Source organism: Stenotrophomonas sp. SI-NJAU-1 (assembly GCF_020883215.1).
In the GTDB taxonomy this organism is placed as follows: Bacteria; Pseudomonadota; Gammaproteobacteria; order Xanthomonadales; family Xanthomonadaceae; genus Stenotrophomonas; species Stenotrophomonas indicatrix.
The window spans coordinates 2,714,755-3,167,108 of the sequence record NZ_CP086598.1 but is presented as its reverse complement, the minus strand read 5'-3'; the positions used below and the strand labels follow the sequence as shown (position 1 = coordinate 3,167,108).

The following is a 452,354-nucleotide window of genomic DNA, read 5'->3' as shown; positions in this document are numbered from 1 at the left end:
GGAAAAGAGTGCCAACCGGGTGCGCTGGGAAATCGAGTATCCGCGACGCGGCAACAATGGCGGCGCCACCTTGACCCTCAACGTGCCGCGCTCGGTGGAGCTGCTGCTGAGCACGGTCAGTGCCGACCAGGACATCAGTGGCGTGGACGTGCGGCGGCTGCAGGCAGATACCGTCAGCGGTAACCTTGCCGCCGCCGGTCGTAGTGGCGACAGCGTGCTCAACACGGTCAGCGGCAATGTCACTGCGCGGTTGCAGACCCCGCGGCTGGACGTGAACACCGTCAGCGGCCGGATCGAGGCCGGCGGGGGCGTTTCCGGGGAGATCGGGGCGCAGACGGTGTCTGGCCGGGTAGGCGTCGATGCTGGTCGCATCCAGCGCCTGGTGGTGGAGACGGTATCCGGAGGCATCGACCTGTCGGCGACGGCCCTGGCGCCAGGCGGGCGCATCAACGTCGAGTCGGTCAGTGCCTCGGTCAGCCTGCGCCTGCCGCGCACGGTGTCGGCGCAGCTGTCAGTGAACAGCTTCAGCGGGTCGATCAACAGCGACGCCGGCAAGGTGGAGCGGCCGCGCTATGGGCCGGGCAGCAGCCTGGATGCGCGGCTGGGCAGCGGCGACGGCGATATCCGCGTGCAGTCGCACTCGGGTAGTGTGCAGGTGCGCCTGGACCGCTGAGCGCGGCCCGGCAGGCCGCGGCGGCAGCGCCGCCGCGGTCGGGGGAGGGTCAGCTGGCTTTCTTCAGCGCCCAGGTGGTACCGAGAACTTCAATCTTGCCACCGCTCTTGCGGAACGCGGCCAGGTCGGAAGCGATCGAGTCGCTGTTGACCACGGTGCTGGCGGATGCGCCCTTGCGTTCGCTGCGGATGCTGTTGCTGGCCTTCGCGGGGGTCTTTGCCTTGCGGGGCATGGTTGCTCCTGTCAGGTGGAAGGGGAGGAAAGCGCGCAGGATTCAGCCTGGCGCAGGTAGTCCTGCCGCTCGCGGCGGCAGTCGTCGCCGCCCATCGAAAACTGGCGGCAGATCGCCGGGCGCTGCGAATAGATCGTGCAGCGCAGGTGATACGGATCGATCGCCGCGCACCAGCCTTCCTCGTTGCGCGCCATCACGGCACGGCCGTGTGCATCGCGCGACAGGAACTGGCCGGGCACGTGGTCGCCGGGCTGCAGCAGGACCGGCAACCGGCAACAGACCGCGTCACAACGGCGGCAGTCGATGGGTGCTGGTTCAGCGTCAGGTTGTACGGCCACAGGGGCCTGGCGGGTGCCCAAAGCGGGTCTCGATGGCGGCTCGGGTAATACGCGGACCATGATCGAGCCAGAGGGCATGGTCGCCAGACCCGCTGGGCGGGTCAGGCTGCACCATGGGTACACACACCGGCGAGGCCAGCGGAAGGTGCAGCGGTTTTCCAGCCGGCCAAGGGTAGCTCAGACCGCGTAACGTTTTGTTAATCCCGGCTGGCTGCCGCCAGCGCGAGGCCCTGGACGACCCCCAGCGAGGGCTCGCCGTGCACCATCCGGGCGCCCGGGAACGCCTCGGCAGCGGCCTGCCGCAGGTAGCCGGCGCGGGACATGCCGCCGGTCAGGAACACCGCGTCAGGGTCGCCGCCGATGTCGCTGCGGACCTGCGCCAGCAGTTCGCGGATCTGGGTCAGGTAGCCATGGGCGGCGGCGGCCAGGCCGTCGGCGCTGTTGTCCACGTGCAGGTCGCGGGCGATGTAATCCAGCGTGCTGCGGTGTTCGCTGGCACCGCTGAGGGCGATCTTGGCGCGCTCGACATCGCGGTACAGGCGGGCTGTGTTGCCGGTGTCCTGCAGCGCCTGCAGGCGCGCGCCCCACGGCGCGTCGACGTTGTCGTAGTTGTGCTGGCGGAACTCGCGCTGGCGGGTCATGTCCTGCACGGTGGCCGCTTCCACGTAGTGGTGGGTGGGCACGCGGGTGATGCCGCGGCCGAACAGCGGCATGTAGCCGGACAGGCTCAGGGCCAGGTCGATATCGGTGCCGCCGCGGGCAATACCCCAGGCACGGTGGATGCGCGGGGCCTGGCTGCCGCCCACTTCGGCGTGCGCGATATCGGTGGTGCCGCCGCCGATATCGACGATCACCGCCTGATGGCGATCGCGGCTTTCAGCGTGGTAATGCATCGCTGCGGCGGCAGGCTCTTCAAGGAAATCGATGTGGTCGAAGCCGGCCTGGCTGGCCGCTTCGCGCAGGATGTCCAGGGCCTGGTCGTTGCCGGCCTCACCGATCGAGCTGCGGAACTGCACCGGGCGGCCGAGCAGGGCGCTGCGCAGCGGCTGGCCGAGCTGGGCGCTGGCGGTCAAGCGGATGTGTTCGAGGATGTGCGCGGCAATGCCGGTGATGGTCTGCCGCGCGCGTGGGTGCAGGTTGTAGCCGAGCATGGACTTCGGGCTCTGCACGAGGTTGCCTTCGTGCTCCTCGAAATACGCTTCCAGCGCGTCGTCGCCATAGACGGCGTTCTGCAGCAGATCGCTGGCGCTGCGTTCCTTTCCGGCGCGAGCCTCCATCCATTCCCGGCGCAGGGCGCGCAGTGCCTCGCGGCGCAGGGCCTGTGGCGTGCGCTCCTGGCCAGCGGCGCGGGCTGCACGGGCGGCGCTGTCGATCAGCTGCTGCAGTTCGTGTTCCTGCGCGGCGTCGAGCTGGAAATCGTCCGGGTCGGGCACCACGCCGGGGAAGTACACGCTGGTGCGGAACTGCTCGGCCTCGCCGAAGCGGATCGGCAGCAGCTTCCCATCACGCACGATGGCGGCGGCGGAGTTGCTGGTACCGAAGTCGATGCCGAGGCGCATGGGGAGGTCCGGGGACGATCAGGGGCCGCGCACTCTGCTGGAGTTTGCCGCGCGCTGCAAGTTCCGGTGCCTGCCTCGGGCGGGGTGGGGCGAGGTCCGGTCCGGACCGACGTCGGAAAATGAATGAAAAGGCCGGGCGGTTACAATGGCCGCTGTTGATTCATTTTGAGGTACTTGCAATGTCTTCTGTTCCCGCCTGCCCGCAGTGCACCCTGGAAAACACCTATGCCGATGGCGCGCTGTGGATCTGCGCCGACTGCGGCTTCGAGTGGACGGCCGAAGAAGGTACCGGTTCGACCCTGGTCGTGCGTGACAGCAACGGCAATACCCTGCAGACCGGCGACACCGTCACCGTGATCAAGGACCTGAAGGTCAAGGGCTCCTCAATCCCGCTCAAGCAGGGCACCGTGATCCGCAACATCCGCCTCGTCGAAGACGATGCCGAGCACATCGAGGGCAACTCGGACAAGATCAAGGGCCTGGTGCTGAAGACCTGCTTCCTCAAGAAGGCCTGATCGCGGCTCAGCGCTTGGCCTGCTGCGCCCGCCAGCGGGCCAGGCTGTCCAGCTTGGCCTGGTAGCGTGCCTGCTGCGTTGAACCGCCCAGTTCCTGCGCCCGCAGCAGTTCGCGGTCTGCACGCTGCAGCCGGCCCGTCAGGAAATACACCCGCGCCAGGCCGAAGTGGAACTGGTGCGCGGTGTCGTACAGGCGCACCGCCCGCCGGTAGTACGTGATCGCCTTGTCCAGGTCGCCAGCGCGTTCGGCCTGGGCACCCTGCATGTACTGCGCGAACGGGTCCTCGCGCTGCACCGACTGCAGCTTCTTCTGCATGGCTTCCGCCTGCGCCGTCATGCCCAGCTTGCGATAGAGCGCACTGGCGTTGTTCAGCGCTGCACTCTGGCGTCCGTCCAGGCGCAACGCCGTGTCCAGCGCCGTGCGGGCCGCCTGGTCATCGCCCAGGCGGTTGTCGAGCACGCCGATGTTGTTCCATGTCGAGGCGAACTCCGGGTCCTGCGCCAGCGCGGCATCGAAGAAGGCACGTGCTCCGCTCAGGTCGCCATCGGCCAGCTGCTCCGCGCCCCGGTTGTTGTAGTAGTGCGCCAGCGCCCGTTCGCGGCCAATCGGTTGCGGCCCGTGGCGGTCGTACAGCACGTTGCGGTCCAGGTCGACCGTACCGTAGCGGCCACCGACATCCACGCCGGCGTTGACGTGCCCGACGTTGTAGACAACGCCCTGGTCCTGGTCCTGGTACCACGACACCACCTGGCCGACTTCCTGCACCCGCGCCTGGATGCCGGCCTCACGGGCCAGGGTGACAAACAGCAGGGTGAAGGCGAGGCAGTTGGCGCGCTGGTGCTGCCAGATCTCGCTGACGGTGTAGGTCGCATCGGCGTCGTACTGCAGGTCCAGGCCGTGCTGGCTGAAGATCATCTCCACCAGCGCCTGCAGGCGCTGGTCGCGCGAGTAGCTGCGGCTGATCACCTGCTTCTGCAGCATCTCGCGCATCGCCGGCGGGATCGCGAGCACCTGTTCGGGTGTCGGCACGCTGGCTGCGGTGACCTTTACGGTGGAGATGGTCGGGATGGCGGGCGCAGCGGCTGGAGCATCCTGCGCGGACAGGGCTGGCGCGCCGAGCGCGAGCAGTGGCAGGAGAAAGCATCGGGCGGCAAGACGGCGCATGACGGTTTCCGGCAGCGGCGGGCGCTCCCGCCTGCGGCCAGTGTAGACCCGCGCGTGGCGGTCCGCATCCACCGGCGATCGGCGCTGCGCTTCGTCCACAGCCGGTGTGGACCAGCACGCGACAAACCTGTGGACAACTGTCCTGCGCCCTTGCCCGGCACGGGATGTGAGTGGCTGGTGAAAAAACAGCCAGCTTGCCCGGCGGTGCCAAGGGCGGGATCATCCCTGCATGGACTTCGCCCCGCTGACTCTCGCTCCCGCGCATTGGCAGGCACTGCAGGATGCCTATGCGACGCCACCGCGCGCCTACCACCACTTCGGCCATGTGCGCGCGGTGCTGCAGCATTGCCAGGAGGTGGCTGCAGGTCCGGGCTGGCAGCAGCCGGCCGAGGTCTATCTGGCAGTGCTGTACCACGATGCGATCTACCAGGCCGGCCGCAAGGACAACGAGGCCAGGTCGGCCGCGCTGGCCCTGCAGGCGATCGCGGACTGGCCCGAGCTCGCATCAGTCGATGCCGGCCGGGTCGAGCAGTTGATCCTGCTCACCGCCCACCATGGCGAGCTGGGCCCGGCCGATGTCGATGCCGAAGCGGCACTGTTCCTCGACTGCGACATGGCGATCCTGGCGGCACCCGAGGAGGTGTTTGCCGCGTATGACCGCGGCGTGGCCGAAGAGTACAAAGGCGTGGTGCCGGGCTTTCTGTACCGCGCCGGACGCCGCCGCTTCCTGCAGGGGCTGCTGCGCGCGCCGCGGATCTTCCTCAGCGACTTTTTCGACCAGCAGCTTGATGCCGCCGCGCGAGCCAACCTGCGCCGCCAACTGGGCGCCTGAGCGCGCCGCTACACTACCCACCTGCCATTGCGTGGTGTTGTTTGCAGCCGTGACCGTCTCTGATACTCCTGCCGATCCCCGTCCGCTGCCCCCGGAAGAACCCGGCCCCAACGAATGCTGCGGCAGTGGCTGCCCGTTGTGCGTGCTCGACCTGTACACCGAGGAGCTGCAGCGTTACCGCAAGGCGCTGGCTGAGTGGCAGGCCCGGCATCCGGACGCTGGCCCATGACGCGGGCCCGTCCGGCCGCGACGCTGGCGCTGGTGGCACTGCTGTTGTTCGTGGCGACCGCGTTGTGGACGCAGTTCGCGCGGGCCGATCTGGATTGGGTGAAGGCCACCTTGAGCCTGTACCTGCATGGGCCGTGGGGCCTGGCGCTACGCAGCGCCTACTGCCTGCTGGCACTGGCCATCGCCGTGCTCGGCATCGCGTTGTATCGGCACAGCGTGGGGCCGCGGCGCAGCGCAGCGGCACCGCTGTTGTTCTGCGTGGCGGCCGTTGGCCTGGCCACCGTCGCCATCGGTGACAGCTGGCTACCCGCGGCAACGCCGTTGCTGGCGCCGTTGATCCACGGCCTGGCCGCCAATACCGCCTTCCTGTGCGCCAGCGTCGGCATGCTGCTGCAGGCCTGGTACCTGCGCCGCGAGCCGGGCTGGCGGGGCAGTGCGGCGCTGTTGTGGGGCTGGGCATGGCTGGCCTTCGTGCTGCTGTGGGTACACGTGCTGTGGCGCGGTGGCCCACCGCGTGGGCTGGGGCAGAAACTGGTGATCGCGGTGATCGTCGGCTGGCTGCTGTGGTTGGCGCTGGCGCTGTATCGCCGCGGGCGTGCCGCCGGCACCCGCTGAATCAACCACCTGCCCGATTGCAGGGCGCCTGTACCGGTACGTGCCGTGCACGCAGCAGCGGCGTATCGTGTGCGCATTCCAACGGGATGCGAAACGATGCGTGCAGGGCTGGGCAGGGCGATGGGACTGGTGTTGGCGCTGGCGGCGATGCCAGCGGTGGCGTCAGTGCAGCAGGTCAGCCATGGACGTTTCGATCAGGTGCCGGTGCATGTTCCGGCCGGGGCACCGCAACGGGTAGTGATCTGGTTCCATGACGGCGCCGATGCCGATGACAGCCGCATGCCGATTGAAGCGCTGCGCGCCGATGGTGCATTGGTCGCATCGGTGGATGTGGCCCACCTGCGCGGCGTGCTCAAGCGCGAAGGCAACAGCAGCTGCGCGTTCGGCGCGGGCGATGTCGAGAATTTCTCGCGTTGGGTACAGGCGTTCCTGCATCTGCCGGGGTATCACCTGCCGTTGGTCGGCGGCAGCGGCGAAGGCGCCGAACTGGCCTATGCGCTGGCAGCGCAGGCCGACACCCAGGTCTTTGCCGGCCTGCTGACCTCGGGATTCTGCCCGGCACATGTGCACGAGCGCATGGTCTGCGGTGATGGCGTGAAGCACGACCGCCTGCAGCCCAGCGAACTGAATTTCCCGTGGTTGAACGCGGCCGGCGCGCCGGGGTGTTCGACCAACAGCGCTGGCCCGTTCGTGCAGCAGGTTGCCATGGCGCGTGAATTCAAGCGCACCGCCGCTGGCGATGCGACACCGGGGCTGGTGGCCGCCGCGCGGGTGATCGGCGCACAGGCCGGGGTCGCGCTGGCACCGCCGCCGGATGCCCTGAAGGGGCTGCCGGTAGTGGAAGTGCCGGCGCAGGGCAGCGGTGACACCTTGGCGGTGTTCGTTTCCGGCGATGGCGGCTGGGCCGGCCTGGACAAGGACGTGGCCGGCGCCCTGGCCGAACATGGCGTGGCGGTGGTTGGCATCGATTCGCTGCGTTATTTCTGGAGCGAACGCACGCCGCAGGGATTCGCTGTCGATCTGCAGAAGATCATCGGCCACTACCGCCAGCAATGGCAGCGCGACAAGGTGATGCTGATCGGTTTCTCGCAGGGCGCCGACGTGCTGCCGGCCACCATCAACCAGCTGGATGCAGGCACCCGCGCCGGCCTCGAGCGCATCGTGCTGCTGTCGGTGGGCAGGAACGCCGACTTTGAATTCCATGTCAGCAACTGGCTGGGCGGCGGTGGCGGCGGCCTGCCGATCGCGCCGGAAGTGGCGAAGCTGCCGGCGGCCAGGACCCTGTGCGTGTACGGCGACAAGGACGAGGATGCGCTGTGCCCCGATCTGCCGGGCAACGACGGCGTGCACAAGGTCAAGTTGCCGGGTGACCATCACTTCGGCGGTGACTACGATCGCCTGGCCGAGGTGATCCTCAAGGGCGGCGCGTAAGCGGCCTCATGGGACCACCGCCGGGCATGGCCCGGCGCTACCCGTGCAGACGATCCATCAGGTAGCGCCGGGCCATGCCCGGCGGATCGGGGCGTCAGTTGCGCCGCGGGTCCAGCGAGATCAGCCGCGTGGCATCCAGCAGTGCAGCCGGCAGGTGCATGCCGCCGGGCGCGGCCAGGTAGCGCGGTCGCCACTGCGGATCGAACTTCGACTTGAACCTGCGCAGGCCGCTGAAGCCATAGAAGCGCTCGCCGTGTCGTGCGAGCAGGCCGGCCAAGCGGTTCCAGCGACCGGCCAGGCGGTGCTGGGCCAGGCCGGACAGCGGTGCCATGCCCAGCGAGAACCGTGCATAGCCCTGCGCGCGGCCCCACAGGAACAACTCGATGAACAGGAAATCCATCGTGCCCTTCGGCGCGTCGCTGACGTGGCGCATCAGATCCACTGACAGTTCGGCGCCTGCCGGTGCCTGCCACAGGTTGGCAAAGGCCACGATCCGACCTTCAGCTTCGACCAGGGCGATCGGGAAACGCACGAGATAGTCCGGGTCGTAGCTGCCCAGCGAGAAGCCTTTCTCGTCGCCTGACTTGTCCTCCAGCCAGGCGCTGGAAATCGCATGCAGGCGTGGCAGCAGGGCAGGGATCTCTTCCGCCGGTGCTACGCGGAACGACAGCCCGCCGCGCTTGCCGCGGTTCCAGGCTTGCCGCAGGTCGGCACGCTCGCGGCCTTCCAGGCCGAAGTCGTGCAGCGGCACCATGGCCTCTTCGCCCAGCTTGACCAGGCCCAGGCCGAGATCGAGATAGGTCTGCCAATACGCCTCACCCACCTGGTAGAACACCGGGCGCAGTCCGAGCCGGTCGGCTTCTTCGCGGAAGCGCCAGATCAGTGCGCGCGCCACCTCCGGTGGCCCAACCGGATCGCCCATCGCGATCAGCGAGCCGCCGTAGCGCTGCATCATCACAAAGCCCTTGTGCTGCTCATCGCGCAGCACCGCCTTGTCGGCAGTCAGCACCAGGCAGGCCTGGGTGTCGGTGGCGCCGGCCAGCACCGGTGCCAGCGCCTGCAGGGTTGCGTCGTCGGCAGGCGGCAGCGGGCTGCGCGTGCTGTGCAGCAGCCGCGCCAGGCCGAACATCACCAGCGCCATCGCCACCAGCAGCAGTGCACGCAGCGCGCGCGGCGCATTGCCGGACACGGCGAACTGCCACCACAGCTCGTTCTGGTATTCGACGTGGCTGTAAGTGAAGAACAGCAGCCACGTCACCGCCACCAGCACCAGGCCGAGGTTGCGCAGCCATGGCCACGACCAGGCTTCGTCCAGCAGCGCGCCCTGGCGATAGAACTCGCGCCGCGCCGCCCACAGCGCCATCGCCACCAGCAGTGCCGACAAGGCGATCAGCGGTTGGCCACCGCGCAGCCAGATCGGCAGCGGCGCGATCACGCAGATCGCCATCGCCAGCATCCAGGCCGCGTGGCTGCGGCGGGCCAGGCCCTGGCCGATCAGCAACAGGGCGACGCCGGCCAGGCTGCCGATCAGGTGCGAGGTTTCCAGGATCGGCAGCGAGGCATTGATCAGGTGCCGTCGCGGTGTGGGCAGGGTGCCGTCGATGACCAGCGCGGCACCGACACTGAAGGCGGCCAGCGCGATGATCTGCGGCAACCACGGACGCAGCGCGTACCAGCCGGCGCGGGTGGCACCTGCGCTGGCCTGCAGCGGCTGCCGCAGCGCGGGCGCCAGGGCCAGCACGGTGGCCAGCAGCAGCGGCAGCACGTAGTAGCTGACGCGGTAGATCAATGCCGCCGCCAGTACTGCAGCCGGCGCCACCTGCGGCAGCAGCTTCAGCAGGCTCCACTCGAACACGCCCAGGCCGGCCGGCACCGTCGACACCAGGCCGGCCAGCACGGCCACCAGATACAGGCCGACGAAACCGGGCAGGCCGGTCGGCGTGGAATCGGGCAGCAGCACATAGAAGGCGGCACTGGCCAGGACCAGTTCGATCACGCTCAACACGGTGACCCCGAGCATGGTGCGCCGGTCGGGCAGCCACAGGCCATGGCCGAAGATGCGGAACTGGCGACCGTTGCGGCCGACCAGGACGAAGGTGGCCGCATAGGCGAGCAGCGCGACGATGCCGACCACGCGCACCGCGCCGGGGTCCAGCGGCAGCGCAAGCGCGGCCGCGGCCGGCTCCATGCACAGGGCAACGCCGATCAGCAGCCACGCGCCGAAGATGAAGCCGAGCGTGCTCATCAGCACCACCTGGCCGATCTGCGCCAGGTCCAGGCCGGCACTGCGGTAGCCGCGCAGGCGCACTGCGCCGCCGGTGAGGGCGGCAAAGCCCACGGTCTGGCCCAGGGTGTGGGCGAGGAAGGCGGTGATGCCGATCCGTGCCGGGTGCACGCGGATACCACTGCGGCGCAGGCCGATCGCATCGAAGCCGATCAGGCAGGCGTAGCTGGCCAGGCCGAGCAGCACGGTCAGCGCGATCTGCGCAGTGCTGAGCTCGCGGAAGGCCTGGCGGATGGCGCGGTAGCCATGCTCGTCGAATTCGCCGGCCAGCCCATGCAGGGCCAGCGCGAGGATCAGCAGCGGGACGACGATGGTGACGACCCGCTTCCAGGTCGGTGTGGAAGGGGAGGCAGTGGAATCGGTGGGTGCGGTCATCGGCGCAAGGGTGCGTCAGAAAGGGCGAGGGCGGTGTCAACGCAGGCGTGGCGCATCGTGCGCCTGTCCACGCCGTTTGACCAGCACTGCCGCTGTGCTGGTGGTGGCGGTATCCAGTGGCCGCACCGGGCACACACTTCCAACGCCGGCTGGGTGAGAATGCAGTCCAGACCACCCGCAGGAGCCACGCCCATGATGGAGCGTTACGACGTCGGACCGCGCATGTCCGAGATGACCGTGTACAACAAGGTCGCCTACCTTTCCGGCCAGATTCCGGAAGACACCAGCCAGGACATCACCGGCCAGACCCGGCAGGTGCTGGCCGAGATCGACAAGCTGCTGGCGCTGGTGGCCAGTGACCGCCAGCACGTGCTGCGTGCGGAGATCTTCCTGGCCGACATGGCCGATTTCGAGGGCATGAACAAGGCGTGGGACGAGTGGGTGGTGGAGGGCGCGACCCCGGCCCGTGCCACGGTTGAAGCCAAGCTTGCGCACGCCGAGTGGAAGGTCGAGATCATCGTTACGGCGGCAGTGCCGTAATGACCGGACAGGGGTCAGATCCTTTTTCCTCCGGAAAAGGGATCTGACCCCGTTTGCCGGGGGGCTGACGCTGCAACATCCGTTACAGCTGCGGCTGCAGTCGTGTGCTTGCCTGCGTGCACAAGGCCAGGCAGGCCAGCATCAGGCCTTCCATGACCCGGTCGCCGACGTACTCCTCCGGCGCGCCGTTCTGCCGGGTGCGTTCGGCGGCCAGCAGGACCTCCTGCACCACGCGCAGCCCGGCCAGCGCGCAATCGGCATCGGCCAGCGCCATGCACCGGCTGGGAAGTTGATGCCGCTCCGGCCACGGCTGACCGTCAGCGGCGGCGCCGGTACCGATGCGCCGCAGGGTCGCAACCAGCGTGGTGGGATCAAGCGCTGGCGACGGTTCCGTGTCCTCGTCGGCGTCTGCCGGGCCGAGGTAGGCGTGCAGATGGGGGAAATCTGATGCGTTCATGGCAAGGCTCCGTGCAGGACAGACGGTAGCCGCCACTCAAAGGTGGCGGACGGAGACGTGGCTCGAAAACCGGTGTCGAACGCTCCGGCTGGCCCGAAGGCCCCCACGCCCCGCCCGCCATGACCGGCAGACGGATTGCCAGCCGGCGCCACGCAAGGTGACGCCGGCTGGCAAGCGTAAACAACGTTCGACAAAGCGGGTTTTCGAAGCCCGGCCACCTTTTTTCGGTGGCTCATCATCTGTAAACCTGCTGCTGCGCAATGCCAATCAGACGAGTTGCATTGCTCGCACCATCAAGACGCTTTCAGCATTTTTGCATGCTGTTGAAGGGCCTCAAGCGCAGCTGGCGCAGGGGGGCGCGAATGATCGAGCAATCTGCGACAGACATCCTGATTCGGCAGTTGCCAGCGTGCACGGTAAAGGTCGATTGCGACGAGGGTTCATGACATCGGACAGATAGTGCGGACCAAGGTCCGCACCCACCAACACCCCAGCCATGGCATTGCAGTTGCTCGACCGTCCGCCACGGATATCTGTCGGGGGCTGGTGGGCGGGGGCAAGCGGGACCGTTGGCGCCATGGGCCAGGCGCATGCGCCTGGCGGGTTGGGCAGGACGCCCAACCCAGGTCTTGCCGTGTGCGCAGGATAGCGCACACGAGCAAGGCGCCATCGAGCCCCCATGGATGGGTTTACGGCGTGTCCCGCTTGCCCCCGCCCACCCGCCCAGATCCTGAAACCCAGGCAGCCGATGCTCCCAGCTGTTGCTGTTGCTGTTGCTCTCAGCGCAACGCGACGCCGCGGCGTCGCAAAAAAAAACCTACACCAACACCAGCTCGATGCAATCCACCGGGCACGGTGGAATACACAACTCGCACCCCGTGCACAGATCGGCAATCACCGTGTGCATGTACTTCGCCCCGCCGACGATCGCATCCACCGGGCACGCCTGTATGCACTTGGTGCAACCGATGCAGTCAGCCTCCACGATCAACGCCACCTGCGGCGGCTTGTGCTCGCCCCGGCTGCGATCGAACGGCAACGCCGGCACCCCCAGCACCTGCGCCAACGCCCGCGCACCGGCATCGCCGCCGGGCGGACAACGATCCACGCCCGCCTCGCCCCGCGCCATCGCCTGCGCATACGGGCGACAGCCGTCGTAACCGCATTGCCCGCATTGGGTCTGCGGCAGCAAGCGGTCCAGGCGTTCGGTCAGGGGCGGAATCAGGCTCATGCGTGGCGAAGGCTGCGCGTTGGGTTACTTCACGGGTTTGCCGCGGTACCAGCGCTCGTGCGCCAGGGCCAGCATCGGGCGATCCTCCGCGCTGTCACCGTAGGCATGGATGCGTGTGTAACGTGACAGGTCGAACTGGCGGCGGATGTGCTCGACCTTGCGCGGACCACAATCGCCACCGGCGTAGCGGCCGGTCAGGCGTCCGCTTTCGCTTTCCAGCCGATTGCAGATCAGCTGCAGGCCCAGTTGTTCGCACCACGGCCGCAGGTACAGGTCCAGTGAACCGGACACCACCACCACGGTGTGCTGCTGCTCCTTGTGCCAACGGATCTGCTCCAGCATTTCCGGGCGCACGACATCGGGCAGGAACTCGCGGGAAAAGCCCGCAGCCAGCGTCTCGATGTCATCGGCGTGGCGCTCGCTGAAGGTCAACCGGGTCACCCGTGCGCGGATGCGCTCGGCGGAGATCAGTTTCAGCTTGTAGGCCAGCAGCCACGGGCCGACTTTCCACCAGGCCTGTGCCAGCTGTTCGGCGGTGGCGACCCGGCGCAGGAAGCGGCCATAGGTGTCGCAGGTGGTGACAGTGTGGTCGAAGTCGAACAGCGCCAGTTCCAACGCAGCATCTCCCATCACGGTACCTCCCTTCGCGGTGCTCATGACCGGGCGCGGCCAGGGCCGCGCCCGTACTGCATCAACGAACCGGCATGCCCGGCTGCGCGCCGCTGTCGGCGTCCAGCAGCGCCAGCGCGCCGCCATCGAAACCGGCCGACAGGATCATGCCTTCGCTCAGGCCGAAGCGCATCTTGCGCGGTGCCAGGTTGGCGATGAACACCACGCTGCGGCCGACCAGCGCTTCCGGCTCGCCGTAGCTCGCGCGGATGCCGGAGAAGATCTGGCGCTTGCCGAGGTCGCCGGCATCCAGTTCGAAACGCAGCAGCTTGTCCGAGCCTTCCACGAACTCGCACACCAGCACCTTGCCGATGCGCAGGTCGAGCTTGGCGAAGTCGTCGATGCCGATGTAGGCCGGCGCGTCGGCGCTCTTTGCTTCTTCCTTGGCCACCACCGGTGCGGCGGGCTTGCTTGCTTCAACCTTGGCAGCGGGGGCGGCGGCGGTCAGGGTGTCCTTGGAGGCGTCGATCATGGCGTCAATCTTCTTCGGGTCGATACGGGTGAACAGCGGGGTGTAGTCGGTGATGCGGTGGCCCAGCAGCGGCTGCGCCAGCTCGGTCCAGTCATTCACCGGCGCGGCCAGGAAGGCCTCGGCCTGCGCCGCGGTGGCCGGCAGCACCGGCTTCAGGGCGGTGACCAGTACGCGGAACAGGTTCAGGCCCTGGCTGCAGACCGCCTGCAGCTGCGCGTCGGCGCCTTCCTGCTTGGCGATCACCCACGGCTTGACGTCGTCGATGTAGCGGTTGGCTTCATCGGCCAGGGTCATGGTCAGACGGATTGCCGCGGCCGGGTCGTTGCGCTCGTATGCCTCACGGATCGGCGCCAGGCCATCGACGAAGCGCTGGTACTGCGCCGCGTCGGGCAGCTGCGCGGCCAACTGGCCATCGAAGCGCTTGCTGATGAAACCGGCGCAGCGGCTGGCGAGGTTGACGAACTTGCCGACCAGATCGGCGTTGACGCGCGCGATGAAGTCGCCCAGGTTCAGGTCGAGGTCGTCGACGCCACCACCGGACTTGGCGGCGAAGTAGTAACGCAGTGCCTCCGGCTCCAGGCCGGCATCGAGGAACGTACGCGCCATCACGAAGGTGCCGCGCGACTTGCTCATCTTCGCGCCATCGACGGTCAGGTAGCCGTTGACGTGCAGGCGGGTCGGCGCGCGGTGGCCGGTGCCGTGCAGCACCGCCGGCCAGAACAGGCCATGGAAATTGACGATGTCCTTGCCGAGGAAATGATGCAGCTCGGTGCTGGTGCCGGCGCGCAGGTGCGCTTCGAAGTCCTCGCCGATCCTGCTGCACAGGGTCTGGAAACTGGACAGGTAGCCGATCGGCGCGTCCAGCCAGACGTAGAAATACTTGCCCGGCTGGCCGGGAATCTCGAAACCGAAGTACGGTGCATCGCGCGAGATGTCCCACGCACGCAGGCCGCCTTCGGCGTTGAGCCATTCACCCAGCTTGGCCTTCACGCCCGGCAGGGCGACATCGCCGGCCAGCCAGTCGCGCAGGAAGCCGTCGAAGTGGCCGACCTCGAAGAAGAAGTGCTCCGAATCGCGCATTTCCGGGGTTGCCCCGGAGATCACCGAGCGCGGCTCCTTCAGGTCGGTCGGCGCATAGGTGGCGCCGCAGACCTCGCAGTTGTCGCCGTACTGGTCGGCGCTGCCGCAGTTCGGGCAGATGCCCTTGACGTAGCGGTCGGGCAGGAACATGCCCTTGGCCGGGTCGTAGAACTGCGCCACCGAACGGCGGCTTATGTGGCCGGCCGCTTCCAGCTTCAGGTAGAACGCTTCGGTCAGCGCCTTGTTGGCGGCGGAGTTGGTCGAGTCGTAATGGTCGAAGGCGACGCCGAAAGCGGCGAAATCGCGCTCGTGGCTGGCCTGGATGTTGGCGATGAAGGTTTCCGGGGTGACCCCGGCCTTTTCCGCAGCCAGCATGATCGGCGTGCCGTGGGTGTCGTCGGCGCACACGAACCAGGCCTTGCCGCCACTCATTCGACGCGCCCGCACCCAGATGTCAGCCTGGATGTAGCCGACCAGGTGGCCCAGGTGCAGCGGGCCGTTGGCGTAGGGCAGGGCGGTGGTGACGAGCGCGGTACGGGTCATGGTCACGGGGTGCAGCCAGGGGGAACCGGGGATTATCGCATGCCCGCAACGCGGTGACCCGGCCGGAGCCGGGTCACCAGGGCATTGCCGGGGCCGTGACGCTTACTCGCGGACCCAGGTCTGCGCGCGGCAGATGAAGGCGATGCAGCCGGACACGTCCAGCTTGCCGCCGCCCGGCTGCAGCTCGATCTTCGAGCGGTAGGTCTTGCCGTTGGCCGGGTCGAGGATGGTGCCACCGGACCACTTGCTGGTGGTGCCCTTGTCCTGGCTCAGGTTCCAGAGAATGGTCATGCCCTTCACCGGCTTGTTCTTGTTGGCGCCCTCGCAACCATCGCAGACCGGGTTCGGGCCCTTGTCCGAGTGCAGGATCTCGACCACCTTGCCGGACAGCGTGCCGTTGGCGGCCTGGCTGATCTCGACGATCGACTTCACCTTGCCGGTCTTGTCGTCGATGGTCTTCCAGCGGCCGGCGGCACTGTCGGCGGCCTGCGCGGAGAGCGCGGCCAGGCACAGCGGCAGCGCCAGCAGCAGGGTCTTGAAGGTCTTGCGCATGGTCCCCTCCCAGGGTTCATTCCGGCACGATGCCGGTACGGGTCGACTGTATACCCATTCGGCGGGGTATGGGGAAGGGGGGCTTTGGCCGGGTTGCACCCGGCACCCGCTACGGCAACGGCAACGGCAACAGCTGCATTCCGTGGGATGGCGGGGTGGGTCCGGTTGCGGGGGGCGCCGTAAATACGTCCCTGTAGGCTCGGTCGCGCCATCCATGGCGCTTACGCCCCCGCAACCGGACCCACCCCGCCTTCGACAGGTTCCCGCTGCTGTTGGTAGGTGTCGACCTTGGTCGACACGCAGATCCACGCCATGCGTGGATAAACTTCCGCGATTGAAAATCGCTCAGCCGGTCTCGTACAGCTCCAGCGGCAGGTCGTCGGGGTCGGCGAAGAAGGTGAAGCGGCGGCCGGTGTATTCGTCCACGCGGATCGGTTCGCATTCCACGCCGTGGCGGGCCAGGCGTTCGACGAAGGGTTCCAGCGCGGCTACCCGGAACGCGAGATGGCGTAGGCCCTGGGCTTCGGGGCGGCTGGGCCGTGCGGGGGGCGAGGGGAAGGAGAACAGCTCCAGCTGGCCGCCATCGGGCAGGGCCAGGTCCAGTTTCCACGAGTCGCGTGCCGCGCGGTGGTTCTCGGCCAGTATGCGCAGGCCCAGCACGCGCACGTAGAAGTCTTTCGAGCGGGCGTAGTCGCTGCAGATCAGTGCGGCATGGTGGATGCCCAGCAGGCCGGTGGTCGTAGGGGTCATTGCAGGGTGTCCAGCCAGCGCTGGGCGATCTTCTGCGCCAGCGGATAGGGTTCGGGGGCGTTGCGGTTGCTCAGCACGATGACTGTCAGGTGCTTGTCCGGGTAGCGCAGGATCACGTTGCGGAAGCCGATGCTCTCGCCGCTGTGCCAGTGCATGCGGCCGTTCAGGCGCCAGCCGAAACCGTAATGCGGCACGTCCGCTTCGGTGGTGGTGGTGGCCGGGCTGAACATGGCCTTGCGTGATGCGGCCGACAGCAGGCGGTCGTCGTACAGGGCTGCGTCCCAGCGGGCGAGGTCGTCCAGCGAGGAGTAGATGCCACCATCGCCGAGCACGGCGCTGGTGGTGCTCTGGTCGGTGCGCTGCCAACGTCCGTCAACTTCGCTGTAGCCATAGGCACGCTGCGCGACTTGGTCGACCCCGTCCTGGTGGGCGACGGTGTGCGCCATGCCCAGCGGCTGGAAAATGCGCTGCTGCAGGAAGCTGGCAAAGTCGCTGCCGGCGGCGCGGCCGACGATCAGCGCCAGCAATGCGTAGCCGCTGTTGCTGTAGCGGTACTGGCTGCCGGGTGCGAAGGCGAGTCGATCTTCGCGGGCCAACAGCGCCAGCACATCGGTGTCGTGCACCTGCCGGGTGTCGGCAGGGTCCATCAGGTCTTCGTAGTCCAGCAGGCCGCTGGTGTGCGACAGCAACTGGCGCAGGGTGATGCCGGCAGCGGCGGGCGGCAGCTCCGGCAGCCAGCGCCGCGCGGGCTGGTCCAGCGCCAGGCGGCCGTCCTCGACCAGCAACAGCACCGCCGCAGCGGTGAACTGCTTGCTGACCGAGGCCAGGCGGAAGTTGCTGGCCGGCGTGACTGCGCTGCCATCTTCAACCACGGCCAGGCCGTAGCCGCGACGGAACACCGGCTGCCCGTCGTGCAGCACCAGCACCGCCGCGCCCGGCACCTGGCCATCGTAGGCCTGCATCAGCCCATCGATGCCTGCATCCGGCGGTGCCAGCGGTGCCGCTGCCAACGCTATCGACGGCAGCAGAGCGAGAACCGTGGCACACAGCAGGGCGGCAGGGCGCATGGCAGCTCCGTGGCGGTCAGGGCGCGGGCGCAGGCGTTGCAGCGGCCGGCTGCGCCAGCCAGCGTTCGATCTTGTGGTCCAGTACATCCAGCGGCATCGAACCGTCCTTCAGCACTTCGGCATGGAAGCGGCGCAGGTCGAACGCAGCGCCCTGGCGTGCCTTGGCCTTGTCGCGCAGGGCGATGATCGTGGTCAGGCCGGCGACGTTGGACAGCGCCTGGCCAGGCTGGGCCATGATCCGTTCCACTTCCGCGTTGGCATCGTCAGCGCTCATGTCCACGGTTTTCTGCAGATAGGCCACGGCCTGCTGCTTGCTCCAGCCCTGCGCATGCACGCCGGTATCGGCGACCACGCGCGCGGCGCGCAGCAGGCGCGAATACAGATAACCAATGCGGTCGTACGGATCGGTGTACACCCCGAGCTCGTCGCCCAGGGTTTCCGCGTACAGGCCCCAGCCTTCGACGAAGGCGAGATCACCGCCGAGACGGCGGAAGCGCGGCAGCTTGGTCAGCTCCTGCTGCAGGCCCAGCTGCACATGGTGGCCGGGAATGGCTTCGTGCAGGTACTGCACCGGCACGTTCCAGCGCTTGCGGCTGGGCAGGTCGCGGGTGTTGACGAACAGCACGCCGGATTGTCCCGGCGGAGACGGCTGGTAGGAGGCTGCGGCGGCGGTCATGGCACGCTCCGGTTCCACTGCACGGATCTGCAGCGGCGCCTTCGGCAGGGTGTCCAGTACCTGCGGCAGACGTGCATCGACCTGCTGCTGCACCTGCCGGTAACGGTTGAGCAGCGCGTTGGCATCGCTGTACTGGAACTGGCGATCGTTGCGCATGCCGCGCAGCAGCTTGGCCTGCGAACCGCGCAACTTGCCGTCGCGCATCACCGTGGTGATCTGCGCCTGCAGCTCCTGCACGCGCTGCTCGCCCAGCGCATGCAGTTGCGCGGCAGTCTGCTGGCTGGCGGTGGTCTGCACGATCAGGTTGGCGTACCAGGCCTGGCCGTCGGGAAGTGCGCCAAGGCCGCTGCTGCTGCGCGTGGCAGGCAGGTATTCGGTGGCGATGAAGCCGCGCAGGGCGCGGTAGGCCGGCATGATGCGCAGTTCGATCATGCGCTTGTACTCGGCGCTGATGCGCGCCTTGTCTTCGGCGGAGATGGACTCGGGCATGGTCCGGATCGGCGACCAGAAGATGCTCTCTTCGGCGGTCGGCTTGATCACCGCGTCCAGCTGCGGCAGTACCTTTTCCATCAGGTCGCGCGGCTGCACCACGCCGGCCTTCATGCCCTGGCGCATGTTGTCGATGGCCTGCTCGAACAGGTCGGGGATGCCCAGCGAGCGTCGCGACCAGGTGTCGTAGTCCTTGGCGGTGTTGAACGGCTGTGCGCCCGCACCGGCGCCGAGGATGGCCATGATGCTGCCGACGTTGTAGTACTGGCTGATCGGCATCATCCAGCTCGGATAACGCTCGGCGGCCAGCGAAGCGCGGGCATCACGCACGAAGATCTCGTAGCTGAGCAGGTCCTGCCCCTGCAGGCCGTCGCTGCCGATCTTCTCGACCTTGCCCAGCCATTCGGTGGTGAAGTCGTGCGATTGCTGGCGCCACGCGGCGGAAAGGATGTTGGGCAGCTGGTCGTTGTAGCGCGGCTCGCCCTGGAAGGTGGCCTGCAGCGGGTTCAATCGCATGGAGGCATCCCAGTATTCGTCGTACAGCCGCTCCAGCTGCACCTGCTTGGGCACCGCACGGGCAGGGGCGACCGGGCGCGGCGCGGCGCGGCGCGCCGAACTGCCGCGGGCGGGCGTAGTGGCACGTGTGCCGGCGCGGGCCTTCGGCTTGGCCGCCTGGCGGGTCTGCGCGGCGGCGGGGCGGCTGCCCTTCTTCTTCGCTGCTTCGGCCGGCGGAACGGCGCTGAACAGGAACAACGCGGCGATGGCGGCGGCCAGGACGCGGGGGGAATACGGCATCAAGAAGCTTCCGTGGAACACAGACCGTGGAGCTTGCACGATCCGCGCGCGTACGGCCAGCGTAGGGGCGCAGTCAGCTTGCGCGTCGCTGGGGCTTCAGTCAGCCGCGGCCGCAGCGCGCAGGTCGGCGGCGCGGTGTTCGCCCAGATAGCGGGTGATTGCACGCCGCATCAGGTACAGCAACGGAATCAGGGCAACCGCAAAGCCCATCTTGTAGACATAGTTGACGCTGCTCACTGCCAGGAACAGCGATGTCGGCCAGTGCTGCGGGCCGAGCACGAAGGCGATCCAGATCACCACGAAGCTGTCCACCAGCTGCGAGACCGCAGTGGAACCCGTGGCACGCAGCCATACATGGCGCTCGCCGGTTGCCTGGCGGATGCGGTGGAACACCGCCACGTCGATCAACTGGCCGAACAGGAACGCCACCAGCGAACCGGCGATGGTCCACATGCCCTGTCCGAACACCGCCGCGAAGGCGGCCTGGTAATCGGGCACGCCGTGGGCATCCATCGAGGTCACCCACCAGCTGGCCGGTGCCAGCGAAATCGCCGCGAAGGCGAACAGGAAACCGTAGACGATCAGCACCACCGCCAGCCACGAGATGAAACGCACCCCGCGCTTGCCGAAGAATTCGTTGATGGTGTCGGTCATGATGAACACCACCGGCCACAGCAGCGTGCCGGCGGTGAAGCTCAACGAGCCGGTCTGGCCGAACAGGTTCCAGTTCAGCGGGTCGATGCCGAGGGTGTCTTCCAGCGCGAAGATCTTCACCCCGATCAGTTCGGCCAGCACCGCGTTGCCGCAGAAGAACGCAGCCAGCACGATGAACAGCAGGACCGCGCGGTCCTGCAGCGGGCGCGCGTGCGACGCCTCGCTCATCCGGAACGATCGCCGGCGCGGGTGAACGGAACGCTGGCCGGTGCCACTGCACCGCCGGAAATGATGAAGCTCATCGCCTGGTCCACCGTCCAGTCGGTCGGGGTGAGCAGTTCGACAGGCACGATCTCCAGATAGCCCGAGGTCGGGTTCGGCGTGGTCGGCACATAGACGGCCGCCAGTTCGCGGTCGGTGCCCTGTTCCTTGATGACCCGGGTGACCAGGCCCACCGACTTCATGTCGCGGTGCGGGAAGTCGATCAGCACCACGCGCTGGGTACTGCCCGGCTCGGTCTGCAGCATGTCCAGCAGCTTCTTGGCGCTGTCATAGATGATGCTGGCCAGCGGAATGCGCTTGATGACCGCGCCGACCCAGCGCAGCAGGCGCTGGCCGACCACGCGGCGGCTGGCCACGCCCACCGCCAGGATCACCAGCAGGGTGGCCAGCAGGGCAATGGTGTTCTGGATCCATTCGGCGCGGACCCAGCCGAGGTAATGCGGGAAGCTGGTCGCGATCTGTTCGGACAGCGGCACCACCAGCGGGCTGGAGATGCCCGACAGCAGCACGAACACGAATTTGACCACCACCCAGGTCAGCCAGATCGGCAACAGGGTCAGCAGGCCGGTCAGGAACAGGCGCTGCAGGGAGGGGCGGGGAACCAGGGCGGGGGCATCGAGCGACATGCGCGCATTGTAGCGGTCACCGCTGCTCGTTTACGCTGCGGGTTGGAGGCGTTGGCCATGCAGGGAAAGGATGCTGTGTTGAGGATGCTGCGGTGGTTGGGCAGGGCAATGCTGGGGCTGCTGGTGATCGCCACCGCGGCATGGCTGCTGTCGAGGTTCTGGCCGTTGTCGGCCGACCAGCGGGAAGAGGTGCGCCTGCTCGAAGCCGCGCATCCCGGTGAAGGCAGGAACGGCTTCGCCCTGTTGTGGACGCTGCCTTTCGATGGCCTGGACCTGGCCCAGCGTGAGGCGGCATTGGCCGAAGATCTGCAGCGCTGGCAGACGGCGCCCACGCAGGCGTCGCATGCGTCGGTGCTGGCCGCCAGGCGAGCGCCGTTGAATCTGGACCGGTCAGGTCGTTGTGCAGTCGGACCGGTCGGCTGCCTGGCACAGGTACGCACTGATCCGCAGCGCTTCGCTGACGCCCACGCCGGGCATGCCGGCCTGCACGAGCGGCTGGCCCGGATGGCGGACTACGATCGCTTCGATTCCCCGTTCCGGCCCAGCGGAAACGAGCCGATGCCTCTGCCGGCCTATGTGCCGCTGCTGGATGGGGCAAGTGCACAGGCACTGGCCTATCTGCAGGGCGATGTGGCCGGTGCCATCGAGGGCAGCTGCAGTGCGGTGCAGTTTGGTCGGCGGATGATGCGGACCGGCAGCACACTGGTGGACGGCATGATGGGCGCCGCCGTGGTGCGGACCCATGCCGCGCTGCTTGGCGACATGCTGGCCGAGCAATCGCCGGATTACGCGCTGCCCGCCCCCTGCGAGGCGGCGCTGCAGCCACTGGACGTCGACGAACAGAGCCTGTGCCAGGCAATGCAGGGCGAATTCGCGATGAACAAGGCGGCGGTGGAAGCGTCCACGCAGACAGCGGGCAGCCGTCTACTGCTGGATCGCGACCACACCCTGGCCCGGATCGCCGGCAGTTTTGGCTGGGCATGCCGGCCCGCTGCAGCCAAGGCGCTGGCGGCCGACGTCCCGCTCCCTGTATCGCCACCCTCCCGCTGGGATGTGCGCTGCATGGCCAATCCGCTGGGATGCACGTTGAGTGCCATCGCCGGGCCGCACCATGCGCCGTACGCGGCGCGCAGCCAGGATACGGCGGCGATGATCCGCCTGCTCGGCGCGCAGCGCTGGCTGCGGCAGCAGCCCGGGCCCGCCGACGAGGCGCTGGCGCGGTTGCCGGCGCAATGGCGTTCGAACGCCCGCACGCCCGAGGTGTCTGCCGACGGCCGCTATGTGCAGGTGCTGCGGCGCGGGCCTGCGCGCGAAGGCGAAGGCCCGTATCTGTCGATGCCGTTGCGGGTTGATTGAGCCGCGCTCAGCCGCCGTCGCCGAGCGGATTGAACGCCCAGCCATCGCCGACGCTGTCCAGCGTCCAGCGCTTGCGGTCACGCAGGGGCTGCCAGCGCACCTGTTCCTCGTCGTCCTGCATGCTGCCTTCGGTCAGCTTCACCTTGCCGGTGGAGAAGTTCACGCTGAGGCCTTCGGTCTGCCCGGAATTGCGCATCATCGTATTGCGGTCGTAGCCGATCAGCGCGAAGTCGCCTTCCTGCCAGCGGAACGTGAACGTGGTGGTGCCCATCGACCAGCTGCCCGCGCTGGAGAACGAGTACAACCCCACCCGCAGTGCGCCGCGCTGGATCGACACGCCGGTGCCTTCGGCCAGCGCATCGCTGAGCACGGGCGAGTCCGGCCGCGGAATGAGCGTGTGGTTCTGCGCGGCCAGCACGTAACCGGACGGTCGCGCGAAGGCGATGGCGAGGATGCGCGGGTTGCTGTCATACGGCGAAGGACCAAACCCATCGTGTTCGATGATGTTGCGCGGGTCCTGCTGGCGCAGCACCAGCGCGAGGTCTGCGCGCCCGTCCTGGTCGAGGTCGCCTTCGATCCTGTATTCCAGCGTCCAGCCGGCAGGTACGAAACCCTCGGCCGTGGTGGCCTGGGCGGGCACGGCGGGATAGCGCACCGGCGGCACGTCCAGTGCAGTGGCGGCGAAGGGCAGGGCGGTCAGTGCCGCAACACGGAAGAAAAGGCGCATTGCAGCCTCCATGGCAGGGCTGCAGAGGATAGCCGGGCGTGCGCCGGCCCGCTTTACCGTGCGTGTGGCTTCAGGCGCACATAGACCTGCTTGCGTACCTGCGCGACCACCTCGCCAGCTTCGTCGACCACGTCGTTGCTGAACCAGCGCAGCACTTTTTCGCCACCGGCCGCCGCCGTGCGCAGTTCATCCAGCAGGGCGTCGTCGATGCGGAAAGACGTGCGCACCGTTCCACGACCGGGCTTGAGGAAATCGATCGCACCGGCGCGATCCCAGACGTAATAGTCGCGGCCCAGCGTGTGCATCAGGCCCAGCATCCAGAACGGATCGGTCATCGCAAACAGGCTGCCACCGAAGTGGGTGCCGACGTAGTTGCGGTTCCAGGGGCGCAGGCGCAGTTCCACGTCGATCTGCCGGTAGTCCGGGGTGATCCGGGTGACATGGATGCCGGTGAACAGGAACGGTGGCCACAGGTTGATGCCGAAGCGGAACGTGCTGGCTTTCATGCGGGAACCGGGCAGGGGCGGGGCTTCCAGTCTAACCATTCGCATGCGTATGTTGTAGCCTGCAGCGCCCCGGCAGGCCTGCCGGGCGCTACGGCGCGGGCGTGCCGCCGTCGATCACATAGCCGTCGCGGCCATTGTCCTTGGCCCGGTACAGCGCGTTGTCGGCGCCTTCGACGAAATGATGCGGTTGCAGGTCGCCGTCGGGCACACGGGTGTAGACGCCGATGGTCAGGGTGACGCCTGAATTGCTGCCATCGCCGGGCGGCGGCAGGGCGCGGATGCAGGAGATCAGATCTTCGATCACCTGCCGCGCGCCTTCAACCGGCGTGTCGGGCAGCACCAGTGCGAATTCGTCGCCGCCGTAGCGGGCAGCCATGTCGCGCGGGCGCCGGGCATGCGCCTGGATCAGGCGGGCCACTTCGCACAGCACGCGGTCGCCGACCTGGTGGCCATGGCGATCGTTGTGGTGCTTGAAGTGGTCGACATCGATCAGGGCCAGGGTCAGTGGCTTGCCACTGCGGCGCGCCGCATCGCATTCCTGTTGCAGCGACTGTTCGAAGCGCAGGCGGTTGCCCAGCCCGGTCAGCGCATCCCGGTTGGCCTGGCGGTGCCAGGAGGCGATGCGCCAGGTCGCCCACGCCGTCAGCACCAGCACGATGCCGAGCAGCGCGCCGGCCGGAGCCCACCAGAGGCTGCCGGTGCGCAGCAGCAGCCAGCTCAGCAGCGGCGCGGCCGGCAGCGAGCACAGGGCAACCACCCAGGGCAGGCGCAGCCCGAGCAGCAGCACGCACATGGCCACTAGCAGGCCGGCCAGGGCGTCCTGCCAGGCGCGGGGCAACACGTCGATCTGCTTGTCCTGCAGCAGCATCGAGGCGATGTTGGCCTGGTACTCGCTGCCGCTCATCCAGTATTCGCGGGTGGTGGGGGTCAACAGGCGGGTGGCGATGCCGCTGGCCGTCATGCCCACCACGATGCGCCTGCCACGCAGCATCGAGGCATCCACGCGCCCTTCCAGCACATCGGCGTAGGACACCTGCGGCAGGCGTTCCGGTGGCCCGGCATAACGCACGCGCACGTAATCATTGCGGCGCCATTGATAGGGCGAGTCCAGCGCCGGGTCAGGGTCGGGCAGGCCCTGTGCGCGTTGCGGTGGCAGTCCGGTCAAGGCCAGACCGAGTGCCGGCCAGTGTGCCTGGCCGATGCCGGCATGCAGGTAGACCCCGCGGGCGACACCATCGCCGTCGACTTCAACGTCGCTGTGGCCGATGGCGGCTGCGCTGGCGGCAATCAGCGGGATCGGCAGCATTTCCTCGGCCATGCGGTCACCGGCGGCCGGCGCGGCCAGCACCGGCAGCACCACACGGCCATTGCGACGGATCGCCGCTGCCAGCTCGGCATCCTGGCGCGCATCGCGACGGTCGGGCTCGGACAGCATGAGGTCCAGCGCGACGCGCTCGGCACCAGCGTCGGTCAGGCGGTCCAGCAGGCGCGCATGCACCGAGCGCGGCCACGGCCACTGACCCAGCCGCTGCAGGCTGCCCTCGTCGATGGCTACGATCAGCACGCTGGGGTCGGGGCGGTAATCCCAGCTGCCGACCATCATGTCGTACGCGCTTTCGTCCTGCCGCCACAGCCACTGGCCATGGCTGACCCCCGCTGTCGCTGCACCCGCCAGCAGGGCCAGCAGGATCCGTCGCGACCATGGCAGCGGCGAGCGCCTCACAGCAACAGCCACAGCAGCAGGGCACTGCTGCCGGCGCCGTAGCACAGGCGACACGGCAGCTTGACCTGCTGGGCAGGCGAGAACGGGCCAGCATGGCCGTCGTCATCGATGTACTGCACACGGATGTGCAGCGTGCCGCGCCACGGTCGCTTGAAGCTGACCTGCGGCTGGTCGACGGTGGTATCGAGCAGCGGCGCGCTGAAGTCGCCGCGACGATCGACCTGCACCCGGTAGCGCTGTCCATCGCTTCCCGCCTGCCAGCGCACCGTCAGCTCGCCATTGGCTGCTTCCGGCGGTTGCAGTGCCGGGTCCACGGGCTCATCGGTCAGTTGCAGCGTCATTGCCTGGCCATAGCGACCCTGGTGGCCTTGGTCATCACGCGAGGCGATCCGCCAGTAGTACTGGCCGGGAGGCAGCGGCTGGCCCAGGCGCAGGTCGGTGCCGCCGGTGCTCTGCTCGCGCAGCGGCTGCAGGAACTGTGGCTCGTCGGCCACCTGCAGCACGCTGCTGCTGGCGCCGGGCGCCTGGCTCCAGTGGAAGCGGGGACGGTCGCTGTTGACCGTTTGACCCTGCAGCGGGGAGATGGTCAGCGGCGGTGGCGGCTGGTCGTCGAGCACGAAATCTTCGCTGGCATCCAGGCCTTCCACGCCCTGTGCATCCACCGCGCGCAGCAGCAGGCGCAGCGTTCCTGGCGGCAGCTCGCCGATCACCAGCCGGGTGTCGGTGGTGGTGGTGGCAAACAGCAGGATTTCCGGGGTGGCGGCCTGCACGACTTCCACCCGGTAATGATCGGCACCGGTCACCGGCTCCCACGCCAGCTGTGCCGGCAGGGCTCCCAGGCGGGTCGAATCGGCATGCAGGCGCGGTGCCGGCAGCAGGCCGGAAACCGCTTCGGGCGCCGCTCCGCTGCCCGCGCTGCGGCTGGCCTGGCCGGGGTGCACCAGACGCTGGCCATGCGGGTTGCCGACCTGCACCTTACCCTCCAGTACCTCGGTGGCACCGGCATGGGCGTCATCGCCGGCACTGACCCGGAACACAGTGCCGCGCACGCTGCTGGTGGCCGTGGGGGCATCGATGATGTAGCGCGAGGCCGGCCCGCGCGCAGGGGTGACCCGGTTGCTGGCGCGCCCCTGCTGCAGGCGCAGGCGGGTATCGACCATGCCGGTGCGGCCATAGCGGCTGAGCTGGTCCAGCCGCAGTCGTGAGTACTCGCGCAGCTGCAACCGCGACGCATCGGCGAATTCCAGGGTGATGCTGGAATCGGCCTTGGTCTGGATCGCATCGCCGATGTGCAGAAGTTCGCCTGCGCGCACCGTGCGGCTGCTGCTGCCATCGGCCGCGCTCAATTCAACCTGCCCTCGCACGGCCAGTACCCGCGCCGGGGCGGGTTCAACGCGCAGCCAGCCGATCGGGAAGCGCAGCAGCTCACCCGGCGGCAGCCGGTATGGATTGTCGATGCGGTTGTGCTGCTGCAGCTGCTGCCAGCCGACGCTGGGCTTCAGATAGGCCGCGCCGAGATCCCACAGGGTATCGCCGGGGCGGACCCGGTAGTTCCAGTCCTGGGCGCCGGCGATTGCCGGCAACAGGCAGAGGGCACACAGCAGTGTGCGCAGGAAACGCATGATGAAAGACGACGAGCGGCCAACGGTCACGGATAGCTGTCCCGGCAAAGCGGGGGCGCAGCTGCAAGACCCCATGGCCCCGACCTCATCCCCCCGAACGGATCGTGGTGGCCCTGGGGCCACCATCGCGGGCATTATTGCCCGCGTTCAGTGCAGGGATTCTGAACGATGCCGGTCCCGTTCAGAACAGCAGGGAGGCCATCCGGCGCCGCGAACGGCCGACCAGGTCTTCATCGGCGATGACGTTGAACGCATCGATCAGGGTCTTGCGCGGTAGTCCTTCCTGGAAACCGCGGTCGATCCGCAGCATCTCCAGGAACTGTTCCAGCGCAGCTTCGTCCTCGCCGGCCAGCAGCAGCTGCACACCCCGCAGGTGGCGTGCCTGCAGATCCTTGCCGTCGGCGGCGATGCGGGCATCCAGATCCTCGGCGGGCGGGGCGTCCTTCAGCGCGGCGGCGAAGGTGAGCCGGGCGCGGCCACGCACGGCGCGGTCGTCGGTGGCCAGGTTGGCGGGCAGGGCATCGATCAGGGTGCCGGCCTCGTCCACGCCGCCGACCTGCAGCAGGGCCAGGGCCAGGTCGAGCTTCAGCTCATCCTTGTCCGGCTCGGCGGCAATCTGCGCGCGCAGCACGTCCACCTGTGCCTGCGGGTCCAGCGGCGCTTCGTCCTCGGCGATGGTGTCGCCGACGTCAGCCGGCACAACGCCGTGCTGGGCCAGGAATTCACGCAGCTGGCCTTCCGGCAGGGCGCCGGGGAAGCCGTCCACCAGTTGCCCACCCTTGACCAGGAACACGGTGGGCACCGAACGGATCTGGAAGGCCGCCGCGATCTGCTGTTCCTTGTCCACATCGACCTTGGCCAGCTCGAAGGCGCCGTTGTATTCGCCGGCCAGCTTCTCCAGCATCGGGCCGAGGGTCTTGCACGGTTCGCACCAGGTCGCCCAGAAATCCACCAGGACCGGCGTCTGCAGCGACTTCTGCAGCACTTCCGCCTCGAAGGTGGCAGTGGTGGCATCGAATACGTAGGTCGTCTCGGTCATGGGGCATCGTTCGGCATCTGGAGACCGATTCTATGGTGACGAACCTTGCCGGTCTCAACCCTGCGGTCCTGCCCACCGTGAAATCGCGTACGGCTTGGCGCAGGTGGCAGCTGCCGTGACAATGGCCTGATGTTCTCCTGAAGAGTGGCTGCAATGTCCGTGGTTCGGCTGGATCGTTGGGTAGGCGTGCTCGCCGCAGCCCTGTTGGTGCTGTCGGTGGCCGGCTTCGGTGCGGCGTTGCCGGACTATTCGCAGGCACTGCACCCGGTGACCTGGCTGGGCGCGCGCGGCATTCCCCATGCGCTGGGCTTCAACCTGCTGGGCCTGGTGCTGCCGGGCGCGCTGGCGGTCGTCGTGGCTGCGCGCCTGCGCCGCCAGCTGCCGGTGGATGCGGCGCTGTCGGCGCGCGTGGGCAACCAGTTGCTGCTGCTGGCCGGTCTTGCCTTCATCGCGATGGGCCTGCTGCCGCTGGATTTCGAGGACCAGATGGACATGCAGGGCCCGGCCAGCAGACTGCACGCTAGTGTGTGGATGGTCTGGGCACTGGCCTTTGTCGTCGGCAGCGTGATGCTGGGGGCGGCGCGGCTGCGGCATCCCGGCGGACGCAGGCTGGGCCTGCTGGCGCTGGCCTGCGGAATCGGTGCCGGTGTGCTGGCGTTCGGCCTGCCGGGGGTGCTGCCGGCGGCGCTGGCACAGCGGTTGGCTTTTGCCTGCTGGGCGCTGTGGCTGGCCTTGGCCCTGCCTCTGTCGCGCGGGCGCTGAGACGCTTCCCGCTGCCACGCCGCGCGCCGGTCCGGCAGGCAGGATTGGAGCCATTTGCCGCACTGCGGTACGCTGTACCGCTTTGCCGCCGCAACCGCGTGTTACATGACCAGCGTCGAACCCAACGTTTACGATCCGCAGCAGGTTGAATCCGCCGCCCAGCAGTACTGGGATGCTACCCGTGCCTTCGAGGTCGATGAAGCCTCGGACAAGCCGAAGTACTACTGCCTGTCGATGCTTCCGTATCCGTCCGGTGCGCTGCACATGGGCCACGTGCGCAACTACACGATCGGCGACGTGATCAGCCGCTACAAGCGCATGACCGGCCACAACGTCCTGCAGCCGATGGGCTGGGACGCGTTCGGCCTGCCGGCGGAAAACGCCGCGATCAAGAACAAGACCGCGCCGGCCGCCTGGACCTACAAGAACATCGACCACATGCGCAGCCAGCTGCAGTCGCTGGGCTATGCCATCGACTGGTCGCGCGAGTTCGCCACCTGCCGCCCGGACTACTACGTCCACGAGCAGCGCATGTTCACCCGCCTGATGCGCAAGGGCCTGGCCTACCGCCGCAACGCGGTGGTGAACTGGGACCCGGTCGACCAGACCGTGCTGGCCAACGAGCAGGTCATCGACGGCCGTGGCTGGCGCTCCGGCGCGCTGGTGGAAAAGCGCGAGATCCCGCAGTGGTTCCTGCGCATCACCGACTATGCCCAGGAACTGCTGGACGGCCTGGATGAGCTGGACGGCTGGCCGGAATCGGTCAAGACCATGCAGCGCAACTGGATCGGCCGCTCCGAAGGCCTGGAAATCCAGTTCGACGTGCGTGATGTCGATGGCACTGCACTGGATCCGCTGCGCGTGTTCACCACCCGTCCGGATACCGTGATGGGCGTGACCTTCGTGTCGATCGCGGCCGAACACCCGCTGGCCCTGCATGCGGCGAAGAACAATCCGGAACTGGCTGCGCTGCTGTCGGAGATGAAGCAGGGCGGCGTATCGGAGGCCGAGCTGGAGACCCAGGAAAAGCGCGGCATGGATACCGGCCTGCGCGCCATCCATCCGGTCACCGGCGAGAAGGTGCCGGTGTGGGTCGCCAACTTCGTGCTGATGGGCTACGGCACCGGTGCGGTGATGGCCGTTCCCGGCCATGACCAGCGCGACAACGAAGTGGCCAACAAGTACGGCCTGCCGATCGTGCAGGTCATTGCCCTGAAGGACCCGCGCAACGACGACGAGCGCAACTGGGATGGCACGCGCTGGCAGGACTGGTACAGCGACAAGAGCCGCCAGACCGAGCTGGTCAATTCGGCCGAGTTCGATGGCCTGGACTTCCAGGGCGCCTTCGAAGCGCTGGCCGAGCGTTTCGAGCGCAAGGCCCAGGGCCAGCGCCGCGTGAACTACCGTCTGCGCGACTGGGGCGTGAGCCGCCAGCGCTACTGGGGTTGCCCGATCCCGGTGATCTACTGCGACAAGTGTGGCGCGGTGCCGGTGCCGGAAGACCAGCTGCCGGTGGTGCTGCCCGAAGACGTGGCGTTCGCCGGTACCGGCTCGCCGATCAAGACCGATCCGGAATGGCGCAAGACCACCTGCCCGGACTGCGGCGGCGCGGCCGAGCGTGAGACCGACACCTTCGACACCTTCATGGAGTCGAGCTGGTACTACGCCCGCTACACCTCGCCGGGCGCCCGCGATGCGGTCGACAAGCGTGGCAACTACTGGCTGCCGGTGGACCAGTACATCGGTGGCATCGAGCACGCGATCCTGCACCTGATGTATTTCCGCTTCTACCACAAGCTGCTGCGCGACGCGCGGATGGTGGACAGCAACGAGCCGGCGCGGAACCTGCTGTGCCAGGGCATGGTGATCGCCGAGACCTACTACCGCCCGAACCCGGACGGCTCGAAGGACTGGATCAACCCGGCCGATGTGGAAGTGCAGCGCGATGAGCGCGGCCGCATCACCGGCGCCACCCTGATCGCCGACGGTCAGCCGGTGGTGGTCGGTGGTACCGAGAAGATGTCCAAGTCGAAGAACAACGGCGTGGACCCGCAGGCGATGGTCGGCAAGTACGGTGCCGACACCGTGCGCCTGTTCTCGATGTTCGCTGCACCGCCGGAACAGTCGCTGGAATGGAACGAAGCCGGCGTGGACGGCATGGCCCGCTTCCTGCGTCGCCTCTGGGCACAGGTGCACAAGCATGCTGCCGACGGCGCTGCACCGGCGCTGGACGCGGCCGCGCTGGATGCAGGCCAGAAGGCGCTGCGCCGCAAGACCCACGAGACCATCGGCAAGGTCGGTGACGACTACGGCCGCCGCCACAGCTTCAACACCGCCATTGCCGCCGTGATGGAGCTGATGAACGCACTGGCCAGGTTCGAGGACGGCAGCGAGCAGGGGCGTGCCGTGCGCCAGGAAGCGCTGCAGGCCATCGTGCTGCTGCTCAACCCGATCACCCCGCACGCCAGCCATGCCCTGTGGCAGGTGCTGGGCCATGGCGAAACGCTGCTGGAAGACATCGCCTTCCCCGTGGCGGACGAGAAGGCCCTCGTTCGCGATGCGCTGACCCTGGCCGTACAGGTCAATGGCAAGCTGCGTGGCACGATCGAGGTCGCCGCCGATGCCGCGCGTGAACAGGTTGAAGCGCTGGCGCTGGCCGAGCCGAACGCGGCCAGGTTCCTGGAAGGCCTGGTGGTGCGCAAGATCATCATCGTCCCCGGCAAGATCGTGAACATCGTCGCTGCCTGATGTACCTGGCACCGGCCGCCATCGTGGCGGTCGGTGCGTTGTCGCCACGCCGGGCACGCCCGGCCGATGGCCCTGCGTTCACGCGGCCTCGGGCACCCTGTCTGTTGCCGTGATCGCCCGGCTCCGCCAGACTGTCTCCATGACCCGAATCCTGCTTGCCCTCGTTCTCGTCCTCGGCCTCGCCGGCTGCGGTTTCCACCTGCGCAACAAGCTGATGCTGCCGACCGACACGGCGCCGGTGAAGGTGGTCTCCACCGCGCCCTACAGCGAACTGGTCAAGCTGTTGAACCGCAGCCTGCTGGCATCCGGTGCGCGCTTGGCCGATGAGGACAGCGAGGGCCCCAATGCCCAGCTGCAGGTGCTGTCCGAGCGCTGGGGCGACCTGCCCATCGCGATCGACTCGCAGGGCCGCGCGCAGGAATACAGCCTGCGCTATGCGGTGATCTTCATCTTCCGCCGCGAAGACGGCAGCGAGCTGGTGCCGCAGCAGGTGATCGAACTGTCGCGCGACTACGTGTCGCCGCCGACCGACGCTACCGGTACCACCACCGAACGCGAGATCCTGGCCGATGAACTGCGCCGGGAAATGTCTGCTTCGATCATCCGCCGCATCGACAGCGTGGTCCGCGCCGAACTGGAAAAGGGCGGCAGCCTGTCGGCGCCGAAGCCGGTCGAGCACGATCCGGTCGAGCCCGCACCCGCCGTCCAGCACTGAGCCGGGCGCCTGATGGAACTGCGACCGGAACAGTTGGCCGGGCAGGGCGCTGACACGGCGCTGGCGCCGGTCTACCTGATCGCCGGTCCGGAAACGCTGCGTGTGCTGGAGGCAGCTGATGCCGTGCGTGCCCGTGCACGTGCGGCCGGCATCGACGAGCGCGAAGTGTTCGATGCCGATGGCCGTGATTTCGACTGGAACCAGCTCGACGCCAGCTTCAATGCCCCCAGCCTGTTCAGTGCCCGCCGCCTGGTGGAAGTGCGCCTGCCCAGCGGCAAGCCGGGCAAGGACGGCGGTGAGGTGATCAGCCGGTTCTGCGCCAACCCGGCGCCGGACGTGATCCTGATGATCACCGCCAACGAATGGAGCAAGGCGCACCAAGGCAAATGGGCCGAGGCGGTGAACCGCGTCGGCGTGCTGTCGGTGGCCTGGGCCATCAAGCCGCATGAGCTGTCGGACTGGATCGAACGGCGCCTGCGCAGCAGGGGCCTGCGCGCCGAGGCGGCCGCTGTGCAGCGCCTGGCCGAGCGCGTGGAAGGCAACCTGCTGGCGGCTGCGCAGGAGATCGACAAGCTCGTATTGCTGGCCGACGGCCAGACCCTGGACGTGGAACGGATGGAGTCGCTGGTGGCCGATGCTGCCCGCTACGACGTGTTCCGGTTGGTGGAAGCCACCTTCTCCGGCCAGCCCCAGGCGGTATTGAGGATGCTGGCCGGGTTGCGCGGCGAAGGCGAGGCCGTCGCCGCGCTGATGCCGATCGTGATCCGCGAGCTGTTGGCCGGTGCCGGCCTGGCACGGGTACAGGCACGTGGCGGCAATCTGGCGACGGAGATGAAATCCCGGGGTATCTGGGAATCGCGGCAGGCGCCCTACAAGCGCGCGCTGCAGCGGCACCCGGAAGGCAAGCGCTGGGAGCGTTTCGTGGCCGAAGCAGGGCTGGTTGACCGCATCGCCAAGGGCCGCGCAGACGGCGATGCCTGGCTTGCACTTGAGCGCCTGCTGGTGGCGGTGGCCGAAGCGCGCGCGGTGCGTCTGCTCGCCCGGGCCTGATCCATGAGCCTGCGGATCTATTACGGGGGCACCTTCGACCCGGTGCATCTGGGCCATCTGGCAATCGCGCGCGCCGCGCGCGATGAACTGCAGGTGGCGGTGCGCATGCTGCCTGCCGCCGACCCGCCGCATCGCGCGGTACCGGGCGCGACCGCCGAGCAACGCTGCAGCATGCTCGGCCTGGCCATCGGCGATGAGCCGGGCCTGCTGCTGGACCGTCATGAGCTGGATCGGGCCGAGCGCTTCCCTGGCCGACCTTCCTATACCGTCGATACCCTGCGCGAACTGCGGGCCGAACTTGGCCCCAGCCGCCCGCTGGCGTGGCTGGTGGGGGCCGACAGCCTGCTGGGCCTGCCCAGCTGGCACGAGTGGCAGGCGCTGTTCGGTCTGGCCCATTTCATCGTTGCCGAGCGGCCCGGCAGCCCGCTGCGGGCCAGTGTCGACGGCGCGCTGGGCCAGGCCACCGAGGGGCGCTGGGCCGACAACGAGCAGGCCCTGTTCACCAGCCCGGCCGGCCGCATCCTGCGCCTGCACCATCCGTTGCGGGTGGAATCGGCCAGTGCCGTGCGCGCTCAGATCGCTGCGGGCGGCCCCTGGCGGGCCATGCTGGCACCGGCGGTGGCCGACTACGTTTCTGGCCACGGCCTGTACCGCTCCCGCACCTCGTGAATACGGTTGCCGCGCTGTGCCCGTATAATCGCCCCCACGTTTATCGAGTCGACCCGCTTTGAGCAACCAGACCCAGCCCCAGACCATCAAGGTCGATCTGCCCAGCCCGCCGCCCTCCGTGCCGGAACTGCTGGCCAGCGTCCGTCAAGCCACCGAAGACCTGAAGGCCAAGGACCCGGTCGAGATCGACGTACGCGGCAAGTCCAGCGTCGCCGACTACATGGTGGTCGTGTCGGGTACTTCGACCCGCCATGTGAAGTCCATCGCCGACGAAGTCGTGCGCTTTGCCAAGAACATCGACGTCATGCCGCTGGGTGTTGAAGGCGAGCGTGAAGCCGAATGGGTGCTGGTCGACCTGGGCGACGTCATCGTGCACGTGATGCTGCCGCGCGTGCGCGAGTTCTATGCGCTCGAGCGCCTGTGGACCGTTGGCGACCAGCCGCCGTCCCATGAAGACGACGAAGTGGCCTGAGCCATTCGTTGATGCGGTTTTCGACGGCGCCGATGGCGCCGTCGACGTTTTGGAGGAATGTGGATGAAAGCCCGCCTGATCGCCACCGGCGAACGCGCGCCCAGCTGGGTGGCGCAGGGGTTTGCCGAGTACCAGAAGCGGCTCTCGCACTGGCTGCCCTTCGAGCTGGTGGAGATCGAGCCCGGCCTGCGTGGCAAAGGTCGCGATGCACGCCGCGCCACCGAGGACGAGGGCAAGCGGGTGATCGCTGCGTTGCCGAAGAATGCCTATGTCGTTGCGCTGGACGTACCGGGCCGCCAGCTCAGTTCCGAACAGCTGGCGCAGCGCCTGGAACACTGGCGTGGACAGGGCAGGGACCTGGCGTTCCTGATCGGCGGCCCGGAAGGGCACTCGCCGGAAGTGTCTGCGCTGGCCGACGAAAAGTGGTCGATCGGCCCGCTGACGCTGCCGCACATGCTGGTGCGGCTGGTGGTGGCCGAGCAGTTGTATCGCGCTGCTGCGATGTTGGCCAATCACCCCTACCATCGCGCGTGAAGAGTCGTTATACTGGCGGTCTGCCCGAATAGCTCAGCCGGTTAGAGCACTTGACTGTTAATCAGGGGGTCGTTGGTTCGAGTCCAACTTCGGGCGCCACATTCAAGAGGCCTGCATCGCAAGATGCAGGCCTTTTTTGTTGGCGTCGTGCCGTGCAATCGCGTGCGGCGGTGGATCCACGCCATGCGTGGATGCATGGCGCGAGATCCTCCGACAACAGACACGGCACTACAGGGTCAGCGCGCCACGGGCGAACGCCACCAGCGTAGCAATCGCCACCACCAGGATCGCGCCGAACAACACCCCTTCCCAGCGGGTGAAAACCCGCTCGCCACGCTGGCGCCGGGTCAATGCGTACAGCACTAGGCCTGGCACATACAGCAGTACCGACAGCAGCAGGTTGTCCATGCCACCGGCATACACCAGCCACAACGCATAGGCGCTGGCCAGCAGCGCGACGATGAAGTCGCGCCAGCGGGCGCCGGCCGCGCTGGCGTAGGCCGCGCCCTGCCAGGCCAGCTTCACGCCGAATGCGCTGGACAGGAAGTACGGCACCAGGCTCATCGACGCCGCCAGCAGCACCAGGCTGGTGTAGCTGCCCGAATTGAACAGCACCAGCAGCAGGAACAACTGGATCAGGCCATTGCTCAACCACAGCGCATTGGCGGGCACGCCGCGCGCATTCTCGCGGCCGAGAAAGGCCGGCATCGTGCCATCGCCAGCGGCGGCAAACAGCACTTCGGCGCACAGCAGCACCCACGCCAGCAGCGCGCCCAGCACCGAGATGATCGAGCCGATGATGATCACCGTCGCGCCCCATTCGCCAACGATCGCGCGCAGCACATAGGCCATCGAGGGATTGGGCAGGCCGGCCAGTTCGGCCTGCGACAGCACGCCCATCGACAGCAGGCTGACCAGCACCAGCAGCAGCCACACGCCGATGAAGCCGATCACGGTGGCGCGGCCGACATCGGCGCGTCGTGCCGCGCGCCGCGAATAGATGCTGGCACCTTCAATGCCGATGAATACCCACACGGTGACCAGCATCATCCCGCGCAGCTGCTGGCCCATGTCGCCCAGCGCGGGAGCGCCGAAGAAGTCGGCGCGGAACACGTCCATGCGGAATGCGCCGGCCGCCAGGATCAGGAACAGCGCGATGGGCACCAGCTTGGCCACGGTGACCAGGCCATTGATGATTGCCGCGGTGCGCAGGCCGCGCAGCACCAGCAGGTGCACGGTCCACAGCAACAGCGACGATGCGGCGATGGCGGCCGGTGTATTGCCTTCGCCGAACACCGGTGCGAAGTGGCCGAGACCGCTGAAGATCAGTACGAAGAAACTGGCGTTGCCCAGTACCGAAGCGACCCAGTAGCCCCACGCGGCGGAGAATCCGATGTAGTTGCCGAAGCCTTCGCGCGCATACGCATAGATGCCGGTGTCCAGGTCGGGGCGACGATTGGCCAAGGCCTGGAACACGAAGGCAAGCATCAGCATGCCGGCACCGCTGACCGCCCAGCCGATCAGCGCGGCGGCTGGACCGGCACTGCGCGCCACGTTCTGCGGCAGCGAGAAGATGCCGGCGCCGACCATCGAACCGACCACCAGTGCGGTCAGTGCAGCCAGGCCAAGGCGTTGGTTGGAAGAGGGCATCAGGCGCGGCGCAGGTGTCGGGGTGCCCATGATGGACGCTGCCGCGTGTGGAAAAAAGCAAAGGCCCGGGCGTGAGCCCGGGCCTTTGCATTGAATCGCCTTCGAGGATCAGTTGAAGGTGTACTTGGCACCGACGGTGAAGTAACGGCCAATCGCACCGCTGAAGTGCAGCGGGTTGTAGTTGACCGCGCCGTAGGTGGTCGGGTCGAGCGGGGCGATGCGGTCGAACACGTTCTGCACCGAGGCGTTGAGCTCGAAGGCTTCGGTGATGTTCCAGCGGCCGGACAGGTCGAAGGTGGTGAACGAGGAGATCTTCTCCACCGGCGTGCCGTCTTCATAGAACGCCAGGTAGTCGCCACCGCGGCGATCCTTGTTGTCCATGCTGTCGATGTAGTTGACCACGCCGCTGATGCTCCACGGCCCTTGCTTCCAGGTGGTGCCGAAGTTGATCTTGTCCTGCGGGGTGCCGATGCAGTTGGTCACATCGCAGTTGCCGTGGGTACCGACGTAGTCGACGGTGGTGTCACCCTCGGTACGCTCGAACTTCAGGATGTGGCTCCACTGCAGGTCCATTTCCAGCTGGCCCGGACCGAGGTCGAAGGTCTGGCGCACGTCGGTGTCGATGCCGCGGACACGCGAGGAGTTGGCGTTCACATACTGGGTATTCACCGCCAGGATGGTGCCGCTGTTGGCCACACCGCCGATGTTGTTGCTGTCGCGCAGCACGTTGCCGGCAGCGATCGCATCGGCGGTGCTGCCCTGGGCGATTTCATTGGTGCGCTTGATCTCCCACGCATCCACGGTCAGCGAGGTACTGGACGTGGGCTGCAGGACGATACCTACCGAGTAGCTCTTGGACTCTTCCGGCTTCAGGCCCGAGTTGGGGCGGGTGATGATGGCCACCGAGCGTGCGGTGCACTCGTTGTCCGGATCGATGGCGCAGCGCACCGGATCGCGGGCGTTGGAGAAGGCGGCCAGGCCACCGTCGCCGTTTTCGGCCGGGTTGGGGGCGCGGAAGCCTTCGGCGTAGCTGGCACGCAGCGCGATCCAGTCGGCCGGAGTGAACTTCACGCCGAGCTTCGGCGTGGCCTTGCCTTCGCCGCTCTCGTACTTGTCATAGCGCAGCGCTGCCGAAAGTTCCAGCTGCTCCAGCACGGGGGCCGACAGTTCGACGTAGCCGGCGTACACGTTCTGGGTGCCGTCATAGGCGGAATAGCCCAGGCCGATGATGTCACCCTGGTCGGTATAGGTCTGCGGAGTCAGGCTGTTGCTGGTCTTGCGCCATTCGGTGCCGAACGCCAGGCCCAGCGGACCACCCTTCAGGTCCATCAGGCTGCGCGACATGGTGAAGTCGAACATGTCCAGGCTGGACTTGGCGCGGGCACTGATGGTCGGCGAGATGTAGTCGTACAGCGCCTGCGAGTTCTGGCTGGCGTTGTCACCGATGCGCCAGACGCCGCCGGCGCAGTTCGGGTTGCCCAGTGCACAGAGCACGGAACTGTAGCGCAGGAAGCCGGTGCGCTTGTTGGTCAGGTCGGTGCCCGAGTGCAGGTAGGCGGTGTCGTAGCTCCACTCGCCCCAGTTGCCTTTCACACCCACCAGGAAACGGTTGAACTCATTGGTGTTGTTGGTTACACGCGGACCGACATCCCAGGCCGAGTAACGCAGGCGCGATGCCTGGCCGGGAATCGGATTGTCCGGGTGGCTCGGGCTGAGCACCACCGCACCAGGGCCGCTGCTGGCATTGACCGGGCCGCCGGGGTAGCCCCAGCCACCGGATGTGCCGGAGGGCGTATTGTTGAAGATGGTTTCCTTCTTGGAGTAGCCGATCTCGGTATAGACCTCGCCGCCTTCACCGAAGGCAAAGCTGGCGCGGCCGAACACGTTCACATACTTCTCTTCCGGGCTCAGGTCGCGGTACTGCTGTGCCGGATCCCACAGGCAGCCCTGGGCCTGCGCGGTAGCGTCGGTCTGGCCGGGAATGGTGGTCAGGCCAGCACAGCCGGGCAGGGCCACCAGGAAGGCCGGATTGTCATCATCCACGTTGCGGTCGTCGAACACCGAACCGTTCGGGCCAGTGCCGCCGGCAGTGCCGCCGGACAGATAGGCGCCGCCAAGGAACTGCGCGTCAGCAGCGTCGTAGCCCCAGCGACGGATATCGCCGGTGCCGATCCACTTGCGGTTCTTGCGGTCACTGATCTTGATGGCATCGGACTTGCCGACGTCCAGGCTGAAGAATGCATTCCAGCCATCGGTGGCCAGATCGCCAGTACCGGCGGTCAGGGTGGCCTTCTTGGCATCGCCATCGCCGTCGCCGGAAATGCCGTAGGAGCCGCGCAGGATCGCGCCCTGGAAGTCGCTGCGCAGGATGATGTTGACCACGCCGGCGATGGCATCGGAACCATAGATCGCCGAGGCGCCGTCCTTCAGCACTTCCACGCGCTCGACAGCGTCGAGGGGAATGGTGCTGAGGTCGGTGAACACCTTCTGGCCGTCATCGGCCAGACCGTAGGTCGCCATGCGGCGGCCGTTCAACAGCACCAGCGTGGAGCCGGCACCCAGACCGCGCAGCGAAATGCCCGCGCCGCCACCGGCGAAGCCGTTGCCGAAGGTCTTGGGGATGGAGCCGGCGCCATCGGCAGTCAGAGTCTGCAGGTACTCGGCCACCGTAGTCTTGCCGGTGCGATCGATTTCCTGGCGGGTCACCACCTGCACCGGCGACGGTGTCTCGGTGTTGGTGCGCGGGATGTTCGAACCGGTGACGGTGATCCGGTCAAGGTTGGTGGCCTGTTCCTGCGCGAAAGCAGAAGAGGAAGCCAAGGCACCGGCGAGCAGCAGGGCGCCGCCGGTGAGGATATGGGTGATGGATGTTGCCAGGTGGTTGCGGCGGCGGCTGGCGGGCCGTTGGATCGGGTGTTTCACAGCTTCTCTCCTGACTGGAAAACTCGAGCATTGAGGGCCGTCTCCGGTGTGTCCCGGGACGCGTCAATCTAGGTTTCCGGCAGGTGACGGAGGTGTGAAGTTCTACTGAATTCGTAACGGTTTTCCAACGAAGTTCAAATAACCGGGCAGATTGGCCCTGTTCCGGCCCATTAACCGTTGTGACCGGCCCGGCGATTTGCCGGGCCGGTCCGTGGCTCAGTCGGGCAGGGAGAACTGCACGGGCACCATGCCGATGGCGGGAACGGCCATGCCATCACGCTCGGCCGGCACGAAACGCCAGTGCCGCAGCACCTGCTGGCGGGCGGCCTGGTCCAGGCTGCGCGAGCCGCTGCTGCGTTCGATGCTGACGTTCACCGGCTGACCGCTGGGGTCCACCTCCACCCGCAGCAGCACCGTGCCCTGTTCGTGATTGCGCAGGGCCTGGATCGGGTAGCTGGGCGGTGGGTTGCTGCGGTACTGCAGCTGGGCGCCGGCCAGCTGCGTGGACGGGGCAATGGTCGGCGCAGCCTGCACTGCGGTCGGCTCGGCCGCCGGCAGGATGATGCCCTGGGCCTCCTCGACGGTCGCGGTGGGCGTCGGCAGCGGTGCGGGCACCGGCGTGGCCTGCCGCTTGTGCATCACCTCCACCTTTTCAGGGTCGGTCGGCACCGGCAGCGGCTCGATCGGCTTGGGCTCTTCCCTGGGAATGAACCGTACCGTGGTCTGATCGCGCGGCAGCGCGGTGATGGCCTGGTAGGTCGCCGGGATCAGCAACAACAGGAACGCGAGCAGATGCAGGGCGATGGCCGCACTCCAGGCGGCAACGCGGGCGGGATCGAAGTGCAGGGGTACTACGGGATACGTACGAACCATGGTCCACCTCCATGCCAGTGTCGAAGTCCTCAACGCACCAGGGCCGCCATCGGGGTTGCCGCACGCGGCTGGCAGTCAATCATTAGCGTGCCGCCTCCACCACTGCCTAGAGGCAGGGGCGGCAGCGTTGAGCTGCCCTTCATGTAACGCTGCCGGCACGGCGGCGGTGGAAACGAAAACGGCGCCCCGCAGGGCGCCGTCGGTCGAACGGAAGGCGCCTCAGCGGCCCAGTTCGAACACCACGTCCAGGTTCACCGAGACGGTCGACTCGCCCGGGGCGACCGGGGTGGCCTTGTCCATTGCCATGCCGGCGGCCTGCGCACGCATCATCGGCATCGGGCGGAAACCGCCACCGGCGTTCTCGGAAATGCTGACAATGCGGCGCACCTGCAGGCCAAGCGACTTGGCATAGGTCTGCGCACGGGCCTGGGCCTTCTTCAGCGCCGCCAGGCGCGCTTCGTCATAGACCGGCTCGGGCTGGTCGATCTCGAACTGCGGGCCGTTGATCTGGTTGGCGCCCTGCGCGGCCAGCGCGTCCAGCACCTTGCCCAGCTTGGCGATGTCGCGGACCTTCAGGCTGACGGTGTTGCTGGCCTGGTAGCCGGTGATCTTCGGGGCTTCGTTGTCGGCATAGCGGTACTGCGGGTTGAGGCTGACGCCGCTGGTCTGCACGTCGCGCTCGGCGATGCCGGCGGCCTTGATCGCAGCCAGCACCTTGTCCATCTGCTGGGCGTTCTGGCGCATGGCGCTGTTGCCGTCGGCGGCCTGGGTGACCACACCGGCCGACAGCGAGGCCACATCCGGCACGCGGGTGGCTTCGGCGTTGGCCGAGATGTTCAGCAGGGTGCCTTCGGCCGCGGCGGCGATCGACGGCAACGACGGGGCGGCATGGGCGGTCATCGAAGCTCCAAGAGCGAGGGACAGGGCAAGCAGCAGCGGGGTGGCGGTGCGGCGCATGGGATCTCCTTGTTGTGGCGGTGAGGGTGGTGTCGTAGCGATGAACGCGTTGTGAGTCCGTTCGGGGTTGCAGGCGCCCAGGGAGGATTGTCCGACGATTCAGGTACCGGCGTCAGGTTATGCTGTGTCGATGCTCTATCTTGCTTCCCGCTCCCCCCGACGCAACCAGCTGCTGGCCCGACTCGGACACCCTTTCCAGGCATTGGACCTGGAGGTTGTCGAGCAGCGCGCGGCCTCTGAAAGTGCCCAGGACTATGTCTGCCGGGTCGCCGCCGACAAGGCGCGCGCCGGCCTGGCACGGGTGCTGGCCGATGACCCGCAGGCGCGGGTGCTGGGCTCGGATACCGAAGTGGTGCTCGATGGCGAAGTATTCGGCAAGCCGGTCGACGCGGCCGACGCGCGGGCGATGCTGGCACGGCTGGCCGGGCGCACCCATCAGGTGATGACCGCCGTGGTGGTGGTGGACGCGCGCGGGCTGGACAGCGAACTGGTCGTTTCCGAGGTCACCTTCGCCGCGATCGAGTCCGCCGACATCGCCGCCTACGTCGCCACCGGCGAGCCGCTGGACAAGGCGGGTGCGTATGCCATCCAGGGCGGTGCCGAGCGCTGGATCGAACACCTTTCCGGCAGCTACTCCGGTGTCATGGGGCTGCCGTTGCTGCATACCGATCGTCTGCTGGCCCGCTGCGGCGTGCTGGCCCCAACTGCTGATGCCGCCAGGGAGGCTGCCGATGTCTGAGGAAATCCTGGTCAATGTGACCCCGCGCGAAACCCGGGTCGCGGTGATCGAGAACGGCATGCTGCAGGAGCTGCACATCGAGCGCGGTTGGCGCCGGGGTGTGGTCGGCAACATCTACAAGGGCAAGGTGCAACGGGTCATGCCGGGCATGCAGGCGGCATTCGTCGAAGTGGGCCTGGAGCGCGCCGCGTTCCTGCACGCCAACGACGTGGTGCGGCCGGCGCCCGTGGCCAGCGCCGATACCGAGAACACGACCCTGCCGCCGCCATCCAGCGTGCCGATCGTGGAGCTGCTGCGCGACGGCCAGGACATCGTGGTGCAGGTGGTGAAGGATCCGATCGGGACCAAGGGCGCACGCCTGACCACCCAGATCAGCATTCCCTCGCGCTACATGGTGCTGCTGCCGCAGTCGAAGGTGGTGGGCGTGTCGGCGCGCATCGAGGACGAAGGCGAGCGCGCGCGGCTGAAGGCGCTGGTGACCGAACTGTCGGCCCAGCACGGCGGCTACGGCTACATCGTGCGCACCAATGCCGAGGGCCAGCCGGCCGAGGCCATCGCCGAAGACATCGCCTACCTGTCACGGGTATGGAACGTGGTCGAGCGCCGCGGCCGCGAGGCGGCGTCGTGCAGCAACATCTATGAAGACCTGAGCCTGCCGCTGCGTTCGGTGCGCGACCTGATCCGCAAGGACGTGGACAAGGTCAAGGTGGACTCGAAGGAGACCTTCGCCCAGCTGCAGGCGTTCGTGGCCAAGTACATGCCGGTGCTGGCGGAGAAGATCGAGCTGTACAGCGGCGATCGTCCGATCTTCGACATGTTCGGGGTCGAGGACGAGATCGGCCGTGCGCTGGACAAGCAGGTACCTCTGAAATCCGGTGGCTACCTGGTGATCGACCAGACCGAGGCGATGACCACCATCGACGTCAACACCGGCTCGTTCCTCGGCCAGCGCAACCTGGAAGAGACGGTGTTCCGCACCAACCTGGAAGCTGCGCAGGCGGTGGCCAGGCAGCTGCGCCTGCGCAACCTGGGCGGCATCATCATCATCGACTTCATCGACATGGATGACGCCGAACACCGCCGCCAGGTACTGCGTACCCTGGAAAAGGCGCTGGCCCGCGACCATGCCAAGACCACGGTGTACGACTTCTCGCCGCTGGGCCTGGTGGAGATGACGCGCAAGCGCACGGTGGAAAGCCTGGAGCGCCAGCTGTCGGAAACCTGCCCGCAGTGCAGTGGCCGCGGCACCATCAAGACCACCGAAACGGTGACCTACGAGATCTTCCGCGAGATCACCCGTGCGGTGCGCCAGTTCGATGCCGCGCGCCTGCTGGTGATCGCGTCCAGCAAGGTGGTGGCGCGGATCACCGATGAGGAATCCACGGCCGTGGCCGAGCTGGAAGAGTTCCTCGGCAAGAGCATCCGCTTCCAGGCGGACGAGCAGTACCTGCAGGAGCAGTTCGATGTTGTTCTGCTCTGATCCAGGCCGGCTGTCTGCCTTCGGTGGCCGATGAGCGCGCCGCCGCGCCTGCGACTGCGAAGGATCCGCCGTCATTTCATCGCCGCATGCGCGGTTGGCCTGGTCGGGCTTGCCCTGCTGGTCGGCACCCTCAGCCAGCTGTTGCCGCTGGCTGAGCGCCATCCGGACCGGATCGCGGCCTGGCTGAGCACGCGCGCCGGGCAACCGGTGCGCTTTGAACGCCTGGACACCGCCTGGACCCGACGTGGTCCACTGCTGCAGTTGAAGGGTCTGCGCATCGGCGCGGGCCAGGGCCTGGCCATCGGCGATGCCGAGGTGCTGGTATCGATGTACAGCGGCCTGCTGCCGGGCCGCTCGCTGACCGAACTGCGCCTGCGTGGCCTGGCGCTGGACCTGCAGCAGGCCGCCGATGGCCGCTGGTCGGTGCGCGGCCTGCCGCAGTCCCGCGCTGGCGGCGATCCGCTGGATGCGTTGCGCCGGCTGGGCGAACTGCAGGTGATTGGTGGCCGCCTCGGCGTGCATGCGCCAGCACTGGGTGTCGATGCCACCCTGCCACGTATCGACCTGCGCCTGCGCGTGGATGGCGACCGCCTGCGGGTGGGCGTGCGTGCCTGGGCACAGACCGACGCCTTGCCGCTGACGGCGGTGCTGGACCTGGATCGCCAGCGCGGCAACGGCGAGGCCTGGGTAGGCGCCGATCCAATCGATTTCCGTGCCTGGGCGCCGTTGCTGGCGGCCGGCGGCATGCGCCTGCGCGAGGGCAAGGGCGAGCTCAACCTGTGGCTGACCCTGCGTGATTTCGCCCCGGTGGCGCTGACCACCGATTCGGACCTGCGCGACCTGCGTGTCGAAGGCGCGCCGATGCCTGGCGTGGCGCGCCCGCAGATTCAACTGCAACGGCTGCAGGCGCGCCTGCGTTGGCAGCGGACGGCAGAAGGCTGGGCGCTGCAGGTGCCGCGCCTGCGCCTGCAGGCCGATGGCAGCCAGCAGCAGCTGGACGGGCTGCAACTGCGGGTGGGCAAGCAGATGCAGGTGCAGGCCGCAGCAGCGCAGGCGGGTACCGCGTTGCGCGCGCTGGCGCTCAGCGACCGGCTGGATGCGGGCCTGCGGCGTTGGCTGTACCTGGCCAAGCCGCAGCTGGACGTGGCGCAGCTGCAGTTGCGCGGCCAGCAGGATGGCCCGTTGTGGGTGCAGGGCGAACTGCGGTCGCTGGGTTTTGCCAGTGTTGGCAACTCGCCGGGCCTGCGCGGCCTGGGCGGCCGTTTCGAGGGCGATGCCAACGGCTTCAGCCTGCAGCTGCAACCCCAGCGCCAGCTGCAGTTCGATTGGCCCACCGGTTTCGGCGTGCGTCACGACCTGCACCTGGCCGGGCAGATCGTCGGTTGGCGTGACGAGGCCGGTGGCTGGCGCATCGGCACCCCGGCGATGCGTGTGGAAGGCACCGACTACGCCGCCGACGTGCGCGGTGGTCTCTGGTTCCAGGGCGATGGCACCCGGCCGTGGATGCAGCTGGCGGCCAAGCTGGACGACGTACCGATGACCGCGGCCAAGCGTTTCTGGATTCATTCCAGGATGAGCAAGGGCGCCACCGACTGGCTGGACATGGCCTTGGCCGGCGGCCAGGTGCGCAACGGCATCGGCCTGGTCAGTGGTGACCTGGACGACTGGCCGTTCGACAACAACGATGGCCGCTTCGAAGCCACTGGGCACATCAGCAACGGTGACATCCGCTTCCAGCACGATTGGCCGTTGATGGGCCAGGTGGACGCCGATGTCGCCTTCATTGGGCCCGGTTTCCACATGCAGGGCCGCGGCGATCTGGCCGGCGTGGCGGTACAGACGTTCGAAGCCGGCATCCAGGATTTCGGCCAGCAGCCACTGTACGTGCGCGCCGACAGCCAGGGCGATGCCGGCAAGTTGCTGGCGATGCTGCGGCAGAGCCCGCTGCACAAGGACTACGGCGACACCCTGGACAACCTCGCGGCAAGCGGGCCGGCCAACGTGCATTTCGACCTGTTGCAGCCCCTGCGTCATGACCAGGGCGGTGGCCACCTGCAGGGCACGGTGGACCTGGCCGGGCTGAAGCTGGTCGACAAGCGCTTCCAGCTGGAATTCGACAACATGCGTGGGCAGGCCCGCTACAGCAACGCCGGCTTCGCCGCCGAGGAACTGGCCGTGCGCCACCTCGGCCAGGACGGCCGGCTGAGCCTGCGCGCCGGTGGTTTCGTGCGTGACCCCAAGCTGGCCTTCGAATCGGAACTGGCCGCCACGCTCGATGCGGGCGTGCTGATCGACCGCGCACCGGAAATGGCCTGGCTGAAGCCCTACATCAACGGCACCTCGCCGTGGACCATCGCGGTGAACCTGCCGAAGGTCGCGCCGGGTACACCAGCGCCGCCCAGCGAGCTGCGCCTGCGCTCGGATCTGCTGGGCACCCGCCTGGACCTGCCGGCGCCGCTGCAGAAGCCGGCCAACGAACCGCTGCCGACCACCGTGGCCGCACAGCTGCCGATGGGCGCCGGCCGCATCGACGTGGCGTTCGGCCAGCGCCTGGCGCTGGCCGCGCGCAGCCACAACAACCAGACCGGCGTGCAGGTCACCCTGGGCAGCGACCACGTTGACCGCGAACCACCGCCCAGCGGGCTGACCATCAATGGCCGCAGCCCGACCCTGGATGCGCTGGAATGGATCGGCCTGGCCCGTGGCGCCGGTGGCGATGGCGACCCGATGCCGCTGCGCGCGGTGGACGTGCAGGTCGGCCAGCTGATGCTGATCGGCGGCGTGTTCGAGCAGACCCGCCTGCAGCTGCACCCCGGCCCGCAGGCGCTGGACGTGCGCCTGGATGGCCCCTCGCTGGCCGGCAGGTTGAATGTACCCAACGCCGATGGCGGCACCATCAGCGGCCAGCTCGAGCGCGTGTACTGGCAATCGCTGCCGACCCTTCCCGGAGCCACGGCGGCACCGGCGCGGGTGCAGGCCGGTGCCGACGACATGGACCCGGCCAAGCTGCCGCCGTTCGCACTGGACATCGCCGACCTGAAGTTCGGCAAGGTCGTGCTGGGCCAGGCCGTGCTGCGTACGCGGCCGATCGCCAATGGCCTGAGCGTGGAACAACTGCAGTTCCGCGCCCCCAGCCAGGAGATCGACATCCGTGGCCGTTGGCTCGGCAAGGGTGGCGGTTCGCGAACCGCGCTTGATGCGCAGGTGCGCAGTGAAGACCTGGGCGGGTTGTTGCAGAACCTCGACTACGGCGGCCAGCTGCGCGGCGGCTCCGGCCACGCCCAGCTGCAGGCCTCGTGGCCCGGCGGTCCGTCGGACTTCCAGCTTGGCAACCTGCAGGGCCAGCTCGATGTGAATGCCCGCAATGGCCAGCTTTTGGAGCTGGAGCCGGGGGCCGGCCGCGTGCTGGGCCTGCTCAGCGTCACCCAGCTGCCGCGGCGGCTGATGTTCGACTTCCGCGACTTCTTCTCCAAGGGCTTCGCGTTCAACCAGGTCGAGGGCAGCGTGCAGTTCGGCGAGGGCATGGCCCGTACCGACAAGGTGTTGATCGAAGGGCCGGCAGCAAACATCACCATCCATGGCCAGGCCGACCTGCGGAAACAGCAGTTCGACCAGACCATCGACGTCAACCCGCGCGCCGGCAACCTGCTGACCGTGGTCGGCGCGGTGGCCGGCGGCCCGGTGGGCGCAGCGCTGGGTGCAGCCACCAATGCGGTATTGTCCAAGCCATTGGGCGAGATCGGTGCCCGCACCTACAAGGTGACCGGCCCCTGGAAGGAGCCCAAGGTGGAGGTGATCGAGCGCAGCCGCGAACGTGCGCCAGTACCCGCACCGCCGCCGCGCCTGCCGCCGTTGCCGGCCGTGCCGCCGACCGTCACCGAACCACCGCCACCGCGCTGAGCGCGGCCCCCGTTTCCCCAGGGCGGCCTTGCCTGACCGCCTTCACACCCCCAGATCGAGACCATGACTGACAACGCCCTGACGCTTGCCCAAGATCGCCTGTTGCGCCCCGGTGGCCTGGATACCGCTGGCCTGGAGCGCACCTTCGGCCAACTGCTCGGCCCCGGTGTCGACTTCGGCGACCTGTACTTCCAGCACGCCCGGCGCGAAAGCTGGAGCGTGGAAGATGGCATCGTCAAGGACGGCGCCCATTCCATCGAGCAGGGCGTGGGCGTGCGCGCGATTGCCGGCGAGAAGACCGGCTTTGCCTATTCCGATGACATCCATGCCGGTGCATTGCTGACCGCAGCGCAGTCGGCACGTGCGATCTCGCGCGAAGGCGGCGCACAGACCGGACGCTCGCTGCTGCGCGGCGATGCGCGCGTGCTGTATCCGGCGCTGGATCCGATCGACGGCATCGGCAACGAAGCCAAGGTCGAGGTGCTCAAGCGCCTGGACGGCTACCTGCGCGCGGCCGATCCGCGCGTGAAGCAGGTGATGGTCAGCCTGTCCGGTGGCGTCGACACCGTGCTGGTTGCCCGCACCGATGGTGTGCTGGGCGCCGACGTGCGCCCGCTGGTGCGGTTGAACGTGCAGGTGATCGTCGAGCAGAACGGCCGCCGTGAGTCGGGTTATGCCGGCGGCGGCGGTCGCTATGGCTATGAAGCGTTGTTTGCCGACGGCCGCCCGGAAGCCTTCGCGCGCGAGGCGCTGCGGCAGGCCCTGGTGAACCTGGAAGCGGTGCCGGCGCCGGCCGGGGTGATGCCGGTGGTGCTGGGCCCGGGCTGGCCGGGCGTGCTGCTGCACGAGGCGGTCGGCCATGGCCTGGAAGGTGACTTCAACCGCAAGGGCACCAGCGTCTACGCCGGCAGGATCGGCGAGCGCGTGGCCGCCCCGGGCGTGACCATCGTCGACGACGGTACCCTGGACGGACGCCGTGGTTCACTCAACATCGATGACGAAGGCCACCCGACCCAGTGCACCACGCTGATCGAGGACGGCATCCTGGTCGGCTACATGCAGGACAGCCTCAACGCGCGGCTGATGGGCGTTGCGCCGACCGGCAACGGCCGTCGCGAATCGTTCGCGCACATGACCATGCCGCGCATGACCAACACCTACATGCGCGCCGGCCAGCATGACCCGCAGGAAATGATCCGTTCGGTGAAGAAGGGCCTGTACGCGGTCAATTTCGGCGGCGGCCAGGTCGACATCACCAGCGGCAAGTACGTGTTCTCGGCCACCGAGGCCTACCTGATCGAGGACGGCCGGATCACCGCGCCGGTGAAGGGCGCGACCCTGATCGGCAATGGCCCGGAAACCATGCAGAAGGTGCGCATGGTCGGCAACGACCTGGCCCTGGACGAGGGCGTGGGCATCTGTGGCAAGGACGGGCAGAGTGTGCCGGTCGGTGTCGGCCAGCCGTCGCTGCTGATCGAGGGCATCACCGTCGGCGGTACCCAGGCCTGAGCACGGCGATGGCCACAGCCACCGCCATGCCCGACGGGGACTCAGTCCTCTTCGGCGTCGTCGACCGGTTCGTCTGCCTCGGCGTCCTCACCGGATACCTTCAGGCCCAGCGCGGCCGGCAGCATCAGCGTGCGCAGCACCTGGAAGATCTCGCGGTAGGCGCGTGGCGGCTTGTTCTTGGCCTTTTCGGCCTGGGCGTTGCGCACCAGCGTGCGCAGCTGCTGGCGGTCGGCCTGCGGATGGTCATCCAGCAGCGCGGCCAGCGCCTTGTCGCCTTCATTCATGAGGCGTTCGCGCCAGTCTTCGACACGGTGCATCATCGCCACTTCGCGGCGCCCGGTTTCGCTGTTGGCATCCAGCGCATCGCGTATCGCGTCCAGCGTGGCATCGTCCTCGCGGCGCATGTGCTTGGCCAGGAACGCCAGCTGCCGCTTGTGCGCGATATGGGCGGTGATGCGCTTGCACTCGGCGATGTGCGGCAGCAGGTCCTCCGGGATCGGCAGGCGCGCCAGCTGGGCCGGGGTCAGCGACACCAGCTTCTCGCCGAGGGCCAGGACATCGAGCGCATCGCGCCGGTTCTGGCTGCGGCTCTTGTCGTGGAATTCACCGGTTTCTTCGTCGCGTCCGCGCATCGTCCATACCTGATTTCAAAAAAAGTCGCCCGGCGTGATGCCGGGCCCAACCCGCACAGGATAAAGCATTGAACGTGATCGCCCCTGAAGTCGCCGTCGGCGACGACAGCCCGGCCCGGCTGGAACGGCTGGCCGACATCTCCCAGCAGCTGCTGCAGCGTGCCCGCGCCCTGGGTGCCAGCCAGGCCGAGGTCAGCTGCAGCGAAGACCGTGGGCTTGAGGTCAATGTCCGTCTCGGCGAGGTCGAGACCGTGCAGTCCACCCGTGACCGCGGCATTGCCGTGACCGTCTACTTCGGCCAGCGCAAGGGCAGTGCCAGCACCGCCGACCTGCATGAGGCCAGCCTGCTGGCCACCGTCGAGCAGGCCTGCGCGATCGCCCGCCATACCGAGGACGATCCGGCCGCCGGCCTGGCCGAGGCCGACCTGATGGCCCGCGACTTCCCCGAACTGGATGGCTGGCACCCCTGGGAGCTGCAGGCCGACGACGCGGTGGACCTGGCGCTGGCCTGCGAGGCCGCGGGCCGCCAAGCCGATGCGCAGATCCGCAATTCCGATGGTGCCTCGGTGTCGAGCATGCAGAGCGTGTCGGTCTACGCCAATTCGCATGGGTTCATCGGCCGCGAGCGCGGAACCCATCATTCGATCGGCTGTGCGCTGATCGCCGGCACCGGCGATGGCATGCAGCGCGACGGCTGGTACACCGGCGCGCTGGCCCGCGAGGACCTGGAAGATCCGGCCAGCGTCGGTCGCCGCGCCGCAGAGCGCACGATCGCCCGCCTGCAGCCGCGTTCGCTGCCGACCGGCAGCATGCCGGTGCTGTACGCGCCGGAAGTGGCGCGCAGCCTGGTGGGCCACCTGCTGTCGGCGGTCTCCGGCGGCGCACTGTACCGCCAAGCGAGCTTCCTGCTGGACAGCGTCGACCAGCAGCTGTTCCCCGACTGGATGCAGATCGAGGAGCTGCCGCACCTGCGCCGTGGCCTGCGCTCGGCCGCCTTCGACGGCGACGGCGTGGCCACGCGTGCCTCGGCCCTGGTGCGTGACGGCGTGCTGCAGCGTTACGTGCTGGGCAGCTATTCGGCGCGCAAGCTGGGCCTGCAGACCACCGCCAATGCCGGCGGCGTGCACAACCTGCAGCTGGCGGCCAATGCCGGTTCGCTGCAGGACATCGCCGCGCAGATGGGCAGCGGCCTGCTGGTGACCGAACTGATGGGGCAGGGGGTGAACGGGGTGACCGGCGACTACTCGCGCGGCGCCGGCGGCTTCCGCGTGGAGAATGGCCAGATCCAGTATCCGGTGGACGGCATCACCATCGCCGGCAACCTGCGGGACATGTTCATGGCCATCGAGGCGGTCGGCAGCGACGTCGATACGCGTTCGCATATCCGCACCGGCTCGATCCTGGTGGGACGGATGACGATCGCCGGCAATGATTGATGCCATTGATGGCGTAAGCTAGGCCCGCCTGACGCGACCGGCTTGCCGCCGGTCGGTCAAGACCACCCAATAAAAAAGGAGTTTTGTCGTGAGCGAATTCGAGAACGTCCCGGCGGCGACCAGCGTACCGGCCGACCAGCGCACCATGGCCCTGGCAGCGCACCTGCTGGGCATCTTCACCGGTTTCATCGGCGCCCTGGTCATCTGGCTGATCAACAAGGATGACGCCAGCAAGGCCTTCGTCACCGACCAGTCGAAGGAGGCGCTGAACTTCCAGATCACCGTCGCCATCGCGATGTTCGCCTGCATCATCCTGACCTTCGTGGTCATCGGTGCGTTCCTGGCGCCGATCGTCGGCCTGCTCAGCCTGGTCTTCAGCATCATCGCTGCGGTGAAGGCGAACAACGGTGAAGCCTACCGTTACCCGTTCGCGCTGCGCCTGATCAAGTAAGCGGCAACGATCAACGACGCAGAAAGAAACGCCCGGCAATGCCGGGCGTTTCCGTGTATGGCGCACAGGGCAGCGCCGGGCCATGCACGGCGGACGCTCAGCGTGGCAGATCCATGCCTGCAGTCAGTGATCGCGTTCCACGGCCAGCGTGGCCAGCGCGCGCAGCGCATCGGCTTCTTCGTGATAGCCAGCCAGCGCCTGCTGCATGCGTGCGGACAGTTCGCGAAGCTGCGCCTTGGCGCCGTCCATGCCGAGCAGGGCAGGGAAGGTGCTCTTGTCCTGGGCCTGGTCCTTGCCGGCGGTCTTGCCGAGCTGCTCGGAACTGGCTTCGACATCGAGGATGTCATCGCGGACCTGGAAGGCCAGGCCGAGCGCATCGGCGAAACCGTCGAGCTGGGCCAGCACGGGTTCGGGCGCATCACCGCACAACGCGCCCATGCGCACCGCAGCGCGGATCAGCGCACCGGTCTTCAGCGCATGCATGCGTGTAAGGGCTACCAGCGACTGCTGCTGGCCGGTGGCATCGATGTCCAGCGCCTGGCCGCCGCACATGCCGGCCGCGCCGGAGGCATGGGCCAGGGTCTGCAGGCACGCCACGCGCAATGCCGACGGCAGCGGTGCATCGGCGAGCAGGCCGAACGCACGGGTCTGCAGGGCGTCGCCGGCGAGGATCGCGGTGGCTTCGTCGAAGGCGATGTGGGTGGTGGGCTTGCCACGGCGCAGGGCATCGTCGTCCATCGCCGGCAGGTCGTCGTGCACCAGCGAGTAGGCGTGGATCAGTTCCACCGCCATCGCCGCGGCATCAAGCCTGTCCAGGGGCGCGCCGAGCACCTGGCCGGCGGCATAGACCAGCAAGGGGCGCATGCGCTTGCCGCCACCGAGTACGGAATGGCGCATCGCCTGGTGCAGGCGTTGCGGGGCTTCGGCCGGTGAGGGCAGGGCGGCGTCGAGCTGGCTTTCGATACGGTCGCGCCAGCGCGCGAACAACGCCTCAGCCGTCATGGCTGGGCGGATCGAAGGGTTCGGCGGTTTCGGGCTGGGCCGGATCGCTGAGCAGGCGCACGCGCAGTTCGGCCTGCTCCAGCGCCTGCTGGCACTGGCGGTACAGACCAACACCACGTTCGTAAGCACTGAGCGAGGCTTCCAGGCTCAGCTCGCCGGTTTCCATCTGCTCCACCAGCTGTTCCAGCGATTCGAGCGACTGCTCGAACCGGGCGACCGGGGAGGCGTTTTCGGGGGACTTCTTGGCCATGCGGCAAGTGTGGACGGCGCGCGCGCAAGGGTCAATTCACCAGCCGCCCGGATGCCACTGCAACTGCGCATTGCGTGCCTGCAGCCAGGCCTGCAGCGATGCGGCAATGACTACATCGGCGGCCGCCAGCAGCTGCCCCTGGTCGAACAGCAGGGGCAGCTGTGCACGTCGCCAGGGCGCCAGGTGCTCGCGCTGCAGGCAATCCTTCAACGCGGATGAATGCGTACGGCCGGGGAGCACGATGCGCTCGCCGCCCTGGCGGGCACGCAGGTCCAGCGGGTGTTCGAAGCCGTCCGTGCCGAGCAGGCGCAGCTGGCCGCCGTCGGGCAGCTGCAGCGGCGCGCGGCCGTCCCATGCCGCCTGCCAGTCCTTCGGCAGGACCGGCAGCGCTGCCGGCAGCAGGTAGGCGTGCTGGCGCCACTGGCGGATGGCGTGCTGCTGCCAACGCACCTGCGACTGCCGATCAGCGCCTGCGGCCATCAATTCGTTCTGTACTTGCCGCAGCACATGCGCCGGCAACGGGGCTGCGCCATGGCGGCGCACCCACGCACGCAGCACGCGCGCAGCACGCTCTGGTGCAACCTGGCGCAGCAGCTCCAGCGACAGCATCCGGGGTGCCACTTCCAGGTGAGCGAGCAGTTCGGCGTCTTCTTCATCGAGCAATGCACGGGTCTGCGCGCAATGCGCGGCGCTGCCGGCCAATGCGGCGGCGGCATGCGGCCAGCGCTGGCGCAGCAGTGGCAGTACCCGCAGGCGCAGGAAATTGCGGTCGGCGTGGTCTTCGCCGTTGCTTGGGTCTTCGATCCACTGCAGGCCGTGTGTCGTCGCGTAAGCCTGTAGCGCGCTGCGCGGCACATCGAGCAGTGGCCGCCACAGCCGATGGCCATCGAGGCGGCTGTCAGCGGTCATCGCCGCCAGCCCATCGATGCCCGAACCGCGCAACGCACGCAGCACGAAGGTCTCGGCCTGGTCGTCCTGGTGCTGGGCCAGCGCCAGGGTTTCCCCGGCCTGCAGCTCGGCGCTGAATGCAGCGCGACGTGCCAGCCGGGCGGCCCCTTCGATGCCATGGCCGTCATCACGGCTGACCTGCACGTGGTGCACGGCCAGTTCGATGCCCAGCACCGCGCATTGCTGCTGGCAGTGCCGCACCCAGTCATCAGCCGCCGGTTGCAGGCCATGGTGTACGTGCGTCGCACGCAGCGGCGTGCCGGCCGCCTGTGCTGATCGCCACAGCCAGTGCAGCAGCACGGTCGAGTCCAGGCCGCCGCTGTAGCCGACCAGCAGCGGTGCATCAAGCGGAACGAGGGCGGGGAAGGCGGTCACGGCGGCAAGTATAGGGTGGGTGGGTGAGTCGGCAGGGCTGCGCCCTGCACCCGCCGATGCAAGGGCAACAGCCAAGGCAACAGCGGGCATTCCGTGGGATGGCGGTGCACTGTGGGTTTGCGGGGACGCCGTGAATCCGTCCATGGAGGCTTGGTCGCCGCATCCATGCGGCTCACACCCCGCAAACCCACAGTGCACCGCCTCCGACAGTTGGCCGGTGGCCAGTAGATCCACGCCATGCGTGGATGAAATCTGTCAGATATCGAATGAAATTCTGGGCCATTCCCGTGTCGACCAAGGTCGACACCCACCAAGGGAAGGTCACCCCGTTCCGACAGAGCGCAGGAAACTGTCGAAGGCCGGGCCCACCCCGCCATCCCACGGAATGCCTGCTGTTGCTTTGGCCGTTGCCGTTGCCTGGCGTCGGCGGGTGCAGGGCGCAGCCCTGCCGAAAAACCCTTACTTCACTCGACGACCGGAACGATCGATGCGGAACCACTCGCCGCCTTCCATCGGCGTATGCCCGTCGCCATCGGGCGTGCCGCGGCGGCAGCCGTTGCAGACCTCGGCCACGCCATCCTGGAACGGCCAGGCAAAATCGAAGGTGGCCGCAATCACCTGCTCGAAGGCAGCGTTGAAATAACCCACGCGATCGCCGACGCGGCCGCGGAACAGGCCTTCCTGCAGGGGGTCTGCGCCGTTGTCCCAGGCGATCACCGCCTGGCTGCGGCCGCGACGGTCGACGTAGTGGAAGCCATCGGCGGTCTGTACCAGCGCCAGGCCATCGCCGTCGTAGGGGAGATCCTGCAGGGTCTCCGCGCTGATCTGCGGCTTGTCATCGACGACCTCGCAGCCGGGCAGCATCCACAACCCGTGCTCTTCGGTCATGACCTTGCAGGCCGGGCCCTGCGCCGACGCCCAGGGGCTGGCCAGCACGCCCAGCAGGGCCAGCCAGCGCGCACGGCGGAGGCTCCCCAGAGCAGAGCGTGCCGGCCGCGCCATCACTTGGCCTCGGCCTTGCGTTCGAAGGTGGCCGGTGCCGGCAGTTCCACCGGTACGCCCTTGTCGTCGCAGGTGCCGGCCTGGCACAGGCGATCGCGCAGGGCCGGGGTGGCCTGCACGATCATGTGGTAGATCGCGTTCTGCTCCAGGGTGCCGCGGATCGCCTTGCTGCCCGGGCCGCGTGCCCAGATGCCGACGTCCTCGCCACCATGCGACTCGGACTTCATCGGTACCAGCGCTTCCTGCATGTAATCCGGATGCTCGGTATCGACGTCGTGCAGGTTCGGGCGGCCGTTGGCCGGCTCGAAGCTGCTGGGGTTGTGCGGGTAACGCTTCGGACCGGCGGGTTGCTGGTTGCTGGTGCCGGTATGGCCGGGGCCGTTGGCGTAGCTCAGGGTGGTGTACGGCTGGCCGTTGCCATCCAGCGCGTAGTCGAGCTTGCCGGCGCCGTCTTCGCCACCCTTGTCCTTCACCTTGCCCAGGATCGGATTGCCGCGGGCCGGGTAGCCGACGAAATTCAGGGTGTGCGAATGATCGGCAGTGACGATGATCAGGGTGTCATCGGCCGAGGTCAGCTCGTTGGCCACGCGCACGGCATCGGACAGGGCCACGGTTTCGGTCAGCGCACGGTAGGCGTTGCCGCTGTGGTTGGCGTGGTCGATGCGCGCGCCTTCGATCATCAGCACGTAGCCTTCCTGATGGCGCGACAGGTTCTTGATCGCCGCAGCGGTCAGCTCGGCCAGGCTCGGCTCACCGGCCGGGTCCTGCGGGCGTTCGTATTCGTAGCGCATGTGGTCGGGCTCGAACAGGCCGAGGATCGCCGGAGCGTTGGCGGCGGCCTGCAGCTGCTTGCTGTTCCAGACGTAGGCGCCCTGCGGGTGCGCCTGCTGCCATTCCTGCACCAGGCTGCGGCCGTCCAGGCGCTGGCCGACTTTGTCGTCGTACTCGGGGTCGCGCTCTTCCACGGTGGTGAACTCACCGCGACCACCGCCCAGGGCGACCAGCGGGCCGCGGCCGTAACGCGAGGTCGACAGCAGCTGCTGGGCGATGTCCTTGCAGCCGGCAGCCTTGGCCGCCTCGGTCAGGTCGGTGTCGTTCTCCCAGTTGCGCTCGGGCGAATGCGCATAGGTTGCGGCCGGCGTGGCGTGGGTCAGGCGCGCGGTGGAGACCACGCCAGTGGCCAGGCCGGCGCTGTCGGCCAGCTGCAGCCAGGTCAGCAGGCCCTTGGACAGGCTGTCGGCGCAGTCGGTGCGGCTGCCGGCACTGACGCCGATCGCACCCATGTGGGTCTTCACGCCGGTGGTGATGGCGGTCATGGTGCCGGCCGAATCCGGGGTCTGCGAATCGGTGTTGTAGGTCTTGCTGAACGCGGTGGCGGGGAAGCGCTCCCACGACAGCAGGTTTTCTTCACCCGAGCCACCCTTCTGCTGGCCTTCGTAGATGCGCGAGGCGGCCACGGTGGTCAGGCTCATGCCGTCACCCAGGAACAGGATGACGTTCTTGGCCTTGCCAGCCATCGCGCCGTTCGCCGCTGCCTGCGCAGCGCCGCTGCGGTACCACCACTGCGGGGTTTCACCGGCCGGGTGGGCGACGGGGGCAACGGTGACCTTCAGGCCGGCCGGGGCGGACGCGGGAGCGGTGCTGGCGCAGGCGCCGAGCAGCAGGGTCGTGGCGCAGGCGGCCAACAGGGAGACGGAACGACGCATGGACGCTGGGATCTCACAAAGTGTAACGGGACGTTCATTATGCCCGGCCTCGCAAGGCACGCCGATGACACACTGATTTGCCACGCGGGCGGTCGTTCTGCGGGCCGCCTTGGGCTATCGTGCCAGCATCCCTTCCTACCCCCTTGGATTGCCTATGAAGCTGGTCTCTGCCTGGCTGCGGATTCCATTCTGGCAGCGCGTGGTCGGTGGCTTCGTGCTCGGTGCGCTGGCCGGCTGGGCGCTTGGCCCAGCTGCTGAAACCTGGTTCGGCCCGCTCGGCGAACTGTACGTCACGCTGATCAAGATGATCGCGGTGCCACTGGTGTTCTTCGCGGTCATCAACGCGATCTCTTCGCTGCACGGCCAGAAATCGGTCGCCGCGCTCAGCGGGCGCACGTTCCTGTGGTTCGTGATCACTGCCGCGCTGGCGGTATGCGTGGGCCTGGGCGTGGGTACCGTGCTGCAGCCTGGCGCTGGTGGCCTGCAGCTGTCGATGGCCAGCAACTATGTGCCGCGCGAAGTGCCCAGCGTGGTGCAGGTGCTGCTGGATGTGGTGCCGTCCAACGTGTTCTATGCGCTGTCGGGTATCGGCACCAAGGTCAACGCCGCCGGCGAGACCGTGCTGGCCGCGGGGCGTGGTTCGATCCTGCCGGTGATCTTCTTCGCTGGCCTGGTCGGCTTTGCCATCGTCAAGCTGGGCGAGAAGGTGACCGAGGCGCGCAAGCTGGTCGGGCAGATGAGCGACATCATGATCCAGGTGACCCGCTTCGTGCTGGAAGTCACCCCGATCGGCACCTTCGGCCTGATTGCCGGCTTGGTCGGCAGCTACGGCTTCGAGAAGCTGCTGCCGCTGGGCCACTTCGTGCTGGCGCTGTACGTGGCCTGCGCGCTGCACATCGTGGTGGTGTACAGCGCGCTGCTGCTGGCGCATGGCCTGAACCCGCTGAAGTTCTTCCGTGGCGCGGCGCCGGGCATGCAGGTGGCCTTCGTCAGTTCCTCCAGCTTCGCGGCGATGCCGGTCGCGCTGCGCTCGATCACCCACAACCTGGGCGTGAACAAGGACTACGGTTCGTTCGCGGTGCCGCTGGGCGCGAGCATCAAGATGGACGGCTGCGGTGCGATCTATCCGGCGCTGTGCGCGGTGTTCATCGCCCAGTACAGCGGTGTGCCGCTGACGCCGGAGCAGTACGTGGTGGTGCTGATCGCTTCGGTGCTGGGCAGCTTCGGCACCGCCGGCGTGCCGGGCACGGCGGTGATCATGGCAACGGTGGTGCTGAGTGCGGCCAACCTGCCGCTGGAAACCATCGGTTACCTGTATGCGATCGACCGCATCCTGGACATGATGCGCACGATGACCAACGTGACCGGACAGATGCTGGTGCCGGTGCTGGTGGCCAAGGAAACCGGCCTGCTCGACCAGTCGGTGTACGACAACCCGTCCACCAATGTCGGCATCGATGATCCCGACCCGAGTCCGCCGCGCGCCTGAAGCGGCACTGCAACGGGCTGTATCAGCACCTGTAACACGGCTGATACAGCCCCGATGGCGGCTTGCGCAGTGGTGTTTCCTGCGCGTTAAGGCGAACGGAATCCGAACGAAGTTGTAACACCTTGGCGCCAGGCAGTCCTGGCGCGGCCCGCCATTTCCTGCTGCGACGGGCCTTTCGACGTTGGCACGAAAGCTGCTCTCTCCCTGCGCATAGGCAACGGGAGAGCGGCATGGACGGCAGCACCACCCTTTTCACTGTTTCTGGCCGGCGGCTTGCGCTGCTGCTGGTGCTGGCCGTTCCGCTGGCGGCTGCGGCCTCTGGTGCCCGTCAAGGGGTGAAGGCGCAGCCGGGTGAGATCGTCCTGCTGCGCGACGTGTCTACGCGCCCGGCCTACCGCATGGCGCCGCCCGGCGTGGCGTTGATCGCCGATCCGAAACCGCAGCATGAGATCGCCGCCGCACTCGGCAGCAGCGGCGCTGCCAGCGGCATGGATGAACTCAGCGATGACGACTACGCCGGCCTCGGCGCTGGCCAGACCGGCAGCGTGCACGCGCACGGCGTCACCACTGTCGAGCGGGTGACGCAGCAGGCCCTGGGCGGAACCCTTGGACGCTCGGGCGAGGGGATGATGAGCGGCAGCAGCCTCAGCGGTGCGATGAGCGGCCCGCTGGGGGCGGTCGGCAATACCACGCGCGGCATCGGCGATACCGTGCGTGGCGCACTGTCGCAGTTCCCGCTGGGCGCTCCGGTGCAGGCGGGTGGCAAGTGAAGCGCGCAATGCTGCTGGCGGTCTGGCTGGCATTGCCCGCCACAGCACTGGCCGACGACTACAGCGGGATGCTGGCCTACCTCGACGTGACCCGCATCGACGGTCGCGCGCTGGCCGGTGCCAGTGGTGCCATCGCCATCAACCAGGCGGCGGGCGATCTCAACATCCAGGCCAATCTGCATGGCATGGCCAGCGGCGACCGCGCCGACGTGGCCATCGCTGCGCGCCAGCAGCACAGCAACGACGTCGTGCTTTCGGCACCACTGGAAGCCAGCGCGCACATCGCCGGACAGGCATTGGCAGGCGCCAGCGGCATTGCATCGATCAACCAGGCCAGCGGCATCGCCAACACGACGCTCAACGTCGTCAGCGCGACGCTGGCCCGGCAAGGAATACGCGAGTCCGATGACACGGCGTTGGCCGCCTCGGACATCGCGTCAGCAGGGGGGCAGGGCGATACCGGTGACGGTGTTGCGGCGGGTATCCGCAGTGTCGGCGTTTCGTCGACGGCACTGCGGGGCTTCGACGGTGTCCTGCAACTCAATCAGATCGCGGGAGCGCGAAACGATACGGCCAATGTTCTGGGCCTGGTCGTGCAGGGCAACCCGTGAGTACCACCCACCCGAACCAATCACCTGATGAGAGAGAGGGCACCATGAAAGCGACTGTCAAAAAGACCGTACTCGCCATGGCAATTGCCACTGCCTCGACCGCTGCTGCGGCCAATGGCTGGGACAACCAGAATGCCAATGCGAACATCAACCACAACCATGTCGTGACCGAAACCCGCAACGACACGCACAACCATACCGACAACGAAGTCCGCAACTGGACGCGCACCAACACCACGGTACGCAACAACACCGACACCTCGAACGTGAGCCGCACCCGCACGGTGAACGTCAACGAGCAGGTGCAGAAGAACAGCAACATCCAGGCCGACGAGCGCAAGGAAAAGAACAATCACGGCGTCGACGTGAACCTGGAGAAGGATCTGCGGCTGAGCTCGGACATCAACTTCTCCGGCGATCCGACCATCACCGGTGACATCGACCTGAATTCGGCAGCCATCGCCGTGATCGACAACCGCCAGTCGATCAGCAACAACCTCACCGGCAACAGCCTGGTCACCAACAGTGCATCGATCGCCGATGATGTCGGTGCGGGTGCCTCCGGCAACCTCGGCTTCAACGTGGTGGCCGGCGACAACAACGCGCAGGACAATGCTGCGTCGCTGTCCGCTGCGGATGCTTCCTTCAGCTTCGGCATGGCCGACGCCGAGGTGTTCGTCAACCAGGCCGGCTTCGGCAACACCACCATGAACTCCGGCGTCACCAACGCCGCTGGCCTCGGTGGCAATGCCTTCGGCGGTGCCTCGGGCAACATCGGCGTGAACATCGCCTCGGGCAACAACAACGAGCAGAAGAACGCGCTCGCAGCCTCGGTGGCAACCAGTGCGATGGCACAGTCGAGCATCAGTTCCAACCAGGTGTCCACCGGCAACACCGTGTCCAACGCCGGCTTCGTGCAGTCCTACACCGACACGGTGCAGGTCGGCCTGAGCGGTCGCGTCGCAGGCGGTACCCTGGCCGTGGGTGCCGGTACCTATCGCGGCACCGGCAATGCCTACCAGATGGCCAACTACTACCTCGATTCGTGGAGTGGCGATCTGCCGCATCCGGGTGGCAATGCGACCGGGCACATCGATCTGGACAACGAGATCCAGAATGCAACGATGAACCCGAACCGGCCGGGAGTGGGTGGCCTGGGCTTCGATACGCGTGAAAGCGGCACCAGCCAGTTCGTCGAGCTGGGCGTGGCCGACCTGTATGCCAGCCTCAGCGGCACGGTCAGCACCACCCGCTGGGTGAACGTCAATGCGACCAACACCTCGGCACTGTCCGGCAGCGCCTTCTCCGGCGCGTCCGGCAACATCGGCGTGAACGTGGCCTCGGGTACCGGCAACCTGCAGGCCAACAGCCTGGCACTGGCCGTGGCGCAGCCGAGCACCGGCGGTGGGACCGGCGGCGGCGAGTGATCCACGGTGTGACCGCTTTCGCAGCGAACCTGCGTTGAGCGCAACAAGCCCGGCCATCCGCCAATGGCCGGGTTCCCCCGGGGGCCCCTGTCCCTCCTCCCCCTTGGGGCAGGGGCTCCTTCCTTCTCGTGGAGAACGGCATGGCCGGTCATCGCTGGTGGTTGCGTCTGCTGCCCTGCCTGCTGCTGCTGACCAGCGCATGTGGCTGGGCAGGCGAGGTGGTGTTCAGCGGGGTGCTGCCCAATGGCGCGCTGCTGCAGCAGAAGGTGGAAAGCATGCAGGAGCGGCGTTATCGCAACCTGGTGCGGCAGCACACCGACTACAGCTGCGGGGCGGCCGCTCTGGCCACCATCCTGCGTTATGCCTACCACCTGGACACCACCGAGGCGACGGTGATCGAGGGAATGATGGGAGTATCGGATCCACAGCTGGTCAAGGAACGTGGTTTTTCACTGCTGGACATCAAACGCTATGTCGAATCGCTGGGCATGCGTGGACGCGGTTATCGCATCGACGAATCGCGCCTGCGCACGTTGCGGGTTCCTGGACTGGTGCTGATGGATGTACGCGGCTTCCGGCATTTCGTCGTGCTCAAGCAGGTGCGCGACGGCGTGGTGGAAGTGGCCGATCCGATTCTGGGCAACCGCAGCCTGTCACTGGCCGAGTTCAGTGCCGCCTGGCCGTCACGCGCCGTTTTCGTCGTGATCGGCAGCGACTTCGATCGCAATACGGTGCTGCTGCAACCCAGCGAACGGCCCAGTGCCCGCGCGTTGTATGCGCGGCAGGGACCGATCACCGATGCCGAACTGGTCGACTTCGGCTTCAGCCACGCCGACCTGTTCTGAAGGAGGCACGATCATGCAATGCCAACGTGTAGTACTCGCTCTGCTGCTGATGTTGCCGGTGTCGCCGTTGATGGCGGCCGACGGTGCACCGGGGCGAGGCCTGAAGGAAATACCCGATCCCGAACTGAACCTGATGCGCGGCCGCTACACCGTCGGCGGCAACAACGTGGCCTGGTTCGGGGTGACGATGATTTCGCAGTGGCAGGGACCCAACGGTGCGGTGGTGCAGGGCGCGCTGACCCTGGGCATGGATTTCCGCAATGGCGGCACACCCAGGCTGAGCTTCCAGCCAAGCGTGCAGGTCACCGCCGCTGACGCACCGTTGCCGGCAACGGCAGGGCGCAGCATCGACAGTACCGGCCTGGCCAATGCCAGCGGACTGGTGCAGAGCGTGCAGGTGGCCGGCGATGGCAACACCGCACGCAACGTGACCACCCTGACCGTGCGTGACGGTGCGGTGCCGACCGCACTGGGCGACGACGGCAGCCGCATGGCGCAGGCACAGCAGGGCGGGGCGACTGCCACCGCCATGCTTGATGGCAACCAGGCGCGCCTGCTGCTGCAGGTTGATGGGCAGAGCCTGGTACAGCAGTGGATCCGCAATGGCAGCGTGGGGCAGGGCATTGCCCTGGCCGGCGATGGACAGACCGCCAGCAACCGGCTGCAGCTGGAGCTGGTACGCAATACCGCGGCCAACAACCTGCCCTTGAGCCAGAACGTGGCCCAGGCGATCGGGATGAACCGCGGCATGGGCCCAGGCCAGTAACACGGCCTGGTCGGGGGGAACCGACGTACAACGCAGGTCACCGACATGCACACTCTCTACCGGCTTACTCCGCTGGCGCTGGCGGCGCTGGCGGCCACTGCCTTCGCCCAGCAGCCTGCACCCAGTGATGGCGCAGACATGCAGGCATTGATCGCGCAACTGGAACAGCTCAAGGCCAATTACGCACAGGAGGTACGACGCCTGCGCGAACTGGACATGCAGGTGCAGGCGATGCAGGCGCGGCTGAGTGGTCGCGCAGGCCCCGGTGCGATGCCCGCTGCGCCGTTGGCGCCGGCTGCGGCATCCGCGGTACCGCCCAGCAGCGAAGGCTATGCCAGCAGCGCGGCCGAGGCACAGCAGGCCAAGCAGGAGGCCCGGCGCAGCGTGGATGACGTCAAGCAGCAGCAGGCGGCATTGTTCTCGCGCCGGTTCACCATCGAAAACGGCCTCACCTATGCACGCTACGACCGCAAGCAGCTCACGCTCAACGGGTTCCTCGCCCTGGATGCGATCTTCCTTGGCAACATCGCGATCGAGAACGTCGAATCCGATTCGTTGACCTACAACCTGGCCGCGCGCTGGGGCGTCAGCCCCAACCTCACCTTGAACATGGACGTGCCGTACCTGGCACGGCGCACGGTCTACCAGAAAGGCGGTGCCGGCGGTGCTGCGGCGGCGATCGCGCAGGAAGAAACCAACGGCAGCGGCATCGGCGATGTCAGCCTGAGTGCCAATTACCGGCTGTTCTCTGAACGCGGCTGGCGCCCGGAGACGGTGCTGACCGGTGGCGTTACCGCACCAACGGGCCGCGCACCCTATGGCCTGGACTGGAAAGTAATCGAGCGCGATGACGATGACTACATCCGCTTCGCAGTGCCGCAGGAACAGCCGACCGGCAACGGCGTGTGGCAGGCCAACCTGGGCGTATCGATGGTGAAGACCGCCGATCCGGCCATCCTGTTCGCCAACGCCGGCTACATCCATTCGTTCCCGCGCGGCTTCAGCGATATCGACAGCAACCCGGATACGGTCAACCCCGGCGATGTGAAACTGGGCGGTTCGGTGTACTTCGGTGCCGGCGTGGCATTCGCGTTCAACGAGCGCACCAGCCTGAGCATTTCCTTCAGCGACAAGATCAGCACGCGCGCCTCGACCCGGTTCAAGGGCGGTGAATGGGTGAAGGTGATCGGCAGCGATGCCAATGCGGCCTCGCTCAATCTCGGCGTGACCTACGCGTTGAACCAGCACACCACGCTGGTGACGCTGCTGGGCATCGGCCTGACCCCGGATGCGCCGGACTTCACCCTGGCATTCAAGGTGCCGTACATGTTGTAAGTGCGGCTGCCCGGCATGGCGCGGCGCTGCGCAGCCGCGCTTTGCCGGCGTCGGGCCATGCCCGGCAGTGCAGGTTCCTGCCTTGTCAGCGCTGCGCCGGCAGCTCCAGATGATGCTTGCGGCACAACCGGTATACCGTGACCCGCGAGATCTGCATGTGCCGCGCACACGCCGACACGTTGTAGCCATGCTGGCGCAGGGCCTGCAGCAGTACATCGCGCTCCACCTGGCCACGCGCATCCTGCAGCAGCGCGCGCCGCGCAGGGGCGTCCGGCTCTGCCAGGTCCAGGTCAGCAGCGCTGATCAGCTCGCCTTCGGCCACGATCGCTGCCCGCTGCACGCGGTTCAACAACTCACGTACGTTTCCGGGCCAGTCGAACCCGCGCATGGCCTGGCGTGCGCCGGGATCAAACCCGCGGGCACGGCCGGGATGGCGCTGGCGGAAACCGCGCAGGAAGTGCTCGGCCAACAGCAGGACATCGCTGCCGCGTTCGCGCAGCGCGGGCATCGGCAAGCGCAGGACATTGAGGCGGTAGTACAGGTCCCGGCGGAAGTGTCCCTGGGCCACCGCCTGTTCCAGTTCCACATGGGTGGCTGCCAGCACGCGCACGTCCACGCGCAGCGGCTGGTTGCTGCCGACCCGTTCCAGCGTCCCCTCCTGCAGCACCCGCAGCAGGCTGGTCTGTGCGTCGGCGGGCAGGTCGCCGACTTCATCGAGGAACACGGTGCCGCCGTGGGCACTTTCAAACAGTCCGATGCGGCGTTGGGCGGCACCGGTGAAGGCCCCACGCTCGTGGCCGAACAGTTCAGACTGAACCAGATTGGCAGGGATCGCGCCGCAGTTGATCGCCAGGAACGGTTTGCCGGCGCGCCCGGACAAGGCATGCAGCGCCTGTGCGGCCAGCTCCTTGCCGGTGCCGGTCTCGCCGGTGACCAGCACCGGCAGGTCGACCGGAGCGAATTTATGCAGGGAGGCGCGCACCGACAGCAGGGCGGTGCTGTCGCCGATCAGCGCCGGCAGGTTGCCGGACTCGCTGACCATGTGCGGCAGCGCGTCGTCGCCCTCGGATTGCCGCTGCATTGCCGACAGCAGATCGTGCAGTTCCAGCGGCAGCGCGAACTGGTCGCGGCAGGCGCGCAGCAGCGGCCCCCACGCAGGTGGAGCGCTGCCCAGTCCAGGGGGCAGCACGGCGAGCCAGGGCAGGTGATGGTGCCGCTCGATCCACGGCAGCAGCAACTGCACGGCGTCGGCATCAAGGTGACGCAGATCGACGATGGCCACCAGGTGGTCGCGGCCGCGCAGGCCGATGGCCATGGCAGGGGCAGGGCTGACGCAGCGCAGTTGCCAACCGGCCGCCGCCAGCGCCCCCCGCTCGGCGGCCTGCGGTTGGCCGAACCAGATTGCGCAACGTGATGGAATCTCCAGGCTTGCCGCCATTCCTTTCCCCCAGGCAACACGGGCGGTCCAGCCGGGCACCCGGCGCGCCGCCCCGCGCCGGTATGCTGTGGCCGAACGCGGTCGGCCTGTCGCGGTCACTGCAACCTCGACATCAAGGACCAACGCAGCCAGCGGCGGCCAGCGGCCAGCGGCCCCGGTTACGGCCAGCCGCCCAATGAAAAAGCCGCTGCAGGGCAGCGGCTTTTCAGGCAATGCGCAGATGACCCCGGATCAGAGGTCGACCCGGCGGGCCTGCATGAACTTGTTGCCCCAGTAGCCGGTGAGCAGGGTGTCGACGCGGACGTCCTTGCCGGTGCTCGGGGCGTGCAGGAAGCGGCCATCGCCCACGTAGATGCCGACGTGGTCGACCCGGCCCTTGCGGCCGAAGAACACCAGATCGCCTGCGGCCAGGGCGGCGCGGTCGTTGATCAGTTCGGCATTGGCGTCATGCGCCATTTCGCGCGAGACGCGCGGCAGCTCGATGCCCAGGGCCGAGCGGAACACGTAACCGACCAGGCCACTGCAGTCGAAGCCGCTGTCCGGATTGCTGCCACCCCAACGGTACGGGGTGCCGAGCAGGGTCATGGCCCGGCGCAGCAGCGACTGCACCTTGCCGTTGTCGGCAGCGTTGCCGACCACGACGCTGCCATTGGCGGCGCTGCTGGTGTCGTAATTGGCGAGGAGGCGGCTGAGGTCACCGGCCACCATGGCCGAGCGGTCCATCAGGGGAATGGTGTCATTGGCGGCCAGGTGCGGCAGCAGGGCGGCCAGGGTGGCGCTGGCGGCGGCATCGGCGCGGCTGCGCTGCGGAGCGGTGGCGTCGGCCTTGGCGGCTGCGCGGGGGGCGGTCTCGGCGGTAGCAGCCGGGGTCGCATCGGTACGGGTGGGAGCGGACTGCGACCAGGCGGGAAGGCTGGTCAGACACAATGCCAGGCCCAGCAGAAGCGGGCGGACACTACGCGAAGAAGCGGCGGTCTGGCCTTGGCACGTCGGGTCGTTTGTCGTCACGCGTCGGTCACAAGGAAAAAAACGATGGGGCATCATGCCCTGTAAAAGCAGTAATAAGTTAAAAATTCCGTTAATAAATCGTTAGTTGCGCCGTGATGCTTGTCACAGTTTTGAACATATCGCCTGTTCATTTTAGCGAAGGACGCGTTTCGCCCCTGTGTAGTGGTCCTTCCAATAGGGGCCACTGAGCGAATCCAGGCGCACCGTTCCGCCGGTGCTCGGGGCGTGCACGAATCGACCTTCGCCCACGTAGATACCGACGTGGCTGACACTGCCGCGGCTGCCAAAAAAGACCAGATCGCCGGTTGCCAGGCGCTTCGGGTCGATCTTCGGCCCCTGTACCGCCGCCAGGTCGCGTGAGGTCCGCGGCAGCTTCAGGTCCAGCATTTCACGGTAGACGTAAGCGACCAGGCCGCTGCAGTCGAAGCCGGATTCTGGCGTGTTGCCGCCGTAGCGGTAGGGCGTGCCGACCAGGCTGATGGCGCGCATCAGTACTGAATTGGCGGCCTCGGGGTTGTCCGGCGTGGTGCTGGGCCAGCTTGCCGCAGGCGGCGGCGGTGCGGAACGGACGGCCTTGCCACCGCCGCAGGCGGTCAGCAGCAGGGGCAGGGCCAGCAGCAGGGCGGGCGCGAGGCGCCGGCGCGTGCCGGACGAAACTGGCGTGATGTGCATGTTCTCCGGATAATGCCCGACCTTGGATTGGCCGTCATGATGGCGGCGTCCCCGCTGGGCGACAACCCGCCCCAACCCGTCTGCCTCCGGCAGATCCAGACAGAGTTGCGCATGAAGATCGAAAAAGACCGCGTTGTCCGCTTCCACTACACCGTCTCCGAGGCCGGCCAGGAGCCGATCGAATCGTCCAAGGACCGCGGCGAGCCGCTGGCGATCCTGATCGGCCACGGCAACATCATCCCGGGCCTGGAAAACGCCATGATGGACAAGGAAGCCGGCGCGACCTTCGAGGTCGACGTCAAGGCGGCCGACGCCTACGGCGAGCGCCGTGACGGCCTGTCCCAGCGCGTGCCGAAGAAGCACTTCGGTACCGCCAAGCTGGTCCCGGGCCAGCAGGTCGTGCTGCAGACCAACTTCGGTCCGCGTGCCGTGACCGTGCAGAAGGTCGGCATGAGCGTGGTCGATGTCGACCTGAACCACCCGATGGCCGGCAAGGACCTGCATTTCAACGTCGAGATCGTTGAAGTGCGCGAAGCCGGCAAGGAAGAGATCGAACACGGCCACGTCCACGGCGACGGTGGTCACCAGCACTGATCGCATCGCGATCGTGATGGCAGCAATGGCCCGCTTCGGCGGGCCGTTGCGTATCTGGAACAGGGCGGGGCCATCCATGGCCCGCAGGCCGGCGGCATAATGACGGACCTGCACGCCGGATACCCCGTGAACACCGCTTCCCCTTCCCTGCAACCGGTGGCTTCCGGCGAACGCATCGCCGTGCTGGACATACTGCGTGGCTTCGCCCTGCTGGGCATCCTGCTGATGAACATCGAGGCCCTCAGCGGGCCGCTGGACCTGGCCTTTACGGGCATCGACGTGCGTTGGCAGGGCATCGACTACTGGGCTGATGCGTTCGTCTATGTGTTCGTGCAGGGAAAATTCTTCACCCTGTTCTCGCTGCTGTTCGGAGCGGGCTTTGCGGTGATGGCCCAGCGCGCCGAGGCAGCGGGCCGCCCGTTCACTCCGTTCTACCTGCGCCGCAGCGCCGGGCTGCTGCTGATCGGCCTGTGTCATGCACTGCTGGTCTGGTCGGGTGACATCCTGGTGCTGTATGCGCTGGCCTCGCTGCCGTTGCTGGCCTGCCGCGAAGCACCGCGCAGCTGGCTGCCGTGGATGGGCCTGCTGGTGTATGCACTGGGTGTTGCGCTGATGGTGCTGGTCGGTGCGATGGTGTCGATGGCCCCCCCGCAGGACCTGCAGAAGATGCTGGTCGACGCACAGCAGGACATCGACCTGCAACGCCTGGTGTATGGCCAGGGCGACTGGATGCAGGCCAATGTGCAGCGCCTGCATGAGTTCGGCAGGTCGCTGGGGGCCATGTTCATTGCCGGACCGGAAGTGCTGGGCATGTTCCTGCTGGGCGCCTGGTTTGCTGGCAGCGGCGCACTGACCACGCCGGAGCGTTTTCCGCGGCTGTATGCCGGCCTGCGCTGGGTTGCACTGCCCCTGGGCCTGCTGGTCACCCTGGTGGGTGTGGCGTGGAAGCCCTACCTGGTGCCGGGTGTCTATGACCTGCCGACCACCACGGCAATGGCACTGGTGGCCGTGGGCGGTGTGCCGATGTGCCTGGGCTACCTCGCCTGGATCGTGCATTGGCGCGCGCGCATGGGCTGGCTGGCGCCGGTCGGCCGGATGGCGTTGACCCACTACCTTGCCCAATCGGTGGTCTGCACGCTGCTGTTCCATCACTACGGGCTGGGATGGTTCGACGTGCTGCCGCGGGCCTGGCAGCTGCTGTTGGCACTGCTGCTGTTTGCAGCGCAGGTGATCTTCAGCCATCTGTGGCTGCGCTGTTTCCGCTTTGGTCCGATGGAATGGCTGTGGCGTGCGATGACGTACCGGCAGTGGCCAGCACTGCGCCGTGGGGCCGGGCAGGCGTGATCGATGCCGGCCACGCGCGTTTCGACCTGCGCGGCTGCATGCATCAGCAAGCGTGTCGCGGCCTGCCCTCACGTCTGGCCTGCAGCGGGCCGTGGCATGCTCGCAGCAGCATGAGTGACGGCGCCAACCCGCTGCCTGCCGATCTTCGTTGCGGGCGCTCGCCCGCCATCTTCCCTGTCGACTCGAGCGATTGCGATGAATACTCCCTCTTATGATTACGATCTGATCGTCCTTGGCGGCGGTTCCGCTGGCCTGGCCGGTGCCATCCGCGCTGCGCAGCATGGCAAGCGGGTTGCCCTGCTGGAGCCGGGTGAACTGGGGGGGACCTGCGTGAATGTCGGGTGCGTGCCGAAGAAGGCGATGTGGCTGGCCGCCGATCTGGCCGAGCGCATCGGCCTGGCCAGCGCGATGGGCTTCGACGTGGCGCCGCGTCCGGCGCTGTCATGGAAGGAACTGGTGATCCATCGCCAGGCCTACATCAGCAACATCCACACCAGCTATCACAAGCGCCTGGATGAAACCGGCGTGGTGCGCATCCCGGCCCGCGGCCATCTGCTGGATGCGCACACCGTGGCGTGCAGTGATGGCGTGCGTTACAGCGCTGCGCAGATCCTCATCGCCACCGGCGCCCATCCGCAGCGGCCGGACATTCCCGGCGCCGAACTGGGCCTGGTATCCGACGATTTCTTCGACCTGCGTGCAGCACCGGCCGAGGTCGCCATCATCGGTGGTGGCTACATCGCGGTGGAACTTGCCGGGCTGCTGCAGGCGCTGGGCAGCAAGGTGAGCCTGCTGGTACGTGGCAGCCGCCTGCTGGAGCGCTTCGACTACGAGCTGACCGCGCAGCTGGCCGAGAACCTGCGCCAGCAGGGCGTGCGCATCCACTTCGATTACCGTCTGCGTGAGTTGAAGCGCGACGGCGAACGCGTGCGCGCGTTCGACCATGACGGCCCGATCGACAGCGTGTTCGACGCCGTGTTCTTCGCTACCGGCCGGCGCGGCAACAGCAAGGATCTCGGCCTGGAAGCACTGGGCATCGGCATCGGCGAACACCAGCAGGTGGAGGTGGACGAGTGGCAGACCACGGCGGTGCCAAGCGTGCATGCGGTCGGTGACATCGCAGGCAAGGTCGGCCTGACGCCGGTCGCCGTGGCTGCAGCGCGACGCCTGATGGATCGTCTGTTTGGTGGTCGCCCGGATGCGAAGATGGATTACGACAACGTGGCCAGCGTGGTGTTCTCGCACCCGCCGCTGGGCGCGGTAGGCATGAGCGAGGAAGATGCACGTGCGCGATTCGAGCAGGTGACCGTGTACCACAGCCGGTTCCGGCCGATGCTGCAGGCGCTGGCCAACGGCACCCAGCGCAGCCTGTTCAAGATGGTCTGCGCCGGCCCGGAGGAGCGCGTGGTGGGTGTGCACCTGCTCGGCGAAGCGGCCGACGAGATCCTGCAGGGTTTCGCGGTGGCGGTGAAGATGGGTGCGACCAAGGCCCAGTTCGACGACACGGTGGCGATTCACCCGACGTCTGCTGAAGAAGTGGTGTTGATGCGCTGAGCCGACACTCACGGTAGTGCCGGCCGCTGGCCGGCAACTTCAACCGCAGACACCCCCGCAACCGGACCCACCGCGCCTTCGACAGGTTCCTGCGATCTGCCGGAACTGCGTTATGTGTTGCTGCTGGTGGGTGTCGACCTTGGTCGACACGTAGATCCACGCCATGCGTGGATCAGGAGTGGCAGTGAGCATGAACGGACATCGGATCGTTCGTCCGGAAGTGCCATGAGACAATTGAAGGCAATCCGGCTGCTTCCAGCCGCCCATGCGGCCCGTTTTCTTCCTGATGTCCACTTCTTCCCCCCGTATCGCCACCGCGTCCCCGCGCATCGCTCTGGGCGGCATCGGCCTGGCTGCGATCGGCGCCATTGCCGCCTCGGGCAAGGCGGTCATCGTCAAGCTGGGGCTGCGCCATGGCGTGGACGCGACCACGCTGCTGGCGCTGCGCATGCTGATGGCGCTGCCGCTGTTCGCGCTGATGGCGGTGTGGGCCTCGCGCCGCGCGACGCCGCTGTCGTGGGCCGACCGCGCACGCGTGCTGTGGCTTGGCTTCACCGGCTACTACCTGTCCAGCCTGCTGGATTTCCAGGGCCTGCAGTACATCAGCGTGACGCTGGAACGGTTGATCCTGTACTTGAACCCGACCCTGGTGCTGCTGATCAACGTGCTGTTGGCGCGGCAGCGGCCGGGTCGATGGCAGGTCGGCGCGCTGGTGCTCAGCTATCTCGGCGTGCTGATCGCGTTCGGCCATGACCTGCAGCGCGAGGGTGGGCAGATCATCCTCGGCAGCCTGCTGGTGCTGGGCAGTGCGCTCAGCTATGCGCTCTATCTGTTCGGTAGCGGCCAGGTGGTCGCCCGTATCGGCGCGGTGCGCCTGACCGCCTACGCCAGCTGCGTGGCCAGCGTACTGGTGCTGCTGCATTTCACCATCACCCATCCACTGCCGTTGCTGTGGCAGGCCCCCGCTGCCGTGCAGTGGCTGTCGCTGATCAATGCGACGGTCTGCACCGTGCTGCCGGTGCTGGCGATCATGCTGGCGGTGCAGCGCGTCGGCTCGTCGCTGGCTGCGCAGGTGGGTATGCTGGGCCCGGTTTCCACCATCGTGATGAGCCTATGGCTGCTCGACGAACCGATGGGGCCGGCGCAGATCGCCGGCACCGTGCTGGTCCTGATCGGCGTGCTGCTGGTGACGCGGCTGCGCCGCTGACGCCGGAGCAGGCGCGTGCCCGCATCCTGGCGGTGATCCATGCGATCCCGCCAGGGCAGGTGATGGGCTACGGCCAGGTCGCGATGCGCGCCGGCCTGCCCGGACGCGCCCGGCTGACCGCACGCATCCTCGGCCAGAATGACGATCCCTCGCTGCCCTGGCACCGGGTGCTGCGCTCGGATGGGCGCATCGCCATGGCTGAAGGTTCGGCCGGCTGGCGCGAACAATCGCAGCGGCTGCGTGCCGAGGGTGTCATCGTCGAAAACGGCCGGGTGCGGATGCCCGCGACCGACCCGGCGGCGGCGCTGGATGCGGCCGTATGGGGGCCGGGCTGATCGCTGCCTGCGACTGAACGGGCGACCGTCCGCTCTGGTCAAAAAGGGCCGGTGCTGCGGCTATGATGGAGGCCGTTCCATGCCGGTGTCCCCATGTTCCCGCGACTGCCAACCGTCACCAAGGCCCTGTTGATCGCCAACGCGATCCTGTTCCTGCTGCAGCAGCCGTTCCTGCTCGGCATGCAGACCTTCGAGCCGTTCATGCTGCAGCCGCTGCAGCAGGGGTTCGATGCGTTCTCGCCAGGCGGCAATTTCCAGCCCTGGCAGCTGCTGACCTACGGCTTCCTGCATGGCAGTTTCTTCCATCTGTTCTTCAACATGCTGGCCGTCTTCATGTTCGGCGCGCCGCTGGAACAGACCTGGGGTGAGAAGCGCTTCCTGACCTACTACCTGGTGTGCGTGGTCGGCGCCGGCCTGTGCCAGTTGCTGGTCGGTACGATGCTCGACAATCCGGCCACGGTGCTGGGCGCGTCCGGTGGTGTGTTCGGCCTGCTGCTGGCCTACGGCATGCTGTTCCCCAACCAGCGGGTGATGCTGCTGTTCCCGCCGATTCCGATGAAGGCGCGTACGTTCGTGATCCTGTTCGGCGTGGGCGAGCTGGTGCTGGGCATGACCGGCTGGCAGCCGGGCGTGGCCCATTTCGCGCACCTGGGCGGCATGCTGTTCGGCTGGCTGCTGATCCGCTACTGGCGTGGCCAACCGCCGTTCAACAAGCGTCGTCCGCCCGGCCCGCCAAAGCGCCCGAACCATCTGCGCAGCGTGAAGTGAGGCGCAGGTGGGTGCCAACCTTGGTTGGCACGCCATGATGCCGGTAGATGCCAACCTTGGTTGGCACACCTTGACGCCGGTAGATGCCAACCTTGGTTGGCACACCTTGACGCCGGTAGATGCCAACCTTGGTTGGCACGCATTTCATGCATCGGCCAGCACCACCTGTGCCGCGTTGTGCCCGGGCGCGCCGGTCACGCCACCGCCGGGATGGGTACCCGCACCGCACAGGTACAGGCCGGGCAGGGCGCCGCGATAGCCGGCCTGGCCGACCATCGGCCGCGCCGAGAACAGCTGGTTGGCGCTGAGCGCACCGTGGAAGATGTCGCCACCGATCAGCCCGAACGTCCGCTCCAGATCCAAGGGTGACAGTGCCTGTCGACCAAGCACGCTGTCGGCGAAGCCGGGGGCGAAGTGATCGACGGTAGCGATCATCAGGTCGGCGACGGTATCGCGATGATCATCCCAGTGACGGCCATCGGGCAGCTCCGGCGCCACGTGCTGGCAGAACAGGCTGGCTACATGCTGCCCGGGTGGCGCCAGCGAATCATCCAGCGTGCTCGGAATCAGCATCTCCACGATCGGCTCGCGCGACCAGCCCTCGCGACGTGCGTCCAGCCAGGCACGGTCCATGTAATCCAGGCTGGGCGCCATGATGATGCCGGCACTGAGGTGATCGCCGGGGCCCGGCAGGGCACGGAAATCCGGCAGCCGCGACAGCGCCACGTTCATCCGGAATGTGCCCGAGCCGCAGCGCCAGTTCGCCATGCGCTCACGGGTGGTGACGGGAACCTGGGCGGGCTGCAGCAGTTGTTCGTACAGCAGCTTCGGGTTGACGTTGGCCACCACGGCACGTGCGCGCAGGCTCTCGCCGCCGGACAGCGCGACGCCGACCACGCGCCCGTCCTCAACCAGCAGGCGCTGCACGCCGGCATCGACGCGCAGCTCGGCGCCGGCCGCACGCGCGGACGCGGCGATGGCCTGGCTGATCGCGCCCATGCCACCGATGGCGTGGCCCCACGCGCCCTTGACCCCGTTGCACTGGCCGAACACGTGATGCAGCAGTACGTACGCGCTGCCTGGCGTGTACGGGCTGGCGTAGTTGCCGACAATGCCATCGAAACCAAACAGGGCCTTGATCGGCTCGCTTTCGAACCAGCGATCCAGGTACTCGGCGGCCGACAGCGTGAACAGGTCCAGCAGTTCCTGGCGCAGTGCAGGGTCGAGTGCGGCCAGCTCCCGTCCCAACCGGCCCATCTGCCACAACGCCGGCAACGCACGCCAGCCGGCCATCACCCCGAGGTCGGGCGGCGGACGCAGCGCCCAGTCGCGCAGCACATCGGCAAATACTTCCAGGCGCGCTTCATAGGCGGGCAGCGCCTGCGCATCACGTTCGGAGAACTTCGCCACCTCGGCCTGGGAGCGGCCAGGTGCGGACAGCAGGTAGCGGCCATCAGGCAATGGCAGGAAGTTGTTGGCTGGCCGCGCGACGATGCGCAGCCCGTGCGCATGCAGCTGCAGCTCCTCGATCACCTTCGGCTGCAGCAGCGACACCGTGTACGAGGCCACCGAGTTGCGGAAGCCCGGGTGGAACTCCTCGGTGACAGCTGCACCGCCAAGGATGCCGCGACGCTCCAGCACCAGCACCCGTTGCCCCGCGCGCGCCAGATACGCCGCGCACACCAGCCCGTTGTGGCCGCCGCCAACGATGATCGTGTCCAACGTCGTCATGCGTTGCGGATCGCCGCTTCGATGGTGGCGATGTCGATCTTTTTCATCGGCATCATCGCGTTGAAGGCGCGCTTGGCCAGGGCCTTGTCCTTGCTGGTCACCGCGTCGATCAGCATGCGCGGGCTGATCTGCCAGGACACGCTCCAGCGATCCTTGCACCAGCCGCATTGGCTTTCCTGGCCACCGTTGCCGACGATGGCATTCCACAGGCGATCGGTTTCGGCCTGGTCCTCGGTGGAAATCTGGAACGAGAACGCTTCGCTGTGCTTGAAGGTCGGGCCGCCATTGAGGCCGACGCAGGGAATGCCGCAGACCGTGAATTCGACGGTGAGGACATCCCCCTGTTTGCCGTCGGGGAAGTCGCCGGGCGCGTGATGCACGGCGGTTACTTCGCTGTCGGGAAAGGTCTTTGCGTAGAACGTGGCGGCCTCGAGCGCGCCGTTGTCATACCAGACGCAGATCGTGTTCTTGTGAGCCATGGCGGGGCTCCGCAGTGGACGAAGGCGCAGCGATAGCATGGGCGGTGTTAACGCCGGATCGTGCTGCACTGCGGGAGCTGCCGACACCGCGCTACCATGGCCAGACGACACGACAGGGATGATGCGTGAAGATCCTGATTCTGGGTGGATATGGGGTGTTCGGGGGACGTCTGGTCCGCTTGCTGACCGACCTGCCGATGCTGGAACTGCTGATCGGTGGCCGTAACCTGACGGCGGCACAGGCGTTCTGCGCAAGCTATGTGGGGCAATCGACGCTGCGTCCCCTGCAGGTCGACCGGCAACGCCTGGCCACGGCCCTGCAGGCCGAGCGACCGGACCTGGTGGTGGATGCCTCCGGTCCTTTCCAGGACTACGGCGAACACCGCTACGGCGCGATCGAAGCCTGCATCGCCGCCGGCATTGATTATCTTGACTTCGCCGACGCGGCAGACTTCGTATTCGGCGTTTCGCAGTACGACGCGCAGGCCAGGGCGGCTGGCATCTACGCACTGTCCGGCGTCAGCAGTTTCCCGGTATTGACCGCGGCAGTGCTGCGCGAGATGGCCACGCACATGGACATCGTCAGCGTGGAAGGCGGCATCGCGCCATCGCCCTATGCCGGCATCGGCCTGAACGTGATGCGTGCGGTGGTCGGCTATGCCGGTTCGCCGGTGAAGCTGCGCCGCAGCGGTCGCGATGGGCACGGCATCGGCCTGGCCGAGAGTCGCCGCTTCACCGTCGCGGTGCCGGGGCGGCTGCCGCTGCGCAACCTGCATTTCTCGCTGGTGGATGTGCCGGATCTGCAGGTGTTGCCACCCGAACATCCAACGATGACCGACATCTGGATGGGCGCTGGCCCGGTACCGGAGATCCTGCATCGCGTACTCAATCTGCTGGCCAAGGCGCGCCTGCACCTGAAACTGCCATCGCTGGAGCCATGCTCGCGGTTGTTCTATACCGCGTTGAACCTGATGAAGTTCGGCGAGCATCGCGGCGGCATGATCGTGCGCGCCGTGGGCACCCGCGATGGTGCGCGTGTGGAACAGAGCTGGCACCTGCTGGCCGAGGCCGATGACGGCCCGTACATTCCGTCGATGGCGATCGAAGCGGTGATCCGCAAGCAGCTGGCCGGTGATCGGCCGTCACCGGGTGCACGCCCGGCCACGCATGCGCTGGAACTGTCCGACTACGACCGGCTGTTCGACGGGCGCACGATCCATACCGGTTTCCGCCGCGACATGCCCGGTGCCAGCCTGTACCAGCGCCTGCTGGGCAGCGCGTACGCGCAGCTGCCGGCCAGCGTGCAGGCGTTGCATGCACCGTCTGCCGCCAAGCGCTGGAGCGGGACGGCATCGGTCGAACGCGGTGGTGGGTTGTTGTCGCGGTTGCTGGGGAACGTGTTCGGTTTTCCGGCAGCGGGCGAGGCAGTGCCGGTCAGCGTGGAGTTCACCGCAGAGGCGGGGGGGGAGCGCTGGACGCGGACCTTTGCCGGCCGTCGTTTCTCTTCGTTGCAGACGCAGGGGCAGGGGCGCAACGAAGCGCTGCTGGTCGAACGCTTCGGTGCGGTATCGGTAGCGTTGGCACTTCTGGTCGACAACGGGCGGCTGCAACTGGTGCCGCGACGCTGGTCGATCCTGGGCCTGCCGTTGCCGCGCGCGCTGATGCCGGGGGACAACAGCTTCGAGTATGAAGTCGACGGGCGATTCGTGTTCGACGTGGAGATCGGTGCGCCGGTGGTGGGGCGCATCGTGCATTACCGGGGGACGCTGGAGCCGGTCATGCACGATGCGAATTCGGGCCTCATTCCGATTCTGAGAGTGAAATAAGTGTTGTAGATGCTAAACCTAGGAAACGAGGGCATTCAGCTTCTTGACCATTCGCCCGGTAGTCAACTCATCGCTAGAGGCACGCTTCCGCACTGATATGTCGATTCGTAAGCAAGAGCGTGATTATCTGGAATCTGAGTTGTACAGAGGGTTTTCTTGGCTAAGACGCGAATGCTCGGCGGATTATCTGCTCTGGACAGGAGTCCATCCGTAAGTAAACAGGATGTCTGGCGCAGCTGAAATGCAAGGGAGCTCGTCGACAATCTGGCATGCCTCTGTCCTAGTGAACGCTGGGTTTCCGCCCAGTGTTACAGAGATTGAGTCGTCATACGAAAGACCGCAGGTATCACCGTCTATAGGGCAGTGCTCGCGAAAGCCACAGCCTGTTTCTATTAGAAGAACGATACGACCACCAGTTTCCCCGCCTTTCCAATGCACGCCATTGCAGTATGTGGCGGTCTGACCTATCGGTGTTCCATTTGCGTCAAAGTAGATGCGGTTATAGGCCTTGTAACGGGCGGCACTGGCATTAGTACTGACCACGACGAGTGCTAGACCAACCAAGCAGGCTCTTAGAGCTTTCATCGATACATCTCCATATGTAGGAAGTGCGCCATCCGTTGAGCAGGCAGCGAGGCGCATGTGTTCTTTAACATCCTGCGGATGTCTTCAGCCGGAGCCGGGTAGGCGCTCGGTCAAGAGATGTCTGGAAGACTAGTCATCTGGTTGCCTATAGGCCGTTTGCGGCGACTGTGCGATCGGCGGATGGCGTCAGTCTGCGCAAAGATCGGCTGTGCGCGAGAATGTTTTCGGCGTTTCACGTCTAGGTGAAGGCGCGTCTAAGCAGTCTGTGAAACCCGTGGTTTGACCTGCCATCGGATTTGCGGATAGCGCTATGGGAGGGAACGATGCCCCAGCTGACCCATCTTGCCGGGCATGCCGGCGAAGCTAGGAAAGTGCTTTACTTCGCTCTTGGATTCCATAGCGATCCTCTGCTTTTTGTAGGTCAGTTCTCCGCGCTCGACCAGTTCGACCACTGATAACTTGAAGGCCAACGAGAAATCCCGCTGGCTGCACCTGATTGTTGATTTCATTGAATTTTCCTTTTCCAGAGGGAAAAGGTGTCAAGCCGATTCAGGACGGGTCACCGCAGAAAGAAAGGGCGCCACGAAGGCGCCCTTTTCCCTACCGCTATCGAATCGCCCTCAGCGCCAGACCTTGATCTGCTCGCCGTCGGTGCGCTGCATCGGCTGGCCCGGCTTGCAGCTGAAGCTGGCGCCGAACGCCGGCAGGTTCGACAGCGGGCCGTTGGTGCGCCAGCGGCCCGGTGCGCGGATGTCGGCGGTCAGGCGGCGCGCGGCCTCGTTCGGCGACAGCTGCTGCGGCCACAGCGCAGCCCAGGCGCGGAAGAAGCCCTGCTGCTGTGCCGGCTTGGCCTTCGGCTCCTGCGCGGTATACGCAGCCCAGGCCAATTCCAGACCGGCGATGTCGGCCAGGTTCTCTTCCTGGGTCAGCGTGCCGTTGACCTTGGCTCCCTTCACGCCGGGGAACTCGTAGGCGCCGTACTGGGTGGCGACACGGGTGCCGAGCAGCGTCCAGGCGGTCTTGTCGGCCGGGGTCCACCAGCTGCGCAGTTCGCCCTTGGCATCGACCAGCGCACCCTTGGCGTCGATCGCGCGGGTCAGCTCGTGGCCGACCAGGCCGCCGAAGCTGCCGAACTTGTCCGCGGCGTCGGCCTTGGCGTTGAACACCGGGCCCTGCAGGATCGCCGCAGTGACGATCAGCCGGTTCTGCGCCAGGTCATAGGCCAGCGACGGCTGCTGCGGCAGCACGTCCCAGCGGCGGTCGGCGTTGCCCTTGCCGATGCGCTTCATTTCCTCGCGGTGGCGCCAGGTGGACGCGATCAGCATGTTGCCGCCGAACGAGCCACGGCCCATCGGCTGCACGCTGTAGTCCAGGTCGCGCAGCGGGGTGCCGATCTCGATCTTCAGCGCGGCCAGCTTGGCCTGTGCTTCGGTCTTGGCCTCGGCGCTCATCCAGCTGTTGTTCTTGACCGCTTCGATCTGCACTTCACGCACCTTGTCGACGATCCAGGCCGCCTGGCGGCGGTCTTCGGCGGACAGGTAACGGGCTGCGTATTCGCGGCCGACCATCGGGCCAGCGGCCACGTTGATCGCGTCCAGCACGCTTTCCCAGCGCGGCGACGGCAGGGTTTCACCACGCAGCACGCGGCCACGGAACTCGAACTCCGCGTCGCGGTACGCCTTGGACAGGTACGGCGCCATCGAGTCGCCCACGCGCCAGCGCAGGTAGGCCTTCCACTGGTCCGGCTTGAGCTTGGTGACCATGCCGTCGAGCTGCTTGAACAGCGCCGGGTCGGCCAGCGACACCAGGTCATCGTTGACGCCCTGCGCCTTCAGGAACGCGTCCAGCTGCAGGTTGCGGTAGCGGCTGTTGAGGTCCTTGGTGGAGATCGGCGCGTAGTTGTTGAACGGGTTGTTGATGCCCGCCAGCGACTGCGCGTTGCGCGCCAGTTCGGTTTCCAGCGCGATCACCGCCTGCGACTCGGCGTCCAGCTTGGCCGCCGGGGTGCCGGTCAGCGCGAGGATCTGCTTGACGTAGTTGCGGTAGCGGCCCATCAACGCGACGGTGTCGGCATCGGTGCGGGTATAGAAGGCCGGATCAGGCAGGCCCATGCCGCCCTGCATGAAGTAACCGATGTGGCGGTCCAGCGCCTTCAGGTCCACGTCCGGACCGAAGTTGAAGGCCACCGGGATGCCGACCTGGTGCAGCGCGGCGATCGAGGCCGGGACATCCTTGGCCTTCTTGATCGCGTTGATACGGGTCAGCAGCGGTGCGATCGGGTTGGAGCCGTCGGCTTCCACGGCCGCTTCGTCCAGGCCGCTGGCCCAGAAGTCGCCCAGCAGCTTCTGCACGTTGCCCTGCGGCGCCTTCATCGAGGCGTCCAGCAGTTCACGCTGTTGCTGCCGGCTGCGGTCGACCAGCTGGCCCAGTGCGGTGGCGGCGCCGGCCTGCGGCACCGGGTTGGCCTTCAGCCAGCCTGCGTTGGTGGCGTCGTAGAAATCGCTGCACTGCGCACTGACGGCCGGGGCGCGTGCGGCCTTCTTCTTGGCGGCGAACGCATCGTGGGTCGGAACCAGGGTCGCCAGGCTGATGCCCAGGGCGATGGCAAGCGGACGGAAGTTGGGCATGTAGAACGAATCCGTGATGGATTGAGGGCGGGCGAACTATAGCAAGCCGCGCATGGGCACGGGATGCACGCCTCATGGTGCATCCGCCGGGCATGGCCCGGCGCTACCGGGTGGGTGGCATGGGCACGGGATGCACGCCTCATGGCGGCTCCTTTTTGCCATGCGCCGACCAAGGTCGGCCTCTACCAGCGGCTTGGACATAGAGCCACGCCATGCGTGGCTGCGGCCAAGCGCTGAAAAACAAAGGCCCGGGAAATCCCGGGCCTCTGCAGGCAAGCCGTGGCCTCAGCCGTGGCTTACCAGATCACCACCTGCGAGTCGCCGGTGCGCGACATCGGCGTACCCGGCTTGCACTGGAAGGCCGCGGTGAAGGTCGGCAGGTTCGACGGCGCACCGATGGCGCGGAACTGCGCCGGCGCGTGCGGGTCGGTTGCCAGGCGGACCTTGGCGTTCTCCGGGGTGTACTTGGTGCGCCACACGGTGGCCCAGTTGAAGAAGAAGCGCTGATCGCGGGTGAAGCCATCGATCTTCGCGTCTTCCTTGCCGGCCGACGCCTTCTGCAATGCGTCGTAGGCGGTGGCCAGGCCACCCAGGTCGGCGATGTTCTCGCCCAGGGTCAGATGGCCGTTCACGGCCTGGCCGTCGACCTTGTACTGGTCGAACTGCTTGACCAGCTTGCCGGTCAGGCCAGCGAAATTCTTCGAATCGGCTTCGGTCCACCAGTTCTCGAAGTTGCCGGTCGGCCCGAAGCGGCTGCCCTGGTCGTCGTAACCGTGGGTCATTTCGTGGCCGATGACCGCACCGATACCGCCGTAGTTCAGCGCGTCGTCGGCCTTCGGGTCGAAGAACGGCGGCTGCAGGATGGCGGCCGGGAACACGATCTCGTTCTGCAGCGGGTTGTAGTAGGCGTTGACCGTCTGCGGGGTCATGCCCCACTCGGTCTTGTCCACCGGCTTGCCGATCTTGGCCAGGTTGTACTGGTAGTTGAACGCGGTGGCCGCGCGCACGTTGCCCAGGTAGCTGTCACGGTTGGTCTGCAGGCCCGACCAGTCACGCCACTTGTCCGGGTAACCGATCTTCGGAGTGAAGGTTTCCCACTTGGCGATGGCCTTGGCCTTGGTCTCTTCGCTCATCCAGGACAGGCCCTGGATGCGTTCCTTCAGCGAAGCGGCCAGGTTCTTCACCAGCTCTTCCATCTTCGCCTTGGCTTCCGGCGAGAAGGCGACCTTCACGTACAGCTGGCCGAAGGCTTCGCCGGCATCGCTCTCGATGGTGCCCAGCACGCGCTTCCAGCGCGGCTTCTGTTCCTTCTGGCCATTGAGGGTCTTGCCGTAGAACTCGTAGTTTTCCTGCACGAACGCATCAGCCAGGTACGGCGAGGCGCCGTCCACGGTGTGGAAGCGCAGGTAGGCGCGCCACACCGACGGATCGGTATCGCCCAGCGCCTTGCTCACTTCCTGGTGGAAGGCCGGGATGGCCAGCGAGAACTTCTCCGGCGCGGCCACGTTCTGCGACTTGAAGAACTCGGTCCAGCTGAAGTTCGGGGTCAGCGCATCGGCCTCGGCCAGGCTGACCGGGTGGTAGTACAGCGAGACATCACGCGACAGTTCGACGCTGGACTTGGACGCCTTGGCCAGGCGGGTCTCGAACTTGACGACTTCTTCAGCCTGCTTTGCGGCATCGGCAGCGGCCACGCCGGACAGCTCCAGCACCTTGGCGACGTGGGCCTGGTAGGCCTTCAGCTTGTCGGCCTTGGACGCATCGGTGTAGAAGGTCTTGTCCGGCAGGCCCAGGCCGCCCTGGCTGGCGTAGGCCATGTTCACGGCCGAGTTCTTGAAGTCGGCTTCGGCGCCGAAGCCGAACAGCACGTTCTCGCCCTTGGCGGCGCTGGTGCGCAGGTAGTTGGCGATGGCGGCCTTGTCCTGCAGGCCGTCGATCGCGGCCAGGTCGGCCTTCAGCGGCTCGATGCCCTGGGCGTTGACCTTGGCTTCGTCCATGCCGGTGGCCCACAGGTCGCCGACGATCTTCTCGATGCCGGCCGGGTTCTTCACCTGTGCGACCTGCTCGGCCAGCTGGTGCTGCACGGCCACCGAACGCTCGTCGAGGATGGTGAAGGCGCCCCAGCTGGTGCGGTCGCCCGGAATCTCGTTGGCAGCCAGCCACTTGCCGTTGACGTAGTCGCCGAAGGCGGTGCAGGCGTCGAGGTTGCTGTCCAGATCGCTGGCCTGGAACGCGTTGTAGGCCGGCAGCTTGCTCTCGTCGAGCTTATAGGTGGTGGCGGCGTCGGCCGCGGCCGGCGTGGAGGCGGTGGCATCCTTTGCCGGGGTTTCGTTCTTGCCGCAGCCGACCAGCGCGGCCGAAACGGCCAGGGTCAGCAGCACGATCTTGGGAGTACGGGTCACTTGAATGGCCTCCAGGCCGAGTGAGTCAGGGAAGGGCCGGGGGAACGGCCGTGGGCCGAACGATACGCCGCCGGCCCACACTGCAAGGGTGTCGAAGGTCATGCCGTGGCGCAAGGGGGCCTTGCCGGCACCGGAAAAGACAGACCCGGCAAAAGCCGGGTCTGTCGGGGTACTGCTGTTCTGATGGATCAGAACTTGTACGAGGCGCCCATATAGAAGTAGCGACCGATGTTGTCGTACATGGCCGAGCCGACATCGGAGCCGAAGTAGTTCACCGGGGGATCCTTGTCGAAGGCGTTGTCGATGCCCAGATAGACGTCGATCTTGTCGCCCGGGAAGCGGTAGCCGAACTGGAAGTTGTTGTAGACGTAGGAACCGTTGCGGATCGGACTCTGCGAACCTGGGTTGCTGTTGTAGCTGTCCGGGGTCACCCGCAGGTTTCCGTCAACGTAGGTCATATCCCACGAAGCGCGCCACTGGCCCAGCGAGTACTTGGTCTGCAACTGGGCACGCCAGCGCGGATCGGTCACGTAGGTGACGTACTCGGTGTATTCATCCGGGAAGTCCTGGAAGGCCCATTCGCGGGACTGCAGCAGACGGGTGCCGACGAAACGCACCACGGTATCGCCACCAGCCAGTTTGAAGCGGTAGTCCATTTCCAGGTCGACACCGATGCGGCGCGAGCGGGCCAGGTTCTCGTTCAGCGCGGTCCAGCGAGTGATCGAGTACTCGGGGAAGGCCCGGCCCTGGGCGTCGGTGAAGCCACCGACCGGCGCGCGGACGATCTGGCCACAGAACGCATTGCCCACGCCCCCCGGCGAATCAACGCAGCGGGTGGCATTGGTCTGCGCGTTCACCGCACCGATGGCGTCCTTCAGGTTGATGTTCCAGTAGTCGATCGACATGCCGAAACCTTCCAGGAACTCAGGCTGCCACACCAGGCCGTAGGTGAAGCTGCGAGCACGCTCGGGCTTCAGGTCCGGGTTGCCGCCGCTCACGCCGGGGCGGCTGGCGGTGTAGGTGTCAACCCAGCCCACTGGAATGCCCAGCGCCGAGCAGTTGGCCTGGCGCAGCGCCGGATCCTTGGCGGTGGACGGACGGTTGCTGTTGGTCACCAGGTAGTTGCAGGGATCGGCGACGGTGGCGAAGTTCTCGCTCTGCGGGTTGTACAGCTCACCGATGCTCGGTGCGCGCACTGCCTGCGACAGGGTGCCGCGGGCGCGCAGGGTCGGAATGATGGTCCAGTCCAGGCCCACCTTCCAGGTGGTGGTCTTGCCGATGCTGCTGTAGTCCGACCAGCGGCCGGCAGCATCCATGGTCAGGTTGTAAATGCCCGGGATGTCGGCCAGCAGCGGTACGGTGGTCTCCACGAACGCTTCGCGCACGTCGTACTTGCCGGCACGGTTTGGAATGGCGTTCAGGAAGGTCAGGCCCTGTGCGGCCAGCGGATCGGTGATTTCGCGGCTCTTCTCGCGGCGGTACTCCACGCCACCGGCCACGCCCACGTCACCGGCCGGCAGGCTGAACAGTGATCCGTTGGCGACCGAGGCGCTGAACACGCTCTGCTGGATGCGGGAGAAGTTGTACGACTCAACGTTCATCCAGTCGCGAGCGGCCTGGGTGACCTGGCCATTGCCCAGCACGCTGAACGGCACACATCCGTCGCGGCCGAAGGCCGAATAGACGCGGCCGGTGTGCGGATTGATGGCGTTGGGGTTCAGCGTGGTGCGGCAGGTGACCTGGCCGGTGGCGGGGTCGATCACTGCATCCAGGCCAGCCTGCCAGCGCTCGTTGATGCGGTTGTTGAGGTTCCAGCGCTTGACTTCGCTCTGGCCCCAGTTGCCGTATACGTCGTAGGTCCAGTTGTCGGTCAGGTTGCCTTCCAGGCCGAGCACGAAGCGCTGGGTGTTGCGCTCGACGTGTTCACCACGCTGGCCGGCATCGACGTTGAAGCGGTTCAGCGTGATCGTCGAGGCGCCGTTGGCAAGCATCAGCGCACGAAGTTCCGGCGTCACAAAAGCGTTGTCGCGCTGGATGCGAAGGGTGGTATCGAACGACGGCTGGGCCAGGAAGTCCGATTCGGTTTCGGTGTACTTGCCTTCGAAGTAGATGCGGTGGTTGTCGGTCAGGTCGAAGTTGATGATCGTGTTGACGCTCTTGCGATCAAACTCCGGCTGCAGATCGGCCACGGCATTGAGGTCGGCGAAGTCGCAGTTGGTGCAGCTGCTGTTGCTGACGACAATGCCGTCGTAGCGCTGCTTGCGGAAGGTGCCGTCCGGGTTGAACTGGTAGCGGTTGCCCCACGTGGCCGGGTTGGTCGCGCTGAAGGTGCCCAGGGTGAACGTGCCGCCATAGGAGATCGAGTGGTTGCCACCCGGGCCGCTCAGCACGGTCTGCGGGTTGCTTTCGCTCGGCGGCTTGGACGAGTCATAGTTCGGGTTCGGCACCGACACCAGGTACTGGCGACCGATGGAACGGTCGGTACGCACGAATCGGTCCTGCTTGCTGTACTCCAAGGCGACGGCAGCGTTGCCGCGGCCACCGGCGAAGTCGGTACCGGCCGACATGCTGACGAACGAACGGTTGAAGCCGCCTTCATCGGCCATGCCGGTCTGGCCGCGGATTTCCGCGCCATCGAAGGACTTCTTCATGATGAAGTTGACCACGCCGGCTACGGCGTCGGCACCGTACACGGCCGATGCGCCACCGGTGATCACTTCGACGCGCTCGATCCATTCCACCGGAATGGTGTTCACGTCGACCGAGGTCGAGCCGGAGGTCGCGCCGACGTGGCGGCGGCCGTTGACCAGCACCAGGGTACGCGAGGTGCCCATGCCGCGCAGGTCCATCAGTCCTACGCCGGCGGTGCCGATGAAGCGAGTCGAGTTGCCCAGGGTATAGGTCGGGGTCAGCGCCGGCAGGCGGGTCATCAGGTCGCCGATGTTGTTCGCGCCGGTGGCGCGGATTTCTTCGGCGGTGATGGCAGTGACCGGGGAGGGGGTCACGAAGCCGGTGCGCGCGATGCGCGAGCCGGTCACGCTGACGCGGTCCAGGTCGATCGGGTTGTTGCCGGAGCTGGCTTCCTGGGCCAGGGCCGGGGCTGCGGCAGCCATCATCAGGCCGGCGAGCAGGGCGTTGGTCAACGGGTGGCGACCGGGCGTGCGGTGGTGCGTCATGTGGTGAATCCCCCTAGTGGATGAAGATGGGCCGCATCCCTACGGCTGTTACGGTCATGTTCATGATTTGTCCTGACCTTGATCGAACCTAACACGCTCTTAACGGGAAATGCATGGTTTCGTCACGCTTTGTCACCAGGAATGTCAATCGCTCACATGAAATTGCAACAAATACAGATGCTTAGTCTCATTTGTGATGTGCGGAATCTGCCGGTGCCAGCCATATATGAATGGGTCGTTAAGTCGCACTTTGCGCAAAAAGGTGTCTCGCCAAGACTTCGCTTGCCTCCTGCGTGGCGACGGGTACTGGAGGATGGTGAGCGCATTCAGGAGCTGTTTGTGTGCCGCAGGGCGTGGTGTCAGCGCTGGCGGTGATCGGCGGTCGCGGTGTGCCGCCCGCTTGCCGCAGGCAAAAGAAAAGGGCGGCCGGAGCCGCCCTTTTCATGTGCTGCAATGCTGCGATCAGAACTTGTAGGACACGCGCGCGAAGAACGTGCGGCCGTACCAGTCGTACTGGGATGCGTACAACGGCGTGTTGCCATAACGGGTGCCGGCGGTGTTGGAGATCAGGTCCGGCTCCTTGTCGAACAGGTTGCGCACGCCGACCATGATGTTCCAGTCATCCATGTCGTAGCCGACAGAGACACTGTGGCGGAACTGCCAGCCGGCCTTGATGTCGCGGGTCGCGTTCTGGTAGCCGGAATAGGTGAAGTTCCGGTCCAGGTCCTTGTTCTGGGTGCTGCTGACGTACGTGCCCTGCCAGTTGAACGTCCAGTCACCCCGTTCCAGGCTGACGCTGGCCAGGCCGACGGTCTTCGGCCGGCCGATGTAGCCGACCTGGTCGGAGGTGGTGATACCACTGTCAGAAGCCGAGTCGAACAGCTGGTTGGTGTCTTCGATGGTGTACGTGACCTGTGCTTCGGCCGACAGCTTGCCGAAGGAGAAGTCATTGTCGTAGTTGATCTGCAGATCGTAGCCGCGGGTGCGCTCGCGGTTGATGTTGATGTACTGGTTGTAGATCGTGGTGATCTGGTTCGGCGAGGCCGCGTCAGTCGGGCTGTTGCGGACCAGATTGTCGCAGAACGCGTTCGGATAGACCGCCGAGCCATAGCAGCCGAACACGATGTCGTACTCGTCGAGCTGGGTGATTTCACCACGCACGTCGTAGTCGAAGTAATCCAGCGCGACATTCAGGTTGGCGAACGTCGGAGTCCACACCAGGCCCAGGGTCTTGGCCTTGGAGGTTTCCGGCTTCAGCTGACCGGCACCACCGCCTGAGTAAATCGTTGCGCTGCCGCCGCCGCCAGCGTAGTCGGACGGAATGCCGGCAGCACCGCAGTTGGCGCGCAGGAAGTCACTGTTGCTGTCGCCCCACAGGATGCACGGGTCGATCTGGTTCTGGGCCAGGAAACCAGTCTGGTTGCCCAGATAGAGCTCGTACAGGCCGGGTGCACGGTAGGACGTACCCATGGTGCCGCGGACGCGCAGAGAGGGAATGACCTGCCAGTTGACGCCGGTCTTCCAGACCTTGTCCGAGCCGGAGACCGAGTCGTATTTGAACACGCGGCCGGACAGGTTGACCGACAACGATTCAATGCCCGGGATGCCCTTCAGCAGCGGCACGTCGACTTCGGCGAACGCTTCCTTGACCTTGTCGGTGCCCTTGGTGATGTCGGCGGTGCTGGAGCCCCAGATGTTGCCCGAGCGCGAGAACTCGGAGGGGGTGTCGTCGATCTTGTACTTGCGGAACTCCACACCGACGGCCGAAGCCACGTCACCGGCCGGCAGGGTGAACAGGTTGCCGCTGAAGATGGCGTTGGCGCTGGTCTGCTGATACACGGTGTTGCCGGTGTGTCGCTGGCCGATCGCGCTGACCAATTCCGACATGCGGGTTCCGTTGAGGAAACCCGGGTCGAAGTAATTCACCGGCATGTCGTCGTCGGTGTAGCTCAGATCGCCTGCACGGCTGGTATCGATCGCCAGGTCGGTGTAGTCACCGCTGGAGCGGCTGTAGCTGGCGTTGACTTCCCAGGCCCAGCTGTCGGTCCACTTGAACCGGCCGTCCAGCTTGGTTGTGCCGTAGAAGTAGTCAACCGTGATTTTCTGGTCGCTGGGGAACGGCATGATGACCTGGTAGTAGTCATCGGCCGCTTCGCTGTATACCACCGGGAAGAACTGGCGCCAGGAGTGCGCCTTGGTCTCGCGACGGTTGTACAGGAACTGGGTCTTCCAGTTGACGCTGTCGAAGCTGAAGTCGGTGGCGGCGTACAGGGTTGCGCGTTCACGCTGGTTGATCACTTCCTGGTCGTGATAGAACGGGAAGTTGAGCACGTCCTGGTAATAGGCCGTGCCGCCGTTGGCATAGGAGGGGGTCGGACGCGGACGCGGACGGTAGCCCGGGAAGGGGCCTACCGTACTTCCGTCCGGCGACGGTACATAGCGGATCGCCGAGTTGTAGTAGTTGATGATGGTGTTGGCGTACAGGTTGCCGGTGCTGCAACCGCCCAGTTCGGTGCCGGCCAGGATCGAACGATCCTCACGGTCGATCCGCTGGCCATCGGTGCCCCATACGAGATCCTGGCCGCACTTGAAGAAGTCACGGTCGCCGACGGTCAGGGCGTTCAGACGGTCCCACTGTGCTGCAGCAACGATACTGCCCTTGTCGAAGTTCCAGCCGTTGGCGATGGAGGCAGAGAACTGCTCGCCGCCGCCGTGCTGCGGAACACTCATCGTGTAGGACATCTCCGGGCGGTCGATGCTCTTCTTGGTGATCAGGTTGACCACGCCGGCGAGCGCATCGGAACCGTAGATGGAAGACGAGCCGTCCTTGACGATTTCCAGACGCTGCAGGATGACCTGCGGAATGACGTTCAGGTCGAACGCGCCGACCTGGCCACGGGTGCCGGCCGGGCCCGGGCGCTGGCCGTCGAGCAGGACCAGGGTGCGGTTGGCGCCCAGGCCGCGCAGCGAGACCGTCTGCACGCCGGTGCCGCCTTCGACGACGAAACCGCCGAACTGGTTGTTCATCTGGGTCGAGCCAGCGGCGATTGCCGAGGTCTGCAGGAAATCAGCGGTATCGAATTGACCTGCGGCAATGCCCTTCTCGATCGAGATGACCTGCACCGGCGACGTGGTCTCGTACTCCGGACGCTTGATGAGCGATCCGGTGACGACCACCGTGTCAAGGTCGGTTGCGCGCTTGCCTGTGTTTGTAGGGCTTGACGAAGCGGCTTCCTGCTGGGTGGTTTCCTGGGCAAGAGCCGGAGCGACTTGCAGACATGCCAGGACCGCGAGTGTCAGCGGAATGCGGCTTGGCTTGGAGCGGCGGATAACGTTGCGCATTTCGGTTATATCCCTATTTGTTACGCTTCGGTTAACGGAGTGTATGGTTGCCGTAAAGTAAATGCAAGATGAATGAAGGCTCGCTGTAATGTGTTGATGTTCAAGCAAAATTCATCTTGCGGATACTGAGGCGCCCCCGCTGGCAAGGCCCAGGCGGGGGCGCTTTTTCGGGCCATCCGAATCGATCAGAGGCCGCCGGGGCCGCAGTCCTTCTTAAGGAAGCCTTCGATCAGGCCCAGTGTTTCCCGCTGCTGGCGCGGGTACCACGGCATGCTGTGCTGCTGGTCGGCGATGAGGTGGTACTGGGCAGGCACCTTGTCCTTCACCGCGTCGTAGAAACCCTGGGCGTGGAAGGAAGGTGTGCGCACATCGCGGTCACCCACGAACAGCATCACCGGAATGTTCGCGCTGGCGGTGTTGCGCATGGGGTCCATGCCCTTGACGGTCTGTCCTTGCAGGATGCGCTGCAGGCGGTTGTCACTCCAGGTCGTGCCCAACCGTCCCAGGTCGGTGACCGGAGCGCCGGCAATCGCGCACTGATACGGGCTGCTTGGGCGAACGGTGGCTGCGGCAGCAGCGAAGCCGCCATAGGAGTAGCCGAAGATCGCGATGCGGTCCTTCGCAGCGAAGCCCTGCGACACCAGCCACGCTGCACCGTCATCATTGTCGTCGGACATCCTCTGGCCCCATTCGCGGTCGCCGGCAATCCACAGGTCCCGGCCCAGACCAGAGGAGCCACGGTACTGCGGGCGAAGCACGGCATATCCGCGAGACGTCAGCAGCGCGACCCAGCCGGATGCATCCCATTGCACGTAGTCACGCGCCCAGGGGCCGCCGTGTGGATGGACAATGGCCGGCGCAGCGGCATCGCCTTCCTTCCAGCCCGCAGGGAGATCCAGGATGGCAGGAATGACCCGTCCGTCGCGTGCCTTGTAGTTCACCCAGCGTTGTTCGCCCACCGTGCCCTTGCTGATCCACGGACGCTCGCTGCCCAGGCTCACCACCTTTTTCCGATCCAGCAGCAGGAAATGGGATGGCGGTGCATCCGGACCGGTAGCGCGGAACAGGATCCTCGAGAAATCATCGTTGTAGCGGCTGATCTCGATCTGCCTTCCCGGTGCAGCTTGCTTCAGCGTGTCCTGGATCGATTTCAGCGTCGGGTCGACGTAGACCGTCTGTTGCGAAGGGCCATCGATGGTGAATCCGACCACTTGATTGAAGGTGCTCGGCTGGGTGCTGAAGACAAGGCTTGCGATGGAGAAGTTCGGATTGGCCAGCACCGGTTCGGGATCGAACTTCTGCGCCTTGGCGTCGTACAGATGTGCCTGCACCTTGTCCGAGAACAGGTCGGTCAGGACGTAGTACTTGCCTGTGGCATCGTCCACACCAGCCAACTCGACCGTATGCCGGTTGGACAGGCGTGTCAGCAGCGGCTTCTGCAGTACGAACTGCCCGGAGCTCGGATCAAGGATCTGAATCTGCTGGTCGTAATCGCCACTGACCGGTTCGATCTGGCTCTTGGCGAGCACCTTGCCGCTGCGCGGGTCGAACAACGCAGGCTGGGCGCGGGTGCCGCCGCGGAACAGCAGTTCGGTTTCCTTGGTCTTGAGGTTGTACAGGTAGTAATTGGCGGTCAGCGTTATCTCGCTGAGCTGGCGGATGATGACCCGGTCCGGATCCAGCGGCAGCATGTTGACCAGCGATGCGCTGCCGCCCAGCTCCAGGCAGCGCTGGGTCTGTTCGCTCACGCCCAGCTTGCGCGTGTTGTCGGCGAATGCTTCGTTGAAGGTCTTCTGGCTCTGGTCGGTCAGGTAGGTCTTGACCACGAATGTCTTGGTCGCACCCGATACGCTGCCTTCGCCGCACCCCCCAAGCTGCCCGGTCCACTCCTGGCGGCCGACCGCCAGGATCTGGTCGGACTTGAGAGCGCCCACGGCAATGAACTTCATCCGGTCGCCCGAGGGCGTAACCACCTTCGGGGCGCCTCCCATTGCGTCGGTATCCCAGCTGGCCAGCGCAGTTTCTTCCGGGTTGCCCGGAGAGGGGATCAACGCGACCAGATGCTTGCCGTCCGGACTCATCGAGACCGACTGCAACGCTGGCATGCGTGCCAGGTCTTCGATCGGGATGGGAGCGGCGTGTGCCATGGCGCTGGCCAGGGCCATGGAGAGGGCACCGCACAGGGTGCGAGCGGAAATCACGTGCATGTCTTGTCCTTTTGCTGCGCGTTGATCGGCTGAAGCTGACTGGATTGTGAACAAGGTCGAAAGGTAGCAGATCGATGAGCTTCCTTGGCAGTGCCACCGCCTCTCCCCCTCCCTTGCCGCACCGGTGCTACCCAAAGCAGAAGACCCCGCCAGGGCGGGGTCTTCTGTGGTATCGGACGCGCAGACGGATCAGTTGTTGCCGAACTCGTACTTGGCCTGCACGTAGATGGCACGGCCATAAGCGTTGTACAGGTAGTTGTTGTACGGCTGGCCGCTGGTGCCGGAGAAGCTGTAGCGCTGGTTGTCAGGCATCTTGTTGAACACGTTGTTGACCATCAGCGACAGGGTCAGGTTGTCCATCGCCCGATAGTTCACGCTCAGGTTGTAGGTGGTGTACGAACCCCACTTGCCGGCCTTGTAGCCGGAGCTGTGGACGTAGTCGTAGCCATTGCCCAGGTAGGCCATGTAGTTCGGCGTCTTGCCGATGTAGTTGGCATACAGGGTGGTGGTCCACTTGTCCTTGGCCCAGCCGATCGAGCCGTCGGCGCGCACCTTGGCGTACGAGTCGTACACCCACATCGCATACGGGTCGCGCAGCAGGTCCAGGTACTCATCGCCCGGCTGCGGTTGCAGCTCGCGCTTGAGCATGTCGGTGTAGTTGCCGGAGAACTGCAGCGAACCGAAGCGGCCGATGTCCTGTACGTACTTGAAGCTGGCCGTCAGCGCCTGCAGGTTCTGGCTGGCCACGTTCATCTTCGGCGTATAGATCTCATCGAGCACACCGGAGGCATCGCGGGTAATCCAGTCGCTCACGTTCTGGCAGCTGGCCGAGGTGTTGTTGGTCTGGCCGTTGCGGCAGTAGTACTCGGCCAGCAGCAACTGGTCGGAGCTGAGGGTGTTGACCTCGTTCTTGATCTTCCAGTTGTAGTAGTCCACCGACAGCGAGAGATTGTTGATGGGCGCCCATACGATGCCGGCGTTCCAGACATCGGCGGTGATCGGCTCCAGGTCCGGGTTGCCGGATTGGGTGCCGAATACCGAGACGCTGTCATACGGACAGCCGGTGGTGTCGGCCGGGTCGTAGCCCAGCTGGCCGCAGCGGTAGTAGTCGGTGGAGCCGTTGGCATAGTAGCCGCTGACACCCTGGAAGGCATCGGACAGGGTGGGCGCGCGGAATGCGGTACCGTACTTGCCACGGAACAGCAGGCTGTCGACCGGACGGAATTCCAGGCCGACGCTGTAGGTCGCCTTGTCGATGGTGTTGCCACCGATCTTGAAGGCGTCGTAGCGGCCGGAGCCGGTCACCGTCAGTGATTCCAGCAACGGCATGCGCAGTTCGCTGGTCACCGCGTAGCTGCTGCGATGGCCGGCGCCGGAAACCGCGGTGGTGCCCCATACGCTGCCATCCACCAGGCGGGTATCGGGCGTGTAATCCCAGCCTTCGCTGCCGCCTTCAACCACCACTGCGAAGCCGGCGTCGCCGCCGGGCAGCTTGAACAGCGAACCATTGGTGACCTGCGCACGCAGCAGGTTCTGCCAGGTGCGGCTCTGGCTGTAGGTGTAGCCGGTAAAGCTCTGGAAATCACCGCTCGGCAGTGGCGAGTAGAACGCCTCCCAGTCCGGGCTGTAGATGTTGTACCCGGTGCTGGTGGTGCCCAACACCGGCCCCAGCACACGTTGCTCGAAGTAATCGTTGATTGGATCGTTCCAGCGCACGAAGTTGCGCTCGGTCAACTTGTACTCGCCGCGGGTGAAGCTGGCACTGTAGTCCCAGCTGCCGGCCGTGCCGCGGCCGCCGAGCGTGACCTGGTAAGCCTTGTTGCGATCGGTGTTCAGGATGTCGCGATAGCCGCCGGCGCCGATGTCCTCCGGCGCGAACACGCGCTGCAGGTTCATGTACTGGCCGCTGTCCTGATCGTAGAAGCGGCCCCAGCCGGAGGAGGTGCCCCACCAGGTGTAGTTCGAGCCGGTGGCGTACTTCACTTCTTCCAGGCTGTAGAGCGCGTCGCCGAACAACTGGAAGTTGTCGTTCACATCGAAGGTCATCGAGCTGTAGATCTGCCCGCTTTCCTTGCCGTTCTTGATGGTCTTGTAGCCGGTGCCATAGACCGAGCCGCAGGCCTGGCCGGTCGGTCGGGTGCCGAGCACGGTGGTGCCATCGAACTGGCCCGCCACGTTGGCGCACAGGTTCGGGTCCATCATCGCGTAGCGGTTGCTGTTGGCCGGCAGCAGCACCAGGAAGTCGTTGGAGACGTACTGGGGGCTGTAGCCATCGGGATTGTTGACCTTGGTCAGGTCGCGCTGGTAGCCCCAGATCGGGCTGGTCTTTTCGTACTGAACGTTGACCAGCGCATGGAATCGATCATCGACACCATTGAAACCGCGCGCCGCACTGACGCGCAGGCTGTTGCCGCCGCCTTCGGAGTAGGCACCGCCACGGACGTTGAGTACGCCGCCATCCATGCGTTCCTTGAGGATGATGTTGACCACGCCGGCGATCGCGTCCGAGCCGTACAGCGAGGACTGGCCACCGGGCAGGATCTCGATGCGCTCGACGATGTCGATCGGAATGCCGCTGATGTTGTTGAAACTGTCGCTGCCGTTGTACAGCGCCGGATACGAGAGCATCGGGCGGCCGTTGATCAGGTACTTGGTGTAGCCGGGGCTGAGCCCGAACATGCCGGCGGCCTCGGCACCCTGGGTGAACGAAGCGGAGGTCTGCCCGCCCTGCAGGCCGCCGGTCGACAGCGAGGACTGCTGCAGGACGTCGGCGACGCTGGTGAAGCCGCGGGTCTGGATGTCCTCGGCGGTGACGGTCAGGACCGGCGTGTGGTTCTCGATCTGCGTCTGCGGGATCAGGGAACCGGTGACGGTGACCCGGTCAAGCTGGGTCGGGCCAGTGTCCTGCGCGTGGGCTGCGCCGGAGGCGAGCAGGGTGCCGATGAGGGCAAGGGTCAGGGGGTGACGCGAAGGCGTGGAGCGATGGCGAGACATGATGGATCCCCGTAATGAGCGATGTCGTCTGGCTGATGTCCTCCCTGACATCTTCATGAGGTGTTCAGTTGCAATCCATTCAGCCTGACCGTAACACGACGTTCACGTTGTCAAAACGGTGCCGTCACACGAATGTGTTGCTCATCGCAGGAAAAGTCCTTTGAAATCAGTGCATAAACACGATTGTCTGGGAATGTTTCAAAATGTTGCGTTGCAGAACAGAATTGATCGAAGCCAATGTTTCGTATGTAGATCAAAGGCTTGCTGGCTTTGCGGTTGCTTATTCTGATGGTTTAATTTATGAGACGATTTTTGATGTTTTGTCTCAATTGAGGGGAATGAAAAAGGCCCCGCCGAAGCGGGGCCTTTCCGGGCAGAGCGGGTGCGGCGCTTACTTCGCGCCGAACTCGTACTTGGCCTGCACGTACACGGCACGGCCGTAAGGGTTGTAGATGCTGCTGTTATACGGTGCGCCGATGTTGCCGGCGTAGCTGTGGGCCTGGCCGTCGGGCATCTTGTTGAACACGTTGTTGACCATCATCGACAGCGTCAGGTTGTCCATCGCTTGGTAATTCACGCTCAGGTTGTAGGTGGTGTACGAGCCCCACTTGCCGGCCTCGTAACCAGACGGATGCACGTAGTCGTAGCCCTTGCCCAGGTACGCCATGCGGTTGGGCGTCTTGCCGATGTAGTTGAAGTACACGGTGGTGGTCCACTTGTCCTTCGCCCAGCCCACCGCACCGTCGGCACGCACCTTGGCGTACTGGTCGTAGTTCCACATCGCGTACGGGTCGCGCAGCAGGTCCAGGTACTCGTCGCCCGGCTGCGGCTGCAGTTCGCGCTTGATCATGTTGGTGTAGTTGCTGGAGAACTGCAGCGCACCGAAGCGGCCGATGTCCTGCACGTACTTGAAGCTGGCCGTGACCGCCTGCAGGTTCTGGCTGGCGATGTTCATCTTCGGCGTGTAGATCTGGTCGAGCTTGCCGGCGCCATCACGGGTGATCCAGTCGCTCACGTTCTGGCAGCTGGCCGAGGTGTTGTTGGTCTGGCCGTTGCGGCAGTAATACTCGGCCAGCAGCAACTGGTCGGAACTGAGGGTGTTGACCTCGTTCTTGATCTTCCAGTTGTAGTAGTCCACCGACACCGACAGATTGTTGATGGGCGCCCACACGATACCGGCGTTCCAGACGTCGGCGGTGATCGCTTCCAGCTCGGGGTTGCCCGACTGCTCACCGAACACCGATTCGTTGGCATACGGGCAGCCGACCGTGTCGCTGGGGTTGAAGCCGAGCTGGCCACAGCGGTAGTAGTCCACCGAACCGTTGGCGTAGTAGCCGCTGCGGCCCTGGAACGCGTCGGACAGGCTGGGCGCGCGGAAGGCGGTGCCGTACTTGCCGCGGAACAGCAGGCTTTCAATGGGGCGGAATTCCACGCCGATGCTGTAGGTCGATTTGTCGACGGTCTTGTCGGCGATCTTGAACGCGTCGTAGCGGCCCGAGGCGGTCACGGTCAACGACTCCAGCAGCGGCATGCGCAGTTCGCTGGTCAGCGCGTAATTGCTGCGATGGCCGGCACCGGCTACCGAGGTGGTGCCCCACACGCTACCGTCCAGCAGGCGCTGGTCGGGGGTATAGGACCAGCCTTCGCTGCCGGCTTCTGCCACCACGGCCAGGCCGGCATCGCCACCGGGCAGCTTGAACAGCGAACCGTTGGTGATCTGCGCGCGGCCCAGGTTCTGCCAGGTGCGGCTCTTGTTGTAGGTGAAGCCGGTGAAGGTCTGGAAATCACCGGCCGGCAGCGGCGAATAGAATGCGCCCCAGTTCGGGTTGTAGATGTTGTAGCCGTCGTCGGTGACGCCCAGCACCGGGCCCAGCACGCGGTCTTCGAAGTAGCTGTCGATCTCGTTGGCCCAGCGCGCGAAGCTGCGCTCGGTCAGCTTGTATTCGCCACGGCTGAAGCTGGCGCTGTAATCCCAGTTGCCGACGTTGCCACGACCGCCCAGTGTGACCTGGTAGGCCTTGTTGCGATCGGTGCTCATGATGTCGCGGTAACCGGCGGGGCTGATGTCCTCCGGCGCGAACGCGCGCTGCAGGTTCATGTATTCGCCACTGGCCTGGTCGACGAATGCACCGAAACCGACATCGCTGCCCCAGAATGCGTAGCCCGAACCGGCGTTGTACTGCACTTCTTCCAGGCTGTAGAGCGCGTCTGCGAACAGCTGGAAGTTGTCGTTGACATCAAAGGACATCGACGAATAGATCTGGCTGCTCTCCTTGCCGTTCTTCAGCGTCTTGTAGCCGGCGCTGAAGGGCGAACCACAGGATTCACCGACCGCACGCGTGCCGAGCACGGTGGTGCCGCCAAACTGGCCGGCCACGTTGGCGCAACGGCTCGGATCCATCATCACGTAGGCGTTCTGCTGGTCCGGCAGGTAGACCAGGAAGTCGTTGGGGGGGACCTGCGGGGTATAGCCCTTGGTGTTGTTCTGCTTGGTCAGGTCGCGCTGGTAACCCCAGATCGGGCTGCTCTTCTCGTACTGCACGTTGACCAGTGCGTGGAAGCGGTCATCAAAGGCGTTGAAGCCATGCGCGCCGCTGACGCGGAAATCGTTGCCGCCACCCTCGGTGTAGGCGCCGCCGCGCACGTTCAGCACGCCGCCGTCCATGCGGTCCTTGAGGATGATGTTGACCACGCCGGCGATTGCATCCGAGCCGTACAGCGACGACTGGCCGCCGGGCAGGATCTCGATGCGCTCGACGATGTCGATCGGGATGCCGCTGAGGTTGTTGAAGGTATCGCTGCCGTTGTAGAGGGCGGGGTAGGACAGCATCGGCCGTCCGTTGATCAGGTACTTGGTGTAGCTCGGGCTGAGGCCGAACATGCCCGAGGCTTCGGCGCCCTGGGTGAACGAAGCGGAGGTCTGGCCGCCCTGCAGGCCGCCGGTGGTCAACGAGTTCTGCTGCAGCACCTCGGCAACGCTGGTGAAGCCACGGGTCTGGATGTCCTCGGCGGTGACGGTCAGGACCGGCGTGTGGTTCTCGATCTGCGTCTGCGGGATCAGCGAGCCGGTGACGGTCACGCGTCCAAGATCGGTGGGAGTGTTGTCCTGGGCGAGCGCGATCGCGCTGCTGCTGGCCAGGATCAGGCCGCTGAGGACGGCGCGGGTGAGCGGGTGACGCGGGAAGCCATTGCGAGACATGCGGTACTCCGTGTGGTCGTGAGAAACGCGTTTTCCCTTTCCTGGGAACTCATGGATGGTTCAGCAGCCCGTGGACACAGAAAGGCGGCGTTTTTCGAACGTAACACACGCTTAACTTGTTTTTCGCGGGCTTGTCGCGCTCTCGCAATGGTTCGTTGGTAGTTAATAAAAATTTCTTTAAAAACAATGCATTACAATATCGGTACGAATTTGCCGAGTTTGGCTTAATGAATATCTAGTAAATGTTCGGATATTTAACAATCGAGATGCTCCTGCGGTGATCGCCGCACATGCCTCGCCAAAAAAAAGTTCTTCTCCCCTCGGATGGGAGAAGAACCAAAAAAAAGGCCCCGCCGAAGCGGGGCCTGGTCCGGAATCAAACCCGGAAAACGACGGGATTACTTGCCGAAGTCGTACTTGATCTGAGCCGAGATCTGGCGGCCGTAGACGCTGTAGAAGCCGTCATTGAACGGCGCTGCCTCGTTGCCCGGGTAGTTGTAGCGCTGGCCTTCCGGCAGCTTGTTGAACACGTTGTTGACCATCAGCGACAGGGTCAGATCATCCTGCGCCTGGTAGTTCAGGCTCATGTTGTAGGTGGTGTACGAACCCCACTTGCCGGCCTTGGCGCCGGAGGAGTGGACGTAGTCATAGCTGCGGCCGGTGTAGGCCAAGTAGTTCGGGGTGCTGCCGACGTAGTTGGCATACACGGTGGTGGTGAACTTGCCGATGTTCCAGCCGACCGACAGGTCGCCACGGACCTTGGCGAAGTTGTCGTAGTACCACATGTTGTACGGATCGCTCAGCAGATCCAGCTTCTGTGCTCCCGGCAGCGGGGTCACTTCACGCTTCAGCATGTTGGTGTAGTTGCCCGAGAACTGCAGCGAACCGAAGCGGCCCATGTCCTGCAGGTACTTGGCGCTGACCGTCACCGCTTCCAGGTTCTGGCTGGCAACGTTGAGCTTGGGCGTGTACACGCGGGTCAGGTTGCCGCCGGCATCGCGGCTCACCCAGTCGGTTACGTTCTGGCAGCTGGCCGAGGTGTTGTTCGGCAGACCGTTGTGGCACTGGTACTCGGCCAGCAGCAACTGGTCGGTGCTGAGGGTCTTGACCTCGTTCTTGATCTTCCAGTTGTAGTAGTCGGCCGACAGCGAGAAATTGCTGACCGGAGCCCACACCACGCCTGCGCTCCACACGTCGGCGGTGATGGGCTTCAGTTCCGGGTTGCCGGACTTTTCGCTGTACACCGAGGTGGTCTTGTAGAACGAGCAGGCTTCGTCGCGCAGGGCATAGCCCAGCTGGCTGCAACGGTAGTAGTCGTTCTGGCCCGAAGCGTAGGAACCGCTCATGCCCTGGTAGGCATCTGACAGGGTCGGCGCGCGGAAGGCGGTGCCGTACTTGCCGCGGAACAGCAGGCTTTCGATCGGACGGAATTCCAGGCCGACGCTGTAGGTGGCCTTGTCGACGGTGCCGTCGCCGATCTTGAACGCGTCATAGCGGCCCGAGGCGCTGACGGTCAGGGTTTCCAGCACCGGCATGCGCAGTTCGCTGGTCACCGCGTAGTTGCTGCGATGGCCTGCGCCGGCCACGGCAGTGGTGCCCCACACGTTGCCATCGATGAACGCCTGGTCCGGCGAGTAGTCCCAACCTTCGCTGCCGCCTTCGATGACGACGGCCAGGCCGGCGTCGCCGCCCGGCAGCTGGAACAGCGAACCGTTGGTCACCTGTGCACGTGCCAGGTTCTGCCAGGTCTTGCTGCGGTGGGTGCCGTAGCCGGTGAAGCTGGCGAACTGGTCCGGGGTGATCGGCGAGTAGAATGCGGCGTAGTTGGGGTTGTAGATGCCGAAGCCATCGGCGGTGGTGCCCAGGCGCGGGCCCAGCACGGTCTGGCCGAAGAAGTTCTCGATCTTGTCCTTCCAGCGCACGAAGCGGTTCTGGTCAAGACGGTACTCACCGCGGGTGAAGCTGGCGCTGTAGTCCCAATCGCCGACCATGCCCTTGCCGCCCAGGGTGACCTGGTAGGAACGGCTCTCATCGGAGTTCAGGATGTTGTCGTAGTGGCCGGGGCCGATTTCTTCCGGTGCGAAAGCGCGCTGCAGGTTGACGACCTTGCCCAGGCCCTGGTCGTAGAAGCCGCCCATGACCGACTTGGTGCCCCACCACAGGGCGCTGGAGCCGGAGGTGAACTCGGTCTTTTCCTTGCTGTACAGCACGTCGGCGAACAGCTGGAAGTTGTCGTTCACGTCGAAGGTCATCGACGAGTAGAACTGGCCACTGTCCTTGCCGTTCTTCAGGGTCTTGTAGCCGGCGCTGTACACCGAACCGCAGGACTCGCCGGAGGCGCGCTTGCCGACGGTGGTGGTGCCGTCATACAGGCCAGCCACGTTGCCGCAGCGGGTCGGGTCCATCATGTACAGCTTGTTGTCCGAGTTGCCGATCACGGCAAAGTCGTTGGACGGCAGCTGCGCGGTGTAGCCGACCGGGTTGTTCTGCCTGGTGATGTCGCGCTGGAAGCCCCAGATCGGGCTGCTGTTTTCCAGCTGCACGTTGACCAGTGCATGGAAGCGGTCATCGAAGGCGTTGAAGCCCTTGGCGGCGCTGAAGCGGATGTTGTTGCCACCACCTTCGGTGTAGGTGCCGCCGCGGACGGTCACGGTACCGCCGTCCATGCGTTCCTTCAGGATGATGTTGACCACGCCGGCGATCGCGTCCGAGCCGTAAAGCGAGGACTGGCCACCCGGCAGCACTTCGATGCGCTCGACGATGTCGATCGGAATGCCGCTGATGTTGTTGAAGGTCTCGCTACCGTTGTACAGCGCCGGATACGACAGCATCGGGCGGCCGTTGATCAGGTACTTGGTGTAGCCAGGGTTCAAGCCGAACATGCCGGCTGCTTCGGCACCCTGGGTGAAGGCGCCCGAGGTCTGGCCGCCCTGCAGGCCGCCGGTGGTCAGCGAGGACTGCTGCAGCACTTCGGCAACGCTGCTGAAGCCGCGGGTCTGGATGTCTTCGGCGGAGATCGACATCACCGGGGTCTGGGTTTCAACCTGGGTCTGCGGGATCAGCGAGCCGGTGACGGTGATCTTGTCCAGGTTGGTGGCCTTGTCCTGGGCCATTGCCGGCGAGGCGGCAACCAGGGCGGAGATCAAGGCGACAGCGAGGGTGTTGCGACGTGCGGAATTGCGAAGGTCTTTCATGTAGTTCCGTTCAAAGAGCAAATACAAGTACGGCACTGCGCATGCGCCATCGAGCGTGCTGCAACAACCAGCCGCGGAGCCCAAAACCAGTGCTCAGCGAACGTAACATGAACTTAACAATCTGTGCACGAATCTGTAGCAATCCTGAATTTCAGTCAGCGTACGTCCAGCTAGTATGATGTTGGGTTCTTCTTGTCGATCCACCGGAGCCCGCAGTGAACAGTTCTTCCCGTCGTCCGCATGCCAGCCAGGTGCAGAAGGGACTGGCGCCGCATGCGCGCATCCGCAACGTGATCGCGGTGGGCTCGGGAAAGGGCGGGGTGGGCAAGTCGACCACGGCGGTCAACCTGGCCGTCGCACTGCAGCAGCTGGGCGCGCGCGTAGGCGTGCTTGATGCCGATATCTACGGCCCCAGCGTGCCGGCGATGCTCGGCCTGTCCGGTCGCCCGGAAAGCCCGGACAACAAGAGCATCGAGCCGATGCGGGCCTTCGGCGTGGACACCATGTCGATCGGTTATCTGGTCGAGGACGAAACGCCGCTGATCATGCGCGCACCGCGCGCGACGGCGGCGCTGACCCAGCTGTTCGAAGACACGCTGTGGGACGATCTGGACTATCTGCTGATCGATCTGCCGCCGGGCACCGGCGACATCCAGCTGACCCTGGTGCAGAAGATCCCGCTGGCCGGCGCGGTGATCGTCACCACGCCGCAGGACATCGCTACGCTGGATGCGAAGAAGGCGCTGAAGATGTTCGAGAAGGTCGAGGTGCCGGTGCTGGGCGTGGTCGAAAACATGGCCGTGCATACCTGCAGCAACTGCGGGCATGTGGAGCACCTGTTCGGCGAGGGTGGTGGCGAGCGCATGGCGGCGCAGTACGGCGTGCCGCTGCTGGGGTCGCTGCCGCTGCAGATCGGCATCCGCGAGCAGGGCGATGCCGGTACCCCGATCACCGCCGCGCAGCCGGAATCGGCGGCGGCCCAGGCCTACCACCGTGCCGCCCAGCGTCTGGTCGAGGAAGTGGGCAAGCGCCCGCGCGCTTCGATCCCGATCCTGTCCTCGCTGCTGTAAGGGCCCGCTGGGGGCTGCGGCGGCGACGCCCGGCCCCCTGCTAGAATCCTCGCGCCCCCTCGCACCCAGGACAGAGCATGAGCATCAAGAGTGACCGTTGGATCCGCCGGATGTCCGAACAGCACGGCATGATCGAGCCGTATGAGGCCGGGCAGGTCAAACAGGCCAACGGCGAGCGCATCGTCAGCTACGGCACTTCCAGCTACGGCTACGACGTGCGCTGCTCGCGCGAGTTCAAGGTGTTCACCAACATCAACTCGACGATCGTGGACCCCAAGCATTTCGATCCGGGCAGCTTCGTCGATATCGTCGGTGACGAGTGCATCATTCCGCCGAACAGCTTCGCGCTGGCGCGCACGGTCGAGTATTTCCGCATCCCGCGCGACACCCTGGTGGTGTGCCTGGGCAAGAGCACCTATGCGCGCTGCGGCATCATCGTCAACGTGACCCCGCTGGAGCCGGAGTGGGAAGGCCATGTGACCCTGGAATTCAGCAACACCACGCCGCTGCCGGCGCGCATCTACGCCAACGAAGGCGTGGCGCAGATGCTGTTCTTCCAGTCCGATGAAGTGTGCGAGACCTCGTACAAGGATCGTGGCGGCAAGTACCAGGGCCAGACCGGCGTGACCCTGCCGCGCACCTGACAGCTTGCGTCAGCGCGTATCGGTAGCGCCGGGCCATGCCCGGCGTTTCCGTTTGTGGGGCCGCGCGCTGCGTTCGCCGGGCATGGCCCGGCGCTACCTTATTTGCCGCGACCGAACAGGATCGCGATGCCTACGGCGACCAGGCCGAGTGGCCACCAGGTCAGCAGCAGGCGCGACAGGTTCAGGTTGGTCCAGCCCAGGTTGCTGGCCAGCATGAACAGGCCGATCAGGATCAGCAGGATGGCGGCAACGATATTGAATCGCATCGGGTCGGCACTGGCTCAGGAATGGGCTGGATATCCTAGCCGTTCCTTCCAGTAGGCGACATGCTGGTCCAGCGCGGCCGGCTCATAGCGGTGCGCCGGGCCACTGCCCCAGACCGGTCCCGGCCACGCCGGATCGCCGTCGTGGCGGCCGATCACGTGGAAATGCAGCTGGCGCACGATGTTGCCCAGCGCGCCGATGTTGATCTTCTCCACCCCGTCCGAACCGTGCAGGGCCTTGCAGGCGCGGTTGAGCTCGGTGCGCAGCTTGTCCTGCTGCTCGCCGTCCAGCTCGATCCACTCGGTCACACCGGCCAGACGCGGCACCAGGACCAGCCAGGGGAATCGTTCGTCGTTCATCAGTCGCACTTGCGACAACGGGCCTTCGGCCACCAGCACGCTATCGGTGGCCAGGCGTGAATCGAGTTCGAAATCGCTCATCCAAGATGCTCCGAGAAGAAGTCCAGGGTGCGTTGCAGCGCCAGGGCGGCGCTGTCTGGATCATACGCATGTCCGACCTCGCGGTTGAAGGCATGGTCGGCCGGATACACGTAGGTCGCCATCTGCGGCAGCTTCTCACGGTGCGCCTGGACCGCCTCCGGCGGGATGCTCTTGTCCTGCGCGCCGAAGTGGAACATCACCGGGGCCTTGGGCGCTTCATCCAGGAACTGCACGTTGCGCGCGCCGTAGTAGCTCACCGAGGGCAGGCCCAGGCGCAGCGCGGACAGCAGGGCGACACTGCCGCCCCAGCAGTAGCCGACCGTGCCGACCTTGCCATGCGGTGCCAGCCGGGTTGCCGCAGCGCGGACCACTTCCAGTGCCTTTTCCATGCCCAGCGCGGTGACCCGTTCCAGCCCATCCTTCACGCCCTCGGGGCTGTAGGGCAGGGCATCCGGGTCGGCCTCGGGGCCGTCGACCAGGTCGAAGAACGACGGCGCCAGCACTGCGTAGCCCTGGGCCGCGAAGCGTTCGGCGACGCTGCGGATGTGCGGGTTGGCGCCGAAGATCTCCTGCACCACCACCAGCGCGCCGCGGGGTTTGCCCTCGGGCAGCGCCTGCCAGGCACGGACCGGGCCGTAATGCGTATCCAGGGTGATCCATTCGGACATCGGGGTGTACCTCGTTGCAGGGGCCAGGCCTGCATTGTCGGTGCTGGGCGGGTTAGCGCGATGTCAGCGGCTGTGCGGGATCGGGCGGCTCGCGATTCAGAGGCCGCTGCCCAACCCCGGTATACTGGCGCCCTTTCAGGCCCCGGCCCCCAGGTCCCCCTGCCATGCCGGCAGGGGCCCAGGCCCCCAGAGTCCCGCGATTCCATGTCCCAGCTGAACCCCAAAGTCGGCTTCGTCAGCCTTGGCTGCCCGAAGGCCCTCGTCGATTCCGAGCGCATCCTCACCCAGCTGCGGTCGGAAGGCTACGACATCGTCCCGTCCTACGATTCGGCCGACGTGGTGGTGGTCAACACCTGTGGCTTCATCGATTCGGCGGTGACCGAATCGCTGGACGCCATCGGCGAGGCGATGAACCAGAACGGCAAGGTCATCGTCACCGGCTGCCTGGGCAAGCGCCCGGAGCAGATCCGCGAGGCATACCCGAACGTGCTGGCGGTGTCCGGGCCGCAGGATTACCAGAGCGTGATGGAAGCGGTGCATGCGGCGCTGCCGCCCAAGCACGACCCGTTCGTGGATCTGGTACCGGACTACGGCATCAAGCTGACCCCGCGCCACTACGCATACCTGAAGATTTCCGAAGGCTGCAACCACCACTGCAGCTTCTGCATCATTCCGTCGATGCGCGGCAAGCTGGTCTCGCGTCCCGTGGACGAGGTGCTGCGCGAAGCCGAGCGCCTGGTGCGCGGCGGTGTGCGCGAACTGCTGGTGGTTTCGCAGGACACCTCTGCCTACGGCGTGGATGTGAAGTACGCCGAGAAGATGTGGCGCGACAAGGCCTACCAGACCCGCCTGAAGGCACTGTGCGAAGGCCTGTCCGAACTGGATGCGTGGGTGCGCATGCACTACGTCTATCCGTATCCGCACGTCGATGACGTGGTGCCGCTGATGGCCGAGAACCGGATCCTGCCGTACCTGGACATCCCGTTCCAGCACGCCAGCCCGCGCATCCTGCGCCTGATGAAGCGCCCCGGCGCGGTCGAGAAGACCCTGGAGCGGGTGCAGAACTGGCGCCGCATCGCACCGGACATCACCGTGCGTTCGACCTTCATCGTCGGTTTCCCGGGCGAGACCGAGGCCGAGTTCGAAGAGCTGCTGTCCTTCCTGGACGAAGCGCAGCTGGACCGCGTCGGTGCGTTCGCCTACTCGCCGGTGGAGGGCGCTACGGCCAACAGCCTGCCGGACCCGGTGCCGGAAGAAGTGAAGCAGGAACGACTGGCGCGCTTCATGGAGAAGCAGGCGCAGATTTCGGCTTCGCGCCTGGAAGCCAAGATCGGCACGGTGCAGCAATGCCTGGTCGATGCCATCGAAGGCGATATCGCGGTGGCCCGTTCCAAGGCCGATGCGCCGGAGATCGACGGCCTGGTGCATATCCAGAACGCAGACCAGGTGGCGTTGCGCGTGGGTGAGTTCGTCGACGTGGAAATCACCGAGAGCGACGAGCACGATCTCTACGGCGACGCACTGCCGCCGACCACGCGCCCGGCATTCGACCTCAAGGTGCTGTGACCGGGGCGGAGGCTGCTGATGGCGGCCCCCGCCGCTTCGTGCCACCGCTGCGTGCGGCGGTGGGCAGGGCTGCGTTCGATCATCCGTTGTTTGCCGGTATCGCCGGGTTCGGTGATCTGCTGACGGCAGCGGACTGGCCACGCGTGGTCGACCTGGACGCGCGCCTGGCGTTGCCGGGGAAACGCTTTGTTGAACAGGATGCGGCGTTGCTGGCCGACGGCCTGCACTACGAAACGCGCATTGCCGAAGGGCGCATCGCAACCCGCGCGGGCAACTGGCACGACCTGTTCAACGCCCTGGTCTGGGCACGCTACCTGCCGATCAAGTGCGCACTCAACGCGCAGCAATGCCGGCACATCGAGGGCATGGCCGCAGGACAGCGCAACCGCGCGCAGGCCGCGCTGACCCAGTTCGATGAAACCGGCGTGGTGGTACGCGTGCGCGACCCGGCATTGCTTGCAGCCTGGGATGCTCACCAGTGGCGCGTGCTGTTCGAACCGATCCATTGGCAGTCAGGACGGATCGCCATCGCCGCGGTATTCGGTCATGCCTTGATGGAACAGGCGCTGCTGCCGGGCCGGCTGCTGGTCGGCAAATGCGTGGTGCTGCAGGGCGATGACGATGCGGGCTGCATCGACACGGTCGCGCGCGCCATCAGGGAGGGCAGGGTGCTGCTCGATCCCCTGGAACTGCGCCCGCTGCCATTGGCGGGTATTCCCGGCTGGCACACCGGCCAGGCGCCAGCCTTTTACGCGAACGACGATTATTTCCGTCCGCTGCGCGAAGGGCGCCGCTATCCGCCGCCGCTTCTCTAGAACCGGGCCCATGCCCGGCTGAGCGCCGCTGCCCGCCACAGGCTCAGCCGTTGGCAGCGGTCTCGTACTCCACACCGATCACCGCAAAGGTGTGGTTGCCACTGGGTAGTTCCACCGAAAACTCATCATCCAGGCGCTTCTTCAACAAGGCCCGCGCCAAGGGCGAATCGATGCTGATCCAGCCCAGCCCCGCATCGGTCTCATCCGGCCCGACGATGCGGTAGCGGCTGGTCTGCCCGCTGTCCACGTTCTCCAGCTCAACCCACGCACCGAAGAACACGGCTTGCGGATCAGTCGGCGTGGTGTCGACCACGCGCAGCGATTCCAGGCGCTTGGTCAGGTAGCGCACGCGACGATCGATCTCGCCCAGCTGCTTCTTGCGGTAGGTGTATTCGGCATTCTCCGAGCGATCGCCTTCGGCCGCGGCCGCCGCCAGTGCCTTGACCACCTCGGGTCGACGCACCCGCCACAACTCATCCAGCTCGGCCTTCAAACGTGCATGGCCGGCGGCGGTGATCAGCGCGGTGCTCTTTTCTGCGGGGGGGCGCCAACGCGACATGTAATGCGGCTTCTCGTGCGGAATGAAACAACTACGGCGCGCCGTCGTCGGCGCGCCGCAAAGGTACTGCCGGGGCTCTCAGCGCTTGCCGCCGAAGATGCCACCGAGGATGCCGCGCACGATCTGGTTGCCCAGCTTGGTGCCGACCGTACGCGTGGTCTGCTTGGCCATCGTCTCGATCATGCCCTGGCGGCGCTTGGTGCCGAAAATGGCGTCCTTGATCGACTGCCCGAAACCGCCTTCCTGCGCTTCGTCCTGCTCACGGCTGCGCGCGGCCGGCGCATCGGTTTTCTCGACGGCCTTCTGCGCGCGCTGCGCCAGCAGTTCGGCTGCCGATTCGCGGTTGACGGCAGTGTCGTAGCGCGTGCCGACCGGGCTGCCGGCACGCACCTGCGCACGTTCGGTGTCGGTGACCGGTCCCATGCGGCAGCGGGGTGGCGCGATCATCGTCTGCTGCACCGGCATCGGCACGCCCTTGTCCTGCAGCGTGGACACCAGCGCTTCGCCGGTACCGAGCTGGCTGAGCACCTTCACCACATCCAGCTTCGGGTTCGGCACGAAGGTCTCGGCGGCGGTCTTCACCGCCTTCTGGTCGCGCGGGGTGAATGCGCGCAGCGCGTGCTGTACCCGGTTGCCGAGCTGGCCAAGGATGTTGGCCGGCACGTCGTCCGGGAACTGCGAGCAGAAGTACACGCCCACGCCCTTGGAACGGATCAGCCGCACCACCTGTTCGATGCGCTGTACCAGAGCGGGAGGTGCATCGTCGAACAGCAGGTGCGCTTCGTCGAAAATGAAGACCAGCTTCGGCTTGTCGAGGTCGCCCACTTCGGGCAGCTGCTCGAACAGCTCCGACAACAGCCACAGCAGGAACGTGGAGTACAGCTTGGGCTTGAGCACCAGCTGGTCGGCGGCAAGGATGCCGATGACACCGCGGCCGTCATGGTTGACCCGCATGATGTCGGCCAGTTCCAGCGCCGGTTCGCCGAAGAAATGCTCGCCGCCATCCTGCGCCAGCCGCAGCAGGGCGCGCTGGATGGCGGCCACCGACTGCGCACTGACCAGGCCGTACTCGGTGGAGATGTCCTTGCGCTCCTCGGCCACCAGGCCGAGCAGGGCGCGCAGGTCGTCCATGTCCAGCAGCAGCAGGCCGCGGTCGTCGGCCAGCTTGAACACGATGTCGAGCACGCCGGCCTGGGTGTCGTTCAATTCCAGGATGCGGGCCAGCAGGGTCGGGCCCATCTCGCTCACGGTGGTGCGCACCGGGTGGCCGAGCTTGCCGTACAGGTCCCAGAACACGGTGGGGCTGGCGGCCGGGGCATAGTCGCTCACGCCGATCTCGGCCGCGCGCTTGAGCAGGTTCTCGGCGCCGGTGCCCGGCACGGCCAGGCCGGAGACATCGCCCTTCACATCGGCCAGGAACACCGGTACCCCGATCCGCGAGAAGCCCTCGGCCAGGGTCATCAGGGTCACGGTCTTGCCGGTGCCGGTGGCGCCGGCGACCAGCCCATGGCGGTTGCCGAGTTTCGGCAGCAGGGTGACAGCCACATCGTCGGTGATGCCTTTGCCGAGCAGAATCGGATCCATGGTCCAGCCCTTGTGATGAATGTGCCAATGTTAACCGCCGACGGTGACGGGCCGAAGGTCGGCTTGCCCCGACCTTGGCAGCGCCGCTACTCTGCCTGCCTGTTTCATACACAGTGCCACCAATGCCCGTTCCTGTCCTGATTTCCCGCACCTGGCCGCTGCTGGCCCTGGCTGGCCTGGTTTCCCTGGCACCGGAGGCCCACGCACAGCGGGTTTCGGCCCGGGACAAGGTGAAGGTGGATGCCCTGCAGCAGCGCATGACTGCAGCCGAGAAGCGCTACAGCGATGCCGTTCTGCTGGTGGCCAACGCCGATCCGAAGGGGCGCAACGAGGCCGATGCCGCGCTGGAGGACATGGAAGATGTCATCAGCGAATGCGTGAAGCAGAAGGGCTGCCAGATGAGCAACATGCTGGCGACTTACAAGCGCCTGCTCAAGCACGATGCCGATGCCGCCGCCGATGATGACGTGGCCGATGAGGCCGGCGACCGCCTCGAAGCCGACCCGGACCATGTCGGCCCGCTGGCTGCGGATGTGCCGGAGGCGGCACGCGCAGCGGCGCTGCTGAACGACAAGCGCCATGCCTTCGACAACATGGTCGAGTACAACCCCGCCGTGCAGGCCGGCATCCGCCGCTGGCTGACCGACATGCGCCCGGCGCTGATGACCACTTACGAGAATTACCAGAACCTGCGTGCGGTGATGTGGCCGGAATGGGAGAAGCGCGGCCTGCCCGAGGCGTTGCTGTTCGGCATCATGGCCAAGGAATCCAACGGCCGTGTACATGCGTCCTCGCGTGCGGGCGCCGCGGGCCTGATGCAGTTCATGCCGGCCACCGGCCGCCGCTTCGGCCTGGGCCCGGACGGTACCGGTTTCGATACCCGCTTCGATGCGCGCAGCGCCGCCGAAGCCAGCGCGACGTACCTCAATGAGCGGATGCGTGAGCTCAACAACAACGTCGAACTGTCGCTGGCCGGCTACAACGGCGGTGAGGGCCGCGCAGCGCGCGTCTACAAGCAGTACCCGGGCCAGAGCTTCTGGGTGGACAGCGTCTACAACCAGTTCCCGGGCGAAACCAAGGACTACGTGCCGATGGTGATCGCCGCGTCCTGGATCTTCCTGCACCCCCAGCAGTACGGCGTGGAGTTCCCGAAGATCAACGCGCAGCCGGCCACCATCCGCCTGGCCCGCTCGACCACGATCTACGAACTGACCATCTGCCTGGGCAGCCATGGCACCCGCGATGGCTACATGCGCGCATTGCGCAACCTCAACCCGCGCTATGAGGCCGATGGCTGGATTCCGGCAGGAACCCTCATCAACGCCACCAACCGCATTGCTGGCCTGTACGCGCGCAACTGCGTCAGCGGCCCGCGTGCCGATCTGGCCCGCACCCTGATCACCGCCGACCTCAATGCCGCGATCGTGCGCCCGAGTGCTGCCAGCTACACCGGCAGCGTGGCCGTGGGCGGGGTGGTGCCGGTGGTCGATCCCAATGCCGCCAGCAGCGTGCCGACCACGCCCGCCGCGCCGGTGGCTGCGCCGCGCCCGGCGCAGGCCCCGCGCGCCAAGCCGGCCCGCAGCTACAAGGTCGGCAAGGGAGAGACCCTGGGCCGGATCGCCGCGAAGTTCCAGTGCGATGTGCCGGTGCTGGCCCGCGCCAATGGCCTCAAGGCCCCCGGCTACAGCCTGCGCCACGGCCAGGTGCTGAAGCTGCAGGGCTGCGACAAATAATATTTCCGCACTCTGGATATCGCATGGACCTTGAAGACACCCGCAATCTGTTCACCAACCTCCGCGAGAACACCGATTGGGACCTGGATGCCCCGCTGCTGTGGGGGTACTTCTTCGTGCACTCCAGCGCCGAGCCGCTGCAGGAGCTGGCCACCCACCTGCAGGCGCAGGGGTATGTACTGGTGGAGCTGTTCGAGCAGGAGCCGGAAGACGGTGAGGCTGCATTCCACGTGCTGCATGTAGAGCGCGTGGAAGTGCACGACGAAACCTCGCTGGACAAGCGCAACCAGGAACTGAGCGCGCTGGCCACGCAGATGGGCGTGGAAGACTACGACGGCATGGACGTCGGCCCGGCGCCGACCCTGCAATAACGCCCGCATCCGGTAGTGCCGGCCGCTGGCCGGCAACGCTCGATGCGTTGGATCAACGGAGATGCCGGCCAGCGGCCGGCACTACCGCAGGATCAGCGCAGCTTGGCCAGTGCCTGGCCCAGCTGTACCGGATGCTCGGCATCCAGGTGCGGGGCGAATTCGGCCACGCCCGGCGGCAGCAGCACGATCACGGTCGAGCCGTAATTGAAGCGCGCCATCTCTTCGAAGCGCTGCAGGGTGATGCCGCGGCCCCGGTAATCCTTGCGGGTGATGCGGTCGCCGTAATGCGGAATCTCTTCGCCGCTCCATACCGTCTCCACGCCCGACACCAGCAGCGCACCGACCATCACGCTGACCATCGGGCCGAAGCTGGTGTCGAAGTGGCAGACCAGGCGCTCGTTGCGTGCGAACAGGCCAGGCACGTTGTTCACCGCGGCCGGGCCGACGCTGAACAGACGGCCGGGCACATGCACGGTTTCGCGCAGGGTGCCGGTCCACGGCATGTGCACGCGGTGGTAGTCGCGCGGCGACAGGTACACCGTGGCATACAGGCCCTCGTTGAACGGCTTGGCGTCCTCGGCGCTGCCCAACAGCTCGGCGGCGGTGAACGACTGCCCCTTGGCCTGGAAGATGCGCCCGGCGTCGATCTTTCCGAGCTGGCTGATGCGGCCGTCCGCCGGCATCACCAGGCTGCGCGGATCGGCATCGGCCACGCGCGCGCCGGGTTTCAGCGCGCGGGTGAAGAACTGGTTGAAGGTCGGGTAGCTGCGCGGGTCCGGATTGGCCGCTTCATCCAGGTTGACGTTGAACTTGCGGGTGACCGTGTCGATCAGCCAGCGCGATACGCGCGGGTTGTCCGAGTACGCCAGCGATCGCGCCATCGAGGACAGCAGGCGGTGGGGCAGGACGTACGTCAGGGCGGTGGTCAGACTCATGGGGCGGATTTCTCGGTCAGCTTCTGCAGGTCGCGGGCGATCGCCGGCGCATTGAACGGGGGCCGCACCAGGCCGGCGAGCCGGCCCTGCGGATCGAGCACGGCCAGGCTGGCGGAGTGCTCGAGGGTGTAATCCTCGGGATTCTCGTCGAAGTGCTTGCCCGGCACCTTCTGGAACACGAAGCCCAGCGAGGTGGCAAAGCGCTCCAGCGAGGGGATGTCGGCGGTCGCCGCCAGGGTGTCCTTGTGGAAGCCATGGGCGTACTCGCCCAGGCGCGTGGCGGTGTCGCGCTCCGGGTCGACCGAGACGAACAGCACGCGCGGGCGCAGGCCGTCGGGCAGCGCTTCCCACTGATTCTGCGCACCGGCCAGCTCGGCCAGGGTGGTCGGGCAGACGTCCGGGCAGAACGTGAAGCCGAGGAACACCAGGGTCCAGTGGCCCTTCAGTTCGCCGGGAATCAGGCGCGTGCCGTCGGACTGGGCCAGGTTGTAGTCGGGCAGGGCGCGCGGCTGCGGGTACAGGGTGATCGCTTCGGTGGCCGGCTGCCCGGCCGGCGGCTTCGGCGCGAACACCTGCTGGGCGGCGAGCAGGCCAAGGCCCGCCGCCAGGGCGATCAGCAGGATGATGCCGACGTTGCGATTGAACATGGGATTCCGCCGCAGGAAGTGGCCACCATCATACCGGCTGCGGCTGGATCGTTTCTGCCGCAACGGATGCCGGCGCAGGCGGCAACCCCTATAATCGGGGGCCACTTTGCCCGCAGTACCGCCATGACCGCTGAAACGGCCGCCGAACTCCATACGATCATCGATCTGATCCGCTACGGCACCAGCCGTTTCAATGCTGCGGGCCTGACCTTCGGGCACAGCTACGACAATGCCCTGGACGAGGCCACCCAGCTGGTGCTGCACGGCCTGCACCTGCCGCACGACCTCGGCCCGGCCTACGGCCAGGCGCGCCTGCTGCGCGAAGAGAAGCTGGCGGTGCTGGAGCTGTTCCAGCGCCGCATCGACGAGCGCATCCCAGCTGCCTACCTGACCGGTGAAGCCTGGTTCGCCGGCCTCAGCTTCAAGAGCGACGCGCGCGCCCTGGTGCCGCGTTCGCCGATCGCCGAACTGATCGAGTGCGGCTTCGAGCCGTGGCTGGCCGGCCGCGATGTCAACCGCGCGCTGGACCTGTGCACCGGTTCGGGCTGCATCGCCATCGCCATGGGCCACTACTACCCGAACTGGGAAGTGGACGGCGTGGACCTCAGCGATGATGCGCTGTCACTGGCCGAAGAGAACAAGGAACGCCTGCAGGCGCACAACGTGACCCTGCTGAAGTCGGACCTGTTCAACGGCTTGACCGGTCGCCACTACGACCTGATCGTCACCAACCCGCCGTACGTCACCAACGACGAGACCGATGCCCTGCCGCAGGAATATTCCTACGAGCCGGAGATGGGCCTGCGTGCCGGCGACGACGGCCTGGACCTGGTGCTGAAGATCCTGCGCGACGCGCCGCTGCACCTGAGCGAGGACGGCCTGCTGATCTGTGAAGTGGGCGAATCCGAACAGCACCTGATCAAGCTGCTGCCGGAAGTGGATTTCGCCTGGGTCGAGTTCAAGGTCGGCCAGATGGGCATCTTCGCGGTCGAGTGCCGCGAGCTGATCGCCCACAGCGCGCGCATCACCGAACTGGCGGCGCAGCGCCCGTGAGCTCCAATTCGTTCGGCAAGCTGTTCACCGTCACCACGTTCGGCGAATCGCACGGGCCGGCCATCGGCTGCGTGATCGATGGCTGCCCGCCGGGGCTGGCGCTGGACGCGGCCGAATTCAGCCATGACCTGCAGCGTCGCGCCACCGGCAAGAGCCGGCACACCTCGGCGCGGCGCGAGGCCGACGAGGTCGAGATCCTGTCCGGGGTGTACGAGGGCCTGACCACCGGCACCCCGATCGCGCTGCTGATCCGCAACACCGACCAGCGCAGCAAGGACTACAGCAACATCGGCCAGCAGTTCCGTCCGGGGCATGCCGACTACAGCTACTGGCACAAGTACGGCATCCGCGACCCGCGCGGCGGTGGCCGCTCCTCGGCGCGCGAGACCACCATGCGCGTGGCTGCTGGCGTGGTCGCCAAGAAATGGCTGGCCGAGCGTTTCGGCATCACCGTGCGCGGCTACCTGTCGCAGCTGGGCGGGATCACTCCGGCCGGTTTCGACTGGTCGGTAGTCGAGGAGAATCCGTTCTTCTGGCCGCACGCCGCACAGGTGCCCGAGCTGGAGGCGTACATGGATGCGCTGCGCAAGTCCGGCGATTCGGTCGGTGCCTGCGTGGACGTGGTCGCCGACAATGTACCGCCGGGCTGGGGCGAGCCGATCTACGGCAAGCTTGATGGCGAGCTCGCGGCCGCACTGATGAGCATCAACGCGGTGAAGGGCGTGGAGATCGGCGACGGTTTCGCCAGTGCCATGCAGAAGGGCACCGAACACCGTGACCTGCTGACCCCGCAGGGTTTTGCCAGCAACCATGCCGGCGGCATTCTCGGTGGCATCTCCACCGGCCAGCCGGTGGTCGCCTCGATGGTGCTCAAGCCGACGTCCAGCCTGCGCCTGCCCGGTGAGTCGCTGGATACGGCCGGCAATGTGGTGGAGGTAGTCACCACCGGCCGCCATGATCCCTGCGTCGGCATCCGCGCCACGCCCATCGCCGAGGCGATGATGGCCCTGGTGCTGATGGACCAGGCGCTGCGCCACCGCGCGCAGTGCGGCGATGTCGGCACCATCACCCCGCGCATTCCCGGCCAGCTTGATGGCTGATACGCGGCCGACGGTATGGGTGAGCCAGCCGCTGATCGACGCGGCCATCGCGCCGCTGCGCGATCGCGTGCAGCTGCGCACCACCGATACCGTCACCTCCTGGTCGCCACAGCGGATCGCCGCGCAGCTGGCCGACGTTGACGGGGCGATCATCACCCTCAACGAGCGCATCGGCCCGGCCCAGGTCGCCGAGGCCGCGCAGCTGCAGGTGATCGCCAATGTCGGCGTCGGCTACAACAATCTGGATGTCGACGCGCTCAGCGCCGCCGGCATTCTCGCCAGCAACACCCCGGACGTTCTCACCGAGACCACCGCCGATCTCGGCTTTGCGCTGTTGATGGCCACCGCGCGCCGGATCACCGAATCCGAGCGCTGGCTGCGCGAGGGCCAGTGGGGGCAGTGGTCGTTCCAGACCATGCTGGGTGCCGACATCCATGGCAGCACGCTGGGCATCCTCGGCATGGGCCGCATCGGCCAGGGCATCGCCCGTCGCGGCGCGCACGGCTTCGGCATGAAGGTGCTCTACCACAACCGTTCGCGGCTGCCGGCCGATACCGAAGCCGCGCTCGGCGCGACCTACGTGGATCTGGACACGCTGCTGGCGCAGTCCGACCATCTGTTGACCGTGTTGCCATACACCGCCGCCTCGCACCACATCATCGACGCCGCCGCGCTGGCCAGGATGAAGCCGTCTGCCACCCTGGTGAACATCGCCCGCGGCGGCATCGTCGACGAACTGGCGTTGGCCGATGCACTGGCCAACGGTCGCCTGGCGGCGGCCGGCCTGGATGTCTACGAAGGCGAACCGAACGTGCGGCCGGAACTGCTGGCCCTGCGCAATATCGTGCTGACCCCGCATATCGGCAGCGCATCGCTGGCCACGCGTACGGCCATGGTGCAGATGGCCGTGGACAATCTGCTGGCCGGGCTTGGCCTGGACGGCAGCCCGTCGCGCATGCCGAGCGCGATCAACGCCGACGCGGCCCTTGCCGCGCGCGCGACCTCGGACAAAAAAAGCGGGAAACGATAGGGAACCTCCGCGCATCCATCCGAGGAGGCTCCCCGAACCCAGCTGTCGTGCGTGAGTTTTCCCCCTTCCCGTTTTCGTGAGAGTTCCCCCATGAGCAATGCACAACGCAGCTTCCACGTCGCCATCGTCGGCGCCACCGGCGCGGTCGGCGAGACCATGCTGGCCATCCTGGCCGAGCGCGATTTCCCGGTCGGCACCCTGAGCCTGCTCGCTTCCGAGCGCTCGGCCGGCGGCGAAATCGAATTCAACGGCAACAAGGTCAGGATCCAGGACCTGGCCACTTTCGACCCGAGTGGCGTGGATATCGCCCTGTTCTCGGCCGGTGGCAGCGTGTCCAAGGAATACGCCCCGAAGTTCGCTGCCGCTGGCGCGGTGGTGATCGACAACTCCTCGGCCTTCCGTTACGACGATGACGTGCCGCTGGTGGTGTCGGAGGTCAATCCGGACCAGGTCGCCAACCGTCCGCGCGGCATCATCGCCAACCCGAACTGCTCGACCATGCAGATGCTGGTCGCGCTGGCACCGCTGCACCGCAAGTACGGCATCGAGCGCATCAACGTGTCCACCTACCAGTCGGTATCCGGCGGTGGCCGTTCGGCACTGGAAGAACTGGGCAAGCAGACCGGCCAGCTGCTGAGCTTCCAGGAAATCGATCCGCAGCGTTTCCCGGTGCAGATCGCCTTCAACCTGATCCCGCACATCGACGACTTCCTGGACAACGGCTTCACCAAGGAAGAGATGAAGCTGGTCTGGGAGACCCGCAAGATCCTGGGCGACGACAGCATCCTCGTGAACCCGACCGCGGTGCGCGTGCCGGTGTTCTATGGCCACTCCGAATCGGTGGCGATCGAAACCCGTGACAAGGTGACCGTGGCCGAAGCGCGCGCGTTGCTGGAACAATCGCCAGGCATCGAGGTGGTGGATCGTCACGAGGCCGGTGGCTACCCGACGCCGGTCACCCATGCCTCGGGCAACGACGCGGTGTACGTCGGCCGCATCCGCGAGGACCTGTCGCATCCGCGCGGCCTGAACCTGTGGATCGTGTCGGACAACGTGCGCAAGGGCGCAGCCCTCAACGCGGTGCAGCTGGCCGAGCTGGTCGCCGCCGAGAAGCGCTGATCCCCGCTGTTGCCTGACCGGTAGTGCCGGCCGCTGGCCGGCAGTGCCTTATCGGTGCATGCCCGTGCCTGCCGGCCAATGGCCGGCACTAGCGCAGTCCGCCTCCCCGGTGGGTGCGGACCGTGGTCCGCACGCTTTATAGTGTCGCCCATGAATAAACGAGCCAAGGGCGCATGGCGTCCGCTCACCTGTCTTTCCGCCGCGCTGCTGGCCCTGGTCAGCAGTTCGGCCATGGCCCTGGGCCTGGGCGACATCCGGGTCCTGTCCAAGCCGGGACAGCCGTTGCTGGCCGAGATCCCGGTGATCTCGGCCGATCCGTCCGAACTTGAGAACCTGCGCGTCGCGCTCGCCTCGCCGGTCACCTTCGAGCGCGTTGGCCTGCAGCGCCCGGCGGGTCTGGTCAGCGAACTGCAGTTCGAGCTGACCCGCAATGCGCAGGGCAGGGCGGTGGTGCGGGTGACCTCGCAGACGCCTGTGGAGACACCCTCGTTGAGCTTCCTGGTCGAGGCCGACTGGGGCCAGGGCCGGCTGGTGCGTGAGTACTCGGCGCTGGTCGATGCACCGGCCAGTGCACTGGCCGTGGCCGAACCGGAAATCGTCGCGCCGGCCGGCGTGCTGTCGGACACCATCGTCCGTGATGCGCCTGCCGCGGCTGCAACCGCACCCGCACCCGAGCCCGCACCGGTCACGGCGGCCGCCGCACCTGCTGCACCGCGTCCACGGGCTGCGTCACCTGCACCAGCACCAGCGCCTGCACCAGCGCTCGCCGCAGACGGCAGTGTGACCGTGCAGCGCGGACAGACGCTTTCGCAGATCGCCGGCTCGCTGGCCCGTGGCAATCAGATCAGTCGCGACCGGGCGATGATCGCGCTGTTGCGTGCCAACCCCGAAGCCTTCATCCGTGGCAACGTCAACCTGCTCAAGCAGGGCGCGGTACTGCGCATGCCGGGCGATACCGCACTGGCCGCGGTGGATGCGGCCGAGGCCGCCGCGCTGGTCCGCGAGCATGCCGCACAGTGGCGGCAGGCACGCACCGTGCCACAGCCGGCTGGCGCCGCGATGCCGGTGGCCAAGGCCGATGGCGCTGCTTCTTCCCCGGCTGCGGCCACCGGGGCACGACTTGAAATCGCTCCGGCGCTGGCATCCGACGCCGCGCACGCGGGCACAACCACCGGCACCAGTGCCGGCAGCGAGGGTGACATGCTGGGCAACGAACAACTGCGCCAGGCCAAGGAGGACATCGCCACCCGCGATGCCGAAATCGGCGATCTGAAGCAGCGCGTGGCGGAGCTGGAGAAGCTCAAGGAGCAGCAGCAGTCACTGATCGCGATGAAGGACAACGACCTGGCGGCCGCGCAGCAACGTTTGGCCCAGGCGCCCGGTGCGCCCGGCGCTGGCACGCCGTGGTACTGGCTGGGCCTGCCGCTGCTCGTGCTGGTTGCCCTGGGCGCCTGGCTGCTGCGTCGTCGCAAGCCCTCGCCGCTGCCGCCGCTGCGCGAGGAACACGATGCCGCCGGCCTGGCAGCAGCGCTGCCGGCAGGTGCCGCGCTGGATACCCTGACCGAACAGGACGCCGGGGTGAACTTCGCCGCCGATGGCGGACGCCAGGAACCGGCGATGCCGGCCTGGGCTGCCACTGCCGACCATGACGTGCCAGCTGCGGACATCCATGAGGATGCCTCGCCGGCCGAGTGGCGGGCGGGTGAGCTTGATGAAGACGAACGGGTTGAACTGCCTGCTGCGGTGAACGATCTGCCGCGTTGGGACGATCCTGCCGGCGCTGCTGCGGTGGCGCCCATCGAGCCAGCCGAGGTGGCCGTGCCCGAATACGCGCTGCAGGCCGAACAGGAGCCGCAGTTCCGCGGTGTGTTCGATCTGCCGGCCGAACCGCATGAGCATGAGACGGCTGCACCGGTCGACCTGCACGACGACCGTGCTGCCGCCGAGGACGCCGTCGGGTCTGCTGCAGACAATGGCCATGACTGGGCACCGCGTATCGGCCAGGAGCGGCTGGAACTGGCCATCGCCTATCTGGACCTGGGCGACGCGCAGACCGCGCGCACCCTGCTGCAGGAGGTTGCCGAAGGGGGTGACCTGCATTGCCAGGCGCAGGCCCGCGAACTGCTGGCCCGTCTGCCCTGACACCCTTTCGACAAGGACCTGCGATGACCCGCGAACGCCGTCTCGACTACGTTGAATTCGCCTCGAGCGACCCGGCTGCGAGCCGCGCGTTCTTCGAGGTCGTGTTCGGCTGGTCGTTTGTCGATTACGGCAGCGACTACACCGCTTTCGATGATGGCCGCCTGCAGGGAGGCTTCTTCCGTGGCCAACCACAACGTGCCAGCGAAGGCGCGCCACTGCTGGTGCTGTATGCCGACCAGCTGGCGCCGATGGAAGCGGCGGTGCGTGCGGCCGGTGGTCAGATCGTGCGGACCGTGTTCTCTTTCCCTGGCGGCAGCCGTTTCCAGTTCGTCGAGCCCGGTGGCAACGAACTGGCGGTCTGGTCCGAGCGCGACCCGGCCTGAGCGCCGCCCCACCCGCAATATCGAGGTAGCACATGCGTTACGCGCTCGGCGTCGAGTACGACGGCAGCGATTTCAGGGGCTGGCAGAACCTGGGCGAGGGCGGACCCAGCGTCCAGGCCAGCCTGGAACAGGCCCTGTCATCGGTGGCCGATACCCCGCTGCAGGTGGTCTGCGCCGGCCGCACCGATGCCGGCGTGCACGGCCAGTGCCAGGTCGTGCACTTCGACACCGACGTGGTGCGTGATCCGCGCGCGTGGATGCTCGGCACCACTACCCGCCTGCCGCGTTCGATCGCCGTGCGCTGGTGCGTGCCGGTGGCCGACGATTTCCATGCCCGTTTCTCCGCCCGCGCACGACGTTATCGCTACCGCCTGCTCAATCGCGAAGTGCGCCCGGCGCTGGGCCGGCAGACCCTGAGCTGGGAGCGGCGCCCGCTCGATGCCGAGCGCATGCACTTGGCCGGGCAGGCCCTGCTGGGCGAGAACGATTTCAGCGCCTTCCGCTCGGTCCAGTGCCAGGCCCTGCATGCCCGGCGAGAGCTGCAGTCGCTGCAGGTCAGCCGCCACGACGACGTCATCGAGGTGGCGGTGCGCGGCAATGCATTCCTTCATCACATGGTCCGCAATATCGTCGGTTCGTTGATACTGGTCGGCAGTGGCGAGCAGCCGGTGGAGTGGATCGCCGAACTGCTGGCCGGGCGCGACCGCACCGTGGCCGGTCCCACCGCTCCTCCGCAGGGACTGGTGTTCCTGGGGCCGCTGTACCCCGACAACTGGCATCTGCCCGCCGAGGTAACGCTATGAGCCGCTCCTACTACCGTACCCGCATCAAGTTCTGCGGCATGACCCGTGCCGGCGACGTGCGCCTGGCCGGCGAGCTGGGCGTGGATGCGGTGGGCTTCATCTTCGCCCGCGAGAGCAGCCGCCGGGTCGCGCCGGCCGAAGCGCGCGCGATGCGCCAGGCCATCGCACCGATGGTCGACGTGGTGGCGCTGTTCCGCAACAACAGCAGGGAAGAAGTGCGCGAGGTGCTGCGTACCGTGCGGCCGACCCTGCTGCAGTTCCATGGCGAGGAAGACGAGAGCTTCTGCCGCAGCTTCAACATGCCTTACCTGAAGGCGATCGCCATGGGCGGGCGCGAGGAGATCAATGCGCGCACCCTTCAGCTGCGCTACCCCAGCGCCGCCGGCTTCCTGTTCGACAGCCATGCGCCGGGCGGCGGCGGCGGTACCGGCGTGGCCTTCGACTGGTCGCGTATTCCCACCGGCCTGCACCGGCCGTTCCTGCTGGCCGGAGGCCTGACGCCGGAGAACGTGCATGACGCCGTGCTGGCGACCCTGCCGTGGGGCGTGGATGTCTCCAGTGGCATCGAACTGGAGCCGGGCATCAAGGACGGCTACAAGATGCGCACGTTCGTGGAAGAAGTCCGGCGCTCCGACTGCGCCGTGCTGGATTGAGGCATGGTCACTTCCGAGGTGTCCGGTCTTCACATTTGAGCCTGCACACCCTCTTCACATAGGATGATCCCAAGCGTGCTGGCCATGAGGGCCGGCACGGGGATCGACGGAGCCGCTGGTGGCGTGCTCCGAACGGGCGCTTGGCGCCCCCGCCCAGGAAGGCAAGCGATGCAGGAATTCCTAACCGTCGTACTCGGTTATCCGACCCTCCCGTACAGCGTAGCGCTGGCGGTGGCGGTTCTGTATTGGGGGATTGCCGCCTTTGGCCTGGTCGATGACGGTTTCGGCGAGGCCGGTGCCGATGGCGCCCTTGAAGGCGATGCCCATCTCAGTGGCCTGTCAGCGCTGCTGGCGCGCTGGGGCCTGGGCGGCGTGCCGCTCATGGTGGTGGTGACGCTGCTGAGCCTGTTCGCCTGGACCCTCACCTACTTCATCCATCTGTACCTGCTGCTGCCGTTGCCCGACCTGCTGCGCTGGTCATTGGGCACCGTCGTGGCGGTGCTTGCGCCCCTGCCGGCGGTGCCGGTCACCGCGCTGCTGCTGCGTCCCATCCGCCGCTTCCTGCTGCGCCTGCGCCCGGTGCCGCAGGCCTCGCTGCTGGGCCGGGTCGGCGTGGTCGCTTCGCCGAAGGTCGACGCACGCAGTGGCCATGCCACCGTCGATGACGGCGGTGCCGGCCTGGTCCTGCAGATCCGCAGCGACATCGAACTGCAGCGCGGCGAGCGCATCGTGCTGGTCGAGCACGTGGCTGCACAACACCATTACCGGGTGGTCCGCGCCGACGCGGTCGCCCTCGACTTCCAGGACAACCTGCTTCCGGGCAACAAGGAGAAACATCAATGACGTTGGCATCCGTGCTCCCCTTCCTGATCATCGTGGGCGGCGTCCTCGCCCTCCTGCTCGGCGTGGCGGGCCTGTTCAAGGCGTTCTACCGCAAGGTCGACCAGGGCGTGGCCCTGATCGTCAACGACATGAGTTCCACCCCGAAGGTGCATTTCACCGGTGCGCTGATCATTCCCGTGCTGTACCGCGCCGAGCTGATGCGGATCAGCCTGATCACCCTGCAGATCGACCGCCGCGGCAAGGAAGGCCTGATCTGCCGCGACAACATGCGCGCCGACATCGCCGTGGCGTTCTACCTGCGCGTCAACGAGACCCAGGCCGACGTACTGCGCGTGGCCAAGGCGATCGGCGCCGACCGCGCATCGGACAAGCATGCCGTCGATGAGCTGTTCAACGCCAAGTTCTCCGAAGCACTGAAGACGGTCGGCAAGAAGTTCGATTTCACCGAGCTGTTCGAGAAGCGCCAGGAATTCCGCGACGAGATCATCGCGGTGATCGGCAACGACCTCAATGGGTATGTGCTGGAAGACGTGGCCATCGACTACCTGGAGCAGACCCCGAAGTCGCTGCTGGACCAGTTCAACATCCTCGATGCGCAGGGCATCCGCAAGATCACCGAGCTGACCGCTGCGCAGAACGTGGTGACCAACGAGCTGGAGCAGAACGAGAAGCTGGCCATCACCAAGAAGAACGTCGAAGCCCGCGAAGCGTTGCTGGCGCTTGAACGGCAGCAGGCCGAAGCCGAGGCACGGCAGAAGCGCGAGATCGAGACCATCCGTGCGCGCGAGGAAGCCGAGACCGCCAAGGTGCAGGAAGAGCAGCGCCAGCTGTCCGAGAACGCCCGCATCGAAGCGCAGCAGGTGATCGACATCCGCGAGCAGAACCGCATGCGCGAAGTTGAAGTGGCCGAGCAGAACCGCCAGCGCGCCGTGGCCATCGAAGCCGAGCGCGTCGAGCGCGCACGCCAGCTGGAGCAGGTCACCACCGACCGCGAAGTGCAGCTGCAGGGCGTGGAGCGCGACAAGGTGGTCGAGCAGGGCAAGATGGACGTGGCCAACATCACCCGCGAACGCATCTCCATCGACAAGACCGTGGCGCAGGAAGAAGAGCGCATCAAGGAAGTGCGCGAAGTCTCCGAGGCCGACCGCCAGAAGCAGGTGTTGATCCTGGAAGCCGAGGCGAAGGCGCAGGAATCGCTGGTGCGCGAAGTGAAGGAAGCCCAGGCCCGCGAGACCGCCTCCAAGCATCGCGCGGTGGAGCTGACCACGCTGGCGCAGGCCGAGCACGAAGCCGCCGGCAAGCAGGCCGAGGCCAAGCGCCTGCTGGCCGACGCCTTCCGCGCCGAGCAGGCCGCACCCGGCCTGGCCGAAGCGCAGGTACGCGAAGCGTCGGCGCTGGCCATCGAGAAGGTCGGCATCGCCGAGGCGCGCGTGATCGAGGCCAAGGCCGAAGCCGCACTGAAGCAGGGCAGCAACGAGGCGCGCGTGCTGGCCGAGACGCTGCAGGCACAGGCGCAGGGCGAGGAGAAGATGGGCCTGGCCCGCGCCACCGCCACCGAATCTCTGGGCAACGCCGAAGCCGGCGTGGTGCAGAAGAAGCTGCTGGCCGAGGCCGAGGGCCTGGTCCGCAAGTTCGAGGCCATCGCCTCGCTGAGCGACCAGGCGCGCGGCCATGAAGAATTCCGCATGATGCTGGACAACAGCCTGAAGCAGGCGCTGGCCTCGATCGAAGCCGGCAAGGAAGTCTCGCGCGAGAACGCCGGCGTCATCGCCAGCGCGCTGCGCAACGCCGACATCGACCTGGTTGGCGGCGACGGCGGCATGTTCGAGAACCTGATCAAGGCGGTTTCGCTGGGCAAGTCGATCGAAGGCTTCGCCGGCAAGAGTCCGATCGTGCAGGACCTGATGCAGCGCTACCTGGGCGTCAACGTGGCCGACAATGCACCGCGGCAGATCGCCGAGGACGCGGAGACCGTGCCCGTCGCGGCGACCGTCGTGGTCGACAGCGCGCGCTGATCCACCCGGCGATGGCCATCGCCATCGCCCACCCGTGCCGGCCGCATCGACGGCCGGCCGTCCGTGAGCCGGAAACCTGCTGATGTCCGAAACCAAACCGTCCACCGAGTCCGCCGCACCAGAGGCTGCCGGCGATACCGTCGACCAGGCCGTAGCCCAGGGCGGCGCCTATGAAGTCCTGCGGCGCCGTCTCGGCGAACAGGGCCAGCGCCTGCAGGCCGTTGCCGAGCAGCTGAACCGACAGCGCCTGGCCGAGTTCGGCGACAGCCGCCTGGAGGTGGTCGGCCGCTTCCGCATCCGCAGCGAGAACAACTGTGTCGGCCGCGACATCGTCCAGGTCGGCCCGGATCGCCTGCTGTTCGGCTACAACGTGTTCATCGGGCTCAAGACCCAGACCCGCATCGAAGATGTGTTCGGTCTGTACCGGCTGGTGCAGGGCGCTGATGGCTACGATGTCGCTGCCCTTGAACTGAAGGGTAGTTTCCTCGACCAGCCCGGCTTCGTGCATGACTTCAAGGAGCTGTACGCCTACTACAAGCATGCGCGCCTGCTGCAGCTGATCGTGGTGGGCGACAAGCTGCTGGCATCGTTCCAGATCGGTGAGCGCAGCAGCGACGTGCGCGTGTTCCGCTGGGCGCTGTCACGCGAAGGTGAACTGACCTATCTCGATGCACGCGGCGAGCGTGACATCGCCTTGCCGCCACCCTTCGATTTCGAATGGACCCGTGCCACGCGCGACCTTGCCGTCAACGGCCGCCATTCGCATCTGAACATCCTCGATACCCTGTTCGTGGAAACCACCGGTGGCGATCTGACCATCAAGGTGGAGAACAACACCGAAACCGGGCAGGGCATCTACAGCGAACCGGTGGAGGACAGCACGCAGTCGCTGGACGATGCCCAGTTCGAGTTCGCCCGGGTCGGCTCGCTGGTGCTGCTGAAAGTGCTGCCCTACCGCGAAACCGAATGGCGCGGACTGATCTACAACACGCTTACCGGCGACATCGTGCGCAACGATGCCATCGTCCAGGCCTGCGTGCAGCTGCCCGAAGACCACGGCATCATCTTCCCCGGCGGCTATTACCTGCAGGGTGGCGAGCACAAGGCGTTCGACGCCTCGATGGATGGCATGCAGTTCAAGCGCAGCATCCGTTCGCCCAACGGCGAGGACGTGCTGTACATCTTCTACGAGCGCGAAGGCGGGCGTTCGGCGCTGTTCGTCTACAACACCATCCAGCGCGTGCTGCAGAACCCCGTGTTCGGCCACGGCTATGCCTTCATGCAGGACGGGCGCATGGTGCTGTTCCATGCCGAAGGCACCGAGCCGACCCGCATCCATCCGATGCAGGTCTGGCAGACGCCCTTCAGCAGCGATGAGTTCGCCGCCAGCCGTCCGCCCGGCAATACCTTCATGGGGCGCATCGGCAACGCCGAGCTGGTTCGCGGCATCTCCAACCTGTTCAACCTGGCGCGCGAGATCGACGGCCAGGATGTATCGGTGCAGCGCTACCAGCGCCTGGTAGCCGATACCCGGCGGCTTTTCGATGCGCATCATTGGCTGGGTGACGAGGCCTGCGATGGCGCCGAAGCCCTGCTGCGGCAGATCAGCGCCACCGGCGAATCGGTGCTGGACGAATACGAAAAGGTGCAGTCGATCCGCCAGCAGTCGGCCCAGGCAATGGCTGAAGCAGAGGCCACGCACAAGGCGCTGCTGGGCCGGCTGCAGCCGGAAAACTGGAGCGAGGTGCAGGCCTTCGTCGAAGCGCTCAACGCGATCACCGCACTGCGCGGTCGACTGCTGACCATCCGCGAACTGCGCTACATCGATACCGCGCGCATCGAGGCGATGGCCGCCGAGCTTGTGCAGGCGCACGACCGTGTCGGCGCCGCCACCGGTACCTTCCTTGCCGGCGATGCAGCACTGGCCCCCTTGACCACCCGCATGCAGGCGCTGGACGAAGCCGCGCAGCAGGCCGCCAGTGCACGCCAGCTGGATGAGCAGCTGGACGGCCTGCGCGGCATGGCCGGCGATCTGGACATGCTGTCCGAGCTGATGGCCGGACTGAAGGTCGACGATGCGACCGCGCGCACCCGCGTGGTCGAATCCATCTCGCTGCTGTACGGGCGCCTGAACCAGGCACGCGCACGCGCCGAACAGCGCCGCAAGTCGCTGGGTTCGGCCGAAGCCGTGGCCCAGTTCGCCGCCCAGTTCGCCCTGTTCTCGCAGTCGATCACCAGCGCGCTGGCGATGGCCAGCGACCCTGAGCGGGCCGACGAACAGTTGTCGCGCCTGCTGGTGCAGCTGGAAGAACTGGAAAGCCAGTTCGGCGAGCACGAGCAGTTCCTCGGCGACATCCTGAGCAAGCGCGAAGAGCTGGTCGAAGCCTTCGATACGCACAAGCAGGCCCTGCTGGATGATCGCCAGCGCAAGGCGCGCTCGGTGCTCGATGCCGCCAACCGCATCCTTGATGGCCTCGGAAAGCGTACCGAACGGTTCGGCACGGCCGACGAGCTCAACGCTTTCTTCGCCGGCGATCCGTTGATCCTCAAACTGCGTGAACTGGCCGAGCGCCTGCGTGCGCTGCGCGACAACGTCAAGGCAGACGATGTCGAGGCGCGCCTGAAGGGCGTGCGCGACCAGGCCGTGCGCCAGCTGCGCGACCGCAGCGACCTGTACGAGGCCGGCGGCAACGTGGTCCGCCTTGGTCCGCGCCATCGATTCAGCGTGAACACCCAGGCGCTGGACCTGACCCTGCTGCCACGGGGTGAAACCCTTGCCATCCACCTCACCGGCACCGATTTCCTGGAGACCCTGCACGATCCCGAGCTTGATGCGCTCAAGCCGTTCTGGCCGGTGACCCTGGATTCGGAATCGGCAGCGATCTACCGCGGCGAATACCTGGCCGGGTGCCTGTTGCTGGCTGCGGAGGAGGGCCGCGATGGCCTGGACCTGGCCCAGCTGCAGCACGATGCGGCCGAACCGGAAGCGCTGGGCCAGCGGGTCCGCGCCTTTGCCGCGCCCCGTTACCGCGAGGGCTACGAGCGCGGTATCCATGACCATGACGCCGCCCTGATCCTGCGCGCGCTGTTGCCGCTGCAGCAGGCCGCCGGACCGCTGCGGCATTCGCCCCATGTGCGTGCGTTGGCACTGCTGTTCTGGGCCGCGCGGCAACGCGATGAAGCCGTGGCGCAGTGGCCCGGCCGGCAGGCCGGTGCGGAGGCCATCGCGCGCCTGTTCGGTTCCGATGAGGGGCGCCAGGCCCTGCGTGCGGAAATGGCCAAGGCGCTGCATGACCATGCACTCGCGCATGCACTGCCGTTCGACGCCGCCGCCGCCGATGCAGCAGCGGCATACCTGGGCGAAGAACTGGTGGCCGGCGAGCCGGTGTTCAGCACCAGCCGGCACGCGCAGGCATTGCTGGACGCGCTGTCGCAGCAACTGGAGCAGGCGGGCCAGCGTGATGCGCTTGAACGTGCGCTGCAGCGCTCGCAGGATCCGCTGGCCATGCGTTGGGCATTGGCCGGGCAATGGCTGCGAGCGCTCGCCGGGCTGCCGGCACAGTCGGCGCATGCCGGCTATGTCGAAGAAGCGGCGGCATTGCTGCTGGTGCAGCGACAGCTGCGCACCCGTGCCAGCGACGCACCGCTGCAGGCGGAGGTCAGCGGCCTGCTGGGCGAACACGCCCGCATCCACAACGGCAGCCTGACCCTGTCGCTGGACGATTTCCTGGCACGCCTGCAGCACCACCTGCAGGCGTTCGTACCGGCCTTCCATGCCTATCAGGCGGTGCGCCAGGGCATCATCGGTCGCGAACGCGAAACCCTGCGGCTGTCGGAGTTCAAGGCCCGGCCGTTGTCGTCCTTCGTGCGCAACAAGCTGATCAACGACGTATATCTCGGCGTGATCGGTGACAACCTGGCCAAGCAGATGGGTACCGTTGGCCAGAACAAGCGCAGCGACCTGATGGGCCTGCTGATGATGATCTCGCCGCCCGGTTACGGCAAAACCACGTTGATGGAGTACGTGGCACATCGCCTCGGCCTGGTCTTCATGAAGATCAACGGCCCGGCGCTGGGCCACGAAGTGCGGTCGCTGGATCCGCAGCAGGCACCGGATGCGACCTCGCGGCAGGAGCTGGAAAAGCTCAACCTGGCGTTGGAGATGGGCAACAACACCATGCTGTATGTCGATGACATCCAGCACACGCACCCCGAGTTCCTGCAGAAGTTCATCTCGCTGTGCGATGGCACGCGCCGCATCGAAGGCGTATGGCGCGGCCGTACGCGCACCTACGACATGCGTGGCAAGAAGTTCTGCGTGGTCATGGCCGGCAACCCGTACACCGAATCGGGCGAAGTGTTCAAGATTCCGGACATGCTGGCCAACCGTGCCGACATCTACAACCTGGGCGATGTGCTCGGTGGCATGGAAGCAGCCTTCACGCTGAGCTACATCGAGAACAGCCTGACCTCCAACCCGGTATTGGCGCCGCTGGCCACGCGCGAGATGGCCGACCTGTACCTGCTGGTCGACCGCGCGATGGGCAAGGATGTGTCCACCAACGGCCTGAGCCACGCCTACAGCGGCGCCGAGATCAACGAGATCACCGCCACCCTGCAGCGCATGCTGCAGGTCCGGGATGTGGTCTACAAGGTCAACCAGCAGTACATCGCCAGCGCTGCCCAGGATGACCGCTATCGCACCGAGCCGCCCTTCCGCCTGCAGGGCAGCTACCGCAACATGAACAAGCTGGCGGAGAAGATTTCGCCGGTGATGAATGACGACGAGCTGCAGCAGCTGATCTCCGACCACTACCTGGGCGAAGCGCAGCTGCTGACCACCGGTGCCGAAGAGAATCTGCTGAAGCTGGCCGAGCTGCGTGGCGTGCTCGATGACGAACGCGCGCAACGCTGGGCGCAGATCAAGCGTGATTTCCTGCGCAACAAGGCAATGGGTGCCGGTGACAGTGATGTCGGTGGCCGCGTGGTCGCGCAGCTGGCCGACATCGCCAGTGCGTTGCAGCTGCCACCGCCGCCGCCGGCAGAGGTGGCCGTCGTACCGGAGCCTGCGCCATGGCCGGCCCTGCTGGCAGCGCTGCAGCGCCTGGCCGATGCACGTCCGGCCAGCGCGCCGGCTGCCGCCGTACCGCAGGCCGCAGCCACGCCATTGGCCGAAGACCTGCAGGCTGGTCTGGCACCGCTGCTGCAGCTGCTGGTCGCCTCGCAGGAACAGCAGGTGCAGTTGTCGCAGACGTTGGCGGCGTTTGCCGGGTGGGCCCGACAGCAGGTAACGGCCGATGTGGCCACGACCGACACCCGTCGCCGCCCGCGCGTGCGTCGTGCAGCGACTCCGGAAGAACGTGCGCTGGACGAAGCACTGATGCGCCACTTCTACGGCGAATCATTGCCACCGGAGACGGTGGCCGATGAAGGCCCACGGCCGCCGCCGCTGCCGTGACCTGCGTGCGCTCCCTGCCAGAACCCGTGCTTCCGGCGCGCGCCGATGTGGCCGCGCTGGCTGCGTACGGCAGCCCCCTGCTGCAGGTGCTGGCCGAGCCGGCATCGTTGCCGGCCGACGCGGGTGGCGAAGGTCTGGTGGCTGCGCTGGCGCGGATCGCATTGGCGTTGCAGGCCAGCGATCCGGCGCGCCTGCGCCGGCAGGAGAGCTGGTGGGGGTGCCTGCTCGGCCGTGACGTTGAACGCCAGGCACAGGCGCAGGGGCTGCAGGCGCAGCTGGGCGTGCTGGCGCTGCAGGCGCGCGAGCAGGCCCAGGGTCTCGCGCAGCGTGTGCAGCAGCGTGCCCGGGCCATCATCGACAACGATGCGGCTGCCGCCGCGTTGGAGGCCTGGGCCACGTTCGGCGCCGCGCAGCTGGCGACACTGCAGGGAGCTGCGCAGGTCGCGCTGGCCCCACGCGTGGACCATCTGCAGCGGCTGGCCACGCTGCGACGCATCGAAAGCGGGCAGTGGCAGCTGCTGCAGGAGCAGGACGAAGCCCTGCTGCAGCGCTTCGCCCGCATCCATGATGTCCTGCTGCCGGCCTGGCGCCAGGCCGCATTGGCGCGCCAGGCACAGGCGCAGGCTGCACAGGCCGAGCACGCAGCCACGCTGCAGGCGCAGATCGACGACGAAGTAGCCGCTGCTCAGGCTAGACTGCCCTGAGCCGGCCGCCGCTGCCGCTTATCCACCGCAAGGACACTGCCCGATGACCCAGGACAGCCAGAACTCCGGCACGCTCGTGCCCGCCACCACGCCCGCCCCTGAACTTGATGACAGCACGTTGAAGGCCCTCGGCCTGGTCCGCGACGACCTGCCGCGCATCGCCGAAATCGGCCGCGAGCTGGAAGACCTCCGTCCGGGCAACCTGCAGGTGTTCGGCCGTGAAGCCGCCGCACGCACAACGGCCTTCTCCAGCCAGCTGCTGGACCAGGTGCGCAACCGTGACCTCGACGCCAATGGCGAGAAGCTCGGCGAAGTGGTGCGCATCGCGCGCGAGCTCAAGCTGGATGGTTTTTCCCAGCGCTCGAAGGTGCCGTTGATCGGTGGCGTCATCGATCGCCTGCGTTCTTCCAAGGGCGAGCTGGTGCAGAAGTTCAGCGATACCAATTCGCAGATCGAACAGCTGCTCGGCGACGTGGGTGCGCAACAGGCGCTGATGGGCAAGCGGGTAAGCGATTTCGACCGCATGCATGACATCGTCCGCGAGGAGCGTCATGCGCTGGGCCTGTATGCCGCCGCCGGCAAGCAGCGCCTGGCCCAGCTGCAGTCCGAGCAGTTGCTGGGGCAGGGCAGCGATGACCCGCAGCAGCGCATCCGCCAGAGCGAGATCGACAATGCGATCCGCCTGATCGAGAAGCGCGTCTCCGACCTGCAGCTGATGCAGCACGCGGCTGACCAGTCGCTGCCGATGATCCGCCTGATCCAGGCCAATGCGCTGCAGCTGATCGAGAAGTTCAACACCGTCCGCGACATCACCATCCCCTCGTGGAAGCGTCAGTTCGCGATCCAGTTGTCGCTGGGCGAACAGAAGAACGCCGCCGAACTGGCCAATGCCATCGACGATGCGACCAATGAGCTGATGCGACGCAATGCCGACCTGATGCGCCAGGCGTCGGTGGACACCGCACGCAGCAACCAGCGCGGTGTGATCGACGTGGCCACGCTGCGCCACGTACACGATCAGCTGATCGCTACCGTCGAGGAAGTGCGCAGCATCCATCGCGAGGGCATGCAGCAGCGGCAGCAGGCCGAAGTCGAGCTGTCGCGCCTGCGCGAGGACCTGCAGCAGCGCCTGGCGGCGCCGACGGCGTCGTAATCATGCTTCGCAGCGTCGAGCTTGCTCGATCGCTGCCGGTTGGCCTTGTGTAGAGCCGAGCCCATGCTCGGCTTCCGTGCGAAGCAAGGCGTGTTCTGCAGCTCAACGCAGCCGGGCACGGGTCCGGATCTACAGAAGCCACATCTGCGGCCATTCCCCGCAGCGGCAGGCCGGCAGAACCCCGTTCAACGCAACTGCCCAACCGCCCAATCGGCCAGCGCGTCCACGCGCGCATCGACAGGCCCGTCCGGCCGCGCGAGCACCCAGAACCCGCCGGTCGCGGCGAACCCCCAAGGGGCCACCAGCCGCCCCGCTGCCAGATCCTCGGCCACCAGCGGCTCCGGCGCGATCGCCGGGCCCAACCCCGCTACCGCCGCTTCCAGCAGGTAGTACAGGTGTTCGAAGCCGGTGCCGAGCTGCAGCTGGGCCGGGTCCAGTCCGTGCGACTGCGCCCATGCAGGCCACGCCTGCGGACGCGAACTGGTGTGCAGCAGCGTTTCCCGCAGCAAGGCCGACGGCGGCACATGGCGCAGCCGCTGCGCGGCCGGGTGCGAGGGCGCCACCACCACACCCACCCGTTCCGGTGCCAACTCGCGCACCTGCCAGCCGCGCGGCCATGGTCCCTGTGCCAGCAGCAGCACCGCATCCAGCGTGGCCTGCGCCTCGGTGAAACTGCCATCCAGCGCCGACCACTGCAGGCGCACGCCGGGCAGGGCAGCCTGCAGTGCCGGCAGCCGCGGAATCATCCAGCGCGCCAGCACGCTGCCGCTGCAGCCCAGCACCAGGGCCGGCTCCGCGCTTGGCCGCCGCAGTTCGCGTACGCAGTCTTCAATGCCGCCGAACGCCTCGCTGCAGGCCTGTTGCAGGCGGGTGCCGGCGGCGGTCAGGCGCAGTCCGCGGCCGGCGCGCTGGAACAGGGCCAGGCCCAGATGGTCTTCCAGCAGCTTCAGTTGCCGGCTGATCGCGCCATGGGTCACATGCAGCGCTTGGGCCGCGCGGCCAACGCCGCCCAGACGTGCGGTGGCCTCGAACGCCCGCAGGGCATTCAAGGGCGGCAGCAGTGACGTGCTCATGTGAGATTTCCTGACGGGACAGGCCAGATAATATCCATTTTCCGGACACAATCCGTGCGCTAGAGTATCCACCTGTCTGAACGACCGGTCGTCTCCATGCCTGACTCCCCCATCGCCGATTTCCATGCCTTCCCTGACGCCCAGGGCCACTTCGGCCGTTACGGTGGCAGCTTCGTCGCCGAAACCCTGGTCGGCCCGTTGCAGGAACTGGCCCAGGCCTATGACCAGGCCCGCCAGGATCCGGCGTTCCAGCTGGCCTATGACCGCGACCTGGCCCATTACGTGGGTCGGCCGAGCCCGATCTACCATGCTGAACGATTGAGTGACCACGTCGGTGGCGCGCAGATCCTGCTCAAGCGCGAGGACCTGAACCACACCGGCGCGCACAAGATCAACAACACCATCGGCCAGGCGCTGCTGGCGGCGCGGATGGGCAAGAAGCGCATCATCGCCGAGACCGGCGCCGGCCAGCATGGCGTGGCCAGTGCCACCGTCGCGGCGCGGCTGGGCCTGGAGTGCGTGGTGTACATGGGTGCCACCGACATCGAGCGGCAGAAGATCAACGTCTACCGCATGAAACTGCTCGGGGCGACGGTGGTGCCGGTCACCTCCGGCTCGGCCACCCTGAAGGACGCCCTCAACGAAGCGATGCGCGACTGGGTCACCAACGTGCAGGACACCTTCTACATCATCGGCACGGTAGCGGGTCCAGACCCGTACCCGCGCATGGTGCGCGACTTCAACGCCATCGTCGGCCGCGAGGCACGCGAGCAGATGCTGGCCGAGTACGGTCGCCTGCCTGATGCGATCACCGCCTGCGTCGGCGGCGGCAGCAATGCGATCGGCCTGTTCCATGCCTTCCTCAACGACCGCCAGGTCGAGATCGTCGGCGCTGAAGCGGCCGGTGATGGCATCCACACCGGCCGCCACGCAGCTTCCATCGCCGCCGGCCGCCCGGGCGTGCTGCACGGCAACCGCACCTATGTGCTGTGCGACGACGATGGCCAGATCATCGAGACCCATTCGGTGTCGGCCGGCCTGGATTACCCGGGCGTCGGCCCCGAGCATGCGTTCCTGGCCGACAGCGGCCGTGCGCGCTACGTCGGCATCACCGACGAAGAGGCGCTGCAGGCCTTCCATCTGCTGGCCCACACCGAAGGCATCCTGCCGGCGCTGGAGTCCAGCCACGCGCTTGCGCAGGCGATGAAGCTCGCGCGCGGGCGTCCGCGCGACCAGATCGTGCTGTGCAACCTGTCAGGACGTGGCGACAAGGACGTGCATACCATCGCGGCGCGCGAAGGGCTGGTGCTGTGAGCGCACTGATGCGCAGTACGGGCGTGCTGCTGGTGCTGGGCCTGGCCGCGTGCCAACCGCCGGAACCGCCGGTGCTGGCGCCGGCGGCCAAGGCCGCTGCGCAACCGGCGCAGCCGATGGCGGCCAACGATGACGTCGACCCGATTGCGAGCACGCCCATCGATGATCCACCGGCCTCGGCCGCAGTCTCCAGCGATGACGCGCCCGCCGTGGCGTCGGTGGCGCTGGATCATGCCGGCGAGGTGCTGATCGGCCAGCACATGAGCGACCTGAAGGCCTTCGGGCCGTGGAAGGCAATGGGCGCGGTCGAAGCCATCGGCGGCAGTTGCGAGTACTACGACGGCAAGGGGCTGCCGCCCGGCGTGTCGATGATGACCGACGAAGACCGCGTGGTCCGTTTCGATCTTGGTCCGGGCGAGGACGCCAAGGCGCCGGTCGACCAGCCGGGTCCATTCGGACTGCGCATCGGCATGACGCGGGCGCAGGCGGTGGCGCAGTTCCCCGGCGCGCCGGTCTCCAGCCCGCACGCCTACGACGGCGATCAGGGCGAGTACCTGACCTGGCAGGACCCGGGCTCGGACCTGGGCATCCGCCTGGAAGTGTTTGAAGGGAAGGTCATCCTGATGTACTGGGGGACCAGCGAAGCGATTGAACTGATTGAAGGATGTGCCTGAGATGCCTGTTTCCCGACTCGATGACTGTTTCCAGCGCCTGCGCCAGCAGCAGCGCAAGGCCCTGATCCCCTTCATCACCGCCGGTGATCCTTCGCTGGACGCCACCGTGCCGGTCATGCACGCGCTGGTCCAGGCCGGTGCCGATGTGATCGAACTGGGCGTACCGTTCTCCGATCCGATGGCCGACGGCCCGACCATCCAGCGCAGCTCCGAGCGTGCGCTGGCACGCGGTGCCGGCAACCGTTACGTGCTGCAGGCGGTGGCGCAGTTCCGGCAACAGGACGCGCATACGCCAGTGGTGCTGATGGGCTATCTCAACCCGGTGGAGATCCACGGTTACGTGGCGTTCGCCGAAGCGGCGGTGGCGGCTGGCGTGGACGGTGTGCTGCTGGTCGACCTGCCGCCGGAAGAAGCCGGCGAAGCCCAGCAGGCCTTCGAGGCTGCAGGCCTTGCGCTGGTTCTGCTGGCATCGCCGACCACCAGCGAGGCACGCGCCGACAAGCTGCTGGCGCTGGCCCGCGGCTATCTGTACTACGTCAGCTTTGCCGGGGTTACCGGCGCCTCGGAACGACTGGACAGCGACGCGGCCAGCGCACGCCTGCAGGCGCTGCGGGCCAGGGCCAGCGTGCCGGTGGTGGCCGGTTTCGGCATCAAGGACGCCGCGAGTGCGGCGGCCATGGCCCGCCAGGCCGACGGCGTGGTGGTCGGCAGCGCACTGGTGGCGGTGCTGGCCGAAGCGACCTCCGCCGAGGATGCGGCGCAGCGCGCCGCAGCGTTCCTGGCTCCGCTGCGGCAGGCGTTGGACGCGTAACGGTAGTGCCGGCCGCTGGCCGGCATCCGCCCGACCCATCCGGGTGCAAGGGGTTGCCGGCCAGCGGCCGGCACTACCGCCAACGCTAAACGTACGTCCCAGCATGGTTTTTTCCAGCGCGCCGAAGGCCGGGCAGGGGGTGCACGGGCGGGGAAAGCGGAGCTAGACTGTCCGCCTTTGCGGCCCCCGGGCCGCCCTGAACGGAAGTGTCCTCCCGCATGAGTTGGCTCAGCAAGTTGATGCCGTCTGGCATCCGCACCGACAACACCCCCAGCAAGAAGCGCAGCGTCCCCGAGGGCCTGTGGGAAAAGTGCAGCAACTGCGGCAGTGCGTTGTACCGTCCGGAGCTGGAAGAGAATCTGGAGGTCTGCCCGAAGTGCGGCCACCATATGGCCATCCGCGCCCGCGCGCGTCTGGCTGCGCTGTTCGACGCCGACAGCAGCACCGAGATCGCTGCCCGCCTGGGGCCGACCGACCTGCTGAAGTTCAAGGACCAGAAGAAGTACAGCGAGCGCATCAAGATCGCGCAGAAGAACACCGGTGAGTACGACGCGCTGATCGCCATGCGCGGCCTGCTCAAGGGCCGCCCCCTGGTGGCCTCGTCCTTCGACTTCGCCTTCATGGGAGGCTCGATGGGCTCGGTGGTCGGCGAGCGCTTCGCCCTTGCCGCCGAGACCGCCGCCGAGATCGGCGCACCCTACGTGTGCTTCTCCGCCAGTGGCGGCGCGCGCATGCAGGAGGGCCTGTTCTCGCTGATGCAGATGGCCAAGACCTCGGCAGCGCTGGGCAGACTGCGTGAAGCCGGGCAGCCGTACATTTCGGTGCTGACCCACCCGACCACCGGCGGTGTGTCGGCATCGTTCGCGATGCTGGGTGACATCAACATCGCCGAACCGCATGCACTGATCGGCTTCGCCGGCCCGCGCGTCATCGAGCAGACCGTGCGCGAGAAGCTGCCGGAAGGGTTCCAGCGTTCGGAGTTCCTGCTCGAGCACGGGGCCATCGACCAGATCTGCGACCGTCGTGAGCTGCGCGACCGCCTGGCCGACCTGCTGGCGATGCTGCGCCGTGAGCCGGCACCGGAGGAGGCTTGATGGGGAGCCGCAAGTACTTCGGTACCGACGGCATCCGCGGCCGGGTCGGTCAAGGGCCGATCTCGGCTGATTTCGTGCTGCGCCTGGGCAACGCCCTGGGCCGTGTGCTGGTTGCCCAGCGTGGCCAGGAGGGGCGCCGTCCGATCGTGGTGATCGGCAAGGACACGCGGATCTCCGGCTACATGTTCGAAGCCGCGCTGGAAGCCGGGTTGGTCGCTGCGGGCGCTGACGTGCAGCTGCTCGGCCCGATGCCGACCCCGGCCGTTGCCTTCCTGACCCGTACCCTGGGCGTGGATGCGGGCATCGTCATCAGTGCTTCGCACAATCCGCATTACGACAACGGCATCAAGTTCTTCTCCGCCCAGGGCGAGAAGCTCGACGATGCAACCGAGCTGGCGCTGGAAGCCGCATTGGACGTGCCGTTCACCACGGCCGTTTCGGAGAAGCTCGGCAAGGCCTCGCGTGCACGCGAGGCCGTCGGCCGCTACATCGAGTTCTGCAAGTCCAGCGTGCCGCGCGCGTTCGATCTACGCGGTGTACGCCTGGTGCTCGACTGCGCGCATGGCGCCACCTACCAGATCGCGCCGCTGCTGTTCCGCGAACTGGGGGCAGAGGTCATCGGCATCGGTGCCGAACCCAATGGCGTCAACATCAACGACGGCGTCGGGTCCACCCACATCGACAACCTCGCTGCCAAGGTGCGCGAGACCCGCGCCGACCTGGGCATCGCCTTCGACGGTGATGGTGACCGGGTGTTGATGGCTGATGACCGCGGCAACCCGGTCGACGGCGATGACCTGGTGTACATCCTGGCGCGCGCATGGCAGGCCGAAGGGCGCCTGCGCGGCCCGGTGGTCGGTACCTTGATGAGCAACTTCGGTCTGGAAAAGGCCCTGGCCGAACTGCAGATTCCGTTCCAGCGCAGCAACGTCGGCGACCGCTACGTGCATCAGGCACTGGTGGAGGGAGGCGGCGTGCTCGGCGGCGAAGCGTCCGGCCACCTGCTGTGCCTGGACCGGGCCACCACCGGCGACGGCATCGTCAGTGCCCTGCAGGTGCTGGTGGCGCTGAAGCAGCAGGGAAAGAACCTGCGCGATGCGCTGCAGCCGTTGTCCAAGGTGCCGCAGAAGACGGTCAACGTGCGCCTTGGCGATGTCTCGGCCAAGGCCACCGTGCAGGCCGAGAGCGTGCAGGCTGCGCTGCTCGAAGCGCAGCATGCGGTATCCGGCCGCGGGCGTGCCTTCCTGCGTCCTTCCGGCACCGAGCCGGTGGTGCGGGTCACGGTCGAGGCCGATGACGCGACGCTGATGCAGGACACCCTGGACCGGCTTTCAGCGGCGGTCAGGACAGCGGCTGCGGCCTGAGCCCTGTCGCTGGATCGAACCGACAACATGGCCGCCTGTGCGGCCATGTTGCTGTCTGCCGCAAGCAAGGCATCAGGCGCTGCGCGTCATTTCCGTCTGCCATTTCCAGGTGTCGCGGCACATGTCCGCCAGGCCATGGCGCGCGGTCCAGCCCAGCTCGCGCAGGGCCAGCGACGGGTCGGCAAAACTCACCGCGATGTCGCCGCTACGGCGACCGGTGATCCGGAACGGGATCGGCCGGCCGACGGTCTGCTCGAAGGCCTTGATCAGTTCCAGCACGCTGTGGCCCTGGCCGGTGCCCAGGTTCAGGGTGATGCTGCGGCGCTTGTCGCGCAGGTACTGCAGTGCCAGCACATGGGCCCGCGCCACGTCCTGCACATGGATGTAGTCGCGTACGCCGGTACCGTCACAGGTCGGATAGTCATCACCAAAGACCTGCACTTCGGGCAGCAGGCCGGCGGCCACCTGGGCGATGTAGGGCATCAGGTTGCTGGGCGTTCCCTGCGGCAGCTCGCCGATCAGGGCGCTTGAATGCGCCCCCACCGGGTTGAAGTAGCGCAGCGTTGCCACATGCAGCGCCGTGTCGGCGCCGACCAGGTCGGAGAGCAGCTGCTCCACCACCAGCTTCGAACGGCCATAGGGCGTCATCGCGCAGGTAGAGGCCGTTTCGGCCACCGGGCAATGGTCCTGGTCGCCGTACACGGTTGCCGACGAGCTGAACACGAACGTGCCCACCCCGGCATCGCGCATGGCGCCGAGCAGGGCGAGGGTGCCGTTGATGTTGTTGTCGAAGTAGTGCAGCGGCATCTGCCGCGATTCGCCAACCGACTTCAGTGCGGCAAAATGCAGTACCGCATCGATCGAATGCTCGCGCAGCACCGTGGTGATCCGCGCACGGTCGCGTACGTCGGCCTGTACGAACAGCGGCGCGATGCCGGTGATGTCGCCGATCCGGCCGATCACCCCGACGTCGCTGTTGCACAGCGAATCGACGATGACCACCACATGGCCCTGCTGCTGCAGCTCCACACAGGTGTGGGAGCCGATGAATCCAGCGCCGCCGGTAACCAGAACGTTCATTTCCTGTAGTCCTTCCACTCTGTTGGAGCTTCCTTGCCGAAGCTGTGTCAGCCCAGGGCTGGTGGCGCCATCACGGCCCCGGCACCATCTTCTTCTGCCGCGCCTTGAAGCCGTTGAACAGCGGTGCGATCAGCGGGTTGTAGCTCCACGCGATGCGCTTGCGCAGCCAGCTTGCCGGCCGGTTGCGGATGGCGAAGCGGTAGATGCGCTCGGGATCGCCGCCGACCACGTTGCGTCCGAACGGATGGGTGGTATGCAGGTAGCGGAACCCCTGCTCACGCGCCACTTCGATGTAGTCCTGGTCGAAATCGCCGTACGGCCAGCACAGGGTGTCGGACACTTCGCCCAGCTTCTCCAGCAGTACTTCCTTTGCCATCGACAGGTCGCCACTGATGCCGGCGCGGCGCTGGGCCCGATCCAGATCCTGGCGGCGCAGCCAGCGCGTATGGGTGTGGGTATGGCAGTGGATCTCGAAGGTGCCCGCCTCGATGGCCGCACGTGCTTCGCTCCAACGCATCATCACCTCATCGCTGCGGCCCTGCCTGTAGATAAGGTCTTCGCAGGCGCGATGCTCGGGTGTTTCCGGCAGCGTGGCGCCGGCGATGCCGGCATGCGGGCGCACCGGTCCCTCGTGCATCCAGCCGGTCACCACGAACACCACCGCGTGCATGCCGTACTTCTGCAGGATCGGATGGGCGTAGACCCAGTTGTCCAGGTAACCATCATCGAAGGTGATCACGATCGACTTGCGCGGCACCGGCTTGCCGGCCAGGAAGCCGGCGTACTGGTCCAACGTCAACGAGGTCCAGCCGGTGCGCGCCAGCCAGGCGATCTGGCTTTCGAAATTCTCCGGCGATACCGTGATCATGCCGGGCGAGTTGCTGACGTGATGATGCATCAGCACCGGTACGGTTCTGGCATTAGCCATGACCCAGCTCCTTCATCCATTGGTGGTAGTAGTGTTCGGTGGCTTCAGCGTGTCCTTCGGGGCTGAAACGCGTGGCACTGCGGATCCAGTCCCAGCCGGAACGTCCCATCTGCCGGCGGCGTTCGGGATCGTCCACCAGCAGCCGCAGCGCGCCGGTGAGGGCGGCACTGTCGCCAAGCCGGGTGAGGATGGCATTGCTGCCTTCCACCAGCATTTCAGGCACGCCCCCGACCCGATGCGACACGATCGGCAGGCCCGCCTGTGCCGCTTCCAGGAAGACCGTGCCCGAGGCTTCCTTGTGGGTGGCCAGAGCGAAGATGTCGAAGCCGGGCATCAGCTGGCTGGCATCGCTGCGGAAGCCCAGCAGATGGACCTGGCGCTGCAGATCGTGCTCGGCGCAGGTGGCCTGCAGGCGCTGCATCACTGCCTGGCCATCGCCGACCACCACCAGATGCAGGTGCGGGTTGGTTCTGCACAGCGGCACCATGGCCTGCAGCAGTTCGGCGTGGCCCTTGGGCTCGCGCAGCACTGCCACGCAGCCTACGACGATGTCCTGTTCCTCGAATCCGAGCTCGGCGCGCACGCGTGCGCGCGTCTCCTGCAACGCCTGCCAGGACGTCTCCTGCGTGGCGTCGGTTGGAGCAACCGCCATCGGCGGCACGATGCCGATGTGATCGGCGGGAATGCCACGGTCGGCCAGCAGTTGCTTGACGAAGTTGCTCACCGTGATGACCCGGTGAGGCAGGCCGGTGTAGGTCAGCAATGAGTTCACCGGGCTCATCAGGTGTCGCGAGCGCACCACCAGCGGCGTGCCACCCAGGCGTGCACCCGCCGCGGCGATCAGCGCGTCGCGCCGACTGGTGGTATTGACCACATCGTAGCGCTCGCGGCGGACCAGCCGTGACACCGACCATATGCCGCGCAGCAGGCGGGCCATGCCACCCATGCGCAGCGTATGCACGGTGAAGCCATCTTCGCGTGCGCGCGTGGCCAGGCGCGCGTCCGGCTGGCACAGCAGGGCGACATGATGGCCGCGCGCGCGCATCACCTGCATGTGGCGGAAGATGTAGATCTCCTGCCCACCCATGCCTTTGGCGGCTTCGGTATGCAGGATGCGCAGCGGACGGTTCATGCGTGGATCGGTCCTTCGGATCAGCGGTTGCGGAAGCGGGTCAGCGCTTCCCATGCCGCGCGTATGCTGGCGGCGTCGGGGGCCTGTTGCGGCAACGGGCGATAGCGCGCATCGAGCGCGGTGGCGTTGCCGAATTTGTCGAACACGTAGATCGCCTCGCCATTGCGTACTGCGCGCTGCGACCAGCTTTCCACCACCAGCGCACGCTTGCCGGTCGGTGCAGCCAGCAGGTCGTGGCCGGTGCTGTAGTCGGTCAATGCGTTCTCGCAGCCCAGGCCGTGGCGCATCAGCGTCGGCACCCAGTCTTCGTGCGAACTGACCCGCGCGTCGTGGCCGCCACCCTGGCCGGGCCAATGCAGCACGAAGGGCACCTGCAGCTGGTGGTTGGAGAAGTTGCCGTTGTGGCCCCAGTAGTTCAGCTTGAGGTCGTTGAATTCCTCGGCGTGGTCACCGGTCACCAGCACGATCGTGTCCTGCTCCAGCCCCTGCGCGCGCAGGTCGTCCAGCAGCGATCCAATCAGGCTGTCGGCGTAATGCACCGCGGTGTGGTAGCGGTTCAACTCCGGTGTTGGGTCGTGCCCGGGGCCGAACTTGAGGAAATCGATGGCCTCGGCCATCGGCGTGGCGAGCGGCCGATAGCCGGCCGGCATGTGGTAGGGCGCGTGGGTGGAATCGAGGAACACAAAACCGAACCACGGGCGCTGGGCGGCCTGGCTGGCGCGGATGTCCTTCTGCAGCGCAGCGACGATGGCGGCATCGCGGCCGTCGGAAGTCAGTTCGGACGGCCCCTGGTGCAGCTGGTCGCGGACATCGGCGAACGCGGTGCGATCAAACTCCGGGCTGTACAGCGGTGCGCTGCCATACAGATGCAGGTCATAGCCCTGCTGTCCCAGCACCTTGAACAACTGCGAGCCGCGCTGCTCGTCGAGCATGCTCGGCCAATAGCCACCCGGCAGGCCGTACAGCAGCCCGAACAGACCATAGCGGGTGGCGTTGCCGGTGCTGAAATGATGTTCGTACACCCGCGAGGAACGGGCCAGTTGCGACACGTTGGGCATGAACTGCGCGGTGAGTACGTCATGGCGCAACGACTCCAGTACCACCATCAGCACGTTCGGCCGCTGGTGGCTCTGGCAGCGCAGGGGCTGCAACGGATAGTTCAGCTGGGCATGGCGCGGATCGGGCAGGCCGACCTGCTGCTGGCTGACCACGCCGAAGCGACGCATCGCGCTCTTGGCGGTGATCGGCTGCGCCCATGGCAGGTAGTTCCATTGGCTGATCACTGCGCGCTCGCCGAGCGCGTCGTAGTAGGCAGTGGCGACCTGGCCGCCGCCCATCAGCAGGGCAACCACCGCCCAGGCCTGCAGTACCCGCCGCCGCCGTGGCGCTGCGGGCAGCAGCTTCCAGCACGCCCAGGCCAGCAGGCCCTGCGCGGCGAAGATCGCCGACACCAGAGCCGCCACCTGCAGCCAGGTCTTCCAGGACAGGCTGACCTGATCCTGCAGGGCGCCGCCGAACACCATGTTGGCGACCATCGCGTTGAGGTGGAAGCGATACAGCGCGAAGACCTTGGCATCCACCAGCAGCAGGCAAAGCCACAGGCCCTGGCAGATCACCGCCGAGACGCTCAACGCGCGCGCGCTGCGCGGCCACAGGCCGATGGCCAACGGCAGCAGACCGGCCAGTGCGCCGAACGCGAGCAGGTGGCCGGGCAGGGCAATGGCCAGATAGGCCAGGCCGAGGGTCCCCCCGGGGTTGTCGCGCAATGGCACGTTGCCCAACGCGATGAGCGCGGCAAGTACCGCGTTGGCCGCGATGAGCAGGGACCACCAGGCCAGCCTGCGCCAGCGTCTGGCGGGCGCGGGTAGATCGGCGGCGGTGGGGGCGGGCAGGGCGGCGTGCATGGAGCGGCGGGTTCAAGTGGGCAGCGAGGGCGTTTCCCGGTGTGACGAAGTCGTTAAACCGCCCGGGTCGCGCATTGTATCGGTTTGTTTCAGTGTGTCGGTGGCATGCCTCGATCTATCTGTCACAATGTTCAGATCGGTCGCCATGACATGGCGGGCCCATACCGACTCAACGACAAGCCAGGAACCGCTGTGAGCCAGATCCCCACCCTCGACATCACCCGTTTCGACAGTGACCGCGACGCCTTCGTGGCCGAGCTGGGGGCGGCGTACCGCCAGTGGGGATTCGCGGGCATCCGCAACCACGGCATCCCGCAGGCCGACATCGACGCGGCCTACGACGTCTTCAAGGCCTTCTTCGCACTGCCTGATGAGACCAAGCGCAAGTACCACGTGGCAGGCAGCGGCGGCGCCCGCGGCTATACCCCGTTCGGTGTGGAGACCGCCAAGGGCTCCAAGCACTTCGACCTGAAGGAGTTCTGGCACATCGGTCGCGAGATCGCCGACGACTCCAAGTACCGGGACGTGATGGCGCCGAACCTGTGGCCGTCCGAGGTCGAGGGCTTCCGCGAGCGCGGTTACGGGCTGTACCAGGCGTTGGACAACCTCGGTTCGCGCGTGCTTTCGGCGCTGGCCCTGCACATCGGCCTGCCGGAGCACTTCTTCGCCGACAAGACCAATTTCGGCAATTCGATCCTGCGCCCGATCCATTACCCGCCGATCACCACCGACGACATCCCGAACGTGCGCGCCGGTGCCCATGGCGACATCAACTTCATCACGCTGCTGGTCGGTGCCAGCGCGGCGGGCCTGGAAGTGCAGTCGCATGACGGGGACTGGGTGCCGTTCACCTCGGACGCGGACACCATCGTGGTCAACATCGGCGACATGCTGCAGCGCCTGACCAATCATGTGTATCCGTCGACCATCCACCGGGTGGTCAATCCCCCGGGCGAGCTGGCCCGCCAGCCGCGCTATTCGGTGCCGTTCTTCCTGCACCCGAACCCGGACTTCCTGATCGACGTGCTGCCTTCGTGCATCACCGAGGAGAATCCCAGCCGGTACCCGGAACCGATCACCGCGCACGGTTTCCTCGAAGAGCGCCTGCGCGAGATCAAGCTGAAGTAACAAAAAGGCCGCCGAAAGGCGGCCTTTTTGTTACGGCTAGCGCCGGGCCATGCCTGGCGAGCGCAGCGGAGGGGTTTCGGCAGGGTTGCACCCTGCACCCGCAGAGGCCAGAGCCAAAGCCAGAGCCAGAGCCAGAGCCAGAGCCAGAGCCAAAGCGGCTCTGGGATTCTGTGGGTTGGGCGGGGTGGTGTGGGCTGGCAGGACACGCCTTAAACCCATCCCTGGGGCTCGATGGCGCCTTGCTCGTGTGCGCTGTCCTGCGCGCACGGCAAGACCGGGGGTGGGCGTCCTGCCCAACCCGCCCGAGGCATGCCTCGGGCCCATGGCGCCACCGGTCCTGCCAACCCACACCGCCCCGCCCCCGACAATTTCCCGCGGCTGTTGGTAGGTGTCGACCTTGGTCGACACGATCTATCTATTTATCCACGCCATGCGTGGATGAGATCTGTCAGGTCTCGAAGCAGGGAGGGGTTGAAGTGCTGCTTTCGCTTTCGCTTTCGCTTTTGCTCTTGATCTTCTTTTTTCTTTCCGTGGCGGGCGGAACCGCCGGAATGTGTCAGGGGGCCGGGTGGGTGGGGCTGCGCAGGGGCGTGAGCCGCATGGATGCGGCGACCGGGCTTACAGGGGTGAGGGCGCTTTGCTTGCGAAGCACTGCTTCGCAAGCGCCCGAACGCACAGCCGCCAGCGGCTGGGCCGGGCCCCGGAGGGGGACTTGCAGCGTCCCCTGCGCAGCCCACCCGCCCGGCCAACCCCGCAAATCCACCCGGGGCTCCCGCGACCAACCTAAACCCGCCACGAGGGGCTGCGCCGTTGGCTGAAAATCCATGTAACCGCTTACAAAGAAACGGTTTTTTGCCGCAGCAGGTATCATGGGCGGCTGAGTTCACACAGGAGCCACCCGCGCATGCGCCGCAAGATCGTCGCTGGAAACTGGAAGCTGCACGGCAGCCGTCAATTCGCCACCGAACTGCTGGGGCAGGTCGCTGCCGGGCTGCCCAGGAGCGGGGTGGAGGTGGTCATCCTGCCGCCGATGCCCTACCTGGGTGAGCTGGTCGAAGACTTCGGCAGCACCGGCCTGGCCTTTGGCGCACAGGACGTCAGCAGCAACGAGAAGGGTGCCTACACTGGTGAGGTCTGTGCGGCCATGCTGCACGAGGTCGGTGCCCGCTATGGCCTGGTCGGCCACTCCGAGCGCCGCCAGTACCACCATGAGAGCAGCGAGCTGGTCGCGCGCAAGTTCGCCGCCGCCCTGCATGCCGGCCTGGTGCCGGTGCTGTGCGTCGGTGAAACCCTCGAGCAGCGCGAGGCCGGGCAGACCGAGGCGGTCATCGCCAGCCAGCTTGCCCCGGTGCTCGAGCTTGTCGGGGCCGAAGGCTTCGCCAATGCCGTGGTCGCCTACGAGCCGGTCTGGGCGATCGGAACCGGCCGCACCGCAACCAAGGAGCAGGCGCAGCAGGTGCACGCGTTCATTCGTGGCGAAGTCGCGCGCATCGATGCTAGAATTGCTGATTCACTGCCCATTGTTTACGGCGGTAGCGTGAAGCCCGACAATGCCGGGGAACTGTTCGCGCAGCCGGATGTCGATGGTGGGCTGGTTGGTGGTGCCTCCCTAGTGGCCGCCGACTTCCTGGCCATCGCAGAGGCGGCGGCAAACAATTAGTTACGGTTGCCGGCCAGCCGCCGGCACTCTAGTCCGAGGGCGGATTTCCAATGCTGATGTTGATCCTCAATGTCGTCTACGTGCTGGTTGCCGTAGCCATGGTCGCGCTGATCCTGATGCAGCGTGGCTCGGGTGCGGCGGCAGGTTCGGGCTTTGGCGCTGGCGCCTCGGGGACGGTGTTCGGTGCTCGTGGTGCGTCCAACTTCCTGTCCAAGTCGACCAAGTGGCTGGCCGTGGTGTTCTTCGGCATCAGCCTCTTCATGGCCTGGTATGCCGGCCATGGCAACCGCCCGGCCGCCGATCAGGATCTGGGTCTGATGTCCGCCCCGGCGGCCAGCGCTCCGGCCGCTCCGGCGGGCGAATTGCCGGCCGTTCCGAAGGCCGATGCGGTCCCGGCCGCCCCGGTTCCGGCCGCAACTGTGCCGGCTCAGGCGGAATCTTCGGTTTCTGGTGAAGAAAAGCCTTCGGAAGGCTCCCAGAAAGACTGAAGCCGGTTACAATACGCGGCGCATCGGGAAGATAGTCTGATGTGATCGTTTGCCCAGGTGGCGGAATTGGTAGACGCACTACCTTGAGGTGGTAGCGACTTAGGTCGTAGGGGTTCGAGTCCCCTCTTGGGCACCATTTAGTAAGTAAAGCGGGTTGGTCTGGCGCGCAAGGCGCCAGGCAGCTTCCCGTCCACTCCCCCATGCCAAAGCGCCTGCAGGCGCAGCGGCAGAGGCAAGAGAGAATCGCTGTGCTGGCCGAATATTTGCCGTCTCTGCTGTTTCTGATCGTTGCCACCGGTATCGGCATTACGCTGATGCTGGTTGGTCGATTCCTCGGTCCCCGCCGCCCCGATCTGGAAAAGCTGTCGCCGTACGAGTGCGGCTTCGAAGCCTTCGAAGACGCGCGTATGAAGTTCGACGTGCGCTACTACCTGATCGCGATCCAGTTCATCGTCTTCGATCTGGAAATCATCTTCATCGTGCCGTGGACGCAGGTCTTCATGGAGCTTGGCGCGCGTTCGCTCGTCACCATGGGTCTGTTCGTCGGCATGCTGTTCCTCGGTTTCATCTATGTCTGGAAGAAGGGAGCGCTGGAATGGGAGTGATTCAGACTCTCGATGGCCTGATGACCAATCCTGTCCCGGAAGGGCGGGTTGACGACATCCTGCGGCCGGAAGGCGACAACCCGCTGCTGGAAAAGGGCTTTGTCACCACCAGCGTCGATGCGCTGCTGAACTGGGCACGCACCGGCTCGATGTGGCCCATGACCTTCGGCCTGGCCTGCTGTGCGGTCGAAATGATGCACGCAGGTGCAGCGCGCCTGGACCTTGACCGCTACGGCGTGGTGTTCCGCCCGTCGCCGCGCCAGTCCGACGTGATGATCGTCGCCGGCACCCTGGTCAACAAGATGGCCCCGGCGCTGCGCAAGGTCTATGACCAGATGCCCGACCCCAAGTGGGTGATCTCCATGGGCAGCTGCGCCAATGGCGGTGGTTACTACCACTACTCCTATTCTGTGGTGCGCGGCTGTGATCGCGTGGTGCCGGTGGACGTCTACGTCCCGGGCTGCCCGCCGACCGCCGAGGCGCTGGTGTACGGGATCCTGCAGCTGCAGAAGAAGATCTGGCGTACACAGACCATCGCCCGCTGACCCCTTCACCTGACAAGAGCGCGCCAAGCCCCCATGGCAGAGCAAGCATCCTTCATCGACCGACTCTCCGCACGTTTCGCTGGTGCGAAGGTCATCGTGGTCGAACCCCGCGGCGAAGTGACGCTGGAAGTGCCTGCCGCTGAGTGGCACGCCACCGCCCTCGCGCTGCGTGACGAGTTTGGTTTCGAGCAGGCCGTGGACCTCTGCGGCGTCGATTACCTCGGTTATGGCTCCGACGAGTGGGACACCGCCGACGTGTCCTCGCAGGGCTTCAGCCGCGGTGTCGAGGGCAAGGCCCAGGGCCGCTTCGCCTGGGGCGAATTCCCCAGCGAAGAGAGCGCCGACGGCGCCCGTCCGCAGCACATGCCGGCCCAGCGTTTTGCCGTGGTCGCACAGCTGCGTTCGTACCAGCACAACCTGATGATGCACCTGCGCTGCTTCGCGCCTGACGAAGCGCTGCCGGTGGTGTCCTCGCTGACCAGCATCTGGCCGGGGCTGAACTGGTTCGAGCGCGAAGCGTTCGATCTGTATGGCGTGATCTTCGAAGGTCACCCGGACCTGCGCCGGATCCTGACCGACTACGGTTTCGTCGGCCATCCGTTCCGCAAGGACTTCCCGCTGATCGGCAACGTCGAAGTCCGCTACGACGAAGAAAAGAAGCGTGTCATCTACGAACCGGTCACCTCGGTGGAGCCGCGCGTCGGCGTGCCGCGCGTGATCCGCGACGACGCCCGCCTGCAGACCGCTGCCGGCGAGCGCTCGCAGGAGGCAGTGAAGTGAGTCACGTACACCAGGCCGGCGAAGCATTCGCCAGCAACGCTGCCGAAAGCCGGCAGGAAATCCGCAACTACACCATGAACTTCGGCCCGCAGCATCCGGCCGCGCACGGTGTGCTGCGTCTGATCCTGGAGATGGACGGCGAGACCATCATGCGTGCCGACCCGCACGTGGGTCTGCTGCACCGGGGCACCGAGAAGCTGGCCGAATCCAAGCCCTTCAACCAGTCGATCGGCTACATGGATCGCCTGGATTACGTGTCGATGATGTGCAACGAGCACGCCTACGTGCGCTCGATCGAGACCCTGATGGGCATCGAGGCGCCGGAGCGTGCGCAGTACATCCGCACGATGTTCGACGAGATCACCCGCATCCTGAACCACCTGATGTGGCTGGGTTCCAACGCGCTCGACCTGGGTGCGATGGCGGTGATGCTGTACGCCTTCCGCGAGCGCGAAGAGCTGATGGACTGCTACGAAGCAGTCTCCGGCGCGCGCATGCACGCGGCGTACTACCGTCCGGGCGGTGTCTACCGCGACCTGCCGGACCACATGCCGAAGTACAAGGAATCGCGCTGGCACAAGGGCAAGGCCCTGAAGAACCTCAACGCCTCGCGCGAAGGTTCGCTGCTGGACTTCCTGGAGAACTTCACCAATGAGTTCCCGGGTCGTGTCGACGAATACGAGACCCTGCTGACCGACAACCGTATCTGGAAGCAGCGTACCGTCGGCATCGGCGTGGTCACCCCGGAGCTGGCCCACCAGTGGGGCATGACCGGCGTGATGCTGCGTGGCTCGGGCGTCGCCTGGGATCTGCGCAAGAAGCGCCCCTATGCGAAGTACGATGCCGTCGATTTCGACATCCCGCTGGGCAAGGAAGGCGATTGCTACGATCGCTACCTGTGCCGCGTTGCCGAAATGCGCGAGTCCAACCGCATCATCAAGCAGTGCGTGGCATGGCTGAAGGCCAACCCCGGCCCGGTCATGGTCAAGAACTTCAAGGTCGCTCCGCCCAAGCGCGAGGACATGAAGGACGACATGGAAGCGCTGATCCATCACTTCAAGCTGTTCAGTGAAGGCTATTGCGTGCCGGCCGGCGAGACCTACGCCGCGGTTGAAGCGCCCAAGGGCGAATTCGGCTGCTACCTGGTTTCCGACGGCGCCAACAAGCCGTTCCGCGTACACCTTCGTGCGCCGGGCTTTGCCCACCTGTCCTCGATCGATTCGATCGTGCGCGGCCACATGCTGGCCGACGTGGTGGCGATGATCGGTACCTACGATCTGGTGTTCGGCGAGGTTGACCGGTAATGCCGTCCGCCACGCCAACGCCCGCTGCAGGCAGCCGGCGCAAGCCGGCGCCGCAGTTTCTGCAATTTCACGTTATGCATTTCGCTGAGGTCGGCCGATGAAGGCGACAGGTAATTTCGAGGCGGCGCGCGACGTCGACCCGATGGTGGTGTTGAGCGACAAAACCCGCGCTCACATCGATCACTGGCTGTCCAAGTTCCCGCCGGACCGCAAGCGCTCTGCCGTGCTGCAGGGTCTGCATGCTGCCCAGGAGCAGAACCAGGGCTGGCTGACCGACGAGCTGATCGCCGGCGTGGCCAAGTACCTGGACCTGCCGCCGGTGTGGGCCTACGAGGTTGCCAGCTTCTACTCGATGTTCGAGACCGAGAAGGTGGGCCGCAACAACGTGGCCATCTGCACGAACATCAGCTGCTGGCTCAATGGCGCCGAAGACATCGTGCGCCATTGCGAGAAGAAGCTGGGCATCAAGAACGGTCAGTCGACCGCTGACGGCCGCGTCTACCTCAAGCGCGAGGAAGAGTGCCTGGCCGGCTGCGCGGGTGCACCGATGATGGTCATCAATGGTCACTACCATGAGCGTCTGACCCTGGAAAAGGTCGACGAGCTTCTGGACGGGCTGGAGTAAGGGCATGGCACATCACCACGAATCCAAGGGTCCGGTCGGCCCCGCGCCGCTGCCGCACCAGGTGGTCTACACCACCCTGCATTACGACACCCCGTGGTCGTACGAAAGCTATCTGAAGACCGGTGGCTACGCTGCCCTGCGCAAGATCCTCGAAGAGAAGATCCCGCCGGAGCAGGTCATCGAGATGGTCAAGGCCTCGGGCCTGCGCGGCCGTGGCGGCGCCGGTTTCCCGACCGGCCTGAAGTGGTCCTTCATGCCCAAGGGCAACGTGCAGAAGTACATCCTCTGTAACTCGGATGAATCCGAGCCGGGCACCTGCAAGGATCGCGACATCCTGCGCTACAACCCGCATTCGGTGGTCGAAGGCATGGCGATCGCCTGCTACGCCACCGGCTCGACCGTGGGCTACAACTACCTGCGCGGTGAATTCCACCACGAGCCGTTCGAGCACTTCGAGCAGGCCCTGGCCGATGCCTATGCAAACGGCTGGCTGGGCAAGAACGTGCTGGGCTCGGGCGTGGATATCGATATCTACGGCGCCCTGGGTGCCGGCGCCTACATCTGCGGCGAAGAAACCGCGCTGATGGAATCGCTGGAAGGCAAGAAGGGCCAGCCGCGCTACAAGCCGCCGTTCCCGGCCAATTTCGGCCTGTATGGCAAGCCGTCGACGATCAACAACACTGAAACCTATGGTTCGGTGCCGGCGATCATCCGCAATGGTCCGGAGTGGTTCAAGGGCCTGAGCCTGACCGCCAATGGCGGCCCGAAGTGCTTCTCGGTGTCCGGCTGCGTGCAGAAGGGCGGCAATTTCGAAGTGCCGCTGGGCACCACCTTCGACGATCTGCTGGAAATGGCCGGCGGCCTCAAGCCGGGTCGCAAGCTCAAGGGCGCGATCCCGGGCGGCGTGTCCATGCCGGTGCTGACCGCGGCCGAGCTGAAGGGTCTGCCGATGGACTACGACACCATCCGTGCACTGGGCTCCGGCCTGGGCTCCGGTGCGGTCGTGGTGCTGGATGACAGCGTCTGCTGCGTCAAGTTCGCCTGCCGCATCAGCCAGTTCTTCCACAAGGAATCCTGTGGCCAGTGCACCCCGTGCCGTGAAGGTACCGGCTGGATGCACCGCGTGCTGGAGCGCATCGTCGCCGGCAAGGCCACGATGGAAGACCTGCACCAGTTGAAGACCGTGGCCGGCCAGATCGAAGGCCATACCATCTGTGCGTTCGGCGAAGCGGCGGCATGGCCCATCCAGGGCTTCCTGCGCCAGTTCTGGGACGAATTCGAGTACTACATCGTCAACGGTCATTCGATGGTTGACGGCAAGAAGGTGGAGGCAGCCGCTGCATGAGCGCGCAACCCATAAATCCCAGCGTGCCACCGGACCACGTCACTATCGAGATCGATGGCAGGTCGCTGGTCGTGCCCAAGGGTTCGATGATCATCCAGGCCGCCGACAAGGCGGGCATTTCGATTCCGCGCTTCTGCTACCACGAGAAGCTGCCGATCGCTGCCAACTGCCGCATGTGCCTGGTGGATGTGGAAAAGTCGCCGAAGCCGGCACCGGCCTGCGCCACGCCGGTGATGGAAGGCATGAAGGTCGCCACCCGCAGTGAAAAGGCGCTGAAGTTCCAGCGCTCGGTGATGGAGTTCCTGCTGATCAACCACCCGCTGGATTGCCCGATCTGCGATCAGGGCGGCGAGTGCGAACTGCAGGACGTGTCGCTGGGCTACGGCCGTTCGGTCAGCCGCTTCAACGAGCGCAAGCGCGTGGTGGCCGACGAGGACATGGGCCCGCTGGTCGCCACCGAGATGACCCGCTGCATCCAGTGCACCCGCTGCGTCCGCTTCACCGCCGACGTTGCCGGTACCTATGAACTGGGTGGCATGTACCGCGGTGAAAACCTGCAGATCGGTACCTACGACGGCAAGCCGCTGACCACCGAGCTTTCGGGCAACGTCGTCGACGTGTGCCCGGTCGGCGCGCTGACCAACAAGGTGTTCCAGTTCCGCGCCCGTCCGTGGGAACTGACCGCGCGCGAATCGCTGGGCTACCACGACGCGATGGGTTCGAACCTGTTCCTGCACGTGCGTCGCGGCGAAGTGCTGCGCACCGTGCCGCGCGACAATGAAGCGGTGAACGAGTGCTGGCTGTCCGACCGTGACCGTTACTCGCACCAGGGCCTGTACAGCGAAGACCGTGCGGTCAAGCCGCTGCGCAAAGTCAATGGTGAGTGGAAGGAAGTGAGCTGGGCCGAAGGCCTGGCCGCGGCCGCCGAGATCCTCAAGGCCAACCAGGGCGACAACCTGGGCGTGCTGGTGCACCCGTCCACCTCGAACGAGGAAGGCGCGCTGCTGGCCCGCCTGGCCACCGGCCTGGGTTCGAGCAACATCGACCACCGCATCAACAACCGCGACTTCTCCGACGCCGCCACTGCCGAAGTGTTCGGCCTGCCGCTGGCCGAAATCGAAGGCGCCGACCGCATCGTCGTGCTGGGCAGCAACATCCGCCACGAACTGCCGCTGCTCCACGCCCGCCTGCGCAAGGCGCAGACCACCAAGGGCGCGAAGATCCACGTCGTCAATCCGGTGGACTTCGACTTCGCATTCAGCGTTGCCGGCAAGCAGATCGTGGCTCCGTCGAAGTTCGCCGATGCGCTGGCCAACGCCGAGCTGCGTTCGGCGGTGCAGGGCGGTACCAATACGGTGCTGATCGTCGGTGGCATCGCCGAGAATCATCCGCAGGCTGCCGCGATCCGCGCCGCTGCGCGTGATTTCGCCGCTGCCACCGGTGCCAAGCTGTGCCGCATCCCGCAGGGCGCCAATGCGATCGGCCTGACCCGCGCCGGCGTGCTGCCGGCCGGCAAGGACGTCGCTGCGATGCTGGCCGATCCGCGCAAGGCCTACGTGGTCTACGGCCTGGAACCGGGCCTGGACTTCGCCGATGCTCCGGCCGCGCGCAAGGCGCTGGTCGGCGCACAGGTGGTGGCCTTCAGCCAGTTCGCCTGCGCCTCGACCCGCGACGTTGCCGACGTGATCCTGCCGATCGGCGCGCTGCCGGAAATCGATGCCACCCTGACCAACCTCGACGGTCGCGAGCAGTCGGCGCGTGCCGGCGGTAAGCTGCCGGGCGAAGCCCGTGAAGGCTGGCGCGTGCTGCGTGCGCTCGGCGGTGAGCTGGCCGTGGCCGGTTTCGAGTTCACCGACCTGGCCGGCCTGCGCGCCAGCCTGGCACCGGTGGCGGTGCAGGTTTCCGCTTCCGCACAGCCGGTGCTGGCGGGCGAGGGCCTGGAAGTGGCCTCGACCGCTGCGATCTACCGCACCGATGCGGTGGTCCGTCGCGCCCCGGCGCTGCAGTCGCATCCGCTCAACAATGCCCCGCGCATCGTGCTCAACGCTGACGATGCCACCCGCCTGCAACTGCAGGAAGGGCAGATGGCCAAGGTCGGCACCGATGCCGGCAAGGCCACCCTGCCGGTGGTGGTCGACGCCCGCGTCGCTGCGGGTTCGGTCTGGATTGAATCGGGCCACGGCGCAACCGCGCCGCTGGGTGCCGCTCGTGTTTCGGTGGTGGCTGCATGAACGAATTGCTGATTAACGCGGTCGATCCGCTGCACCAGTGGCTGCTTGGCCTGGGTGACATCGGCGCGCTGATCTGGATCATCCTGAAGATCCTGGTGATCACCGTTCCGGTGATCGTCGCGGTGGCCTTCTACGTGGTCTGGGAACGCAAGCTGATCGGCTGGATGCACGTCCGCCACGGCCCGATGTACGTGGGCATGGGCATCTTCCAGGCCTTCGCCGACGTCTTCAAGCTGCTGTTCAAGGAAGTGGTCCAGCCGAGCAGCGCCAACAAGGCGATCTACCTGCTGGCACCGCTGATCACCCTGGCCCCGGCCTTCGCGGCCTGGGCGGTGGTGCCCTTCGATTCGCAGCTGGTGCTGTCCAACGCCAATGCCGGCCTGCTGTACCTGCTGGCGATGACCTCGCTGGGCATCTACGGCATCATCCTCGCCGGTTGGGCGTCCAACTCGAAGTATGCGTTCCTGGGTGCCATGCGCGCCTCGGCGCAGATGATCAGCTACGAAATCGCGATGGGTTTCGCCCTCGTCGGCGTGATGATCGCTTCGGGCAGCCTCAATCTCAGCAACATCGTGATGGCCCAGGCTGGCAACTCCGGTTTCTTCGACTGGTTCCTGCTGCCGCTGTTCCCGCTGTTCATCGTGTACTGGGTGTCCGGCGTTGCCGAGACCAACCGCGCGCCGTTCGACGTGGTGGAAGGCGAGTCGGAAATCGTCGCCGGCCACATGGTCGAGTATTCCGGCGGTGCGTTCGCCCTGTTCTTCCTGGCCGAATACGCGAACATGATCCTGATCAGCTTCCTGATCTCGATCTTCTTCCTCGGCGGCTGGCTGAGCCCGATCCAGGGCTGGGTCAACCCGGGCGAGATCTCGCCGTTCATCGACTGGATCTGGAAGGGCGGCTGGCCGTGGCTGTTCGTCAAGGTCTTCTTCTTCGCCAGTGCCTACATCTGGTTCCGTGCAAGCTTCCCGCGCTTCCGCTATGACCAGATCATGCGCCTGGGCTGGAAGGTCTTCATCCCGCTGACCATTCTCTGGATCGCGGTTACCGCCGTCATGGTGTTCTTCGGCGTGATTCAAAAGGGCGTGTAAGTGATGAACAGGATTACCCATTACTTCAAGAGCCTGCTGCTGCTCGAACTGCTGGCCGGTCTCTGGCTGACGCTGAAGTACAGCTTCAAGCCGAAGTACACGATGATGTACCCGATGGAAAAGTTCCCGCAGTCGCCGCGCTTCCGCGGCCTGCACGCCCTGCGCCGTTATCCCAACGGTGAAGAGCGCTGCATCGCCTGCAAGCTGTGCGAAGCGGTGTGCCCGGCATTGGCCATCACCATCGATTCGGCCAAGCGCGAGGACGGCACCCGCCGTACCACCCGCTACGACATCGATCTGTTCAAGTGCATCTTCTGCGGCTTCTGTGAGGAAAGCTGCCCGGTGGACTCGATCGTCGAGACCCACATCCTCGAGTACCACTTCGAGAATCGTGGCGAAAACATCGTTACCAAGCCGCAGCTGCTGGCCCTGGGCGACCGTCTCGAATCCGAGATCGCCGAGCGTCGTGCCGCCGATGCCGCTTACCGCTGAGGTCGAGAGATGGATTGGGTAAATATCGCTTTCTGGGTCTTCGCCATCGCGGCAACGGTTTCGGCCGGTGCGGTGATCAGCGTGCGCAACCCCGTGCACGCTGTCCTGTGCCTGGTGCTGACCTTCTTCTCCATCGCCTGCGTGTGGCTGCTGGTCGGCGCCGAGTTCCTCGGCGTGGCACTGGTGCTGGTCTACGTGGGTGCGGTGATGGTGTTGTTCCTGTTCGTGGTGATGATGCTCGACATCGATCCGGACAAGCTGCGTGAAGGCTGGGTGCGCTACCTGCCGGTCGGCCTGATCGTGGCCGTGGCGATGCTGGTGCAGATGCTGATCCTGATCGGCGTGAAGGGCAGGACGGTCAACCCGTTCCCGGCCGACAACGCCGCCGCGCTCGCCGCCGACAGTTCCAACGTCACCTGGCTGGCACGCAGCCTGTTCACCGAGTACCTGCTGCCGTTCGAGTTCGCCGCCGTCATCCTGACCGTGGCCGTGGTCGCCGCGGTGATGCTGACCCTGCGCCGTCGTGAAGGCCTGAAGACGCAGAACCCGTCGCAGCAGACCATGGTCAAGGCACACGACCGCCTGCGCATGGTCAAGATGGACGCCGAACAGCCGCAGATCCACAGCAACACCACGCCGGCCGCGGGCGACGAGGAGACCAAGGCATGATCTCGATCACTCTGGGCCACATCCTGGCGCTGGGCGCGGTGCTGTTCTGCATCAGCCTCGCCGGCATCTTCCTCAACCGCAAGAACATCATCGTCCTGCTGATGTCCATCGAGTTGATGCTGCTGTCGGTCAACATCAATTTCGTCGGGTTCTCGCGGGAACTGGGGGACACGGCCGGCCAGCTGTTCGTGTTCTTCATCCTGACCGTGGCTGCTGCCGAGGCCGCCATCGGCCTGGCGATCCTGGTGACCCTGTTCCGTACACGCCGCACTATCAATGTCGGCGAAGTCGATTCGTTGAAGGGCTGATCCACAGATGGAAATCACTCTCTCCAAGAGTCTGTTGATCGCAGTGGTGCTTGCACCGCTGTTCGGCAGCATCATCGCCGGCCTGTTCGGTCGCCAGGTCAAGCGCTTCGGCGCCCAGACCATCACCATCCTCGGTGTCGCCGTTGCCTGCGGCCTGTCGATGCACACGCTCTACCAGCTGCTGTGGGGCGGGGCGCAGCCGTTCAACGAGAACCTGTACACGTTCTTCGAAGTCGGCCAGTACTCGGCCCACGTCGGCTTCATGGTCGACAAGCTGACCGCGATGATGATGGTGGTGGTGACCTTCGTGTCGCTGCTGGTCCACATCTACACGATCGGCTACATGCAGGACGATCCGGGTTACCAGCGGTTCTTCAGCTACATCTCGCTGTTCACCTTCTCGATGCTCACCCTGGTGATGAGCAACAACTTCCTGCAGCTGTTCTTCGGCTGGGAAGCGGTGGGCCTGGTGTCGTACCTGCTGATCGGCTTCTGGTTCAAGCGCCCGACCGCGATCTTCGCCAACATGAAGGCGTTCCTGGTCAACCGCGTCGGCGACTTCGGCTTCCTGCTGGGCATCGCCGGCGTGCTGTGGGTGTTCGGTACCCTGGACTACTCGCAGGTGTTCTCGCAGGCCGGCATGCTCGCCGACCCGCGCGCACAGCTGCAGATCTGGGACGGCACCATGTTCGGCATGCAGCTGCTGAACGAGCCGGTGATCTGGTCGATCGCCACCGTCATCTGCATCGGCCTGTTCATCGGTGCCATGGGCAAGTCGGCCCAGGTTCCGCTGCACGTCTGGCTGCCTGATTCGATGGAAGGCCCGACCCCGATCTCCGCGCTGATCCACGCCGCGACGATGGTGACCGCCGGTATCTTCATGGTCACCCGCATGTCGCCGCTGTTCGAGCTGTCGCAGACCGCGTTGAACTTCATCCTGTTCATCGGTGCCACCACCGCGTTCTTCACCGGCCTGATCGGCATCGTGCAGAACGACATCAAGCGCGTCGTCGCATACTCCACGCTGTCCCAGCTGGGTTACATGACCGTTGCGCTGGGCGTGTCGGCGTACTCCGCTGCGGTGTTCCACCTGATGACCCATGCCTTCTTCAAGGCGCTGCTGTTCCTGGGTGCCGGCTCGGTCATCATCGCGATGCACCACGAGCAGGACATGCGCAAGATGGGCGGCCTGCGCAAGTACATGCCGATTACCTTCATCACCATGTGGATCGGTACCCTGGCGCTGGTCGGTACGCCGTTCTTCTCCGGCTTCTACTCGAAGGACACCATCATCGAGGCCGCCGAGATCCACGCCCACATGCAGAACAGCTGGGTGGCCACCTATGGCTACTGGGCGGTGCTGGGTGGCGTGCTGGTGACCAGTTTCTACAGCTTCCGCCTACTGTTCCTGACCTTCCACGGCAAGGAACGCTTCCGCGACGCGCATGACGATCACGGTCATGGCCATGACGATCACCACGCCGCAGACGCACACCATGCCGATGCGCATGACGATCACGGCCATGGCCACGGTCCGCATGAGCCACATGAAACGCCGTGGGTGGTGACGCTGCCGCTGATCCTGCTGGCCATCCCGTCGATCGCCATCGGTTTCTTCAGCATCGGCCCGATGCTGCACGGTACCGACTGGGCCGGTCACCACGCCCACGCGGCTATCAAGGGCCAGGTCAACACGTTCTTCACCGGCATCGTCGATTTCTACGATCCGGCCAAGAACACCGTGGCCTTCCTGGGCGAGGAGTTCCATGGTCCGGTGGCGTTCGCGCTGCACGGCATGATGCTGCCGCCGTTCTGGCTGACCCTGGCAGGTTTCCTGCTGGCCGCGTTGTTCTACCTGTGGAAGCCGGACCTGTCGGGCAAGGCACGCAAGACCTTCGCCCCGGTGGTGTCCGTGCTGGAAAACAAGTACGGCTTCGACAAGCTGTGGATCGATGGCTTTGCCGGTGGCAGCGTCAAGCTGGGCAAGGTCTCGCGCTGGATCGACAGCAACATCGTCGACGGCGTGGTCAATCTCTCGGCACGTGTTGTGGACGTCGCAGCCAGCGTGCTGCGCCGTACCCAATCCGGTTTCCTCTATCACTACGCCTTCGCGATGATCATCGGCCTGATTGCCCTCCTGGGCGTGCTGATGCATTACCTGCGTTGATGACCTGTACGGAATAAGAAGACGTGTCGAACTGGCCTCTACTCAGTGTCCTCATCTGGCTGCCGATCCTCGGCGGTGCCCTGATCCTTGCGATCCGTGATGCGCAGACCGCCCGCTGGGCGTCGCTGGGCGTGGCGGTGCTGACCTTCGTGGCGAGTCTGTCGCTGCTGGGCGGCTACAACCCGGGCATCGACGCGCTGCAGTTCGTCGAGACCCACGCCTGGATCCCGACCTACAACATCGGCTACAACCTGGGCGTGGACGGCATCGCCGTAGCGCTGATCCTGCTCACCACGCTGGTCAGCGTGCTCGCCCTGATCGGCGCCTGGAGCGCGATCGACAAGCGCGTGAACCAGTACGTGGCCGCTTTCCTGATCCTGGAAGGTGTCACCGTCGGCATCTTCGCCGCCACGGACGCGATGCTGTTCTACGTGTTCTTCGAGGCGATGCTGATCCCGATGTTCCTGATCATCGGTGTCTGGGGTGGCCCGCGTCGCATCTACGCCGCACTGAAGTTCTTCCTGTACACCTTCCTCGGCTCGGTGCTGATGCTGGTGGCGCTGATCTACCTGTACATGAAGGGCGGCAGCTTCCAGCTGGCCGACCTCTACGCACTGCAGCTGTCGGGCAAGGAACAGACCTGGATCTTCTTCGCCTTCCTGATCGCGTTCGCGGTCAAGGTGCCGATGTTCCCGGTGCACACCTGGCTGCCGGACGCGCACGTGGAAGCTCCGACCGCCGGTTCGGTGATCCTGGCCGCCATCGCACTGAAGATCGGTGGCTACGGCTTCCTGCGCTTCAACCTGCCGATCGTTCCCGATGCCTCGCAGGAATGGGCATGGCTGGTCATCGCGCTGTCGCTGATCGCAGTGATCTACGTCGGCCTGGTCGCCCTGGTGCAGGACGACATGAAGAAGCTGATCGCCTATTCGTCGATCGCGCACATGGGCTTTGTCACCCTGGGTACCTTCATCGCCCTGTGGCTGGTACGTGAAGCCGGCAACGTCGATGCGGCCCGCCTGGGCCTGCAGGGCGCCATGGTGCAGATGATCTCGCACGGCTTCGTGTCCGGCGCGATGTTCTCCTGCGTCGGCGTGCTGTACGACCGCATGCACAGCCGCCGCATCGCCGATTACGGCGGCGTGGTCAACGTGATGCCGTGGTTCGCCACGTTCGCCATGCTGTTCTTCATGGCCAACGCCGGCCTGCCGGGCACCAGCGGTTTCGTCGGTGAATTCATGGTCATCCTGTCGGCGTTCCAGCGGAACCCGTGGATCGCCCTGGGCGCAGCCACCACCCTGATCATCGGTGCGGCCTACACCCTGTGGCTGTACAAGCGCATCTTCTTCGGTGAGGTGGCCAACAGCCACGTCGCCGAACTGAAGGACATCAACGGCCGCGAATGGCTGGTGCTGGGCGTGTTCGCCATCGGCGTACTGGCCCTGGGCATCTACCCCAAGCCGCTGACCGACCTGATGGAGCCCTCGATCGCCAAGCTGGCCATGCAGATCGCCTCCAGCAAGCTGCTCTGACCGGGCCCAACAGCGAATTGATTCCAGGATTTGATAATGACCACCTCGCCGCTGCTGCCACTGACCGCTGCTGACCTGCCACCGCTCGCTCCCGAGCTGGTGCTGATCGGCAGTGCCTTCGCCCTGATGATCCTCGACCTGTTCGTCAGCGAACGGAACAAGATCGTCACCCACCTGTTCTCGGTCGCCGCGCTGGCCGTGGTGCTGTTCATGCTGGCCACCGGCGTGGGCGGGCAGGGGGAGGTCTTCCATGGCATGTTCGTGCGCGATACCGCCGCGGACGTGATGAAGACCGGGATCGTACTGCTCAGCGGCCTGACCCTGATCTACGGTTGGGGCTACCTGCGCGAGCGCAAGCTGTTCCAGGGCGAGATTCCGGTGCTGATCCTGTTCGGCACCGCCGGCATGATGATCCTGGTGTCCGCCGGCAGCCTGCTGATGGTGTACCTGGGCCTGGAACTGCTGGCCCTGTGCTCCTACGCACTGGTTGCCAGCAACCGTGACAACGGCCTGGCCTCGGAAGCGGCGATGAAGTACATCGTCCTCGGTTCGCTGGCCTCGGGCCTGCTGCTGTACGGCATGTCGCTGATCTATGGCGCTACCGGCAGCCTGCACCTGGACGCCATCCAGGCCGCCATCCCGCACTCGGAAGAGCGCGTGCTGCTGGTCACCGGCGCGGTGTTCATGATTGCCGGCGTTGCCTTCAAGCTGGGTGCCGCACCGTTCCACATGTGGCTGCCCGACGTGTACCAGGGTGCCCCGGCGCCGGTCGCGCTGTTCATCAGCTCGGCGCCGAAGCTGGCCGCTTTCGGCATGGCCTACCGCCTGCTGGAAATGGGCGTGGGCCCGCTGTCCACCGAACTGCAGCTGCTGATCGCCGGTCTGGCTGCGGTCTCGCTGGTGATCGGCAACCTGATGGCCATTGCGCAGAGCAACCTCAAGCGCATGCTTGCGTTCTCCACGGTCTCGCATATCGGCTTCCTGCTGATGGGCATCGCCGGCGGCGGTGCGCAGGGCTATGCGGCCGCACTGTTCTACGCCCTGGCTTACGCGATCATGTCGACCGCGGCTTTCGGCGCGATCATCGCGCTGTCGCGCGCCGGCTTCGAGGCCGAGAACATCGAGGACTTCAAGGGCCTGAACGCCCGCAACCCATGGATGGCCGGCCTGGTGCTGTGCATCATGGCGTCGCTGGCAGGCATTCCGCCGTTCCTGGGGTTCTGGACCAAGCTGGCCGTGCTCGGCGCTGCCATCAATGGCGGCCTGCTGTGGCTGGCGATCCTGGGCGTGCTGTGCGCCGTGGTCGGCTGCTTCTACTACCTGCGTGTCATCAAGGTCATGTACTTCGATGAGCCGGTGGGCGAGGCCATGCCGCGCAGCAAGGACCGCGTGCTGGGTGTCGTGCTGGGCGTGAACGCACTGGCGCTGCTTGCGCTGGGCTTGGCCTGGAACCCGATCATGGTCTGGTGCCAGCAGGCATTTGCGCATCTTGCATAAAAGTTGACACAAAGCTGCGCGATTCGTGTAATATGCGCAGCCTGAGTTGTCACTGCAGCGGTTCAGCCAGAACATCGTTGCAGAGAGCCCCCTCGCCAGAGCGGGGCAGCAGTTCAAACACTTCCGGTGCGGGGTGGAGCAGTCTGGCAGCTCGTCGGGCTCATAACCCGAAGGTCGCAGGTTCAAATCCTGCCCCCGCTACCAACACATCGAATCGGCGCCAACCAGTTCGATGAATGAGGAAAAGCTTGCAGGTTCTGAAGTTATCCCTCATAATTCCGCTTCTGATGCGGGGTGGAGCAGTCTGGCAGCTCGTCGGGCTCATAACCCGAAGGTCGCAGGTTCAAATCCTGCCCCCGCTACCAAGTAAGGAATGCGCCTTCGAAGTTCTGCTTCGAGGGCGTTTTTCTTTGCGGCTTTCGCCGATCCGCCGGGCATGGCCCGGCAGCCCGGCAGCCCGGCAGCCCGGCAGCCCGGCAGCCCGGCAGCCCGGTAGCGCCGGGCCATGCCCGGCGAGTGCAGCGGAGGGTTCCAGGACGGCCGCAGCCTTGCACCAGAGCGGTGCAGGGGCTATCATCAGCGGCCTAGAAGTACCCCTGACGGCGGCACTCCCCATCGGAGATCCACCCGGAAGGAGGGCCGCAGCACGCTTGTTCAGCGCGTTGCAACCGGAATCCAGTCACCGGAGTCTTTCCGGAAAAGGGGCCCAGCGGGCCCTTCGTCGTTTTCGGGGCGTCATGTTTCCATGCTGGCCACGGCCGGCACCCAACCAAGAGATCAAGGCAGGCTGTGAGCGACAAGGCAACCGACATCGCGAATCTGCTCGCCCCGACCGTTGTGTCGCTGGGCCTGGAGCTGCTGGGCGTTGAGTATCTGCCGGCCCCCGGCGGTGCGACCCTTCGCCTTTACATCGACGTGCCGCTGGCGGAACAGCCGGAGCGCATCATCAATGTGGACGACTGTGAGCGGGTAAGCCGCGAAGTGTCCGCACAGATGGACGTCGAAGACCCGATCAGCGGCAATTACACGCTGGAAGTGTCTTCGCCGGGCGTGGATCGCCCGCTGTTCAACCTGGAGCAGTTCGGTCGTCACCTCGGCGAATCGGCCAAGGTCACCCTGAAGCTGCCGCAGGAAAATCGCCGTCGCCTGCAGGGTCGCATCGAAGCGGTCGACCAGGCGCAGGGCAGCATCACCTTCATCGTCGACAACACCGCTCTGGTGGTGTCGGCCGACAACATCGACAAGGCGCGGATCATGCCTGACTGGGTGGCGCTGGGGCTGGCCCCGAGCAAGCCGACCGGTCCGGCACCGAAGCGTCCGAAGCCGAACAAGAATTCTTCTTCCAACGAGCCGGCGGCAAAGAAGCCGCGCGCGGAGTGAGCCAATGAGCAAGGAACTGTTGCTGGTAGTGGACGCGGTCGCCAACGAGAAGGGCGTGCCGCGTGAAGTGATCTTCGATGCCATCGAGGCCGCCCTGGCCTCGGCAGCGAAGAAGCGCTATCCCGACGAGGAAGTGCTGACCCGCGTGGTCATCGACCACAAGGATGGCAACTACGAAACCTTCCGCCGCTGGGAAGTGGTGGCCGACGACGTAGTGATGGAATCGCCGGATCGCCAGATCCGCCTGATGGACGCCATCGAAGAAGCCGAAGGCGTGGACGTCGGCGATTACATCGAAGAGCAGATCGAGAACCCCGACTTCGGTCGCATCGCCGCCCAGGCCGCCAAGCAGGTGATCGTGCAGCGCGTGCGCGAAGCCGAGCGCCAGCAGGTGGTCGATGCGTGGGCCGATCGCGTCGGTGAGCTGATCACCGGTGTGGTCAAGCGCGCCGAGCGCGGCAACATCTATGTCGACCTGGGCGGTAACGCCGAAGGCTTCATTCCGAAGGACAAGGGCATTCCGCGTGACGTGCTGCGTGCCGGCGACCGCGTCCGCGGCTACCTGGCCGAAGTGCGTTCGGAGCCGCGTGGCCCGCAGCTGTTCATCAGCCGCGCCGCACCGGAATTCATGATCGAGCTGTTCAAGCTGGAAGTGCCGGAAGTCGGCCAGGGCTTGGTGGAAATCAAGGCCTGCGCCCGCGATCCGGGCGACCGCGCCAAGATCGCCGTGCTCGCCCACGACCAGCGCACCGATCCGATCGGCGCCTGCATCGGCATGCGTGGTTCGCGCGTGCAGGCCGTGTCCAACGAGCTCAATGGCGAGCGCGTGGACATCGTCCTGTGGAACGAGAACCCGGCCAACTTCGTCATCAACGCGATGGCGCCGGCCGAAGTGCAGTCGATCATCGTCGATGAAGACAAGCATTCGATGGACCTGGCCGTTGCCGAAGACCGCTTGGCCCAGGCGATCGGCAAGGGTGGCCAGAACGTGCGTCTGGCCAGCCGCCTGACCGGCTGGCAGCTCAACGTCATGACCCAGGACCAGGTGACCGCCAAGTCCGAAGCCGAACAGGCGGCGGCCCGCCAGCTGTTCATGGACAAGCTGGAAGTGGACGAGGAAATCGCTGGCATCCTGGTCAGCGAAGGCTTCGGCACGGTCGAGGAAATCGCATATGTACCGGTCGGCGAACTGCTGGCCGTGGAAGGTTTCGACGAAGACATCGTCGAAGAGCTGCGCGCACGTGCCCGCGATGCGCTGCTCAATGAGGCCCTGGCAGTCGAGGAAGGCCTGGAGGACGGCCAGCCGGCGCAGGACCTGCTGTCCCTGAAGGGCATGGACGAAGCCACCGCATATGCGTTGGCCGGCCACGGCGTGCGTACCAGCGAGGACTTGTCCGACCTGGCCGCCGACGAGGTCATGGACTTCGGCATCGAAGGGCTGGACCAGGAGCGCGCCGCGGCGCTGATCCTGGCTGCGCGTGCCGAGGAAATCGCCCGACTGGAACGCGGCGAATGAGCCGGCAATGAACAGGGCCCTGAGCCGATCAGGGCGTAGAATCCGCGCCACCTCCAGATGCGGGGGGGCGCCCACAAGATCATAGGATCCGAATGTCGCAGCAAACCACCATCCGCAAGCTTGCTGAACTGGTCAATACACCGGTCGAAAAACTGCTGGAACAGCTGGCCGGTGCCGGCATGAAGTTCAGCGGTCCCGACCAGGTCGTGACCAGCTCCGAGAAAGTGAAGCTCCTGGGCTTCCTTCGTCGCTCGCACGGCAAGCCCGAGCAGGCCCCGGAAGAGACTGATCAGTCTGCCAAGAAGATCACCCTCAACCGTCGCAAGCAGCAGGAAGTGACGGTCAATTCCGGTCGCAGCAAGACAACCGTGAACGTGGAAGTGCGCCAGAAGCGTACCTACGTCAAGGCCGATGGTGGTCGCGCGATGACCCCGGACGAAGAGCGTGCCGACATCCTGCGCAAGCTGGAAGAGTCGCGCGCACGCAACCTGGCCGAGCAGCAGGCACTGGCCGAGAAGGATCGCCTGCGTGACGAGGCCATCGTCCGTGCACGCGAGGAAGAAATCGCCGCCAAGGAGCGTGCCGAGGCCGAGAAGAAGGCGGCCGAGGAAGCTGCGGTTGCCGCCAAGGCTGCCGAGGCGCTGGCTGCCAGCCAGCCCAAGGTGCGTGCACCGATCGACGAAACCGCGCCGCGCCCGCCGCGCGCTCCGGCTGCAGCCCCGGCTGCTCCGCGCAGTGCGCCGCCGCGCAGCGACGACCGCAACAACCGCAGCGCGCCGCGCAACGAGCGTGGCCCGGGTGATCGCTTCGCCGGCCAGATGCACCTGTCGGCCGCCGATCGCGCGCGTCGTGGCAACAGCAACAACAGCAACAACCGTGGTCGCCCGGGCAGCCGCCCGACGTCCGGCCGTCGCGACATGTCGCGCGGCGGTGGCAACGCCGGCCCGCATGCCTTCGAGCGGCCGACCGCACCGGTGGTGCGTGAAGTGGCGATCGGCGACACCATCACCGTGGCCGACCTGGCGCAGAAGCTCGCGCTGAAGGGTGGCGAGGTGGTGAAGGCGCTGTTCAAGATGGGCGTGATGGCCACCATCACCCAGTCCATCGACCACGACACCGCGGCCCTGGTCACCGAAGAGCTGGGTCACAAGGCGATCCGTGCCAGCGACAACGACGCCGAAGACGCGCTGCTGGCGTCGGCCGGCGAGAACCAGGGCGAGGCCGTGCAGCGTCCGCCGGTGGTCACCATCATGGGTCATGTCGATCACGGCAAGACCTCGCTGCTGGATTACATCCGTCGCACCAAGGTCGCCACCGGCGAAGCCGGCGGCATCACCCAGCACATCGGTGCGTACCACGTTGAAACGCCGAAGGGCGTCATCAGCTTCCTGGACACCCCGGGCCACGCCGCGTTCACCTCGATGCGTGCCCGCGGTGCCAAGCTGACCGATATCGTGGTGCTGGTCGTGGCTGCCGATGACGGCGTCATGCCGCAGACCAAGGAAGCGATCCAGCACGCCCGTTCGGCGGGTGTGCCGCTGATCGTGGCGATCAACAAGATCGACAAGTCCGGTGCCGACCCGATGCGGGTCAAGAACGAACTGCTCTCCGAGCAGGTCGTGGCCGAAGACTTCGGTGGCGACACCCAGATGGTGGAGATCTCGGCCAAGACCGGCCTGGGCATCGACGATCTGCTGGAAGCTGTTTCGGTCCAGGCTGAACTGCTGGAACTGAAGGCGGTCGACGACGGCCGTGCCAACGGCGTGGTCATCGAATCGTCGCTGGACAAGGGCCGTGGCCCGATCGCGACGGTGCTGGTGCAGCAGGGCCGCCTGAAGAAGGGCGATTACCTGGTGTGCGGCATCCAGTACGGCCGCGTGCGTGCGCTGTTCGACGAAACCGGCAAGCAGCCGGAGTTCGCCGGCCCGTCCATCCCGGTCCAGGTCCTGGGCCTGTCCGGTGTGCCGGAAGCCGGCGACGACTTCGTCGTCGTCGACGACGAACGCCTGGCCAAGGACGTTGCCCAGCAGCGTGAGACCAAGCGCCGCGAATCGCGCCTGGTCGCCACCGCTGGCAGCCGCATGGAAGACATCATGGCAACCCTGGGCAAGGGCGAGGGCCAGCAGGTCCTCAACCTGGTCATCAAGGCCGACGTGCAGGGTTCGGTGCAGGCGTTGAGCCAGGCCCTGGTGGCGCTGTCCAACGACGACATCCGCATCAACGTGATCCACTCCGGCGTGGGCGGCATCACCGAGTCGGACGCCAATTCGGCTGCCGCTTCGAAGGCCACCGTCATCGGCTTCAACGTGCGTGCGGATGCTTCGGCCCGTCGCATCATCGAATCCAACGGCGTGGACCTGCGTTACTTCTCGATCATCTATGACGTGATCGATCAGGTGAAGCAGGTGGCCTCCGGTCTGCTGGGCGTGGAGATCCGCGAAGAGATCATCGGTATCGCCGAGGTCCGCGACGTCTTCCGCAGCTCCAAGCTGGGTGCCGTCGCCGGCAGCATGGTCATCGAGGGTGTGGTCAAGCGCAACAAACCGATCCGCGTCCTGCGCGACAGCGTGGTGATCTTCGAAGGCGAGCTGGAATCGCTGCGCCGCTTCAAGGAAAACGTCGAGGAAGTCCGCAACGGTACCGAATGCGGTATCGCGGTGAAGGCCTACAACGACGTCAAGCCGGGTGACCAGATCGAGTGCTTCGAGCGTATCGAAGTGCCGCGCACCCTGTAATGCTGCAACGGACCGGCCCTCACGGGCCGGTCCTGTTTCAACCCGTAGACTGCACCAACGAAACCCAACAAGAGCCTGCCGCGTGCCCAAGACTTTCCATCGAACCGACCGTGTCTCCGCCCAGCTGCGCCGTGAACTCGGCACCCTGGTGCACAACGCCGTGCGCGAACACGGGTTGCCCTCGGTGAGCGTGTCCGACGTGGAAATCACCCGCGACATGGCCCATGCCAAGGTGTTCGTCACCGCGCTGATGCCGGAACGTTCGGTTGAGGCAGTGAAGGGCCTGAAGGAACTGGCGTGGGGCCTGCGCATGGAGCTGGCCCGCGCGATGAAGCTGCGGCATGTGCCGGAGCTGCATTTCCACTACGACGACTCGGTCGATCGTGGCGAGCGCATCGACAACCTGCTGCGCGACCTGCCAGATACCGTCGCCGCCGAAAAGCGTCGCGAAGGCGACGAAGAATAACCGCGCGACGCCGGGCATGCCCGGCGTTGTTGCATTCCGGCTGCGCGATGTCTGATGCAGACCGCGCTGCGCGCTCGCCGGGCATGGCCCGGCGCTACCCGTACCTGTCATGACCCGAATTCAGTTCCGCCGCCTGGATGGCATCCTGCTGCTCGACAAGCCGACCGGCATGAGCTCCAACGCAGCCCTGCAGGTCGCCCGTCGCCTGTTCCGTGCGGAGAAGGGCGGCCACACCGGCAGCCTCGACCCGCTGGCTACCGGCCTGTTGCCACTGTGCTTCGGCGAGGCGACCAAGATCGCCGGCCTGCTGCTGGGCTCGGCCAAGGCCTACGACGCCGAGATCGTGCTGGGCCAGACCACCGATACCGACGACGCCGAGGGCCAGGTGCTGCTTGAGCGGCCGGTGCCCGTGATCAGCCCCGAGGCCCTGCGGGCGGCGATCGCGCCGCTGCTTGGCGAGATCCTGCAGCGTGCGCCGATCTATTCCGCGCTCAAGCAGGGCGGGGAGCCGCTGTATGTGAAGGCCCGCCGCGGCGACGCCATCGAGGCGCCCGAGCGCCAGGTGATGGTTCACGCCATCGAGATTCTGCAGCAGCAGCCCGAGCGGCTGCGGCTGCGGGTCACCTGCGGCTCGGGCACCTATATCCGCAGTCTGGCCCGTGACCTGGGTGAAACGCTGGGCTGTGGCGCGCACATCAGCGCCCTGCGGCGCCTGTGGGTGGAGCCGTTCCGCGAACCGGCGATGGTCACCCTGGAGCAGCTGAGGGACCTGGTGGACGCGCAGGACGAAGCCGCCATGGACGCGCTGCTGCTGCCGCTGGCGGCGGGCCTGTCCGAGTACCCCCGGGTCGACCTGGACGCCGGGCAGACCCAGCGCTTCTGCGTGGGCCAGCGCCAGCGCGACCTCTCCTGGCCGCGCGGCCTGGTGGCGGTGTTTGGCCCTGGATCGGTGGTGCAGGGCCTGGGCCAGGTCGACGACAGCGGTCTGCTGGCCCCGCAGCGCCGCTTCAACCTCTGAACGGGGAGGCCCGGTTCAGCCCCGGACCTTGTTCCAGAAGCCCCTGGCCGTTACAATTCCGCGGCCGTTTTACGGCAGCCTGCCGCAGGCGGGTTTCATCCATTTGTTGGTTCACGGCGAGCCAGGCGGTGCGCGAAAGCGCGTTCCTGCCGGCCACGCATCACAGAGAAAAAAGACATGTCGATCGACACCCAGAAGGTCATTGAAGACAACAAGCGCAGCTCGGCTGACACCGGCTCTCCGGAAGTCCAGGTTGCACTGCTGACCGCCCGCATCGAACTGCTGACCGGCCACTTCAAGACCCACAAGAAGGATCACCACAGCCGCCGCGGCCTGCTGCAGATGGTCAACCGCCGCCGCAGCCTGCTCGACTACCTGAAGAAGAAGGACGTCGAGCGTTACAAGGCCCTGATCGAGAAGCTTGGCCTGCGTCGCTAAGCAACGAATCCCCCGCGGCGCAGCGATGCGCCGCGGTTTTGTTTTGTAGCACCGCAATACCTTTTTCAGACCGGAACGACCGGTCATCCGTTGGCGGCAAGGGTCGCCCACGGTCCATTCGCAGACAGCATCCCAAGGACACCATCCGTGGCAAAAATCACCAAAACCTTCCAGTACGGCAAGCACACCGTCACGCTTGAGACTGGCGAAATCGCCCGTCAGGCCGGTGGCGCCGTCATCGTCAAGTTCGACGACACCGTGCTGCTGGTCTCCGCCGTTGCCGCCAAGAGCGCGCGTGAGGGCCAGGACTTCTTCCCGCTGACCGTCGATTATCAGGAGAAGTTCTACGCCGGTGGCCGTATCCCGGGTGGCTTCTTCAAGCGCGAAGGCCGCGCGACCGAGAAGGAAACCCTGATCTCGCGTCTGATCGACCGTCCGATCCGTCCGCTGTTCCCGGAAGACTACAAGAACGAAGTCCAGATCATCGCCACGGTGATGTCGCTGAACCCGGACATCGACGGTGACATTCCGGCCCTGATCGGCGCTTCGGCCGCCCTGTCGCTGGCCGGCACCCCGTTCATGGGCCCGATCGGCGCGGCCAAGGTCGGTTACAAGGATGGCCAGTACATCCTCAACCCGACCGTGACCGAGCTGAAGGATTCGCAGCTGGAGCTGGTCGTCGCCGGTACCTCCAACGCCGTGCTGATGGTGGAATCGGAAGCCGCGCTGCTGTCCGAAGAAGTGATGCTGGGCGCTGTGACCTTCGGTCACCGCGAGATGCAGAAGGTCATCAACGCCATCAACGAGCTGACCGTCGAAGCCGGCACCAAGCCGTCGACCTGGGAAGCCCCGGCCAAGAACGAAGCGCTGATCAGCGCCCTGAAGGAAGCCATCGGCCCGCGTCTGGGTGAAGCCTTCCAGGTGCGTGACAAGCTGCAGCGTCGCGATGCCATCTCCGCGATCAAGAAGGACGTGCTGGAGACCCTGGCTGGCCGCGTCGCCGCCGAGGGCTGGAACCCGGCCGAGCTGTCGAAGGAGTTCGGCGAACTGGAATACAGCACCATGCGCAACTCGGTGCTGGACACCAAGGTCCGCATCGACGGCCGTGCGCTGGACACCGTCCGCCCGATCGCCGTCAAGACCAGCGTGCTGCCGCGTACCCACGGTTCCTCGCTGTTCACCCGTGGCGAGACCCAGGCCATCGTGACCATCACCTTGGGCACTGCCCGTGACGGCCAGGTCATCGATGCCGTGTCCGGTGAGTACAAGGAAAACTTCCTGTTCCATTACAACTTCCCCCCCTACTCGGTGGGTGAGTGCGGCCGCATGATGGGCCCGAAGCGTCGCGAGATCGGCCACGGCCGTCTGGCCAAGCGCGGCGTGCTGGCAGTGATGCCGTCGCTGGAATCCTTCCCGTACACCATCCGCGTCGTCTCGGAAATCACCGAGTCGAACGGTTCCTCGTCGATGGCGTCGGTCTGCGGCTCGTCGCTGGCCCTGATGGACGCCGGCGTGCCGGTGAAGGCTCCGGTGGCGGGCATCGCCATGGGCCTGGTCAAGGAAGGCGATCGCTTCGTCGTCCTGTCCGACATCCTGGGTGACGAAGATCACCTGGGCGACATGGACTTCAAGGTTGCCGGTACCGCTGAGGGCATCTCCGCCCTGCAGATGGACATCAAGATCGAAGGTATCACCGAAGAGATCATGAAGCAGGCTCTGCAGCAGGCCAAGGCCGGCCGTCTGCACATCCTGGGCGAAATGGCCCACGGCCTGACCGCCCCGCGTGAGGAGCTGTCGGACTACGCGCCGCGCCTGCTGACCATCAAGATCCATCCGGACAAGATCCGCGAAGTGATCGGCAAGGGTGGTTCGACCATCCAGGCCATCACCAAGGAAACCGGCACCCAGATCGACATCCAGGATGACGGCACCATCGTCATCGCTTCGGTCAATGCCATCGCGGCCCAGGCCGCCAAGGCCCGCATCGAGCAGATCACCTCGGACGTCGAGCCGGGCCGCATCTACGAAGGCAAGGTCGCCAAGATCATGGACTTCGGTGCCTTCGTCACCATCCTGCCGGGCAAGGACGGCCTGGTCCACGTGTCGCAGATCTCCAGCGACCGCGTCGAGAAGGTCGGCGACGTGCTGAAGGAAGGCGATGTGGTCAAGGTCAAGGTGCTGGAAGTCGACAAGCAGGGCCGTATCCGCCTGTCGATGAAGGCCGTCGAGGAAGGCGAAGGCGCCACCGCCGAGTAATCGACCGCAGGTCGATGACGGTAGGTGTCAACCTTGGTTGACACGCCAGAATGAAAAAGCGGGCTTCGGCCCGCTTTTTCTTTGCCTGTCGTCCGGCGCTGCCTACGTCGTACCGCAGCGCTATGCTTCCCCCATGGACACCCTGCACCTGCTTGATCTGCAGATCGACCGCCCCGCGCAGCGGGTCAGCCGCGCCGGCGACGTGTTGCCGATCCAGGGGCTGAGCTGGCGCCTGTTCGACGTGCTGCTGGCACACGGCAACGACGTTGTCGACTTCGACACGCTGGCTGCACAGGTGTGGGCGCCTGCAGTGGTTGGCGAGGATGCGATCAGCCAGCGGGTCAAGCTGTTGCGGCAGGCGCTGGGTGATGACAGCCGACGCCCACGCTACATCCGTTCGGTACGCGGGCGCGGCTATCAGTTGTGTGCAGTGCCGACCACCGCACCGCCGGCAGCGGCGGTGCCTGCTGCCGCGCACCGGAAGAAGTGGCCATGGCTTGCCGGCGCCGGTGTCGTCGTTCTCGCAGCTGCCGCCTCGTTCTGGCCGCGCACGCCGGCGGCCGGTGGCCCGCTGCCGTTGCTGCAGCGCGCCGATTATTACGCCAGCATCGGCCAGGCCAGCAACAATGAGCGCGCCATCGCCCTGTACCGGCAGGCATTGCAGGTGGACCCTGATTCCAGTCCGGCCCGCCGCGGCCTGTCACGAGCGTTGTCCGCGCAGGGCTGTCTGTTCAATGGATCGCCCGAGCAGGTCCGCGAAGGGCTGGCGCTGGCCAACATCGAACGTGAACTCGCGCCGCAGGAGGGTGCTGTGTACGCGCTTCGAGGCTATGCCTACGACTGCCTCGGGCAGATGCCGCAGGCCATTTCCGATTACGAACGGGCGATCGCGCTGGATCCGGGCGACGAGCGCACCCGTGCCTCGCTCGCCTACCTGCACCAGGAGCGCGGCCACCTTGCCCTGGCCCTGCGTGCCAATCTTGCATTGACGGCGCCCGAACGCCTGCGCTTCCGTGATGTGCAGGTGGCGCGCGAACTGGAGCTGCTCGGCTTCACTCATGCGGCGGCGCAGCGCCACGCACGTAATTTCCAGCTGTATCCGGACAACGTCTTCGCCAACATCGCCTGGCCGCGCAGTCTGTTCGCGGCAGGTGACCCGGGCCGGGCGAGGCAGGCGTTGACCGAGGCGCTGGCACGCGGCACGCCACACCCACAGTTGCTGCGGCTGCAGGGCGAACTGGCGCTGCTGGCGGGAGATCACGCCGGTGCCGCCGATGCCTTCGAGCGCGGGCGGCAGCTGCGTCCACAGCAATCGCTCGGTCAATCGCTGGCGGCCTTGTACGCGCAGCCCGCGGCGTCGCCGGAGTGGGTGGCGTCGCGTCTTGCAATGTTGCAGGCGCAGCGCGGCGACGGTTGGTCCGATGCCGCGCTTGAGCGGGCCCTGCTGTTGCAGGCGCAAGGCGACCCGGAGGCTGCCGTCACCGCGCTGCAGCAGGCGGTCGACGATGGCTTCCGCGATGCGGCGTGGTTGCGCTCCACGCCGCTGTTTGCGTCCCTGCACGCAGCGCCCGGCTGGGCGCCGCTGCTGGCGCGCATCGATGCCGATATCGGCCGCCAGCGTGCGCAGGTGCTGGCGGCCCACTGGCGTCCCGCCGGGCTGGCCGACCTCAGCGCAGCGCCGGCAGCAGGAATTCGGTGAGTATGCGGCGCGACTGCGGGTGAGCGATGCTGCGGTTGTAGGCCTGGCTGGTCACCACCGCCACAGCGCGCTGTTGCGGCAGCAGGAACACGTAGTTGCCGCCGTTGCCGGACATCGCCCATACGGTCTGTGGCTGGCCACCGACAGTCAGTTTCAGGCCCCACCATTGATAGCCGTAATCGCTGCCGTCGCCGGCCGTTGCCTGCGGTGACAGCATCGCGGCGACGTAGTCGCGTGGAACCAGCTGGCGCCCCTGCCAACGACCGCCATCAAGCACGAGCTGGCCGAGACGGGCCAGGTCCCGGCTGCGGTAGCGGGTGCCGCCTCCGCCCATGCCGATGCCCTCGGGGGAACGGTTCCACTGGCTGCGGGTGATGCCCAGCGGTCGTTCCAGTGCATGGGCTGCGTAATCGGCCAGCGGTTGTCCGGTCGCGCGTTCCAGTACCGCGCCGAGCACGAAGGAGTTGGCGGTGCAGTAGGCAAACGCGCGCCCGTGAGGACTGTCTTCCGGGCGCGCCATCCAGGGTGCGAAGCCCTTCACCGGCAGCGCCAGGGCGAAATCGAGCCAGCGCTCGCCGACGTACATGCGCTCCTCGTGGCCGGCCGAGAACGGGTTCTCGTCGTCGCACTCCCACAGCGTGCTCATCGCCAGCAGGTCCTCCACCGCGGTGCCGCGCAGGCGGGGGTCCACGTCGTGGTGGGCGACGAAGGCCGGGAAGTAGTCGTACACCTTCGCGTGAACGCCCGGCAGCCGGCCTTCGCCGATCGCTGCGCCGACCAGCAGGGCGGTCACGCTTTTGCTGGCCGAGCGCACGTCGTGCAGGGTCTGCGCATCGGCACCGTTGAAATAGCCTTCGTACACGACCTGTCCATCAACCTGCAGCAGCACGCTGCGGATCTGTTTCAGCTCATCGCTGGCGATGGCCTGCTCCAGCGCGCGCATGCGGCCGGGATCTGGGGGGGCAGGGCCCGCGATGGAGGGGAGGGCGTACAGGCATAGCAGCAGGGTGGACACAGGCAGGGGCGAACGCATGATCGGACTCCATCGAAAGGAGTGCCGATTCGGCCAGAGGGCTGGCTGAAGTGCTGGAAGGGCGCCTGAAGAATTCTGAAAGCCTTGTGCCGCAAGGGCTGCAGCGCCCTGCCGTCATGCGTCCGCTCGTTCGTGACCCAGCCACCACACCTGGCCCGGCTGCGGATCCTGCTGCGGGTGCTCACGGTGTTCGATCGCATCGAGCGTGCGCCCGGTGCCTGCCGCAGCCCAGGCTGACATCAGTTTTTCGACCGCAGCGCGGCCCTGTGCGGCAATACCGAGATTGCGCTCGCGCACCCAGCCGTCGTCATCCTCGTGGCTGTCGTCATCGTGCTGGTGCGGTGCCCCATAGCTGCAGCGCAGGCACAGGTGACGTACCGAATGGGTCCAGTCTTCGATCAGGCCGATGCCGGGCAACGTCATTGCGCGCAGCGCGGCGATGTCGTCCGGCGAACCGCATTGCACGAACACGGCGTAGGTCGCCATGTCCGACTGCCGCAGGCGCTGCATGGCATTGAACACCGGTACTTCGCGCTCGCCGTAGGTCCGGCGCCCGGTGGAGGCACCGTCGTGCAGCACGATGTCGCCGAAGCGGAACCCGCTTTCCGGAAGTGGCACGTTTTCCAGCCGCGCGCGCACCGGATCGAGCCGGCGCATGTACACGGTCTCGCCGCTGGACCACGGATTCAGGCGGACACAGGCAACGCCGAAATTGCCGTCGATCGGGCCTTCGCCTTCAGGAAGGGGGATGCCGCAGCGGGTCCATTGCCGGCGCGCCTCGGCCCAGTCGCCGGCGCCGGTGGCGGCAATCCCGGCATTCCACGCGGTCGCCTCGTCGACTTCATCGCGCAGCTGCTCGGAGCGGAGATTGTCCTGCAGCGACAACACCCACTCGCGCAGGTACTTGTGTGCCAGCCCGCGCATGTAGTGCAGGTGGGGGATGTCGGGTGTCCATTCGACGAGCTGGCCGAACAGGATTGCCGCGTCGGCCAGGTCGCCCGCATCAAAGGCCGCATAGGCGCGGGCCTCCAGCGCCTGCAGCTTTTCGAGGGTTTCGTCGTCCAGCAGTTCGCCGTCTGCGTCGTGGTCTGCGGTCATGTCCGTGTGCCAGTGAAGATCCAGCGCCACCTTAGCTCAGGCAGGTCGTGTGTTGTCCTGCAGCGAAGTGCTTTCGACGTTGTGCAGCCACGACCGTGTCAGCTTCCAGCGGCACGCCACTGTCCAGCGGACGACATGCACGGACATCCGCACCACGGGCCGATCTGTTTGCTAACGTGGCGGCGCCTTCGACCCGGGAGTTTCCATGTTCCATCAGACCTTGGCCGTACTTGCAGTGCTGATCGCCGGCACCCTGCCCATTGCCGCGCAGGCGCAACCGGCGCAACCGCCGATCTTCGGTGCGTACTATCCCGGCGGCTCCGCCGAGCGCTATCCGGTATCGAGCATCCCGGCCGAACGACTCACCCATCTGTTCTATGCGTTTTCCACCATCGAGGACGGACGTTGTGCGATCGGTGCCGAGGCGCCAGCCAACTTCGCCGCGTTGGCCGAGCTCAAGCGCAGGCATCCGCATCTGCGCACGTTGATTTCGATCGGGGGCTGGGGCGCGGGCGGATTCTCCGATGCGGCGCTGACCGAGACCAGCCGCAGGCGCCTGGTCGATTCGTGCATGGCGTTGTTCTTCGAGCGCCATGCCGGCAGCTTCGATGGCGTGGACATCGACTGGGAGTTCCCCGTCAGCGGTGGCCCGAAGGAACTGGCGCACCGCCCGCAGGACCGTGCCAACCTGACCAGGCTTGCGCAGGCCTTCCGGCTGGCGCTGGATGCCCGCGGCAGAAAGGCGGGGCAGCCGATGCTGCTGACCGCCGCGCTGGCCGCTGGCCGTCTGCAGACCGATGGGCCGTACGACCCTGCCGCCAGCTACGATCTGCCGGCGTTGGCCAAGGTGTTCGATTTCATCAACCTGATGAGCTACGACATGGGCACCGGCTTCTCGGCGGTGTCGACTTTCAATGCACCGCTGCATGAAGTGCCTGACGACCCGCTGGCGCCGGAACTGCGGCGCTGGAACAACGTGGCCGGTGCCGTGCAGTACTACCGCGAGCATGGCGTGCCGGCGACCAAGCTGGTGCTGGGCGTGCCGTTCTACGGCCGCGGCTTCACGGTCACCGGCGAGTCGGCGGACGGCCTGTACCAGGCCTACAGCGCGCCGGCCGATGCCGGTGACTGGCGGGTGATCAAGGCGCGCTATCTCGACCAGCCGGGTTGGACGAAGCATTGGCAGCCGCAAGCGCAGAGCCCGTGGCTGTACAACCCGGCGCAGAAGATCTTCATCAGTTACGAGGATCCGCGCTCCATCGGCCTGCGCGCGCAGTTCGCGCGCGAGCAGGGCCTGGCCGGTGTCTTCATGTGGGAGCTGACCGGTGACGACGAGCAGGCCAGCCTGCTCAACGCCATGCTTGCTCCGTGGCAGAAGGCCCGCGTTGGCGACTGACCGGTTCGACATCTCCGGACCGGGGCTGGTACGGCGGTGACGGGCAAACGCTGTGGCCTGAAACTGCACATCGGCCCCATGCACGCAGCGCTAAGCTGCGTGCATGATCATCATCGACCGCCTGGACCATCTGGTGCTTACCGTTGCCGACATCGAGCGCAGCTGCGACTTCTACCAGCGCGTGCTGGGCATGCAGGTCGTGCGCTTCGGCGCCGGCCGCGTCGCCCTGCAGTTCGGCCAGCAGAAGATCAACCTGCACCCGGCCAGCGCGCCGTTGCAGCCCCACGCGCTGCTGCCGACCCGTGGCAGCGCCGATCTGTGCCTGATCACCCCGCTGGGCGTACAGGCGGTGCTGGCCCACCTGCAGGCCCAGCAGGTAACGATTGAAGAAGGACCGGTGCCGCGTACCGGAGCGCTTGGGCCGATCGAGTCGGTGTACTTCCGTGATCCGGATGGGAACCTGATCGAAGTGGCCCGCTACGTGGAAGCCATGTAAACCCGCGTGCTGCGAGCGGGGCCCGGTCAGTTCGCCCACACGCTGTTGGGGTCGCCGCTGCGGGCTCGCCGCTGGCTGGCCACCGCCAGGCGGGCAAAGCCAACCGCCATCGCCAGCGCCATCGCATCGATCCAGAACAGGGGCCAGTGGCCGCGTGCGGCGGCCAGCCACAGCCAGTCACCGCTGAGTGCGCCATGCGCCAGCGGCACCAGCGCGGTACTTATCGCCGCGGCCCAAAGCAGCTCGCGTGCGGCCTGTGCCGGGCGGCGCAGGGTTGCCCACAGCGCACACGCTGCCCAGGTCACGAAGCAGGCCCAGCGGATGCCGTGGTCCACCATGGCCGGCGCGGCCTGCTCCAGTACCAGCGCGGCAACGAAGGCCACCGATATCGCCACGCACAGGCCGATGCAGACGCCGACCGTGGCCCGCGCCATGTTGACGGCAGCGCGTGACTGCTGTGGCTGACGGCGCTTGCGGCGTGATTCGATCCACAGCAGGTTTCCCGAATAGAACAGGAACGCGCCGCCGAGGCCGAGCAGGAAGTACAGCCAGACCACCACGCCGTTGCCGAACTCGCCGAAATGCAGGGCGTAGGCCGCACTGAGCGTGGCGTGGTTGGCATCGCGCTGGCCGGGCAGCTGGCTGGCCAGCAGGCGGCCGCTCTCGACATCCAGTGCAACAGCGCCGAGCGGGCCGAGGGTGCCGCTGGCCTCGCCGGTGATCTCGATGGTCGCGTTGGCATCACCGCCATTGGCCAGCTTCAGGTACGCCGGTTCGAAGTTGGCCACGCCCTGTGCGCGCGCCACTTCCAATGCCCGTGCATGCAGTTCACGCAGGCTGCCCGGTGCAGCAGGGATGCCACTGGCTTCGCGCAGCGGCGCCGTATCCATCGCCGTCGGTACCGCCTGCAGTGCCTTGCCGTCGTAGATCAGGGGATCGAGTACCGCCATCTGCATGAACACCAGGCAGAGCAGGGTGCCGGTCACCGCGAACATCAGGTGGAACGGCAGGCTGAGCACGCCGATCACGTTGTGTGCGTCCTGCCACTGCTGCTTGAGATTGCGGCCTGGGCGCAGCGCGAACAGATCGCCCAGCAGCTTGGGCAGGTGGATCACCAGGCCGCTGAGCAGGGCCATGCCGTACAGCAGGCTGACGATGCCCATCACGTAGACGCCGGCCACCGGCAGGCCCAGGCTGTAATGCAGTTCGTTGACCAGTTCGGCCAACCCGGTCTGCGGTGGCGTCGGGCTGCCGCTGATCTGTCCCGGCCATGCATAGCGCCAGCTGCCGTCTTCAGCCTGCCAGTAGGCCAGCGGCTGCGGGTGATCGGCGCCCGGGAAGGTCATGCCGACGTGGCGTCGCGCGTCGGCATGCGTGGCCAGCACATCGTCGAGCAGGTACTGGGCGTCATCCAGGCTGGCCGGCAATGCGGTAGCTGCGCCGGGTGTCTGCCACAGCGGCAGATCGTGGTGGAACAGGGTCAGCGCGCCGGCATAGAACGCCACGAACAGCCCGAAGCCGGCGACCAGGCCGACCCAGGTGTGCAGGGTGGTGAACGTGCGCAGGGTCTGTGAACTGAATTTCATGCAGTCGATCTCATTGCACTGCGCCGGCCAGGCGCAGCAGGCCGAGTACGGCAAAGCCAAGGGCCGCGCAGCCAGCCAGGGTCAGCCATGCGCGCAACGCGCTGCGGAAGCTGAAGGCCCACAGCGCGGCCAGCATCCACAACGGGACGAACGCGATGAGGCTCGGCACCAGGGCCTTCTGCCAGGGCCCCGGTGGCAGCCATGCGACCAGGCCGGTTGCCGCAGCGGCAAGGAAGAAGCCGGCGAAGATGCCGGCCAGTGCGCGCGGCCACATCAGCGCGGCTCCACATCGGGACGGTGCCACGCGGCCAGCGCCGGCAGCAGCATGGCGGCCAGCATCCAGGTGCACAGCATCGCCACCAGCCCGGCGGCAAAGCCCAGCTCGGCCATCCACAGCCACAGCGCGGCAACGGCAGCGACCAGGCCGATCTGCCGACCCAGGCGCCCGGCACGGCGCAGGCGTGGCCAGCGGCAGTGCGGGGAGGCGGCATAGAAGGCCAGCGCAGAGAACATCGCCGACAGCATGCCGAGGCTGCAGAAGCCCAAGGTCGACAGGCCAACGGTGATCATCGGGGGCTCCGGGCCCGGCATATGGCCGGTGAACGCGGGGCACGGGCGGGACCGGCAGGCGCCGGTCGGGGCGGGTGGCGCATTGCAGGATCCTGGGGGGAAGCGGGCAGGCCGGCACGGGGCGGGCTGCGCGGACATGGTAATCATTGCGTTTTCACGCCGCCAGCCAGCGCCATTCAGGCACCGCTTGGGCTTTGTCCGCCGCTGGTTTAAGATCACGGGCAATCACATCCTGGAACCAAGGTGGCCCGCGCACTGCGCCGGCCGAGCGTGCGACATGAGCACTACCACCGCCCACTGTTGACCTGCCCCGAAGGCCCTGCATTCCAGGCGCCCTCGCGGCGCTTTTTTATTGCCCGGACGACAGCCCGGGAGCGCTTTCCAGCCCGCCACGACGGGCCCCGCATGAAGCCATTGCAATGATCACGATTACCCTTCCCGACGGCAGCCGCCGCGAATTCGAAAACCCCGTCAGCGTCATGGACGTCGCCCAGTCGATCGGCGCCGGCCTGGCCAAGGCGACCATCGCCGGTTCGGTGGATGGCGTGCTGGTCGATGCCAGTGACGTCATCGACCACGATGCGTCCCTGCGCATCATCACCGCCAAGGACGAGGAGGGCGTGGAAATCATCCGCCACTCCAGTGCGCACCTGGTCGGCCACGCGGTCAAGCAGCTCTATCCGGACGTGAAGATGGTCATCGGCCCGGTGATCGCCGAGGGCTTCTACTACGACATCTACTCCGAGCGCCCGTTCACCCCGGACGACATGGCCGCCATTGAAAAGCGCATGGGCGAACTGATCGCGCAGGACTACGACGTCATCAAAAAGATGACGCCGCGTGCCGAAGTGATCGAGATCTTCAAGGCCCGCGGCGAAGACTACAAGCTGCGCCTGATCGAAGACATGTCGCCTGACATCCAGGCGATGGGCATGTACTACCACCAGGAATACGTGGACATGTGCCGTGGTCCGCACGTGCCGAACACGCGCTTCCTGAAGGCTTTCAAGCTGACCCGCATTTCCGGCGCCTACTGGCGTGGCGATGCCAAGAACGAGCAGTTGCAGCGCATCTATGGCACCGCATGGGCCGACAAGAAGCAGCTCGATGCGTACATCAAGCGCATCGAGGAAGCCGAAATGCGCGACCACCGTCGCATAGGCAAGCAGCAGGACCTGTTCCACCTGCAGGAAGAAGCACCGGGCCTGGTGTTCTGGCATCCCAAGGGCTGGGCGCTGTGGCAGGTGGTCGAGCAGTACATGCGCAAGGTCTACCGCAACAGCGGCTATGGCGAAGTGCGCTGCCCGCAGATCCTGGACGTGAGCCTGTGGAAGCAGTCCGGCCACTGGGACAACTACCAGGACAACATGTTCTTCACCGAGTCGGAAAAGCGTACCTACGCGGTCAAGCCGATGAACTGCCCGGGCCACATCCAGGTGTTCAACCAGGGCCTGCACAGCTATCGCGACCTGCCGATCCGCTACGGTGAATTCGGTTCCTGCCACCGCAACGAGCCCTCCGGCGCGCTGCACGGCATCCTGCGCGTGCGTGGCTTCACCCAGGACGACGGCCACGTGTTCTGCACCGAGGCGCAGATCGAATCGGAAGTGACCGCGTTCCACCAGCAGGCACTGGCGGTCTACCAGCACTTCGGCTTCGACGAGATCCAGATCAAGATTGCCCTGCGACCGGAATCGCGCCTGGGTGACGATGCCACTTGGGACAAGGCCGAGGGCGCGCTGCGTTCGGCGCTGACCGCCTGTGGCGTGGAATGGCAGGAACTGCCGGGCGAGGGCGCCTTCTACGGCCCGAAGATCGAGTACCACCTGAAGGACGCCATCGGCCGCACCTGGCAACTGGGCACCATGCAGGTCGATTTCATGATGCCCGGCCGTCTGGGCGCTGAATACGTGGACGAGAACAGCCAGAAGAAGCATCCGGTGATGCTGCACCGGGCCATCGTCGGCTCGATGGAGCGTTTCCTGGGCATCCTGATCGAGCACCATGCTGGCCAGTTCCCGGCCTGGCTGGCACCGACCCAGGTGGTGGTGGCCAATATCACCGATGCGCAGGCTGAATACGTCTCTGCGGTGACCAAAAGCCTTGCGGATCAAGGCTTCCGCGTCACCGCCGATTTGCGTAACGAGAAGATCGGCTATAAGATTCGCGAGCACACGCTGCAGCGCGTGCCGTACCTGCTGGTCATTGGTGACCGCGAGAAGGAAAACGGCGCTGTGGCGGTGCGTACGCGTTCTGGCGAAGATCTCGGCAGCATGAGCCTCCAGGCTTTCACCGAGCGGCTCCAGGCCGAGGGCGCGTAAACAAAGGTCCGGCCCGTGCGCATTGGCGCCCGGGCCGGGTTCGACACCCTTGGGAGATCGCAATATCAGTACCCCTGACAACAAACAGAACCGCAAGAATCAGGAAATCCGTGTGCCGCGCGTCCGCGTGATCGGCAGTGACGGAGAAATGATCGGCGTGTTGACGCGAGACGAAGCGTTGTCCATGGCCGAAGATGAAGGCCTGGACCTGGTCGAGATCCAGCCGCAGGCCGACCCGCCGGTGTGCAAGATCATGGACTTCGGCAAGTTCAAGTTCGAAGCCCAGAAGAAGGCCAGCGAGGCCAAGAAGAAGACCAAGCAGGTCGAGATCAAGGAAGTGAAGTTCCGTCCGGTCACGGACGAGGGCGACTACCAGATCAAGCTGCGCAAGATGCGCGGTTTCCTTGAAGAAGGCGACAAGATCAAGGTCAACATCCGTTTCCGTGGCCGTGAAATGAGCCACCAGGAACTGGGCCGCGAGATGGCGGGCCGGATCGAAGCCGATCTGGGCGAAGACATCGTCATCGAATCCCGTCCGCGCCTGGAAGGGCGTCAGATGGTGATGATGATCGCGCCGAAGAAGAAGACCTGACGCCTGACGGGCTGCCTCGCGGGGCGCCTGGCGGCTGAATGGATGAAGGTGAAGGGACGCCGCTGGCGTCCTTTTGCTTTTCCGGGGCGGGCAGGGCCGGTCTCGGTGTGAAAACGGTGTGGGGGCTGGTTACAGGGCGGATTTGCCTGTATCATGCCCGGCTCGACCCACCCAGGACGGGTCGTACGCCGATCATGGCAGGACGGAAAGAGCGGCCCAGGCCGCCGCCAGATCAGTCAGAAACCAGGGTCATATCCCATCAAGGACATTGCAATGCCCAAGATCAAGACCAACCGGGCAGCGGCCAAGCGTTTCCGCAAGACCGCCTCGGGCAAGTACAAGTGCGGCCACGCCAACCGTAGCCACATCCTCACGAAGAAAGCGACCAAGCGTAAGCGTAACCTGCGTCAGACGAATCACGTCCGCGCAGAAGACGCAGGCCGTCTGGACCGCATGCTTCCCTACCTCTGAGGACTGATACATGGCACGAGTAAAGCGTGGCGTACAGGCGCGTCGCCGCCACAAGAAAATCCTTGATCTGGCGAAGGGCTACTACAATGCCCGTCGCAAGGTCTTCCGCGTCGCCAAGCAGGCGGTCATCAAGGCACAGCAGTACGCCTACATCGGCCGTAAGCAGAAGAAGCGCAACTTCCGTTCGCTGTGGATCACCCGCATCAACGCGGCTGCCCGCATCAACGGCCTGAGCTACAGCCGTTTCATGAACGGCCTGCTGAAGGCTGGCATCACCCTGGACCGCAAGGTTCTGGCTGACATCGCCGTGCACGACGCAGCTGGCTTTGCTGCACTGGCCGAAAAGGCCAAGGGCGCACTGGCGGCATAAGTCCTTCCCGATGCCGTTGCCGTTCACGGAGAACGGTGTCAGGTAGAGGCAATGCATGGGGAAGGGCGCAAGTCCTTCCCCATTCTTTTTTGTGCCGGGCGCAGCCGTGCAGATGGCGGGCGACCGGCAAGCGGTTGCGACGGCGCGGCCCTTCGCGCATCGCGATGGCAGACCGACTGGAGTTCCGGCTACCCATGAGCGACATCCAATCCCTCACTTCCCAGGCGCTGGCCGATGTGGCCGCCGCGCAGAGCCCGGACGCGCTGGAGCAGCTGCGCGTGGCCCTGCTTGGCAAGAGCGGCAGCATCACCTCGCAGCTCAAGCAGCTCGGTGCGCTGCCGGCCGATGAGCGCAAGGCGGCCGGTGAGGCCATCAACCAGGCCCGCGACGCGCTGAGCAGCGCGCTGGGCGAGCGCAAGGCGGTGCTGGAAGATGCTGCGCTCGATGCGCGGCTGGCGGCCGAGGCGATCGACATCACCTTGCCGGGCCGCAGCGGCGAACGCGCCGGCCTGCACCCGATCACCCGCACCCTCGAGCGCATCACCGGCATCTTCGGCCGGCTGGGCTACGAGTTGTCCGAAGGGCCGGAGATCGAGGACGACTGGCACAACTTCGAGGCGCTGAACTTCCCGCCGCACCATCCGGCGCGCGCCATGCATGACACCTTCTACTTCGGTGACGGCCGGCTGCTGCGCACGCATACCTCCGGTGTGCAGGTGCGCTACATGGGCGAACACCAGCCGCCGCTGCGCATGATCGCCGCCGGCAAGGTCTACCGCAGCGACAGCGACCAGACCCATTCGCCGATGTTCCACCAGGTCGAAGGTCTGCTGGTCGACGAGCATTCGACCTTCGCCGACCTGAAGGGCACGTTGTCCGAGTTCGTGCGCGCGTTCTTCGAGCGTGATTTCGAGATGCGCTTCCGCCCCAGCTACTTCCCGTTCGTTGAACCCGGCGCGGAAGTGGACATCGCCTGGCAGCAGCCCGATGGCAGCACCCGCTGGCTGGAAGTGCTCGGCTGCGGCATGGTGCACCCGAACGTGCTGCGCAACGTCGGCATCGATCCGGAACGCTACACCGGCTTTGCCTTCGGCATGGGCGTGGAGCGTTTTGCGATGCTGCGCTATGGCGTCAACGACCTGCGCGCGTTCTTCGAAAATGACGTGCGCTTCCTCAAGCAGTTCGCGTAACGCATAAGGTAGCGCCGGGCCATGCCCGGCGGACTCAACAACGCAGGCCCAGGCGCATGCGCCGGGCCCACCAGGGTGACCCCATGAAATTCTCCGAAAACTGGCTGCGCAGCCACGTCCCGACCACTGCCTCGCGCGATGAGCTCAGCGCGGTGCTGACCGCCATCGGCCTGGAAGTGGAAGACGTGACCGCGCTTGGCGATGGCCTGCAGCACGTGGTGGTGGCGCGTATCGTCGAAGCCGAGCGCCATCCCGAAGCGGACCGCCTGCAGGTGTGCAGGGTTGATGCGGGGCAGGCTGAGCTGCTGCAGATCGTCTGTGGTGCGCCGAATGCACGACCGGGCCTGGTCGCGCCGCTGGCGATGGTCGGTGCGCAGATCGGTGAGTTGAAGATCAAGCCGGCCAAGCTGCGCGGCGTCGAATCCAACGGCATGCTGTGCTCGGCCAAGGAGCTGGGCCTGGACAACGATGCCTCGGGCCTGCTGGAACTGCCTGATGATGCCCCGGTCGGCCAGTCCCTGGTGGAGTACCTCGGCCTGCCGGATGCCAGCATCGAGATCAAGCTGACCCCCAACCGCGCCGACTGCTTCAGCATCCGCGGCATCGCCTATGACGTCGCCGCAGCGACGCGCAGCGAAGTACTGGATTTCATCGCAGCGCCGATCGCTGCCCAGAGCAGCCGCGAGCTGGCAATCCAGCTCGATGCAGGTGCCGAAGCGCCGCGCTATCTCGGTCGAGTCATCGAAGGCGTGAATGCCGCGGCGAAGACCCCGTTGTGGATGGCCGAGCGCCTGCGCCGCAGTGGCGTGCGCCCGGTATCGCTGCTGGTCGACATTACCCAGTACGTGATGCTCGAACTGGGCCAGCCGATGCATGCCTACGATCTCGGCACCCTGCAGGGCACGATCGGTGTGCGCCGTTCGCGCGCAGGCGAAAGCCTGAAGCTGCTGGATGGCCGCGATGCTGCGCTGGACGACAGCTTCCTGGTGGTCACCGACGCCGATCGTGCGGTCGGCCTGGCCGGCCTGATGGGCGGCTTCGATACGCGCGTCACCGATGCCACAACCGCTGTGTTCCTGGAAGCGGCGCACTTCGCGCCGGCCGCAATCATGGGCCGCGGCCGCAAGCTGGGCCTGCACACCGATGCCGGGCACCGCTTCGAGCGTGGCGTCGACCCGGCGCTGCCGCGTACTGCCATCGAATATGCCACCCGCCTGGTGCTGGACCTGGCCGGCGGTACCCCGGCGCCGGTTACCGAGGCCGTGCGTGAAGCCGATCTGCCGCAGCCGGCGACGATCCTGCTGCGCCGCGCGCGCATCACCCGCGTGCTGGGCATCACCATCGAAGACGCCGAAGTCGAGCGCATCCTGCGCGCGCTGGGCATGGACGTGGTCGCCGCTGGCGAGGGCTGGCAGGTTACTGCGCCGAGCCGCCGCTTCGACATCGCCATCGAAGAAGACCTGATCGAGGAACTGGCCCGTATCCACGGCTACGAGGAGATTCCGACCACGCTGCCGGGCGGTGCCTCGCGCGTGGCGATGCCCAGCGAAACCCAGCTGGACGCGCTGAGCGTGCGCCGCCAGCTGGTCGCACGCGATCTGCAGGAAACCGTCAATTTCGCCTTCGTTGACGATGGCCTGCTGGGCCAGTGGCAGCTGCGCGAGGATCTGGTACCGCTGGCCAACCCGCTGTCGGCCGAACTGGCGGTGATGCGCCCGTCGCTGCTGCCGGGCCTGGTCGCCACGCTGGGCCGCAACGCCGCCCGCCAGCTCGGCCGGGTGCGCCTGTTCGAACTCGGCCGTGTGTTCGCGCAGCAGGCCGGAGATGGCCAGCCGGCGCCGCTGGAAACCCCGCGCGTGGCCGCTGCGGTCTGCGGCGAAGCGCAGGCGGTGCAGTGGGGCCTGCCGACCCGCAAGGTCGATTTCCATGACCTGAAGGGCGATCTGGAATCGCTGGCCGCAGCCAGTGGCGCGGTCCTGGAGTTCCGCCCGTCCTCGCGTGCCTACGGCCATCCGGTGCGTTCGGCCGAGGTGTTCCGCGACGGCCTGGCGATCGGCTGGATCGGCCAGATCCACCCGCGCCTGGCCAAGGCGATGGACATCGACGTGGACGTGTACGCCTTCGAGCTGGATCTGGAAGCGCTGTCGGCCCGTGCGCTGCCGCGCGCCGGCGAGCTGTCGCGCTACCCGGCGGTGCGCCGCGACCTGGCCTTCCTGGTGCCTGAACAGGTGGCCTGGAGTGACCTGGCCGCGACCATCCGCCAAGCTGCCGGGCCGCTGCTGCGCGAGCTGAACCTGTTCGATCGCTATGTCGGCCAGGGCGTCGAGCCGGGATTCAAGAGTCTCGCTATGGGCTTGATTTTGCAGGACAAGTCGCGCACTCTGACGGACCGCGACGTGGAAGCGGTAGTGGCCGAGGCGGTTACTGCCATCGAGCGTGAACACCACGCCCGGATCCGCGGCTGAGCGGGCAGCACTCGGGGGTAGCAGGCAATGGCATTGACCAAGGCGGAGATGGCGGAAAAGCTGTTCGACGAAGTCGGTCTGAACAAGCGGGAAGCCAAGGAATTCGTCGACGCGTTCTTCGATGTGCTGCGTGAAGCATTGGAACAGGGACGTCAGGTGAAGCTGTCGGGCTTTGGCAATTTCGACCTGCGGCGCAAGAACCAGCGCCCGGGTCGCAACCCCAAGACCGGCGAGGAAATTCCGATTTCCGCCCGTACGGTGGTTACCTTCCGTCCGGGCCAGAAGCTCAAGGAGAGGGTGGAAGCTTATGCTGGATCCGGGCAGTAACCGCGAACTTCCGCCGATTCCGGCCAAGCGCTACTTCACCATTGGTGAAGTCAGCGAACTGTGCGACGTCAAGCCGCACGTGCTGCGCTACTGGGAAACCGAGTTTCCCAGTCTCGAGCCGGCCAAGCGCCGTGGCAACCGTCGTTACTACCAGCGCCACGACGTGCTGATGGTGCGGCAGATCCGCAGCCTGCTGTACGAACAGGGCTACACCATCGGTGGCGCGCGCCTGCGCCTGGATGGTCCGGATGCGCGCGAGGAATCGGCCTTGAGCAACCAGATCATCAAGCAGGTGCGGATGGAACTGGAAGAAGTGCTGCAACTGCTGCGTCGCTGACCCATTTCCGCCGTAATCCGCTATACTTCACGGCCCGCCGCACTGGCGGGTACATCGCAGCATCAGTCGGGGCGTAGCGCAGCCTGGTAGCGCATCTGCCTGGGGGGCAGAGGGTCGTCGGTTCGAATCCGGCCGTCCCGACCACTGCGATGTAACAGACAAGCCTGCGCAGCGATGCGTGGGCTTTTTTGTTGCGGCGTTGTATCCTGCGCGCACTCGTACTACCGCGGCTGCTGAACCCGGTACTCACGAGAACACGATCATGGAAACGCAAAGGAACCGCGCCTGGAGGCGCTCGCAGTCGCGCCACCACGCTGGCGACCACACGGCAGCACCGTCGATCTTCAAGCCGGAAAAGAACTGGAAGCTGATGTATACGCGCGGCGACAAGCTGCTGCGGGCGCGCCAGCTGGGTTTCACCTATCCAGTCCTCAGCCCGCGGCAACTGCTGGACCAGGAATGTTGAACCTGTTGTTTGTCTGCAGTCGCAACCAGCTGCGCAGCCCCACCGCTGAAGCGATGTGGCAGCGCCGGCCAGGTATCAGTGCGCGCTCGGCAGGCACCAGCCCGCATGCGCGCCGGCCCATCAGCCCAGCGGACATCCGCTGGGCTGATGTCATCTTCGTGATGGAGCCCAAGCACCAGCATCGGCTGCAGGCGAATTTTGCCCGCCTGCTTGAACACACGCCGCTGCACTGCCTGGATATCCCCGACGACTATCGCTGCATGGATCCGGCGCTGATGGCGCTGCTGGAAGCGAAGGTCGCGCCTTACCTCACATCGTCAGTAGCGAAGCGGTAGATCAACTCCGGATCGCCTTCGTCGAGGCCGTGCACGATGCCGCACTGCTGGAAACCAGCGGCTGCCAGCAGCCGCTGCATGTTGGCGTTGGATTGGTTGGTGGAGGTGAAAAGCCTGGCACCTGCGCTGCACGACGTGGCATGCAGAAGCAGCGCGCTGCCGACGCCGTGTCCGCGCAGTGGCGCGGCGACCATCAGCATCTCGATGAAGGCTTCACCGAAGAAGTGCCGGTGCTGGACCCGGTAGCCGGCCAGCGTGTCGTCGAGTTCGGCGACGTGCATGTGGCCGTCCGCCAGCCATTGGCCGATCTGCACGGCACGCCGTGGGTCATCGGCCGCAACGCTGTCCAGGGCGATCAGTGCCGGAAGATCCGTGCACACGGCCGCGCGTATCCGAACTGCTGGAGCCCGCACGTTCATCGCCGACGGCTGCGCAGCAGCAAACCGCTGCCGCTGACCAGGCAGGCCAGAAGCGTGAGCAGCGACAGGGGCAGGTGGAATTCATCGCGACCGGCCGCAGCGAAGCCTGCATGGATGAGGACTGTGCCGATACCCAGCGCGCCGCACAGCAGTGCGTAGCGGCGCGCAGAGCCCAGGCCGAGCACGACCTGACGGTAACCGTGCAGCAGTACGCCGATGGCAAGCAGATTGAAAAGCAGGAATCCCTGGATGCCGCCGGGTACTTGGAACATCCGCCACTCCTGCCAGAACGCGGCATCGATCTGATGCAGCAGCAAGGACATCATCGTTGCCAGGTACCAGCGTTCCATGCGGTGTTTCCTGCTGCGGGAGCTTCATTCTAGCGATGATGGGCCCGCAGCCATCGCACTCAGTAGACGCGGAATTCGGCGCGGCAGCCGTCGCTGACCCATACACCGCGTCGGTCCCAGCCCCAGTTGCGGTCTTCGGTGCAGGTGGTGACCGATTTCTGCTTGACCAGCCGCACGTCATGACGGACGCGGATGCGGCACTGTTTCTCCTTGTTTTCGTAGGATTCGCAGACCAGGCGCTCGCCATCGCGATCACGGTCACGCCCACGCCCGGGCCAGCGGCCACGCCCGCGTTCTTCGGCGACGAATTCGGCGCGGCAGCCGTCGGTAACCCACAGCATGCCGCGGCGCTGTCCCCAGTTGTCATCTTCAACGCATCGCGTCACCGACAGCTGCCGCGCCAGTCGCGCGCGTCCTTCGAACCGGCACTGCTGGGTCTTGTTGAAGTGCGATTCGCAGGTCGTGCGCGGTGATGAGTCGCTGTCGTAGTCCTGGGCCGAGACGGTGGTGGCGACCAGCAGCAGGGCAAGCGCAGAACCGCCAAAAGGCAGTAGCAGGCGAAGGCTCATTGAAACCTCGGGTTGGGGGATGGGACGCAAGAATGGCGCACGTGCGACGCTCTGCGACGACCGGGGCCTGCACTCGCTCAGGAGGGATTTACAAGTGTGCAACGGCGCATGCGGGGGGTTACATCCCGTATCATCCCGTGCACATCCGACTGCATCGGTTTACAGTTTTTTACACGTTCCAGCGCTTTCGGACGCGGCCTTCGGGCATCGCCCGTGGCCGCTGGCGCGGGTGCGGACAAGGATGTGCGGACCACGACGACCACAGGGGGTTGCGTTGATCAGCAGTATCGTCATTCATCGGTCTGCCGGCACAGGCGCGGCCGACGTGCAGGTCCTGGACACGACGTTCAAGGGCAAGCGTGTTTTTGTTGCCTGGGGCCTGCGTGGCCTGGAACTGACCCGCGAAGCCGAGCCGGAAGATACGGTCGCGGCACGCGATGCCTTGCGGCGGGTTTCCCGCCAGGCTGACGGGCCGCGCAGCAGCGAGATTTTCATTGCAAGCCAATCGGGCGTGGCCATCAGTGTCTACCGGATGCTGACCGAAGCCCGCAGCGGCGACGCCGTGTTCTTCCTGTGCGATTCGCCACCGGTGGTGGAATGGCTGCTCACTTCGCTGGCGATACAGCCCGAATCACCGGCGTGACCGAGCGCACCCGGCGTACATCAGGCCAACGCCGCGTCCACTGCCGCGCGCGCATGCAGGGTCGTGGTGTCGAACAGCGGCACCGGGCTGTCTTCGGCGCGTACCAGCAGCATGATCTCGGTACAGCCGAGGATGATCGCCTGGGCACCGCGGGCAACGAGGCGTTCAATCACTTCGACGTACACCTGCCGTGATCGCTCGTTGACCACCCCGGCGATCAACTCCTCGTAGATGATCGCGTGTACCTCGCGGCGGTCATCGGCCTCTGGAACCAGTACGTCCAGGCCGAAGCGCTCGCTCAGGCGGCCACGGTAGAAGTCTTCCTCCATGGTGAAGGCGGTGCCGAGCAGGCCGACGCGCTGCAGACCGGCCTGCACGATCGCCGTGGCGGTCGGGTCGGCGATATGCAGCAAGGGCAGCGGGCAGGCCGCCTCGATCCCAGCAACGAGCTTGTGCATGGTGTTGGTGCAGATCAGCAGCAGGTCGGCGCCACCGGCCTGCAGCCGCTGTGCGGCATCGACCATCTCGTTGCCCAGGGCATCCCAGTCGCCGTCGTGCTGCAGCTGCTTGATGCGGGCGAAATCCAGCGACCACATCAGCAACTGCGCCGAATGCGCGCCGCCCAACCGCGCGCGTACCTCTTCGTTGATGAGGCGGTAGTACTGCGCCGAACTCTCCCAGCTCATGCCACCGATCAGGCCAAGCGTCTTCATGCGTGTCTCCGTGTCGGGGAAGCGCCATTGCAGCACAACATGGGCCGGGGCGTGCAATTGTGGGTGGACCCGTCGCAGCAGCTGCCGACGGGCCTGATCGGCGTGATAATGGGGTACGACAGGCAGAGGGCAGGGCGATGGGCGAATGCTGTGGCTGCGGCAAGACGCTGGATGTGGCAGCCATGCAGGCGCGCCAGCGGCGCGTGCTGTGGATCGTCCTGCTGATCAACCTGGCGACCTTCCTGATGATGGTCGGCGCGTCCTGGTACAGCCATTCGTCCTCGTTGCTCTCCGGTGCGCTGGACAACCTGGGCGATGCGGCGACCTATCTGCTGAGCCTGCTGGTGGTGGGGGCCGGCGTGGCGGCCAAGGCGCGGGTTGCGTTGTTCAAGGGCGTGCTGATCCTGGCGGCGGCCGTGGCAGTGGCGGCACAGATCGGATGGCGGCTGGCGCATCCGCAGGTTCCCCTGTTTGAAAGCATGGGCCTGGCCGCGCTGCTGAACCTGGCTGCGAACGGTTTCTGCCTGTGGCTGCTGACGCCATATCGCAATGACGACGTGAACCTGGCATCGGCCTGGGAATGCGCACGCAACGACATCTTCGAGGGCGTTTCGGTGGTGCTGGCGGCCGGTCTGGTGGCGCTGTTCGGTGCCGGTTGGCCGGACCTGCTGGTCGCCATCGCGCTGCTGGTCGTGTTCCTGCGCTCGGCGCTGCGGGTGCTGCGCATCGCGATGACCGAGCTGCGCGCATCGCGCATTGCCACCGGCTGAGCCGCAGCAGCTGTAACCGTCGAATCGACCCCGGACTGTACATGGTGGTGACAGCCGCTGCGCACTATCCTTGCAGGGATTATTACGGTGAATGAAGTGATGGCCCTGCATACCTGGTGGTGGTTCCTGGCGACAGTCTTCGTGCTGTGTGGCACGCCGGGACCGAACATGCTGCACATCCTGGGGCGCAGCGTCGGCCTGGGCTTCCGTCGCAGCGTGCCGGCCATGGCCGGTTGCCTGCTGGCGATGCTGTTGGTGCTTGCGGCGTCCGCAGCCGGCCTGAGCGCGGTGCTGCGCTCGTCGCCGATGCTGTTCGATGTGCTGCGCTACCTGGGTGTGGCCTACCTGGCCTGGCTGGGCATCAAGGCCTGGCGGGACAGCTACCGGCAGGCGCCGGTGATAATCGATGCCGATGCGTCGCTGGCGCCGGTGCACGGCGCCTGGGCAGTGTTCCGTGGTGGCCTGCTGGTGGGGTTGAGCAATCCCAAGCTGCTGCTGTTCGCCGCCGCGTTCCTGCCGCAGTTCGTCGACCCCGCGGGTGGCCAGGCCGCGCAGTACACGGTGCTGGTGGCGACCTTCGCCACCTGCGAACTGTTCTGGTACGTGATGTATGCCGCAGGCGGACATGGGCTGCGCCGTTGGCTGGCAAAGCCATTTGCGCAACGCTGGTTCGAACGGCTGGTCGGCAGCGTGTTCCTCGCTTTCGCAGTGGCGCTGCTGCGCTTCCGGCCGCGCTGAGCGGGTTCGTTTCACGCCGCGCCTGCGGCCTGTTCACGCGTGTGGCATCGCGGCGTACCTAACCTGATCCCACCTTCAGTATTCCCGCCAGGGAGAGGATCGACATGATCAAGTGGGCCATCATTTTCGCCATCATCGGCCTGATCGCCGGTGCGCTGGGTTTCGGCGGCGTTGCCGGCGCTGCCGTGGGCATCGCCAAGTTCCTGTTCTGGGCCGGCATCATCATTGCCGTTGTGCTGTTCGTGCTTGGCATGACCGTTGCCAGGAAGGTCGCCTAGCCCAGGTGTTCGTGCAGCAGCGCGTTCAATGCGCGCTGCTGTGCGAGAACAGGTTGATGACCAGCACGCCGGCACAGATCAGGCCGATACCGATCAACGCCGGAGCGTCCAGGCGCTGCTTGAACACCAGCACTCCGATCAGAGAAATCAGCACGATGCCGACGCCGGACCAGATCGCATAGGCGATGCCGGGGGGGATCGACTTCATCGTCAGCGACAGCAGGTAGAAGCACACGCCGTAACCGGCAAGCGCGCCCAGCGTGGGACCGAGCCGGGTCATGCCTTCGGATGCCTTGAGCAGGGACGTGGCGATCACCTCCAGCACGATCGCACCGGCCAGGTAGACATATGGGTTCATCGAATCCTCCTGCTCATGCCGGTTCGCACAGCTTCAGTGCCTCCAGGGCCATGGCCTGGGCATTCTGGCGTTCGTCTTCGTCCAGCGGCCGCCCATAGGCGGTGGCCCAGTAACCATCGGCAACGCAACGCGCGGCGTACAGGCGCGGATCGCAGGCTTCATCCGGGAACTCGGCGAGCATGCCGCGCAGCCACGTGCGCCAGTAGACCAGAAGCGCCGGCTCCAGCATGTTGCCCATGGTGAGCCCGATGTCGTTGATCTGCTCCTGCTGCAGCAGATGCTCGAAATTCACCTGCACATAGGCACGGCTGAAGCCGCCATGGCGGGGCGGAGACTGCCGCAGCACCGCGCGCACCCTGTCCTCGAAGTCGGCGATGAGCGCGGTCAGCGTCGCCTCGACCAGGTCCTGCTTGCTGCTGAAATGGTGGAAGAGTGCGCCCTTGCTGACACCGGCGGCGTCGGCGACGTCCTGCACGGTGAGGGCCGCCAGCCCATTCTGGCCGAGGGTATGGGCGGTCGCGTGCAACAGTGCCTGGCGCACGCTGTCGGGCGCCTTGCGGCGCGAGCGGGGAGGGGATTCTGTCATGGGGGAACGAAACCGACTGGACGGTATGATTGTAGCGCGAGGGCGATGCGCCCGGCGCGCACGATCAGGTCTTGAGCTCACTGCAGATAGAACGCGATGCCGGTGCCGAGCTGCAGGTCGGGGCTGTTGCGATTGAGGCCCAGGTCGAACGAGGCGTCAAACTGCACGTTCGGCCGCAGCATCCAGGTCAGGCCTGCGCCGGCGATGGCCTGGTCGGGTTGCTGGTTGGCGTGGGTGAAACCGGCTTCGAGATAGGTGCCCAGCCGCTCGGTCACGCTCAACGAGAGGCTGGGCGACCAGGTGGTGCTGCGCTGGCCGGCGCCACGCTGATGACTGCCATACAGCGCGCCGCTCCAGCGGTCGTTGAAGCTGTGCTCGACGCTGGCGGCCAGCGCGTACTGGCGGCCGTCGCTGAAGGCTGCATCGCCACGCGCGATCACCCCGCTGGCCAGCAGCGCCCACGCCGTGCGCTCGGTACTGCCGGGACCTGCCCATTTCACTCCGACGGTGCTGTCGCCGGCGCCGCGCTGCTGCGTGCGCGGCATGTCGGGGCCACGTTCTCGCTGACGCTGCCATGGCGTGGACGCCAACTGCAGTTCCCAGCCCGGCGCCAGCCCGGTGCGCAGCAGCAGGTCGCTGGACAGCGTCGTCGTGCGCAGGCCGTCGCGATCACGCTCACGTTGATAGCTGGGCAGGCCCAGTTCGACGGCAAGGCCGCCACGCGGCACCGTGTCGGTGCCGAAGCCGATGCCGGGACGATCGAAGCTGGGAGGCTCCGCGCCCAGCACCGGGGTACTGGCCAGCGACAGGGCGATCAACAGGGTGTGGCGCATGCGGGTTCCGTCTCGCAGGGGGTCTTCAGCATGCCCGGCGATACCGTGCGCGCGGCGTGAGCCGCACCGCTCAGTCGCTGATGCGGGCGAAACGGGCCTGCGGGCCGTGCTCACCGGGCACCTGCTCGATGAACATCGAATAGGGGCGCACCCACAGGCCGCCCTCGCCATACAGAGCGCGATAGAGAACCATCGGCTGCAGCGTCTCACTGCTGCGGACGATGTCGATCACCTCGTACTCGCCACCTTTGAAGTGGCGGTAGCGGCCAGGTGCCAGCGCGGGTAGCGGGGTCAGGTCGGTCATGGGTGGGCCCGTTACCTGCGTGCCGGCGACGCCGGGGTGGCGCAGTAGGCATCGATGGCTTCGGCGGTGTTGGCCAGGCCTTGCGCCTGCGCCAGTTCCCACGGGCGCTCGCAGCGCCGGCTGCGTTCGCACCACTGATAGCCGGCCGAACCGATGCATCCGTGCGCGTCGCGATCGCCACCGACCACGGGTGTGGCGGCGTCATGGGTGACCGGTTTTTCCGGGCTGGCACACGCGGCAACGGCCAGCAGCGGGATCAGCATCAGGACTGTCATGGGCGCGGCTCCGTGCCGTAAACCGACAGTCTGTTCGGTCCCGGCAGCAGCGGCAAGCATCGCTGGCCGATGGTCAACTCAGCGATGCGCGGACCAGTTCCTCGATCAATACCACGTAGCTGGCGGCGAAATACAACTTCAGCAGCGTCGAACGCTGCAGTGGAAGCGAGGTGCGCATGTGGAAGGGGCCCCTGTTGATGACGATAGTGTGAAGCGCGGCTGACTTCGTGACAAGAGTCACGGAACGGGTTTCCTAAACGGCCTCAGGGACGTGATGGGGCGGCCCTTTCCGAGGCGCTGGTAGGGATTTTTCGGATAAATCTGATAGGTCTTCCCCGATGCGCTGGCTAGGCTGGTCGGGCATTGGGAATCGGCCTTGCGCCGGTCCCCCGATTTCCCGGAAACGCAGGAGCCCCTCATGGTCATCACCGTCCAATGCCACGCCCAGCGCTGGTCCGTCCTGGATCCGCAGACTCGCGCGACCGAAGTGTTCAGCACCGGTGCGGCCGCCTTCGATGCCGCTGCCTCGCGGGCCAGCGAACATCACCACCGTACCGGCCAGCACAGCACCGTGCGCGTGGAAGCGCTGGGTACTGCGGTCGACGCGCTGCACTTCGGCCGCTGAGCCGCCGCAGTCAGTTGCGGTTGGGTTGGTTGAATGGGGGAAAAACCGTCGTCGCGGCTCCCTCTGTGCGCCACGCCGGGAATCCCCGATGCTTGCCTCCACCGTATTCACCTGGAGACAAGGGATGGGCAAGGGACTCACCTGGCGCACCGTGGCGTGCACCCTGTTGCCGATGATGGCTGCCGCTGGCGGCGTGCAGGCGCAGAACTATGGCTACAACGATCGCTACGATGATCGTGGTGGCAATGGCATCGTGCGCTGCGAATCGGTCAAGAACCGCAGCAACGAGTGCCGTCTGGAAGGGCGTGCGCGCATGATCCGCCAGTTGTCCGGCTCCCCCTGCGTGGAAGGTGAGACCTGGGGCCAGTCCCGCTATGGTGTCTGGGTTACCCAGGGCTGCCGTGCCGAATTCGTCGGTGAATACCGGCGGCCCGGCGGTGGCGGCGGTGGCTGGGGCGGCGACGGTGGCAACGGCTGGGGCGGCAGCCAGTGGGGTGGTGGCGGCCAGGTGATTGCCTGCCATTCCAATGACCGGCGCCAGCAGTACTGCGATGCGCAGGTTCGTCGCGGCGTGCGTCTGGTACGACAGGAATCGCGCAGTGCCTGCATCGAAGGCCAGACCTGGGGCTGGGACCGCCGTGGCATCTGGGTCAGCAATGGCTGCAGGGCCCAGTTCCAGGTGAATTGAGCGGCTGTCGCAATCGGCTCAAGATCAGAAAAATCTGATAGCGATCACACTTCTTTCCTCGTATTGTCGACTCCCGGGACGCCTTGCGCGTCCCGGTTCGCACTGGCCATTCCTGTCGCGCTTGGTGCGGTCATTCTCTCGTCGTCGATACGCTGTTCAAGGAGTGAGCAACGCATGTTGATCCGACTGCAATGTGAGCAGCGCCAATGGCGCGTGCTGCACCCGGACAAGCCGGAGCCGATCGAGTTCCGCGATGGCGTCCGTGCCTTCGATTTCGCCGAAACCCTGGCCCGCCTGCATTTCACCGATACCGGCCAGCGCGCCTCGGTGCGGGTGGAGTCCAGCGGTGCGTTTGTCGAGGCGATCAGCTACGGCTGAGCACGCCCTTCGCCGGCAGGGTCCGCGCCATCCACGCATGGCGTGGATCTGCTTTTGCGCCACCAGCAGTCTGGTAGATCCACGCCATGCGTGGATGAGGAACCTGGGGAGCCACGCATGACGTGGCCCCCATCCCCCTGGCAATGCTCTCAGCCCGCCGCGCTCAACGGCGGGTTGCCGGCTGCCAGCTGCGGCCAGCGCTTGAGCAGGGCGGTACGGATGCCGGCCGCATCGATGCCGGCCTCGGCCAGCAGATCCTCGCGGCTGGCGTGGTGCTGGAAGGCATCGGGCAGGCCCAGGTGCAGGATCGGGCGCAGCACGTCCTCGGCATTGAGCAGTTCGGCCACGGCCGAACCTGCGCCGCCCGCCACCACGTTGTCCTCGATCGTCACCAGTGCGTCGTGCTGGCCGGCCATGGCCAGCACCAGCTCGCGGTCCAGTGGCTTGATGAAACGCATGTTGACCACGCTCAAACCCAGTTCGCGACCCACCTGTTCGGCGGCGGCGACGGTGCTGCCGAACGCGAGCAGGGCGACGCGGTTGCCCTGCAGGCGCAGCTCGCCCTTGCCGATCGGCAGGGTCGACAGATCGCTGCCGGCATCCACGCCGGTACCGCTGCCGCGCGGGTAGCGCACCGCTGCCGGGCCGGGGTGCTGCAGGCCGGTGCTGAGCATCTGCCGGCACTCGGCTTCGTTGGAGGGTGCCATCACCACCATGTTCGGCACGCAGCGCAGGAAGCTGAGGTCGAGGTTGCCGGCGTGGGTTGCACCGTCCGGGCCGACGACGCCGGCGCGATCGATCGCGAACAGCACATCCAGGTCCTGGATGGCCACGTCATGCACCAACTGGTCGTACGCGCGCTGCAGGAAGGTGGAATAGATCGCCACCACCGGCTTGCCGCCCTGGGTGGCCATGCCTGCGGCCAGGGTCACCGCGTGCTGCTCTGCGATGGCTACGTCGAAGTAGCGCTGCGGATATTCCCTGCTGAAGCGCACCAGGCCCGAGCCTTCGCGCATCGCCGGAGTGATGCCATACAGACGCGGCTCGGCCGCGGCGGCGTCACACAACCAGTCGCCAAACACATCGGTATAGGTTGGCTTCTTCGCGCCGGTCTTGGCCACCAGGCCCTTGTCCGGATCGAACGGGCCCACCGCGTGGTAGCCGATCTGGTCGCCTTCGGCCGGCTCGTAACCCTTGCCCTTGGTGGTCATCACATGCAGCAGCTTCGGGCCCTTGGAGGCACGCAGCGTCTTCAGCGCGGACAGCAGCGCCGGCAGGTCATGGCCATCGATCGGGCCGGTGTAATGGAAGCCCATTTCCTCGAACATCGTGGACGGCACGAACATGCCCTTCCAGTGTTCTTCCCAGCGCTTCACGAAACGCGCGGGGTTGTTCTTCTTGTCGCCGAGGATCTTCTTGCCGCCTTCGCGCAGCGCATTGAGCGTGCGGCTGCCGGTGGCGCGGCCGAGCATCTTGGTCAGCCCGCCTACTGCCTCGGAGATCGACATGTTGTTGTCGTTGAGGATCACCAGCAGGTTCGGTTCCGGTTCCATGCCGCCGGCATGCATCAGCGCTTCGAAGGCCATGCCGGCAGTCATCGCGCCATCGCCGATCACAGCCACGACCTTGCGATCATCGCCTTCGCTCTGGCGCGCGATGGCCATGCCCAGCGCGGCCGAGATCGAGGTCGAGGAGTGGCCGACACCGAAGGTGTCGTACTCGCTTTCCTCGCGCTTGGGGAACGGCGCGACGCCATCCTTCTGCTTGACGGTATGGATCTCGTCGCGGCGACCGGTGAGGATCTTGTGCGGATAGGTCTGGTGGCCGACGTCCCAGACCAGCTGGTCGACCGGGGTCTGGTACAGGTAGTGCAGGGCCACGGTGAGCTCGATCACGCCCAGGCCGGCGGCGAAATGGCCACCGCTTTTGCCGACCGATTCGATCAGGTAGGCACGCAGTTCATCGGCGACCGCCGTCAGTTCGGATTCGTCGAACGTGCGCAGGTCATCCGGTGTCTGGATGCGCGCGAGGCGGGGATAGCGGGCAGAGTCGATCATCATGTTCGCACTTGTTCTGAACGCCCATTTTCGCCCTCAAACGGGGGTGGGGCAAGCAAACGCCGCCGCCCGTGACAGGACGGTGAGGGTTGCATTCCCGGATGTTCAGGTGCAGAGCTTGGAACGCTTGGGCAGCTGGGCCCTCAGGAACGCCATCTGGTCGGCCAGGATGTTGCGGTTGGACAGGATCAGGTGCTCGATCCAGCTCGGCCGGTACGGCACTGCCAGCAGCGGCATGCCGGCCTGTTGCGGCGTGCGGTCGCTCTTGCGCGAATTGCAGTGGAAGCAGGCGGTGACTACGTTTTCCCAGGTATCCAGGCCGCCTTTGGACAAGGGCATGACATGGTCGCGGGTCAGGGTCGGGCGTCCAAACTGCTGGCCGCAGTAAAGGCAGAGATGGGCGTCGCGGGCGAACAGGGCCGGGTTGGTCAGGTTCGGCGTCGGGTCCAGTGCACGCGAGCGGGCATGGCCGCGCGCGGCGATGATCGGGTGCAGGTCCATTCCGCTCTGCATGCCACTGCGACGATTGGTCCCACCGTGGATGTGCAGGCAGGGATCGCCGAGGGTCCAGGCGACGGCATCGCGGGCGTAGAGGCAGGCGGCGTCCTGCCAGGTGATCCAGTCCAGGACCCGGCCATGACCATCCAGTGAGAGCAACCGGACCGTGCCGGGGCGATGCAGCGTCGTGGCGTTGGGCGATGCTTCGGCGCCCGGAGCAGAAAACGGAGCTCCGGCTTCGATCAGACCCAAGCGTGTAGTGTCTGTCTCCATCGGGAAAACAGCTTATACCTGAATCATTGCGATTTGGGTATCGCCCGGAGGGCGAAACCCAAATCGCAATGATTCAGGTCCGCGCATTCTTCCTATCCCCCGCGCCGTCGGCGCGCCCCCCTTAACAAAGGGGGGCTTTTCTCCAGAGGGATTTCGGTGGTTTCCATCCACGCATGGCGTGGATCTACCGGGAAATTGTCGAAGGCGGGGTGGGGCCGGTTGCGGGGGCGTGAGCCGCATGGATGCGGCGACCGAGCTTACATGGACGTACTTGCAGCGTCCCCCGCAATTGGACCCACCCCGCCATCCCGCAGGAAACCAGCTGTTGCTGTTGCTCCAGCTGTTGCGGTTGCCGGCCAGCGGCCGGCACTCCCGTGGGTGCCGACCGCGGCCCGGCTCAGGCGCCGAAGCGTTCGTCGTCCATTGCCATCAGCGGTGCGGCGCCTGCCTGGATGGCGGCGGCGTGGCTGAGGGTGCGCGGCAGCACGCAGGCGAAGTAGAAACGTGCGGTCTCGCGCTTGCCCTGCGCGAATGCTGCGCCGTGTGCGCTGGCATCGGCGGCGGCAACGCTGCGGGCCCACCAGTAGGCCAGCACCACATAACCCGAATAGAACAGGTAGTCGTAGCTGGCCGCGCCCAGTTCGTCCGGATTGGCGGCCGAACGCTGCAGCACGTCCATCGTCAGCTTGCCCCACTCGGCGGCCTTGGCGCGCAGCGGGCCGATGAACTCGGCCAGGCTTTCGCTGCCTTCATTCGCCTTGGCGAACGCCTCGATCTCGGCCAGCATCAGCTTCAGGCCAGCGCCCTGGCTGGACGCGGTCTTGCGGCCGATCAGGTCCAGCGCCTGGATGCCGGTGGTGCCTTCATACAAGGTGGTGATGCGGGCATCGCGGGCCAGCTGTTCCATGCCGTGTTCGCGGATGTAGCCGTGGCCGCCGAAGCACTGCAGGGCGTTGTAGGTGTTCTCGATGCCCCATTCGGTCTGGCAGGCCTTGGAGATCGGGGTCAGGAAGCTCACCAGGGTGTCAGCGCGCTCGCGTTCGCCGGCATCTTCCGCATGGTGGGCGACGTCGATCAGGGTGGCCGCGTGCAGCGCCAGCAGGCGGCTGCCTTCCACCAGCGACTTGATGGTCAGCAGCATGCGACGCACGTCCGGATGCACCAGGATCGGGTCGGCCGGCTTGTCCGGGAACTTGGCGCCGCTGAGCGAACGCGACTGCAGGCGCTCGCGGCTGTACTTCAGCGCGTTCTGATAGGCGCGCTCGGACAGGCCGATGCCCTGCAGGCCGACACCCAGGCGCGCTGTGTTCATCATGGTGAACATCGCCTGCAGGCCCTTGTGCGGCTGGCCGACCAGATAGCCCTGGGCGCCATCGAAATTCATCACGCAGGTGACCGAGCCCTTGATGCCCATCTTGTGCTCGATCGAGCCGCAGCGCAGCGCGTTGCGCTCACCGACGTTGCCGTCGCGGTCGACCTTGAACTTCGGGGTGACGAACAGCGAGATGCCCTTGGCGCCCGGGGGCGCATCGGGCAGCTTGGCCAGCACCAGGTGCACGATGTTGCCGGTCAGGTCGTGCTCGCCGGCGGTGATGAAGATCTTGGTGCCGGTGATCGAATAGCTGCCATCGGCGTTCGGCTCGGCCTTGGTCTTGAGCAGGCCCAGGTCGGTGCCGCAGTGCGGTTCGGTCAGGCACATGGTGCCGGTCCAGCGGCCCTCGATCAGCGGCTTCAGGAAGGCCTCGTGCTGCCAGGCTTCGCCGTGCTGCTTCAGCGCTTCGATGGCGCCGTGCGACAGCAGCGGGAAGTTGCCCCAGGCCAGGTTGGCGGCGTTGATCATTTCATTGAGCGGCACGCCCAGCGTGTGCGGCAGGCCCTGGCCGCCCAGTTCCGGCGACGCGGTCAGGCCGGTCCAGCCGCCGTCGACGAACTGGTCGTAGGCCTGCTTGAAGCCGGGTGGCGTGGTCACTTCGCCGCTGGCCTGGTCGAGCACGCAGCCGATCTCGTCGCCCACGCTGTTGAGCGGGGCCAGTACGCTGGCGCTGAAGCGGCCGGCTTCTTCCAGCACGGCATCGACGACATCGGCGGTGGCGTCGGTGAAGCCCAGGCGGGCGAACAGCGGTTCGACCTTCAGCACATCGTGCAGGCCGAAACGAAGGTCGGAAAGCGGGGCGGTGTAGCTGCTCATCGGTGCGTCTCGATTTGATCAGTAACAGGGGGAGCGGCGCGATGCGTCGCGGCGGAAAGCGGAGATCAGCGCAGCACGCCGGGCAGGCCCGGGGCCTGGTTGAGCGTGCTGCGGCTGTTGATGTCGAAGGTGCGCTGCTTCTTTTCCTGCGGCGTGGCCGACACCGTGCCCTTCAGGCTGTAGGCGAGGGTGCGGTTGCTGGCCAGTGCGTCGGCGATCACCAGGCGCGCGGCCGGGCTGGGCTTGAAGTTCACGTTGATGACATCGGCAGAGACGCCGCCGATGGAGATGCCCGGCTTGGCCGACAGCGGGCCGGCCTCGGTGTCGCCGATGGTCAGGGCCAGTGCGACGTCGTCGAAACTCATCGGCATCGAACTGTAGTTCTGCAGGCGCAGGGCGATCGTCCAGTCGCCGTTGGCCTGCACGGTCAGCTGCTGCAGGCTCGCGGCCGGTTCCGAAACGCGCTTGACGATGCCATCGCCGCAAGCGACCAGGGCCAGGGTGCACAGGACGATCAAGACGGTACGGAAGCGGTGGAACATGGGCGCAGGTCCTCTGAAGGCGGTGCGTGGGATAAGCATACTACGGCGTATGGTGGAAAGGGTCGCCTGCGGCGACCGGCCACAGAGGGTAGCGCGTGAAGATGCACGTCAGGCGTGCGCGATGCCGGAGTGCGGGCGTGGCGTGCGCGGCTGGGCCCAGCGGCTCAGTCGGCGGGTGCGTCGCGTACGGGCGCCATCACGCGCAGCGGCGCCAGGTCGTAACCCATCGCTTGCGCCTTTGCCTTGAGCTGGTCGAACAAGGTGCGGTCCATCTCCGGCAGGCGCGCGAGGATCCACAGATACTTGTGCCCGGGCTCACCGACCATCGCCCACTGGTAGTCCGGGTCGAGCGCGATCACCCAGTAGTCGGCCCAGACCAGGGGCACCCAGCTCAGCCAGTCGGGAACGAAGCGTACCTGCAGCTGGCCGGGTTGCCCGGCAACGGGCCGCGCCACACCCTCGGCGACAATCCGCTCGCCATCGGCCTTGCGGCAGGCGTTGGTGACGCTGATCCGGCCATCGCGGCGCAGCCCGTAGTTGGCAGTGATCTCGCCCACGCACTGCTTCTGGAATGACACCGGCAGATGTGCGATCTCGTGCCACTGCCCGGCATAGCGATCGATGTCCAGTTCGCTCACAGCGCGCACGGGCTCGGCAGCGAGTGCCGGTACGGCGAAAAGCAGCAGGCAGGCGAGCAGGGCAGGGTGCAAGCGCATTGGTCGGCTCCGGGCAGGAGTCTGGAGCGTAGGTTGCGCAGCACGCGGAGGTGTGAATGTTTCGTCAACCCACGTGCCGCATCCGCGCAGGATCGATGCGGCGCGATCCATGTCGTGCGTGGACGGAACGTCACGGACAAAAAAAACCTGCATTTCTGCAGGTCTTCGAACATGGTGGCCGAGGACGGAATCGAACCGCCGACACGGGGATTTTCAATCCCCTGCTCTACCAACTGAGCTACTCGGCCATGTAGAAAAAAAAGACCCGCATTTCTGCAGGTCTTCGAAAGTGGTGGCCGAGGACGGAATCGAACCGCCGACACGGGGATTTTCAATCCCCTGCTCTACCAACTGAGCTACTCGGCCACTTGTTTCGTTGCAGCGATGTCGCTGCCGAGGACGCGCATATTACGGACGTAGGACAGGTTCGGCAAGCGTTTTGGAAAAAAACCTTCACATGGGTGTCCGCGACCGGCGGAGGGCGTCGCAAGTGGTTGATCCTGCGTAGGGCCGGCCAGATGCGATTGCCGGACGCGGAAAACAGCGGCCTGCCGCTGACGCCAAAGCTGACGGGGCGGGCGATGCCGCGGCGGAGCGGGGAAGGCGCCGATGGAACGCTGTTTTCATGACATCCACGAGGGCAGGGCGCAGCGTACTGTCGCCGTTCCCCTCCCGACGCTGCCCGCAGCAGAGCCATTGGACATGTCCGATTCAACCACCCGCATCGTGCTTGCCTCGCGCCCCCAAGGTGCGCCGGTCGCCGCCAATTTCCGCCTCGAACAGATGCCGCTGCCGGCATTGGCCCCGGGCCAGGTGCTGCTGCGCAACCGCTACCTGTCGTTGGATCCGTACATGCGCGGACGCATGGACGATGGCCCGTCGTACGCACTGCCGGTGGCAGTGGATGCGGTGATGGAGGGCCAGACCGTGGCCGAGGTGCTGCAGTCGCAGGCGCCTGGTCTGGCGGTGGGCGAGCTGGTGCTGGCCCCCGGTGGCTGGCAGACGCATGCCGTGGTGGCGGGTGACGCGATCAGCCGGCACCTGGATCCGGCCGGGCTGCCGCTGAGCACAGCGTTGGGCGTGTACGGCATGCCGGGGTTCACCGCGTACTCCAGCCTGATCGAAATCGGCAAGCTGCAACCCGGCGAGACCCTGGTGGTGGCCGCTGCCAGTGGGCCGGTCGGCGCCACCGTGGCCCAGTTGGCAAAGCTGCAGGGCGCGCGCGTAGTTGCCATCGCCGGCGGTGAGGCCAAGCGTGCGTATCTGCAAACACTGGGCGTGGACGTGGCGCTGGACCATCGCGCCTCTGGTTTTGCCGAACAGCTGCGCGCTGCCGTGCCGGATGGCATCGACGTGTACTTCGAGAACGTGGGTGGGCATGTGCTCGATGCCGTGCTGCCGCTGCTCAATGATTTCGCGCGCATTCCGGTGTGCGGCACCATCGCCACCTACAACGCCCGCGGCGTCGCGCAGTCCGGACCGGATCGGCTGCCAGCGCTGTTCAGCCAGATCCTGCGCCAGCGCCTGACCGTGCGTGGCTTCATCGTGCATGACTTCAAGCATCTGTGGCCGGAATTCGAGCGCGACATGCCGCAGTGGCTGCGCGATGGGCGCATCAAGTACCGCGAAGACGTCGTGCAGGGTCTGGAGAATGCACCCGAAGCCTTCTTCGGCCTGCTGCAGGGGCGCAACTTCGGCAAGCTGGTGGTGAAGCTGGATTGAGCGACCGCGTCAGCGACGGGTCATCTTTTCCCGCCGCAGCAGTTCGCGCTTGCGTTCCACGCCCCAGGCATAGCCGGACAGATCCCCGTCGCGCCGCACCACGCGGTGGCAGGGCACCGCCACTGCGAGAGGATTGCTGGCACAGGCGCGGGCTACCGCACGACTGGCACGCGGCGCGCCGATCCGCGCTGCGATGTCGGCGTAGGACGCAGTCTGCCCGTGCGGAATGCGCTGCAGTGCCTGCCATACCCGCTGCTGGAAGGCGGTGCCACGGATATCCAGTGGCAGCGTGGTGCCGCGCGCAGGCTCTTCGATCAAGCCGATGACCTGGGCGATGAGGTGTTCGTAGCCCCGATCGGCACCCACCAGTTCAGCTTGCCGAAAGCGCTGCTGCAGGGAGTACAGCAACGCTTCTGGATCATCGCCCAGCAGGATCGCGACCACGCCGGTGCTGCTGCTTGCCACCAGTACGCTGCCCAGCGTGCTCTGTGCAATCGCGAATCGGATGACCTCGCCGCCGCCACCCGCGCGCCAGCGCTTGGGTGTCATCCCCAACAGGCGGGGCGCATTTTCGTAGAAGCGTCCGCTGGAACCGAATCCCGCCTCGTGGAAGGCATCGGTGATCCGGTCCTGGCGTTGCAGCCCTTCGCGCAGGCGGTCGGCGCGCAGGGCAGTGGCGTACTGCTTCGGGGTCACGCCGGTGGCCTGCTTGAACAGGCGGTGCAGGCGGGTCGGGCTGCAGCCGGCGATGTCGGCCAGTTCCTGCAGCGACGGTTCGTCAACGCTGGCCTGCAGATGACGGCAGACCCGTTCAATACGGGCATCCAGATCGATATCGGCGGTGCTGTCCATGTCGTGATTCTGGCATGCACCAGGGCAGTGGAAACTCCGTTTCCTGCACCCACCGGCCGGGTCTGGAAACGGAGTGTCGGCGTGGCCGTGCAGGCGCATGGTTGCGGGCATATCCCAACCCGGAGCACATCCATGCGGCTGCACGACAAGATCATCCTCATCACCGGCGCCAGCGCCGGCATTGGCCGCGCCAGCGCGCTGCGTTTCGCTGCTGAGGGCGCGCGACTGGTCCTCAATGCGCGGCGCCCACAGCCGCTTCATGAACTGGCTGCGCAGATCCGCGCAAGCGGCGGCGAAGTGGCCGTGCATGCGGGTGACGTGGCCGATGCTGCCACCGCGCAGGTGCTGGTCGATCTGGCCCAACAGTCATTTGGCGGATTGGATGCCGCCATCAACAACGCCGGCATGCTCGGCCCCAGCCTGCCCACCGCAGAGCTCCCTGCCGATGCCTGGCGGGAGGTGGTGGCCACCAACCTGGATGCCGCTTTCCATGCGGCGCGCGCGCAGTTGCCGGCATTGCTGGCACGCGGCGGTGGCTCGCTGGTGTTCGTCGGCACGTTCGTCGGCCACACCGTGGGATTCCCGGGCATGGCGGCCTATGCAGCGAGCAAGGCCGGGCTGATCGGCCTGAGCCAGGTGATCGCCGCCGAGTACGGTGCGCGCGGCGTACGCAGCAACGTGCTGCTGCCCGGTGGCACCGACACCGAAATGGGCCGGCAGGCCGCGCCCACGGGCGATGCGCGTGATTTCGTGCGCTCGCTGCACGCCCTCAAGCGCATGGCTGAGCCGGAAGAGATCGCCAACGCGGCGTTGTTCCTGGCCAGCGATGAAAGCAGTTTCGTCACTGGCAGCGCGATGCGTGTCGAGGGAGGAGTGTCGATTACCCGCACCTGAGCATGCTCACCGGCGTGGCCGGTAGCGGATGCCGCTGCTGGCCATGAACCCCTTCGGATCGAAACCGGCCCAGGCCTCGCCCCAGTCGAAGCGGGCGTGCCCACCTGCCAGCGTCCGCCCCAGTGCCGCGCCGAGCGTGCGCTTCATGAAGGCGACCTCGGCGTCGATGGCCGCCTGGGTCGGCCAGCCCTCCTGCAGCTCTGCACCAGGCAGTTCGACGCCCATCGTCACCATGTCCAGTTGCTGGCCGCGGAAGCACAGGCTGATGCCTGCGCGGGCGCCGCCCAGGCTCAGCCCCTGCAGGCTCAGCCACAGATAGCCTGTGCCGACGTCGCGTTCGCCTTGGATCCACGCGGCAAACGCGATGCGCGCCTGGTCCAGTGACAGCGCGGGGCCGATCCGGGTCGGCAGGTTGCCGATCTGGATGCGTCCATCGGCGGCGTCGATGGTCATTGGCGCTGCTGGCGAAGCGGACTGCGCACGAGAGGGCATGGCATATTCCGATAAACATGATGCTTTCTGATTCTGGGGGGGAGCCGATTGCGGTCGCAAGGCCGAGGCTGCACACGGTGTTGGCGCCGGACTGACCTGCGGCTCACGCCCCACGCTCTAGCGTGGCCGGGAGCATCGGTCCCCCACCGATGACGGAGCTTTCGATGAGCGAGCGCGACAAGGACCAGGCTGACCCCAAGCAGGGCGTGCAGGAAAGCCGGCAGGACAAGCAGCAGGATGAAGTGGCCAAGCAGCGTCCCGGCCAGCAGGACCAGAAGGTGCGTGATACACATTCGCGCGCACCCGTGCGCAAGGACGGCGGGCAGGACCCGGCCTGAGCGACTGGCCAGAACAGAAAGCCCCGGCAGTGCCGGGGCTTTCTGTTTTTCATATGGTGGAGCCAAGGAGGATCGAACTCCTGACCTCGTCATTGCGAACGACGCGCTCTCCCAGCTGAGCTATGGCCCCATGGGGGTGTTGCATCCCGTGGGCAGCGGAGCTGGCGCCACGTGACAGCCCTAGCATAGCGCTGGCCGGTGCCGGCTGCAAAGGGGCGGGCCGGACACAGCGGCGCAGGTGCTCTGCGCCGCTGCAGGCCGGGCTCAGGGCAGCAGTGCCGCCGCGCGCTGGATCGCGATGTCGGTCGCCGCCGACACACCATGCAGGTGGATGCAGGCGTGGATCATCCCCGTCAGGCGCTCCAGCGTGCAGTCCACACCCGCTTCCCGCAGGTTGGCGGCGTACTGTTCAGCTTCATCGCGCAGCGGATCGAACTCACAGCTCAGCACCGTGGCCGCCGGCAGGCCACGCAGATCGCGGGCGAGCAGGGGCGAAGCCAGCGCCTGTCGGCGGTCACCGTCGCCGAGGTAGGCCTGCCAGCAGCGCTGCATCAGGCCGGCGCTGAGGTAGTAGCCGTCGGCGAACTCGCGGTAGGTGTCGCTGGCCATGGTGGCATCCAGTGCCGGGTACAGCAGCAGTTGATGCGATGGCAACGGCAGTCCCTGATCGCGCAGCAGCAGGCAGCACGCGGCGGCGAGATTGCCGCCGGCGCTGTCGCCGCCGATGACCAGCCGTGCCGGATCAAGACCCAGCGCGGCGGCATGGGCCTGCAGCCACAGCCAGGCATCGGCGACGTCGTGCAGCGGCGCCGGGAACGGATGCTCCGGCGCCAGGCGATAGCCGACGGCAGCGACGACATGGCCGCTGGCATTGGCCAGGGCCCGGCAGGGGCCGTCATAGACCGCCAGCGAGCACTGGAACCAACCACCGCCGTGGGCGAACAACAGGGCAGGGCGCAGCTCGGTGCCGTTGGCTGCGGGCGTATACAGGCGCACGACGAGCGCATGGCCGTCGCGCGCGCTGATGACGTGCTCCACGACATGCGATACCGCCTCGGTGGCACCCTGCAGCGTGGGCAGCGTCTGCTCGCTCAGTGCGCGCAGTTCCAGCAGATCGCCTGGCAGTGGTTGCGCCGCCACCGCATCGACGAAAGACTGCAACGCAGGTTCAAGCGGCATGCTCAGCCTCCTGCAGGAACGGCAGCAGCTGGGCGAGGAAGGCGTGCGGTGCTTCTTCCATGATGAAGTGGCCACAGCCCGGCACGACGCTGCCGCGCAGGTCATCGGCGTGCGGCTGCAGGGTCAGCATGGGGGCGTTGCCGGTGGCGTGCTCGGCGCCGATGGCCAGCACCGGCATCGTCAACCGGCGTTGTGCGCGGAGCTGGTTCTGACGGATGGTTTCCGGAATCGCGCGGTACCAGGCAAACCCTGCACGCAACGCGCCGGGGCGGCTGTAAGCGGCGATGTAGGTTTCGCTGGCCACCGCATCGCGCCGGTACGACCAGCGGTCGAACATGAAGTCCAGGTAGGCACGTTCGCGACCGGTGATGAGGGCCTCGGGAAGATCGGCCACCTGGTTGAACATGAAGTGCCACAGGAAGATGTTGTCGGCCGGCGCGGCGAAGATGCCCGGTTCGGGTGCCAGCCCGGGAATCACCGCCTCGGTCACGGCCAGGCGCTGCACCGCCTGCGGCTGGTCGCTGGCCAATGCATAGGCGATCCACATGCCGATGTCATGGCCGACCACCTGATAGCGCTCGTGGCCCAGCGCCTGCATGGTCTGGTGCAGTACCGCCGCGGCACTGCCGGTGTCGTAACCGTGCGCGGGACGATCGGATTCGCCGATGCCGGGCGGGTCGACCGCGATCGCTTCGAAGCCGGCCTCGGCCAGCGCAGGCAGCACGTGGCGCCAGGCGTACCATGTCTGCGGCCAGCCGGGAATCAACAGCACCGGTTGACCGCTGCCGGCGGAGACGCAATGCACGCGCTGGCCGTCGATGCGCAGGTAGTGATGGCGCAGGGTGTCGTCGCCGGGGGTACCAGCGGTGGAGATGTTCGTCATGGGGATGTTCCTGTGGGGGCTCAGGCGATGCCGAGCATGTGCTGCATCTGGGCGCTGCTGATCGGCGCGCCGGCGAAGTCGTCGAAGATCTTGTCGGTGACCGGGATGATGTGGTCGCGGATGAAGGCGGCACCTTCGCGCGCACCGGCTTCCTGGTCCTTCAGGCAGCACTCCCATTCCAGCGTTGCCCAGCCGGCGTAGTCGTACTGCGCCAGCTTGGAGAAGATCGACCTGAAATCGACCTGGCCATCGCCCAGCGAGCGGAAGCGGCCCGCGCGTTCGGTCCAGTCGGCGTAGCCACCGTAGATGCCCTGGCGGCCATTGGGACGGAACTCCGCATCCTTGACGTGGAACATCCGGATCAGCGGATGGTAGATGTCCAGGAACTGCAGGTAATCCAGCTGCTGCAGCACGAAGTGGCTGGGATCGAACAGGATGCGGCAGCGCTCGTGCTGGCCCACACGCTCGAAGAAGCGTTCGAAGCTGGTGCCATCGTGCAGGTCTTCGCTGGGATGGATTTCGTAGCAGAGGTTGATGCCGTTGTCCTCGCAGGTATCGAGGATCGGCCGCCAGCGGCGCGCCAGCTCATCGAATGCGGCATCGATCAGGCCCGGCGGACGCTGCGGGAAGGGGAACAGGTAGGGCCAGGCGAACGAGCCGGAGAAGGTGCCCATGTCCTGCAGGCCGAGCCGGCGCGAGGCGCGGGCGGCAAGATGCAGCTGCTGCTGTGCCCATTCGCTGCGTGCCTGCGGATTGCCGCGCAGCGCTTCCGGTGCGAAGCCATCGCACAGTTCATCGTAGGCCGGGTGCACGGCCACCAGCTGGCCCAGGATGTGGGTGGTCAGCTCGCTGACCTGCAGACCGTGCTCGGCCAGGGTGCCACGCAGGTCATCGCAGTAGTCCTGGCTGTCGGCAGCGGTGGCCAGGTCGAACAGGCGCGCGTCCCATGCCGGAATCTGCAGGGCCTTGAAGCCATGGCCGGCGGCCCAGGCGGCGATGCCGGACAGGCTGTCGAACGGCGCCTGGTCGCCAGCGAACTGCGCCAGATGCAGGCTGGGGCCTTTGAGGGTTTGCATGTGTTGCTCCAATTGTTTGTCGGTCGACAAAGAATAGGCGCGTGCATCGGGATGGTCAACACCCGCGTTACACTGCGCGCCTCAGAACGGCAGGCAGGCAGATGGCAGGGCGACCGCGCGAATTCGACAGGGACCAGGCATTGCGCAAGGCGATGCTGCTGTTCTGGCAGCACGGCTATGAGGGCACCTCGATGTCGGCCCTGGTCGAAGCGCTTGGCATTGCCTCGGCGCGCATCTACGCCGCGTTCGGCAGCAAGGAGCAGCTGTTCCGCGAAGCGGTGGCGCTGTACGAGGAAGGCGAGGGCGGCTTCGCGCCGCGCGCGCTGGAGCAGGCGTCACTGCGCGATGCGATCGGCAGCATGCTGCGGGATGCCGTGTTGACCTACACCCGTCGCGGTCGTCCGCATGGCTGCCTGGTAGTGTCCTCGGCCAGCAGCGTGTCACCGGATGGCGAGGGCGTACGCGACTGGCTGGCCAGCCACCGCCGCCAGCGCACGGCGGCGATCATCGCGCGGCTGCAGCAGGCGCAGGCGGCTGGCGAGCTGGCGGCCGACCTGTCCGTGCAGGCGCTGGGCGATCATTTCGCCACGGTGCTGCATGGCATCTCGGTGCAAGCGCGAGACGGCATCAGCCGCGAACGCCTGCTGGCGATGGTCGAGGTCGCGCTGGCGCCGTTACCGCAGCACGGCTGAGGCGGGGACTGTGCCGAAAGCGGCCTGATCCCCCTGCTGCCTAGCGGTGCAACGAAATTGTAACAATTTGGAGGATAATGGCCGCTTGCGCAGTTTTCCTCCTATTTGCCGCCCGGTCAGCGCAGGCCGCACGGACGCCTCCTCAGAGCTTTCGATGCCTTCCCATTCCGATTCCCGCCGTTCGTCGGGCATGTCGTCCTCCTTCGTTTCCTTCCGTCGCCATCCGCTGGCCCTGGCCTGTGCAGGCCTGGCGCTGGCTGCCAGCTTCGGTGCTGCCGCGCAGGACAGTGCACCGACCCCGACCGGGCTGGACACCATCACCGTGACCGCCGAGCACCGCGAGCAGAACCTGCAGGAAGTGCCGGTGTCGGTAGGCGTGGTACAGGGCGAGCGCATGCGCGACTTCACCGCCGGCGGCGACGACACCCTGCTGGCGCTGTCCGGCCGCGTGCCGAGCCTGTATGCGGAAACCACCACCGGCCGCATCTTCCCGCGCTTCTACATCCGTGGCCTGGGCAACATCGATTTCTACCTCGGTGCCTCGCAGCCGGTGTCGATCATCCAGGACGACGTCGTGCTGGAGCACGTGGTGCTGAAGTCCAACCCGGTCTATGACGTGGACCAGGTGGAAGTGCTGCGCGGTCCGCAGGGCTCGCTGTTCGGCCGCAACACCACCGCCGGCATCGTCAAGTTCGACACCCTCAAGCCGACCCAGGACTACAGCGGTCGCGTCAGCGCCAGCTATGCCTCCTACAACAGCGTGTCGATCGACGGTGGCTTCGGCGGCCCGATCAACGACATCGCATCGTTCCGCGTGTCGGCGCTGTACCAGCACCGCGACGACTACGTCGACAACACCTACACCGGCCCCAGCGCCGACGGCACGGTCAGCCCGAAGAAGAACGCCATGGGCGGCTTCGACGACCGCAACGTGCGCGCGCAGCTGCTGCTGACCCCGAGCGACCAGTTCTCGATCCTTGCTTCGGCCCACGCCCGCGACTACGAAGGCACCTCGACCCTGTTCCTGCGCAACGCACTGACCAAGGGCTCGAACAAGACCGACGTGCCGCGTGACCAGGTCGCCTACGACGAGGCCGACAACAACCCGCAGGCGTACAAGACCTACGGCGGTTCGGTGAAGGCGCGTTATGACTTCGGCGCGATCGACTTCACCTCGATCACCGCTTACGAGACCACTTCCGGCTACAGCCGCGGTGACACCGACGGCGGCGCTGCGGTCAACTTCCCGGTCAATGGCGTGCCGAACGGCTACGGCCAGTCGATGGGCCAGATCCGTGACCTGGACCAGTGGACCCAGGAGTTCCGCCTGGCCAGCCATGACGACAGCGCCCTGCAGTGGCAGGCCGGTGCGTTCTACTTCAACGGCAGCGACACCACCGACTTCTACCAGCGCGCCTGGTTCCTGAAGGGCGCTGCGCGCAACCCGAACAACTGGGTGCGCCTGCGCAACAAGAACACCTCCTGGGCCGGTTTCGGCCAGCTCAGCTACGCCTTCACCGACAAGTTCACCGTCACCGCCGGCCTGCGCCAGACCCGCGATGAGAAGCACACCCGCCTGCTGAAGACGGCCGATACCGCTGCCGGCCTGGTCACCTACAAGGGCCGCACCGACGTCAAGATGACCGACACCACCCCGAGCTGGGATCTGAGCGCGATGTATCAGATCACCCCGGACGTGAGCGTCTATGCGAAGGTCGCCCGCGGCTTCCGTGGCCCGACCATCCAGGGCCGTTCGGCGGTGTTCAATGCCGACTTCACCACCGCCGATTCGGAAACGATCCTGTCGTGGGAAGCGGGCGTGAAGAGCAGCCTGTGGGACAACCGCCTGCGCCTGAACGCCACCGCGTTCACCTACACCGTCAACGACATCCAGCTCAACGGCAACGATTCGGACGGCAACGGCGTGCTGTTCAACGCCGACAAGGCCAAGGCCTACGGCTTCGAAGCGGACATGGAGCTGCGCCCGATCCAGAACCTGACCCTGAGCGCCGGCCTGAGCCTGCTGCACAGCGAGATCAAGGACAAGCGCGTCTACGCGCAGGTCTGCGGCCTGAACGGCCAGGTGGTGTGCACGGTGAACGATCCGACCATCAAGGTCGGTGCCAACACCTTCGCGCAGATCGATGGCAACCCGCTGCCGAACGCACCGAAGTACAACATCAACCTGGCAGCGCGTTACGACTTCCCGGTCAGCGACGCGGCCACGATGTTCGTGTCCACCGACTGGAACAAGCAGGGCTACACCAGCTTCGTGCTATACGACAGCAAGGAGTTCAACTCCAAGGGTGATTTCGAGGGTGGCCTGAAGATCGGCTACTCGGGCAACTACGGTGCCTACGAAGTGGCGCTGTTCGCGCGCAACATCACCAACGAGAAGAACCTCAAGGGTGTGATCGAGAACTACATGGCCGCGGTCTACAACGAACCGCGCACCGTGGGTGTTTCGCTGAACATGAACTGGTAAGCACTACCGGTTGGAGTAGCGAAAACGGCGCTCATCGAGCGCCGTTTTTCGTTGTCCTCCCGGTTCCTCAGACTGCCGGCAGCAATGCCTGCAACCGCGGCTCCAGTTCCTGCTGGCGCCAGCCGGCCAGTGCAGCCGGCCACTGCCGATGCTCCAGATAGCTTTCCAGATGCTTGCGTGAGGCCAGTACGCCGTCGGCCAGGCCGAGCTCGCGGCTGCGTTCGGCCACCGCATCCTGCAGCTTCTTCAGCAGCTGCTTGCTGGCATCGCTGGCCTGCATCGCCAACGGCGCATCGGCCTCATCAGCCAGCGGCGTGTCCAGCGCCTGCCATACCGCAGCGGCCAGCTTGCGCGGCGCCTTCGGGAACTGTTCGAACAGCTTGCTTACTGCAGCGGCATCGGCTGGCGGGGTGCGTGCCAGGGTGGCGGCCAGTTCGTTGTCCAGGATCCAGCTGCGCGGGCGGTCGCTGGCGCGCGCCTGCACGTCGCGCCAACGCAGCAGGCGCAGCAGGCGACGCTGCGCGGGGGCATCCAGGAACTGCGCCGAGCGCATGCCCAGGTGGGGCCAGCGGTCTTCGTCATTTGCCACGCTGGCCAGCAGCCGCTCGCCATCGTCGTGCAGCCACTGCTGGCGCCCCAGCGTTTCCAGCTTGGCGGAGATGGCGTCGTGCATCGCGAACAGATGCTCGACGTCGTCGGCGGCGTACTTCAGCTGGGAGTCCGACAACGGCCTGCGCATCCAGTCAGAGCGGGTTTCGCCCTTTTCCAAGGCCACGCCGGTGATCTCCTGCACCAGCTTCTGGTAGCCCATGCCAGCACCGATGCCAGCCAGCGCGGCGCCAATCTGGGTGTCGAACAACGGACGCGGCAGCACGCCACAGGTCCACTTGAACGCCACCAGGTCTTCGCTGGCACTGTGCATCACCTTGATGATGGATTCATCGGCCAGCCACGGCGCCAACGCCTCAGGCATGCCGGGAATCAACGGGTCGATCAGCAGGATGTCCTCGCCGACAGCCATCTGCACCAGCGCCAGCTGAGGCCAGAAGGTGCGTTCACGGATGAATTCGGTATCCAGGCCGATGCGGGTCGGCCGTTGCTGGCGGTATGTGTCCAGCTCGGCGGGGGTGGTGATCCAGGTTGCCACGTGTCAGGGCCTACTACTCGGGTTTGCTCAGGCAGGGGAGAATAGCCTAACGTCGGTCCGCATCCGTGCCGAAGGAGGCCCTGCTTGCGTTTTCTGCTGTCGCCCGCGCTGTTGACCGCCTTGGCCGTGGGCCTGGCCGGTTGCACGCCGTCGCCCCCTGCGCAGACCTCCGGTGGCCCCGCAGGCCAGCCGGCCGACCCTGCACCGCACGCCGGGCCTGCGCCAGGTACCGGGCAGGGCACGGTGACCATTGCCGGTGACGACGCGGCCGAGGACATCCAGCAGTGGACGCCGCCGCGGGTCGATCGCCAGGGACGTACGCTGGCACAGCTGCGCCGGGCTGCCGAGCAGGCGTTCGCGCAGGGGCGTCTGTACGAAGATGGCGATGCGGCCGTGCCCCTGTGGCTGGCGGTGCAGGAAGAGGATGCGGACGACCGCCAGGCGCGCCTGGGCCTGCAACGTGCCAAGCAGCGCCTGCTGCAGCAGGCCGATGCCTTGTTGCAGCAGCCATTGCAGCAGCGTGAGGCGCTGGCCGAAGCCGGGCGCCAAGCGCTGGTGCTGCTGACCCTGGCGCCGAAGGACGAGAAGGTGCGCGCGCTGCAGGGGCGGGTCGAGACCGCGCAGCGCGTGGTCGCCTACAACCGCGCGGGCGAAGACGATCTGCGTGCCGACCGGATAGGGGAAGCCGGCGATGGTGCGATTGGCAACTTCCGTGAGGCACTTGCGCTGGACCCGGCAAATCGTCGCGCGCGGCAGGGACTGGCAGCTGCGGAAAGTGGGCTGATCCGGCGTGCCGAGGATGCCGCGCGCATCCGCGATTTCGCCAGTGCCGGCGCGTGGTTGGCAGAAGCCAGCAAGGTGCGGGACTCGTCACCGACCATCGCCGACGCGTTCGAGCGCATCGAGCAGATCCGTGCAGCGGCACTGGTCCAGCTGCGCGATGGCGGCCTGCAGGATCTGACCACCCCGCAGGGGCTGAAGCCCGCGCGCGAGAAGCTGGCCGAAGCGCTGCGCATTGCCTTGCCGGGCGACGCGGTGGTGGCGCAGCTGCGCGAACGCATCGAACTGGCCACCCATTACGGCAGCTTCCGGCCGGGGCAGGTGTTCAGTGATGCGCTGCGCGATGGCGGTCGTGGACCACAGATGATCGTGGTACCCCACGGCGGATTCCAGATGGGCGCCAGCGACAGCGAACCAGGCGCGACCGACGCGGAGCGGCCGTCGCACTATGTACGCTTCGAGCGCGGTTTCGCGATGGCGATCACCGAGATCACCGTGAGTGATTTCGAGCGCTATGTGAAGGCGACCAATGCCCGCCCACGTGCGACCCGGCGTGGCCATTCGGTGGTCTATGACGAGCGCAGCGGCAATTTCATACGCCGCAGCGGCGTGGACTGGCGGTCCGACTATGACGGCGGGCGGGCACTGGGCAATTCGCCGGTGATGCACGTGAGCGTGCGTGATGCGGAGAACTACGCGAACTGGCTGTCCGAACAGACCGGCCGCAGCTACCGCCTGCCCAGCGAGGCCGAGTTCGAGTATGCGATGCGCGCCGGCAGCAGTGGCCGCTACCCGTGGGGCGATGCCGGGCTGCCACCGGAAGGCAGTGGCAATTACACCGGCAGCAAGGACGTTTCTCCTTCCGGCAGGCATTGGCACAACGCCTTCGTCGGCTATGGCGACGGTTGGTGGGGGCCGGCACCGGTCGCCAGCTTCCAGGCCAACGCCTTCGGGCTGCATGACATGGGCGGCAACCTGAGCGAGTGGGTGGCCGACTGCTGGCATGCCAGCTATCGGCGCGCGCCGGCTGATGGCGTGGCGTGGTTCAACCCGGGTTGCCGTTCACGGGTGATCCGGGGTGGCAACTGGGCCAATGCGCCGGAGCAGACCCGGGCGGCGTGGCGGCAATCGCAGGATTCGGATACCACCAACGCGCGCATCGGCTTCCGACTGGTGCGAGGGATCTGACGGGCACGACTGGATCGGCGCCGGTTTCACCCGCCGCAGGCAGCGCCGCACTAAGATTGCGCCGTACCCGCCGGCCGGCGGGGTCAGCCGGAAGACCTGCCGATGCGCAATGATCCTTTTTCCCGCTCGCCGCAGCAGCGGCGTGGCCTGTTCGGCAACATCCGCTGGTGGGTGCTGCTGCTGGCCGCCGGCTACGCGGCGTTCTACTGGTTCTCCAACCGTGCGGTCGACCCTTATACCGGCGAGAAGGTGCTGATCGACAGCAGCCTGGACGCCAGCCAGGAGAAGGCACTGGGCCTGCAGGCCTACCAGCAGATCCTGTCGCAGGAGCGCCCGCTGGGCCCGAATGAACAGGTCTCGCGCGACGTTCGGGCGATTGCCGAGCGACTGATCGCCAAAGTGGATGCTGTCGAGACCGCCTTGGCGCAGGAACACGGGTTGCAGCCGGCACACTTCGCACGCGACTTCGAGTGGGAAGTGAACGTGATTCCGTCCGAGCAGGCAAATGCGTTCTGCCTGCCCGGTGGCAAGATGGCCGTCTACACCGGGCTGATACCGGTTGCGCGCACCCGCGATGCGATGGCGGTGGTGATGGGCCATGAGATCGCCCACGCATTGCTGCGCCATGGTGCACAGCGAATGGCCCAGCAGAAGCTGACCCAGATCGGCCAGGTGGCCGGCGCCGCCAGTGGTATGGATGCGCAGCAGCAGCAGATGATGATGTCGGCCATGGGCTACGGGTACCTGTTGCCGTACGCGCGCAGCCACGAGACGCAGGCCGATGAAGTTGGCCTGATGCTGGCGGCCGCGGCGTGTTTCGACCCGCGCGAGGCGGTGCCGCTGTGGCAGCGCATGGGCCAGGCCGGTGGTGGCCAGTCGCCGCCGGAGTTCGCCTCGACCCACCCCAACCCGGGTACCCGTATCCAGAACCTGCAGGCGTTGATGCCGAAGGCACTGGAGTATCGGCAGAAGTTCTGCGAGCAGGCCAGGTAAAGGGTGGTTCGGCAGGGCTGCGCCCTGCACCCGCCGAAGCGGTAGTGCCGGCCGCTGGCCGGCAACCTCAACAGCAACAGCAAAAGCTGGCTTCCTGTGGGGAGGCGGGGTGGGTCCGGTGGCGGGGGACGCTGCAAGTCCCCCTCCGGGGCCCGGCCCAGCCGCTGGCGGCTGTGCGTTTGGGCGCTTGCGAAGCAGTGCTTCGCAAGCAAAGCGCCCTCACCCCTGTAAGCTCGGTCGCGCCATCCATGGCGCTCACGCCCCCGCAACCGGACCCACCCCGCCTTCGACGGTTTTCCGCAATCTGTCTGGATGGCATGGTTTGCTTTTGGTAGGTGTCGACCTTGGTCGACAGCAGATCCACGCCATGCGTGGATGCTTTACGTCCCGATTTCGAAATATTCGATCTCGATGGAGATTCATCCACGCACGGCATGGATGTCCCAACCGCCGCCGGGAAACTGTCGAAGGTGGGGCCGTGTCGGATTGCGGGGTGTCCGCGGCATGGATGCCGCGGCCAAGCCCCCACGGACGGGTTTACGGCGTCCCCGCAATCCGACACCGCCCCGCCATCCCACGGAATGCTCGCTGTTGCTGTTGCTACTGGGGTTGCCGGCCAGCGGCCGGCACTACCGCGGGTGCAGGGCGCAGCCCTGCCGAACACCCTTACTTGACCGCAGTCACCTGCACGTCGATCACGCCGTCGCCGACCCGGGCCTGCAGTGCGTCACCCGGTTGCACCTGCTCGATCCGGCGCACCAGCGCGCCATCGTCTGCACGGGTCACGATGCTGTAGCCGCGCGCGACGGTCGCCAGCGGACTGACCGCTTCCAGCGAACGTGCAAGGCCACGCAGGCGCAGCGCATCACGCTGCAGCAGGCGCTGCAGCGCCGCTTGTGGGCGCCCGCCCAACGCGGCAAGGCGACGTCGCAGCGCCTCCATCTGCCGCTGCGGATGATGGCCCCTTAACACTGCAGCAGCGTGGCGCAAACGGGCTGCGCGACGCTCCTGCTGCTGGTTGTGCGCCGCATGCAAGCGACGTCCGAGGTCCAGCTGACGACGGCGCAGCAGATCCAGTCGTGCCTGCGGACTCTGTGCGTTCAAGCGCAGCAGTGCGCGATCAGCGCGCTGCATCGCCTGCTGCATGGCGTGGCGTTGCAGCTGCACCATGCGAGCCGCGTTGCGGCGCAGGCGCAGGGCCAGGTCGCGCTGATCGGGTACCAGCAGTTCCGCGGCCACCGATGGCGTAGGCGCGCGCAGGTCAGCAGCGAAATCGCTGAGACTGAAGTCGGTTTCGTGACCCACCGCCGAGACCACTGGCGTGCCGCTGGCGGCGATTGCGCGGGCCAGCGCTTCATCGTTGAACGCCCACAGGTCTTCCAGCGAGCCACCACCACGGGTCAGCAGGATCACGTCGTAGCGGCCGCTGGCATCGGCGGCCTGCAGCAGGCGGGTGATCTGTGCGGCAGCGGTTGCGCCCTGCACCAGGGTCGGCAGCAGATCCACTTCCAGCAACGGGAAGCGGCGGCCGAGCACGCTCAGCACATCGCGCACGGCGGCACCGGTGGGCGAGGTGATCACCGCCAGGCGCTGCACGTGGGCCGGCATCTGCCGCTTGCGGGCCGGGTCGAACAGTCCCTCGGCTTCCAGCCGCGCCTTCAGTTCTTCGAACGCGCGACGCAGCGCGCCTTCGCCGGCTTCCTCCATGTGGTCCAGCACCATCTGGTACTCGCCACGGGCGTCGTACAGGGTCACCTTGCCGCGCACCAGCACGCGCATGCCCTCGCGCGGAACGAACTTCAGGTACTGCGCCTTCATCCTGAACATCGCAGCGCGCAACTGTGCACGCGCGTCCTTCAGGGTGAAATACAGATGGCCGGACGCCGGCCGCGCCACGCTGCCCAGTTCGGCTTCCACCCAGATCGCCGGGAAGCTGCCTTCCAGCAGGTCGCGCGCCAAGGTGTTGAGCTGGCTGGGGGTGAAGACGTCGTTGTTGCGTGGCTGCATGGTGACGGCGTGGGGCAGATGGAGCAGGGGGCTCAGGATCGCACGTCAGCGCTGGCCGTGCTGGCCCAGTGCCCATTGCACGTGTTCGCGGACTACGGGCGAAGCATCGTCGGCGCGCGTCTGCAGCGCCGACAGCGTCTCTGCCGTGGTTGGCGCATTGCCCAGCGCCACGGCGATGTTGCGCAGCCAGCGCTCGTGACCACTGCGGCGGATCGGGCTGCCTTCGGTACGGCGCAGGAATTCAGCTTCGTCCCAGCCGAACAACTGGTCCAGGCGTGCGGTGTCCAGGTTGTTGCGGGCGCGGAAGTCAGCCTCGTCGGTGCGCTTGGCGAACTTGTTCCAGGGGCAGACCAGCTGGCAGTCGTCGCAGCCATAGATGCGGTTGCCGATAAGCGGTCGCATCTCAACTGGAATCGCACCGTCATGCTCGATGGTCAGGTAGGAGATGCAGCGGCGCGCATCCAGCCGCTGCGGGGCGGTGATGGCCTGGGTCGGGCAGACGTCGATGCAGCGCGTACAGGTGCCGCAGTGCGCGCTGGCCGGTGTGTCGATCGGCAGCGGCAGGTCGATGTAGATCTCGCCGATGAAGAACCACGAGCCGCCGTGGCGGTCGATCAGGCAGGTGTGCTTGCCGATCCAGCCCAGCCCCGCGTTGCGTGCCAGCGCGCGTTCCAGCACTGGCGCCGAATCGACGAAGACGCGGTAGCCCAGCGGCGCCACCTCATCGTTGATCTGCGTGGCAAGTTTCTGCAGGCGGTTGCGCATCAGCTTGTGGTAATCGCGGCCGAGTGCGTAGCGGGCGACGTAGGCGCGCCCCGGATCGGCCAGGGTCGCCCACGCTTCGGTGTCGTCCCTGTGGCTGTAGTCCATGCCCACCGAAATCACCCGCACGGTGCCGGGAACCAGTTCTGCCGGGCGCGCGCGCAGGGTGCCGTGGCGTGCCATCCAGTCCATCGTGCCGTACAGGCCCTGGCCAAGCCAGTCGGCCAGGTGCGCCTCGTCCTCGCCCAGTTCGATGCCGGCGATACCGCAGCGCTGGAAGCCATGCGCGCGCGCCAGATCGCGGATGCGCTGTACGGCCAGGGCCGGATCGAGGGGGGCAGGGACGGGGGACATGTGCACCAGTATAAAATCCCTGCATGGCCAACCTCGCCGACCTGTTCGATTCCCGTGCCGCACGCATACTCGATGCCCAGGCCTCCGCGCTGGCGGGCGATGGTGGCTGGGGCCTGATGGCCCAGGCGGGCCACGCGGCCTGGCAGAGCCTGCTGCAGCACTGGCCGCAGGCGCGGCGGATCGGCGTGGTGGTTGGCAGCGGCAACAATGGCGGCGATGGCTATGTGCTGGCCTGTCATGCGCTGCAGGCCGGGCGGCAGGTGCAGCTGATCGCGCTGCCGGGCAGCCCACCTTCCACGGCGTTGGCGCAGCGCGCCGCAGCGGATTTCAGGTCCGCGGGCGGCACCGTCACTGATTTCAACGGCGAACTGGCCCAGGCCGATCTATGGGTCGATGCCCTGTTCGGCCTTGGCTTCTCCCGGGCACCAGAGGGCGCGGCACTGGCCTTGATCGAGGCGCTGAACGCGCAGCAGGCGCCGGTGTTGGCGTTGGACGTACCCAGCGGTGTCGACGCCGACCATGGCTGCGTGCCGGGCGCAGCCGTACGCGCGGCCCTGACAGTGCAGTTCATCGTCGCCCACCGCGGCCTGTACACCGGAGACGCACTGGAATACACCGGGCGCAGGCACCTGGCACCACTGACGCTGGCCGATGCGGCCTGGCAGGGTGTCGTCGCTGCTGCAGAGTGCTGGACGCAGTCGCGCCTGCCCGATCTGCTGCCGCCGCGCCGTGCCAACAGCCACAAGGGCGAATCCGGCCATGTGCTGTGCGTGGGCGGCAACCATGGCAGCGGCGGTGCCATCGCGATGGCCGCCGAAGCTGCGCTGCGCGCTGGCGCGGGCCTGCTGAGCATCGGCACCCGCCGCGACCATGTCGGCCCGCTGCTGGCGAGGTTGCCTGAAGCGATGACGCACGCGCTGGAAGATGGCTCAGCGCTGCCGGCGTTGCTGGCAAAAGCCAGGGTGGTGGCGATCGGCCCGGGCCTGGGCCAGGACGAATGGGCGCGCGCGCTGTATGCGCGTGTGCTGCAGTCAGGCCTGCCGCTGGTGATCGACGCCGATGCGCTGAACCTGCTGGCGCAGGATGCGCATGCGCTGCCCGATGCGATCCTGACCCCGCACCCCGGCGAAGCCGCGCGCCTGCTGGAAACCACCACGGCGGCAGTCCAGGCAGATCGCTATGGCAGCGCGCAGGCGCTGGCCGAGCGCTATCACGCGGTCGTGGTGCTGAAGGGGGCGGGCAGCATCGTCGCCGCGCCCGGCCACGTACCGCGACTGATTGCGGCCGGCAACCCGGGAATGGCGGTGGGTGGCATGGGCGACCTGTTGACCGGCATCATCGCCAGCCTGCGCGCGCAGGGCCTGCCTGCGTTCGATGCGGCGGCAGGCGGTGCGCTGCTGCATGCCCTGGCTGGCGATGTCGCCGCTGGCGACGGTGCCCGCGGCCTGCTTCCCACTGATCTGCTGGCGCCCCTGCGGCGGCTGGCCAACCCGGAACGTTCCCGATGACCGAATTCTTCCTTGCCGACAGCAACGCCACCGAACTGCTGGGGCAATGGCTGGCAGCCACCCGTCCGCCGCAGGCGCTGGTCGAGCTGCGCGGTGATCTTGGCGCCGGCAAATCGACCACGGCGCGCGCGCTGTTGCGGGCGCTGGGCGTGCAGGGGGCGATCCGCAGCCCCACCTATACCCTGGTCGAGCGCTATCCGTTGTCCAGTGGCGGCGAGGCCTGGCACATGGACCTGTATCGCATCGGCCAGGCCGGCGAGCTGGATTTCCTCGGGCTGGACGAGGGCAGTGCCGTGCTGTGGCTGGTCGAATGGCCAGAGCGCGGTGCCGGTGCGCTGCCGCCAACCGATCTGGTGGTCGCACTGGAGATTGAAGGTCAGGGGCGTCGCGTTCGTCTCACTGGCATCAGCGACACAGGACGTGAATGGCTGCAGCGGCTTCCCGAAGGTGGCGACTTGCAGGCCCTTTCTGTCGGCTGACGAGAACAAAGATCGGCAGGTTACGGATTATTAAGGAAAAAGGTGTTGCATTCCGTTCAGTGCGGTGATTGAATCCTGAGTCATGCGCCCGGGGAATCGACTCATTGCCATCTGTGCCGCCGTCGGACTTGGTCTGGCGAGCGTCAGTGCGTGGGCCGGTGAGGTCCGCCAGGTGCTGCTCAATTCCGGTGCGACCGGAACCCGCGCGGAAATCGCGCTGGTCGGCAGTGGTGGCTACAAGACCCTGTCGCTGGCCGGTCCGAACCGGCTGGTGGTCGATTTCCCCGATTCCAGCGCGGTGCGCAACCTGAAGATGCCGTCGCCGCAGGGCGTGGTGACTGCGGTGCGTACCGGGCAGCCGGTGCCGGGCACTTTCCGTGTCGTATTCGACCTGGCCGAGACGGTCGCCCCCTTCCGCCCGCAGATGCAGCGCGAAGGCAATGAATCCAAGCTGGTGATCGAGTGGCCGGGCGATGGCCCGGCCGTGGCCGCCAGTCGCCCCGCGCCGACGCCTGCGCCGACGCAGCCGCCAGCGGCATCTTCGGTGAGTCCGGCTGCGGTCCCGGGCCCGACCCCGGCACAAACCGCACAGTCCCGTGGTGATGCCGCGCGAGCCACTGCGCTGTTGACCGCGCAGGTCCAGCAGCAGGCCAGTGCCAGCGCTGCGGCACCCGCCGCGCCGACGCCGGCGCCGAGCACCACCCCGGTGCAGATGGCGGCAGCAGGCACCACCGCCAGCAGCACCCCGACGTCGTCGCCGGCAGCCATCCTGGCTGGTCAGGTCACCACTGCAGTTGTGGCCACCCAGCCGAAGCCGGTGCCGACACCTGTTGCGCCGACCGAGTCGCCGCGTCCGACCATGCCCAGCGATGCCTCGCGCATCCGCATGCAGCCGGGCATGCGTCACCTGGTGGTGGCGATCGATCCGGGCCATGGCGGTCAGGATCCGGGCGCCATCGGCCCGACCGGCAAGCGCGAGAAGGACGTCACCCTGGCGGTGGCGCGTGAACTGGCCCGCCAGGTCAACGCCACGCCTGGCCTGAAAGCCTTCCTCACCCGCGACAGCGATGTGTTCATCCCGCTGCCGATGCGTGCGCAGAAGGCGCGTGCGAACAAGGCCGACATCTTCATTTCGATCCATGCCGACGCCGCCGAAAACCGCTCGGCCACCGGTTCGTCGGTGTATGTGCTGTCGACCAAGGGCGCGTCTTCGCAGCGTGCACGCTGGCTGGCGGACAAGGAAAACGCGGCCGATCTGGTCGGTGGCGTGCGCCTGCAGCAGACCGAAGGCACGCTGGCCAACGTCCTGCTGGACCTGGCCCAGAGCGGCTACATGAAATCCTCCGAGGACGCAGCCGGGCACGTGCTGGGCGGCCTGAAGCGTATCGGCAACAACCACAAGCCGAACATCGAGCGCGCCAACTTCGCCGTGCTGCGCACTTCGGACATGCCGGCGATGCTGGTGGAAACCGCGTTCATCTCCAACCCGGATGAAGAGCGCCGCCTGATCGACCCGGCTTACCAGCGCAAGGTCGCCGGTGCGGTGCTGGATGGCGTGCACACCTTCTTCAGCCGCCAACCGCCGCCGGGCACGTTGTACGCCGCGCGCGCGCAGGCCGAGATCGATGCTGCAAGCACCGTGGCGGGCGGCAGCAAGTAACCCGCTTGATCGCCTGCGTCCGCTGAAGCCAGGCCACGCCTGACTGGCGCCGCGTACGCTGCATCTCGACTCTACCTGGCGCCGCTCCGCTATCATCGTGGCATGACGTCTGCCTGCCTTGCCTGCCCATGAACGCGCCCGATCCGCGTCCGATCCGGCCGCTGCCGGAAATCCTGATCAACCAGATTGCCGCCGGTGAAGTGGTCGAACGACCTGCATCGGTGGTCAAGGAACTGGTTGAGAACGCGATCGATGCCGGCGCCAGCCGCGTCGATATCGAGCTGGAAGAAGGCGGTGTGCGCCTGATCCGCATCCGCGACAACGGCAGCGGCATTGCCGCAGAACAGTTGCCGCTGGCGGTTTCGCGGCACGCCACCAGCAAGATCGCCAACCTGGATGAGCTGGAAGCGGTGGCCACGCTGGGTTTCCGTGGCGAAGCGCTGCCGTCGATCGCCTCGGTCAGTCGTTTCACCCTGGCCTCGCGCCGTGCCCATGATGAGCACGGTTCGGCACTGCAGATCGAAGGCGGCAAGATCGGCGAGGTGACCCCGCGCGCGCATGCGCCCGGCACCACGGTGGAAGTGCGCGAGCTGTTCTACAACGTGCCGGCGCGGCGCAAGTTCCTGCGCGCCGAGCGCACCGAACTGGGGCATATCGAAGAGTGGCTGCGTTCGCTGGCGCTGGCCCGTCCCGATGTCGAACTGCGCGTCTCGCACAACGGCAAGGCCTCGCGTCGCTACAAGCCGGGCGACCTGTATTCGGACGTGCGCCTGGCCGAGACCCTGGGCGAGGACTTCGCCAACCAGGCCGTGCGCGTGGACCACAGCAGTGCCGGCCTGCGCCTGCATGGCTGGATCGCCCAGCCTCACTATTCGCGCGCCAGCACCGATCAGCAGTACCTGTACGTCAACGGACGTTCCGTACGTGACCGCAGCGTCGCCCACGCGGTGAAGATGGCCTACGGCGACGTGCTGTACCACGGCCGCCAGCCAGCCTATGTGCTGTTCCTGGAACTGGACCCGACGCGCGTCGACGTGAACGTGCACCCGGCCAAGCATGAGGTGCGCTTCCGCGATTCGCGGCTGGTGCATGACTTCGTCTACCGCACCCTGAAGGATGCACTGGCCGACACCCGTGCCGGCATGACCGCGCAGGAGATCGGTGCCGGCGCGGCGCATCCGGCCGAAGGCGACCCTGCGGCGGCGATGCCGGGCGCGACGGCGTCCAGCTTCGGCTACGTGCGCGGCCCGGCGCCCGGTGCCGGGCAGGGCGGCGGCGGTGGCGGCTTCTCAGGCTGGCGCCCGCAGCAGCCGCTGGGCCTGCAGGTGGCCGACGCACCCGCTGCTTACGCTGCGTTGTATGCGTCGCCAGCGGGTGCCGAGCGTGGTGCAGCACTGCCGCCGATGCCGATGGAGAACGGATTGCCGGTCACCAGTGCCGACGCCGGCGTACCTCCGCTGGGTTACGCCGTTGCCCAGCTGCATGGCATCTACATCCTGGCCGAGAACGCCGAAGGCCTGATCGTGGTCGACATGCATGCGGCGCACGAACGCATCGGCTACGAGCGGTTGAAGAATGCGCACGATGGCATCGGCCTGCAGTCGCAGCCGCTGCTGGTGCCGATCACCCTGGCGGTGGGCGAGCGCGAGGCCGATACCGCCGAGGCGGAGGCCGATACGCTGGCCGCGCTCGGGTTCGAGATCACCCGTGCCGGACCGGGCGCGCTGCACGTGCGCAGCATCCCGGCGCTGCTGGCCCATGCCGAACCCGAAGGCCTGCTGCGCGATGTGCTGACCGACCTGCGCGAGCACGGCCAGAGCCGTCGCATCGCCACTGCGCGCGATGAGCTGCTGTCGACCATGGCCTGCCATGGCGCGGTGCGTGCCAACCGGCGCCTGACCGTGCCGGAAATGAACGCGCTGCTGCGCGACATGGAAATCACCGAGCGGTCCGGCCAGTGCAACCACGGCCGACCGACCTGGGCCCGTTTTTCGCTGGCGGAGATCGACCGCTGGTTCCTGCGCGGACGTTGAGGGGAGCACCGATGCGATTTTGCCGAATGGGCAGCCTGCTGGCGGCCCTGTTGTTGGTGGCCTGCAGCCCGGCACCCACGCCGGCACCGGCTGCCGTTGAGGATCCGGCCTTCGCCGCACAGCAACAGCAATGGCGGGTGCTGCGCTACCAGGACCTGACCCGGCCCGATGGCTGGACCGCGCTGGTCGGCCTGCACTGGTTGCAGAACCGATCGCACTTCGTCGGCAGCGGCGACACCAGCGGCATCCGCCTGGCGGTGGGGCCGGCCAAGCTGGGCCTGCTGCGCCGTGACGGCGACCAGTGGTGGTTCACGCCGGAGTCCGGCACGGATTTCACCCTTGATGGACAGCCTGTGCGCGGGCGTGTGCGCATGGATACCGACAAGGATCCGCAGCCGACCCTGCTGGCCTTCGATGGTGGCAAGGGCCAGCTCAGCCTGATCCGTCGCGGCCCGCGTGACGCACTGCGGGTCAAGCATGCCGATGCACCGGCGCGCCGCGATTTCGCCGGCCTGCAGTACTGGCCCGGTGGCCCGCAATGGCAGGTGCAGGCGCGCTTCATCGCGCATCCGCCAGGCAAGACCCTGCCGATCGTGGACATCACCGGCCTGACCACCGAGATGCCCAACGCCGGTGCCGTGGAATTCGATCGCGACGGCCGCAGCTGGCGGCTGGAAGCGATCGGCGAACCGGGGCAGCCGCTGTTCCTGATCTTTGCCGACCGTACCAGTGGCCACGGCAGCTACCCTGCCGGCCGCTATCTGGATACCGATGCGCCCACGGCCGACGGCCACGTGACGATCGACTTCAACCACGCCCACAACCCACCGTGCGCGTTCACCGCCTATGCGACCTGTCCGTTGGCGCCGCCGGAAAACCGCCTGGACCTGCGCGTGGAAGCGGGTGAGAAGACGTATCACCTGCCTGAAGGAGAGGGTTGAACATGTTGATGAAACTGTTGCTGCGCAGTGTCGTTTTTCTCGCTGCCTGCGCCGTCGGTCCGTTGGCCGTCGCGCGCGATGCGCCGGCCGAAGCCACGGCCGGCAAGCCGCCGGTGCCGCTGCTGTGGAAGGTCACCGGGCAGGGAGATGCACGCCTGTACCTGCTGGGTTCCTTCCACCTGTTGAAGCCGCAGGACTATCCACTGTCGACCGAGGTCGAGCAGGCATTCGAAGCCTCGCAGCGTGTGCTGTTCGAAGTGACCCCTGAGGAACTGCAGTCGCCGCAGATGGCCAGCCAGATGGTGCAGGTGGCTACCCGCAAGGACGGCAGCGAACTCAAGCGTGACCTGGATGCGCCGACCTGGCAGAAGCTGCAGGCCTATGCGACGCAGAACAAATTGCCATTGGCGCAGTTGCAGGGCATGAAAGCGTGGTTCGTCGGCCTGACCATCACCGTCGGGCAGATGCAGAAGCTGGGCCTGGACCCGGAGCTGGGGCTGGACCGGCACTTCATGCAACGGGCGCAGAAGGCCGGCAAGAAGACCGCAGGCCTGGAAGACATGTCCAGCCAGATCAACCTGCTTGATGGCATGAGCGTGCAGGAGCAGCGGCAGATGCTGTCCGAGGCCCTGGACGAAGCGGGCAAGGGTGACGCCCAGGCGCAGATGCTGCATGAGGCCTGGCGCCGCGGCGACGATCGCCTGCTGTGGAACCGGATGGGCGTGGAGATGCGCCAGAAGTATCCGCAGCTGTACCAGCGCATCAATACCGACCGCAACGATGCGTGGGTGCCCAAGCTGCTGCCGTACCTGCAGGCCGGGCAGGGCGGCACGCTGGTGGTAGTGGGCGGCCTGCACCTGCTGGGCAACGACGGCGTGGTCGAGAAGCTGCGGGCGAAGGGGTACAAGGTCGAGCGGGTCTGCAAGGGCTGCAGGAAGTAGAACCACGCCCCGCGTGGAGGCGTTCGAAACAGAACGGCGCGCCGATGGCGCGCCGTTTTCCTATCCGCCGGGGCGGGGGCTCAGCGGCGGGTCTTGCCGCCGGTGCCGGTGCTGCCGGTCGGATCATTCGGCTTGCCGGCCGTACCGGCGCCGGTGCCCGTTCCGGTGCCACCCGGACGCGGGCCACCGAAACCGCTGCCCATGTTGCGCTGGAACTCCTGCCACAACTCCAGGTTGCGCTCGGTCAGCTGGTTCATCATCGCCCACGGCGTCTGCCCCAGCAGGTTGCCCATCTGCTGGCGGAACTGCTGCTGCTGGTCGAGGAAGACCTGCATGCTGCGCTCCAGGTAGTTGCCCATGAAGCCCTGCAGGGAATCGCCGTAAAAGCGGATCAGCTGGCTCAGCAGCTGGGTGGAGAGCATCGGTTCACCGTCCTGTTCCTGGTCGGCGATGATCTGCAGCAGGACCGATCGGGTCAGGTCGTCGCCGCTCTTGGCGTCGCGGACTTCGAAGTCTTCGCCGTCGAGGATCAGCTGGCGCACGTCCTCGATGGTGATGTAGCTGGAGATCTCGGTGTCGTACAGACGGCGGTTCGGATACTTCTTGATGATGCGGGTCGCAGCCATGAAGCGGTACTCGTCACAGTAGACGCGCAGCATGGCGCAGTGCAGCAGCGGTTGCAACCGCCCCAGCCCCCGCCAGGCTTGGCTTTCCGTCGCCGGAATGTTGCGCAGCAAGGCTTTGCGTGCTGCGCAGCATGACCAACGGCAGGGTGCAGCACGGGCTTTGAAGCCCTGGGGACGCTTACCACCCCATATGGTGGCCGCCGTTGATGTCCAGGTTGCTGCCGGTGATCCACGAGGCCTCTTCGGCCACCAGGAAGGACACGCCGTAGGCGATTTCTTCCGGCTTGCCCAGGCGCCCGGTGGGGATGTCGGCGATGATCTTGGCGCGCACGTCCTCGGGCACCGCCATCACCATGTCGGTGGCCACGTAACCGGGCGAGATCGTGTTCACTGTGATGCCGAAGCCTGCGTTCTCGCGCGCCAGCGAGATGGTGAAGCCATGCATGCCGGCCTTGGCGGCGGCGTAGTTGGCCTGCCCGTACTGGCCCTTCAGGCCGTTGATCGAGCTGATCTGGATGACCCGGCCCCAGCCGCGCCGGCGCATGCCCTCGATGACCGGGCGGGTGACGTTGAACACCGAATTGAGGTTGGTGTTGATCACATCGTGCCACTGCTCCGCGCGCATGCGGTGGAAAGTGGTGTCGCGGGTGATGCCGGCGTTGTTGACCAGGATCTCGACCGGGCCCAGTTCGGCCTCGACCGCGCGGATCAGGCCTTCGGCGCTGGCAGAGTCGGAGACATCGCCCGGGAAGATCGCCACGTGGTAGCCGCGTTCGGTCATCGCCTGCTGCCAGGCGCGGGCCTTGGCCTCATCGCGGTAGTTGGTGGCGACCCGGTGGCCCTGGTCGGCCAGGCGTTGGCAGATGGCGGTACCGATGCCGCCGGTTCCGCCGGTGACCAGTGCGACGCGAGATGTCATGGAAAGCTGTCCGGATGTCAGGTGGGGGAAGGGGGATTCTGCAACATCGGCGCGGAAAGTGCGCCGGCCGGCAGCAGAATGTCCGCGCGCGGCAGCAGGCCGGGGTTGAAGCTGCGCTGCGCGGCGGCCAACAGCGCGTCGCGGTCGTCGATGCCTTCCAGAGCGCTGGTCGGCTGGCCCAGCAGTTCCCACAACCGGTGCAGTACCGGTGCCGGCTCGCCGGCATCCACCGGCAGCGCGGCCAGTGACTTGGACAGTTTGTGGCCCGGTGCATCCAGCAGCAGCGGCAGGTGCCAGTAGCGCGGCGTCGGCAGGTCCAGCGCCTGCTGCAGCAGGATCTGCCGGGCGGTGGAATCGAGCAGGTCGGCGCCGCGCACGACTTCGTTCACGCCCTGCGCGGCATCGTCGACGACCACCGCCAGCTGGTAGGCCCAGCAGCCGTCGGCGCGGCGCAGTACGAAGTCACCGACCTCGGCATGGACATCCTGTTGCTGCGGGCCGCGCAGGCCATCCTCGAAGCGCACGATGCTGCCGGGCGGCACGCGGAAGCGGACGGCCGGGTCCGGTCGTGCCTGCCGCGCGACGCAGCGATGGTGGATGCCGCCATTGGCGGCCAGATCGCTGCGGCTGCAGTGGCAGACGAACGCGTGGCCATCGGCCAACAGGCGGTCCAGCGCCGTCTGGTAGGCGTCGCCACGCGCGCTCTGCCAGATCACCGGCCCGTCATGAAGCAGGCCGAAGGCGGCCAGCGCCTGCAGTTGCGCCTGTGCGGCGCCGGCCACCGTGCGGGGTGGATCGGCGTCTTCGATGCGCAACCGCCACAGGCCGCCATGATGGCGCGCAAGCAGCCAGCTGCCGAAGGCGGCAAGCAGCGAGCCGGGATGCAGCAGGCCGGTGGGCGAGGGCGCGAAGCGGCCGCAGGAGAGGGAGGAGGTCATGCAGCTGAATCGTCGGTCAGGTTGGCGCTTGAATTCAAGCTGACTGCACCGCAGATTGACGGATATCAACCCCTTCCAAGCCGGAAATTCCCATGTTCACCCGTATTGCGCTGTTCCTGGCCACGAACTTTGCCGTGCTGATCCTCGCCAGCATCGTGATGTCGCTGATAGGGGTCGACCCCGGCCGGATGAGCGGCCTGCTGGTCATGGCTGCCATCTTCGGTTTTGGTGGTTCGCTCATCTCGCTGCTGCTGTCCAAGTGGATGGCCAAGCGCTCAACCGGTGCGGTGGTGATCACCGAGCCGCGCAACCAGACCGAGCGCTGGCTGCTGGCCACCGTCGAGCGCCAGGCCAAGGCGGCCGGTATCGGCATGCCGGAAGTGGCGGTGTATGACGGCCCGGAGATCAACGCGTTCGCCACCGGTGCCAACCGCAACAACGCGCTGGTGGCGGTGTCCACCGGCCTGCTGCACAACATGAGCGAGGACGAAGCCGAAGCCGTGCTCGGCCACGAGATCGCCCACGTCGCCAACGGAGACATGATCACCATGGCGCTGCTGCAGGGTGTGCTGAACACCTTCGTGATCGTGCTGGCCCGTGTGGTTGGCGGCATCATCGACAGTGCGCTGTCGGGCAACCGCGAAGGCGGCGGCCGCGGCTTTGCCTACTACATCATCGTGTTCGTGCTGGAGATGGTGTTCGGCCTGTTCGCCACGATGATCTCGATGTGGTTCTCGCGCCACCGCGAATTCCGTGCTGACGCTGGCGGTGCATCGCTGGCCGGTCGCCAGAAGATGATCTCGGCGCTGGAGCGGCTGCAGCTCAACCACGGCCAGAGCACCCTGCCGACGCAGATCGCCGCGTTCGGTATTGCCGGTTCGACGGCGAAGAAGCTGTTCATGAGCCACCCGCCGCTGGAAGAGCGCATCGCCGCGCTGCGGGCGTCGACGGTGGCGTAAGCCTCCGCTTGTAGAGCAGTGCAGGAACGCCTGGCCTCGCGCCGGGCGTTTTTGTTTGCGCGCCCACGCGTCGGTAGCGCCGGGCCATGCCCGGCGGATCATTTCCGCGACCGCGGAGGGGTGTCACTTTCTTTGCTCGTGCAAAGAAAGTAACCAAAGAAACACGCCGCCGGCCGCGAGCCGACGTGCTGCGCACGCCGGTGCCCTGCGCTCCTCGGTCCGCCGAGGGACGGTGCGGGAACTCGCTGCGCTCAGACACCCGCACCTCTTCGCCCTCGCCGGACCTGCGGTGCGGCTCGCTCAAGGCGGACTCAAGGTCAAATGCCACAGCTGCACCCAGTAGATCCACGCCATGCGTGGATGCTCTTGCCGTTGATCTTGATCTTCCGGCCCGCCTTGAGCGAGCCGAGCATCGCAGGGGAATCAGGGGCGAAGAGGCGCCGATGTCTGAGCGCAGCGAGTTCGGCGCCGTCCCCTGATTCGCCGAGAAGCGCAGGGCACCGGCGCGTAGCGACGGCTCGCGGCCGGCGGCGCGTTTCTTTTGGTTACTTTTCTTTTCGCGCGAAAAGAAAAGTGACGCCCCTCCGCGGTCGCGGAAATGATCCGCCGGGCATGGCCCGGCGCTACCGGCGCGTGGGCGCACAAACGAAAACGGCACCTTCGCAGGTGCCGTCTCCATGAACTGCTTTACGCCCGAACTCAGAACTTCGCGTCGAACTCGGCAGCGTAACCGGTGTTGACCAGCACCTTCTGCAGCGACTCGGCCACCTTCAGGTTGCCGGCCACGATCTGCTGGGTGTCCGGGCCACGGTTGTCCATGCGGGCCGGAGTGGCGCCCTTGAAGTCGCAGACCTTGCCACCGGCTTCGCGCACCAGCAGCACGCCGGCAGCGATGTCCCAGGCCTTCACGCCGGCTTCGAAGTAGGCGTCGGCGCGGCCACAGGCCACGTAGGCCAGATCCAGCGCGGCCGAACCCGAGCGGCGGATGTCCTCGGCGTGCACCAGCAGGGCGTCCAGCGACTTCAGCTGCGCACTGGCGCGGGCACGCTCGCGCGGGGCGAAACCGGTGTGGATCATGGTGCCTTCCAGATCCTTGCGGTCGGCCACGCGGATGCGGCGGTCGTTGAGCACGGCGCCGGCACCACGGCTGGCGGTGAACAGTTCATTGCGCAGCGGGTCGAAGATCACCGCGTCGGTCGGCTCGCCGTTCTCGACCAGGGCGATCGACACACAGTAGTGCGGCACGCCGCGCAGGTAGTTGCTGGTGCCGTCCAGCGGGTCGATGACCCACATGTGGCGACGCTCGCTCTGCACGCCACCTTCTTCACCGAAGATGCCGTACTCGGGGTAGGCGCGCTTGAGTTCCTTGACGATCACCTTTTCCGCGTCCGCATCGACTTCGCTGGCGTAGTCCATGCGGCCCTTCTGGACTACATTCAGTGCCTCGAGCTTGTTGATGTTGCGCAAGAGGACGTTGCCGGCGAGGCGGGCGGCCTTGACCATGACGGTGACGGCGGGTTTCTGCATGGCATGGGCTCCCGGAAGGGCAGAAGAGAAGGGCTGGCGGGGGAAAAGAGCAGGTCCGGCGCAGTGGCCGGCCGCACAGTTTACCATTGGTCTTCGTCCAGCTCGACCCTTTCCCTGTTCATGTCCCAGTTTCCCGCTGCCACCCGCCTCCGATTCGTCCTGGTCGGTACCCAACACCCCGGCAACATGGGGGCCGCCGCCCGTGCCCTGAAGACCATGGGCCTGGCCCGCCTGGTCCTGGTGGCGCCGGAAAAGCCGCTTGATGAAGAGGCCTTCCGGCGCTCGGCCGGCGCCGAGGACGTGCTCGGCGACGCGCCGGTGGTGGCCTCCCTGGCCGAAGCCGTGGCCGACTGCCGGTTCGTGCTGGGGTGCACCGCGCGTGCGCGCCGGGTCCAGCTGGAGGAGTTCCTGCCGGCAGATGCCGCAACCCGCGCAGTGGCCAAGGCCAGCGAGGGCGCCGAGGTGGCGCTGGTGTTCGGCCGTGAACGCACCGGCCTGACCAACGAGGAGCTGCAGCTGTGCCATGCCGCCGTGCATATTCCGTCCGACCCGGAGTTCAGCTCGCTCAACCTGGCCGCGGCCGTGCAGGTGCTGGCCTATGAAGTGCGCATGCAGCTGCTCGGCGCGCAGCCGGTGGCCGCCACTGAGCCGGACAGCCGCGAGCAGACCGCCAGCCATGATCAGCTGGAGAGCTTCTTCGCGCAGTTGGGCGACACCCTGGACGAGATCGATTTCCACAAGGGACGCGCGCCCGAGTCGGCGATGCGCAAGCTGCGTCGCCTGTTCCTGCGCAGTGAGCCCAGCGAGCAGGAAGTGCGCCTGCTGCGCGGCATCCTGGCCGATACCCAGCGCATGGCGCGGCTGGCGCAGAAGAACGGCAAGGACAGCTGACGACGTTCTCATTTTTTCGGGTAGTCTGTCCGGATACCCCGGGGGAACGATGCTTGTGTCGGGTCTGCGTAGGGCAATGCAGGGGGAACTGCTGCGCCTGGCCTTGGCCCTGCTGGCCGGGACGGCGCATGCTGCGCCCGGTTCACAGAAGGGGCGTTGGGCATCGATAAGGGGCAACTCGCGATGACGCAGGATCATGCGCTTGGCAGTGTTTGCTGGCGGGGTGCCGGACCGGCGCCGGAGGTGTCAGGCCGGGCGTCCGCCGGGTTGTCGCGTGCCGTCTGTCTTCGGTGCGTGCAGCGTGCGTTGCAGAGGTTGTTGGAGGTTGCCGGTTTCCGTCGCGTCGATGCGCATGCGCAGCCGTGGCGGGATGAATTGAATCAAGGGTCGACGCGCGTGCGGATGGAAGTGGAATGAAGTTGCTCGGCTCCGGGATGCAGGCCCGATTCCTGCTTGCGATGGGCGGGGCGATGCTGGTGGTGGTGGCGATCCTGGCCGTGCTGCTGGGGCGGCAGGCGGCCATGCAGGGCGAGGTGCGGTCGCTCAGCAACGGCGTCATCCACGAACTGTTCGACCGCAGCGTGCGCAGCCGTGGCGAGGCCATGGTGCGCGAGCTGTCCGATGCGCTTGCCGCTCCGCTCCACAACAACGACCTGGAGCAGGTCGGGGCGCTGGTGCGCAGCATTTCGCGGCAGCCGGTGGTGCGCTACGTAATGGTGTTCGACGACCGCGGGCGGTTGGTCCACGACGGCTCGGCCACGGTTCCCGGATCCGGGCGGCCGATGACCGATCCGCTGGCGGCCGGGGCGGTTGCCGCGCAATCACTGGTGGTGCAGCAGTCGCCCACGGTGCTCGACAACGCAATGCCGATCAGGATGGGTAATCAGCGCATCGGCGGTGTCCGCGTCGGCATGGCACTGGATGAAGTGCTGCAGCGTGAGCAGGCGGCCAACGCGACCCTCGGTGAGCGGCTGCAGCAGATGGGAAGCCGGCATCTGGGCTGGCTGCTGCTGATGCTGGGCCTGCTGGTGGTGATCGGCGTGGTGGTGATCCTCTACGTACAGCGCACGCTGGTGGCGCCGATCCGTGAGCTGGCTGCAGCCGCCCGGCGCATCGAAGCGGGCGACTACCAGGCGCCGCTGCGCGAAAACACCCGCGACGACGAGGTCGGGGAACTGGTGCGCGGCTTTGCCCGCATGCGTGATGCGATCGCCCGCCACGACCGCGAAGTGCGGCGCATGGCTTACACCGACGCGTTGACCGGGCTCACCAACCGCCTGGCGTTCCGCGAGGCGCTGGACCATCGATTGATGGCCGCACGTGCGTCCAATCACCGGTTGGGTCTGCTGTTTGCCGATATCGATGATTTCAAGCGGGTCAATGACACACTGGGCCATGAGGCCGGCGACGAGGCGTTGCTGCAGTTCGCCCAACGCATTGGCCGCGCAGTGACCGAGGCCGGCGGCGACGATGCCGTGCTGGCGCGGTTTGGCGGCGACGAATTCGTGATCCTCGTCGGTGATGGTGATGTTGCGGCCAATGCGCGGTTGCTGGCCGAAGTGCTGGTGCGCGAGCTGGGCAAGCCGCTGGTGGTGCAGGGCAGGGAGTTGTTCCTGGGCACCTCGATCGGCGTGACCCTGTTCCCCGACGATGCCGCGGATGCGACGACGCTGCTGAAGAACGGCGACATCGCGATGTACCAGGCAAAGATGGCCGGCAAGAACTGCTATCGCTATTACAGCCGGGCCATGGATCACGCGGTCGAGCGGCGCGTGCACATGGAGCAGGAGCTGCGCGGTGCCTGGGAGCGCGGCGAGCTGCGGCTGGCCTATCAGCCGATCTTCCGCATGCGTGACCGCCGCATGGTCGGTGTCGAAGTGCTGCTGCGCTGGCAGCACCCGACGCTGGGCACGATTCCGCCATCGGTGTTCATCGAGGTGGCCGAGCAGAGTGGCCTGATCGAGGTCATCGGCCCGAAGGTGCTGCGTGCCGCCTGCATGGAAGCGGTGCAGTGGCCGCGCGGTGTGGCCGGTGACGAGTTGTTCGTCTCGGTCAATGTGTCGCCACGGCAGCTGCGTGGCGGTGAGTTGCCGGCGTTGGTTGCGCAGTGCCTGCAGGAGTCGGGCCTGCCGGCCTCGCGCCTGCACCTGGAGCTGACCGAGACGGCGGTGATCGGCGATGAGATGCTGGCCGCGCAGCTGCTGGACCGCCTGCACCGGGCCGGGGTGAAGGTGTGGCTGGACGACTTCGGTACCGGTTTCTCCGGTCTGAGCCACCTGCGGCAGGTACCCGTGGACGGGGTCAAGATCGACAAGAGTTTCGTCGCCGACATGCAGCGCGACCCGGACGACCTGGCCCTGACCACGGCGATCATCGCCATGGCCCACGCACTGGGCATCACGGTGGTGGCCGAGGGTATCGAACAGGAGGCACAGTTCGAGCTGCTGGCCCAGCGTGGCTGTGACCTGGGCCAGGGCTACCGACTGAGCCACCCGGTCACCTCCACCGAAGTGGTGCGGATGATCGAATCGGGCGCGTGAGGCGCTACAGCGGGCGCTTGCTCGGGTCGCCGGGCAGTTCGCGGACCAGCTTGGGGACCAGGTAGCCGGACAGCCGGGCAGTGAGGCCGGCAATCAGGGCCTTGGCCTGGATGTCGTCCACTTCGAAGTGGGCCACGCCCTCGACGCGATCCAATTGGTGCAGGTAATACGGCAGCACGCCGGCGGCGAAGCTGCGTACGCTCAGGTCCTGCAGCGCCTGCACGCTGTCGTTGACTCCGCGCAGCAGCACCGCCTGATTCAGCAGCTGGGCGCCGATGCCACGCAGGTGGGCCATCGCGGTATCGACGCTGGCGTCGAATTCATTGGCGTGGTTGGCATGGACCACGATCGCCAATGGCCACGGCAGGCTGCCCAGCCAGGCCAGCAGTTCCTCGTCCACGCGCTCGGGCAGCACGATCGGCAGGCGCGTGTGGATGCGCAACCGGCGGATGTGCGGGATCTGGCGCAGCGCATCGGTCAGCTCGGCCAGCTTGTGCGTAGCCAGCGACAGCGGGTCGCCGCCGGACAGGATCACCTCATCGATGTCCGGGTCTGCGGCGATGGCCTCCACGGCCTCCTGCCAGCCCCCCTTGGCGGCGTTTTCGGCGCCATAGTCGAAATGCCGGCGGAAGCAGTAGCGGCAGTTGATCGCACAGCTGCCGGTGGCCACCAGCAGGGCCCGGCCACGGTATTTCTGGATGACCCCGGTAGCCTTCTTGGCCGCGCCGTCGCCCACCGCGTCAAAGCTGAACCCGGGCGCCGGGCGCATCTCCGCGTCGATCGGCAATACCTGGCGCAGCAGCGGATCGTGGGCATCGCCACGGCGCATGCGGGCCACGAAACCCTCCGGCACGCGCAGCGCGAACTGGGCGATGGCCGCCTCCGATACGCCCAGCGCTGCGGCATCCAGATCCAGCCGGGCCAGCAGCGTCTGCGGGTCGCGCAGGGCCTGCCGCCACAGCTGCTGCCAGCGCGCGGGCGCGCCTGGCGACTGGGTCCGGGGGAAGGCGGAAAGCTGCATGGAGAGGGGGCCTGCGGTTATCATGGACACATAAACAGTTGCCCGCCGGGGTTCCGGTGGGCTTTCCATTCTATCCGGCTCGCCGCACGCGCGGCGGTTTCGCCATTTGAGGAGCTTGAGCATGGCCACTGCGGGCATGAACGATGTCAAGAACGGGATGAAGATCCTGGTCAACAATGAACCGGCCGTCATCTCCGAGACCGAGTTCATCAAGCCGGGCAAGGGCCAGGCCTTCACCCGCGTGCGCTATCGCTTCATCAAGTCGGGCCGCACCGTCGAAATGACCATGAAGGCGACCGACGACGTGGAAGTGGCCGATGTGGTCGATACCAACATGGACTACATGTACAGCGACGGCGAGTACTGGCATTTCATGGACCCGGAGACCTTCGAGCAGGTGCAGGCCGACAAGGCCGGCATGGGCGGCGCCGAGAAGTGGCTGAAGGGCGAGGAGTCCTGCATCGTGACCCTGTTCAACGGTTCGCCGATCTTCGTGCAGCCGCCGAATTTCGTTGAACTGAAGATCACCGAGACCGATCCGGGCGTCCGCGGTGACACCTCGGGCGGCGGCGGCAAGCCGGCCACCCTGGAAACCGGCGCCGTGGTGCGCGTGCCGCTGTTCGTCAACCAGGATGAAATCATCAAGGTCGACACCCGTTCGGGCGAGTACTCCTCGCGCGTCAAGTAATCCGGCGCAGCCGGATTACGGTAGTGCCGGCCGCTGGCCGGGTACGCGCCGGCGCATTCGCGCTGGCGCTCCCATGATCTGCTTCGGCAGATCATGGGCCCCGCTTCACGAGTCTCCAGACCCCGCCGCTTCGCGGCAGCCCCTGACTCAGGGGCGTGTTCCCCAGCAGTATCTCGCCGCCCCACCGCCAGTGAGCCCGCATGAGCGATAGCCCGCACCTCCCCGAAGCCTGCGACCTGCTCATCGAAGCCGGTCATGTCGTTCCGATCGAGCCGCATGCGGTGGTGCTGGAAGATCATGCCGTGGCCATCCGTGGCAGCGAGATCGTGGCCATCCTGCCGCGCGCCGAAGCGCGTGCGCGGTTCCGTGCCACCCAGGTTGTCAGCCGCCCAGAGGCGGCGCTGATGCCGGGCCTGGTCAACGCGCATACGCACAACCCGATGACCCTGCTGCGCGGCGTCGCTGACGACCTGCCGCTGATGACCTGGCTGCAGCAGCACATCTGGCCGGTGGAAGCGGCGGTGATCGGTCCCGAATTCGTGGCCGACGGCACCACCCTTGCCATCGCCGAGATGCTGCGTGGCGGCACCACCTGCGCCAACGAGAACTACTTCTTCGGTGACGTGCAGGCCGCCGTCTACAAGAAGCACGGTTTCCGCGCGCTGGTCGGCGCGGTCATCATCGATTTCCCCACCGCCTGGGCCAAGACCGACGACGAGTACTTCGCCAAGGCCGGTGAACTGCATGACCAGTGGCGCACCGACCCGCTGATCGGCACTGCATTCGCGCCGCATGCGCCGTACACGGTCAACGATGCCAATTTCGAGCGGGTGCGGATGCTGTCCGACCAGCTGGACATGCAGGTGCATCTGCATACCCATGAAACCGCGCAGGAAATCACCGATTCGATCAAGCTGCACGGCCAGCGTCCGCTGGCGCGGCTGGATCGCCTCGGCCTGGTCAACGACCGCCTGATCGCGGTGCACATGACCCAGCTGACCGAGGCCGAGATCCACCTGTGCGCCGAGCGCGGCGTCAGCGTGGTGCATTGCCCGGAATCGAACCTGAAGCTGGCCTCTGGTTTCTGCCCGGCCTGCGCCCTGCAGCGCGCCGGCGTGAACCTGGCCATTGGTACCGACGGCTGCGCCAGCAACAACGACCTGGACATGTTCAGCGAGAACCGTACGGCGGCGATCCTGGCCAAGGCCGTGGCCGACGATGCCACCGCGCTGGACGCGGCGACCACGTTGCGCGCGTCCACCCTGGGCGGCGCCCGCGCCCTGGGCTTCGGCGAGCGCATCGGCTCGATCGAGGTCGGCAAGCAGGCCGACCTGGTCTGCGTTGATCTGTCCGCGCTGGAGACCCAGCCGCTGCACAACGTGCTGTCGCAGCTGGTGTACGCCACCGGCCGCCAGCAGGTCAGCGACGTCTGGATCGCCGGCAAGCCCAAGCTGGTGCAGCGCGAGCTGGTCGGGATGGACCTGCCGGGCATCATCGCCAACGCGCGCCAGTGGCGCGAGCGCATCCGCCATATCCGCGCCTGAGTGCAGGCGCCGCAAGGACAACCGTCATGACTGCCCCCCACGCTTCTTCCAATTTCGATCAGGCCGAACTGGACAAGTTCGCCGCGCTGGCCAACCGCTGGTGGGATGCTGACGGCCCGCAGAAGCCGCTGCACGCACTGAATCCGGTGCGCCTGCAGTACGTGGCTGACCGGGCGCCGCTGCGTGGCGCGCGCGTGCTCGACATCGGCTGCGGTGGCGGGCTGCTGAGTGAAGCGCTGGCCCAGGCCGGTGCCGAAGTGACCGCCATCGACCTGGCGCCGGAGCTGGTCAAGGTTGCGCGCCTGCATGCCCTGGAAAGTGGCGTCAGCGTCGACTACCGGGTGCAGGCCGCCGAGGACCTGGCCGCCGAACAACCGGGCAGCTTCGATGTGGTGACCTGCATGGAAATGCTCGAGCACGTGCCCGATCCGGGCGCGATCATCGAGGCCTGCAAGCGCCTGCTGAAGCCGGGTGGCCATCTGTTCCTGTCCACCATCAACCGCACCGCAGCCGCATTCGCCGTGGCCATCGTCGGTGCCGAGTACGTGGCACGGCTGCTGCCCAAGGGCACCCACCACTACCAGGAATTCATCAAGCCGGCCGAGCTGGCGCGTTGGCTGCGCGAGGCCGGCCTGCAGCTGGCCGATGTCAGCGGCATGGCCTATGAGCCGTGGCGCAACCGCGCCCGCCTGAGCAGCCGCACCGACATCAACTACCTGGCCCACGCGGTCAAGGCGCCGTGACCGCCGCCGTGTTCCCGCGTGCGGTGCTGTTCGACCTGGACGGTACACTGCTGGACAGCGCCCCGGATTTCGTCGCCACCCTTGATGCGATGCTGGCCGAGCGCGGTCGCGCACCGATCGATCCTGCGCAGTTGCGGCCAGTGGTGTCAAAGGGTTCCCGGGCGATGGTGTCGGCCGCGTTTCCAGAGCTGGAAGCACCCGAGCGCGATGCACTGATTCCCGAGTTCCTGCAGCGCTACGAAGCCTTGATCGGCCAGCATGCCGTGCTGTTCGACGGCGTCGCCGGCATGCTCGGTGCGCTGGACGAAGCCGGCACCGTGTGGGGGATCGTCACCAACAAGCCCGAATACCTGGCGCGGCTGATCGTGCCGCAGTACGACTGGCAGCAGCGCTGCGCCGTGCTGGTCGGCGGTGACACCCTGGCCGAGCGCAAGCCGCATCCGTTGCCGCTGTTGCACGCCGCCCAGCTGATCGGCGTCGCAGCGGAGGACTGCGTATATGTCGGCGACGATGAGCGCGACATCATCGCCGCGCGTGCCGCCGGCATGCCGTCGGTGGCGGCGCTGTGGGGCTACCGCCTGCACAGCGATGACCCGTTGGCCTGGCAGGCGGACGTGCTGGTCGAGAATGCCGAACTTCTGCAACTGGCCAGTCTCTGGCCGAGCCGGCCGGCGACCCCGGCCCAGCCGTAAGGAACAACGTAGTGAGCAGTACCGCGCTGGACAGTTTCCTCGACAAGTGGCGCAGCCGTTGGCCGGAATGGTCGGTGGCCGAGCCGTTCGTGGCCGAATCGCAGCGCCATGTGGCGCTGGCGTGGTTCGCGCTGCTGCAGGAATTCGACGACATGCTCAACACCGCTGGCGACCCGCTGCCGGCGGACGCCAAGCTGGCCTGGTGGGGCGAGGAACTGCGCAGCTGGGCCGCGCAGCGTTCGCGGCATCCGCTGGGCCGCGTGCTGGAGCCGGTGCGGGCACCGTGGGGGCAGCTGGCCGAGGCGCTGCCGGATCTGGTCGAGGCGCGCACCGTAGCGCTGGACGCTGCCGGTGCCGAACGCGCACTGGGCAACTATGCCGACGCGGTGGCTGCGGTCGAGGTCGTGGTGTTTGCCGACAAGCCGCGCAAGGGGGCTGGCCATGCCGTGCTGCTGCAGACATTGGCCCAGCGCCTGCAGGACGCTGGCGTGGCCGGGGTTCCGCGCAGCCTGCTGGACGAAGATGCCGGCAACGCTGCACAGCGTTGGGCGCAGCAGTTGCTGAGAGGGTGGGGCACCCGCGTGCCCGGTCCACGTGCACGCCGGGTGTGGTCGAGCCTGGCGCGTGCACGTCTGGCGGCGCAGGCCGCCGGCAAACCGATTGAAGCCACGCCCGTGCGCACGTTGCTGCGCGTGTGGTGGGCCGCGCGCGGCTGAACCCTCGGCCGCTGCGCTCGCCGGGCACGGCCCGGCGCTACCGTGCATGGTGATTCGGCCGTGTGCTCGCCGGGCCATGCCCGGCGGGGAACCTGCGTGCGCTATTTCCGCTCCAGCACCAGCAGCGGGTCGATGCGGGTGTCGAACCAGTTCATGCCCCAGTGCAGGTGCGGCCCGGTGGCACGGCCGGTGGCGCCGACGGCGGCGATCACCTGGCCCTGTTCGACGCGATCACCGACCTTCACGTCGATGCGCGACAGGTGCAGGAAGTTCGAACTGACGCCGAAGCCGTGGTCGAGCAGCAGCGTGCCACCGGTCAGGTACAGGTCCGGCCCAGCGAACGTCACCACACCGGCCGCCGGTGCCTTCACCGGGGTGCCGGTGGGTACGGCGATGTCCATGCCGGAGTGGCCGGCACCGGGCTGGCCGTTGTACACGCGGGCGTTGCCGAAGCGGCCGCTGATGCGGCCCTGCACCGGCCAGATGAAGGTCTGGGTGAAATCGGTGCGGTTGTCGTCGCGCGCACGCGCAGCGGTGACCTGCGCCTGTTCGCGCTTGATCCGCTCGGCGATGGCCGGCGGCGGATTGACCGTCTTCGGCGGTACGCCGTTCACCCGCTCGGTCGGCCAGTCGCGCGGGGTCACGGCGATGGCGGCCGTCTCGCTGCTGCCATCCGGTCGGCGGATCTGCACCTGCAGCGGGCCCTTCTCATCGCGACCGATGCCGAACACCACGCTGCCGTAGCTGCTCACGCGCAGGTCGCGGCCTGCATAGCGCACGCTGCTGCCGGCGGGAACCTTGCCGATCACCAGCGCGCCCTGCGAGGCGCTGGCCGGGAACACCACGCGACTGTCGATCAGCTCGCCGATGCCGTCCTGTGCCTGGGCCGCGGCTGCGGACAACAGGGGCGCTGCCAGCAGCAGCGCCGCGAACATGAGTGCCGGACGCATCAGCGGTCGTAGGTCATGCGCTGGCCGGCGGGCTTGCCCACCAGCGTGCTGCCGTCCCACACCAGCTGGCCGTTGACCCAGGTCGAGGCCACGCGCGAACGGAACGTGGTGCCCTCGAACGGCGACCAGCCGCACTTGGACAGCACGTCCTCGCGCTTGACCGTGAACGGCACATCTTCCACCAGCACCAGGTCGGCGAAGTAACCTTCGCGCAGGAAGCCTCGCTCTTCCACATCGAACAACTGGGCCGGGGCATGGGCGAATTTCTGCACGACCTGCTCGCGGGTCAGCTTGCCTTCGTGCACGCGTTCCAGTGCGGCGACCAGCGCGTACTGCACCAGCGGCAGGCCCGACGGCGCCTGCGCATAGGGCTTCTGCTTCTCTTCCCAGGTATGCGGGGCGTGGTCGGTGGCCAGCACGTCCAGCACGTCGTCAGCCAACGCGGCCGTGATCGCCTCGCGATCGGCCACGTCCTTGATCGCCGGATTGCACTTGATCAAGTTGCCCTTGGTCGCGTAGTCCGGGCGGGCGAAGTGCAGGAAGTGCACGCAGGTCTCGGCGGTGATCTGCTTGCGGCTGCCGTCGGCGCGGATCAGCGGGCCCTTCTCGAACAGCGCCAGTTCGTCGGCGGTGGAGATGTGCAGCACGTGCAGGCGGGTGCCATGCTTGCGCGCCAGCGACATGGCCAGCCGCGTCGACTTGATGCAGGCTTCACGCGAACGGATGTCCGGGTGCATCTCCGGGGTCAGTGCGTCGCCGTACTTCTCCTGGAACGCTTTCAGGTTGGCATCGATCATCGGCGTGTCTTCGCAGTGCGTGATGATCGGGGTGGGGCACTCGCGGAAGATCGCGTCCAGGGTTTCGGGGTTGTCGACCAGCATGTTGCCGGTGGACGCGCCCATGAACACCTTCACGCCCGGCGCCTTCTTCGGATCGAGCGCACGAATGGCGTCGAGGTTGTCGTTGCTGGCACCGTGGTAGAAACCGTAGTTGGCCCAGGCACGGCCGCGCGCCAGCTCGTACTTGGCTTCCAGGATGGTTGAATCCAGGGTCGGCGGGTTGGTGTTGGGCATGTCCATGAAGCTGGTCAGGCCACCGGCCACGGCCGCGGCCGATTCGCTGGCGATGTCACCCTTGTGGGTCAGGCCGGGTTCGCGGAAATGCACCTGGTCGTCGATCATCCCGGGCAGCAGCCAGCGCCCGGCCGCATCCACCACCTGTTCGCCATCACGCGGAGTCAAACCCTTGCCGATCTGCGCGATGCGGTCGTTCTCGATACGCAGGTCGCCTTCGAAGGTGCGGCCTTCGTTGACCAGGCGGGCATTGGTGATGAGCGTGGAGGACATGTCAGTGTTTTCCTGTGCAACGGCAAGAGGGGGCGTTGGGAGATTCGGGCACTGGATCGAAGCCGCCGGGATGGAACGGATGGCAGCGGCCCAGCCGTCGCGCCGCCAGCCAGCTGCCGCGCAGCGGGCCGTGCCGGGAGATGGCATCCATGGCGTATTCAGAGCAGCTCGGCACGAAACGGCAGCGAGGCCCCAGCAGGGGGCTGATGAAGCGCTTGTAGAAGCGCAGCAGGGCGATGAGCAGGCGCGAGATCACGCAGTCATCTTAAGCCAGTTGGCATGAAGGCCGCATTTGTGCAGGATGGGTCGTTGGTCGCATGTCGTAGATGGCCTGCGACCGCTAGCGGCACCCCTCCAGGTGCCGGACAGGTTCCGTACCGCGCAAGGCGGTCCGTGTTCGTCGGACCGCACCTTGGACCCGTTGACTCCTGGACTGAATGGAGCGGGCCCCCAAGGTTGCTGCTGCGGGTCGGGTAGGCTATAAAGGCCCGCTTTCCCGGGCCCCGGGGAATCCAAGGAAGAGCGTTTCGTGGCTGCTAAAAAAACTGCAAAGAAGGCCGTCAAGGCCGCCAAGAAAACCGCCAAGCCTGTTGTGAAGAAGTTGGCGGCCAAGCCCGTTGCCAAGAAGCCGGCCAGCAAGCCGGCGACCAAGGCGGCATCCTCACAGCCGGCGGCCAGGAAGGCCACCGCAAAGAAAGCGCCGGTGAAATCCGGCAAGCCGGCAGTGGCGAAGAAGCCCGCTGCGCCGGTCAAGGCCAAACCTGCCGCTGCCAGCAAGAAGGCGCCGGTGGTGAAGAAGGTTGCCAGCAAGGCTGCGCCGGTGAAGAAGGCCGCTGCCAAGCCGGCACCGAAGAAGGCAGCAGCCAAGCCAACGCCGAAGGCGGTGGTGAAGAAGGTTGCCGTCGCGCCTGCTGCCAAGCCGGCAGCAAAGAAGGTGGCGCCTGCCAAGCCGGCACCGGCCAAGAAGGTTGCCAAGAATGTCGCCCCGCCGGCCGCCAAGCCGACGCCGGCCCCTGTAGTGAAGTCCGCACCGAAGCCAGCTGCGAAGCCGGCCCCGGCCAAGTCTGTCCCGGCCAAGACCGCGGCAGTGGCGGCAGCCAAACCGGCCCCCAAGCCGGCCCCGGCCGCCGCTTCTGCAGCATCGACCGCCCCGCAATCCAAGAATCCCGTGCCCGTTTCGAAATCGCCTGCCAAAACCGCCGTGAAATCCGATTCCGCTCCGAAGACCGTGACCCGCCCCGTGGGCAAGGTCGCCGTGGCCGTTGCTGCCCGTTCGACGGCACCTGCGCCGCGCAGCAAGTACAAGGTCGTCGAATACAAGACCGACGAGGCCACTGGCCGCCCGATCCTGCCGGCAGGCTACAAGCCGGCCTCGGACGAGGAGTACATGAGCCCGCTGCAGCAGGAGTACTTCCGTCAGCGCCTGCAGAACTGGCGCGCCGACCTGGTGGAAGAGTCCAAGCAGACCATCGAGAACCTGCGTGAGGAAGTGCGTGACATCGGCGATGAAGCCGAGCGCGCGACCCGCGAAACCGAGAACTCGCTGGAGCTGCGCACCCGTGACCGTTACCGCAAGCTGATCGGCAAGATCGACAGCACCCTCAAGCGCCTGGAAGCAGGCGATTACGGGTATTGCGTGGACACCGGTGAAGAGATCGGCCTGGAGCGCCTTGAAGCGCGCTTGACCGCCGAGCGCACCATCGACGCCCAGGAGCGTTGGGAGCACCTGCAGAAGCAGCAGGGCGACTGATTCCGGTTCGTTGTGATGTCATGCAGAAAGCCCGGCTTCGGCCGGGTTTTTTGTTGGGTGATGGTTGGCTGCGTAGAGCGGCGCCTTGGTTGTTCCGTGAGCGAGCGGGCGGGTCACCCGGGCCAGGACACGCCGTAAACCCATCCCTGGGGGCTCGGCCGCGCCATCCATGGCGCGAACGGTCCTGGCCCGGGTGACCCGCCCGCTCCAGACAGTTCCCGAGTGCGGCCGCTGTAGAGCCGAGCCCACGCTCGGCTCAGGCCGAAGCCGGCGGGTAGGGAAGAGCAAGAGCAAGAGCAAGAGCAAGAGCAAGAGCAAGAGCAAGAGCAAGAGCAAGAGCAAGAGCAAGAGCAAGAGCAAGAGCAGCTAAGCATGGCTTGGCTCTACCAGGAGCGGCCATGCGTATGCTCGCGGCTGTTGGGTCCGCCTTGTAGCGAGCCGAGCACCGCAGGGGAATCAGGGGCGAAGAGGCGCCGCTGTTTGAGCGCAGCGAGTTCGGTGCCGTCCCCTGATTCACCGAGGAGCGCAGGGCACCGGTGCGCAGCACCGGCTCGCGGATGGCGGCGCGTTTCTTTGGTTACTTTCTTTGCGCGCGCAAAGAAAGTGACACCCCGCCGCGGTCGCGGAAAGCGCCCGCCGGGCATGGCCCGGCGCTACCGGCGCGTGTGCGCACGGAAATCCGCTCTATTGCAGATCGCGCAGATTCAATTTCCGCAGCGTCGGGTTCTTCCATGCAGTGACCCCGGCCACGCTCAGCACCGCAAATCCGCCCAGTACCACCGCCGGTACCAGCCCCAGCAACCGGGCCATCGTGCCGGCATAGAACGCGCCCAGTTCGTTGGACGAACTGATGAAGATGCCGTTGATCGACGATACCCGGCCGCGCATCTCTTCCGGCGTGGCCAGCTGCAGGATGGTGGAGCGGATCACCACCGACACGCCGTCGAAGGCGCCGTAGAACAGCAGGATCAACGCCGACAGCCAGAAGTGCTGGGACAGGCCGAAGCCGATCACGCACAGGCCGAAGCCGGCGACCGCGAACAGCAGCACCCGACCGGCATTGCGGTGCAGGGGGTGGCGCGCCAGCCACAGGCCCACGCACACCGAGCCCAGTGCCGGCGCCGCGCGCAGGATGCCCAGGCCCTCCGGGCCGTGATGCAGGATCTCGTGCAGGAACGCCGGCAGCATCGCCACCACACCGCCCAGCAGTACCGAGAACATGTCCAGCGCCATGGCGCCGACCATGATCCGGTTGCCGACCACGAAGCGCGCGCCTTCGGCAATGCTCTTGAAGATCGGGGCGGCTGGGCCGGCATGCACCGGCTCTTCCACCTTCAGCGTGGCCAGGCAGCCCATCGCCACCAGCGCGAAGGCCGTGGCCACCGCATAGGACAGGCTTTTGCCACCGAAGCCGACCAGCACGCCACCCAGGGCCGGGCCGGCGATCATGCCGGCCTGGAACACCACGGCGCCAAGGCCGGCGCCACGGGCGAAGTGCTCGCGTGCCAGCACGCGGGCGAACAACGCGTTGTAGATCGGCGACAGGAAGGCGCGGACCATGCCGGTCAGCGCGATCGCCGCATAGATCGGCCACACGCCCTCAACCGGCAGCCAGCCCTTGGCCACGCTGGTCAGCACCAGCGCGGTGGCGATCAGGCCGGAACAGGCGACCATGCCCAGCTTGCGGCGCGGCAGATGATCCACCAGGTAACCGGCGAACGGGGCCACGCAGAAGAACGGCAGCACCTCGGCCAGGCCGATCAGGCCCAGCGAGAACGGATTGCGGGTGACTTCGTAGATGTGCCAACCGACGGTGACCGCGACCACCTGGTAGGACAGCATCGCGAAGATGCGATACGCCAGCAGCCTGGCGAAACCGGGCCGGGACAGCAGGCCCAGCGCGGTGTCTTCGGCCGTGGCGGGCTCGCTCACGACGGATCGCGCTGCAGCTGGGCCTGCGCGGTCTCACGGATGAACGCCAGCATCGCCGCCACGCCGTTGCTGCGGGTCGGCGACAGGTGGCGGGCCAGGCCGATATCCTGGATATAGCTGGGCTCGGTGGCCAGGATCTCCTGCGCGGAGCGCCCGGAGTACACGCGCAGCGCCAGGAAGATCAGGCCGGAGACGATGGCCGAGTCGCTGATGGCGTGGAAGCGCAGCGACTGCGCGTTGCCTTCCGGCACGATCCAGACCATCGACTGGCAACCGAGCAGGCGGTGCTCTTCGGTCTTCCACGCGTCCGGGAAGGCGGGCAGCTTGCGGCCGAGGTCGATCAGGTACTGGTAGCGCTCTGACCAGTCGCCGAAGAAGCCGAATTCCTCGGCGATGGCCGTCTGTGCCTCGGCGGCGGTGGGTTCAAGCGGGAACGGGGAGTCGATCACAACAGTCTCTACAGTAGGGAGCGTGGCCGGCGGGCCGGCCACGGGGCAGGGCAGGTCAGCCGCGCTTGCGCGACCAGCGCACGCCCTGCGGGGTGTCTTCCAGCACGATGCCTTCGGCGGCCAGCTGGTCGCGGATGGCGTCGGACCGGGCGAAGTCACGCGCCTGCTTGGCCGCCGCGCGTTCATCGATCAAGCCCTGGATACGCGCATCGTCGTCGCTGTCGCCGGCGGCGTTGCCGAACCATTGCGCCGGATCGGCCTGCAGCAGGCCCAGCGCGAGGCCGGCGCCAAGCAGTTCACTCTTCAACCGTGCGCGTTCGCCAGGATCGGTGGCGCGGCGCGCTTCACCGGCGATACGGGCCACTTCGGCCAGCGCCTGCGGCGTATTGAGATCGTCATCCAATGCCGCTTCGATCTCTGCCGGGATCACTGCGGTGGCGGCAACGTCGGCCAGCTCGCGCAGGGTGCCGTACAGGCGGTCGAGGGTGCGGCCGGACTGTTCGATCAGCGCATCGGACCAGTCCAGCGGCTGCCGGTAGTGGGCCGACAGCAACGCCAGGCGCAGCGCCTCGGGGGCATGCCTGCGCACCAGGTCGTGGACGCGCTCGATGTTGCCGATCGACTTGCTCATCTTCGCGCCACCGAAGTTGAGCATGCCGTTGTGCAGCCAGAAGCGCGCGAACACCTTGCCGCCGTGCGCGCACTCGCTCTGTGCGATCTCGTTTTCGTGGTGCGGGAACTGCAGGTCGACGCCGCCGGCATGGATGTCGATGGTCTCGCCCAGGTGCGCGGCGGCCATCGCCGAGCATTCGATGTGCCAGCCCGGACGGCCGCGGCCCCAGGGCGATTCCCAGCCCGGCAGGTCGTCGCTGGACGGCTTCCACAGCACGAAGTCGCCGGGCGCGCGCTTGTAGGGAGCGACCTCGACCCGGGCGCCGGCCAGCATCTCGTCTGGATCGCGGCGCGACAGCTTGCCATAGCCCTCGAAACTGCCAACGGCGAACAGCACGTGGCCCTCGGCGGCGTAGGCATGCCCGCTGCTGACCAGCTGCTCGATCATGGTGATGATCTGCGCCATGTGCGCGGTCACTTCCGGCTCGATGTCCGGCGGCACCACGCCCAGCGCGGCCATGTCTTCACGATAGGCAGCAGCGAAACGGTCGGTGATGGTGCTGATCGGCACGCCCTGCTCGCGCGCGGCGGTGTTGATCTTGTCGTCCACGTCGGTGATGTTGCGGGCGTAGCGCAGCGCACCGAAGCGTCGCCGCAGCAGGTCGGCCAGCACCCCGAACACCACCGGCCCACGGGCGTTGCCGATGTGCACGTAGTTGTAGACCGTCGGGCCGCACACATACAGGGTCGGACAGGCCGGGTCGAGCGGGGTGAACGGTTCGAGCTGGCGAGTCAGGTTGTTGTGCAGGCGCAGGGTCATGGGTCTGTGACTGGGGGACAAGCCTGTGATTTTAGAACGTGTCGGGGCCCTTTGGGGGGCCGTTGCCACCGGGGTGGACGCCAGCGCCGGCCGGGGTGGGGTGGGCAGGAACGACGCGGACGGGTAATGTTCAGCCCCTTGCGGTCACCACTGCCTACACTATTGCCGTGTCCCTGCACCCTTCGCCAATGAAAACCACCGCGTTGCTGACCCTGGCCTGCCTGTCGGCGTTGCCCGCCGTGGTCCTGGCCCAGGAGGCCGAGCCCCGCAACCGGGTGGTGATCGTGGAGAACGTGAAGTTCGACTACGCGCAGGTGCTCAACGTGGAGCCCGTGTTCCAGACCCTGCGTGCCACCCGCACCGAAGAGCACTGCGAGCCGGTCTCGACCCGTACCCTGGCCCCGGTCAACGTCACCGGCGAGGAGCCGGTGGAGGACAAGGGCCGCATCGGCCGCCTCTGGGATTCGGTTCGCTCGATGTTCAAGCGCAGCGACGAGGAGGTGCAGGAGGAGCTGCCGGCCGAAGCCCCCGCCCCGGCGCCGGCCAACACGGGCCCGATGCTGACCCGGGACTGTCGTATCGTGCCCGTCGGACGCGAGTTCCGCCGCCCCATCGCCTATGACGTGGACTATGTCTACAAGGGCACCAAGTACCGTTCACGGCTGCCGGAAGATCCGGGCAACCGGCTGAAGATCCGGGTTTCGATCACCCCCTGGGTGGGCCCGGAGCAGGCTGCTGCCGGCACCCCCTGATTCTGCGACGCCGGCCTCTTGCGCCGGCCCCGGCCGCATGTAAAGATTGCCGACCAATGAAGCTCACCGACTTCCAGCACGACAGCAGCGCCGCCCGCCAGGCCACTGGCATGACGTCGCGTGCCCGTCGACCGGAACCCCACATTCTCGCTGGGTAATCCGGAGCTTTCTGCTGTTCGTCCGAAAAAAACCCAGCCCGCCGGCTGGGTTTTTTCGTTTCCGCGTTCTGAAAGCTTCATCTGCAACCTTTTCGTACCACCCTGGTTTCCGGTTTTCCCTTCCACCTTCCACCGCGTCGACCCTCGGCGCCGCTCATGCAAGGAATGATGATGTCCCCCAAGCACTTCCTGAACACCCAGGACTGGAGCCGCAGCGAACTTGACGCGCTGCTGACCCAGGCTGCGCTGTTCAAGCGCAACAAGCTCGGCGACCAGCTCAAGGGCAAGTCGATCGCGCTGGTGTTCTTCAATCCGTCCATGCGCACCCGCACCAGTTTCGAGCTGGGCGCGTTCCAGCTCGGTGCCCACGCAGTGGTGCTGCAGCCGGGCAAGGATGCATGGCCGATCGAGTTCAACCTCGGCACGGTGATGGACGGCGATACCGAAGAGCACATCGCTGAAGTAGCCAAGGTGCTCGGCCGCTACTGCGACATCATTGCCGTGCGCGCGTTCCCGAAGTTCGTCGACTGGGCCTACGACCGCCAGGACGTCGTGCTCGAGAGTTTCGCCAGATACTCGCCGGTGCCGGTGATCAACATGGAGACCATCACCCATCCGTGCCAGGAACTGGCGCACGTGATGGCCCTGCAGGAGCATTTCGGTACCCAGGACCTGCGTGGCAAGAAGTACGTGCTGACCTGGACCTACCACCCCAAGCCGCTGAACACCGCGGTGGCCAACTCGGCGCTGACCATCGCCACCCGCATGGGCATGGACGTGACGCTGCTGTGCCCGACCGCCGACTACATCCTCGACGAGCGCTACATGGGCTGGGCCGAGCAGAACGTGGCCGAGAGCGGTGGTTCGCTGAAGATCAGCCATGACATCGACAGCGCCTATGCCGGTGCCGACGTGGTCTACGCCAAGAGCTGGGGCGCGCTGCCGTTCTTCGGCAACTGGGAGCCGGAGAAGCCGATCCGCGACCAGTTCAAGCACTTCATCGTCGACGAGCGGAAGATGGCCCTGACCAACAACGGCGTGTTCAGCCACTGCCTGCCGCTGCGCCGCAACGTCAAGGCGACCGACGGCGTGATGGGCTCGCCGCAGTGCATCGCCATCAACGAAGCCGAGAATCGCCTGCATGTGCAGAAGGCGATCATGGCTGCTGTTGCCGGCCGCTGATTTTCGTACGTCGTTCACGCATTCCAGACAATCCGCCGGGCATGGCCCGGCGCTACCAGGACATACCCCCCCATGAGCAACAAAGACGTCGTTCTCGCCTTCTCCGGCGGCCTTGATACCAGCTTCTGCGTGCCGTACCTGCAGGAGCGCGGCTACAACGTGCATACCGTGTTCGCCGATACCGGCGGCGTCGATGACGAAGAGCGCGAGTTCATCGAGAAGCGTGCCGCCGAGCTGGGTGTCACCAGCCACCAGACTGTCGATGGCGGTCCGGCCATCTGGTCCGGCTTCGTCAAGCCGTTCGTGTGGGCCGGCGAGGGCTACCAGGGCCAGTACCCGCTGCTGGTGTCGGACCGTTACCTGATCGTTGATGCCGCGCTCAAGCGCGCTGCCGAACTGGGCACCAACATCATCGCCCACGGCTGCACCGGCATGGGCAACGACCAGGTGCGCTTCGACCTGGCAGTGAAGGCCCTGGGTGACTACCAGATCATCGCGCCGATCCGCGAGATCCAGAAGGAACACACCCAGACCCGCGCCTACGAGCAGAAGTACCTGGAAGAGCGTGGCTTCGGCGTGCGCGCCAAGCAGCAGGCCTACACCATCAACGAGAACCTGCTGGGCCTGACCATGTCCGGCGGCGAGATCGATCGTTGGGAAGCACCGGGCGAGGGCGCCCGTGGCTGGTGCGCACCGCGCGCCGAGTGGCCGGAACAGGCGCTGACCGTCACCCTGAAGTTCGTCGAAGGCGAAGCGGTCGAGCTCGACGGCAAGGCACTGCCGGGCGAGCAGATCCTGGCCCAGCTCAACAAGCTGTTCGCCCCCTACGGCGTCGGCCGTGGCGTGTACACCGGCGACACCGTGATCGGCCTGAAGGGCCGCATTGTGTTCGAGGCACCGGGCCTGGTCTCGCTGCTGGCCGCGCACCGCGCGCTGGAAGATGCGGTGCTGACCAAGCAGCAGAACCGCTTCAAGCCGGACGTGGCCCGCAAGTGGGTGGAGCTGGTGTACGAAGGCTTCTACCACGACCCGCTGAAGACCGACATCGAAGCCTTCCTGAAGTCCTCGCAGGCCAAGGTCAACGGCGAAGTGGTGCTGGAAACCCGTGGCGGCCGCGTCGACGCCGTCGCGGTGAAGTCGCCGCACCTGCTCAACACCAAGGGCGCCACCTATGCGCAGTCGGCCGACTGGGGCGTGGAAGAAGCCGAGGGCTTCATCAAGCTGTTCGGCATGAGCTCCACCCTCTACGCACAGGTCAACCGCTGAGCGGTTGACCACGCATTCCACCTCAACCCCGCGCCGTTGGCGCGCCCCCTTCAACAAGAAGGGGGCTCTCCTCCAGGTGCGTTCCGGTAGCGCCGGGCCATGCCCGGCGGAATTCCACAGGAACTGTTGATTCATGCTTGAACAGACGCTCGATCACCTGCAGGCGCTGGTGTCCTTCGACACCCGCAACCCGCCGCGTGCGATCACCACCGGTGGCATCTTCGATTACCTGCGCGACAACCTGCCCGGGTTCAATGTGGAGGTGATCGACCATGGCGCCGGCGCGGTCAGCCTGTATGCCGTGCGCGGCACGCCGAAGTACCTGTTCAACGTGCATCTGGACACCGTGCCGGACTCGCCGCACTGGAGTGCCGACCCGCACGTGATGCGCCGCCTGGACGACCGCGTGGTCGGCCTCGGCGTGTGTGACATCAAGGGCGCGGCTGCGGCGCTGGTGGCGGCCGCCAATGCCAGTGATGGCGACGCGGCCTTCCTGTTCTCCAGCGATGAAGAAGCCAACGATCCGCGCTGCATCGCGGCGTTCCTGGCCCGGGGCATTGCGTACGAAGCGGTGCTGGTGGCCGAACCGACCATGAGCGAGGCGGTGCTCGCCCATCGTGGCATCAGCTCGGTGCTGATGCAGTTCGCCGGCCGTGCCGGCCATGCGTCGGGCAAGCAGGATGCAGCCGCCAGTGCGCTGCACCAGGCGATGCGCTGGGGCAACCGCGCGCTGGACCATGTCCAATCGCTGGCCTCGGCACGCTTCGGTGGCTTGACCGGCCTGCGCTTCAACATCGGGCGCGTGGAAGGTGGCATCAAGGCCAACATGATCGCACCGGCGGCGGAAGTGCGTTTTGGTTTCCGGCCGCTGCCGTCGATGGATATCGATGCGCTGCTGGCGACCTTCGCCGGCTTCGCCGAACCGGAAGCGGCGCTGTTCACCGAAACCTTCCGTGGCCCCAGCCTGCCGGCAGGGGATATCGCCGAAGCCGAGCACCGCCGCCTGCTGGCGCGCGACGTGGCCGATGCGCTGGACCTGCCGATCGGCAACGCGGTGGACTTCTGGACCGAGGCGTCGCTGTTCTCGGCCGGTGGCTACACCACGATGGTGTTCGGCCCGGGCGACATCGCCCAGGCCCACACCGCCGATGAGTTCGTGACGCTGGAGCAGCTGCAGCGCTACACCGATGCCGTACACCGGATCATCGCCGCCGGCGCCTGATCGACCCACAACGCCGCTGCGCTTCTGCGCGGCGGAACTGCAACGCGGCGACCGCCGCCTGTGACGAAACCGAAATGTCTCCTGCCCTCCAGCCCCACCGCCAGACCCGCCAGACCATCGTGCGCCTGCTCTCGAGCATGGCCAGCGCGAAGGAGATCAGCCAGTACCTCAAGCGCTTTTCGCAGCTGGACGCCAAGCGCTTCGCCGTGGTCAAGGTCGGCGGCGCGGTGCTGCGCGACGATCTCGACGCACTGACCTCCTCGCTGTCGTTCCTGCAGGAAGTCGGCCTGACCCCGATCGTGCTGCACGGCGCCGGCCCGCAGCTGGATGCGGAACTGTCGGCCGCCGGCATTGAAAAGCAGACGGTCAACGGCCTGCGGGTGACCTCGCCGGAAGCGCTGGCGATCGTGCGCCGGGTGTTCCAGCAATCCAACCTGCGCCTGGTCGAAGCGCTGCAGCAGAACGGCGCGCGCGCCACCTCCATCACCGGCGGCGTGTTCGAGGCGGAGTACCTGGGCCTGGACACCTACGGCCTGGTCGGCGAGGTGAAGAAGGTCAACCTGGCGCCGATCGAGGCCAGCCTGCGTGCCGGCTCGATCCCGGTCATCACCAGCCTGGGCGAGACCGCCGGTGGGCAGATCCTCAACGTCAATGCCGACTTCGCCGCCAACGAACTGGTGCAGGAGCTGCAGCCGTACAAGATCATCTTCCTGACCGGTACCGGCGGCCTGCTGGACGAGCAGGGCAGCGTGATCGATTCGATCAACCTGTCCACCGAGTACGACCACCTGATCGCGCAACCGTGGATCCACGGTGGCATGAAGGTGAAGATCGAACAGATCAAGTCCCTGCTGGACCGGTTGCCGCTGGAATCGTCGGTGTCGATCACCCGGCCGGCCGACCTGGCCAAGGAACTGTTCACCCACAAGGGCTCGGGAACGCTGGTGCGCAAGGGCGAGAAGGTGCTGCGTGCAACCGCCTGGAGCGAGCTGGACCTGCCGCGCCTGAAGGGCCTGATCGAATCCAGTTTCGGCCGCACCCTGGTGCCGGACTATTTCGAGAGGACCACGCTGCTGCGCGCGTACGTCAGCGAGAACTACCGCACGGCGGTGATCCTCACCGATGAGGCCGAGGGCGTGTACCTGGACAAGTTCGCCGTGCTCGATGATGCGCAGGGCGAAGGGCTTGGCCGCGCGGTCTGGAACGTGATGCGCGAGGAAACCCCGCAGCTGTTCTGGCGCTCGCGCAACGGCAACCCGATCAACCACTTCTACTACGCCGAGTCCGATGGCTGCTACAAGCAGGGTCATTGGAAGGTGTTCTGGTACGGTGCCGATGGCATTGACCGGATCAGGACCTATGTCGACCACTGCGCGGTGCGTGCGCCGAGCCTGGAGGGCTGAGCGCGATGAACCACGCAGACTGGACCCGGGTACCCACGTTGACCGGCACGCATGCGCGGCTGGAACCGCTGCAGATGAGCCACATCGACGGCCTGCGCGGCGCGTTGGGCGAAGGCGCGCTGTCCAGGCTCTGGTACACCCAGGTGCCCGATGCGAAGGCCATGACCGGCTATGTGCAGGCCGCGCTGCAGGCACAGGCCGAAGGCAAGGTACTGCCGTTCGTGGTGTTCGATGCGAACGACCAGATCGTCGGCACCACCCGTTACTACGATCTGCAACCGGACGTACCGCGGCTGAGCATCGGCTACACCTGGTATGGCGAATCGGTGCAGCGCACCGGGGTCAACTCCGAAACCAAGCTGATGCTGCTCAGCCATGCCTTCGAGCGGCTGGAATGCCTGAGCGTGGTGTTTGAAACCAGCTGGTTCAACTTCACCTCGCGCACCGCGATCGCACGCCTGGGCGCCAAGCAGGATGGCGTGCTGCGCAATCACCGCCGGCATCCCGACGGCACGCCGCGCGACACCGTCATCTTCTCCATCATCGATGCGGAATGGCAGGGCGTGAAACGCCACCTGCAGCACCGCCTCGATTCGCACGCATGAGCACGCACGCATGAGCACTTCCTCCTCGTTCACCGTCGGCATCGTCGGCGCCCGCGGCCATACCGGCGCCGAGCTGATCCGCCTGGTGGCAGCGCATCCGAACCTGCAGCTGGGCTTCGTGTCCTCGCGCGAACTGGCCGGGCAGCGCGTGTCCGACCACTACCCGCAATGGCAGGGCGAACTGCAGTTCGAGAATCTCGACGCCGACGCCGTTGCCGCCAAGGGCGTGGACGCGGTGGTCCTGGCCCTGCCCAACGGCCTGGCCGCGCCGTTCGTGGCGGCGCTGGAAACGGCGAAGCCGGACACGGTGATCGTCGACCTGTCGGCCGACTACCGTTTCGACAACACCTGGTACTACGGCCTGCCCGAGCTTACCCGCAGCCGTTACCGCGGACAGAAGCACATCAGCAACCCCGGCTGCTATGCCACCGCGATGCAGCTGGCGATCCATCCGTTGCTGGATCTGCTGGCTGGCCCGCCGCAGTGCTTCGGTGTGTCCGGCTACTCGGGTGCGGGCACCTCGCCGTCGGACAAGAACAACGTTGAACTGCTGGCCGACAACCTGATGCCGTACGCGCTGACCAACCACGTGCATGAGCGCGAGGTTTCCGTGCAGCTGGGCGTGGCGGTCGAATTCATGCCGCACGTCGCGCCGCATTTCCGTGGCATCACCCTCACCGCCAACCTGTGGTTGAACCGCGTGCAGACCCGCGAGCAGATCGTCGAGCGCTTCCAGCAGGCCTACGCCGGTGAAGCACTCATCGAGGTCGTGGACGAGGCGCCGTGGGTGAGCCGCATCGCTGGCCGCCACGGTGCCCAGGTCGGCGGCTTCACGCTCGCCCCGGGCGGCAAGCGGGTGGTGGTGGTGGCGACCCTGGACAACCTGCTCAAGGGCGCGGCCACCCAGGCCATGCAGAACCTCAATCTTGCGCTGGGCATCGACGAACTGACGTCGATCCCGCACTGAAACCGTACAGGAGCTCCCCATGGCAGACCTTCTTTGGCAGAAGCCAGGCGTCGCTGTCGATGCCCAGATCCAGACCTTCCTCGCCGGCGACGATGTGATCCTCGATCGCGAGTTCTTCCTGCATGACATTGCTGCCAGCGCAGCGCATGCGCAGGGCCTGCAGCACATCGGCATCCTCAGCGCCGACGAACTGGCCGGGTTGCTGCGCGAGCTGGAGGTGCTGGCGCAGGACTTCCGCGAACGCCGCTTCGTGCTGGATACGCAGTATGAGGATGGCCATTCGGCGATCGAGGCACGGTTGACCGAACGCCTGGGTGATGCCGGCCGCAAGATCCACACCGGCCGCAGCCGCAACGACCAGATCCTGGTCGCCACCCGGTTGTGGTTGAAGGAAAAGCTGCAGCGCGTGGCGCAGGTCAGCGCCGAAGTGGCAAAGGTGGCACTTGACCGTGCGCAGGCCGAGCAGCATCTGCCGATACCCGGTTACACCCACATCCAGCGTGCCGTGGTGTCCTCGGCCGGCATGTGGTGGGCCGGTTGGGCCGAAGCCTTCATCGACAACGCCGTGCGTGCCCGCGATACCCATGCACTGGTCGATGCCAATCCGCTTGGCACCGCCGCCGGTTACGGCGTGAACCTGCCGCTGGATCGCGAGCACACCACTGCCGCGCTCGGCTTTGCGCGCATGCAGATTTCGCCGATCTACGCGCAGCTGTCGCGTGGCAAGTTCGAACTGGCTGCGCTGGAAGCGCTGGGCGGTGCCACCCTGGACCTGCGCCGCATTGCCTGGGACCTGTCGCTGTTCACCAGCGCCGAATTCGGTTTCATCGCGTTGCCGGCGCAGTACACCACCGGCAGTTCGATCATGCCCAACAAGCGCAATCCGGACGTGATCGAGCTGATGCGGGCGACCCATGCCAGCGTCGCCGCTGCACGCACCGAAATCGAGCAGCTGCTGTCGCTGCCGTCGGGCTACCACCGCGACCTGCAGTCGTCCAAGGGCGCCATCTTCCACGGCTTCGGGCGCGGCCTGGCCGCGCTTGAACTGCTGCCGGCGCTGCTGGCCAACCTGGAATGGCGCGATGACAAGCTGCGCGCAGCGATCGATTCGGGGATGTATGCCACCGATGTCGCGGTGGAAGCTGCGGTAGCGGGCGTACCGTTCCGCGAGGCCTACAAGGCTGCTGCTGCCGGTGCCGACAGTGCAGGGCAGGGGCGCACGCCGGAAGGCAGCCTTGCGGCGCGCGTGTCGCCGGGTTCGGCGTCGGACCTGCGCCTGGATGAACTGCGCGCGCGCTGGCAGGCGCTGTCCTGATGGCCGGCACCGTCTACCTGGTGCTGGCGATGCGCCTGCCGGGCTTCACCGACGCCGCGGTGCAGCCGCACCGCGACTTCCTTGATGCGTTGCAGGCCGAGGGCCGGCTGCAGCTGACCGGCGGCTTTGCCGACGGCAGCGGTGGCGCCTATGTGCTGTGCAACCTCGACAGCTTGGCGCAGGCGCAGGCCATCGTCGCCACCGATCCGCTGGTGACGATGCAGGCATCGGCGCTGAGCGTCCATGAATGGAATACCCGCTGAGGCTCTCCTGATGACTGTCCACGCCGCCCACGTTGCATCGCCGTTCCCCGAACAAGCGCTGCCGTCGTGGCGGCGCGCCGTGCTCAAGGTCGGCAGCAGCCTGCTGGCCGCCGACGGTGGTGGCCTGTCGCCGCGCCACGCGCTGGGCCTGGCCCAGTTCGTTTCGGCCAACGCGCTGGCCGGGCGCGAGGTCGTCATCGTCTCCTCCGGCGCGGTCGCTGCCGGCCGCGCGATCCTGCCCCGGGCCGATGAACCCGGTGCGGCGATGGCGGCGCGGCAGGCGTTGGCGGCCCTGGGCCAGGCGCAGCTGATCGGTCTGTGGCAGCGCTTCTTCGAGCGCCCGGTGGCGCAGGTGCTGCTGACCCATGACGATCTGCGCAACCGCCGCCGCTATCTCAATGCGCGGGCAACCCTCAACGAGCTGCTGCGGCTGGGCGCGCTGCCGGTGGTCAACGAGAACGACACCGTTTCGGTGGATGAGCTCAAGCTCGGTGACAACGACAACCTGGCCGCGACGGTGGCAGCGCTGGTCGATGCCGATGCACTGTTCATCGCCACCGACATCGACGGTCTCTACAGTGCAGATCCGCGCACGCATGCCGATGCCCGGCCACTGCATGAAGTGGCCGAGTTGAACGATGCCGTGCTGGCGATGGCTGGTGGCGCCGGTTCGGTCGCCGGTACCGGCGGCATGCGCACCAAGCTGGAGGCCGCAGCCAAGGCCGGCCGTGTCGGTATCGAAACCTATCTGTTCAATGGCCGCAGCGGCGAGGTGGTACGCGCGCTGGCGCAGGACCGCCTGTTCGGCACCCGTATCCATGCAGCACGCAGCCGTGAGGCGGCCCGCAAGCACTGGCTGCGCCACGCTCCGCTCGCCGAAGGCGCGATCCTGATCGATGCCGGCGCCGCCCAGGCGATGCGCGAGAAGGGGGCATCGCTGCTGCCCGGTGGCATCACCGGTGCCGACGGCGCGTTCCGGCGCGGTGATATGGTGCAGGTATGCTGGAACACCGACGCCGGCCGGGTGTGCGTGGCCCGTGGTGTAAGCCAGTACGCCGCCGATGACGTGCGCCGCATTGCCGGCCGCCACACCCGCGACATCCAGACCGTGCTCGGCTACAACTACGGCGGTACCGTCGTCCATCGCGACGATCTGGTGCTGCCATGAACCCACTGCAGGATATGCCGATGAGTGAGATCGAATCGCAGGCCCGTGCCTGCCGCGACGCGGCCCAGGTGGTTGCCGGCCTGGACAGTGATGCGCGCAGGGCACTGCTGCAGGCGATGGCGCAGGCGCTGGAGGTCAATGCCGGACAGATTCTTGCAGGCAATGCACGCGACCTGGCCGCCGCCCGCGACAAAGGCGTGGGCAGCGCGATGCTCGACCGCCTGGCACTGGATCCGGCGCGCCTGCTGGCGATGGCCGACGCCGTGCGCGAGGTGGCCGGCCTGCCGGAGCCGGTCGGGCAGGTGACCCGCGACGACGTGCGTCCGAACGGCATCCGCGTGCAGAAGGTGCGCGTGCCGCTGGGAGTGATCGCGATGATCTACGAAGCTCGCCCGAACGTGACCGCCGAAGCCGCCGCGCTGTGCCTGAAGGCGGGCAACGGCGTGATCCTGCGTGGCGGCTCGGAGGCGATCCATTCCAATACCGCCATCGCCCAGACGTTGGCGGGGGCATTGAAGGCCAACGGCGTGCCCCCTGCCGCTGTGACGGTGCTGACCGACCTGCGTCGCGAAGCAATGCTGGAACTGCTGCAGCTGCACGAACTGATCGACCTGGCCATCCCGCGCGGTGGCGAAGGCCTGATCCGCTTCGTCGCCGAGCACGCACGGGTACCGGTGATCAAGCACTACAAGGGCGTCTGCCACCTGTTCGTCGATGCCAGTGCCGATCTCGACAAGGCAGTCGATCTGCTGGTGGACGGCAAGTGCAGTCGCCCGTCCGCGTGCAATTCACTGGAAACCCTGCTGGTGCACCGGGACATTGCCGCAGCGTTCCTGCCGCGTGCTGCTCAGGCGCTGGCCGAACGTGGCGTGCAGCTGCGCGCAGACGAGCGCGCGCAGCCGTTGCTGCCGGGAAGTACCGCGGCCAGCGAAGACGACTATGCCGCCGAATTCCTTGATCTGGTACTGGCGGTCCGCGTGGTCGACGATCTTGATGCAGCGATCGCGCACATCCGCACCTATACCTCCGACCACACCGAAGTGATCGCCACTGAAGACGTAGCCAGTGCCGAGCGTTTCGTCAGCGCATTGCGCTCGGCGGTGGTGATGGTCAACGCGTCTTCGCGTTTTTCCGATGGTGGCCAGCTTGGCCTCGGCAGCGAGATCGGCATCTCCACCACGCGCCTGCACGCCTATGGCCCGATGGGGCTGGAAGCGCTGACAGTCGAACGGTTCGTGGTGCGCGGCGAAGGCCAGGTCCGAAGGTAGGGTCACAGCCGGGCTGCGCCCGGCACCCGCAGAGGCCACGGCAGCAGCCGAAGCAACAGCAACGGCAACAGCCGAAGCAACAGCGGGGTTCCTGCGGGATGGCGGGGTGGGTCCGGTTGCGGGGGACGCCGTGAACCCGTCCATGGGGGCTTGGCCGCGGCATCCATGCCGCGGACACCCCCGCAACCGGACCCACCCCGCCTTCGACAGATCTCCGCAATCTGTCGGGATGGCATGACTTGCTCTTGGTGGGTGTCGACCCTGGTCGACACGTAGATCCACGCCATGCGTGGATGCTCTTTGATGAATTGTCGACTATTCGATTTCGATGGAGATTCATCCACGCATGGCGTGGATCTACCAGATTGCGGAAATCTGTCAGAGGTGGGGCGGTGTGGGTAGGCAGGACCGTTGGCGCCATGGATGGCGCCATCGAGCCCCCATGGATGGGTTTACGGCGTGTCCTGCCTGCCCATACCGCCCCGCCATCCCACTGACTGCCAGCTGTTGCTGTTGCTTCGGCCTCTGCGGGTGCCGGGCGCCGCCCGGCCGAACCCCCGTTACCTCAACAGCTGCGCGGTCATGCCCAGCGGCCGTGCATGCTCATCCATGTGCAGGGTGATGGCCTTGGCACCAAACATCTGTTCGGCAAGCTGATCGCTGGCCCCCAGCGAATGGGCGATCTCCGCACGGCTCGCGTCCTCGTGCGGGCCGCGCCGTTCCTTGCCGGCAAAGCGGTAGCGGTTGTACTCGGCCCAGGCGATCAGCAGCAGCGCACAGCACGCCAGGATCACCGGCAGGGCGATGACCACGAACGGGTCAAGATGCTGCTTGCGCTCGTACAGCTGCAGCCACGCCAGCTGCCCACCGAGCAACCAGGACACCAGCGTGACCAGCGGTGCCCACAGGTAGAAGTAGAAGCCCCAGAACGCCAGGGTCACAAAGCCCCAGGCAGTGCGCTGCAGGCGGGGCTGCTTGCGCGGCTTCTGGATCAGCCGCGAGTCGAAGCGGTTGGACGGCGTCCTGGCGCTCGTCTGGCGATGTGCGTTCATCGGATACCTCTGTCTGGGCTGACCCAGGTGGCACGCTTGCCACGCCGCCGGAGAAGGGTCTTCGGCAGCGCTACCAGCGTGGTGAACAGGCTGATCAACCAGTACGCCATCGGGTACCAGATGACCCAGAAATAGTTGCGGCCGATATGTGTTTCGTAACGCCTGTCGATGATCAGGCTGCTGGCGAACTGCAGCAGGCAGACCAGGGCCAGGATCACGCCATGCCATTGCGGCAGCAACGTGTCGATGTACAGCGACGGCGGCATCGGGATGAACTTGCCCACTGCCCACAGCAGGATGATCACCAGCATGGTGTAGGCCCACAGCACGCTGAGGATGTATTCCAGCAGCACGCCCCACATCCGCCGCTTGCGCCAGCTGAACAACGAGGAGCCGTGGCGCAGCAGGACTTCCACGCCGCCCTGTGCCCAGCGCAGTCGCTGCCGCCACAGGCCCTTCAGCGTTTCCGGCATCAGGATGAAGCACAGTGCGTTGGGCTCGTAGCGGATGTCCCAGTGATCCAGCTGCAGCCGCCAGCTGATGTCGATGTCCTCGGTGACCATGTCATCGGCCCAGTAGCCGATGCGATGCAGGGCGGTGCGACGGAACGCGGCAATGACGCCGGACACGGTGAAGATGCGGCCGTACACGCGTTGGGCGCGCTTGATCATGCCGATGATCGAGGAGAACTCCGCCACCTGCAGGCGGCCGAGCAGGGTGGAGCGGTTGCGGATGCGCGGGTTGCCGGTCACCGCACCCACCCGTGGGCCGCTGGTCAGGTGCCAGACCATCCAGTGCATGGCGAATTCTTCCAGCATGGCATCGCCATCGATGCACACCAGGTACTCCGATCTGGCGGCCAGCGCGCCCATGCGCAACGCGTTGGCCTTGCCCAGGTTGCGGTCCAGATGGACCACGCGCAGACGCGGATGCAGCGCTGCAAGCGCGTCCAGGCGGGTGCCGGTATCGTCGGTGCTGCCATCGTTGATGGCGATCACCTCAAAGTCCGGGTAGCGCTGGGCCAGTGCCGCGCCGAGGGTGTCGTCCAGGTTCGCCGATTCGTTGTGGCACGGGATCAGCAGGCTGGCGAACGGATACTCCGCCATCGGTGGTGGGTCGTTGCGCGGCCGCGACTTCCGCTCACGGCGGAAGAAGTAGTACAGGCCCCCGGACATCCAGAAGAACGCCATCACCATGGGGTAGAAGAAGGCGAACTGGAACATGGCGTTGAGCCACGGATTCATGTCCATGTCACTTCTCCGGGTACGGGAAGTTGCGCGCGGACATCGCCGCGCGTGCATCCTGGGTCGACGGCTTGTCGGCAATGAAATCGTCCGGGTACCACGCGAAATGGCGCACGCCCTGTGCCTGCAGGCGGCGGATCTGCGCGCGCAGCTGTTCTCCGCTGATCGGCCGCTGCGTGCGCCAGTCCACGGTCTGCAGCTCGAACATCGTGTGCTTCAGCTCGGGGTCGTGCGCACGCACGGCCACCACCAGCTTGTCCAGCCAACGCTGTGGGCGGCGGCTGCCTTCCATCCATGGCATCGCCATCAGCGCGGTGCGGTCGTAGGCCTTGTTGAACAGGTCCAGGCGCTGGGCGAACCATGCCGCGCTCTGCGGCTCCAGCACCGGCTGCGCGTACAGGTTGCGCACGGTGCCCAGCTTGGGGCGCCAGCGTTGTGCGCTGTCACGCAGTTCCAGGGTGAAATCGATCAGCGCCTGGGTGCGGCCGCCGTCGCTGCCTTCCTGCGGCAGCTGGGCCAGCTCGGTATCGCGCACGTAGCCGTCATCGTGGAACAGCAGGCCTTCGAAATACGAATTGATCGCCAGGTCTTCGTAGATGTCCTTGATGATCTGTCGTGCCTGCGGCTTGGTGAAATCCAGGCGGTACATGCCATCGCGTTCCGGGCTCTGGATGCCCAGCGCCGCACGCTGCGCAGCGTCGGGCAGTTCATAGCCCAGCACCGGCAACCACGCATACACCTTCACCCCGGCACGGGTTTTCAGCTGCCAGGCGACGCGGTTGAACAGGTCCGCGCGCATCGGCAGGTGGCGGTTCGGGAAGTACAGGGCAACGGCGGTGTTGTTGCCGTCAGGATCGGCGAAGGCCTGCAGGTAGACATGAGTCGGGCCGATCCGCTTCACCCGCTCGATCAGCGCATCCAGGTTGCGCGCCTGCTGTGCAGGGTCGCTGTCGTAGACCGAGTCCATGTCGATCTGCAGTGCGCGGGTGCCGTCCAGATTGACGTTGCGACGAAGCTCATAGGCCAGCGACGTGATGTTCGGGTTGCTGGTCACCAGCAGGCGTGCCAGGCCATGCAGGTCGGCAGTCACCGGCGTGCTGCGTCCTTCCAGGTCGAAGGACACCGGCATGCCCAGTTGCTCGGCGATGTCGTTGCTCAACTGGTTGTAGGCGGCGTAGGGCCAGACGATCGCTTTCGGGCGTACACCCAGTTCCTTCTCGATGCGCTGCACGCTGCGGCCGAGATCGTCGCGCAGGCGCTTCTCGTACTCCTGCGCGCTTTCATAGCGCTGCGCCTTGGGGTCGTAGATGCGGGTGATCACCGCCGGGGTCTGGTTGCCCTGCGGGTTGGACTGCACGCCGTGGTGCAGGTTGTCGGTATGGCTGGCCAGTTCGATCAGGCCGCTGGCCTGCATTTCGCGCAGCTGGTCCCAGGTCAGGAAGTCGTCATGGCCGAAGGGACGGTAGCCGTAGTCGATGGTGCGGCCCGGTGCCATGTCCACGTAGTCGGTGATCACCGCCACCAGCGCCGGATAGTTGTACGCGCGCAGCAGCGGATAGACGCGGCTGTACACGCTGCGCAGGCCGTCGTCGAAGGTCAGCAGCACCGGCCGCGGCGGCAGCGTTGCTTCGCCGCGCGAGGCCTTGATCAGCTGTGACAGCGAGACCGGGTGATAGCCGTGGGCGGACAGCCAGTCCAGGTGTGCGGCGAAGTTCTGCGTGCTGACCGCGTAGGCGTCGCCGTCGGATTTTTCCAGCACATCATCGCGCACGTCGTGGTAGCTGAGGACCAGCAGGCCGTTGTCGGCCGCGTCCAGTTCCGCGGCCGAGCTGGCGCGCTGGGCAGCGGCGGGCAGGGCGAGGGCCAGCAGCGCCAGCAGCAGTACGGTCGTCAGGTTGCGAAGCATCCGTTCCATCTCATTCTCCCCAGCGCAGCGCGGCATCGAAGCCGATATGTCGTTCACGTTGGCCGTCGTAGACCGGCCGTGACCAACTCACGCCGTACTCGAGGATCCGCCCTTGATCGAACTGCCATTCGTGGCGATAGGCCACGGTTGGAATGATTGAACTGCCAAAACCTTCCTGCCAGTAGTTGCCCACCGACACCGTCAGGCGATGGCGGAAGTGGCGCTCGTAATGGCGCCACAGCTGCTGGTCGATGCGCAGGCCCACTTCCACCGAGCGGTCCCGCGAGGGGTTGAAGTAGGGGGCATCGTCGCGGCTGCCACGGCTGGTGTAGACGCTGCCCAGGCCATCGATCAACAGGCGCGGGCGGGTCAACAGCCGTTGTTCGATCGCACTGTTCAGCGTATCGCGGCGGTTGCCATCGTCGTAACGGAACCGGCTGCCACCGAAGCTCCAGTGGGTGCGCTCGTTGCGCGTGTAGTCCACTGCAACCGCAACGCTGTCGGCGGTGATGCCGGCCACGCGTGCCTGCATCGAGGCTTCCGGGTCATTGCGGGCAGCGGTCACGCCGGCGTGCCAGCGATCATTGAACTGCCAGCCGAAGCCGCCGCGCAGGCCGGTGTCGCCGATGCTGTCGTTGGGGCGCATCACCGCCGCCTCGGCATCGAGGCGGTCGAAGCGGTAGCGCACGCCGGCACCGATCCACAGCGGATCGATGTCCTGGTCCTGGAAGCTGACCGAACGACGGTCGGCGAAGGCAAACAGGCGCCAGCGGTCGTTGAGAACCGGCGAGGCCACTTCCACGCCGTAGTGCAGGTCGTCGTTGCCCAGTGGCGAGGTGCCGCCGCCGCCGGAACTGCGGCCACCTTCGACCTTTGCCAGCAGCTGCCAGCCGCGATGGGCACGCCAGTCACGATCCATGCGTTGCACCGCCGGCTGGCTTGGATAGCGTGCCAGCAGGTCGTCATGCAGCGGCCGCGCCAGGTCGTCGCGTTGCAGCTGCACGTAGGATTCGTACATGCCCAGGCGCGGCGCGATGTCACGCGGGTCCAGCGTATAGGCCATCTGGTGGCGCTCAAGCGCCCGCCGTGGCCAGCCGCGCATCTGGTAGACGCTGCCCAGTGAAGTCTGCAGGCTGCCATTGCCCGGGCCGACCTCGACCAGGGCTTCCAGTTCGCGCTGGGCCGTGGGCAGGTCGCCGCTGTAGGCCCGCACCATCCCCAGGTTCAGGTCGGCCTCGTAACGCGCCCAGTTCTCGAACGGGGTCTTGCCGCCGCCCCAGCGCCAGGCCGGCTCGTCCTTCTGCCAGGCCTGCAGGTAGCCCACCGCCTTCTCCGCCTGCTCGGTTTCCAGATAGGCATAGGCCAGCTCCGAGCGTGACTCGAAGCGTGAGGGATCGTTCTTTGCGGCGGCCTCCAGCAAGGGAATGGCCTCCTCCGGATTCTGCGTGGCCATCAGCGAGTCGCCTACGGCCGGCAGCACGTAATCGGGCAGGGCATGGCCTTCGCGCTGCAGCGCCCGCGCCTCGTCGCGCACCTGCGCGTGGCGGGCCAGGCGGTTGAGCAGGATCAGCCGGTCCATGCGGATACGCAGCGGCGCCTGCGCCTGCGTTGTGCCATCGCGCTCGACGTACTGCTCCATTTCCGCCAGCGAAGCCTCGGCCTCGACCAGCCGGGTGTCTTCGCTTTCCCCGTAGGCCAGGCTCCAGTTGACCAGCTTGGCCACGTAGTTGGCCTCCAGCCGCGCTTTCTGGTCCTGGTCGAACAGGTTGGGCCGTGCCTGGTAAAGCCGCCAGGCGCGATGGGCGTTGCCGATGTCGCCCAGAGTCAGTACCTGCAGCTTGTACAGCAGGTCGTCGTTGGGCTCGCGCAGCTGCGCCCGCTCGATCGCTGCCAGCGCATCGACCCAGCGTGCCTGGTCACGGTAGTGCCCGATCTCGGCGAGCCGGTCGGCGCGCGTGATGACGGTGGGCGGCGAGGCCGCGTGGGCCCAGCACGCCAGAGTGGCGCAGGCCAGGCCGACGCACAGCGCCAGCGGACGATGAACAACCATGAGACCCCCTAAGCATCCATTGCTGAACGATGTGCTCAAAAGTGTGACGCACATCACATGCCAACTATAGCTGACGCTCTGCCAAAGCGCCTACTTCCTATCCGTACCTTGTTGACGGAGAGTCCTTGGGTGACCGGCCAGCCCTGTCGCAACGCGTTGTCGCGCATACACTTTTTTGCTGTCCACTGGAACGGCACGGGGTAGCCTGGGCCGCCCCCTGAGGGGGCGTGCCCTGCTGGTAACGCCAGTTCTGGACGCATAACGGGTCAGCTTTGGACACGCTACGTCACCCGCTGCGGTGGCGGTGTGTAGATCGCGGTAGTGGGGTGTGTGGGTCCAGCTTCACGGCGGCGGGCGTCAGCCTGCCGGTCCGGTCACCACTGGTCTTCCAGCTTGCGCGGCTTGCAGGCCACCCACGAGGCGCACAGCATCAGCAGCGCGCAGCCGAACAGGAAGGCGAAGGGCAGGGTCCAGCCCCCGCTGACGGTGTGCAGCCAGCCGACCAGGAACGGGCCCAGGCAGCTGAAGCTGTAGCCCACGCCCTGCATGAAGCCGGACAGGGCCGCCGAACCGGCGGGGGTGCGCGTGCGCAGATTGATCAGGGTCAGTGCCAGCGGAAACGTGGACGGCCCAACGCCCAGCAGGCAGGCCCACAGCAACGGCGCCTTCATCGGGGCGAACAGCAGGCCGGCGAAGGCGATGGCAAAGGCGGAAAAGCCGATCAGCACCAGCGGGAAGGGATTCTGCAGGCGCACCGCCAGAGACGGAATCACCAGCGATGGCAGCAGGCCCAGTGCCGAGAAGACTGCGACCATCACCCCGCCGAAGGCAGGCGTGGCGCCGGCTTCGACCACGATGCGCGGCAGCCAGGTGAACATCGAATAGGTCATCAGCGAGGTCATGCCGAACATCAGCGTCATGCTCCAGCCCAGCGACGTACGCCAGACCCTGCCGTGCGGCTGGGCGGTGGGATCGCTGCTGTCCAGCACCGGCCTGGGCGCACGGCGTGCCAGCAGCATCCATGGCAGGGCCGCAGCCAGCGCCAGCAGCGCCCACATGCCCAGCGACACCCGCCAGCCTGCGGCGTTGGCCACCGGCACCGCCAACAGCGCCGGCATCATCGTGCCCAGCTGCAGCACGCTGATGTACAGCGTGCTCATGGTGCCGACCTTGTTGGCGAAGTAGCGCTTCACCAACGGCGGCACCACTACGTTGCCGATGCCCATGCCCGCCAGTGCGATCACCGAGCCCAGCAGCAGGGTGCCGACATTGCCGGCGCTGGAGCGCAGCAGCAGGCCGGCGGCAGCCATCAGCATCGCCAGCAGGGTGGTGCGCTCAAGGCCCAGGCGTCGTGCCAGCGCCGGGGTGGCAACGCCGAACAGTGCGAACGACGCGGTCGGCAGCATGCCCAGCACGCCGGTCATGGTGGTGCCGAAGCCGAACTGCTGGCCCAGCACGTCCAGCAACGGGGTGATGGAGGTAACGGCGGTACGCAGGTTGACCGCCGCCAGCAGGATCGCGGCGAACGCAAGGACGCGACCGTGCAGCAGCGACGGCGAGGATGGGGTTGGCGACGTCATGCGGTAGTCCTTGCAGGTGACGCACGCCGCGTCTTTGGCGTGCAGCGCCGCACCGTGCTGTGCCGGTGCGGTGGGTGGGGGAGGGCGCCATTGTACGTGGCTGGCGGGGTCGGGTCCTGTCGGCGCTGATTGTCGCGATCCGCACGTCCTGTTGGCAGTGGCCGCGAAGCGCCGGACATCCGCCTTGGTCCCACGAAACCGCTGCATCTGCGCCATCTGCGCGGAGTTTGCCCGCATGCAAGCAGCGCAGAACATGCATGAAGCGTCGCGCCGAAGTGCAGGCGGGGTTGTGCCATTGCTAGGTTCGGGCCGAATCCACGGCGGAAGGATCACGGGGTGGCAAGGACGTTGATTGTGGTGGGCGATGCAACCACCGGCGGTGGCCGGGTCATCACCGGTTCGCCCACGACCGACATCGAGGGCAAGCCTGTGGCACGGGTGGGTGACAAAGCCACCTGCCCCAGGCACCAGGTGGTGGCCTCCATCGTCAGTGGTGATTCCACCCTGATGTTTGAGGGCCAGCCGGTGGCGCGCGACGGCGACAGGCTGTCGTGCGGTTGCTCGCTCATCGCCGGGCAGCAGTCCCTGGTGTTCGTGGATGCGGGCGGTGGTGGTGGCGGCGCGGACAGTGGGCCGGCGGCGCAGGCCGTGCAGGCGGCCAGTGGCGTCGCACCCGCAGCGCTCGTGCCTGCCGTGCCGATGGCTGACAAGGCGCCGGTGTGCGAGGCCTGCCTGCTGGCCGGTGCCCACTCCGGCGCAACCTTTCTGGGGCGATGAATGAACCGATATGCCATTGTCGATGCAGCAGCCTATGCCGACACGTACAAGGCACTGGCCTGGTACGCCCAGGACCTGCCGCATCGCTCGTTGTTTGCGCGCCAGCCCGAGGCCGCCCACGCATCCATCGGCCCTTGGCTGCTGCAGTTGCCCGCGCAGGCCCACACCCAGGTGGACGGTTGGCTGCGTGCGCTGGAACTGGACAGGCCTGTCGTGGCCTGGCTTACCAGCGAAGCCGGTTTCGAAGCGGTGTTCCAGCACCTGGAGGCCTGCCTGGATCTGTGCCGCCCCAACGGCCGGCTGGCACTGCTGCGCTACTGGGACGGTCGCGTGTTCCTGCGGTTGCAGCGGGCCTTCACCCTCCAACAGCGCAGGCAGCTGATGGGCCCGCTGGCGTGGTGGCGTTTCCAGATCCTGGGCCAGGCCTACGCCCTGGATCGCGCAGAGCTGTACGCAACGGAGGCCGGTTGATGTTTGAGATCACCGAGGAACAGGAAGCCTTGTTGCGCCTGCCAGACCCCAGCACCTTCTTCCCGAAGTTGACCAGGGAAATCCGCCAGGAATACCCGCAGCAAACGGGGCACCTCGACGAGCGTGCGTTGATGGACGAGGTGGTGCGAAGCCATGACCACGCAGCCTGTTCCCTACGCATCACCCACCTGCCGGTGCTGGTCCGCTGGGTGAAGGCGGATGTGGCGTGGGCACGCGGCTTGCGGGCCGTCCCTGCGGCGGACATGTGGATGCGCACCGCGAAGAACCCGAATCTGGCAGCGGCGGATCTGCTGTCGAATCTGGCAGGACACTAGGAGCGGTAATGGGCACCAGAATCATCGGACCCCGGCCCTGGCTTGGGCCAGGCATGACAGGTGGCAGCGGCGGCGTGGACGAACACGGCAACCCAGTGGATCCCTACGGCGGGCCGACCACCGGCGATGTGGTGAAGGGCATTCGTGGCGTGGTGGATGGTATCGGGCAGCGCGTGAGCGGTGAGGCCAAACCTGATGCGCGCGCTGAGCCGACGGCCAAGGCGCGGGAGGTGGACTGCTCGCAGATGCCTGACGAGACCGCGTGCAACGAATGCCTGCTGAAGAAGGGGTTCATCGGCCCACCCGTTACCCCGCGCTATGTTACCCAAAGCAACCTGATCAATTACGAGTACCAGCTGTACATTGCCAACCTGCGCTCGGCACCGCTGCGCTTTGGTTTCATGGTCGCGGACAAGGCGGATCCTGATCGGCGGTTGTTCTCGGTGGATACGTTGTTTGACTATCTTGAGCGCGACGGGTTCTCACGCACCGTGCAGGAATGGCATTTCAACGCCTGCGAATTTGATGGATTCTGGTTGAAGGACTGCACGGTGGTGGAAGCGAAGGGGAGGTATGACCATTTTTTAGATGAAGATGGAGATGTGAAGTATGGCTTCGTTCGGCAGAATGTCTTCGGTCCATGGGCTGAGCAAATGGATAGGCAGCGTGCTGCGATTGGCATCGCCGGGGCGTCAGCCAAACTTTTGTGGTGTTTCATGCAGTCGCGGGTAATGAAGGCGGCGATAGCAATGGATTTTGTCGATCCACTTCTCTGTCAATACGAGCCGTTTTCTGGGGGGGATGTATGATTCTGAGCGCTCAAGCCAATCTGCGCACGAAGCCGACTTCCCGTACACCGGAGGAGGTGCTGAGTAAGGCCATGGGACTCACCCAGAGCCTGGCGCGGACGCACTCATTGATGAAGAACTGGTATGCATTGCCCTCGGGCCCCGTAGATAGGTATGTGCCCCTGCAAGACGCCGATGTTTTGCTGGCTTCAATGAGGAAACGTATTGAGAGTAGTCGTAACCGTTTCGGCCACTATGACGAGCTTGGAGCTTCATTGATGGTGGCCAACGTTGACAATGATCGGGATTGGCGCAAGCCCGGTGTGGTTGTGCTCGACTTGAACCCAACAACAGGTCGCAACAGCTTCAGCCTTAAAGGGATCGGAGCTTTTGGAGAAGCTGCTTCCTCGGTCATGCTCAACGCATTGATCGAATCGGTGAAGGCGATTCAGCCAGAATTCGCCTGTACAGATGTTAAGGCTAGAACGCTCGAAAGTGAACTTATTTACTATCGGATCAGCCGGCGTCTATATCAGCACCGTCAGTTCTTTGGCTGGATGGGGTTTATTCCTGCGCAGATCACCCACGCGCAGATACGCGATGCCCATGCCGTCCACCCGGTAGATGGCTTGGGTACGGTCATCGTCTCAGTGCCGGGGATTTTCGACCCCAGCGACGACGCGCAGGTGGAAAGGGTTCACCGCGTCGAGATGGATCTGGCCAGCTACGACCTGTTGCCGGTAACGGACCCGAACCTCAGGGGCTGAGCGGGAATGTGATCATCAACACCCAAGCCAATTTGTGGATAAAACCTGTTGTGCGATCACTGGAGCAGGTTCTGTGTGGGCGGCGTAGGTGATTAGGACTTGCCGAGGATGCACCCGTTGATGAAGAGGTGGTGCGCACTCCTTTCAATCCACGCAGGACACTAGGAGCAGTAATGGGCACCAGAATCATCGGACCCCGGCCCTGGCTGGGGCCAGGCATGGCAGGTGGCAGCGGCACCGTGGACGAACACGGCAACCCAGTGGATCCCTACGGCGGGCCGACCACCGGCGATGTGATGGGGGGCATTCGTGGCGTGGTGGATGGTATCGGGCAGCGGGTGAGCGGTGAAGCCAAGCCGGATGCGCGCGCTGAGCCGCAAACCAAGGCCCGGGAGGTGGACTGCTCGCAGATGCCCGACGAAACTGCGTGCAACGAGTGCCTGCTGAAGGAGGGGTTCATCGGCCCGCCTCTCACCCCGCGCTTCGTCACCCAGCGCAATCTGGTCAACTACGAGTACCAGCTGTACATCGCCAATCTACGCTCGGCATCGCTGCGCTTTGGTTTCATGGTCGCGGATAAGGCGGATCCAGATCGGCGGTTGTTCTCGGTGGATACGTTGTTTGACTATCTTGAGCGCGACGGGTTCTCACGCACCGTGCAGGAATGGCATTTCAACGCCTGCGAATTTGATGGATTCTGGTTGAAGGACTGCACGGTGGTGGAAGCGAAGGGGAGGTATGAGCATTTTCTTGATGAAGAAGAACAGCCGAAGTACAGGTTTGTGGTACCCAGTGTCTTTCAGCCATGGAGGGAGCAGATGATTCGGCAGCGCGCGGCGATTGCGATTGCTGAGCCTCAAGGAAGGCTTGTGTGGTGCTTCATGCAGGGAAGGGCAATTGCAGCAGCCATTGAATTTGCTCGACTTGACCCGTGGATTTGCAGATATGAGCCATTTCGGAGAGGTGGTATATGATCATCCGAGCTCAAGCCGATCTGTGGACAGCGCCTGTCGCGAAATCTCCGCGCGAAGTGCTGCGAGTGGCTGTGGAGATAACTGAGAAACTGGCGCGGATGCATCCCTTAATGAAAGGGTGGTATGCGCTTCCTTCGAGTCAGAAAGAGAAGACTCTCTCCTTGAATGATTCGGAAGAGCTCTTGACTCGGATGGAACGGGATGTCGAGAAACGTCGCCAACGATTTGGTGACCATGCGGAACTCGGCGCGTCCTTGAGTCTCGCCAATGTCGATAACGACCGCGACTGGCGTAAACCGGGAGTGGTTGTGCTCCAGTTGGACCCGACAACTGGATTCAACTCTTTCAGTCTTGTCAGGCCCGAGCCCTTTGGGGAGGCAACTCCTTCCCTGATGGTCAACGCTTTAATTGGGCTGGTGAAGACAATACGGCCGAATTTCGCATGCGTTGATGTAAAGTCCAGAGCGCCCGAGAAAGGCCTTGTGACATATCAAATAGACCGACGCCTGTATAAACACCGGCAGTTCTTCGGTTGGATGGGCTTCGTGCCCGCGCAGATCACCCATGCGCAGATCCGCGATGCACACGCCGTCCACCCGGTCGATGGCCTGGGCACGGTGATCGTCTCGGTGCCGGGCGTGTTCGACCCCACCGACGACGCGCAGGTGGACAAGGTGCACCGCGTCGAAATGGATCTGGCCAGCTACGACCTGTTGCCGGTAACGGACCCGAACCTCAGGGGCTGAGCGGGAGTGCTGCGCTTGGCAGTGTGGCTGACCCAAGGCCCGGAGCCCTGTGGGGCCTTGAGCCGGCCGGGTCCTTGCTGTAAGCGGCTACGCCCGGCGCTATACACCCGCCTGAACGTGCAGCCTTGCTGAGGCGGTAGGGCGCCAGCGCAGGGCGGGTGCCTTACCCCCGTCCCTGCCTTTCATGCTCCCCCGCGCCCGGACGTCAGGCACAAAAAAACCCGGAGGACTGTCGTCTTCCAGGCTTCTTGGTGACCACCGAAGTGGTCGGGGAGACAGGATTCGAACCTGCGACCTCTACGTCCCGAACGTAGCGCTCTACCAGACTGAGCTACACCCCGAAGGGAGCCGCCTATTCTAGCCATTTCCCCCGATGGCGGCAAGGGGGGGCGTTCTGCTTCGCTGCCGTGGCAGCGACTCCTGCGGGAACAAAAAAGCCTGGAAGACTTCACCAGGCTTCAATGCGACCACCGAAGTGGTCGGGGAGACAGGATTCGAACCTGCGACCTCTACGTCCCGAACGTAGCGCTCTACCAGACTGAGCTACACCCCGAAGGAGCCGCCAAGAATACGGTGTGAAGGCCGTATCGGCAACCCTTTTTTACAATTTCAGCGCACTTCCTTGTCGGCGCGGCCGCTTTCGCGCGCTTCGAACCACATCCCGTTGAGGATGGCCACGACCGAAGCCAGGCCAGCGCCGAGAATCCAAGCGAAATACCACATGGTCAATCTCCTGTGTGCGGTGGAGGTGCCGGCGATGGGCCGGCACCCGGGCAGTCAGTACGCGTTGGGGTTGTCGTCCATGTCCTCGACCGTCGTCTTGCCCTTCAGCACGCGGTACACCCAGGTGGTGTAGGCGAGGACGATCGGCAGGAAGATGGCCGTGGCCAGCAGCATGATCCACAGCGTGAGGTGGCTGGACGAACTGTCCCAGACGGTCAGGCTGGAGGTGGGCTGGCTGGAGGACGGCAGCAGGAACGGGAAGATCGCAAAGCCGACGGTGAGGATGATGCCGGCAATGGACGCGCCCGAGGCGATGAAGGCCAGGCCGCCACGACGTGCGCGCAGCAGCACCGCACTGGCAAGCGCACCCACCAGGCCCAGCACCGGGAACACCAGCGTTGCCGGCATGCTGCTGTAGTTGCGCAGCCAGCCACCTGCGGCGGACCCCAGTTCGGCGGTCTTCAGCAGCGGATTGGTCGGCCCGTCGGTCACCACCTGCGAGGTGATCTGGTAGCCCGGCAGGCCGAAGGCCACCCAGGCGCCGGCAGCAGCGAACAACACGAAGCTGATGATGGCGGCGATGCTGCCATAGCGCGCTGCACGTTCGGCCACCGGGCCGTCGGTCTTCAGCACCAGCATGGCCGCACCGTGCGACACCAGCATGGCCACGCTGATCAGGCCGGCGATGAGCGCGAACGGCGTGAGCAGGCCGAAGAACGAACCGGTGTAGGTTACGCGCAGGGTGTCATCGAAGTGGAACGGCACGCCCAGCAGCACGTTGCCCACCGCGACGCCGGCAATCAGGCCCGGCAGCAGGCCACCGACGAACAGTACGCGGTCCCAGTTGTCGCGCCAGCGCTTGGACGGCAGCTTGCTGCGGTACTTGAAGCCGACCGGGCGCAGGATCAGCCCGAACAGCATCGCAAACACCGCCAGGTAGAAGCCGGAGAAGCTGACCGCATACAGCGGCGGCCATGCGGCGAAGATCGCGCCGCCACCCAGCACCAACCAGACCTGGTTGCCTTCCCAGACCGGGCCGACGGTGTTGATCACTCGCCGGCGTTCTTCATCGGTCTTTGCCACGAACGGCAGCAGCGTGCCGACGCCAAGGTCGAAACCATCCATGACGGCCCAGCCGACCAGCAGGATGCCGAGCAGCAGCCACCAGATCACGCGGAGCGTGGTGTAATCAAGTGCAATGAATTCCATCTGGATTCTCCTGCCTCAGGCCTGGCCGGGGGCAACGGCATTGGGGGAAACAGGGCGGATGTCGGCCTGCAGCGTCGGCAGGATGTCGTCCGGGCCCTTGCGGACCGCCTTCAGCATCAGCTTGATTTCGATGATCAGCAGCACCGTGTACAGGCTGGTGAACACCGCCAGCGTGGTCAGGATTTCATGCAGTGCCAGGCCCGATGCCGCGTAGAACGTGGGCAGCACGCCATCCACCGCCCACGGCTGGCGGCCGTACTCGGCCACGAACCAACCGCATTCGATCGCGATCCACGGCGCCGGCAGGCTCCACACGGCCAGCTTCAGGAACCAGCGCTTGTCCTGGAAGTTGTTGCGGCACGAGAAGTAGAAGGCCAGCGCGAAGAAGGCGATCAGGTAGAAGCCCAGCCCGGCCATGATGCGGAAGGTCCAGAACAGCGGCGCCACGCGCGGTACGGTATCCATCGCGGCCTTGGAGATCTCCTCCGGCGTTGCGTTGAGGATGTCCTCGCGGTAACGCTTCAGCAGCAGGCCATGGCCGAGGTCCTGCCAATGGCGATCGAACATCTCGCGTGCTTCGAGATCGTTCTTGTCCTTCTTCACCCGTTCCAGCGCACCGTAGGCGATCTGGCCACCGCGGATGCGGTGCTCGGCACGCTCCACCAGTTCCAGGATGCCCGGAATCGGCTGGTCCAGCGAACGGGTGGCGATCAGGCCCATCAGGTACGGGATCTTGATCGCGTAGTCGTTGGTGTGGGTGTCCTGGTTGGGAATGCCGAAGGCGGTGAAGTCGGCCGGCGCACGCTCGGTCTCCCACATCGCTTCGATCGCCGCCAGCTTCATCTTCTGGTGCTCGCTGGCGGCATAACCGCTCTCGTCACCCAGCACCACCACCGACAGCGAGGACAGCAGGCCGAAGGCTGCGGCCACCGCGAACGAACGGCGGGCCATGTCCCTGTGCTTGTTGCGCAGCAGGTACAGGGCGCTGATGGACATCACGAAGATCGCACCGGTCACGTAACCGGCACTGACGGTGTGCACGAACTTGGCCTGCGCCACCGGGTTCAGCAGCACCGCGGCGAAGTCGACCACTTCCATGCGCATGGTTTCCGGGTTGAACACCGCACCGGTCGGGTTCTGCATCCAGCCGTTGGCGATCAGGATCCACACCGCCGACAGGTTGGTGCCCAGCGCCATCAGCCAGGTCACGGTGAGGTGCTTGACCGGGCTCAGGCGCTTCCAGCCGAAGAAGAACAGGCCGATGAAGGTCGCTTCCAGGAAGAACGCCATCAGGCCTTCGATGGCCAGCGGCGCACCGAAGATGTCACCCACGTAGTGGCTGTAGTACGACCAGTTCATGCCGAACTGGAACTCCATCACCAGGCCGGTGGCCACGCCGATGGCGAAGTTGATGCCGAACAGGGTGCCCCAGAACAGGGTCATCTGCCGCCAGACCTGCTTGCGGGTCATCACGTACACGCTTTCCATGATGGCCACCATGAAGGACAGGCCAAGGGTGAGCGGTACGAATAGGAAGTGGTACATCGCGGTCAGAGCGAATTGCAGCCGCGACAGTTCTACGACTGTCTGATCAATCATGGCCTGGCTACCTCGTTGGATAGTGCCGTTGCAGGTGGCGGGAAGGGTGGTCTACGGGGTGAATGATGTGACCGACTACTTCAAACAGCCTTGATCCAGATCAATGTATGAACAGGTGTTCAGGAGGATCGTATGCCAACCCGATGAAGACTGCGACCGCCGGCCGCAGGGGAAGGCTGTTGCCTGCGCCTACAATGCCGTCCATCCCCCTGCTGCCTGTGAAGAGCCTTGAGCGCTGCCGAACCGACCGCTGACGCCCCTGATCGGGATGAAGAATCGAGCCGCCTGCGGCGTGAACGGACCGCCTGGCTGGCCGATCTGGCCCGTGCCGCGAAGGGGCGCCAGCGGCTGGCATCGCTGTGCATCAGCATGTCCGGTGTGCTGTTGATCGCTCAAGCGGCCGCCATCGCCTGGCTGGTGCAGCAGGTGCTGGTCGAGCGCACGCCGCTGGCCCAGGGCCTGCCGGTGCTGGCCGCGCTGGCAGTGATCCTTGTCGTGCGTACCCTGCTGGGCAGTGCCACCCAGGCTGCGGCTGGTGATGTTGCCGACGCCGCACGGCTGTCCCTGCGCGAGCGTGTCTTCGCGCGCCTGCTCGGGCACGGTCCTTTGTGGCTGCGGCAGCGCCGCACCGGCGAACTGGGCGAGCTGATGCTGCATCACGGCGACGCTATCGAAAATTATTACAGCGGTTTCCTGCCGGTACGCACCGAAGTGGTGGTGGTTCCACTGTTGATCCTGGCTGCGGTGGCATGGGTGGATTGGGTGGTTGCACTGATCCTGTTGTTCACTGCGCCACTGGTTCCGTTTTTCATGATGCTGGTGGGCTGGGGCGCCGAAGCCGCCGGGCGCGCGCAGCTGGGCGAGCTGGCGCGGATGAGCGGGCACTTCGCCGATCGCATCAAGGGCCTGGGCCTGCTGCGCCTGTATGGCCGTGGGGAAGCCGAACTGGCCGGCATCGAGGCGGCGGCCGAAGGTGTGCGCGTGCGCACGATGAAGGTGCTGCGCATCGCCTTCCTGTCGTCCACCGTGCTGGAATTCTTTGCCTCGGTCAGCGTGGCGATGGTCGCGTTGTATCTGGGCCTGAGCTATCTGGGCCTGATGTCGCTGCATGCGACCGTGCCGACGCTGGGGGCGGGCCTGTTCTGCCTGCTGCTGGCACCGGAGTTCTACGCACCGTTGCGGCGCCTGGCCGCGCACTATCACGACCGTGCCAATGCGCTGGCCGCCGCCGCCGAGGTGGAGCGGCTGCTGCAGGTGCTGCCGGAAGAGGAGGCCAGCACAATCGACGGCACGGTGCCGCTGGCGCCGGAGCCGGCCGAGGCCGCCCTGCCACCGCTGCAGGCGCACGGTCTGGTATTGCGTCCGTTGGGCGCTGCGCACGATGTGCTGCAGAACCTGGACCTGCAGCTGGAAGCGGGGCAGCGTCTGGCCCTGGTCGGCCCCAGTGGCAGCGGCAAGAGCACGTTGCTGGAAGCGCTGGCCGGTTGGCTGCCGCCGCGTGCGGGCCGGGTGCAGCTGCGGCCGGGGCTGCAGGTGGCCTATGCCAGCCAGCGTCCCTATCTGTTCCACGGCACCATCGCCGAGAACCTGCGCCTGGCCGATCCCGGTGCCAGCGACGCGCGCCTGCGCGCCGTTGCCGAAGCCGCCCAGGTGCTGCAGTTCGCACAGCGCCTGCCGCAGGGGCTGGATACGCTGATCGGCGAGCGCGGCTTTGGCCTGTCCGGTGGCGAAGCACGTCGCATCGGCCTGGCGCGCCTGCTGCTGCGCGATCCGCAGGTGCTGCTGCTGGACGAGCCGACCGCTTTTCTCGATGCCGAAACCGAAGCAGCGCTGCTGCGCAGCCTGGCCGCCTATGCGCGCGGACGCAGCGTGGTGGTGGCCACCCACAGCCCGGCGGTGATCGCCTGGGCCGACCGCTGCCTGCTGTTGCCCGAAGGGCGCCTGGTGGAACCGGCACAGGCGGTACGCGCATGAGCCGCTCCGCCGATTCGCTGCGCACGGTATTCCTGCGTCATCGCCCGCGCCTGCTGCTGGCAGTGCTGCTGCTGTGGACCACGATGCTGGCCGGCACCGCCCTGCTGGGCCTGTCTGGTGGCTTCCTCACTGCTGCCGCGCTGGCCGGTGCAGCCGGCCTTGGCCAGGGCTTCAATTTCTTCACTCCGTCGGCCGGCATCCGCGGGCTGACCATGGCGCGCATTGCATCGCGCTACTTCGAAAAGCTGGTGGGGCATGACGCCACCCTGCGCATCGCCCGCGACCTGCGCGTCTGGTTCTTCCGCCGCGCGCTGCCACTGGCCCCGGCACGGCTGGGTGCAACCCGCACCGGCGATCTGCTGGCGCGGCTGCTGGGTGACATCGGTGAAATCGATGGCCTGCTGGTGCGTGCCATCGGCCCGTTGCTGGCGCTGGGCGCGTTGACGTTGGTGGGCGTGGGCGCGGCAGCGGTGATCCTGCCATCGGCAGCGGTGCTGCTGGCGGTACTGGCGTTGCTGATCGGCATTGGCGTGCCGTGGCTGGGCGTGAGGGGCCATGACAGCGAAGAGGCAGACCGCGCCGCACATCGCGCAGCGTTGCGCACGGCGGCATTCGAGGGGCTGGAAGGGGCGGCTGACCTGGCCGCGCTGAACGCTGGCAATGCCTGGCAGTTGAAGGTGCGGGTGGCGGCCAAGCAGGTGGCCTCGCGCGATCGTCGTCGACGCCTGCGGCTGATCGCTGCATCAACGCTGCATGGTGTGCTGGCCGGGCTCGGCCTGGTGGCGATGCTGGCACTGGCGCTGCATGCGGCCGAACAACAGCGCATCGCGGCGGAAATGGCCGCCGGGCTGGTGTTCCTGACCGTGGCGATGATCGAACTGTGGGCGGGCATGGGCCTGGCCTGGCAGTCGCTGCAATCGGGCCGCATTGCGGCCGCGCGCCTGCAGGGCATCGTCGAGCAGGCACCTTCGGTGCAGGAGCCGGTGTCGCCGCAGCCGCTGGCGCCGGCGGCGACCGTGCATTGGGACGATGTGCACTTCCAGTGGCCGGGCGCCGCACGGCCGGTCCTGCGTGGCCTGCAGCTGACGCTGGCACCGGGCGAGCGCATCGCCATCCGTGGCGACAGCGGCAGCGGCAAGACCACCTTGTCGAGCCTGCTGCTGCGGCTTTGGGATCCGCAGCAGGGGCGGCTGACCTACGGTGGCCAGGACCTGCGCGATGTCGCCCAGGCCGACTGGCACCGGCACCTTGCGTGGCTGCCGCAGAACGCGCCGGTGTTTGCCGGCAGCGTGGCCGCGAACCTGCTGCTGGGCGATCCCGAGGCCAGCGACGAAGCGTTGTGGGCGGTGCTGCAACGGGTACGGCTGGGTGAATGGGCCGAGCGCAACGGCGGCCTGCAGGCGTGGGTGGGCGAGAACGGCGCAACGATGTCGGCCGGCCAGGCGCGTCGCCTGGCGCTGGCCCGCGCGCTGCTGCGCAATGCGCCGATCCTGCTGGTGGATGAGCCCACCGAAGGCCTGGACGTGGATACCGCGCGCGCGCTGCTGCAGGACCTGCCAGCACTGCTGGAAGGGCGCAGCCTGCTGATGATCACCCACGATGACCTGCCCGCAGGTGTGGTGGATGTGCAGTACCGGTTGGTGGACGGGGTGCTGGTCCGCGAACCGCTTCGGTAGATGCCGACCTTGGTCGGCATATCCACGCGTGGCGTGGATCTACAGGGCAGCTACCGCGAAAACGCGCGCAGCATCACCGCGATCGAGGCCACGTTGGCCAGCACGCACAACCAGAACACCCACTGGAACGGCGCCTTGCGATGTTTATGGCGGAACAGCGCCTGGCCGAGCAGCGCGCCGGGCCAGCCGCCGGCAAAGGCCAGCAGCTGCAGCGTGCGTTCGGGCGTCCTCTGCTGTTTTCGCTGCGCGGCGCGCTTGTCGTGCCCATACAGGCCAAATGACACCGCACTGGCCAGCACGCACCATGCGCCCAGCCAGAGCGGAAACACGCCGGTTGCGGTCAAGCCGATCAACGCACCGAACGCGGCCAGTGCGAGATTGCCCCGCCACGCCACTACAGTTCGTCGAGGAAGCCGCGCACGGCCGGGCCGAAACGCTCGAAGTCGACCAGGAACGCGTCATGACCCTGTGGCGATTCCAGGCCGATGAAACGCGCGTCCGCGCCACCAGCGCGCAGGCCATCGGCGACCTGTTGCTGCTGCTGTACAGGGAACAGGATGTCGGTATTGGCGCCGATCGCCAGTGCCTTGCCGACGCGGATGCTGGCCAGTCCGGCCAGCACATCGCCATCGCCATACTCGGCCAGATCGAACCAGTCCATCGAGCGGCTCAGGTACAGATAGCAGTTGGGGTCGAAGAAGCGCACGAACCGGCGTGCATGGCCTTCCAGGTAGCTCTCGACCTGGAATTCCAGGCCGAATGGATCATCGTCGGTCTGGTCCGAATCCAGCCGCACGCGACCGAAGCGGCCATCCCATTCCAGTGCCGAGCGGTAGGTGATCACGCCCAGCTTGCGTGCCATGCGCATGCCCGATTCCGGGTACGCCTCATTGTCGTAGTGGCCACCGTTCCAGCGCGGGTCCAGGCGGATCGCTTCGCGCTGCAGCGAACGGATGGCGATCGAGAACGGCAGGGCCTGCGCGCTGCCGGAAATGTTGATATGGCTGCGGGCGATGCCCGGATGCAGCAGCAACACCGCCAGCGCCGTCATCCCGCCCATTGAATTGCCGATCACGCAGGCGAGTTGTCCGATGCCCAGTGCGCGCACCACGTCGATCGCCGCGCGTGCGCCGTCTTCGATGGACAGTTCCGGGAAATCCAGGCGATACAGGTCGCCGGTGGCCGGATTGATCGAGGCCGGGCCGGTGGAGCCCTTGCAGCTGCCCAGCGAGTTGACGCACACCACGAACCAGCGGTCGGTATCGATCGGTTTGCCGGGGCCGAGCATGGCCTCCCACCAGCCTGGCGCAGGGTTGGCTTCGTTGGCCGCGGCATGCGCATCCGGCGACAGGCCGGTGACGATCAGGATCGCGTTGCTGGCGTCTGCATCCAGCGCGCCCCAGGTCTCGTACGCCACACGGGCGCCGTGCAGGGCGCCGCCGCGTTTGCACGGAAAGGGCGAGGGCAGGGCATGGAAGCGGGTGCCGGGCGGAATGAATTCGGTCATGTGGGCATTCTAGCGGGGCGGCGTGTGCAGCTGGCGACACGCTGGTTTCCATCAACCGGCTGAGCGTGAATCCGCCGAGCATGGCCGGGCGCTACCGGTGGTGCGCGTGGATAGCGCCGGGCCATGCCCGGCGAGCGCAGCGGTGCGTGTACGTTACGGGAACTGCAGTTCAACCACACCGTCATGCGGCAGGCTGACCTTGACCGGGGCGGTCTGCAGGTCGTCTTCGCTGCGGTTGGCGCTGCCGCTGCGCGAAATGCGCGCCAGTACTTCCACTTCGCGATGTGCCGACAACGGTGCGGTAGGCATCGGGCTGTCGCCGTCGCCGAGGCCGACCGTTGCAGGGAAGCCGGCCAAGGGCAGCTTGCGTGCAGCCACCGGCATCGGCGGGCCGCCCACCGCGCGTGCCAGCACGAAGACCTGGGTGCTGGCCGGCCAGTCACCCGCTTTCAATGATGCGGGCAGCTGCACCCGTACCTGCAGCAGCGCGGGAGCAGCTGCCGGTGCGTGCGACGGCTGGCCGGCCGCCTCGCGGGCGATGGCGATCTGCGCCTGCAGCGCCTGCGCGGCACCCGGCTCCAGGCGTGGCAGCAGCGTGCTCCAGAGTTCGGCGGCCTCGGCATTGCGGCCCCGCTGGCGCAGGGCAATGCCAAGCAGCCAGCTTGCGCGCTCGGCCTCGGGCGACAAGGTGCGCGCGCGTTGCAGCCATGCCAGTGCGGTGTCATCGAACTGCTTGCCGGGATCGGCTTGGGCGCGCGCCTGCGCGGCCTCGACCAGCACGCCCGGTTCGTCCGGTGCAAGTGCTGCGGCGCGGTTGAAGGCGTCGGCCGCGGCGGCGGCATTGCCAAGCTCGGCCTGCGAACGACCCAGCAGCGCCCAGCCATCCGCACGTTGCGGGTCACGCTGCAGCGCCTGCTGCAGCGCCTCGACACCGTCGCGCAACGTGGCGACCGAAGGCGCAGGCTGCACCTGTGCGGCGCGGGGATTGCCGACCAGCAGGTACAGGCAGGCGCCGGCCACGCCCAGTGTCAGCATTCCCAGCACGAAACTGCGGCGGCCTTGCCGGCGCAGCGGCCACAGCACCACGGCCGCCATCAGCGCTGCGGCCACTGCGGCAACCATCGGCAACCAGTGCATCACCAGTCCTCTCCCTCGGTTGGGTCCGCTGCAGCGGATGCATCCATCTGCCGGCTGCGGCGACGGACGATGCCCATCACCACCAGCGCGCCGCCACCCAGTACCAGCAGCGGGCCGCCCCACAGCAGCCAGGTGCCCGGTTGCAGTGGCGGTTGATAGAGCACGAACTCGCCATAGCGGGCGACCAGGAACTGCTTGATGGCCGCGTCGTCCAGGCCCTGCTGCATCAACTGCAGCACTTCGCGGCGCAGGTCCTGCGCGATCTGCGCGTTGGAATCGGCCAGTGACTGGTTCTGGCACTGCACGCAGCGCAACTGCGCAGCCAGGTCGTGGAAGCGCGTCTCCTCGGCTGCATCGCGGAACGCGAGCGGCCGCGCATCATGCACGGGTTGCTGGGCGAGGCCGGCTTGTGGCACCGCCAGGGTCATCGCCAGCAGCAGCGGCAGCAGCCAGCGCATGCGCTTACGGCGAGGCGTGCAGGGTGTTGCCAGCATCGCCCTGGGCCTTTTCAAGCTTTTCCAGCGCCGGAATCAACTTCTCATCGACCACCTGCTGGGTCATCGCGCCGCTGTACTTCCAGCGCACGATGCCACTGCCGTCGACCAGGAAGGTCTCCGGTGCTGCCGTCACACCCCAGTCGATGGCGGTGCGGCCTTCGATGTCGCTCAGCACGACCATGAACGGGTTGCCCAGCTGTTCCAGCCAGTGCAGCGCGTCGGTGGGTTCATCCTTCCAGTTGTAGCCGAGCACGCGTACGCGCTTGCTCTCGGCGAAGCGGGTCAGCACCGGATGTTCTTCACGGCAGGCCGCGCACCAGCTGCCCCAGACGTTGAGCAGGTACGGCGCGCCACGCAGCTCCTCGCTGCGCACGATCATCTGCGGGTCGTGCAGCACCGGCAGCGCGAACGCCGGCGCCGGCTTGTCGATCAATGCCGAGGGCAGCACGTCGCGCTGCGGATCGCCCGATTTCATCACCCCGTAGATCATCAGGCCAAGCAGGCCGAAGAAGAACAGGACGCCGATCACGATGGCTACCGGCGGCAGCGGACGGGAAGGGCGTGGGGCGGGTGACTCGGACATGGGGAACTCCTACGGACGACGAAAGCGGCGATCGGCAGCGGTGACGAATCCGCCCAGGGCCATCAACAGCGCGCCCAGCCAGATCCAGCGCACGAAGGGCTTGATGTGCACCCGTACCGCCCATGCATTGTTGCCCAGCGGCTCGCCCAATGCCACGTAGACATCACCGCTGAGGCGTGCATCGATGCCGGCCTCGGTCATCACCTGGCCGCCGCTGGCGTACTGGCGCTTCTCCGGATGCAGCAGGGCCAGTTCGCGACCGTCGCGCAGCACCCGCAGATGGCCGCGATCAGCGATGAAATTGGGGCCTTCGCGGTGGTCCACGCCTTCGAAGCGCACTTCGTGTCCGGCAACCACCACCTGCTGGCCTGGCGACAGCGCCACTTCGCGCTGCACGTTCAGCGCTTCCACCAGCAGCGCGCCGGCCAGGAACACCGCGACACCGGCATGGGCGACGATCATGCCAAGCATTTCGGCAGTGAAGCGGCCATTGCCACGCAGGCGCTGCCAGACGAACCGGGCGGTGCCCAGCCCAACCCAGGCCGCAGCCGCAACGCCGATGCCGGCTTTCCAGCCATTCTGCGGCGCCTGCCACCAGGCCCAGGCGCCAAGCAGCACAGCCAGCCCCGCCCATGGCAGCAGCAATGCCAGTGCGCGCGAAGGTTGGTCGCGCTGCCACTTCACCAGCGGACCGAACGGCAGCAGCATCACCATCGGTGCCATCAGCAGCAGGAACAGGCTGCCGAAGTACGGTGGGCCGACCGAGATCTTGCCCAGCGACAGCGCATCGGCCAGCAGTGGGTAGAGGGTGCCCAGCAGGACCGTCGCGCAGGCGCTGGCCAGCAGCAGGTTGTTGGCCAGCAGCAGGGTTTCGCGCGAGGTGGCGGTGAAGCCACGGCGCGGATCACCGGCATCCACGGCCAGCCGTGGCGCACGCAGCGCATACAGCAGCAGGCTGCCGCCCACCAGCACCGACAGGAAGATCAGGATGAACAGCCCACGCGAGGGATCGGCCGCGAACGAATGCACGCTGGTCAGCACGCCGGAGCGGACCAGGAAGGTGCCCAGCAGCGACAGCGCGAACGCCGCGATGGCCAGCAGCAGCGTCCAGCTGCCGAAGGTGCCGCGCTTTTCGGTGACTGCCTGCGAGTGGATCAGCGCCGCGCCGACCAGCCACGGCATGAAACTGGCGTTCTCGACCGGATCCCAGAACCACCAGCCGCCCCAGCCCAGCTCGTAATACGCCCACCAGCTGCCCAAAGCGATGCCCAGCGTGAGGAAGCCCCAGGCGACATTGGTCCAGGGCCGCGTCCAGCGTTGCCAGCGTGCATCCACACGGCCTTCCAGCAGTGCCGCCACGGCGAAGGCGAACGGCACCGCGAAGCCGACGTAGCCCAGGTACAGCATGGGCGGATGGATGATCAGCCCCGGATCCTGCAGCAGCGGATTGAGGTCACGGCCTTCCAGCGGTACCGGGTTCAAGCGCAGGAACGGATTGGAGGTGAAGATCAGGAAGGCGAGGAAGCCGACGCTGACCACGCCCATCACCGCCAGCACGCGCGCCTGCACCGGCGCCGGCAGGTGGCGCGAAAACAGCGCCACTGCACCGGTCCACAGCGCCAGCACCAGCGCCCACATCAGCAGCGAGCCTTCGTGCGCCCCCCACACCGCCGAATAGCGGTAGATCAACGGCAGCAGTGAATTGGAATTCTCGGCCACGTAGCGCACCGAGAAATCCTGTTGCACGAAGGCCGCCGTCAGTACGGCGAAGGCACCGGCCAGCAGCAGCAGCTGGGCAAAGGCCGCCGGGCGGGCAACGGCCATCCATGCGTCGTTGCCGCGCTGCGCGCCCACCAGTGGCAGCACCGCCTGCAGCAGCGAGGCCAGCAACGCGCACAGCAGGAGGATCTGACCGAATTCGGGAAGCACTCAGCGCACCTCGGGCGCCGTGACCGGCACATCGTGCTTGCGATGCGCATCGCCCATCTTGTCGGCCACTTCCTTGGGCACGTAGTTCTCATCGTGCTTGGCCAGCACCTCGTCGGCGACGAAGGTACCGTCCTGCAGGCGACCGCTGGCGACCACGGCGGTCCCCTCGCGGAACATGTCCGGCAGGATGCGGTCGGTACTGACCGGCAGCGTCGCATCGCCGTCGGTGACCACGAAGTGGGCCTGCAGCGAGCCGCTGGGTCGATCGAAGGACCCCTTCACCACCATGCCGCCCAGGCGGAAGCGGGACTGCGCATCCACGTCCCCGCGCAGCACTTCCGAAGGCGTGTACAGGTAGGCGATGTTGCGCTGCAGGGCGAAGGCCACCAGCGTGGTGGCCAGCCCGGAGGCCAGCAACAGCAGGAGCACCCAGATCATGCGGCGTCGCTGCACCGGCGTCATCGGCTGAGCTCGGTGGCAAGCGGCGCCTGTGCCGACGCGTTGCCACGCGCCTGCAGCCGCTGCTGGCGACGTTGCGCCAGCTGTCGGGCGCTGCGCAGGCGCAGCCACGAGCCCAGTGCATCGCAGGCCAGCACCAGCAGGAACACCGCGAAGGCGGCGATGAGGTAGGGCAGGTGGGTCATCGCCGTGCCTCCCCATCCGCGGTGCCGAAGCGCTCGCCGATCCAGGCCTTGCCGGCCTCGCGCGCGATGTTGTCGGCACGCGCCTTGGCCAGCAGCGAGCCGACGAACCACAGTTTGGTGGCCACCACCATCCACCACAGCGGGGCGATCAGTTCCGGCCGCACGGCGTTCTCGCCGAACACGTTGATCGACTGGCGCTGGTGCAGCGCGCCCCACCAGTCCACCGAGTAGCGGATGATCGGCAGCAGGCCCACGCCGACGATGGCCAGCAGGCCGGCCGCGCGTGCGGCGCTGCGGCGGTCTTCGATGGCGTGGTACAGGCCGATCACGCCCAGGTACAGGAACAGCAGGATCAGCTCGCTGGTCATGCGCGGGTCCCAGTCCCACCAGGTGCCCCAGGTGCCCTTGCCCCAGATGCTGCCGGTCAGCAGGGTGATCAGGGTGAAGCCGGCGCCCATCGGCGCACAGGCCATCGCCAGGATCTCGCAGATCTTGATGCGCCAGATCAGCGCGATGGCGGCGTAGGCGGCCATCAGCGCGAACACGAACAGGCTCATCCAGGCGCTGGGTACATGGATGTAGATGATGCGGAAGGCGTCGTGCTGGTTCTGTTCCGGCGGTGCCACGAACAGCCCCTGCCACAGGCCGATCAGCAGCACCGGAACCGCCGCGGCGTAGAACACGCGGGACCAGCGTGCGGCGAAACGATCGAAGGTCGGGGGCGAACCGAGTTGATGGAACCAGCGGACGATCGGATTCATGCGTGGCGGCTATCCAGCAGGGGTGGATTGGCTCTCAGCTCGGTCAACTCAGAGAAATACGGATCGCAGCAGCGGTGGCCAGCGGTGCCAGCACCAGGGCGATCACCAGACCGGCGCCCAGCATCAGCAGTGCACCGACCGGGTCCTGCCCGCGGCTGGCTGCCGCCAGGCTGCCGGCACCGAAGACAAGCACCGGTACGTACAACGGCAACGACAGCAACGCCACGAGAATACCAGAGCGCCGGATGCCGACGGTCAGTGCAGCGACCACGCCACCGATCAGGCTCAACAACGGTGTTCCCAGCAGCAACGATGCCAGCAACATCGGCAGCTGGTCATGCGGCAGATGCAGCATTTCCGCCAGCAACGGGCTCAGCAGGATCAGTGGCAGGGCGGTGGTCGCCCAATGCAGCAGCACCCGCACCAGCACCAGCCACGCCAGTGGCACCGGCGCCAGCAGCCATTGTTCGAGCGAACCGTCTTCGGCGTCGGAGCGGAACAGCGAATCCAGCGCCAGCTGCCCGGCCAGCAGTACCGCCAACCACAGCACCGCACCGGCGGTGGCGGCCAGCGGCTGCGGGTCCCGGCCCTGGGCCAGGGCGAACAGCACCACCACCAGCAGGGCGAACAGAACCGGCTGCAGGGCATCGCCGCGACGCCGCCAGAGCAGGCGCAGGTCGCGCGCAATCAGCGCGCGGGCGGTCTGCCACAGGCCTGGTTCGGTGCCTGGCGCGATCATGCTTCACCCCCCAGATCGAGCTGGCGGGTGCGTACCGGCGGGGCGGCATAGGCGCCATGCGTGGTGACCAGGGCGGCGCCGCCACTGCGCAGGTGTGCGGAAATCATCCGGTTGACCAGGTTGATGCCTTCCAGGTCGAGGTTGGCATAGGGTTCGTCGAGCAGCCACAGCGGTGCCGGCGACAGCCAGATGCGGGCCAGCGCCAGCCGCCGCTTCTGTCCAGCCGACAGATGCCGCACCAGGGTGTCCTCGTAGCCGGCCAGGCCGACGATGGCCAGCGCATTGCCCGGCATCTGCCGTGCGCGTCGGCCGTGCAGGCCGCAGAGGAAATGCAGGTTCTCCAGCGTGTCCAGGTCCGGCTTCAGCGCTGGCAGGTGGCTGAGGTAGGCGACATAGCGCGCACGCTCGGCGTTGCTGGCCGGCCTGCCGTCGATCAGCACCTGGCCCGCGCCCGGGCGCGCCAAGCCCGACAGCACGCGCAGCAGGGTGGTCTTGCCGGCACCGTTGCCGCCCTGCACCAGCAGCGCCTCGCCGGCATCCACGTGGAAGTCCAGCGGGCCGAACACCGGCTCGTCATTGCGGGAGAAGCTCAGGCCGCTGGCGGCCAGCAATGCAGGGGTGTTCAAGGCGCAGGGGTCTTCATGCAGGAGTGCGGCCGCAATTGTAGCGGTGAAACCATGCCGGGTAGTGCCGGCCGCTGGCCGGCAGCCGCCTCTGCAGCCTGTGTGGTGGGTCGAGGTTGCCGGCCAGCGGCCGGCACTACCGAAGCGCGGATTGCGTAAACTTCGGGTCTGTCTCCTCCATCCCCCAGGCCGATGCAACCGAACACCAAGCTGCCCAAGGTCGGTACCACGATCTTCACCGTGATGTCCCAGCTCGCCGCCGAACACGGCGCGGTCAACCTCGGCCAGGGGTTCCCGGATTTCTCCGCACCGCAGCGCCTGATCGACGAGACCAGCAAGGCGATGGCCGCCGGCCTGAACCAGTACCCGCCGATGACCGGCGTGGCACCGCTGCGCCAGGCCATCGCCCAGAAGTCGCTGGACCTGTACGGCGCGATGATCGATCCGGACACCGAGATCACCGTCACCAGCGGCGCCACCGAGGCGATCTTCAACGCCATCCACGCCGTGGTGCGTGCCGGCGAGGAAGTGATCGTGCTCGACCCGGCCTACGACTGCTATGAGCCGGCGATCGAACTGGCCGGCGCCACCGCCGTGCACGTGCCGCTGGACCCGCAGACCTTCGCGGTGGACTGGGACCGCGTGCGCGCGGCGATCACCCCGCGCACCCGCCTGCTGATGGTCAACACCCCGCACAACCCGTCCGGCGCGATGCTGGACGAGGCCGACATGCAGGCGCTGGCCGATGTACTGCGCGGCACGCAGATCTACCTGATTTCCGATGAGGTGTACGAGCACATCATCTACGACGGCCGTCGCCACGAATCGGCGCTGCGCTACCCGGAACTGCGCGAGCGCACCTTCGTCATCTCCAGCTTCGGCAAGACCTATCACTGCACCGGCTGGAAGATCGGCTATGCGGTGGCGCCACCCGCGATGACCGCCGAGTTCCGCAAGGTGCACCAGTACAACACCTTCACCAGCTTCGGCCCGGCGCAGTACGGTTTCGCTGCGATGATCCGCGACGAGCCGCAGCACCATCTGGAACTGGGCGCGTTCTATGAAGCCAAGCGCGACCGCTTCCGCGAGCAGCTGGCCGGTACCCGCCTGAAGGCGCTGCCGGTGCCGGGCGGCTACTTCCAGCTGGTCGACTATTCAGCCATCAGTGACCTGCCGGACCATGAGTTCGTGAAGTGGCTGACCATCGAGAAGGGCGTCACCGCCATTCCGCTGTCGCCGTTCTACGAAACCGCGCCGGTCGGCCAGCGTCTGGTGCGCCTGTGCTTCGCCAAGAACGAAGCCACCCTGGACGCGGCGATCGAACGCCTGCGCCTGCTGTGAGCGGAGGAGACAGCATGCAGGACCTGCGCATTTCCCTCGTCCAGGGCGACACCCGCTGGCACGACCCGGCCGGCAACCGCGAGTACTACGGTGCGCTGCTGGCGCCGCTGGCCGGCACCACCGATCTGGTGATCCTGCCGGAAACCTTCACCAGTGGTTTCTCCAATGAGGCGATCGCCCAGGCCGAAGGCATGGAGGGCCCGACCGTGGCGTGGGTGCGCGCGCAGTCCAAGGCCTTGAATGCGGCGGTGATCGGCAGCGTGCAGCTGCGCGATGGCGAGGGCGTTTACAACCGCCTGCTGTTCGCCACCCCCGATGGTGGCCTGCAGTACTACGACAAGCGCCACCTGTTCCGTTACGGCGGCGAGCACGAGCGCTATGCCGCCGGCCGCGACCGGTTGTGCGTGGAATGGAAGGGCTGGCGGATCAATCCGCAGGTCTGCTACGACCTGCGTTTCCCGGTGTTCTGCCGCAACCGCTACAACGTCGAGCGTGCCGGCCAGCTGGACTTCGACCTGCAGATCTTCGTTGCCAACTGGCCTTCCGCGCGCGCCTACGCGTGGAAGACCCTGCTGCGCGCGCGCGCGATCGAGAACCTGTGTTTCGTCGCTGCGGTCAACCGCGTAGGCGTGGATGGCAACCAGCTGCATTACGCTGGCGACAGCGCGGTCATCGACTTCCTCGGCCAGCCGCAGGTGGAGATCCGCGAGCGCGAGCAGGTGGTGACCACCACCATCTCCGCCGAAGCACTGGCCTCGCATCGTGCACGCTTCCCGGCCATGCTCGATGCCGATGCCTTCCATCTGGATGTGCAGGCCTGATACGGCGGCTGAACGCTTCCCGCCCCACCGCGCGCGCCTGCATCCAACGTGCACGCGCGCGCTGCTAGATTCGCCCACATTCCGACCGATGTGGATGTTCTGCCGATGAATACCAAGGCGTTTGCCCTGCTGCTGGCGCTCGCCGCAGCGTCCCTGGCCCCGACCGCGCAGGCCGGTGGCAACCTCGACTGCCAGCTGCGCTACAGCCTGTCCGGCTGGTCGCTGATCTACAAGACCGCCTCGGGCAACGGCACCATCCACTGCACCAACGGTTCCAGCATGCCGGTGCGGATCCAGCTGAAGGGCGGCGGCCTGACCGTTGGCAAGTCGAAGATCACCGATGGCCGTGGCAGCTTCACCGGCGCCAGCAGCGTCGGCGAGCTGCTGGGCACCTACGCCTCGGTCGGCGCGCATGCCGGTGCGGTGAAGTCCAGCAACGCGCAGGTGATGACCAAGGGCGATATCTCGCTGGCCCTGTCCGGTACCGGCAAGGGCTGGGATCTGGGTGTGGACGGCGCGGCGTTCACCATCAGCCGGCGTTGAGTCGGGAGGGCTCCCCGGCTTCCCAGCTGATGCGGATGTAGTGCTGCTCGGCGTCGCTGGGCAGCCGTTCGACACTGAAGCGGTTCTCCAGCAGTTGCTCGACGACGCCGTCGACGAGGCGCTCGCTGGCCAGCGCCTTGTTGAAGCCGAACACGATGTAACGGCGGCCGTTTTCCGAGCCGACCTGGATCGATTTGTCCAGATCCCTGTAGTACTGCTCGATCGGTCGAGTGGCGGCGTCAGCGTTTGCGCGGGCCTGTTCTGCGGTGATGGTGATCATCGACATCTGCGTGGTTGCGGAGAACACGCACCATAGCCAGCGCTGCCGCGCGGTTTCCGGCAGTGGCGCACAGTGCAGGGCGTTTGCAGCAATTCCTAGGCCAGCGCGCTCCGCGGACGCAGCAACCACAGCGCCAGCACTGCACAGGCGATGATGGATGGCGCCAGCATCTGCAGTGCGCTGACAACGGCCATCGCCGCGCCGATCAGCAGGTAGTAGAGCAGGCCGAACAGGGCGCCGGCACTGCCCAGGCAGTGTGCATAGCCGCGTAGTGCCTGCCCGAGCACGTTGGGGATGGCCAGGCCGAATCCCGCCACGACCGGCAGCATCGCCATCACCATGACCGGTTGCCCGCGCAGCAGCGCGGCCAGGACACCACCAGCCAGTACCAGCGATGCCGCGATGCGGATGCGCGTCAACGCAGGGACGCCGGTACGCAACAGGCGGCCATTGGCCCAGGCGCCCAACGCCGAACCCAGCGCCAGCACCGCACCGCTGGCGCCGAACCAGCTGGCCGGCCAGTGCAGGCGTGCGAACACGAACGGCCCCAGCGCGTACCAGCTGTACATGGCCACGTTGAAGGCCATGACCAGCAGCGCGTGCGACCAGATCCAACGGTCGCCCAGCAGTTGCCGCAGCAGGGGCCGCAGCGGTACGGGCGCGATCTGCGCGGGCCGGCTTTCACGCAGCCCGGTCACGCAGCCGAGCATCAGCAATGCAGCGATCAGCAGCAGGCCGGCCTGCACGCCGGCATAGCCATCGGCAGCGACCAGCAGCGAGCCCAGTGCCAGCCCGATCGCCGGGCTCAGCGCCAGCGCCATGCCAATCCAGGAGAACGCCTGCGCCAGCGCGGGCCCTTCAAGGTGGTCGCGCAGCACGGTCTGGGTCACCACCGAGGCGGCGGCGGCGCCCAGGGCCGCCAGCATCTGCGCAGCCAGCACCTGGCCGAACGTGCCGGCCGCCAATCCGCCCAGTGCCGCCAGCACGAAAACGCACAGGCCACCCAGCAGGGCGGGGCGACGGCCAACGCGGTCGGCCAGCCTTCCCCACAGCAGCACGCCCAGCGCAAAGCCCAGCAGGTACAGGCTCATCGCCTGGCTGGCAGCGCTGGCTGGCAGGGTGAAGCGTTGCGCCAGATCGGCCAGCGCCGGGCTGTACAGGGTCTGCGCCAGCTGCGGAAACATCAGCAGCGCAATGGTGAGGGACAGCAGGCGAGGCGACATCGGCGTGCTCCGGAAACAGGGGCGCGCATTGTCGTGGCCATGCCGATGGCGCACTCTAGTGATTACGACAGTAGATGGATGAAATCGGACATGGCGTGGCTGCAGCCCGACGCTCGCTTCGATGCCGATGCCTGGAGCGCCCCGGTGATCGGTATCGCTGCCACGCTGGCCGAGCATGACTCCGGTTGGCACCAGCACGCACGTTCGCAACTGCTGTACACGCGCGCCGGTTGCACGCGGCTGACGTTCGGCGATCGCATCAGCCTGTTGCCGCCATCGCGCGCGGCGTGGATTCCGGGTGGTCTGCTGCACCGCGCGCAGATGCGACAGGCGGTGGACTATCGGTCGCTGTACTTCGATGCCACGCTGTCGGCGCAGTTGCCGCAGCAGCCAGCAATCATTGGTGTCGGTCCCCTGCTGCAGGCGCTGCTGGAGCCGATCGCGCAGGCGCCGTTCGCACATGACTGGCAAGCGCCGCGAGCGGGGCATCAACTGGCGCTGTGCGTGCTTGAGATTGCCGCTGCGCCGGTGGAGCCGATGGAGCTGCCATTACCGCGCGACCCGCGCATCGCCCGCTGCCTGCCGGTGGCCGAGCAGCTGCCGCCCGAACTGGGCGAGCTGGCCCAGCGCAGCGGACTGAGCGTGCGTACGATCGGGCGCCTGATGCAACGCGATACCGGCATGGGCTACCAGGCGTGGCGTCAGCAATGGCGGTTGATGCGGGCCATGGAACTGCTGCTGCTCGGCCATCGTGTCGCGCACGTGGCGCTGGAGCTTGGATTCTCGGCAGAGAGTCCGTTCATCGCCTTCTTCCGCAGCATGGTCGCGACCACGCCTGCGGCGTTCCAGCGCGCCGAAAGCGCTCGAGCGGCAGGGTGAGAGTGGAGTGGTCGCGGCCGAACGCGGGGAAGCGGGCGCACGGGCCCGGCTTCCGTCGCCGTGTCTACTGCTGGGCCATCAGCCAGGCCAATGTGCCGCGATGTGGTTCGGGCACGGTGCTGGACGCGGCATCAAGCAGCATCAGCGATGCCCAGCAGACGTCGGCAGCTGGTGCGGTGTCCATCCGCGGCAGTACCGCCATGGCCCGCGCGCGCGTGCTTTCGTCAGCCATCGAGGCGAGCAGGGCCTCGGTCGCCTCGGCAATCTGCTGTTCAGTGGCAGGGGTTGCGGGTCGCTGTTCGAGCTCGGCGAGGCTGGCCTGGTAGCTCATCTCGAACCAGAAATCGATGTCCTGCGACGGTCGCTTTTCCAGTTCGTTGAACAAGGTCCTGCCTACCTGCGCAATGTCCGAGGCCGTGGTGGCGCGGGCGATCAGTGCGCATTTCTCTACCGGCATTCCGCGCAGCATTGCGGCCAGCAGCTGCGCACGCCGCTCCAGCATGGGGCGGGGCAGGCGGCCGATGCCATCCAGTGCAAGCTGTGCACCGGCGACAGCAGCCTTGTCCTTGCTGCCGGCCTGCTTGATGCGGGTGAGATAGCGCTCATCGACAATCAGCCGACGCAGCATGCGGTCGGCCGGATCGTGCAGGGCCGAAGATTTCGGCCAGGGATTCTGCGTGGCGGCGATTTCCTGCTTGAGCCGGTCGGCAGCGCGTTCGCAGCCGCCGACCAGCAACAGAGCCACCAGCACGGCGCCGATGCGGGCGCCGAGGGACAACATCCGTGTCATCGCTGTGTCCTTCATTGAAGGTGGAGATCAGCCGCCGCGCGGGCCGCTGCGACGCGGGCCACCCGGGCCACGGTTGCCGCCGGGGCCACCCGGGCCGCGGTTGCCACCCGGGCCGCCGGGACCACGGTTGCCGCCGGGGCCACCCGGACCGCGATTGCCGCCCGGACCACCCGGACCACGGTTGCCGCCCGGACGTGCATTGGCATTGCCGCCCGGACGACCGTTGCCGGCCAGACGCGAGCTGCCATACGGACTGAACCCGGGATTGGCATGGTCGGACGGGAAGCTCGGGGCATTGCCCGGATGGCCGTACGGGTGCTTGTTGCCCTGGCCCTGCGAGCGGTTGCCCGCGCCGGCCGGACGACCCTGGCCGCCCGCGCCACCACGTCCTTCACCCCCAAACCCGCCGCGACCCTGGCCGCCACCGGCGCCTGCGCCCGGCCCCTTCGGCTTGCCGTACGGACGGCCCTGGCCGCCTGCGCCCGGACCACGGGCCCCCGGGCCACGAGCGCCCGGACCGGCATTGCGGTGGCCGCTCGGGCCGGTGCTCACGCCATCGGGCACGTACCAGGTACGGAATGCGGCCGGGTTGCCTTCCGGCAGCGAGCGGTCGTTCTTCGGTGCGCGCTGCTTGAACGGACGCTGCGACTGCTTGGCAGCAGCTTCACCGCTGACGGTCAGGCCGCCCTTGAAACCACCACCACCCTTGCCACCGCGACCACGGCCGCGATCTTCGCGCACGTTGTCGAAGCGGCGCAGTTCGCGGCCTTCATCGGCGGTGTTGTGACCGTTGACATAGGCATTGCCGCGGCCACCTTCGCGCACGCGCACGGTGGTCTTGGCGGCACGACGCTGGCCGATCACCGGCTGCAGGGTCAGGGCCGAGGGCGCGCCTTCTTCCAGCTTCAGCTCCGCGCGCAGCGCTTCGACCTGGCTGCCCGGCAGTTCGACGGACTGGCCGCGGGCCAGTTCGCGCGGCAGGCTGACCTTGCCGTAGCGGGTGCGCTTGAGGCGGCTGACCTGGCAGCCCTGCGATTCCCACAGGCGGCGCACTTCGCGGTTGCGGCCTTCCTTCACCACGACGCGGAACCAGTCGTGCGAATCGGTGCCGCCGATGCGTTCGATCTCATCGAACTTGGCCGGGCCATCTTCCAGCGCGACGCCACGGGTGAGGCGGTCGACGATGGCATCAGCCACCTTGTCCTCGCCTTCCGGGGCGCGCACGCGCACCACGTACTCGCGCTCGACCTCGAAGGACGGGTGCATCATGGCATTGGCCAGCTCACCGTCGGTGGTCGCCAGCAGCAGGCCGGTGGTGTTGATGTCCAGGCGGCCGACGGCGATCCAGCGGGCACCCTTCAGCGCGGGCAGGGATTCGAACACGGTCGGGCGACCTTCGGGGTCTTCGCGGGTGGTCACTTCGCCTTCCGGCTTGTTGTAGACCAGCACGCGCGACGGCTCTGCCAGCGCGGTGGCGACGAAGCCGCGGCCGTCGAGCTCGATCCTGTCGCCGCTCTTGACCGACATGCCGGTCTGGGCGACTTCACCGTTGACCTTGACCAGGCCTTCGGCAATGCGCTGTTCCAGCGCACGACGCGAGCCGAGGCCGGCCTGGGCCAGGACCTTGTGCAGGCGTTCTTCCAGCTTGAACTGTTCGGACGTGGCTTCGCGCTTGAGCGAAAGCTTGTTCAACGAGGGCTTGCGGGGGGTGTCACTCATCAGTTTTGCTCCGGCCGACGGTTTCGAGGTCGGCCTCTGGTTCGGAATCGGCTTGGTCAACAGCCACGGTCGTCTTCGCGACGGCGTTGTCTTCGCGTTCGTTCACTGTCACCGCGCGCTCGCCCGGCGCGGAATCGGGGTGCCCATCATCGGAGGGCGAAGGTGCTTGCTCATCGTCGGCCGCCGCAGGAAGTGCGTCGGCAGAATCGGGGGTGTCGCCGGCGGTCGTGCCAGCGTCGTCATTTGCAGCGGCGTCCGGGTCGTCGCTCACGTCCGGGCCGTCGGCACTGGCGGCGAGGGGGGCGTCACGATCCAGCGCCAGCTGCGGTTCCAGGTCGCCCAGGTCCTTCAGCTCGGACAGCGGCGGCAGTTCGTCCAGGCGTTTCAGCCCGAAGTAGTCCAGGAAGCCCTTGGTGGTGCCGAACAGGGCGGGCTTGCCAGGCACGTCGCGGTGGCCGACCACGCGGATCCACTCGCGCTCTTCCAGTGCCTGGATGATGTTACTGCTGACCGCCACGCCGCGCACCTGCTCGATCTCGCCACGGGTGATCGGCTGCCGGTAGGCGATCAGGGCCAGTGTTTCCAGGGTGGCGCGGGTATAGCGGGTCTTGCGTTCGGTCCACAGCCGGCTGATCCAGCCATGTACTTCGGCGGTCACCTGGTAGCGGAAGCCCGAAGCCACCTCCACCAGTTCCACGCCACGGTCCTGGCAGCCCTCGCGCAGCCGTTCCAAGGCACGTTCGATGCTGCCCGGTGGTGCCGGCTCATCTTCCGGGAACAGGTCCTTCAGCTGGGACAGGGTGAGCGGCTGGCTGGAGGCCAGCAGCGCACCTTCGACAATGCGGTTGATCAGCGTTTGATCCATCGGCAGTCAGCGCTCACTCGTTTTCATTGGCGGCGTCGTTGTCGTCGAACTCGCTGCTGAACTGCAGCGGGGCATTGGTATTGCCGGCGGCCAGGGACTTCACGTAGATCGGCGCCAGCGGTTCTTCCTGCACGAGGTCCAGCAGCTGCTCCTTGGCCAGTTCCAGCACGGCCAGGAACGTGACCAGCACACCCAGCTTGCCTTCTTCGGCGGTGAACAGGTTTTCAAAACGATAGAACCTGCCGTCTTCAAGCCGCCCCAGCACTTCACCCATGCGCTGCCGGACACTCAGCGCCTCGCGCTTGATGGCGTGGCCGGTGAACAGCTCGGCGCGCTTGAGCACGTCGTGCAGCGCCATCAGCATTTCCTTCAGGTCCACCGGCGGCGGCAGCTTCACTGCGGCGCGCTCGGGCATGAAGGCATGTGCCACGGTGGTGTCACGGTCCTGCCGGGGCAGGGCGTCGATATCCTCGGCGGCCTGCTTGAAACGTTCGTACTCCTGCAGCCGTCGCACCAGCTCCGCACGCGGATCGGCTTCCTCTCCCTCCACGCTGGGGGGGCGGGGCAGCAGCATGCGCGACTTCACTTCCGCCAGGATCGCCGCCATCACCAGGTACTCGGCGGCAAGCTCGAAACGCAGCTCGCGCATCACGGTGATGTATTCCACGTACTGCCGGGTGATCTCGGCCACGGGAATGTCCAGTACGTCCAGGTTCTGCCGGCGGATCAGGTACAGCAGCAGGTCCAGCGGTCCTTCAAAGGCGTCCAGGATGACTTCCAGCGCATCCGGCGGGATGTACAGGTCCTGCGGAATCTGCAGGACCGGTTGCCCATGCACCACGGCCAGCGGCATTTCCTGCTGCTGGGGGGCGGGCGGCCGGGTTGGCGTGTTCGCGTCGAGCGCGAGTTCGGAAGTCATCTAATGGAGATCAGGATTGCAACGGACCAGTCGCGGTAGCTGACACACCGGGCAACTGCCACGGACCGCCAGGACACCAGGCGCGCCTGTCTCGGCGCGGTTCCACACATCAAACAACAGGGCGCTCCGCAGGACACGGCAGCGACAGGACTACGGGGAGGTCGTCTACGTGGCCCGGTCGGGTTGACCGGTTCGAAGCAGCGGGTCGGTCGTCGGGGGCTGCGTTGGCCGCAAAAACCGACGGGCTGCTGCATCCAGCCACGTGCAATGGCCTCTAGGGTAAGCCTTTGCCGCGCCAGTGTCCAGCCGAGGCCGGGCAGGCGGCGGGATTGGCTAGAATCGGCCCACCAGCAACGCAAGCGAGGACATGCCGGTGTGGTACGTGATTGAAGGATATGACGGCCAGGATGTGCTGGCCCAGCGGCTGCAGGCGCGGCCCGAGCACCTGGCGCGGCTGGCAGCGTTGCGCGATGAAGGCCGCCTGCTTGTGGCCGGGCCGTGTCCGGCGATCGACAGCGAAGACCCGGGCCCGGCAGGGTTCAGTGGCTCGGTGGTGATCGCCGGCTTCGACTCGCTGCAGCAGGCCCAGGCTTGGGCCGATGCCGACCCCTACGTCGCCGCGGGCGTCTACGTGCGGGTGCAGGTCCGTCCATTCCGCAAGGTGCTGCCGTGAACGCGGAACGGATCGAGCAGATTCGTGATGCGCTGCAGCAGGCGCTGTCCCCCAGCGTGCTTGAGATCGAAGACGACAGCCATCGCCATGCAGGCCATGCCGGAGCGCGCGATGGTCGCGGCCATTTCAACGTGCACGTGGTCAGCCAGCGCTTCGCGGGAATGGCCCCGCTGGCGCGTCATCGCGCGGTCTACGCCGCCTTGGGCACGTTGATGGAAACCGACATCCACGCGTTGTCCATCCGCGCGCATACCCCGTCAGAACAGGGCTGAGGCCTTGTCCCGCGCTGTCCTGGCAGGTCCGTTGATGGGCCTGCCAGGGACAGGTTTCCGTGTCCGTTTGCGGACATTCGTCTAACGGACTGTTTACAAGCGCAGATGGAAACGCTTACATTCCGCGCCAATGCTGGTAGGTCCAAGCCGTGGAGGGCGGCTTCGTGAACAAGGCAGCCATAACAATCAAAGACGTCGCCCGTGAAGCCAAGGTCTCTGTGGCCACCGTTTCGCGCGCGCTCAACGGGCATGAAAATGTCGCCGAACCGGTCCGCCAGCTTGTGCTGGAGGTGGCCGCACGGCTGCGTTACACCCCGCATGCCGCCGCCCGCAGCCTGAGCAGCCGCCGCACCAATACGGTGGGCGTGGTGCTTCCGGACCTGTACGGCGAATTCTTCTCCGAGTTGATGCGTGGCATCGACAACGTCGCCCGCAGCCGGCGCCAGCACCTGCTGGTGTCGAGCTATCACGGCGACCAGGAGCAGCAGGGTGCAGCCCTGCGTGCCATGCGCGGCCGGGTCGACGGTCTGCTGGTGCTCTCGCCCTATGCCGAGAGCCCGGGGTTCCTGACCGACAACCTGCCGCAGGCATTGCCGACGGTACTCATCAACACCTACCTGCCTGGGCAGGACCATCCGGTGTTGAGCATCGATGACCATGCAGGGGCGATGGCGATGACCCGCCACCTGCTCGATGCTGGCCATCGCCGCATTGCATTCATTTCTGGCCCGGACCTCAACTTCGACGCGCGCGAGCGCCTGCGCGGCTTCCGTGACGCGCTGGCGGCATTTGGCAGCGGCGCCGAAGGCATCGAGCTGCCCGGTGATTTCGACGAAGCTTCCGGCCATCGCGCCGGTCAGGAGTTGCTGGCAGCCGGCACGCTGCCCGATGCCGTATTCGCCGCCAACGACATGATGGCCCTGGGTTGCCTGTATGCCTTCGCGCAGGCAGGTGTCCATGTCCCGACCGATGTCGCCCTGGCCGGCTTCGATGACATTCCGCTTGCGCGTTTCGTTCACCCGTCGCTGACCACCATGCAGGTCAGCATTGCCGAACTGGGCGATCGGGCGATGTCGCGTTTGTTGCAGTTGATGGACGGCACCTCCACGGAAGGGGCAGGGGACAAGCAGACCCTGGTCCCGCGCCTGATTGTTCGCGATTCCACCACTCCGCCATCCGGCCATTGAAGCCAGAGGCGTTCCTTCTTTTTTGATTGATCGCAGGTGCCGCGCAAGCGGTCACCGCCACCCGGAGATTGAGTTGATGATGCATTCCACTATCCGCACGCCGGCCCGCCGGCTGCTGAGCACCGCACTGGTCAGCTGCCTGATGCTGGCCGCCGCCCCGAACGTCATGGCGCAGTCGGCCAACGCCAGTCTGCGCGGCCAGGTGTCCGGCGCCCAGGCCGGTGCCGAAGTCACCGCCACCAACGTCGCCACCGGTACCGTCCGTCGCGGCACCGTGCGCGCCGACGGCAGCTACTCGCTGATGGGCCTGGACCCGGGCACCTACAACGTGGTCGCCAACGGCCAGACGCAGAAGGTCACCGTCACCGTCGCCTCGACCGCGACGCTGAACTTCAGCGAGGCGGCTGCCGGTGGTACCGGCTCGACCGCCGCCACCAACCTGGACACCGTCAACGTCGTCGCACCGACGCTGCTGCAGGAAGTGCGTACCTCCGAAGTGGGCAAGACCGTCAGCCTGCAGCAGATCCAGACCACCCCGCAGGTGTCGCGCAACTTCCTGGAGTTCGCCGACGCGGTGCCGGGCCTGATCTTCACCCGTGATGCCAAGGGCAACACCTCGCTGCGCGGCGGTGCCACCAACTCCGACGGCACCAACGTCTACATCGACGGCGTGGGCCAGAAGAGCTACGTCAAGGGCGGCGGCGTGGCCGGCCAGTCCGGTAGCGCCGGCAACCCGTTCCCGCAGCTGGCCATCGGCGAATACAAGGTCATCAGCGGCAACTACAAGGCCGAGTACGGCCAGGTGTCGAGCGCCGCAGTGACCGCTGCCACCAAGTCCGGTACCAATGAATTCAAGGGTGAGGCGTTCTACCGCTACACCGATGAGGACATGCGCGCCAAGACCCCGGCAGAACGCCAGGGCGGCAAGGACAAGATGGTCTCGGCCGAGAAGGAATACGGCTTCGCTCTGGGCGGCCCGATCATCCAGGACAAGGCACACTTCTTCGTGACCTATGAAGCCAAGCGCTTCGACCTGCCGGTCACCATCGCGCCGGACGGCGCGGTCACCGGTGCTGCCGGCCTGCTGCCGCCCGCAGGCGCCGCCGGCCTGGGCCCGGCCAGCCAGCCGTTCCAGCAGGATCTGATCTTCGGCAAGATCGACTTCGAGCCGACCGACAACGATCGCATCGAGCTGACCTTCCAGGACCGCGACGAAACCCAGTCGCAGTTCAGTGGCCAGACCTCGCCGGAAGCCGGCCGTGAAGTGGTCAACACCGACCGTCGTTACGCCCTGCGCTGGAACCACAGCGGCGAGCGTTACTACAACGAAATGATGGTCACCCATGAAGATTCGTTCAACAACCCGACCCCGCTGACCCTGGCCAACGGCATCACCTACACCGCACCGGACGGCACCGAAGACCGTACCGTGGTGAAGATCGGTGGCGCATCGGCACTGGATTCGCAGGTGAAGGGCCAGAAGGGCTGGTCGATCGAAGACAACCTGACCCTGGACGGCATCCAGTGGGCCGGCGACCACACCATCAAGATGGGCGTGAAGTACAAGGCGATCGACCTGTACGCCTCCGATGCGGCGCAGATCAATCCGACCTTCACCTACAGCCTGGGCGATCCGGACTTCCCCGATTCCATTCCGTACAAGGCGCAGTTCGTCAAGCCGGTGACCGGCGTGGACGGCGTGTCCGGTGAAGTGCGTTCGAAGTCCAAGCAGTATGGCGTGTTCATCCAGGACGACTGGCAGGTCAACGACCATCTGCAGCTGAACATCGGCCTGCGCTGGGACTACGAAAAGACCCCGACCTACCTGGACTTCGTTACCCCGCAGGCCGTGGTCGACGCGATCTATTCGCAGGATCCGCGCGCCGCCGCCGGCCAGACCTACGCCGATTCGCTGGCGCTGGGCGGCCTGGACATCAGCGACTACATCAGCAACGGCCACAACCGCAAGGCATTCAAGGATGCCTGGCAGCCGCGCCTGGGCTTCTCGTATGACATCAATGCCGACGAGCAGCACGTGATCCACGGTGGTGCCGGCCGTTCGTACGACCGCGACCTGTTCGACAACCTGCAGCTGGAAACCACCAAGCTGGCCCTGCCGCAGCCGACCATCTACTTCCGCAACCCGGCCACCGGCACCTGCATCAACGGCCAGGCCGCCTGCTATGACTGGAACCCGAACCTGCTCAACGGCATCGGCAACCTGCAGAGCCTGGTCGGTGCGACCAGCAATGCAGGCCTGGAAGTGGACCTGCTGAACAACAAGCTGAAGGCGCCGTACTCGGATCAGTTCAGCCTGGGCATGAGCAACCAGATCGGTGACTGGCTGACCGACGCCACCATCGCCCGTACCCTGAGCTACGACGGCTTCGCCTTCACCCTGGGCAACCGTTACCCGACCGGCCAGTTCTTCGATGACCCGCGCCTGTGCGGTGGCACCGAGCCGGGCCTGAGCCAGGCCTGGAGCTGCAACGTGCCGGGCTTCGGCAGCCTGATCATCGGCCAGCAGGGCATCAAGACCCGTGCGACCCAGATCCTGCTGTCGGCGCAGAAGCCGTTCACCAAGGAAAGCGGCTGGGGCACCTCGATCGCCTACACCTGGACGACCGCGCGCCACAACCGCGACATCAACGAGAAGTACGCCTTCGACCGCGGCCTGATCGAGGATTACCCGACCATCCGTTCCAACGGCGCGCCGCGCCACCGCCTGGTGGTGACCGGTTCGTACGCGGGCTTCTGGGGCATCACCTTCGGTGGCAAGATCACCCTGGCTACCCCGACCGCCGTCAATGACTGGTACCCGGTGCCGCAGGCCAGTGGCTACAACCTGCCGACCCCGCAGGCGGCTGTGCCCAACGCCAACGGCAAGTTCCTGGTCGGTGGCAAGATCTTCGGCTACCGTTCGGTCGATCTGCAGGCGACGAAGACGTTCAAGCTGGCGGGCGATACCGAGCTGTACGCTCGCCTGGACATCATCAACGTGTTCAACTTCGACAACTTCTCCACCTACAACTACGTCAAGAGCAACGGCAAGCTGGAGGCCAGTTACAACGAGACCGGCGACATCATCGGTACTCCGCGTCAGGTCAAGGCCGAAGTGGGCTTCCGCTTCTGATCGCGGGAAGTTGATGCAGTACGGAGCCATCGGTTCGCCGAAGGCTCCGGTTTCAACGGCAATGGCCGGCCTTCGGGCCGGTCCATTGCCCACGCCATTGCCGGGCAGGGGGCAATGGCGTGGGCAATGACCGCGGTGTCATCAACCACGTTTCCGTGGTTTTTTAAGACCGCACTTTGTAAACGATTTCAGGTCATTGGACGTTATGCTCTTTCATCGATCAGCCCACCGGAGGAACCGCGCCATGCAGGCACGCCACCTGATGACCGCCGCTGCGATGACCCTGGCCATCGCGGCCTGCAAACCGGCCCAGCAGGAGCCTGCCAAACCGCGCCCGCCAGTGATCCTGATCGAGGCCGACGCACCGCCGCGGCCGATGAAGCCGGAACTGCCGCCGCTGTTTGATGACATCGAGCGCCGCACCTTCCAGTTCTTCTGGGATACCACCAACGAGATCAACGGCCTGACCCCGGACCGCTATCCGTCGCGGCCGTTTGCCAGCATCGCCTCGGTCGGCTTCGCCCTGACCGCCTACCCGATCGGCATCGAGAACGGCTGGATCAGCCGCAACCAGGCCATCGACCGCACCCTGACCACCCTGAAGTTCTTCCGCGATGTGCCGATGGGCCCGCAGCGCACCGGCAAGGCCGGCTACAAGGGCTTCTATTACCACTTCCTGGACATGCAGGAAGGGCGCCGCTACGACAGCTGGGTGGAGCTGTCCTCGGTGGATACCGCGCTGCTGATGATGGGCGTGCTGTTCGCGCAGTCGTACTACGACGGCGACGATCCGCGCGAGAAGGAAATCCGGCAGATCGCCGACACCCTCTACAAGCGGGTCGACTGGCCGTGGCTGCAGCAGCGTGCGCCGCTGATCTCGATGGGCTGGTTCCCCGAGAACGGCTTCATCGACCATGACTGGATGGGCTACAACGAGGCGATGATGGTCTACATCCTTGCCCTGGGCTCGCCCAGCCACCCGGTCAGCCCGGATGCGTGGACGGTGTGGACGCGCACCTACGACAACGACTGGGGCGTCTACCAGGGCCAGGAATACCTGTCCTTCGGTCCACTGTTCGGCCACCAGTACAGCCATGTCTGGATCGACTTCCGCGATATCCAGGATGCGTACATGCGCGAGCGTGGCAGCACCTACTTCCTCAACAGCCGTTCGGCGGCGCTGGCCCAGCGCGAGTACGCCATCGCCAATCCGATGAACTGGAAGGAATATGGCGAGAACGTCTGGGGCCTGACCGCCAGCGATGGTCCGCAGAACACCACCCAGGACTACCGGGGCGAGCAGCGCCAGTTCCGCCATTACTCTTCGCGCGGTGCGGGCCTGCGCGAGAATTTCGATGACGGCACGATCGCGCCGACCGCGGCGATCTCCTCGGTCGTGTTCGCGCCCGAGGAAGTGATTCCGGCCACGCTGGAGATGCACAAGCGCTACGGCGACTACATCTATTCCAGCTATGGCTTCCTGGATTCGTTCAATCCCAGCTTCAACTACGACATCCCGATCAAGACCGGGCGGGTGGTGCCTGATCGCGGCTGGGTCGCCAGCGATTACATCGCCATCGACCAGGGCCCGATCCTGACCATGATCGCCAACTACCGCAACGACTTCGTCTGGGATGTGATGAAGAAGAATCCGTACATCCGCAAGGGACTGGAACGGGCGGGCTTCAGTGGTGGCTGGCTGGCGCCGGAAGGCGAGTTCCAGCCGCTGCTGCTGCAGAAGGATGAAAAGGCCGCAGCGGCACGTGCGGTCGGTATCGCCGAATCGCGTGCGGCCGCCGCGCAGGAACAGAAAAACAATGCCAACCGCAACACCGGCCAGGGGAAGTAACAAGGTGCACGACTGGAAACACCGTCTGCGACGCTGGGCATTGCCTGCACTGGCCACGCTGGTCATGGCAGGCTGCGCGCGCCCTGAGCAGGGCACCACTACCGTGCGCTTCTGGGCGATGGGCCGCGAGGCCGAGGTGGTCAGCGAGCTGATCCACGAATTCGAAGCGGAGAACCCCGGCATCAAGGTCGATGTGCAGAACATCCCCTGGACCGCCGCGCATGAAAAGCTGCTGACCGCCTTTGCCGCCGACGGCCTGCCCGACGTGTGCCAGCTGGGCAACACCTGGGTGCCAGAATTCGCCGAACTCAACGCGCTCACGCCGCTGCAGCCGTTCGTGCAGCGCTCGACCGTGGTCGATCCGAAGGACTACTTCCAGGGCATCTGGGATACCAACGTGATCCACAACGAGCTGGTCGGGGTGCCGTGGTACGTCGATACCCGCCTCATCTATTACCGCAAGGACCTGCTGGCCAAGGCCGGCTTCGACCATCCGCCGCGCACCTGGGCCGAATGGGACGAGCAGATGGCCGCGATCAAGCGCATGCAGGGCCCGAACCGCTATGCGGTGCTGATACCGATCAACGAGTTCGAGCAGCAGCTGTCGCTGGCCCTGCAGCAGCCCGATCCGCTGCTGCGCGACGACGACACTCGTGGCAACTTCTCCAGCCCCGGCTTCCGCCGCACGCTGGGGTTCTACGCCAACATGTTCGAGCAGGGCTGGGCGCCGAAGATGTCCGAGACCCAGATCTCCAACGTCTGGGATGAATTCTTCCGCGGCTTCAACGTGTTCTACATTTCCGGCCCCTGGAACATCCGCGAGTTCAAGAAGCTGCAGCCGAAGGAACTGGAAGGGCAGTGGGGCACGGCCGCGCTGCCGGGTCCAGACGGTCCGGGCGCCGGCATCGCCGGTGGCACCAGCTTGGTGATCTTCCGCAAGTCGCAGCAGAAGGAAGCGTCCTGGAAGCTGATCGAATTCCTGTCGCGGCCGGCAATCCAGGCGCGCTTCCACGCGATCATCGGCGACCTGCCGCCGCGTCGCAGCACCTGGAATGCACCGTCGCTGGCCAACGATCCGCTTGCCGCGGCCTTCCGTGACCAGCTGGAGCGGGTCAAGCCGACCCCGAAGGTGCTCGAATGGGAGCGCATCGTGCAGGAAATGCGCATCGTCACCGAACAGGTGGTGCGCGGTGGCCTGCCGCAGGACAAGGCCGTGGCCGAACTGGACCAGCGCGTGGACAAGGTGCTGGCCAAGCGTCGCTGGATGCATGAACAACAACGCCTGCAGCGCAGCGCACCCCCCTCGGGTTCGACCAGTGCAGTCGCGGCCGGGAGCCCGCAATGAAACGTACTTCGCTTGCCGGCTGGATCTTCGCCGGCCCCTCGCTGATCGTGCTTGGTGTGTTCTTCGGCCTGCCGGTGGCTTCGGCGCTGGCGCTGAGCGTGACCGACTTCGACCTGTATGCGCTGGCCGACAGCAGCAACCTGCGCTTCGTGGGTCTGGGCAACTACATCGACCTGCTGCAGACCCCGATGTTCTGGAAGTCGCTGTGGAACACCACCTATTTCGTGGTGATCGGCGTGCCGTTGTCGATCGGCGTATCGCTGGGCGCGGCCATTCTGCTCAATGCCCCGGCCGCGCGCTTCAAGGCGCTGTTCCGCACCGCGCTGTTCGCCCCGGTGGTGACCACGCTGGTGGCGGTGGCGGTGATCTGGCGCTACCTGTTCCACACCAGCTATGGCCTGGTGAACTACGGCCTGGGCCATCTGGGCATCAGCCCGATCGACTGGCTGGGCGATCCCAACTGGGCGATGCCGACCATCATGCTGTTCGCGGTGTGGAAGAACTTCGGCTACAACATGGTGATCTTCCTGGCCGGCCTGCAGGCGATCCCGCATGACCTGTACGAGGCCGCGCGCATCGACGGCGCCTCGCGCTGGAAGCAGTTCCTGCACATCACCCTGCCGATGCTCGGCCCGGTGCTGCTGGTGGTCGGAGTGATCACCGTATCCGGTTACTTCCAGCTGTTCGCCGAACCCTATGTGATGACCCGCGGCGACCCACTGCAGAGCACCGTCAGCGTGCTGTATTTCATGTTCGAGGAAGGCTTCAAGTGGTGGAACCTGGGACGCGCCTCGGCTGTGGCGTTCCTGCTGTTCCTGATCATCCTGGCGGTGACCACCGTGATGCTGCGCTTTGGCCGCAAGAGGCAGTTGGTATGAGTCGTGAAATCGGCCAGTCACGCTGGCACCCGTGGATGATCAATGGCGCGCTGCTGGTGCTGGCCCTGGTCAGCCTGGCACCGTTGCTGTGGATGCTGTCGGTGTCGTTCATGCCGCAGGGCGAGGCCACCCATTTCCCGCCGCCGCTGCTGCCGTCCAGCATCACCACGCACAATTACACCGAGCTGTTCGCGCGCACCGGCATGGGCGGCAACTTCGCCAACAGCCTGCTGGTGTCGCTGGCGATCACCCTCGGTTCGCTGCTGCTCAACACGATGGCCGGCTACGCTTTCGCCAAGCTGCAGTTCGCCGGCCGTGAGCGCCTGTTCCAGGTGCTGATGGCGGCGCTGGTGATCCCGGCACAGGTGGCGATGCTGCCGCTGTTCCTGCTGATGAAGCAGCTGGGCCTGGTCAACAGTTTCGGCGGCGTGATCGTGCCGGCGCTGGCCAGCGTGTTCGGCATCTTCCTGGTGCGCCAGTACGCCCGCTCCATTCCCGATGAGCTGCTGGAAGCGGCGCGCATCGACGGGGCAGGGGAGATGCGCATCTTCTTCCAGATCGTGCTGCCGATGCTGAAGCCGGTGCTGGTGACGCTGGCGATCTTCACTTTCATGGGCGCCTGGAACGATTTCATGTGGCCCTTGATCGTGCTGACCGACCAGGAGCACTACACTTTGCCGGTGGCGCTGGCCACCCTCTCGCGCGAACACATCATGGACGTGGAAATGATGATGGCCGGCGCAGTGGTCACCGTGGTTCCGGTGCTGGCGCTGTTCCTGGTGCTGCAGCGGTACTACATCCAAGGATTGTTGCTGGGGAGTGTGAAGGGATGATGCGTGCGATCGCCGTTGGACTGGGCCTGTTGTGGTCTTCCCTGGCGATCGCCGCACCACCGGCGCTGCCCGCGCCGAAGGTGCTGGATGATTTCGACGACATCAGCGCCTGGAAGCTGGTGTTGTCCGACCAGGTCAGCGGCTCGCTGCGGCCGGTCAGTGGTGCCGGCGGTGGCCGTGCGCTGTGCCTGGATTACGACTTCCACGAGGTCTCCGGCTATGTCGGCATCCGCCGCCCGCTGAACATCGAGTACCCGGCCAACTACCGCTTCGGCTTCCAGCTGCGCGGTGATTCGCCTGCCAACGACCTGCAGTTCAAGCTGATCGACGCCAGCGGCGACAACGTGTGGTGGGTCAACCGCCCCGGCTATGCCTTCCCCAAGGTGTGGACGCCGGTGGAGTACCGTCGCCGGCAGATCGACAAGGCGTGGGGGCCATCGCCAGAGAAGGACATGGCGCGCAGCGCGTCGATGGAATTCACGATCTACAGCAAGGTCGGCGGCCGCGGTACCGTGTGCTTCGACAAGCTGACCCTGCAGGGCCTGCCCGCGCAGGATGATTCGGCGCTGCGGCCCTCGGTGATCGCCGATACCGCAACCGCGCTGCAGGACCGGATGATCGACGGCAAGTCCGATACCTTCTGGATCAGCGGTGGGGTCAAGCAGCAGACCATCAGCCTGGACCTGCACAAGAACCGCGAGATCGGCGGTGCGGTAATCGACTGGCTGCCCGACCTGGAAGCCAATCGCTACACCGTGCGGACCTCCGAGGATGGCCGTGACTGGCGTACGGTGCGCGAAGTGACCGCCGGTGGCGGTGGCCGCGACTGGCTGGCACTGCCCGACACCGATGCGCGCTACGTACGTTTCGACCTGCAGGGCGGGCCGAACTGGCGCTACGGCATCCGTGACATCACCCTGAAGCCGCTGGCGTTCGCCGCGACTCCCAATGCCTTCCTGTCCTCGGTGGCGGCCGACCTGCCGCGTGGCGCATTGCCGCGCGCTTACGTTGGCGAGCAGCCGTACTGGACGCTGCTTGGCCTGGACGGTGGCCAGGAACAGGCGCTGATCAGTGAGGACGGTGCGCTGGAGCCGGCCAAGGGCAGCTTCAGCGTCGAGCCGTTCATCCGCCTCGACGGCAAGCTGCTTGACTGGTCGAACGTTGCCATCAGCCAGTCGCTGCAGGATCGGTACCTGCCGATCGCCACGGTCGATTGGGTGCACGAGAAGGCCGGCCTGTCGGTGACCAGCTTCGTGCAGGGCACGCCCGAACGTGCCCAGCTGATCGGACGCTACCGGCTGAGCAATCCGGACAAGGTCGCCCACGAATACACCCTGGCGCTGGCGATCCGCCCGTGGCAGGTCAATCCCCCCACCCAGTTCCTCAACACGGTGGGCGGCTTCAGCCGCATCGACAGCCTGGACGTGGGCGAGCAGCTGGTGCGCATCAATGGCGAACCGCGGCTGTATCCCCTGCAGGTACCGGATGCTCGCTTTGCCAGCAGCTTCGACGGCAAGCTGGATGCGATGCACCTGGCCAGCGGCAAGCTGCCCGGCACTACCGCGGTGAAGGACACCACCGGCATGGCGTCCGGTGCACTGCTGTACACGATCAAGCTCGAACCCGGGCAGAGCCGCGAGGTGGCGATCGTGCTGCCGCAGACCGGCAGCTGGGCGCCGCAGGCACTGGACGTGGCCAAGGCGCAGCAGCAGGTCGCGGCGATGTGGCGCGACAAGCTGGGCGTGGTGACCCTGCAGGTGCCCGCCGCCGGCCAACCGCTGGTGGAAACCCTGCGCACCGCGGTGGCGCACATGCTGATCTCGCGGGTCGGCCCGCGCCTGCAGCCCGGTACGCGCTCCTATGCACGCAGCTGGATCCGCGATGGCGCGATGATCTCCGAAGGCCTGCTGCGGATGGGGCGCAGCGATGCTGTGCGTGACTACGTGACCTGGTATGCGCCCTATCAGTTTGAAAACGGCAAGGTGCCGTGCTGCGTCGATGCGCGTGGCAGCGACCCGGTGCCGGAGAACGACAGCCACGGCGAGCTGATCTACAACATCGCCGAGTACGGCCGCTATACCGGCGACACGGCCTTCCTCGAGAAGATGTGGCCGCATGTGCTGGGCGCCTACAGCTACATGGAACAACTGCGCGGCAGCGAGCGTACCGAGGAGAACCGTGCGCGCAATCCTGCCTTCTACGGGATGATGCCGGCCTCGATCAGCCACGAGGGCTATTCGGCCAAGCCGATGCATTCGTACTGGGACAACTTCTGGGCGCTGCGTGGTTACAAGGACGCCGCGCAACTGGCGGCGCAGCTGGGCAAGGTCGAGGCGATGCAGATCAGCGAATCGCGCGATCAGTTCCGTGATGACCTGCAGGCCTCGCTGCTGTCGGCCATGCAGCAGCACCGCATTGATTACCTGCCGGGCTCGGCCGAGCTGGGTGACTTCGACGCCACCTCCACCACGATCGCGTTGGCGCCGGGCGGCGAGCAGGGGCGGTTGCCGCAACAGGCGCTGGACGCGACCTTCCAGCGTTACTGGAACGAATTCGTCGCACGCCGCGATGGCAAGCGCGAATGGAAGGACTACACGCCGTACGAATGGCGCAACGTCGCCGCGTTCGTGCGCCTGGGATGGCGTGATCGTGCGTGGCAGGCCACCGAGTTCTTCTTCAAGGATCGCGCGCCGCAGGCCTGGAACCAGTGGGCCGAGGTCGTCTCGCGCACGCCGCGCAAGCCGTTCTTCGTGGGAGACCTGCCGCATGCCTGGGTGGCCTCGGACTTCGTCCGCTCGGCGCTGGACATGTTCGGCTACAACCGCGATGCGGATGAGGCGCTGGTGCTGGCCGCCGGCATCCCGGTGGCGTGGCTGCAGGGCGAGGGCATTGCCGTGCAGGGCCTGCGCACTCCGCAGGGGCAGCTCAACTATCGCCTGCAGCGCAGCGACAAGCAGCTGGTGCTGGAAGTGCAGCCCGGGCTGGTGCCGCCGGCCGGTGGCGTGGTGCTGCCATGGCCGTATGCAGGCGAGCCGGGCCAGGCCACGGTCAACGGCGAGGCGGCGGAATGGGTCAACAACGAGCTGCATGTGCACCAGTTGCCGGCACGCGTCGAGATCGATGTGCCCAGCGCGGTGCGCCGCGCCGAACGCAAGGAAAAGTAAGCATGCGAGGTCCGCTCGGAATCGGTCGCGGTTTCTGCGCGCTGGGGCTGGCGATCGCGCTGGCCCTGCCCGGGCTGGCGCCAGCCGCTGAGTCGGCCAGCGCGGCTGACGCGGCCACGGCGGTCGGCGAACCCGGCATGAGCATGGTCACGTTCAACCTGCACCACGACCGCGAGGACTGGCCCAGCCGCCGTCGCACGATCGTGGCCGAGCTCAAGCGCCTGCAGCCCGATGCCATCGCGCTGCAGGAGGTGATCCAGAAGCGCAACGTGCGCAACCAGGCGCAGTGGCTGGCCAGCCAGCTCGGCTACCGGTACGTATTCGTGTCCACCGATCCGGTGGGTGCACCCAAGCGTTATGGCAATGCGCTGCTGACCCGGCGCCCGATCCTGGCGCATGGCGAGCACCTGCTGCTGCCGCTGGATGACTACCGCACCGTGGCCCATCTGCGCATCAACGTGGAGGGCAGGCCGGTCAATGTCTATGCCACCCATCTCAACGAGCGCAGTGACGACGCCGGCCAGAGCATCCGCCGCAGCCAGGTCGAAGACCTGCTGCGTTTCATCGCCGGCAGTTCTGCGGGGGCACCGGTGGTGATTGCCGGCGACTTCAACGCCCTGGTCGATGCCGGCGATCTGAGCGAACTGCGCAGCCACTACGGTGACAGCTACGGCAGCGTGCACGTCAACACCGACCTGGCGGCTGTGAGCACGCTCAACCGCCACTACTACCAGGCGCCGTCGCGGATCGACCACATCTTCTTCCAGCAGGACGAGATGGTCGCGCGCGAAGCGAAGATCCTGTTCGACCAGCCTGATGACGGCGGCCGCTGGGCCTCCGATCACTACGGGGTGTGGACCCGGCTGCAGTTCGCGCCGAAGCCCTGATAACGGCATCGCGTGGCGACGCGGCAGGCGTTCGCTACGGCATCTGATACGTCACAAACAGAAACGGCGGGGATCATCGATCCCCGCCGTTTCGTTGTTGCCGATCAAGGATCGATCAGGCGACCGGTGGCGTGCGCTTGCCGGCGTCTTCGTCTTCTTCCGACGCCTGCGCGTCGGCGGCCTGGGCGGCAGCGTCGGCATGGCCATCGGCGATCGGGTCGACCGGCGCCGGCACGACTGCATCGGCGACCGGCGCAGCGGCGTCCACCGGTGCGGCCTCGACAGCCACCGGGGCGGCCGGCTGCTCGACGACCGGGGCGACTTCAACCTCGGCCTTCGGCTCGGCTGCCGGAGCAGCTTCAACCTCGGCCTTCGGCTCGGCTGCCGGAGCAGCTTCAACCACCGGCGCAACATCGGCCACCACCGGCTTCGGCTCGGCCACCGGCGCAGCTTCGACTACCGGGGTCGGCTCAGAGACCGGGGCGGTTGCGACTACTGCGGCCGGTTCAGCGACCGGAGCTGCTTCGATCGCCGCAGCGGTCTCCACCAGCGGCGACTTCGCCTCGATCACCGGAGCCGCTTCAGGCGCCGGCTGCACCGGCGTCGCTGCGTCGATGGCATCCAGCATGCTGGTCTGCACCGGCGACGGGGCCGGTTCGGCCTTGGCGACTGCTTCCACCGCAGCCGGAGCCTGCACTGCGGCGGCCACCGGAGCGGCTGCTTCGACCACGGGGCTGCTCACGGCAGCAACCGGGGCAACCGCGGCAGCCACTGCAACCGGCGCACGTGCCGGCTTGCCGGCATCTGCAGCGACCGGCTCGACGTCGTCATCGAAATCGAATTCCGGCTGCGAACGCGACGGCTGCACGGCAGCTGCCGGTGCGCCGACCGGAGCCGGGGCCGTCGGCTCGACGGAATCGCTGTCGTTGTCCTCGCCCTCGGCATCATCGCCGTCGTCCAGGTCATCGCCCAGCACGTCGCCGCCAGCGGCGTTCTCGGCGCCACCGCGACGACGACGACGACCGCCACGACGGCCACGGCGGCGGCGGGTTGCGCCTTCACCGGTCTGGTCGCCTGCGGCATCGGTAGCAGCATCTTCGGCAGCCCCGGTCGCAACCACGACCTCGGCATCGGTCTTCGCGACGGTGTCCACGGTGGCGACAGTGCCGGCCACGTTTTCAGTGGCAACGGCCGGTGCCTGTGCCTTTTCTTCCTGCACCGCGACGGTGGCGGCAACTGCGGTCGTGGTGGACACGGCTGCTGCTGCGGTCACGGCATCGGCCGGTGCTTCGGCAGCGGCGCGCTGCGGCTTCTCGGCCGGCTTGTCACCGTCCTGCGGGCGCGGCTGCCTCGGCTGCTTCAGCTTCGGCTGCTGCTGGCCCTGTTCGTTGCGCGGCTTGTTCTGCTGCGGCTGCTGCCCATCCTTCGGCTTGCCCTGCTGCTGCGGCTGCTGCTGGCCATTGCCATTGCCATTGGCCTGGTTGCCGCCGTTGCGGCCATCCTTGCGCTGTTCACCGCGGTCCTTGCGGTTGCCGCCGTCCTTCTGCTGCTGCGCGTTGCCATTGCCATTGCCGCCATTGCCGCGGCTGTCTTCGCGACGGTCCTTGCGGTCCTTGTTGCGATCCTTGTTGCGGTCACGGCGGCCGCCATCCTGCTGCGGCTGGCGTGCGGCCGGTGCCGGTGCGGGGGCCGGTGCCGGCTCGCCGCCAAAGATGCGCTTGAGCCAGCCGACGACGCCGCCACTGGCGGCGGCTGCCGGGGCCGCTGCGGCCACCGGTGCCGGTGCCGGGGCGGCGACCGGTTCCACTTCCTCGCGCACCGGGGCGGGCGAGTTGTGCTTGACCTGGGTCACCATCGGCGGCGGGATGTTCAGCTGGCCCTTGGTCAGCGCGTGCACCGGCAGCTTGCGCGGGGTACCGCGCTGGTAGCTCGGCTTGCCGCTTTCCTCGCCCAGCTCGTTGTCGCGCAGGCGGGTGACGGTGTAATGCGGGGTGTGCAGCTGTTCGTCGGCAACGATCACGATCGGCGCCTCGTGGCGCTTCTCGATTTCGCCCAGCGCGCCGCGCTTTTCATTCAGCAGGTAATTGGCGATCTCCACCGGGGCCTGTACCAGCACCTGCCCGGTGTTCTCCTTCATCGCATGCTCTTCGGCGACGCGGATGATCGACAGCGACAGCGACTCGACGCTGCGCATGCGGCCATGGCCGTCGCAGCGCGGGCAGACGATCTGGCTGGATTCGCCCAGGCTCGGGCGCAGGCGCTGGCGGCTCATTTCCAGCAGTCCGAAGCGCGAGATGCGACCGACCTGCACGCGTGCACGGTCGTACTTCAGTGCGTTGGCCAGGCGGTTCTCGACCTCGCGCTGGTGCTTGTTGGAGGCCATGTCGATGAAGTCGATCACCACCAGGCCACCGAGGTCACGCAGGCGCAGCTGGCGGGCCACTTCCTCGGCTGCTTCCAGGTTGGTCTGGAACGCGGTGTCCTCGATGTCGCTGCCCTTGGTGGCGCGCGAGGAGTTGACGTCGACGGCAGTCAGCGCTTCGGTCTGGTCGACCACGATCGAGCCGCCCGACGGCAGGCGCACGTTGCGCTCGTAGGCGCCTTCGATCTGCGATTCGATCTGGAAGCGGTTGAACAGCGGGATGTCGTCCTTGTAATGCTTGAGCTTGCGCAGGGTCTGCGGCATCACCTGCTGCATGAACTCCTTGGCGTGCTCGTACATCTCCTCGGTGTCCACCAGGATCTCGCCGATGTCGGCGCGCAGGTAGTCACGCAGGGCGCGCACGATTAGGCGCGATTCCTGGTAGATCAGGAACGGGGCCGGCTTGCTCAGCGCCGCTTCGGCGATGGCGCGCCAGACGTTCAGCAGGTAGTCCAGATCCCACTGCAGCTCTTCCGCATCGCGGCCGACGCCGGCGGTACGGATGATGACGCCCATTTCGTCGGGGATGTTCAGCTTGTCCAGGGCATCCTTCAGGGCGGCCCGGTCTTCACCCTCGATGCGACGGGAGACACCGCCGGCACTGGGTGAGTTCGGCATCAGCACCATGTAGCGGCCGGCCAGGGAGATGAACGTGGTCAGGGCTGCGCCCTTGTTGCCACGCTCTTCCTTGTCGACCTGGACGACCACTTCCTGGCCTTCCTTCAGCAGCTCGCGGATACCGGCCTTGTTGTGGTCGACACCGGCCTGGAAGTAGTCGCGGGAGATTTCCTTCAGCGGCAGGAAGCCATGGCGGCCACCACCGTATTCGACGAAGGCCGCTTCCAGCGAAGGCTCGATGCGGAAGATCCGGCCCTTGTAGATGTTGGACTTCTTCTGTTCCTTGGACGGCTGCTCGATGTCGATGTCATACAACGACTGGCCATCCACGATGGCAACACGCAGCTCTTCAGCCTGCGTGGCGTTGATCAGCATTCGCTTCATTGTTGCGTTCCTCGCAAGCGGCTACCGCGCGGAACGCCATGGGGTTTCGCCTCTGGACACGGCTCGCCGCCCATTCGCGCAAGCGCGGGGAGGGCGGCTTGGGTTTCCAGCGCTACGACACCACGGCAGGCCGCGGGAGCGCTTCAATTTTCTGGTTTTGGGTGTTGCAGGGCCGGCGGCAGCTGTCAGCCAGGCTGGAGCGCCGCACGGGACATGTTCAGCGCGACTGCGTGTCAGGCAATCGGCGATGGCCGGGAACGCCGGTGAGCCGCTAACATGGCCGCCCCGCGGGCGGTGGTCGCGCACTGTGCCGGATTCGTCGGAAGCTGGGCTTCTGGCCCTGAGTAACTTCCAACGAAATCAATCCCTTATCTCGCCCCCCGAGTGTAACAGAATAAACAGGCTGATGACTGCACAAGACCCCACCAAGCCGGCCGGCGACAAGCCTTCCGTGCGCATGATCACCGTTCCGGCCGACCGCGCCGGCCAGCGCCTGGACAATTTCCTGCTCGGCCAGCTCAAGGGTGCCCCACGCAGCCTGGTCTACAAGCTGGTCCGCAGCGGCCAGGTGCGCATCAATGGCGGCCGCGCCAAGGCCGAGCGCAAGCTGGAGGCCGGCGACGAAGTGCGGATTCCGCCGGTCCGTCTCAGTGAAGAGGGAGACAAGGCCGGTCCGCCCGAGGCGTTCATGCGCCGGCTGGAGCAGGCCATCGTCTTCGAAGATGCCCGCCTGCTGGCGCTGAACAAGCCGACCGGTGTCGCCAGCCACGGTGGCAGCGGCATCAGCTTCGGCGCCATCGAGACCCTGCGTGCGCTGCGCCCCGGGCAGACCCTGGAGTTGGTCCACCGGCTGGACCGTGACACCTCCGGCCTGCTGATCGTGGCCAAGAAGCGCTCGGCGCTGAGTGAACTGCAGGCGCTGCTGCGTGAAGACCACGGTGCGGGCATCCGCAAGCGCTACCTGACCCTGTTGGCCGGGCGCATGCCGGATGGGGTGATGACGGTCGACGCGCCGCTGCACGTGGGCCTGCGCCAGGGCGGCGAGCGTCATGTGCAGGTCAATGCGATCGGCAAGGAATCGATCAGCCATTTCCGGGTGCTGGAGCGCAAGGGTGGTCATTCCTATTGCGAGGTGCGCATCGAAACCGGCCGCACCCACCAGATCCGCGTGCACGCCCAGCATCTGGGGCATCCGGTGGCCGGTGACGACAAATACGGCGATCCTGCGGTCAACAAGCGGCTTCGTGAGCAGATCGGGCTGAAGCGCTTGTTCCTGCATGCGGCGTCGCTGGAGTTCGCGCTGGACGAGGGCAAGAGCCCGTATGTGCTGAACGCGCCGCTGGCCGATGAGCTGGTCGAGGCGCTGGATCGACTTCGCTAAGGGCGGTTCGGCGGCGCCGGGCGTTTGGCTGGAGCCGTCGTTTCCCTGCGATAAGGGGGCTTGTCACTTTCTTTGCTCGTGCAAAGAAAGTAACCAAAGAAACACGCCACCATCCGCGAGCCAGCGCTGCGCGCCGATGCCCTGTGCTCCTCGGTCCGCCGAGGGGCGGCGCGGAACTCGCTGCGCTCAAACACCCGCGCCTCTTCGCCCTCGCCGGACCTGCGGTGCTCGGCTCGCTACAAGGCGGACCCGACAGCCGCAGCGTAGACCCCAGGCTGCACGCAGCCTTTGTAGAGTCGAGCAACGCTCGACTCACGCGCGCAGCGCGGGCTTCGCTTTTAATCCTTCATCGCGCGGCTGGCACGCACGGAAGAATGAGGGGCACGGGCGGGGTCAGTTCGCGGGGGTGTCCGCGGCATGGATGCCGCGGCCAAGCCTCCAGGGACGGATTAACGGCGTCCCCCGCGAACTGACCCCGCCCGGGACCATTCAGAAAGGTTCGGGTGCCAGCCGCGAGGGGGCTCAGCCCGTTGGCCGGAAATCCCTCACCACTTGAACAGCACCAGGCTGATCGCCAGCGTACCCATGCCGGCCACCAGGCCATAGACGGTCTCGTGGCCCTTGGCGTAGCGCTTGGCCGCCGGCAGCAGCTCGTCCAGCGCCAGGAACACCATCACACCGGCAATCAGGCCGAACACCCAGCCGAACGTGGCGTGGGACAGCGAGCCGGACAGCAGTACATAGCCGATAGCCGCGCCGACAGGCTCAGCCAGGCCTGAAAGCAGGCTGGCGGCGAACGCATAGAACTTGTTCTGCGTGGCGAAGTACACCGGTACCGCAATGGCGATGCCCTCGGGAATATTGTGGATGGCGATGGCGAAGGCCAGCGGCATGCCCACCGACGGGCTCTCCAGCGTCGCGAAGAACGTCGCCAGCCCCTCCGGGAAGTTGTGCGCCGTAATCGCTACCGAGGTCAGCAGGGCGACCCGCTTCAGGTATTCGCGGCTGTTCTCGCGGAAGGCCGGGTCCTGCTTGTCCAGGCTGTCATGCGGGTTGGGAATGAAGTGGTCGATCAGCACGATCACCACCACGCCCAGCAGGAACGCGAGCGTGCCGTAGGTGAAGCCGGTGCGCTCACCACAGGCCAGCGCGAACGAGGCGATGGATTTGTTGAGGATCTCCGACAGCGAGACGTACACCATCGCGCCGCCGGCAAAGGCCAGGCCGAAGGCCAGCAGGCGCGGATTGGGGCGACGCGAGAACAGCACCAGCAGGCTGCCGATGGCGGTGGCAAGGCCCGCAGCGAGGGTGACCGCCAGGGCGATCCAGATGTTTTCGGGGGGAATCTGCAGCATGTACCGACGCGTTCCTTGTCATCAAGCAATCGCCCCGGCACGGGCCGGGGCGGCAAAGGCGAGGCGGGCGTCGGCTGGCCTCGTCATCGGCCCGCGATCAGCCGCCGCGGCGCAGGCTTTCTTCGATGGCGAAGCACTGGTCCGGCTTGGGCTGCGGCGGGTTGAAGCTGACCGGCACCTGGATCGTGGCCGGTACGGCCTCGCCATTGCGGGTGGCTGCCTTGAACTGCCAGCCCTGCACGGCGGTCTTGGCCAGATCGTCCAGCTGCGGGTTGCCCGCGCCGGTCAGCAGGGTGACCTCGCTGGGTTTGCCGTCGGTGCCGATCACCACCTTGAAGGTGCTGGTGCCGCCCACGCCGGTGCAGGCGAGCTCGAGCGGATACTGCGGCGGCGGGGTCTTCACTGCGGCCACCTCGGTGGGCGGGGCGGCCGGCGGTGCCGGCGGCTCGGAAGAACCACAGCCGGCCAGGCCGGTCGCGGCGAACAGGGACAGGCTCAGCAATCGCACATTCATTTCAGTTGCTCCGTCAGGGCCGAAGTCTTCGCTGCGCAGATGAAGTCGTTCTCGCTCAGGCCGCCCACGTCGTGGGTGGAGTAGCGGACGACGGCACGGTCGTAGTGGACGCCGAGGTCCGGGTGATGGTCCTCGCCGTGGGCGATCCAGGCCAGCGCGTTCACGAAGGCCATGGTGGCGTAGTAATCCTTGAAGCGGAACGTGCGCACCAGCGCCTGGCCGGCTTCGGCCAGCTCCCAGCCGGGAACCTGCGGCAGCAGTTCGGCCAGCCGGGCCTCGCCCAGCTTGTGGTCGCTGCCCTTGCGCGGCACGCAACGGGCCTGTGCCAGCGGAATCAGGTCGGCCATGGGTTCCTCCACCTCGTGTTGACTGAACAATGCGCCGGCCGGTGTATAAAACGAATGAGCGGCTGACGCTTACTTGGCTAGAATAGCCTGATGATCCAGATCTCCGACACTGCCCAGACCCATTTCCGCAAGCTGATCGAACGCGAGGGCGTGCCCGGCATGGGCGTGCGCTTGAGTGCGGTCGATCCTGGCACCCCGCGTGCCGATGCCCGGCTGGAGTTCGCCGAGCTGACCGATCTGCTCGGCGACGAGTGGGCGGTGGACTGTGATGGCTTCACCCTCTATGTCGACGCAAGCAGCGTTGGCTGGCTCGATGGCGCGGAGATCGACATCGTGCCCGGTACCGCTGGTACCCAGCAGCTGACGATCAAGGCGCCGCGGATCAAGGGCGAAGCGCCCGGCGATGCCGCCTCGCTGGTCGAGCGCGTGCATTGGGTGGTGGAAAACGAAGTCAATCCGCAGCTCGCTTCGCACGGTGGCAAGGTCGCCGTGCAGGAAGTCTCGGCCGACGGCGTGGTGCTGCTGCGCTTCGGCGGTGGCTGCCAGGGCTGCGGCATGGCCGACGTCACCCTCAAGCAGGGCATCGAGAAGACCTTGATGGGCCGTGTGCCGGGGGTGACCGCCGTGCGTGATGCTACCGATCACGACAGCGGCCACGCTCCGTATATTCCGCGCGGCAACGCCGCCTGATCGCCAACGCGTGCCTCTGCCCAGAGCCGAGCAACTCATCGACCTGCTGCTGGCGCGCCAGCAGCGACCGCCCATCCTCGAGAAGAGCACCGGCCTGCCGTACGGCTGGGCGATCTGGCTGCGGACGCTGACGCCGCTGCCGCGTCCGTTCCACGCGCGCGAGGTGATTGCAGTGCTGCTGCCGCGGCCGCTGCCCGGGCCTCCGGGGCGCTTGCCGGGGCTGGGGCCATGGGCGTCCCTGCGCCGCCTGTTCTGGCAGGACTGGGATCCGGCGCCGCGTGACCAGCGCTGGATGCGCTGGACCTCGGCGCTGCTCAGCGCGTTGCTGCATCTGTTGTTCTTCCTGCTGCTGCTGTGGGTGGCGGTGATCCGCACGTCTTCGCCGGACGAGCAGGGCAGCGAGGGTGAGCGCGTGCAGATTGAATTCGTCGGCCGTGCTGCACAGGAAGGCGGCGGCGACCAGCCCGGTACCGAGGCGGCTGCCGCCGCAGAGGCCGGTGCCGCAGCCGCAGGCCAGGATGCCGGAGCGGCGACAGCGCCCCGGCCGCAACCGTCTGCACCTGCGCCGTCTTCCACTGCCGCTGCCACGGCACCGACCGCCAGCGTGCCGCCGCCGCCCGAGGTGGAGCCGGCGCCGGTGGCCGCACCGCCGCCCTCACCGGTACAGGCCACCGAAGTTGCAGAGGCGACCGCCGAATTCGTGGTGCCGCCGGTCGCACTGCCGCGCACCGAGGTCAGCATCGTGCCTCGCGACACCATTCCGACGGTACGCGAGCGCAGCGTGCAGCCGGTACAGGCTGCGCCGATGGCAACGCCGGTACGCACGCCCGAGGTGGCAGTGCAGGCTCCCCGCGTGCGCGATGTACAGGTGCAGGAGCGCGAAATCAGCACGGTCGAAGCGCCGCTAGCGCCGCAGCCGATGCGCACCACCGACATCCAGGTACGCGTGCCGCAGCGCGACGTGCAGGTGCGCGAGCGCGAAGTGCGGGCGATGACCGATCCGCAGGTGCGCATGGCCACCGTCGCAGGGCGCGAGCCCACGGTGCGTGCGCCTGCCGGGCGCGAGGTGCAGGTGCGCGAACGGGAGGTTGCTGCCGCTCCGCAACCTGCCGCGTCGACTGCGGCAGGCAGCGCGACCACGCCGACGCCGGCACCCGCCGGCAGTTCGGCCCAGAACAGCGCCAGCGTGGCGCGCCCTGCGACGACCAGCACCGCCGCCGCACAGGCGGGCGCCCGTCCGGCACCAACCCCAGGCAACTGGGCAACGCCCGCACGCGGTGACGACTGGGGCGCTTCCAGCCGCAATCGCGACGGCGCCAACCAGGGCGCAGCGCAAACCAGTGCGGGCAAGGGCGATGGTCTGTTCAACGCTGACGGCAGCGTACGCGTGGCCGGCCAGGACGGGGCCGGCAAGGCCGAGCGTGGCGCACCCGGTGGGGCCAACGACGGCTGGAGCAAGGAGCGCATCGCCGAGTCCGGCAAATGGCTGAAGCGGCCGCCGTACGACTACACGCCTACCTCGTTCGACAAGTATTGGGTGCCGCAGGAATCGCTGCTCGCCGAATGGGTGCGCAAGGGCGTCAAGGCGATGGAGATTCCGTTGCCGGGTACCAGCACGAAGATTTCCTGCGTGATCTCGATCCTGCAGGCCGGTGGCGGTTGTGGCCTCACCGATCCGAACATGCAGGACCAGCCGGCAGTGGCGCGTCCGCCCCCGGATATCCCGTTCAAGAAAGAGCTGCAGGACGATAACGGCAGCCGGTAGCGGCCCCGGTTGTCTCCGCCGGAGCCATCGCAGGCTCTCGTCGTGGCCGTGGCGCGCCTGGGTAGATGCCAACCTTGGTTGGCACGGAAGCGCCGACCAAGGTCGGCCTCTACCAGGTCATTCGCTCTGTGACAGGAACACCCAGAACGGGACGTCGCGGCCTACCCAGTCACGGCTCGCTTCATCCAGGATGTCCAGCAGCGTGTCGAACTCCTTGCCTGCACCGGCACGCAGGGCATCGACGTCGGCCAGGAACAGCGCATAGCCATGGGCCGGCAGCCATTGCAGGTCGCGCAGGTTGTCAGACAGGGCGTCCCAGTTGCCGCCGAAGCCGGCAGGGAAATCAAGCTGGGCGGCCAGCCGCGCCAGCAGGGTGCGCTTGTCGCCCACGCCATCCAGGTCGATCCGGATCACCTTCAGGTCGGCATCGCGCATCGCTGCCGACAGCGCGCTGATATCGGAGCTGTCGATCGCGTAGACGCCGGCATTGTTGATGTCATGCAGGCCGAGGCCGAAATCATCGTGGCTCATGGGCGTTCTCCGGAGGCCGGTACGGTGAAGCTGCGGAACGATTCGTAGTGATCATCGGTGTAGTACCAGGCATCGGGCGGGTTGCCACCGGTGACGATGCGCCGCGCGCCGCGGTTGCCTGCACCGGGCGTGTCGACGGTGTACTCGCGGTAGTAGCCACGCGGGCGCTGTGGCAACTGTTGTTCGCGGTTGCCGAAGGTGCTGCCATCCTGCCGATGCGGGAACGGACCGCCGCGCTGGATCAGCGCGATGGTCTGGCGGGCCTCGGCCGGAAGGAAGGCGGGCAGGCCGCTGTCGCTGTCGCTGTTGCTGCGCAGCGTCGGTGCGTTGGCCGCCGGAGTGCCCTGCAGGTCGGGGGCGAACTGCGGCGGCGGCGGCCGCTGCAGGAAATGATTGGCGACCAGGCCGAACAGCAGCAGGACGATGGCAGTGATCAACAGCCGGGGGTTGCGCATGGGCAGGAGCAGGCGAGGGTGGTGCGCCCACTGTAGCGCCTGCGCGCTGCACCCTGCATGAGGGCGCGCGCCGCGTCACCGCTGCGTAACAATTGCCGGCATGCTCACCTGCAGGACGCAATTTCCTTTACATCCCCCTTGGTAATCTGGCGGTCTGTCCCCATCATTCACCGCGCAACGCCCGACACCGTCGGGTGCCCTCGCAATCAGGAGATGCATCATGGCCTATACCCTGCCCAAGCTGTCCTACGCCTACGACGCGCTGGAACCGCATATCGATGCGGCGACGATGGAAATCCATCACACCAAGCATCACCAGACCTACATCAACAACGTCAACGCGGCGCTGGAAGGCACCGAGTACGCTGACCTGCCGGTCGAAGAACTGGTGAAGAAGCTGAAGTCGCTGCCGGAGAACCTGCAGGGTCCGGTGCGCAACAACGGTGGCGGCCATGCCAACCACTCGCTGTTCTGGACCGTGATGGCTCCGAATGCTGGCGGCAACCCCGTGGGCGACGTGGCCAAGGCCATCGACAAGGACCTGGGCGGCTTCGACAAGTTCAAGGACGCCTTCACCAAGGCTGCGCTGACCCGTTTCGGCAGCGGCTGGGCATGGCTGAGCGTGACCCCGGACAAGAAGGTCGTGGTCGAGAGCACCGGCAACCAGGACAGCCCGCTGATGGAAGGCAACACCCCCATCCTCGGCCTGGACGTGTGGGAACACGCGTACTACCTGAAGTACCAGAACCGTCGTCCGGAATACATCGGCGCGTTCTTCAACGTCATCGACTGGAACGAAGTCGAGCGCCGTTACCAGGAAGCGATCGCCTGAGAACGGTAGCGCCGGGCCATGCCCGGCGGCTTCAACAGAAGGCCGGGGGAGACCCCGGCCTTTCTGTTTGCGCATCGGTAGTGCCGGCCGCTGGCCGGCAACCTCATGGTTCTCATTCGGTGGTGGCAGCCACGTCCTGCAGCCGCAGCGTCGCCATCACGCCCAGGCGCAGGCCGGGCAGGTCGCCATCGGCGGGCAGCATGATCGCCTGCTGGCGGATGCCGCCGAAATGCTTGACCTGGAACAGCACGTCCAGCCCATGGCCACTGGCGCCGCCGCCGCTGGCCGCCGGTGCGCCGGGATTGCGCCGGGCCGGCTGGAAGCCGGGCGTGCTGCGCACCAGCTCGACGGTGCTTGCGGAAAAATCCCCGGCGATCAGGCTCGGCATGCCCTCGGCCGTGGCGCCGATCCAGGTCATCAGGTCGCTGGTCTGATGCTGCCGGGCCGTGGCCTCATCCGGCTCCGGCCGCAGGCGCGCGACGTAAACGTTGACGTCGTTGTCGCCCAGCCGCAGGCGCATCATGCCGGCGGCACTGAAGGTGCCCGGCGGATGCAGCAGGGTGACGCCGTCCTCGCTGACCGGCAGCCGGCTGAGCATCGCGTTGCCATGCCGGACCGGCTGGCTCGGCGGGTCTGCGGTGACGAAATCGCAGCTGTAGCGCAGCCGGCTGGCCAGCCAGCAGGCCGGGTTGCGCCCTTGCTGCTGCAGGACCTGCTGCACCGAGATCACATCCGGCTGCAGATCGGTCAGCAGCTGCAGCACCTGTTCGCGGCGCTGCTTCCATTGCCCTTCATCACGGCTGGGCAGTTCCAGCGCGGCGACGGTCAATTGCCGCACCTCCGTGGCAAGGCCGGCGGCCGGCGGCGCCTGCGGTCGTGCCAATGCAGGCACGGCCAGCATGAGGGCAAGGCTGCTGGACAGGATGCGGGCAAAGGGGAGGGGGCGCATAACGATAAGTTTACGCTTTTGCCGTGCAGGTTCCGTGACTTCCGGCAGGGCCGCCCATGCCTGCCATGCTTTGGCGCGCCTGTCATGCAGCCCTGCAGCGTGCTTCGCACGCACAGGTTCCGGTACTCTTGCGCCTTTCGTTTTGCAGGAATGCCTTACAGGATGAGCCACGACGCAGTCGCCCCCATCGCCGGCCAGGGAAAGATGCCGCGCCAGATCCCGTACATCATCGGCAATGAGGCCTGCGAGCGGTTCAGTTTCTACGGGATGCGCAACATCCTGGTGCAGTTCCTGATCACCTCCCTGCTGCTGCAGGAAATCACGGCCGAAGGCCGTGCCGGTGAAGCCAAGGACATCATGCACAGCTTCATGATCGGCGTGTATTTCTTCCCGCTGCTCGGTGGCTGGCTGGCCGACAGGTTCTTCGGCAAGTACCACACCATCCTGTGGTTCAGCCTGGTCTACTGCATGGGCCATCTGTGCCTTGCGCTGTTCGAGGGCAGCCGTGGCGGCTTCTTCCTCGGCCTGGGCCTGATCGCGCTGGGTGCCGGTGGCATCAAGCCGCTGGTGGCCTCGTTCATGGGTGACCAGTTCGACCAGAGCAACAAGCACCTGGCCAAGATCGTCTTCGATGCCTTCTACTGGATCATCAACTTCGGCTCGTTGTTCGCCTCGCTGCTGATCCCGCTGGCGCTGAAGAACTGGGGCCCGCAGTGGGCGTTCGGCATTCCGGGCATCCTGATGTTCATCGCCACCTTCGTGTTCTGGCTGGGCCGCAAGCGCTACGTGCTGGTGCCGCTGCCGCCGAAGGACCCGCATTCGTTCGCCAACGTGGTGCGCACCGCGCTGACCACGCAGGTGGCCGGCCAGGGCCGTCCGGGCCTGGTGATCGCCGTGCTCGGCCTGGTGCTGGCGGTGGCCTCGTTCGGCCTGGTCGGCTCGCTCGGCATCGTGATCTGCCTGTGCCTGGCGCTGGTCTCGATCCTGGCAGGCATCGGTGGTGGCACCTGGCTGCAGCTGGACCGCGCGCGCGGCCAGCATCCGGCCGAAGCCGTGGAAGGCGTGCGCTCGGTGCTGCGCGTGCTGGTGATCTTCGCCCTGACCACGCCGTTCTTCTCGCTGTTCGACCAGAAGGCCTCGACCTGGGTGCTGCAGGGCCAGCAGATGCAGATGCCGAGCTGGTTCACCGCCTCGCAGATGCAGGCGCTGAACCCGCTGCTGGTGATGATCCTGATTCCGTTCAACAACCTGGTGCTGTACCCGGCCCTGCGCCGCTTCGGTTTCGAGCCCACCGCGCTGCGCCGGATGACTGCGGGCATCGCTTTCAGCGGCCTGGCCTGGATCGTGGTGGGTGGCATCCAGGTGGTGATGGATGGCGGCAATGCGATGTCGATCTTCTGGCAGATGCTGCCGTACGCCCTGCTGACCTTCGGTGAGGTGCTGGTCTCGGCCACCGGCCTGGAGTTCGCCTACAGCCAGGCCCCGCAGGCGATGAAGGGCGTGGTGATGAGCTTCTGGAACCTGACCACCACCATCGGCAACCTGTGGGTGCTGCTGTCCAATGCGGCCGTACGCAACGATGCGGTGACCCACAAGATCGCCAGTACGGGCCTGAGCGAAGCGGCATTCCTGATGTTCTTCTTCGCCGGTTTCGCTTTCGTCGCGGCGTTGGCCTTCGGTTGGTATGCGAAACGCTATCGTATGGTCGACAACTACCGCACCGCCTGAGCCTGACATGACCCCCGTCAATCTGCTGTTGATCGCCATCACCGCCATCCTGTCGTGGATGGCGTTCAACAACCGCAAGCTGGCCGACCGCCTGATCCTGTGGCCGCCGGCGGTGGATCGCCACCGCCAGTACGACCGCCTGATCACCTACGGCTTCATCCATGCCGACTGGTCGCACCTGATCTTCAACATGATCACCCTGTTCTTCTTCGGGGGGTTCATCGAGAGCGTGATGGTGCAGCTGACCGGCAGCTACCTGGTCTACCCGGCGTTCTACATCGGTGCGCTGCTGGTTTCGATCCTGCCCAGCTACCTGAAGAACCAGAAGAACCCGAACTACCTCAGCCTCGGTGCGTCCGGGGCGGTGTCGGCGGTGCTGTTCGCCTTCATCCTGATCAAGCCGTGGTCGATCATCCTGGTGTTCTTCATCCCGGCGCCGGCGATCGTCTATGCCGCGTTCTACGTCGGCTACAGCATCTGGATGGACAAGCGCGGTGGCGATCGCATCAACCACAGCGCGCACCTGGCCGGTGCGGCGTTCGGCGTGATCTTCATGCTGGCCATGCAGCCGGGCATCTTCAGTCACTTCCTGCGCGAACTGTCCAACCCGACCTTCCGCCTCGGCGGCGGCTGAGGGTGGCCGGGGTCGGATCCACTGGATCCGGCCCCCGGGGCTGCGGCCCCGCTCCGGGTCAGGCCCGGGTCTGCTGACCGTAGGTATCAAGCAGGCGGGAGAAGACTTCCTCGCCGATGCTCTGGAACGCCTGGTCTTCGGTCTGTCCCTCCACGGCCAGTTGCAGCAGGCCCTCCAGCAGGGCGTGATCGGTATCGGATTGGGAATCGCTGGGGTGCATCACGGGCCTCCACGGCAGATCGCTTGGTCAACTGTCGCAAGGGGCATGCCAGGCTGGCGCACCCCTGCAGAGGGGTTAGCGGCCGGTTGGCCTGAAGCTTGAGGGCAACAACTGACGCAACGGGCGCAGACTTGTCCCTGTTCAGACTTCACGCGATCATGGCGCCCGCGTGCGCACCATCCACGCAGTCGCCGCAGGAGACAGTCCCATGGCTTCGGTCACGCCCCCCGGTCTGGCTTACGAGGTCGAACACGATCAGGTCAACCACCGTTTCACCGCCCGTGTGCGTGGGCAGGTGGCACTGTTGGAGTACCAGATCAAGCGCAGGCGGATGGTCATCACCCATACCGAAGTGCCCGAGCCGATCGCCGGCCGCGGCATTGCCGGTGAGCTGACCCGGGTCGCACTGCGTTTCGCCCGTGAACAGAAGTACAAGGTGGTGCCGGCATGTGCCTATGCCGAGGCCTTCCTGCAGCGGCACGAGGAGTACCACGATCTGCTTGTGGGCTGAATCCAGCGGGCCACCCTTCAGCCAGGGCAGGCGATGATGCATGAACATGAACAGGGGATCCCGATGAAGATTGGAAACAACCGGCCACTGCACGCCAGCGTGCTGGCCGGCGCTATGGGCGTGCTGTTGCTGGCCGGTTGCCAGCGCGAGAACGAGGCGGCGCCGGCCACCGATGCCGCACCTGCGGCCGAAGCCACCGGCACCGCCGAGGCACCGGCAGCGGAAGCGCCGTTGGATCTGCGCGATGTGATCGAGAACAACGAACGTGAAGTGGTCGGCATCAGCTATCCGCCGGGCATCGATCGTTATCCAGGCCTGGCACGTGCGCTGCAGGCCTATGCAACCTCGGCCCGCAGCGATCTGCAGCAGGCGCTGGACGGGCTGGGCAATGACAAGCCGACCATGCCCTATGAGCTGTCGCTGAGCTTCGAGAAGCTGCTGGAGACGCCGCAGCTGGTGGTGGTCAGTGCCGACGGCAGCCGCTACACCGGCGGCGCCCATGGCGAACCGCTGGTGGCTCGTTTCGTGTGGCTGCCGGCGCAGCAGCAGATGCTGAGCGCCGACAAGCTGGTGGCCGATGCCAAGGGCTGGAAAGCGATCAGCGATTTCGTCGCCGACCAGCTGCGCGAGCGTGTGGCCACCCGCCTCAGCGGCGAGGACATGGACCCGTCGCAGCTGCAGGAATCGCTGCGCAATGCCTCGCGGATGATCGCCGACGGCACCGGTCCGCAGGCCGACAACTTCAGCCAGTTCCAGCCGCTGACCGACGACAAGGGACAGATCACCGCGCTGCGCTTCGTGTTCCCGCCCTACCAGGTGGGTCCATACTCGGACGGCACCCAGACCGCCGATGTGCCGGCCTCGGTGTTGTTGCCACACGTGGCCAAGGAGTATGTGGAACTGTTCGCACGCGGGTAACCGTAGACGAGGAGGTGACGTGGATACAGGGTTGCAGGAGCGGGTTGCCGGCCTGCTCCACGAGGCCGGGGTCCAGATCGATGGAAGCCGGCCGCAGGATATCCAGGTGCATGACCCGCGCTTCTTCGCGCGGGTCATCGCGCAAGGCTCACTCGGCCTGGGCGAGAGCTACATGGACGGCTGGTGGGATGCCAACGTCCTCGACGAGTTCCTGTACCACCTGATGCAGGCGCACCTGGACGAGCGGGTGCACGGCTGGCGCGAGGTGGCCGACGCCCTGAAGGCGCGCCTGTTCAACCTGCAGGCCGGGACGGGCAGCTACGAAGTGGGGCGCCGCCACTATGACCTTGGCAATGACCTGTACAAGGCGATGCTTGGCCAGCGCCTGGTCTACAGCTGTGGTTACTGGCGCAATGCCGACGATCTGGATGGCGCGCAGGAAGCCAAGCTGGACCTGGTGTGCCGCAAGCTGGGGCTGCGGCCGGGGCAACGCGTGCTGGACATCGGCTGCGGTTGGGGCGAGGCGCTGAAGTTCGCCGCCGAGCGATACGGTGTCAGTGGCGTGGGCATCACCATCTCGCAGGAGCAGGCCGACTTCGCCCGCAGGCTGTGCGCTGGCCTGCCGATCGAGATCCGGCTGCAGGACTATCGCGAACTTGACGAACCTTTCGATGCGATCTTTTCGATCGGCATGTTCGAACACGTGGGCGACAAGAACTACCGCAGCTTCTTCGACGTGGCCCGGCGCTGTCTTTCGCCGCGTGGACTGCTGCTGTTGCATACCATCGGCAGCAACATTTCGCGTCACCGCACCGATCCGTGGATCGCCCGCTACATCTTCCCCAATTCGATGCTGCCGTCTGCGGTGCAGATCAGCCGGGCGTTCGAAGGGCGCTTCGTGCTGGAGGACTGGCACAACTTCGGTACCGACTACGACCTGACGCTGCAGGCCTGGCGGCGCAACGTGGAAGCGGCGTGGCCACGGCTGGACGCACGTTATGACGAGCATTTCCGGCGCATGTGGCGCTTCTATCTGGCCGGATCGATGGCCAGCTTCCGCTGCCGGCATGCGCAGCTGTGGCAGCTGGTGCTGTCGCCGGAGGGGGTTCCCGGCGGCTACGTGGCCCCGCGCTGACGCCTCCATGGTTTCCCGATCTCAACCACCCGTGCATGACTTGGACCCCAGTGCAGTGGTGCGTGCCCTTCGCAGTGCGCGCGCCGGGGTTGATGCCGCGTTTGCCGGAACGCGTGACGCGGCTGCTGCGTTGGCTGCAGCGGCAGCTACCCTGGAGACGGCGATAGCAGCTCACGGGGAGCATCCACAGCTGTTGACGGGACTGGGTACGGTCGCCTGTGACAGCGGCGAACATGGGCGGGCAAGGGTGCTGCTGGAGCAGGCGCTGGCAGTGGGCAGCCGGGATCGGCATACCGTCTTCAACCTGGGCGTGGCGCTGTTCAACACCGGGTGCAGCGCGCAGGCGAAAGCGGCGTTCACCAGGGCAGGCAGGATGACCGCGTCGCCGGAAACGTGGGAAGCGTGGTTCGACCCACTGGCGCATTGAGCGGCGGGAGCGGACAGGGGAGGGACGGCCCAGAAAAAACCGCCCGGTCTCCCGGGCGGTTTTCGTTTCACGCTATGCGGTGCCGGCGATCAGTTGCCGGTGCCGGTCAGGCCACGCTTTTCCAGCAGCGGTTCGATCTGCGGCTCGTGCCCGGCGAAATCGCGGAACAGCTGCATCGCATCCACGCTGCCACCCTTGGACAGCAGGGTCGCGCGGAAGTGGTCGCCGTTCTTGCGGCTCAGGCCGCCGTTGTCGCGGAACCACTTCTGGGTGTTGGCGTCGAGCACTTCCGACCAGATGTAGGCGTAGTAGCCGGCCGAGTAGCCGCCCATGATGTGGCTGAAATACGGGGTCCTGTAGCGCGGCGGAACCGGCGCATAGTAGATGCCGTCCTTCTCCAGCGCGGCGCGCTCGAAGGCCATCACGTCCTTGGCAGCCGGTACCTGGTCCGGGCCGATCTGGTGCCAGCGCTGGTCGAGCATGGCGGCGCCCAGGTATTCGGTGGTGGCAAAGCCCTGGTTGAACTTGGCCGCGGCCAGCACCTTGTCCAGCAGTGCCTGCGGCATCGCCGAACCGTTCTGGTAGTGCTTGGCGTAGTTCTTCAGGATGACCGGGTTGTCGGCCCACATCTCGTTGACCTGCGAGGGGAACTCGACGAAGTCGCGCGGCACCGCGGTGCCCGAGAAGTACGGGTACTTCACATTCGAGAACATGCCATGCAGGGCATGGCCGAACTCGTGGAAGGTGGTGCTCACTTCATCCCAGGTCAGCAGGGTCGGCTGGCCGGCCGGCGGCTTGGGAATGTTCAGGTGGTTGGCCACCACCGGCTTGAAGCCGGTCAGCTTGGACTGCGAGACGTACGAGTTCATCCACGCACCGCCGCGCTTGGAGGCGCGTGCGTACGGGTCGAAGATGAAGATCGCCAGCTGGCTGCCGTCGGCATCGAACACGTCATAGACGGTGACGTCATCGTGGTAGACCGGCAGGTCGGTGCGCTGCTTGAAGGTCAGGCCGAATTCCTGGTTGGCGGCGAAGAACACGCCGTTCTCCAGCACGTTCTTCATTTCGAAGTACGGCTTCAGCTGCGATTCGTCGAAGTTGTACTTGGCCTGGCGCACCTTCTCGCTGTAGAAGGCCCAGTCCCACGGCTCCAGCTTGAAGGTCGGCTTGCCGGCGGCCTTCTGTTCCTGGTCGATCATTGCCTGCAGGTCGGCGGCTTCGCGCTTGGCGTTGGCCACCGCTGCCGGTGCCAGCTTGCCGAGCATCGCATTGACCGCTTCGGGGGTCTTGGCGGTCTGGTTGGTCAGGTTGTAGGCGGCGAAGTTCGGGAAGCCCATCAGCTTGGCCTTGTCGGCGCGCAGCTGCATGATGCGCGCGACCAGCGCGGTGTTGTCGAACTCACCGCCGCGGCTGCCGCGGGTGGTGGACGCTTCGTAGATCTTCTGGCGCAGGGCACGGTTGGCCAGGTTGGTCAGCGGCGGCTGGCCGGTGGTGTTGAGCAGGGTGATCACGTACTTGCCGTCCAGGCCACGGGCCTTGGCGGCTTCGGCGGCAGCGGCGATCTGCTCCTTGGACAGGCCGTCCAGTTCCTTGACGTCGTTGACGGTGATCGCCGAAGCGTTCACTTCCGACTGCACGTTCTGGCTGAACCTGGTGCCGAGGTTGGCCAGCTCGGCGTTCATTTCCTTCAGCTTGGTCTTGTCGGCCTCGGACAGCTTGGCGCCGGCGCGCACGTAGTTGTCGTAGTACTTCTCGATCAGGCGCACGCCTTCAGCATCCAGGCCCAGGGTGGTGCGGCTGTCATACAGCGCCTGGATGCGCGCGAACAGCTTGCCGTTCAGCGCGATCGCATCGCTGTGCGCGGCGAACTTCGCCGAATAGTCGGCCTGCAGCTTCTTGCGGGTGTCGTTGGTGTCGGCGCCGACCAGGCTGAAGAACACGGTGGTCGCGCGGTCCAGGGTGTCACCGCTCTTTTCCAGGGCGATGATGGTGTTGTCGAAGGTCGGCTTGGCCTTGGTGTTGGCGATCGCCTCCACTTCCTTCAGCTGCTGCGCCATGCCGGCGTCGAAGGCCGGGGCGAAGTCGCTGTCCTTGATCTTGTCGAACTGCGGGAAATGCAGTGGCAACGGGCTGTCGGCGAAGAACGGATTGGCCTGCTGGGCATTGGCAGCGGTGGCCGGGGCGGCGGCGCTGGCCGAATAGGCGGGCAGGGCAAGGCCGAGGGTCATGGCCACGGCAAGGGCAAGGCGGGTGGTCAAGGTCGATACTCCGGTAAGGCAAACAAGGGCCCGAGGGTAACCCGGCCCGGCGCGCCCGCACTTGTGTCAAAAGGCATGTTGGCAAAGCCGCCCCGCAGCAGGGCCACCCCCATGGGTGGCTGCCCGGGTACCATGCAATCACCGCCCACGGCCATCCGCCATGACCACTGCCTACGATTTCAGCTTCCGTGACCTTGAAGGCCAGCCGCAGGCGTTGGCGCAGTACCAGGGCCGTCCGCTGCTGCTGGTCAACGTGGCCAGCCGCTGTGGCTTTACCCCGCAGTACACCGGGTTGGAACAGCTGTGGCAGGACTATCGTGATCGCGGCCTGGTGGTGATCGGATTTCCCTGCAACCAGTTCGGCGCGCAGGAGCCGGGCGATGCCGCGCAGATCCGCCAGTTCTGTTCGATCGATTACCCGGTCAGCTTCCCGCTGTCGCAGAAGATCGAGGTCAATGGCGAGGGTGCCGACCCGCTGTGGGCATGGCTGTCTCATGAGAAGCGCGGGTTGCTGGGTATCGCCCGCATCAAGTGGAACTTCAGCAAGTTCCTGGTCGATCGCCAGGGCCAGGTGGTGGATCGCTATGCGCCGACCACCAAGCCGGAGCAGCTGCGCGGCGGCATCGAAGCGATGTTGTGACCGGTAGCGCCGGGCCATGCCCGGCGACCGATATCCGCCGGGCATGGCCCGGCGCTACCGAGGCGGCTTATTTCTCGACGAACGCGCGCTCGAACACGTAGTGGCCGGGCGTACCGATGCGCGGCGAGGTCTGGAAACCGCGGCTGTCCAGCACGGTGCGCAGGTCGGCCAGCATCTGCGGGCTGCCGCAGATCATCGCGCGGTCGTTTTCCGGGCTCAGCTCGGGCAGGCCGAGCGTGCGCTGCATCTCGCCGCTTTCCATCAGCGAGGTCAGGCGGCCCTGGTTGGGGAACGGCTCGCGGGTCACCGCCGGGTAGTACAGCAGCTTGTCGCCGACCATTTCGCCCAGGAACTCATGCTCGCGCAGTTCCTTCTCGAAATAATCGCGATAGGCCAGGTCCTTTTCGTAGCGCACACCGTGGCACAGGATCACCTTGTCGAAGCGCTCGTAGGTCTCCGGGTCCTTGATCACCGACAGCCACGGCGCCAGGCCGGTGCCGGTGCCCAGCAGGTACAGGTGCTTGCCCGGGTGCAGGTCGCTGATCAGCAGGGTGCCGGTGGGCTTCCTGCCGACCAGTACCTTGTCGCCTGGCTTGATGTGCTGCAGGCGCGAGGTCAGCGGACCGTCCTGTACCTTGATGCTGAAGAATTCCAGCTGTTCTTCCCAGTTGGCGCTGGCGATGGAGTACGCGCGCAGCAGCGGCCGCGCATCGGTCTCCAGGCCGATCATCACGAACTGGCCGTTCTCGAAGCGGAAACCGCTGTCACGGGTGAGGGTGAAGCTGAAGTAGGCGTCGGTCCAGTGGCGGACCTCAAGCACCGTTTCGGCGCCGAAAGCGGAGGACATGGGCGTATCTATCAGAAGTCGTCGGGACAATTCTATCTCAAATGAGACAGGTTCTCATTAGGCGGAACGAGAGGCGTTCTCAGCGATAACCGGCCGCCTGCAGTTCGAACAGTTCGGCATAGCGGCCGCCCTGTGCCATCAGCTGCTCGTGCGTGCCGCTGGCTTCGATCCGGCCATCGGCCAGCACCAGGATGCGGTCGGCCATGCGTACTGAAGAAAAGCGGTGGGAAATCAGCACTGCCGTACGATTATCCGCCAATTCCCTGAACCGCTGGAACACCTCGAACTCGGCGCGGGCGTCCAGTGCCGCGGTGGGCTCGTCCAGGATCATCACCTGTGCGTCGCGCATCCACGCACGGGCGATGGCGATCTTCTGCCACTGGCCGCCGGACAGGTCCACGCCCTGCTGGAAGCGGCGGCCGATCTGCTGGTCGTAGCCGCCGGGCAGGGCAGCGATCACTTCCTCGGCCATGCCGCGGCGGGCGGCATCGGAGATCCGCGCGCGGTCGTCCATCGCTTCGACCTGGCCGACACCTATGTTCTCGCCGGCGCTGAGGTTGTAGCGCACGAAATCCTGGAAGATCACGCCCAGATTGGCGCGCAGGTCGTCCAGGTCGTATTCGCGCAGGTCGCGCCCATCCAGCAGGATGCGGCCTTCGTCCGGTTCGTACAGGCGTGCCAGCAGCTTGACCAGGGTGGTCTTGCCCGCGCCGTTCTCGCCGACCAGCGCCAGTACTTCGCCCGCGTGCAGGTGGAAATCCAGGTGGCGCACGGCCCACTGCTCGGCGTCGGGGTAGCGGAAGCCCACGTCCTCGAACACGAAGCCCTCGCGGATCGGCTGCGGCACGCGCACCGCGTCCTTGCGCGAATGGATTTCCGGTTCGATCTGGAAGAACGAATACAGGTCGTCCAGGTACAGCGCCTGGCTGGCCACCTGCGAGAACCCGATCAGCAGGCCTTCCAGCAACTGGCGCAGGCGCAGGAAGCTGCCGGCGAGAAAGGTCAGGTCACCGATCGAGAAATCGCCACGCACCGTGCGCCAGGCGATATACGCATACGCGGTGTAGTAGCCCAGCGTGCCCAGCGCGGCCAGCAACGTGCCCCAGAACGCCCGCCGCCGGGCAAGCGCGCGGTTGGCCAGGAACAGTGCCGCCGACAGGCTGCGGTAGCGGTCGACCAGGAACCGGTGCAGGTTGAAGATCTTTACTTCCTTGGCTGTCTCCACGCTGGCACCGAGCTGGCGCAGGTAGTCCAGCTGGCGGCGCTCCGGCGTCCACAGGAAGTTGAGGCTGTAGCCGGCCGCATTGAAGTGCGACTCGCCGATGAAGGCCGGCACCAGCGCCAGCGCCAGCAGCAGGATCAGCCACGGTGCGTAGACCAGCAGGCCGACGGCCAGGCTGGCAACGGTGATCGCATCCTGCACCTGGCCGAACAGTTGGCTCATCAGGTTCATCCGGCCCATGGTCTGGCGCCGTGCGCGGTCCAGCTTGTCCTGCAGGTCCGGGTCCTCGAAATCCTCCAGGTCCAGGGTCGCCGCATGTTCCATCAGGCGCACGCTGGTGGCGTTGGCGAACAGCTCCGACAACAGCGCATCGGCGTAGCTGACCAGCCGACCGAGCAGGTCCGAGGCGATCGCCAGGCCGAATTCCAGTGCCAGCAGGCCGAGCAGTGGATTGAGCAGGCCGCTGGACAGCGCCTCGCCCAGCGGCGGAAAACCGGCTCCGTGCTGGCTAAGGTGCAGGGCGGTATCGATGATCAGCTTGCCGACGTACAACATCGCCACCGGCAGCAGCGCACGGATCAGGCGCAGGCCGAGGCTGGCCAGAGTGAGCGCGGGGCTGGTCTGCCACACCTGGCGCAGGAACGGCGGCAGGTTGCGCATCGCCTTGAAGCGTTGGCGCAGGCTGGGTTTCTTGGCGCCGGCAGCGCCGGCAATGGGAGAGGCGGGCATGCCGCCATTGTGCGCGCCTGATACGTGCAGGTGGGGTCAGGGCAGCCGTGTGGGCGCCGGGGTTGGATCCGTTCGCGTTGCGAGGGGATCCGACCCAACCACATCCACGCATGGCGTGGATCTACCGTGTCGACCAAGGTCGACACCTACCAACCCAGAGCAGCAGGAACCTGTCGACGGCGGGGTGGGCCAGGTCGCAGGGGCGTGAGCCGCGTGGATGCGGCGACCGTGCCTACATGAACGTACCTGCAGCGTCCCCTGCGATCTGGCCCACCCCGCCATTCCTCAGTAACCTCGCTGTTGCTGTTGCTGCTGGGGTTTCCGGCCAGCGGCCGGCACTACAGCGGGTGCCGGGCGGCAGCCCGGCCGTCACCCCCCCTTTTACGGCAGCGGTGGCAACAGCCCAGCCCCCAGCCGGTTCCAGGCATTGATCACTGCAATGCCCATGCTCAGGTCGCTGATGCCTTTCTCATCAAAGTGCGGTGCCAGCGCATCGAACGCCGCCTGCGACGGTGCGCCATCGGTCAACCGGGTCAGCGCCTCGGCCCAGCCCAGCGCTGCGCGCTCGCGGTCGTCGAAGAAGCGGCTTTCGTGCCAGGCCGGCAGCGTATCCAGCTTGCGCGGCTCGATGCCGCCCTTGCGCAGCGTGGTGCCGTGCATGTCCATGCAGTAGCCGCAGCCGTTGAGCTGCGAAACGCGCAGGAACACCAGTTCCATCAACGTCGGATCGATCGAACTGTCATGCACTGCCTTGCTGGTGGCCAGCAGGCCCTTGAAGGCCTCGGCGGCCAGGCGGGTGTAGGGAACGCGGGGAGAGGCATGGTCGGACATTTTCGGCTCCACGGCGGCCACGGTGGCCGCCTTTCATTACAAGGACGCCGCAGCATCGCCGCGCGTGACAACCGACGGCAATTTGTTCGGATTGAGCACGCTGTAGAGATGGGCGATGCGGCCATCGACCACCTCGATGGTGGTGATCGAGTGCAGGTGGTCACCTTCAAAACGCAGGATCGCCGGTTCCCCATTGACGTAGCCGAGCTGTGCCGGATGCGCCGCGCCGCGACGGGCGATGGCCCAGAACAGGCGGCCGATGCGTTCGGCGCCCAGCAGTGGCCGCACCGCTGCGGTGACCACGCCACCGCCATCGGAAACCAGCAGCGCGTTGGCATGCAGCAGCGCCTGGATGGCCTCGCTGTCGCCACGCTGGGAAGCATCCATGAAACGGGCCAGCAGCTGTCGGTGCTGGCTGGCATCGGCATTGAAGCGCGGCCGCCCAGACTGCAGGCGCTGCCGGGCCCGGTGCACCAGCTGGCGGCAATTGGCCTCGCTGTGGCCGATCAGCTCGGCAATCTCGCGGTAGTCGTGGTCGAAGGCTTCCTTCAGCAGGAAGGCGGCGCGCTCCTCCGGTCCGAGCTGTTCGAGCAGGGTCAGGAAGGCCACGGAGACGTCGTCGGCCAGCGCGTGCAGCTGCGCGGGGCCGGGCGCCGGGTCGGGTTCGAGGGTGATCGCCAGCGGTTCGGCCAGCCACGGCCCGACATAGTGGGTGCGTTCACGCTTGGCTGCCCGCAGCCGGTCCAGCCCCAGCCGGGTGGTGGTGGTCACCAGCCAGGCCCCGGGGTCGGCGATGGCGGTGGTATCGCTGCCGGCCCAGCGCAGCCAAGCGTCCTGGACCACGTCCTCGGCGTCGCTGCGGCTGCCAAGAAGGCGGTAGGCCAGCGCCATCAGGCGTGGGCGGTGGGTCTGGAAGGCGGTTTCGGCGTTCATGTGGGCAAGGACGCGCCAGCGGGGCGCGGCGTGACAGAGGGCAGGGTCGGATCTTGCCGGCCAGCGGCCGGCACCACCACCCCACGGTCGAGGGAGGGGGTAAAATGGGCGGATTACCCCCGCCAGCCTTCAGCAAGCGAGCAATCCGTGACATCGATCAAGCAGGAAGACCTCATCCAGTCCGTCGCCGACGCGCTGCAGTACATCTCGTACTACCACCCGGTCGACTACATCAAGAACCTTGCCGCCGCCTATGAGCGCGAGGAGTCGCCGGCAGCGAAGGAGGCGATCGCGCAGATCCTGATCAACTCGCGGATGTGCGCCGAAGGCCACCGGCCGATCTGCCAGGACACCGGCATCGTTACCGTGTTCCTGGAAATCGGCATGGACGTGCGCTGGGATGACGCCACCATGGGCGTGGAGGACATGGCCAACGAAGGCATCCGCCGCGCCTACCTGTACCCGGACAACAAGCTGCGCGCTTCGGTGCTGGCCGATCCGGCCGGCAAGCGCATCAATACCAAGGACAACACCCCGGGCGTGGTCAACGTCAAGGTGGTGCCGGGCAACACCGTGGAGGTGATCGTTGCCGCCAAGGGCGGTGGCTCGGAAGCCAAGACCAAGTTCGCCATGCTCAACCCGTCCGACTCGATCGTCGACTGGGTGCTGAAGACCGTGCCGACCATGGGCGCGGGCTGGTGCCCGCCGGGCATGCTCGGCATCGGCATCGGCGGCACTGCCGAGAAGGCGATGCTGCTGGCCAAGGAAGCGCTGATGGAGCCGATCGACATCACCGAGCTGCAGGCCCGTGGTGCGTCCAACCGCATCGAGGAACTGCGTCTGGAGCTGTACGAGAAGGTCAACGCACTGGGTATCGGTGCGCAGGGCCTGGGTGGCCTGACCACCGTGCTCGACATCAAGATCAACGACTACCCGACCCACGCGGCCAACCTGCCGGTGGCGATGATCCCGAACTGCGCCGCCACCCGCCATGCGCACTTCACCCTGGATGGCAGCGGCCCGGTGATGCTGGACCCGCCGTCGCTGGAAGACTGGCCGAAGCTGACCTACGACGCGTCCAAGGGCACCCGCGTGGACCTGGACACGATCACCCCGGAAGACGTGGCCAGCTGGAAGCCGGGCCAGACCCTGCTGCTCAACGGCAAGCTGCTGACCGGCCGCGACGCCGCGCACAAGCGCATGGTCGACATGCTCAACAAGGGCGAGGAACTGCCGGTCGATCTGAAGGGGCGCTTCATCTACTACGTCGGCCCGGTCGATCCGGTGCGCGACGAAGTGGTAGGCCCGGCCGGTCCGACCACCGCCACCCGCATGGACAAGTTCACCGAGCAGGTGCTGGCACAGACCGGCCTGCTGGGCATGGTCGGCAAGGCCGAGCGCGGTCCGGCCGCGATCGAGGCCATCAAGAAGCACAAGTCGGCCTACCTGATGGCCGTCGGTGGTTCGGCCTATCTGGTGTCCAAGGCGATCAAGGCGGCCAAGGTCGTCGGCTTTGCGGACCTGGGCATGGAAGCGATCTACGAGTTCACCGTGGAAGACATGCCGGTGACCGTGGCCGTCGATTCCACCGGCGAGTCGGTGCACAAGACCGGCCCGCGCGAGTGGCAGGCCCGCATCGGCAAGATTCCTGTCGTGGTGGAGTGATCGGCGCGGCGTCGACCACGCTCGTCCGATTGCAGAACGGCGCCGGGGTGGCGCCGTTCTTCGTTCAACGATTGCAACCGCGCGGCTTTGCTAGGGTGTGCGCGTTGCCAGGCAAGGGAAGCTGCTTGTGCGTCAAGGAATACGCAGTGTTTTCCCCGCAGTCGCCCTTGCCTGGCAGTCTTCCGGTCTATTGAACAAGGAGCGTCCTGTGAACCTGTTGCGTAGCCTTTCCCTTGTCACCCTGCTGGTCATGGCCGGCTGCAGTACGTCATCTTCGTCGTATGGCGGTGGCGGCGGCTTCAGCGCCGGTGCCCAGTGCCAGATGCAGTGCCAGGCCAGCTATCGCAGTTGCATGGCCGAAGGCCAGGGGATCGGCAGCCGCCAGTCCATCTGCGAGCAGCAGGTGGCACCGACGCCGGACAAACGCTGCAAGGACATCGAGCATCCGGAACTGCGCCGTTCCTGCGAGTTGAAGGCGCACGACTGCACCCTGCGCGCACCGATGATGGGCTGCGGCGAGCGTCGTGATACCTGCATGAGCACCTGCGGCTGACCACGCCGGGGACAGCGCGCATAATCAGCCGTTCCCCGCCCAGGACAGGTCCTATGCGCACCACCTTGTATGGTTCCACCAGCACCGCCTCGTTGGTGGTGCATTGGCTGCTGATCGAGCTCGGCATCGAGCACGAACTGGTGCTGCTCGATTTCGAAACGCGCGAGCACAAATCAGCTGGCTACCTGGCGCTCAATCCGGCGGGCAGGGTGCCGACCCTGTTGATCGACGGCCAGGTGCTGACCGAGGCGGCCGCGATCGCGCTGTATCTGGCAGACCGCCATCCACAGGCAGGATTGTTGCCTGCTGTCGGCACGCCGGCACGCCGGCACGCGGCGAGGCCTATCGCTGGATGTTCTGGTGCGCCAACACCGTGCAGCCGGCCTACCGCGCCTGGTTCTATCCGCATGAAGCAGCGGGTGGCGAGTGCATCGAGGCGGTGCGTACGATGGCACGGCAACAGCTGGAGGCGGCGTGGCAGCACGTTGCCGCACACCTGCAGGACGGCGGTCCCTACCTGCTCGGCGATGCGCCGGGCGTGGTCGATTTCATGCTGGTGATGTTGATGCGCTGGTCACGCAACATGCCTACCCCCAGCGACCACTGGCCGGTGTTGAAGGCGTATGCGGACCGACTGAAGGCGCGCGCGGCGTTCGCCGAGGTCTATCGCCGCGAAGGCATCACCGACTGGCGGTAACCCGTTCTGCAGGGCCGGGCCATGCCCGGCTGCATTTACGGGTGGCACGCGAACCGCAGCCGAGCATGGCTCGGCTCTACCAAAGCGGGGCGGGTTACAGGATCTCCAGCACCGTTTCCGGGGGCCGGCACAGGCGGGTACCTTTCGCGGTGCGTACCACCGGGCGGTTGATCAGCCGTGGGTGGGTGGCCATCGCGGCCAGCAGGGCGTCGTCATCGCTTCCCTGCAGACCCAGTGCGGCAAACTCGGGTTCCTTGCTGCGCACCAGCCCGGTCGCGGCCAGGCCGGATTCGGCCAGCACCTGGCGCAGCGTGGCCACATCGGGCGGGCTGCCGAGATAGTCGATCACCACCGGCTCGAAACCTGCGTCGCGGATCAGCTGGAGCGCCCCGCGCGAGTTGCTGCACGCGGGGTTGTGCCAGATCGTCACATCCATCAGAACCACTCCAGCAGGGACACGCCGACGCCGACGTAGGTCGCCTTGTGGTTGTAATCGATCAGGCTCTCGCCATAGCCGTCGAAGATCTGCACATGGCCGCGCAGCAGATTGCTGATCGGGAAGCCGTAGTCCAGCTGCAGCGCGCCATGCGAGCGGTCACCGGTGCGCAGCGAATGACGTGCCATCAACGAGACTTCGTGACCCTTGTGGTTCCAGGTCAGGGTCGCATCGCCGCGGCCCATGTAGTCCTCGATGTCCGGGTTGTTGTCGTCGCTGCGGGTCTCGGGAATGCGGTACCAGGGGCGCAGCACCAGTGCCCAGTTCTCGCGGTCCAGGCCGACGTTGAGGATCACCCGGTTCCAGCTGCGCGACAGCGGATCGGCACGGCCGTTGGACTGGTGGTTGAGGCTGATGCCGGTCATCCGCCCACGCCAGCCACCGATCGAGTAGCCGTTGCGGAACACCATCATCACTTCCGGCTCGTAGTTGGTCTCGCGGAACGGGCGCGAGTCCTCGCCGTTGTAGGCCTGCCAGCGCGAACTCTGGGTATAGCCCGCCCAGATGTCGCCGTTGTCGCCGAACAGGTTCTCGGCGATCTTGGTCTTGAAGCTGATCTGGAACTTCAGCTCAGCGCTGTCCAGCACCTGCGGGGTGGTCACGCTGTTGGCCGGGTTCGGCGAGTGCGGCATGGTGTTGCGGTCGCTGGTCCAGAATGCCGGCAGCAGGTACACAGGCTTGTACGCGCGCAGCTGGAACGGGCCCAGCTTGGAGTCCTCGGCCAGTTCCCAGCGGCTGTCCAGCAGCGAACCGCGGCCGGCATTGGCAAGTGCGCTGTCCGGCGCTTCGGACCGGAACAGATCGCTGACACGCTCGCGCAGCTTCTCCTCGCCCTGGCTCACCCGCGTGGTGTCGCGCTGCTCGCGACGTGCCTGTGCGGCGGCTTCGGCGGCGGCATCAGCTTCGGCGGTGGCCTGGGGCGTGCGCCCGAACTGGCGATCGTAGCAGGCCAGACGGGCAGCATCGGTCGTGATGGCCGCGCAGGCGGCCGGCGAGGCTTCGGCGCTGGGCGCGAATTCCTGGGCAGCCACAGGCGCGCTGGCCAGGGCCAACGCCAGCGGTGCAAGGCGGGGAAACAACGGAGAGAGGGTCATTGCAGCAGGCCCTTCGGAATGAATGCGGAAAGAGGGACAGTGTGGCGGCTGCATCCGGTAACGGCCAGCCCCACGGGTTTATGCCCGGCGTGTGCGTGCGCGCTGCGTGAAGGCCGCATGCCTCACAGGAACCAGGCGAAGGCGAACAGGCCCAGCATCGCGATCACCAGCGCCAGCTTCAGCGCCAGGCCCAGCAGGATGCCCAGCCAGGTGGCCAGCCCGACCTTGGTCGAGCGGCCAAGCTCGCGGGTATGCCAGTACTCGCCCAGCAGCGCGCCCAGCAACGGCCCGGCGAACAATCCGATCGGCATGAAGAACAGGCCGACGATGCTGCCGATGAAGGTGCCCCAGAGCGCTTTGCGGCTGGCGCCCACGCGCTTGGCGCCAACCACGGTCGCCAGCACGTCGACCAGCAGCGAAAGCGCGGTCAGCACGCCGAGGATCAGCAGGGTGGGCCAGCCGACATGGACGAAGCCGTCTGCCCAGGCCGCCAGCACCAGCCCGATGAAGACCAGCGGGATGCCCGGCAGGGCTGGCAGGACGATGCCGGCGATGCCGATGAGGACAAAAATGACCGCTAGCAGATACAAGATGAATGAGAGGTCCATGCTGTCCCGTATGGTTGTCTTTTTGGGGTTGACAGTGAAAGGTTTTTGCCAGTTGCTTTTTCGTTTTGGTCGGGTTAAGTTGCAGTCGCTGAGCTTGGCAAGGTCACCGTGGATCGTGGCCTGATGAAGCAAGATCGTTCCGATCCGCTGCATCGATGCACCTCGCTTCCCCCTTGCTTGTCAGCCGCCCAACAGGCGTATCCAACAACAAGTAGAGAGTCATAGGGAGTTAGTGAGATGGCTGATCGCGAGAACGGTACCGTGAAGTGGTTCAATGATGCCAAGGGCTTCGGCTTCATCAGCCGGCAGAATGGCGAGGACGTGTTCGTGCACTTCCGTGCCATCGAGACCCAGGGCTTCAAGAGCCTCAAGGAAGGCCAGGCTGTGAGCTTTGAAGTGGTGCAGGGCCAGAAGGGCCTGCAGGCTGACAAGGTCCAGCCGGCGTAATACCTGCCGCTTGCCGGCATGAAAAAGGCCCGCGCAAGCGGGCCTTTTTTTGTCACTCCGGTTCTGATCGGCCGGGGCCCGCTGCGGTTCAGCGCAGGATGACCTTGCCGTTGACCACGCGGACATAGGTGTTTTCGCGGATGCCGCCGAGGTCGCGCTGGTTGACCACGATGGTGCGGCCATCATCCATGCGCACGCTGATGTCGTAGGTATCGCTGGTGACGTTCTTCTGGATCTGGTTGCCCGCCAATGCGCCACCCACGGCGCCGGCGGCGGCGGCGATGTTCTTGTTGCCGCGGCTGCCGCCGGTGTGGTCGGAGATCTCATGGCCGGCAACCGCGCCGACGATGCCGCCGAGGATCGCGCCGGTGGCGGAGGGTGCGGTACGGCCGGACTGCACGGCGCTGATGCGGGTGACGATGCCGCAGTCAGCGCAGCGGCCCTGGTTGTAACCGGAGTTGTTGCCGTAGCCGCCGTTGTTGTAGCCGCTGTTGTTGTAACCACCACCGCCATAGCCCGGCGAGGTGGCACAGCCGGCCAGGCCGACGGTTGCGATGACACTGGCGGCGATGAGCTGGATCTTCATGGGGCGTCTCCTGGCCGTGAAGGCGGGTGCGTTGGGTGGTACTGCGTCATGCAGCAGGGTGAGCGAATCCTCCTCTTTCCAACGTGAACAAGGCGCCAACCACATCGGCCTTTGCCCACTCGAAGATGAATCAGCGGAAGTCCTGATGGCAGGCCCGGCAATCGTCCTGCAGTGCCTGGACCTGCTGCGCCAACGCGTTGCAGTCGATCGGCGGGCTGGCCAATGCCGCATTGAGATCGGCCCGGTACTGGCTGGCGTGCTGCTGGAACTGCCGGCTGTCCTTCAATCCGGGGAAGGCCTGGTCCAGATCGTTGGACAGCAGGCGCAGCACCTGCAGGCGCGGGACGCTGTCGGCCAGGCTGCAGCGGTTCTGCTGCTGAGCCTGCTGCAGCAGATCTGCCTGTCGCTGCATCACCTGCATCAGGCTGTCCGGGAACGGATCGCGGCGTGCCTGCAGTGCGCGGCCGACCATCACCGTGGCAATCAGGCCGATCAGCAGGCCCAGGCCGAGCACGAACAGATAGCGGTAGGCGGTGGACGGGCGGCGGGGTGGGCTGGCACTCATGGCGGGCGCTCCGGGCGTGCAACGGTGGGTTCGGCGTCGTCGTGCTGTAGTCAGGGGACCTGCACGTTAAAATAGCCCGATGAACGAACAGGTCAAACAACGCTTCGCCGGTATTGAACGGCTGTATGGCGTCGGCGCGCTCGAGCGCCTGCAGGGCAGCCGTGTTGCCGTGGTCGGCATGGGCGGCGTCGGCTCGTGGGTGGTGGAGGCGCTGGCGCGCTCGGCGGTGGGCCATCTGGCCCTGATCGATGCCGATGACATCTGCGTATCCAATACCAACCGCCAGCTGCCGGCGCTGGAAGGCAACTACGGCCGCAACAAGGCCGAGGCCATGGCCGAGCGCTGCCGGGCGATCAATCCGCAGATCGAGGTCGACGCCGTGCAGGCATTCCTGACCCCGGCCAACATGGCCGAACTGCTGGACCGCGGTTTCGACCTGGTGATCGATGCCTGCGACAGCTTCCGGGTGAAGGTGGAAACCATCGCCTGGTGCCGCCGCCGCAAGCTGCCGTTGCTGACCGTCGGCGCGGCCGGCGGCCGTACCGATCCCACCCTGGTGCGCATCCGCGATGTTTCGCGCACCGAGCATGACGCGATGCTTGCGCTGATCCGCAAGAAGCTGCGCAGCGAATTCAACTTCCCGAAGAATGCCAAGCGCTATTTCGGCGTGCCGGCGGTGTATTCGCTGGAAAACGTGAAATATCCGCAGGCCGACGGGAGTGTCTGCGGCCTGCGGCCGAACCTGGGCGCGGATGCGGCCCTGAAGCTCGATTGCGGCGCCGGCCTGGGCGCGGCCACCCACATCACCGGCGCGTTTGCGTTCGCGGCCGTGGGCAAGGCGCTGGAGATGCTGCTGGAACCGAAGAAGGTGAAGGCCGAAGTGGCCGAGGATCACGCCGACGCGTGATCGGTAGCGCCGGGCCAGGCGGGCAGGTTGAACAACCGCCGTGCGTTGTCCGTGGTGGCCTGCGCCACGGCGTCCAGTTCCATCCCGCGCAGTGCGGCGATGTGGCGGGCGATGACCGCCAGCCGCGCCGGCTCGTTGCGCTGGCCACGGATACCCGCGTCGGGCTGGTCCGGCGCATCGGTCTCCAGCAGCAACTGTTCCAGCGGCATCTCGCGAACAAGCCGCTGCAGGCGCTGCGCACGCTCGTAGGTCAACGGTCCGCCCAGGCCAAGCAGGAATCCCAGCTTGTGCAATTGTGCGGCCTGTTCCGGGCTGCCGGAAAAACTGTGCACCACCCCGCGCAGGCCACCGATGCGGCGGATCGCGGTGATCACCGCATCCACTGCACGGCGGGCATGCACGATCACCGGCAGGTCAAACTCGCGGGCCAGCGTCAGCTGGCCGAGGAAATAGGCCTGCTGGGCCTCGGCATCCAGGCCCTCGACGAAGAAATCCAGCCCACACTCGCCGATCGCGCAGGGCCGCTCCTGTTCGATCCATTCACGCAGCTGTGGCAGGTGTTCTGGCCGGTGCTGGTCCAGGAACATCGGGTGCAGGCCATAGGCGGGGTAGAGCCCCGTCGCTTGTTGGCAGACCTCGCGCAGCTTTGGCCAGCTGGCCGCAGTGACCGCCGGAACCACCTGCCACTGCACGCCGGCAGCGCGCGCGCGGTTGATGACCGCCGCGCGGTCGCCATCGAATTCGCTGGCATCCAGGTGGCAGTGGCTGTCGACCAGCAGGTTCAACGCTGCTCCAGCGGCGGTGGCGTGGTCGCGCTGCGGTTCTTCCAGTTGGCCAGCAGCAGGGTGCCCAAGCCCAGCATCAGTTCGTCGACGAACGGAATCGGGTCGGGGATGAACAGGGTCAGCGCGAACAGGCCCGCGGTCAGCTTGAACAGCGTGGGGTAGCGCAGCCGGCGTGCCCATTGCAGGACCGGCAGCAGCATCGGGTTGGCCATGGCGGAGGTCCTCCGGGGGAATGTGCAAACGCTACCACGGGCCCAGCATTTCCAGATGCTGAATGGGTTACGGCGGTGAGCAGGAAATGTGGAGATTCCGTTCAGGCACCGCATGCTGCAATCTGGCCTGAGAACGTTGCGGACGGTCCGCAAGGAGCAGGTCATGAAAAGCACAACTACAACTGTCCTGGTCGCAGCGGGCGCGCTGCTGGTCGGTGGTATCGCCACCGCCGCCTTCATGAAGAGCGGTGACAAGTCGCCGGAACTGAGCGCCGGGAACCCGAGTGAATCGCGCCTGGTCGATGGCAATGCCACCGACGATGGCGCGCGTGGCGACGCACTGGACGCCAGTGCGCCGCGTGGCCTGGAATACGCCGATGTGCTGAAGGTCGATCCGATCACCGAGAAGCAGAAGGCCTATGCCACCGTGATCGGCACCGATCCGGTACGCGAGACGTCCACCACCCAGACCCCGCATGAGGTCTGCCAGGACGTGGTGGTGCAGGAACGCCTGCCCGAGCGTGACGGCAACGTCGGTGGTACCGTGGTCGGTGCCGTGGTCGGTGGCCTGCTGGGCAACCAGGTGGGCGGCGGCAATGGCAAGAAGGCCGCGACCGCTGCCGGTGCCGTGGCCGGTGGCTTCATCGGCAACCAGGTCGACAAGCGCCATGTGGGTGGCCGCGTGGTCAACCGCACCGAGCGCCAGTGCCACACCGAAACGGCGACCTCCGAGTCCAGCCGGGTCACCGGCTACAACGTGACCTACCGCAATGAAGACGGCACCACCGGCACGATGCGCATGGGCAGCAAGCCGGGCAACCGCATTGCCATGGGCACCAGTGACGTGGTCAAGGGCTACAACGTGACCTACCGCTACGACGGCGCAGAGAAGACCGTGCGTATGGACAACAAGCCGGCCAGCGATCGCCTGCCGGTGGTGGATGGGCAGCTGGTCACCCAGACGGCTGCAGCCGGCGACGCGACCGCGAACCGTCAGTAATTCTCCGGCAGCAACGGTAACGAATAGGCCAGCCTCTGCTGGCCTGTTTTTTTCTGCGGCTGGGGTTCATCCACGCGTGCTGTGGCTCTACCATGACGCCATGAGCATCTTCGACCTGCGCATCGAAACCGAACGCCTGATCCTGCGTCCGCCGCAGCGGCAGGACTACGCCCCCTATCTGGCGTTCTGCGCCGATGAGGAGGTGATGCGCACGCTGGGCGGTGTGCAGGCGCCCTCGGTGGCATGGCGCAGCTTCTGCAGCCTGGCCGGCGCATGGCAGCTGTTCGGCTTCTCGATGTTCAGCGTGATCGAGAAGTCCAGCGGTGAATGGATCGGTCGCATGGGGCCGTGGCAGCCGCAGGACTGGCCCGGCACCGAGGTCGGCTGGAGCATCCGCCGGGCCAGCTGGGGCAAGGGCTACGCACCGGAGGCGGCGACCGCAGCGATCGACTGGGCGTTCGATACGTTGGGTTGGGACGAGGTGATCCACACCATCGCCGAAGACAACGAGAACTCGAAGGTGGTTGCACGCAAGCTCGGCAGTACGCTGCTGCGCATGGGGCAGTTGCCACCGCCCTATCAAGGCAAACCGCTGGAAATCTGGGGGCAATCGCGCGGGCAGTGGCAACAGCGCGCACGCTGAGCGCTGCCGGGTCGTGCCGGCCGCTGGCCGGCAATCGCACGAATCCAGCGGCATCGAGGTTGCCGGCCAGCGGCTCCAACTACCGTATCGCCATGCTGCACCCGCGCTTGGCAATCGCCAGTCCGCTTGCCAGACTGCGGGCAGCCGGCTGCAGGCCGGGACCTCCCGGGAGCAGGCAATGGTGGAAGAACGCAGTGCGTTGACGGTGCATGGCATGTCGGTCTCGGGCAATTGCCACAAGGTGCGCCTGTTGCTGGAACAGCTCGGCAGCCGCTACCGCTGGGTGGAGGTGGACAGCGCCCACGGCCAGACCCATACCACGGAATTTCTCGCCCTCAACCCCAATGCCAAGGTGCCGTTGATCGTACGCGACGACGGCCGCGTACTGACCGAATCCAACGCGATCCTGTTCTGGCTGGCCGAAGGTACGCCGTATCTTCCCGCCGACGGTTGGCAGCGTGCGCAGGCATTGAGCTGGATGTTCTTCGAGCAGTACACGCATGAGCCCTGCGTGGCGGTGGCACGCTTCATCCGCGGTTGGACACCGGCCGACTCGCCACGCCGTGCTGAGCTACCGCGCCTGCATGAGCGAGCTGCCAGCGCGCTGGCGGTGATGGAGCAACATCTGCGCCAGGCGCAGTGGTTCACCGGCGAGGACTACGGTATCGCCGATATCGCCTTGTTTGCCTATTCCGATGTCGCCGCCGACGGTGGCATCGCACTGGATCCATTCCCGCAGGTGCGGGCCTGGTTGCAGCGGGTGCGAGCGCAGCCTCGCTTCGTGCCCATGCCTGCGGTGACCGCCGAGGTGCGCGCGCGGTTCAACGCAGCGGATTGATTCCCCTGCAGCGTCGGGCGTGCTCGACCAGCGGAAGGGTCGGGCAGCCTTGGCGTTGCGGACTGCAACAACGACACGGAGGGTGTTCGATGTTCGCTGTGGTTCCTGATCCCATTCCCGCACGCATGCGCGGTCTCAATCGCGCCGAGGTCTGTGACGTCAATTTCCTCGAGGCCGTACGCGCCTGGCGCGGCATCCCGCGTCCGCGTCCGGCGCCGGATGCGCCGATCCTGCCGGGCAGCACCCTCACCGCCGCTGCCTTCGGCGAACTGTTCGAATCGCAGCTGCTCAGTCGCCAGCTGGACCTGATGGCGCGCGTGCTGCGCGTGCAGAACAAGGTCTTCTACACCATCGGCTCGTCCGGTCATGAAGGCAACGCGCTGCTTGCGCGCGCCTGCCGCCACACCGACCCCGCCTTCCTTCACTACCGTTCCGGCGCCTTCATGGCCGAGCGTGCGCGGCTGGTGCCCGGCATGGATCCGGTGCGCGACGCCGCGCTGTCCTTCGCCGCCAGTGCCGATGATCCGGCCAGCGGCGGCCGTCACAAAGTGTGGGGCAGCAAGCCGCTGTGGGTGCTGCCGCAGACCTCGACCATCGCCTCGCACCTGCCCAAGGCGGTGGGTACCGCGCTGGCGATCGAGAGTGGCAGGCGCCTGAGCCAGCCGCTGCCGATTCCCGCCGACAGCATCGTGATGTGCTCCTTCGGCGACGCTTCGGCCAACCATGCCACCGCGCAGACTGCGTTCAATACCGCGATGTGGTCGGCCTACCAGAAGCTGCCGGTGCCGATCCTGTTCGTCTGCGAGGACAATGGCCTGGGTATTTCGGTGAAGACCCCTGAAGGTTGGATCGCAGAGCGTTTCAGCCGGCAACCGGGCCTGGACTATTTCTTTGCCGATGGCCTGGACCTGGCGGCCGGACACGCGCAGGTGCAGGCGGCGGTCGAGCATTGCCGGCGCATGCGTCGGCCCACCTTCCTGCACCTGCGTACCACGCGGTTGATGGGCCACGCCGGTACCGACTTCGAAGTGGAATGGCGCGCATTGGCCGAGCTGTGTGCGGCCGAGGCGCAGGACCCGCTGCTGCGCTCGGCGCAGATCGCGCTGGAATCGGGCTGGATGGATGCGGCGGGCGTCGAGGCCGCCTATGAAACCCTGCGCGCGCGCTGCATGGCCGCCGCCATCGATGCTGATACGCGGCCGAAGCTGCAGACATTGCAGGAAGTGATCACGCCGTTGGCACCCTATACGCCCGCAGCGGTGCAGGCCGAGGCCGAGCGCGTGGCGCCCATCGAGGCCCGGCAGGCGCTGTACGGCGGCGCCGATGCGCTGCCCGAACGGCAACCGCCGCGGCATCTGGCGATACAGATCAACCATGCGCTGCAGGAGCTGCTGGGCAAGTACCCGCAGGCGCTGTTGTTTGGCGAGGACGTGGCGCAGAAAGGCGGCGTCTACACGGTGACGCGCGACCTGCTGCGCCGTTTCGGCCCGCGCCGGGTGTTCAACACGCTGCTGGACGAGACCATGATCCTGGGCATGGCCCAGGGGCTGGCCAACATGGGCATGCTGCCGATTCCGGAAATCCAGTACCTGGCCTACCTTCACAACGCCATCGACCAGGTACGTGGCGAGGCCTGCTCGCTGCAGTTCTTCTCCAACGACCAGTTCCGCAACCCGATGCTGGTACGGGTGGCCGGGCTGGGCTACCAGAAGGGGTTCGGCGGCCATTTCCACAATGACAATTCGATCACGGCGCTGCGTGATATCCCGGGGCTGGTGGTGGGCTGTCCGTCGCGTGGCGATGATGCGGTGATGATGCTGCGCACATTGGCGGCATTGGCCCGCGTGGATGGCCGGGTAGCGGTGTTCCTTGAACCGATCGCCCTCTACATGACCAAGGATCTGCACGCGGCCGGCGACGGCCAGTGGTTGTTCGACTACCCTGCACCCGGGCAGGCGCTGGTGCTGGGCGAGGGCAGGGTGTATGCGCCGGATGCCAGCGATCTGGTGATCTTCACCTATGGCAACGGTGTGCCGATGGCGCTGCGCGCAGCGGTCGCCATCGAGCAGCAGCTGGGCTGGCAGGTGCGTGTGGTCGACCTGCGCTGGCTGGTGCCGTTGAATGCGGCCTTCATCGGCGCCCAGGCCGCCACCGCGCAACGGGTGCTGGTGCTGGATGAGGGGCGCCAGAGTGGCGGCGTCGGCGAAGGCGTGATCACCGCGCTGGTCGAGGCCGGCCATGGCCATCTACCCGTGCGCCGGGTCTGCGGTGCCGATACCTATACGCCGCTGGCGGGGGCAGCAATGTTCGGGCTTCCAAGCGACAATGCGGTGATTGGCGCCGCCCTCGACCTGGCGCAGGGACCCTGATGCATGTGTGGATTGGCGGGTATGTTGTTGCCGGCGGCGCAGACGCCGGCCGAGGTGCTGCAGGCGCAGGCGCTGGCCATGGGCCAGGCGCTGCACCATCGCGGGCCGGATGATGGTGGTACCTGGGTCGATGCCGCCGCTGGCATTGCCCTTGCCCACCGGCGCCTGAGCATCCTCGATCTTTCACCGCTGGGCCACCAGCCGATGGCCTCGGCCGACGGTCGCTATGTGATGGCCTACAACGGCGAGGTCTACAACTTCGCCACGCTGCGCGCCGAACTGGAGCCGCTGGGGCATGCATTCCGTGGCCATTCCGATACCGAGGTGCTGCTGGCCGCGATCCTGCAGTGGGGCGTCGAGGACACCCTGCAGCGCGCCAACGGCATGTTCGCCATCGCCCTGTGGGACCGCCAGGAACAGTGCCTGTGGCTGGCCCGCGACCGGGTCGGCAAGAAGCCGCTGTACTACGGTTGGGCCGGCGATGCCCTGGTGTTCGGCTCGGAGCTGAAGGCGCTGTGGCAGCACCCGGAGTTCGACAACGATATCGACCGCGATGCGCTGACGCTGCTGCTGCGGCTGGATTACATCCCGGCACCGCACAGCATCCACCAGCGCTGCTACAAGCTGATGCCCGGCCGCGTGCTGCGGCTGGATGCGGCGGCGGTGGCGGCAGGGGCCAGTGCCCATCGGCCCGAGCAGGCGCAACGTCCGTACTGGGATGCGCGCGCGCGCATGCAGGCAGCATTGGCTGCACCGTTCCAGGGCCGCATCGAGGAGGCCGAGGAGCAGCTGGATGGCCTGCTGCGCGATGCTGTGGCGCTGCGCATGGTTGCCGACGTGCCGGTGGGCGTGTTCCTGTCCGGCGGCACCGATTCGTCGCTGGTGGCGGCGCTGATGCAGGCGCAGAGCGGGCAGCCGGTGCACAGCTTCAGCATCGGCTTCAACGGCTCCCACCACGACGAGGCACCGTTGGCCAGGGAACTGGCCACCCACCTTGGCTGCGATCACACCGAGCTGTATGTCAGTGGCGCCGATGCGCTGGCGGTGGTGCCGCAGCTGCCGGCGATGTTCGACGAACCCTTTGCCGATGCCTCGCAGGTGCCGACCGCGCTGGTCGCCCGCCTCGCCCGCCAGGGCGTGACCGTCGCACTGTCCGGCGATGGCGGCGATGAGCTGTTTTTCGGCTACACCCGCTATGTGCGCGCGCTGCGCAACTGGCAGATGCTGGGACGGGTGCCCGCGCCGTTGCGCCGCTGGATGGGCGCGCGTGCGCACCAGCAGGGCGAGGCGTCGCGCACCGGCGGGCTGGCCGCGTTGCTGGCCGAAACCGGTGCACGTGGCATCGGCGATGTGTACCGCAACCGCATCTCGCGCTGGCGCGATCCGGCGGCGGCGGTGATCGGTGCACGCGAGGCGGGCAGCTTCTACGATCTGGCCGATCCGCTGCATGGTGCCGGTACGCCGGCCGACGCGATGATGCTGGCCGACTTCGTCAGCTATCTGCCCGACGATCTGCTGTGCAAGGTCGACCGCACCTCGATGGCGGTCAGCCTGGAGGCACGTGCGCCCTTGCTGGACTGGCGCGTGGCCGAGTTCGCCTGGTCGCTGCCGCTGGGCTTCAAGCGCAGTGAGTCGATCAGCAAGGTGCTGCTCAAGCGCGTGCTGGGGCGGTACGTGCCGCAGTCGATGGTGCACCGGCCCAAGCGTGGATTCGGCGCACCGGTCAGTGATTGGCTGAAGGGCGACCTGAAGCCCTGGGCGGAAGAACTGTTGCAGCCGGCGCGACTGGAACGCGAAGGCGTGCTGTCGGCCGCCGCCGTGCAGCCACTGTGGCAGCAGTTCCTGGGCGGCCAGCGCAAGTGGCACACGCACCTGTGGAACGTGCTGATGTTCCAGGCCTGGCAGGACCACTGGCGGCAGGTGCGTGCAGGCGTGAAGCGCGCCTGATCTTCACCGGCGGGGAAGGGCGCGGCGGCTAGGCTGGCCCTCCCGCACCGTGAGGAGTATGTCCTGATGTCCGTCCCCACCATTGCTGTATTCGTCGGCAGCCTGCGCAAGGACTCATGCAACCGCAAGCTGGCCCGCGCGCTGGAGAAACTTGCGGGCGACAAGGCGCGCTTCCAGTACGTGCAGATCGGCGACCTGCCGCTGTACGACCAGGATTTCGACGCCAGCTACCCAGCGCAGGGCACGCGCCTGAAGGACCAGGTGCGCGCCGCCGACGCCGTGCTGTTCGTGACCCCCGAGTACAACCGTTCCGTGCCGGGCGTGTTGAAGAATGCCATCGACATCGGCTCGCGCCCCTACGGCGACAGCGCTTTTGCGGGCAAGCCAGCGGCGGTGATCGGTGCTTCCATCGGCCAGATCGGCACGGCGGTGGCCCAGCAGCACCTGCGCAACAGCCTGGCCTTCCTGGACATGCACGTGCTTGGCCAGCCCGAGGCGTTCATCCACTTCAAGGATGGCCTGATCGATGCCGACGGCACGATCCACAACGAGGGCACGCAGACGTTCCTGCAGGGCTATGTGGACCGGTTCCTGGCCCTGATCGCGGTGCATGCCAAGGGAGATTGACGCCAGCAGCCGCGGTCCCCATCTGCGATAATGGTCCGCTTCGGGCGTCGCAACGACGCTCGTCGCAGGCAATGCGACGCCCTCGCGCCAGTCTGGACAGGCTCAGGCGGATATCCCCCGTTCTTCCACGGCTTATCCACAGGTTTGTCCATGGCCGCCGGGGTCGGCGCATGCCTACACTCGTCTGGCCCCTTTGCAGGAAACACCGCAGCATGTCCGCCCGTTCCGGCTTCCGTTCCAACCGCAGAGAGCGCGGCGATGGCTTTGATCGCGATCGCGATGAATCGCGTATTGACCAGTTGCGCGTGCCGCCGCATTCGGTGGAAGCCGAACAGGCGGTGCTGGGTGGCCTGATGCTGGCACCGGAGGCCTACGACCGGGTCAACGACCAGTTGACCGAGGGTGACTTCTACCGCCGCGACCACCAGATGATCTACCGGGCGATCCGTGAGCTGTCCGAGCGCGAACGCCCCTTCGATGCGGTGACCCTGGGCGAGTGGTTCGAATCGCAGGGCAAGATGGAGCTGGTGGGCGATGGCGCCTATCTGATCGAACTGGCCAGCACCACGCCGTCGGCGGCCAACATCGTTGCCTATGCCGAGATCGTGCGCGACAAGGCGGTGCTGCGGCAGCTGATCCAGGTCGGCACCGACATTGTCAACGATGGTTTCCAGCCCGAGGGCCGCGACAGCAGCGAGCTGCTGTCCGCTGCGGAAAAGAGCGTATTTGCCATCGCCGAGCAGGGCGCGCGCGGCCGTACCGACTTCGTGGCCATGCCCGGTGCGTTGAAGGACGCATTCGAAGAGCTGCGCAACCGCTTCGAGAATGGCGGCAACATCACCGGCCTGCCGACCGGCTATACCGATTTCGATGCGATGACCGCCGGCCTGCAGCCGACCGACCTGATCATCCTTGCCGCGCGTCCTGCGATGGGCAAGACCACCTTCGCCCTGAACATCGCCGAGTACGCGGCGATCAAGTCGAAGAAGGGCGTGGCGGTGTTCTCGATGGAAATGTCCGCATCGCAGCTGGCGATGCGCCTGATCTCGTCCAATGGCCGCATCAACGCGCAGCGCCTGCGTACCGGCCAGCTGGAGGACGAGGACTGGAGCCGGGTAACCGGTGCGATCAAGATGTTGAAGGAAACCAAGATCTTCATCGACGATACACCGGGCGTGTCGCCGGAGATCTTGCGTTCTAAGTGCCGCCGCCTCAAGCGCGAGCACGACCTGGGCCTGATCGTGATCGACTACCTGCAGCTGATGAGCGTGCCGGGCAACAGCGAGAACCGCGCGACCGAAATTTCCGAGATTTCGCGTTCGCTTAAGGGCCTGGCCAAGGAACTGAACGTACCGGTCATTGCCCTGTCCCAGCTCAACCGCTCGCTGGAAACACGCACCGACAAGCGCCCGGTGATGGCCGACCTTCGCGAATCGGGCGCAATCGAGCAGGATGCGGACATGATCGTCTTCATCTACCGCGACGATTACTACAACAAGGAAAATTCACCGGACAAGGGGCTGGCCGAGATCATCATCGGCAAGCACCGTGGTGGCCCCACCGGTTCGTGCAAGCTGAAGTTCTTCGGCGAATACACCCGGTTCGACAACCTGGCGCACGACTCGGTCGGTTCGTTCGAATAGCGCCGACGGCGTTACGGTAGCGCCGGGCCGTGCTTGGCGGAATTTCCGGTTTCATCGCCCCCCAACCGGGTTTCGTCGCAAACCGTTTGCGGGCGACAGGGCAGGGCGGCAACGTGGTTGCAGGCGGCGGGGTGCCGCCGAGGGAGCCTCTGATGAAGACCTTGTTTGCGCTTGGTGTCTGGTGCCTGCTGTTCGTGCTGTGCTGGCCGTTGGCGATCCTGGCGCTGGTCGCCTGGCCGTTCGTGTGGCTGCTGAGCCTGCCGTTCCGCCTGCTCGGCATCACCTTCTCGGCACTGTTCGCCCTCCTGCGCGCGCTGTTCATGCTGCCGGCACGCCTGCTGGGCGGCGGCCCGGTGACCGCATGAGGCCGCTCGTCATTGCGATGGCGGCGCTGCTGGTGGCGGCGCCCGCGTCCGCCAAGGAGCCGCCGTCGGCCTACCTGGAGCGCGGGCATGATCCTGCTTTGGCCGCCACCGCCGCGACTGCAGAGGATGCGCCCAAGGAATCCTGCCGGGTGGTGAAGGAGTGGAAGGCAGGGGACACGGTCGTCCAGCATCGCATCTGTGACGATCCGCCGAAGAGGGCTGCTGCCAAGCCGGAGCCGCGGCCGGTGCAGCGCTGATCCGCCATCTACCGGTACGGTGGCGGCTTCAGGATGAAGGTGCCGCGGCGGCTGGCGGTGCCGGGAACACCTGTTCCCGCAGATCGCGGTAGACCATGATGATGCGGCCACGCGGGCGCACTACGAATTCAACCTGCAGCGGCGCCCCAGCGGTGGCTGCCGCCGGATGGGTCACCGTGCAGGGCTGCTTGATCCCACAGCGCCGCAGGGATACTTCCAGGCTGCCATCGCTGGCCGTGCGCACATCCGCGCCGGGTGAGTGGAAGAGCGTCTCGGCAGGTACGTGGTAGCGGATCAGCACGTCGCCATCGCGTTGCGGCATCACTTCGACCGGCTGCACCTCGGCTGCGCGGTAGTCGGTTCTGGGTGGGGTGGCATTGCACCCGGCCAAGGCGAAGCCGAGCAGCATCGGCAGGCGGCAGAAGCGGGACAGGTGCATGATCGTACGGCTCCATGGAAATCGGCGGCGGCCACAGCATTCCCTGGCCGGTTGCATTGGGCCGGGTTGCAGGCGGGCGGTCAAGCGGCCAACAAAAAACCCCGCCGAGGCGGGGTTTTTCGTATCCAGCAACGCTGGCCAGTGGCCGGCACTACCCGATGGCTCAGTTCGCCTTGTGGATCGCGCGCTTGCTCACGGCCATCGCCGCGTCGTGCACCACTTCCGACAGCGACGGGTGGGCGTGGCAGATCCGCGCCAGGTCGTCGGCCGAACCGCTGAACTCCATGGTCAGCACGCCTTCGTGCACCAGTTCGGATACGTTGGCGCCCACCAGGTGCATGCCCAGGATGCGATCGGTTTCGGCGTGGGCCAGAACCTTGACGAAGCCTGCCGGCTCGATCATCGCCACGGCACGGCCGTTGGCGGCGAACGGGAAGCTGCCGGCCTTGTACGGGATGCCCTCGGCCTTCAGCTGCTGCTCGGTCTTGCCGACCCAGGCCAGCTCCGGCTCGGTGTAGATGACCCACGGAATGGTGTCGAAGTTGACGTGGCCCGGCAGGCCGGCGATCAGTTCGGCAACCGCGATGCCTTCCTCGAAGCCCTTGTGCGCCAGCATCGGGCCGCGCACGCAGTCACCGACCGCCCAGACGCCATTGACGCCGGTGTGGCAGTGCGCGTCGACTTCGATCTGGCCACGCTCGTTGATCTTGACGCCGGTACCTTCGGCCAGCAGGCCCTTGGTGGCGGCGCGACGGCCGACGGCCACCAGCAGCTTGTCCACGACCAGCGACTTCTCGCCTTCGGCGTCGGTGTAGGTCAGGGCGACTTCCTTCTTCTTGCCCTTGCCGGTCACTTCGGCCTTGGAGACCTTGGCACCCAGGCGGATGTCCAGGCCCTGCTTCTTGAATTCCTTGGCGGCGGTCTTGGCCACTTCGGTATCGGCCGCAGCCAGGAAGTCCGGCAGCGCTTCCAGGATGGTCACTTCCGAACCCAGGCGCTTCCACACGCTGCCCAGTTCCAGGCCGATCACACCGGCGCCGATCACGGCCAGGCGCGCCGGCACTTCGGTGAAGTCCAGGCCGCCGACGTTGTCGACGATGGTTTCGCCGTCGAACTTGGCGAACGGCAGTTCGATCGAATCCGAACCGGCGGCGATGATGACGTTGGTGCCCTTCAGCTCGACGACCGAGCCGTCATGCTGGGTGACCTTGACCACGTTGCCCGGCTGCAGTTCGCCGAAGCCGTAATAGGCGGCGACCTTGTTGGCCTTGAACAGCATGGCGATGCCGCCGGTGAACTGCTTGACGATCTTGTCCTTGCGGCCGACCATCGCTTCGACGTCCATCTTGGCATCCTTGAAGCTGATGCCGTGGTCGCCAAAGATGTGGCCCATGTTCCAGAACTGGCGCGAGGAATCCAGCAGTGCCTTGGACGGGATGCAGCCCACGCGCAGGCAGGTGCCACCCAGGGCCGGCTTGCCGTCCTTGCCCAGCGCTGCGTCGATGCAGGCGGTCTTCAGGCCAAGCTGGGCCGCGCGGATGGCAGCGTGGTAACCGGCCGGGCCGGCACCGATGACGACGACGTCGAATTGTTCAGCCATTGAAATAGTCCTTGTTGCATTACCAGAACCCCTCCGCGCAGGCGCGGAGGGGCGGGAGGTCTCTTACAGGCCGAACAGCATGCGGCCCGGGTTTTCCAGCTGGTTCTTGATGTCCACCAGGAACTGCACCGAGTCCTTGCCGTCGATGATGCGGTGATCGTAGGACAGCGCCAGGTACATCATCGGCGCGATCACGACCTGGCCGTTCTGGGCGATCGGGCGCTCCTTGATGGCGTGCATGCCCAGGATGGCGCTCTGCGGCGGGTTGATGATCGGGGTCGACAGCAGCGAACCGAAGGTGCCGCCGTTGGTCACGGTGAAGGTGCCGCCCTGCAGTTCTTCCAGGCTCAGCTTGCCGTCACGGGCCTTCTTGGCGTAGTCGGCGATGGTCTTTTCGATGTCGGCGAACGACATGCGCTCGACGTTGCGCAGCACCGGCGTGACCAGGCCCTTCTCGGTCGACACGGCGATCGAGATGTCCGAGTAGCCGTGGTAGATGATGTCGTCGCCGTCGATGGAGGCATTGACCAGCGGGAAGCGCTGCAGCGCGTTGGCGGCGGCCTTCACGAAGAAGCTCATGAAGCCGAGCTTGATGCCGTGTGCCTTGACGAACTCGTCCTGCAGTTCCTTGCGCGCCGCCGACACCTTGGACAGGTCGACTTCGTTGAAGGTGGTCAGCATGGCGGTGGAGTTCTTCGACTCCATCAGGCGCTCGGCGATGCGCTTGCGGATGCGTGTCATCGGCACGCGTTCTTCCGGACGTGCGCCACCGGCCTTGCCGGCGCCGCCGTTGCGGGCGAAGTTGACGATGTCTTCCTTGGTGACGGCGCCACGACGGCCGGTGCCGTCGACGTCGGCCGGGTTCACGCCTTCGGTGATGGCGGTGAAGCGGGCGCCCGGCGGCAGCGCGTCGGCAGCCGACTTGGCAGCCGGGGCCGGGGCAGCGGCGGCGGCCGAGCAGCGGCCGGAGCGGCCTCAGCCTTCTTCTCTTCGGCAGCCGGGGCCGGTGCAGCAGCCACGGCGCCTTCTTCGATGATCGCCACGACCTGGCTGGAAGTGACGGTGTCGCCTTCCTTGAACTTGATTTCCTTGATCACGCCATCGACCGGCGACGGCACTTCCAGGACGACCTTGTCGGTTTCCAGGTCAAGCAGGTTTTCGTCGCGCTTGACGGCGTCGCCCACCTTCTTGTGCCAGGTGGCGATGGTGCCGTCGGCGACGGATTCGGGCAGTACCGGGGCTTTGACTTCGGTGGCCATGCGGGAGCTTCCTGGTTTGTCTTCTAAATAGGGGGAGAGTTATTCAGCGAACGAGTCGTTGAACGGGTTGACCAGTGCATCGGCGACCAGCTGCTGCTGTTCGCGGACGTGGTCAGCCATGTGACCGGCAGCCGGCGAAGCCGAACGTGCGCGACCGGCGTAGTGCAGGCTCTGGCCATCGGCCAGGCAGAACTGCAGGTGGTGGCGGATCTGGTACCACGCGCCCTGGTTCTGCGGTTCTTCCTGCGTCCACACCACGTCGGTGGCCTTGCCGTACTTCTTCAGTTCGGCAGCCAGCAGCGCACGCGGGAACGGGTACAGCTGCTCCACGCGGATGATCGCCACGTCGTCCTGGCCACGCTTGGTCTGGTCTTCCAGCAGGTCGTAGTAGACCTTGCCCGAGCACAGCACCACGCGCTTGACCTTCTTGGCATCTGCATTGGCATCGCCGATCAGGTGCTGGAACTCGCCATTGGCCAGCTCGTCCAGGGTCGACACGGCCAGCTTGTGGCGCAGCAGCGACTTGGGCGACATCACCACCAGCGGCTTGCGGGTGGTCAGGTGCTGCTGGCGACGCAGCATGTGGAAGGCCTGCGCCGGGGTCGACGGCACCACCACCAGCATGTTCTCCAGCGCGCACAGCTGCAGGAAGCGCTCCAGGCGCGCCGAGCTGTGTTCCGGGCCCTGACCTTCATAGCCATGCGGCAGCAGCAGGGTCAGGCCGGAGATGCGGCCCCACTTTGCTTCGCCGGCGGCGATGAACTGGTCGATCACCACCTGGGCGCCGTTGGCGAAGTCGCCGAACTGGCCTTCCCAGATGCACAGGGTGTTCGGATCGGTGGTCGAGAAACCGTACTCGTAGGCCATCACTGCTTCTTCGCTGAGCAGCGAATCGATGACGGTGGCCTTCTCCGGCGAATCCACCAGCTGCCGCAGCGGCAGGTAGTAGTTGTCGGTCTTCTGGTCGTGCAGGATCGCGTGGCGGTGGGTGAACGTGCCGCGGCCGACGTCCTGGCCGACCAGGCGCAGCGCACTGCCTTCGTCCAGCAGGGTGGCGTAGGCCAGGTTCTCGGCAAAGCCCCAGTCGCCCGGGATCTCGCCGGCAGCCATCTTGCGGCGGTCGTCGTACACCTTGGACACGCGCGAGTGCAGCTGCACTTCTTCGGGCACGGTGTTGATCAGCTTGGCCAGCGCGACCAGCTTGTCCTTGTCGACCTTCGTCGACACCGGATCGGACAGCTTGCCTTCCAGCAGCTTCGGCCAATCAACGAACAGCGGGCTGGTCGGCGGGGTCTTTTCGACCTTGGCCAGCTCGGTGGTCACTTCACCGGCATCGAGCTTCTCGCGGTACGCATCGACCATCGCCTTGCCGGCGCCGGCGGCGATCACGCCTGCCTTTTCCAGCTGCTCGGCGTACATCTCGCGGGTGGTGGCGTGCTTGCGGATCACCTGGTACATCAGCGGCTGGGTGATCGCCGGCTCGTCGGCCTCGTTGTGGCCCCAACGGCGGTAGCACATCAGGTCGATGACCACGTCCTTGGCGAACTTCTGGCGGAACTCGAACGCCAGCTGCGCGGCGAACACCACCGCTTCGGGATCATCGCCGTTCACGTGCAGCACCGGGGCGGCAATCATCTTCGCCACGTCGGTGGCATAGCGCGTGGAGCGCGTGTCCTGCGGATTGGAGGTGGTGAAGCCGACCTGGTTGTTGACCACGATGTGCACGGTGCCGCCAACGGCGAAGCCGCGGGCCTGCGACATCTGGAACAGCTCCATGACCACGCCCTGGCCGGAGAAGGCCGCGTCGCCGTGGACCAGGATCGGCATCACCTGCTTGCGTGCGGTGTCCTTGCGGCGTTCCTGGCGCGAACGCACCGAGCCGGCAACCACCGGGTCGGCGATTTCCAGGTGCGACGGGTTGAACGCCAGGGCCAGATGCACCGGGCCACCCTCGGTGGCCACGTCGGCGGAGAAGCCCATGTGGTACTTCACATCGCCGGCCGAGGCGTGCTCGTCGTGCTCGAACTTGCCTTCGAATTCGTCGAACAGCTTGCGCGGATTCTTGCCGAGGGTGTTGACCAGCACATTCAGGCGGCCGCGGTGGGCCATGCCGATCACCACGTCCTTGACGCCGTCCTTGCCGGCGCTGCGGATGATGGTGTCCATCATCGGGATCAGCGAGTCGCCGCCTTCCAGCGAGAAGCGTTTCTGGCCGACGTACTTGGTGTGCAGGTAGCGCTCGAGGCCTTCGGCGGCGGTCAGGCGCTCCAGCGTGCGGCGCTGGGTGTCAGCGTCCAGCTGGTAGTTGCCACCGGCCAGTTCCAGCTTCTTGTAGATCCACTGGCGCTGCTCGACTTCGGAGATGTGCATGAACTCCGCACCGATCGAACCGGTGTAGGTCGCCTTCAGGCGCGCCAGCAGGTCACGCAGCTTCATGCGCGGCTGGCCACCCACGCCGCCGGTGCTGAACTCGCTGTTGAGGTCAGCATCGGACAGGTTGTGGAAGGGCAGGCCGAGGTCCGGGGTGTTGACCGGCGCGGCCAGGCCCAGCGGATCCAGGCGGGCGTCCAGATGACCACGCGAACGGTAGGCGGTGATCAGACGACCGACATTGCGCTCGCGCTCATCGCCTGCACCGGTGCCGGTGCCTGCTTTCAGCGCATCCTTGGCCGCGTCCGCAATGTGGGAAATGACGGCCGAGTGCGGAATGTCGCCCGCTTCGCGGCCCTTGAAGCCGTCGAAGTAGGTTTTCCATTTGGGATCGACACTATCCGGGGAGACCAGGTACTGCTCGTACAGGTCCTCGACATAGGAGGCGTTGCCGCCGGCGAGTTGCGAAGATTGCGCAAACTGCTTCAGTTGATTGTCCACGATGGAGGGTGCTGATTCGCTTTGTGGGGTATGGCTTCAGAAGGACCCGGCACGAAGATGAATAGCCATGCACGGGCGCGTTCAAACGGCCAAATTGTACCCCCATCCGGACACGAAGGGGCAGCGACGAGGGCATCGGGCGTCCCCCGGTGTCGGTCCCAGACAGGTTGAGCGCACCGGTCGCGGTCAGATGCCGAGTGCGCGCAGTTCGCTGCATTCGCGCGAACGGTCCCAGACACGCTGCAATTGCTGCTCGAACGGCTGCGAACGTGCCGGCAGCGCGATTGCCGATTCGCCGTCGAGGCGATGGCCGATGAGACGAAAGTAGAAGTCGCCTGCATCATTGAGCAGGCAGGCCGAGGCCAGGGCGCGATCGATGGGGTCGGCGACCTCGCGGAACTGGATCACACTGGGCAGGCGCTGGAACAGCGCCAGCAGCGGCGCACCGGCGCTGGCGATGGCTGCGGCGTCATGCACGATCACCCGCAGCTGCTTGTCGTGGCGGGCGGTGACGAAGCGGCGCAGGGCCGCCTGTACCGGTGGCGCGTCCAGCAGGCCGGGGTCCAGCTGCCGGCTGTGCAGCCACAACCGACGGCGGGCGCGGTGGATGATCGCCGTGGTGATCGCCACCGCTTCAGCGCGGCTGTCGATGGCGGAAACGGCCTGTAGCCGGCGCCGCATCTGCTGGTGGCCAATGCCGGCTTCTTCGAATTCGGGGCCATCAGGAAGGAAGCCCTGGCGGGCGTAGAAGTCGCGTGCCCGCAGCTGCGCATGCAGGTGCAGTTCGGCCAGGCCGAGCTGGCGCCCGGCCTGTACCAGTGCCTGAAGCAGGGCCTCGCCAATGCCGTGGCCGCGATACGCCGCCAGCACCGCCATGCGGCCGATACGGCCATCCGGCGCCAGCCGCCCGGTGCCGACCGGATGCCCGTCGGCATCCAGCGCCAGCACGTGGGCACAGACCGGGTCCAGGGCATCGCGCTCCAGGGCGGCGTCGATGCCCTGTTCCTGCACGAACACCCGCTGGCGCACGTCGTGGATGGCGACGTGGGCCTCGGCGTGACTGACCTGCTGGACCCGCAGCGGGCTCATGGCTCAACCGCGGCCGGCGTCGCTGTCGTCTTCATCGTGGTCATCGAAGTTGACGATCACTTCAATACCGTCGTCGTGCACGGTCACCAGATGGACGTCGTCGGACATGGCGTCTTCGGCGGTGGCTTCGACCAGGTCGCGGCCCTCGATCACTTCACCCAGTACCTCTTCCTCCTCGTCGGCGTACACCTCGTTCGGATCGATCAGCTGGAACACGCCGCCGACCAGCAACTGCTGGACCACCGCACGGCCCTTGTCGGACAGACCGCGGTAGGCGGCGGCGTCGAGCTGCTCGGCACCTGCCAGGCGCTGCGCGTCCTTCACCGGCAGGGCGAAGTCCTGGCCACTGACATACAGGCTGGCACCGCGCTTGGCCCGGCGCCAGGCCAGGCGCGCCCACGGGTGACGCTGCAGCAGCAGGCCCGACTGCAGGGCCTCCAGCACTTCTTCCTGCGGCGGCGCGGCCTGGTGGGCCATCACCTCGCCGGCGGCGCGGTAGGTGGTGATGAAGCGGCCGAACCAGTCACCCAGCTTGTCCGGATCGTTCATGCGGATGGCGTTGAGCGCGGTGATCACCCGCGCCATCGCCACGGTGTCGATCTCGTTCGGGTCGGCCGGTGCCTTCAGGTCGGCGTCCTGGTAGCGGATGTTCTCGTCGGCGTCGGCGATCAACGTGTCCAGATAGTCACTGATCAGCTCGGCCGAAGACGGTGCACGCATGCCGAACGAGAACGTCAGGCACGGGTCTTCGGCAACGCCGTGATGCGGCACGTTCGGCGGCAGGTACAGCATGTCGCCCGGTGCCAGCACCCAGTCGTGGGTCGGCTTGAATACTTCCAGCAGCTTCAGTTCCACGTCGGGGCGGAAGCCCAGCGGCGGGCGCTTGCCCTTGATCGATTCACTGGCATCGATCTGCCAGCGGCGGTGGCCGTGGGCCTGCAGCAGGAACACGTCGTACTGGTCGACATGGGCACCGACCGAGCCACCGGTAGCGGCGAAGCTGATCATCACATCGTCCATGCGCCAGCGCGGCAGGAAGCTGAAGTGTTCGATCAGGGCGCGCACGTCCTTGTCCCATTTGTCCACGTCCTGCACCAGCAGGGTCCAGTCGTGGTCGGGCAGGGCGGGGAAGATGTCTTCCTGGAACGGGCCGCTGCGCACGCGCCAGCTGTCCTGGGCCTTGTCATGCTCGATCAGGCGGGCCAGCACGCCCTCTTCGCAGGCCAGGCCGGCCAGGTCTTCCGGCTGTACCGGGGTCTGGAAATCCGGGAAGGCATTGCGGATCAGCAGCGGGCGTTTCTGCCAGAAGTCACGCAGGAAGGTGGCCGGTGCCATGCCCAGCGGCTGGCCGCGGCGGGCGGTGACTTCGATCAGGGGAGAGGAGGACTTGCGGGCGGCCATGGGGGAGTTCCTTGCAGCGGAAAGCGGGAGGGGCGGCGTGGCGGGCCGCCAAGGGCTCCATTGTCCGACGTTCGATGGGATTGCGCACGTGTGCTGGTTTGTCGCGGGGTCCGGCCAACGGCTGAGCCCCTCGTGGCGGGGGTCGAAAGCAAAAGCTGGGATTGGCCGGGCGGGTGGGCTGCGCGGGGGACGCTGCAAGTACGTCCCTGTAAGCTTGGCCGCGGCATCCATGCCGCGGACACCCCCGCGCAGCCCACCCGCCCGGCCTCTGACAGTTTCCCGCGTGGCCCGCCACGGAATGGAAGAAGAAAATCAAAGGCAACAGCGGGTCGCGCGCTGCGCTTGCTCCAACTGCCTGCGCCATAAACAAAGAGGGACGCGGCGAAGCCGCGTCCCTCTCTCAATTCCGTCCCGACAACCCAACGCTCTTCGATCCGTCACCGGGAATCTGTCAGAGGTGGGGCGGGTTGGGTTCGCGGGACCGTTGGCGCCATGGATGGCGCCATCGAGCCTCCAGGGATGGATTCACGGCGTGTCCCGCGAACCCAACCCGCCCCGCCCAGCTCGCAGCAATTCAGAGCCGCTTTTGACGTTGCCGTTGCTGTTGCTGTTGCCTGCCGCAGGCAGCGCCCGCGGCCGCCGCCGCAAGGAAAACCCTTAAATCTTCTTCGCCAGCGACTCGGCCAGGCCGGTGTAGCTGCCCGGGGTCATCTCCAGCAGGCGCTGCTTGGCATCGGCCGGCAGCTCCAGCCCCTGCACGAAGGTGCGCATCGACTCGGCCGTGATGCCCTGGCCACGGGTCAGCGCCTTCAGCTGCTCGTACGGGTTCGGCAGCCCATGGCGGCGCATCACCGTCTGCACGGCCTCGGCCAGCACTTCCCACGCCGCATCCAGATCGGCGTCCAGGCGCTGCGGGTTCACTTCCAGCTTGCCCAGGCCCTTGGCCAGCGAATCCAGCGCCACCTGGCTGTGACCGAACGCGGTGCCCAGCGCGCGCAGCACGGTGGAATCGGTCAGGTCACGCTGCCAGCGGCTGATCGGCAGCTTCGCGCTGAAATGCTCGAACAGCGCGTTGGCGATGCCGAAGTTGCCTTCGGCGTTCTCGAAATCGATCGGGTTGACCTTGTGCGGCATCGTCGACGAACCGACTTCGCCTTCCTTCAGGCGCTGCTTGAAGTAGCCCAGCGAGACGTAGCCCCAGATGTCGCGGGCCAGGTCGATCAGGATGATGTTGGCGCGGCGGGCGGCATCACCGATCTCGGCGATGTTGTCGTGCGGCTCGATCTGGGTGGTGTACGGGTTGAACACCAGGCCCAGCCCGGTCACGAAGCGCTCGGCGAAGGCCGGCCAGTCCACATCCGGGTAGCTGGCGATGTGCGCGTTGTAGTTGCCGACGGCGCCGTTGATCTTGCCGGTCAGTTCAACCGCGGCGATCTGCCGGCGCTGGCGCTCCAGGCGGGCGACCACGTTGGCCAGCTCCTTGCCCAGCGTGGTCGGCGAGGCGGTCTGGCCGTGGGTGCGCGACAGCATCGGCTGGCCGGCCTGGGCATGGGCCAGCGTGCGCAGTGCAGTGGCGATGCCGTCCAGGGTCGGCAGCAGCACCTCGCGACGGGCCTGTTCCAGCATCAGGCCGTAGCTGAGGTTGTTGATGTCTTCGCTGGTGCAGGCGAAATGCACGAACTCCAGCGCCGGCGCCAGCTCGGCATCGTCCTTCAGCTGTTCCTTGATGAAGTACTCCACCGCCTTGACGTCATGGTTGGTGGTGCGCTCGATCTCCTTCACGCGCGCGGCCTGGGCCGGGCTGAAGCCGCTGGCCAGTGCACGCAGGCGGACGATGGCAGCGTCGGAGAACGCGGCCAGCTCGACGATGCCCGGCTCGGCGGCCAGGGCCAGCAGCCACTCCACTTCGACCGTGACACGGGCCTTGATCAGGCCGTACTCGGAGAAGATCGGGCGCAGGGCGTCGACCTTGCCGGCATAGCGGCCATCGAGCGGGGACAGGGCGAGCAGGGCGGATTCGGACATGTCGGCAGGGCTGGGACGAGCGGCGGGGCCGATATTCTACGACGCGTGGCCTTCGCATGCTCGGTAGCGCCGGGCCATGCCCGGCCGATGGTGGCCGCGCTGCGCGCTCGCCGGGCGCGGCCCGGCGCTACCCGTTCAATCGGCCCTGCGGATGAAACGATCTGGCCCGTCCTCGCCATCCCACGCTGCGGACAAGGGAGTATCGTTGTCGCAGCCGCCAGCCCGGGAAGCGACACCCTGCCAGCCGCCGCTTTCCTTTCCCCAACTGAAGAAGTGCGGAGTTGATGCAATGAGCAAAGCTGCAAGCAAGAGTGCCCCCAAGGGATTCCGGATCGAGCACGACAGCATGGGTGAGCTGCAGGTGCCTGCCGACGCGCTGTGGGGCGCGCAGACCCAGCGCGCTGTACAGAATTTCCCGGTGTCGGGCCAGCGCATGCCGCGCGGTTTCATCCGTGCGCTGGGCCTGGTCAAGGGCGCTGCCGCCGGCGTCAATGCCGAGCTGGGCCACCTGCCGAAGACCGTGGCCAAGGCTATCCAGTCTGCCGCGGCTGAAGTGGCGGACGGCACGTGGGACGCGCAGTTCCCGATCGACGTCTACCAGACCGGCTCGGGTACGTCCTCGAACATGAATGCCAACGAGGTGATCGCCACCCTGGCCAATCGCGCCGGCAAGGCCGGCAAGACCACGGTGCACCCGAACGATCACGTCAACCAGGGGCAGAGCTCAAACGATGTGATTCCCACGGCGCTGCGCGTGTCGGCCGTGCTGGCCACCCATGAGCAGCTGCTGCCGGCGCTGGTGCACCTGCGCCGGACGCTGGACAGGAAGGGCCGCAGCCTGCGCAAGGTGGTCAAGACCGGCCGCACCCATCTGATGGATGCGATGCCGCTGACCTTCGAACAGGAATTCGGTGCATGGTCGGCGCAGTTGGCCTCGGCCCAGGAGCGCATCGAGGACAGCCTCAAGCGCGTGCGCCGCCTGCCGCTGGGCGGTACCGCCATCGGCACCGGCATCAATGCCGACCCGCGCTTTGGTGCACAGGTTGCCAAGGCGCTGAAGCAGCAGACCGGCTTCAAGTTCGACAGCGCCGAGAACAAGTTCGAAGGCCTGGCCGCGCAGGACGATGCGGTGGAGCTGTCGGGCCAGCTCAATGCGCTGGCGGTAGCCCTGATCAAGATCGCCAACGACCTGCGCTGGATGAACGCCGGCCCGCTGGCGGGCCTGGGCGAGATCGAACTGCCGGCACTGCAGCCGGGGTCCTCGATCATGCCGGGCAAGGTCAATCCGGTGATCCCGGAGGCGACGGTGATGGCCTGCGCGCAGGTGATCGGCCACCACACGGCGATCACCGTGGCCGGCCAGACCGGCAACTTCCAGCTCAACGTCACGCTGCCGCTGATCACGGTGAACCTGCTCGATGGCATCGGCCTGCTGGCCAATGTGTCGACCCTGCTGGCCGACAGCGCCATTGCCGGCCTGAAGGTGCGCGAGGACCGTGTAGCCGAGGCGCTGGCGCGCAATCCGATCCTGGTGACCGCGCTGAACCCGATCATCGGTTACGAGAAGGCCGCAGCGATTGCCAAGCGCGCCTACAAGGAGCAGCGCCCGGTGCTGGACGTGGCGCTGGAAGACAGCGGCCTGGCCGAAGCCGAGCTGCGCCGCCTGCTGGATCCGGCCGCGTTGACGGCCGGCGGCATCCAGGCCGGTGGCGGTGGTGCCGGCGGCTGATCGAACGGTGTGCGGGCCGAGGTCCGCAGCCACCACAGGCGAGAAAGAAGAACGCCGCCCGGAAGGGCGGCGTTGTTCGTTTCAGCGACGGTCGGCGACGATGTTGCCGAAGGTCTCGGTGTAATCCTTGAACTCGGGAATGGTCTGCACCAGGTCCGGCGGAATCACCTGCATGCCCTCCGGCGGCACGATCTTCACCGGCTGCATGTCGGGGTCGGCCGGTGCGGCCACCAGCGTGTTCTGGCGCAGCACCTGCAGCTTGCCGAACATCGTCTGCAGCATCTGCTTCTGTTCGGCGTTGAGCGGGATCAGGATCTCGTCGATCTTCATCTGCCCGTCGGGCAGGATGATGATGTTCGGTGCCGGCTGGCGGCGAACGGTCACGATGCTCTCGCTGACGGATATCTTGGGTTTGCCACGCTCGGCGCGGTGGTTGCGGTAGTCCTGGTCACAGCCGACCAGGCCCAGGCAGAGCAGGGCGGCCAGCAGCAGAAACAGCTTTTTCATGGCGGTTCGATGAAGTGCATCCGGGGCTGCCATTGTAAGCCCGCCGGGGCGCAGCGGCCGGCAACGCAGGTGCGCGGCCGGCCGGGTGCGCTGATCTGTCACAGGGGTCAGCGGTTGACGACGGTGTCCTTGCCGCAGTCGTCCACATCGCTCTGGTCCATCGTGGCGTAGGGCTTGAACGCCGGCAGCGAGGCAGCCAGGGCCTGCTGGCTGGCCAGCATGGCCGGCATGCGGTCGCAGATGCGCTTGGCCTGCGCTTCGATCTTGGCGGCCTCGGCGTTGATCCGTTTCTCGATGCCTTCGCTGTCACCGCTGAAGATGCCCTTCAGTGCTTCACCGGCAGCGTTGGCGCCGAGCTTGGCACCTGCCAGGCCGACATCCATGCCGTCCATCGCCACCGCCACCACGTGGCCACGGTAATCAAGCAGCTGGCGACGCTGGCCATCGTCCAGCGCCACCGGCTTGCCACCGATCAGCAGCTGTCCCTGCGGGGTGATCTCCGCGCGTGGCTGGTTGTCGGCCGAGATCTTGATGTTGCCTTCGGCGATTTCCCTGCGGGCGTCGTCCATCGCTTCCTTGACGGTCTGGCCGACGCCGCCCGCGGTCTCGGCCACCGCCTTGCCGGCGGTCTTGTCGGGGCTGGACGTGTCGCCACAGGCGATCAGCGGCAGGCACAGCAGGGCAGCAGGCAGCAGACGCAGCAGACTCATGGCATTCCCCTCGGATCGGATGGTTGGACGTTACTTGCCGCGCGGCAGGGTGATGGTGCCGGACACGTTGCGATGCTGGACATCGCCGCTGCCGCTGTGCTCGACGATGAGGTTGCCGCGCACGCCGTCGACATCGATGTCGCCCGAGCCGTGGCTGCGTACGCGGACATTGCCGCCGACCTGCTCGATATCGACGTTGCCGGAGCCGACCACGCCGACCTCGACGTTGCCCTGCACCTGCTTGAAGCCGATGTCGCCCGAACCGACGGTATCCAGCCGCGCGTTGCCACGCACGTCGGTCACCTTCAGGTCACCGGAGCCGACGGTGCCGACGCTGGCATCACCGCCGATGTTGCGGGCGTTGACGTCGCCCGAACCCAGCGAGAGCAGGTTGAATGACGCGGCGCCATCAACGTCCAGGTCGCCCGAACCCACGGCGGCATGCACGCTGCCACGGGTGCCGCGGGCGATGCCATCACCGGAGCCCACGTCCATGCTCAGCGACTGCGCGTTCTCGATGCTGCCATCGCCCGAGCCGATCTTGAACTGCAGCGGCAGGTTGTCCGGCACGCTGCCACGGATGTCCAGCCAGGCGTAGCTGTTACCCATCGACAGCGCGTCGCGGCTGTCGCGGCGCAGGCTCACCACCAGCTTGTCGCCCACGCGGCGCTGGTCCAGCACCAGCTGGTCCAGCCAGTCCTTGTTGGACGCGCACGCGCGGCCTTCGAGCTGGCCGCCACCCGCGCTGGCGACCACTTTCAGGTCATGCTGGTTGATCTCGAACACCACCGCTTTGGCACCGGCCGCGTCGATCTTCAACGCGCGCGGCGCGGAGAACTTGCAGTTCGGTGCATCGGCGGCCAGCGCCGACAGCGGCAACAGCAACAGTGCAGTACAGGCAATCAAGGAACGCATGGGTGGTGCCTCCAGGTTGACGATCAGATTTCGCCAGCGCGCTTGCGCAGGCGGATGGCGATGAAGATGAAGGCCACGCCGAAGGCCGCGCCGATCCACAGGTCGGGCATCGCCAGCGACTTCAGCTGGGCAGAGGGCGCCATCAGCGCCACGATCGAGTCCAGATCCTGCCTGGATTCGCCGCCACCGGCGCGGTACAGCAGGTCCATTCCCGGCATCGCACCCAGCAGCAGACGGCCGACGATGTGTTGCCAGAACCAGCCGGTGGTCAGGTCGAACAGGTGCATCAGCTTGGTGGTGCTGACGATGATGCCGGCGAACAGCGGCAGCATCACCGCCCACAGGAACGGCTTGCTCCGTGCCCAGGCCGAGCACAGCAGCAGCCAGCCGGCGGTGGGCAGCGCCCACAGGGCGTACACCGGAATGGATACGAACATGCCCATGACCAGGCTCATCGGATTGGCAGGGCCCACGATCAGCTGCATCGCATCGCCGCCGTGGGAGACCACCACCAGGCACAGTATCAGCATGAAAACGAGCAGGGTCAGGCTGGACGCGATGATGGCGATGAGCGGTGCGACGATCAGTGCACTGAGTACCTTGGACAGCACGGTCTGGGTGTCCGACAGCGGCAGCGACTTCCAGAACAGGATGCTGCGGTCGCGGCGATCGTCATACAGGGCGCCCAGGCAGTAGAAGAACACCACGAAGGCCAGCACGATCAGCGGCCAGGACGAGGTCAGTACCATCGCCAGGTCCAGGCCGTTGCCCAGGTCGGCCATGTCCTTGGCGCTGATGTCGCGGGTCAGCACGGCCAGATCCAGGCCGTTGATGTTCACGCTCTCGCCGTCGATGTGCAGGCCGCCGTCGCGCGCGGCACGATGCAGGGCGAACAGGCCCAGGGCGATGCCGATGCCGCTCATCAGCAGCGAGACGATGCCGGCGATCACCGGGGCGTACAGGAAACCACCGCGGTTTTCCCAGTATTCGCGCTTGAGCAGCCAGCGCAGGGTGCCTGCGGGACTGACAGGATGGTTGACGGCATTCATGCGTAGGTCCCCTTCATGACAGCGACGAACAGATCGGCAAGGCCGGCGTTGCGGGTTTCACCCAGGCTGGCCAGCTGGCTGCGTGGCACCCCGTCGAACAGCAGGACGGTCTTGCCGAAGGCCTGGCTGCGCTCGTCGATGGGCTTCAGTGCGCGGGCGGTTTCAAGCTGGTCGGCACCGACCAGCAGCTCGGTATAGCGGTCGCCGACTTCGTCCATTTCCGCATTGAGGACGATGCGACCATCGCGGATGAACATCACGTCGGTGAGGATGTGTTCGATTTCTTCCACCTGGTGGGTGGTGACGATGATCGTCTTCTGCTCGTCGAAGTAGTCCTCCAGCAGGCGCTGGTAGAACTCCTTGCGGTACAGGATGTCCAGGCCGAGCGTGGGTTCGTCCAGCACCAGCACCTTGGCGTCGATGGCCATCACCAGGGCCAGGTGCAGCTGCACGATCATGCCCTTGGATAGTTCACGCACGCGCTGCTTCGGCTGCAGCTTGGTGTTGGCCAGGAAGCGTTCGCAACGGGCGCGATCAAAGCGGGGATGCACGCCGGCGACGAAGTCGATCGCCTCACGCACCTTCAGCCAGCGCGGCAGCACGGCGACATCGGCGATGAAGCAGATGTCGTTCATCAGATCGTCGCGGTGAACGCGCGGGTCACGGCCGAGCACGCTCAGCTCGCCTTCCACCGAGGTCAGGCCGAGCACCGCCTTCAGCGCGGTGGTCTTGCCGGCACCATTGGGGCCGATCAGGCCGATGATGCGGCCTGCCGGAATGGAGAAGCTGGCGTTGTCGAGCGCGAGCGTGTTCTTGTAAGCCTTGCGAAGGCCACGGGCGGTAATGACAGCGTCGCTTGGCACAGCGGTAGTGGGACTGGCATTCATCAGAATTTCCCCTGGGGCAACAATTCGTCGAGACTCAGGCCCAGTCGCTGGATGCGTTCCAGTACGGCCGGCCATTCTTCATTGAGGAAGCGTTCGCGCTCGCTGCTGCGCAGCTGCGTGGCCGCCTGTTCGGTCATGAACATGCCCAGCCCGCGGCGCTTCTCGACCAGGCCTTCATCGGCCAGCTCCTGGTAGGCGCGCGAAACGGTGATGGGGTTGAGCTGGTAATCGGCGGCCACCTGGCGCACCGAAGGAAGGGCATCGCCCGGCTTGAGGATTCCGTCAAGCATCATGGCGATCACGCGTTCCTTCAGCTGGCGGTAGATGGGAGCGCCGTCGCTCCACTGGATGTCGCTCATATTCAGCTCCGTGGGGTCAGCGGCTGTGCGAACGAGAAATACGGCATGGACAGGGAGCTGTGCAGCCGACGCGGGGGAGGGGGAGGAGCGGCATTCCCTGCCGTGGGTGCTGCTGCGTCCTGCGTACTGTCTTCGGAGAGGGTGGGGGAGGACGCGGCCGGCGGTGCCGGCATGGCCAGCCAGACCAGTACGAACAGGGTTGATACCGCGGTGACCGCGGGGGCGGCAAGGCTGCGACGCATCCGGCTGTTCATGGTTCCCCCTGTCTCAGGTGACTGGTGTTGTATGCAACTATAACACCGGCACGCCTGTGTGCAAGTCCTGCCCCCACCCAACTGATGGCAGGGGTGGTCACAGCACCGCAATATTCGTTCAACCGCTTGATATGCATCGAAAATGAGAAACTGCGGAGGCGCGTTTTCAGTCGGCCTCCCATTCAGTCATGTCCATGCTATGTCATCAGCAGCGGGCTGGGATGCGCGGCAGACTGCTTCCGCCACGCCGTGCAAAGCGCGACAACGCATGCGCTCCAGAGACGTGCAGACCCCGGTGCTATAGTTCGGCCGATTCCCGGCCGGTCACGGCCGGACCCCTGGAATGGCTACCGCGGACCGTCTCCCATGCCTTTGTCGACTGCCTCCTCGCGCCGCCTTCGCGGCCTGTCCCTGTTGACCCTGCTGGCCGCGGGCCTGGCCACGTCGGCCGCCGCTTCGGCCGCCGATCTGCTGGATCTGTCGTACCGGCCGCTGGCGGGCAAGCAGCAGGTCAACCTGCAGCAGCGTTACCACGGGCAGGTGCTGCTGGTGGTCAATACGGCAAGCAAGTGCGGCTATACCCCGCAGTACGAGGGTCTGGAAGCGCTGCAGAAGCAGTACGCCGGCAAGGGGTTTGCCGTGCTCGGCTTCCCGTCCAACGATTTCAAGGGGCAGGAGCCCGGTGACGAAAAGCAGATCCAGGATTTCTGCACGCTTACCTATGGTGTGAAGTTCCCGATGTTCGAAAAGGTGCACGTGACCGGCGCGCAGGCCACGCCGCTGTATCAGCGCTTGACCGCCGCCACCGGCGTGGCGCCGGCGTGGAATTTCCACAAGTATCTGGTCGGACGCGATGGCACGGTCATTGCCCAGTTCGCCAGCAAGGTCACCCCGGATGATCCGCAGCTGAAAGCGGCCATCGACAAGGCGCTGGCGGCACCGGCCGCACATTGAATGCCGGCACGGATGCCTCGACATCGACGGCATGCGTGCGACAATACGTGTTTTCGCGCCGACGTCGGCGTCCAGTCACTTCCAGGAATGCAGCGAATGAAAATGGGAATGCGCGGCGCCGCGGCGTCGGTTCTGATTCTGGCGATGGGCACTTCCGGTGTCGCCCTGTCGCAACAACCGGCCGCTCCTTCGGCCGCCAAGGAGACCGCACCCTTGAATTCCCCCAAGCAGAAGCTCGGCTACGCCATTGGTCTGGATGTGGCCAAGTCGTTCGCGCCGATCGCCGATGAAATCGATGCAGCCGCGCTGCGCACTGCCGTGGAGCGTTCCTTCGAAGGCCTGCAGCCGCAGATCACCCAGGAACAGGCCAAGGCGACCGATGCCGCCCTGCGCCAGGTGGTGATGGCCCGTAGCGGCCAGCAGGTGCCGGGCGTCGCGCCGGGCTCGCAGCCGGCGAAGGTCGATCGGGTCAAGGTCGCGCAGATGATCGGTGCTTATTCGGTGGGTCCGTCGCTGGCACAGCTGAAGGACGATATCGATACCGCTTCGCTGTTTGACGCAATCAACACTGGCCTGAGCAAGGGCCAGCCGAAGATGAGCGAAGCCGATGCCACTGCCACCATCCAGTCGTTCATGGGTGCCAAGCAGGCCGAGATGCAGGCAAAGGCCGCACAGGCAGCGCAGACCAACCGTCAGGAAGGCAACGCGTTCCTGGCCAAGAACAAGACCCAGCCGGGCGTGGTGACCACCCCGTCGGGCCTGCAGTACCAGGTGATCCGTCCGGGCAGTGGCGAGCGTCCGTTGCCCTCCAGCAAGGTGCGCGTGAACTACGAAGGCAAGCTGCTCAACGGCACGGTGTTCGACAGTTCCGCGGGCCGTGGCCCGGCCGAATTCGGTCTGGACCAGGTCATCAAGGGCTGGACCGAGGGCGTGGCCCTGATGCCGGTCGGCTCGAAGTACCGCTTCTGGATCCCGGGTGAACTGGCATACGGCGAGAACGGCACCCCGGGTGGTCCGATCGGTCCGAATGCCACCCTGACCTTCGACGTCGAGTTGCTGGGCGTTCTGCCGTAAGCCACCACGGAGTCAGCACGGATATGCGCGTTGCGATTTTTGGTACCGGCTACGTAGGTTTGGTGACCGGCACCTGCCTGGCCGACGTCGGCCACCAGGTGGTCTGCGTCGATATCGACCAGGCCAAGGTGGATGGCCTCAACCGGGGCATCATCCCGATCTACGAGCCCGGCCTGGAGCCGATGGTGAAGGCCAACCACGCCGCGTCGCGGCTGGTGTTCACCACCGACGCGGCGACCGCCATCGGCCACGGCCAGGTGGTGTTCATCGCCGTGGGCACGCCGCCGGACGAGGATGGCAGCGCCGATCTGCAGTACGTGCTGGCCGTGGCCCGCACCATCGGTCGGCACATCTCGGTGCCGACCGTGGTGGTCAACAAGTCGACGGTGCCGGTGGGCACCGCCGACAAGGTGCGTGCGGCCATTGCCGAAGAGCTGGCGGCGCGTGGGGCGGATATCGCCTTCGATGTGGTGTCCAACCCTGAATTCCTGAAGGAAGGCGACGCCGTTGCCGACTGCATGCGGCCAGACCGCATCATCATCGGTGCGACCAATGCCGAGTCGGTCGCAGTGATGCGACGCCTGTACGCGCCGTTCAACCGCAACCACGACCGCGTGGTGGAGATGGACGTGCGTTCGGCCGAGCTGACCAAATACGCCGCCAATGCAATGCTGGCAACCAAGATTTCGTTCATGAATGAAATCGCCAACATCGCCGAACGCGTGGGCGCCGACGTCGAGCAGGTCCGCCAGGGCATCGGTTCGGACCCGCGTATCGGCTGGCACTTCATCTACCCGGGTGCCGGTTACGGCGGTTCGTGTTTCCCCAAGGATGTGCAGGCACTGGCCCGCACCGCGCAGCAGGCCGGCCTCGAGCCGAAGCTGCTGAACGCGGTGGAGGCGGTCAATGAATCGCAGAAGGGGCATCTGTTCGCGCTGATCCAGCGCCACTACGACAAGGGCGAAGATGAAGGCGTGCGCGGCAGGACGTTTGCCGTGTGGGGCCTGGCGTTCAAGCCGAACACCGACGACATGCGCGAGGCCTCCAGCCGCCGCCTGCTGGCCCAGTTGTGGGAAGCCGGTGCGACAGTGCGCGCGTACGATCCGGAGGCGATGCATGAATCGCGGCGGATCTTCGGCGAGCGCGATGATCTGGTGTTCTGTGACAGCGCCGACGATGCGCTGCAGGGCGCCGATGCACTGGTCGTGGTGACCGAGTGGAAGCAGTTCCGCAGCCCCGATTTCCAGATGCTGCGCGAGCGGCTGAAGGATGCGGTGGTGTTCGACGGCCGCAATCTGTACGAGCCTGCCGAAGTCGAGGCCGCCGGCCTCGCGTATTACGGCATTGGCCGGGGGCGTTCGCTGCATGTCTGAAGTACCGACCGAACGTGAGCAGGCGCTGGAAGCGCGCCTGGTCGAGCTGGAGATGCGCGTGTCCTTCCAGGAGCACGCGCTGGCCGAACTGAGCGATGCACTTGCAGACGCGCGCATGGAAGGCAGCCGCAATGCCGGCATCCTGCGCGTGCTGCTGGAAGACCTGGGCAAGGTCCGCAATGCATTGAATTCTTCTGATCCGGCGAGCGAACCGCCGCCGCCGCACTACTGATCCATATCCTATGAGCGATACCCTCCGCGACCAGCTGATGGGCCTGGGCTTCAAGCCCGCGCCCAAGCCCGAGCGCAAGAATGATGCCCCCCGCCGTGATGGCCGCCCGCAGGGCAAGGGTGGCGCTGGCAATGGAAAGCCGCAGCACGCTGGCAAGGGCGAACACAAACCCGGCGAGCGACGGGCGCATGGCAATGGCGGCCCGGGCAAGCCCGGCCAGCAGCGTGGCCAGGGCCACGGGCAGGGGCCGCGCAAGCCGCGTACCGCCGAGGAAATGGATCTGGCCAAGGCCTACGCGATCCGTGCCCAGCGCGAAAAGGAAGAGCGCATCGAGACCGAGCGCCTGAAGCAGGAAGAAGCCCGCCAGCGCCGCGAGGCCAAGGTGAAGCTGGAAGAACTGCTGAAGGACAAGAGCCTGAATGCTGAAGCGGCCGATATCGCGCGCCACTTCCCGTACGGCGGCAAGATCAAGCGAATCTACGTCACCGCCGCGCAGCTCAAGGCACTCAATGCCGGTGAACTGGGCGTGGTCCAGCTCAACGGTCGCTACCTGCTGGTGACAGCTGAAGTCCTGGCCCAGTCTGAAGCGGTGTTCGCCGCTTCGGTGGCGTTGAAGGTCGACCCGAATGCACCGGCCGAGGACGATCCCTACGCCGACCCGCAGTACCAGGTACCCGACGACCTGGTCTGGTAGTCGCAGACATAAAGGGGGCGTAGGGGGTCAAGTTGTTTATGGCAAAAACGACTTGATCCCCTCCCTCCCCTTTTTCATTCCGGATCGTAATCCAGGTTCGAGGCCAGCCAGCGTTCGGCCTGGGCACGGTCCACGCCCTTGCGGCGTGCGTAGTCGGTGACCTGCTCGCGACCGAGGCGGCCGACCACGAAATACTGGCTCTGCGGGTGGCTGAAGTAGTAGCCCGATACCGCCGCGGTCGGCAGCATCGCGAAGCTCTCGGTCAGTTGCATGCCGGCGTTGGTTTCCGCGCCCAGCAGGTCGAACAACCGGCGTTTTTCGCTGTGCTCGGGGCAGGCGGGGTAACCGGGCGCGGGGCGGATGCCGCGGTACTTTTCGTCGATCAGCGCTTCGTTGTCGAGCGTTTCGGCGTGGTCGTAGCCCCAGAACCCGGTGCGTACGCGCTGGTGCAGGCGTTCGGCCAGGGCTTCGGCAAAGCGGTCGGCGAGGGCCTTCAGCAGGATCGCGTTGTAGTCATCATGGTCGGCCTCGAAACGGGCCACGTGCGCGTCGATGCCGATGCCCGCGGTGACTGCGAAGGCGCCGATCCAGTCCTGCTTGCCGCTGTCGGCCGGGGCGATGAAATCGGCCAGGCAGAAATCCGGACGTTCGGCCGGCTTGTCCACCTGTTGCCGCAGGAAGTGCAGGGTGGCCTCGCCATCGGGATGCTGCACACGTACGTCGTCGCCGATGCTGTTGGCAGGCCACAGGCCGAACACGGCCTTGGCCTGCAGCCACTTCTCGTTGACGATGCGCTCCAGCATCGCGCGCGCGTCCTGGTACAGCTCGCTGGCCTGGGGGCCGACGATCTCATCGGTGAGGATGGCCGGGTACTTGCCGGCCAGCTCCCAGGCCTGGAAGAACGGCGTCCAGTCGATGTAGGGCACCAGTTCGGCCAGCGGGTAGTCATCGAATACATGCAGGCCCGGCTGCTTCGGTGCGGGTGGCGTGTACGCCTGCCAGTCGCACTGGAACTTCTGGGCACGTGCATGTTCCAGCGAGACCAGGCGCTTGGCGTCACCGCGGTTGCGGTGGCGGGTGCGGATCTCGGCGTAGTCCGCCTCGTTGGCGGCGACGAATGCATCCCGCAGCTCGCGCGAGATCAGCGACTGCGCCACGCCCACCGCACGCGAAGCGTCCTTCACCCAGACCGTCGGCGCTTTGTAGTGCGGGTCGATCTTCAGCGCGGTGTGCGCACGCGAGGTGGTCGCGCCGCCGATCATCAGTGGCAGGTCAAAGCCCTGCCGCTGCATTTCACGGGCGACATGGCTCATTTCTTCCAGTGACGGCGTGATCAGGCCGGACAGGCCGATGATGTCAGCCTGGTGCTCGCGGGCGGCATCGAGGATCTTCTGCGCCGGCACCATCACGCCCAGATCGATCACCTCGAAGTTGTTGCAGGCCAGGACCACGCCGACGATGTTCTTGCCGATGTCGTGCACATCGCCCTTCACCGTGGCCATGATGATCTTGCCGTTGCTCTTGGCGGTGTCGCCGCTGCGGGCCTTTTCGGCTTCGATGTAGGGCAGCAGGTAGGCCACTGCCTTCTTCATCACCCGTGCCGATTTCACCACCTGCGGCAGGAACATCTTGCCGGCACCGAACAGGTCGCCGACCACGTTCATGCCGGCCATCAGCGGGCCTTCAATGACGTCCAGCGGGCGGCTGGAACGTTGCCGGGCTTCTTCGGTATCGGCGTCGACCCAGGCATCCAGGCCATGCACCAGCGCATGGGCCAGCCGGGCGTCCACCGGCTTCTCGCGCCAGGCCAGGTCTTCGGTCTTCGCCGCGCCCTTGCTGCCCTTGTAGCGCTCGGCGATTTCAAGCAGGCGCTCGGTGGCATCACGGCGGCGGTTGAGGATCACGTCCTCCACGCGCTCGCGCAGTTCCGGCTCCAGCTCGTCGTAGATCGGCATGGCGCCGGCGTTGAGGATGCCCATGTCCATGCCTGCGGCGATCGCGTGGTACAGGAACACCGAGTGGATCGCCTGGCGCACGGTTTCGTTGCCACGGAACGAGAACGAAACGTTGGACACGCCGCCGGACACATGGCAGTGCGGCAGCGTCTGCTTGATGATGCGGGTGGCTTCGATGAAGTCGACCGCGTAGTTGTCATGCTCTTCAATGCCGGTGGCGACGGCGAAGATATTCGGATCGAAGATGATGTCCTGCGGCGGGAAGCCGATTTCATCGACCAGCAGGCGATAGGCGCGGGTGCAGATTTCAACCTTGCGCGCACAGGTGTCGGCCTGCCCGCTCTCATCGAAGGCCATCACCACCGCGGCCGCGCCGTAGCGCAGTACCTTGCGCGCATGCTCGCGGAACACGTCCTCGCCTTCTTTCAGCGAGATCGAATTGACCACGCTCTTGCCCTGCAGGCACTTCAGGCCAGCCTCGATCACGCTCCATTTGGAGGAATCGACCATCACCGGAATGCGCGCGATGTCCGGCTCGGACATGATCAGGTTGAGGTAGCGGGTCATCGCCGCTTCCGAATCGATCAGGCCCTCGTCCATGTTGACGTCGAGGATCTGTGCGCCGCTGGCTACCTGCTGCCGGGCCACGTCCACCGCTTCTTCGTAGCGGCCTTCCTTGATCAGCTTGCGGAACTGCGCGCTGCCGGTGACGTTGGTGCGTTCGCCGACATTGACGAACAGCAGATCCGGGGTGATGACCAGCGGTTCCAGGCCGGACAGGCGGGTAGGGCGGACAGGCGTCATGATCGGCGGCAACTCAGCGGCAACAGGGGGACGTGCGTGAGGGGGTGCAGGTGTTCATGCCGCCTGCACCTGGGCGGCAGGCAGGGCGCGGGGCGGCAGCCCGGCCACCGCCAGCGCGATCGCGCGGATGTGGTCCGGGGTGGAGCCACAGCAGCCGCCGACCAGGTTGAGCAGGCCATCTTCGGCAAAGCCACGCAGGGTGGCGGCCATTTCCTCGGGTGTTTCGTCGTACTCACCGAATGCATTGGGCAGGCCGGCGTTGGGATGGGCACTGACGTAGCAGTCCGACACCTGCGACAGGGTTTCCACGTGCGGACGCATGGCATCGGCGCCAAGTGCGCAGTTCAGGCCGATCGACAACGGCCGTGCATGCGCGAGTGACGCCTGGAACGCCTCGGCGGTCTGTCCGGACAGGGTGCGCCCGGAAGCATCGGTGATGGTGCCGGAAATCATGATCGGCAGCCGCGCGCCTCGTGCATCGAAGGCCTCCTCGATGGCGTACAGCGCAGCCTTGGCGTTGAGCGTGTCGAAGATGGTCTCGACCATGATCGTGTCGGCGCCACCATCGATCAGGCCATCGATGGCTTCGCGGTAGGTGCCGCGCAGCTCATCGAAACTGGTGTTGCGGAAGCCGGGATCGTTGACGTCCGGGCTGATCGAAGCAGTGCGGCTGGTCGGGCCGAGCACGCCGATGACGAAGCGCGGCTTGTCCGGTGTGGTGGCCGCCACCGCATCGCAGCAGGCACGTGCGACGGCGGCACCCGCCTTGTTCAGCTCGTACACCAGGTGTTCGAGGTGGTAGTCGGCCTGGCTGACCGAGGTGGCGTTGAAGGTGTTGGTTTCCACCAGGTCCGCGCCCGCTTCCAGGTAGGCGGTGTGGATGCCGGCGATGACCTCTGGCCGGGTCAGCAGCAACAGGTCGTTGTTGCCCTTCAGGTCGTGGCCTTCGGGTGTGCCGCCGTGGTCGCAGCCGGGCCCATGGGCGTGGTCGTAACCGCCGGCGAAGCGCTCGCCCCGGTAATCGGCTTCCTGCAGGCCGTGGCGCTGGATCATCGTGCCCATCGCGCCGTCGATGATCAGGATCCGATCACGCAGGGCAGCGAGCAGTGATTCCACGCGTTGCGGGTGCAGCCAGGGCAGGGCGGGCATGGCGACCTCAGGGCTTGTTGGCGATCAGCGAGATCACTTCGAAATGCGGTGGGCGCTTTTCGCGGGTGACCGTTTCCAGGTTGGAGACCAGCAGGCCGGCCTTGTCGACGAACTTCTTCAGCTCCTTGTCGCTGAAGCCGAGGTTGACGTGGCCATAGGCATCGACCGCGGCCTTGTGCTCGTGGCGGGCCAGGCTGCACAGCAGCAGGCGACCACCCGGGCGCAGCACGCGCGCGGCTTCGGTGACCGCCTGCGCGGGTTTGCTGGCGTAGGTCAGGGCGTGCATCAGCACCACCAGGTCGAAGCTGCGGTCCTTGAAGGGCAGGGCATGCATGTCGCCCTCGCGGACTTCCACGTTCGGCAGGCGGCGCAGGCGTTCGCTGGCGGCGGCCACTACACGTGCGCTGGTGTCGATGCAGACATAGCGCCTGGCGTGCGGTGCGACCAGTTCGGCCAGCACGCCGTCACCGGAAGCGATATCCAGCACGTCGCCGGTTTCCAGCAGTGGCAGTGCGGTACGTGCCAGCGCCTCCCAGGTGCGGCCCGGGGAGTAGTGGCGTTCCATGTCGCCGGCCACGCTGTCGGCCCAGTTCTGGTCAGCCGCGCGGTGGGCGAGCACCGCAGCTACCCGTTCAGCATCCTGGCGCAGCAACGGGTCATCGCTTCCGTTGCTCAGGGCATGCCACAATGCACGCTGCGCCGGATCCAGCTGGGCTTCGTCGAAGCGGTAGTACGCCGATACGCCTGCACGGCGATCGCGCACCAGGCCGGCTTCCTTCAGGCGCGCCAGATGCGTCGATACCCGCGGCTGCGCCAACCGGGTGATGGCCGAAAGCTCGGCCACGGTCAGTTCTTCCTGCTCCAGCAGCGCCAGCAGGCGCACCCGGGTAGCATCGGCGAACACCTTCAGGCGGGTCGACCAGTCTTCCAGATCCATAAACATCTACCTATCGCGATATAGAGATATATTCGCCGACGAGGACTGCCCGGTCAAGCCGCCGCCAGGGCCGAGTCAGCCGCCAATGCGCCGCCCCCGTTACAATCGGCGAACCTGGGCGCGCGCTGCGCGGCCCATAACATCATGTACCCGGGAGGGTGTTGTGGATTTCAGCTTTACCGAAGAGCAGTTGATGCTGCAGGACGTTGCGCGCCGGATCGCGCAGGAAAAGATCGCGCCGAGTGCGGAGCACCATGACCGTACTGGCGAGTTCCCGCTGGACAACATCCGCCTGCTGGGCGAGAACGGCCTGATGGGCATCGAAGTGCCGACCGAATACGGTGGCGCGGGCATGGACCCGATCGCGTACGTGCTGGCGATGGTGGAGGTCGCCGCCGGTGATGCTGCGCATTCGACCATCATGTCGGTCAACAATTCGCTGTTCTGCAACGGCATCCTGAACCATGGCAGCGAAGCGCAGAAGCAGAAGTACGTGCGCGCCATCGCCGAAGGCGAGGCCATCGGTGCATTCGCGCTGACCGAGCCGCAGTCGGGCTCGGACGCGACTGCGATGCGTTGCCGCGCGGTCAAGCAGGCCGACGGCAGCTATGTCATCAATGGCAAGAAGAGCTGGATCACTTCCGGCCCGGTGGCCAAGTACATCGTGCTGTTCGCGATGAGCGAGCCGGACAAGGGCGCGCGAGGCATCACCGCGTTCATGATCGACACCGACAAGGCCGGTTTCGGCCGTGGCAAGACCGAACCGAAGCTGGGCATCCGTGCCTCGGCCACCTGCGAGATCGAGTTCAACGATTACGTGGCGCAGCCCGAAGACGTGCTGGGCCAGGAAGGCGAGGGCTTCAAGATCGCCATGGGCGTGCTTGACGCCGGTCGTATCGGCATCGCCTCGCAGGCGATCGGCATCGCCCGTGCCGCCTACGAGGCAACCCTGGAGTACGTGAAGGACCGCAAGGCCTTCGGTGCGGCCATCGGCACCTTCCAGATGACACAGGCGAAGATCGCCGACATGAAGTGCAAGCTGGATGCGGCGCTGCTGCTGACCCTGCGCGCGGCATGGGTGAAGGGCGAGGGCAAGCGCTTCAGCAACGAGGCCGCCATCGCCAAGCTGACTGCTTCCGAAGCGGCAATGTGGATCACCCACCAGGCCGTACAGATCCATGGCGGCATGGGCTACTCCAAGGAAATGCCGCTGGAGCGCTACTTCCGTGATGCCAAGATCACCGAGATCTACGAAGGCACCTCGGAAATCCAGCGCCTGGTGATCGCCCGCAACGAAACCGGGCTGCGTTGATTTTCCTGCGCCGCGCCGCTGCAATGGCGGCGCGGCAGTAGATCCACGCCATGCGTGGATGAGGTCGTTGCCTAGTGCTTCTGCCCATCCGTCGGCCAGGAACTGGAAGAGGAAACGAGTCATGGACGCGTTGATCGAACGCATCGACCAGCTGAGTGCGCCAGGTGCGTTTCTGGATTTCCATGTGGATCCCGGGTTGCCCTTGCTGGGACAGCTGGACGCGTTGAAAGAAGATCTTCTGCAGTGGCAGTTGCCTGGCGGCAAGGTGCTCGACGTCGGTTGGTATCCCGAGTTTGATGCTTCTGGCAGCTTCCGGATCCTGCTGATCGACGGAACCGATTGGGACGTCCCGCTGTTCAGCGCGCAGGCGCACTCGCTGGCGCAACTACAAGAACAACTGCGACTGGCCGTAGCCCGCGCAGGCTGCAACGTCTAGCGCCGAGCGACTGCTGCGGGAATCAGGTGTCCAGATGGCGTGTCCGCCTCTTGCCTGCCAGGATTCATGCTGCTCCAATGCGGATCGTTTTTCTGGAGATACCGCATGATCTACCGCGGCTGGGGCTTCATGACGCTGGTGACGCCGATCGCAGGCATCCTGTTGCTGGCGTACTTCTTCCCGCACGACGGCGCCAAGGGCAACATCCCGCTGCAGCAGGTGCTGCTGGGTGGTGGCATCGGTGCGGCAGTGAACGTGCTGCTGGGGTTGTGGCTCAATCGCGCGCCCCGGCAGGAGGGAGAGGCTGCGCCGCATCATTTCTTCTTCGTGCCGATGCAGTGGGTCGCATTGGTGATCGTTGCAGTGTGCGTGATGATCTCGCTGCTGCGCTGACACGTCGCCTTGGAGAGCGCCAACCAAGGTTGGCGACTACCGGGCATGCCGCTGCTTTGGTGGATGCCAACCTTGGTTGGCATGGATTCAAAAGCAGCAAAGAAGAAAGGCCCCGGATCGCTCCGGGGCCTTTCTCGCTTCAACTTACCGTCGGATCAACGATCCGGGCGGTGAGCGCTTTCCGCATCACGCTGGCGGCCGAGGAATTCCTTCGACGGTTCATCCAGCTTGTCGCCCAGCATGCGGCGCACCACCACGAAGAACACCGGGATCATCAGCAGGCCGAGCAGGGTGGCGAACAGCATGCCGCCGATCACGCCGGTACCGATGGCGTGACGCGAGTTGGCGCCGGCACCGGTGGAGATCGCCATCGGGATGACGCCCATGATGAACGCGAAGGACGTCATCAGGATCGGGCGGAATCGCAGGCGCGCCGCTTCGATGGTGGCATCGCGCAGGGTCTTGCCCGCCGCACGCTGCTCCACCGCGAACTCCACGATCAGGATCGCGTTCTTCGCGGCCAGGCCGATTACCGTGATCAGGCCGATCTTGAAGAACAGATCGTTCGGCAGGCCGCGCATCATCGACAGGGCGAGTGCGCCCAGCACGCCAAGCGGCACCACCAGCAGCACCGCCACCGGGATCGACCAGCTTTCATACAGCGCGGCCAGGCACAGGAACACCACCACGATGGACAGCACCAGCAGCAGTGTCGCGGCGTTGCCGGCCAGGATTTCCTGGTAGGACAGGCCGGACCAGTCGTAGCCGAAGCCGGCCGGCAGGTCGTCGTTGACGATGCCTTCCATGGTCTGCATCGCTTCGCCCGAGCTGGTGCCCGGTGCCTGCGAGCCGACGATGTTGATCGCCGAGTAGCCGTTGTAGCGGCTCAGCGACGGCGGTGCCGAGACCCATTCGGACTTGACCACCGTGCTCAACGGAATCATCGCGTTGGTGCCATCGGCATTGGTGGTCAGGCTGGACGGGCTGTAGAAGCTCTTCAGCGATTCCTGGCCAGTGCGGTACGGACCATCAGCCTGCATGGTCACGCGCTTGATGCGGCCTTCGTAGAAGAAGTCGTTGACGTACACCGGGGCCAGCATCAGCTGGATGGTGCTGTACACGTCCGACACCGACATGCCCATCGACTGCGCCTGCACGCGGTCCACGTGCAGCTGCAGCTGCGGGGCGTTTTCCAGGCCGTTCGGGCGCACGCCCACCAAGTGGTCCGGCTTCTGCGCGGCCTGGCCGAGCAGGATGTTGCGGGCCTGGGTCAGCTGCTCGTAACCGGCACCACTACGGTCCTGCAGCCACATGTCGAAGCCGCCGAACTGGCCAAGACCCTGCACGGTCGGCAGGTTGACCACGAAGATCTGCGCTTCCTTGATGCCGTAGAACGCGCCGTTCATGTTCTGGATGAATTCCGGAGCAGTGAACTTGCGCTCTTCCCACGGCTTCAGGCGGATGAAGCCCATGCCCACGTTCTCGCCGGAGCCGACGAAGCTGAAGCCGGCCACCTGCAGCATGCCTTCATAGCCATCCTGCTTTTCCAGGATGCCGCGCATCTGCGCGAACGCTTCGTTGGTCTGGCTCTTGGTCGAGCCCGGCGGCAACTGCACGATCGCCAGTGCATAGCCCTGGTCTTCCTCAGGCAGGAAGCTGCCCGGCATGCGGGTGAACAGGAAACCGCACAGCACGGTCAGCACCACGAACAGGATCATCCAGCGTGGTGCGTGGCGCACCGCCGAGGTGATGTGACCCACGTAGGTGTGGCTGATCTTGTCGTAGTACTTGTTGAAGGTGCGGTAGACGATGTTCGGGTTGTCGTTGTGCGTCGGCTTGAGGAACGTCGCGCACAGCGCCGGGGTGAAGCCCAGCGCCAGGAACGCCGAGAACGCCATCGAGATGGCGATGGTCAGGGCAAACTGCTTGTAGATCTCACCGGCGGCACCGCCCTGCAGGGCCGAGGGGATGAACACCGCCGCCAGTACGACCGTGATGGCCACCACCGCGCCGGTGATCTGGGTCATCGCCTTCTGCGTGGCCGGCTTCGGCGCCAGGCCTTCCTCGGTCATGATGCGTTCGACGTTCTCGATCACCACGATCGCGTCATCGACCACGATGCCGATGGCCAGCACCATCGCAAACAGGGTCAGCTGGTTGATCGTGAAGCCGATCATCCACATGCCCAGGAACGTACCCAGCAGGGCCACCGGGATGACCAGGGTCGGGATCAGGGTGGCGCGGAAGTTCTGCAGGAAGATCAGCATCACCAGGAACACCAGCAACACCGCTTCGAACAGGGTCTTGACCACTTCCTGGATCGAGATCTTGACGAAGGTGGTGCTGTCATACGGCGAGAACCAGGTGACGCCGGCCGGGAAGCTGGGCTGCAGCTCGTCCATCTTGCCGCGCACCGCCTCGGCCACGTTCAGGGCGTTGGCGCCCGGCAGCAGCTGGATGGCGAAGGCACCGGTGGGCTTGCCGTTGTACTGGGTATCGAAGCCGTAGTTGTTGGCACCGAAGGCGACGCGGGCGATGTCCTTCAACAGCACGCGCGAGCCATCGGCATTGGCGCGCAGGATGATGTTCTCGAACTCCTGCGGCGAGCTGAAGCGGCCTTCGGCCGACACCGTGGCGGTGAAGTGCTGGCCTTCCGGCGACGGGTCGGAGCCCAGTGCACCGGCGGCGAACTGCACGTTCTGCGCGCGTACCGCCGCCAGCACCTGGCTGGCCGACAGGCCATAGCCCTGCATCTTTTCCGGGTTGAGCCAGATGTTCATGGCGTACTCGGAACCGAACTGCTGGGTGCTGCCGACGCCGGGGATGCGCGAGACCTGGTCGAGCACGCGCGAACCGACGATGTCGTTCAGTGCGTCACGGTTGATGGTCGGCGTATCGGACTGCAGCGCCACCACCATCAGGAAGCCGGCGTTGGCCTTGGCCACCACCACGCCCTGCTGGGTGACTTCCGAAGGCAGTCGCGGCGTGGCCAGCGAGACCTTGTTCTGCACCTGCACCTGGGCGATGTCCGGATCGGTACCGGTCTCGAAGGTCAGGGTGATCGAGGCGCGGCCGTTGGAGGCGGACGAGGAGCTGAAGTACAGCAGGTGATCGATACCGGTCAGCTGCTGCTCGATCACCTGGGTGACCGATTTCTCCGTGGTATCCGCACTTGCGCCCGGGTAGGTGGCCGAGACGGTCACCTGCGGCGGGGCGATGTTGGGGTAGGACTCCACGCCGAGGTTGAGGATCGCGATCACGCCGCTGAGGGAGATCAGGATCGCCACCACCCAGGCGAAGACTGGATGTTCGATGAAAAATTTAGGCATGACGGAAGGTCCCGTTACTGCTTGTTCGATTCGGTGGCGGCCGGCTCGGCCTTGTCGGCCTGGTCAGCCTTGGCCGGTGCCTTGGCGTCGGCCGGAGCTGCAGCAGGCGCGCCCGGAGCAGCACCGCTGGCGGCAGGCTTGCCGTTGGCGTCCTGGCCCGGGGTCCACGGCTTGGCCGTGGCCGGCGTGCCTTCCTTGACCTTCTGCACGCCGGCGACGACCACCTTGTCACCCGCGGCCAGACCCTCGCTGACCAGCCAGTTGCCGTTCTGCGCGCCGTCGGTCTTGACGTTCTTGCGGACGACCTTGCCGTCGGCACCCACCACCATCACATAGCCGCCGTTGGTGTCACGCAGCAGGGCCTGCTGCGGCACCAGGTAGGCATTGTTGCGCTCGCCCAGGTTGGCCTGGAAGCTGACGAAGGCGCCCGGCAGCAGGATCTTCTGCGGGTTCGGCAGCACCGCGCGCAGCGACACCGCGCCGGTGGCCGGGTCGACCGTGGTCGAGGAGAAGTCCAGCGTGCCCGGCTCGCTGTAGGTGCTGCCGTCGGCCAGCTTGACGTTGACCGTGGCCTTGCCGTCGCCGGACAGGGCCAGGTTGCCCTTGGCCTGCTGCGCACGCAGCTGGGTCAGTTCATCCACGCTCAGCGAGAAGTTCACGTACAGCGGGTCGAGCTGGTCCACGGTGGTCAGCAGGGTCACATCGCCCTGGCCCACCAGTGCGCCTTCGGTGACCTGCTGCTTGTTGGCCACGCCACTGATCGGCGCGGTGACTTCGGTGTAGCCCAGGCTGATGCGCGAGGACGTCACCGCAGCTTCGGCCTGCTTGACCGCGGCCAGCGCGGTGCGCTCGGCCGACTCGGCATTGTCCAGGTCGGCCTTGGACACGAACTTCTGCGGCGCCAGCGAACGGGCGCGGTCAGCGGCGACCTTGGCGTTGGCGTAGGTCGCGCGGGCCGAAGCCAGCTGGGCCTCGGAGGCGTTGAGCGAAGCGCGCAGCGGCGCCGGGTCGATCAGGAACAGGGTCTGGCCCTGCTTGACCTCGCTGCCTTCCTGATAGACGCGCTTGAGCAGCACGCCGGGTACGCGGGCGCGCACGTCGGCGCTGCGGAACGGCGACAGGCGACCGACCAGCTCGCGCTGCAGCGGCAGGGTCTGCGGCTTGGCGTCGATCACGCCCACCTCCGGCGGTGGGGGCGTCGGCTGTTCCGGCTTCTTGCAGGCAGCTACGGCGACAGCGACGGCGCACGTCAAGGCAAGGGTGCGGAGTGGGGCGGTCATCAGGAGGAACTCCGGGGTTGGTTTGAAGACGGGGCCGGCGAGGGCTGCGGCGCGAACGCGCGCAGGAAGCCATCGACGGAGAACTCTGCCCAGCGCCGACGCAAGGCTGCGTCATCACGATGGGGGGTATGGAAGCGCTGTTTGTCGAAATCCTGACCGGCAATCATGCTCAGCAGCAGTTCGGCCATGAAGTGCGGGTCGTCATGCCGCAGCAGACCGCGGCTGCAAACGGTTTCAATCCATTCAGCAAGATGAAGTGTCAACGCGCCGGCACCATGCCGGTACAGCGTACGCGCCTCTTCGGGAAACTGTGCGGCATCGGCGGCGATCAGGCGGCAGGCCTGGCCGACGTGGGGCTGGTTGAAGTGCTCCAGGAAGTCGGTGGCGAACTGCAGCAGGCTGCCACGCAGGTCGTCACCGCGGAGTGCACGCAGCATGGCCCCGGTGGCGTGGCCGACGTGGCGCTGCATCACCCGCCGCAGCAGGGCCTGCTTGTTGCCATAGCGCGAATACAGGGTCTGCTTCGAGCAGCCTGCATGCTGGGCGACTGCGTCCATGCTCATCTGCATGCCCTGTTGGGCAAGCAGTTCGCGCACAGCGTCGAACACGCGCTCATCACGCGCGTCGAGGGCGACAGGAAGGTAGGCCGGATTCACGCGGTGGACTATACCGTCCAGTTCAGGATTGTGGAATCGCGCCGATGTTGCCGCATGTGTCTTCCGGTAACACGTTTTGCCGATCCTGTCGGCAACGCTGTGCGACTGCGATGCCCATACCGGTGCGAACTGAATAGGGCGTCTAAACCGCAGCAAACCCGAATCTGGTTATTCCGTCCTGCAGCAAGGCCTTTTCGTGCGGTAGGGCTACAATTTCATTTTCCCAACTGAGCAAGCGCGCCGCTCTGCCATGAAACCGCAAAAAACCGCAGCCAAGACCGTGAAAAACAAAAGCAAACCAGTTGAGTCGGAGGTCGCAGTGACCGCTGGTTTCTCCCTGGAGCCGGTGTACACGGCCTTGCGCAAGCGTTACCCCGCGGCCGCCCAGGCCGAGGCAGTGGCATTCGCCGCCGATTTCTACAAGCGCATGGAGGCCGACGAGTTCCCCCACCACAGCGCTGAGGAGTGGGCCGCGCTCGCCGCCGAAACGCTGGAATTCGCCCGTGCCCGCAAGGCCGGCAAGGCCAATGTCCGCGTGTTCAATCCGACGGCGAAGGCCAACGGTTGGGAATCGCCGCACACCGTGCTGCAGATCATCAACGACGACATGCCGTTCCTGGTCGACACCGTGACCATGTCGCTGGCCGAGCACGGCGTTGGCGTGCATGTGCTGGGCCACCCGGTGCTGCATTTCACCCGTGACAAGGCCGGCAAGCTGACCAAGGTGGGCGAGGGCCAGCTGGAATCGGTGATGCTGCTGGAGATCGACCGCCAGCCGGCCGAAGCCATGGCAGACATCGAGCAGGCCATCAACAAGGCGCTGGACGAAGTGCGCGCCATCGTGCGCGACTGGCAGCCGATGCAGGACAAGGCGCTGGCGCTGGCCGACGACCTTGGCAGCCGCCAGCTGCCGGTCGACGCTGCCTCGCGCAAGGAAGCACAGGAATTCCTGCGCTGGGCCGCCGACAACCACTTCACCTTCTTCGGCTACCGCGAGTACCGCGTCGAGAAGCAGGGCAAGGAAGACGTGCTGGCGCCGCTGAACGACACTGGCCTGGGCCTGATGCGCGGCAAGGACAAGTCCGCTGCACGCCCGGTCAAGACCCTGGCCGCGCAGGGCCTGAACACCACGTCCGGGCTGAAGGACGCGCTGATCCTGACCAAGACCAATGCCCGTTCGCGCGTGCATCGTGCCGGTTACATGGATTACATCGGCGTGCTGGAATTCGACGCCAAGGGCAGGATCATCGGCGAACAGCGCTTCCTCGGCCTGTTCACCTCCAGCGCCTACAACCGCCGGCCGTGGGAGATCCCGCTGGTGCGCCAGCGCTACGAACACGTGATGAAGCAGTCCGGCCTGGCCGGCTCCAGCCATAGCGGCAAGGCCCTGCGCCACATCCTGGAAACCCTGCCGCGCGAAGAACTGTTCCAGTCCAGCGAGGACGAACTGTTCCGCACCGCGATGGGCGTGCTGGGCCTGCAGGAGCGTGTGCGCAGCCGCCTGTTCCTGCGTCGCGACAAGTACAGCCGTTTCATTTCCGCGCTGGTCTACCTGCCGCGCGAGCGTTTCAACACCGACGTGCGCCTGCGCATCGAAGCGATGCTCAGGGAAGCGCTGCACGGCGAGTACGTGGACAGCTCGGTGGTGCTGGGTGAATCGCCGTTGGCCCAGGTGCACCTGATCGTGCGTCCGAAGCCGGGCGAAATGCTCGACGTCGATACCGCCGAACTGGAGCAGAAGCTGGCGCAGGTGCTGCGCAACTGGCAGGACGACCTGCGCGAAGCGCTGGTCAACCGCCATGGCGAAGCCGAAGGCCTGCGCATTGCTGCGCGCATCGGCAAGGCGCTGCCGGCCGGTTACATCGAAGACAACAGCACCGCCGTTGCCGCCAACGATGTCAGCCAGCTCGATGCGCTGACCGGTCCGGACGACCTGCGCCTGAGCCTGCAGGCCGTGCCGCGCGAATCCGGCGATGGCCTGCGCCTGAAGCTGTATCGCCAGCTGGATGACATTCCGCTGTCGGACGCGCTGCCGATGATGGAAAACATGGGCCTGCGCGTGATCGCCGAGCGTCCGTACCGCCTGTCGGTGGACAACGCGCCGGTGTACGTGCAGGACTTCGAGGTCGAATCGACCGCCGGTGCGATCGATGCGGCCAGCGTCGATGAAGCCTTCGGCGAGACCTTTGCCCGCGTCTGGCACGGCGATGCCGAGAACGATGGCTTCAACCGCCTGGTGCTGGCTGCCGGCCTGCACTGGCGCCAGGTCGCCATGCTGCGTGGCTACTGCAAGTACCTGCTGCAGACCGGCGTGCCGTTCTCGCAGGCTTACGTCGAAGGCACCTTCACCCGCTACCCGTTGCTGGCACGCCTGCTGGTGGAACTGTTCGAAGCCCGCTTCGATCCGGCCACCGGCCATGAGAGCAAGGAAGACATCGCCGCCGGCCAGGCGCAGCTGAAGGCCCACCTCGAGGTGCTGGCTGCCGGCGACGAGGCCACCCTGAAGGTGCTCAAGACCGTGGTCGACGCCCGCAAGGGTGACCGCGAAGCGCAGATGCAGGCCGCGCGCGAAGCGCTGCTCAAGCTGATGGACCGCGTGTCGAGCCTGGACGAGGACCGCATCCTGCGTTCCTTCATGGGCGTGATCGATGCGACCCTGCGCACCAGCTACTACCAGACCGATGCCAATGGCCAGCACGGCCATGTCATCAGCTTCAAGTTCGATTCGGCCTTGGTGCCGGACCTGCCCAAGCCGCGCCCGTACCGCGAAATCTTCGTGTATGGCCCGCGCGTGGAAGGTACCCACCTGCGCTTCGGTGCCGTCGCCCGTGGCGGCCTGCGCTGGTCGGATCGCCGCGAGGACTTCCGTACCGAAGTGCTGGGCCTGGTCAAGGCGCAGATGGTCAAGAACACCGTCATCGTGCCGGTCGGCGCGAAGGGCGGCTTCTTCGCCAAGATGCCGCCGGTGAACGGCGATCGCGATGCGATCTTCGCCAACGGCGTGGCCTGCTACAAGCTGTTCATCCAGGGCCTGCTGGACATCACCGACAACATCGTCAACAACAAGATCGTGCCGCCGGTGGATGTCGTGCGCCATGACATGGACGATCCGTACCTGGTGGTGGCCGCCGACAAGGGCACTGCGACCTTCTCCGACATCGCCAACGGCCTGGCCATCGCGCACGGCTTCTGGATGGGCGATGCGTTCGCCTCCGGCGGTTCGGTCGGTTACGACCACAAGGGCATGGGCATCACCGCGCGCGGCGCATGGGAGTCGGTCAAGCGCCACTTCCGTGCACTGGGCCGTGACAGCCAGACCCAGGACTTCACCGCGGTCGGCGTCGGCGACATGTCCGGCGACGTGTTCGGCAACGGCATGCTGCTGTCGCGCCACATCCGCCTGGTCGCTGCGTTCGACCACCGCCACATCTTCCTGGACCCGAACCCGGATGCAGCGACCACGTTCGTCGAACGTGAGCGTCTGTTCACCGTGCCGCGTTCGAGCTGGGCGGACTACGATGCCAAGCTGATCAGCAAGGGCGGCGGTGTGTATCCGCGCAGCCTGAAGTCGATCGAGATCACCCCGCAGGTACGTGAAGCGCTGGGCCTGGACGAGAACGTCAAGGCGCTGTCGCCGAACGATCTGATGAGCGCGATCCTGAAGGCACCGGTCGACCTGCTGTGGAACGGCGGCATCGGCACCTACGTCAAGGCCGCCAGCGAGCAGCACAGCGATGTCGGCGACCGCGCCAACAATGCCCTGCGCGTGAATGGTGGCGAGCTGCGCTGCAAGGTGGTGGGCGAGGGCGGCAACCTGGGCATGACCCAGCTGGGCCGCATCGAAGCTGCCCAGGCCGGCGTGCTGCTCAACACCGACTTCATCGACAACTCGGCCGGTGTGGATACCTCCGACCACGAAGTCAACATCAAGATCCTGCTCAACGATGTGGTGCGGGCCAAGAAGCTGACCGTCGAGCAGCGCAACAAGCTGCTGGCGTCGATGACCGACGAAGTCGCCGCGCTGGTGCTCAACGACAACTACCGCCAGAACCAGGCCCTGAGCCTGATGGAGCGGATGGCGGTCAAGCGCCTGGGGTCCAAGCAGCACTTCATCCGTACCCTGGAACAGCAAGGCCTGCTGGATCGCCAGATCGAGTTCCTACCGTCCGACGCCGAGCTGTCCCAGCGCAAGGCACGCGGCCAAGGCCTGACCCGTCCGGAGCTGTCGGTGCTGCTGTCCTATTCCAAGCTGGTGGCGTTCGCGCAGCTGCTGGATTCGGACATCCCGGAAGATCCGTACCTGTCCAAGGAACTGCAGCGCTACTTCCCGACGCCGCTGCAGAAGAAGTACGCCGACGCGATGGAGCGTCACCGCCTGAAGCGCGAAATCATCGCCACGGCCGTGACCAACCAGACCATCAACCGCATGGGCGCCACCTTCCTGATGCGCATGCAGGAAGACACCGGCCGCTCCATTGCCGAGGTCGCCAAGGCGTACACCATCAGCCGCGAAACGCTGGACGCACGCGCGCTGTGGGCGCAGATCGATGCCCTCGACGGCACGCTGCCGGAGTCGGTGCAGATCGACGCGCTGGAAGTGATCTGGAAGCTGCAGCGTTCGTTCGTACGCTGGCTGCTGTCGCGCCCGGGCCCGATGCCGGGCATCACCGAGGCGGTCAACCGCTACCAGGGTCCGTTCAACGACATCCGTGTTGCTTCGGGTGTGCTGCCGGATTCCCAGCGTCCGACCTACGAAGCCCTGGTGGCCGAGTGGAAGGAAAAGGGCCTGCCGTCGGCGCTGGCACAGCAGCTGGCCGAACTGCACTTCCTGGAACCGGCGTTCGACATCATCGAACTGGCCCGTACCCGCAAGCTGAAGCCGGTGGATGTCTCCAAGATCCACTTCCGCCTGGGCGACGCCCTGCAGCTGCCGTGGCTGTTCGAGCAGATCGACGCGCTGGAGGTCAACGGCCGCTGGCACGCGGTGGCACGTGGCGTGCTGCGCGACGAACTGGCCGCACACCACCGCAGCCTGGCCGGCCAGGTGCTGGCCACCAAGGGCAGCACCGCTGAAGCCAAGGTGGCCGCGTGGATCGGTCGTGACGACAGCAGCCTGCGCTTCACGCTGGCGATGCTGGCCGAACTGGCCGAGCAGAAGACCCTCGACTACCCGACCGTTTCGGTCGCGGTGCAGCGCCTGGGTCAGCTCGCTGCCCACGGCGCGTAAGTGATGTAGTGCCAGGCCACGCCTGGCATGCGTGAACCGGAACGGCCCCGCGGAAGCGGGGCCGTTTTTTCTTGCGGACGACCGCCGGGCATGGCCCGGCGCTACCGATGTACGGCGGAGCAGGTAGCGCCGGGCCATGCCCGGCGAGCGCAGCGGCGCTCGGTTATGCTCTCCACCAAGCCTTCCCCCGGATCCACCGATGAGCGACACCCCCCGCATCGCTTTCCTGGCCAGTACCACCGAACCTGCACAGATGGCCCGCGCAGCGATGGTCTCGCGCTATGGCGACCACGCCCCGGACCAGGCTGACGTGCTGTGCCCGCTGGGCGGCGACGGCTTCATGCTGCAGACCCTGCATCGTCACGGACACCTGGGCAGACCGGTATTCGGGATGAAGCTGGGCACGGTGGGTTTCCTGATGAACCAGTACCGTGGCGACGACGATGTGCATGCGCGTATCGCCCGTGCCGAGCCGGCCAACCTGCGCCCGCTGGAAATGGTGGCGCTGACCGAATCGGGTACCACCACCGGCTCGCTGGCCTACAACGATGTCTCGCTGCTGCGCCAGACCCGGCAGGCGGCGCATATCGGCATCGACCTCAATGGCCAGGAGCGGGTGGGCGAACTGATCGGCGATGGCGTGCTGGTGGCCACTCCGGCCGGAAGCACCGCCTACAACTACTCTGCACATGGGCCGGTGCTGCCGCTGGGCTCGCACACCATCGCCCTGACGCCGCTGGCCCCCTATCGCCCGCGGCGCTGGCGCGGCGCGATCCTCAAGGCCGACACCGAAGTGCGCTTCCGCGTGCTCGATCCCTACAAGCGTCCGGTCAGCGTCACTGCCGATTCGCACGAGACCCGCGATGTGGTCGAAGTGACGATCCGTGAGTCGCGCGAGCACCGGGTGACCCTGCTGTTCGACCCGGAGCACAACCTCGAAGACCGGATCCTGAGCGAACAGTTCGTTTTTTGACGACAATAGGCGGCCGGCACTGCCGACCGCTTGAAGGACCCCACCGATGGGCGACAACTCCCCCCGTTTGCTGACCGTCGCGGTGACCTCGCGTGCGCTGTTCGACCTGGAAGAAAGCCACGCGCTGTTCGAAAGCGATGGCGTGGCCGCCTATGCCGAGTACCAGCGCCAGCACGAGGACGACATCCTCGGGCCGGGCGTGGCCTTCCCGGTGGTGCGCAAGCTGTTGGCGCTGAACCAGGGCGCCAGCCCCGAGAACCCGCGCGTGGAAGTGATCCTGCTGTCACGCAACTCGGCCGATACCGGCCTGCGCATCTTCAATTCCATCCAGCACTACGGGCTGGGCATCATCCGCGCGACCTTCACCGCCGGTGAGCCGACCTGGCCGTACGTGAAGCCGTTCGGCACCGACCTGTTCCTGTCGGCCAATCCGGAATCGGTGCGCAGCGCGCTTCGCCATGGCATTGCAGCGGCCACCATCCTGCCCAAGCCGCCGGGTGAGACCGCTGCCGCTGCCGCCGACCAGATCGACATCACCCGCCCGGCCGGGCAGCTGCGCATCGCCTTCGATGGTGATGCGGTGATCTTCGGGGACGAGAGCGAGCGCATCTCGCGCGAGCAGGGGGTGGAAGCCTTCGGCCGGCACGAACGCGAGCGTGCACGCGAGCCACTCAGTGGCGGTCCGTTCCGCGGCTTCCTCTCTGCACTGCACACGTTGCAGGAAGTATTCCCCGCCGGCGACAGCGCGCCCATCCGCACGGCGCTGGTGACCGCGCGTTCTGCACCGGCCCACGAGCGGGTGATCCGCACCCTGCGCGAGTGGGGCGTGCGCCTGGACGAGGCGCTGTTCCTGGGGGGGCGGCACAAGGGCCCGTTCCTGCAGGCGTTCGGTGCCGACATCTTCTTTGACGATTCGCAGCACAACATCGACAGTGCGCGTGAACACGTAGCCGCCGGCCACGTGCCGCATGGTGTCGCCAACGAAGGGTGATCGTCGCCGGGCATGGCCCGGCGCTACCAGTTGGGGCGGTCGACGGTAGCGCCGGGCCATGCCCGGCGAGCGCAGCGGCGATCCGTTACGGGCTGCCTGACATCCCCAGCTGCAGGTCCACCACCTTCCAGCGCAGGCCCTGCGGTTCCAGCACTACCTTCAACGGTGGCTGGCCGGGGCCGCGATCAACGTCGACCACGAAGCGATCCAGGGCTTCGAAGTGGTGCTCGGCGTTCTTCAGCGGTCGCGCCGGCTCGGTTGCACCCAAGGCTTCGCCGCCCTGCAGTTCATTGCGGCCGCGCTTCCACAGCACGTGGCCCTGCAACATCGCGCCGATGCCGGTGGGCGTGACCATCGTGTCCACCGCGGCGCCACCCAACTGGTCACCCAGCCCGTACAGCAGGGCACCGAAGGGACTGGCTGCCACCTCGGGGCCGGCCTGGCGCACCAGGTAGTCATTGAGCTGGGCGCGCAGGCTGGTACGCACGCGCGGGAAATCCACGTGGCGCTCCAGACGGGCGGTGTCCCGTTGTTCGATGGCCTTGGACAGGCCATGCACGGTCAGGTAGGGGCCGCCGAACCACCAGGCGGCCACCACAGCGATCAGCAGAACGAGGATGCCAATGAGCTTCTTCATGCTGCACAGCCTGCCGCAAGTACGGTTGCCGGTGGTGAACGGCGGGTGATCCCAGCGATGCCACCGGCGCCGGTCAGAACTCCAGATCCAGTGCAGCGCACAGGTAGTCCACGAACGGGCCCAGCGCCGCCAGGTCCTTGCCGAGCGTGGACAGCAGGCGCGGGCCGGTCATCGTGGCATCGTCCAGCGAACGCCACATCACCCAGTTGCGGTGCTTGAGGTCATCAATGAACTCGAAGTCAGCCGGGAAGCCGCGCGGTGGGCGCACCAGCTTCTCGGTTTCCTCGAAGTCGAAACGCCTGCGCAGCGCCGGTGCGTGCGCCGCCGCCTTCCAGCTTCCCGGGTTGTCGAGGATGAAGTGGCGGACGCGGCGCTGGGTTTCCGGTTCGGGATGCCACAGCCCGGCGCCGACGAAGCTCTCGCCCGGCTGCAGGTGCACGTAGAACGAGGGCGCGGCCACTTCACGGCGACGCTCATGGAACAGGCGCGCACCCTGCCAGGTCTTGTACGGCGATTTATCGTTGGAGAACCGCGCGTCGCGGTGGATGCGGAACAACGAGCCGCCCACGCCACGCGTGTCTGCGCGGAAGTGTCCGCTGACCTCGGCCAGGGCCGGCTGCAGGTCGCCCAGCAGGCGCAGGAACGGCTGCCGCACGTGGTCTTCGTACTGCTGGCGATGGTCGTTGAACCAGGCCTTGTCGTTGTGCAGCGCCAGGCTGCGCAGGAACTTGAAACTGGCATCGGAGAAATAGGTGCTCACAGGTCCTCCTGCAGGTGCTGGCTCCAGTCACGCAGCGATTGCAGCAGCGCGGTGCGCCGGGCATCGTCGGGCGCTTCGGCTGCCAGCGCGTCGAGCTGCTGCTGGTACTGGGCCAGGTTGAGTTCGCCCATGCCTTCCTCACCGAACAGGCGCTGGCGGCGATAGGCTTTCCAGCGCTCGCGTTCTTCCGGTGCAAGGCTGTCGGGATGATTGCGGGCGCGATAGCGGAACAGCAGTTCCGGCAGGCGCGGATCGCGGAAGCGGCCTTCCAGTGCGGCCAGCTGTTCGGCGGGCGTGGTCCGTGCCAGCGCCAGCAGCGGCTTGTCGCCGGCGCCGAGGAAGCCGTCGTACAGCGATGCATCCACATCGGAAACGCTCGCCGCGCGCGGCTGGTTGTAGACCTGGCGCGCCTTCTCGGCCAACTGCGGCGCGAACGCGCGCAGGCGTTCGGCCTTGGCTTCGATCGCCGCCACGTCCAGCCCGAGTCGTGCGTGGTCATCAGCGCGCAGGTGGTTCCAGGCCACCAGCGCCGGTACCTTGTTCAGGTGCACTTCCTTCAACGGCACCCGGGCTACGCCTTCGGGCAGTTCGCTGGCGCGCAGGTACAGGCGCTGGGCGATCACGTCGGCGGGCAGTTCCAGCAGGTCATCGATGTCACCGTCGAGATCGAACACGATCACCCGGTTGTTGATGGTCGGATGTACCGCCAGCGGCAAAACCGGTGCCGCGCACAGGCGGCTGGCCGGGTAGCGCATCGAGATATGCAGCACCGGCTTCAATGCAGTGATGTCGAGCAGGCTGCCGACGAAACGCTTGTCGCGCAGCTTCAGTGCGTAGTCCCACAGGCGCGGCTGCGACTGCTTGAACAGGCGCGCCATGCCGATCGTCGCGCGCACGTCCGACAGCGCTTCGTGGGCATCGCCCTCGCGCACGCCGTTGGCCTCGGCCAGATGCTCCAGCTTGAATGAGGTGGCGCCGTCCTCGCGCTTGGGCCAGTGGATGCCGTCCGGGCGGATGGCGTGCATCAGCCGCAGCATGTCCAGCAGGTCCCAGCGCGAGTTGCCGTTGCGCCACTCGCGTTCGTACGGGTCGTGGAAGTTGCGGAACAGGCCGTAGCGGATGAACTCGTCGTCGAAGCGCAGGGTGTTGTAGCCCAGTGCGCAGGTACCGGGACGCGAGAGCTGCTCATTGATCCGATCGAACGCCTCGGACTCGCTGATGCCTTCAGCCAGCGCCTGCTGCGGCGTGATGCCGGTGACCATCGTTGCCATCGGCGAGGGCAGCAGATCATCGGCCGGGCGAACGAAGAAGCTGACCGGCGTGCCGATCTCATTGAGGTCGCTGTCGGTACGGATTGCCGCGTACTGGGAGATACGGGTACGACGTGGATCCTGGCCGAAGGTTTCCAGGTCGTAGAACAGGAAGCTGTCGGCCATCAGTGCGCGCCCTCCAGCACCGGCAGCTGCGCATGGATCTGCGCTTCCAGTGCGTTCCAGTCGATGTTGTCCAGGGTGTCATGGCCTGCGGTGGCGGCGATCAGCATCGCGCGCTGGAGGTCGGTGCGGCGCAGTGCTTCGGCATAGGGCGTGTGCAGGAAGGTCACCATCGTGTAGTGCGGCACGAAGCGCGTCGGCCAGCGCCGCTGCAGTTCCTGTTCCAGCTCACGTTGCAGCAGGAAGGCCGGATCGGCCACCCTGTCACGCATCTCCAGATAGTTCTCCAGCGCCATCTGCTGGATCGCACGCGCGTTCGGCTTGCGCTCGGCCTCGAATGCGGCGAATGCACTCTGCAGGTCGTCGGCCTCCATCAGATGGCGGGCCAGCGCCACGCAGTCCTCGAACGCGCAGTTCATGCCCTGGCCGTGGAACGGCACCATCGCGTGCGCTGCATCGCCGATCAGCACGGCACGGTCCTGCTGGTGCCAGCGTTCCAGGGTAAGCGTACCGAGCAGGCCCGGCGGATGCTGCTCCCAGTGCGCGCGGAGGTTGGGAATCAGTGGCAGGGCATCGCCGAACTCGCGCGCGAACAGGGCTTCGGCCTGGGCGCCGCTGGTGACCGTGGCAAAGCTTGGGTCACCTTGGTTGGGCAGGAACAGGGTGACGGTGAACGTGCCCTCGTGGTTGGGCAGGGCGATGCACATGTAGTGGCCGCGCGGCCAGATATGCAGGGCATTGCGCTCGATGCGGAAGCCGCCATCGTCGCCCGGCGGAATTTCCAGTTCCTTGTAGGAATGGTCGAGGAAGGCAATGTCCTCGCCCAGCGGCTCGCGCCGGTTCATCGCCGCACGCAGCGCCGAGCCGGCGCCATCGGCACCCACCAGCGTATCGAAGCGGATATCGTGCGGGCTGTCGTCACGATCATCGATGAAGCGTGCGTAGCCCGCATCGAAATCGACGGTGTGCAGGCGGCGGTGGAAATGCACGGTGGCGCCGGCCTGCTCGGCCAGTTCCAGCAGCGTGGTGTTCAGGTCACTGCGATGGATCGACCAGATCACTTCGCTGTCGTCGCGACCATAACGCTGCAACTGCGGCTCGCCCTCGCGCGGATGCACCATGCGCCCGCGCATCATCACCGCACGCGCCATCACTTCGTCTTCCACGCCGGCCTGGCGCAACGCGTTGCGCCCGCGCTCGGCCAGGGCCAGATTGATCGAGCGGCCACTTTCGTAATCGGCGATGCGCGGATCGCCACGGCGTTCGTACAGGGTGATGCGCCAGCCCTGCCGTGACAGCAGGATGGCCAGCAGGGAGCCGGCCAGGCCGGCGCCGACAATGCTCAGCGAGCGGGATGCATGTGCGATCAACGAACTGTCCAGCAGTAGGGGAGGGCGGCTTACAGGCCAGCCCAGGCTTCCACTTCCTCGACGAAGTGGTGCACGTCGAGATAGCGGTTGTAGAGCGGAGTGGGCGAGATGCGGATCACGTCCGGTTCGCGCCAGTCACCCAGCACGCCGATGGCGCGCAGATGTTCGAACAGGGCGCGTCCACGCTCGCGGCCACCGATCACCCGCAGCGACAGCTGGCAGCCGCGGCGCTCCGGCTCGGCCGGGGTGACGATTTCCAGCACCTGCGGCAGGCGCGCGCGTACCAGTGCGTCGAGCATGCCGGTCAGTGCCAGCGACTTGCTGCGCAGCGATTCCATGCCAGCGCGTTCGAACAGGTCCAGCGATGCCCGCAGTGGCGCCAGGCCGAGGATCGGCGGGTTGCTCAGCTGCCAACCCTCGGCACCGACCGCCGGCGTGAACTGCGGTGCCATCTGGAAGCGGGTGGCTTCGTCGTGCCCCCACCAGCCGGCGAAGCGCGGCAGGGTGGTGTCGCGATGATGGCGCTCGTGCACGAAGGCACCGGCCACGGCGCCCGGGCCGCTGTTGAGGTACTTGTAGTGGCACCACACGGCGAAATCCGGGGCGACGTCATGCAGGCGCAGCGGCAGGTTGCCGACCGAGTGCGCCAGGTCGAAGCCGATGCGCGCGCCCTGCAGGCGTGCGGCGCGGGTGATCGCATCGAGGTCGAAGGCCTGGCCGCTGCGGTACTGCACGCCGGGCCACAACACCAGCGCCAGGCGCGGACCGTGCGCGGCGATTGCACGCTCGATCGCAGCCATCGAGATCGTGCCGTTGGCTTCATCCGGCTGCACTTCCACCAGGCAGTCGGCCGGGTCGAAGCCATGGAAGCGGATCTGCGCCTCCACCGCATGGCGGTCGGTCGGGAACGCGCCGGCCTCCATCAGGATCACCGGGCGCTCGGCCGTGGGCCGGTAGAAGCTGACCATCATCAGGTGCAGGTTCACGCTCAGCGTGTTCATTGCCACCACTTCGCTGGGCAGCGCGCCGACCACGCGGGCCAGCTGTGCGCTGACCAGGCGGTGGTACGACAGCCATTGGGTCGGCCCGGTGAAGTGGCCTTCCACCGCCAGTTCGCCCCACTGCTTCATCACTTCCTGCACCGCAGCCTGCGCACCGCGCGGCTGCAGGCCCAGCGAGTTGCCGACGAAGTAGGTCTGCTCACCGCCACCGTGGCGCGGAATCAGGAATTCCTGCCGCAGCGGCCGCAGCGGATCGGCGGCATCAAGAGCAATGGCGTGGGTGCGGCTGAGCAGGTCGGACATGGTCGGGCAACAGGCTGCAACGGGGTTGCCAGTGTAGCGCCTGGGGCATCACCCGGTAGCTGCGCACCCAGCGCCAGCGCCGCATGATCCGGTAGTGGCCAACCTTGGTTGGCGCACGTGCGAACAAGCGCCCACCAAGGTGGGCATCTACCGGGGGCGGAGCGCCGTCAGGCCGCCACTGGCGCCGGCAACGGATCCGCGTGGCCGCACGCGCTGCAGGTGCGCAGCTCCAGGCTGGCCTGGTAGCGCGCGAACACCTTCGGCAGGTCGGTCTCGATGTTCTGCAGCGTGAAGTACTCTTCGTACAGCTTGTGGTTGCAGCGTTCGCAATGCCAGATCACGCCGTCGCGTTCATGCGGCAGTCGCTTGCGTTCCACCACCAGGCCGATGCCACCGGGCGGGCGCCGGGGTGAGTGCGGCACCTTGCCCGGCAGCAGGAAGATCTCGCCGGCACGGATCGGGATATCGCGCACCGCGCCATCCTCCTGCACCTTCAGCACCATCTCCCCTTCCAGCTGGTAGAACCACTCCGGGCCTTCGTCGTAGTGGAAATCGGTGCGGCTGTTCGGCCCGCCGACCACCATCACGATGAAATCGCCGTTGTCGATCATCTTGTTGCCGACCGGCGGCTTCAACAGATGCCGGTTTTCCTCGATCCAGGCGTGCAGGTTTATCGGCGAAGCGAGCATGGTGTCTTCCCCAGGGAATCAGTCGCGCCTGCCCTTGCGCGGAACATAGGACAGCGCCTTTTCATAGGCCGGCTGCAGGTCTTCCTGGGAGCCGACGTCGATGCCCATCTCGCGCACGCGGCCGTCCTTCAGGCTGTACACCCAGCCGTGCACCATCAGCTTCTGGCCGCGGGCCCAGGCGTCCTGCACGATCGTGGAGCGGCACAGGTTGGCGACCTGCTCGATCACATTCAGTTCGCACAGGCGTGCGTGCTTGAGTTCATCGGTATCGATCGCATCGAGGATGGCGGTGTGCTTCTGCATGACATCACCGACGTGGCGCAGCCAGTTGTCAGCCAGGCCGACCCGGGTGTTGTGCAGGCATGCGTGTACGCCACCACAGCCGTAGTGGCCGACGATCAAGATGTGCTTCACCTTCAGCTGGTCCACCGCGTACTGCACCACGCTCAGGCAGTTCAGGTCGGTATGGGCGACCACGTTGGCCACGTTGCGATGCACGAACACCTCACCCGGGGCCATGCCGATGATCTGGTTGGCCGGCACGCGCGAGTCGGAACAGCCGATCCACAGGTATTCCGGATGCTGCTGCTTGGCCAGCTGATGGAAGAAATCCGGATCTTCCTTCTCGATCCGGTCGGCCCAGTCGCGGTTGTTCTGCAGCAGCTTGTGGATGTCTTTCATGTTCGGATATCCCTGACGTCGGGTGGGGGCAAGGCGCGGCCGTTCTGGTCGCGTCGTCGCGGGAAACAGAGCGCTCAGCTGCCTGCGGCGGCTTCGTCGCGATACCGGCGCATCCACTGCGCCAGTTCGGTGGAATGGGGATTGTCCAGGCGTTCCAGTTCGGCGATCACCGCCTGCTGGTTGGCCTCGGGGTGGTTCTGGCTCAGCTTCAGCGTCAGCTGCACCTGTTCGACGGTGAAACGGAAGCCGACGATGCCGCGCAGCTGGCGGCGGTGGTCGTCACGCTGGGGTTCGAACCGCCAGTCCTGGCCGACGCTGGCTTCGAAGTGGTCGCCGGTATCGCTGACCAGCTGGGCCAGGGCATCGGTATCGTCGAAGGGCTGCAACTGGCCGCGCAGCTCGGCGGCGGCGTAGTTCCAGGTGGGCACCCGTGCCATCGGTTCCTTGTCCGGGTACCAGCTGGCCGACACATAGCCGTGCGGCCCGTCCACCAGCAGTTTGGCTGCGCCGGTGTGGCGCGCCTGCGGGTTGGCACGGGCCCAGTGGCCGCGCAGCTCGATGTGGTCGCCGTCGCGCTGGTACAGCACCGGCAGCCGGGTCAGTTCCGGCAGGCCATCGCCACCGGTGGTCAGCACGGTGACGAACGGATCACGCGCCAGCAGGCGATCCAGCCACAGCAGGTCGGTCTCGGCGAAAGCGCGCGGGGTGAACATCGGTTGGCCTCAGGCGCGGCTGCCGAGCGACTGCACCATGCGTCCGCGCAGGCCTTCGTCGCTGCCTGCCTGCGGTGGCTGCACTTCATGCAGCGAGAAGCCGCGCACCAGCGCATCTTCTTCATCCAGGCCGTCGTACTCGACGAACTCGGCATCGAACAGCTGCGAGCGTGCAGTGTCTTCGCTGTCGTAGCTCAGCGTATTGCCATCGCTGTCCAGCACTTCGGCAGTGCCGGCCTCGCGGATGCGCAGGCGTGCCCAGATCAGGGTGTTGCCGAGGCTGGCCAGCCACCAGCTGTCGCGGACGTGGGAAAGGTCGTTCATGTGTGTCTTACCAGAGCGAGGCCAGCCAGAGCAGGGCAGCCATGCCCAGTCCGGCCAGCAGGGTCAGCAGCGATACCCAGGCGGGCGTCGCCAGCCCGGACAGCGAGCGGTCCGGCTGGGTGCGGTATTCGCGCCGCAGCAGCCAGCCCAGCGCATCGGGCTTGAGGAAGGCGCCACTGCCGAAGCGCTGCGCCAGCGCCGGATGGCGATCGCGCACATGCACCAGGGTCAGCGGCCAGAAAATCACGAAGGCACTGAACCCGGCCACTGCAACGCCGACGAAACACAGGGCGAAGAACAGGGTCATGGGGGCAGTACCTCCGTGGTCGTGCGTGTGGGCTTAGAAGTCCGCGCTGCCCGGGGCGCGCGGGTAGGGGATCGCATCGCGGATGTTGGACAGGCCGCAGACGTACACCACCAGGCGCTCGAAGCCCAGGCCGAAGCCCGCGTGCGGTACCGAGCCGTAGCGGCGGAAATCGCGGTACCAGCTGTAGTGCTCGCGATCCAGGCCGAACTGCGCCATGCGTGCATCCAGCACGTCCAGGCGCTCTTCGCGCTGGCTGCCACCGATGATCTCGCCGATGCCCGGGGCCAGCACGTCCATCGCCGCGACGGTCTTGCCGTCATCGTTCAGGCGCATGTAGAAGGCCTTGATGTGCTCGGGGTAGTTGGTCACCACCACCGGGCGACCGACGTGTTCCTCGGTCAGCCAGCGCTCGTGCTCGGTCTGCAGGTCCAGGCCCCATTCGACCGGGAAGTCGAACTTCTTTCCGGACTTCTGCAGCAGGCTGACCGCATCGGTGTAATCGATGCGTTCGAACGGCGCGTTGATGAAGTCTTCCAGCTTGGTGATCGCGTTCTTGTCCACGCGCTCGGCGATGAAGGCCAGGTCGTCGCCGCGCTCGTTGAGCACCGCGCGGAACAGGTACTTCAGGAATTCCTCGGCCAGGCGTGCGTCTTCGGCCAGGTCGGCGAAGGCGATTTCCGGTTCGATCATCCAGAACTCCGCCAGGTGGCGGGTGGTGTGGCTGTTCTCGGCGCGGAAGGTCGGGCCGAAGGTGTATACCTTGCTCAGCGCCAGGCAGTAGGCCTCGACGTTCAGCTGGCCGGACACGGTCAGGAAGGTTTCCTTGCCGAAGAAGTCGCGGCTGAAGTCGATCCCGCCCTGGGCGTCACGCGGCAGGTTCACCATGTCCAGGGTGGACACGCGGAACATCTGGCCGGCGCCTTCGGCGTCGGAGGTGGTGATGATCGGGGTGCTGATCCAGTTGAAGCCGTTCTCGTGGAAGAAGCGGTGCACGGCCTGGGCCAGGCAGTTGCGGATGCGGGTGACCGCGCCGAACAGGTTGGTGCGCGGGCGCAGGTGCGCCACTTCACGCAGGAACTCCGGCGTCATCGGCTTGGGCTGGATCGGGTAGGTGAGCGGGTCTTCGACCCAGCCGACCACCTCGACCGCGCTGGCCTGGATCTCAAACGACTGGCCCTTGCCCTGCGACTTCACCAGCGTGCCGGTGGCCACCAGCGAGCAGCCGGTGGTCAGGCGCTTGATCTCGTCGAAGTTGGCCAGCGCGTCGCCGGCCACGACCTGGATCGGGGCGAAGCAGGAGCCGTCGGTCACATTCACGAAAGCCAGATTTGCTGAACCGCGCACCGTGCGCACCCAACCGCGTACCGTGACTTCGCCACCTTCCGGGATCTTCCCGGCAAGCGCATGTTCAACGCTGACCACCGTCATGACTTGAATCCTCTGCTGATCGACTCGATCTATGAACACGGGAGTTTACCGGTTGCAGCGTTCTGCTTGCGAGGCATTTCTGCGGTCATCGGCTCCCTATAATGTCCCGGTACATCAGGAGTGATCCACCATGGCTGTCAGCCTGACCCCTATTGCCTTCGAGCGCGTGCAGCGCTTTGTCGCCCAGACCCCCGGCGCGCTGGGCCTGCGTTTTGGCGTGACCAAGACCGGCTGCTCGGGCTGGGGCCACATCACCGACCTGGCCCGCGACGAGCGCGAGGGCGATACCGTGTTCGACCAGGACGGGGTGAAAATCTATGTCGACGCCAAGAGCCTGGCGCTGGTGGATGGCACCGTGATCGACTTCGGCAAGCACGGCCTGAGCGAGACCTTCACGTTCAGCAACCCGAATGCCACCGCCGAGTGTGGCTGCGGCGAAAGCTTCACCACCGACGCCGACAAGGCCTGACGGCCGGTTCCGGCGCCCGCCGGACGGGTCCGGCGCTATCTGAACCTGCTCTGGTAGATGCCGACCCTGGTCGGCAGGGAAGGGATCCACGGATGGAACGACCGCTTTTCATTTATCACCCCAACGCCTACGCCCTCTCCTTCGAAGAGGTCGACGGAATCTGTGACTGCTGCGGTCAGTCGCGGACGCTTCGTTACCGGGGGCCGTTCTACACACCTCTGCGTCCCGATTACCTGTGCCCCTGGTGTATCGCCGATGGCAGGGCAGCGGCCAGTTACGAGGGTGAATTCACCGGCTGGAGCGATATCGAGGGGGTATCCCCGGATCCCGCCGACCCGCCGCCAACCATCGCCCGTGAGCTGCTGCTGGAGATCTGCGAGCGCACCCCGGGCTACTCGTCCTGGCAGCAATCGGTCTGGCTTAGCCATTGTGAGCGGCCCTGCGCCTTCCTCGGCTTCGCCGGCAGCGAGGACCTCCTGCCCATCCTCGACCAGGTCCGGCCGGACGTGGCCGAGGTCAACCCGCGCGACGCCGACTGGCTGCTGGAACACCTGAGCCGGGACGGGGAGATGGTTGGCTGCCTGTTCCAGTGCCTGCAATGCGGCCAGCACCGCCTGCATGTGGATCTGGGGTAGCCCGGGGCGGTTTCCGCGTTCGCCGGGCATGGCCCGGCGCTACCAGATTCAGGTCGCTCTGCGGCTCGCCGGTTGCCCGGCAGCCCCATCTGCGCCATAATGCGCGGCTTCCTGCCTCCCTGGCAGGATCCCTTGCCCCACCGCGGTATCAACGGCGGGGGGCTGTCCGGCCGCAAGGCCACATCCGAAAGGTAGAAAAAAACATGAGTCGTCATTACGAAATCGTGTTCATGGTCCACCCGGACCAGAGCGAGCAGGTCCCGGCCATGATCGAGCGCTACAAGTCGCTGGTCGAGAACGGCAACGGCACCATCCACCGTCTGGAAGACTGGGGCCGCCGCCAGCTGGCGTACCCGATCCAGAACCTGGTGAAGGCGCACTACGTGCTGCTGAACATCGAAGTCGACCAGGCCGTGCTGACCGAACTGACCGAGAGCTTCCGCTTCAACGACGCCGTCCTGCGCAACCTGGTCATCAAGCGTGACGAGGCTGACACCGAGCAGTCGCTGATCATGAAGAGCAAGGACGAGAAGGGCGACAAGCCCGAGCGTGGTGAGCGTCGTCGTCGTGATGACGAAGAAGGCGAAACCACCCCCGCCGCTGACAACGATGCCGGCGACGACGCCGCTTCGGCCGCCTAAGGAGCACTGACATGTCCAAGTTCTTCCGTCGCCGCAAGTTCTGCAAGTTCACGGCCGAAGGTGTCAAGGAGATCGACTACAAGGATCTCAACACCCTGCGCCAGTACCTGACCGAGAACGGCAAGATCGTGCCGAGCCGCGTCACCGGTACCAAGTCGAAGTACCAGCGTCAGCTGGCGACCGCCGTCAAGCGCGCTCGCTTCCTGGCCCTGATTCCGTACACCGACAACCACGACGTCTGATGCCGGCGGGGCAGCTTCGCGCTGCCCCCGCTGTGCCAGCTATTCGGACAGCCTTTGTTGCGGGGCCAGCGCCTCGCTAACGAATAACTTATCTGGAGCAATACCATGCAGCTGATCCTCCTGCAGAAAGTCACCAACCTCGGCAACCTGGGCGACCTGGTCGACGTGAAGCCGGGCTACGGCCGTAACTTCCTCGTGCCGCAGGGCAAGGCCGTTCCGGCCACCGAGAGCAACAAGGCCGAGTTCGAAGCCAAGCGCGCCGAATACGAAGCCAAGGCCCAGTCCATCCACGCTGAAGCCGAAGCCCGCAAGGCCAAGCTGGAAGGCGCGAGCGTGACCGTCGCCGCCAACGCTTCGACCGAAGGCAAGCTGTACGGCTCGGTCGGCGCGCGCGAAATCGCCGATGCCTTCACCGCTGCCGGCCTGGCGCTGAGCAAGAGCGAAGTCATCCTGGGCGAAGGCGCCTTCCGCAACATTGGCGAGTACGAAGTCCTGGTGCACCTGCACGCGGACGTCGAGACCACCGTCAAGGTCGTGGTTGAAGCCGAAAAGGCCTGATCCCACGCCGCAAGGCCTGGTATCACCAGAACGGGCGCCCGCAAGGGTGCCCGTTTTGTTTTGGGCGAACGCCGGGTATGTAGAGTCGAGCAATGCTCGACTTGCTGTCCGTCCACCATGAACTCTTGCTAGACAACCTCGCCCAGAAAGTGGCGTTCAAACTCCGCGAGTGCACTGGCGGCATCCATCCGCAGTTGCTCGCATTGGAGCAGTTCTCCCGCGCGACGCACACGTCCGATCATCATGTCGATGCATGTCGCGATATCTGCTGATACAACGGGCACGAGTGAGTTCCTGTCGATGCTCTTCCAAGGCTGACAGGCATAGACCATATCCATGGTCAATATGTGTTGTTTGCGAAGCAGCTTCATGCGCTCTGGTCCTTTCGATTCAAAATCCTGGACCATTCCAGAGACGCGAAACGCGATGGCAAACTTCGTGATGGTCCGCAGATAGCTGCCCGTCACATGGCGATCGAAGCATATGTTCAGCTGTCTCTGGAGGGGCACGAAAAGGTCCCATGACTGCGGGTCACCATACTGACCGCTGATCTGTATCTGCATGGCCAGTTCTCAAGTCGTTTGGATGACGAATCGACCGCAGCTCGTCGAAGCTGACTGAATGTTGCGATCAAGCAACAGATAGCCCATTCCCCCGGCCAGAATTCCTCGATGTGTCGGAGCTGCTTTATCAAGATCGAATTCGTCGAACTGAAGGACGAACGCCTGGCCCTCCGATTCGTCGTCCTGCAGCCAAAACGGCCGCCCACCAATCTTCGAACTTCCGTGAGGTGCTTCGCCCTCAGCCATCGCTGTGCCGGCGCAAATGCGGAGTGGCCCAATTAGCGCGCAGCAAGAGGTTGCCTGTTCACGCCCGAGCCAGTGAGCAATCACGCGACCACCGTGGTTCATGGCTTCTTCGAATCTCTGCTCACCCGAGGCGACGTACGGCGTGAAGACCGAAATGATCAGCCCGGGGGCTAGGTCCAGTCCGGCGACGTGGTTTCGAATGAATGTGGTCGGAAAACTAGCCAGGTGAAGCAACGCGTGTCCATGAATGCTGGTTGGCCAAGGGGCCCGGGCATCCAGCCAGGCGCTTCCTCCGAGCACGGGAACAGTCGCCGCGTCGTAGGTGGTGGTAAATGAAAGCGGTCGGTACATCCGACCATCCTGCACAGCTTCCGTTGTGCGGGGCTGCGACTCGGTTCAGTAACCAATACATATCAATGACTTGCGCTTTAATGGTTGCCAGGGTAGTCCGTCGCGCCGGGCGCAAAGCGACATCGGGATCAACTCGACGGGATCTCCACGCCCGGTCATCCCGCCCGTGGAACATTGGCCCCGCTATACTCATTCCATTGCGTCACCCTTGGCCTTGTTGAATTCTTTTGAAATCAATGGCTTGAGGTGCTGGTTGACCTGACATCCACTATGGTGGCGGCCGTAAGGCCCTTGCCCGGAACCCAATCACGCCATGCGTCTTTCCACGATCAAGCTGTCCGGCTTCAAGTCCTTCGTCGATCCGACCACCCTGCACCTGCCGACCAACATGACCGGCGTGGTAGGCCCCAATGGCTGTGGCAAGTCGAACATCATCGACGCGGTGCGTTGGGTCATGGGCGAAAGTTCGGCCAGCCGCCTGCGTGGTGACTCGCTCACCGACGTGATCTTCTCCGGTTCCAATGCCCGCAAGCCGGTCTCGCAGGCCACCGTCGAGCTGATCTTCGACAACTCCGACCACACGATCTCCGGCGAGTACGCCTCGTTCAACGAGATCTCGGTCAAGCGCACCGTCAGCCGCGACGGCAGCAGCAACTATTACCTCAACGGCACCAAGTGCCGCCGTCGCGACATCACCGACCTGTTCCTCGGCACCGGCCTGGGCCCGCGCAGCTACTCGATCATCGAGCAGGGCATGATCAGCCAGATCATCGAGGCGCGCCCGGAAGACCTGCGCGTGTACCTGGAAGAGGCCGCCGGCATCTCCAAGTACAAGGAACGCCGCAAGGAGACCGAGACCCGCATCCGCCACACCCGCGAGAACCTGGACCGCCTTGGCGACCTGCGCGAGGAAATCACCAAGCAGCTCGAGCACCTCAAGCGGCAGGCCAGGCAGGCCGAGCAGTACCAGGCGTTGCAGGAAGAACGCCGGGTCAAGGATGCGGAGTGGAAGGCGCTGGAATACCGTGGCCTGGATGGTCGCCTGTCCAAGCTGCGCGAAGGGCTGTCGCAGGAAGAAACCAAGCTGCAGCAGCTGATTGCCGACCAGCGCGACGCCGAGGCGCGGATCGAGACTTCCCGCGTGCGCCGCGAGGAGGCTGCCGACGCGCTCAATGCCGCGCAGGCCGAGGTCTACCAGGTGGGCAGCACGCTGGCCCGCCTCGAACAGCAGATCCAGCACCAGCGCGAACTGTCGCAGCGCCTGCACAAGGCGCGCGATGAAACCCGCCAGGCACTGGCCGAACTGGGCCAGCACATCAGCGGCGACGAGGCCAAGCTGATGGTGCTGCGCGAAGCGGTCGATGCGGCTACCCCGCAGCTGGAAGCGCTGCAGGAAGAAAACGAGATCAAGCAGGAAGGCCTGCGTGAGGCCGAAGCGCGATTGTCCGATTGGCAGCAGCGTTGGGAGCAGCACACCTCGCAGAGCTCGGAAGCCTCGCGCGCCGGCGAGGTCGAGCGCACCCGCGTGGACTACCTGGACAAGCAGATCCTTGATGCCGATCGCCGCCGCGAAGCGCTGGCGGCCGAACGTGCCGGGCTGGACGTGGATGCACTGGATGAAGTCTTCGAGCAGCTGCACCTGCAGCACGATACGCAGAAGACCGCGCTGGATGAGCTGACCGAGCAGGTCGAGGAGCGCAAGCACGGTGTCGCCGCCGTGCAGGAGCAGCAGCGCAACGGGCAGAACGAGCTGGCCGAGCTGCGCAAGCAGGTCAATGGCCTGCGCGGGCGCCTGTCTTCGCTGGAAACCCTGCAGCAGGCTGCACTCGGCCAGGAGCAGGGCGCGGCCGTGGCGTGGCTGAAGTCGCGTGGGCTGGATTCGGCCGCGCGCGTGGGTGAGCGCCTGGATGTTGATGCGGGTTGGGAAAACGCAGTGGAAAGCGCGCTCGGTCAATTGATCGAAGGCGTGCTGGTCGACGACCCGGCCAGCCTGGTCGATGCGTTGGGCGAGCTGGGCGAAGGCCGCATCGCGCTGGTTGCCAATGACGGTGCGGACCTGAAGGTTGCACCGACCTCGCTGGCTGCACGCGTACGTGGCCCGGCGCCGATCCGGCGCCTGCTTGCACGCCTGCACGGCGCGCGTGACCTTGCCGAAGCCAATGCACTGCAGGCCAACCTGCCCGAGGGCGATTCCATCATCACCCAGGGCGGTGAACGCCTGGGCGAGGGCTGGGTGCGCGTGTCGCGCTCCGGCGCCGCCAAGCAGGGCGCGCTGCTGCGCGAACGCGAAATCAACGAACTGCGCGAGCAGATCGAGCAGCTGCAATCGCGCGAAGCCGAACTGGAAGAACAGCTGGCCGGTTTCCGCGAGCACCTGTTGGCCGCCGAACAGCAGCGCGAGGATGCGCAGCGTGCGCTGTACCTGGCGCACCGCGCGGTGTCCGAACTGGCCGGCCAGCTGCAGGGCCAGCAGGGCAAGGTGGAGGCGGCACGTACGCGCATCGACCGTATCGAAGGCGAGCTCAGCCAGTTGCTGGAGACCCTGGACATCAATCGCGAGCAGGCGCGTGAAGCGCGTGCGCGGTTGGAGAATGCGGTCAACAGCATGGGCGACCTGGAGTCGAACCGGCAGGGCCTGGAGGGCGAACGCCGTCAGTTGACCGAGGCGCGTGATCTGGCCCGCGACGCCGCCCGTGCGGTGCGCGAGCGGTCGCACGCGTTGGCCCTGACCCTGGAATCACAGCGCGCCCAGGTGGCGTCGTTGAGCCAGGCGCTGGAACGCATGAGCACCCAGCGCGGCCAGCTTGATGCACGCCTGGGCGAACTGCATTCGCAGCTGGACGAAGGCGATACCCCGGTCGAATCGCTGCAGGCCGAGCACCAGAACGCGCTGGAAGAGCGTGTCCGTGCCGATCGCGTGCTGACCGAAGCGCGCACGTTGCTGGATGGCATCGATGCCGAACTGCGCAACTACGAGCAGACCCGCCACCAGCGCGACGAGCAGGCGTTGTCCCAGCGCGAACGTATCTCGCAGCGCAAGCTGGACCAGCAGGCGCTGGTACTCAGTGCTGAAACCCTGCAGGGCGCAGTGGAGAAGGCCGGTTTCGTGCTGCAGGATGTGATCAACGCGCTGCCCGAAGAGGCCCGCCTGGGCGACTGGGAGCAGGCGGTGCACCAGATCGACGGTCGCATGCGCCGGCTGGAGCCGGTCAACCTGGCCGCGATCCACGAGTATGGCGAAGCCTCGCAGCGCTCGGAGTATCTGGATGCGCAGCACGTGGACCTGACCACCGCGCTGGAGACCCTGGAAGATGCGATCCGCAAGATCGACCGCGAAACCCGGGGCCGCTTCAAGGACACCTTCGACCGTGTCAACGCTGGTGTGCAGGCGCTGTATCCGCGCCTGTTCGGTGGCGGCCACGCCTACCTGGAGCTGACCGGCGAAGACCTTCTCGATACCGGCGTGACCATCATGGCCCGTCCCCCGGGCAAGCGCGTGTCGAGCATCTCGCTGCTGTCCGGCGGCGAAAAGGCGATGACCGCCGTGGCGCTGGTGTTTGCGATCTTCCAGCTCAACCCGGCACCGTTCTGCCTGCTGGACGAGGTGGACGCGCCGCTGGATGAAGCCAACGTCGGCCGCTTGGCCAACATGGTCAAGGAAATGAGCGAGAAGGTGCAGTTCCTGTTCGTCAGCCACAACAAGGCCACGATGGAAGCGGCGCACCAGTTGTCGGGCGTGACGATGCGCGAGCCGGGAGTCAGCCGCCTGGTCAGCGTGGACCTGGAAGAAGCCGCGCGATTGGCGGGCGCGGCCTGACGTGCCATCCTAGTTACCTGAATGAACTAGCCGGAGAACCTAACGAATGTCCGACACGGCACTGTTGCGCATCGGCATCCTGGCCGCCGGCCTGCTGTTGGTCGCTGCGATCTTCCTGTTTGGCCGCCCGAAAAAGAAGCCCCAGGGTCGTCGCCTCGATAGCGCTGAACCGAGCAGCGGCGAGCGTCGCGAGCCGGTGCTGGGCGAGGATGGCGTGCCTGTGGCCGGCGACCGCGTCGAGCCTGGCATGGGCGAGACGGTCGAGCAGGCCGAACTGGGGTTGCCCGATGTCGATGGCGCGGCCAGCGACCTGGGCAAGCGCGCGACGCAGGATTTCGACAAGATCGTTTCGCTGTTCGTGGCCGCCCGCGCCGGTGAGCAGCTGCGCGGCGAAGACATCGTCGTGGCAGCGGAGAAGACCGGCCTGGTGTTTGGCCACATGAATGTCTTCCACCGGCTGGTGGAGGGGCATCCCGAGCGAGGCCCGATTTTCTCGATGGCCAGCATCATGAAGCCGGGCAGCTTCGACATGGGCAACATCCGCGCCATGGAAACCCCGGCCATCGCCTTCTTTCTGACCCTGCCGGCACCGCTGACCGCGCTGGACGCCTGGGAGAAGATGCTGCCGACCGTGCAGCGCATGGCCGAACTGCTCGATGGCGTGGTGCTGGATGACAGCCGCAACGCGCTCGGCCGCCAGCGCATCGCCCACATCCGTGATGAGCTGCGCGCCTATGACCGCCAGCACCAGGCGCCGCCGCTGACCAAGACTCCGCGCTGGTAAGCGCGGCAGGTCCTGGCGTGCCGGCCAACGGTCGGCACCCACAACAGTAGATCCACGCCATGCGTGGATGCGGCGAACCAGGGTTCGCCCCCCACCAGACCAGTAGATCCACGCCATGCGTGGATAGGGTCAGACCGGTACGCCGGCCACCTTCGCGAACGCGCTGCGGAAGCGCGCCATCTCTTCCTCGGTGCCAACGGTCACGCGCACGCGCTGCGGCCAGATCGGCCAGCTGCGGCCGATCACCACGCCGTTGTCCGCCATCGCCCTTGCAAAGGCGGCACCGTCGCGCTGCACATCCACCACGAAGCAGTTCGCTTCGGTCGGCAGGCAGTCGAAGCCACGCTTGCCCAGCCAGGCGATGGTGGCCTGCCGGACCTTGGCGTTCTGCAAGCGTCGCTGCGGGATCAACTGCGGGTCACGCAGGCTGGCCAGTGCCGCTGCAAGGGCGGGCACCGGCAGCGGGTTCTCGCCCAGGCTCGCCAGCTCGCGCAGGCGCTCCGGATGCGCCGCCGCCACGCCAAGACGCAGGCCGGCCATGCCGTACAGCTTGGAGAAGGTGCGCAGCACGATCAGGTCATCGCGCTGGGCCACCTGTGCAATCAGGCTGGGCTGTTCGCTGTACTGCAGATAGGCCTCGTCCAGCAGCACCCGGGTATCTGCGGGCTTGTTGGCCAGCAGCCAGGCCAGCTCGTTGGCCGGACTGATCGAGCCGGTGGGGTTGTTGGGATTGCACACGTACAGCAGGCCGGTCGGCCGCGCATGCGCGGCGGCCGCCATCGTGCGCAGGTCGTGCGCGCCATCGCCGCGCAGCGGTACCTTCTGCACATGGGCGCCGCGCGCAGCTGCCATCTCGCCCAGCGTCTCGAAGGTCGGGTCGGCCACCACCAGGCCCGCCTGCGGGCCGGTCCACAGTGTCGCCGCACGGTTCAGCGGTTCGCTGGAGCCCGGATACAAGCGCACGTGGTTGGCGGGAATGCCGGCCTGGGCGATGAAGGCGTCGCGCACCTCACCGGCCAGGGCGAAGCGGTAACGGCCGCAGCTGGCGATGCTGTCGCGCGCCGCCTGCTGGGCGGCCGGCGAGGGGCCATAGGGGCATTCGTTGAAGTTCAGCAGCACCGCGCCCGCATCGGCGGGTGGCGGCGCAACGGTCGCCGGCTGTGCCTGGGCCGACCGGGGCAGGCCGCTGCTGGCGAGGGCGAGACCGGCACCGGCCAGCTGCAGGAAGTGGCGACGGGAGGCAGGCAAGGTCACAGGGGACGGTTCCGGAAGGGCGACCGACGCACGCTAGCGCTGGTGGTCAGCGTGGGCAAGGGGGTGTGCAGCGTCTCCAACCATGGGCGACCGTTGCGCGCCGCCAGTCCCGCATGGCCCGGTTCTACAAGGTGCTGCGCGCAGGCGCGGTAGAATTCCCGGCCATCCCAGAACCCGCGGATTCCGATGAGCCCCCGCCCCGCCGAACGTGCCGAAGACCTGCGCCGGCAGATCGCCCAGGCCAATCGCGCCTATCACGAGCTGGATGCGCCGGAGATCCCTGACGTCGACTACGACCGCCTGGTGCGTGAGCTGGAGGCGCTGGAGCGCGAGCATCCTGATATCGCCCGTGCCGACAGCCCGACCCAGCAGGTCGGGGCACGTCCGTCCGGCCGCTTCGCCGAAGTCACCCACGCGGTACCGATGCTGTCGCTGTCCAATGCCTTCAGCGATGAGGAAGTGGCCGACTTCGTGCGCCGCATCGATGAACGCCTGCGCCGCGGCACCCTGCGTTTTTCCGCCGAACCGAAGATGGACGGCCTGGCGATCAGCCTGCGTTATGAGGACGGTCATTTCGTGCTGGGCGCCACCCGGGGCGATGGCAGCACCGGTGAGGACGTGACTGCCAACCTGCGCGAGATCGGCGACATTCCCAAGCGCCTGAAAGGCAGGGACTGGCCGGATGTGCTGGAAGTGCGCGGTGAGGTCTACATGGCCCGCGCCGACTTCGAGGCCTACAACGAGCGCGCGCGCCTGCACGGTGGCAAGGTGCTGGCCAATCCGCGCAATGCCGCGGCCGGTTCGCTGCGCCAGCTTGACCCGAAGATCAGCGCGCAGCGCAGGCTCAGTTTCTTCACCTACGGTACCGGTGAAGTGCAGGGCGGTGAGCTGCCCGATACGCACTCGGGCACGCTGGCGCAGCTGCGCGACTGGGGTTTCCCGGTCAGCGACCTGTGCAAGGTGGTGGAAGGCAGCGACGGCCTGCTGGCGTACTACCGTGACATCGGCGAGCGTCGCGACGGCCTGGCATTCGACATTGATGGCGTGGTCTACAAGCTCGATGACCGCGCCGGCCAGCAGGCCATGGGCTTCGTGTCGCGCGCACCACGCTGGGCCATCGCGCACAAGTTCCCGGCGCAGGAACAGAGCACGACGCTGGAGGCCATCGAAATCCAGATCGGCCGCACCGGTGCTGCCACCCCGGTGGCGCGCCTTGCGCCGGTCGCGGTGGCCGGTGTGATCGTCTCCAATGCCACCCTGCACAACGCCGACCAGATCGCGCGCCTGGATGTGCGCGTGGGCGACAGCGTGATCGTGCGCCGTGCCGGCGATGTGATTCCGGAAGTGGTCAGCGTCATTCTCGACCGTCGTCCCGCCGGTACCACGCCCTGGCAGATGCCGACCACCTGCCCGGTGTGCGGCTCGGAGATCGTGCGCGAGGAAGGGGCTGCTGCCTGGCGCTGCTCGGGCGAGCTGTCCTGCCCGGCGCAGCGCAAGGAGGCCATCGCCCACTTCGCCTCGCGACGGGCGATGGATATCGACGGTCTCGGCGACAAGTACATCGAAACCCTGGTGGACGCCGGCATCGTCAGGAGCGTGGCTGATCTGTACCGCCTCACCCGCGACCAGCTGCTGCACCTGAAGCTGGTGCTGGATGCTGAAGATCCTTCCGCGCTCGCGGCCAGCCTGAAACTGCACCTGCCGGCCGAAGGCAGCGGCGCGGTGCTCAACGCGGTGTTGAAGCTGGATGGCAACGACGCAGGGTGGCGCGCGCAGGCACTGGCGCAGCCGGCAGCGTTCGAATGGAACACAAAGAAGATCGCGACCAAATGGGCTGACAACCTGATCGCTGCGATCGATGCCAGCCGTGATGCGACGCTGGAGCGACTGCTGTTCGCACTGGGCATCGAGCACGTCGGCGAGAGCACCGCCAAGGCACTGGCACAGTGGTTTGGCGATCTGGCGTTGATCCGCCGTCTGCCGTGGCCGTTGTTCAAGCGCGTGCCGGATATCGGTGGCGAAGTGGCGCGCTCGCTGGGCCACTTCTTCGAACAGGAAGGCAACCAACAGGCCATCGACGCGCTGCTGCAGGTGGGGCAGGTGCGCATCAGCGACGTGCACCCGCCAAGTGCAAAGCTGCGCGAGGGGCTGGACCTTGCCCAGCTGCTGGTCGAAGCGGAGATTCCCGGCATTACCCGCCTGCGCGCGGAGAAGCTGGTGGCCGCACTGCCCAGCGCGCAGGCGGTGCTGGACGCCGAGCACGGCCAGTTCGTCAACGCCGGCCTGCCCGATGACACCGCGCGCGGCGTCGCTGACTGGCTGGACAGCGAGGGCCATGGCGCGATGTTGCTGGCCGCCGAAGTGGAGATGAAGCACATCCTGGCCAGTGCGCCGGCCCTGGCCGACGTGGTGGCCGGTCCGCTGGACGGGCAGACGGTGGTGCTTACCGGCACGCTGGCCCAGCTCAACCGCGATGCCGCCAAGGAGCGCCTGGAGGCGCTGGGCGCAAAGGTGTCGGGCAGCGTGTCGAAGAAGACCAGTTTCGTGGTGGCAGGCACCGAGGCGGGTTCAAAGCTGGACAAGGCGCAATCGCTGGGCGTTCCGGTGTGGGATGAAGAGCGCCTGCTGGCCTACCTGGCCGAACACGAGTGATGAACCGGCCGGGTGCGCAGGCACCCGGCACGCAACCGCAAGGGAACACTGATGCAGACCGCTCCGCTGGATTTCCGCCTGGCCACCCGTGCCGACGAGGAACTGCTGATCGCGCTGATGCGCGATTTCTACGCCGAAGACAAGATCGAATTCGACGATGCGCGAGTGCGCCGTGGTGTCGATGCGTTGCTGGCCGATCCGCGCAACGGGGAAGTGCTGCTGTGGCTGGACGAGGCCGCGGCCGTCGTTGGCTATGCGGTCATCGCGATGGGCTTCAGCCTGGAGCAGGGCGGCCATTTCATGCTGCTCGACGAGCTCTACCTCAGCCATCGCGCACGTGGCCGTGGCCGTGGCAAGCGGGCACTGGCCATCTGCGAACAACGCGCGCGCGGGCGCGGGGTCAGCCGGCTGCGGCTGGAGGTGAACCATCACAACGAACTGGCGCGCCGCCTGTACCTGGCCAGTGGCTACATCGACGACACGCGCGATCTTCTGACCCTGCCGCTGGACCATCCGCGCCCGGAGGGCATCCTGTGAGCGAGGCACTGCTGCGCCGCCTGCAACAGCGTGCCAGCCTCAATGCGCTGGTGCGAGGCTTCTTTGCCGAGCGTGGCGTGCTGGAAGTGGAAACACCGATCCTTTCCGTGGCCGGCAACACCGAGCCGAACATCGACAGCTTCCACACCGATTTCAGCGGCCATGTCGATGCGGGCGGACACCGACGCTGGCTGCGCACCTCGCCGGAGTTCCCGCTCAAGCGCCTGCTCGCAGCCGGCGTGGGCGACTGCTATGAGCTTGGCCGGGTGTTCCGCAATGGCGAAGCCGGTGGCCGCCACAATCCCGAGTTCACCATGCTGGAGTGGTATCGGGTGGGCTGGGACCACCATCGGTTGCTGCAGGAAACCGCGGAACTGGTGGGACAAGCGTTGGCGCTGGTTGGCCGCAGCGCGACGCTGCGCGTGCTGAGCTATCGCGAACTGTTCCAGCAACAGGCCGGTGTGGACCCGTTCGATGCCGATGAGGCCGAACTGCGCGCCGCGCTGGGCGAGGTGCACATCGATCCGGTAGGCCTGACCCGCGATGACTGGCTGGATCTGTTGATGACCCACCGTATCCAACCGCAGTTCGATGACACGGTCATGACCGTGGTTCACGACTGGCCCGCCAGCCAGGCGGCACTGGCGCGCATCCGCCCCGGCACACCGCCGCTGGCCGAGCGTTTCGAGCTGTACCTGGGCGCGGTGGAACTGGCCAATGGCTATCACGAACTGAACGATGCGGCTGAACAGCGCGCGCGTTTCCAGCATGACCTGCAGCGCCGCCATGCACGGGGGCAGGTGCAGCCCGCGCTGGATGAAGCGTTGCTGCAGGCACTGCCTGCAATGCCCGCCTGTGCCGGTGTTGCCGTTGGCATTGATCGCCTGCTGATGGCGATGCACCGCACACCGCGCATCGCCGACGTGCTTGCATTCGATTTCGCCCACGCATGAGCCGATTTCCCCTGCACCTGGCAGGCTGAACGAAAACACGCGTGTGCGCGCTTGATTCAGCAAGCACGATGATGCTCTTATCACAGCCGATGCCGCACACTTGCGTCGTGGTTCATCCATTCATGGGGAAGGCTTTGGTCAAGTGGTTTGCGGTCGTAGCGGCACCGATGTACTCCGTGGCGATATGGGGTGGCCTGCTTCCGTCGACCGCATCGGCGCAGTCGCTTGGCTATGACAGCGAAGTGGTGACCTGCGAATCCCGCGACATGGGTTGGGTGCATTGCGACATCGATGTGAGCAACGGCGTTGACCTGATCCGCCAGTTGTCCAGCAACAGCTGCATCCGTGGCAGCGAGTGGGGCACCGACCGCAGTGGCGTGTGGGTGACCCTGGGCTGCCGCGCCGAGTTCCGTGCGCGCCCGGCAGAAAATGCTGCAGCGCCGCCGAGCGAGGGCCGCAAGCGACTGGTGCGGCGGGTAGTGCGCTGTGAGTCCAATGGCCGCCCGCAGAGCTGCCCGGTACGCCTGGACGGTGCGCCGGTACGGTTGCTGCGGCAGCTGTCGGTACTGCCGTGCCGGGAAGGGCAGGGCTGGGGCTACAAGCGCAATGAGGTGTGGACCACCCGAGGCTGCCAGGGTGACTTCGAGGTGGCCGACGAGCAGGGTCGTTTCGTCGACGTGCCGCGCAGGCTGACCTGCGAATCCAAGTCCAAGAAGCGCCGCTTCTGTGGCGCCAGCATCTCCACCAGCGCCACCCTCTCCAACCAGCTTTCCAGCACCCCGTGCGAGGAAGGCAGCACCTGGGGCTGGAACCGCAACGGCATCTGGGTCGATGGCGGCTGCCGCGCCGAATTCTCGGTGAACTGACCCCGGGCGGGGTCCATCCGCGCGTGGCGTGGCCCTACAATGGGACCATGAATACCGCCACCGACCTCGACTACGCCCGCTACGACCACATCCGCCCGATCCTGTGGACCGGCGATGCCCTGCAACTGCTCGACCAGCGCAAGCTGCCGTTCGTGGTCGAGCATGTGGCCTGCCATGACAGTGATGAAGTGGCCGCCGCCATCCACGCCCTGACCGTGCGCGGCGCGCCGGCCATCGGCATCGCCGCCGCCTGGGGTGTGGTGCTGGCCGCACGCGATGTGCAGGCCGCCGACGGCGCGCATGCCCTGCAGCAGCTGGAACCAGCGCTGCAGCGGCTGAATGCCTCGCGCCCGACCGCGGTCAACCTGGCGTGGGCGCTGGCACGCATGCGACGTTGCCTGAGCGCTGCCGGTGCCGACTGGAAGACGTTGCTTGAGGCGGAAGCACAAGCGATCGCCGAAGAGGATCTGGCCGCCAACCGCCATATGGGCGCACTCGGTGCCGGCCTGATCGAGGCCGGTAGCGGTGTGTTGACCCATTGCAATACCGGTTCGCTGGCCACCGCCGGCTTCGGTACCGCGCTGGGCGTGATCCGCGCCGGCATGGCCCAGGACCGTATCGCCCGTGTGTTCGCAGGTGAGACCCGGCCGTGGTTGCAGGGAGCGCGCCTGACTGTGTGGGAGCTGCAGCAGGATGGCATCGACGCGACGCTGATCGCCGACTCGGCCGCCTCGCACCTGATGAAGACCGGTGCGGTGCAGTGGGTGATCGTGGGCGCCGACCGCATCTGCGCCAATGGCGATACCGCCAACAAGATCGGCACCTATCAGCTGGCCATCGCGGCCCGCCACCACGGGGTGAAGTTCATGGTCGTGGCGCCGTCCTCGACGGTGGACATGGATACCGTGGACGGCAGCCAGATCGAGATCGAGCAGCGCGACCCGGGCGAACTGTACGGCGTGGGCGGCACCCGCACCGTGGCCGAGGGCATCGCCGCCTGGAACCCGGTGTTCGATGTCACCCCGGGCGAGCTGATCGATGCCATCGTGACTGAGCGGGGGGTGATCCTGAACCCGACCGCGGAGAACATGCGCGCCGCCTTTGGCGGCTGACGCGGGCAGGGGCGGCTGCCTTTCCGCTGGAAAGGGCCCCGGCCAGCGTCCGGTAGTGCCGGCCACTGGCCGGCAAGCCCCTAAGTTCCTGATTTGTGCCGGTAAAATCACCGTAAAGGCAGGCGGAAAACGGCCCCGTGTGGTAGAATCCAGCGGTTGAATCGAGGTTCCGGCACGACCACCCCCGGGTGGATGCGCCGGACTGGACCGCTACCAGACAACGGAACCCGAATGGCAGAAACCGCCAAGGAAATCATCCAGGTCAACCTGGAAGACGAGATGCGCAAGAGCTACCTCGATTACGCCATGAGCGTGATCGTGGGGCGCGCGCTGCCAGATGCGCGCGATGGCCTCAAGCCGGTGCATCGTCGTGTGCTGTTTGCGATGAATGAACTCAACGCGCACAGCAACAAGCCCTACTTCAAGTCGGCACGTATCGTCGGTGACGTCATCGGTAAGTACCACCCGCATGGCGACCAGTCGGTGTACGACACGCTGGTGCGATTGGCACAGCCGTTCTCGCTGCGTTACATGCTGGTCGATGGCCAGGGTAACTTCGGTTCGGTCGACGGCGACTCCGCTGCGGCGATGCGATACACCGAGGCGCGCATGTCGCGGCTCGCGCATGAGCTGATGGCGGACATCGACAAGGAAACCGTCGATTTCCAGCCCAACTACGACGAAAAGGAACTGGAGCCGACGGTCATGCCGACCCGGTTCCCGAACCTGCTGGTCAATGGTTCGGCTGGTATCGCGGTGGGCATGGCGACCAACATTCCGCCGCACAACCTCACCGAATCGATCAATGCCTGCATCGCGCTGATCGACAATCCGGAAATCGATATCGACGGACTGATGGAGTTCATCCCGGGCCCGGATTTCCCGACTGCGGGCATCATCAACGGCACCGCCGGCATCATCGCCGGTTACCGCACCGGCCGTGGCCGCGTGCGCATCCGTGCCAAGGCGGATGTCGAAGTGGCCGACAACGGCCGCGAATCGATCATCGTCACTGAAATTCCTTACCAGGTGAACAAGGCGCGTCTGATCGAGAAGATCGCCGAGCTGGTCAAGGAAAAGAAGATCGAAGGCATCAGCGAGCTGCGCGATGAGTCCGACAAGGACGGCATGCGCATCTACATCGAAATCAAGCGCGGCGAGTCGGCCGAGGTTGTGCTCAACAACCTCTACCAGCAGACCCAGATGGAGTCGGTGTTCGGCATCAACATGGTGGCGCTGGTCGACGGCCGCCCGCAGTTGATGAACCTCAAGCAGATGCTGGAGGCCTTCGTCCGCCACCGTCGCGAAGTGGTCACCCGCCGCACCGTGTTCGAACTGCGCAAGGCGCGCGCCCGTGCCCACGTGCTGGAAGGCCTGACCGTTGCGCTGGCCAACATCGACGAGATGATCGAACTGATCAAGACCTCGCCGAACCCCACCGAGGCACGCGAGCGCATGCTTGCGCGCCTGTGGGAACCGGGCCTGGTCGGTTCGATGCTCGGCGCCGCCGGTGCCGAAGCCTCGCGTCCCGATGACCTGCCCAAGGGCGTGGGCCTGATCGAAGGCGGCTACCAGCTGACCGAGATCCAGGCGACCCAGATCCTGGAAATGCGCCTGCACCGCCTGACCGGGCTGGAGCAGGACCGCCTGACCGAGGAATACAAGCAGCTGCTGGAAGTGATCGCCGGGCTCATCCATATCCTGGAAGATCCCGATCGCCTGCTGCAGGTGATCCGCGAAGAGCTGATCAACGTGCGCGCAGAGTTCGGTGACGAGCGCCGTACCGAGATCCGCCACAGCGAAGAAGACCTGGACATCCTCGACCTGATCGCCCCGGAAGACGTGGTGGTCACCCTGTCGCATGCCGGTTACGTGAAGCGCCAGCCGGTCAGCGCCTATCGCGCCCAGCGTCGAGGCGGCCGTGGCCGCAGCGCGGCGTCGACCAAGGAAGAGGATTTCATCGAGCAGCTGTGGCTGGTCAACACGCACGACACGCTGTTGACCTTCACCAGTTCGGGCAAGGTGTTCTGGCTGCCGGTCTACCAGCTGCCTGAAGCCGGTTCCAATGCCCGCGGTCGTCCGATCATCAACTGGATCCCGCTGGAGCCGGGCGAGCGCGTGCAGGCCGTGCTGCCGGTGCGCGAGTACGCCGATGGCCAGTTCGTGTTCTTCGCCACCAAAAACGGTACGGTCAAGAAGACCCCGCTGGGCGAGTTCGCCTTCCGTCTGGCCCGCGGCAAGATCGCGATCAACCTCGACGAGGGCGATGCCCTGGTCGGCGTCGGCCTGACCGATGGCGAGCGCGACATCCTGCTGTTCGCCTCCAACGGCAAGACCGTGCGCTTCGGTGAAGACAAGGTCCGCTCGATGGGGCGTACCGCTACCGGCGTGCGCGGCATCAGGATGCCGCCCGGCGAGGAAGTGGTCAGCCTGATCGTGGCCGAGAGTGCGGGCGGCATCGAGGATGAGAACGAGGACGACAACGGTGTCGAGGAAGCCGTCGCCAATGGCGATGCGCTGATCGAAGGTGCCGACGACGCCAACCTGCGTTACATCCTGACCGCCACCGAAAACGGCTACGGCAAGCGCACCCCGCTGCCGGACTACCCGCGCAAGGGTCGTGGCACGCAGGGCGTCATCGGCATCCAGACCACCGAGCGCAATGGCAAGCTGGTTGCTGCGGTGCTGATGGGTACCGACGATGAAGTCCTGCTGATCTCCGATGGCGGCACCCTGGTGCGCACCCGTGGCTCGGAAATCAGCCGCGTCGGCCGCAACACCCAGGGCGTGACCCTGATCCGCCTGTCCAAGGACGAGAAGCTGCAGGCGGTGGAGCGCATGGATGCCTCGATCGACGAGGACGAGGACGAGGTGGCCGCCGCCGCCCCGGCCACGACCGACGGCGCACCGGCTGCCGCCAGCAGCGAGGATGCCGCGCAGGAGTGATCCTGCCGCGACGCTGAGGTACCCGACGACGCCGGCCTTGTGCCGGCGTCGTCGTGTCTGCGGGCGAAAATACGCACGCACTTCACGGTGACGGTGGCATAAGGGCGCATGCTGCCCCCGGAGATCGACGATGTCCGCCACGCCGCAGTCTGCTTCCGCGCCTCCGCCCCGCCATCCTCTCGTTACCGTGCTGGCCCTGTTGCTGATCGTGCTCGGCCTGGTCATCGGCGGACTTGGTGCGTGGCTGCTCAGCCTCGGTGGTTCCTGGTACTACGCCATCGCCGGCCTCGGCCTGCTGGTCTGCGGCATCCTGTTGTGGGGCAATCGGCGTAGCGGTGCGCTGCTGTATGCACTGGTGTTCATCGGCAGCCTGCTGTGGACCTGGTGGGAATCGGGCAGCGATTACTGGCGCTGGGTACCACGGCTGGGCCTGGTGACCGCGCTGGGCATCGTCCTGGCATTGCTGGCGCCGACCCTGCAGGCGCCGGTACCCAAGCGCCTGTCGCGCAGCGTGGCCGCTGTACTGATGCTGGTCTTCGTGGTCGCCTTCGGCCTCGCGTTCACCCCGCATGGCGTGGTCGACGGGCATCAGCCGTTCCCGGAGCCGGCGGTCAGCACCGGGCTTGATCCCACCCGTGACACCACCGGCCTGCAGCCTGCCGACCAGCCAGCAGAAGGCGACTGGCCGGCATGGGGGCGCAGCAATGCCGCCACCCGCTATTCGCCCCTGCAGCAGGTCACCCCGGAAAACGTGGGAACCCTGCAACTGGCGTGGCAGTTCCGCACGGGCGACCTGCCGAAGAAGCGCTGGGGTGCGGAAACCACGCCACTGAAGATCGGTGATCGGTTGTACCTGTGCACCGCACGCAATCAGTTGATCGCGCTCGATGCCGGCAGCGGCAAGGAACTATGGCGTTTCGATCCGAAGGTGAAGGATGCATCGATCCCGTATACGGCCGCCTGCCGTGGCGTGTCCTATTATGAGGTACCCAGCGCGCCGAACATCGCCGATGCTGCACTGGCTGACGTGGCCGCCGATCTCGCGCTGCCCGCGCCGCCGCCGACCCGCACCCACCAGAGCGCGGCGCCAGGGAGCCGCTCAGCCTGCAGCGCACGCATCATCGAAGGCACGCTGGACGGCCGCCTGATCGCGGTGGACGCCGACAGCGGTCGCCCGTGCGCGAATTTCGGCAACAACGGCCAGGTCGACATCACCCTGGGCATGGGCGAGGTGCCGCCGGGTTACGTATCGATCACCTCGCCGCCGGCGATCGTCCGCGGTGTCATCGTTACCGGCCACCAGGTACTGGACGGCCAGCGCCGCGACGCGCCCTCCGGGGTCATCCAGGCCTACGACGCGATCAACGGCAAGCTGCGCTGGGCGTGGGACATGGACCAGCCCGAGCGCAGCGGCCTGCCACCGCGCGAGCAGACCTACACACGTGGCACACCGAACATGTGGACCACCGCTACCGGCGATGAAGCACTGGGCCTGGTGTACCTGCCGATGGGCAATTCCGCAGGCGACTACTGGAGTGGCTCGCGCACCGAAAACCAGAACAGGTACGCGACCTCGCTGGTCGCCATCGATGTGGCTACCGGCAAGCCGGTCTGGCATTTCCAGGCGGTGCGCAAGGACGTCTGGGACTACGACCTGGGTTCGCAGGCCAGCCTGATCGACTACCCGACGGCATCGGGCAAGGTGCCGGCGATCCTGCTGCCCACCAAGCAGGGCGACATATACATCCTCGACCGTCGCAACGGCCAGCTGCTGACCCCGGCCGAAGAGCGCAAGGTGCCACAGGGCGGCGTGGAGCCCGCGCGCCGCCACCCAGCTGTTCTCGCTGTACCACACGCTGCGGCGCGACGACGCGCTGACCGAGCGTGACATGTGGGGTATCACCCCCATCGACCAGCTGGTCTGCCGAATCCAGTTCCGCAAGGCACATTACGAAGGGTTCTACACACCGCCCAGCAGCGATCACCACTCCATCGAGTACCCCGGCTACAACGGTGGCTCTGACTGGGGCAGCGTGGCCATCGATACGCGGCGTGGCGTGATCGTGGCCAACTACAACGACATGCCCAACTACAACCGGCTGGTGCCGCGCGCCGAAGCCGACCGCAAGGGCTGGCTGCCGCGTGAGCAGATGCGCGCCGACAAGGGCGGTGCCGAAGGGGCAGGGGATCCGCAGGTCGGCACGCCCTATGGCATCGACGTCAACGCCGGTTGGCGGCTGCCGTTCACCGGCCTGCTGTGCAAGCAGCCGCCCTATGGCGGTATCCGTGCGATCGACCTGCGCAGCGGCAAGCTGCTGTGGGACCGGCCGTTCGGCAGCGCACGTGGCAACGGCCCCTTCGGCATCCGCTCCGGCCTGCCCATTGAAATCGGCACGCCGAACAATGGCGGTTCGGTGGTGACCGCCAGCGGCCTGATCTTCATCGCCGCAGCGACCGACGACCTGCTGCGTGCCATCGACCTGAAGACCGGCAAGGAGCTGTGGCACACCAAGCTGCCAGCAGGTGGCCAGGCCAACCCGATGGTGTACGAGCAGGGCGGGCGGCAGTACGTGGTCATCATGGCTGGCGGGCACCACTTCATGGAGACGCCGGCCGGGGATTACGTGATGGCGTATGCGTTGCCGGAATAGCCCAAGGGTATGAGTGCGGCTGCAGTGCATGGACTCTGTGCGATTGTCCTCTAGGATGGCGCTACGTTCTGCCTGCGAAGGATTCGCCATGCCTGTGTACCGTCAACGTGCCTTGCTGTTGGCTTTCGCCTTGCTGCCGGCATTGTCATCCAGTGTTGGTGCGGCCGAAGCACCTGCCGGATCGAGCGGTCCACGCGCGCAGGATGCCGTGGATGAATGGTTGGCTGCCTTCAATGCGGGCAGCCTCGATGGATTGCAGGCGTTCGCCGACAGGTACGCAAAGAAGGCGGGCAGCGGCCCGCAGGATTACCTGGAATTCCGTGCGTCCAGTGGGCCGGTGAAGGTCCTCGACGTCCGCTCGAGCACGCCGGAGAAGGTCGAAGTGCTGGTGCTGGGCGAGAACAGTGAACGGGCGATGCTGTTGACTGCGGAAATGGACCCTGCCGCTCCACGCCACCTGAAGCTGTTCCAGTTGGAAGGTGTGCCGACGCCGCCACAGTTCCAGCCCGCACGCATGGAACTGCCGGCACTTCTGGGCGAAACCACGGCACGGCTCAACGCGCTGCAGGCGGCCGACGCGCTCTCTGGCGCCGTGCTGGTCGCGCACGATGGCAAGGTGCTGATGCAGTGGCAGGGAGGGCTCGCCAACCGCGAGCAGCGCGTGCCCGTCGATGCGCAGACGCAGTTCCGCCTTGCCTCTTCCAACAAGATGTTCACCGCAGTGGGGATCCTGCAACTGGCTGAGGCCGGCCGTCTTGCCCTGGATGACACCATCGGCAAGCGCCTGCCGGACTATCCCAACGAAGGGGTGGCAGGTACGGTGACGATCCGGCAACTGCTCAACCATACCAGTGGGCTCGGTGATTTCTTCGGTGATGATTTCGAGCACTACGCGGCGCCTTTGAGAACGCACGACGATTATGTGCAGCACTTCGCCAGGGATCGCCCGCAGTTTGCCGCAGGCAGCCAGGACGGCTACTCCAACTACGGTTTCATTGTGCTCGGTCGTATCATCGAGGTGGTGTCCGGGCAGACGTACTACCGCTATGTCAACGACCATATCCTCCGCGCAGCGGGCATGACGGCAACCGGCTTCGAGCCGGAATCGGTACACGTTCCACATCGTGCACCCGGCTATACCCGGGTGAAAGGAGAGTGGCTCAGCGAAACCAGATCCCTGCCATGGCGCGGGACTGCGGCCGGTGGCGGTTACAGCACCGTGGGTGACCTGTTGAAGTTCGCCGAGGCCCTGCGTGCCGGCACCCTGGTTTCGCCGGCGTGGCTACAGCAGGCCACGCGTCCGCAGAACAACAAGGGCTGGTACGGCTACGGGTTCATGGTGCAGGGCGAGGGCAGGCAGCGCCAGTTCGGCCATGAGGGCGGGGCGCCCGGCTCGAACAGCGCCATTGTGGTGATGCCTGAGCAGGGATATGTACTGATCGGCCTGGCCAACGTCGATCCGGATGCAATAGGCAATGTGATCAACTACATCGCCCGCCGCGTGCCCCTGTGATGCACGGCGCCGGCAGCAACGACCGACAGCAGAATCCGCGCACGCAGTGGAGCGCGATTCCCTACTTCACGGTAACCGTTGCGGTGAACCGCAAAGGCCCCTGATGGCGTACGCTTGAAACCAACCACTGGCGTACAAGGAATGACAACCATGCCTCCGATGCTGCTCCGTGTTGCTGCCATCACGCTTGCCCTGGCACTGAGCCAGGTCGCCGCCGCCGCATCTCCCGAGCCGCTGCAGCTGCCGCAGGCCGAAGCGCTGACGTACTGGAAGCCGGTGGAGGGCACCTTCCGCCCACAACTCAATGTCGACCCCGGCCGTGTGCCGTTTGCGGAGGAGGTGACCGTGGCCTATTCGGTCAACAAGCGTGGCCGCACGTATGACGTAAAGGTGGTGGAGGCCAAGCCGTCGACGGCCTTCAGTGGCTGGGCGTTGAATGCGGTCAAGGCGATGCGCTTCACGGCAACGGACAGCAACACCGAGCGCACGCCGATCCGCAGCGAAATGACTGCACGCTGGGGCGGTGGCAAGTAGTGCGCTAGGCAGGTACCCGAACCATCCTTGCCATCAGGTGTTCGACCACGCCCGCCGGGTCCGCCGTGCGGCCTACGTGTGTGCTGGACATCTGCACCACCGAGCTGCGCTTGGCGGTCAGGAAATGGAAGCGTGCACGCGCAGGCAGCTGCGCGATCGGGCCGGCGCCGGCATCGCCCCGGCAGATCGCCACGATGGCATCCAGCCACGGCTGCAGCGCTTCAATATCCAGCGCCGGCGCGAAGGCGTGCAGGCGCGCGGCATCGATCTCGATTGCCGCTTCCAGGTGACGTGCACCCGGGCAGGACACGATCACGCCGACGTTGATGAACTCCTCGCGTTCCACCCGCGGCACCACGCGGATGACGGCATAGTCATACGTGTGCAGCGTGGGCACGGATGGCCTCCTGCACGAACACCGCACGCACCTTCAGGCGATGCTTCAGGTAGTTGATGTAGCCCTGCCGGTAAGCCTGGGGGCTGTCGAAGGCCGGCTCATCGACCAGCCAGCTGTCCGGCACCAGGCCGACGATGCGCTCGATCTCCGCATCAGGCAGGCGCGCAGCCAGCTCGGCATCCACCTCGGCGATGCGGCTGGCGAATGACAGCAGCACATGGTCACGGATGAGTACGAAGGGCTTCTCGCAGGCATCGCCGGCGTTGGCCCAGTCGTGATGGAAGTACATCGCCGCACCGTGGTCGATCAGATACAGCTTGCGGTGCCAGACCATCAGGTTCGGATTGCGCGTGGTGCGATCGACGTTGCTGGTGAATGCATCGAACCAGACGATGCGCGAGGCCAGGTCGGCGTCCACCGGCATCGCCGCCGGATCGTAGTTGATCGCGCCGGGCAGGTAATCCAGGCCCAGGTTCAGGCCTTCGCTGGCGCGGATCAGGTCCTGGATCTCCGGGTCCGGCTCGGTGCGGGCGAACTCGCTGTCCAGCTCGACGAACAGGATCTCCGGAATCGGCAGGCCCACCGCGCGTGCCATCTCGCCCGCGATCAGCTCGGCGATCAGTGCCTTGGGCCCTTGGCCGGCGCCACGGAACTTGAGCACTGCCATACCGTCGTCGTCGGTCTCGACCACGGCAGGCAGTGAGCCACCTTCCCGCAAGGGGGTGATGTAGCGGAGGGCATGGACGGTACGCATGAGGGCATTCTAGCGTGGCCGATGCGCCGGTTGACGATGGCAGGACTGCCCAGGCATTCCTGCATCGGCCGTTGTGCGGCTCAAGTTCTGTTGCCTGCGCGGGGACTGTCCCCGGCGGCGATCAGTCGTCCCGCAAGCCTTGGAGTCTTCTTCACTTCGTCGTTCCGCGGCCGGTGGCAGCATTCAACCGTGTAGACGATCAAGGGCGAGCGTGGCCTTGGGTTGCAGGCCCGCCGCGCTTCCGCGATCGACACCGCCAGTTCGTTTCCTGCAGATTGCGCAGCGTTGAACGTGGCCTGCACGGCCACTCCCCCGGCAAGGAGGCCCGCGATGCACAGACCTGTTCACGCGTATACCGATCGCATCAGCAACCGGCCTGTCGCGCAGGCAGCGTGCACTGGTGTTGGCAGACATGCTGCAGACGTTGCTGCGGTTCATGCAGCCTCAGACAGAATTCTTCCGTGAGTTGAGCACGATGGTTGGCTCTGCATCCCGCAGTGCGCAGAGCCTCAACATGCATGCGAGTCGCCCCACGCCGCTGTCTGGTCCGCAGCACTGGGCGCGCATCTCGTCCACGATGTCCACGCAGGCTTCCGAGGTGCACGATGAGCAACGAATCGAGAGGAGCCCCGCCGCCCCTGGATCTGGATGATGCCAAGGCCGCGCAGATGATTGGCAAGCTGGTGCTGGTGGGCGTGACCCGTTTTGGTGGCGATGGCCAGGTGCAGGGGCTGGAGCAGTTTGCCGGCACCGTGCTGAGAGTCAGTGCCGAAGAAGGACTGGTGCTGGCCGATGGCGATGACGGCCATGAGCGCTACCTGCCGCCCATGCTGGACCAGTACCTGCCGGCCGCGCCGGGCGAGTACCAGTTGCGGTCCAGCGGGGTGACGGTGATCGATCCCGATTATCTGTCCACCTGGGAGTTGCACGCGCGGCAGTAGGCGAAGGGCATCCAGAGAAGGGCCGGGCCAGGCAGGGCCACCCTTTGCAGGATGGGGCGACTAGCCCTTCCGGCCCATTTCCCGGTGGGCATGGGGTGTTAGATTCGGCCCATGCCCGCCGTGCGGGTACCCAACTCACACCCCAGGGGAAAAGGATGCTCATCCGTCGTACCTCTCTGGCGGCGGCCATTGCCGTTGCCACGCTCGGCCTGCTGGCCGCCGGACCGGCCTTTGCCGACTACGCCAAGCCGCCGGAACAGCTGCTCAAGGTGCTCAAGGCGCCGCCGCCGCCGGCACCGAACATCGACCCCAGCGGCCAGCGCCTGCTGCTGACCACCGCGCAGACTTATCCGTCCATCACCCGCGTCGCCCAGCCGTACCTGAAGCTGGCTGGCGTGCGCCTGGAACCGAAGAACCGCAGCCGCCACGACACCCCCGGTGGCTATGGCATTCCGGCCTGTGTGGCCGACTTCACCCTGGTCGAGATCGTCAGCGGCAAGAGCACCAAGGTGAACCTGCCGGAGGGGTGCGCAGGTGGCGCACAGTGGTCGGCCGATGGCAGTCGTTTCGCCTTCCAGAATGCCGTCGATACCAGCGTGCAGCTGTGGGTGGGCGACGCCGCCACCGGCCAGGTGAAGCAGGTGCCGAACGTGCAGTTGAACCCCATCTTCGGCAGCACGGTGCAGTGGCTGGGCGGCAGCCAGAACCTGCTGGTGAAGCTGGTGCCGGCCAACCAGGGGGCGGCGCCGTCCAACGGCGGCACGCCCACCGGTCCGGACGCGCAGGAGTCGCTGGGCAGCAGTGGCGAGAGCAGCACCTATGAAGCGCGTGACACGCTGACCAGCGTGCACGATGAAAAGCTGTTCGCCTATTACGGTGCCTCGCAGCTGGCGGTGGTCGATGCCGCGGCCGGCAGCGTGCGCCCGGTTGGCCCGCCGGCGCTGTACAACGACGTCAACGCCGCACCCGATGGCGTGCATGTGCTGACCGAAACCCTGAAGGCGCCGTTCTCGCATGCGGTGACCTACCAGCGCTTCGCCAATGATGTGGCGGTGCTGGACCTGGCCAATGGCCGCAACACGGTTCTGGCCAGCCTGCCGCTGGCCGATCGCGTGCCGGTACACGGCGTGCCGGAAGGCCCGCGGGGTTACGACTGGCGCTCCACCGATCCGGCCACCCTGGTCTATGCCGAAGCGCTGGACAAGGGCGACTGGAAGGTGAGCGTGCCGCATCGCGATCGCGTGCTGATGCTGAAGGCCCCGTTCACCAGCAAGCCGGTGGAAATCGCCCGCACTGCACAGCGCTTCGAGGGCTTTGCGTGGTCGGCCGACCCGGCCGTGTCGTTCCAGTTCGAGAACGACGAGAACCGCCACTGGATGCAGGCCCGCATCGTCGATGTGGACCAGCCGAAGAAGGAAGGTCGCCTGCTGTGGGACATGTCCAGCGATGAGCTGTACGGCAACCCGGGCAACCTGGTGTTCAAGCGCCTGCCCAGCGGTGCGCCGGTGGTGCGCCAGGAGGGCAACACCGTGTTCCTGCGCGGGCAGGGAGCGTCGCCGCAGGGCGACCGTCCGTTCCTGGATGCGCTCGATCTGGCTACGTTGAAGAGCGAACGCCTGTTCCGTAGTGATGCCGATGCGTACGAGCAGTTCCTGGGGTTCAGCAATACACCGGGTCGCTTCCTGACCTGGCACCAGTCGGTGATGGACCCGCCGAACGCATTCGTGCGTCTGCTCGGTGAGCGCATCAACGATGCCAAGGCCGGCGAGGCACAGTTCCAGTCCAAGCCTGCTGCGTTGACCAAGCTGGTCGACCCGACCCCGGAAGTGCGGCAGATCCAGAAACGCCTGGTGACCTACAAGCGCGCCGATGGCGTGGACCTGTCGTTCACCCTGTACACGCCGCCGGGCTACAAGGAAGGCCAGCGTGTGCCGGCGATCCTGTACGCCTACCCGGCCGACTTCGCCAATGCCGCGCAGGCCGGCCAGGTCTCCGGTTCGCAGCAGACGTTCACCCGTCTGCAGCCGTACCGGCTGATGCTGCTGGCCGGCTACGCGATCATCGACAACGCCTCGTTCCCGATCGTGGGCGACCCGAAGAACGCCTACGACACCTACCTGGAGCAGCTGGAAGCCGACGCCAAGGCGGCGGTGGACAAGGCCGTGGAGCTGGGTGTGGTCGACCGCAACCGTATCGGCGTGACCGGCCACAGCCATGGTGGCCTGATGACCGCCAACCTGATTGCCCACACCAACCTGTTCAAGGCCGGCGTGGCGACCAGTGGCTCGTACAACAAGACCTTCACCCCGTTCGGCTTCCAGAACGAGCGTCGCTCGGTATGGCAGGCGCAGGATGTGTACCTGAAGGCCTCGCCCTTCTTCTACGCCGACAAGATCAAGCTGCCGCTGCTGCTGGTCCACGGCGAGGACGACGCCAACCCGGGCACCGAGCCGTTCCAGTCGCGCAAGCTGTACCAGGCGATCCGCGGTAATGGTGGTACCACCCGCCTGGTGATGCTGCCCAACGAGCCGCACTGGTACACCGCGCTGGAATCGAACGAGCAGCTGGTGTCGGAAATGCTGAATTGGTTCGACACTTACGTGAAGAACGCGAAGTAATCCGGCAAGGCCGCCCTCCGGGGCGGCCTTTCTGTTTCAGCTGTCCTGTCCAGGTATCCCCCTGTGGGTGTTGCGTAACCATCTGTGATGCAGGCATGGATCGGCCACAAAGCTGCGGTACGCTGCGCATCTGATGTCCGCTACGGGTTCGCTCCATGAAGGCCTTCATCCTCGCCGTATCGCTGTCGATTTCCGTTGCCCCGGGCATTGCCTCCGCCCAACCGCTGCCGGCTGAGCTGGCGGCGTTGGGCATCACTGCCGGCATGCCGTACAGCAAGGCCAAGCGCCTGCTTGATGCCGCAGGATGGCAGGCGAGCCCGCCACGCGATGCACCCGAAGTGTTGGATGGCTTCCCGGAAGTGGGCTGCCAGAAGGGCCGCAGCAACTGCAGCAGCACCTTCGCAAAGGATGGGCAGCAGGTCGCTCTGCAGGTGGGAACCACGCTGGCGGGCCAACCCTTCGTGCAGGGCGGCCGCTGAGCACGACGGCACTCAGCCCAGCGGCAGGTTCTCCAGCGCACGCGACATCCGATCATGCAGGTCGCGCACGCGTTCGGCCTTGGCATCCACGCGGCGCTCATCGCCGAAGCTGCGGAGATAGGCGCATGCAGCGAAGCCGGCGCTTTCCCTTTCGTACTCGGCGATCCACGCCAGACGGTCGGGGTTGCTGGCCTGCTCGGCCGACCAGGCCGCCACCGGCGGACGGATGTGCGCGATGATGCCAAGCCGCCACGGTTTGGGTGTCAGCCGCGCACGGAAGCAATGCTGCAGCGTGCACATGCGTGCATACAACGTGTCGGTGCCCAATGCCTTGAAGAAGGCATGCACCTGCGCATCCTGTGGTTCGAACGTGGAATGCATCGCCAGTATGCGCAGCCCGGCCGGGGTGCGGTAAGCGCGCAGGTGCCAGTCCGGGTGGTGCTCGACGAACGCCTGCACGCGCTGCAGTGCAATGCCTTCGACGCCGCCGGACCGGGCCAGCCGTCGCTTGCGCCGCCACGACAGGATCTGGTTGACCGCCACCATCGCAATGCCGCCGGCCCCCAGGCCGATGTTGACGTTGCCCAGCGCACCGCCGATCAGCGCACCAGCCGCCAGCAGCCCCAGCGCTCCGAGCAGCGGCAGTGCGCAGCCTGACGGAGTGGATACGTGGTCGATATCCGCAAACACTACGTCCGGGGTGTTCAGGCACAACGCGCCGTAGCTGTTGCGGGTAACGATGACGTCATCGCTGCGCTGCACGATCTGCTCGCGGATCGGGATGCCTTCCACACCGTAGTTGGTTCGCCGCTCGCGACGCGGAACGGCCTGGCCGCTGAGGACGGCATCGAGCGCTTCGCGCGCACGTGCATCGGCATGGGCCTGCGCGGCATCCTGATCGTCGTCGGACCAGCCGAACCGGCGTACCACCAGCGGGCGTCCCTTGTACCTGTCCTGCAGGCGGGCTTCGGCCCAGTACGCTGGAACGATCATCATCCTGTATTCCCCTCGCTTCCCTTGCAGCCGGTCGGCACGAGTCTGGCACAGCCGCAGAGCGCGTTGCACGATACGGCAGCGCATGCGCCGACGCGGTGGTAGATTGCGCGCTTCGCGTGCACTCCACCAAGGACGGAGCCATGTTCGTGTCATTGCGCTGCCTGCTTGCCCTGGCCCTCGGCGGGGTGATCGGCGCCACCCAGGCGGCCGCGCCGGGACCGGAAATCCTGACCGCCGATGCCACCCGTTTCTACGCGCTGTACGAGGCCGCTGGCGGCAAGCCCAGCGTGGCCCAGCTTGAGCAGTACCTGGCGCAGGGCACGCCGAGCCTGGCCCAGTTCGCCAAGCTGCGCCGGGTGACCGCCCAGCGCATGGCCGAAGCGATGACCCGCGACCCTGCGCTGTACGCCAATGGACGGGCCTGCCTGGCGGAGCTGCCGGCAGTGCGGCAGCGACTGGTGCAGGTGTTCGCCAATCTGCAGGCGATCTATCCGCAGGCGAAGTTTCCGCCGGTGGCGATCGTGGTGGGCCGCGGCAAGCCGGTAGGCATGACGTACCCCGACGGCGTGGTGATCGGCCTGGAAGCGCTGTGCGCGGCCGATTTCATGAACGCCAACGCGCAGGACCGCTTCGTGCACGTGATCGCGCATGAGTACGTGCATATCCAGCAGACCGGCGTGAGCGAGTACGAAGCAGGCGACCCGCGGGCGACGGTGCTGCGCGAGTCGCTGGGCGAGGGGATCGCCGAGTTCATCGCCGAGCTGATTTCCGGCAACGTTGGCAATGGCCGGCATGCCGGCTGGACGCGGGGCAGGGAAGTGCATATCGAAAGTGCGTTCGCGCTGGACCTGGACAGCACCGATCTGACGCCTTGGCTGTACAACTACACGCCGGGTTCGCAGGAGCCCTACGATCTGGGTTACTGGGTGGGCTACCGCATTGCCAAGGCGTATTACCTGCAGGCCGGCAACAAGCGCGATGCCGTGCGTGCGCTGATCCAGCAGGACAACCCGAAGGCGATCCTGCAGGCCAGTGGCTGGACGCCGGGCATGTGGATGCCGGCGAAGGTGACGGGTGTGGCGGCAAGGTCGGCTGCAGCGGAAGAATGACCATTGGCCGGCTGCGCTAGACTGCGCGGGTCGACGACGGAGGATGCTCATGCGCAGGAGGACTTCACCGGCTTGGCTGCTGGCCGGATCGCTCATGGCGGGGCTGGCCACGCCCGTGTTGGTGCAGGCGGCCAGCAATCCATTGCTGACCAAGCCAGTGGAGGAGGTTCGGCCAGATGAAGTGCGCTTCATGCAGCAGCGTCTGTCCGATTGGCCGCAGCTGCAGAAGTACCGCGCAGCCAATGCTGCTTTGCCCGCGCCACGGGCCGGCCAGTCACGCGTGGTGTTCTTCGGCGATTCGATCACCGAAGGCTGGGGCAAGGAAGGCAGCAGCACCTTCTTCCCCGGCAAGGGTTACCTCAATCGCGGTATCAGCGGGCAGACCACCGCACAGATGCTGGTACGCTTTTCGCAGGATGTGCTGGCGCTGCGCCCGGATGTGGTGGTGATCCTGGCCGGCACCAATGACATCGCCGGGAACACCGGCCCGTCCACTCAGGCGATGATCGAGGACAACCTGCAGGCCATGCTGGATCTGGCCAAAGCGCATGGCATTGCGGTGGTGCTGGCGTCGGTGTTGCCGGTCAGCGAGTACCCGTGGATGCCGGGCATGGCACCTGCACCCAAGGTGCGTGCATTGAATGCTGCGTTGAAGCGGCAGGCCGATGCGCGCGGGCTGGTCTATCTGGACTACTACACGCCCATGGCCAACCGTGCCGGCGGACTGGATGCGCAGTTGGCAACCGATGGCGTGCATCCGACGGCAAAGGGCTATGCGCTGATGGCACCGTTGGCCGAAACGGCGATCAAGCGTGCGCAGGCGAACGCGCCCAAGCGCTGAGATTGGGGTAGTGCCGGCCGCTGGCCGGCAACCTCGATCTGCATGCCGAACGGATTGCCGGCCAGCGGCCGGCACTACCCTATCGGCTGCAGGCCGGCGCGGCCATCAACAACGACCATCTTGTCAGCGCTGTGGTGCTGCTGGACGGGCAGCCGTTGGGTGACATGCGCCTGCACCGGGTGAAGAGCGAAGGTTGCTTCCGCATGGATCCGGATGACGACGACTCGAGATTGGCTGCGGCCGACGGGTACTGGCTGATGCTCAAGCCACTGACGCCCGGTCGGCACACCGTGAGCGTCGGCGCCAACTATGGTGCGCCCGAAGGTGGCGCGTACAGCCAGATGCGGCAGACCTTCGAGTATGTGCTGCATGTGGGTGGCCGCACGCAGATCACCTTCGTGACCCCCATGATGGTGGAGGTGTCTGCCCCCCTGATCTGCGCGGCAGGGGTCAATCTTGGTCCTGCTTCAACGCCAGATCGGCAGCCAGCAGAGCGTCGGCTGCCGCACTCAGGGCTGGCGAGGGCGGAGCAACCTCGCCGATCGATTCCATCATCTGCGGCATGCCGACGAACTGCCGCGCACGACGGTCGTAGATGCCGGTCACCAGCAGCGCACGGGTAGCGATTTTCTGATCCGGGCCGACCAGTACACGCTGCTCCATGATTACCCGCGTACCCACCCAGCCGGCCAGACGCGTTTCCAAGGTGAAACGCTGGAACGGCTTCAGCTCGCGCCGGAACTGGATGGTGCCGGCGCCAACGATCGGGGCCCATTTCTCACGCAGCGCCACCTTGCCCAGGCCCATGCGCAGGATCAGGTCCAGCCGGCCCAGGTCGAAGATGTTCCAGTAGCGGCCGTTGGTCATGTGCAGGTTGCTGTCCAGGTCGTTGGGCAGCACCCGGAACTGCAGGCGGGAGACGCCGAACGGGGCCTCCAGCGTCGGCCGGAACAGGCTGCACAGCAGCAGGTAGAGCAGGCGGAACCAGAGATTCATGGTTATGACGACTGTTATAGAGCGGCCGATACGCTAGTCTATGACGACTGTCTTAGCAAGGAGCCGGCCGTGAGCCCGCGATCATCCGATGCCCCCCAGCGTGTGATCGATGCCGCAGCGCAGATGCTCGCGCGTGTGGGCCTCAACGCGACCAGCATCCGCGAGGTGACCAAACTGGCTGATGCGCCGCTGGGGTCCACGTATCACCACTTCCCGGGCGGCAAGCAGGAATTGTTGGCACGGGCCACCACGATGGCCGGCGACAAGGTGGAGGCGCTGCTGATCGAACTGCTGAAGGGCGGCGCGGTGCAGGGGTTGCAGCAGTTCCTGGCGCTGTGGCGCGAGCGCCTGCTGCGCACCGGTTTTCGTGCCGGCTGCCCGGTGCTGGCAGCGGCCGTCGAGGAGCCGGTGGAGGCCCTGCCAAGCCAGCCACGTGCGGCGGCCGCCGAGGTGTTTGCCCGCTGGCAGGGGCACCTGGCTGAAGCGTTCGTCGCCGATGGGCGCGCGCCTGCCCAGGCGGCCGGCCTGGCCAGCCTGGTGATTGCCGGCGTCGAAGGGGCGGTGGCGATGAGCCGCGCATTGCAGGACATCGCCCCGTTCGACCAGGTGGCTGCGCAGTTGTTGCAGGCGGCTGCACCGCCGGCTTGAGCGTTGCGCCGACTGTTTGCAGAACATGCAGGCACATCCGCTCGGGCGCGGTGGCACCGATGCCGCCAGACATGCGGCCGGGCGCAGCCTGTAGACGCGCCTCCACGGCAGGGTAGAATCCGCCCCGCGCAGCCCGCGCGTGCTTGGCAAGGATGTCTGCATGCTGCACCACCTCTCGTTGGGAGTCCGCGATCTCGAGCGTGCAGGTCGCTTTTACGATGCCGTTCTTGCAGCACTCGGTTACCGCCGCGTTTTCGAAGACGACACTGCGATCGGCTATGGCCTGTTCGATGAAGAAGATCTGCTGTGCCTGAAGCTGCGCAATGACGCGGCTGCGCCGGGACCGGGTTTCCACCTGGCGTTGGCAGCGCCCACACGCGAGGCCGTCGATGCGTTCCATCGCACCGGCGTGGCCACCGGAGGCCAGGACAACGGGCCTGCCGGCCTGCGTCCGGACTACGGCGACCACTACTACGCCGCGTTCCTGATCGATCCTGATGGCCATCGCATCGAGGCGGTGACCAAGGCGGCAGCATGAAGGACGGACGCAAGCCGGTTTCGATGTCGAGCGGCCGCAGCACCTGGCGCATTGCGTGATCCCAGCAGTGCCGGGCCATCCCCGGCGCTCGAGTTGCGAATCAGTCGAAGCGCCAGCGCACGCCCGCATACACGCCGCGGCCTTCGCCGGGCGTCGAGCGCGCCACGTCCTTGCCGGCATCGTTGTAGCCGGGGGTGACGGTGGCGGCGTAGTGGCGGTCAGCGATGTTGCGCATCTCCGCCCACAGCTGCCAGCGGCCGCCCGGTGCGTCGTAGCCGATGCGACTACCGAAGATGACGTGGCTGTCGGCCCAATAGCTGTTGGCGTAGTCCACCGCGATGCGTGAGGCGTACTCGGTGTTCAGTGCGGCATACAGGCCCGAGGCGTGGTCGAAGCGCAGTTCGGCCTGATAGGCGTGGCGCGGCAGGCCGGGCAGGCGGTTGCTGCCGAAGCGCGTGTCATGGCGATAGCGGAAATCGCTGAAGGTGTACGCCTGGCGCAACGACAGACGGCCCGGTGCAGCCTGCCACAAGGTGCTGTCCAGACCGACCTCGATGCCACGGTGCACGGTGGGGCTGGCGTTGTTCTCAGCGATGAACAGGTTCGGCACCGGCTGTAGTTCCACGCTCAGCAGCTCGTGGTTCACGTGCGCGTAGTAGCCGGTCAATTCCCAACGACCGAGCGCCGCTTCGCCGCGTGCGCCGAGTTCCAGCGTGGTGGCGGTCTGGTTATGCATCGGCACCGGCGCGCGCTGGCGGCCGGTGGACGGACCATTGCCCGCGCCGAAATACTGGTTCGAGCCCCAGATCATCGACCACGGGTGCGGCGCTTCCACCGAACGGCTGAGGTTGCCGAACCACTGCGTCTGCGGCGTCTGCTGCCAGGTGAAGCCCAGCCGCGGCGCGTAATCCCAGTCGTGGTCGCGCAGGCGGCCGCCGCTGCTCGGCCAGGTGACCTGCACATCGCGGCGGGTGTTGATCAGTGCAAAACCGGTCTGTACACGCAGGCGATCATTCACGGCCAGGCTGTTGCCGATGTGCAGCGTGCTGTCGGTGCCGTGGTGGCGGAAATCGCGCGTGCGGGTGCCGGCGGCATAACCGTTGCTGGCAAAGCGCAGCGACTCGCGCACATCGGCATCCAGGTCATGGGTTACGCGCAGGCCGATGGTGGTCTCGCTGTCCAGGCCGAACAGCGTATGCCGGCGGCGGTAGTCCAGCGTGGCGTTGAGATTGGCGTAGTCCAGCTGCTGGCGGTACAGGCTCTCGTTCAAGTCCATCGGGTACTTGTGATGGACCAGCCCGGCCTGCAGCGAGGAAACCTCGTCGATCTGCAGGGTCGTGACATTGCCCACCCAGGTGCTGCCCGGTTGCGGACGGCGCGCATCGATGGCCAGGTTGGCCGCGTTCGCCGCGCGCGGATCATTGCGGATCTGCTCGCGGGTCAGGCGCCCGGGTGTCTCGTGGTTGGTTTCGCGGTAGCGCACGAAGAAGCGGGTCTGCAGATCGGGGGTGATCTGCCAGCCGATGTTGGCCATCGCGCCCTTGCCATCGCCGGCCGCATGGCGCTGGTAGCCATCGAATTCGGTATCTGTATAGGCCAGGAAGTAATCGACGTCACCGCTGACGCCGCCCCAGCTGATCCCGCGCTTCTGATAGCCGCGGCTGCCGGCTTCGTAGTGCAGCTGCACGCCAGCCGAGTCGCGACCGCTGCGGCTGATGTAGTCGATGGCTCCGCCCAGTGCCAGCGCCCCGCGTTCGAAGCCGTTGGCACCGCGCAGCACTTCCACGCGTGACAGCCACAACGGTTCCAGCAGTTCGTAAGGCGTGCCGCCCGGGCCGGTCAGCGGTAGGCCGTCGATCGACACCGTGATGCCGGAAGCATGTGCCCCCGGGCCGCGGTTGATGCCCGAGCCGCGGATCGACACCTTGGTGCCTTCGTTGCCCGGCGACTGCGCGCTGATGCCGGGCTGGTAGGCCAACACGTCGGCGCTGCTGGACAGGCGGCTGTCCGCCTTGGCCACGTCGATCACGTTGCTGGCGCCCGGCACGCGCTTCAGCGCCTCGCGCGCCTGCGCGCTGGCATCGGCGGCAGTGACCTGCACCGCGTCCAGCGTGGTGGCCTGTGGGGCGGCAGCGGCGGTGGAAGCTAGGCAGAGGGAAACGGCCAGAAACAGCAGCGAGGGGGTGGGGCGGTACGACGAGAGCGACATGCCGGAATGCTGTAAACCACGAAAGTGGCGCGCAAGTTAACAGGTCGGCACCGATACGTCACCCATCGGCGGCGTAGGGGGGGGATGCTGCACCTGTAGAGCCGAGCCCATGCTCGGCTGCTTTTCTTACGGAGCCGAGCATCGGCTCGGCTCCACAAGTGCGCCAGTCGAGGATGGCTCAACGCTACATAGGTTGTTTCGCCAGCGCTTTCAATTTCGCAAAAAGCGCCTTGGCACTACCTCGGCGGGTCATCTCACCGTGCACATCAGAATCAGCCCGCGATAAAATTTCGCTTGCGAACTTTCCCTGAATGTACGTCTTTGAACAGGGCTGTGCGGATACACATGACGTACCTAGGATCCTTGACGCGATATTGCCCCGTCTTCTGATTTCTGATTAGTAAGGGGTCTGGCTCGGCAGTTAGCTCAGTCAGGATGGTGCTGATCCCAAGATTCTTCCCCTTTACGGTTTCAGGGAATTCGCGACGGATGTGCGCTTCGATTATCGCGGTATCGAACTGATGGACCCTGATCTTGCCAATCGAGAATATAGCCTGATTTCTACGTGCTACAGACGTGTCTCTGCTGTTGAGTTTCCCTTCAAGTACTGCATATGACTGTCGAAGACCTCCTGTAAGCCAAGCCCAGTCTGCGTTCTTGATAAGATCCTTGTTGTAGTTCCAGTCATTGTCTTCAATCTGGAAAGCGAGTTGCTCGCAGTACTCATGAACACGCTGGGCAACTCCCATTGTCACGTTGAAAATGTGATCCGCGAGGAAGACAATCTCGTTCTCGCTTATATTGATCGAGAGTTCATGAACAAACCCCTTTGTGACGAGTTGCTTAACCTCCTTGTCGCTTAGGCCGCCAACCTTGGGGAGCTCGGATATTCGATTTGAAACCGAGTCGAGATTTTTAGTTTTTGAGAAATATTCAATGACTCCTGTCGGCGTTCCTACTATGAGGAATTTTACTTTTGTCGCCGCGTATCGAGGGTCATCAAGAAGAAGGATTATCCTGGCCAGCTCATCCATCAATTCCGGAGAGTTGAATATTGATTCAAGATTCTCAAGGACAATGATTGAGGATTCAGTTGGGCTTCTTTTCGATATGTTCTTCAATGCTTCAAGTAGGGGGTCCTGCTGTCGCAACTCGTACGATCCCGTGTGGGATACGTTGGCATCTGCAACAAAAGCTTTTAGGCCAGCACCTTTGCTTTCCACATAAGAAATTTTCTTTGAATCGCCATCGTTGAATGATATTTGTTCGATTTCTCTCGTTATCGATGAGCAGTGTGACGCATTTGCACAATTTGCTGCGATGTAATAATAATTTCCATGAAGCACTTTTCTGTAAAGCCATGTCTTTCCGTTGCCACTCTCACCGCATAGGAGAACGTGCTGCGATCCTTCTATGGCTCGAAGTAGAGACTTCTCCAAGCTTGGCCGGCCCACATACATTTTCTCGTTGATGTCAGAGCGCCTGGGTGTAAATACCTCTGAAATCTTCTTCCTTGCCATGCCATCCCCTGTTTCTGTTGCTTTATGAATTCCATCGTTAATTTTGCCTGAGGCAAGGTGTTTGCCGTCAGCGGTGGTCGACGAATACTACATGCGACCGAAGGTTTCGCAATGGGTCGGATGGTCGGTGTTGCACTCAGTGGTTGTATTCTGCTAGACGTCTGGAAGAGGTCCTTTTGAGGTCCCGGGCAGCCATAACACCCAGACAAGTGCCCCCGATGTCATTTCAGATGGTTATCTATGCTCGCCAGCGCCAGCGCCAGCGCCTTCGCCTTCGCATACAGCGCCTTTGCAGTCTCGGCATCGCCCAGCGCGGCGTGGCACTCGGCCAGACTGTCCCAGGCATTGGCCGAATCCGGGTACAGCTCGGTGTTGAGGGTAAATACCTTCAGTGCCTTGCCCGCGCCCAGGCTCTCGCGGATCGCGTAGCCGCCGGTATTGATCGCGCGTTCGCGTTCGCTGCCGGTGATGCGGTTGTTGTCCTGCAACCAGTCCCGCATTGCCTGGGCCGCGCCGGCCGCCTGATCCGACGCATAAATGATCAGACGCGCGGACAGCACCGCATGCGGGAACTCCTGCGGTGCCGCCACCGCCATCGTGCTCTCCACCAGCGTGCTCGACCACACATTGCGCGCACTGCCATTGGTGAAGTAAACGAACACCCAGTAGCCGCTGGCCAGGCTGTCCTTGTAGGCCAGTCGTGCACGCACGCGGGTGCCACCGTCGTGGCCAACCTGGGTGTAGCCATCACTGCGTGTGGTATCCCAACCGGTGGAGAAGAAATTGCTGCCGCCACCGCTCAGTTTCTGCGGCTGCCAGAGTTTTTCCAGGGTCGCCGTGCGCACCAGCTTGCCGGTCGCCAGCGCCTGCAGTAAACGGTTCATGTCGCCCACGGTGGTCTGCAGGTCGGCATGGCCCCAGCCGTAGTCCGGCCAGGGGTCTTCATTGGCCGGCTGCAGTTGGCCGTCCTTGCCGATGTAAGGCACCGCCGCGCGCTTGGCTGGCACGCTGGTGACGCCCCATGAAGTGCTGGCCATCTTCAATGGCTGCAGGATGCGTTCGCGCGCGATGGCTGGGTAGGGCTTGCGGTAATGCGCTTCCAGCAAGGCGGTCAGCACCAGGTAGTTGGCCTGGGTGTACTGCACGCGGCTGCCGGTAGCGAACTGCATCGGCGCCGCGCCGGCCACCTTCAGTGCAGCGCCAAGGTCAGGGGCCACACCGGCGTAGCCTTTGCTCACCCAGCGGTTGTCGACACGATCGTAGTACTCGCCGATGCCGGAGCTGTGGTTGAGAAAATCGCGCACGTGGATTGCCTGCCATGCAATCGGTAGCTACGGAACATAGCGGCTGGCTGGTGCATCCAGATCCACCTTGCCCTGATCGACCAATTGCATCACCAGCGTGCTGGTCAGCAGCTTGGCCATCGACTGCGCGGCGAAAATGGAATCGACGGTGGCCGGTGCATGGGTAGCGGGATCACGTTCACCGCTGGCGCCCTTGTACAGCACCTGGCCGTTGTGGGCGACCAGCACGGCCTGGCCGGCGATGCCGTAGCGCTCGCGGTTGGTCTGCAGCTGGGTGTTGAGCTGATTGGAAAGATCGCCAGGGGATTCACGCGCAGAAGCGATCGGAGCGGCGAAGAGGGCGCAGAGCAATGCGGCAGCAAGGGTGTGGTACATCGCGGTGTCCCATCAACGGTGATGGCGCATGTTGGTCAGCGGCGGGCAACGGGTCAAGCGGAGGCGGGCGCCTATGTGAATGCGTGAATTTCCAATGGCCTGTCGTAAACAACTCTTAGAATCTGATGAAGCACCAGATATAAGAGCGCCTCAGTCCAAACCGACGAGATAGCCTTGGATGGGAGGCGCAATGGAAGAGGATGAGGATTTCGCGCTCTTCATCGAGAGCTTCGGAGAGGCAACTGAACACGATCCGGTGCCAGAGACCAGCTTCTCCAAGTGGACGGGTATCTTGCCCGAATCGCTCTTGAGCTATTGGCGTCGGGATGGATGGGCGAACTATGGCAATGGACGGCTGTGGACGGTCAATCCCGAGGACTACGAAGGCCTGATGCACTCGTGGTTGGCTGGTACTCCATTTTCCCTGATCGATACCTACCATGTGTTTGCCAGAAGCGGGTTTGGACGGCTCTACCTATGCGGCGAAGCATCAGGCGTTGGAGTGAGCATCGATCCGATCCGCAGTGAAGTATTTGCTCTTCAGAACTGTTTGAGACCCAAGTCTCTCGCACGGCAGGAGGGGGGCATCAGGGCGTTTTTCGCTTGCGCGGAGCTTGACGACTTTGATCTGATGGATGGGACCGACGAATTGCTGTTCGATACGGCTGTGAACATGTCCGGACCCTTGCTGGCGGACGAGGTGTATGGCTTTGAGCCAGCGCTGGTTTGCGGCGGCGAAGTCGTAGCTGGCAACTTGCACAGGGTCAAGCTTCAACCGCACCTGCATATGCTCAGGGAGTTCGCCGCGCCTGCATTTCCACGCTATGCGATTGATGTGAAGCCGCTGGCCCGGAAGTGATCCGACCAGCGTGAATCCTGTAGAGCAGAGCCCATGCCCGGCGGTACCGGGCAATGCATCGGGCGGTGCCGGCCAGCGGCCGGCCCTACCCGGGTGCTGGGTCAGCCGAGGATCCCCGGCAGATCCAGACCCTTCTCCTTCGCGCACTCAATCGCGATCCCATACCCCGCATCGGCATGGCGCATCACGCCGGTGGCCGGGTCGTTCCACAGCACGCGTGCAATGCGCTTGGCCGCCGCTTCAGTGCCATCGCAGACGATCACCATGCCGGCGTGCTGCGAGAAGCCCATACCCACGCCGCCGCCATGGTGCAGCGACACCCACGTCGCGCCACTGGCGGTGTTGAGCAGGGCATTCAGCAGCGGCCAGTCGGACACAGCATCGGAGCCGTCGGCCATCGCTTCGGTTTCGCGGTTCGGCGAGGCCACGCTGCCGCTGTCCAGATGGTCGCGACCGATCACCACCGGCGCCTTCAGTTCACCGTTGGCCACCATCTCGTTGAAGGCCAGGCCCAGTCGATCACGATCGCCCAGGCCGACCCAGCAGATGCGCGCCGGCAGGCCCTGGAACTTGATCTTCTCGGCGGCCATGTCCAGCCAGCGGTGCAGGTGCGGGTTGTCCGGAATCAGCTCCTTCACCTTGGCATCGGTCTTGGCGATGTCTTCCGGGTCGCCGCTCAGCGCCGCCCAACGGAACGGGCCGATGCCACGGCAGAACAGTGGCCGGATGTAGGCCGGCACGAAACCCGGGAAATCGAACGCACCCTCGACACCTTCTTCCAGCGCCATCTGCCGCAGGTTGTTGCCGTAATCCACGGTAGGCACGCCCAGCGAGTGGAAACCGAGCATGGCGCGGATGTGGTTGGCCATCGACGCACGCGCGGCCTTTTCCACTTCCTTCGGGGCGGTCACGCGCTTGGCATCCCATTCTTCCACCGTCCAGCCCTGCGGCAGGTAACCGTTCACCGGGTCGTGGGCGGAGGTCTGGTCGGTCAGCAGGTCCGGCTTCACGCCGCGGACCAGCAGTTCGTCCAGCACGTCGGCAACGTTACCGAGCAGGCCCACCGACAGCGGCTTCTTGGCGGTGCACGATGCTTCGATCAGGCGCAGGGCCTCATCCAGATCGTCGGTCCAGGTATCCAGGTAGCCGGTGCGCAGGCGCATCTCGATGCTGCTCTTGCGGCATTCCACCGCCAGGCAGGAGGCGCCGGCCATCACCGAGGCCAGCGGCTGCGCGCCACCCATGCCGCCCAGCCCGCCGGTGAACAGCCACTTGCCGGCCAGGCTGCCGTTGTAATGCTGGCGGCCCATTTCCACGAAGGTTTCGTAGGTGCCCTGGACGATGCCCTGTGCGCCGATGTAGATCCAGCTGCCGGCGGTCATCTGCCCATACATCGCCAAACCTTTCTTATCCAGCTCGTTGAAGTGATCCCAGTTGGCCCAGCGCGGCACCAGGTTGGAGTTGGCGATCAGCACGCGCGGTGCATCGGCATGGGTGCGGAACACGCCCACCGGCTTGCCCGACTGCACCAGCAGCGTCTGGTCATCGTCCAGGCGCTTGAGGGTTTCGACGATGGCGTCGAAGCTCTCCCAATCGCGTGCGGCACGGCCGATGCCGCCGTACACCACCAGCTCCTGCGGCCGCTCGGCCACGTCCGGGTGCAGGTTGTTCATCAGCATGCGCAGCGGCGCTTCGGTGAGCCAGCTCTTGGCGGTGAGCGTGGTGCCGGTCGGTGCGGCAATGGTGCGGGACGGGTCGTTGCGGGTCATGCGGCGCTCCGGTTCGTAGCGAATTCAAGGCAGGCATTGAGCACCTGCGCCAGGGTGTGGCGCAGCGGTGCGGCGTGTTCGGGGTCGAGCGGGGTGGGCCAGCTGTGCTCGTCCACCTGGTCGGGTAGTGGTTCGTGCATGTAGCCGCGGCAGGCCAGTTCCATCTGCAGGCTGTGCACACCACCGGCAATGCTGCTGTAGTGGCGGGTGATCCAGCCGCCCTTGAAGCGGCCGTTGCGCACCTGGCTCATGCCGCTGAGCGCCAGCAGGTTTTCCACCACATCGCTCAGCGCGTTGTCGCAGGAGGTGTCCGGTGCACCGGACGGCCCGGCGGTGCCGAGATTGAACTGCGGCAACTCGCCCTCGAACAGGTGCGGGATGTGCGAACGGATCGAATGCGCGTCGTACACCACCACGGTGCCGTGGCGTGCACGCAGGCGTGCGATCTGCGTGGCCAGTGCGTTGTGGTACGGCGCGAAATACGTGTCGCGGCGCCGGGCAATCTCGGCGTCATCCGGCTCGCGACCGGCGTGGTACAGCGGCTGGTTGTCGAAGGTGGTCAGCGGGCACAGGCCGGTGGTGTTCTGCCCCGGGTACAGCGACACGCCGCTGGGGTCGCGGTTGAGGTCGATCACCGAACGCGAGATTGCCGAGCGCACGGTGGTCGCGCCCATGCCGCGTGCGAAGTCGTACAGCTCATGCACCCACCAGTCGGCATCGCGGCGCGCCAGCCACGGCGAGTGGAAATCGCCGATCAGGTCATGCGGCAGCTCGCTGCCGGTGTGCGGGAAGCTGACGATCAGCGGCGCGTCGCCTTCGTGCACGGTCAGCCATTCGGGATGGCCGTTCATGCCTGCGGTTCCACCGTGGGCAACAGCTCGGCCAGGCCCTTGGCCAATGCGCCGCTGCGGACCAGATCGGTTGCGATCACCATGTCCGGGTGGAAATAGCGATCGTCCTGCAGCATCGGCACCTGTGCACGCAGCGTGGCGCGCACGCTTTCCAGTGCCTTGCTGGAGCGCAGCGGCGCATGGAAGTCGCAGCCCTGCGCAGCGGCCAGCAGCTCGATGCCGATCACGTTGGCCGCGTTCTCGGCCATCTGCATCAGGCGGCGTGCACCGTGCGCGGCCATCGACACGTGGTCTTCCTGGTTGGCCGAGGTGGGAATCGAATCGACGCTGGCCGGGTAGGCGCGCTGCTTGTTTTCCGACACCAGCGCAGCAGCGGTCACCTGCGGAATCATGAAGCCGGAGTTCAAACCCGGACGCGGGGTCAGGAAGGCCGGCAGGCCGGACAGCGCAGGGTCGACCAGCATCGCCAGGCGGCGCTCGCTGATCGAACCGATTTCGCACACGGCCATCGCCAGCATGTCGGCGGCGAAGGCTACCGGCTCGGCGTGGAAGTTGCCGCCGGACAGCGCCTCACCGGTATCGGTGAACACCAGCGGGTTGTCGGACACGCCGTTGGCTTCGATTTCCAGCGTGGTCGCAGCCTGGCGCAGGATGTCCAGCGCCGCGCCCATCACCTGCGGCTGGCAGCGCAGGCAGTACGGGTCCTGCACGCGCACGTCGTTGTCACGGTGCGATTCGCGGATGCCCGAATCCTGCATCAGCGTGCGCAGGGTGGCGGCGGTGGCGATCTGCCCACGCTGGCCACGCAGCGCATGGATACGCGGATCGAACGGCGTGTCCGAGCCCTTGGCCGCTTCCACCGACAGCGCGCCGGTGACCAGTGCGGCCTGGAACACGGTTTCAATTTCAAACAGGCCGGCCAGTGCGTACGCGGTGGAGAACTGGGTGCCGTTGAGCAGGGCCAGGCCTTCCTTCGCGCCCAGTTCCACCGGCTGCAGGCCGGCGCGTGCTAGTGCGTCCACGGCGGGCAGGCGTTCATCGCCGATGAAGGCCTCGCCGACGCCGATCATCACGCTGGCCAGATGCGAGAGCGGTGCCAGGTCGCCCGAAGCACCGACCGAGCCCTGCGCCGGCACCACCGGCAGCACGCCTTTCACCAGCATTGCTTCCAGCAGCAGCAGCGTTTCCTCGCGCACGCCGGAAGCACCCTGGGCCAGGCTGACCAGCTTCAACGCCATCATCAGCCGCACCACATTGGCCGGCATCGGCTCGCCCACGCCTGCGGCATGCGAGAGCACGATGTTCCGCTGCAGGGTGGCCAGGTCCTCGCGCTCGATGCGCACGCTGGCCAGCTTGCCGAAACCGGTGTTGATGCCATACACCGGTGCGCCCTTGGAAACGATGGCAGCCACCGTTGCGGCACTGGCACGCACCGCCGGCAACGCGGCCGGGTCAAGCGACAGCGGCGCACCGCGATACGCCTGCCGCCACTGGGCGAGGGTGACATGACCGGGGCGAAGAACCAGGGTGTTGCTCATGTGTTGCTCCAGGAGGCAGGCAGGTCGGGCTGTCCGCGCATCACGCGCGCGTGCAGCGGGTTGAATCCAATGCGATAGACCAGGTCGGCGGGGGCGTCGATGTCCCAGATCGCCAGGTCGCAGTCCATGCCGACGGCCAGGCGGCCGATGCGCTCGCCATGGCCCAGCGCACGCGCCGCTTCACGGGTGAAGCCGGCGATGCACTCGTCCACGGTCAGGCGGAACAGGGTGGCGCCCATGTTCATTGCCAGCAGCGGGCTGGTCAGCGGCGAGGTGCCGGGGTTGCTGTCGGTGGCCAGTGCCAGCGGCACGCCGGCCGCACGCAGCGCGGCGATCGGCGGCAGGGTGGTATCGCGGGTGAAGTAGAACGCGCCCGGCAGCAGCACGGCGACGGTACCGGCGGCGGCCATCGCGGCGATGCCAGCGTCGTCCAGATGTTCGATATGGTCGGCCGACAGCGCACCGAAACCGGCCGCCAGTTCAGCGCCATGCTGGTTGCTCAGTTGTTCGGCGTGGATCTTGATCGCCAGACCATGCGCACGCGCAGCGTCGAATACCTGGCGGGCTTGCGCCGGCGAGAACGCGATGTTCTCGCAGAAGATGTCCACGGCCTCGGCCAGGCCTTCTGCAGCGATGGCCGGAATCATCACCTCGCACACCTCATCGGTGTATTCCTGCGCCTCGCGACCGGGCGGCACCGCGTGCGCACCGAGGAAGGTCGGCACTACGTTCACCCGGCATTCCTCGCCCAGCGCGCGGGCCACCTGCAGCTGCTTGCGCTCGTCCTGCAGGGTCAGGCCGTAACCGGATTTGATCTCGATGGTGGTCACGCCTTCGGCGCGCATTGCCAGCAGGCGCGGCCGGCTCTCGCGTGCCAACTGCTCTGGCGAGGCAGCACGGGTGGCGCGCACCGTAGAGACGATACCGCCACCGGCACGGGCGATCTCGGCATAGCTCACGCCCTGCAGGCGCTGCTCGAATTCGTTGGCGCGGTTGCCGGCGTAGACCAGGTGGGTGTGGCAGTCGATCAGACCGGGCGACATCCAGCGGCCTTCGCCGTCGATGCGGGTGGTCGGCTGCAGTTGGGCATCGCTGCCGGCGGGGCCGACATGCACGATGCGGCCATCAGTGGCGGCCAGTACTCCATCGCGCAGGACACCCAGGCCCTCGCCATCGAGGGTCATCAGGTGGATGTTGGACCAGAGGGTATCGACGTGCATGGCATCCACAACGCAGCTGTGCTTATATGTCTATACAATATAGGCGTCCAATTCGGGTTGTCCAGCCATGTCCGATTCGCGTCCCGCGCACTCCTTCCATGCCGCCCATGCCCTGCTGGCCGACGGCTGGGCCGCCGACGTCCGCCTGCAGGTGCAGGACGGGCGCATCGCCGCGGTCACGCGTGGGCAGGCTGCGCAGCAGGGTGATACCCGCGTGGGCATCCTGGTGCCCGGCCTGCCGAACCTGCACAGCCACGCCTTCCAGCGCGGCATGGCCGGCCTGACCGAGATCGGTGGCGGCGACGGCGACAGTTTCTGGAGCTGGCGCGAACTGATGTACCGCTTCCTGGCCCATCTGCGCCCGGACGCAGTGCAGGCCATCGCCGCCCAGGCCTACATGGAAATGCTGGAAAGCGGCTTCACCCGCGTCGGCGAATTCCACTACCTGCACCACGATGCCGATGGCCGCCCCTACGCCGATCGCGCCGAGATGAGCGCGCAGATTGCAGCTGCCGCCGCGCAGACCGGCATCGGCCTGACCCTGCTGCCGGTGTTCTACGCCCACGCCGATTTCGGTGGCGCGCCGCCGAACCCGGCACAGCGCCGCCTCATCCATGACGTAGACGGGTTCGCGCAGCTGCTTGATGGCGCCCGCACCGCGCTGGCCACGCTGCCCGATGCGGT

At 66.3% G+C, this 452,354-nt stretch carries 400 protein-coding genes, 10 tRNA genes and 5 pseudogenes (2 of these 415 only partly in view); 226 read left to right on the top strand and 189 right to left on the bottom strand.

What is annotated here, in order from left to right; translation table 11 throughout:
- Positions 1-673, top strand: partial view of a DUF4097 family beta strand repeat-containing protein gene (locus LMF57_RS14555; protein WP_032977119.1) — the 3' portion only. Its footprint begins 206 nt before the window's first position; 673 of the gene's 879 nt are visible here — the last part of the coding sequence; its start codon lies off the left edge, out of view; its stop codon occupies positions 671-673.
- Between the two features lie 49 nt (positions 674-722).
- On the opposite strand, the gene LMF57_RS14550 is transcribed toward LMF57_RS14555, so the two are convergent.
- From LMF57_RS14550 to LMF57_RS14540, 3 genes are all read right to left on the bottom strand, one after another.
- Complete coding sequence (locus LMF57_RS14550) at positions 723-905, bottom strand: hypothetical protein (protein ID WP_025879072.1); 183 nt, start codon at positions 903-905, stop codon at positions 723-725.
- Between the two features lie 11 nt (positions 906-916).
- A complete protein-coding gene (locus LMF57_RS14545; RefSeq protein WP_229291395.1) occupies positions 917-1,165 on the bottom strand; it encodes a YkgJ family cysteine cluster protein in 249 nt (82 codons plus the stop codon).
- A 275-nt stretch (positions 1,166-1,440) separates the two neighbouring features.
- Positions 1,441-2,802: an Hsp70 family protein gene (locus LMF57_RS14540; RefSeq protein WP_229290099.1), complete on the bottom strand. Its 1,362-nt coding sequence runs from the start codon at positions 2,800-2,802 to the stop codon at positions 1,441-1,443.
- A 179-nt stretch (positions 2,803-2,981) separates the two neighbouring features.
- Here LMF57_RS14540 and LMF57_RS14535 point away from each other — a divergent pair, with 179 nt between their 5' ends.
- Complete coding sequence (locus tag LMF57_RS14535) at positions 2,982-3,317, top strand: zinc ribbon domain-containing protein YjdM (RefSeq protein WP_025879075.1); 336 nt, start codon at positions 2,982-2,984, stop codon at positions 3,315-3,317.
- 7 nt (positions 3,318-3,324) lie between these two features.
- On the opposite strand, the gene LMF57_RS14530 is transcribed toward LMF57_RS14535, so the two are convergent.
- Positions 3,325-4,482, bottom strand: a complete 1,158-nt coding sequence (locus LMF57_RS14530) for a transglutaminase domain-containing protein (protein WP_099784996.1) — start codon at positions 4,480-4,482, stop codon at positions 3,325-3,327.
- Between the two features lie 229 nt (positions 4,483-4,711).
- On the opposite strand from LMF57_RS14530, the gene LMF57_RS14525 reads away from it, so the two are divergent.
- The 4 genes from LMF57_RS14525 (at position 4,712) to LMF57_RS14510 (ending at position 7,588) form a co-directional block, all read left to right on the top strand.
- Positions 4,712-5,314 carry a hypothetical protein gene (locus LMF57_RS14525; protein ID WP_117310983.1) on the top strand — a complete coding sequence of 201 codons (603 nt, stop codon included), beginning with the start codon at positions 4,712-4,714 and terminating at the stop codon, positions 5,312-5,314.
- 49 nt (positions 5,315-5,363) lie between these two features.
- A complete protein-coding gene (locus LMF57_RS14520) occupies positions 5,364-5,543 on the top strand; it encodes an oxidoreductase-like domain-containing protein (RefSeq protein ID WP_099844378.1) in 180 nt (59 codons plus the stop codon).
- Complete coding sequence (locus LMF57_RS14515; RefSeq protein WP_049467943.1) at positions 5,540-6,157, top strand: DUF998 domain-containing protein; 618 nt, start codon at positions 5,540-5,542, stop codon at positions 6,155-6,157. Before LMF57_RS14520 ends, LMF57_RS14515 begins: the two co-directional genes overlap by 4 nt.
- A gap of 96 nt (positions 6,158-6,253) precedes the next feature.
- Complete coding sequence (locus LMF57_RS14510; RefSeq protein ID WP_324255942.1) at positions 6,254-7,588, top strand: AcvB/VirJ family lysyl-phosphatidylglycerol hydrolase; 1,335 nt, start codon at positions 6,254-6,256, stop codon at positions 7,586-7,588.
- A gap of 94 nt (positions 7,589-7,682) precedes the next feature.
- On the opposite strand, the gene mprF is transcribed toward LMF57_RS14510, so the two are convergent.
- On the bottom strand, positions 7,683-10,247 hold the full coding sequence (gene mprF / locus LMF57_RS14505; protein ID WP_229290098.1) for a bifunctional lysylphosphatidylglycerol flippase/synthetase MprF: 2,565 nt from the start codon (positions 10,245-10,247) through the stop codon (positions 7,683-7,685).
- A 192-nt stretch (positions 10,248-10,439) separates the two neighbouring features.
- Between mprF and LMF57_RS14500 the strand changes: the two genes are divergently transcribed.
- Entirely contained in the window at positions 10,440-10,787 is a 348-nt protein-coding gene (locus LMF57_RS14500; RefSeq protein ID WP_025879081.1) for a RidA family protein, read from the top strand.
- Between the two features lie 82 nt (positions 10,788-10,869).
- On the opposite strand, the gene LMF57_RS14495 is transcribed toward LMF57_RS14500, so the two are convergent.
- From LMF57_RS14495 to LMF57_RS14450, 10 genes are all read right to left on the bottom strand, one after another.
- On the bottom strand, positions 10,870-11,244 hold the full coding sequence (locus tag LMF57_RS14495; protein WP_025879082.1) for a hypothetical protein: 375 nt from the start codon (positions 11,242-11,244) through the stop codon (positions 10,870-10,872).
- Between the two features lie 817 nt (positions 11,245-12,061).
- Positions 12,062-12,475: an Rnf electron transport complex subunit RnfB gene (rnfB, locus tag LMF57_RS14490; RefSeq protein WP_032952130.1), complete on the bottom strand. Its 414-nt coding sequence runs from the start codon at positions 12,473-12,475 to the stop codon at positions 12,062-12,064.
- 24 nt (positions 12,476-12,499) lie between these two features.
- Positions 12,500-13,090: an HAD family hydrolase gene (locus LMF57_RS14485; RefSeq protein WP_208082409.1), complete on the bottom strand. Its 591-nt coding sequence runs from the start codon at positions 13,088-13,090 to the stop codon at positions 12,500-12,502.
- Positions 13,091-13,166: 76 nt separating this feature from the next.
- Positions 13,167-15,239, bottom strand: coding sequence for a methionine--tRNA ligase (gene metG, locus LMF57_RS14480; protein WP_208082908.1), 2,073 nt, complete (start codon positions 15,237-15,239; stop codon positions 13,167-13,169).
- Between the two features lie 102 nt (positions 15,240-15,341).
- Positions 15,342-15,791: a DUF2147 domain-containing protein gene (locus LMF57_RS14475; protein WP_025879086.1), complete on the bottom strand. Its 450-nt coding sequence runs from the start codon at positions 15,789-15,791 to the stop codon at positions 15,342-15,344.
- A gap of 345 nt (positions 15,792-16,136) precedes the next feature.
- Positions 16,137-16,541: a VOC family protein gene (locus LMF57_RS14470; protein ID WP_229290097.1), complete on the bottom strand. Its 405-nt coding sequence runs from the start codon at positions 16,539-16,541 to the stop codon at positions 16,137-16,139.
- Positions 16,538-17,608 (bottom strand): serine hydrolase domain-containing protein, encoded by a 1,071-nt coding sequence (locus LMF57_RS14465; RefSeq protein WP_229290096.1) that lies wholly within the window; start codon positions 17,606-17,608, stop codon positions 16,538-16,540. Before LMF57_RS14465 ends, LMF57_RS14470 begins: the two co-directional genes overlap by 4 nt.
- 16 nt (positions 17,609-17,624) lie before the next feature.
- A complete protein-coding gene (locus LMF57_RS14460) occupies positions 17,625-19,568 on the bottom strand; it encodes a DUF885 family protein (protein ID WP_229290095.1) in 1,944 nt (647 codons plus the stop codon).
- A 96-nt stretch (positions 19,569-19,664) separates the two neighbouring features.
- Positions 19,665-20,450: a queuosine precursor transporter gene (locus LMF57_RS14455; protein WP_229290094.1), complete on the bottom strand. Its 786-nt coding sequence runs from the start codon at positions 20,448-20,450 to the stop codon at positions 19,665-19,667.
- Positions 20,447-21,130, bottom strand: coding sequence for a DUF502 domain-containing protein (locus tag LMF57_RS14450; protein ID WP_132824507.1), 684 nt, complete (start codon positions 21,128-21,130; stop codon positions 20,447-20,449). Before LMF57_RS14450 ends, LMF57_RS14455 begins: the two co-directional genes overlap by 4 nt.
- An 84-nt stretch (positions 21,131-21,214) precedes the next feature.
- Between LMF57_RS14450 and LMF57_RS14445 the strand changes: the two genes are divergently transcribed.
- On the top strand, positions 21,215-22,486 hold the full coding sequence (locus LMF57_RS14445) for a hypothetical protein (RefSeq protein WP_229290093.1): 1,272 nt from the start codon (positions 21,215-21,217) through the stop codon (positions 22,484-22,486).
- A gap of 7 nt (positions 22,487-22,493) precedes the next feature.
- Here LMF57_RS14445 and LMF57_RS14440 read toward each other — a convergent pair whose 3' ends face one another.
- The 5 genes from LMF57_RS14440 to trxA all read right to left on the bottom strand — a co-directional run bounded on the left by LMF57_RS14440 (position 22,494) and on the right by trxA (position 28,103).
- Positions 22,494-23,213, bottom strand: coding sequence for a hypothetical protein (locus tag LMF57_RS14440; protein WP_117310977.1), 720 nt, complete (start codon positions 23,211-23,213; stop codon positions 22,494-22,496).
- Positions 23,214-23,266: 53 nt separating this feature from the next.
- Entirely contained in the window at positions 23,267-23,719 is a 453-nt protein-coding gene (locus LMF57_RS14435) for a DUF4442 domain-containing protein (protein WP_032975063.1), read from the bottom strand.
- An 88-nt stretch (positions 23,720-23,807) separates the two neighbouring features.
- On the bottom strand, positions 23,808-25,442 hold the full coding sequence (locus LMF57_RS14430) for a CHASE2 domain-containing protein (protein WP_229290092.1): 1,635 nt from the start codon (positions 25,440-25,442) through the stop codon (positions 23,808-23,810).
- Positions 25,439-27,139: a FecR domain-containing protein gene (locus LMF57_RS14425; RefSeq protein WP_324255941.1), complete on the bottom strand. Its 1,701-nt coding sequence runs from the start codon at positions 27,137-27,139 to the stop codon at positions 25,439-25,441. The genes LMF57_RS14430 and LMF57_RS14425 overlap by 4 nt, the downstream gene beginning before the upstream one ends.
- A 106-nt stretch (positions 27,140-27,245) precedes the next feature.
- Positions 27,246-28,103, bottom strand: a complete 858-nt coding sequence (trxA, locus tag LMF57_RS14420) for a thioredoxin (RefSeq protein WP_229290090.1) — start codon at positions 28,101-28,103, stop codon at positions 27,246-27,248.
- A 153-nt stretch (positions 28,104-28,256) separates the two neighbouring features.
- On the opposite strand from trxA, the gene LMF57_RS14415 reads away from it, so the two are divergent.
- From LMF57_RS14415 to LMF57_RS14380, 8 genes are all read left to right on the top strand, one after another.
- Positions 28,257-28,865, top strand: coding sequence for a DUF998 domain-containing protein (locus tag LMF57_RS14415; protein WP_229290089.1), 609 nt, complete (start codon positions 28,257-28,259; stop codon positions 28,863-28,865).
- Positions 28,866-28,970: 105 nt separating this feature from the next.
- Entirely contained in the window at positions 28,971-31,613 is a 2,643-nt protein-coding gene (leuS, locus tag LMF57_RS14410; protein WP_117311945.1) for a leucine--tRNA ligase, read from the top strand.
- A 139-nt stretch (positions 31,614-31,752) separates the two neighbouring features.
- Positions 31,753-32,328: an LPS assembly lipoprotein LptE gene (lptE, locus tag LMF57_RS14405; RefSeq protein ID WP_033831702.1), complete on the top strand. Its 576-nt coding sequence runs from the start codon at positions 31,753-31,755 to the stop codon at positions 32,326-32,328.
- A gap of 12 nt (positions 32,329-32,340) precedes the next feature.
- Positions 32,341-33,378, top strand: coding sequence for a DNA polymerase III subunit delta (gene holA, locus LMF57_RS14400; protein WP_229290088.1), 1,038 nt, complete (start codon positions 32,341-32,343; stop codon positions 33,376-33,378).
- Positions 33,379-33,381: 3 nt separating this feature from the next.
- A complete protein-coding gene (gene nadD / locus LMF57_RS14395; protein ID WP_229290087.1) occupies positions 33,382-34,047 on the top strand; it encodes a nicotinate-nucleotide adenylyltransferase in 666 nt (221 codons plus the stop codon).
- A 58-nt stretch (positions 34,048-34,105) separates the two neighbouring features.
- On the top strand, positions 34,106-34,519 hold the full coding sequence (gene rsfS, locus LMF57_RS14390; protein ID WP_049467016.1) for a ribosome silencing factor: 414 nt from the start codon (positions 34,106-34,108) through the stop codon (positions 34,517-34,519).
- Between the two features lie 63 nt (positions 34,520-34,582).
- Positions 34,583-35,053: a 23S rRNA (pseudouridine(1915)-N(3))-methyltransferase RlmH gene (gene rlmH, locus LMF57_RS14385; protein WP_025879294.1), complete on the top strand. Its 471-nt coding sequence runs from the start codon at positions 34,583-34,585 to the stop codon at positions 35,051-35,053.
- Positions 35,054-35,075: 22 nt separating this feature from the next.
- A tRNA-Asn gene (locus tag LMF57_RS14380) sits at positions 35,076-35,152 on the top strand.
- Between the two features lie 129 nt (positions 35,153-35,281).
- On the opposite strand, the gene arcD is transcribed toward LMF57_RS14380, so the two are convergent.
- The 4 genes from arcD to LMF57_RS14360 form a co-directional block, all read right to left on the bottom strand.
- Positions 35,282-36,703, bottom strand: coding sequence for an arginine-ornithine antiporter (arcD, locus tag LMF57_RS14375; RefSeq protein ID WP_229290086.1), 1,422 nt, complete (start codon positions 36,701-36,703; stop codon positions 35,282-35,284).
- 108 nt (positions 36,704-36,811) lie between these two features.
- Entirely contained in the window at positions 36,812-39,625 is a 2,814-nt protein-coding gene (locus LMF57_RS14370; protein WP_117310969.1) for a TonB-dependent receptor, read from the bottom strand.
- A gap of 216 nt (positions 39,626-39,841) precedes the next feature.
- On the bottom strand, positions 39,842-40,498 hold the full coding sequence (locus LMF57_RS14365) for an energy transducer TonB (protein WP_229290085.1): 657 nt from the start codon (positions 40,496-40,498) through the stop codon (positions 39,842-39,844).
- A 219-nt stretch (positions 40,499-40,717) separates the two neighbouring features.
- Positions 40,718-41,455: an SIMPL domain-containing protein gene (locus LMF57_RS14360; protein ID WP_229290084.1), complete on the bottom strand. Its 738-nt coding sequence runs from the start codon at positions 41,453-41,455 to the stop codon at positions 40,718-40,720.
- A 130-nt stretch (positions 41,456-41,585) separates the two neighbouring features.
- Here LMF57_RS14360 and LMF57_RS14355 point away from each other — a divergent pair, with 130 nt between their 5' ends.
- The 4 genes from LMF57_RS14355 (at position 41,586) to tldD (ending at position 49,083) form a co-directional block, all read left to right on the top strand.
- Positions 41,586-42,194: a Maf family nucleotide pyrophosphatase gene (locus LMF57_RS14355; RefSeq protein ID WP_117310966.1), complete on the top strand. Its 609-nt coding sequence runs from the start codon at positions 41,586-41,588 to the stop codon at positions 42,192-42,194.
- Positions 42,187-43,674, top strand: a complete 1,488-nt coding sequence (gene rng, locus LMF57_RS14350) for a ribonuclease G (RefSeq protein WP_025879287.1) — start codon at positions 42,187-42,189, stop codon at positions 43,672-43,674. Before LMF57_RS14355 ends, rng begins: the two co-directional genes overlap by 8 nt.
- Positions 43,675-43,704: 30 nt before the next feature.
- Complete coding sequence (locus tag LMF57_RS14345; RefSeq protein WP_229290083.1) at positions 43,705-47,574, top strand: YhdP family protein; 3,870 nt, start codon at positions 43,705-43,707, stop codon at positions 47,572-47,574.
- Positions 47,575-47,637: 63 nt separating this feature from the next.
- Positions 47,638-49,083 carry a metalloprotease TldD gene (gene tldD / locus LMF57_RS14340; protein WP_025879285.1) on the top strand — a complete coding sequence of 482 codons (1,446 nt, stop codon included), beginning with the start codon at positions 47,638-47,640 and terminating at the stop codon, positions 49,081-49,083.
- Positions 49,084-49,124: 41 nt separating this feature from the next.
- On the opposite strand, the gene yjgA is transcribed toward tldD, so the two are convergent.
- Positions 49,125-49,715: a ribosome biogenesis factor YjgA gene (yjgA, locus tag LMF57_RS14335; RefSeq protein ID WP_117310964.1), complete on the bottom strand. Its 591-nt coding sequence runs from the start codon at positions 49,713-49,715 to the stop codon at positions 49,125-49,127.
- Positions 49,716-49,783: 68 nt separating this feature from the next.
- Between yjgA and pmbA the strand changes: the two genes are divergently transcribed.
- Together pmbA and LMF57_RS14325 are read left to right on the top strand one after the other, a co-directional pair.
- On the top strand, positions 49,784-51,151 hold the full coding sequence (pmbA, locus tag LMF57_RS14330) for a metalloprotease PmbA (RefSeq protein WP_229290082.1): 1,368 nt from the start codon (positions 49,784-49,786) through the stop codon (positions 51,149-51,151).
- Between the two features lie 88 nt (positions 51,152-51,239).
- Positions 51,240-51,602, top strand: a complete 363-nt coding sequence (locus LMF57_RS14325) for a DUF4870 domain-containing protein (RefSeq protein ID WP_089236364.1) — start codon at positions 51,240-51,242, stop codon at positions 51,600-51,602.
- Positions 51,603-51,725: 123 nt separating this feature from the next.
- On the opposite strand, the gene LMF57_RS14320 is transcribed toward LMF57_RS14325, so the two are convergent.
- The 5 genes from LMF57_RS14320 to LMF57_RS14300 all read right to left on the bottom strand — a co-directional run bounded on the left by LMF57_RS14320 (position 51,726) and on the right by LMF57_RS14300 (position 56,885).
- Positions 51,726-52,604 (bottom strand): farnesyl diphosphate synthase, encoded by an 879-nt coding sequence (locus LMF57_RS14320; RefSeq protein ID WP_229290081.1) that lies wholly within the window; start codon positions 52,602-52,604, stop codon positions 51,726-51,728.
- Positions 52,594-52,854 carry an exodeoxyribonuclease VII small subunit gene (locus LMF57_RS14315; protein WP_229290080.1) on the bottom strand — a complete coding sequence of 87 codons (261 nt, stop codon included), beginning with the start codon at positions 52,852-52,854 and terminating at the stop codon, positions 52,594-52,596. The genes LMF57_RS14320 and LMF57_RS14315 overlap by 11 nt, the downstream gene beginning before the upstream one ends.
- A 36-nt stretch (positions 52,855-52,890) precedes the next feature.
- Complete coding sequence (gene tilS / locus LMF57_RS14310; RefSeq protein ID WP_229290079.1) at positions 52,891-54,177, bottom strand: tRNA lysidine(34) synthetase TilS; 1,287 nt, start codon at positions 54,175-54,177, stop codon at positions 52,891-52,893.
- Positions 54,178-54,636: 459 nt separating this feature from the next.
- Positions 54,637-55,182, bottom strand: a complete 546-nt coding sequence (locus tag LMF57_RS14305) for a WG repeat-containing protein (RefSeq protein ID WP_099843223.1) — start codon at positions 55,180-55,182, stop codon at positions 54,637-54,639.
- Positions 55,179-56,885 carry an alkaline phosphatase gene (locus LMF57_RS14300; protein WP_093820692.1) on the bottom strand — a complete coding sequence of 569 codons (1,707 nt, stop codon included), beginning with the start codon at positions 56,883-56,885 and terminating at the stop codon, positions 55,179-55,181. Before LMF57_RS14300 ends, LMF57_RS14305 begins: the two co-directional genes overlap by 4 nt.
- A 154-nt stretch (positions 56,886-57,039) precedes the next feature.
- Between LMF57_RS14300 and LMF57_RS14295 the strand changes: the two genes are divergently transcribed.
- The 7 genes from LMF57_RS14295 (at position 57,040) to LMF57_RS14265 (ending at position 64,128) form a co-directional block, all read left to right on the top strand.
- Entirely contained in the window at positions 57,040-58,374 is a 1,335-nt protein-coding gene (locus LMF57_RS14295; RefSeq protein ID WP_117310959.1) for a dicarboxylate/amino acid:cation symporter, read from the top strand.
- Positions 58,375-58,604: 230 nt separating this feature from the next.
- Positions 58,605-59,144: a hypothetical protein gene (locus tag LMF57_RS14290; RefSeq protein WP_117310958.1), complete on the top strand. Its 540-nt coding sequence runs from the start codon at positions 58,605-58,607 to the stop codon at positions 59,142-59,144.
- 8 nt (positions 59,145-59,152) lie between these two features.
- Positions 59,153-59,755 carry a hypothetical protein gene (locus tag LMF57_RS14285; RefSeq protein ID WP_229290078.1) on the top strand — a complete coding sequence of 201 codons (603 nt, stop codon included), beginning with the start codon at positions 59,153-59,155 and terminating at the stop codon, positions 59,753-59,755.
- A gap of 44 nt (positions 59,756-59,799) precedes the next feature.
- Positions 59,800-61,182, top strand: coding sequence for an adhesin (locus LMF57_RS14280; RefSeq protein ID WP_229290077.1), 1,383 nt, complete (start codon positions 59,800-59,802; stop codon positions 61,180-61,182).
- A 140-nt stretch (positions 61,183-61,322) separates the two neighbouring features.
- A complete protein-coding gene (locus tag LMF57_RS14275; protein ID WP_025876073.1) occupies positions 61,323-62,027 on the top strand; it encodes a C39 family peptidase in 705 nt (234 codons plus the stop codon).
- 13 nt (positions 62,028-62,040) lie between these two features.
- Positions 62,041-62,793, top strand: a complete 753-nt coding sequence (locus LMF57_RS14270; RefSeq protein ID WP_117310957.1) for a hypothetical protein — start codon at positions 62,041-62,043, stop codon at positions 62,791-62,793.
- A gap of 45 nt (positions 62,794-62,838) precedes the next feature.
- Complete coding sequence (locus tag LMF57_RS14265; RefSeq protein WP_229290076.1) at positions 62,839-64,128, top strand: transporter; 1,290 nt, start codon at positions 62,839-62,841, stop codon at positions 64,126-64,128.
- A gap of 85 nt (positions 64,129-64,213) precedes the next feature.
- On the opposite strand, the gene LMF57_RS14260 is transcribed toward LMF57_RS14265, so the two are convergent.
- From LMF57_RS14260 to LMF57_RS14250, 3 genes are all read right to left on the bottom strand, one after another.
- Entirely contained in the window at positions 64,214-65,566 is a 1,353-nt protein-coding gene (locus LMF57_RS14260; protein ID WP_117310956.1) for a sigma 54-interacting transcriptional regulator, read from the bottom strand.
- Between the two features lie 231 nt (positions 65,567-65,797).
- Positions 65,798-66,574, bottom strand: a complete 777-nt coding sequence (locus LMF57_RS14255) for a C40 family peptidase (protein WP_033831682.1) — start codon at positions 66,572-66,574, stop codon at positions 65,798-65,800.
- 132 nt (positions 66,575-66,706) lie between these two features.
- On the bottom strand, positions 66,707-67,246 hold the full coding sequence (locus tag LMF57_RS14250; protein ID WP_049466242.1) for a C40 family peptidase: 540 nt from the start codon (positions 67,244-67,246) through the stop codon (positions 66,707-66,709).
- A gap of 111 nt (positions 67,247-67,357) precedes the next feature.
- On the opposite strand from LMF57_RS14250, the gene LMF57_RS14245 reads away from it, so the two are divergent.
- The 6 genes from LMF57_RS14245 to LMF57_RS14220 all read left to right on the top strand — a co-directional run bounded on the left by LMF57_RS14245 (position 67,358) and on the right by LMF57_RS14220 (position 73,048).
- Positions 67,358-67,840, top strand: coding sequence for a peptidylprolyl isomerase (locus tag LMF57_RS14245; RefSeq protein WP_049466263.1), 483 nt, complete (start codon positions 67,358-67,360; stop codon positions 67,838-67,840).
- 99 nt (positions 67,841-67,939) lie between these two features.
- A complete protein-coding gene (locus LMF57_RS14240) occupies positions 67,940-69,184 on the top strand; it encodes a DUF418 domain-containing protein (RefSeq protein WP_117310955.1) in 1,245 nt (414 codons plus the stop codon).
- A 195-nt stretch (positions 69,185-69,379) separates the two neighbouring features.
- Positions 69,380-70,738 (top strand): glutathione-disulfide reductase, encoded by a 1,359-nt coding sequence (gorA, locus tag LMF57_RS14235; protein ID WP_229290075.1) that lies wholly within the window; start codon positions 69,380-69,382, stop codon positions 70,736-70,738.
- Between the two features lie 286 nt (positions 70,739-71,024).
- The gene (locus LMF57_RS14230; protein WP_117311942.1) at positions 71,025-71,945 is read left to right on the top strand and encodes a DMT family transporter; all 921 of its coding nucleotides are present in this window, start codon (positions 71,025-71,027) and stop codon (positions 71,943-71,945) included.
- Complete coding sequence (locus LMF57_RS14225) at positions 71,942-72,280, top strand: MGMT family protein (RefSeq protein ID WP_223486363.1); 339 nt, start codon at positions 71,942-71,944, stop codon at positions 72,278-72,280. The genes LMF57_RS14230 and LMF57_RS14225 overlap by 4 nt, the downstream gene beginning before the upstream one ends.
- A 93-nt stretch (positions 72,281-72,373) precedes the next feature.
- Entirely contained in the window at positions 72,374-73,048 is a 675-nt protein-coding gene (locus LMF57_RS14220) for a rhomboid family intramembrane serine protease (RefSeq protein WP_025876091.1), read from the top strand.
- Between the two features lie 144 nt (positions 73,049-73,192).
- Here the strand turns inward: LMF57_RS14220 and LMF57_RS14215 are convergent, their stop codons facing one another.
- Entirely contained in the window at positions 73,193-74,779 is a 1,587-nt protein-coding gene (locus LMF57_RS14215; protein WP_117310954.1) for an NAD(P)/FAD-dependent oxidoreductase, read from the bottom strand.
- Positions 74,776-75,258 carry a VOC family protein gene (locus tag LMF57_RS14210; protein WP_229290074.1) on the bottom strand — a complete coding sequence of 161 codons (483 nt, stop codon included), beginning with the start codon at positions 75,256-75,258 and terminating at the stop codon, positions 74,776-74,778. The genes LMF57_RS14215 and LMF57_RS14210 overlap by 4 nt, the downstream gene beginning before the upstream one ends.
- Positions 75,259-75,383: 125 nt before the next feature.
- Here LMF57_RS14210 and LMF57_RS14205 point away from each other — a divergent pair, with 125 nt between their 5' ends.
- Positions 75,384-77,084 (top strand): SDR family oxidoreductase, encoded by a 1,701-nt coding sequence (locus LMF57_RS14205; protein ID WP_229290073.1) that lies wholly within the window; start codon positions 75,384-75,386, stop codon positions 77,082-77,084.
- 951 nt (positions 77,085-78,035) lie between these two features.
- Here the strand turns inward: LMF57_RS14205 and LMF57_RS14200 are convergent.
- From LMF57_RS14200 to LMF57_RS14160, 9 genes and pseudogenes are all read right to left on the bottom strand, one after another.
- A pseudogene (locus LMF57_RS14200) lies at positions 78,036-78,178 on the bottom strand (IS3 family transposase); the annotation flags it as partial.
- 111 nt (positions 78,179-78,289) lie between these two features.
- The gene (locus LMF57_RS14195) at positions 78,290-80,296 is read right to left on the bottom strand and encodes a M13 family metallopeptidase (RefSeq protein ID WP_229290072.1); all 2,007 of its coding nucleotides are present in this window, start codon (positions 80,294-80,296) and stop codon (positions 78,290-78,292) included.
- 296 nt (positions 80,297-80,592) lie between these two features.
- Positions 80,593-82,698 carry a M13-type metalloendopeptidase gene (locus LMF57_RS14190; protein WP_140226377.1) on the bottom strand — a complete coding sequence of 702 codons (2,106 nt, stop codon included), beginning with the start codon at positions 82,696-82,698 and terminating at the stop codon, positions 80,593-80,595.
- Between the two features lie 188 nt (positions 82,699-82,886).
- Positions 82,887-85,874, bottom strand: coding sequence for a TonB-dependent receptor (locus LMF57_RS14185; protein WP_208081793.1), 2,988 nt, complete (start codon positions 85,872-85,874; stop codon positions 82,887-82,889).
- A gap of 462 nt (positions 85,875-86,336) precedes the next feature.
- Positions 86,337-89,216, bottom strand: a complete 2,880-nt coding sequence (locus LMF57_RS14180; RefSeq protein ID WP_117310948.1) for a TonB-dependent receptor — start codon at positions 89,214-89,216, stop codon at positions 86,337-86,339.
- Positions 89,217-89,401: 185 nt separating this feature from the next.
- Positions 89,402-91,423 carry a prolyl oligopeptidase family serine peptidase gene (locus tag LMF57_RS14175; RefSeq protein WP_229290071.1) on the bottom strand — a complete coding sequence of 674 codons (2,022 nt, stop codon included), beginning with the start codon at positions 91,421-91,423 and terminating at the stop codon, positions 89,402-89,404.
- Positions 91,424-91,612: 189 nt separating this feature from the next.
- Entirely contained in the window at positions 91,613-94,417 is a 2,805-nt protein-coding gene (locus tag LMF57_RS14170; RefSeq protein WP_117310947.1) for a TonB-dependent receptor, read from the bottom strand.
- 391 nt (positions 94,418-94,808) lie between these two features.
- Positions 94,809-97,616, bottom strand: a complete 2,808-nt coding sequence (locus LMF57_RS14165) for a TonB-dependent receptor (protein WP_229290070.1) — start codon at positions 97,614-97,616, stop codon at positions 94,809-94,811.
- A gap of 398 nt (positions 97,617-98,014) precedes the next feature.
- A complete protein-coding gene (locus LMF57_RS14160; RefSeq protein WP_229290069.1) occupies positions 98,015-100,810 on the bottom strand; it encodes a TonB-dependent receptor in 2,796 nt (931 codons plus the stop codon).
- Positions 100,811-101,025: 215 nt separating this feature from the next.
- Between LMF57_RS14160 and apbC the strand changes: the two genes are divergently transcribed.
- Both apbC and dcd read left to right on the top strand, forming a co-directional pair.
- On the top strand, positions 101,026-101,880 hold the full coding sequence (gene apbC / locus LMF57_RS14155; protein WP_025876115.1) for an iron-sulfur cluster carrier protein ApbC: 855 nt from the start codon (positions 101,026-101,028) through the stop codon (positions 101,878-101,880).
- Positions 101,881-101,957: 77 nt separating this feature from the next.
- Positions 101,958-102,524 (top strand): dCTP deaminase, encoded by a 567-nt coding sequence (dcd, locus tag LMF57_RS14150; RefSeq protein WP_025876117.1) that lies wholly within the window; start codon positions 101,958-101,960, stop codon positions 102,522-102,524.
- 98 nt (positions 102,525-102,622) lie between these two features.
- Here the strand turns inward: dcd and LMF57_RS14145 are convergent, their stop codons facing one another.
- From LMF57_RS14145 to LMF57_RS14135, 3 genes are read right to left on the bottom strand one after another with little or no spacing between them, the layout of a single operon-like run.
- On the bottom strand, positions 102,623-102,790 hold the full coding sequence (locus tag LMF57_RS14145; RefSeq protein WP_025876120.1) for a DUF5668 domain-containing protein: 168 nt from the start codon (positions 102,788-102,790) through the stop codon (positions 102,623-102,625).
- Between the two features lie 15 nt (positions 102,791-102,805).
- On the bottom strand, positions 102,806-103,228 hold the full coding sequence (locus LMF57_RS14140) for an HIT family protein (protein ID WP_032975033.1): 423 nt from the start codon (positions 103,226-103,228) through the stop codon (positions 102,806-102,808).
- Complete coding sequence (locus LMF57_RS14135) at positions 103,225-103,896, bottom strand: dienelactone hydrolase family protein (RefSeq protein ID WP_117310944.1); 672 nt, start codon at positions 103,894-103,896, stop codon at positions 103,225-103,227. Before LMF57_RS14135 ends, LMF57_RS14140 begins: the two co-directional genes overlap by 4 nt.
- A 204-nt stretch (positions 103,897-104,100) precedes the next feature.
- Between LMF57_RS14135 and rimO the strand changes: the two genes are divergently transcribed.
- Positions 104,101-105,462 (top strand): 30S ribosomal protein S12 methylthiotransferase RimO, encoded by a 1,362-nt coding sequence (rimO, locus tag LMF57_RS14130; RefSeq protein WP_117310942.1) that lies wholly within the window; start codon positions 104,101-104,103, stop codon positions 105,460-105,462.
- Positions 105,459-106,277 (top strand): DUF3025 domain-containing protein, encoded by an 819-nt coding sequence (locus LMF57_RS14125; RefSeq protein WP_229290068.1) that lies wholly within the window; start codon positions 105,459-105,461, stop codon positions 106,275-106,277. The genes rimO and LMF57_RS14125 overlap by 4 nt, the downstream gene beginning before the upstream one ends.
- A 43-nt stretch (positions 106,278-106,320) precedes the next feature.
- Here the strand turns inward: LMF57_RS14125 and greB are convergent, their stop codons facing one another.
- Together greB and LMF57_RS14115 are read right to left on the bottom strand one after the other, a co-directional pair.
- Positions 106,321-106,836, bottom strand: a complete 516-nt coding sequence (gene greB / locus LMF57_RS14120) for a transcription elongation factor GreB (RefSeq protein WP_025876131.1) — start codon at positions 106,834-106,836, stop codon at positions 106,321-106,323.
- A 78-nt stretch (positions 106,837-106,914) separates the two neighbouring features.
- Positions 106,915-108,420: a helicase HerA-like domain-containing protein gene (locus tag LMF57_RS14115; protein WP_229290067.1), complete on the bottom strand. Its 1,506-nt coding sequence runs from the start codon at positions 108,418-108,420 to the stop codon at positions 106,915-106,917.
- 122 nt (positions 108,421-108,542) lie between these two features.
- On the opposite strand from LMF57_RS14115, the gene LMF57_RS14110 reads away from it, so the two are divergent.
- A complete protein-coding gene (locus LMF57_RS14110) occupies positions 108,543-110,153 on the top strand; it encodes a transglycosylase SLT domain-containing protein (protein WP_229290066.1) in 1,611 nt (536 codons plus the stop codon).
- Positions 110,154-110,176: 23 nt separating this feature from the next.
- Positions 110,177-110,524: a ribonuclease E inhibitor RraB gene (locus LMF57_RS14105; protein WP_229290065.1), complete on the top strand. Its 348-nt coding sequence runs from the start codon at positions 110,177-110,179 to the stop codon at positions 110,522-110,524.
- A gap of 92 nt (positions 110,525-110,616) precedes the next feature.
- On the opposite strand, the gene asd is transcribed toward LMF57_RS14105, so the two are convergent.
- Both asd and LMF57_RS14095 read right to left on the bottom strand, forming a co-directional pair.
- Complete coding sequence (gene asd, locus LMF57_RS14100; protein ID WP_025876139.1) at positions 110,617-111,459, bottom strand: archaetidylserine decarboxylase; 843 nt, start codon at positions 111,457-111,459, stop codon at positions 110,617-110,619.
- The gene (locus tag LMF57_RS14095) at positions 111,456-112,106 is read right to left on the bottom strand and encodes an SCO family protein (protein ID WP_025876141.1); all 651 of its coding nucleotides are present in this window, start codon (positions 112,104-112,106) and stop codon (positions 111,456-111,458) included. Before LMF57_RS14095 ends, asd begins: the two co-directional genes overlap by 4 nt.
- 123 nt (positions 112,107-112,229) lie before the next feature.
- Here LMF57_RS14095 and prmB point away from each other — a divergent pair, with 123 nt between their 5' ends.
- The 13 genes from prmB to LMF57_RS14030 all read left to right on the top strand — a co-directional run bounded on the left by prmB (position 112,230) and on the right by LMF57_RS14030 (position 130,562).
- On the top strand, positions 112,230-113,159 hold the full coding sequence (gene prmB, locus LMF57_RS14090; protein ID WP_117310938.1) for a 50S ribosomal protein L3 N(5)-glutamine methyltransferase: 930 nt from the start codon (positions 112,230-112,232) through the stop codon (positions 113,157-113,159).
- A complete protein-coding gene (aroC, locus tag LMF57_RS14085) occupies positions 113,156-114,259 on the top strand; it encodes a chorismate synthase (protein ID WP_117310937.1) in 1,104 nt (367 codons plus the stop codon). The genes prmB and aroC overlap by 4 nt, the downstream gene beginning before the upstream one ends.
- Positions 114,252-115,289 carry a D-glycerate dehydrogenase gene (locus LMF57_RS14080; RefSeq protein WP_229290064.1) on the top strand — a complete coding sequence of 346 codons (1,038 nt, stop codon included), beginning with the start codon at positions 114,252-114,254 and terminating at the stop codon, positions 115,287-115,289. Before aroC ends, LMF57_RS14080 begins: the two co-directional genes overlap by 8 nt.
- A 90-nt stretch (positions 115,290-115,379) precedes the next feature.
- The gene (locus tag LMF57_RS14075; RefSeq protein ID WP_229290063.1) at positions 115,380-116,408 is read left to right on the top strand and encodes an aspartate-semialdehyde dehydrogenase; all 1,029 of its coding nucleotides are present in this window, start codon (positions 115,380-115,382) and stop codon (positions 116,406-116,408) included.
- 150 nt (positions 116,409-116,558) lie between these two features.
- Positions 116,559-118,550 carry a FimV/HubP family polar landmark protein gene (locus LMF57_RS14070; RefSeq protein WP_229290062.1) on the top strand — a complete coding sequence of 664 codons (1,992 nt, stop codon included), beginning with the start codon at positions 116,559-116,561 and terminating at the stop codon, positions 118,548-118,550.
- 23 nt (positions 118,551-118,573) lie between these two features.
- A complete protein-coding gene (locus LMF57_RS14065; protein ID WP_025876153.1) occupies positions 118,574-118,933 on the top strand; it encodes a VOC family protein in 360 nt (119 codons plus the stop codon).
- A gap of 32 nt (positions 118,934-118,965) precedes the next feature.
- Positions 118,966-119,736 carry a tRNA pseudouridine(38-40) synthase TruA gene (gene truA / locus LMF57_RS14060; protein WP_025876154.1) on the top strand — a complete coding sequence of 257 codons (771 nt, stop codon included), beginning with the start codon at positions 118,966-118,968 and terminating at the stop codon, positions 119,734-119,736.
- On the top strand, positions 119,733-120,389 hold the full coding sequence (locus LMF57_RS14055) for a phosphoribosylanthranilate isomerase (protein WP_025876155.1): 657 nt from the start codon (positions 119,733-119,735) through the stop codon (positions 120,387-120,389). Before truA ends, LMF57_RS14055 begins: the two co-directional genes overlap by 4 nt.
- Before the next feature lie 168 nt (positions 120,390-120,557).
- Positions 120,558-121,232, top strand: coding sequence for a DUF1449 family protein (locus tag LMF57_RS14050; protein WP_032975011.1), 675 nt, complete (start codon positions 120,558-120,560; stop codon positions 121,230-121,232).
- A complete protein-coding gene (locus LMF57_RS14045) occupies positions 121,229-123,247 on the top strand; it encodes a hypothetical protein (protein ID WP_208082601.1) in 2,019 nt (672 codons plus the stop codon). The genes LMF57_RS14050 and LMF57_RS14045 overlap by 4 nt, the downstream gene beginning before the upstream one ends.
- 82 nt (positions 123,248-123,329) lie before the next feature.
- The gene (locus tag LMF57_RS14040) at positions 123,330-128,705 is read left to right on the top strand and encodes a DNA repair ATPase (protein WP_229290061.1); all 5,376 of its coding nucleotides are present in this window, start codon (positions 123,330-123,332) and stop codon (positions 128,703-128,705) included.
- Positions 128,706-128,710: 5 nt separating this feature from the next.
- Entirely contained in the window at positions 128,711-129,409 is a 699-nt protein-coding gene (locus LMF57_RS14035; protein WP_229290060.1) for a hypothetical protein, read from the top strand.
- 43 nt (positions 129,410-129,452) lie between these two features.
- Positions 129,453-130,562, top strand: a complete 1,110-nt coding sequence (locus LMF57_RS14030; protein ID WP_229290059.1) for a toxic anion resistance protein — start codon at positions 129,453-129,455, stop codon at positions 130,560-130,562.
- A gap of 185 nt (positions 130,563-130,747) precedes the next feature.
- On the opposite strand, the gene LMF57_RS14025 is transcribed toward LMF57_RS14030, so the two are convergent.
- Positions 130,748-131,635: a LysR family transcriptional regulator gene (locus tag LMF57_RS14025; RefSeq protein ID WP_140228029.1), complete on the bottom strand. Its 888-nt coding sequence runs from the start codon at positions 131,633-131,635 to the stop codon at positions 130,748-130,750.
- Positions 131,636-131,731: 96 nt separating this feature from the next.
- Here LMF57_RS14025 and trpB point away from each other — a divergent pair, with 96 nt between their 5' ends.
- The 5 genes from trpB to glmM all read left to right on the top strand — a co-directional run bounded on the left by trpB (position 131,732) and on the right by glmM (position 136,892).
- Positions 131,732-132,949 (top strand): tryptophan synthase subunit beta, encoded by a 1,218-nt coding sequence (gene trpB, locus LMF57_RS14020; RefSeq protein WP_032975005.1) that lies wholly within the window; start codon positions 131,732-131,734, stop codon positions 132,947-132,949.
- Complete coding sequence (locus LMF57_RS14015) at positions 132,946-133,623, top strand: hypothetical protein (protein ID WP_033831651.1); 678 nt, start codon at positions 132,946-132,948, stop codon at positions 133,621-133,623. Before trpB ends, LMF57_RS14015 begins: the two co-directional genes overlap by 4 nt.
- Before the next feature lies 1 nt (position 133,624).
- Positions 133,625-134,434 (top strand): tryptophan synthase subunit alpha, encoded by an 810-nt coding sequence (gene trpA / locus LMF57_RS14010; protein ID WP_208082606.1) that lies wholly within the window; start codon positions 133,625-133,627, stop codon positions 134,432-134,434.
- A gap of 218 nt (positions 134,435-134,652) precedes the next feature.
- Positions 134,653-135,528, top strand: coding sequence for an acetyl-CoA carboxylase, carboxyltransferase subunit beta (accD, locus tag LMF57_RS14005; protein WP_117310926.1), 876 nt, complete (start codon positions 134,653-134,655; stop codon positions 135,526-135,528).
- Positions 135,528-136,892 carry a phosphoglucosamine mutase gene (gene glmM, locus LMF57_RS14000; RefSeq protein ID WP_117310925.1) on the top strand — a complete coding sequence of 455 codons (1,365 nt, stop codon included), beginning with the start codon at positions 135,528-135,530 and terminating at the stop codon, positions 136,890-136,892. Before accD ends, glmM begins: the two co-directional genes overlap by 1 nt.
- 72 nt (positions 136,893-136,964) lie before the next feature.
- Here the strand turns inward: glmM and galE are convergent, their stop codons facing one another.
- The 4 genes from galE to LMF57_RS13980 all read right to left on the bottom strand — a co-directional run bounded on the left by galE (position 136,965) and on the right by LMF57_RS13980 (position 141,936).
- Positions 136,965-137,972: a UDP-glucose 4-epimerase GalE gene (gene galE, locus LMF57_RS13995; protein ID WP_208082607.1), complete on the bottom strand. Its 1,008-nt coding sequence runs from the start codon at positions 137,970-137,972 to the stop codon at positions 136,965-136,967.
- A 70-nt stretch (positions 137,973-138,042) separates the two neighbouring features.
- Positions 138,043-138,900 (bottom strand): polysaccharide deacetylase family protein, encoded by an 858-nt coding sequence (locus tag LMF57_RS13990; protein WP_117310923.1) that lies wholly within the window; start codon positions 138,898-138,900, stop codon positions 138,043-138,045.
- A complete protein-coding gene (locus LMF57_RS13985; protein ID WP_229290058.1) occupies positions 138,893-140,032 on the bottom strand; it encodes a glycosyltransferase family 4 protein in 1,140 nt (379 codons plus the stop codon). Before LMF57_RS13985 ends, LMF57_RS13990 begins: the two co-directional genes overlap by 8 nt.
- A gap of 20 nt (positions 140,033-140,052) precedes the next feature.
- Complete coding sequence (locus LMF57_RS13980; RefSeq protein ID WP_229290057.1) at positions 140,053-141,936, bottom strand: sulfatase-like hydrolase/transferase; 1,884 nt, start codon at positions 141,934-141,936, stop codon at positions 140,053-140,055.
- Positions 141,937-142,086: 150 nt separating this feature from the next.
- Between LMF57_RS13980 and LMF57_RS13975 the strand changes: the two genes are divergently transcribed.
- The 28 genes from LMF57_RS13975 to LMF57_RS13840 all read left to right on the top strand — a co-directional run bounded on the left by LMF57_RS13975 (position 142,087) and on the right by LMF57_RS13840 (position 171,911).
- Positions 142,087-143,064: a 2-oxoglutarate and iron-dependent oxygenase domain-containing protein gene (locus LMF57_RS13975; protein WP_049469229.1), complete on the top strand. Its 978-nt coding sequence runs from the start codon at positions 142,087-142,089 to the stop codon at positions 143,062-143,064.
- Between the two features lie 904 nt (positions 143,065-143,968).
- Entirely contained in the window at positions 143,969-144,724 is a 756-nt protein-coding gene (tpiA, locus tag LMF57_RS13970) for a triose-phosphate isomerase (RefSeq protein ID WP_117310919.1), read from the top strand.
- Between the two features lie 50 nt (positions 144,725-144,774).
- Positions 144,775-145,212 (top strand): preprotein translocase subunit SecG, encoded by a 438-nt coding sequence (gene secG / locus LMF57_RS13965; protein WP_025876192.1) that lies wholly within the window; start codon positions 144,775-144,777, stop codon positions 145,210-145,212.
- A 51-nt stretch (positions 145,213-145,263) separates the two neighbouring features.
- Positions 145,264-145,348 (top strand) — tRNA-Leu (locus LMF57_RS13960).
- 112 nt (positions 145,349-145,460) lie between these two features.
- Positions 145,461-145,817, top strand: coding sequence for an NADH-quinone oxidoreductase subunit A (locus LMF57_RS13955; RefSeq protein WP_005414075.1), 357 nt, complete (start codon positions 145,461-145,463; stop codon positions 145,815-145,817).
- The gene (locus LMF57_RS13950; RefSeq protein ID WP_025876198.1) at positions 145,808-146,362 is read left to right on the top strand and encodes an NADH-quinone oxidoreductase subunit B; all 555 of its coding nucleotides are present in this window, start codon (positions 145,808-145,810) and stop codon (positions 146,360-146,362) included. The genes LMF57_RS13955 and LMF57_RS13950 overlap by 10 nt, the downstream gene beginning before the upstream one ends.
- A 33-nt stretch (positions 146,363-146,395) precedes the next feature.
- The gene (locus LMF57_RS13945; protein ID WP_049465987.1) at positions 146,396-147,142 is read left to right on the top strand and encodes an NADH-quinone oxidoreductase subunit C; all 747 of its coding nucleotides are present in this window, start codon (positions 146,396-146,398) and stop codon (positions 147,140-147,142) included.
- Positions 147,139-148,446 carry an NADH-quinone oxidoreductase subunit D gene (locus tag LMF57_RS13940; RefSeq protein WP_025876202.1) on the top strand — a complete coding sequence of 436 codons (1,308 nt, stop codon included), beginning with the start codon at positions 147,139-147,141 and terminating at the stop codon, positions 148,444-148,446. The genes LMF57_RS13945 and LMF57_RS13940 overlap by 4 nt, the downstream gene beginning before the upstream one ends.
- Positions 148,447-148,543: 97 nt before the next feature.
- Positions 148,544-149,071: an NADH-quinone oxidoreductase subunit NuoE gene (gene nuoE / locus LMF57_RS13935; protein ID WP_025876204.1), complete on the top strand. Its 528-nt coding sequence runs from the start codon at positions 148,544-148,546 to the stop codon at positions 149,069-149,071.
- Positions 149,072-149,075: 4 nt separating this feature from the next.
- On the top strand, positions 149,076-150,416 hold the full coding sequence (gene nuoF / locus LMF57_RS13930) for an NADH-quinone oxidoreductase subunit NuoF (RefSeq protein ID WP_025876206.1): 1,341 nt from the start codon (positions 149,076-149,078) through the stop codon (positions 150,414-150,416).
- Complete coding sequence (nuoG, locus tag LMF57_RS13925; protein WP_117310916.1) at positions 150,413-152,647, top strand: NADH-quinone oxidoreductase subunit NuoG; 2,235 nt, start codon at positions 150,413-150,415, stop codon at positions 152,645-152,647. Before nuoF ends, nuoG begins: the two co-directional genes overlap by 4 nt.
- Positions 152,644-153,738: an NADH-quinone oxidoreductase subunit NuoH gene (gene nuoH / locus LMF57_RS13920; RefSeq protein ID WP_093820604.1), complete on the top strand. Its 1,095-nt coding sequence runs from the start codon at positions 152,644-152,646 to the stop codon at positions 153,736-153,738. Before nuoG ends, nuoH begins: the two co-directional genes overlap by 4 nt.
- A 3-nt stretch (positions 153,739-153,741) precedes the next feature.
- On the top strand, positions 153,742-154,230 hold the full coding sequence (gene nuoI / locus LMF57_RS13915; RefSeq protein WP_005417924.1) for an NADH-quinone oxidoreductase subunit NuoI: 489 nt from the start codon (positions 153,742-153,744) through the stop codon (positions 154,228-154,230).
- Positions 154,231-154,239: 9 nt separating this feature from the next.
- Positions 154,240-154,899, top strand: a complete 660-nt coding sequence (locus LMF57_RS13910; protein WP_049465996.1) for an NADH-quinone oxidoreductase subunit J — start codon at positions 154,240-154,242, stop codon at positions 154,897-154,899.
- Positions 154,896-155,207 carry an NADH-quinone oxidoreductase subunit NuoK gene (gene nuoK, locus LMF57_RS13905; protein WP_032951897.1) on the top strand — a complete coding sequence of 104 codons (312 nt, stop codon included), beginning with the start codon at positions 154,896-154,898 and terminating at the stop codon, positions 155,205-155,207. Before LMF57_RS13910 ends, nuoK begins: the two co-directional genes overlap by 4 nt.
- A 7-nt stretch (positions 155,208-155,214) precedes the next feature.
- Positions 155,215-157,374 (top strand): NADH-quinone oxidoreductase subunit L, encoded by a 2,160-nt coding sequence (nuoL, locus tag LMF57_RS13900; protein ID WP_117310915.1) that lies wholly within the window; start codon positions 155,215-155,217, stop codon positions 157,372-157,374.
- 23 nt (positions 157,375-157,397) lie between these two features.
- The gene (locus tag LMF57_RS13895; protein WP_025876221.1) at positions 157,398-158,906 is read left to right on the top strand and encodes an NADH-quinone oxidoreductase subunit M; all 1,509 of its coding nucleotides are present in this window, start codon (positions 157,398-157,400) and stop codon (positions 158,904-158,906) included.
- Between the two features lie 36 nt (positions 158,907-158,942).
- Positions 158,943-160,403: an NADH-quinone oxidoreductase subunit NuoN gene (gene nuoN / locus LMF57_RS13890; RefSeq protein ID WP_049466000.1), complete on the top strand. Its 1,461-nt coding sequence runs from the start codon at positions 158,943-158,945 to the stop codon at positions 160,401-160,403.
- A gap of 127 nt (positions 160,404-160,530) precedes the next feature.
- Positions 160,531-160,607 (top strand) — tRNA-Met (locus LMF57_RS13885).
- 84 nt (positions 160,608-160,691) lie between these two features.
- Positions 160,692-160,768, top strand: a tRNA-Met gene (locus LMF57_RS13880).
- Between the two features lie 424 nt (positions 160,769-161,192).
- Positions 161,193-161,783 (top strand): ribosome maturation factor RimP, encoded by a 591-nt coding sequence (gene rimP / locus LMF57_RS13875; RefSeq protein WP_117310914.1) that lies wholly within the window; start codon positions 161,193-161,195, stop codon positions 161,781-161,783.
- A gap of 4 nt (positions 161,784-161,787) precedes the next feature.
- Positions 161,788-163,299: a transcription termination factor NusA gene (gene nusA, locus LMF57_RS13870; protein ID WP_117310913.1), complete on the top strand. Its 1,512-nt coding sequence runs from the start codon at positions 161,788-161,790 to the stop codon at positions 163,297-163,299.
- Positions 163,300-163,391: 92 nt separating this feature from the next.
- Positions 163,392-166,034 (top strand): translation initiation factor IF-2, encoded by a 2,643-nt coding sequence (infB, locus tag LMF57_RS13865; protein ID WP_117310912.1) that lies wholly within the window; start codon positions 163,392-163,394, stop codon positions 166,032-166,034.
- A gap of 82 nt (positions 166,035-166,116) precedes the next feature.
- Entirely contained in the window at positions 166,117-166,500 is a 384-nt protein-coding gene (rbfA, locus tag LMF57_RS13860) for a 30S ribosome-binding factor RbfA (protein ID WP_025876229.1), read from the top strand.
- Between the two features lie 109 nt (positions 166,501-166,609).
- Complete coding sequence (gene truB, locus LMF57_RS13855; protein ID WP_229290056.1) at positions 166,610-167,518, top strand: tRNA pseudouridine(55) synthase TruB; 909 nt, start codon at positions 166,610-166,612, stop codon at positions 167,516-167,518.
- A gap of 177 nt (positions 167,519-167,695) precedes the next feature.
- Positions 167,696-167,956, top strand: a complete 261-nt coding sequence (rpsO, locus tag LMF57_RS13850; protein WP_005410445.1) for a 30S ribosomal protein S15 — start codon at positions 167,696-167,698, stop codon at positions 167,954-167,956.
- A gap of 147 nt (positions 167,957-168,103) precedes the next feature.
- A complete protein-coding gene (gene pnp / locus LMF57_RS13845; RefSeq protein WP_093820588.1) occupies positions 168,104-170,212 on the top strand; it encodes a polyribonucleotide nucleotidyltransferase in 2,109 nt (702 codons plus the stop codon).
- Between the two features lie 133 nt (positions 170,213-170,345).
- Positions 170,346-171,911 carry a winged helix-turn-helix transcriptional regulator gene (locus tag LMF57_RS13840; RefSeq protein ID WP_208081393.1) on the top strand — a complete coding sequence of 522 codons (1,566 nt, stop codon included), beginning with the start codon at positions 170,346-170,348 and terminating at the stop codon, positions 171,909-171,911.
- Here the strand turns inward: LMF57_RS13840 and LMF57_RS13835 are convergent.
- Together LMF57_RS13835 and LMF57_RS13830 are read right to left on the bottom strand one after the other, a co-directional pair.
- Positions 171,880-172,944 carry a serine hydrolase gene (locus LMF57_RS13835; protein WP_208081394.1) on the bottom strand — a complete coding sequence of 355 codons (1,065 nt, stop codon included), beginning with the start codon at positions 172,942-172,944 and terminating at the stop codon, positions 171,880-171,882. The genes LMF57_RS13840 and LMF57_RS13835 overlap by 32 nt on opposite strands.
- A 114-nt stretch (positions 172,945-173,058) precedes the next feature.
- Positions 173,059-174,042, bottom strand: a complete 984-nt coding sequence (locus LMF57_RS13830) for a hypothetical protein (protein WP_229290055.1) — start codon at positions 174,040-174,042, stop codon at positions 173,059-173,061.
- A gap of 205 nt (positions 174,043-174,247) precedes the next feature.
- On the opposite strand from LMF57_RS13830, the gene LMF57_RS13825 reads away from it, so the two are divergent.
- Entirely contained in the window at positions 174,248-175,438 is a 1,191-nt protein-coding gene (locus LMF57_RS13825) for a glycoside hydrolase family 18 protein (protein WP_208081396.1), read from the top strand.
- A 106-nt stretch (positions 175,439-175,544) separates the two neighbouring features.
- Positions 175,545-175,934 carry a VOC family protein gene (locus LMF57_RS13820; protein ID WP_343122494.1) on the top strand — a complete coding sequence of 130 codons (390 nt, stop codon included), beginning with the start codon at positions 175,545-175,547 and terminating at the stop codon, positions 175,932-175,934.
- A gap of 26 nt (positions 175,935-175,960) precedes the next feature.
- Here the strand turns inward: LMF57_RS13820 and LMF57_RS13815 are convergent, their stop codons facing one another.
- From LMF57_RS13815 to LMF57_RS13805, 3 genes are read right to left on the bottom strand one after another with little or no spacing between them, the layout of a single operon-like run.
- Complete coding sequence (locus LMF57_RS13815; protein ID WP_208081397.1) at positions 175,961-177,520, bottom strand: PepSY-associated TM helix domain-containing protein; 1,560 nt, start codon at positions 177,518-177,520, stop codon at positions 175,961-175,963.
- Between the two features lie 10 nt (positions 177,521-177,530).
- The gene (locus LMF57_RS13810; RefSeq protein ID WP_208081398.1) at positions 177,531-177,794 is read right to left on the bottom strand and encodes a hypothetical protein; all 264 of its coding nucleotides are present in this window, start codon (positions 177,792-177,794) and stop codon (positions 177,531-177,533) included.
- Complete coding sequence (locus LMF57_RS13805) at positions 177,794-178,090, bottom strand: hypothetical protein (RefSeq protein ID WP_025876254.1); 297 nt, start codon at positions 178,088-178,090, stop codon at positions 177,794-177,796. Before LMF57_RS13805 ends, LMF57_RS13810 begins: the two co-directional genes overlap by 1 nt.
- Positions 178,091-178,509: 419 nt before the next feature.
- Between LMF57_RS13805 and thrS the strand changes: the two genes are divergently transcribed.
- The 11 genes from thrS (at position 178,510) to LMF57_RS13750 (ending at position 186,964) form a co-directional block, all read left to right on the top strand.
- On the top strand, positions 178,510-180,411 hold the full coding sequence (gene thrS / locus LMF57_RS13800) for a threonine--tRNA ligase (RefSeq protein ID WP_229290054.1): 1,902 nt from the start codon (positions 178,510-178,512) through the stop codon (positions 180,409-180,411).
- Positions 180,412-180,460: 49 nt separating this feature from the next.
- Positions 180,461-181,003, top strand: coding sequence for a translation initiation factor IF-3 (infC, locus tag LMF57_RS13795; protein ID WP_025876259.1), 543 nt, complete (start codon positions 180,461-180,463; stop codon positions 181,001-181,003).
- Positions 181,004-181,276: 273 nt separating this feature from the next.
- Positions 181,277-181,474 carry a 50S ribosomal protein L35 gene (gene rpmI, locus LMF57_RS13790; protein ID WP_002811096.1) on the top strand — a complete coding sequence of 66 codons (198 nt, stop codon included), beginning with the start codon at positions 181,277-181,279 and terminating at the stop codon, positions 181,472-181,474.
- A 10-nt stretch (positions 181,475-181,484) separates the two neighbouring features.
- Entirely contained in the window at positions 181,485-181,844 is a 360-nt protein-coding gene (rplT, locus tag LMF57_RS13785; protein WP_005410435.1) for a 50S ribosomal protein L20, read from the top strand.
- A gap of 194 nt (positions 181,845-182,038) precedes the next feature.
- On the top strand, positions 182,039-183,034 hold the full coding sequence (pheS, locus tag LMF57_RS13780; protein ID WP_032978609.1) for a phenylalanine--tRNA ligase subunit alpha: 996 nt from the start codon (positions 182,039-182,041) through the stop codon (positions 183,032-183,034).
- Positions 183,035-183,117: 83 nt separating this feature from the next.
- Positions 183,118-185,499: a phenylalanine--tRNA ligase subunit beta gene (gene pheT / locus LMF57_RS13775; RefSeq protein ID WP_117310905.1), complete on the top strand. Its 2,382-nt coding sequence runs from the start codon at positions 183,118-183,120 to the stop codon at positions 185,497-185,499.
- Between the two features lie 27 nt (positions 185,500-185,526).
- Positions 185,527-185,826: an integration host factor subunit alpha gene (locus LMF57_RS13770; RefSeq protein WP_005410432.1), complete on the top strand. Its 300-nt coding sequence runs from the start codon at positions 185,527-185,529 to the stop codon at positions 185,824-185,826.
- On the top strand, positions 185,807-186,163 hold the full coding sequence (locus LMF57_RS13765) for a MerR family transcriptional regulator (RefSeq protein WP_005410431.1): 357 nt from the start codon (positions 185,807-185,809) through the stop codon (positions 186,161-186,163). Before LMF57_RS13770 ends, LMF57_RS13765 begins: the two co-directional genes overlap by 20 nt.
- A 67-nt stretch (positions 186,164-186,230) precedes the next feature.
- Positions 186,231-186,307, top strand: a tRNA-Pro gene (locus tag LMF57_RS13760).
- 118 nt (positions 186,308-186,425) lie between these two features.
- A complete protein-coding gene (locus LMF57_RS13755) occupies positions 186,426-186,629 on the top strand; it encodes a hypothetical protein (RefSeq protein WP_025876303.1) in 204 nt (67 codons plus the stop codon).
- On the top strand, positions 186,623-186,964 hold the full coding sequence (locus tag LMF57_RS13750; RefSeq protein ID WP_025876304.1) for a phosphotyrosine protein phosphatase: 342 nt from the start codon (positions 186,623-186,625) through the stop codon (positions 186,962-186,964). Before LMF57_RS13755 ends, LMF57_RS13750 begins: the two co-directional genes overlap by 7 nt.
- Here LMF57_RS13750 and LMF57_RS13745 read toward each other — a convergent pair.
- The 3 genes from LMF57_RS13745 to LMF57_RS13735 all read right to left on the bottom strand — a co-directional run bounded on the left by LMF57_RS13745 (position 186,934) and on the right by LMF57_RS13735 (position 188,302).
- Positions 186,934-187,383: a GNAT family N-acetyltransferase gene (locus LMF57_RS13745; protein WP_117310904.1), complete on the bottom strand. Its 450-nt coding sequence runs from the start codon at positions 187,381-187,383 to the stop codon at positions 186,934-186,936. The genes LMF57_RS13750 and LMF57_RS13745 overlap by 31 nt on opposite strands.
- Complete coding sequence (locus LMF57_RS13740) at positions 187,380-187,706, bottom strand: DUF6713 family protein (protein ID WP_229290053.1); 327 nt, start codon at positions 187,704-187,706, stop codon at positions 187,380-187,382. Before LMF57_RS13740 ends, LMF57_RS13745 begins: the two co-directional genes overlap by 4 nt.
- Before the next feature lie 86 nt (positions 187,707-187,792).
- A complete protein-coding gene (locus LMF57_RS13735) occupies positions 187,793-188,302 on the bottom strand; it encodes a DUF3011 domain-containing protein (protein ID WP_117310902.1) in 510 nt (169 codons plus the stop codon).
- 325 nt (positions 188,303-188,627) lie between these two features.
- Here LMF57_RS13735 and LMF57_RS13730 point away from each other — a divergent pair, with 325 nt between their 5' ends.
- A complete protein-coding gene (locus tag LMF57_RS13730) occupies positions 188,628-188,945 on the top strand; it encodes a hypothetical protein (RefSeq protein ID WP_229290052.1) in 318 nt (105 codons plus the stop codon).
- A 20-nt stretch (positions 188,946-188,965) separates the two neighbouring features.
- On the opposite strand, the gene LMF57_RS13725 is transcribed toward LMF57_RS13730, so the two are convergent.
- Positions 188,966-189,658 (bottom strand): aspartate/glutamate racemase family protein, encoded by a 693-nt coding sequence (locus LMF57_RS13725; protein WP_117310900.1) that lies wholly within the window; start codon positions 189,656-189,658, stop codon positions 188,966-188,968.
- A gap of 137 nt (positions 189,659-189,795) precedes the next feature.
- Here LMF57_RS13725 and LMF57_RS13720 point away from each other — a divergent pair, with 137 nt between their 5' ends.
- From LMF57_RS13720 to LMF57_RS13710, 3 genes are all read left to right on the top strand, one after another.
- Entirely contained in the window at positions 189,796-190,428 is a 633-nt protein-coding gene (locus LMF57_RS13720; RefSeq protein ID WP_117310899.1) for a cation transporter, read from the top strand.
- A 99-nt stretch (positions 190,429-190,527) separates the two neighbouring features.
- Positions 190,528-191,166 carry a LysE family translocator gene (locus LMF57_RS13715; RefSeq protein ID WP_117310898.1) on the top strand — a complete coding sequence of 213 codons (639 nt, stop codon included), beginning with the start codon at positions 190,528-190,530 and terminating at the stop codon, positions 191,164-191,166.
- A gap of 104 nt (positions 191,167-191,270) precedes the next feature.
- Positions 191,271-191,444, top strand: coding sequence for a DUF1328 domain-containing protein (locus tag LMF57_RS13710; RefSeq protein ID WP_208083093.1), 174 nt, complete (start codon positions 191,271-191,273; stop codon positions 191,442-191,444).
- Positions 191,445-191,469: 25 nt separating this feature from the next.
- Here LMF57_RS13710 and LMF57_RS13705 read toward each other — a convergent pair whose 3' ends face one another.
- From LMF57_RS13705 to LMF57_RS13685, 5 genes are all read right to left on the bottom strand, one after another.
- Entirely contained in the window at positions 191,470-191,802 is a 333-nt protein-coding gene (locus tag LMF57_RS13705; RefSeq protein ID WP_117310897.1) for an SMR family transporter, read from the bottom strand.
- A 13-nt stretch (positions 191,803-191,815) separates the two neighbouring features.
- Positions 191,816-192,388 (bottom strand): TetR/AcrR family transcriptional regulator, encoded by a 573-nt coding sequence (locus LMF57_RS13700; RefSeq protein ID WP_117310896.1) that lies wholly within the window; start codon positions 192,386-192,388, stop codon positions 191,816-191,818.
- A gap of 77 nt (positions 192,389-192,465) precedes the next feature.
- Positions 192,466-193,221 carry a transporter gene (locus LMF57_RS13695; RefSeq protein WP_162887677.1) on the bottom strand — a complete coding sequence of 252 codons (756 nt, stop codon included), beginning with the start codon at positions 193,219-193,221 and terminating at the stop codon, positions 192,466-192,468.
- Between the two features lie 70 nt (positions 193,222-193,291).
- Positions 193,292-193,525: a DUF1653 domain-containing protein gene (locus LMF57_RS13690; protein WP_117310894.1), complete on the bottom strand. Its 234-nt coding sequence runs from the start codon at positions 193,523-193,525 to the stop codon at positions 193,292-193,294.
- Between the two features lie 11 nt (positions 193,526-193,536).
- Positions 193,537-193,800 (bottom strand): hypothetical protein, encoded by a 264-nt coding sequence (locus tag LMF57_RS13685; RefSeq protein WP_229290051.1) that lies wholly within the window; start codon positions 193,798-193,800, stop codon positions 193,537-193,539.
- Positions 193,801-194,218: 418 nt separating this feature from the next.
- Here LMF57_RS13685 and LMF57_RS13680 point away from each other — a divergent pair, with 418 nt between their 5' ends.
- From LMF57_RS13680 to LMF57_RS13670, 3 genes are all read left to right on the top strand, one after another.
- Positions 194,219-194,425 (top strand): hypothetical protein, encoded by a 207-nt coding sequence (locus LMF57_RS13680; RefSeq protein WP_117310892.1) that lies wholly within the window; start codon positions 194,219-194,221, stop codon positions 194,423-194,425.
- 124 nt (positions 194,426-194,549) lie between these two features.
- Positions 194,550-195,113: a DUF3011 domain-containing protein gene (locus tag LMF57_RS13675; protein ID WP_117310891.1), complete on the top strand. Its 564-nt coding sequence runs from the start codon at positions 194,550-194,552 to the stop codon at positions 195,111-195,113.
- Positions 195,114-195,287: 174 nt separating this feature from the next.
- Positions 195,288-195,491: a hypothetical protein gene (locus tag LMF57_RS13670; RefSeq protein ID WP_032978640.1), complete on the top strand. Its 204-nt coding sequence runs from the start codon at positions 195,288-195,290 to the stop codon at positions 195,489-195,491.
- A 149-nt stretch (positions 195,492-195,640) separates the two neighbouring features.
- On the opposite strand, the gene dxs is transcribed toward LMF57_RS13670, so the two are convergent.
- The 7 genes from dxs to LMF57_RS13635 form a co-directional block, all read right to left on the bottom strand.
- Entirely contained in the window at positions 195,641-197,548 is a 1,908-nt protein-coding gene (dxs, locus tag LMF57_RS13665) for a 1-deoxy-D-xylulose-5-phosphate synthase (RefSeq protein ID WP_117311940.1), read from the bottom strand.
- A gap of 105 nt (positions 197,549-197,653) precedes the next feature.
- The gene (locus tag LMF57_RS13660) at positions 197,654-198,319 is read right to left on the bottom strand and encodes an HNH endonuclease (protein ID WP_025876340.1); all 666 of its coding nucleotides are present in this window, start codon (positions 198,317-198,319) and stop codon (positions 197,654-197,656) included.
- A gap of 397 nt (positions 198,320-198,716) precedes the next feature.
- Positions 198,717-200,507, bottom strand: a complete 1,791-nt coding sequence (locus LMF57_RS13655) for an acyl-CoA dehydrogenase C-terminal domain-containing protein (RefSeq protein WP_117310890.1) — start codon at positions 200,505-200,507, stop codon at positions 198,717-198,719.
- A 65-nt stretch (positions 200,508-200,572) separates the two neighbouring features.
- Positions 200,573-201,049 (bottom strand): LEA type 2 family protein, encoded by a 477-nt coding sequence (locus LMF57_RS13650; protein WP_117310889.1) that lies wholly within the window; start codon positions 201,047-201,049, stop codon positions 200,573-200,575.
- A 164-nt stretch (positions 201,050-201,213) separates the two neighbouring features.
- The gene (locus tag LMF57_RS13645; RefSeq protein WP_117310888.1) at positions 201,214-201,765 is read right to left on the bottom strand and encodes a lipocalin family protein; all 552 of its coding nucleotides are present in this window, start codon (positions 201,763-201,765) and stop codon (positions 201,214-201,216) included.
- Positions 201,766-201,937: 172 nt separating this feature from the next.
- A tRNA-Phe gene (locus LMF57_RS13640) sits at positions 201,938-202,013 on the bottom strand.
- A gap of 42 nt (positions 202,014-202,055) precedes the next feature.
- Positions 202,056-202,131: transfer RNA gene (locus tag LMF57_RS13635), tRNA-Phe, on the bottom strand.
- A gap of 336 nt (positions 202,132-202,467) precedes the next feature.
- Here LMF57_RS13635 and LMF57_RS13630 point away from each other — a divergent pair.
- Positions 202,468-203,487, top strand: a complete 1,020-nt coding sequence (locus LMF57_RS13630) for an NADP-dependent oxidoreductase (protein WP_117310887.1) — start codon at positions 202,468-202,470, stop codon at positions 203,485-203,487.
- Between the two features lie 9 nt (positions 203,488-203,496).
- Here the strand turns inward: LMF57_RS13630 and LMF57_RS13625 are convergent, their stop codons facing one another.
- On the bottom strand, positions 203,497-204,339 hold the full coding sequence (locus LMF57_RS13625; RefSeq protein ID WP_229290050.1) for a methylated-DNA--[protein]-cysteine S-methyltransferase: 843 nt from the start codon (positions 204,337-204,339) through the stop codon (positions 203,497-203,499).
- A gap of 132 nt (positions 204,340-204,471) precedes the next feature.
- On the opposite strand from LMF57_RS13625, the gene LMF57_RS13620 reads away from it, so the two are divergent.
- Positions 204,472-205,233: an SDR family oxidoreductase gene (locus LMF57_RS13620; protein WP_025876348.1), complete on the top strand. Its 762-nt coding sequence runs from the start codon at positions 204,472-204,474 to the stop codon at positions 205,231-205,233.
- 6 nt (positions 205,234-205,239) lie between these two features.
- Here the strand turns inward: LMF57_RS13620 and LMF57_RS13615 are convergent, their stop codons facing one another.
- The gene (locus LMF57_RS13615) at positions 205,240-205,725 is read right to left on the bottom strand and encodes a hypothetical protein (protein WP_025876349.1); all 486 of its coding nucleotides are present in this window, start codon (positions 205,723-205,725) and stop codon (positions 205,240-205,242) included.
- 164 nt (positions 205,726-205,889) lie between these two features.
- Here LMF57_RS13615 and LMF57_RS13610 point away from each other — a divergent pair, with 164 nt between their 5' ends.
- The gene (locus LMF57_RS13610) at positions 205,890-206,063 is read left to right on the top strand and encodes a hypothetical protein (RefSeq protein ID WP_193600441.1); all 174 of its coding nucleotides are present in this window, start codon (positions 205,890-205,892) and stop codon (positions 206,061-206,063) included.
- A gap of 54 nt (positions 206,064-206,117) precedes the next feature.
- On the opposite strand, the gene LMF57_RS13605 is transcribed toward LMF57_RS13610, so the two are convergent.
- The 4 genes from LMF57_RS13605 to LMF57_RS13590 all read right to left on the bottom strand — a co-directional run bounded on the left by LMF57_RS13605 (position 206,118) and on the right by LMF57_RS13590 (position 209,201).
- Positions 206,118-206,193 (bottom strand) — tRNA-Ala (locus LMF57_RS13605).
- 134 nt (positions 206,194-206,327) lie between these two features.
- Entirely contained in the window at positions 206,328-207,242 is a 915-nt protein-coding gene (locus LMF57_RS13600; protein WP_229290049.1) for an alpha/beta hydrolase, read from the bottom strand.
- Complete coding sequence (locus LMF57_RS13595) at positions 207,232-208,125, bottom strand: alpha/beta hydrolase (RefSeq protein ID WP_229290048.1); 894 nt, start codon at positions 208,123-208,125, stop codon at positions 207,232-207,234. Before LMF57_RS13595 ends, LMF57_RS13600 begins: the two co-directional genes overlap by 11 nt.
- A 20-nt stretch (positions 208,126-208,145) precedes the next feature.
- Positions 208,146-209,201, bottom strand: coding sequence for a sugar phosphate isomerase/epimerase family protein (locus tag LMF57_RS13590; RefSeq protein ID WP_117310883.1), 1,056 nt, complete (start codon positions 209,199-209,201; stop codon positions 208,146-208,148).
- Between the two features lie 101 nt (positions 209,202-209,302).
- Here LMF57_RS13590 and LMF57_RS13585 point away from each other — a divergent pair, with 101 nt between their 5' ends.
- The gene (locus LMF57_RS13585) at positions 209,303-209,893 is read left to right on the top strand and encodes a TetR/AcrR family transcriptional regulator (protein WP_025876357.1); all 591 of its coding nucleotides are present in this window, start codon (positions 209,303-209,305) and stop codon (positions 209,891-209,893) included.
- A gap of 154 nt (positions 209,894-210,047) precedes the next feature.
- Positions 210,048-212,378, top strand: a complete 2,331-nt coding sequence (locus tag LMF57_RS13580) for a TonB-dependent receptor (RefSeq protein ID WP_025876358.1) — start codon at positions 210,048-210,050, stop codon at positions 212,376-212,378.
- A gap of 67 nt (positions 212,379-212,445) precedes the next feature.
- On the opposite strand, the gene rnd is transcribed toward LMF57_RS13580, so the two are convergent.
- Complete coding sequence (rnd, locus tag LMF57_RS13575; protein WP_117310882.1) at positions 212,446-213,525, bottom strand: ribonuclease D; 1,080 nt, start codon at positions 213,523-213,525, stop codon at positions 212,446-212,448.
- Positions 213,526-213,609: 84 nt separating this feature from the next.
- On the opposite strand from rnd, the gene LMF57_RS13570 reads away from it, so the two are divergent.
- Entirely contained in the window at positions 213,610-215,493 is a 1,884-nt protein-coding gene (locus LMF57_RS13570) for a formylglycine-generating enzyme family protein (RefSeq protein ID WP_229290047.1), read from the top strand.
- 102 nt (positions 215,494-215,595) lie between these two features.
- The gene (locus LMF57_RS13565) at positions 215,596-216,486 is read left to right on the top strand and encodes a M48 family metallopeptidase (protein ID WP_208083067.1); all 891 of its coding nucleotides are present in this window, start codon (positions 215,596-215,598) and stop codon (positions 216,484-216,486) included.
- A 666-nt stretch (positions 216,487-217,152) separates the two neighbouring features.
- Here the strand turns inward: LMF57_RS13565 and xseA are convergent.
- Complete coding sequence (xseA, locus tag LMF57_RS13560; RefSeq protein WP_032978676.1) at positions 217,153-218,493, bottom strand: exodeoxyribonuclease VII large subunit; 1,341 nt, start codon at positions 218,491-218,493, stop codon at positions 217,153-217,155.
- 45 nt (positions 218,494-218,538) lie between these two features.
- Positions 218,539-219,609, bottom strand: a complete 1,071-nt coding sequence (queG, locus tag LMF57_RS13555; RefSeq protein WP_229290046.1) for a tRNA epoxyqueuosine(34) reductase QueG — start codon at positions 219,607-219,609, stop codon at positions 218,539-218,541.
- Between the two features lie 23 nt (positions 219,610-219,632).
- Between queG and LMF57_RS13550 the strand changes: the two genes are divergently transcribed.
- From LMF57_RS13550 to LMF57_RS13525, 6 genes are all read left to right on the top strand, one after another.
- Positions 219,633-221,117, top strand: a complete 1,485-nt coding sequence (locus tag LMF57_RS13550) for an NAD(P)H-hydrate dehydratase (protein WP_229290045.1) — start codon at positions 219,633-219,635, stop codon at positions 221,115-221,117.
- The gene (gene tsaE, locus LMF57_RS13545; RefSeq protein WP_025876369.1) at positions 221,114-221,596 is read left to right on the top strand and encodes a tRNA (adenosine(37)-N6)-threonylcarbamoyltransferase complex ATPase subunit type 1 TsaE; all 483 of its coding nucleotides are present in this window, start codon (positions 221,114-221,116) and stop codon (positions 221,594-221,596) included. Before LMF57_RS13550 ends, tsaE begins: the two co-directional genes overlap by 4 nt.
- A gap of 82 nt (positions 221,597-221,678) precedes the next feature.
- Positions 221,679-223,256, top strand: a complete 1,578-nt coding sequence (locus LMF57_RS13540) for an N-acetylmuramoyl-L-alanine amidase (RefSeq protein ID WP_229290044.1) — start codon at positions 221,679-221,681, stop codon at positions 223,254-223,256.
- A 128-nt stretch (positions 223,257-223,384) separates the two neighbouring features.
- Complete coding sequence (gene mutL / locus LMF57_RS13535) at positions 223,385-225,289, top strand: DNA mismatch repair endonuclease MutL (RefSeq protein WP_117310876.1); 1,905 nt, start codon at positions 223,385-223,387, stop codon at positions 225,287-225,289.
- Positions 225,290-225,300: 11 nt separating this feature from the next.
- Positions 225,301-226,230, top strand: coding sequence for a DUF1684 domain-containing protein (locus LMF57_RS13530; RefSeq protein WP_229290043.1), 930 nt, complete (start codon positions 225,301-225,303; stop codon positions 226,228-226,230).
- Between the two features lie 2 nt (positions 226,231-226,232).
- Positions 226,233-227,171 carry a TraB/GumN family protein gene (locus tag LMF57_RS13525; RefSeq protein WP_229290042.1) on the top strand — a complete coding sequence of 313 codons (939 nt, stop codon included), beginning with the start codon at positions 226,233-226,235 and terminating at the stop codon, positions 227,169-227,171.
- 80 nt (positions 227,172-227,251) lie between these two features.
- Here LMF57_RS13525 and phaR read toward each other — a convergent pair whose 3' ends face one another.
- The 3 genes from phaR to gluQRS all read right to left on the bottom strand — a co-directional run bounded on the left by phaR (position 227,252) and on the right by gluQRS (position 229,654).
- On the bottom strand, positions 227,252-227,797 hold the full coding sequence (gene phaR / locus LMF57_RS13520; protein WP_117311939.1) for a polyhydroxyalkanoate synthesis repressor PhaR: 546 nt from the start codon (positions 227,795-227,797) through the stop codon (positions 227,252-227,254).
- A gap of 178 nt (positions 227,798-227,975) precedes the next feature.
- The gene (phbB, locus tag LMF57_RS13515; RefSeq protein WP_229290041.1) at positions 227,976-228,716 is read right to left on the bottom strand and encodes an acetoacetyl-CoA reductase; all 741 of its coding nucleotides are present in this window, start codon (positions 228,714-228,716) and stop codon (positions 227,976-227,978) included.
- A 17-nt stretch (positions 228,717-228,733) separates the two neighbouring features.
- Positions 228,734-229,654, bottom strand: a complete 921-nt coding sequence (gene gluQRS / locus LMF57_RS13510) for a tRNA glutamyl-Q(34) synthetase GluQRS (RefSeq protein WP_229290040.1) — start codon at positions 229,652-229,654, stop codon at positions 228,734-228,736.
- Between the two features lie 92 nt (positions 229,655-229,746).
- Between gluQRS and htpX the strand changes: the two genes are divergently transcribed.
- On the top strand, positions 229,747-230,613 hold the full coding sequence (gene htpX / locus LMF57_RS13505; protein WP_229290039.1) for a protease HtpX: 867 nt from the start codon (positions 229,747-229,749) through the stop codon (positions 230,611-230,613).
- A gap of 699 nt (positions 230,614-231,312) precedes the next feature.
- On the opposite strand, the gene LMF57_RS13500 is transcribed toward htpX, so the two are convergent.
- The gene (locus tag LMF57_RS13500; protein WP_025876387.1) at positions 231,313-232,140 is read right to left on the bottom strand and encodes an inositol monophosphatase family protein; all 828 of its coding nucleotides are present in this window, start codon (positions 232,138-232,140) and stop codon (positions 231,313-231,315) included.
- Between the two features lie 120 nt (positions 232,141-232,260).
- Here LMF57_RS13500 and LMF57_RS13495 point away from each other — a divergent pair, with 120 nt between their 5' ends.
- Together LMF57_RS13495 and LMF57_RS13490 are read left to right on the top strand one after the other, a co-directional pair.
- A complete protein-coding gene (locus tag LMF57_RS13495) occupies positions 232,261-233,031 on the top strand; it encodes an RNA methyltransferase (protein WP_117310871.1) in 771 nt (256 codons plus the stop codon).
- 413 nt (positions 233,032-233,444) lie between these two features.
- Positions 233,445-235,571 carry an EAL domain-containing protein gene (locus LMF57_RS13490; RefSeq protein ID WP_229290038.1) on the top strand — a complete coding sequence of 709 codons (2,127 nt, stop codon included), beginning with the start codon at positions 233,445-233,447 and terminating at the stop codon, positions 235,569-235,571.
- Between the two features lie 4 nt (positions 235,572-235,575).
- Here the strand turns inward: LMF57_RS13490 and epmB are convergent, their stop codons facing one another.
- Positions 235,576-236,616 carry an EF-P beta-lysylation protein EpmB gene (epmB, locus tag LMF57_RS13485; RefSeq protein WP_229290037.1) on the bottom strand — a complete coding sequence of 347 codons (1,041 nt, stop codon included), beginning with the start codon at positions 236,614-236,616 and terminating at the stop codon, positions 235,576-235,578.
- A 97-nt stretch (positions 236,617-236,713) separates the two neighbouring features.
- Here epmB and efp point away from each other — a divergent pair, with 97 nt between their 5' ends.
- The 5 genes from efp (at position 236,714) to LMF57_RS13460 (ending at position 240,975) form a co-directional block, all read left to right on the top strand.
- The gene (gene efp, locus LMF57_RS13480) at positions 236,714-237,280 is read left to right on the top strand and encodes an elongation factor P (RefSeq protein WP_006379771.1); all 567 of its coding nucleotides are present in this window, start codon (positions 236,714-236,716) and stop codon (positions 237,278-237,280) included.
- Positions 237,281-237,480: 200 nt separating this feature from the next.
- Positions 237,481-238,824 carry a TRZ/ATZ family hydrolase gene (locus tag LMF57_RS13475; RefSeq protein WP_229290036.1) on the top strand — a complete coding sequence of 448 codons (1,344 nt, stop codon included), beginning with the start codon at positions 237,481-237,483 and terminating at the stop codon, positions 238,822-238,824.
- A 26-nt stretch (positions 238,825-238,850) separates the two neighbouring features.
- Entirely contained in the window at positions 238,851-239,567 is a 717-nt protein-coding gene (ubiG, locus tag LMF57_RS13470; RefSeq protein WP_208081636.1) for a bifunctional 2-polyprenyl-6-hydroxyphenol methylase/3-demethylubiquinol 3-O-methyltransferase UbiG, read from the top strand.
- Positions 239,564-240,259 (top strand): phosphoglycolate phosphatase, encoded by a 696-nt coding sequence (locus LMF57_RS13465; RefSeq protein WP_229290035.1) that lies wholly within the window; start codon positions 239,564-239,566, stop codon positions 240,257-240,259. Before ubiG ends, LMF57_RS13465 begins: the two co-directional genes overlap by 4 nt.
- Before the next feature lie 11 nt (positions 240,260-240,270).
- Positions 240,271-240,975, top strand: a complete 705-nt coding sequence (locus tag LMF57_RS13460; protein WP_229290034.1) for a phytoene/squalene synthase family protein — start codon at positions 240,271-240,273, stop codon at positions 240,973-240,975.
- A gap of 101 nt (positions 240,976-241,076) precedes the next feature.
- Here LMF57_RS13460 and LMF57_RS13455 read toward each other — a convergent pair whose 3' ends face one another.
- The 3 genes from LMF57_RS13455 to yidD are packed head-to-tail and all read right to left on the bottom strand — an operon-like array spanning position 241,077 to position 243,527.
- Complete coding sequence (locus LMF57_RS13455; protein ID WP_162887675.1) at positions 241,077-241,925, bottom strand: M23 family metallopeptidase; 849 nt, start codon at positions 241,923-241,925, stop codon at positions 241,077-241,079.
- Positions 241,925-243,271, bottom strand: a complete 1,347-nt coding sequence (locus LMF57_RS13450; RefSeq protein ID WP_033831575.1) for a dihydroorotase — start codon at positions 243,269-243,271, stop codon at positions 241,925-241,927. Before LMF57_RS13450 ends, LMF57_RS13455 begins: the two co-directional genes overlap by 1 nt.
- A 1-nt stretch (position 243,272) precedes the next feature.
- Positions 243,273-243,527: a membrane protein insertion efficiency factor YidD gene (yidD, locus tag LMF57_RS13445; RefSeq protein WP_014037867.1), complete on the bottom strand. Its 255-nt coding sequence runs from the start codon at positions 243,525-243,527 to the stop codon at positions 243,273-243,275.
- Positions 243,528-243,800: 273 nt separating this feature from the next.
- Here yidD and dksA point away from each other — a divergent pair, with 273 nt between their 5' ends.
- On the top strand, positions 243,801-245,021 hold the full coding sequence (dksA, locus tag LMF57_RS13440; RefSeq protein ID WP_140226448.1) for an RNA polymerase-binding protein DksA: 1,221 nt from the start codon (positions 243,801-243,803) through the stop codon (positions 245,019-245,021).
- A gap of 684 nt (positions 245,022-245,705) precedes the next feature.
- Here the strand turns inward: dksA and LMF57_RS13435 are convergent.
- From LMF57_RS13435 to cysS, 3 genes are read right to left on the bottom strand one after another with little or no spacing between them, the layout of a single operon-like run.
- Positions 245,706-246,953: an MFS transporter gene (locus LMF57_RS13435; protein WP_229290033.1), complete on the bottom strand. Its 1,248-nt coding sequence runs from the start codon at positions 246,951-246,953 to the stop codon at positions 245,706-245,708.
- Complete coding sequence (locus LMF57_RS13430; protein ID WP_093820487.1) at positions 246,950-247,402, bottom strand: SufE family protein; 453 nt, start codon at positions 247,400-247,402, stop codon at positions 246,950-246,952. The genes LMF57_RS13435 and LMF57_RS13430 overlap by 4 nt, the downstream gene beginning before the upstream one ends.
- 55 nt (positions 247,403-247,457) lie before the next feature.
- The gene (cysS, locus tag LMF57_RS13425) at positions 247,458-248,834 is read right to left on the bottom strand and encodes a cysteine--tRNA ligase (protein ID WP_025876418.1); all 1,377 of its coding nucleotides are present in this window, start codon (positions 248,832-248,834) and stop codon (positions 247,458-247,460) included.
- A gap of 188 nt (positions 248,835-249,022) precedes the next feature.
- On the opposite strand from cysS, the gene LMF57_RS13420 reads away from it, so the two are divergent.
- From LMF57_RS13420 to LMF57_RS13370, 11 genes are all read left to right on the top strand, one after another.
- Complete coding sequence (locus LMF57_RS13420; RefSeq protein WP_117310862.1) at positions 249,023-249,586, top strand: hypothetical protein; 564 nt, start codon at positions 249,023-249,025, stop codon at positions 249,584-249,586.
- Between the two features lie 329 nt (positions 249,587-249,915).
- The gene (locus tag LMF57_RS13415; RefSeq protein WP_229290032.1) at positions 249,916-250,926 is read left to right on the top strand and encodes an N-acetylornithine carbamoyltransferase; all 1,011 of its coding nucleotides are present in this window, start codon (positions 249,916-249,918) and stop codon (positions 250,924-250,926) included.
- A gap of 72 nt (positions 250,927-250,998) precedes the next feature.
- Positions 250,999-252,192 carry an argininosuccinate synthase gene (locus LMF57_RS13410; protein ID WP_208082387.1) on the top strand — a complete coding sequence of 398 codons (1,194 nt, stop codon included), beginning with the start codon at positions 250,999-251,001 and terminating at the stop codon, positions 252,190-252,192.
- Between the two features lie 133 nt (positions 252,193-252,325).
- Positions 252,326-253,414 carry an acetylornithine deacetylase gene (locus LMF57_RS13405; protein ID WP_025876425.1) on the top strand — a complete coding sequence of 363 codons (1,089 nt, stop codon included), beginning with the start codon at positions 252,326-252,328 and terminating at the stop codon, positions 253,412-253,414.
- A gap of 74 nt (positions 253,415-253,488) precedes the next feature.
- Positions 253,489-254,817, top strand: a complete 1,329-nt coding sequence (locus LMF57_RS13400) for an acetylglutamate kinase (protein WP_025876427.1) — start codon at positions 253,489-253,491, stop codon at positions 254,815-254,817.
- A gap of 5 nt (positions 254,818-254,822) precedes the next feature.
- Positions 254,823-255,422: a GNAT family protein gene (locus LMF57_RS13395; protein ID WP_025876429.1), complete on the top strand. Its 600-nt coding sequence runs from the start codon at positions 254,823-254,825 to the stop codon at positions 255,420-255,422.
- Between the two features lie 10 nt (positions 255,423-255,432).
- Entirely contained in the window at positions 255,433-256,389 is a 957-nt protein-coding gene (argC, locus tag LMF57_RS13390; RefSeq protein ID WP_032978728.1) for an N-acetyl-gamma-glutamyl-phosphate reductase, read from the top strand.
- Between the two features lie 19 nt (positions 256,390-256,408).
- Positions 256,409-257,704, top strand: coding sequence for an argininosuccinate lyase (gene argH, locus LMF57_RS13385; protein ID WP_229290031.1), 1,296 nt, complete (start codon positions 256,409-256,411; stop codon positions 257,702-257,704).
- Complete coding sequence (locus LMF57_RS13380) at positions 257,704-257,967, top strand: YciI family protein (protein WP_093820475.1); 264 nt, start codon at positions 257,704-257,706, stop codon at positions 257,965-257,967. Before argH ends, LMF57_RS13380 begins: the two co-directional genes overlap by 1 nt.
- Positions 257,968-257,977: 10 nt before the next feature.
- Complete coding sequence (gene proB / locus LMF57_RS13375; protein WP_229290030.1) at positions 257,978-259,135, top strand: glutamate 5-kinase; 1,158 nt, start codon at positions 257,978-257,980, stop codon at positions 259,133-259,135.
- On the top strand, positions 259,132-260,403 hold the full coding sequence (locus LMF57_RS13370) for a glutamate-5-semialdehyde dehydrogenase (RefSeq protein ID WP_229290029.1): 1,272 nt from the start codon (positions 259,132-259,134) through the stop codon (positions 260,401-260,403). The genes proB and LMF57_RS13370 overlap by 4 nt, the downstream gene beginning before the upstream one ends.
- Positions 260,404-260,963: 560 nt before the next feature.
- Here LMF57_RS13370 and pgaD read toward each other — a convergent pair.
- The 5 genes from pgaD to LMF57_RS13345 all read right to left on the bottom strand — a co-directional run bounded on the left by pgaD (position 260,964) and on the right by LMF57_RS13345 (position 268,235).
- Positions 260,964-261,455, bottom strand: coding sequence for a poly-beta-1,6-N-acetyl-D-glucosamine biosynthesis protein PgaD (pgaD, locus tag LMF57_RS13365; protein ID WP_208082391.1), 492 nt, complete (start codon positions 261,453-261,455; stop codon positions 260,964-260,966).
- Positions 261,452-262,705: a poly-beta-1,6-N-acetyl-D-glucosamine synthase gene (pgaC, locus tag LMF57_RS13360; RefSeq protein WP_025876444.1), complete on the bottom strand. Its 1,254-nt coding sequence runs from the start codon at positions 262,703-262,705 to the stop codon at positions 261,452-261,454. The genes pgaD and pgaC overlap by 4 nt, the downstream gene beginning before the upstream one ends.
- A gap of 1 nt (position 262,706) precedes the next feature.
- Positions 262,707-264,614 carry a poly-beta-1,6-N-acetyl-D-glucosamine N-deacetylase PgaB gene (pgaB, locus tag LMF57_RS13355; protein ID WP_229290028.1) on the bottom strand — a complete coding sequence of 636 codons (1,908 nt, stop codon included), beginning with the start codon at positions 264,612-264,614 and terminating at the stop codon, positions 262,707-262,709.
- 1 nt (position 264,615) lies between these two features.
- The gene (pgaA, locus tag LMF57_RS13350; RefSeq protein WP_208082392.1) at positions 264,616-266,655 is read right to left on the bottom strand and encodes a poly-beta-1,6 N-acetyl-D-glucosamine export porin PgaA; all 2,040 of its coding nucleotides are present in this window, start codon (positions 266,653-266,655) and stop codon (positions 264,616-264,618) included.
- A 374-nt stretch (positions 266,656-267,029) separates the two neighbouring features.
- Positions 267,030-268,235: an MFS transporter gene (locus tag LMF57_RS13345; RefSeq protein WP_229290027.1), complete on the bottom strand. Its 1,206-nt coding sequence runs from the start codon at positions 268,233-268,235 to the stop codon at positions 267,030-267,032.
- A gap of 336 nt (positions 268,236-268,571) precedes the next feature.
- Between LMF57_RS13345 and LMF57_RS13340 the strand changes: the two genes are divergently transcribed.
- The 7 genes from LMF57_RS13340 (at position 268,572) to LMF57_RS13310 (ending at position 273,093) form a co-directional block, all read left to right on the top strand.
- Positions 268,572-269,012: a PAAR domain-containing protein gene (locus tag LMF57_RS13340; RefSeq protein ID WP_117310852.1), complete on the top strand. Its 441-nt coding sequence runs from the start codon at positions 268,572-268,574 to the stop codon at positions 269,010-269,012.
- Entirely contained in the window at positions 269,013-269,483 is a 471-nt protein-coding gene (locus LMF57_RS13335; RefSeq protein WP_117310851.1) for a DUF4123 domain-containing protein, read from the top strand.
- Complete coding sequence (locus LMF57_RS13330) at positions 269,483-269,818, top strand: hypothetical protein (protein WP_117310850.1); 336 nt, start codon at positions 269,483-269,485, stop codon at positions 269,816-269,818. Before LMF57_RS13335 ends, LMF57_RS13330 begins: the two co-directional genes overlap by 1 nt.
- An 8-nt stretch (positions 269,819-269,826) precedes the next feature.
- Positions 269,827-270,627 (top strand): Tox-REase-5 domain-containing protein, encoded by an 801-nt coding sequence (locus LMF57_RS13325; RefSeq protein WP_229290026.1) that lies wholly within the window; start codon positions 269,827-269,829, stop codon positions 270,625-270,627.
- A gap of 110 nt (positions 270,628-270,737) precedes the next feature.
- Complete coding sequence (locus LMF57_RS13320; RefSeq protein ID WP_162887674.1) at positions 270,738-271,373, top strand: Imm52 family immunity protein; 636 nt, start codon at positions 270,738-270,740, stop codon at positions 271,371-271,373.
- A 173-nt stretch (positions 271,374-271,546) separates the two neighbouring features.
- Positions 271,547-272,347 carry a Tox-REase-5 domain-containing protein gene (locus tag LMF57_RS13315; RefSeq protein ID WP_229290025.1) on the top strand — a complete coding sequence of 267 codons (801 nt, stop codon included), beginning with the start codon at positions 271,547-271,549 and terminating at the stop codon, positions 272,345-272,347.
- Positions 272,344-273,093, top strand: coding sequence for an Imm52 family immunity protein (locus tag LMF57_RS13310; RefSeq protein WP_117310846.1), 750 nt, complete (start codon positions 272,344-272,346; stop codon positions 273,091-273,093). Before LMF57_RS13315 ends, LMF57_RS13310 begins: the two co-directional genes overlap by 4 nt.
- A 264-nt stretch (positions 273,094-273,357) precedes the next feature.
- Here the strand turns inward: LMF57_RS13310 and LMF57_RS13305 are convergent.
- The 5 genes from LMF57_RS13305 to LMF57_RS13285 form a co-directional block, all read right to left on the bottom strand.
- Positions 273,358-273,434 (bottom strand) — tRNA-Pro (locus LMF57_RS13305).
- 135 nt (positions 273,435-273,569) lie between these two features.
- Positions 273,570-273,646 (bottom strand) — tRNA-Pro (locus tag LMF57_RS13300).
- Between the two features lie 56 nt (positions 273,647-273,702).
- Positions 273,703-273,816: a cytochrome bd-I oxidase subunit CydX gene (gene cydX, locus LMF57_RS13295; RefSeq protein WP_117310845.1), complete on the bottom strand. Its 114-nt coding sequence runs from the start codon at positions 273,814-273,816 to the stop codon at positions 273,703-273,705.
- Positions 273,817-273,870: 54 nt separating this feature from the next.
- Positions 273,871-275,025, bottom strand: a complete 1,155-nt coding sequence (cydB, locus tag LMF57_RS13290; RefSeq protein ID WP_117310844.1) for a cytochrome d ubiquinol oxidase subunit II — start codon at positions 275,023-275,025, stop codon at positions 273,871-273,873.
- A gap of 15 nt (positions 275,026-275,040) precedes the next feature.
- Entirely contained in the window at positions 275,041-276,624 is a 1,584-nt protein-coding gene (locus LMF57_RS13285) for a cytochrome ubiquinol oxidase subunit I (protein ID WP_025876455.1), read from the bottom strand.
- 228 nt (positions 276,625-276,852) lie between these two features.
- Here LMF57_RS13285 and cydD point away from each other — a divergent pair, with 228 nt between their 5' ends.
- Both cydD and cydC read left to right on the top strand, forming a co-directional pair.
- The gene (cydD, locus tag LMF57_RS13280; RefSeq protein WP_229290024.1) at positions 276,853-278,598 is read left to right on the top strand and encodes a thiol reductant ABC exporter subunit CydD; all 1,746 of its coding nucleotides are present in this window, start codon (positions 276,853-276,855) and stop codon (positions 278,596-278,598) included.
- The gene (gene cydC, locus LMF57_RS13275) at positions 278,595-280,274 is read left to right on the top strand and encodes a thiol reductant ABC exporter subunit CydC (protein WP_140225747.1); all 1,680 of its coding nucleotides are present in this window, start codon (positions 278,595-278,597) and stop codon (positions 280,272-280,274) included. The genes cydD and cydC overlap by 4 nt, the downstream gene beginning before the upstream one ends.
- A 50-nt stretch (positions 280,275-280,324) precedes the next feature.
- Here the strand turns inward: cydC and LMF57_RS13270 are convergent, their stop codons facing one another.
- The 11 genes from LMF57_RS13270 to ccmA all read right to left on the bottom strand — a co-directional run bounded on the left by LMF57_RS13270 (position 280,325) and on the right by ccmA (position 288,697).
- A complete protein-coding gene (locus LMF57_RS13270) occupies positions 280,325-280,669 on the bottom strand; it encodes a DUF1294 domain-containing protein (RefSeq protein WP_208082394.1) in 345 nt (114 codons plus the stop codon).
- The gene (locus LMF57_RS13265; protein ID WP_229290023.1) at positions 280,669-281,781 is read right to left on the bottom strand and encodes a homoserine O-acetyltransferase; all 1,113 of its coding nucleotides are present in this window, start codon (positions 281,779-281,781) and stop codon (positions 280,669-280,671) included. Before LMF57_RS13265 ends, LMF57_RS13270 begins: the two co-directional genes overlap by 1 nt.
- A 153-nt stretch (positions 281,782-281,934) precedes the next feature.
- Positions 281,935-282,924 carry a tetratricopeptide repeat protein gene (locus tag LMF57_RS13260; protein ID WP_324255970.1) on the bottom strand — a complete coding sequence of 330 codons (990 nt, stop codon included), beginning with the start codon at positions 282,922-282,924 and terminating at the stop codon, positions 281,935-281,937.
- Entirely contained in the window at positions 282,918-283,346 is a 429-nt protein-coding gene (locus tag LMF57_RS13255; protein WP_229291393.1) for a cytochrome c-type biogenesis protein, read from the bottom strand. Before LMF57_RS13255 ends, LMF57_RS13260 begins: the two co-directional genes overlap by 7 nt.
- A 34-nt stretch (positions 283,347-283,380) precedes the next feature.
- The gene (locus LMF57_RS13250; RefSeq protein ID WP_117310839.1) at positions 283,381-283,998 is read right to left on the bottom strand and encodes a DsbE family thiol:disulfide interchange protein; all 618 of its coding nucleotides are present in this window, start codon (positions 283,996-283,998) and stop codon (positions 283,381-283,383) included.
- Between the two features lie 9 nt (positions 283,999-284,007).
- Positions 284,008-285,927, bottom strand: a complete 1,920-nt coding sequence (locus LMF57_RS13245; RefSeq protein ID WP_117310838.1) for a heme lyase CcmF/NrfE family subunit — start codon at positions 285,925-285,927, stop codon at positions 284,008-284,010.
- Positions 285,928-286,389, bottom strand: coding sequence for a cytochrome c maturation protein CcmE (gene ccmE, locus LMF57_RS13240; protein ID WP_099784807.1), 462 nt, complete (start codon positions 286,387-286,389; stop codon positions 285,928-285,930).
- Complete coding sequence (ccmD, locus tag LMF57_RS13235; protein ID WP_049469327.1) at positions 286,386-286,571, bottom strand: heme exporter protein CcmD; 186 nt, start codon at positions 286,569-286,571, stop codon at positions 286,386-286,388. Before ccmD ends, ccmE begins: the two co-directional genes overlap by 4 nt.
- Positions 286,568-287,332 (bottom strand): heme ABC transporter permease CcmC, encoded by a 765-nt coding sequence (gene ccmC / locus LMF57_RS13230; RefSeq protein ID WP_025876477.1) that lies wholly within the window; start codon positions 287,330-287,332, stop codon positions 286,568-286,570. Before ccmC ends, ccmD begins: the two co-directional genes overlap by 4 nt.
- A gap of 43 nt (positions 287,333-287,375) precedes the next feature.
- A complete protein-coding gene (ccmB, locus tag LMF57_RS13225) occupies positions 287,376-288,071 on the bottom strand; it encodes a heme exporter protein CcmB (protein ID WP_025876478.1) in 696 nt (231 codons plus the stop codon).
- Complete coding sequence (gene ccmA, locus LMF57_RS13220; RefSeq protein WP_025876479.1) at positions 288,068-288,697, bottom strand: heme ABC exporter ATP-binding protein CcmA; 630 nt, start codon at positions 288,695-288,697, stop codon at positions 288,068-288,070. Before ccmA ends, ccmB begins: the two co-directional genes overlap by 4 nt.
- A 189-nt stretch (positions 288,698-288,886) precedes the next feature.
- Here ccmA and LMF57_RS13215 point away from each other — a divergent pair, with 189 nt between their 5' ends.
- The 3 genes from LMF57_RS13215 (at position 288,887) to LMF57_RS13205 (ending at position 291,399) form a co-directional block, all read left to right on the top strand.
- Complete coding sequence (locus LMF57_RS13215) at positions 288,887-290,035, top strand: pyridoxal phosphate-dependent aminotransferase (RefSeq protein WP_117310837.1); 1,149 nt, start codon at positions 288,887-288,889, stop codon at positions 290,033-290,035.
- A 14-nt stretch (positions 290,036-290,049) separates the two neighbouring features.
- On the top strand, positions 290,050-290,856 hold the full coding sequence (locus LMF57_RS13210; RefSeq protein ID WP_117310836.1) for an amidohydrolase: 807 nt from the start codon (positions 290,050-290,052) through the stop codon (positions 290,854-290,856).
- Between the two features lie 105 nt (positions 290,857-290,961).
- Positions 290,962-291,399, top strand: coding sequence for a hypothetical protein (locus tag LMF57_RS13205; RefSeq protein ID WP_229290021.1), 438 nt, complete (start codon positions 290,962-290,964; stop codon positions 291,397-291,399).
- Here the strand turns inward: LMF57_RS13205 and LMF57_RS13200 are convergent.
- Together LMF57_RS13200 and LMF57_RS13195 are read right to left on the bottom strand one after the other, a co-directional pair.
- Entirely contained in the window at positions 291,386-291,706 is a 321-nt protein-coding gene (locus LMF57_RS13200) for a hypothetical protein (protein ID WP_229290020.1), read from the bottom strand. The two genes, LMF57_RS13205 and LMF57_RS13200, sit on opposite strands and share 14 nt — an antisense overlap.
- 68 nt (positions 291,707-291,774) lie before the next feature.
- Positions 291,775-292,902, bottom strand: coding sequence for an MFS transporter (locus LMF57_RS13195; protein WP_117310834.1), 1,128 nt, complete (start codon positions 292,900-292,902; stop codon positions 291,775-291,777).
- A 90-nt stretch (positions 292,903-292,992) separates the two neighbouring features.
- Between LMF57_RS13195 and LMF57_RS13190 the strand changes: the two genes are divergently transcribed.
- Complete coding sequence (locus tag LMF57_RS13190; protein ID WP_025876489.1) at positions 292,993-293,781, top strand: helix-turn-helix transcriptional regulator; 789 nt, start codon at positions 292,993-292,995, stop codon at positions 293,779-293,781.
- Between the two features lie 64 nt (positions 293,782-293,845).
- Here the strand turns inward: LMF57_RS13190 and LMF57_RS13185 are convergent, their stop codons facing one another.
- From LMF57_RS13185 to LMF57_RS13170, 4 genes are read right to left on the bottom strand one after another with little or no spacing between them, the layout of a single operon-like run.
- Complete coding sequence (locus LMF57_RS13185) at positions 293,846-294,571, bottom strand: hypothetical protein (protein ID WP_133119351.1); 726 nt, start codon at positions 294,569-294,571, stop codon at positions 293,846-293,848.
- Positions 294,572-294,598: 27 nt separating this feature from the next.
- Complete coding sequence (locus LMF57_RS13180; protein WP_117310833.1) at positions 294,599-296,290, bottom strand: pseudouridine synthase; 1,692 nt, start codon at positions 296,288-296,290, stop codon at positions 294,599-294,601.
- Positions 296,283-297,155, bottom strand: coding sequence for an SMC-Scp complex subunit ScpB (gene scpB / locus LMF57_RS13175; protein WP_117310832.1), 873 nt, complete (start codon positions 297,153-297,155; stop codon positions 296,283-296,285). Before scpB ends, LMF57_RS13180 begins: the two co-directional genes overlap by 8 nt.
- Before the next feature lie 13 nt (positions 297,156-297,168).
- Positions 297,169-298,074: a ScpA family protein gene (locus LMF57_RS13170; RefSeq protein WP_025876498.1), complete on the bottom strand. Its 906-nt coding sequence runs from the start codon at positions 298,072-298,074 to the stop codon at positions 297,169-297,171.
- A gap of 373 nt (positions 298,075-298,447) precedes the next feature.
- Between LMF57_RS13170 and LMF57_RS13165 the strand changes: the two genes are divergently transcribed.
- The 10 genes from LMF57_RS13165 to LMF57_RS13120 all read left to right on the top strand — a co-directional run bounded on the left by LMF57_RS13165 (position 298,448) and on the right by LMF57_RS13120 (position 312,295).
- Positions 298,448-298,747: a YciI family protein gene (locus LMF57_RS13165; RefSeq protein WP_117311935.1), complete on the top strand. Its 300-nt coding sequence runs from the start codon at positions 298,448-298,450 to the stop codon at positions 298,745-298,747.
- Entirely contained in the window at positions 298,744-299,019 is a 276-nt protein-coding gene (locus LMF57_RS13160; RefSeq protein WP_117310831.1) for a BolA family protein, read from the top strand. Before LMF57_RS13165 ends, LMF57_RS13160 begins: the two co-directional genes overlap by 4 nt.
- A 164-nt stretch (positions 299,020-299,183) precedes the next feature.
- Positions 299,184-300,206 (top strand): LacI family DNA-binding transcriptional regulator, encoded by a 1,023-nt coding sequence (locus tag LMF57_RS13155; RefSeq protein ID WP_025876505.1) that lies wholly within the window; start codon positions 299,184-299,186, stop codon positions 300,204-300,206.
- 76 nt (positions 300,207-300,282) lie between these two features.
- Positions 300,283-303,339 carry a TonB-dependent receptor gene (locus LMF57_RS13150; protein ID WP_117310830.1) on the top strand — a complete coding sequence of 1,019 codons (3,057 nt, stop codon included), beginning with the start codon at positions 300,283-300,285 and terminating at the stop codon, positions 303,337-303,339.
- Between the two features lie 244 nt (positions 303,340-303,583).
- The gene (locus tag LMF57_RS13145) at positions 303,584-305,188 is read left to right on the top strand and encodes a glucoamylase family protein (RefSeq protein ID WP_117310829.1); all 1,605 of its coding nucleotides are present in this window, start codon (positions 303,584-303,586) and stop codon (positions 305,186-305,188) included.
- A 4-nt stretch (positions 305,189-305,192) separates the two neighbouring features.
- On the top strand, positions 305,193-306,533 hold the full coding sequence (locus tag LMF57_RS13140; protein ID WP_229290019.1) for a sugar ABC transporter substrate-binding protein: 1,341 nt from the start codon (positions 305,193-305,195) through the stop codon (positions 306,531-306,533).
- The gene (locus tag LMF57_RS13135; protein ID WP_117310827.1) at positions 306,530-307,411 is read left to right on the top strand and encodes a sugar ABC transporter permease; all 882 of its coding nucleotides are present in this window, start codon (positions 306,530-306,532) and stop codon (positions 307,409-307,411) included. The genes LMF57_RS13140 and LMF57_RS13135 overlap by 4 nt, the downstream gene beginning before the upstream one ends.
- Positions 307,408-308,244 carry a carbohydrate ABC transporter permease gene (locus LMF57_RS13130; protein WP_117310826.1) on the top strand — a complete coding sequence of 279 codons (837 nt, stop codon included), beginning with the start codon at positions 307,408-307,410 and terminating at the stop codon, positions 308,242-308,244. The genes LMF57_RS13135 and LMF57_RS13130 overlap by 4 nt, the downstream gene beginning before the upstream one ends.
- Positions 308,241-311,408 (top strand): discoidin domain-containing protein, encoded by a 3,168-nt coding sequence (locus tag LMF57_RS13125; RefSeq protein ID WP_117310825.1) that lies wholly within the window; start codon positions 308,241-308,243, stop codon positions 311,406-311,408. Before LMF57_RS13130 ends, LMF57_RS13125 begins: the two co-directional genes overlap by 4 nt.
- A 2-nt stretch (positions 311,409-311,410) precedes the next feature.
- Complete coding sequence (locus LMF57_RS13120) at positions 311,411-312,295, top strand: endonuclease/exonuclease/phosphatase family protein (RefSeq protein ID WP_117310824.1); 885 nt, start codon at positions 311,411-311,413, stop codon at positions 312,293-312,295.
- Positions 312,296-312,410: 115 nt separating this feature from the next.
- On the opposite strand, the gene rne is transcribed toward LMF57_RS13120, so the two are convergent.
- Complete coding sequence (rne, locus tag LMF57_RS13115) at positions 312,411-315,719, bottom strand: ribonuclease E (RefSeq protein WP_117310823.1); 3,309 nt, start codon at positions 315,717-315,719, stop codon at positions 312,411-312,413.
- Positions 315,720-316,125: 406 nt separating this feature from the next.
- On the opposite strand from rne, the gene LMF57_RS13110 reads away from it, so the two are divergent.
- Positions 316,126-317,100, top strand: coding sequence for an RluA family pseudouridine synthase (locus LMF57_RS13110; protein ID WP_049467068.1), 975 nt, complete (start codon positions 316,126-316,128; stop codon positions 317,098-317,100).
- A 545-nt stretch (positions 317,101-317,645) separates the two neighbouring features.
- Here LMF57_RS13110 and zupT read toward each other — a convergent pair.
- From zupT to LMF57_RS13095, 3 genes are all read right to left on the bottom strand, one after another.
- Complete coding sequence (zupT, locus tag LMF57_RS13105; protein WP_229290018.1) at positions 317,646-318,455, bottom strand: zinc transporter ZupT; 810 nt, start codon at positions 318,453-318,455, stop codon at positions 317,646-317,648.
- A gap of 97 nt (positions 318,456-318,552) precedes the next feature.
- Positions 318,553-318,969, bottom strand: a complete 417-nt coding sequence (locus LMF57_RS13100; RefSeq protein ID WP_117310822.1) for an energy transducer TonB — start codon at positions 318,967-318,969, stop codon at positions 318,553-318,555.
- A complete protein-coding gene (locus LMF57_RS13095) occupies positions 318,966-319,316 on the bottom strand; it encodes a 4a-hydroxytetrahydrobiopterin dehydratase (RefSeq protein ID WP_025876725.1) in 351 nt (116 codons plus the stop codon). The genes LMF57_RS13100 and LMF57_RS13095 overlap by 4 nt, the downstream gene beginning before the upstream one ends.
- A gap of 90 nt (positions 319,317-319,406) precedes the next feature.
- Here LMF57_RS13095 and LMF57_RS13090 point away from each other — a divergent pair, with 90 nt between their 5' ends.
- Positions 319,407-320,006 (top strand): NfuA family Fe-S biogenesis protein, encoded by a 600-nt coding sequence (locus tag LMF57_RS13090; RefSeq protein WP_117310821.1) that lies wholly within the window; start codon positions 319,407-319,409, stop codon positions 320,004-320,006.
- 10 nt (positions 320,007-320,016) lie between these two features.
- Positions 320,017-321,771 (top strand): hypothetical protein, encoded by a 1,755-nt coding sequence (locus LMF57_RS13085; protein ID WP_229290017.1) that lies wholly within the window; start codon positions 320,017-320,019, stop codon positions 321,769-321,771.
- Between the two features lie 117 nt (positions 321,772-321,888).
- Here LMF57_RS13085 and LMF57_RS13080 read toward each other — a convergent pair whose 3' ends face one another.
- On the bottom strand, positions 321,889-322,302 hold the full coding sequence (locus LMF57_RS13080) for a barstar family protein (RefSeq protein ID WP_025876732.1): 414 nt from the start codon (positions 322,300-322,302) through the stop codon (positions 321,889-321,891).
- Positions 322,299-322,757, bottom strand: a complete 459-nt coding sequence (locus tag LMF57_RS13075) for a ribonuclease domain-containing protein (protein ID WP_229290016.1) — start codon at positions 322,755-322,757, stop codon at positions 322,299-322,301. The genes LMF57_RS13080 and LMF57_RS13075 overlap by 4 nt, the downstream gene beginning before the upstream one ends.
- Positions 322,758-322,977: 220 nt before the next feature.
- Between LMF57_RS13075 and LMF57_RS13070 the strand changes: the two genes are divergently transcribed.
- Positions 322,978-323,589, top strand: coding sequence for a superoxide dismutase (locus LMF57_RS13070; protein ID WP_005410310.1), 612 nt, complete (start codon positions 322,978-322,980; stop codon positions 323,587-323,589).
- Between the two features lie 112 nt (positions 323,590-323,701).
- Here LMF57_RS13070 and LMF57_RS13065 read toward each other — a convergent pair whose 3' ends face one another.
- The gene (locus LMF57_RS13065; RefSeq protein WP_117310818.1) at positions 323,702-324,538 is read right to left on the bottom strand and encodes an endonuclease/exonuclease/phosphatase family protein; all 837 of its coding nucleotides are present in this window, start codon (positions 324,536-324,538) and stop codon (positions 323,702-323,704) included.
- A gap of 162 nt (positions 324,539-324,700) precedes the next feature.
- Here LMF57_RS13065 and LMF57_RS13060 point away from each other — a divergent pair, with 162 nt between their 5' ends.
- Together LMF57_RS13060 and LMF57_RS13055 are read left to right on the top strand one after the other, a co-directional pair.
- Entirely contained in the window at positions 324,701-326,266 is a 1,566-nt protein-coding gene (locus tag LMF57_RS13060) for an oligopeptide:H+ symporter (protein WP_208082576.1), read from the top strand.
- 7 nt (positions 326,267-326,273) lie between these two features.
- The gene (locus LMF57_RS13055) at positions 326,274-326,900 is read left to right on the top strand and encodes a rhomboid family intramembrane serine protease (protein ID WP_229290015.1); all 627 of its coding nucleotides are present in this window, start codon (positions 326,274-326,276) and stop codon (positions 326,898-326,900) included.
- 58 nt (positions 326,901-326,958) lie between these two features.
- On the opposite strand, the gene LMF57_RS13050 is transcribed toward LMF57_RS13055, so the two are convergent.
- Complete coding sequence (locus LMF57_RS13050) at positions 326,959-327,120, bottom strand: hypothetical protein (protein WP_162887673.1); 162 nt, start codon at positions 327,118-327,120, stop codon at positions 326,959-326,961.
- 208 nt (positions 327,121-327,328) lie between these two features.
- Between LMF57_RS13050 and LMF57_RS13045 the strand changes: the two genes are divergently transcribed.
- From LMF57_RS13045 to LMF57_RS13030, 4 genes are read left to right on the top strand one after another with little or no spacing between them, the layout of a single operon-like run.
- Positions 327,329-327,631 carry a GNAT family N-acetyltransferase gene (locus tag LMF57_RS13045; RefSeq protein WP_025876743.1) on the top strand — a complete coding sequence of 101 codons (303 nt, stop codon included), beginning with the start codon at positions 327,329-327,331 and terminating at the stop codon, positions 327,629-327,631.
- A gap of 36 nt (positions 327,632-327,667) precedes the next feature.
- A complete protein-coding gene (locus LMF57_RS13040) occupies positions 327,668-328,549 on the top strand; it encodes a DUF3298 and DUF4163 domain-containing protein (protein ID WP_229290014.1) in 882 nt (293 codons plus the stop codon).
- Positions 328,550-328,568: 19 nt separating this feature from the next.
- The gene (gene cfa, locus LMF57_RS13035; protein ID WP_229290013.1) at positions 328,569-329,684 is read left to right on the top strand and encodes a cyclopropane fatty acyl phospholipid synthase; all 1,116 of its coding nucleotides are present in this window, start codon (positions 328,569-328,571) and stop codon (positions 329,682-329,684) included.
- A 55-nt stretch (positions 329,685-329,739) separates the two neighbouring features.
- Positions 329,740-330,111, top strand: a complete 372-nt coding sequence (locus LMF57_RS13030) for a UDP-N-acetylglucosamine-peptide N-acetylglucosaminyltransferase (protein ID WP_229290012.1) — start codon at positions 329,740-329,742, stop codon at positions 330,109-330,111.
- A gap of 89 nt (positions 330,112-330,200) precedes the next feature.
- On the opposite strand, the gene LMF57_RS13025 is transcribed toward LMF57_RS13030, so the two are convergent.
- Positions 330,201-332,369 carry a M3 family metallopeptidase gene (locus tag LMF57_RS13025; protein WP_229290011.1) on the bottom strand — a complete coding sequence of 723 codons (2,169 nt, stop codon included), beginning with the start codon at positions 332,367-332,369 and terminating at the stop codon, positions 330,201-330,203.
- A 160-nt stretch (positions 332,370-332,529) separates the two neighbouring features.
- On the opposite strand from LMF57_RS13025, the gene LMF57_RS13020 reads away from it, so the two are divergent.
- Complete coding sequence (locus tag LMF57_RS13020; RefSeq protein WP_229290010.1) at positions 332,530-333,009, top strand: glutathione peroxidase; 480 nt, start codon at positions 332,530-332,532, stop codon at positions 333,007-333,009.
- 67 nt (positions 333,010-333,076) lie between these two features.
- Here LMF57_RS13020 and LMF57_RS13015 read toward each other — a convergent pair whose 3' ends face one another.
- From LMF57_RS13015 to LMF57_RS13000, 4 genes are all read right to left on the bottom strand, one after another.
- Positions 333,077-333,856, bottom strand: coding sequence for a ferredoxin--NADP reductase (locus LMF57_RS13015; protein WP_025876750.1), 780 nt, complete (start codon positions 333,854-333,856; stop codon positions 333,077-333,079).
- A 79-nt stretch (positions 333,857-333,935) separates the two neighbouring features.
- Positions 333,936-335,807 carry an ABC transporter ATP-binding protein gene (locus LMF57_RS13010; protein ID WP_229290009.1) on the bottom strand — a complete coding sequence of 624 codons (1,872 nt, stop codon included), beginning with the start codon at positions 335,805-335,807 and terminating at the stop codon, positions 333,936-333,938.
- Between the two features lie 381 nt (positions 335,808-336,188).
- On the bottom strand, positions 336,189-336,638 hold the full coding sequence (locus LMF57_RS13005) for a carboxymuconolactone decarboxylase family protein (RefSeq protein WP_229290008.1): 450 nt from the start codon (positions 336,636-336,638) through the stop codon (positions 336,189-336,191).
- Positions 336,639-336,674: 36 nt separating this feature from the next.
- Positions 336,675-337,571: an RNA polymerase sigma-70 factor gene (locus LMF57_RS13000; RefSeq protein WP_229290007.1), complete on the bottom strand. Its 897-nt coding sequence runs from the start codon at positions 337,569-337,571 to the stop codon at positions 336,675-336,677.
- Between the two features lie 147 nt (positions 337,572-337,718).
- Between LMF57_RS13000 and LMF57_RS12995 the strand changes: the two genes are divergently transcribed.
- The 3 genes and pseudogenes from LMF57_RS12995 to LMF57_RS12985 all read left to right on the top strand — a co-directional run bounded on the left by LMF57_RS12995 (position 337,719) and on the right by LMF57_RS12985 (position 340,486).
- On the top strand, positions 337,719-339,236 hold the full coding sequence (locus tag LMF57_RS12995) for a fumarate hydratase (RefSeq protein ID WP_025876754.1): 1,518 nt from the start codon (positions 337,719-337,721) through the stop codon (positions 339,234-339,236).
- A gap of 208 nt (positions 339,237-339,444) precedes the next feature.
- A complete protein-coding gene (locus LMF57_RS12990) occupies positions 339,445-339,789 on the top strand; it encodes a hypothetical protein (protein ID WP_229290006.1) in 345 nt (114 codons plus the stop codon).
- A 53-nt stretch (positions 339,790-339,842) separates the two neighbouring features.
- Positions 339,843-340,486 (top strand): annotated as a pseudogene (locus LMF57_RS12985) (glutathione S-transferase family protein).
- A 94-nt stretch (positions 340,487-340,580) separates the two neighbouring features.
- On the opposite strand, the gene arsC reads toward LMF57_RS12985, so the two are convergent.
- From arsC to LMF57_RS12970, 3 genes are all read right to left on the bottom strand, one after another.
- Positions 340,581-340,922 (bottom strand): arsenate reductase (glutaredoxin), encoded by a 342-nt coding sequence (gene arsC / locus LMF57_RS12980; RefSeq protein ID WP_032978833.1) that lies wholly within the window; start codon positions 340,920-340,922, stop codon positions 340,581-340,583.
- Complete coding sequence (locus tag LMF57_RS12975; RefSeq protein ID WP_032951931.1) at positions 340,922-342,076, bottom strand: phospholipase A; 1,155 nt, start codon at positions 342,074-342,076, stop codon at positions 340,922-340,924. Before LMF57_RS12975 ends, arsC begins: the two co-directional genes overlap by 1 nt.
- A gap of 122 nt (positions 342,077-342,198) precedes the next feature.
- Positions 342,199-342,684: a DUF456 domain-containing protein gene (locus LMF57_RS12970; protein ID WP_033831531.1), complete on the bottom strand. Its 486-nt coding sequence runs from the start codon at positions 342,682-342,684 to the stop codon at positions 342,199-342,201.
- 237 nt (positions 342,685-342,921) lie between these two features.
- Here LMF57_RS12970 and LMF57_RS12965 point away from each other — a divergent pair, with 237 nt between their 5' ends.
- The gene (locus LMF57_RS12965) at positions 342,922-343,131 is read left to right on the top strand and encodes a cold-shock protein (RefSeq protein ID WP_025876765.1); all 210 of its coding nucleotides are present in this window, start codon (positions 342,922-342,924) and stop codon (positions 343,129-343,131) included.
- Between the two features lie 88 nt (positions 343,132-343,219).
- Here LMF57_RS12965 and LMF57_RS12960 read toward each other — a convergent pair whose 3' ends face one another.
- Positions 343,220-343,717 (bottom strand): glycine zipper 2TM domain-containing protein, encoded by a 498-nt coding sequence (locus tag LMF57_RS12960; protein WP_117310806.1) that lies wholly within the window; start codon positions 343,715-343,717, stop codon positions 343,220-343,222.
- A 130-nt stretch (positions 343,718-343,847) separates the two neighbouring features.
- Positions 343,848-344,282, bottom strand: a complete 435-nt coding sequence (locus LMF57_RS12955; RefSeq protein WP_025876769.1) for a cytochrome c — start codon at positions 344,280-344,282, stop codon at positions 343,848-343,850.
- A 79-nt stretch (positions 344,283-344,361) separates the two neighbouring features.
- Here LMF57_RS12955 and LMF57_RS12950 point away from each other — a divergent pair, with 79 nt between their 5' ends.
- Positions 344,362-345,189, top strand: coding sequence for a tRNA threonylcarbamoyladenosine dehydratase (locus LMF57_RS12950; protein WP_025876770.1), 828 nt, complete (start codon positions 344,362-344,364; stop codon positions 345,187-345,189).
- Here the strand turns inward: LMF57_RS12950 and LMF57_RS12945 are convergent.
- Positions 345,174-345,974, bottom strand: a complete 801-nt coding sequence (locus LMF57_RS12945) for a TatD family hydrolase (protein ID WP_229290005.1) — start codon at positions 345,972-345,974, stop codon at positions 345,174-345,176. The two genes, LMF57_RS12950 and LMF57_RS12945, sit on opposite strands and share 16 nt — an antisense overlap.
- Positions 345,971-346,186 carry a DUF6116 family protein gene (locus LMF57_RS12940; RefSeq protein WP_080148438.1) on the bottom strand — a complete coding sequence of 72 codons (216 nt, stop codon included), beginning with the start codon at positions 346,184-346,186 and terminating at the stop codon, positions 345,971-345,973. The genes LMF57_RS12945 and LMF57_RS12940 overlap by 4 nt, the downstream gene beginning before the upstream one ends.
- A gap of 163 nt (positions 346,187-346,349) precedes the next feature.
- Between LMF57_RS12940 and LMF57_RS12935 the strand changes: the two genes are divergently transcribed.
- The 9 genes from LMF57_RS12935 (at position 346,350) to LMF57_RS12895 (ending at position 355,875) form a co-directional block, all read left to right on the top strand.
- On the top strand, positions 346,350-347,186 hold the full coding sequence (locus LMF57_RS12935) for a glycine zipper 2TM domain-containing protein (protein WP_117310802.1): 837 nt from the start codon (positions 346,350-346,352) through the stop codon (positions 347,184-347,186).
- A 100-nt stretch (positions 347,187-347,286) separates the two neighbouring features.
- Positions 347,287-347,829 (top strand): GNAT family N-acetyltransferase, encoded by a 543-nt coding sequence (locus LMF57_RS12930; protein WP_117310801.1) that lies wholly within the window; start codon positions 347,287-347,289, stop codon positions 347,827-347,829.
- A 178-nt stretch (positions 347,830-348,007) separates the two neighbouring features.
- Positions 348,008-348,667, top strand: coding sequence for a glutathione S-transferase family protein (locus LMF57_RS12925; protein ID WP_117310800.1), 660 nt, complete (start codon positions 348,008-348,010; stop codon positions 348,665-348,667).
- Between the two features lie 89 nt (positions 348,668-348,756).
- Positions 348,757-351,036: a thiamine pyrophosphate-dependent enzyme gene (locus LMF57_RS12920; protein WP_117310799.1), complete on the top strand. Its 2,280-nt coding sequence runs from the start codon at positions 348,757-348,759 to the stop codon at positions 351,034-351,036.
- A 3-nt stretch (positions 351,037-351,039) separates the two neighbouring features.
- Positions 351,040-352,983, top strand: a complete 1,944-nt coding sequence (asnB, locus tag LMF57_RS12915; RefSeq protein ID WP_229290004.1) for an asparagine synthase (glutamine-hydrolyzing) — start codon at positions 351,040-351,042, stop codon at positions 352,981-352,983.
- 66 nt (positions 352,984-353,049) lie between these two features.
- A complete protein-coding gene (locus LMF57_RS12910; RefSeq protein WP_033831525.1) occupies positions 353,050-353,610 on the top strand; it encodes an NAD(P)H-dependent oxidoreductase in 561 nt (186 codons plus the stop codon).
- Between the two features lie 212 nt (positions 353,611-353,822).
- The gene (locus LMF57_RS12905) at positions 353,823-355,253 is read left to right on the top strand and encodes a replicative DNA helicase (protein ID WP_117310796.1); all 1,431 of its coding nucleotides are present in this window, start codon (positions 353,823-353,825) and stop codon (positions 355,251-355,253) included.
- 152 nt (positions 355,254-355,405) lie between these two features.
- Positions 355,406-355,618 (top strand): hypothetical protein, encoded by a 213-nt coding sequence (locus LMF57_RS12900; RefSeq protein WP_117310795.1) that lies wholly within the window; start codon positions 355,406-355,408, stop codon positions 355,616-355,618.
- The gene (locus tag LMF57_RS12895; protein WP_208083054.1) at positions 355,615-355,875 is read left to right on the top strand and encodes a hypothetical protein; all 261 of its coding nucleotides are present in this window, start codon (positions 355,615-355,617) and stop codon (positions 355,873-355,875) included. Before LMF57_RS12900 ends, LMF57_RS12895 begins: the two co-directional genes overlap by 4 nt.
- A gap of 28 nt (positions 355,876-355,903) precedes the next feature.
- On the opposite strand, the gene LMF57_RS12890 is transcribed toward LMF57_RS12895, so the two are convergent.
- The 7 genes and pseudogenes from LMF57_RS12890 to purB form a co-directional block, all read right to left on the bottom strand.
- Positions 355,904-356,314 (bottom strand): hypothetical protein, encoded by a 411-nt coding sequence (locus tag LMF57_RS12890; protein WP_093819038.1) that lies wholly within the window; start codon positions 356,312-356,314, stop codon positions 355,904-355,906.
- Between the two features lie 163 nt (positions 356,315-356,477).
- The gene (gene lpdA / locus LMF57_RS12885) at positions 356,478-357,914 is read right to left on the bottom strand and encodes a dihydrolipoyl dehydrogenase (RefSeq protein WP_032951934.1); all 1,437 of its coding nucleotides are present in this window, start codon (positions 357,912-357,914) and stop codon (positions 356,478-356,480) included.
- A gap of 63 nt (positions 357,915-357,977) precedes the next feature.
- A pseudogene (sucB, locus tag LMF57_RS12880) lies at positions 357,978-359,173 on the bottom strand (dihydrolipoyllysine-residue succinyltransferase).
- 39 nt (positions 359,174-359,212) lie between these two features.
- Positions 359,213-362,044, bottom strand: coding sequence for a 2-oxoglutarate dehydrogenase E1 component (locus LMF57_RS12875; RefSeq protein ID WP_229290003.1), 2,832 nt, complete (start codon positions 362,042-362,044; stop codon positions 359,213-359,215).
- Between the two features lie 186 nt (positions 362,045-362,230).
- Positions 362,231-363,133: a GNAT family N-acetyltransferase gene (locus tag LMF57_RS12870; protein WP_229290002.1), complete on the bottom strand. Its 903-nt coding sequence runs from the start codon at positions 363,131-363,133 to the stop codon at positions 362,231-362,233.
- A 3-nt stretch (positions 363,134-363,136) separates the two neighbouring features.
- Entirely contained in the window at positions 363,137-364,534 is a 1,398-nt protein-coding gene (locus LMF57_RS12865; RefSeq protein WP_229290001.1) for a cupin domain-containing protein, read from the bottom strand.
- Between the two features lie 657 nt (positions 364,535-365,191).
- Positions 365,192-366,559 (bottom strand): adenylosuccinate lyase, encoded by a 1,368-nt coding sequence (gene purB, locus LMF57_RS12860; protein WP_140225790.1) that lies wholly within the window; start codon positions 366,557-366,559, stop codon positions 365,192-365,194.
- A 289-nt stretch (positions 366,560-366,848) separates the two neighbouring features.
- Here purB and LMF57_RS12855 point away from each other — a divergent pair, with 289 nt between their 5' ends.
- Positions 366,849-368,288: a class II fumarate hydratase gene (locus tag LMF57_RS12855; protein WP_229290000.1), complete on the top strand. Its 1,440-nt coding sequence runs from the start codon at positions 366,849-366,851 to the stop codon at positions 368,286-368,288.
- An 81-nt stretch (positions 368,289-368,369) separates the two neighbouring features.
- Here LMF57_RS12855 and LMF57_RS12850 read toward each other — a convergent pair whose 3' ends face one another.
- The 6 genes from LMF57_RS12850 to LMF57_RS12825 all read right to left on the bottom strand — a co-directional run bounded on the left by LMF57_RS12850 (position 368,370) and on the right by LMF57_RS12825 (position 372,715).
- Positions 368,370-368,795: a hypothetical protein gene (locus tag LMF57_RS12850; RefSeq protein WP_093819044.1), complete on the bottom strand. Its 426-nt coding sequence runs from the start codon at positions 368,793-368,795 to the stop codon at positions 368,370-368,372.
- A gap of 107 nt (positions 368,796-368,902) precedes the next feature.
- Positions 368,903-369,505 carry a DUF2884 family protein gene (locus LMF57_RS12845; protein ID WP_059064617.1) on the bottom strand — a complete coding sequence of 201 codons (603 nt, stop codon included), beginning with the start codon at positions 369,503-369,505 and terminating at the stop codon, positions 368,903-368,905.
- A gap of 30 nt (positions 369,506-369,535) precedes the next feature.
- Positions 369,536-370,420 (bottom strand): DUF2807 domain-containing protein, encoded by an 885-nt coding sequence (locus tag LMF57_RS12840; protein ID WP_117310787.1) that lies wholly within the window; start codon positions 370,418-370,420, stop codon positions 369,536-369,538.
- A 23-nt stretch (positions 370,421-370,443) separates the two neighbouring features.
- Positions 370,444-371,469: a hypothetical protein gene (locus tag LMF57_RS12835; protein ID WP_208082563.1), complete on the bottom strand. Its 1,026-nt coding sequence runs from the start codon at positions 371,467-371,469 to the stop codon at positions 370,444-370,446.
- On the bottom strand, positions 371,466-372,356 hold the full coding sequence (locus tag LMF57_RS12830) for an ABC transporter ATP-binding protein (RefSeq protein ID WP_032976317.1): 891 nt from the start codon (positions 372,354-372,356) through the stop codon (positions 371,466-371,468). The genes LMF57_RS12835 and LMF57_RS12830 overlap by 4 nt, the downstream gene beginning before the upstream one ends.
- Positions 372,356-372,715: a GntR family transcriptional regulator gene (locus tag LMF57_RS12825; protein WP_012511573.1), complete on the bottom strand. Its 360-nt coding sequence runs from the start codon at positions 372,713-372,715 to the stop codon at positions 372,356-372,358. The genes LMF57_RS12830 and LMF57_RS12825 overlap by 1 nt, the downstream gene beginning before the upstream one ends.
- A 620-nt stretch (positions 372,716-373,335) precedes the next feature.
- Here LMF57_RS12825 and LMF57_RS12820 point away from each other — a divergent pair.
- The 5 genes from LMF57_RS12820 to LMF57_RS12800 all read left to right on the top strand — a co-directional run bounded on the left by LMF57_RS12820 (position 373,336) and on the right by LMF57_RS12800 (position 377,296).
- Positions 373,336-373,923 carry a glutathione peroxidase gene (locus tag LMF57_RS12820; RefSeq protein WP_025876823.1) on the top strand — a complete coding sequence of 196 codons (588 nt, stop codon included), beginning with the start codon at positions 373,336-373,338 and terminating at the stop codon, positions 373,921-373,923.
- A 96-nt stretch (positions 373,924-374,019) separates the two neighbouring features.
- A complete protein-coding gene (locus LMF57_RS12815; RefSeq protein ID WP_229289999.1) occupies positions 374,020-374,997 on the top strand; it encodes an FKBP-type peptidyl-prolyl cis-trans isomerase in 978 nt (325 codons plus the stop codon).
- A gap of 23 nt (positions 374,998-375,020) precedes the next feature.
- Positions 375,021-376,370, top strand: a complete 1,350-nt coding sequence (locus LMF57_RS12810; protein WP_208082564.1) for a UDP-glucose/GDP-mannose dehydrogenase family protein — start codon at positions 375,021-375,023, stop codon at positions 376,368-376,370.
- Complete coding sequence (locus LMF57_RS12805) at positions 376,363-376,602, top strand: SlyX family protein (RefSeq protein ID WP_025876828.1); 240 nt, start codon at positions 376,363-376,365, stop codon at positions 376,600-376,602. Before LMF57_RS12810 ends, LMF57_RS12805 begins: the two co-directional genes overlap by 8 nt.
- A gap of 10 nt (positions 376,603-376,612) precedes the next feature.
- Positions 376,613-377,296 carry a DUF2058 family protein gene (locus LMF57_RS12800; RefSeq protein ID WP_140225798.1) on the top strand — a complete coding sequence of 228 codons (684 nt, stop codon included), beginning with the start codon at positions 376,613-376,615 and terminating at the stop codon, positions 377,294-377,296.
- 74 nt (positions 377,297-377,370) lie between these two features.
- On the opposite strand, the gene metH is transcribed toward LMF57_RS12800, so the two are convergent.
- From metH to LMF57_RS12785, 3 genes are read right to left on the bottom strand one after another with little or no spacing between them, the layout of a single operon-like run.
- Positions 377,371-380,055 carry a methionine synthase gene (metH, locus tag LMF57_RS12795; protein WP_229289998.1) on the bottom strand — a complete coding sequence of 895 codons (2,685 nt, stop codon included), beginning with the start codon at positions 380,053-380,055 and terminating at the stop codon, positions 377,371-377,373.
- A gap of 54 nt (positions 380,056-380,109) precedes the next feature.
- Positions 380,110-381,204: a homocysteine S-methyltransferase family protein gene (locus tag LMF57_RS12790; RefSeq protein WP_229289997.1), complete on the bottom strand. Its 1,095-nt coding sequence runs from the start codon at positions 381,202-381,204 to the stop codon at positions 380,110-380,112.
- Between the two features lie 7 nt (positions 381,205-381,211).
- Positions 381,212-382,141 (bottom strand): metalloregulator ArsR/SmtB family transcription factor, encoded by a 930-nt coding sequence (locus LMF57_RS12785; protein ID WP_208082571.1) that lies wholly within the window; start codon positions 382,139-382,141, stop codon positions 381,212-381,214.
- Between the two features lie 163 nt (positions 382,142-382,304).
- Between LMF57_RS12785 and LMF57_RS12780 the strand changes: the two genes are divergently transcribed.
- The 3 genes from LMF57_RS12780 to LMF57_RS12770 all read left to right on the top strand — a co-directional run bounded on the left by LMF57_RS12780 (position 382,305) and on the right by LMF57_RS12770 (position 384,282).
- Entirely contained in the window at positions 382,305-383,453 is a 1,149-nt protein-coding gene (locus LMF57_RS12780; RefSeq protein WP_132824734.1) for an acyl-CoA dehydrogenase family protein, read from the top strand.
- Positions 383,454-383,574: 121 nt separating this feature from the next.
- Positions 383,575-383,889: a hypothetical protein gene (locus LMF57_RS12775; protein WP_117310779.1), complete on the top strand. Its 315-nt coding sequence runs from the start codon at positions 383,575-383,577 to the stop codon at positions 383,887-383,889.
- Positions 383,890-383,994: 105 nt separating this feature from the next.
- Positions 383,995-384,282: a hypothetical protein gene (locus LMF57_RS12770; RefSeq protein ID WP_080148450.1), complete on the top strand. Its 288-nt coding sequence runs from the start codon at positions 383,995-383,997 to the stop codon at positions 384,280-384,282.
- A gap of 155 nt (positions 384,283-384,437) precedes the next feature.
- Here LMF57_RS12770 and LMF57_RS12765 read toward each other — a convergent pair whose 3' ends face one another.
- The 3 genes from LMF57_RS12765 to LMF57_RS12755 are packed head-to-tail and all read right to left on the bottom strand — an operon-like array spanning position 384,438 to position 389,547.
- Positions 384,438-387,611 (bottom strand): multidrug efflux RND transporter permease subunit, encoded by a 3,174-nt coding sequence (locus LMF57_RS12765; RefSeq protein ID WP_093819057.1) that lies wholly within the window; start codon positions 387,609-387,611, stop codon positions 384,438-384,440.
- A gap of 14 nt (positions 387,612-387,625) precedes the next feature.
- Positions 387,626-388,891 (bottom strand): efflux RND transporter periplasmic adaptor subunit, encoded by a 1,266-nt coding sequence (locus LMF57_RS12760; protein WP_208082569.1) that lies wholly within the window; start codon positions 388,889-388,891, stop codon positions 387,626-387,628.
- Positions 388,891-389,547 carry a TetR/AcrR family transcriptional regulator gene (locus LMF57_RS12755; RefSeq protein WP_025876846.1) on the bottom strand — a complete coding sequence of 219 codons (657 nt, stop codon included), beginning with the start codon at positions 389,545-389,547 and terminating at the stop codon, positions 388,891-388,893. The genes LMF57_RS12760 and LMF57_RS12755 overlap by 1 nt, the downstream gene beginning before the upstream one ends.
- Before the next feature lie 250 nt (positions 389,548-389,797).
- On the opposite strand from LMF57_RS12755, the gene LMF57_RS12750 reads away from it, so the two are divergent.
- From LMF57_RS12750 to LMF57_RS12740, 3 genes are all read left to right on the top strand, one after another.
- Positions 389,798-394,774, top strand: coding sequence for an NAD-glutamate dehydrogenase domain-containing protein (locus tag LMF57_RS12750; protein WP_229289996.1), 4,977 nt, complete (start codon positions 389,798-389,800; stop codon positions 394,772-394,774).
- Positions 394,775-394,973: 199 nt separating this feature from the next.
- Positions 394,974-395,747 carry an NAD kinase gene (locus LMF57_RS12745; RefSeq protein ID WP_117310774.1) on the top strand — a complete coding sequence of 258 codons (774 nt, stop codon included), beginning with the start codon at positions 394,974-394,976 and terminating at the stop codon, positions 395,745-395,747.
- A gap of 46 nt (positions 395,748-395,793) precedes the next feature.
- Positions 395,794-396,738: a 5'-nucleotidase gene (locus tag LMF57_RS12740; protein WP_033831508.1), complete on the top strand. Its 945-nt coding sequence runs from the start codon at positions 395,794-395,796 to the stop codon at positions 396,736-396,738.
- A gap of 85 nt (positions 396,739-396,823) precedes the next feature.
- On the opposite strand, the gene LMF57_RS12735 is transcribed toward LMF57_RS12740, so the two are convergent.
- From LMF57_RS12735 to asnS, 11 genes are all read right to left on the bottom strand, one after another.
- A complete protein-coding gene (locus LMF57_RS12735; protein ID WP_229289995.1) occupies positions 396,824-397,375 on the bottom strand; it encodes a DUF2939 domain-containing protein in 552 nt (183 codons plus the stop codon).
- A gap of 73 nt (positions 397,376-397,448) precedes the next feature.
- A complete protein-coding gene (locus tag LMF57_RS12730; protein WP_093819062.1) occupies positions 397,449-398,135 on the bottom strand; it encodes a DUF2461 domain-containing protein in 687 nt (228 codons plus the stop codon).
- Positions 398,132-399,571, bottom strand: coding sequence for an exodeoxyribonuclease I (gene sbcB, locus LMF57_RS12725; protein WP_229289994.1), 1,440 nt, complete (start codon positions 399,569-399,571; stop codon positions 398,132-398,134). Before sbcB ends, LMF57_RS12730 begins: the two co-directional genes overlap by 4 nt.
- On the bottom strand, positions 399,571-400,938 hold the full coding sequence (locus tag LMF57_RS12720) for an NAD(P)/FAD-dependent oxidoreductase (protein ID WP_229289993.1): 1,368 nt from the start codon (positions 400,936-400,938) through the stop codon (positions 399,571-399,573). Before LMF57_RS12720 ends, sbcB begins: the two co-directional genes overlap by 1 nt.
- Before the next feature lie 29 nt (positions 400,939-400,967).
- Entirely contained in the window at positions 400,968-402,242 is a 1,275-nt protein-coding gene (gene kynU, locus LMF57_RS12715) for a kynureninase (RefSeq protein ID WP_093819065.1), read from the bottom strand.
- Positions 402,243-402,409: 167 nt separating this feature from the next.
- Entirely contained in the window at positions 402,410-402,931 is a 522-nt protein-coding gene (locus LMF57_RS12710; RefSeq protein WP_229289992.1) for a 3-hydroxyanthranilate 3,4-dioxygenase, read from the bottom strand.
- 18 nt (positions 402,932-402,949) lie between these two features.
- Positions 402,950-403,612, bottom strand: coding sequence for a carbonate dehydratase (gene can / locus LMF57_RS12705; protein WP_208083168.1), 663 nt, complete (start codon positions 403,610-403,612; stop codon positions 402,950-402,952).
- A 74-nt stretch (positions 403,613-403,686) separates the two neighbouring features.
- Positions 403,687-404,325 carry an FMN-binding negative transcriptional regulator gene (locus LMF57_RS12700; RefSeq protein ID WP_229289991.1) on the bottom strand — a complete coding sequence of 213 codons (639 nt, stop codon included), beginning with the start codon at positions 404,323-404,325 and terminating at the stop codon, positions 403,687-403,689.
- A gap of 9 nt (positions 404,326-404,334) precedes the next feature.
- Positions 404,335-404,649, bottom strand: coding sequence for a hypothetical protein (locus tag LMF57_RS12695; RefSeq protein ID WP_025876872.1), 315 nt, complete (start codon positions 404,647-404,649; stop codon positions 404,335-404,337).
- 7 nt (positions 404,650-404,656) lie between these two features.
- Positions 404,657-404,956 carry a hypothetical protein gene (locus LMF57_RS12690; protein WP_006376524.1) on the bottom strand — a complete coding sequence of 100 codons (300 nt, stop codon included), beginning with the start codon at positions 404,954-404,956 and terminating at the stop codon, positions 404,657-404,659.
- A 33-nt stretch (positions 404,957-404,989) separates the two neighbouring features.
- Positions 404,990-406,384 carry an asparagine--tRNA ligase gene (asnS, locus tag LMF57_RS12685; protein ID WP_012511556.1) on the bottom strand — a complete coding sequence of 465 codons (1,395 nt, stop codon included), beginning with the start codon at positions 406,382-406,384 and terminating at the stop codon, positions 404,990-404,992.
- Positions 406,385-406,514: 130 nt separating this feature from the next.
- Here asnS and LMF57_RS12680 point away from each other — a divergent pair, with 130 nt between their 5' ends.
- The 5 genes from LMF57_RS12680 (at position 406,515) to rplI (ending at position 408,929) form a co-directional block, all read left to right on the top strand.
- Complete coding sequence (locus tag LMF57_RS12680; protein ID WP_006376495.1) at positions 406,515-406,853, top strand: iron-sulfur cluster assembly accessory protein; 339 nt, start codon at positions 406,515-406,517, stop codon at positions 406,851-406,853.
- Between the two features lie 92 nt (positions 406,854-406,945).
- Positions 406,946-407,488: a CbrC family protein gene (locus tag LMF57_RS12675; RefSeq protein WP_099784732.1), complete on the top strand. Its 543-nt coding sequence runs from the start codon at positions 406,946-406,948 to the stop codon at positions 407,486-407,488.
- A gap of 203 nt (positions 407,489-407,691) precedes the next feature.
- Complete coding sequence (gene rpsF / locus LMF57_RS12670; RefSeq protein ID WP_025876882.1) at positions 407,692-408,129, top strand: 30S ribosomal protein S6; 438 nt, start codon at positions 407,692-407,694, stop codon at positions 408,127-408,129.
- A gap of 11 nt (positions 408,130-408,140) precedes the next feature.
- Entirely contained in the window at positions 408,141-408,371 is a 231-nt protein-coding gene (rpsR, locus tag LMF57_RS12665) for a 30S ribosomal protein S18 (protein WP_002804494.1), read from the top strand.
- 105 nt (positions 408,372-408,476) lie between these two features.
- Positions 408,477-408,929 (top strand): 50S ribosomal protein L9, encoded by a 453-nt coding sequence (rplI, locus tag LMF57_RS12660; protein ID WP_049469063.1) that lies wholly within the window; start codon positions 408,477-408,479, stop codon positions 408,927-408,929.
- Between the two features lie 128 nt (positions 408,930-409,057).
- Here rplI and LMF57_RS12655 read toward each other — a convergent pair whose 3' ends face one another.
- Positions 409,058-409,492: a hypothetical protein gene (locus LMF57_RS12655; RefSeq protein ID WP_229289990.1), complete on the bottom strand. Its 435-nt coding sequence runs from the start codon at positions 409,490-409,492 to the stop codon at positions 409,058-409,060.
- A 9-nt stretch (positions 409,493-409,501) separates the two neighbouring features.
- Positions 409,502-410,089, bottom strand: coding sequence for a DUF1963 domain-containing protein (locus LMF57_RS12650; RefSeq protein WP_229289989.1), 588 nt, complete (start codon positions 410,087-410,089; stop codon positions 409,502-409,504).
- 313 nt (positions 410,090-410,402) lie between these two features.
- Between LMF57_RS12650 and smc the strand changes: the two genes are divergently transcribed.
- A complete protein-coding gene (smc, locus tag LMF57_RS12645; RefSeq protein WP_229289988.1) occupies positions 410,403-413,906 on the top strand; it encodes a chromosome segregation protein SMC in 3,504 nt (1,167 codons plus the stop codon).
- A 46-nt stretch (positions 413,907-413,952) separates the two neighbouring features.
- The gene (gene zipA / locus LMF57_RS12640) at positions 413,953-414,690 is read left to right on the top strand and encodes a cell division protein ZipA (protein WP_093819073.1); all 738 of its coding nucleotides are present in this window, start codon (positions 413,953-413,955) and stop codon (positions 414,688-414,690) included.
- Positions 414,691-414,819: 129 nt separating this feature from the next.
- On the opposite strand, the gene LMF57_RS12635 is transcribed toward zipA, so the two are convergent.
- Positions 414,820-415,944: a pyridoxal phosphate-dependent aminotransferase gene (locus LMF57_RS12635; RefSeq protein WP_229289987.1), complete on the bottom strand. Its 1,125-nt coding sequence runs from the start codon at positions 415,942-415,944 to the stop codon at positions 414,820-414,822.
- 180 nt (positions 415,945-416,124) lie between these two features.
- On the opposite strand from LMF57_RS12635, the gene ligA reads away from it, so the two are divergent.
- The 9 genes and pseudogenes from ligA (at position 416,125) to LMF57_RS12590 (ending at position 429,708) form a co-directional block, all read left to right on the top strand.
- The gene (ligA, locus tag LMF57_RS12630) at positions 416,125-418,596 is read left to right on the top strand and encodes an NAD-dependent DNA ligase LigA (protein WP_229291392.1); all 2,472 of its coding nucleotides are present in this window, start codon (positions 416,125-416,127) and stop codon (positions 418,594-418,596) included.
- Positions 418,597-418,647: 51 nt separating this feature from the next.
- Positions 418,648-419,133, top strand: a complete 486-nt coding sequence (locus LMF57_RS12625) for a GNAT family N-acetyltransferase (RefSeq protein ID WP_025876917.1) — start codon at positions 418,648-418,650, stop codon at positions 419,131-419,133.
- Complete coding sequence (gene epmA, locus LMF57_RS12620; RefSeq protein WP_229289986.1) at positions 419,130-420,086, top strand: EF-P lysine aminoacylase EpmA; 957 nt, start codon at positions 419,130-419,132, stop codon at positions 420,084-420,086. The genes LMF57_RS12625 and epmA overlap by 4 nt, the downstream gene beginning before the upstream one ends.
- A gap of 134 nt (positions 420,087-420,220) precedes the next feature.
- Positions 420,221-420,952 (top strand): DUF3011 domain-containing protein, encoded by a 732-nt coding sequence (locus LMF57_RS12615; protein WP_208081871.1) that lies wholly within the window; start codon positions 420,221-420,223, stop codon positions 420,950-420,952.
- Between the two features lie 47 nt (positions 420,953-420,999).
- Positions 421,000-422,064, top strand: a complete 1,065-nt coding sequence (gene mtnA, locus LMF57_RS12610) for an S-methyl-5-thioribose-1-phosphate isomerase (protein ID WP_229289985.1) — start codon at positions 421,000-421,002, stop codon at positions 422,062-422,064.
- 231 nt (positions 422,065-422,295) lie between these two features.
- Positions 422,296-425,010, top strand: coding sequence for a DNA gyrase subunit A (gene gyrA, locus LMF57_RS12605; protein ID WP_208081869.1), 2,715 nt, complete (start codon positions 422,296-422,298; stop codon positions 425,008-425,010).
- A 130-nt stretch (positions 425,011-425,140) separates the two neighbouring features.
- Positions 425,141-427,661 (top strand): annotated as a pseudogene (locus LMF57_RS12600) (membrane-bound PQQ-dependent dehydrogenase, glucose/quinate/shikimate family).
- 88 nt (positions 427,662-427,749) lie between these two features.
- A complete protein-coding gene (locus LMF57_RS12595) occupies positions 427,750-429,174 on the top strand; it encodes a serine hydrolase domain-containing protein (protein WP_229289984.1) in 1,425 nt (474 codons plus the stop codon).
- Positions 429,175-429,324: 150 nt separating this feature from the next.
- Positions 429,325-429,708, top strand: a complete 384-nt coding sequence (locus LMF57_RS12590) for an energy transducer TonB (RefSeq protein ID WP_193601107.1) — start codon at positions 429,325-429,327, stop codon at positions 429,706-429,708.
- A 4-nt stretch (positions 429,709-429,712) separates the two neighbouring features.
- Here LMF57_RS12590 and LMF57_RS12585 read toward each other — a convergent pair whose 3' ends face one another.
- A complete protein-coding gene (locus LMF57_RS12585; RefSeq protein WP_117310755.1) occupies positions 429,713-430,105 on the bottom strand; it encodes a DUF3037 domain-containing protein in 393 nt (130 codons plus the stop codon).
- Positions 430,083-430,859, bottom strand: a complete 777-nt coding sequence (locus tag LMF57_RS12580) for a HipA family kinase (RefSeq protein ID WP_032976287.1) — start codon at positions 430,857-430,859, stop codon at positions 430,083-430,085. Before LMF57_RS12580 ends, LMF57_RS12585 begins: the two co-directional genes overlap by 23 nt.
- A gap of 605 nt (positions 430,860-431,464) precedes the next feature.
- Between LMF57_RS12580 and LMF57_RS12575 the strand changes: the two genes are divergently transcribed.
- From LMF57_RS12575 to LMF57_RS12565, 3 genes are all read left to right on the top strand, one after another.
- The gene (locus LMF57_RS12575) at positions 431,465-431,800 is read left to right on the top strand and encodes a hypothetical protein (RefSeq protein WP_117310754.1); all 336 of its coding nucleotides are present in this window, start codon (positions 431,465-431,467) and stop codon (positions 431,798-431,800) included.
- Between the two features lie 155 nt (positions 431,801-431,955).
- Positions 431,956-434,418, top strand: a complete 2,463-nt coding sequence (locus tag LMF57_RS12570) for a prolyl oligopeptidase family serine peptidase (RefSeq protein ID WP_208082383.1) — start codon at positions 431,956-431,958, stop codon at positions 434,416-434,418.
- 155 nt (positions 434,419-434,573) lie between these two features.
- A complete protein-coding gene (locus LMF57_RS12565) occupies positions 434,574-434,897 on the top strand; it encodes a hypothetical protein (RefSeq protein ID WP_117310752.1) in 324 nt (107 codons plus the stop codon).
- A gap of 12 nt (positions 434,898-434,909) precedes the next feature.
- On the opposite strand, the gene LMF57_RS12560 is transcribed toward LMF57_RS12565, so the two are convergent.
- On the bottom strand, positions 434,910-435,893 hold the full coding sequence (locus LMF57_RS12560; protein ID WP_229289983.1) for a hypothetical protein: 984 nt from the start codon (positions 435,891-435,893) through the stop codon (positions 434,910-434,912).
- Between the two features lie 140 nt (positions 435,894-436,033).
- On the opposite strand from LMF57_RS12560, the gene LMF57_RS12555 reads away from it, so the two are divergent.
- Both LMF57_RS12555 and LMF57_RS12550 read left to right on the top strand, forming a co-directional pair.
- Complete coding sequence (locus LMF57_RS12555) at positions 436,034-437,002, top strand: DUF2268 domain-containing putative Zn-dependent protease (RefSeq protein WP_117310750.1); 969 nt, start codon at positions 436,034-436,036, stop codon at positions 437,000-437,002.
- 94 nt (positions 437,003-437,096) lie between these two features.
- Complete coding sequence (locus LMF57_RS12550; RefSeq protein WP_229291391.1) at positions 437,097-437,843, top strand: SGNH/GDSL hydrolase family protein; 747 nt, start codon at positions 437,097-437,099, stop codon at positions 437,841-437,843.
- A 74-nt stretch (positions 437,844-437,917) separates the two neighbouring features.
- Here LMF57_RS12550 and LMF57_RS12545 read toward each other — a convergent pair whose 3' ends face one another.
- Both LMF57_RS12545 and LMF57_RS12540 read right to left on the bottom strand, forming a co-directional pair.
- The gene (locus LMF57_RS12545) at positions 437,918-438,214 is read right to left on the bottom strand and encodes a hypothetical protein (RefSeq protein WP_229289982.1); all 297 of its coding nucleotides are present in this window, start codon (positions 438,212-438,214) and stop codon (positions 437,918-437,920) included.
- 79 nt (positions 438,215-438,293) lie between these two features.
- The gene (locus LMF57_RS12540) at positions 438,294-438,839 is read right to left on the bottom strand and encodes a thioesterase family protein (RefSeq protein WP_117310748.1); all 546 of its coding nucleotides are present in this window, start codon (positions 438,837-438,839) and stop codon (positions 438,294-438,296) included.
- A gap of 69 nt (positions 438,840-438,908) precedes the next feature.
- On the opposite strand from LMF57_RS12540, the gene LMF57_RS12535 reads away from it, so the two are divergent.
- Positions 438,909-439,487, top strand: coding sequence for a TetR/AcrR family transcriptional regulator (locus tag LMF57_RS12535; protein WP_229289981.1), 579 nt, complete (start codon positions 438,909-438,911; stop codon positions 439,485-439,487).
- A gap of 160 nt (positions 439,488-439,647) precedes the next feature.
- Positions 439,648-440,025 (top strand): VOC family protein, encoded by a 378-nt coding sequence (locus LMF57_RS12530; RefSeq protein WP_208082379.1) that lies wholly within the window; start codon positions 439,648-439,650, stop codon positions 440,023-440,025.
- A 100-nt stretch (positions 440,026-440,125) separates the two neighbouring features.
- Here LMF57_RS12530 and LMF57_RS12525 read toward each other — a convergent pair whose 3' ends face one another.
- From LMF57_RS12525 to LMF57_RS12515, 3 genes and pseudogenes are all read right to left on the bottom strand, one after another.
- Complete coding sequence (locus LMF57_RS12525) at positions 440,126-442,234, bottom strand: TonB-dependent receptor (RefSeq protein ID WP_229289980.1); 2,109 nt, start codon at positions 442,232-442,234, stop codon at positions 440,126-440,128.
- Positions 442,235-442,506: 272 nt separating this feature from the next.
- Positions 442,507-443,754, bottom strand: coding sequence for an AAA family ATPase (locus tag LMF57_RS12520; protein ID WP_229289979.1), 1,248 nt, complete (start codon positions 443,752-443,754; stop codon positions 442,507-442,509).
- Between the two features lie 221 nt (positions 443,755-443,975).
- A pseudogene (locus tag LMF57_RS12515) lies at positions 443,976-445,433 on the bottom strand (serine hydrolase domain-containing protein).
- Between the two features lie 190 nt (positions 445,434-445,623).
- Between LMF57_RS12515 and LMF57_RS12510 the strand changes: the two are divergent.
- Positions 445,624-446,292, top strand: a complete 669-nt coding sequence (locus tag LMF57_RS12510; RefSeq protein WP_229289978.1) for a GAD-like domain-containing protein — start codon at positions 445,624-445,626, stop codon at positions 446,290-446,292.
- 101 nt (positions 446,293-446,393) lie between these two features.
- Here LMF57_RS12510 and hutU read toward each other — a convergent pair whose 3' ends face one another.
- From hutU to hutI, 4 genes are read right to left on the bottom strand one after another with little or no spacing between them, the layout of a single operon-like run.
- Positions 446,394-448,061, bottom strand: coding sequence for a urocanate hydratase (gene hutU, locus LMF57_RS12505; RefSeq protein WP_229289977.1), 1,668 nt, complete (start codon positions 448,059-448,061; stop codon positions 446,394-446,396).
- Positions 448,058-448,912 (bottom strand): N-formylglutamate deformylase, encoded by an 855-nt coding sequence (gene hutG, locus LMF57_RS12500; protein WP_032976262.1) that lies wholly within the window; start codon positions 448,910-448,912, stop codon positions 448,058-448,060. The genes hutU and hutG overlap by 4 nt, the downstream gene beginning before the upstream one ends.
- Entirely contained in the window at positions 448,909-450,450 is a 1,542-nt protein-coding gene (gene hutH, locus LMF57_RS12495; RefSeq protein ID WP_229289976.1) for a histidine ammonia-lyase, read from the bottom strand. Before hutH ends, hutG begins: the two co-directional genes overlap by 4 nt.
- Positions 450,447-451,670 (bottom strand): imidazolonepropionase, encoded by a 1,224-nt coding sequence (gene hutI, locus LMF57_RS12490; protein ID WP_208082373.1) that lies wholly within the window; start codon positions 451,668-451,670, stop codon positions 450,447-450,449. The genes hutH and hutI overlap by 4 nt, the downstream gene beginning before the upstream one ends.
- Before the next feature lie 67 nt (positions 451,671-451,737).
- Between hutI and LMF57_RS12485 the strand changes: the two genes are divergently transcribed.
- Positions 451,738-452,354: the start of a formimidoylglutamate deiminase gene (locus LMF57_RS12485; protein WP_229289975.1), read on the top strand. 754 nt of this gene lie beyond the right edge of the window; 617 of the gene's 1,371 nt are visible here — the first part of the coding sequence; it begins with the start codon at positions 451,738-451,740; the stop codon falls past the right edge of the window.

What these genes read in the sequence shown, in the direction of transcription:
- LMF57_RS14550 (WP_025879072.1), bottom strand. Translation starts at nt 905, where the DNA reads ATGCCCCGCAAGGCAAAGACCCCCGCGAAGGCCAGCAACAGCATCCGC.
- LMF57_RS14540 (WP_229290099.1), bottom strand. Translation starts at nt 2,802, where the DNA reads ATGCGCCTCGGCATCGACTTCGGTACCAGCAACTCCGCCGCCGCCATC.
- LMF57_RS14535 (WP_025879075.1), top strand. Translation starts at nt 2,982, where the DNA reads ATGTCTTCTGTTCCCGCCTGCCCGCAGTGCACCCTGGAAAACACCTAT.
- LMF57_RS14530 (WP_099784996.1), bottom strand. Translation starts at nt 4,482, where the DNA reads ATGCGCCGTCTTGCCGCCCGATGCTTTCTCCTGCCACTGCTCGCGCTC.
- LMF57_RS14525 (WP_117310983.1), top strand. Translation starts at nt 4,712, where the DNA reads ATGGACTTCGCCCCGCTGACTCTCGCTCCCGCGCATTGGCAGGCACTG.
- LMF57_RS14515 (WP_049467943.1), top strand. Translation starts at nt 5,540, where the DNA reads ATGACGCGGGCCCGTCCGGCCGCGACGCTGGCGCTGGTGGCACTGCTG.
- LMF57_RS14510 (WP_324255942.1), top strand. Translation starts at nt 6,254, where the DNA reads ATGCGTGCAGGGCTGGGCAGGGCGATGGGACTGGTGTTGGCGCTGGCG.
- mprF (WP_229290098.1), bottom strand. Translation starts at nt 10,247, where the DNA reads ATGACCGCACCCACCGATTCCACTGCCTCCCCTTCCACACCGACCTGG.
- LMF57_RS14500 (WP_025879081.1), top strand. Translation starts at nt 10,440, where the DNA reads ATGATGGAGCGTTACGACGTCGGACCGCGCATGTCCGAGATGACCGTG.
- LMF57_RS14495 (WP_025879082.1), bottom strand. Translation starts at nt 11,244, where the DNA reads ATGAACGCATCAGATTTCCCCCATCTGCACGCCTACCTCGGCCCGGCA.
- rnfB (WP_032952130.1), bottom strand. Translation starts at nt 12,475, where the DNA reads ATGAGCCTGATTCCGCCCCTGACCGAACGCCTGGACCGCTTGCTGCCG.
- metG (WP_208082908.1), bottom strand. Translation starts at nt 15,239, where the DNA reads ATGACCCGTACCGCGCTCGTCACCACCGCCCTGCCCTACGCCAACGGC.
- LMF57_RS14475 (WP_025879086.1), bottom strand. Translation starts at nt 15,791, where the DNA reads ATGCGCAAGACCTTCAAGACCCTGCTGCTGGCGCTGCCGCTGTGCCTG.
- LMF57_RS14470 (WP_229290097.1), bottom strand. Translation starts at nt 16,541, where the DNA reads ATGACCCCTACGACCACCGGCCTGCTGGGCATCCACCATGCCGCACTG.
- LMF57_RS14465 (WP_229290096.1), bottom strand. Translation starts at nt 17,608, where the DNA reads ATGCGCCCTGCCGCCCTGCTGTGTGCCACGGTTCTCGCTCTGCTGCCG.
- LMF57_RS14460 (WP_229290095.1), bottom strand. Translation starts at nt 19,568, where the DNA reads ATGCCGTATTCCCCCCGCGTCCTGGCCGCCGCCATCGCCGCGTTGTTC.
- LMF57_RS14455 (WP_229290094.1), bottom strand. Translation starts at nt 20,450, where the DNA reads ATGAGCGAGGCGTCGCACGCGCGCCCGCTGCAGGACCGCGCGGTCCTG.
- LMF57_RS14450 (WP_132824507.1), bottom strand. Translation starts at nt 21,130, where the DNA reads ATGTCGCTCGATGCCCCCGCCCTGGTTCCCCGCCCCTCCCTGCAGCGC.
- LMF57_RS14445 (WP_229290093.1), top strand. Translation starts at nt 21,215, where the DNA reads ATGCTGCGGTGGTTGGGCAGGGCAATGCTGGGGCTGCTGGTGATCGCC.
- LMF57_RS14440 (WP_117310977.1), bottom strand. Translation starts at nt 23,213, where the DNA reads ATGCGCCTTTTCTTCCGTGTTGCGGCACTGACCGCCCTGCCCTTCGCC.
- LMF57_RS14435 (WP_032975063.1), bottom strand. Translation starts at nt 23,719, where the DNA reads ATGAAAGCCAGCACGTTCCGCTTCGGCATCAACCTGTGGCCACCGTTC.
- LMF57_RS14425 (WP_324255941.1), bottom strand. Translation starts at nt 27,139, where the DNA reads ATGGGGTCTTGCAGCTGCGCCCCCGCTTTGCCGGGACAGCTATCCGTG.
- trxA (WP_229290090.1), bottom strand. Translation starts at nt 28,103, where the DNA reads ATGACCGAGACGACCTACGTATTCGATGCCACCACTGCCACCTTCGAG.
- LMF57_RS14415 (WP_229290089.1), top strand. Translation starts at nt 28,257, where the DNA reads ATGTCCGTGGTTCGGCTGGATCGTTGGGTAGGCGTGCTCGCCGCAGCC.
- leuS (WP_117311945.1), top strand. Translation starts at nt 28,971, where the DNA reads ATGACCAGCGTCGAACCCAACGTTTACGATCCGCAGCAGGTTGAATCC.
- lptE (WP_033831702.1), top strand. Translation starts at nt 31,753, where the DNA reads ATGACCCGAATCCTGCTTGCCCTCGTTCTCGTCCTCGGCCTCGCCGGC.
- holA (WP_229290088.1), top strand. Translation starts at nt 32,341, where the DNA reads ATGGAACTGCGACCGGAACAGTTGGCCGGGCAGGGCGCTGACACGGCG.
- nadD (WP_229290087.1), top strand. Translation starts at nt 33,382, where the DNA reads ATGAGCCTGCGGATCTATTACGGGGGCACCTTCGACCCGGTGCATCTG.
- rlmH (WP_025879294.1), top strand. Translation starts at nt 34,583, where the DNA reads ATGAAAGCCCGCCTGATCGCCACCGGCGAACGCGCGCCCAGCTGGGTG.
- arcD (WP_229290086.1), bottom strand. Translation starts at nt 36,703, where the DNA reads ATGCCCTCTTCCAACCAACGCCTTGGCCTGGCTGCACTGACCGCACTG.
- LMF57_RS14365 (WP_229290085.1), bottom strand. Translation starts at nt 40,498, where the DNA reads ATGGTTCGTACGTATCCCGTAGTACCCCTGCACTTCGATCCCGCCCGC.
- LMF57_RS14360 (WP_229290084.1), bottom strand. Translation starts at nt 41,455, where the DNA reads ATGCGCCGCACCGCCACCCCGCTGCTGCTTGCCCTGTCCCTCGCTCTT.
- LMF57_RS14355 (WP_117310966.1), top strand. Translation starts at nt 41,586, where the DNA reads ATGCTCTATCTTGCTTCCCGCTCCCCCCGACGCAACCAGCTGCTGGCC.
- rng (WP_025879287.1), top strand. Translation starts at nt 42,187, where the DNA reads ATGTCTGAGGAAATCCTGGTCAATGTGACCCCGCGCGAAACCCGGGTC.
- LMF57_RS14345 (WP_229290083.1), top strand. Translation starts at nt 43,705, where the DNA reads ATGAGCGCGCCGCCGCGCCTGCGACTGCGAAGGATCCGCCGTCATTTC.
- tldD (WP_025879285.1), top strand. Translation starts at nt 47,638, where the DNA reads ATGACTGACAACGCCCTGACGCTTGCCCAAGATCGCCTGTTGCGCCCC.
- yjgA (WP_117310964.1), bottom strand. Translation starts at nt 49,715, where the DNA reads ATGCGCGGACGCGACGAAGAAACCGGTGAATTCCACGACAAGAGCCGC.
- LMF57_RS14320 (WP_229290081.1), bottom strand. Translation starts at nt 52,604, where the DNA reads ATGACGGCTGAGGCGTTGTTCGCGCGCTGGCGCGACCGTATCGAAAGC.
- LMF57_RS14315 (WP_229290080.1), bottom strand. Translation starts at nt 52,854, where the DNA reads ATGGCCAAGAAGTCCCCCGAAAACGCCTCCCCGGTCGCCCGGTTCGAG.
- LMF57_RS14300 (WP_093820692.1), bottom strand. Translation starts at nt 56,885, where the DNA reads ATGCGTCGTTCCGTCTCCCTGTTGGCCGCCTGCGCCACGACCCTGCTG.
- LMF57_RS14295 (WP_117310959.1), top strand. Translation starts at nt 57,040, where the DNA reads ATGAAGCTGGTCTCTGCCTGGCTGCGGATTCCATTCTGGCAGCGCGTG.
- LMF57_RS14290 (WP_117310958.1), top strand. Translation starts at nt 58,605, where the DNA reads ATGGACGGCAGCACCACCCTTTTCACTGTTTCTGGCCGGCGGCTTGCG.
- LMF57_RS14285 (WP_229290078.1), top strand. Translation starts at nt 59,153, where the DNA reads ATGCTGCTGGCGGTCTGGCTGGCATTGCCCGCCACAGCACTGGCCGAC.
- LMF57_RS14280 (WP_229290077.1), top strand. Translation starts at nt 59,800, where the DNA reads ATGAAAGCGACTGTCAAAAAGACCGTACTCGCCATGGCAATTGCCACT.
- LMF57_RS14275 (WP_025876073.1), top strand. Translation starts at nt 61,323, where the DNA reads ATGGCCGGTCATCGCTGGTGGTTGCGTCTGCTGCCCTGCCTGCTGCTG.
- LMF57_RS14270 (WP_117310957.1), top strand. Translation starts at nt 62,041, where the DNA reads ATGCAATGCCAACGTGTAGTACTCGCTCTGCTGCTGATGTTGCCGGTG.
- LMF57_RS14265 (WP_229290076.1), top strand. Translation starts at nt 62,839, where the DNA reads ATGCACACTCTCTACCGGCTTACTCCGCTGGCGCTGGCGGCGCTGGCG.
- LMF57_RS14260 (WP_117310956.1), bottom strand. Translation starts at nt 65,566, where the DNA reads ATGGCGGCAAGCCTGGAGATTCCATCACGTTGCGCAATCTGGTTCGGC.
- LMF57_RS14250 (WP_049466242.1), bottom strand. Translation starts at nt 67,246, where the DNA reads ATGCACATCACGCCAGTTTCGTCCGGCACGCGCCGGCGCCTCGCGCCC.
- LMF57_RS14245 (WP_049466263.1), top strand. Translation starts at nt 67,358, where the DNA reads ATGAAGATCGAAAAAGACCGCGTTGTCCGCTTCCACTACACCGTCTCC.
- LMF57_RS14240 (WP_117310955.1), top strand. Translation starts at nt 67,940, where the DNA reads ATGACGGACCTGCACGCCGGATACCCCGTGAACACCGCTTCCCCTTCC.
- gorA (WP_229290075.1), top strand. Translation starts at nt 69,380, where the DNA reads ATGAATACTCCCTCTTATGATTACGATCTGATCGTCCTTGGCGGCGGT.
- LMF57_RS14230 (WP_117311942.1), top strand. Translation starts at nt 71,025, where the DNA reads ATGTCCACTTCTTCCCCCCGTATCGCCACCGCGTCCCCGCGCATCGCT.
- LMF57_RS14220 (WP_025876091.1), top strand. Translation starts at nt 72,374, where the DNA reads ATGTTCCCGCGACTGCCAACCGTCACCAAGGCCCTGTTGATCGCCAAC.
- LMF57_RS14215 (WP_117310954.1), bottom strand. Translation starts at nt 74,779, where the DNA reads ATGACGACGTTGGACACGATCATCGTTGGCGGCGGCCACAACGGGCTG.
- LMF57_RS14210 (WP_229290074.1), bottom strand. Translation starts at nt 75,258, where the DNA reads ATGGCTCACAAGAACACGATCTGCGTCTGGTATGACAACGGCGCGCTC.
- LMF57_RS14195 (WP_229290072.1), bottom strand. Translation starts at nt 80,296, where the DNA reads ATGCCCAACTTCCGTCCGCTTGCCATCGCCCTGGGCATCAGCCTGGCG.
- LMF57_RS14185 (WP_208081793.1), bottom strand. Translation starts at nt 85,874, where the DNA reads ATGACGCACCACCGCACGCCCGGTCGCCACCCGTTGACCAACGCCCTG.
- LMF57_RS14180 (WP_117310948.1), bottom strand. Translation starts at nt 89,216, where the DNA reads ATGCGCAACGTTATCCGCCGCTCCAAGCCAAGCCGCATTCCGCTGACA.
- LMF57_RS14175 (WP_229290071.1), bottom strand. Translation starts at nt 91,423, where the DNA reads ATGCACGTGATTTCCGCTCGCACCCTGTGCGGTGCCCTCTCCATGGCC.
- LMF57_RS14170 (WP_117310947.1), bottom strand. Translation starts at nt 94,417, where the DNA reads ATGTCTCGCCATCGCTCCACGCCTTCGCGTCACCCCCTGACCCTTGCC.
- LMF57_RS14165 (WP_229290070.1), bottom strand. Translation starts at nt 97,616, where the DNA reads ATGTCTCGCAATGGCTTCCCGCGTCACCCGCTCACCCGCGCCGTCCTC.
- LMF57_RS14160 (WP_229290069.1), bottom strand. Translation starts at nt 100,810, where the DNA reads ATGAAAGACCTTCGCAATTCCGCACGTCGCAACACCCTCGCTGTCGCC.
- dcd (WP_025876117.1), top strand. Translation starts at nt 101,958, where the DNA reads ATGAGCATCAAGAGTGACCGTTGGATCCGCCGGATGTCCGAACAGCAC.
- LMF57_RS14145 (WP_025876120.1), bottom strand. Translation starts at nt 102,790, where the DNA reads ATGCGATTCAATATCGTTGCCGCCATCCTGCTGATCCTGATCGGCCTG.
- LMF57_RS14140 (WP_032975033.1), bottom strand. Translation starts at nt 103,228, where the DNA reads ATGAGCGATTTCGAACTCGATTCACGCCTGGCCACCGATAGCGTGCTG.
- LMF57_RS14135 (WP_117310944.1), bottom strand. Translation starts at nt 103,896, where the DNA reads ATGTCCGAATGGATCACCCTGGATACGCATTACGGCCCGGTCCGTGCC.
- rimO (WP_117310942.1), top strand. Translation starts at nt 104,101, where the DNA reads ATGTCCCAGCTGAACCCCAAAGTCGGCTTCGTCAGCCTTGGCTGCCCG.
- greB (WP_025876131.1), bottom strand. Translation starts at nt 106,836, where the DNA reads ATGTCGCGTTGGCGCCCCCCCGCAGAAAAGAGCACCGCGCTGATCACC.
- LMF57_RS14115 (WP_229290067.1), bottom strand. Translation starts at nt 108,420, where the DNA reads ATGGATCCGATTCTGCTCGGCAAAGGCATCACCGACGATGTGGCTGTC.
- LMF57_RS14110 (WP_229290066.1), top strand. Translation starts at nt 108,543, where the DNA reads ATGCCCGTTCCTGTCCTGATTTCCCGCACCTGGCCGCTGCTGGCCCTG.
- LMF57_RS14105 (WP_229290065.1), top strand. Translation starts at nt 110,177, where the DNA reads ATGGACCTTGAAGACACCCGCAATCTGTTCACCAACCTCCGCGAGAAC.
- asd (WP_025876139.1), bottom strand. Translation starts at nt 111,459, where the DNA reads ATGAGTCTGACCACCGCCCTGACGTACGTCCTGCCCCACCGCCTGCTG.
- LMF57_RS14095 (WP_025876141.1), bottom strand. Translation starts at nt 112,106, where the DNA reads ATGTTCAATCGCAACGTCGGCATCATCCTGCTGATCGCCCTGGCGGCG.
- prmB (WP_117310938.1), top strand. Translation starts at nt 112,230, where the DNA reads ATGACCGCTGAAACGGCCGCCGAACTCCATACGATCATCGATCTGATC.
- LMF57_RS14080 (WP_229290064.1), top strand. Translation starts at nt 114,252, where the DNA reads ATGGCTGATACGCGGCCGACGGTATGGGTGAGCCAGCCGCTGATCGAC.
- LMF57_RS14075 (WP_229290063.1), top strand. Translation starts at nt 115,380, where the DNA reads ATGAGCAATGCACAACGCAGCTTCCACGTCGCCATCGTCGGCGCCACC.
- LMF57_RS14070 (WP_229290062.1), top strand. Translation starts at nt 116,559, where the DNA reads ATGAATAAACGAGCCAAGGGCGCATGGCGTCCGCTCACCTGTCTTTCC.
- LMF57_RS14065 (WP_025876153.1), top strand. Translation starts at nt 118,574, where the DNA reads ATGACCCGCGAACGCCGTCTCGACTACGTTGAATTCGCCTCGAGCGAC.
- truA (WP_025876154.1), top strand. Translation starts at nt 118,966, where the DNA reads ATGCGTTACGCGCTCGGCGTCGAGTACGACGGCAGCGATTTCAGGGGC.
- LMF57_RS14055 (WP_025876155.1), top strand. Translation starts at nt 119,733, where the DNA reads ATGAGCCGCTCCTACTACCGTACCCGCATCAAGTTCTGCGGCATGACC.
- LMF57_RS14050 (WP_032975011.1), top strand. Translation starts at nt 120,558, where the DNA reads ATGCAGGAATTCCTAACCGTCGTACTCGGTTATCCGACCCTCCCGTAC.
- LMF57_RS14045 (WP_208082601.1), top strand. Translation starts at nt 121,229, where the DNA reads ATGACGTTGGCATCCGTGCTCCCCTTCCTGATCATCGTGGGCGGCGTC.
- LMF57_RS14040 (WP_229290061.1), top strand. Translation starts at nt 123,330, where the DNA reads ATGTCCGAAACCAAACCGTCCACCGAGTCCGCCGCACCAGAGGCTGCC.
- LMF57_RS14030 (WP_229290059.1), top strand. Translation starts at nt 129,453, where the DNA reads ATGACCCAGGACAGCCAGAACTCCGGCACGCTCGTGCCCGCCACCACG.
- LMF57_RS14025 (WP_140228029.1), bottom strand. Translation starts at nt 131,635, where the DNA reads ATGAGCACGTCACTGCTGCCGCCCTTGAATGCCCTGCGGGCGTTCGAG.
- trpB (WP_032975005.1), top strand. Translation starts at nt 131,732, where the DNA reads ATGCCTGACTCCCCCATCGCCGATTTCCATGCCTTCCCTGACGCCCAG.
- trpA (WP_208082606.1), top strand. Translation starts at nt 133,625, where the DNA reads ATGCCTGTTTCCCGACTCGATGACTGTTTCCAGCGCCTGCGCCAGCAG.
- accD (WP_117310926.1), top strand. Translation starts at nt 134,653, where the DNA reads ATGAGTTGGCTCAGCAAGTTGATGCCGTCTGGCATCCGCACCGACAAC.
- glmM (WP_117310925.1), top strand. Translation starts at nt 135,528, where the DNA reads ATGGGGAGCCGCAAGTACTTCGGTACCGACGGCATCCGCGGCCGGGTC.
- galE (WP_208082607.1), bottom strand. Translation starts at nt 137,972, where the DNA reads ATGAACGTTCTGGTTACCGGCGGCGCTGGATTCATCGGCTCCCACACC.
- LMF57_RS13990 (WP_117310923.1), bottom strand. Translation starts at nt 138,900, where the DNA reads ATGGCTAATGCCAGAACCGTACCGGTGCTGATGCATCATCACGTCAGC.
- LMF57_RS13985 (WP_229290058.1), bottom strand. Translation starts at nt 140,032, where the DNA reads ATGAACCGTCCGCTGCGCATCCTGCATACCGAAGCCGCCAAAGGCATG.
- LMF57_RS13980 (WP_229290057.1), bottom strand. Translation starts at nt 141,936, where the DNA reads ATGCACGCCGCCCTGCCCGCCCCCACCGCCGCCGATCTACCCGCGCCC.
- LMF57_RS13975 (WP_049469229.1), top strand. Translation starts at nt 142,087, where the DNA reads ATGGCGGGCCCATACCGACTCAACGACAAGCCAGGAACCGCTGTGAGC.
- tpiA (WP_117310919.1), top strand. Translation starts at nt 143,969, where the DNA reads ATGCGCCGCAAGATCGTCGCTGGAAACTGGAAGCTGCACGGCAGCCGT.
- secG (WP_025876192.1), top strand. Translation starts at nt 144,775, where the DNA reads ATGCTGATGTTGATCCTCAATGTCGTCTACGTGCTGGTTGCCGTAGCC.
- LMF57_RS13950 (WP_025876198.1), top strand. Translation starts at nt 145,808, where the DNA reads ATGGGAGTGATTCAGACTCTCGATGGCCTGATGACCAATCCTGTCCCG.
- LMF57_RS13945 (WP_049465987.1), top strand. Translation starts at nt 146,396, where the DNA reads ATGGCAGAGCAAGCATCCTTCATCGACCGACTCTCCGCACGTTTCGCT.
- nuoE (WP_025876204.1), top strand. Translation starts at nt 148,544, where the DNA reads ATGAAGGCGACAGGTAATTTCGAGGCGGCGCGCGACGTCGACCCGATG.
- nuoF (WP_025876206.1), top strand. Translation starts at nt 149,076, where the DNA reads ATGGCACATCACCACGAATCCAAGGGTCCGGTCGGCCCCGCGCCGCTG.
- nuoG (WP_117310916.1), top strand. Translation starts at nt 150,413, where the DNA reads ATGAGCGCGCAACCCATAAATCCCAGCGTGCCACCGGACCACGTCACT.
- nuoH (WP_093820604.1), top strand. Translation starts at nt 152,644, where the DNA reads ATGAACGAATTGCTGATTAACGCGGTCGATCCGCTGCACCAGTGGCTG.
- nuoI (WP_005417924.1), top strand. Translation starts at nt 153,742, where the DNA reads ATGAACAGGATTACCCATTACTTCAAGAGCCTGCTGCTGCTCGAACTG.
- LMF57_RS13910 (WP_049465996.1), top strand. Translation starts at nt 154,240, where the DNA reads ATGGATTGGGTAAATATCGCTTTCTGGGTCTTCGCCATCGCGGCAACG.
- nuoK (WP_032951897.1), top strand. Translation starts at nt 154,896, where the DNA reads ATGATCTCGATCACTCTGGGCCACATCCTGGCGCTGGGCGCGGTGCTG.
- nuoL (WP_117310915.1), top strand. Translation starts at nt 155,215, where the DNA reads ATGGAAATCACTCTCTCCAAGAGTCTGTTGATCGCAGTGGTGCTTGCA.
- nuoN (WP_049466000.1), top strand. Translation starts at nt 158,943, where the DNA reads ATGACCACCTCGCCGCTGCTGCCACTGACCGCTGCTGACCTGCCACCG.
- nusA (WP_117310913.1), top strand. Translation starts at nt 161,788, where the DNA reads ATGAGCAAGGAACTGTTGCTGGTAGTGGACGCGGTCGCCAACGAGAAG.
- infB (WP_117310912.1), top strand. Translation starts at nt 163,392, where the DNA reads ATGTCGCAGCAAACCACCATCCGCAAGCTTGCTGAACTGGTCAATACA.
- truB (WP_229290056.1), top strand. Translation starts at nt 166,610, where the DNA reads ATGACCCGAATTCAGTTCCGCCGCCTGGATGGCATCCTGCTGCTCGAC.
- rpsO (WP_005410445.1), top strand. Translation starts at nt 167,696, where the DNA reads ATGTCGATCGACACCCAGAAGGTCATTGAAGACAACAAGCGCAGCTCG.
- LMF57_RS13840 (WP_208081393.1), top strand. Translation starts at nt 170,346, where the DNA reads ATGGACACCCTGCACCTGCTTGATCTGCAGATCGACCGCCCCGCGCAG.
- LMF57_RS13835 (WP_208081394.1), bottom strand. Translation starts at nt 172,944, where the DNA reads ATGCGTTCGCCCCTGCCTGTGTCCACCCTGCTGCTATGCCTGTACGCC.
- LMF57_RS13830 (WP_229290055.1), bottom strand. Translation starts at nt 174,042, where the DNA reads ATGACCGCAGACCACGACGCAGACGGCGAACTGCTGGACGACGAAACC.
- LMF57_RS13825 (WP_208081396.1), top strand. Translation starts at nt 174,248, where the DNA reads ATGTTCCATCAGACCTTGGCCGTACTTGCAGTGCTGATCGCCGGCACC.
- LMF57_RS13815 (WP_208081397.1), bottom strand. Translation starts at nt 177,520, where the DNA reads ATGAAATTCAGTTCACAGACCCTGCGCACGTTCACCACCCTGCACACC.
- LMF57_RS13810 (WP_208081398.1), bottom strand. Translation starts at nt 177,794, where the DNA reads ATGTGGCCGCGCGCACTGGCCGGCATCTTCGCCGGCTTCTTCCTTGCC.
- LMF57_RS13805 (WP_025876254.1), bottom strand. Translation starts at nt 178,090, where the DNA reads ATGATCACCGTTGGCCTGTCGACCTTGGGCTTCTGCAGCCTCGGCATG.
- thrS (WP_229290054.1), top strand. Translation starts at nt 178,510, where the DNA reads ATGATCACGATTACCCTTCCCGACGGCAGCCGCCGCGAATTCGAAAAC.
- rpmI (WP_002811096.1), top strand. Translation starts at nt 181,277, where the DNA reads ATGCCCAAGATCAAGACCAACCGGGCAGCGGCCAAGCGTTTCCGCAAG.
- rplT (WP_005410435.1), top strand. Translation starts at nt 181,485, where the DNA reads ATGGCACGAGTAAAGCGTGGCGTACAGGCGCGTCGCCGCCACAAGAAA.
- pheS (WP_032978609.1), top strand. Translation starts at nt 182,039, where the DNA reads ATGAGCGACATCCAATCCCTCACTTCCCAGGCGCTGGCCGATGTGGCC.
- pheT (WP_117310905.1), top strand. Translation starts at nt 183,118, where the DNA reads ATGAAATTCTCCGAAAACTGGCTGCGCAGCCACGTCCCGACCACTGCC.
- LMF57_RS13770 (WP_005410432.1), top strand. Translation starts at nt 185,527, where the DNA reads ATGGCATTGACCAAGGCGGAGATGGCGGAAAAGCTGTTCGACGAAGTC.
- LMF57_RS13765 (WP_005410431.1), top strand. Translation starts at nt 185,807, where the DNA reads ATGCTGGATCCGGGCAGTAACCGCGAACTTCCGCCGATTCCGGCCAAG.
- LMF57_RS13755 (WP_025876303.1), top strand. Translation starts at nt 186,426, where the DNA reads ATGGAAACGCAAAGGAACCGCGCCTGGAGGCGCTCGCAGTCGCGCCAC.
- LMF57_RS13750 (WP_025876304.1), top strand. Translation starts at nt 186,623, where the DNA reads ATGTTGAACCTGTTGTTTGTCTGCAGTCGCAACCAGCTGCGCAGCCCC.
- LMF57_RS13745 (WP_117310904.1), bottom strand. Translation starts at nt 187,383, where the DNA reads ATGAACGTGCGGGCTCCAGCAGTTCGGATACGCGCGGCCGTGTGCACG.
- LMF57_RS13740 (WP_229290053.1), bottom strand. Translation starts at nt 187,706, where the DNA reads ATGTCCTTGCTGCTGCATCAGATCGATGCCGCGTTCTGGCAGGAGTGG.
- LMF57_RS13735 (WP_117310902.1), bottom strand. Translation starts at nt 188,302, where the DNA reads ATGAGCCTTCGCCTGCTACTGCCTTTTGGCGGTTCTGCGCTTGCCCTG.
- LMF57_RS13725 (WP_117310900.1), bottom strand. Translation starts at nt 189,658, where the DNA reads ATGAAGACGCTTGGCCTGATCGGTGGCATGAGCTGGGAGAGTTCGGCG.
- LMF57_RS13720 (WP_117310899.1), top strand. Translation starts at nt 189,796, where the DNA reads ATGGGCGAATGCTGTGGCTGCGGCAAGACGCTGGATGTGGCAGCCATG.
- LMF57_RS13715 (WP_117310898.1), top strand. Translation starts at nt 190,528, where the DNA reads ATGGCCCTGCATACCTGGTGGTGGTTCCTGGCGACAGTCTTCGTGCTG.
- LMF57_RS13710 (WP_208083093.1), top strand. Translation starts at nt 191,271, where the DNA reads ATGATCAAGTGGGCCATCATTTTCGCCATCATCGGCCTGATCGCCGGT.
- LMF57_RS13705 (WP_117310897.1), bottom strand. Translation starts at nt 191,802, where the DNA reads ATGAACCCATATGTCTACCTGGCCGGTGCGATCGTGCTGGAGGTGATC.
- LMF57_RS13700 (WP_117310896.1), bottom strand. Translation starts at nt 192,388, where the DNA reads ATGACAGAATCCCCTCCCCGCTCGCGCCGCAAGGCGCCCGACAGCGTG.
- LMF57_RS13695 (WP_162887677.1), bottom strand. Translation starts at nt 193,221, where the DNA reads ATGCGCCACACCCTGTTGATCGCCCTGTCGCTGGCCAGTACCCCGGTG.
- LMF57_RS13690 (WP_117310894.1), bottom strand. Translation starts at nt 193,525, where the DNA reads ATGACCGACCTGACCCCGCTACCCGCGCTGGCACCTGGCCGCTACCGC.
- LMF57_RS13685 (WP_229290051.1), bottom strand. Translation starts at nt 193,800, where the DNA reads ATGACAGTCCTGATGCTGATCCCGCTGCTGGCCGTTGCCGCGTGTGCC.
- LMF57_RS13680 (WP_117310892.1), top strand. Translation starts at nt 194,219, where the DNA reads ATGGTCATCACCGTCCAATGCCACGCCCAGCGCTGGTCCGTCCTGGAT.
- LMF57_RS13675 (WP_117310891.1), top strand. Translation starts at nt 194,550, where the DNA reads ATGGGCAAGGGACTCACCTGGCGCACCGTGGCGTGCACCCTGTTGCCG.
- LMF57_RS13670 (WP_032978640.1), top strand. Translation starts at nt 195,288, where the DNA reads ATGTTGATCCGACTGCAATGTGAGCAGCGCCAATGGCGCGTGCTGCAC.
- dxs (WP_117311940.1), bottom strand. Translation starts at nt 197,548, where the DNA reads ATGATCGACTCTGCCCGCTATCCCCGCCTCGCGCGCATCCAGACACCG.
- LMF57_RS13660 (WP_025876340.1), bottom strand. Translation starts at nt 198,319, where the DNA reads ATGGAGACAGACACTACACGCTTGGGTCTGATCGAAGCCGGAGCTCCG.
- LMF57_RS13655 (WP_117310890.1), bottom strand. Translation starts at nt 200,507, where the DNA reads ATGAGCAGCTACACCGCCCCGCTTTCCGACCTTCGTTTCGGCCTGCAC.
- LMF57_RS13650 (WP_117310889.1), bottom strand. Translation starts at nt 201,049, where the DNA reads ATGTTCCACCGCTTCCGTACCGTCTTGATCGTCCTGTGCACCCTGGCC.
- LMF57_RS13645 (WP_117310888.1), bottom strand. Translation starts at nt 201,765, where the DNA reads ATGCGCTTGCACCCTGCCCTGCTCGCCTGCCTGCTGCTTTTCGCCGTA.
- LMF57_RS13630 (WP_117310887.1), top strand. Translation starts at nt 202,468, where the DNA reads ATGTCCGATTCAACCACCCGCATCGTGCTTGCCTCGCGCCCCCAAGGT.
- LMF57_RS13625 (WP_229290050.1), bottom strand. Translation starts at nt 204,339, where the DNA reads ATGGACAGCACCGCCGATATCGATCTGGATGCCCGTATTGAACGGGTC.
- LMF57_RS13620 (WP_025876348.1), top strand. Translation starts at nt 204,472, where the DNA reads ATGCGGCTGCACGACAAGATCATCCTCATCACCGGCGCCAGCGCCGGC.
- LMF57_RS13615 (WP_025876349.1), bottom strand. Translation starts at nt 205,725, where the DNA reads ATGCCCTCTCGTGCGCAGTCCGCTTCGCCAGCAGCGCCAATGACCATC.
- LMF57_RS13610 (WP_193600441.1), top strand. Translation starts at nt 205,890, where the DNA reads ATGAGCGAGCGCGACAAGGACCAGGCTGACCCCAAGCAGGGCGTGCAG.
- LMF57_RS13600 (WP_229290049.1), bottom strand. Translation starts at nt 207,242, where the DNA reads ATGCCGCTTGAACCTGCGTTGCAGTCTTTCGTCGATGCGGTGGCGGCG.
- LMF57_RS13595 (WP_229290048.1), bottom strand. Translation starts at nt 208,125, where the DNA reads ATGACGAACATCTCCACCGCTGGTACCCCCGGCGACGACACCCTGCGC.
- LMF57_RS13590 (WP_117310883.1), bottom strand. Translation starts at nt 209,201, where the DNA reads ATGCAAACCCTCAAAGGCCCCAGCCTGCATCTGGCGCAGTTCGCTGGC.
- LMF57_RS13585 (WP_025876357.1), top strand. Translation starts at nt 209,303, where the DNA reads ATGGCAGGGCGACCGCGCGAATTCGACAGGGACCAGGCATTGCGCAAG.
- LMF57_RS13580 (WP_025876358.1), top strand. Translation starts at nt 210,048, where the DNA reads ATGCCTTCCCATTCCGATTCCCGCCGTTCGTCGGGCATGTCGTCCTCC.
- LMF57_RS13565 (WP_208083067.1), top strand. Translation starts at nt 215,596, where the DNA reads ATGCGCAATGATCCTTTTTCCCGCTCGCCGCAGCAGCGGCGTGGCCTG.
- xseA (WP_032978676.1), bottom strand. Translation starts at nt 218,493, where the DNA reads ATGCAGCCACGCAACAACGACGTCTTCACCCCCAGCCAGCTCAACACC.
- queG (WP_229290046.1), bottom strand. Translation starts at nt 219,609, where the DNA reads ATGTCCCCCGTCCCTGCCCCCCTCGATCCGGCCCTGGCCGTACAGCGC.
- LMF57_RS13550 (WP_229290045.1), top strand. Translation starts at nt 219,633, where the DNA reads ATGGCCAACCTCGCCGACCTGTTCGATTCCCGTGCCGCACGCATACTC.
- tsaE (WP_025876369.1), top strand. Translation starts at nt 221,114, where the DNA reads ATGACCGAATTCTTCCTTGCCGACAGCAACGCCACCGAACTGCTGGGG.
- LMF57_RS13540 (WP_229290044.1), top strand. Translation starts at nt 221,679, where the DNA reads ATGCGCCCGGGGAATCGACTCATTGCCATCTGTGCCGCCGTCGGACTT.
- mutL (WP_117310876.1), top strand. Translation starts at nt 223,385, where the DNA reads ATGAACGCGCCCGATCCGCGTCCGATCCGGCCGCTGCCGGAAATCCTG.
- LMF57_RS13530 (WP_229290043.1), top strand. Translation starts at nt 225,301, where the DNA reads ATGCGATTTTGCCGAATGGGCAGCCTGCTGGCGGCCCTGTTGTTGGTG.
- LMF57_RS13525 (WP_229290042.1), top strand. Translation starts at nt 226,233, where the DNA reads ATGTTGATGAAACTGTTGCTGCGCAGTGTCGTTTTTCTCGCTGCCTGC.
- phaR (WP_117311939.1), bottom strand. Translation starts at nt 227,797, where the DNA reads ATGGCTGCGACCCGCATCATCAAGAAGTATCCGAACCGCCGTCTGTAC.
- phbB (WP_229290041.1), bottom strand. Translation starts at nt 228,716, where the DNA reads ATGACATCTCGCGTCGCACTGGTCACCGGCGGAACCGGCGGCATCGGT.
- gluQRS (WP_229290040.1), bottom strand. Translation starts at nt 229,654, where the DNA reads ATGACCTCCTCCCTCTCCTGCGGCCGCTTCGCGCCCTCGCCCACCGGC.
- htpX (WP_229290039.1), top strand. Translation starts at nt 229,747, where the DNA reads ATGTTCACCCGTATTGCGCTGTTCCTGGCCACGAACTTTGCCGTGCTG.
- LMF57_RS13500 (WP_025876387.1), bottom strand. Translation starts at nt 232,140, where the DNA reads ATGCAGAAACCCGCCGTCACCGTCATGGTCAAGGCCGCCCGCCTCGCC.
- LMF57_RS13495 (WP_117310871.1), top strand. Translation starts at nt 232,261, where the DNA reads ATGTCCCAGTTTCCCGCTGCCACCCGCCTCCGATTCGTCCTGGTCGGT.
- LMF57_RS13490 (WP_229290038.1), top strand. Translation starts at nt 233,445, where the DNA reads ATGAAGTTGCTCGGCTCCGGGATGCAGGCCCGATTCCTGCTTGCGATG.
- epmB (WP_229290037.1), bottom strand. Translation starts at nt 236,616, where the DNA reads ATGATAACCGCAGGCCCCCTCTCCATGCAGCTTTCCGCCTTCCCCCGG.
- efp (WP_006379771.1), top strand. Translation starts at nt 236,714, where the DNA reads ATGGCCACTGCGGGCATGAACGATGTCAAGAACGGGATGAAGATCCTG.
- LMF57_RS13475 (WP_229290036.1), top strand. Translation starts at nt 237,481, where the DNA reads ATGAGCGATAGCCCGCACCTCCCCGAAGCCTGCGACCTGCTCATCGAA.
- ubiG (WP_208081636.1), top strand. Translation starts at nt 238,851, where the DNA reads ATGACTGCCCCCCACGCTTCTTCCAATTTCGATCAGGCCGAACTGGAC.
- LMF57_RS13455 (WP_162887675.1), bottom strand. Translation starts at nt 241,925, where the DNA reads ATGCGTCCGGCACTCATGTTCGCGGCGCTGCTGCTGGCAGCGCCCCTG.
- LMF57_RS13450 (WP_033831575.1), bottom strand. Translation starts at nt 243,271, where the DNA reads ATGTCCTCCACGCTCATCACCAATGCCCGCCTGGTCAACGAAGGCCGC.
- cysS (WP_025876418.1), bottom strand. Translation starts at nt 248,834, where the DNA reads ATGACCCTGCGCCTGCACAACAACCTGACTCGCCAGCTCGAACCGTTC.
- LMF57_RS13420 (WP_117310862.1), top strand. Translation starts at nt 249,023, where the DNA reads ATGAAAACCACCGCGTTGCTGACCCTGGCCTGCCTGTCGGCGTTGCCC.
- LMF57_RS13415 (WP_229290032.1), top strand. Translation starts at nt 249,916, where the DNA reads ATGTCCCCCAAGCACTTCCTGAACACCCAGGACTGGAGCCGCAGCGAA.
- LMF57_RS13410 (WP_208082387.1), top strand. Translation starts at nt 250,999, where the DNA reads ATGAGCAACAAAGACGTCGTTCTCGCCTTCTCCGGCGGCCTTGATACC.
- LMF57_RS13405 (WP_025876425.1), top strand. Translation starts at nt 252,326, where the DNA reads ATGCTTGAACAGACGCTCGATCACCTGCAGGCGCTGGTGTCCTTCGAC.
- LMF57_RS13400 (WP_025876427.1), top strand. Translation starts at nt 253,489, where the DNA reads ATGTCTCCTGCCCTCCAGCCCCACCGCCAGACCCGCCAGACCATCGTG.
- LMF57_RS13395 (WP_025876429.1), top strand. Translation starts at nt 254,823, where the DNA reads ATGAACCACGCAGACTGGACCCGGGTACCCACGTTGACCGGCACGCAT.
- argC (WP_032978728.1), top strand. Translation starts at nt 255,433, where the DNA reads ATGAGCACTTCCTCCTCGTTCACCGTCGGCATCGTCGGCGCCCGCGGC.
- argH (WP_229290031.1), top strand. Translation starts at nt 256,409, where the DNA reads ATGGCAGACCTTCTTTGGCAGAAGCCAGGCGTCGCTGTCGATGCCCAG.
- LMF57_RS13380 (WP_093820475.1), top strand. Translation starts at nt 257,704, where the DNA reads ATGGCCGGCACCGTCTACCTGGTGCTGGCGATGCGCCTGCCGGGCTTC.
- proB (WP_229290030.1), top strand. Translation starts at nt 257,978, where the DNA reads ATGACTGTCCACGCCGCCCACGTTGCATCGCCGTTCCCCGAACAAGCG.
- LMF57_RS13370 (WP_229290029.1), top strand. Translation starts at nt 259,132, where the DNA reads ATGAACCCACTGCAGGATATGCCGATGAGTGAGATCGAATCGCAGGCC.
- pgaD (WP_208082391.1), bottom strand. Translation starts at nt 261,455, where the DNA reads ATGAACGCACATCGCCAGACGAGCGCCAGGACGCCGTCCAACCGCTTC.
- pgaC (WP_025876444.1), bottom strand. Translation starts at nt 262,705, where the DNA reads ATGGACATGAATCCGTGGCTCAACGCCATGTTCCAGTTCGCCTTCTTC.
- pgaB (WP_229290028.1), bottom strand. Translation starts at nt 264,614, where the DNA reads ATGGAACGGATGCTTCGCAACCTGACGACCGTACTGCTGCTGGCGCTG.
- pgaA (WP_208082392.1), bottom strand. Translation starts at nt 266,655, where the DNA reads ATGGTTGTTCATCGTCCGCTGGCGCTGTGCGTCGGCCTGGCCTGCGCC.
- LMF57_RS13345 (WP_229290027.1), bottom strand. Translation starts at nt 268,235, where the DNA reads ATGACGTCGCCAACCCCATCCTCGCCGTCGCTGCTGCACGGTCGCGTC.
- LMF57_RS13335 (WP_117310851.1), top strand. Translation starts at nt 269,013, where the DNA reads ATGAACCGATATGCCATTGTCGATGCAGCAGCCTATGCCGACACGTAC.
- LMF57_RS13330 (WP_117310850.1), top strand. Translation starts at nt 269,483, where the DNA reads ATGTTTGAGATCACCGAGGAACAGGAAGCCTTGTTGCGCCTGCCAGAC.
- LMF57_RS13325 (WP_229290026.1), top strand. Translation starts at nt 269,827, where the DNA reads ATGGGCACCAGAATCATCGGACCCCGGCCCTGGCTTGGGCCAGGCATG.
- LMF57_RS13320 (WP_162887674.1), top strand. Translation starts at nt 270,738, where the DNA reads ATGAAGAACTGGTATGCATTGCCCTCGGGCCCCGTAGATAGGTATGTG.
- LMF57_RS13315 (WP_229290025.1), top strand. Translation starts at nt 271,547, where the DNA reads ATGGGCACCAGAATCATCGGACCCCGGCCCTGGCTGGGGCCAGGCATG.
- LMF57_RS13310 (WP_117310846.1), top strand. Translation starts at nt 272,344, where the DNA reads ATGATCATCCGAGCTCAAGCCGATCTGTGGACAGCGCCTGTCGCGAAA.
- cydX (WP_117310845.1), bottom strand. Translation starts at nt 273,816, where the DNA reads ATGTGGTATTTCGCTTGGATTCTCGGCGCTGGCCTGGCTTCGGTCGTG.
- cydB (WP_117310844.1), bottom strand. Translation starts at nt 275,025, where the DNA reads ATGGAATTCATTGCACTTGATTACACCACGCTCCGCGTGATCTGGTGG.
- LMF57_RS13285 (WP_025876455.1), bottom strand. Translation starts at nt 276,624, where the DNA reads ATGATTGATCAGACAGTCGTAGAACTGTCGCGGCTGCAATTCGCTCTG.
- cydC (WP_140225747.1), top strand. Translation starts at nt 278,595, where the DNA reads ATGAGCCGCTCCGCCGATTCGCTGCGCACGGTATTCCTGCGTCATCGC.
- LMF57_RS13265 (WP_229290023.1), bottom strand. Translation starts at nt 281,781, where the DNA reads ATGACCGAATTCATTCCGCCCGGCACCCGCTTCCATGCCCTGCCCTCG.
- LMF57_RS13255 (WP_229291393.1), bottom strand. Translation starts at nt 283,346, where the DNA reads ATGACCCTGGCGGTGCCACAAGCCGGCCTCGCCCAGCAACCCGTGCAT.
- LMF57_RS13250 (WP_117310839.1), bottom strand. Translation starts at nt 283,998, where the DNA reads ATGTCCGAGTCACCCGCCCCACGCCCTTCCCGTCCGCTGCCGCCGGTA.
- ccmE (WP_099784807.1), bottom strand. Translation starts at nt 286,389, where the DNA reads ATGACGCCGGTGCAGCGACGCCGCATGATCTGGGTGCTCCTGCTGTTG.
- ccmD (WP_049469327.1), bottom strand. Translation starts at nt 286,571, where the DNA reads ATGACCCACCTGCCCTACCTCATCGCCGCCTTCGCGGTGTTCCTGCTG.
- ccmC (WP_025876477.1), bottom strand. Translation starts at nt 287,332, where the DNA reads ATGAATCCGATCGTCCGCTGGTTCCATCAACTCGGTTCGCCCCCGACC.
- ccmB (WP_025876478.1), bottom strand. Translation starts at nt 288,071, where the DNA reads ATGATCGCGCCAGGCACCGAACCAGGCCTGTGGCAGACCGCCCGCGCG.
- LMF57_RS13215 (WP_117310837.1), top strand. Translation starts at nt 288,887, where the DNA reads ATGCAACCGAACACCAAGCTGCCCAAGGTCGGTACCACGATCTTCACC.
- LMF57_RS13210 (WP_117310836.1), top strand. Translation starts at nt 290,050, where the DNA reads ATGCAGGACCTGCGCATTTCCCTCGTCCAGGGCGACACCCGCTGGCAC.
- LMF57_RS13205 (WP_229290021.1), top strand. Translation starts at nt 290,962, where the DNA reads ATGAATACCAAGGCGTTTGCCCTGCTGCTGGCGCTCGCCGCAGCGTCC.
- LMF57_RS13195 (WP_117310834.1), bottom strand. Translation starts at nt 292,902, where the DNA reads ATGTCGCCTCGCCTGCTGTCCCTCACCATTGCGCTGCTGATGTTTCCG.
- LMF57_RS13190 (WP_025876489.1), top strand. Translation starts at nt 292,993, where the DNA reads ATGGCGTGGCTGCAGCCCGACGCTCGCTTCGATGCCGATGCCTGGAGC.
- LMF57_RS13185 (WP_133119351.1), bottom strand. Translation starts at nt 294,571, where the DNA reads ATGACACGGATGTTGTCCCTCGGCGCCCGCATCGGCGCCGTGCTGGTG.
- LMF57_RS13180 (WP_117310833.1), bottom strand. Translation starts at nt 296,290, where the DNA reads ATGAGTGACACCCCCCGCAAGCCCTCGTTGAACAAGCTTTCGCTCAAG.
- scpB (WP_117310832.1), bottom strand. Translation starts at nt 297,155, where the DNA reads ATGGATCAAACGCTGATCAACCGCATTGTCGAAGGTGCGCTGCTGGCC.
- LMF57_RS13170 (WP_025876498.1), bottom strand. Translation starts at nt 298,074, where the DNA reads ATGACTTCCGAACTCGCGCTCGACGCGAACACGCCAACCCGGCCGCCC.
- LMF57_RS13150 (WP_117310830.1), top strand. Translation starts at nt 300,283, where the DNA reads ATGATGCATTCCACTATCCGCACGCCGGCCCGCCGGCTGCTGAGCACC.
- LMF57_RS13145 (WP_117310829.1), top strand. Translation starts at nt 303,584, where the DNA reads ATGCAGGCACGCCACCTGATGACCGCCGCTGCGATGACCCTGGCCATC.
- LMF57_RS13135 (WP_117310827.1), top strand. Translation starts at nt 306,530, where the DNA reads ATGAAACGTACTTCGCTTGCCGGCTGGATCTTCGCCGGCCCCTCGCTG.
- LMF57_RS13130 (WP_117310826.1), top strand. Translation starts at nt 307,408, where the DNA reads ATGAGTCGTGAAATCGGCCAGTCACGCTGGCACCCGTGGATGATCAAT.
- LMF57_RS13125 (WP_117310825.1), top strand. Translation starts at nt 308,241, where the DNA reads ATGATGCGTGCGATCGCCGTTGGACTGGGCCTGTTGTGGTCTTCCCTG.
- LMF57_RS13120 (WP_117310824.1), top strand. Translation starts at nt 311,411, where the DNA reads ATGCGAGGTCCGCTCGGAATCGGTCGCGGTTTCTGCGCGCTGGGGCTG.
- rne (WP_117310823.1), bottom strand. Translation starts at nt 315,719, where the DNA reads ATGAAGCGAATGCTGATCAACGCCACGCAGGCTGAAGAGCTGCGTGTT.
- LMF57_RS13110 (WP_049467068.1), top strand. Translation starts at nt 316,126, where the DNA reads ATGACTGCACAAGACCCCACCAAGCCGGCCGGCGACAAGCCTTCCGTG.
- zupT (WP_229290018.1), bottom strand. Translation starts at nt 318,455, where the DNA reads ATGCTGCAGATTCCCCCCGAAAACATCTGGATCGCCCTGGCGGTCACC.
- LMF57_RS13100 (WP_117310822.1), bottom strand. Translation starts at nt 318,969, where the DNA reads ATGAATGTGCGATTGCTGAGCCTGTCCCTGTTCGCCGCGACCGGCCTG.
- LMF57_RS13095 (WP_025876725.1), bottom strand. Translation starts at nt 319,316, where the DNA reads ATGGCCGACCTGATTCCGCTGGCACAGGCCCGTTGCGTGCCGCGCAAG.
- LMF57_RS13090 (WP_117310821.1), top strand. Translation starts at nt 319,407, where the DNA reads ATGATCCAGATCTCCGACACTGCCCAGACCCATTTCCGCAAGCTGATC.
- LMF57_RS13080 (WP_025876732.1), bottom strand. Translation starts at nt 322,302, where the DNA reads ATGAGCCACGATGATTTCGGCCTCGGCCTGCATGACATCAACAATGCC.
- LMF57_RS13075 (WP_229290016.1), bottom strand. Translation starts at nt 322,757, where the DNA reads ATGCGCAACCCCCGGCTGTTGATCACTGCCATCGTCCTGCTGCTGTTC.
- LMF57_RS13070 (WP_005410310.1), top strand. Translation starts at nt 322,978, where the DNA reads ATGGCCTATACCCTGCCCAAGCTGTCCTACGCCTACGACGCGCTGGAA.
- LMF57_RS13065 (WP_117310818.1), bottom strand. Translation starts at nt 324,538, where the DNA reads ATGCGCCCCCTCCCCTTTGCCCGCATCCTGTCCAGCAGCCTTGCCCTC.
- LMF57_RS13060 (WP_208082576.1), top strand. Translation starts at nt 324,701, where the DNA reads ATGAGCCACGACGCAGTCGCCCCCATCGCCGGCCAGGGAAAGATGCCG.
- LMF57_RS13055 (WP_229290015.1), top strand. Translation starts at nt 326,274, where the DNA reads ATGACCCCCGTCAATCTGCTGTTGATCGCCATCACCGCCATCCTGTCG.
- LMF57_RS13050 (WP_162887673.1), bottom strand. Translation starts at nt 327,120, where the DNA reads ATGCACCCCAGCGATTCCCAATCCGATACCGATCACGCCCTGCTGGAG.
- LMF57_RS13045 (WP_025876743.1), top strand. Translation starts at nt 327,329, where the DNA reads ATGGCTTCGGTCACGCCCCCCGGTCTGGCTTACGAGGTCGAACACGAT.
- LMF57_RS13040 (WP_229290014.1), top strand. Translation starts at nt 327,668, where the DNA reads ATGCATGAACATGAACAGGGGATCCCGATGAAGATTGGAAACAACCGG.
- LMF57_RS13020 (WP_229290010.1), top strand. Translation starts at nt 332,530, where the DNA reads ATGACCACTGCCTACGATTTCAGCTTCCGTGACCTTGAAGGCCAGCCG.
- LMF57_RS13015 (WP_025876750.1), bottom strand. Translation starts at nt 333,856, where the DNA reads ATGTCCTCCGCTTTCGGCGCCGAAACGGTGCTTGAGGTCCGCCACTGG.
- LMF57_RS13010 (WP_229290009.1), bottom strand. Translation starts at nt 335,807, where the DNA reads ATGCCCGCCTCTCCCATTGCCGGCGCTGCCGGCGCCAAGAAACCCAGC.
- LMF57_RS13005 (WP_229290008.1), bottom strand. Translation starts at nt 336,638, where the DNA reads ATGTCCGACCATGCCTCTCCCCGCGTTCCCTACACCCGCCTGGCCGCC.
- LMF57_RS13000 (WP_229290007.1), bottom strand. Translation starts at nt 337,571, where the DNA reads ATGAACGCCGAAACCGCCTTCCAGACCCACCGCCCACGCCTGATGGCG.
- arsC (WP_032978833.1), bottom strand. Translation starts at nt 340,922, where the DNA reads ATGGATGTGACGATCTGGCACAACCCCGCGTGCAGCAACTCGCGCGGG.
- LMF57_RS12975 (WP_032951931.1), bottom strand. Translation starts at nt 342,076, where the DNA reads ATGACCCTCTCTCCGTTGTTTCCCCGCCTTGCACCGCTGGCGTTGGCC.
- LMF57_RS12970 (WP_033831531.1), bottom strand. Translation starts at nt 342,684, where the DNA reads ATGGACCTCTCATTCATCTTGTATCTGCTAGCGGTCATTTTTGTCCTC.
- LMF57_RS12965 (WP_025876765.1), top strand. Translation starts at nt 342,922, where the DNA reads ATGGCTGATCGCGAGAACGGTACCGTGAAGTGGTTCAATGATGCCAAG.
- LMF57_RS12960 (WP_117310806.1), bottom strand. Translation starts at nt 343,717, where the DNA reads ATGAAGATCCAGCTCATCGCCGCCAGTGTCATCGCAACCGTCGGCCTG.
- LMF57_RS12955 (WP_025876769.1), bottom strand. Translation starts at nt 344,282, where the DNA reads ATGAGTGCCAGCCCACCCCGCCGCCCGTCCACCGCCTACCGCTATCTG.
- LMF57_RS12950 (WP_025876770.1), top strand. Translation starts at nt 344,362, where the DNA reads ATGAACGAACAGGTCAAACAACGCTTCGCCGGTATTGAACGGCTGTAT.
- LMF57_RS12940 (WP_080148438.1), bottom strand. Translation starts at nt 346,186, where the DNA reads ATGGCCAACCCGATGCTGCTGCCGGTCCTGCAATGGGCACGCCGGCTG.
- LMF57_RS12935 (WP_117310802.1), top strand. Translation starts at nt 346,350, where the DNA reads ATGAAAAGCACAACTACAACTGTCCTGGTCGCAGCGGGCGCGCTGCTG.
- LMF57_RS12930 (WP_117310801.1), top strand. Translation starts at nt 347,287, where the DNA reads ATGAGCATCTTCGACCTGCGCATCGAAACCGAACGCCTGATCCTGCGT.
- LMF57_RS12925 (WP_117310800.1), top strand. Translation starts at nt 348,008, where the DNA reads ATGGTGGAAGAACGCAGTGCGTTGACGGTGCATGGCATGTCGGTCTCG.
- LMF57_RS12920 (WP_117310799.1), top strand. Translation starts at nt 348,757, where the DNA reads ATGTTCGCTGTGGTTCCTGATCCCATTCCCGCACGCATGCGCGGTCTC.
- asnB (WP_229290004.1), top strand. Translation starts at nt 351,040, where the DNA reads ATGTGTGGATTGGCGGGTATGTTGTTGCCGGCGGCGCAGACGCCGGCC.
- LMF57_RS12910 (WP_033831525.1), top strand. Translation starts at nt 353,050, where the DNA reads ATGTCCGTCCCCACCATTGCTGTATTCGTCGGCAGCCTGCGCAAGGAC.
- LMF57_RS12905 (WP_117310796.1), top strand. Translation starts at nt 353,823, where the DNA reads ATGTCCGCCCGTTCCGGCTTCCGTTCCAACCGCAGAGAGCGCGGCGAT.
- LMF57_RS12900 (WP_117310795.1), top strand. Translation starts at nt 355,406, where the DNA reads ATGAAGACCTTGTTTGCGCTTGGTGTCTGGTGCCTGCTGTTCGTGCTG.
- LMF57_RS12895 (WP_208083054.1), top strand. Translation starts at nt 355,615, where the DNA reads ATGAGGCCGCTCGTCATTGCGATGGCGGCGCTGCTGGTGGCGGCGCCC.
- LMF57_RS12890 (WP_093819038.1), bottom strand. Translation starts at nt 356,314, where the DNA reads ATGCACCTGTCCCGCTTCTGCCGCCTGCCGATGCTGCTCGGCTTCGCC.
- lpdA (WP_032951934.1), bottom strand. Translation starts at nt 357,914, where the DNA reads ATGGCTGAACAATTCGACGTCGTCGTCATCGGTGCCGGCCCGGCCGGT.
- LMF57_RS12870 (WP_229290002.1), bottom strand. Translation starts at nt 363,133, where the DNA reads ATGAGCCCGCTGCGGGTCCAGCAGGTCAGTCACGCCGAGGCCCACGTC.
- LMF57_RS12865 (WP_229290001.1), bottom strand. Translation starts at nt 364,534, where the DNA reads ATGGCCGCCCGCAAGTCCTCCTCTCCCCTGATCGAAGTCACCGCCCGC.
- purB (WP_140225790.1), bottom strand. Translation starts at nt 366,559, where the DNA reads ATGTCCGAATCCGCCCTGCTCGCCCTGTCCCCGCTCGATGGCCGCTAT.
- LMF57_RS12855 (WP_229290000.1), top strand. Translation starts at nt 366,849, where the DNA reads ATGAGCAAAGCTGCAAGCAAGAGTGCCCCCAAGGGATTCCGGATCGAG.
- LMF57_RS12850 (WP_093819044.1), bottom strand. Translation starts at nt 368,795, where the DNA reads ATGAAAAAGCTGTTTCTGCTGCTGGCCGCCCTGCTCTGCCTGGGCCTG.
- LMF57_RS12845 (WP_059064617.1), bottom strand. Translation starts at nt 369,505, where the DNA reads ATGAGTCTGCTGCGTCTGCTGCCTGCTGCCCTGCTGTGCCTGCCGCTG.
- LMF57_RS12840 (WP_117310787.1), bottom strand. Translation starts at nt 370,420, where the DNA reads ATGCGTTCCTTGATTGCCTGTACTGCACTGTTGCTGTTGCCGCTGTCG.
- LMF57_RS12835 (WP_208082563.1), bottom strand. Translation starts at nt 371,469, where the DNA reads ATGAATGCCGTCAACCATCCTGTCAGTCCCGCAGGCACCCTGCGCTGG.
- LMF57_RS12830 (WP_032976317.1), bottom strand. Translation starts at nt 372,356, where the DNA reads ATGAATGCCAGTCCCACTACCGCTGTGCCAAGCGACGCTGTCATTACC.
- LMF57_RS12825 (WP_012511573.1), bottom strand. Translation starts at nt 372,715, where the DNA reads ATGAGCGACATCCAGTGGAGCGACGGCGCTCCCATCTACCGCCAGCTG.
- LMF57_RS12820 (WP_025876823.1), top strand. Translation starts at nt 373,336, where the DNA reads ATGCCTTTGTCGACTGCCTCCTCGCGCCGCCTTCGCGGCCTGTCCCTG.
- LMF57_RS12815 (WP_229289999.1), top strand. Translation starts at nt 374,020, where the DNA reads ATGAAAATGGGAATGCGCGGCGCCGCGGCGTCGGTTCTGATTCTGGCG.
- LMF57_RS12810 (WP_208082564.1), top strand. Translation starts at nt 375,021, where the DNA reads ATGCGCGTTGCGATTTTTGGTACCGGCTACGTAGGTTTGGTGACCGGC.
- LMF57_RS12805 (WP_025876828.1), top strand. Translation starts at nt 376,363, where the DNA reads ATGTCTGAAGTACCGACCGAACGTGAGCAGGCGCTGGAAGCGCGCCTG.
- LMF57_RS12800 (WP_140225798.1), top strand. Translation starts at nt 376,613, where the DNA reads ATGAGCGATACCCTCCGCGACCAGCTGATGGGCCTGGGCTTCAAGCCC.
- metH (WP_229289998.1), bottom strand. Translation starts at nt 380,055, where the DNA reads ATGACGCCTGTCCGCCCTACCCGCCTGTCCGGCCTGGAACCGCTGGTC.
- LMF57_RS12790 (WP_229289997.1), bottom strand. Translation starts at nt 381,204, where the DNA reads ATGCCCGCCCTGCCCTGGCTGCACCCGCAACGCGTGGAATCACTGCTC.
- LMF57_RS12785 (WP_208082571.1), bottom strand. Translation starts at nt 382,141, where the DNA reads ATGGATCTGGAAGACTGGTCGACCCGCCTGAAGGTGTTCGCCGATGCT.
- LMF57_RS12775 (WP_117310779.1), top strand. Translation starts at nt 383,575, where the DNA reads ATGGACGCGTTGATCGAACGCATCGACCAGCTGAGTGCGCCAGGTGCG.
- LMF57_RS12770 (WP_080148450.1), top strand. Translation starts at nt 383,995, where the DNA reads ATGATCTACCGCGGCTGGGGCTTCATGACGCTGGTGACGCCGATCGCA.
- LMF57_RS12765 (WP_093819057.1), bottom strand. Translation starts at nt 387,611, where the DNA reads ATGCCTAAATTTTTCATCGAACATCCAGTCTTCGCCTGGGTGGTGGCG.
- LMF57_RS12760 (WP_208082569.1), bottom strand. Translation starts at nt 388,891, where the DNA reads ATGACCGCCCCACTCCGCACCCTTGCCTTGACGTGCGCCGTCGCTGTC.
- LMF57_RS12750 (WP_229289996.1), top strand. Translation starts at nt 389,798, where the DNA reads ATGAAACCGCAAAAAACCGCAGCCAAGACCGTGAAAAACAAAAGCAAA.
- LMF57_RS12745 (WP_117310774.1), top strand. Translation starts at nt 394,974, where the DNA reads ATGAGCGACACCCCCCGCATCGCTTTCCTGGCCAGTACCACCGAACCT.
- LMF57_RS12740 (WP_033831508.1), top strand. Translation starts at nt 395,794, where the DNA reads ATGGGCGACAACTCCCCCCGTTTGCTGACCGTCGCGGTGACCTCGCGT.
- LMF57_RS12735 (WP_229289995.1), bottom strand. Translation starts at nt 397,375, where the DNA reads ATGAAGAAGCTCATTGGCATCCTCGTTCTGCTGATCGCTGTGGTGGCC.
- sbcB (WP_229289994.1), bottom strand. Translation starts at nt 399,571, where the DNA reads ATGGCCGACAGCTTCCTGTTCTACGACCTGGAAACCTTCGGCCAGGAT.
- kynU (WP_093819065.1), bottom strand. Translation starts at nt 402,242, where the DNA reads ATGTCCGACCTGCTCAGCCGCACCCACGCCATTGCTCTTGATGCCGCC.
- LMF57_RS12710 (WP_229289992.1), bottom strand. Translation starts at nt 402,931, where the DNA reads ATGCTCGCTTCGCCGATAAACCTGCACGCCTGGATCGAGGAAAACCGG.
- can (WP_208083168.1), bottom strand. Translation starts at nt 403,612, where the DNA reads ATGAAAGACATCCACAAGCTGCTGCAGAACAACCGCGACTGGGCCGAC.
- LMF57_RS12700 (WP_229289991.1), bottom strand. Translation starts at nt 404,325, where the DNA reads ATGTTCACCCCGCGCGCTTTCGCCGAGACCGACCTGCTGTGGCTGGAT.
- LMF57_RS12695 (WP_025876872.1), bottom strand. Translation starts at nt 404,649, where the DNA reads ATGAACGACCTTTCCCACGTCCGCGACAGCTGGTGGCTGGCCAGCCTC.
- LMF57_RS12690 (WP_006376524.1), bottom strand. Translation starts at nt 404,956, where the DNA reads ATGACCCTGTTCTTCGCCCTGTGTTTCGTCGGCGTTGCAGTGGCCGGG.
- asnS (WP_012511556.1), bottom strand. Translation starts at nt 406,384, where the DNA reads ATGACGGTGGTCAGCGTTGAACATGCGCTTGCCGGGAAGATCCCGGAA.
- LMF57_RS12680 (WP_006376495.1), top strand. Translation starts at nt 406,515, where the DNA reads ATGGCTGTCAGCCTGACCCCTATTGCCTTCGAGCGCGTGCAGCGCTTT.
- LMF57_RS12675 (WP_099784732.1), top strand. Translation starts at nt 406,946, where the DNA reads ATGGAACGACCGCTTTTCATTTATCACCCCAACGCCTACGCCCTCTCC.
- rpsF (WP_025876882.1), top strand. Translation starts at nt 407,692, where the DNA reads ATGAGTCGTCATTACGAAATCGTGTTCATGGTCCACCCGGACCAGAGC.
- rpsR (WP_002804494.1), top strand. Translation starts at nt 408,141, where the DNA reads ATGTCCAAGTTCTTCCGTCGCCGCAAGTTCTGCAAGTTCACGGCCGAA.
- rplI (WP_049469063.1), top strand. Translation starts at nt 408,477, where the DNA reads ATGCAGCTGATCCTCCTGCAGAAAGTCACCAACCTCGGCAACCTGGGC.
- LMF57_RS12655 (WP_229289990.1), bottom strand. Translation starts at nt 409,492, where the DNA reads ATGCAGATACAGATCAGCGGTCAGTATGGTGACCCGCAGTCATGGGAC.
- LMF57_RS12650 (WP_229289989.1), bottom strand. Translation starts at nt 410,089, where the DNA reads ATGTACCGACCGCTTTCATTTACCACCACCTACGACGCGGCGACTGTT.
- smc (WP_229289988.1), top strand. Translation starts at nt 410,403, where the DNA reads ATGCGTCTTTCCACGATCAAGCTGTCCGGCTTCAAGTCCTTCGTCGAT.
- zipA (WP_093819073.1), top strand. Translation starts at nt 413,953, where the DNA reads ATGTCCGACACGGCACTGTTGCGCATCGGCATCCTGGCCGCCGGCCTG.
- LMF57_RS12625 (WP_025876917.1), top strand. Translation starts at nt 418,648, where the DNA reads ATGCAGACCGCTCCGCTGGATTTCCGCCTGGCCACCCGTGCCGACGAG.
- mtnA (WP_229289985.1), top strand. Translation starts at nt 421,000, where the DNA reads ATGAATACCGCCACCGACCTCGACTACGCCCGCTACGACCACATCCGC.
- gyrA (WP_208081869.1), top strand. Translation starts at nt 422,296, where the DNA reads ATGGCAGAAACCGCCAAGGAAATCATCCAGGTCAACCTGGAAGACGAG.
- LMF57_RS12595 (WP_229289984.1), top strand. Translation starts at nt 427,750, where the DNA reads ATGCCTGTGTACCGTCAACGTGCCTTGCTGTTGGCTTTCGCCTTGCTG.
- LMF57_RS12590 (WP_193601107.1), top strand. Translation starts at nt 429,325, where the DNA reads ATGCCTCCGATGCTGCTCCGTGTTGCTGCCATCACGCTTGCCCTGGCA.
- LMF57_RS12580 (WP_032976287.1), bottom strand. Translation starts at nt 430,859, where the DNA reads ATGCGTACCGTCCATGCCCTCCGCTACATCACCCCCTTGCGGGAAGGT.
- LMF57_RS12575 (WP_117310754.1), top strand. Translation starts at nt 431,465, where the DNA reads ATGAGCAACGAATCGAGAGGAGCCCCGCCGCCCCTGGATCTGGATGAT.
- LMF57_RS12570 (WP_208082383.1), top strand. Translation starts at nt 431,956, where the DNA reads ATGCTCATCCGTCGTACCTCTCTGGCGGCGGCCATTGCCGTTGCCACG.
- LMF57_RS12565 (WP_117310752.1), top strand. Translation starts at nt 434,574, where the DNA reads ATGAAGGCCTTCATCCTCGCCGTATCGCTGTCGATTTCCGTTGCCCCG.
- LMF57_RS12560 (WP_229289983.1), bottom strand. Translation starts at nt 435,893, where the DNA reads ATGATGATCGTTCCAGCGTACTGGGCCGAAGCCCGCCTGCAGGACAGG.
- LMF57_RS12555 (WP_117310750.1), top strand. Translation starts at nt 436,034, where the DNA reads ATGTTCGTGTCATTGCGCTGCCTGCTTGCCCTGGCCCTCGGCGGGGTG.
- LMF57_RS12550 (WP_229291391.1), top strand. Translation starts at nt 437,097, where the DNA reads ATGGCGGGGCTGGCCACGCCCGTGTTGGTGCAGGCGGCCAGCAATCCA.
- LMF57_RS12545 (WP_229289982.1), bottom strand. Translation starts at nt 438,214, where the DNA reads ATGCAGCACATACTCGAAGGTCTGCCGCATCTGGCTGTACGCGCCACC.
- LMF57_RS12540 (WP_117310748.1), bottom strand. Translation starts at nt 438,839, where the DNA reads ATGAATCTCTGGTTCCGCCTGCTCTACCTGCTGCTGTGCAGCCTGTTC.
- LMF57_RS12530 (WP_208082379.1), top strand. Translation starts at nt 439,648, where the DNA reads ATGCTGCACCACCTCTCGTTGGGAGTCCGCGATCTCGAGCGTGCAGGT.
- LMF57_RS12525 (WP_229289980.1), bottom strand. Translation starts at nt 442,234, where the DNA reads ATGTCGCTCTCGTCGTACCGCCCCACCCCCTCGCTGCTGTTTCTGGCC.
- LMF57_RS12520 (WP_229289979.1), bottom strand. Translation starts at nt 443,754, where the DNA reads ATGGCAAGGAAGAAGATTTCAGAGGTATTTACACCCAGGCGCTCTGAC.
- LMF57_RS12510 (WP_229289978.1), top strand. Translation starts at nt 445,624, where the DNA reads ATGGAAGAGGATGAGGATTTCGCGCTCTTCATCGAGAGCTTCGGAGAG.
- hutU (WP_229289977.1), bottom strand. Translation starts at nt 448,061, where the DNA reads ATGACCCGCAACGACCCGTCCCGCACCATTGCCGCACCGACCGGCACC.
- hutG (WP_032976262.1), bottom strand. Translation starts at nt 448,912, where the DNA reads ATGAACGGCCATCCCGAATGGCTGACCGTGCACGAAGGCGACGCGCCG.
- hutH (WP_229289976.1), bottom strand. Translation starts at nt 450,450, where the DNA reads ATGAGCAACACCCTGGTTCTTCGCCCCGGTCATGTCACCCTCGCCCAG.
- hutI (WP_208082373.1), bottom strand. Translation starts at nt 451,670, where the DNA reads ATGCACGTCGATACCCTCTGGTCCAACATCCACCTGATGACCCTCGAT.